The organism is Pseudomonas reactans, assembly GCF_013387025.1.
GTDB classification, from domain to species: domain Bacteria; phylum Pseudomonadota; class Gammaproteobacteria; order Pseudomonadales; family Pseudomonadaceae; genus Aquipseudomonas; species Aquipseudomonas reactans.
Window position 1 is genome coordinate 1 of sequence record NZ_JACAQP010000007.1, and the last position, 440980, is coordinate 440980.

Consider the following 440980-nt stretch of genomic DNA (forward strand, 5'->3'; position numbering starts at 1 on the left):
TTGATCATTTGGCGAGTTTAAAAGTTGCGCTAGGTGGTATGCCGGGGAAATACATGGCTACTTCAGACCATCCCTAAGGTCGGGAAGGCCTGACATGCAATACACCGTCACGATTAACCAGGTGAAGGCGCTGGAGTGGGGGCTGAATTCTCAGCAGGCCCTGCTGTTCGCCTTCGTCTACGGCTGTCCGAGCTGGACCAAGCCAATCAAGACTGATGACGGGATCTTCTTCGCGCTGAGCAAGGCCAAGATCATCGAGGAGCTGCCGCTGCTCACTGATAAGCCGGACACCGCTTACCGCATGCTGAAGGCCCTGGAAGAGGCCGGTTTGATTGAGCTTTCCAGCACCTCGAACATCACACTTTTCCGCCTCACAGAGAAGGCCGTCGAGTGGAACCAGAAGCTCGACGGGTCGGAAAAATATCCGACCCCACCAAACAATAAGGGTCGGAAAAAAATCCGATCTACCTCGGATAAATCTCCGAGCAAGGTCGGAAAAAAATCCGGGCAAGGGTCGGATAAATCTCCGACAAATCAGGATACCAATCATCAGGGTACCAATCAGGACACCAGTCAGGACTTGCAGGACGCCACCGGCAAGCCGGCTCAGTCCCGCGGCTTGGTGCTGGTGGTTGACCGCACCGATACTCCCCGGGTCGAGATTCCCGCCGATATGCCGGGCCCCAAGGACCAGACCTGCAAAACCTTCAAGGTCTGGGCGAACTACGCCATGGCTTACCGCAAACGCTACAGCGCCTGGCCGGTGTGGAATGCCAAGGTCGGCGGTCAGCTCGGCCAACTGGTCGACCGCCTCGGCGCCGATGTCGCCCACCACGTAGCTGCCCACTTCCTGAAAACCAGTGACGCCGCCGTCCTTCGCAAGTGCCACAGCCTCAACGAGCTGTTGGCCAACGCCGAGAGCTACCACACCCAGTGGGTGACCGGGCAGCGCATCAACGGCACAACTGCTCGCCAGATGGAGCGAACCGAGGCGAACCACTCCGCAGCAGAACAGGCCGCCCAGATGGTTCTGGCAAAACGCCAAGCAGGTGACCGCAATGAATACCTCTGAAATGAACGACCATCAGGTCGCCGGGCTGGCTGCTGCCATCTGCGCAACAGCCGAGGCCATGGGCCAGGAAATGAACCCGGGCACGGCCGCGATGATGGCCGAAGACCTCTGCGCCTACCCGGTGCCAGTCGTCAAAGCTGCCTTGAGAGCCTGCCGCTTCGAGGTGAAGGGCAAGCTGGCGATGGCTGACATCCTTCAGCGCGTCCAATCCTCCGATGGGCGTCCGGGAAAAGATGAGGCCTGGGCCATCGCCATGACCACCAACGACGAATTTGAAACCGTGGTGCTGACCGACGAGATCCAACTGGCCCTGGCTGCTGCGAAACCTATCTTGGATGGCGGCGACAAGATTGGTGCGCGCATGGCATTCATCGATGCCTACCAGCGTTTCGTAGGGCAGGCCCGCGAGGATGCGAAACCGGTCAACTGGCACGTCTCTGTAGGATTCGACGCCAACCGCCGCGTCCAGGCCGTCACCAAGGCCATGGAGCTGAAGCGGATTCCCCGCGAGCACGCCCAGAAGTACCTCGCTGACCTGAGCGTCGAGCCGATCTCAGAAGACGGTCGCGCTATCGCTGGCTTGCTCACCGGTACCGTTACTCGACCAGAGCCGGCACTGCGCCAGAAGCTCGAGCTGGTGAAGAACTCGATGCTGGAAATGCGCAAGGCCAGTGCCGAACGGAAAACCGAATTACGGATTGAGGCGGCCAACGAACTGGCGGATCGCCGGGCGCTGTTGATCCAGCAGGTCCAGGAGCTTGAAGCGAAGAGGGCGGTGCAATGACAAAGCCAGCCAAATCCCGCCCAATGCCCGTGTACTTGGTGCTGCGCCGGCTGGTCGACCCTGCCACCGGCAAGGAGGTGGCAGCATTCGTGCCGTCCTCCGACGCAGATCGCTCGATCCTTCGCGAGCGAGATTTCCGCATCAACACGAAGATCCGCGCCGAACTCAAGCAACCGCGCAACCCGCGATTCAATGGTTTGGTCCACGGCCTGGGCCGAGTGCTGAGCCAGAACATCGACCGGTTCTCTGGCAAGCAGTCCCATGACGCCATCAAGGCCCTGCAGCTTGAATCGGGCGTGTACTGCGACGAAGAATTGTTCGACATCCCTGGCCTGGGCCAGCTCACACGCAAGACACCTCGAAGCCTTTCCTACGACTCGATGGGGGAGGAGACATTCCAAGACTTCTGGCGCCAGTGCTGCGCGTACCTGGTGCTGAATGACTGGCCAACGCTCACGGAAGAGCGACTGACCGAAATGGCAGAATTTGAAGCATTCAAGGAGGCCGCATGAAGCGCACCCCACTACAGCGCAAAACCCCACTCAAGTCCGGTGGTCCGCGCAGGAAGCGCTGCCCAAATTGCCGAGTGATGTTCACACCTGTGCGCGGCTCGCAAGCCGTGTGCGGTGAGATCGAGTGCGCCATTGCTCACAGCAAGTCCGAGAAAGGGCAGGCTACTGCTCGCAAGGCCCTGGCTGATGTCGATCGTCGCGAGATCAAAGTCCGAAAGGAGAAGCTGAAGACCAGGGCGGATCACGCCAAGGACACCCAGCAGGCCTTCAACGAATGGGTGCGCTTGCGTGATGTCGATCTGCCTTGCGTGAGCTGTGGTCGCCACCATGACGGCCAATATCACGCCGGACACTATCGAACGGTTGCAGCCAATCCAGCCATCAGGTTCGAGCCGCTGAACGTCCACAAGCAATGTGCTCCATGCAACAACCACAAATCTGGCGACATCGTGAACTACCGCATTGAGCTGGTTAAGCGGATCGGCACAGAGGCTGTGGAGTGGCTTGAGGGGCCGCATGAGCCTAAGCGGTACACCGTAGAACAACTCAAGGCGATGACCGCCGAGTACCGGGCTAAGACAAGAGAACTGAAGAAGGGGATCGCAGCATGAAACTGATCAACGCACGGCAGGTATGGACCGAAGCTCAGCACGAATCGAATGCGTCGATCAGCGCTGTAGCCATCGACAAGGCCCAATCGGCACCGATCAAGAAGGGGCAGCGCATGCGCCGCGCCGAGGCCGTGTTCGCTGCGCTGGGGGATGACAAGGAGGAGCGCATTCAGGTTGTGCGCCAGAAGATCAGCATCAGCGAGACGCGCGGTACGCCCGCTGGCCGCTCCACCGCCCGCGCCGCGCACCTGGCCACCATCGGCAAAGTACTGCGCGCCATCGACACACTACCGTTCCAGGTGCAGCAGTTCGGACACTACCTGTACCACCCGGCGATGAATATGAAGCACCTGTTGAATGCGGTGCTGCTGATCACCGCCAAAGCGGCGCTGCCTGACCTGACTTCGGCCAAGCGCGTAAAGGCGCAGTATCTGGTCACCCTGGCCCTGCAATCGTACAAAGGTGAGGTGGCCGGTTCTGCCGAGTGGGGGCCGGCGCGGGTGGCCGCCGAGATGAACGCGTTCTTCGGCGTGAACATCGACCCAAAGAACTGGACGCGTGATTGGCTCGACCTGTGGGAATCCCTGAAAGAAGTGATCAAAGAAGTGGATATTCAGGCTCAACAGCCAATTTGGCAGGTGATACACGCGGAAAAAGATCAAGAGGCGGCATAATCATGTTGACGTGACGGGGTTTTGCGCGTACTTTTCCCATAGTGCAGAAGTAACGCGAAAAGCACACGAAACCCGGCTAGGTGCCGGGTTTTTATTATGCGAAGTTGTAGTGATAGTGCTTTGGCGCCATTGTTTCATTCTGATATGGCCACTATAGTGTGATGGCACTCACTCATTAGGGACTTTTATGACTGCAATCCGTTTCGCTACCGCTGCGGCTTTCGCCTTTTTCGCAGCTCAAGCCATGGCGCAAAATGGCACTGAAAATGTTAAAAGCGCTGGCGCCGAGGTTCAACCCACTGTCGTCATGAATCCTATGATCGCGTGCTATTACAAGGGCATTCCCTACTCGGAAGGGGCCCAAGTTGTAGAAGATGGATTGGCAAAACCTCTCGTTTGCGTAAGGAAAAATGGTTACGACACCAATCCTTTGGTTTGGAAATAACTGTCCGCCATTACCGAGAATTGAAGAAACCCGGCCAAGCACCGGGTTTTTTATTGCCTGAGTTTTACCTGTAGCCAGGACAGCCTTCGGGAAGGCCTGGACGTCGATAGCCGGTAGTGCGGCGTACGGAGTCAACACCGGCAGCCCGTGCACCCTGACCTCACTGTGCTTCCAGGGTGGTGCGAGACCAGATCAGCGAGATCGATGCATCGGGGCGTCGACGCTGGGATCGTCTTCGGCAGACAGCGCGGAAAGACGCGCGCACCTATTCAGGGCCTCGACATTGATCGGGGCCTTTTCGTTTTCGGCTCCACCACACCCATTGCTCCAAGCTGGGTGTGCTGCTGGGGCTGACCTATTCCAAACATGCCCCACGGAGTCGAGCGCATGGAGTATCTACAGCGCCTGCTCGACAAGATCGACAGGTTCGAACTACTGATTGCGGGCCTTGTTGGGGCGGTGATCGCTAGCTGGTGGCACAAGGACGACTTGAACGACTGGCGAGCCTGGTTGATCTTCCTTATCACCGGCATGGCCTGTTCTATCTACTTGACGAGCATGGTCAGCACCTACTTGGGCGTGACCGAGCCGAAGATTGTCGCCGGCATCGGTTTCCTTCTAGGTGCATTCGGCGGCTCGCTCCTGGCGGCCATCAATCGAGCCATCAAATCCGCTGACCTCTGGGCGCTCATTCGCCAGCGGTTCGGGGGAGGCAATCCACCATGAATCTTGAACTGATCAACTCCATCGCCTGCGGCCTTATCGCCCTGTGGGCAGCCTGGTGCGTACTGAGCGGGAAGGTGAGAGACGGCATCCTCGGGAAGCTGATCTACTCGACGATCGCCATCACTGGTTTCGTTGTGATGGTACGCAGCCAGAACATCTTCTTCGGACCGACCACTGCCGGGCTGACGTTGCATGTCGCCTTGGCCCTGGCCGGTGCTCGCCACATCTTCATGGTCACTTACTGGCAGCGGGTGAAGGTCTGGCTATGCCGGACGCTGAACTGCGAGCATTGCCTGCACTGTGACAAGGCACCAGGTGGTGTCGAGCGCCGGGGTAAGTAATCCGCGCCACGTTTTCGAATGCGCCAAATCGTGGCGCGAGGTTCTGCAGATGAACAAAGTCACCCGACTGCGCCACGCGCTGCCGATGAGCCAGGACATCAACAAGGCTTTGGTCGATCTGGATAGCGCCATCGCCAAGGCAATAGACGCTGCGAAGGCTGCCGGCCTCCCACAGGGGATTATCGTCGCGGTGCTGCACGGTCAAGCTCATTCGCAAACCGCGATCATGGTCGGGTAGGCGTGCCGCAGCTGAGTACGGCACGGTAACGGAATCGGGATTTATCTCCCGTTTGCTGGCAACCATGATACAACCGGCTCGTCATAGCCGGCCTCTTTAAGGGCTTGAGCTTTGTGCACGGCGGGGTCGTTTGACATCGAGATGGTTGCAGGAAGCTGATCCTGAACGTGGTAAAAAAGAACCTCTTCTGCTGGTGCAAATGTAGTCAAGATTGCAGCGGATTGTGGTGTGTATTTGTGCCTGTATCTCAGCTCGGCAATAAGTTGATCGCCATTGATTAGAGCGTCACGTACTGCGTTAGCGGTACTTTCGACGTCGTAGTGCGGGATTCCTCGAACACGATTTTCTCCCTCATAAATCGTGTAAATCAGACCGGTCACGCCCTTGTAACTGTCAGGGCTGGATGCCACTACATGATATTTCGTCACGCGCATTACTCCTTATGCAAATGATAGAGCCTCACCAATACCGGCAACGCGCCACGAATTCAATCCCGCTTTAAGTTTGACCTGAGACAATTTATGACAACCAAGCAACCCGACTGGGAGGCAATCGAACGTGCCTACCGGGCCGGGTTTTGAGCCTGATGGCTTGAGAGGCCTATTTCTACTTCACGTACTTGACGGTTGCGCTAACCAGTAACTGATTGTTGACCGTGACTTTGCAAAAGCGTTTCGCAACTGTTTTGTTATCACTCGCGAGTGTGGGGTCGCATTGCAAGAACACCTTTTTACCCTTCCAGTCCTGAGCTACACCAGCAGTGGCTGCGCTAGCGTACTCTTTCATGAATTTCCGATTCCATGGCCCGAAATAGACTTCAGGTTCGCCGCCTCCGAAGAAACCAGATTCCTGCGTGGCGCAGAGCGTACCCTCCATCCTTTCTCCGTCGATGATATTGGCATCGGTGTAGCAGTTCATCAGGCCGTTCCAAACTTCTAGATCTACTGGCCCCCTGTTAACCCAAGTAGGGGCGGTAACGCATCCTGATAGAGTTGCGACTGCGAGAGCGCTAAGGCAAATGCATTTAATGCGAGACATTGAATTGAGCTTCCTTACTTTTTGAAGCCGCCACCAATACCGGTAACACTCCACAATTTCAAGTTCAAGGTGACCCATGGAAAGGCCATACCCTCCATCGTCACTTCTTGAGTTGTCCGAGCTTTCCGACTTAGGTATGCGCTTAACACCTGCACCTGAGGTGTGGGAATGGCTCCAAACCGAGATCCTTGCCAGCACAGGCAGCATTCACAACGAAGACCATGCCCACATACTGGATGCAGACATTCGGATCATGTGGGCGTCATCGAGCTTCGAGAAACAGGGCCGCACAGTCCTGGGCCAGGCCGAACAGGTAGCGTTCCGCGCCGGGGGCTGGCAGAAAGCCCGAATGGAGCAACAGATGCGTGATTGGTTCGGCGATGTGCCGGCCTTCATCATCACACTGGCAGCCGACTACTGCGCCCAGTGCAGTGACCTTGAGTTCTGCGCCCTGATTGAGCACGAGCTGTATCACCTGGCTCAAGCGACCGACAAGTACGGTCAACCAGCATTTACCCAAGACGGCGCACCAAAGATCAAGCTTCAGGGCCACGACGTGGAAGAGTTCGTTGGTGTTGTCCGCCGCTACGGTGCGAGCCCTGACGTTCAAGCGTTGGTGGATGCTGCAAACAGTCCTGCTGAGGTGGGGAAATTGAACATTGCGAGGGCCTGCGGAACCTGTCTGCTCAGATCGGCCTGAAATTTGACAGGCATTAGACGGAATCCAATTTATGGCAAACCTGAATAGTGAGGTGAAAGGCTTCATCGTTCAGGCCTTGGCGTGCTTTGACACCCCCTCTCAGGTGGTAGAGGCCGTCAAACAAGAATTCGGCATTGAGATCTCCCGTCAGCTTTGTGAATCGCATGATGCGACCAAGCGGGCGAGCAAGACCCTCGCGGCCAAATGGGTGACCCTGTTTCACGACACCCGCAAGCGATTCAGGGAGGAGACGGCCGAGATACCAATCGCCAACCGTTCTCACCGACTTCGCACGCTTGGGCGCATGGCTGAAAAAGCCGAAAGCATGAAGAACATTGCACTCACTGCCCAGCTATTGGAGCAGGCAGCCAAAGAGTGTGGCGACATCTACGTCAACCGAGCCCGGAAGGAAGAGGCGGGCGACGAACCGGTGATCCCGACTCGTATTCAGGTCGACGTGGTGGATGCGAGGAAGCCGAATGCCGAGCCTTAACGTTCCCCAGGCTCAGTTCCTCACGCTGCCCCACAAATTCCGCGCCTTCGTTGCCGGGTTCGGCTCGGGCAAGACCTGGGTGGGATGCTCGGCACTGAGCAAGCACTTCATGGAGTGGCCCGGCGTCAACGCAGGTTACTTCGCACCGACTTACCCGCAGATCCGAGACATCTTCTATCCGACCATGGATGAGGTGGCCTATGACTGGGGGCTGAAGACCAAGATCAACCAGGCGAACCACGAAGTTCACATCTACAGCGGCCGGCAGTACCGCGGCACTGTGATTTGCCGGTCGATGGAGAAACCGCAGACCATCGTTGGCTTCAAGATCGGCCAGGCGTTGGTCGATGAACTGGACGTGATGAGCTTGCTGAAGGCTCAGCAGGCCTGGCGCAAGATCATTGCCCGGATGCGTTACAACCTGCCCGGACTCAAGAACGGGGTGGACGTAACCACCACGCCTGAGGGTTTTAAGTTCGTCTATCAGCAGTTCGTGAAACAGCTGCGTGACAAACCGGCGCTGAACGATATGTACGGCCTGGTGCAGGCCAGCACGTTCGACAACGAGTTGAACCTGCCAGACGACTACATTGCCTCGTTGATGGAGTCGTACCCGCCGCAGTTGATTCAAGCCTATCTTCGTGGGCAGTTCGTCAACCTGACGTCCGGCACGATCTACACGGCCTACGACCGCAAGCTAAATGGGTGCTTCGACACCGTGCAGCCCGGCGAGCCTCTGTTCATCGGGATGGACTTCAACGTCGGGAAGATGGCGGCTATCACCCACGTCAAGCGTGACCAGGGGCTGCCTAGGGCAGTGGATGAGCTGATCGATGGCTACGACACGCCTGACATGATCCGCCGCATCAAAGAGCGGTACTGGCAGCACGACAGCAACGATTTCAAAAAGACCTGTGAAATCAGGATTTACCCTGACGCCTCCGGTGACTCACGCAAGTCTGTGAACGCCAGCATCACCGACCTTGCCATGCTCAAGCAGGCCGGGTTCGCAGTCATCGCACCAGCGGCAAATCCGCCGGTGAAGGACCGAATCAACGCAATGAACGCCGCCTTCTGCAATGCGCAGGGCGAGCGCCGCTACCTGATCAACCCGTTTACGTGCCCAACCTACGCCGATGGTCTGGAGCAGCAGGTATGGGGTGCGAACGGGGAGCCAGATAAAACCGCAGGCATCGATCACGCGAACGACGCCGGCGGCTACTTCATCCACCGCGAGTACCCGATCATCAAACCGGTCACCGCAATGAAAATGGGGGTCGCTCGATGACGGACGTCACTTTCACCCGTCCCGAGTACAAGGCGGCGAAATACCGCTGGCGCTTGGTGCGCGACGTCTGCAAGGGCTCGGAAACGGTCAAGGCTGCCGGTGATTACTACCTGCCCAGGCCGAACGCCTCTGACAAGTCCCAGGACAACAAGGACCGATACGACGCGTACAAGAAGCGTGCTGTGTTCTACAACGCTACCGGCCGCACGAAACACAGCCTGGTTGGCGCGGTCTTCCGCATTTGGCCAACGCTGACTGTTCCCGGCGCGCTCGACTACGTGACGAAGGACATCGACGGGCAAGGCGTCAGCGTCTACCAGCAATCGCAATCGGTTATCGGACATTTGCTCGAAGTCGGCCGCCACGGCCTTCTGGTGGATTACGCCGCCGTTGAAGCCGGCACCGTGAGCAAGGCAGACGAGCAGGCCGGTCGCGCCCGTGCAAATGCCGCCAGCTACCCGGCTGAGTCAATCATCAACTGGAAGACGCGCCAGGTTGGTGGGCAGCACCTGTTGAGCCTGGTTGTGCTGCGCGAAAAGATCGACGTCGATACTGACGATGGGTTCGGCAGTGAGCAGGTTGTGCAATACCGCGTGCTGCGCCTGGATGTGTCCGGCGTGTACACCCAGGAAGTGTGGGAAGAAGGATCCAGCAAGACGGAGATGACGGTGGCGCCATTCGCACCGTTGAACGGATCCGGGCAGCCATGGCGAATCATCCCGTTCCAGTTCCTGGGCAGCGAGAACAATGACACCAGCATCGACGACTCACCGCTGTACGACATGGCTGAAGTGAACATCGGGCATTACCGCAACAGCGCGGATTATGAAGAAGCAGCTTACTTGGTGGGCCAGCCTCAACCGTGGATGTCTGGGCTTGATGAGCAATGGCGCGACCACCTCGAAAAGGCCGGGATATTCCTGGGCTCCAGGGCGCCTTGGCTGCTCCCTGTGAATGGGGCGTGCGGCGTATGGCAGGCCCAGCCCAATACTGTCGCCAAGGAGGCCATGGACGCCAAGAAGCAGGACATGGTGTCCCTCGGCGCCCGACTGATTGAGCGTGGTAGCGCGGTGAAGACCGCAACCCAGGCTGACAACGACAGCGCTGCCGAACACAGCGTGCTTTCCCTGGTGGTGAGCAACGTCAGCGAGGCGTATAGCCAGTGCCTGGCGTGGATGGCTGAGTTCGTGAATGCGCCCGGCGAGGTGGTCTACAAGCTCAACCAAGACTTCAGTCAGATCACTCTGGATGCAACGATCCTTGCGGCACTGTTCAATGCGGTGCAGGGTGGCAAGCTGCCGGAAGGCGACTTCTGGCAATACCTGCGCGATCGCGGAGTGATCAACCCAGAGAAGACGGACGACGAAATCCGGGGTGAGTTGGAGGCACAAAGCACCGGGCCTGGCCTGGATGATGACGAGGTAATTCCGAATGGCGGCAAACCAAGCAATCCTTGACGCCACCATCCGGCATGCTGTGTTCCTGGAGCAGTTGAAGTCGGGCGAGGTAGCGAAGTTCGCACCCTTCCTCAAGGAAATTGACCGCTCGATCCGTGAGCGGCTGACCCGGGCGGACCTGACGGATTACACAGTGGCCCGTCTGGAGCGGCTGCTCAGCGAAGTTGATAGCCTGCTGCTGGGCATCTTCGACCGTTACAGCGAGAAGCTGAACCTCGACCTGGTGGACATCGCCAATTACGAGGCCGAGTTTGAGGCGACCAGCCTGACCCGGGCGGCACCGGTGGGCGTTACCTTCGACGCGGCGGTGCCTGGTGCAGCAGCAATCAGGTCGGCAATCCTCACCAATCCGCTCAGCGTGCGCGGTGCCGACGGCGGGAAGCTGCTCAAGTCGTTCATTGATGGCTTCACCGCCACGGAGCGGCAACGCCTCACGGGCGCGATCAGGCAGGGCTTCTTCGAAGGCCAAACCAACTTCCAGATCATCAAGAATATTCGCGGCACCAAGGCGCTGCAGTACAACGACGGCATCCTGGCCACGACCAACCGCAACGCCGGCGCTATCGTGCGGACGGCAGTGCAGCACGTCGCCACCCAGGCGCGCATGGAGACGCTGAAGGAAAACAGCGATGTCGTGCAGTCAGTAGAGTGGGTCAGCACCCTGGATTCGAAGACGACCAGCCAGTGCCGGACGCTCGATAAGCGCCGGTTTAAGCTGACTGAGGGGCCGAGGCCTCCGATCCACATCAACTGCCGCTCGACGGTGGTGGCTGTGACGCGTTTCAGCGCTTTGTTCACCAAGGACGCCACGCGGGCATCCATTGGTGACGGCGGGGCCCAGCAGGTGAGGGCAGACCTCAGCTATTACGACTGGCTCAAGCAGCAGCCGGCGGCGTTTCAGGACAAGGCCATCGGTCCGGTCCGCGCCAGGCTGTTCCGCGAAGGAGGCCTGAGCATCGAGCGCTTTGCTGAACTGCAGCTTGATAGAAGCTTTGCGCCATTGACTCTTGTGCAGATGAAGCTACTCGAACCGCTGGCATTTGAGCGTGCTGGGTTGTTATAACGCTTCGCCTAAATGGTGAGGTGGCATATGGCAAAGGGATGGGCGGCACTGATTGCAGTAATCGGCATGAGCATAGGTGGTTTCGCAGGCTTTTTCACCGCCATCCAAATGAACCCCGGCACAGCGGACCGATATGTATTGAATCTTGGTTCTGTTGGGGAGTGGGTTTCTGGCGTGGGTGCTTTTGCGGCAGTAGTTGCTGCATTTGTTCTGGCTGACATGCAACGCCGGGAAAATATGGAACGCGTAGTTCTGAAATGCGATTTGCGGCGATTTAGGTATGTTGATGCGTGCTCTGTCGCTAAAAGTCTCGTAGTCGATATTGTTTCTATTGGCAATAGACCAGCGCGACTTACCGGGGCGAAAATTCTGGATCGTCAAGGCAGGACTTGCTGGACGGGTTACCATGCCGGTGAGACAGGCAAGGGGTTCCCGATCGAGCTAAATTATGGGGAGCAGATCGACATTTGGATCGAGGCAGTCGACGTCAAAGATGTCATCGACCACTTTGAAGGTGATTTTTCTAACGCCAAAATGATCGTGACTACTACCCTGGCTTCATGGGGCATCGATGTTTCCGGGAAACTAAAACAGCTGCAATTTGATAGAGCTAACCCACCCAAATCATTGTTTGACTAAAACTCATATTTTCAAAAGCCCTGGCATTCGCCGGGGTTTTTTATACCCGCAAATTACTCAGGCCTCGTCATTGACGGGGCTTTTTCATGTCTGCGGGCCGGGCCTGCAAATCGTCTCTGGGAGACAAACAAATGGGTTTGAAATATCAGCTGGACACTCTTGACGGTCTCGATGACTCCGTTAAATCGCTCTACACCGAGAAGGAAGGCAAGTTTGTCCTCGGTATCGAAGGCCTGCCGCAACCAGAAGACGTATCCGGCCTGAAATCCAAAGTCCAGGAACTGCTGGACGAGAAGAAAGCTGCCGACAAGGCGCGCAAGGATGCCGAAGACCAGGCCCGACTGGAGCGCGAAGAAAACGCCCGCAAGTCCGGCAACGTCGAAGAGCTCGAAAAGTCCTGGTCCGAAAAATACAACCGCCGCGAAGCTGAGCTGAACGGCATGCTGGAACAGGAGCGCGGAACGCTGAGCACTCAGATCCGGGATCTGACCGTCGGCCGTACCGCTACTGACATTGCGTCTGCCCTGGCAATCCCAGGCAGCGCCAAAGCCCTGTTGCCGCACATCGAACGCCGTCTGAGCGTCGAGCAGCGCGACGGGAAGCCTGTCGTGGTCGTCCTCGATCAACAGGGCAAGCTCTCGGCGGCAACTTTGGATGAGCTGAAAGCAGAATTCGCAAACGACACGGCCTTCGCGCCGTTGATCGCGGGTAGCAAGGCATTTGGCGGCGGGGCTGCTGGTGCTGGAGGTGGCGGCGGGGCCGCAAAAGGAAAAATCGGCGGCACCAAAGAGGAACGTACGGCCGCAATCGCGAGCCGGTTCCCGGATCTCCCACAATCGTAAGGAAATAACTCATGTCCCTGTCGCAAATGCAGGTCTTCAACGAATACATCATGCCGGCGACTCTCGAGACGCTGGATCAGTATCTCGCCGCTTTCAATGCAGCCAGCCGCGGCGCAATCGTGCTGTCTCCGGACGGCTTCAATGGTGACTTCCTTCAGGAGTCGTTCTTCCAGACCCTGGCCGCTGCCCAGCGCCGCGTGGACCGCTACAGCGCGAACGCTGCTGTCGCTGCAACCGACCTGACCGAGCTGAAGAACACTTCGGTGAAGGTAGCCGGCGGCTTCGGTCCGATCCGCTACGAACCATCGCAGATGAGCTGGCTGGAGCGTCCAACCGCGCAAGGTATCGAAGTCGCAAGCCGCGCGTTCGCTGAAATCCTCCTGAAGGATCAGCTGAACACCGCGATCGCCGCCCTGGTTGCCGCAATCACCGCCCAGGCTGCCGCGGTCAACGATGTGTCGGCTACCACCGGCATCACCTACGCCGGCCTGAACAACGCTCACGCCAAGTTCGGAGATGCGAGTCAGAACCTGGTAACCCAGGTGATGCAGGGCACCAGTTATCACAAGTTGGTCGGCCAGAACCTGGCAAACCAGAACCAGCTGTTCCAGGCCGGTAACGTCCGCGTGATCGACATTCTGGGCAAGATCTCCGTGGTGACGGATGCCCCGGCGCTGATGCAGGCCGGCACCCCGAACAAGGAAATCATCCTGTCCCTGGTGCAAGGCGCTGCGCTGGTCCATGACGGCCGCGACATCATCAGCAACGTCCAGACCACTAACGGCAAGGAGCGCATCGAAACCACGCTCCAGACCGACTACACCTTCGGCCTGGGTCTGAAGGGGTACACCTGGGACACAACCACCGGCGGCAAGTCGCCAACCGACGCCGAACTGGCGACCGGTACCAACTGGGACAAGACCGCCACCAGCATCAAGCACACCGCCGGCGTGGCTCTGATCGGTGACGCCTCCAAGTAACCCTAAAGGCTGAGTCGGGCCCAGTGCCCGGCTTGGTGAGGACACGATCATGAGCAACAAGAACATCTGGTATCTGCCTGGTCCATTCCACCAGTACCAGGAAGACGTGAAGGCGCTGGCCAAGGCGAATGGCCTGCGCATCGTTGACGCGAGCGTTACCGAAAGTCGTGAAGATGCCGCCGACGAAGTGCCGGAAGTGACGATCAAGGAACAGCCGACGGTACTGCTGATCGATGGTGGCAACTCCAGCGTCAATATCGATGCCTTCCATGCTGAACTCGAATCTGTCGGCCTGATCGTCGAGTCATTCGCTGATCAGGCGCTGGTACGCCCCGAAGGCGATCTTGGCCCGATCGCTGATCGCCTGTTTCAGGTGTTCGAGGCGGTAAGCGCCGGCGTTGAAAGCCTCATCCGCGAGCGTGACGGTGAAGTCGAGAAGGTGAAAGCTCTGCAACTGCAGGTAGACGATCTTCTCCAGCGGGCCGACAAAGCCGGTCAGGTGGATACCGAAGCTAAGGAAATCGCCGACCTGAAGGCCAAGCTCGACGAAGCGAAGGTGCCATACCGGGCGAACGCCTCGAAAGAATCCTTGGAAAAGCTCGTCGCTGATCTGCCCAAGGCCTGATAATGCTGGCTGCCGGTGACCCGGTGGCCAATCTTCAAACCATTCCAGCGAGTTAATGCATGACACTCATCATCGAGGACGGCACCGGCAAGCCTGACGCCGAAAGCTACGCGAGCGCCGATGACCTGGCCATGTATGCCGTGAAGTTCGGCACGGTCATCCCCGCAGGCGCTCCCGAACAGGAAGCGTTGTTGCGCCGGGCGGCCTTGGCGATGGATGGCATGGTCTGGAAGGGGCGCAAGACCAACAGTGAGCAGGCTTTATCCTGGCCGCGCCGGGAAGTGCTGCTGGATCATGAGATCAAGCCGAACAACTACCTGCCAGCGCGGATTCAGTACGGGCAGATGGCCCTGGCCGCTGAGATTCATCAGGACGATATCGACCCGGTAGAGAAGCGCAAAGGCGCCGTGCTGCTGGATCGTGTTGAGGGAGCGGTGACGCGGCAGTACGCGGCGATCCTCTCCACCAGCAATCGGCTGTTGCCGGCGGCGCCGGACCGACCCAGCGCAACGCAATTTGCTGATTACCTACAGAAGCGCGGGTTGTTTGCTGTAAGAGCCTGATGGTAGCGTTGTGCCTCTGTATGCAGAGGCGTAATAAAATGACGAAATTGGAAGCTTGGACTCGATTTGCTGAAAGTGCATTGATCGGAGTCATAACCGCGAAAGGAAACTCAATTCCACATGACAACCCAACAAAAACAGCGGCGAGTTACGCGGATAGCATGTTGAAAGAGTGGGAGAAAAAAAAGAAACAACTCGAAGATGAGCGACTCGCCGCTTACAGCGAATAATTTCAGCCCAGCCATCGCGCTGGGCTTTTCACATCTGGAGCCACCATGGTCTTCTATGACGAAATGGCCGTGATGGCTCTGGAGATGATCACAGAGTTCGGCCAACCCGTGACCATTAGCAAGACGCAGCCTGGCGAGTACGACCCCGAGATCGGTGGCGAAGCGCCAGGCGCCACTGTCGAGCAAACAGCCCAAGGCATTCTGCTCGACTTCACCGGCCAAGAATTCCAGAACAACAGCCTCATCAGGCAGGGCGACAAGAAGCTCAAAATCGCTGCGCAGGGTATGGCCTGGGTACCGGGTCTGCTCGACAAAGTCGTGGCCCAGGGCCGCACCTGGTCAATCGTGCCCCCGCTGAAAGAGATCAACCCAGCCGGAACGCCAATCCTGTATGAGTTGCAGGTGCGCTCGTGAGTCGGGCAGGCGCTGGCCAGTCCGGCAGTTTCGCGCTGAGCTTGGCCGAGTTCGCCGCCCAGACCGGCGAAGCCATCGACGCGAGTGTGCGCGAGATCATCATCGAGGTCGGCAGCAGCCTGATCCGCATGTCTCCCGTGGGTAACCCGGAGATTTGGGCTGAGAACGCTGTCGCGACCCAGTACAACAAGGCCGTCAACGATCACAACGGCGCGCTGCGCAGCGACCCGGCCAACCTCACGAAGGGCGGTAGGCTCAAGAAGGGCCGCAAGCTCAACGACGGCATGGATATCAAGGCACCCGAAGGCTACGTCGGCGGCAGGTTCCGGGCGAACTGGCACATCTCGCTTGGCGTGGTTGAGAACGTCACCTTTGACGAGGTAGACCCGGAAGGTAACTCGACTGTTGCCGCCTTGGTAGCCGCGATGAGCGACTTCACCGCCGGCCAGATGGCCTACATCATCAACAACTTACCCTACGCGATCCCATTGGAGTTTGGCCATTCCACCCAGGCCCCCGGCGGTATGGTCCGGGTCACCGTGGCTCGCTTCCAACAGATCGTGCTGGAGGCCATCAGGAACAACCAGGTATGAGTCACGAAATCATCGCCTCGATCTACGAGGCCAAGCTCATAGCTTGGAACGCTGCCCGGTCGGAGAAGCTGAAGATCGTTTTCGAGAACACGGCCTACGCGCCAGCGGAAGGCGAGACGTACCTTCGAGCTTTCACCATTCCGGGCGACACCGCGAGCAACACGCTCGGCGGTGATCACCGACTGTTCACCGGTGTATTCCAGGTGAGCATCATCGCGCCTGCCGGCACCGGCAAGGCCAAGACGAATCCGATCGCAGCAGAACTGACCGACCTGTTCTCTCTTTACGCGCGGGACACGAAGGGCGCGCTCACCGTGGTGACCATGTCGCCAGTTGACCAGGGGCCAGGCATCACCGGCGATTCCACCTACACCGTCCCGATCTCGTTCTTGTACCGGGCCGACACCAACTGATCCCGCCCATTGGGCAAACCCAAAGACCCGCCATTGAGCGGGCTTTTTCACATCTGCAAAGAGGAAATACCCATGGGCTACAAACTCCCGAACGGCGGCACCTTCCAGCACGCTGCAACCTACGGAGCGGCGCTGGCGTTCTCTGCTATCAGCAATGCGAGTGAGGCGGTGGCAACTGTTGTCGGCGGCACCATCGCTGCCGGCGATATCGTTCTGCTCACTTCCGGCTGGAGCAAGCTGGATAGCAAGGTTGTACGCGTGAAGGCGGCCACCGCGACGGCGATCACCCTTGAAGGTATCGACACCACCGATACGCAGGTTTTTCCGGCTGCAGGCGGCGCAGGCACTATGCGCAAGGTGATGACCTGGGTGCAGATCCCGCAGATCTCTGACGTTGCCTTCTCCGGCGGCGAACAGAGCTACTTGGATGTGGTGTTCCTCGAGGATGACCAGGGCAAGCAGATCCCCACTGACAAATCAGCGGCAAGTATGGTGCTCACCATCGCCGATGACCCGGCCCAGGCATTCAACGGGGTGCTGCTGAAGGCTGACGCCGGCAAGCAGATTGAAGCAGCGCGCCTCAACCTGCCCGGCAATGACACCCTGCTGTACGGCACCTACACGTCGTTCTCCAAGCAGCCGGCAGTCTCCCGCAACAACCTGTTGACGCGCACCGTCAACCTGGCGCTGCAGGCCGAGCCGACCCGTTACCTGACTGCGGCGGTGTAACACATGGCCAAGATCCGAATCGCGCAAAACGCCACGTTCAATGCGCCCGTGCTGATCCCGATCGTCGGCAGCGCACCGGAGAAGGTCGAGTTCACCTTCAGGTACCGGGATCGCGCCGAGCTTGCCGCTCTGTTCGATGAGTGGAACGAGAAGCGGAAGAAGGCACAGGCCGCACTGGGCGAAAAACCGTCCTGGTCGGAAGTGGTCGCCGTGGACACCGAGCAGCAAACCCAGCAGATCAAAGACCTGGTAGTCGGCTGGGACTTCGATGACGAATACAGCGACGACAACATCGTCGCATTCGTGAAGTCCTGCCAGGGTGCCGCCGAGGCGGTCGTTAAGGCCTACGAAGACGCATACAGCCAGGCCCGCCTGGGAAACTGACCGATGCCGCCCGCGCGATGTATTCGCCAGATGTGCCGGACACGGTAATTGGCATGTTCGGTCTTGCCCCTGGCGACCTGGTTGAAGAAGTGGAGGTCTGGCCTTGCAACTGGCTGGCCTTCCTCCTCTTCAATCGCATGTCCACCCAGTGGCGAGCAGGCGCCGGCGGCGCGATCGGTCTCGACTACAGCTGCATTCGCGACGTGGCCGGCTTCCTCGGCATCAAGAAAAAGAAACTCGCTGAAATCTTCCCTGACCTTCAGGTGCTGGAAGGCGAAGCCCTGCGCGTCATGGCGGAGGAAAGGGAAAACAGCCCGTAACCACGGGCACTTATTCAAGGTGAGTCGATGAACATTGCAGAGCTCGGCGTCAAGATCGACTCGGCCGATGCAATCCAGGCGAAAACAAGCCTGGATGAGATGGCGAAGGCCGGCGGCCGGGCCGAGCAGTCCGCCGTTTCGCTAATGAACGAAATGCAGGCCCTGGAAAAGTCGCTGTCCACTAGCGCAAAAACCACCCAGGACCTGGCAAAGCAGCGTGACGCGCTCGCCAAGCTGACCAAGACCGGCGCCTATGGCGAGGCCGAGGCGGCGAAGATCTCCGCTCAGCTGGACAAGCAGCAGATCGCGCTGGCCAAGTCTGCCCTTGACGAACAGAAGGCCCTGAACAGCCTGCTGGGTGCCATCGACCCAGCTCGCGCTGCCCTCGCCAAGCTGGATACGCAGGTCGAGCAGCTTGGCAAACACCTGGATGCCGGCCGTATCAGCCAGGACCAGTACAACAGCGCCCTGGGTAAGATCGACAAGGATTACGCCAAGCTCGAAAAGACCACCACCGGTTTCGACAAGCTGCGCCTCGGTACCCGCCAGGCGCAAGAAAACGTTGTGCAGTTGGGCAACGCGCTGTCGTCGGGTGACTGGGGGAGTGGTGTTCGCGCTGTAGCTCAGCTGGGCGCAGGCGCTGGTGCCGGCGCTGCTGGACTTCTCGCAATTCTGGCGCCGCTGGCCCTGGCCACCGCCGCCGTGGGCGGCCTGGCCTACGCCTACCACAAAGGCAGCGAAGAGCAGGACAGCTACAACAAGTCGCTGATCCTTACCGGCAACTACGCCGGTGTAAGCGCAGGTCAACTTGGCGACATGGCGCGTCAGGTCAGCGCAACCGTGGGCACCACAGGTCAGGCCGCTGCGGTACTGGCGATGCTGGCGGATAACGGCAAGATCGCCGGCGAGAGTTTCGCGGGCATCACCCAGGCCGCTGTGTCGATGCAGGAGGCGACCGGCAAAGCTGTCAGCGAGACGGTTTCCGAATTCGTCAAACTGGCCGACGATCCGGTCAAGGCCTCCGCCGCGCTGAACGAGCAGTATCACTACCTGACAGCGTCGGTTTACTCGCAGATCACCGCTCTTGAAGAGCAGGGCGACCATGCTGGAGCGGTAAAGCTGGCGACCGAGCAATACGCCGATGCGATCAATGAGCGCACGCCGAAGATCCTGGAGAACCTCAGCTTCTGGGAGCGCGGCTACAACGCCGTGGCGCGCGCCGCCGATAACCTAAAGAACATCGGGCGCCCGGACATCGGCGCCGATATCGAACAGGCTCGGCGCGATTTGGCGAATGCCCAAGCGGGCAATGTTGGTGCCTTTCAAAACAAACAGGTGATGGTTGATTACTACACCAATCAGCTGAACATGCTGGAAGATCAGCGCGACGCCGAAGCCGACATCGCCAAGCAGGAAGGCGAGCGGGCCAAGGCGCAGCAGTCTGCAATTACCTCTATGCAGAAGGTGGACGCGCTCACCAAGTCTTCATGGACGAATGAGCAGAAGCGCGCCGATGCGCTCAAGGACTACAAAAAGCAACTCGACGACATCCGCAAGGTTTCGCCGAATGACCCGCGCCTTGCCCAGGCAACAGTCGACAAAAACATCGCCAACATCAACGACAAGTTCAAGGACCCGAAAACCGCCGGTTCCCAGGTCGATTTGACCAGCTTCAACAACGCCAAGAACGAACTGGCGGCCATCACCGATACGTACAAAAACTACCAGAAGGAACTGGAAGCGGCGCAGAAGGCCGGCTTGCTATCCGAGGCTGACTACCTGCTGCGCCGCCAGGCGCTGATCGGCAACCAGCTCGACCAGACCACGGCAGCCTACGAGGCCGAGATTGCCGCGCTGGAAGCCGCCAAGGGCAAGAAGACAACGTCAGCCGCGCAAAGCATCCAGCTGGACCAGAAAATCGCTGATGCGCGCGCAGGGATGGTCAAGGCGCAGAAGGATGCAGAAAGCCAGCTTGAGGTGTTGGCGACCAACGAGGCCGGGCGACTCGCCAAGCAGGAACGGGCGATCAGCTCGTACGTGCAAGCGCTGGGGCAGCAACAGCGCGCCCTGGAATTGGCTGGGCAGCGCGCCGTGTTGGGCGTCGGTCAGGGAGACCGCCAGAACGCGCTCAACGGGGAGCTGAACAGCCAGCAAGATCGGTTTGCTCAGCAGTCGCTGGAACTGGAAAACCAGCGCTCCGACCCGTCGCGCAACATGTCGGAAGAAGAGTTCACCCGCAAATCGCAGGCACTCGCCGATGCGAACAAAAAGGCGACCGACCAGATCCGGCAAAACTACGCGGATGTGGAGGCCGCCCAGGGCGACTGGACGAAAGGCGCGACGGCAGCCTGGGAAAACTACCTGGACTCGGCGCAGAACATCGCGGGACAGACCAAAAGCCTGTTCGGCAATGCCTTCAGTTCCATGGAGGACTCGATCGTCAACTTCGCCATCACTGGGAAGTCGTCGTTTGCGGACTTCACCAAGTCGATTCTGGCGGACATGGCTCGCATCGCTACACGTCAGGCCAGTTCGGCATTGCTGGGTAGCTTGGTGGGGGCGGCGGCGAGCTACTTCGGTGGCAGTGCGGCCGGCGGCGGTAATGGGCTTGCTGCTGGTTCTGCGGGAGCGAACTCGTCGAATCTCGGTGCGTCGGCGGGCGGCTACTCCAATACCTACTTTCCTCAAGCACTGAGTGGCGCCTGGTCCGGTGGTGTGCAGATGTTCGCCGATGGCGGCGCGTTCACCAACTCTGTCGTCAGCAAACCCACGGCGTTCGGTATGGCCAACGGCAAGACCGGGATCATGGGTGAGGCGGGCGAAGAGGCGATCATGCCGCTCACGCGCACCTCCAGCGGCAAGCTTGGCGTTATGGCGGTCGGCGGCGGGGGCGGAGGTGTGAACCTCAGCTTGAGCATGCCGATCATAATGAGCGACCAGGAAGCGGGTAGGCCAGACGGTGCCGAGTTCGACGCCGAGACCTTCCAGCGCAATATGGAGACGCGCACCCGGCAGGTTGCAGTCGAAGAAATCGCCAAATCTTGGCGCCAGGGCGGCATCAGCAGCCGAAACGTAAAAGGGTGATCTATGGCAATTGAACGGTTCACCTGGGCAACGGAGAAGGGCGCAGAGGGTGAGATCGCTCAACGCGTCCGCACCAAGCAGTTCGGCGGTGGATACGCTCAGTCGGTCGAGGACGGCATCAACAATCGATCGCAGTCGTGGCCGGTGACCTTCACCGGCTTGAAGGGGCGCATCAAGGACATCATGGCGTTCCTCGACCGACACAAGGGGGCGAGGGGTTTCCTCTGGGAGCCTCCCCTCGGCGAGCTTGGCCTCTACAAATGCACCGGATACAAGCCCGTGCACCGCGGCGGTCAGGTCTACGCCATCACCGCGACCTTCGAACAAACCTTTCACCCCTGAGATAATCGCCCATGGCACTGATCACGGACATCCAGAAACTGGAGCCCGGCGGCGAGATTCGCCTGTTTGAAATTGACGGGACCGAGTACGGCGCGGATTACCTGCGCTTTCACGGGCACGCGATACCGCACACGTCAGAGGAATTGCTGGCCTACGAGGGATCGGAAGAGGATCTGCCCGCCAAGTCGATTATCTGGCAGGGCCAAGAGTACGCGGCCTGGCCGGTGCAGATCGAAGGCATCAGTTCGAACAGTGACGGCACGGCTACTCGGCCCACCTTTGCGGCTGGCAATGTCAACGGGCGCGTCACAGCGCTGTGCCTGGCCTTCGAAGACATGCTCAAGTTCAAGCTGACGGTTCGCGAAACGCTCGCCCAGTATCTGGACGCGGCGAATTTCCCCGAGGGCAACCCAACAGCAGATCCTACCCAGGAAGCGCTGGAGATCTGGTACATCGACCAGAAAACCAGTGAAGACGGCGAGGCCGTGGTCTGGGAGCTGTCTTCCCCGGGCGAGATCGACAAGCACGGGCTGCCCGGTAGGCAGATGACGACTTTCTGCCACTGGGCCATGACGAACGGATATCGGGGCCCGGACTGCGGCTATACCGGTGTCGCCATGTTCGATGACGAGGATAAGCCCACGGACGATCCCTCGAAGGATCAGTGCAAGGGCTGCCTGTCGTCCTGCAAGTTGCGCTTCGGCGAGAACAACGAACTGTCCTTCGGTGGGTTCCCCGCCGTTTCCCTGATTGCTCGGAGCTGATCATGCGTAAGCACATCATCGCGGCCATCCAGGCGCACGCGGCGGCCCAGTATCCGAAAGAATGTTGCGGCCTTCTGCTGGCCATAGGGCGCAAGCAGAAGTACTTCCCCTGCACGAACATCGCCACTGAGCCGAGCGAAGAGTTCCGGCTCGATCCCGAGGGCTACGCCGTGGCGGAGGACTTTGGCGAAGTGATCGGCATCGTTCACTCGCACCCGGACTCCACCAGCAGGCCGTCACCCCATGATTTGGCCATGTGCGAGGCCACGGCCTTGCCCTGGCATATCCTGTCCTGGCCGGAGGGCGACATGCGCACGATCACGCCCACGGGCAGCACGCCGTTGCTCAAGCGCCCGTTTGTGCATGGGGCCTGGGATTGCTGGCAGGTTTGCGCTGATTGGTATCAGCGGGAGTGGGGGATTGAGTTCGAGGCCTTCCAGCGCACTGATGGCTGGTGGGAGAGTGCGGAGAACGCAAGCCTTTACGAGCAGAACTACGAGGCCGCCGGCTTCGTGCGCGTTGATAGGCCGCAGCGCGGTGATCTGATCGTCATGCACGTAGGGCGGACGGTTCACCCTAACCACGCCGGGATTTACCTGGGCACTGATCCGGCGCTACCACGTGAAGAGGCTGGAACCTTCGGCCCGGGTCCATTCCTGCTGCACCACCTGTACGGCAGGCCGTCGGAAATCATCATCTACGGCGGCCCCTGGCATGACCGAACACGCCTGATCCTCAGGCACAAAGACGCAAGACAACCAACATGACGAGGCATTACCTCAGGAGGCAATCGTGAGAGAATTATCAAATTGGCTCACGGCGCAAAGCCACGCGAACCTGGCGCGCTTTGCAGAGCGATCGTCTCAGGAGTTGGAGCAAGTAATCGTGACCAGTGCGATGACTGAGGCTGCTATGGAGTACATCTACAGCCTCTACGATCCGTTAATGTCCACTCACCTCTTGGAGGAGGTTTTCCGGATCATGGCAGTTCTTCAGCCCAAGGTTCTGGTAACGAAAGTAGAGCTTCTTTAACTCGCGCAGACACTTCGTCCATTTTTGAAAAAACATGTTTCAAACCAAACGCTGGTATCTCGTACTGAATGAGGCCCGCGAATAGGCTCAGCGCCGAAAACGTAGTTATCAGTCCAACTGATAGTTCGGTGAGTCCGTGCAGGGTGAACTCTTTGATCACTTGTTTGTTGTCGCTGCTGCGACGCATAACGTTCGACGCGCTAGCTGACTCCGAGCCAGGCTCCGATGGTTGCCATTGCCAGTGAGCCACCTCGTTCCTCAGCAACGAGAGCTTTCGATACTCATCGATATGATTAGAAAGCCGCAACAGCAATTCGGCATTGATAGCTGGTTCCCGCTTTTTTGCGAGGTCGAGAATCGCTTTTGTCATGCCTCCGGCTTTTAGATTTAGTGACTGAACAAGGATGTATGCAGTTTGTTCTGATGTTCCAGACAGAGCCATGAATAAATTTAAAAGTGGTGCGTCGCAAAGCGCGTGGTTGATAACGATCTGGCCAATTTCTCGCTTCATTGCGTCGCTTGGGCCGGCGAGATAGCCGTACTGTTGGCTCACATCAACCTCCATGTCTGTATCGCGCCGATATTGGCGCAACCCCAGTCCTTGGGCTTGCAGGCGAAGGACTGGGGAATCCTTACTATTTATTCGGCCTGATATCTCTCTCAAGATCCCATTCGTCTGCGACGTCGGAAAGGTCCGCATCATCAGACTTTCTTATGCTATCGATCAGATCACGTAGGCCCTGATGGTCAATATCTGCCGGAGGTTCATCGTCACCAGGGTGTGCCGCCGGGATGAGGATGTCTCGGACATTCTCTGCGGGTAATTTGGTGCCAGATAACTCCTGATCAAGAACCTCTCTCGCTGAGTGAGCATTATCAGGATTGCGAGGAAGATCTTCCGTTGCTTTTTTGATTTTATCTGCGCGTCGCTTGTTTACTTCGATCATTTGCTCAACTCCTCCGTGACTCGAGTGAGGCATAACGCTACTACGCCAAGCCCTCGCCCAGTTACTGGCATTCCATCCACGCTGGATGCCTGGACAGGGCCTGTCGCGATGGAAAGCGTTGCCGGTATGATGGCGTAGTGCCCTCAACAACTAGGAAAGCAGTTGATGCGTCATTTTCTCGTGTTTACCTTCGCATGTGTTTTGTCCGCCTGTAGCTCCGTCGGGCGACCCATAAGCCATGCAGAGCGCGATCAAATAATTAAAGGGGTTACCACTCGCGAAGAGCTCGAGCAGCGCTTCGGACCTTCGACGATTATTGCTGAGGGGGCAGACGGAAACGAGTTAGCCTCGTGGACCTATGTTCGGTCTGGTTTTTTAGGGTTGGGCTATAAAGGCGAAGCGCTTGGCGTTCGATTTGATGCATCTGGGAAAGTGATCGATGTGTTGTTTACAGAGAGATCAAAGCCAATGCACTCCAAATGATTAGCAGCAACGATACCTGCCTCGCGCTGGGCTTTTTGCATCCGCTCCCCAGTGCTACAGTCCCGCCAAACCAAAGAGGGAAAGATTCGATATGCGATTTTTGATGGTGGCGTTAATGGCTTTCCTGTTGGCAGGGTGCGGCCATAAACAGCTCGACTACACGGCTGTTCCACCACCGAGTATGGACAGGCAAAAAGCAATAGCTGCGGTCGAGCAAGGCTTTTATGAGGACTGGAACACCAAAAATAGACCTCAGTCTGTGGTGATAACGGATCAATACATTCTATTGGCAGATGGCGTTGTTTCGGATGGAAGTAGCTTTGGCAGCGCAGCTGTAATTGGTGGCGGTGCAATTGCTGCTAGCAACTCTCGAGTGATTACCAGGGAAATGGGGCAGCGGATCTATATCAGCTCGATTGGCGCGGTCCAGATCTACCAGCACAAGATAAAGGCGAACCGGTTCGTGGTGATTGTTCAGGAACTGGGTGGTGCAGAACTTCGGAAGATAAATGTTCGCAGCCTCAGCTTGGCCCAACAGTTCGCCGATGCAATTGCCTATTTAAAGGCGCATCGAACGTAGGAGCCAGTTCCACCCTCGACTATTTTCTTAGATGAGGAGCGCTAGCCCGCGGTGATGCGCTTCCTCCTTCAACAAAGAGAAAAAGACATGCGGATTTTGATAGCGGCTGCAGCGGTGGCGATGCTGGCGGGGTGCATGCCACCGACGATGAATGAGGCGCGCCAAGATGGCCCCTACAAGGTCCTGCATTCGAAAAGATCGGATAAAGACGTCGCGGAATGCGTTCAGTACGAATGGCAAAATCAAGCAATTTTCGGCGGAACGCCGGGTGCAACACTTCAAGCCGGAAGACCGAGCGGCTACACCGTTTTCACAGAGGCTTCTGCTTATTTTGTGGACGTACAGCCTGAAGGCGCTGGCTCGGTTTCAAAATATTACGTAGTGCTGCCCAACTGGATTGCAAACAAACGATTGGCGGTTCTTCAGGGCTGCCTGTAATAACTCAACGGTTTCAAAGGCTCGCTTCGGCGGGCCTTTTTATTGTCTGGAGAATTGTATGGCAGCACTGGCAATTAACTATCAACCCATGACCACGATTTTGCTCTATGGACAGCTTCGGCAGTTCGGACGCTCTTTTCGAATGGCCGTGAGATCACCAGCCGAAGCAATCAAGGCGCTATGCGTTCAGATGCCAGGGTTTGAACGGTTTCTGTCCAATGCCAAGTCTAGGGGCGTTGAGTTCGCAGTCTTCCGTGGCGCTACAAACCTTGGTGAAAATGAACTTGGGTTTGCCGGTGCTGGCGACATTCGCATTGCCCCGATAATCACCGGTAGCAAGCGAGGTGGAGCGTTGCAGACCATCATCGGAGCTGTCCTTATCGTCGTTGGTTTAGTGATAACCGGGGGCAGTTTCGGCACCATGGCGCCTTTCGGCTCGGCCCTGATCATGATGGGTGGCTCTATGGCGCTTGGCGGCGTAATCCAAATGCTAAGCCCCCAGGCCGGCGGCCTCAAAACCAGCGCCGCGCCCGAGAACACCCCCGGCTACGCCTTCGGCAGCGCCAAGAACACCACGGCCTCCGGCAATCCTGTCTCGCTGTGTGCAGGTCGCCGGCGATGGGGTGGTGCGGTCATCAGTGCCGCTATTTACGCCGAAGACCAGATGTAGCCAACACCCGAAAACTGAAGCCGCCCAATAGGCGGTTTTTTTATGCCTGGAGAAAAGCATGGGCGCAGCACGAAAGATCGATGTTTATGGCGCCAAGGGCGGTTCCGAGAAGCCTAAAACCCCAACCGAGGTACCAGACAGCCTGCGCTCCGTCGCCATTGCGAAAATGCTTATTGCTGTGGGTGAGGGCGAGTTTGACGGGGTTCCTAACGCCAAGGACATCTTCCTCGACAACACGCCGCTGCAAGACCCGCAGGGGAACATGAACTTTCCGAATGTGAAGTGGGAATGGCGCAGTGGGGCTGTGGACCAGTCATATATCCAGGGCATCCCATCGGTTGAGAATGAAACCAACATCAGCACCGAGCTGCGCAGCGGCACCCCATGGGTTCGAGCGATCACCAATACCCAGCTTTCCGCAGTGCGTGTGCGATTTGCCTGGCCTGCGCTCCAATCGGTGGACGCCGGCGGCAACATCAACGGTTACGCTATCGGGTATAAGGTTGAGCTCGCCACGGATGGGGGCACGTATCAGGAAGTTTTGAACGAGGCAGTTTCCGGCAAGACCACCAGCCTGTACGAGCGGACCCGCCGTATCAATCTGCCGCGCGCGACAACCGGGTGGCTGCTGCGCATCACTCGACTGACTGCAAACCAGAACAACAACAAGATCTCCGACACTATGCAGATTGCCGGCTTCACCGAGGTGATCGACGCCAAGATCCGATACCCGAACACCGCGCTGCTTTACATCGAGTTTTCTGCTGAGCAGTTCCGCAGCATCCCGGCTGTGACGATCGAATGCGATGGTCGGAAATGGCAGGTGCCGAGCAACTACGACACCAGGTCGCGCACCTACACGGGCGTGTGGGACGGAACATTCAAAGAGGCCTGGACCGACAACCCTGTTTGGCACACTTACGGCATCACCACGAACGACCGTTTCGGCCTGGGCCGTCGCATTAAGCCGTGGATGGTGGACAAGTGGGAGCTGTACCGCATCTCGCAGTACTGCGACCAACTGGTGCCGAACGGGAAGGGGGGGCAGGAGCCGCGCTTCATCTGCAACCTGAACCTTCAGAGCAAGGCTGACGCCTGGTCTCTGCTTCGTGACATATCCACGATCTATCGGGGTATGACTTACTGGGCCCAGGGTCAGGTGTTCACCCTGGCGGACATGCCGCGCGCTACCGACTTCGACTTTGCCTACACCCGCGCGAATGTCATCGATGGCAAGTTCACCTACTCGAGCGCATCGGAGCGCACCCGCTACACGCGGGCGCTGATTAGCTACGACAACCCGGGGAACAACTACGACACCGACGTCACTGCTGTGACCGATCAGAAGCTTCAGCGCCGCTATGGCGACAACCCGCTCGAGATCAGCGCAATCGGTTGCACCCGCGAATCCGAGGCCCAGCGCCGCGGTAAGTGGGCGCTGCTTACCAACTCCAAGGACCGGGCCGTAACCTTCAAGGTCGGCCTCGATGGGCGCATCCCGCTCCCTGGCTACGTGATCCCGATCGCCGACGAACTTCTCGCCGGCCAGCCAGTTGGCGGGCGTATCTCGGCCGTGAGCGGCAAGGTCATCACCCTGGATCGCGACACCCAGGCCAAGCCCGGCGACCGGCTGATCCTCAACCTGCCCGACGGCAAGTGCGAGGGCCGCACCGTGCAACTGGTAAGTGGCCGCCAGGTCACCGTGACCCTGGCTTACTCCGTGGCACCAGAGCGGGAACTGGTGTGGGCGCTGGATGCTGATGATCTGGCAATCCCGCTGTACCGCGTGGTCAGCGTGGCCCGACCAGAGCCTGGCGTTTTCGAAATCTCGGCCGTTCAGTACGATCCGAGCAAGTTTGCTCACATCGACTCCGGTGCGCGCCTCGAAGAAAGGCCCATCAGCGTCGTGCCAATCACCGTGGTGCCGGCACCGGCGAGCGTTACCCTGACATCGAGCTACGCCGTTAACCAGGGCATCGCGATCAGCACCATGAACATCTCGTGGCCTGCCGTCGCCGGCGCGGTCGCTTATGACGTGGAGTGGCGCAAGGACAGCGGCAACTGGATCAAGCTGCAGCGCACCGGTTCTACCAGCGTCGACGTCACTGGCATTTACTCGGGTGCATACCTGGCCCGTGTTCGGTCGGTGAGCGCGTTCGAGATCTCGTCGATCTGGAAGACCTCCAACCTGACCAACCTGGAAGGCAAGGTTGGCCTTCCGCCGGCGGTGGCGTCCCTTACCACCACCAGCGAGCTGTTCGGCATCGGCATCAAGTGGGGTTTCCCACCAGGTGCAGAAGACACCCAGCGCACCGAGCTGTGGTATGGCCCGGCCAATGACCTGTCCGTGGCCACAAAGCTTGCCGACCTTGCGCACCCTCAGGCGAACTACAGCATGCAGGCCCTCAAGGCCGGCGCGCAGTTCTTCTTCTGGGCGCGCCTGCTGGACCGGACCGGCAACGTCGGCCCGTTCTATCCCGTCGGTAACGGCGTGATGGGGATGGCCAGCGCAGACGCGGCGCCGGTGCTAGAGCTGATCTCCGGGCAAATCGGCAAGACCGAACTGGGCAAGGATTTACTGGACGAGATCGACAAGATCCCAGGACTGCAAGATCAGATCAACGCCCTGGACGGGCTGAAGGGTTACGACGAGGATGAGACCTACCTGAAAGGCCAGATGGTCGTGGAGGGTGGGAGGATCTATCAGGCCGCCCAGGCTGTTCCCAACAACACCCCACCGCCCAACGCTACCTATTGGACCGATGTGGGACAGTCCGTCGAAACGGCCAACGGCCTGGCTCAGCAGGTCTCTACCAACACCGCCGATATCACCGAGCTGGACGGCGTGGTCACGGCCCAGGCGTCAAGCCTTCAGGTCCTACAGGCGGCGTACAGGGATGACAATGGCGAGGGTGAACTTGCGGATGCGCTCCAGGGCTTTAACGCCAAGGCGAGCTTTGCGCAGGAGGTGAAGACCCAGGCCACGAAGAACGCGGCCATGGTGCAGCGAACTACCGAGCTGAGCGCCGAAGTGGGCGAGGTCAGCGGGTCTGTGACCGAACTCGAAAGCGTTGTGGTTACAGACCGCCAGGCAACCGCCCAGGCCATCCAGCAGATCGGCGTGAAGATCGGCGAGAACTCGGCCAGCATCCAGACTGTAAGCCAGGCCCAGGCCGGCACCGATGGGAAGCTCTCCACCATGTGGTCGGTGAAGATGCAGCTCAACCAAAACGGACAGTACGTCGCGGCGGGTATCGGGCTTGGCATCGAGAACGTGGATGGTCAGTTGCAGAGCCAGTTCTTGGTGAGCGCTGACAGGTTCGCCGTGGTGAACAACATCAACGGGGTGCTTTCTTCGCCATTCACGGTTCAAAACGGCCAGGTGTTCATGCGGTCGGCGTTCATCCAGGATGCGTCTATTGGTGTGGCGAAGCTTACCCAAAGCATCCAGTCGGCTAACTATGTTCCAGGGAAGACAGGCCTGATGATCAACTTTGTAACGGGCGAGTTTGAGCTGAACAGCACCGTCGGCGTCGGAGGTCGTCAAACCATAAACAACCGAGGAGGAAAGGTTTACGACGAGAACGATAAGAAACGCTATCAGTGGGGAGATCTGACGGCATGACTTACGGCATCCGGATATGGGGGCCTACGGGCCTCCTTGAGCTAGATGAAAACTCTTTCACTGTGAGGGTTGTTTATTCAACCCTCATCGGCACGGCGGGCGCGAGTACTTTTGTTTCCATACCTGGCGTGAATCCCTCTACTCACATCGGTATATGTTTGCCTAATGGTCAGTACTCAGGGGATCCATCCGGTCAAGACGCAGGTTTGTCTCAGTTTGATGTGCAGATGCTTACTGACGGAGTTCAAGTTTGGTTCAGAAATAGAAATATGCCGACCGGCCGGACAGGGATATCAGTTCAGCGACTTTTAGTATTTAGGTATAGATAATGTCATATGGACTAACGTTCGCTAATAACTCGGATGTTGTAACGCTTGACTCAGAGTTTGCACGTCTGGTTGTGGTTTATAAAGGCAGTTATGGGCCGGCCGGCGCTGACTTCCCATGGGTAATCACGTCTCAAGAACCACCATTGGTTTTCGTCAGGCCTTCAACTGGTGGATTCCAATGGATAAGCCTTAAAGGCTCCCCCGGAAATTGGACGGGGTTCATCAATGGGGCAGCCGGCGGCTCGGGATCGTTTTTCATTGCTGCCTACGAATCCACACCCACTGCCACCTATGGAATGCGCATTTGGGATGAGAACTCTAAACTTCTATTTGATAGCGGAACTCCCTGTGCTCAGTTTACGGATGTAATCGCTGGTTGGGCTTATGGTGGCGCATCAAATCCGTCTGTTGGTCGTTGGATATTCACATTCTATGCATCCGTTCCGTTAAATACTGGCAACTATATGCTGATCAATAATATTGCAATGAATATCCCAGGGCGGGACACGTTCTCGCTGCTTTCTTGTTATTGGGATTACGCAAATAACCGAATAGTCGCACAGCTTCAAAATATAGGCGACTTCAATGGTTCAAGTTTCTTTCTCCCGCTGATGTTTGCAAAGCCAATTTCTTAGGAGGCTTAAATGGCCTGGTACAAAACAGGAACTGTTTCCGTTACTGCCATCAGTAACGCAGTAATCGGCAGCGGCACGGCTTTTATCGCAAACGCTCGCGTTGGGGATGCTTTCCGCGGACCGGACGGCCTGTGGTACGAGGTCACGAACATCGCGAGCAATACAGCGCTTTCCATCGCTCCGAACTACCAGGGGGCGACAGTTGCTGCAGGTGTGTACACCATTGCTCCGATGCAGGGCTACGTCAAAGAGTCAGCGGATCGACTGCGCGCCATCACGGACCAGTTTAAGGATCTGGATCAAGAGGTTGCCGATGCTCAGGCCTCTGCAGCCGCCGCGAAGGTTTCAGAAACCAACGCTAAGACCTCCGAGACAAACTCCAAAACATCGGAAACCAATTCTGGCACCTCGGCGACCACCGCGAGCAGTGCAGCGACCTCTGCGACATCGTCCAAGAACGCTGCGGCAGTATCTGCGACCAATGCCGCGACATCAGCCTCCAATGCACTGACACAAGCCGACAGGGCGAAGACTGAGGCTGACAAGCTGGGGAATGCGAACGCCTTTCTGGGCACGTTGTTAGACGTGAATAACGGGGTCCCTAAGTTCCGTAACGCGGTACAAGTGGGTGGCTCAGATGGTCTCATTATCCGCAAGGAAGACGAATCGAGCCCCACCACAGGTTATACCGTCCGTATAGTTCACTCGACCAACGGTGCTCTTAATATAATCGACGATGCCCGAGGCATCGTTCGGCTGCTGTTAGACACTACCGGCTCTGCTCAGATTGGCGGGAACCTTACTGTTAGTGCCGGTAGCATCTATGTTCGTGCTGCCAGCGCCACTACTAACGCGCACCTCTGGTTTAATGAGCCTGGAAGCACTACTACTCGAGGAGTTATTTATTGCGAGCCTAATGGGAATTTGATTTTTGCTGCGGGATATGGGCAAGCCGGTTCTGGCCCAGTAGTTTATGTAACCAAGGCTGGACAGTTACGAGCACATCAAGGTGTTTACACAGCAGCTAATGTATACTTAAATTCTGGTGGGGATATTGTAGCACCCGGGTGGATTGGCGGATCACTTGCTAACCATCTCGGGCAGATTACAAGTCAGGTATCTTCTAAACTAGATACATCGGCTGCCGACTTCACAATCATATATCCCAATGGTGGTACTGCCGCAGCGCCCGGAAACATTGTTACGGCATCGAGGTTCACGTCTGACAACCCTTTTCCAGGATTCCATGTAATCACGGCACTTGAAGTTCTCATCGGCGGTATTTGGTCGGAGCCACGGCTTGACGGTAACGCGGGCACTGGCGGTGCATCCTACGGCGCCTATGCACAGCAGATTTTGCCGACGGACAAGATCATCTGCCAGGCTGGTGCGAGTGGCGTTGCATTGCCCAGCGCTTCCACTGGTGGAGGCCATGGATATACAGGCGCAGTGCTGACCACCGCGCCAGTGCGCGTAAAGGTCTGGAAACTTAAGGGGACCATCTGATGATCCGATTTTATGCAATGGTGGGCTCGAACTTCTTCGAGGGCGACGAAACGGACAAAGGCCCCGATGAAGGCTGGATCGAGATGGAAGGGGAGCGGCCACAAGGCGATAACAGCATGGACTATACGGCGCAAGCCGATGGCACCTGGGCAATTACCCAGGAAACGCTGATCGCTAAGCTGAGCGTGGTGGAAAATGCCTGGCGTGAAGAACAAATGCCGATCGCCCAGCAGACGGTTACAGCAATCGACTTTGGCGAGGAAGGCATCCTTGGGTCCATAGAGGACTGGAAGCTGTACTGGCGCGCCCTGCGCAAGTGGACGGCGGACAATCCTAACTTCCCCGCCATGAGTAAGCGACCAGTTCAGCCAGCCTGAGCCGGTAAAGAACACACTAGCCGCCTTGAGCGGTTTTTTTTCGCCTGGAGAAAAGTATGCCGAATGCCGAAACCCGCGGGGTGCGCAACCGGAACCCCGGAAACATCGACTACAACCCGGCCAATCAATGGCAAGGCCAGCTCAAGCCAGATCCTGCCGTCGAGAAGCGCTTTGCGCGGTTCGATACGCCCGAGAACGGCATCCGCGCCCTGGGTAAGCTGCTGCTGACCTACCAGCGAAAGCATGGCCTGAAGACGGTGAAGGCGATCATAAGCCGGTGGGCCCCGTCGGTGGAGAACGACACCGAAGCCTACGTGCGCGCCGTCGAGGCGAACACCGGCACCCGGCCAGGTGCTGAGGTTGACCTGACCCGGCCAGCGGTGATGGCTGGTTTCGTCAAGGCGATCATTCATCATGAGAACGCCGGGTATGCCTACCCCGACGCGGTGCTGGCTGAAGGCGTGCGGCGGGCACTGGCATGACGCCGGTGCAGAAGCTGGCGCTGTTCCTGCTGGCCATGGCCGTGAGCTTCGGAGCGGCCTGGCAGGTGCAGGACTTGCGTTACAGCAGCCAACTGGCAGAACTCGGAGAAGCCCAAGCGCTCGCCATCACCAAGGCTGGCGAAGATGCCCGCAAAGAAGAACAGCGCCGCCAGGCGACCGTGAATAAGGAGGCAAGCAATGCGCGAGAACAGAACAAGGCTGCAACTGTGGATGCTGGCGTTGCTGATGCTGCTGGTGACCGGTTGCACTTCGAAGCCAACCAGTTTGCCGCCACTGCCTGCGGCGATCCCGGAGCTGCCCAACGAGGCGCGTCAGCCACCCGCGCCGCCATGGTGCTCTCCGACCTGCTCCAGCGGGCTGACAAAAGAGCGGGAGAGTTGGCGTTTGCGTATGATCGGGCCCTGATAGCTGGCTTAGCTTGTGAGAGAAGCTACAACGCCATTCGCGGAAAGTAGATGGGGCCTCTTCCGTTACCTAAATGCCGTGCCGATATCAACGAGTAGGTAAACCGCAGGAAAACGGGGCCGTATTTTTACGGCCCAGAACCACAACGCAATATCTCTATTAGGGGGTGGTTGAATTATTTTAGGCGCAAAATTGCATCTATAACGTCGTCGAATTTCGCTTCCCCTCCGGCAACATGCGATGTAAAGCTGATTCGCGCTCCATCTCGCTGGAAATACCAAACCCTTGCTTCGTCACCCCAAAAAGATGCCCACAGCTCCGCTTGATCAAGGATCGCGGTGGCACCTGATTTAAAGATCACCTGGTAGGACCCAATTTCAGAGACCTTTTTTTCTGTAATCTCAACTGTCATAAAAACTCCTTTTAATTTATCGAGACTCGCTATACCGCAATAGCGGCAAAGTGACATTAGCCCAGTAAACGGTGTACGGGGGCCACGCTGTAGAAATTAACGGTTCGGAGGCCTTTCGTTTTCCAGGGGCGTGACTGATTTACGTCGGCCGTCTTCGATAGGCGATATTTCTTGTGGCTCTAGATTAGTGGACGAATCAGTTCAGGCCCTTTGTTCCTCACATTGCCAACGGCGATATCGACCTTGAACCACTCGAAGGCCTCGGCTGGCTCGCCCTGGTGCAGCACCATCTGCTCTGCGCGCTCTTTGGGCGTGGCCAGGTCCAACCATTCCCGAGCCAGTTCCGGAGTCAGCACAACTGGCCGCCGGTCGTGGATATCCACCATGCCACCGGCGCTGTCTGCGGTGATGATCACGAACCCGTCATGCTCGCCCGGACCTTCATCGGCATCAGGCAATTGGCCAATCGCAGCACATAGCACTGGAGCACCGTCGCGCCGACGGATCAGATAGGGCTGCTTTTTTGGACCGCCTTCATCCATCCACTCAAACCAGTTATCGATAGGCGTGATTGCACGGTGCGGCCAGATCGCTCGGAAGAATGGTCCGTGAGCCACCTTTTCGACGCGTGCATTGATTGGTGCGGCACGGTCTTTGGCCCAGTGAGGGCGCCATCCCCACCGCACGGAGTCGGCATGCAACAGGTCGCCCTGGATGTGGAGTAGTGCGACCTGGGTGGATGGAGCGACGTTGTAGCGCTCAATAGGCTCTTCGCCCACGGAGTTGGCCAGGGCATTGGGCATGCTCAGTGCTGCAACAAAGTCATGGATTCCCCGATACTGTGTAAGCCTTCCGCACATAGTCCTTTCCTCCAGGCATCAACTCAGACTAGCTGGCACTGGGCAGTTGGGCTTGCCGAATCTCGCTCAGAAGCCGCTGGTTCTCTATGAACAGGTGGTCGCGCTGCTGGGTAATCAAGTCGATGGGACGAAAGCTTCCTCTGTCAGATGGCTCATTGCTTATGGCTGATATTCGATCAAGCGCCTCTCTCAATGCCTTCTCCGCCGATGCCTTGCCGGTCGCGAGCAGATCGTTCATCTGCACCAGTCCGGCCACATTGGCTCTAGCCTTTCGCAGCATCGCTTCAGTCTGGATGAGTTCATCCTCCAGCAGAGCGCACTGGTGCTGGTACATTTCGAGAGGCGTAGGGCAGCCAAGCCACTCTGAGGTGTCTTCGTCGATGTTCATTGCGGGAAACTCAAATACTGTATGTGCGCACAGTAATAGAGATTTGGCGAAGCGGAAGGCTTGAGGCGACGAACTGCAGATTTTCCCGATGATCAGTCAGGCCCCATTAGGACGGCTAGGGTCAGCTTGATGAACTCTTCGTTCTGGTCGATGGTGTGCAGAGCTCCCCGGATGTTCTCGGCGACTTCAGCGGAGCCGCGCTGCTCCACCCAATTTGTTAACTCCATGATGGATGCTTCAAGGGCTAGCTGATTCTCATAAAGCTTGGAGAGCAGTGAAGGTAGAAGGTCTGAATTTGGCATGCTTGTTCCTCTTATGAGTGAACAGCTTAGCAGCCGGCGGAAGCTTGGGATTTGATGTAGGTCGGCAGGACGCCGGAGGGAGATTATGCAGTTTCGGCATGGGATGAAATTTTCCCGTTGGGACCAGTTTTGGGACCAACGGGAGCATTTCGGTGCGTTATGGTTGATTACTCATGACGACTTTGCCCAGTAAACACTGATCAGCAGTAATCATCAGAATGCGTTTCATACCGCATGGTGATGTTAGCTGTGGAGATCAATTACTTTACCTATCAATGGGTTGCGAGCGTGGCGGCAGGAGCCTTCAGGCATGCGTCAACAGCGACATCAAGGCGCGAAACCCGGTCGCTGAGCAGAAAATTTTGGATGTGTGTTGGAATTTGGCGCGCATTGTCGCATATGTCAGGCGACAGTTGTATGTCCGGCGAAGGATGGTTTTGCCAAGGTCTCCGGCATCGCCAGCCACAGCAGCGCCAACGCCAGTGCCGCCACGCCGGCCAGGGTCAGGAACGCCGCGTTGTAGCCGGCCTGTTGCACCACAAATCCGGCCAGGCTGCTGCTCAACGCCGCGCCCAGGCCGAAGACGGTGGAGAGGGCGCCCAGGCTGACGTTGAAGCGTCCGGTGCCCTGGGTCAGGTCCTTGACGATCACCGGGAACAGCGCGCCGAAGATCCCCGCGCCGATGCCGTCGAGCATCTGCACGGCCACCAGCCAGTACGGATCGCTGGACAGGGTATAAAGCACCCCGCGCAGCGGCAAGATCATGAACCCGGCCATCAGCAGGGGTTTGCGTCCCCAGATGTCAGCCTTGAGCCCGACCAGCCAGGCCATCGGCACCATCACCAATTGTGCGGCGACAATACACGCCGACGTCAGCGGCGTGGCCATCTGCAGGTTGATCTGCGAGAGCTTCTGGCTGACCAGCGGTAGCATCGCGGCATTGGCCAGGTGGAACAGGGCGCAGCAGATGGCGAACAGCAATAACGGGCGGTTCGCCAGTAATACGCTGATGCCGGAAGGTTGTTCGTGATCCGTGTGATGCTCCGGGTCAAACCCTCGGGCGACTTCATGGTCGATCGCCTCAGCCGACACACAACTGATCGCGATGACGCTCGCCACCGCCATAAACGCCATCAGGTAGAACACCACCACCGGCCCGAACAGATACGCCAAGCCACCGGCCAACAGCGCCGCGACGGCATTGCCGGCGTGGTTGAAGGTTTCGTTGCGCCCGGTACGGCGGGTGAACGCGCGTGGCCCGGTGATGCCCAGGGAAATCGCGCTGATGGCCGGTGCGAACACTGACGCGGCGACGGCACTGGCGGCCTGGGTCAACGCCACCAGGCTGAAGGAACTGACAAAGGGCAGCAGCAGGCAGCTGCCGGTCACCACGATGGCGGCCAATGCGACTACCGCGCGCTTGCTGCGGGTGCGATCGATCAGTGCACCCGCCGGTCCTTGGGTGAGCAGGGCCGCGATGCCTGCCAGGGTCATGACCACGCCGATGCTGGCCGGGTCCCATTTGTGCACGGCCAGCAAGTAAATGGCCAGATACGGGCCGAGGCCGTCGCGCACATCCGCCAGGAAGAAATTCAGGCTGTCCAGGGACAAGGCATTACGCAGGTCGGAGTGTTTGGCCACGGCGCGGTCTTCGGAGATGGCGTTCAAGGGCTGAACACGCATTGCGTTAATGACCTGTGGGCCCTGTGTTAAGTTTCGTGCGCTTCTCGGGGTTTTCATCCGCGGGCACTTGGCTTACTTTCTGCACCTCGCTGTCGTGAATTTCTGGAGACGCAATGGACATGCCCTCAGCTCAACAGGCGATTGCCAGCAACAAGGACGCCTGGGACCAATCCGCCAGCTTGCACAAAACCACAGACACCTGGAGCGCGTTGCTCAACAGTGTCGGCACGGCGGACTTTTCTTGCCTGGACCCCACGCTGACCGGCTTGCTGCAAAACGTGGGGGTGGTCGGTAAGGATGTGGTGCAACTGTGCTGCAACAATGGCCGCGAAAGCCTGTCGTTGTATGGCCTGGGTGCGCGTTCGGTGGTGGGCGTGGATCAATCCCGGGCGTTTCTGCAGCAGGCCCGTGAACTGGCCGAGGTCTCACCGCACAACCCTGAGTTTATAGAGAGTGATATTCACCAGTTGCCGGAACAGTTGCAGGCGCGCTTCGATATCGCGCTGGTGACCATCGGCGTGCTGGGCTGGATGCCGGATGTGGGGCAGTTCATGCGCCATGTCGCCAGCACCTTGAAGCCCGGTGGCACCTTGGTGATGTATGAAACCCATCCGTTCCTGGAGGTGTTTGATCCACGCGCGCAGAACCCTTTCCTGCCGGCCAGTTCCTACTTTCAGCGCGAGCCGTTTGTGCTGCAGGAGTCAATTGTCTATGAAGGTCAGGGCGAGGTTGCGGGGCCGACTTCTTATTGGTACGTGCACACCCTGGGCGACGTGGTCACTGCGGCGATCTGCGCCGACTTGCAGATCAGGCACCTGCAGGAATTTGCGCATTCCAACCGCGAAGAGCTGTACGACCAGTACGAGCACCAGCCTGCGCAATTGCCGATGTGTTTTACGTTGACTGCCACCAAACGTCCCGACTGAGGGACTTTTCAGTCGCGTCGCAGGAACGTGCGCATGGTTTGTCCCGGGCCCGTACGGAACGTGGTTGGCCTGGGCATACCTTCATCGGCCGCAATGAATACAAATTCATCACCGTCAAGGCGATAACTGGCGGGCAAGTGTTTACCTGCGTCATCTCCCATGGAGTCGATCCAGGTAATGCTCTTGGGCACGGTGCTGCTTTCCAGGAAAAAACGTCCTGCCAGCAACACCTCGCCGCTGACAGTCTTCACTTCGAAGCCGTCGCCGCTGATCGTGGTGATCGCGCCAGGGGCGCTGTGGGCATCGATGGGGTTGAGCACGCCGCTGTCTTCGAGTGAGGTCTGTTCCCACCTGCCTTGGAGGGCTTGGAAATCCGGGTCTGTAAGGGATGACATATAAATTCCTTTTTGCTGAAAGGTTAATCGTCGATGGCGTTGCCTTTTAGCACTTGGGGCCTGATTACGCATCACATTCACAAGACAGCTTTTCACAATTCCTAGTTAACTTTTAGTTACAACCTGTGGCTAAATAACTAGCAAAGGGCCACGAGCCGGGTTGTCACTCAGCCGGTCGTGCCGATTGTGTGAATTGTGATTTCAGGTGCTGCTATCCAACCTCGGCCGTTGTGGGCGCGCAGGAGCAGCCTGTTCTCTTCTGACGTGTGACGAAATCTCTTGAAACTCATCATTGTTGTTCTCTACGTTGCCTCGATTGCGTATGTACACCTGCGTGGCCGGGTGCGACACAAGCTGGGCCGCCAGCTCAGTGATCATTCGACCTTCCTGGCACCGATCAACTGCTTTCTCTACCTCTTTTCCAAGCTCCCCAGCCGACCGTACCTGTCGCCCAGCGATTTCCCTGACCTGAGCCCGCTCCAGGAACATTGGGAAGAAATCCGCCTGGAAGGCCAGAACCTGATGCGTGCCGGGGAGATCAAGCGCTCGGACCAGTACAACGACGTGGGTTTCAACTCGTTCTTCAAGTCGGGCTGGAAGCGCTTTTATCTGAAATGGTATGGCGACAGTCATCCTTCAGCGATGAAGCTGTGCCCGCGCACCACGGAGCTGGTGCAAAGCATCGGTTCGATCAAGGCCGCGATGTTCGCCGAGCTGCCACCGGGCTCCAAGCTGGTACGCCACCGTGACCCCTATGCCGGTTCGTACCGCTATCACCTGGGCCTCGATACTCCAAACGATCCTGGCTGCTACATCAATGTGGATGGCGAAAACTACTACTGGCGTGACGGTGAGCCGGTGATGTTTGACGAGACCTACATCCACTACGCCGAAAACACCACGCAGCAGAACCGCATCATCCTGTTCTGCGACATCGAGCGTCCGATGAAATACCGCTGGGCCGCTGCGTTTAACCGTTGGTTCAGCCGTAACGTGATGGCGGCGGCAGGTTCGCCCAACGATGACGGTGACAAAACCGGTGGGCTCAACCGCGCGTTCACGCGCCTGTACAAGATTCGTCTGCGCGGTAAAGAGCTGAAAAAGCGCAATCGTACGCGCTACTACCTGGAAAAATGGGCGATCTTTGCTGGGTTGGCGGCGATTTTCCTGCTGATCTGAGGTTCGCTGTGCGGGCGCCATTCACTCCGGTGGATGGGCGCCCAATTTGTCCCACATCTTCTTGCTGATCTTCTGTCGATTGGCATACCCCGCCCAGGGATCCGCTTTCAAAGCGTCCAAGCGTTGCTGTAGATTGGCAACTGTCCATTGCTGCGCGCCGCGTAACCCCTTCAACTCCTCACGACTGACCGGTACCGACACCGGCAAGCCCGGCCGTGCACGCACGGAATACGCCGCTACGGTGCTGGCACCCCGTGCGTTGCGCAGGTAATCGATAAAGATCTTGCCGACCCGGTTCTTGGGTCCCGATGTCGCGGTAAACCGTTCCGGTAACTGCTCGGTCATGAACTGGGCGATAGCCTTGGCGAACGCTTTTACGGTGTCCCAATTGTCTCGACGCGCCAACGGCACGATCAGGTGCAGGCCCTTGCCACCGCTGGTTTTGACAAACGCTTGCAGCCCCAGCTCATCCAGTACTGACAGGGTCAGTTGTGCGGCTTCGAGCATGGTTTTCCAGGGCAACGCCGGGTCCGGGTCGAGGTCGAGCACAAACAGGTCCGGGGTTTCGATCTTGTCCGATGTGGCGCCCCAGGTGTGAAACTCTACGCTGCCCATTTGCACCGCGCCGATCAACGCGCCGACGTTGTCGATTTCCATCAGGCGCGCATGGCCGGGATCGAGTGCCTGATCCAGTTGCTTGATGTTGGGAATGGCCAGGCGCTCCGAGTGTTTCTGGAAAAATTGCTCGCCCTCGATACCCTCGGGTGCTCTGAGCAGGGACACCGGACGGTGACGCAGGAAGGGCAGAATCCACTGGCTGATGCTGTCGTAGAACTGCGCCAACTGCTGTTTTTGCGTGCCGCTTTGTTTATCGATCACGCGGTCTGGATGAGTGATATGTACATCATTGCCGGTCTTTTTCGCGGGTTTCATGGATTTGGTCGTTCGCGGTTGTTCATGAACGATCTGCGCTGCGGGTTTGTCGGTGCGCAGCCCGACGAACGCGGCTTGGCGAATCACGCCCTCGCGTGTCCACTCGGCAAACTGCACCTCACCGACCAACGTGGGCGCTACCCAATGCACGCCACGTGCTTGGGGGCTGGTCAGCGGTTTCTCAAGCGGCGAAGTCTTGCGCTCCAGCGATGTGAGTTGCGCATAAATAGTCTTGAGCGACGCTTGATCAAAACCCGTGCCTACGCGGCCTGCGTACACCAGGCCAGTCTCATCATTTACCGCCAGCAACAACGCGCCGAACCCCGTGCGCGAGCCTTGCGGCCGGGTATAACCGACAATCACAAACTCCTGGCGCAACCGGCATTTGAGTTTGATCCAGTCGGCATTGCGACTGGAGACGTACGGACTGCCCAGGCGCTTGCCGATCACGCCTTCGAGGGCCAAGTCGCAGGCGCTTTCAAAGATGTCGCGATGATGCGCGGTAAATGCCTCGGAAAAGCGTAGCAATGTGCTGCGGCTAGCGGCCAGCGCGACTTTGAGGGCGGCGCGGCGATCCTCGACCGGCGTTTGGCGCTGGTCCTGGCCATTGAGAAAGGGCGCGTCGAACAGGTAGTAAACGATGTCCAGACTGCGGCCGATATCAAACGCATTTTGCAGCGCCTGGAAGTCTGGTAGGCCGTCGCCATTGAGGCTGACCACCTCGCCATCCAGCCAGCTGTCCTTGAGCTTCAGAGCCTGCAACGCCTTGACCTGGCGCGGCAGGCGATCAGTCCAGTCATGGCCGTTGCGGGTGAGCAAACGCACTTCACCCCCTTGAATGCGTGCGAGCATGCGGTAGCCGTCAAATTTGATTTCGTATTGCCAGTCGCCTTCCGGGGCGCGATCCACCAGCGTGGCCAATTGCGGGGAGAACTGCTCGGGGAGGGCGGTTTTCCTGGTTTTGGCCCGAGCCTTGGGTTTTCCCACTGAGGCATTACTGAGCACGCTGTTGGGTTGAGCCTGGACGATATCGTAGTCGTCGGCCGCCCGCGCCTGCGGGTCCTTTTCCTTGATCAGCAGCCATTGTTCCTTGTCGCCGCTGCCTTTCAAGCGCGTGCGCACCAGCGCCCAATCGCCGGAGAGCTTCTCGCCTATCAGGGTGAACTTGAGCTTGCCGGCCGCGTAGGCCTTGCGTGGCTCGTCATGGGGCTGCCAGATGCCACGGTCCCACACGATGACGTCACCGGCGCCGTATTGGCCGGCGGGAATGCTGCCTTCAAAGCCGCCGTAGCTCAGGGGATGATCTTCGACGTGAACGGCCAGGCGCTTCTGACTGGGATCCAGGCTCGGGCCTTTGGGCACGGCCCAACTGAGCAGCACGCCGTCGAGTTCCAGGCGCAAGTCATAGTGCAGGTTGCGTGCGTCATGCTTCTGGATCACGAACGACAGCGCTGACGTTTTGCGTTTAGTGCCAGGCGCACTGCCTGCCGGTTCGGCGGTTATCCCGAAATCGCGTTTGCGGTTGTATTCGCTAAGGGGCTTGGACATGACTCAGGAGGCCTTGGTGGATTTCTTCGTCGCCGGCTTCTTTGCGGGTTTGCCGGCCAGGCTGCGCTTGAGCAGTTCCGTCAGGTCGATCACATCGGCGGACTTGCGCTCTTCGCTGTCCCTGGTCTCCACAGCCTCGATCTTGCCGGCCTTGGCCTTCTTGGCCACCAGCGCCATGATTTTTTCCTGAAAGCTGTCGCGGTAGTCATCGGGCTGCCAGTCGGCGCTCATGTCTTCTACCAGGCGCTTGGCCATGTCCAGCTCGCCCTTAGCCAGGCTCGGTTTGGTGACGTCGCTGCCCAGCTCCAGTTCGTCCAGGCTGCGTACTTCGGCGGGCCAACGCAGCATCACCAGCACCAGCGCCGAGTCCAGGGGCATCAAGGCCGCCAGGTGCTGCTTGGTGTGCAGCACCACATTGGCCAGGGCGACCTTGCGGGTTTTCCTAAGGGTTTCCCTTAGCAAGGCGTAAACCTTGCCGCCACGCTTGTCCGGTGCGAGGAAGTAAGGGGTGTCGATGTTCTGCAGCGGAATCTGGTCGCTGGCGACAAACGCGATGATCTCGATGGTCTGGGTCGATTTGGGGTGGGCCGAGCGGATTTCTTCTTCGCTCAGCACCACGTAGCGGCCTTTCTCGAACGCCACGCCTTTGACGATGTTGTCCTTTGTCACTTCCTTGCCAGTGGCCTTGTTGATGCGCTTGTAACCCACCGGATCCATGCTGCGCTTGTCCAGCCAGTCAAAGTCAACGCCTTGAGAGGAGGTGGCCGAAACCAGTGAGACCGGGATATGCACCAGTCCAAAGCTGATGGCGCCTTTCCAGATTGCCCGTGGCATAGGTGCGATTCCTGTTGATGAGGCTGTGTTCTGGTGACTCGAAGGCGGTGGGAAAAGTTTCCCCGAGCAGATGCGCGGACAGATCGTGTTACACCTGATGAGAAACAATTTAGTGTCGAAAGCCGAACCCAAGGCGTAGCGTGTTATCGAAAGCACGTACTCCTCGCCCCAGAGAGGCTTTGTCATGAACAGTTGTATGCGTCACGTAGCAGCGCTGTTGTTGGGTCTGGCCCTAATTCCTGCGGCCCAGGCGCAAAACCTGCCCGGCAACAACAACGGCAACAACGGTCCGATCCACCGGGCCAATCCCAATAGCATGCAGGGCACCCAGCCGAATGCGCCGGCCGTTCGCGGTATCCAGACCGGGCCGACCACACGCACGCCGACCCTGGAAAACGGCGGCATCGGCAACAGCTATCCCAAACGCGACGCTGCCCCCAGCCGCCCGGCCACCGAAACCAAAGCCCCCACTTATGATGCCAACGGCAATCGCCGGTAAGGATCTCGCCTTATGTTTCTACGCAAAAGCCTGCTAGCCGCCCTGTGCGCCACCACGCTGCTGCCGTTGACGGCCACTTACGCCGCCGACGCCCAGCAGTTCCCCAGCGAACAGGGCAGCATCACTGCGACGCCAATCGCCAAAGGCCTGGACCACCCATGGGCGGTGGCCTTTTTGCCGGACAAGCAAGGCTTCCTGGTGACCGAGCGCCCTGGCCACCTGCGCTTCGTCAGCCCCGACGGCAAGCTGTCCGCGCCACTCAAGGGCGTGCCGGAAGTCTGGGCCAAAGGGCAGGGCGGTCTGCTGGATGTGGTGTTGTCGCCGGACTTCAAAGAGGACCGCATGGTCTACCTGTCCTACGCGGAAGGCGGGGGCAAAGGTGGTACTGCTGGCACAGCCGTGGGCCGTGGGCGCCTCGCGGCAGACCTCAGTGGCTTGACCGACTTCCAGGTGATCCTGCGCCAGGAGCCCAAGCTGTCGACCGGTAACCACTTCGGCTCGCGCCTGGCCTTCGACCGTGATGGCTACCTGTTCGTGACCCTGGGTGAAAACAACGATCGCCCGACGGCCCAGGACCTGGACAAGTTGCAAGGCAAGGTCGTACGCATCTACCCGGACGGCCGCGTGCCGGATGACAACCCCTTCGTCGGCCAGCAAGGCGTGCGCCCGGAGATCTGGTCCTACGGCCAGCGTAACCCTCAGGGGCTGGCGCTGAATCCTTGGAGTGGCACGATCTGGGAAAACGAACACGGGCCGCGCGGAGGTGATGAGATCAACATCATCGAGCGTGGCAAGAACTACGGTTGGCCATTGGCCACCCACGGCATCAACTACTCCCTGACACCGATTCCCGAAGCCAAGGGCAAGACAGTGGAAGGCACAGTACCGCCCCATCATGTGTGGGAAAAGTCGCCGGGTATCAGCGGCATGGCGTTTTACGATGCGGATCGCTTCAAGCCCTGGCAGCACAACGTGTTTATCGGTGCACTGGTTAGCCAGGAGCTGATCCGGTTGCAGTTTGATGGCGACAAGGTGATCCACGAGGAGCGCCTGCTCGGCGGTCTGAAGGCGCGGATCCGAGATGTGCGGCAGGGCCCGGACGGGTTCTTGTATGTACTGACGGATGAGGACGATGGCGTGTTGTATCGGGTGGGGCTGAATCAGGATTAAGCAGTGGGGCCGGCAAACCGGCCCCAACTGTTTTACAGACCTAGCTCGGACAACCCCGGATGATCATCCGGGCGTCGGCCCAGCGGCCAATGGAACTTGCGCTCGCTTTCCTTGATCGGCAGATCGTTGATGCAGGCAAAACGGTTGGCCATCAAGCCGTTCTCATCGAACTCCCAGTTTTCGTTGCCGTAGGAGCGGAACCAGTTGCCCGAATCGTCGTGCCATTCATAGGCGTAACGCACCGCGATGCGGTTATCGGTGAATGCCCACAACTCCTTGATCAGGCGGTAGTCCAGCTCCTTGGCCCACTTGCGGGTGAGGAAACCTTTGGCTTCTTCGCGGCTATGCGCGAATTCGGTGCGATTACGCCACTGTGTGTCCAGCGTGTAGGCCAGGGACACCCGCTGCGGGTCACGGGAGTTCCAGCCGTCTTCGGCCAGACGGACTTTCTCGATGGCCGACGCGCGCGTGAACGGCGGCAGGGGCGGACGTGTTTCTACAGTCGATGACATTGGGCAGTTCCTCAATGAATAAGGATGTATCGGAAGTTGCGCCTACCGGCGGGTTCAAAGTCCCAATAACGTTCGCGCCATGCATTGCGCATTATCGGCAGCTGTTGAATCGCCCATCACCAGGGCAACGGTAATGGCGCCATCGATCAGGATCAGCAGTTGCGCGGCCTGCCGTTCGGGGTCGGGGGTGCCATGTGCTTGACACAGTTCGAGTGCGTACTCGAACAGTTTCTGTTTGTGCGCCTTGGCCAGCAGGCGCACCGGGTCTTGCGGATCACCGGTTTCGCCACTGGTGTTGATGAACGCGCAGCCCCGGAAGTCCGCCGTGCCGAACCAGTCCTTGAGCGCGCTGAACAGCGCCAGCAGGCGTTCTCCGGTGTCTTCGCGGCGTTCCACTTCAGTGCGCAGCCACTGCATCCAGCGCTCGTCGCGACGTTGCAGGGCGGCAATCACCAGCTCGTCTTTATTGGCGAAGTAGCGGTAAATACTTTTTCTCGACACACCGGCGGTTTTCACCAGGAAGTCCATGCCGGTGGCGGCGATGCCATGGCGATAGATCAACTTTTCAGTGACGTCGAGGATGATGTCGCGGGTTTCAGTATTTGTCATTTCGTTCATGTTGCGAACAGTAGAACGATCGTTCTTCTTGGTCAATTAAAATATTTCCACGCGCCACAGCGAGACCTGAGCACCCCCATGGTGTAAGCTCGGGGCCTCTTCGGATTCGACCCATTGCGAGCCTTATGCCGTCGTTCTTCAAACGCTCCCTGTTGCCCAAACTGCGCGGTTTTCCCCTCACTCCCGATGCCCTTGAGGTGCTGTCCGGCGCCGACGCTTATCGTCGCTGCCTGCTGGAGAAGATTGCCCAGGCCACCCGGCGCATCTATATCGTCGCGCTGTACTTGCAGCAGGACGAAGCGGGGCAGGAGATCTACGACGCTCTGCATGCCGCCAAGGCTGCGCGGCCTGAGCTGGACATCGTGGTGGTGGTCGACTGGTTGCGTGCCCAGCGCGGCTTGATCGGTTCCGGCAAGCAGCCAGGTAACAGCGCCTGGTATCAGGCCATGACCCAAAGCCATAGCAGCGAAGTGCCGGTGTATGGCGTGCCGGTGCAAACCCGCGAGTTGTTCGGTGTGTTGCACCTCAAGGGCTTCGTGATTGACGACACGGTGCTGTACAGCGGCGCCAGCCTGAACAACGTGTACCTGCACAAATTCGACAAGTACCGCTTCGACCGCTACCACTTGATCCACAGCAAAGCGCTGGCCGACTCCATGCAGCACCTGGTGGAGCACGGCCTGGTGGCGTCCAAGGCGGTCAATCGCCTGGACCTGCCCAACCCGCCCACCACCCGCAGCCTGCGCAACGACATCGGCGATCTGCGCAGCCGCCTGAAACACGCGGCTTACGACACCACGACCGGGCAACTGCCCAATGGTCATCTCTCCGTCAGCCCTTTGCTCGGGGTCGGCAAGAACAACCCCCTGAACCGGGTGATCCTTGAACTGATCGCCAGCGCCCAACATCAGCTGACTATCTGCACCCCGTACTTCAACCTGCCGCTGCCTGTGACCCGCGAAATCAACCGCGCCTTGGCGCGTGGGGTGAAGATCGACATCGTCGTCGGCGACAAAACCGCCAACGACTTCTACATCCCGCCCAGCGAGCCGTTCAAGGTCATTGCGGCGCTGCCTTACCTCTACGAAATCAGCCTGCGCCGCTTTGCCAAGCGCCATCAGCCGATGATCGACAGCGGCCAGTTGAACCTGCACCTGTGGCGTGACGGCGATAACACCTACCACCTCAAGGGCATGTGGGTCGACCAGCGCTACACCTTGCTTACCGGCAACAACCTCAACCCGCGCGCGTTCCGCCTCGACCTGGAAAACGCCTTGTTGATCGATGATCCCAAGAGCGAGTGGCTGGGGCCGCGACGCACCGAACTGGCGCAGATTTTCCAGCACACCACGCGGATCGAGCGGTACCAGGACTTGCAAACACTGCCGGATTACCCCGAGGCGGTTGGCAAATTCCTGCGCCGGGTCAGCCGGGTACGGATTGAGCGGTTGTTGTATCGAATTCTGTAAACGTCCGCAGCCGTAGACTTGCATCAAGGCCTTGCGGCCGCCTCCATAAGCTTGGCGATCCCCTGATCTGCTGACTCCGCATATTCAGAATGCCCTTACATTTGTGTGGGGTGGGGCGCACGTATGCTTCCGGGTGGTCGTTCTTAAGGATAAGAACTCTTGCGACGCTAACCGCGAAGAGTACTTAACATGCTGACAGTCACCGAAGGCCGTAGGGTTGCGCCTCAATACGGCTCAACACAAAGCAGTAGCAACTCGGCAACCCTTAATGCCCTCGCCGTACCTGTGCCTGAGGATAGGTTGGGCGAATACGAACGCTCAGATGCACCGCGTCAGCGCAGCGGCCATTTGATGCAAGTCAAGCTGTCGCATTCCTCGCCACGGCAGAAGCGTGAGACCCTCACGGCCGATGCCGAGCGCAGACGTGCGGACTTCCCAGCTCCCGCGGACGCAAAAAAAGCCGATGCCAGCCTTCAGAAAACTCTCACTCATTGGCTGATTACCGGCCAGCTCAAAGCCAACCCTGTTCCTGCCCATAGCTCAATCAAACCCTTCACTGATGCCTTCCGCGACGCTGTGCATGAGCCATCGGTGCAGGCCTGGTTCAAGTCAAAAGGTCTGGATGTGTCGACAGTGCGTGTGTTCAGCGACGGGGTTGTTGGCACGGTGATGGTTGATGGAGTGAAGATTGCACGAAGGTTCACCACCACTGACGGATCCGGCTGGTGGGAGGTAGGCGCTAAAGTGACCGAGGCTGTGAAAACCCTGAGCCCTGACGATTTCGGGGTTTTACTGCCAGACCCGCAAACGGGGGCGTTTTTCCATGCTGATGTGATCCTCGGCTTTTACGGGGTGAAAGTGCCCAACGATCCTAGGGACAGAAAACTGTTCGGCGAGCGGCTCAAAAACAATGGTTGGCCCACGATAACCGATGAAAAGCGCCTCCAGTGGGGTCAGCAGTTCAGGAGGTCCTTACAGAAAAACGACGACATTGAGTTTCGCTCACAGATGGCATCCCAGTTGCTGGCACTGGCCAAGGATAAGGACCCGGAAGGCGCGCTGGATTTAAGTGACGTGCGTGCAAATGTTCACCCTGAGTCGACGCTGGTGCAAAAAAGCCAAGTACCTCGTGAACGCTTTGCCGAATGGCTGGCCAGACCGGCATTCAAGACGTTCATGGAGAAGGTCGAGCTTGCAGCCAACGACAACGTTTACCGAATAATCAATGGGACGCTTGAGTTGCAGCAACCGGGTAATTGTTGGATCAACCTGCAAGTCTTTCTGGATGACGAACAAAGCGAAATTTGGACGGACGTAAATCCCGATGAACAATCAAAACTGCGGGGTGATTACCATCAACTTGTGGAGATGAGTAAAGGCACTGGGAGCGTTCTGTACTCAACCCCCGTGTATGACATGCGCCAGTTCCTGGTGTTTTCCGGGCTGGGGGCGCCCAACACAATTGCTCAGGTAAATTCAGCCATCGGCTGGCTGACGTGCAAGCTGCCGCCAATGCCCATAGGCGGCGATTATGCGCGATTATCGCCCTATGCCTGGTCACCTGGAGCGTTGTCGACAGAAGATCTGGCAGTGTTGAAGAGCGTATCCACTGGGGCAGGTTCTGTCGCCCAATTGTTACGCAGCTACACGTTCGTGGAAGGTTTTCCAGACGATCACTCATTCAGGCTTCAAACGTTTTTTGATTCGCCCAACGCCATCGCCAAGGCTGAGGCGTTGGCGCGATTACTGAACATGGCGGAAGTTGCTGATGGCAAGCCGCTTTCAAGGGACATTCGTCATCAACTATTGGCCGCAGCCATCAAGGCAAGTCTCAAGGATGAAATGCCTGGTAAGCCAGGGTGGATCGCGGGCTATCACATTTATAAACCCAGCAATTTCGGACGCACATTGGATGAGGTGCGCAGTGAAATTGAAGTCGATTTGAGAATCAAAGGTGCCGACGCGAAGACGGCACCGCTGATTGCTCATATGGTGTTGGCACAAGCGGCCCCCGAGTTTCTGGTCAAGCCCGATCCCAACGTGTCGGCAGAGGCCCCTGAAGCACTGAAGCTGTTGCCAGGAAAAGTGAGGATCGGCTCAACGCCCTGGATGAATCTGCGCCTTGCTTGCGCCATGGCTGAGAAACTGGGAGGAGCAGGCAGTTCGCGATCCTTGAATCTCTCCCAGGCTCTGGCCCTTACGCGGCTCAACCCTGTGATGGCTGAGCAAGAGCAATTGTTCAAGACCCTCGGTGCACAGCCTGTGTTGGATTGGGCGGTGTTGTCTGGCGTTATTCCCAAGCGTGACGATGGCGCTTACTCGGCGCAGAACTACAGCACGGCGACGCAGGCGTTTGCCGAGCGAGAAGCCAGCATCGGCAATGCGTTCAACAGCCTTATAGTCGAGCCTCCCAATCAGACAAGTCTGCTGATTGAGCAACTGGCGGTGCTTTTTCCGGAAATGACCAAGGAAGAGATTCGTACCTTCAGGCTCCAACAACATCAAGTTGGGAGCGTGTCAGATGGGCCTGGACCCCTGTTGACCGACGTGATCCTTCATCAACAAACACCAGAGCCCGTTTTGAACACCCTGTTGTTCCCCGTTGTCAGTTGGCTGAACAATCTGGTGAGCTACACCTTTAGTCACGGCAACGTTTCCCAGGAAACCTTCAACGAACGCATCAAGAGACTGCCAACCATTTCCTCGTTGGTAGCGCCGGCCGTGGATAACTACCTTGCCGAGGCGCGGAAAGCCCAGGAAGCAGTGATCAAGTTAATGATTGTCAATGCTCCGCTGGATGTGCGGCGAATATTGGAGGTTGCCGATATTCAGGTGCTGAGCCTGCGCGAGGCCACCGGACAGACGTTGTTGGATGATAGCTACGATCCAACGAGCGTGGCGGAGAAGGTCGGCAGGGGGGGCGTCTTGATTCGCTACGACACCCGGGTGACGAGCCCGACAGGCGGGTATTTCGAGTTTTTTCCCGCAACGATGAAAATAGTCAAACGCGATGACCTGAGGGAGAACCTGACCATTGGAGGGGCCGTTACAGAAAAAAGGGTCATTTCACGCCTGGATTCATATCGCACAGCACTCCCGGAGTCGTTTGACTTCCAGGCCTATAAAACGGGAGATGAGCCGCGCACCACTATCAAGTCGGATGTAATCATCGAAAAAGCCGGCCCGGCACTGCCTGGTCTGGGCCTCGTGAGCTGGCCTGCGCCTGCATCGGACTACGTGCCTGACAGTTGGGCCTCAGCCAAGACCGAAGCAATCGCCAACGCCATACTCAATGTCACTTTTGATGCAAAACGTGAGCAGTTGATTGAACACGCGAAGGAGCCCACGCCCTTTCAGGCAATACGCAGCTTTCCCTTTGGCTCGCACAAGGTGTTTTCCAGAATATCCCTGAGGACAGTATTGAGCATGCTTCCGTTTGTGGGGGCCATTGCCGATATCAGCGAGGGAAAAGTTGGAGCAGGGGTCCAAGGCTTGTTGATTGACTTTGCTTCATTTGTGGTGACGGGTGGCATAGCGAGTGCAAGAAGCTTTTTCAAGGGCCTCAAAGCTATTGTCCCCTTCAGTAATCGTGCATTTACGATGAGGGAACTCCAGGGCGCAGTGCCATTTATTCGAAGCCTGTTCAACCCACTCGACGGTGCGCTTGATGTGTTGAGAGCAGCCCAGAGGGGTTTGGCCGGTCAGTTTTGCTCCATCGGCCCAGGTTTGTATATGACGGCCACTGCACTTGAAAGAGTCCGGTGGGGGCTGGGGGCCTATGGTCAGATGGGTGCCAACCTCGATACCGAACCCTACCCTGGTAGCCGTTTGGGCGTCAGCCAAAATCGTATGCTGTACGCCGTGCAAGAAGGGGGAGAGTGGTTTGCGATTGACCCGGTGACTCGTACTCCAACCGGAACACCGCTGAGAGACTTCAAGGCTGAAGCCTCTGTGGACTAGATGCCTGGCCCTCCCTGAACCCTGCGCTGCGTAACAGCGCAGAGGCGCAGCTCAGGGAGGTCTTGATCAGTTCAGGCCCAACTTACCACGCAATGTCGACAGGTCTTCCGCCAGGGTATTGACCGGCCCGACCAAGGCTTTACGGTCGTTTTCCTTCACCTTGTCATAGGTCTCGAAACCACCGTCCTTGGTCTTGTACTTGGCCAGGATCTTATCCACGGTGGCGAAGTTCTTGTCGACCTTGGCCAGGAAGGCCTTGTCTTGCTTCTCGATCTGGCCACGGAACAGGTCGACGATTTTCTTCGCCCCGTCGATGTTGCCCTGGAAGTCATACAGGTCGGTGTGGCTGTAGCGGTCTTCTTCGCCGGAGATCTTGGTGGCGGCGACTTCTTCGAGCAGGGCTGCAGCGCCGCCCACGACTTTTTCCGGCGGGAAGGTCAGGCCGTCGACGCGGGTCTTGAGGTCGTTGACGTCGGTGTTGAGCTTGGCCGTCAGCGCTTCCAGGCCCTGGGTGGTGTTCTGCGAGAACAGCGCGTATTCGATACGGTGGAAGCCGGTGAAGTCTTCGGCGGTCACGCCTTTTTCGTGGTCGTCGACGCGCGAATCGATGGACGCATCGAGGTCGCTGAACAGCTCGGCGATCGGCTCGATGGACTCATAGTGTACGCGGGTCGGCGCGTAGAGCTTTTTGGCGGTGGCCAGGTCGCCTTTATTGATGGCGTCGGTGAAGGCTTGGGTCTGGGTGACCAGCTCGCCGATTTCTTCGGTGACGTAGATTTTGTAGTCCGACACCGGCCCTACCAGGTCCAGCGGCGCGGTAGCGGCGAAGGCTGCCAGCGGCGAAAGGGTCAGCAACAACGACAACGCGATAGACGACTTTTTCATGGGACGATTTCCGCTCTGGGTTTGTTTTAGGTCTGGGCAGTGGTGTGAGGGTGCGTTTCAGCCAGCAGCGTGCGCCCGATGAAATCCTTCGGCCCCGTGACGCCCGGCAAGGTGAAGAAGTACCCGCCACCGACTGGCTTCAGGTATTCCTCCAGGGGCTCGCCGTTGAGCCGGGTTTGCACGCTGATAAAGCCTTTCTCCAGGTCAGCCTGGTAGCAGATGAACAACAGCCCCATGTCGAGCTGACCGTTTTTGTTGACGCCGTTGGAGTAGTTGAACGGCCGGCGCAGGATCAGGTTGGCCTGAGTCTGCGGGGTGCGTGGGTTGGCCAGGCGGATGTGGGCATCGAGCTTGGTCACTTTGCCTTCCGGGTCCTTGCTGTAGTCGGGCACCTGGGTTTCTTTGTCACCGTCCATGGGTGCACCGGTCGGCTTGACGCGGCCGATGATGCTTTCCTGTTCTTGCAGCGGGGTACGGTCCCAGCGCTCGACGAAGTTGCGGATGATGCGCACGGCCTGGTAGCTGCCGTTGGCCGCCCACGCCGGTTCGTCGCTGCCGGGTTGTACCCACACAATCTGGTCCATGGCCTTGGCATCGTTGGAGTTCGGGTTGGCCGAACCGTCACGAAAACCCAGGAAGTTGCGCGCGCTCTGCGCAGGCTCGCCGGGTTTGCTCGGCGCCTGGGGCGGCACGCTGCCTTCCTGCTTCCAGCGCACCAGCAGCAAGTCCGGAAGATTCTTCACGATGTCGCGCAGGGCGTGGATATTGGTGTCTGGCGTGTTGGAGCTGAATTGCAGGCTCAGGTCGCCGTGGCACTGCGCCGGATCCAGCGCGTCGTTGGGGAAACCGACCATGCGGCTCAGGCGTTTGGGCTTGACGGCGCTGAGGCCGAAGCGCTCATCGAACAGGGATTCGCCGACCGATACGGTAATGGTCAGGTTATCCGGCGTGACCACCGGGCCGAGGATGCCCGAGTCAGTCGGCGGCAGTTTCGGGTCGACTTGCGGCACGGTGCCGCCGGTCATCAGGAAAGCGATGCGTTCGTTCAGGGTGCGGAACAGGCGCTCCAGGTCATCGCGGTCGCTCGCCAGCACATCGAACGCCACGAGCATGCCGCAGGCCGGGCGCGGCGTGACGATACCGCTCTGGTGCTTGCCAAAAAAACCGTGGTGGTCCTGGGTCTTGTCGCTGCGCGGTGCGGTGGTGACTTGCTCGGCGGCCATGGCCGGGCAAGTCAGGGTGCTGCCGGCAATCGCGGCGCCGGTGGCGGCCATGCCCAGCAGGACACGGCGACGCTGGAGGTCAAATTGTTTCGAATCACTCATGTGTGCGGTCGTCTTCACTGCAGGCCGGAGAGGCCAAGGGCGGGGTCGATTCCATCGAGTGCAGCGGCCAGAGCCTTGGCCTTGTCGGCGATCTGCTTGCGCTGATCGGCGGTTATGCTGTCATAGGTGGCGTAACCCTTGTCGACCTTGAAGACCTGGAGTTCGGCATCAAAGGCGGCGAGGGCGCTGTCGACCTTGGGTAACAGGTCGGCGGCAGACTTGGTCAGCAGTGGGCGCATCAGGTCGACAACCTTGTGGGCAGCTTGCAGGTTGGCGGCGAAACCATTCAGGTCGACGTGGCTGTAGCGCTCCTCTTCACCGCTGATGGCACGTACATCGGCCAGGCTGTTGAGGTTGCGCACCACAATGCTCACCAGTTGCTCCGGCGGCAGCGATTGCGCGAGCAATTGTTGCTTGAGGCTGGTGACGTCGGTCAGCAGGCGCTGGGCAACCGGCGCCAAGCCATCGAGACTGCGTTGTTGGAACAGGCTGTATTCCAGGCGGTGGAAGCCGCTGAAGGCTGGGTCTTGCTCGCGTTTTTCAAAGTAGTCGGCGCGGGCGTTGATCGCGTTGTCCAGCTCGGCCAGGCGTTGCGACGGGGGGGCCAGGCGTTGGTAAGCCTCGCGCGCCGGAACGTAGAGCGCTTGAGCCTGGGCCAGGTCGCCGGCGTCGACGGCCTGTTGCAAGGCGGTGACGGCCTTGACCAAGGCGCTGCCTTGGCTGCTCAGGTACACGCGGAATTCCGACAGCGGCCCGATAAAAGCCACCATCGACGGCTTGGCCTTGGCTTGCGCGTCGGACTCGGCGGTCGCCGTTACGTGCAAGGTGCCGCGCGGGTTGCTCAGCAGGCCGCAGGTGATCGCGTAGTCGCCGGGCAGCAGGTTGGCGTTGATCACCTGACTCAGGCCGGGGGCGATGTTTTCGCGTTCCTCGACCACTAGCACGCCGTCGAGGATTTCCCATTCCACCGCACGGTCGGAGCGGTTGATGATGCGGAAGCTGGCGCGGCCGGCGGGCACCGTCAGCTCGTTCGGTTCGCAGGCATGGCCATGGATGGTCACGGCGATTTCATTGTGATTGGCCTGGCGCTTGCTGGCCGCCAGTTGCGAGGCGTAATAGAACAGGCCTCCGGCGGCGATCATCACGACCACCGAGCCCGCCACGGCCCAGCGCAGGGCGCGAGGTGGCGAGGACGACTGAGGAGTAGGCTTGGACAAGAGGCGGTCCTTACTGGCTGGAAACGGAAGAGGGCGAGGCGGCAGGCTTGGACGGTGCGGCGGGCAGGAAGAACATCACCAGGGCTACCACCAGGTAAATCAGATAGGCGCCGAGGGTGCTGATGGTGGGCGCTTCCTGATAGCCGAACATCCCGGCCAGCACCGAGCCCAACGGGCTGTCCATGGGTAGCGCGGCGCTGAAGTCGAACAGCACGGTTTGCAGGTGATTCCATACCCCCGCTTCGTGCAGGGCTTGCACCGAATTGGCGAGGATGCCGGCGGCCACGACGAGGATAAACAAGCCGGTCCAGCGGAAAAACGCGCCCAGGTTCAGGCGCATGCTGCCGGTGTAGATCAGGAAACCGACGATGATCGCCAGGATCAAGCCGAGCAGGGCGCCAATCGGCGCGCCTGGGCCTTCACTCTGTTGGAACACGGCCAGCAGGAAGAACACGGTTTCCAGGCCTTCGCGGGCCACGGCGAAAAACACCATGAGGATCAGCGCGGTGACTTGGTGCTTGGAGCCGGCCAACGCGTGATCGAGGGATTCGTGCAGGGAATGCTTGATGGAACGCGCCACCTTGCGCATCCAGAACACCATGGAGCTGAGGATGCCCACGGCGACCAGGCCGACGATGCCTTCAAACAGTTCCTGCTGCTTCTGCGGGAATTCTACGCTGACCAGTTCCAGGCCACCACCGACCAGCAGCGCCAGCGCAGCAGCGAGAAAGACGCCGATCCATACGGCGGGCATCCACTGGCCACGACCGGTCTGTTGCAGGTAGCTGGCGATGATGCCAACGATCAGTGCGGCTTCAATGCCTTCGCGCAGCATGATGAGGAAAGGAACGAGCATTCGACACCGCATGACAACTAGATAGGGTGCTAAGTTGTAACATAATGATACTCATTGCTAAACAACAATTCTTGACGTTTGCTGAACAGTGGCTGAACGGTGGTGGCAATGCGCGTCCACCCTTATGATGCGTGCCATTCTTTGGGCAGTTGGATACCCGGTCACCCATGTCGGAAAAAGACACCATCTCCATTCATCTTGTGCGTGAAGCCTTGCTGCAAAGCTGCGCGCCGGGGGCGGCGAGCGCCGAAGTGCTGCACAAAGCCGGGATTGACCCGCAGTGGCTGGCCGAATCTGCCGCGCGGGTTTCGGCCACCACCTATGCACGGCTGTGGCGCCTCCTGGCACGGTGCACCGACGATGAGTTCTTCGGCATGGACCCGCGCAAACTCAGGTCCGGCAGCCTGGCGTTTCTCTGCCGCGCTGCAATGGCGCAGCCAACGCTTGCCACCGCCCTGGAGGCCGGGCTGGGGTTCCTGTCACTGATGCTGGAGCGACTGCCCGCTGAATTGGTGCGTCAACAAAGCCTGGCGGAGATCGTGCTGATTGAGCCCGACACCGAACCCAATCGGGCCTTCACCTACTTTACCTATTGGATGATTGTGCACGGCGTGGCCTGTTGGCTGGCTGGGCGACGGATTCCAATCCTGGCGATTGAACTGCGCTGTGCAAAGCCGGACTTCTGCGACGACTACCAGGTGATGTTCTCCGACAACCTGCGTTTCGACCGTCCCCGCACGCGCATGATCTTCTCCGCCGACTGCCTGGACCTGCCGATCAAGCGCACCCCGGAAGAACTCAAGCGTTTCCTGGCCCATGCACCGGCCAATATCCTGGTCAAATACCGCGACCCCGACAGCCTCGCCACCCGCATCAAGCACGACCTGCGCCTGCTCCCCCCCGATACTTGGCCGGAAACCGAAGGCCTGGCGGTCAGCCTGTGCATTTCGGCCTCAACCTTGCGGCGTCGTCTGGCGGAAGAAGGGCAGACCTATCAGGGGCTCAAGGACAGTGTGCGTAAGGAATTGGCGATTGTGTGGCTGGCGGAACCACAGATCAGCTTTGCCGAGATTGCGGCGCGGTTGGGGTTCGCTGATACGAGTTCGTTTTATAAGGCGTTTCGTAAGTGGAGTGGGTCGAATCCAGGGCATTACCGCAGTCTTATCCTGGGTGAGGCGGGTTAATCACGAGCCAAAAAAAGCCCCGTGACCGAATGGACCACGGGGCAAAAAATTGGCTGGATGCGACCAACCAAAGGAGCTCTTTACATCACTTGGCGCTGGCGACCACCGTATCCGGCTGCCAGCCACCACCCAACGCCTTGTAGATCGCGACGATGCCGCGATACAAGTCCACTTCGGCCTGGGCCTGGGAGTCTTCGGCGGCCAGACGCTCACGTTGCGCGTCGAGCAATACCAGGAAGTCCACGGTACCTTCGCGGTAGCGGATCGCGGCCAGGTCGGCGGCGGCACGGCTGGATTCGCTTTGGCGGATCAGCGAAACCAAACGTTGCTGGCGCTTGCCGTAGTCGCTGAAGGCGTTCTCGGACTCTTCCAGGGCCAACAACACTTGTTGCTCGTAGGTCGCCAGGGCGCCATCTGCCTCGGCATCGGCGCCGCGCAAACGGGCGCGCACGCTGCCCAGGTCGAAGGCTGCCCAGGTGATGCTTGGGCCCAGGGCCCAGGCATTCGCGGCCGACGAGCCGATCTGCGAACCACGCCCGGCGGTAAAGCCAAGGAAGCCGCTGAGGCTGACCCGTGGGAACAAGTCGGCCTTGGCCACGCCGATACGCGCGGTGGCAGCGGCCAGTTTGCGTTCAGCGCTGAGGATGTCCGGGCGACGTTGCAGCAGTTGCCCTGGATCACCGATCGGCAACGCCTTGGCAATCGCCGGCAGGTCTTTCGGGCCCAGGTCGACGGTCAGCTTGTCCGGACGCTGGCCGAGGAGGGTGGCGATGCGGTTACGCTCGCGCACTTGTTCGGCCTGCAGTTGCGGCACGCTGGCTTCGACTGCCGCGAGGCGTGCGTCGGCACGCTCCACGTCGAGTTGGTCGCCCACACCGGCATCCCGCAGGCTGACCGTGATGGTGCGCGATTCCTGCTGGTTCTTCAGGTTGTCCAGGGCAATGCGTTCACGCAGTTGCGCACCACGCAGTTGGCCGTAGGCGTCCACCAGTTCGGCGATCATGGTGACTTGCAGTTGGTACAAGTCAGCCTCGGCGGCCTGCTGGTCGGCGTCGGTGGCTTCCAGATTGCGCTGGATGCGACCGAACAGGTCCAGTTCCCAAGCCATGTCCAGGCCGAGGTCGTAACGCTCGGTCTTGACGCGGCGGGTGGTCTGGCCCGGGATCTGGCCTTTGCCCTGGTCACTGCTGACGCGGCTGGTGATGGTCGGCATGGCGTCATTGCTGGCGTCATCGCGGATCGCACGGGCCGCTCGCAGGCGGGCAAAGGCGACGCGTAGATCCCGGTTACCTTGCAGCGACTGGGTCACCAATTGGTTGAGGGTCGGGTCTTCGAACTGCTGCCACCAGATGCCTTCGAACTTGGCGTGGTCATACTGCTTGGCATCGGCAGCGGCCGTGATGTTGGCCGCCTCCGGGGTCTGGGCTTTGTAGTCCGGGCCCACGGCACAGGCGCTCAGCGCCAGTACCAGCAAGCTCGGCAGGAATACTTTCACACTCATTGCTGTGTCTCCAGCTTCAAGGCCTTGGCCGCTTTGCGTGCCTCTTGGCGCTCCACATAGCGACGGATCAGTACGTAGAACACTGGCGTCAGCAACAGACCGAAGAAGGTCACACCGATCATCCCGGAGAACACCGCCACACCCATGGCATGACGCATCTCGGCACCGGCACCGCTGGACAACACCAGTGGCACCACACCCATGATGAAGGCGAACGAGGTCATCAGGATCGGCCGCAGACGCAGGCGGCAGGCTTCCAGTACCGCGGCGAGCGGGTCGAGACCTTCTGCCTGTTTGTCCTTGGCGAACTCGACGATAAGGATCGCGTTCTTACACGCCAGGCCCACCAGTACGATCAAGCCGATCTGGGTGAAGATGTTGTTGTCGCCGCCCGAGATAATCACCCCGGTAATCGCCGACAGCAGGGTCATCGGTACGATCAGGATCACCGCCAATGGCAGGCTCCAGCTTTCGTATTGGGCCGCCAGTACCAGGAACGCCAGCAGTACGCAGAGCGGGAACACGAACAGTGCGGTGTTGCCCGAGAGGATTTGCTGATAGGTCAGGTCGGTCCACTCGTAGGTCATGCCGTTGGGCAGTTCTTCTTTCAGCAGTTTCTCGATCGCAGCTTCTGCCTGGCCCGAGCTGTAGCCCGGTGCAGCGTTGCCGTTGATTTCTGCGGTGATGAAGCCGTTGTAGTGCATCACGCGGTCTGGGCCGGAGGTGTCGCTGACCTTGATGAAGGTCGCCAGCGGGATCATCTCGCCTTTGTTGTTGCGCACTTTCAGCTGGCCGATCTGGTCTTCATCCAGGCGGAACTGCTGCTCAGCCTGCACGTTGACTTGGTAGGTCCGGCCAAAGCGGTTGAAGTCGTTGGCATACAACGAGCCCAGGTAGATCTGCAGGGTGTCGAAGATGTCGCTGATCGCCACGCCGTGGGTCTTGGCCTTTTCACGGTCGATGGCGGCATCGACCTGGGGCACGTTGACCGTGTAGCTGGTGAACAGGCCGAACAGTTCCGGCACGTTGTGGCTCTTGGTGATGACGTTCTGCACTTCTTTGTACAGCTCGTCGTAACCCAGGTTGCCACGGTCTTCGATCTGCAGGCGGAAACCACCAATCGTTCCCAGGCCCTGTACCGGCGGCGGCGGGAAGATCGCCATGTAGGCTTCCTGGATGCTGCTGTACTTGCCGTTCAGTGCACCGGCAATCGCACCGGCAGACATGCTCGGGTCTTTACGCTCGTCGAACGGTTTCAGGGTCACGAACACGATGCCGCTGTTCGGGCTGTTGGTGAAACCGTTGATCGACAGGCCTGGGAAGGCAACAGCGCTTTCCACGCCCGGCTGTTTCAGCGCGATGTCGGACATGCGCTTGATCACGTCTTCGGTGCGGTCCAGGCTTGCGGCGTCCGGCAATTGGGCGAAGGCCACCAGGTATTGCTTGTCCTGGGCCGGTACGAAACCGGTCGGCGTGTGGGCAAAGCCCAGCCAGGTCAGGACCATCAGGCCGGCGTACAGGAACAGCGCGATACCACTGCCACGGATCACGCGGCGTACGGTGCCGACATAGCCATGGCTGGCCTTGTCAAAGAAGCGGTTGAACGGTTTGAACAACCAGCCGCCCAGCAACTTGTCGAGGAACTTGGAGAAACCATCCTTCGGCGCGTTGTGGCTCTTGAGCAAGACGGCCGCCAGGGCCGGGGACAGGGTCAGCGAGTTGAAGGCCGAGATCACCGTCGAGATCGCAATGGTCAAGGCGAACTGCTTATAGAACTGCCCGGTCAAGCCGCTGATGAACGCCGCTGGAACGAATACCGCACACAGCACCAAGGCGGTGGCGATGATCGGGCCGGTCACTTCGCTCATGGCTTTTTCAGTGGCCGGGAACGGTTCCAATCCCAGCTCGATGTTCCGCTCGACGTTCTCCACCACCACGATGGCGTCGTCCACCACGATACCGATCGCCAGTACCAGGCCGAACAAGGACAGCGCATTGAGCGAGAAGCCAAACAGGTGCATTACCGCAAACGTACCGATCAAGGATACCGGCACCGCCACCAACGGAATGATCGAGGCGCGCCAGGTTTGCAGGAACAGGATCACCACCAACACAACCAGGATCAGCGCTTCGAACAGGGTATGCACCACCGCTTCGATGGAGCCGCGCACGAAGATGGTCGGGTCATAGACGATGCTGTAGTCCATCCCTTGCGGGAAGTCCTTTTTCAGCTCTTCCATCTTGTCGCGTACTTCGTTGGAGATCTGAATCGCGTTGGAACCTGGACGCTGGAAGATCGGGATCGCCACGGCTGGCTGATTGTTGAGCAGCGAACGCAGGGCGTACTGGTTGGAGCCCAGTTCTACGCGTGCAATGTCTCTCAGGCGGGTGATTTCACCGTTTTCGCCGGAGCGGATGATGATGTTCTCGAACTCTTCCTCGGTTACCAGGCGACCTTGGGTGTTCACCGACAACTGGAACGCGGTGGCGCTCGGTGCAGGTTGCGCACCCAGCGCACCGGCAGCGACTTGACGGTTCTGCTCACGGATTGCCGTCACCACGTCAGTGGCCGTCAGGTTGCGCGAAGCGGTCTTGTTCGGGTCCAGCCACACACGCAGGGAGTAGTCGCCCATGCCGAACAGTTGCACGTCGCCCACACCGCCCAGACGCGCCAGCTCATCCTTCACGTTGAGCAAGGCGTAGTTGGACAGGTAGAGCATGTCGTAGCGCTGATCCGGGGAGGTCAAGTGCACCACCATGGTCAGGTCGGGGGAGGCCTTGTCCACGGTGATACCGATGCGCGTCACTTCCTCAGGCAGTTTCGGCTGAGTCCGGGTCACGCGGTTTTGCACTTGCACCTGCGCGTTGTCCAGGTCGGTGCCCAGGGCGAAGGTGATGGTCAGGGTCAGCTTGCCGTCGGCGGTCGACTGCGAGGACATGTACAGCATGTTCTCGACGCCGGTGATGGCCTGCTCCAGAGGCGCGGCCACGGTTTCACCGATGACTTTGGGGTTGGCGCCCGGGAAGTTGGCACGGACCACGACGGTCGGCGGCACCACTTCCGGGTATTCGCTGATCGGCAGTTGGAACAGCGAGATCGCACCAGCGATCAGGATCAGCAGCGAAAGCACTGCTGCGAAGATCGGCCGCGAAATGAAGAACTTGGAAAAATTCATCTTGAGTCGTATCCCTTAACCGCGTGGAGTCGCAGCGCTGGCAAGTTTCGGCGCGGCTTTATCCGGCGTTACTTGTTCCAGGTTGCTGGCTTCAAGCGCTTGTCGTTGTTGGGCCAAGGCGGCGAGGGTTTCCTTGCTGGCCATCGGAATGGTTTCCGGAGCGACCGGCGATCCTGGGCGCACGCGTTGCAGGCCCTTGACGATGATGGTGTCTTCTTTATTGAGGCCGCTGCGCACGATGCGCAAACCTTCGATTTTCGGCCCCAGTTCCACCGAGCGATACGCCGGCTTGTCGCCTTCCATCACCAGTACGAACTTCTTGCCGAGGTCGGTGCCGACGGCTTCGTCGTTGATCAACACGGCGGAGTAGGTGCCGCTGCCGACCAGCTTCAGGCGGGCGTACAAGCCAGGGGTGTATTCGCCCTTGCTGTTGTCGAACACGGCACGACCCCGGATGGTGCCGGTGGCCGGGTTGACCTGGTTGTCGACGAAGTTCATCTGGCCCAGGTGCGGGTTGCCGGTTTCGTTGGACAGGCCCAGGTACACCGGAGTGGTCGCACCGCGACGGCCTTGGCGAGCCAGTTCGGTGTACTTGAGGAACACACGCTCATCGGCGTCGAAGTAGGCGTAGACCTTGTCGGTGGAGACCACGCTGGTCAGCGCGGTGATATCAGCGGTCACCAGGTTGCCGGCGGTGATTTCGGCACGGCTGACACGCCCACTGATCGGCGACGTGACGCGGGTGAAGCTCAGGTTCAGCTTGGCCAGGTCCAACTGCGCCTGGATCCCTGCGACAGCGGCGCGGGCTTCCTGGGCGGCGGTGGTGCGCGAGTCAGCCAGTTCGGCGGAAATCGCATTGCTCTGGCGCAGGCGTTCGCCGCGTTGAGCTTCGTTATCACTGCGGGTGGCCGCGGCGCGGGTTTGTTGCAACTGGGCCTCAAGGCGACGCACTTCAGCCTGGAACGGACGCGGGTCTATCTGGAACAGCAGGTCGCCTTTCTTGACCAAAGCGCCTTCGATGAACGCGACCTGGTCAATCTGGCCGGACACGCGCGGACGGATCTGCACGGTTTCCGGGGCTTCCAGACGACCGGTGAACTCATCCCACTCGTTGACCGGTTGCTCCAGCACCTTGGCCACGCTGACTTTGGCAGCGGGCATGGCGGCCGCTTGGTCCGGGGTCTTGCCGCACGCGCTCATCACCACCACGGCCAAAATCGCCAGGGGGAAGCGCAAATGTTTGAGTGACTGTTCCATGAGGTGCATCCGCCAATGTATTTGAGATGGGCGGATCATGCGCGGCGATGTGCTATGTCACGAATCGAATGAAGCAAAGGTAACTATCATTCGGAATGATATAAGCGCGAGATTAGCCCTCTAGCATGGGGGTTTCGTTAGGGGGCTATCAATAGGCTTGATGACAAAGGACTGTTGCAAGGGCCGCAAGGAACTCGCGCGCTCGCCGGTGTTCTCGCGAGCACGTCTTGATTATGCCGCCCTTGTGGCGACGTGTCGGCCAGGGATTGCAGCAATCAGTTCACGGGTGTATTCGCTGGCGGGGTGGTTGAAGATCCGCTCCACGCTGCCTTGTTCGACTACCTTGCCATTGCGCAACACCAGCACCTCATGGGCAAAGTTGGCCACCACCGACAGGTCATGGGACACCAGCACATAGGCAATGCCCATCTCCCGTTGCAACTCTTCCAGCAGGTCAAGAATGTGCGCTTGCACCGATACATCGAGCGCGCTGACCGGCTCGTCCAGCAACAACAGGTCCGGCTTCAACGCCAGGGCCCGGGCAATGGCGACGCGTTGGCATTGGCCGCCGGACAATTCGCGTGGCAGGCGGTCCAGGTAGCTGACTGGCAGGTGTACGCGGGAAATCAACTCGCGCGCAGCCTGTTCCAGCGCGGGCCCCTTGAGCAGCCCGAACGACACCAACGGCTCGACGATGCTATCGAACACCGTGAAACGCGGGTCCAGCGCGGCAAATGGGTTTTGTTGCACCAGTTGCAGGCGCTGGCGCAGCGGGCGGAAGTCGCGCCAGCTCAGGTTTGTGACGTCCTGTTGTGCGAACCAGACTTGGCCCGTGCTCGGTTTTTCCAGGCCCAGGGCGATGCGCAGCGCGGTGCTCTTGCCTGAGCCGGACTCACCGACAATCGCCAGTGTCTGGCCGGGGTACACCTCGACATTCAGGTTTTGCAACGCCACGAACGTGTTGTCTTCACCCTTGACCCTGGGCAGGGCAAAGGTCTTGCCGACGTTTTTCAGGCTCAGGATCGGTTCTTCCATCGGATCGATTCGAATCAACGGTTCGCGCCGCTTGGCGAACGCTGGAGCGGCGGCAATCAACGCACGGGTGTAGTCATGTTGCGGTGCATTGAGGATCTGCCCCGGCGGCCCTTGCTCGACCAACTCGCCTTGTTGCATCACCAGGATGCGGTCGGCACGGTCGGTGGCCACGCCCAGGTCGTGGGTGATGATCAACAGCGAAATCCCGCGCTCGCTGACCAGGCGTTGCAGATGGTCGAGGATCTTGCGCTGCACGGTGACGTCGAGGGCGCTGGTGGGCTCGTCGGCGATGATCAGGCGCGGGTTGCCGGCCAAGGCAATGGCGATCAGTACGCGCTGGCGCATGCCTCCGGACAGTTCATGGGGATACTGGCGGGCGCGTAGCACGGGCTTGTCGATGCCGACCTGTTGCAGCAGCTCGACAATGTCTGCATCGACAGCGGGGTAGCGTTTGCCCTTGGCCAGGATCAGTGCCTCGGCGATTTGCTGGCCCACGCGCAGCGTGGGGTTGAGGCTGACCATCGGGTCCTGGGGCACCAGGCCGAGGGTGCGGCCGCGCAAGGCACGCTTTTGGCGTTCACTGGCGTGGGTCAGGTCGTGGCCGTCTACCCACAGTTGGCCGGCGGTGATCTGCGCACTGTCCGGCAATAGCCCCAGGATGGCGTTGGCCAGGGTCGATTTGCCGGAGCCGGACTCGCCGACAATCGCTACGGTCTCGCCCTGGGCGATGCTCAGGGACAAGCGATTGACCGCCGTGTTGCCGTGCCGATAACGGACACTGAGTTGGCGAATATCCACTAAAGCATTCATCGCTGGGTTTCCTCGAAGGTGCGGGCAATATGGTTGAGGCTAAACACCACGGCCACCAGGAACAGGCCGGGCAATAGCGACACCCAAGGCGCGGTGATCAAAAAGTGCCGGCCGTTGGCGATCAACGTGCCCCATTCTGCTGCGGGCGGCGCGGCGCCAAAACCGAGAAAACTCAGGCCCGCGGTGGCGAGGATGGCGGCGCCAAAGTCCAGGGTCGCCAGCACCGCCACCGGCCCCCAGGCATTGGGCAGGATGTGCCGCAGCAGGGTTCGCCCCCAACTCGCGCCGCCCAGACGCGCGGCCTCCACATAGGGCAACGTCTTGACCCGCAGCACTTCGGCGCGGGTAGTACGGGCAAACCCCGGAATAATGCCGATGCCCACGGCAATCGCCACGGGTACCGTGCCGAAGCCGATGGCCGTGACAATCGCCAGGGCCAGCAACAGGCCGGGCAGGGCCAGCAGCACATCGACAAAGCGCATGATCACTGCGTCAACGCGGCCACCGGCAAAGCCCGACAGAATGCCCAGGCCCAGGCCGCCCAACAGGGCGATGCCCACGGCGAGAAACGCCGCCAGCACCGAGAGGCTTGAGCCATACACCACGCGGGTATAGAGGTCGCGTCCCAGCTCATCGGTGCCAAACCAGTGGATCAAGTTCGGTGCACGCAGCTTGTCGACGGGCGACGTGGCGTAGGGGTCGAAACTGCTCAACAGGTGCGGTGCCATGGCCGCCACCAATGAAAACACCACGACCAGCAGCGCCAGGCTGAACCCCGGTCGCCGCAACAGGGGCAACAGCGTCGCCGTCACGCGTTGCAGGCGGTTGCGGCGGCGCCACAGTCCAGGGCTGGCGGGGATGGCTTTGCGGCCCAGGTTCCGCTCGAGCATGGTCATGGTCTAGGACACCTTTGGCGTGTGGGAGATGCGCGGGTCGAACCAGGGGTAAAGCAGATCGACCAGCAGGTTCACCAGTACAAAGGCCGCCGCCGACACCGAAACGATCGCCAGCACCACTGGAATGTCCTGGCGCAGCACGGCTTCCTGGGCCAGACGACCAATGCCTGAGCGCGCAAAGATGGTCTCCACCAGCACTGCGCCGGACACCGTATTGCCGACCTGCAAGCCGATCAAGGTCAGGATCGGCAGCGCGGCGTTCTTGAACCCATGGCGCGCCTGCACCTGACCCCGGCTGAGGCCTTTGGCGTAGGCGGTGGTGATGTAGGACTCTTTCCAGACGCCCTGGAAACTGCGTTGCAATACCTGGGCGTAAACCGCCGCACTGGGAATCGCCAGGGTGACTGCCGGCAACACCAGGCTTTCAACACCCTTGCTGCCGGTTGCGGGGAACCAGCCCAGGCCGAACGCAAATACCTGGATCAGCAACAGCCCCATCCAGAACACTGGCACTGAAAAGCCCAGCGACGGCAGGCGTGCCAGTGCTTTTTTCAACGGTTGCCAACGAAGGTAGGCAGTCAGGTAGGCCAGTCCGATTCCGCCGAGCAGTGACAACACAATGGCCAGGCCTGCCAGGGATAGGGTTTGTGGCAAGCGTTCGGCCAGCAGCTCCGCGACCGGACGGTTCAATGAAAGTGACTGCCCGAAATCCCCCCGCAGTGCCCCCAGCAGCAAGTCGAAATACTGCTCGAACACACCCTTGTCCAGGCCGTAATAGGCCCGCGCCTTGGCCAGGTCTTCCACCGACAGCGAGTCGGCTTCCATACCCGACGCACTGAGCATGATCGACAAGGTGTCACCCGGCAGCAGATAAAGGATGAAATACGTGATGCTGTAGGCGCCCCATAGCACCAGTAAGGCTTGTCCGACCCGACCGATCAGGTAACGGCTCATGGTGTGCCGATCTCGATATCACCCAGCAGCGCGAAGCCCTCGGCGGTCCAGCGGAAGTTTTTCACCTTGGGCGAGGTCGCCGCCTGCCACACGCGCTCATACACCGGGAACGCCGAGCTTTCATCGATCAGCAGATCCTGCAGGGCACCATAGGCTGCGGCGCGCTGCTGGCCTTGGGTCGCCGTGATACCGGCATCGAACAAGCCCTTGGCCTTTTCCAGTGCGGCGGGTTCATAGGTATTGGTGGCCACGGTGGAGCTGTTGGCGCTGCGCGGATCGAGGATGGTTTGCAGGATGATCGGGTCAGCGCGGGTCATGTAGTTGATGGTCAGGTCGTAGTTGCCGGCGGAGTTGTTGGCGACCCATTCGGCACGGGTCACCACGCTGAGTTTCAACTCGACACCGACCTTGCGCAGTTGATCCTGGATCAGCACATCCCCGGCGGTTTCGGCCGGCGTGATGTTGTAGCTCAGCGTCAGGCGCTTGCCGTTTTTCTGCCGGTAGCCATCCACGCCCTTGGCCCAGCCGGCTTGATCCAGCAGGCGTTCGGCACCGGCTGGGTCATAGGCCAGTTTGTTGCCCTGGCTTTTGAAGTACGGCGTGGTTACATCGAAGATGCCGTCGACCACCGGGAATTCGGCGTTATAGACGGTGCTCGCGTAGCTCTTGCGGTCGAGGGACTTCTGCACTGCCAGGCGTACTTGCTGGTCAGCCAGGATGCGTTCACCACGGGTGTTGGGATACAGATTCAGCGCCGGCCCCGGCAACGAACGGCTCTGGATCGTCGCGCCCTTGGACTGAAACAGCTTCAGGTCAACTTCGGAGAACGGGTTGCGCGGCCACAGGATGTCGGCCTTGCCTTGCAGGAACAGGCCGTTGCGCACGCTTTCCTCGGGGATGTAGCTGATGTCTACCGCGTCCAGGTGCGCTTCGCCCTGGTTTTTCATATTGGCCGAAGCCCAGGCGTAGCCCTTGCGCTTGGTCAAATGTGCGCCGACTTCCGGCGTGTAGCTGGCCAATACGAACGGCCCGGTGCCGATGATCTTGCCCAGGGAACGCTCTTTCACCGTCAGTGCGTAGGAGGCGGGCGCGAGGATCGCCAGGTTGGTGGTGGAAGTGGCTTGCAGGAAGCCCGCGTTGGGCTTGGACAGCACCAGCTTGACGGTGAAGTCATCGACCACTTCGGCATGGTCGTAACCTGCCAGGTAGGTGGCGCCGAAGGTGGCGGGTAGCTCGGTGGCCAGCGCTTTGTCGCTGTCGAACGCGGTTTTTATCGCCTTGGCATCGAAGCGCTCGCCATTGCTGAAGGTGACGTCCTCACGCAGGTGGAAGGTATAGGTCAGCGCGTCGTCACTGACTTCCCAGCGTTTGGCCAGCCAGGGGATGATCTTGCCGGTCTCCGGGTCCTGGTCGGTCAAAGACTCGGCGACATTGCGCAACAGCACGCGGTGCTCCAGCCAATACACCTGGAACGGGTCGACGCTGACCAGGGTGGTGTTGTCGCCAAAAAACGCGATGTTCAGGGTCTTGCCCGCCTGGGTGTCATTCCCGGGCGAGCAGGCGGCGAGGCTCAGCGCCAAGGCGCAGGGTGCCAGCAGACGGCTCATCAAGTTGGAGGTGTTCAATGGGGTGCCCTCAGGTGGCGTTTGGATCAGAAGTCGTAGGCGAGCTTGGTGTACCAGTAGCCGCCGCCGGGGTAGAACGGCGGGTTGCCATAGGCGGCCAGGCCGAGGTTGCTGTACACCGCGTGCTTGTCGGGGCGTACGTCGAAGATGTTGGTGCCGCCGATGCTGACGGTGAGGCTGTCGACGAAGGTGTAGCTGATGTCCAGATCGGTGATCCATTTGGCGCCGAAGCTGCGGTCGCCGCTCGGGTTGACCGCCAGTGTCTTGACCGCGCCATAACGGGCGGTTTGCAGGTTGACTGCCAAATCCTCGACCTTCCAGTTGGCGCCCAGGATCCATTTGGTCTTGGGTGACGCGTCGGTCAGGTCGCCTTCACGGTCGCGGCCCACCAGGGTCACGCCTGAACCGGCCAGCGCATTGGGTGTGTCACGGGTGCCTTCGATGGTGGTCTTGTTCCAGTTGAATCCCAGGCTCCAGCGCACATCGCCCCAGGCGTCCAGTGGCGTGGTGTGGTCGGCGACCACGTCCAGGCCCTTGGTGCGGGTGTCGAACGCATTGGTGTAGTAGTTGACCCAGGTGCCGGTGGGCACGCCCTGGGCGGCGAGGATGGCGTTGATCGCGCCATTGCCACGGTCGTAGATATTGCTGGTCAGGGCGATGCGGTCGTCGATGTCGATCAGGTAGGCATCGGCGGTGATGCTGGTGCGTGGCGCCGGTTGCCAGGTCATGCCAAGCCCGAGGTTGCGTGACTTCTCCGGCTTGAGGTCATCGCCACCAAGGGCTTTGGCCAGGTTGCTGCCGGACGGGGTCAGGCGGGTTACCGCTGGCACCACGTTGCCGTTTGCATCGATGGCCACACGGTTATCGGCCACGGTGTAGCCGATCTGGGTCAGGGACGGTGCACGGAAACCGGTGCCCACGGTGCCGCGCACGGCCACGGTGTCGGTCAATTCATAGCGTGAGTTCAGTTTCAGGCCGAAGGTGTTGCCCGAGTCATCGTCGTAATGTTCCACGCGGCCGGCGACGTCGAGGAACCAACGGTCGGTCAGGTCGAAACCCAGGTCCAGGTAACCTGCGTAGTTATTGCGGATCAGGCTCACTTCGTCTTCCGGGCGAATCGTCACGGCGGCCTGCGCGCCGGAAGCGGCGGGGTAGGTGCCGGTGATATAGGCCTCGCGGTCGCCTGCAAAGGTACTGAAATGCTCCCAACGATGCTCCAGGCCCGCCGACACCTGCACCGGCGGCGTCAGGTTGAACAGGCTGTCGTAGCGGCGGGTGAAGTCCAGGTTGTTGACCCATTGCTCGAAGCGGAAGGTCGCCAGGTTATCGAACTTGGTCGGTGACGCTGTGCCCAGCGACGGGTTGATGTTGAGGTCGCTGGAGTGGTGCACGTTGTTGCGTCCGTAGGTGGTGCTGAGGTCCCAGTTCCAGTCGGCCACCAACCCCTTGCCGCCGAACAGGAGCTGGTAGTCGCGATCCTTGATGTTATTGAGCGGGAAGTAACCGTCCGGAAAAACCTCGGGCACTGCGGCGGTGCCGGTGGGCAGGCGGAAGTAGTTGGCGGCCTCGGCATCGCGTTCGCCGTAGGTGGAGAACGAATACAGCGTCAGGTCTTCCAGCGGCAGTTCGGCGTTGTAGGCCAGGTTGAAGGCCTTGAGGTCCGGGTCGCCGTTCTTGATCGCGACACGATCCCAAGCCGCTTCCTTGGCGGGATCGCTGAACGCCCGCACGCTGCGGTCGGCTTTGTCGTTCCAGGACGCGCTGCCGCGTTTGCGCGCGTCGGCCGAGAAGTGGAAGAAGCCGCCCTGGCCCAGTTCGAAACCCTGGTCGCCTGCGACCTTGATGGTCTCGCCCTGGCCGGAATACAGCTGGCCGTAGCTGGTTTCCAGGTGGCCGCCACTCTTGGTGTTCTTGAGGATGATGTTGATCACGCCCGCCACCGCGTCGGAGCCGTATTGTGCGGCAGCGCTGTCTTTGAGCACTTCGATATGGTCCACCGCGCTGACCGGGATCAGGTCGATGTCCACCGCATTCGCGCCACTGTTGTCGATCGAGCCGCGCTGTCCTGTCGCGCCGTTGTGGCGCCGCTTGCCGTTGACCAGCACCAGCGTGTAGGCCGGGCCGAGGCTGCGGTTGCTCAGGGGACGTGTCACTGAGTTGTAGCCGGCGATGTTGGTGCCGAAGTTGAACGATGGCAGCAGCTTGGCAATCGCCTCCGACAGCTCCGCGCGACCGGTCTTGAGCAACTGGTCGCTGTTGATCACATCGATGGGCGCTGGGCTATCGGCCACCGTGCGCTCCTGGCCGCGCAGGCCGGTGGAGATCACCGTCACGGTGTCGAGCTTGGCGTCTTCGGCGAAGGCGGGCGCCGCCGCCATCAGCATGGAGCTGGCCAAGAGTGACAGGTGTAATTTGTTAAAGGCGGTGGGGAGTGCGATGTCTGGCATTTAGGCAACCTGGGGGCTAGGGAATACGTCCTCCGCCAGGTATGGGGTCGGTCTGTGAAGCGAAGATAATCCTATAAAAAACCTGAGTGAAAGTCTTTTTTGGAATAAGCTAATTATTATAAATAGGCATTATTATGGTGCGTAACATCACATATTTTTATTTAGTGTAAGGCTCGCGCTGCCACTTCTGACAAATTAGACAGAGCGGGGTGTCTCAGTTTATTTTCAATTTAGTATTGAAAGTGTATCCGTTTTCACAGACTGCTATCGCGGTAAGCACTTCGCTACGCTGGTCACACCTCCAACCCCAGCAGCGGATATCTATCATGTCACTCACTACGCTTATCATGTTTGCCAAGCGCGCCGACGCCGTACTTTTCAAGCTGTGGAGCCTCCACTTGAGGCCCGTCGATTTGTCCTCCCAGTTCAGTGGTCAAGGCCCAGAACATCTCAAGCGATCCTGAACCAATTCTCTTCATTTCGATGAAACTGTTTTCGACAGTCGCTGGGTAATTCCGTCCATCCTGTCCAATCGAAGCCCGCTGGCCTGATCAACAGGGCTTGGAGCACCGCCATGCACGTAAAAAGTCCACTCGCCTGTTTTTTCCTCGCGACAACGGTTGCCCTTAGCAGCCAGATCGCCCATGCCGCCCTGCCCAGTGAACAGCATCAGGGCGTCATCGAGCCGGTATTCGCCTTCCATGACGCCATGCCCACCGGCGTGACGGTCACTGAGAAAGGCCGCCTCTTTGTCAACTTTCCGCGCTGGGGCGACAATGTCCCTTTTACCGTTGCAGAACTGCGTAATGGCAAAGTGGTGCCTTACCCTGACCTGTCGATAAACCAGGCCAACCCCAAGGATCCAGCCAAAGGTTTTATCAGCGTTCAAAGCGTCGTGGCGGACGGACGCGGACGGCTCTGGATTCTCGATACCGCAGCCCCTGGGTTCTCGGCGCCGCAGCCCGGTGGCGCGAAGCTGGTCGTGGTTGACCTGGCCACTAATAAGGTGGTGAAGACGCTGGTCTTCCCAGAAAACGTCATGCTGCCCAGTACCTACGTCAACGACATGCGCTTCGATTTTCGTGTGGGCGACGAAGGCGTGATCTACCTCACGGACTCGTCCCTCAGCGGCCCTGGGGCGATCATCGTCATGGACATTGCCAGCGGCACGGCACGGCGTCGGCTCAGCGGGGCGATATCGACCTCAGTCGATACGGCTTTCGTGCCCAAGGTCGAGGGCGAAATCCTCAAAGTCCGTAAAGCCGACGGCAGCTCACAACCCTTTGCCGTGGCGTCCGATGGCATCGCCCTGTCGGCGGATGGCCAGATCTTGTATTTCTGCCCACTGTCGAGCCGGCACCTGTATTCGGTGCCCACCGCACTGCTGCGTGATGCGTCGATCACTGAGGCGCAACTCGCCGAAGCGGTCAAGGACCTTGGCGAAGAAAAAGGCGCCTCCGATGGGCTGGAGGCCGATGCATCAGGGGCGCTTTATGCTGGCGATTACGAAAACAACAGCGTGCGCAAGCGCCTTGCGGATGGAGAGTGGCAAACCCTCGTGCATGACCCACGGGTGCTCTGGCCCGACACATTCTCGATCGGCCCGGACGGCTACCTGTACTTCATGGCCAACCAGTTGCATCGCCAGGCGATTTTTCATGCAGGCAAGGACTTGCGGCAGAAGCCCTACAGCCTGCTGCGTGTGAAGATTGATGCCGCACCCGCGCCGACGTATTGAGCGCGCGGGACGATTATCGAAGCGCTGACTCCTGTGGAGAGAGCAACAATGCCTGCTCCATGCTGGCAAGCTTGATCTGGGTTTCCTCATACTCCCCGGCAGGCTGAGAGCCCTCGACAATCCCGCACCCCGCGAACAAATGACAGTGTCGCGGGGTCATCAGCGCCGAGCGCAGAGCGACCAGGAAATCCCCATTGCCCTGTGAATCCAACCAACCCACCGGCGCCGCGTACCAACCCCGGTCGAAACCTTCGTGGTGGCGGATAAAATCCATGGCGGTCGCACTTGGCAATCCACCCACTGCTGGCGTTGGATGCAGCGCGTGAACGCCGTCCAGCAACCGCTTGTCCGGGTTGAGTTGCGCCATGATCGGCGTGCTCAGGTGCTGCACGTTGGCGAGCTTCAGCAGGTGGGGGGATGACGCAGCCTGGAGGTCGCGGACCTTGCCATCCAGGGCCTGGGTGATGGTCTGCACCACCAGTTGGTGTTCATGTTGCTCCTTGGGATCGGCCAGTAGCCGTTCACCGATAACGTGATCCTCGTCGGCCGTAATGCCTCGCCGCGCGCTGCCAGCCAGGGCGTGGGTGGTCAGGCGACCCGCCTGACAACTGAGCAGTCGTTCGGGGGTAGCGCCCATGAAGCAATGCTCGCCACGGTGCAGCGCGAACAGGTGGGATGCGTTACCCCGTGCGTGCAGACGCTGCATCACTGCACCACTGTCGAGGGGCGCGTCCAACTGGTACTCGATATGCCGCGCCAACACCACTTTGTACAAGTCACCGCGTGAAATGGCCTGCAACGCCATATCGACCTTACCCTGCCATTGTGGGGACGGCAGCGCGTTGCGTTCGATAACATCGGGCGCAGTGGCCGTCGCGGCGGGCGGGTTGAGCAGTTGCGCATAGGCCGCGATGCTGTCGCGGGCCAATGCCTGCGGGTCGCTGTCGGGTTCGACCACTTGCTGGCAGCGTATCCAGCGGCCGTCGGTGTCTTCGCTGAGCAGCCAATGGGCCAGATGAAAACTGGCGTCAGCGAAGGCGGCCCAATGCGGTGCGCACGGCCGTTGCTCATCGAAGCGCATGCCGCCCAGCAGCAAGGGTGCCTTGGGCCCGTCGATCACCGCGTCGGCGCACAGGGCGAACCATTGCCGGTTGACGTCGAGCATGCGCTGGGGGCCGTTGGCCTCGATCTGCCAGGCGCAGCCCAGGCCGAACAACGTCAGGTCCGGCGAGTGCGCGCGCCAGAAGAAACCCTGCCGGTGGGCTTCGTAAAGGGCCAGGGCCTCCAGCGTCGGCGCGGCGTGTGAAGAAACGGCGATGACGGGCCGTTGATACGCCACCGCACGCTGGTGTGCGGTCTGGAATACCTTGAGCAACACGTACAGGTTCATACCACCTTGCTCTTTTTCTGCAACCAGAAGGAGGTCTGCTCGGCGATGTACCAGTGGATGATCTGGTTGAACAGCCCCTCGATAAACTCTGCGTCCAGCCCGGCCGTCTGCGCCCATTGCCGGCGCTGCGGCAACATCGCCGCGACACGTTCCGGGGCGGCGATGCTGGCCTGGTCGGGCTTGAACGCGGAGGCGGCCTTGACGTATTGCATGCGCAGGCCGAGGGCCTCGATGATCTGCTGGTCGAGGCTGTCGATGGCTTCACGAATGTCCGAAAGGCCAGTGCAGTGTTCCGGGGTTTTCATACCGAGTCTCCCTGTAGGTAGGCAGTGCGTTGCAACAGGTGATGGATCACCGGTCGCGGCTGATGCTTGAGGTAAAAGTGGTCGCCGTCGAACAGGCGGATATCCGGGGTGTGGTCGCTGAGGTCAGCCCAGGCACGGGCCTGCTCAAGGCTGACTTCGGCGTCATCGCGGGCCAGCAGCACGTCGAGTGGCGCCGACAAGCGGGTAAGCTGCTGGGGGCGCCAGGTTTCGATGGCCTGGTAGTCGCTGCGCAGGGTTGGCAGGAACAACGCACGCAGTTGGGGATTGGCCCACAGGCCGGCGGCGTCGGCGTCCTGGCGCAGGATATCGGCGATCAGCGCGGCGTCGTCCTGGCGGTGCAGGTCACTGGCGGGTTGCCGGTGTGGAGGCGCGTGACCCGAGACGAACACATGGGCGGCGCCAGAGCCCGCCGCTTGCAGGCGCACTCCCACGGCGTAGGCGAGGGCGGCGCCCATGCTGTGGCCGAACAGCAGCAAAGGCCGGGCGGGCAACGCGTGCAGAGCTGCGGCAATGTGCCCGGCGAGGCTGTCCAGGCAGGGGATATGCGTTTCGTTGAAACGCTCTTCATGTCCCGGAGATTGCACGGCCAGCAGGTCGATATCCCCCGGCAGGTGCGCCAGCCACGGACGGAAAAAACTCGCGCTGCCCCCGGCATGGGCCAGGCACACCAGGCGTGCCCGTGCCTGTTGGCTTTCTCGTAGCACACGCAGCCACGGTGATGCCGCGCCGCTCATAGCGCCAACACCTGTTCCGCCAAGGCCTTGCGGTTGACCTTGCCCAGGCGCGTCAATGGGAATTCGCGCAGCACCTGCAAACGATCCGGCAACTTGTAGGCGGCCAGCCCACGTTCGCGCAGCCAGGCGTTGATCGAGGCGAGGTCAACCCGCTCGCCGTGGGCCAGCACACAGGCGCAACTGCGCTCCCCGAGCAACTCGTCGGCCAGCGCCACCAGCGCCACATCGCGAATCAACGGATGGCCGAGCAGCAGGTTCTCGATCTCTTCCACGGGAATTTTCTCGCCCCCGCGATTGATCACATCCTTGCTGCGACCCTCGACAATCAAATGCCCTTCGGGCAGGCGCCGCACCAGGTCGCCGCTGCGGTAAAAACCGTCGGCGGTAAACGCGCGCTGGTTCTGCTCGGCGGCGTTGTAATAGCCGCGAATGGTGTAGGGCCCACGCACCAGCAATTCACCGACGGTGCCGGGGGCGACCGGCTGGTCATCGGCGTCGACGATGCGGATCTCGTCGTCGGCGGTCAGCGGCAGCCCCTGGGTGTCGAACACCCGCGCCTGCGGATCATCCAGTGGCGTGAAGCACAGCAAACCCTCGGCCATGCCATACACCTGTTGCAGGCCGCAGCCCAAGACCGGACGGATGCGTGCGGCGATCTCGGCCTTGAGCCGGGCGCCGCCGACCTGCAGCCATTGCAGGCTGCCCAGGTCGTTATCGGACCATTGCGCGACTTCCAGCCACAGCAACACCAGCGGTGGGATCAGGGCGGTGTGGGTGATGCGTTCGCGTTGGATCAGCTCAAAGGCGGTGTCCGGGCTCGGTTCCGGCGCCAGTACCAGGGTAGCGCCGACACTGAACACGCCCAAAGCACCGGGAGAGGCGAGGGGGAAGTTGTGCGCCACCGGCAGTGCGGCGAGGTATCGGGTATCGGCATCGAACCCACACGCCTGGGCCGCCAGGCGCGCATTGCACGCGTAGTCGTCATGGGTGCGCGGGATCAGTTTGGGCAGGCCAGTGGTGCCGCCGGACAACAGCAGCACCGCCACCTCCCGCGAATCCGGCGCAGGCAGGTCGCGCGGGCTGGCCACGCACTGCGCCAGCGGCACGAATTCCTCGGCGGCACCGACCACCCACACCTGTTGCAGGCTCGGCACTTGCTCGCGCAGCGTGCGCGCCAACGGGCGATAGTCAAACCCCAGGTGCTGATCAACCATCACGTAGGCCACTGCCTGGCTGAGGTGCGCCAGGTGCGCCAGTTCATGTTCGCGGTGGGCCGGCAGCGCAAACACCGGGATCACGCCCAGGCGCAGCAGCGCGAAGGTCAGGCTGAAGAACTCGGCGATATTCGGCAACTGCACCAGCACCCGCTGGCCCGCCACCAGCCCGCGCTCGGCCAGGCCGGCGGCCAGGCGGTCGGCCTCATGGTCGAGCTCGGCGTAGCTCCAGCGCCGCGAGCCGTCTACCAGCGCCTCCTTGTCTGGCGTGCGCCGGGCCTGCTCGCGCAGCAGTTCGCCCAAGGGCGCGCCGCGCCAGTAGCCTTGCTCGCGGTAGCGGCGGATAAAGTCGTCGGGCCAGTCAGTGCATCCATCAAGCATGGCAATCTCCTTGGGCAGTCGGGCAACCCAGCAACTGGGCGCCGTGCAGATTCAGCGGGTGCGCAAGGCCGGTGATTTGCACCGCCTGTACGCCGGTGTGCGTGGCCGGTTGCAGGCGCAACAGCGGGTCATCGCCGGCCAGCAGGTCGAGGGCGGTTCTGTCGTCGGGGTGTACGCCCAAATGAATCGCGGCCAACCCGGTAGCGCCATTCGGGTGGACCCTGTGCGCCGGGTGCTGGGACGGTGAGTAGGGCGTGACCAGGAAGGGCAAGCGATCATGGCGCGGGTACACGAAACGAAAGCGCGTCTGGCTGCCATCGGCGCAGGTGCGCCGCCAGTTCACCGTACGTCCCATGCTCACGCCGCAAGCCGCCAGGCCCTTGAGGCGAGGCGCCAGGGCCGGGTCTTCGCACAGCAGGGCCAGGTCGCAGAAACCTTCGCCCTGCGCGGCCCAACGCAACATGCGTCGCCCGGCCCCCCGGCCGGCCAGGCAGTCGATGGGCCACTTGAACAGCCAGGCATGACGCGGCGTGGTCAACAGTTCGATGATCGGCCCCTGGCTGAACCAGATGTGCGCGTGTTGCGCGCTGGCTTCGGCGGTGGCGTAAGTGACCTCGAAGCCGGCGGCACGAAAATTCGCCACGGCCTGGTGCAAGTCACGCACCCACAGCAGCACATGGCTGCAGGCGGAAGAGGGTTGAGCAGTGTTCAAAACGGCAGGGCTCCCAGCAGTTGGGCGGTGTCGTCACCGCAAGGGGGTTGCACGGCGTCGGCACGCGCGTGGAGTTCGGCCAGTGGCAGCGAACGCGGCACCGGTGGCTCGATCAGTTCAGGCATGCCGATCAGGCCGTTCATTTCGCGCCAGGCCATGGACACCTCGGTCGCCCACACGCCGCTGCGCAGGCGGCGTGTGGGGTCGTCGATGTCGCGGCACAGTTCACCCAACGCAAGGCTGACCGCGTCGGGCCAGAGCTGGTTGAACACCTGGTGGTAGCTCGCGGGGAGCTGCGGGTCGAGCACCACCATCGTCGGCCCGGCAAGGCGTTCGCTGCCGGCGCCGGCCATGATCAGGCGGTCGGTGTTATCCCGTGGGGCATGCAGGCGCGGGTTCCACAGCACCGGGCCATGGGTGTCGCCCAGGCTCAGCACGCCGGCTTCGCAGCCCACTTCGAGGCGATGCAACAGGAAGGAATGGTTGTCCGGGTCCTGGGGGTGCACCTGGTTCTGGATGCGCAGGCTGATTGGCACCCCGTTGAAGCTCGCGTTGAGCCGCGTGAAAGGCTGCGTCCCGACCCCGGTGGCGGGCGCCGCGAACACCCAGGGTCGCAGGCCACCGGCCAGGCGCCCGAGAATGTCCAGCAGCGGGTACGCCACCTGGCTGTTGCAGGCCGCGTCGATGTACGCCAGCCCTTGCTGCTCGCGCAGGTACCCGGCCACGGCGAGAAAACGCCGGATCGCGAGAATGTTCGGGTACAGCGTGTTCACCGCGTAGGCTGCCTGGCCTTGACGCGCGGCCTGCATGCACGCCGCGATTTCGCGGTGGTGCACCGGGTGTTCCTGCAGCACGTGGATGCCGCGTCGCAGCAGGTGCTGGGCCAGCTCACTGCCGGCGCCGCCGGTGGCGCCGGAGCGCACCACCACGCAGGCGATGTCGACGTCATCCGGCACTTGCTCGACAGCCTCGTACAACGGCACGCCATAGTGCGCGGCGCAGGCGCGCGAGTAGGCATTGCCGCGTGACAGGATACCCACCAGTTCATAGTCGGCCTGGGCGCGTGCCACCGCTTGCAGGTAGATACGGCCAAATGCAGTGCCGGCGACGATCACGCGTTTACGTGCAGTCGGGCGGCTCATGACCAGGTCACCGGCAGGCAGTGGGCGCCGCGAAAGAATGTCGCGGTTTTCCATTGCACATCACCACAGCGCTGCAGGCTGGGCAGGCGCACCACCAGGGCGTGCAGCGCCTCCTGCAATTCGACCCGCGCCAGGGCTGAGCCGATGCAGTGATGCAAGCCGTGGCCGAAGCCGAAATGGCCGCTGGCATCCCGTTGCAGGTCCAGCGCCTGTGGGTTTTCAAAGCGAGCCGGGTCATGGTTGGCGGCGCCGATCGAGGCGAACACCGCGTCGCCCTGTCGCACCAGGGTTTCACCGACCTGAATGTCTTCCAGCGCGTAGTGCACAAACATCGCCGCCGAGGCCAGCGGGATGTAGCGCAGCAGCTCTTCGACCGCCTGCGGTATCTGCTCGGGATCGGCCTTGAGCTGTTGCCACTGCGCGGGGTTGTCCAGCAGCACCTGGATGAAGTTGGGGATCTGCGAGGCACTGCCTTCGTAACCGGCGACCAGGATCGCAATGCACAACAGCAGCAGTTGTTCCTCGTTGAGGGATTCGCCTTTGTCGTCGGCCTGGCTCAGGGCAGTCATGAAGTCATCACGTGGTTCGCGTCGACGTTCGGCCACCAGGTTTTTGATGTATGCGGCCAATTCGCCCAGATGACGCTGGGTCTGATCCGCGTCTTCAGGGCGGGTCGACAGCAGGGAGTCGTTCCACACCTTGAAACGGTCACGGTCCTGCACCGGCACACCCAGCAGTTCGCAGATCAGCGCCAGGGGCAACGGCAAGGCGTAGTCGTTGACCAGATCGGCCGGCGGGCCGGCGGCGAGCATGCGGTCGATCAACTGATGGGCGTAGTCACGGGCGTGGGGGCGCAGGGCTTCCACGCGGCGACGGGTGAAAGCCTGGGCGGCGCGCGAGCGAATCCGCGTGAGTTGCGGCGGGTCCATCATCACGATGCCGCCGGCGATGCGTGGGAAGGCACGCGGGCTATCGTCGCGGCGAAACGCCTCGCTGCGGCTGAAGCGCCGGTCACCGAGCACCAGGCGCACATCGTCATAGCGGGTGGCGAGCCAGGCGGGGGCGCCGATGGGCATCTGGATGCGCAACAGCCCCGGTGCCTGCTGGGCATGGCGATAGGGTTCCGCCAGCTTGAGGTCGGTGAAGCGGTTGAACGGGTAGGCCAGCGGGGTCATGGCAAGTCCTTGGCGGTGCTGAGGTCGGGCAAATGGTCGAGCAGCTCAAGCTGCAATTCGGGGTCTTCCAGGTGGGCCACCAGTGCGGCGCGGCTCAGGCGTTGGGCCGGGACCTGGGCAACGAATACGCGATGGCCCAGGCGCGCCAGCGGGTGTGTGGCGGCGGGCAGGCTGCGGTTGCCGTGGAATCCGGCTCGCGCCAATGCGCTTTGCCACTGCGACAGGTCGAGGAAGGTGGCGCTGCTGAGCTGGCGTTCGTCGCTGGCCTGATTGAGCATGAAAGCCTGGGAGGCCATCACCCAGAATTCCTCCTGGGTCGGTTCGCTGAACACCAGCCAGCCGCCCGGCTTGAGCAAAGCGAGCAGGGTGGCCAGGGAGCGCTCGGTGTCGCGGGCGGCATTCAGCACGCCCCCGGCAACGATCAAGTCCCAGCTCTGGCTGGGATAACCCTGTGCCAGCGCCGGGCGATCGATATCGAATACGCCGTGACGCACCCATGGCCAGTCCTTGAGCCGCTCGGCAGTCTGCTCGCTGAAGTAGCGCGACACGTCGGTGCACAGATAGTCCACGCTGGCATTCGCCAAGGTGGGCAACACCGCTTGGGTGGTGGACCCGGTGCCCGCGCCGACTTCCAGCACGCGCAGCGGCACACCGGCCGGTTGGCGTGCGGCCCAGGCGCCGATCCAGTGCGCGACGGCGCGGTGCTGGTATTGCGCCGCCAGGCTCTCGCGGTACAGCGCCGCCGCGCGTTCGGTGCGGCCTTCGGGAAACAACAGGTGCACCGCCGCAGACTCGCCACGCATCAACGACGGCAACTGCCGCGCATTCTCCCGCGCGTAGTCGAGGGTGCCGTTGCCGCCAGTATTGCGCGCCCAGTCCACGCTCAACTGCGCCCAAATACCTTCCAGGGCGATATCGCTCCAGGCATTCGCGTCGAGGGTGGGTAGCAATCGATCGGCGACGCGTCGCAACAGGCCTTGGGCTTGCAGCACATCCAGCCAGCGCGCGATCAACGGCCGGTGGCCAGGGGCAATACCCGCCCGTGCCAGGCTGTGGGCCACGTCATTGAGCGGTGCCGGCAGCAACCCACACTGCTCAAGCCCATTGAGCATGGAGAGGAGCGCGGCGTGACCCAGTCGATCATTGAGTCGCACCGCCTCCACCAGTTGCGCGGGTTCGAAGGCTTGGTCGAGGGCGGCCTCGGTTGCGGCCAGCTGATCGTCCACCGGCCTGCTCGGGCAAGGATACGGCACCACGAACAGCGTCTGGCCGTGCAGGGCAACGGCACTGACTTGAGGATGGCCCAAAGCGCGCTCACGCCAGCGTTGATGCGCCAGCTTGACGCTGGCCAAGTCGAGCCATTGCTCCGTGAAACCTTGCACGCGGCAATCGAGTTGCGCCGCCGCACGCTCCGCGAGCTGCCAGTCACCCGGGCGGTGGCTGACGAACAGCACCTGTTGCAGGTGGCTCAGATCACTCAAGGCCAGTGCGGGAAAATCCAGCAGGCGCTCCAACTGCTCGGCGCTCATCATCACCACCGCGGGGCGTTGGCGCTCAAGCAAGGCCAGCAGCCGCGCGGGCGCCAACTGATGAACGCCCAGGTCGGTAAACGCAGGCAGTTGCCAGGGTGCAGTGGGCAGGTCGATCAACAGGGTGTCGACGTTCATCGGGAAACTCCGGTGGCATGGAACAGGCGTTGCCCGGCGGCGGCCAGCGGGTCGGTCGCGGCGGGCCATACGTCGTGCAACTCAAAGCCTGCGACGTACAAGGCCTGGCGCCAGGCGTCGGGTGGCATGAACACCTCATCGATGACCCGCAGCGGCGCGCCGGCTGGGGGTGAGAGCAGCAGGTGCATGAAGGTCAGCATCGCCGGGTTGTCGGCGATGGATTCGCTGAACAGCAAGGTGCCGCCGTCGCGCAGGCAGGCGCGGATTCGCGCCAGGCTGCGCGGCAGGTCGCAGGCGTTGTGCAGCACGTTGCCGGCGATCACCAAGTCCTGGCTGCGGGGCGCGATGCCTTGCTCGCTGAAGTCGCGGTCCAGGTCGAGCACGTCGAATTGCATACCGGGCTCCAGGCGCAATTCGCGCCGAGCCACGCCGGTGAACAGTGAGCTGATATCAGTGAAGCGATAAGCTTTTTCACGGTCCTCCAGGGCTGCCAACACGGCACGCGTGGTACAGCCGGCACCGCCGCCGAGCTCCAGCACCTGCAACACGTCGTCGGCGGCGCGGGTTTCCCGCGCACGGGCCGCGAGCGTCTGGTTGATCGCGGCAGTGAAGTGGTTGTGCTGATACGCACCGAGTACCGCCACCGGGTCCCCGGCGAGCACCAGCAACGGCGCCAGGGCGATGCGGTCGCGCAGCAACTCGGGCAGGCACTCGATGACCTGGGCATGGAGTTGCGCCATGCTCGGCGGGAAACCCAGCTCGGCATACAACCCTGGCAAATCGCCGAGGGGGGCTTGAGGCGGCGTGCCATTCCAGGCCAACCGCTCGCCGTCTACCTGCACGGCTTCGGTACGCGACAACGCCGCGAGCCAGCGCCGCACGATCCAGGCGTGGCGCGGTGCGGTGCCCAGCGCCTGGTTAAGCTGTTCGGCGGTTCGCCAGACCTGCATCGGCAAGGCCTGGGTGCGCAGGAGCACGTCGGCCATGACGCCCAGGCTCAGTTGTTCCAGTGCGTTAAGGGCGGTGTTCATAGGCAACCTTCTTCGGCGTGTTGCAGGTGTTCGAGCGGGTGGTCCAGCAGGGTCAGTGCGCGGATCGCCTGAGTGCGTTGCAGGCGCTCAAGGCTGGCGGCGGGCGGCAACGCGTAAGCGGCGTCATGGCAGCCGGGGCGGATTTCGCCTTCGAGCACACTCACCACCGTGACTGCCGCCATGGCGCCGGTCAGAAGCGCGTTGCCTGTGCCGCTGACGATCAGGCTTCGGGTGCAGGCTTGGCCGTCGCAGAGGCCATCGAGTTGCAGCAACAACGTGACAAAGGGTGGCTGGCCACTGAGGTCCAACTGGCTGGCGGTGCATAAGCGCTGCACCGCTTCGGCACGCGGCAGGCTGTGCGCCTGGTCGAGGCCCTTGAGTACATGGCCGTCGGTCATCACGTTGAACCACTGGCCTGTTTCCAGGCGCAGGTCCCTGGCCAAGCGTTCGCCTTCCCGGTTCAAGTAGGGCAGCACATGCACCGGCCCGGGGAAACACGGCAGCAGCACGTCGCGCCTGCGTCGCAGTGCGCGGCTGCAACGGCCGTTGTGCCAGGCCGCCAAGGGCTCGCTGGAGCCGTCTACCGCCCCTTGCAGGAAGTCATCGGCGGCGACCGCCGTGAAGCGGTCACGCAGGCCAAAATAGCTACTCAGCCCCTGCACGTGTGTGAACCCCTGCATCGCGAGCCAGCGTGGCAGCAGGCCGGTAAGGCCCGGCTGCAGGCCCGCACCAAGCACCGCGCTGCGCCCGCGCCATAAAACCGGGTCGAGCTGGATATCGCCCGCGGCGTCGACGTAATGCGCATCGGCGTTCAAGGCGGCCTGCGCGGCACGGTCCGCCACACGCCAAGAGGGGCCGGCGCAGTTGAGCAGCACGTCGCAGCCACGGGCGAACCTGGCCAGGGCTGGTGTGTCGTTGAAATCCACGGCGACCCATTGCAGGCGTGCTTCGGGCCATTGCTGCTGGAGCAGCGCCAGGCAGCGCGCGCCGTTGTGCGCGTCACGCCCGCCCAGGCGCAGGTCCTGCAGGCCCAGGCTCAACAAGGCCTGTGCGCTGGCCAGGCCGACGTCGCCACTGGCGCCCAGCACCCCGATCAGCATGGCTGGGCCTGCGCCTTCAGGCGCCAGCCGCCGGCGCGCTGACGGTCATGCCAGAACCCGGCGTAACGACCGTTGAGGCTGAGCAGGTGCGCGTGAGTGCCTGATTCCACCAGGCGACCTTCGTCCAGGACCAGGATCTGGTCGGCGGCCATGATGGTCGGCAAACGATGGGCGATCACCAGCACGGTCGAGTGTTGCATCAGGCGTTGAATCGCGGCCTGCACGAAGGCTTCGTTGTGTGGGTCGAGCGCGGCGGTGGCTTCGTCCAGCAGCACGATGGGCGCACGCTTGAGCAAGGCGCGCGCCAGGGACACGCGTTGGCGCTCACCGCCGGACAACGATGCGCCGCCTTCGCCCACCGGTGTATTCCAGCCTTGCGGCAGGCGGGCGACGATTTCATCGACACCAGCCAGCCGTGCTGCTTCGGCGACGTCGCGGGCACTGGCGTCCGGGCTGCCGACGCGGATATTCGCTTCGAGGCTGTCGTCGAACAGGTACACGTCCTGCATCACCAGCGACAGTTGCGCCATCAGCGCCGCGTTGGACAGCTCGCGCACGTCCACGCCGCCGACCTTGACGCTGCCCGCCGTGGTGTCGAAAAAGCGCATCAACAGGCGGGTGACGGTGGTCTTGCCCGAGCCAGACGCGCCGACAATCGCGGTCATCGAATGCGCCGAGGCGCTGAAGGTCAGGTCGCGCAACACCGTCGGGCCACTGGGGTAGGCGAAGCTCACGTGTTCGAAAGCTAGGCTGCCCGGCGCTGATAATGGCAGGCTGACGGCGGGTTCGGGCAACGGCGGCTCCCGCAGGATGCCCACCAACTGATCCAGGTCGTTGCCGGCCATGCGCAACAGGCCGCTACGTGCCGCCGCTTCGGCCAATGGCCCGACGAACCGTGCTGCCAGGGCGAGCAGGGCCACCAGCTGGATCGCATCGATTTCACCGTGGGCCGCCAGGGCAATGCCCACGCCGACCAGCAGCGCGAAGGCCAGTTGCACGGTCAAACCGCCGGCGAGTAGCTTGGGAAAGGTCTGCGACAGCATCGAACCACCCGCCAGCTTTTGCGCCTGATTGGCCGCCTGTAACGGCGCGTAGCCGTCCTGGGTGCGGCCAAACGCGCGCAGCACCTGTTGGTAGCGAGCGAACTCCACCACCCGATTGCCGGCCAGTGTCGCGGCGGCTTCCACCCGCGCATCGTTGCTGCCGATGGCGGCGGCCGACCAATGATGGGTGAAGTAGATCAGCGGCGCACACAACACAGCCGTCAGGCCCAGGCGCCAGTCGAACACGAACAGCGTCAGCGCCACGGTGGCAGGCACCACTACCCCGGACACCACCGGCCCCAGGTAATGGGCAAACAAGCCGGTGACCATCAACGTGCCGCTGGTAGCGCTGCGTGACAGACGTCCGACCTTTTCCGAGTTGAACCAGCCCAATGGCAGGCTGACCAGGTGCTGGCCGAGGCGATCATGCAAGGTCGTCAGCACCAGCAAGGCCAGGGCAAAGCCCTTCATGGCCTGCTGGTAGTGGGCGATGCAGGTCAGCACCACCATCCCCGCCAGGCCCGCCAGCCAGGCGGTGGCCGTGGGCAGGTCGCCGGCGAACAACGCGTGCAGGATCGGCACCAGCAGCGCCACGGCCAGGCCTTGCAGCACGGCGCTGGTCACCAGCCACGCCAAGTAACGGTAGAGGCGCGGGGCATGGGCCGGGCCCAGTAAGGTCACAAGGCTGCGAATCACAGGGACATCTCCACGGCAGGGGTTTCGGCGCCGGCTCGCCACAGTCGGGCATAGGCGCCATTGGCGTTCAGCAGGTGTTCATGGCGGCCGCTTTCCAGCACACGGCCCTGGTCGAGGACGACGATCTGGTCGACCCCGCTGATGCTCGACAGACGATGGGCAATCACCAGCACCGTGCGGCCACGTGCCAAGGCAGACAGCGCATCCTGGATCAGTGCTTCGGACTCGGGATCGGCGTGGGAGGTGGCTTCATCGAGGATCAGCACCGGCGTGTCGGCCAGCAGCGTACGGGCGATGGACACGCGCTGCGCCTCGCCACCGGAGAAGATCGCATCTTCGCCGATCACCGATTGATAACCCCGGGGCAAGGCCTGGATACGCGCATGGATCTGCGCCGAGCGCGCTGCCGCCTCGACCTCTGCATCGCTGGCAGCCGGGCGGCCCAGGCGCAGGTTGTCGGCGACCGTGCCGTGCACCAGTTGCGCGTCCTGCAACACGAAGCCCACGTGTTGATACAACTGGCGCGGGTCGATCTCGCGCACATCGGCGCCGCCCACGCAGATACGGCCGGCGTTGACGTCATGAAAGCGCGGCACCAGCTTGGCCAGGGTCGACTTGCCGGCGCCGGACGCGCCGACCAATGCGGTCACGCTGCCGGCCGGGCAGTGCAGGTCGACGCCCTTGAGGATCAGGTGCTCGGCGTCGTAGCCGAACTGCACCTGTTCAAAGCGGATATCGCTGCCCTGGGGTTGGACGCAGGCCTTGGGTGTAGGCAATTCCTCAACGTCCAGCAGCGCTTCGATGCGATCCGCTGCCGCCAGGGCCGTACGCTGGGCCGTGAGGCTCTGGTTGATCACCAGCAGCGACTGCGGGATGACCACCGCCACCAGGGTTTCGGCGAACAGCTCCAGCGGCGTGATCCAACCGTGCGCCAGCAACAGGCTACCCACCCCCAGGCTCACCAGCAGGATCACCGGTACACTCAAGGCCATCGAGGAAAAGGCTTCCAGGCGCAGCAGCGGCTTGACCCAGCCGGCGTACTGCTCGCTGAACTGGTTGACCGCCTGCTGATAGCTGCGATGCGCCTGCCCGACCTGGCCGAACGCCTTGACCACGGCAATGCCGTGCACGAACTCGACAATCGCCGCGCTGACCCGGGTCATGCTCTTGTCCAGCAACTGCATCTTGGTGCCAAAACCGCGCATCATCAGGGTGTAGGCCACCGCGTAGATGGGCAGTGTCAGCACCGCGAGCAGCGCCAGCCGCCAGTTCAGCGTCGCCAGCCACAGCAGGCCCGCCAACGGTGTGACGATGGCCGCGGTGAGTTCCACCGCGTGGTGGGCGACCAGGTGGTGCAGGTCTTCGAGGTCGTCCTGCACCACCTTGCGCACGGCGCCGGAGGTGGTGTCGGTGTACCAGCCCAACGGCACGCGCCCAAGCTTGCGCACCATGGCTTCGCGCAAGCTCGATTGCAGCCGGTGGTCAGCCACATGGGTCAACCACAGCGCCACGCCACTGGCCATCCACCCCACACTCAGGGCGATCACCACCAGCGCGGCCCACAGCCACAGGGTCTTGCTGTCGGCGCTGCCGGCCAACAGCAAGCGGCCCAGTTCGGTGAGGCCGATAAAGGGCACCAGGTTGACCAATGCGCCGAGGGCGGCGAACGCCACACCAAGACGGATGAGGCGATTGACCGGGCGTTTCAGGGTATCCAAGGCGGTGGTCATGAGTTTTTCCGAAGGGCCTCAAGCAGGTGCGCAGTGACGGTGTGGACGTGAGGCGGTTCGATCACGCTGAAGTGGTTGCCAGGCACGTCGATCAGCTCGAAGTGGCCCAGGCACGCGTCTTCCCAGAACGGCGCGGCTAAATGCCCGACGCCGCCGGTGATGCCGAACGATTGCTGCTCCAGGCAGCGCAGGTAGGTCATGTTGCCGAGGAACGGCAGCGGGTCGAACCGCGCCGCTCGCATGCTGTGGCGGCACACACGGAACAGCGTCGGTACCAGTTCGGGACCGATCGGCACCCCGGCCTGGCCCGAGGCCAGGCGTGCGTATTCGGCCAGGCGTTCCTCCTGGCTGCGCGCCGATTGCTGTTGGACCGCCAGCGCCAGCGCGTCCAGCCCCGGATCGCCGCTCAGCGCCGCCATGGCCCCGGCGGGTACGCGGCGGTTGTCGCGGGCCATCAACAGGTCGATGGCGCGGTACACGTCGTAGTCTTCGATGTGCGCGCCGAACACGGTTTTCACTGGGTCCAGGTTCAGGTTGGGCACGAAGATCGCCTCGTACGCCAGCTCTTCGTCGGTGTCGATGAACATCGGGATGCTGTCGATCAGGCTCAGGTCGACCACCTCCATGCCGCGTTCGAGCAAGCGCCGCGCAACCTCGGTGGCCAGCAGCCCGCCGAGGCAGTAGCCGATCAGCTGAAAACGTTGATGACCGTCGGCAATCAAGCGCTCGGCGTAGTCCTCGGCCACGCGCTCGATCAGGCGTTTGGGCTCCAGCGCCAGGTACTGTTCGGTGTCAGCCACGGCAAAGCCAATCACCGGACCGGCCTGCTGGTCGGCAAGGGCGCGGCCCAGGTGCTGGAAATAATCGAGGGTGCCGAGGGCGGCATGGAACATCACCCGGACCGGGCCGACGTCACCCCCGCCAAACGGCACCACCAGCGCGTTGCTGCTGGACGAGCGTTGCGCTTCACCGCTGACGGCATCCGTGGCCGGCGTGGCTTCGCCCTGATTGAGCAGGCGCGCGAGGGCGGCGACATTCGGCTCGTTGAGCATCTGGCGCAGCAAGGTGTCGTAGCTCAGGCGTTGGGCCTGGGGCAGTTGCTCACGCAGTTGGCCAGCGACCCGCGCGAGGATCAGCGAGTCGGCGCCTTTTTCATAGAAGCTGTCCTCGACGCCGATCTGCGCCAGCCCCAGGGCGTCGGCCCATACGCGGCATAACTCGGCGCTGAGCGGATCGCTCGGCGCTTCCTGGCTGCTGGAGGCCTGGGCGTCGGCGGCAGGGCGCCAGCCGGCCAGGGTCTTGCGATCGACCTTGCCATTGGCGGTCAGCGGCAAGCGGTCGAGTACCTGCAGGTGCGCTGGCAGCATGTAGTCCGGCAGGCGCTCGGCCAGGGCGCGGCGCAGGCTGTCGACACTCAGGCGCTGCACGCCAGCCTTGAAGCGCGCGGCGAATACCTGCATACCGAGGGCGGCCAGCGGATGATCGGCCTGGGGCAGGGCAGGCAGGCATTCGCCACCGAAGGCCTTGACCCGCGCCTGCCAGATTTCGGCGTCGCGCAGGCCGCTGCGGCCCTGGTCGTGATCGCCGTTGGCCGGTGTCATCATGAAGCCCTGGGTCAGCAGGATCGGCGGCCATTCACCGGTCGGTTCGCTGAACACCAGCCAGCCACCAGGGCTAAGCAACTCGGTGATCTGGCCGAGGGCATTGTCGATGTCCTTGACGCTGTTGAGCATGCCCGCGCACAGCACGATATCCACGCTGTTGCTCGCCAAACCCTGAGGGCGGATGTCCTGGTCGATGTCCAATACGCCATAGCGTACCCAGGCGTGCTCGGCAAAGCGTTGCTTGGCCGCCGGCAGGAAAAACGCGGTCATGTCGGTAAACAGGTAGTCGACTTCCAGCCCATCGAGCAAGCCGATGACCGGCGCGCTGGTGGCGCCGGTACCGGCGCCGATTTCGAGGATGCGAAGTGGGCCGTCGCCTTGATGGTGGGTGGCCAGGCGGTTGATCAGCGCCGCGATGCTGTGGTTGTTGTAGCGCGACACGGCATCCCCGCCGTACAACTGCAAGGCCACGTCCAGTTGGCCTTGGGGGAACAGCAAGTCGAACGGGTTGACCTCCCCCTTGAGCAGTTGCGGCAATTGCCACACATGGTTGAGCTGGTAGTCGAGCAGCGCCTGGCTGCACAGCCCCGAGGCGACCGCTTGTTCCACCCGGCCCCACGCCAGCGCCGGGTTGGGCGCAGGTTGCGCGAGGCGGTAGTGCGAGTGGGTGGAGTGCAGCAGACCCGCCTCGCACAGCGCCCCCAACCAGCGGCGAACCAGCCAATGGTTACGCGGCTTGGCCTGCAAGGCGTGCAGGATTGCGGCGGCGTCCGGTTCGGCCCGTTCGCCGCTGAACAGTCCGGCCTTGAGCAACACCTCCAGCATCGAACTCAATGCGGCGGCACTCAGGTCAGCCTGGTACTCGCGCACCTGTTGCGCATCGAAACTGCCCACCTGGCTGTCGGCATAACGTTTGACCGCCGTAAGCAACGGCGCGCCTGGCAGCGGCTCGGGTTCGGCGCGTGCGGCCGTGACAAACGCCAACAGGTCGCCACTGACCAGGCTGACCGCACTGCCCACGCCAGGGGTGGCGAGCAGTGCGGCCTCGACCTCACCGAGTTCCACCCGATGCCCGCGAATTTTCACCTGGCCGTCTTCACGGCCCAGGAATTCCAGCTCACCCCCCGGCAAATAGCGGCCACGGTCACCGGTGCGGTACAGGCGCTGGCCGTCGACCGGGTGAGCAAAGAAGCGTGAGTCGCTCAATGCTGGATCGCCCAGGTAGCCCTGGGCCAGGCCGACACCGGTGATATACAGGTCGCCCGGCACCCAGGTCGGCGCATCACGCCAGTGGCTGTCGAGTACCCGAAAGCCTTGGTTGGCCAGCGGCAAGCCGTAGGGAATGCTGCGCCACGCTGGGTCGATGGCGCAGATGGGGTGCAGGTTCGACCAGATCGAGGCTTCGGTGGCGCCGCCCAGGCCCACCAGTTTCAGGTCGGGCAACAACGCCTGGAGTTGCGGTGGCAGGTTCAGCGGGATCCAGTCACCGGAGAGCAAGGCCAGGCGCAGGCTGTCCAGTGGCCGGGGTTCGGCGTGCAGGTAGTCGGCGAGCATGTGCAGTTGTGCCGGCACTGAGTTCCACAGCGTGACCTGATGACGCTGTACCAGTTCGGCCCAGTGCGACGGGTCGGCGCCACGTGCCGGGTCGGGCAGCACCAGGGTTGCGCCCACCGCGAGGGGCCCGAACAGGTCATACACCGACAGGTCGAAACTCAACTGCGCCAGGCCCAGTACGCGGTCATCGGCGTTGACGTCGAAGCGTCGGTTGATGTCTTGCACGGTATTGAGCGCGGCGCGATGGCTGATCATCACACCCTTGGGTTCACCGGTGGAACCGGAGGTGTAGATCACGTAGGCGAGGTCATCAGGGCTGCCTTCGACCAGCTCGAAATCCGCGCCCGCCGAGGGCAACCGGTCTACCGCGTGCCATTGCAAGGTCTCGGGCAATGGCGTGTGAGGCTGCGCCAGAGAGTGGCCCAGCACATGGCGCACCTTGGCGCTTAGCAGCACGCGGTCGCGGCGGGCGGCCGGGGCGTTGCTGTCCAGGGGCAGGTAGGCCGCGCCGGCGAGCAACACGCCGTAGGCCGCCACCACTTGGTCGAGGCCCTTGGGCATCAGGATCGCCACGGGTTCCTGCGCCTCGCAGCCGGCCTCACGCAGGGTGGCGGCCACGGCCAGTGCGCGTTCGGCAAGGGCGGCGTAGGTCAGGCTGCCACTGGCATCAATCACCGCCAGGGCGTGCGGATGTTCCCAAGCCATGGCCAGCAGGCCGTCGTGCAGGCGACCGGTAGGCAACGGGGCAGCGGTGGCATTCGCCGCCAGGCGTTCGCGCTGTTGCCAGGCCGGAAGAGGCACTTGCACCGGATGTTCCCAGGCGGCCGGATCGAGGGCGAGCAACTGCAATTCAGCGACGAAGGCCTGTTGCATATCGTCCACCAGGCCGTCGGGGAATACGCCCTGGCGCACGTCCCAATGGATATGCAGCCCGTTGGCGTCATCCATTACCTGGCAATCGAGGGTGACTTGCGGCGTCTGGGTGATGCCGTGGCCAACCCGGCGTTGACTGGCCGGCGGTGCCGCGATCCCCAGTCCGATGGCGCTGGTGAAGACCACCGGCATGGCTGCCGCTTCACGCCCACGACGGCGCCCGATTTCGCGCATGACTTGGATGCCGGAAAATAGCCGGTGCTCCAAGTCGGCAAACAATTGGCTGCCCAACTGGCGTGCCTGGGCGGTGAAGTCCAGCCCTTCGGGATCGTTGACCTGCAACAGGCTGACCGAGGTGAAGTCGCCCACCAGACGATCCACCTGCGGGTGCAGTGGCAGACGGTTGAGCAATGTCAGGTTGAGACTGAAGGCGGGCTGCTGGCTCCAGCGTTGCAACGTGGCGACGTAGGCCGCCAGTACCACGATGGAGGGGGTAAGGCCGCGTTCGCTGGCAGCGTTTTTCAGGGCGGCCCATGGCTGCGGCTCAAGCTGCGCCGAGTGCCGTTGGAAACGGGGCTCACGGGTGTCTTCGCCGCTCAGGGGCGCCGGCAGTTGTGGGGCGGCGGGCAATGCGTCGATGCGGGCCAGCCAGTAGTCACGGTCACGTTGGTGGCGGCTGCCTTCGAGCAAACTGCGCTCGGCCAGCAGGTAGTCGCGGAAGGTGATGTCCAGGGCAGGTAAGGCTGCCTGAGGATCCTGCAGCAACAGTTCCAGCTCATTGAACAGCAGCTGCGCGCTGGCCCAGTCCGCGATCAAGGAATCCATGGAAAAGTGCAGCGTGTCGCCGTTGTCGCTGCGGCTCATACGCAGTTCGAACAGCGGCCAGACCTCGGTGGGGTAGAGCTTCTGCTCCATGGCCTGGCGAATCTGTTGCACCGCGTGCTGGTGCTGCTCGCGGGTGGCGCCACGCAGATCGGCGATGGCCAGCGGGTAGTGGGCGACGTCGGGCAGCACACGCTGCGAACCTTCGCTGGCGATCACCGCGCGCAGCATGTCGTGGCGGGCGATCAGACGGTTCCAGGCCTGTTCCACCTGCTGCGGGTCGAGGGTCGGCCAGCTCAGTTCCAGGTAGCCATGGCAGGCGACATTGCCGTAGCCGAAGGACGATTGGCGGCCCAGCAGGTAGGCATTCTGCACATCGGTGAGGGGGAAGGGCGTGTGGTGCTGCGCCGGATCGGCCTGCACGAGCGGGCGTTCCTGTGTCTCCAGCAGGTGCAGGATCTGTTGCTTGTGTTCGCGCAGTTGCGCCAGGCGTTCCGTGTCGAGCAGGCCCTGGGGCGCGCGGAATTTCAGTTGGCCATCCTGGGGCCAGAGTTCGACGCCCAGGGACTTGAGTTCGCTTAGCAGTTTGGCGGCGGGCATGGGGACAGCTCCTGGAAAAAAGGGGGGGTGCGCAGGCATCAGATAACGCCTTCTTCAACGGTGTGCGGGGTGGGCAGGCGTTCGAGGGTTTGCGCCACTTCCAACAGGCTGGCGGCGCCGAACAACTGGCCCATGGGCAGTTCCACACCCAGACGGCTGCGCAGCATTTCGAGAAAACGCGTGGCCAGCAGGCTGTCGCCGCCCAGGCGGAAAAAGTTGTCGTGGCGCGAGACGCTCGGCACCTTGAGCAAGTGCTGCCAGAGCTCGGCGATCACTTGTTCGCCGGCGCTCAGCGGTTGCTCATCCACCGCCTCCCGTGGCTGGGCAGCGGCGGTCAAGGGGGCGAGCAACGCACGGCGGTCGACCTTGCCGTTGCTGCTCAATGGCAGGCGCTCCAGCACCAGGATCTGTTCCGGGCGCATGTACGCAGGCAGGCACTGTTCCAGATGCAGTGCGAGCACCTCGGCGCAGGTGCTGGCCGTAACGGCGGCCATCAGTCGGTGGTCGGCGACCAGCGCCACGGCGCTGTTCACACAGGGGTGGCGCGCCAGGGCGGCTTCGATTTCACCCAGTTCGATGCGATGGCCACGGATCTTCACCTGGCTGTCGGCGCGCCCGAGAAACTCCAACAGGCCATCGGGGTGGTAGCGGCCGAGGTCACCGGTGCGGTACCAGCCATTGACAAAGCGCTCGGCATTCAGCTGCGGCGCGTGGCGATAACCGCGCGCGACGCCGGCACCGCCGATCCACAGTTCCCCCGTGACCCAGTCCGGGCAGTCACGACCTAGCGCATCGACCACCCGGTAGGCCTGGTTGGCCAGCGGCACGCCGTAGGGGATCGAACGCCAGCCCGGGATTGCCTGGCGTACTTCAAAGTGATTCGACCAGATCGCCGCTTCGGTCGCGCCGCCGAGGGCGATAAAACGGCAACCAGGGGCCTGCTCTTGCAGGCGTTGCGGCAGATCAAGGCCGATCCAGTCGCCGGACAGCAGTGCGACCCTCAGGTCCAGAGGCTGGCGGTCTTGTAAGTTGGCTTCCAGCAGCATGTCGAGCAGCGCCGGCACGCTGTTCCACAGGGTCACGTGGTGCTGTTGCAATGCCTTGAGCCAGGCACGGGCGTCGCGGCGCTGGTCTTCGTCGATCAGCACCAGGGCGCCGCCCACCGACAGCAGGCCGAACAGGTCGTACACCGACAAGTCGAAGTCCAGCGCCGACAGGGCCAGGCCCCGGTCGCTGGCTTGGACGCCATAACAGCGGTTGATCTCGGCCACGGTATTCATCGCCGCGCGGTGGGTGATTTCCACGCCCTTGGGCTGGCCGGTGGAGCCGGAGGTGTAGATCACATAGGCCAGTTCACCCGCCGCGAGCGGGCGTGGCGCCGCCAGCGGTTCGGCCTTCAACGCGGTGGAGGGCTTGAGGTGTTTGACGCCGGGCAATCGCGGGTCGTGCTCCGCGAGCATCAGGGTCACACCGGCCTGTTGCAGGATGCGCTGGCAGCGCTGCAACGGCTGATCGACACCCACCGGCAGGTAGGCGGCACCGGCCGCCAGAATGCCCAGCACACAGGCGACCTGCTGCGGCCCCTTGGCCAGGGACACGGCCACCAGGTCGCCGGGTGCGACACCTGCGTCCATCAGGCTGTGGGCGATACGCAGCGCGCGGTCGGCCAGTTCTCCGTACTTCAGCGTGCCGTGTTCGCCCCATAACAGGGCCGGGTGCTGCGGCGTCTGGCGCGCCTGTTCAAAGAAGCCCTGGTGCAGCGTCGGGTCGCTCGGCACGCAGTCGACCGGGGCGTTGAGCTGGGCGCGTCGCTGCGCCTGGGCCTGGGGCAGCAGGTCGGGTGGCGCGCTGTCCCAGGCGTGCTCCGCCAACCAGTTGAGGCTCTGCAGGTAAGCGTCGAACATCGCTTCAACCAGGCCCTCGGGAAACAGGCCGACCACACGGTCCCAGTTAAGGGCAATGCCACCGTTGGCTTCGACGACCTGGTGGTCGAGCCACACTTGCGGGGTTTGTGTCAGGCCGAACACCTGGTGGGCAAACGGGCCGTCCACCGGCGCCGCCGTGCCATCCGGCACGCCCAGGGCGCTGGTGAACACCACCGGCATGCTCACCTGTTGCTCGCCATTGCCCCGGGCCAGCTGGCGCAGCAGGCTGACCGAACCCACGCAGCGATGCTCCAACGCCTCGCCCAGGGATTGTTGCGTACGCCGTGCACGGTCAACCCAACGCTCACCCGCCACGGGCACATATCCGAGCAGGGTCAGCGATGTGAAGTCGCCCATGACCTGGTCGATCTGAGGGTGCACGGGGCGGCGATCGAACAGCGTGAGGTTGAGGCTCAGGTCCGGGCGTGCGCTCCAGCGGCCGAGGGTTTCGGCAAAGGCGCAGAGCAGCACCGCCGAGGCGGTCAGCCCCTGTTGCTGGGCCTTGGCCAGGATCGCTTGCCAGGCGCTGGCATCAATCTGCCCTTGCAGGCGTTCAAAGCGTGGTCGGCCCAGGCTGGCGGGGTCGGCGGCCAGCGGCAGCTGCGGATGGGGCGGCAATTCGGGCAGGCGTTCCTGCCAGAAGCGCTGCGCGGCGTGCAGCTCTTCTGGTGCCGGGGCGCACTGCAATTGGTAATCGCGAAACGACAGGTCCAACGGGGCCAGCGCTATGTCGGGCTCGCGGTACAACGCATCGAGTTCGGCGTAGAAACGCAGGATGCTCAGCGCATCGAGGATCAAATTGTCCAGGCTGATCGCCAGGCGCGTGTGCCGGCCATGGGTCACCGTTTGCACATCGAACAACGGCCATTGGTGAGGGGCGAACACGCGATGGGCACAGTGTTCACGCAGGTCTTCCAGGCTGGCGTGGCCCTGGCCGATCAAGAAGGCCGGCACTTGTTGCAGAATGCGCGCCTGGCCATTCTGGTCGAACACAGCGCGCAGCATTTCGTGGCGTTCGATCAAGCGCTGCAAGGCGTGTTGCAGGCGCGGCAGGTCAAGGTCCTCGACGTCGTATTCACGGTAGAAGTGGCAACTCACGCCCCCCAGCACCAGGCTGGGGTCGCGGCCCAGCCAATAGGCCTGCTGCACCTCAGTCATCGGGAAGGGCGCGTGGCGTTGCGCCAGGTCTGCAACAACGGTGTGTGCGGGTTCGGCCTGGGCCTGTTGATGCAGGTCGACACAAAACTGCGCCAACACCGGCTTGGCAAACACCTGGGCGATGCGTGCACCGCCCAGCCCTTGTTCGGCGAGCAGGCGCACCAGGCGGGTGGCGCTCAGGGAGTCGCCGCCCAGGGCAAAGAAGCTGTGTTCGCGGCACACCTCGCCACAACTGAGCAACTGCTGCCAGGCGCGGGCCACCTGCTGTTCGATGACGCCGCAGGGCGCTGACAGGTTGGCCTGCTGCGCCGGGCTATGCTGGGCGAGCCACGCGTGCAAGGCCTTGCGGTCGACCTTGCCGTTGCCGGTCAAGGGCAACTGCGCGCAGCCAAGGATCAGCGAGGGAATCATATACGCCGGCAGGCGCTCGGCCAGGCCCGGCAGGTCGATCTGCACAGGTTGCACGGCGCCGTGCGCCAGACGGACCACCGCCGCCAATTGCTGGCCGGCCAGCAACACGACCGCGTGCTCCACGCCAGGGCAGGCCAGCAGTGCCTGTTCGACTTCGCCGGCCTCGATGCGGTAGCCATGCAGCTTGAGCTGAAAGTCGCTACGCCCGAGGAATTCCACAGTGCCGTCGGGGTGGTAGCGCGCCCGGTCGCCGGTGCGGTACCAGCGCAGGCCTTGATAGTCGACGAAACGCTCGGCGCTGCGCACACGGTCGCCTCGATAACCTTCGGCCACCCCGGCGCCGCCGATCCACAGCTCACCGGCCACCCAGTTCGGGCAGTCATGGCCCTGGTGGTCGACGATGCGCAGGCTGACGTTGTCCAGCGGTTTGCCGTAGGGCAGGCAGTGCCAAGCCAATGGCTGGCCGGGGAGGGCTTCGAACAGCGTCGAGTGGATCGCCGCTTCGGTGGCGCCGCCCAAGGCCATGAAGCGACAGCCCGGCGCCTGGGCCCACAACCGTGGCGCCAGGTCCGGGGCGACTTTGTCACCGCCGAGCAACACCGCACGCAGCGGTAGGCGGGCGTCGGCCGGGGCGCAACCGAGCAACATGTCCAGCAACGCCGGCACGCAGTTGAGCACACTGGTGCGGTGCTGCAGGGCCAATTCACGCCAGCGCTCGGCATCGCGCTGCGCTTCGGGCTCAATGCCAATCACCGCCGCACCAGTGGAGAGCGCAGCAAACAGGTCGAACACCGACAGGTCGAACTCCAGCGCAGAGAGCGCGAGGATGCGGTCATCGGCGGTCAGTTGGAGGCGTCGTTGCAGGTCGTCCACGGTGTTGGCGGCGGCCAGGTGGCTGATTTCCACGCCCTTGGGTTCGCCAGTGGAACCGGAGGTGTAGAGGATGTAGGCGAGGTCGCTGACCGCGCCGGGCCGGGGCGCGTCCAGCGCGGGGCCCGGAGGTGGCAGGGCCTTGAGCAGCAACCGCGCACCTGAGCTTTTGCAGATTTTCTGGCAGCGGGCGTCGGGCTGGTCGATGCCGATGGGCAGGTATGTGGCGCTGCAGGCGAGGATGCCCAGCACCGCGATGACTTGCTCGGGGCCCTTGGGCAGTTGCAGCGCCACGACATCGCCACGCTGGATACCTTGGTCTTCCAGGTACGCTGCAACTTGCAGGGCCCGCTCGGCCAGCTCGCCATAGCTGATGACGGGAGGGTGGCCCTGCAACAGCGCGGGCAAGGCGGGCGTCAGGCGTGCCTGGGCAAAAAATGCCTCATGCAGGCGCTTGACGGGCAGGGCAGCAGGCTGGCCTTGCACGGTTTGGCGCAGGGCCAGTTGCTCGACGGGGATCAGCGCAGGCGGCGTCTGATGCCACGCGACGGGATCAAAACACAGGCGTTGCAACAGGTCGGTATAGGCCTTGAACATGCCATCCAGCACACCGTCGGCGAACAGCCCTTCACGTGCATCGAGGTTGACCAGGATGCCGCCGTCCAGCTCGGTGACTTGCGCATCGAGCCACACCTGTGGGCCTTGGGAAATGATCCACGCCGGTTGGCCGAAGCTGGCCTGTACGCCCTTGGCGAACAGTTCACCCAGGCCCAGTGCGCTGGTGTATACAACGGGAGCCAACACGTGTTCACCGCGTTGGCGGGACAGTTCGCGCAACACCTCCAGGCCGGAAAACGCACTGTGCGCGACATCGTTGTGGAAGCGGCGTTGCAGGGCGGTGGCGCGTGCGGCAAAGGTGCCGGCGACCCGGCCGTCCCAGGCCAGCAGGATCGATGAGGTGAAATCCCCCACCAGGCGATCGACATCGGCGTGCAGCGGTGCGCGATTGAACAGCGGCAGGTTGAGCAGCAATTCAGGGGTATCGCACCACGCGCCGAGGGCTTCACTGAACACCGCCGCCAACGCCATGGCCGGCGTGAGGCCGTGCTCCCGCGCCTGGCGTTCGAATGCCTGGCGTTCCGACGGCGGCAGCCAATGGTGACGGCGGCAGACCTGGCGGTCATCGCCCTGGGGCTTGATCGGCAGGCTCGGAGCACCGGGCAATTGGTCGAGGCGCTGTAACCAGTAGTCACGCGCCTGTTGATGGCGATCCCGCTGCTCGATGCTGGCCTGTTCCTGGCGCAGGTCAGCCAGGTAGCGGGCAAAGGTGTAGTCCAGCGCGGGCAGGCGATGTTGGCGGTACAACAGCACCAGGTCGCCGAGCAGGGTGCGCAGGCTCAAGGCATCGGCGGCGAGCATGTCCAGGTTCAGGTGCAGGCGGGTGCCGTCGGGCAACAACGACAGCTGGATATCCAGCACCTGGCCTTGTTCCACTGCCAACTTTCGATGGGACAGCTCGGCGCGCAAGGCTGCCAGCCGTTGTTGCACCTGTTCGGTGCTGTCCTGGCGCAGGTCATGCACCGTGAGCCCCGGCCACGGGCTGTGCGCGAGGACTTGCTGGCGGCCGTCATCGAGAAACTGCGCCCGCAACATCGGGTGCCGCGCGAGCAGGGCACGCACGGCAGCTTCCAGTCGTAGCGGGTCAACGTCGTGGCCATCGAACTCGTTATAGAAGTGCGCGGCCACGCCACCCAGCGCTTGGCCAGGGGCGCGACCGATCCAGTAAGCGTGCTGCATCGGCGCCAGTTCGAACGGCAAGCCGTCATCGGTAAAGGTGCTGACCGGCGCGTCGGCCGTGGGTGCCGTATCAAGCAGGGCCAACCAGGCACACAGGCGCGGGTCCGCCACCAGGTCGGCGAAACGCGCGGCGAGACCTTGGCGCCGCCATTGGCCGGCGAGACGGATCAGGGTGACGGAATCCAGCCCCCATTCGATCAGGTTGGCCTCCAGGGGCACCTGGTCGGCGGGCAGTCCAAGGGCGTCGGACAGGGATTGGCGCAGCAGTGTTGCGGTTGAGGTGCTGGGAGTGGCCATGGCTCAACGTCTTCTCATCGCTAGGGCCCGGGCCGGGGTTGGCCCAGGCGCTGGGGGCAGGCAAATGCATGGGGCAAGATGCTAGTCATTCTCATTTTGCTAACTACCCGGATCGAATCGTTTTTGCCCCGTATCCGTTTGGTCGGTGCGGATTGCACGGGCGCAGCTGCGGGGGATGACGCCGATACGCCGCGCGATGCGGTTGGAAAATGACTTGAATCGGGTAGAGCCCGGCCCACGGCCTTGACTACCGTCGCTCGCCGCCCTTTTTGCAGGGCTTCTTCATGGAGTTGCGGATGTCAGTCGATTCGGGTTTACAAGTGCGCGGCCTGCGCAAGCGCTACAACAACGGCGTTGAAGCGCTGCGCGGCGTTGACCTGAGTGTTGGCCCCGGCATGTATGGCTTGCTCGGCCCCAACGGCGCCGGCAAGAGCAGCCTGATGCGCACCCTGGCGACCTTGCAGCAGCCGGACGCCGGCAGCATTCACCTGGACGGCGTGGACGTTCTGCGCGGCCCCGACCATCTGCGTCGCCGCCTGGGTTACCTGCCGCAGCAACTGGGCGCATACCCCGGCGTGAGTGCGCGGGATTTGCTCGATCGGTTTGCCTGGCTCAAGGGCCGTACCGACAACCGCCAGCGCCGCGAGGAAATCGAGGCCCTGCTGGAAAAGGTCAACTTGCAGCAGGCGGCCCACCGTGCGTTGGCGACCTATTCGGGCGGCATGTTGCGCCGGTTCGGTATCGCCATGGCGCTGGTGGGCTCGCCGCGCTTACTGATCGTCGATGAGCCCACGGCGGGCCTCGACCCGGCCGAACGCAACCGTTTTCATCGGGTGCTGGCGGATGTCGCCGCCGAATCCATCGTGCTGCTCTCGACCCATATTGTCGAAGACGTCGAGAACCTGTGCAGCCGTCTGGCGGTGTTGGCCGGCGGGCAGATTATTGTCGAAGGTCGCCCGGCCGACTTGCTCGCTGCCGAGCAGGGCCGCTTGTGGGAAGCGCCGTTCACCCGTGGTGAAACGCTGCCCGAAGCGTTGCATGTGGCCGCCAGCCCGCAAGGCAGTCGCGTGATCGTGCACGGTGAGCGGCCAGCAGACCCGCGCTTCATCGCCCATGTACCGCGCCTGGAAGACATCTATTACCTGGCGCTGGCCCAGGCCGGCGAGGCGGTGGACGCATGAATACCTTCGCCTTGCTGTTGCGTGAAGCCTGGGTGGAAGTCCGCGCCGGGCTGCGCAGTGGCATTCCCTTGTTGGTGTTTCTTGGCCTCACCGGCTACCTGCTGATGTCCCTGACGAATGCCGACTACGTGCAGAAAATGGGCGCCAGCGACATCGCACGCAATGCGCCGAGCCTGATTTACCTGATGTCGTGCGGTTGCATGTTCTTCCTGTTTTTTGCCTGGGCCTGGGTATTTGCGCAGCCGGCCCTGCGCGACCGCAAGGCGCAGTTGGAAGAGGTGCTGCTGGCCTTGCCGCTGTCGCTGCCGGCGCTGCTGTGGGGGCGTTTTATCGGCGCGGCGCTGGTGGGTGGGTTGCTCGCCAGTTCGTTGATTGTCGGCTTCCTGGTCAGCCCGGTATTGGGCTGGCTCGGCTGGGTACCCGCGGCCAGTATCGGTGCGCCGGTGTGGTCGGCGTTGGCCTTTGCCTGGGTCGCCTTGCTGTTGCCGGTGAGTACGGGGATCGGTGCGTTGTATTACCTGCTGGCGTTGCGCAGCCGTGGCCTGGCTGCGCCCTTTGCCCTGGCGACGGTATTGATGCTGCTGTGGATGTTTGCGGTGGTCGTACTCAAGGGCGGGCATATCAACCCGCTATTGGCGGCCAGCCTGGACCCGTCGCTATTTACCTTTGCCCAGGCCCAGGTCGAAACCTGGAGCGCCGCGCAGAAGTCGCAGTCGCTGCTGGCGCTGACGCCGGGGTTCTGGCTCAACCGCGCGTTGTGGTGTGTGTTGCCGCTGCTGGTCCTGGCCGTGGTGTTGGCGCGCACCACGCGCCAGGGCCTGATGGGCCGGCGCAGCGGTGCGGTGCTGGCGGAACCGCCGATGCTGCGCAGCCGTGCCGTGCAATTGCCGGGTCCGTTGACGGCCAGTCGTTGGACGCACGCCTTGTGGCATGAAGCGCGCTGGCAGGTACGCCAGTTGTTTGCACGGCGGATCTGGTGGGTGGCGCTCGGCTTGCTGCTGGTGATGGGCGTGCTCAGTGGTTTTGTCCACGGCGTGTGGCATGCGCGCGGGCCGATGGTGCCACGGGCGGATCTGACCCTGCCGCTGTTGTCGAGCGCGTTGTTCCTGGTGATCGCCTTTATTATCGCGGCGCTGGTGGGCTTGGTGTGTCGGCGTGATGACGTCGAAGGCCTCGGGGCGATGTTGCAGGCGACCCCCGCGCCGACCTGGTTGCGATTGTTCGGCCGCACGGCCTGTGTGTTGTTGGCGACCCTGACCTTGGCGCTGGTGCCAGGCATTGCCAGCCTGCTGATCAGTGCCATCGCTGCGCCCGATAGCCTGGCGCCGGGCTTTGTACTGGTCTACCAGGCGCTGGTGTTCGCGCCGCCGCTGCTGGAACTGGCCGCGCTGACGGTGCTGGTGCACGCGTTGATTCGCCGCTCGGGGCTCGCGTACGCCACGTCGATGCTGCTGACGTTTTTCCTGGTGCTCAACCACGAATTGGGGCTGGTCAGCTACCCCGCCTATGCGATGGGGATACCGGCGCATGTGGCGTTGTCGCAACTCGCCGGCTGGGCGCCGTGGTTACCCTATCTCGGCACCCTGGCAGGCTGGAAACTCGCGGGTTGTGCGGTGATGGTCGGCGTGGCGGCACTGGTGTTGCCTCGCGGTCCCGAACGCCGCCGTTTCGCTGACGTGCGCCAGCCTTTACCGCTTGTCGCATTGGCCCTGGGCGCCTTGGGTCTGCTGGGCAGTGGCGTGTCTTTGCACCATCACCTGGTGGAGCAGGGCGACTACCAATCGGTGGCCGAGGAACGTACTGAACGCGCCGCCTGGGAACAGCGCTGGCTGCCCGGAGCAACGGCCTGGCAGGTGGCGGGCGGGCGCGTGCAACTGCGCGTGGATTCTGCTGCGCGTCAGGTTGAGGGCCAGTGGACGCTTGACGCCGTGGTGGCCAGCCAATTGGACGCTGAGCTGCCGCCAGGCTTGCAGGTGACGGCGGTGAGCGTGATGGGGCAACCGGTCACGTTCGAACAGGCGACCGAGCACCTGCGGGTGCCTCTGGCACCGTGTGCGACGAACGCCTGCACTGTGGAGTTGAACTGGACGGTCAGCGCCAACGGCTGGCCGTCGGAAGGCGAAGCGTTCTGGTTGGGGCCGCACGGTGTGTGGCTGCAAGCGCGCCGCGTTATGCCGCGCCTGGGGCTGGACAGCGAGCGGCTGCTGCGTGCGCCGGTGCAACGCAGCGAGGCTGGTTTGGCAGCCGACGTGCCCACCTTGGCGGCAGGTTCCGCCGTCGCCGTGGAGGCCATCGCGCCGGCGGGCAACTGGCAATGGCACGTTGAGATTGATGGACAGGACTTCAACGGCCACAGCGCGGCGCCCTTGGATTTTGCCTACAGCTTGCAGGCAAAGGCGGATACCAGTCGCCAGCAAACGGCTGTTGAAGTGCGCGAAGACCTGGACCTGATGAGCGCCTGTGTGGCGCGACGCCTGGGCAGTCGCCCGGTGGTGGAGGGCGTGAACCAGTGGCCGACCGGCATGGGCGACAGCCGCTTGAGCCAAGGTCAGCTGTTGCTCGCCCAATCGCCGGATTGGGACGTGGCCGCGACCGGCGTCGGGCGTTCGGCGCGCCGTGCGCATATTGCCGAGCTGCTTGCCCGCCGGGTGTTGATTGACGCCAGCGACCTGCGCCAAGTGCCGGGTTACCTGTGGTTGAGCCAGGGCGTGGCGGGCGCGATCGGCTTGCTGTGTGTGGCGGACGTAGACGGTCCTGAAGCGCGCGCGGCACTGGTGAAACTCATGGCCGATGACCTGACCCGCGCGCTGGGCAATGACGGCGAACCCGTCGGCACCCTGGCTGATGCCCGCGAGCATGGCTGGGCCGCCAACTATGCAGCGCTGGCGAGCCTGGCATGGACCGCCGAACAAAGCCCCGAACAACTGACGGCAATGACCGCCGCCATCCGAAACGGCCAGGGATGGCCGGCTGCGATCCAGCCCTTGTTGGGCGCGCCTGATCCTCACGCGATTGCCGCTGCGCTTGAGCGCTGGGGCCCTGCGCAATGAATTCGAACCATCCCTGCCTTTTGGAGCTTTGTCATGTCATCTGCACTGTTTATCCAACCGCTGCGCCGTCCCCTCGGCTGGCGGGCCAACGTCCTGACCCAGGCCATGGCGCTGGGCTTGTCCAGCCAGATGTGTACGGCCTATGCCGCTGACTATCAGCCGCAGGCCCCCGCGGAGGCCATCGAACTGGCACCGCTGACGGTCAGCGCACGCTTGAGCCAGGAGAGTGCCAAGGACATCCCCTTTGGCCTCTCGGTGATCGATGGGAAAACCCTCGAGACCCGGCGCCTGCGCACCCTTGAGGACGCGCTGCGCACCACGCCGGGGGTGGATGTGAACTCCTGGGGCGGTGCCAATGACGCCAATGTGCGTATCCGAGGTGTCGGCTCACTGAACCAGATGAGCATGGATGACGGCTCGGTGGTGCTGAATGTGGACGGCGTGCCGATGTCAGTGCGCAATGCCGCGCTGGCGACGCTCGACGTGCAACAGGTGGAGGTGCTCAAGGGCCCGCAGGGCACATTGCTGGGGCGCAACAGCGAGGCGGGCGCGATCAACGTCACGACCCGCAAGCCGACGCGCGAGCTGGAGGGGTATGTGCGTGGCGAAGTCGGCAACCAAGGCCAGTTCATGACGGAAGGCGCCGTGGGCGGGCCGTTGACCGACTCGCTGGCGGGGCGTATCGCGGTGCGGCGCAGCGGCTTTGATAACTGGGTCGATGACCAACAGGACGGCGACCCGCTGACCAAACCCCGGGACCTGGCCCTGCGCGGCAGCCTGCTGTGGGACAACGACCAGGGCACCACCGGCCTTTTGACCGCCGAGCGCCAGCGCGCCGAGCACTATGCGGGCCTGGAGCTGTTGCGTCCGTTTGGCAATCGCCCGAGCCTGGACTACACGCCTGGCACCTTCGATGGCAACCAGAAGACCAACGAGCGTTACTCCTTCGAACTCAACCACGACCTGGCGCAGTCGCGCATCACCTCGATCAGCGCCTACACCAGCACCGACTTCAATGCCGTCAAAGGCTACGATCGCAACATCACGCGGGCGTTGTACGGTGCTCCGTTTGAATACCTGATCGAAGACTCGGCCCATGAGCGCGTGTGGAGTCAGGACCTGCGCCTGGGATCACTGGCGGATGCCGATGTGTTTTGGGTGACGGGGCTCAACTTGTCGCGCTCCGAGCGCAGTTTCGATTCCAACAACTTCACCAATGGCGCGCAGCAGATGCGCGACTTCAGCACCAACAGCTACGCGGCCTATGGCGAGGTGACGTACCCGATTGCCGAAGACTGGAAGCTCACCACCGGCCTGCGCCACACCTGGGACCGCAAGACCTATGGTGCCGATTATTCCAGTGGCGGCGCGCAGGTCAGCGACAGCCGGCGTTTGCAGGACAACTACAGCACCGGACGCGTGGCGCTGAGCTACGCGCTGACGCCGCAGACCAATGTGTATGCGGTGCTGTCACGGGGCTACAAATCGGCGGGGTTCAACGACTACGCCACGTCGATCAAGGACAGCGAGCCCTACAAGGCCGCCAAGGTGAATTCCGCCGAGTTGGGTTTCAAGCATGAAAGCGCCGGTGGCGACCTGAGCCTGGAAGGCGCGTTGTTCATCACACGTGTACAGGACGACCACCTGCTGGGCTACGACTTCAACACCCTGGCGGTCAGCGCGGTGAACGCCGACACCCGCAGCAAGGGCGCCGAGCTGTCGACCACCTGGCACGTCACCGATGAACTGACCTTGGGCAGTGCCGTGAGCTACACCAATGCGGTGGTGACGTCGGATGCGCCGGGAGTGTCCGGCGGTGACGTGGCAGCGGGCAGCCGCGTGCCGGATGTGCCGCTGTGGAGCGGCAACTTCAGCGTCGCCTGGCAAAAGAACCTGGGGGCCTTGCTCGGGTTGCCAGCGCCACGCCTGAACACCTTGCTCAATTACCGCGTACAGAAAAATCGCCCGGCCGACCCGCAGAACCACTACGACCTCAAGGGCTACGCCAAACTGGATCTGCACCTGGGCCTGGAGAGTGGCGGTTCGGAGATCTACCTGTGGGGCGACAACCTGCTGGATGCACGCTACGACCTGTACGGCTCGTACTCCACCGACCAGGTACTGACTGGCATGCCGGGGCGCGGGCGGTCGGCAGGCGTGGGGTATAGCTACCAGTTCTGACCGACCTGTAGGAGCGAACTTGCTCGCGAAGATTGCCCAGGCTCCGCTAGTAATCAGGCTGCCCGCGTTAACGTTGACGTTTTTCGCGAGCAAGCTCGCTCCTACAAGAGGAGAGCTGCCCGTTCACACTGTAGGAGCGAGCTTGCTCGCGAAGAGCGCCCAGGCACCGAGATATATCAGGTTGTCCGGCTAGCAAGCTCGCGCCTACAGCCAGATCGCATCCCACAATGGGTACTGACCGATGTGCTCGACCAGGCCAGCGCGCAAAGGGTTGGCGACGATATAGCGGGCCATGGCTTTCATGTCGTCTTCGCGACGCAATGCCCGATCAAAGTAGCCCTTCTGCCAAAGCGCTCCATGAAAGCCCCTCACTGCATTGATCGTTCGTGCACTTCGCGATTTGGTTATGCGCATCAACCTCGGCAAATCACCGTTGTGCAACTCGACCAGCCAGTGAAAATGATCCGGCATGATGACCCAGGCCAGTGAAGTTGCCTCGCCGTCTACTTGGGATCGCCTGAATTCGCTGACCAGTAGTCGACCGAGGCGCCAATCCTGAAAGATTCGTTGTCGTTGATGGGTAACAGCGGTAAGCAAGTAAATACGGCCAGTTTCGGAGTAGCGGCCTAAGCGCAGGCGATGTGCGTTTTGCTGGGTGGACATTCCTTCGTCCTCTTCTGTGGATGGAAGAGAAACGGTAGGAGCCATCAGCGTCTATTGCCTTTAAACACTAGTACCAGATATGTCCCAACCCTGTAGGAGCGAGCTTGCTCGCGAAGAGCGTCAACGATGACGCACGCATCCAGAACAAATGCGGTGCCTGAGCGTTCTTCGCGAGCAAGCTCGCTCCTACAGTGAGGGGTGGGGTCAGAACTGATAGGTGTAGCCCACGCCCAAGGTACGGCGGCGTGCCGGTGCACCGTAGGCCACCGGGTCACTGTAGAAACCGTAGGTGTCGTAGGTCTGGTTCAGCAGGTTGTCGGCGAAGGCATAGACTTCGCCGAACTTGCTTTCCAGGCCCGCGCGCAGGTCGAGTTTCTCGTAGTTGTCCAGGTTGAAATGGTTTTGCGGGTCGGCTGCGCGCTCGCCCACCCAGTGATAGTTCAGGCTGGTGTTGAGGGTGGTTTCGCCGAGGCTGGCGAAGGTGCCCAGTGGGTGTTTCCAGCTGGCGTTGAAGTTACCGCTCCAGCGCGGAACATCCGGGGTGCGGTTGCCGGCAGCGACGTCACCGGCCTGGATGCCTTGCACGCCGCTGGTGATCTTGGCATCGAGGTAGGTGGCGCTGGCGGCCAGGGTCAGGCCGTAATCGAAGCGCCAGCTGCCTTCCAATTCGGCACCTCTGGTGCGGGTGTCGGCGTTGAAGGCATTGGTGGCGAAGGTCGCCGCGTCATAGCCGAGCAGGTGATCGTCGTGCACACGGGTAAAGAACAGCGCGCCGTTGAGGCTGCCGCGACGGTCTTCGGTTTCACTCTTGAAGCCCAGTTCCGCGGCTTTGCTGACGGCGGCCTTGTAGGGCTCGCTGTCGGTGACCTGCGAGGCATAGTCATTGAAACCACCGGATTTATAGCCCCGCGCCAGTTGTACGTAGACGTTGGTTTGCGGCGTGAGGGCGTAGCTCAGGGCGACGCGGCCGGTGCCGTAGTCGTCGGTGAGCTTGCGTGAGTCCTGCACCGCACTGCTGCCGGAGAAGTATTGGCCGTCGTAGGTCTTGCGATCCCAGGAATGGCGATAGCCGGTGGTGAGTTTCAGGCGCTCGGTGAGGGGGAAGGTGACTTCACCGTAGCCGGCGTAGGTGGTGGTGGTGAAGTCACGGTATTTGGCGCCGGAGGTGCCGTAGGTGTTGCGCGGCGTGTCGTAGCTGCGCTCGTTGCGACTGGCAGCGAGGCCCGCCACCCAGAACACCTCGGAGTCAGGCAGCGAGCTCAGGTGCAGGTCCTGGCTCCAGCTGCGCTCGAAGGATTTGTCCACCACCCAGAATTCGCTGGGGGTGCCGTACAGGGCGCCCATGAGTTTGCTGTCGTAGGCGATCAGGCCTTCGAAGTCGGCGGTGCCGGTGGCGGTGGTGGAGGTCAGGCGGCTGTTGGCGAAGTCGTGATCGACCTTGAGCGTATAGCGTTCGGTGGTCTTGTAGTTGTCGTCAAACAGGCCTGGGGTCAGGTCCAGGCTGGGGTCGCTGCCGTAAGGGCGCAACACCAGCGAGTTGGTGGCGCGCTCGGTTTTCTGGCGTTCGGCGCTGACCAACACATGGGTGTCATCGTTGAGGTCCCACAGCAGGCTGCCTCGGTAGGCTTCGTTACGCGGCTTGGTGATGGGGTGGTTAGTCTGGTCGTTGTCGATCCAGCTGTCATAGCCGGCACGACGCACAGCCAGGCGACCGCTGAGGCTGTCGCTGATCGGACCGCCGATGGCGCCTTCGGTGAGGAATTGGCCTTCCTGGCCGACTTCGCCACGCACATAACCCTCAAGTTCGCGGGTAGGTTGGCGCGTGGTGATATTCACCGCGCCCGCCTGGCCAATCGCACCGGACAACGTGCCCTGAGACCCCTTGAGCACTTCGATACGATCGACGTCGAGGGTGCCGAAACCGAGGCTTCGCGACGACACGGGCACACCGTCGATATTGAACGCCACCGAGCTGTCATCCATCGACATCTGGTACAGCGAGCCGACGCCACGGATCAGTACATTGAAGTCATTCGGCCCCCCGGACGAATTGACGCTGACCCCGGACGTATTGCGCAGTGCGCTTTCCAGCGTGTCGAGCCGCTGGGTGCGCAGTTGCTCGCCGCTGATCACGCTGAGGCTGATGGGCACTTCCTTCGGGTCTTCCTGCTCCATGCGCGCAGTCACCGTCGAGGCCGGCAGTTGCACAGGCTCGCTGGTGGCGGCGGCGAGCGCCGAATTGGCCAGTGTCAAACTCATGGCTATTGTTATAGTATTACGTTTGTAGCAAGATTGGCGGGTAGCCGTCGTGTTGCATCGTGCAGACATGATGGGACCTTGACTGAGGATTCTGATCGGCGCGCGTTGCGGGGTGGCAGCGGCGATTTGGCGGAGCCTGTGCAGCGCGCCAGATGCTAATAATTATCAATTGCGCACTTCCACCCCGATGTGATCTGATTCGAGCCGTATCCGGTCAGCCAGGAGATTTACGATGTCAGCCGTTCAAGGAGGCGCAGGGGAGCCGATGCCGGTCTCGCGAATCATTACGGGAGGATATGGATGCGACCTCGGGCCAGGGGCGCACTGTCGCGTCACCCGCGTGTCGCTGCAGGACGGGCTGGACATCGTACGGTGGCAAAGCACCTTCGATCAGCCAATAGAATTACCCTTGCAGGACGACAGCGACTGCATCCATTTCAGCTTCACCAACCTGCTCAAGGGCAAGGCCTCGTGCAGCTTTCAAGAGGGGCGTCGGCAACGGCGCTATGCGATTGACGAGGGCGCGGGCAGCATCAGCTTTGGTCGTTGCCGCCACGGTCTTTACCACCAGCACGGCGAGATCGATAACATCACCGTGATGATTCGTCCTGAAGTGCTTGAGCAATGGGAGCTGAAACTCGACCCGCGGCTGAACAAAGCGCTGGCGTGTGACCATTGCTTTCTCGATGGTCACCGCAGTGGCGAAATGAGCGCGACTGCGCACCTGCTAGGCGCCGCCATGGACCAAGGTGCTGACCTGACAACGGCCCAGCCGCGCAGCAACCTATGGCTTTACGGGCAGAGCGTTACACTGGTGAGCTTGTTCCTGGAAGTACGCCAGGACGCCGAATGCACCTGCCGCGTCAGCAACACCGACCGCCAACGGCTGGTGCGTGCCCGTGAGCGTCTGCTTGAAGACCTGGGCAAGGCGCCGAGCCTGTCTGAGTTGGCGCGTGAGTCCGGGTTGAGCCAACCCAAGCTGACGCGCGGGTTTCGGCAACTGTTTTTTAACAGTGTCTACGGCGTATTCCAGCAAGCACGCATGATCCAGGCACGCAGCCGCTTGATGAGCGGCGATGAATCCGTGATGCGCATCGCCTCGGACCTGGGCTACGCCAATGCCAGTCATTTTGCGACGGCGTTTCGTAAGCAGTTCGGAATCAACCCGTCGACGCTCAAGCACGGCGGGAGGAGCAAATCACTGGGTATTAATGCGTCGTAAACGAAGATGTGCCTAAGCGCTCTGATTTCGTTGGACGCACAGGTGGGGGCGGCATGGAGCTGAGGCCAAGCATTTACTAGAGGCTGTCGGGGTCGCCGAAAAACATCTGGATTCTCGACCGCAACCACCGTTCTCCCGGATCATTATCCTGCGACCCGCGCCACGCCATATGCAGCTCAAAGCTGCGCACCGGCAACGGTGGATCCTCCGCACGCAAGCCACCCGCCGAGGTCAGCGCCTCGGCCGCATAGTCCGGCACGGTCGCCAGAATATCCGTGCCTGCCAGCAAAGTGCCCAAGCCGTTGAACTGCGGCACGGCCAGTACCACGTGGCGTTTGCGGTCGAGTTTTTCCAGTTCTTCGTCAATAAACCCGCTCAAGTCACCGGCAAACGACACCAGCGCATGGGGGCGGGCGCAGAAGTCGTCAAGGCTCAGGGAGCCCGGAACGCTGTCGGCGCGCAGCAGTTTCGGCAGGCTGCGGCGCAGTACTTTGCGCTTGGCGTTGGCCGGAAGGTCGGCGGTGTAGCTGACGCCGATGGAAATTTCGCCGGAAGCCAGCAGGCCCGGCATCAGGATGTAGTTGACGCGACGCACCACCAGCACAATCCCAGGGGCTTCGGCACGCAGGCGTTTGAGCAGTTGGGGCAGCAGCGCGAATTCAACATCATCGGACAGGCCAATGCGGAATACGGCGGTGCTGGTGGCCGGGTCGAACTCGGCGGCGCGGCTGACGGCGGTGGAAATGGAGTCCAGGGCCGGGGAGAGCAGGGCGAAGATTTCCACCGCCCGGGCCGATGGCTCCATGCTGCGGCCGGTGCGCACGAACAGCGGGTCATCAAACAGCCCGCGCAGGCGTGACAATGCCGCGCTGATGGCCGGCTGGCCGAGGAACAATTTCTCGGCGGCACGGGTCACGCTGCGCTCATGCATCAAGGTTTCGAATACGATCAAGAGGTTAAGGTCGACACGACGCAGGTCGTTACGGTTCATCTTGTGTCCTGGAAGAGTCAGCAAACTTGACGAGAGCGGCCATATGTAAACAATGACCGGCATGAATCTTACGGGGAAAGGCTGGTACTCTGCACAGGATAATTGAGTTTTCCTACGATAGCTGAGGTCTATTCCTCACATGCGGAATCAATGACAGGCATGTCGACTATTAATGGCGACCGGTGGTCTTACCCGGAAAGCCCAGATAGAGTTCATGGCATTAGAGGTTACTTTGACGAGGTTTGCGATGTCCCGCACGATCCGTTTTCACAAGTTTGGTCCGGCCGAGGTGCTCAAATGCGAAGAGCATGCAGCCGCGCAGCCCGCACCGGGCGAAGTGCAGGTGCGTGTCGAAGCGATTGGCATCAGCTGGTATGACATTCTGTGGCGCCAGAACCTGGCGTCTTCCCATGCACGCTTGCCGTCCGGCCTTGGCCATGAAATGGCCGGTGTGGTGGTCGCTGTAGGCGATGGCGTGGATGATTTGGCAGTGGGTGATAAGGTGGCCAGTTTTCCGGCCGAGAGTCCCAATGATTACCCGGTGTATGGCGAACAGATCGTCCTGCCCCGTTCGGCTCTGACCCGTTATCCGGATGTCTTGAGCCCTATCGAGGCCAGCGTGCACTACACGCCGTTGCTGATTGCCTACTTTGCGTACGTGGATCTGGCGCGGGTCAAACCTGGGCAATTTGCCTTGGTGACGGACGCGAGCCACTGCGCCGGCCCGTCCTTTGTGCAGCTGGGCAAAGCCCTGGGTGTACGGGTGATTGCGGCCACCAAGGACAGTGAAGAACGTGAATACCTGCTGTCCTTGGGGGCGGAAAAGGTCATCGTCACCGAGGAGCAGGACCTGCTGATGCAAATCAACAAGTTCACTGACAACCGTGGAGTTGACGTGGTGTTCGACGGTTTGGGCGGCCCGCAGATGTCGCTGCTCGGTGATGTGCTCGCGCCGCGTGGCAGCCTGGTGCTGTACGGCTTGCAGGGCGGCAACCAGACACCGTTCCCGGCCTGTGCAGCGTTTCAAAAGAACATTCAGTTCTTTGTGCACTGTATCGGCAATTTCACCGGCAAGCCTGAGCTGGGCATTATCCAGGACCAGGTCGCCTTGCAGCGGGCGCTCCGGGATATCAACCAACTGACCGCCGACCGTGTGCTGGTACCGCTCAAAACAACGGTGTTTCCGTTCAATCAGTTCGTGGAAGCGCATCGCTATATGGACGAATGCCCGTGCCGCGAGCGCGTCGCATTGCAGGTTGAAGCTGTTTAGAGTGTAGGAATATTCTCAAATAGAGCATTTTTTATACTTGTCGCATGGGACAAAAGCGCCATTTGACAGGGCAGCAAGGGTACTGCCCACCCGCTGCCAGATTGGCGTGTTACCCCCCTAAAACCTGATCTTTTCCCTGACGCCGCCCTGAATTTCAGTGCGGCGTCTTTGTGTGCGCGTGACTTATAGGCCTGCTGTTATTCATCTGCACTGGTTTTCGGCAGGGTTCTGTATCTATTAATCATTATTCCAGCGCTGATAATTGCGCCGTCACTTTCATCTCAAGGACTGAGCAATGATTGAATATCCGATACCGCTATTGCGAGTAGTTAAAACTGATTGCGCGGTCAGCGCAGGGCGCCAGGGAAATGCAGGTGCTCCCGGAAAGTCTCAATACAATAAGTTTGAAAGTTGGTCGAAGGCATTTGTAAGAACCTTCCTTAAGTGGTCGATCAGATGCGTGTAAGAGTTTGTCAGAAACATCCTATGGGCGTGATCCTGGTTGCCAGAAGCCAGTAAATACTGGGTTTTTTGCGTTTTCAGGACGTGAGCCTAATACGATGCAACTGATGTCGTTTTGTTTCGTGGTGCTAATGTTTAGTCATTGGCGTACGGGGCTGCACGCGAATTTCTTACAGGCGCAATAGGTCGAGCAAATACTGCCAACAGTTGCTTGAAACTGATATCCAAACTCAGGTAATAGAATGATGAGCACTATTCACGAACAGGCTATGACTTATGTTTATCAGCAAGTTTTACAGCGCTTGATCGGGCACTTTGCTCGTGAAGAGCGAACGGCACTCCAGTTATTGGTCCAGCGGATCGTGGTGGCGGCAGGCGGCATGGAGCAAGTGGGGGATTACAAAGTGCTGGTGGCCCATGGCGGCGGCAAAGTGAGTAGCTACACGTTGGCCTTGTTGCGGGCTGCTCAATTGACCATCGCTGGACGAGCCCCACGAACCTTTCATTTGCGGGTCGCGACATTGCGGCATGCCGGAATGACCGAAAGCATGCTCGACGATCTCAATCAGGGTTATGGGCGTCTGTTTCTACACGATGATCCAAGGGTTGAGTTGCTGATGGTGGAAAACCAGGAAGTGAAACCGTTCAACCACTTGCGACCCGCGTCTACTCTTGGACGAGAAATCAGCCAGCGCAACATGTTAATGGTCGGTCACCTGAGTTCCGGTGACTGCCGCGCCACGTTGTGCAGTGATACCTACCTGGCGCTTGGGGACTTCTACCAGCGCGTCACCTCCTGGAACGGCGGGGTGCATGCGCTGGTCAGCGGTGACTCACCACGCAAGCAGACTCAGCTACTCGCCTGGCTCAAGAACACAGCACGCGGTGCGGGTATCGCGATACCGGAGAATTGGCCGTCGTCGCTCACCGGACTGTTCGCACGCATGGACGAATTGAGTACCGGTTGTTACCGCGATGTATACGGAGACCAGTATGTAGCCAGTCAAAACCCCAGCAAGGCCAGCCATCGTCACTTGGCCTACATCGGTATCGCCGACTTGCTGGACGACGTAGACCTGCCATCCTCATCCATGCTCAACGCTTTCATGGCTGTCGCGCCCGACCCGCAGGGTTTTCACTTCAGTCATCCCGCCTATTCCAACCCGCTGCTGATGGCCCATCTGCGGGGGCTGCAGGCCCAATGCCTGCGGGATCTGGATTATGAGCAAGGCGTGCAAGATTTTATCCGACAGGCCACACGCTGCGTGCCCGAGGCCGTGTTCGAACAGATGGGAACCCGTGAAAGCCGCACCCTGTCGAGCACCTATGCCCAGCAGTTCTTTGGGCTGGACGAGACTCAATTGATTTGCCTGCTGTTTTCCCCGTTTATCCATCATGGTGAACGGCTGGAAGGCTATTTGCGACAATGCCATCCGGGCATGCTGGTGGCCTTGCCGGAACTGCACAAAGTCCTGCAGGGCAAGCTGTCCGCCGACATGTTGCAACAGTGGCTCACCGATACCAGCGGTTTACCCATGCCTTTGTTGCAACACCTTTATCGCAAACGCCCGCTGAGCTACACGAGTGGCGAACGGCGCAGTGCTGGCGCCGTGGCCTATGACAGTGCGCAAGCCTGTCAATTGTCCGGGCGATGACACTGCGCGGCGAACGGCAGGCGGATTTCGCGTATCAGGCGGTCTATCGCTACATGATCAACCTGATCAACGAGGTCAGTACCGACGCACGGGTAAAACTGCCTTCCCTGCGGCAATTGGCGGGGCGCTTGAAGGTGTCGATCTCGACGGTCCAGTATGCCTACTCGTTGCTTGAAAAAGAGGGCAGGGTCTATTCGGTGGCTAAATCGGGCTATTACGCCTGGCCACTCTCCGCAAATCCGCTGGCAGGTGCCAGCGGTGATCTGCTGGATCGGCTCTACGCAGCGGCACGCAGTCCAGGGATGGTGGTGCTCAGCGGGGATGAGCCCGCGCTGCTGGCTTCACTGGATGGCACCCTGTTGCGCCTGGAGCGTGAGCTGGTCCGCCAGTATCCGCGGTATCTGCAGCCCTGGACCCAGCCTTGCGGTGTCTGGGAGCTGCGCGCAGCGCTAGCGGCGCGTTACACGTCGTCGCCTACTCGCTGCTGGCAGGCCGATGATGTCTACATCGGTGCCGATTTGCGCAGTGTACTGGACATCCTCATCGAAGTTTTGGGCCTGAGGGGGAGGTCGGTGATTGTGGAATCGCCTTGCGATTGGTTGGTCCTGCGCCTGCTTCAGGATGCCGGCGTGCGTATTCTTGAGCTGCCCTGGACAGCGGAGGGGCGCCTGGATCTGGTGAACCTTGACCAGTTATTGGGCACCGAATCGGTGCATCTGGTGTTACTGTCTTCAAGGGTCAGCGTCCCGGCCGGGGTTTCCATGCCGCTTCAGGATCGCCTGGCCATAGCACAAATGCTGGACCAATACGGTTGCTGGCTGCTGGAAAACGACACCTTTGGCGAGTTGGGTTTCGACGAGCCGCAGGCCGCACTGCGGGAGCTGGTGAACCCTGAACGACTGATAGTGTTTTCCTCTTTCGAGAAAGTGCTGGGTTCGGAAGCGCCCTATGGCTATCTGCTGTCCCGGCGTATGAGCAGCGAACTGCAGCGCCATTTCCTGTTGCGCTCGTTTCGTCTGTCACCGATCCGCCAGCGCGCCATTGCGCGCCTTTATCACAGCGGACGAATCGATCAGCACCTGCATGGGCTGCGCCTGCAGTTACGCCAGCGGGCGGACGAAATGTGCGAGCGCCTGGACCGGCATCTGGGAGACCAAATGGCCTATCGTGCACCCGCTGCCGGTGCAGCGTTCTGGTTGGGCTCCACAAGAACAGTGGATATGCGCCAGGTGTTCCAGCGCCTGCTTGCCCGGCAAGTGGTGATTGCTCCTGGCGAACTGTTCAGTGTCAGCGGCCTGCATCAGCAGTATTTGCGGCTGAGCCACACTTTTCAGGGGCAACAGGACCTGGACAGTGTCCTGGCGGCGCTAGGTGAAGCGCTGCATCAGGCGCAGACGGGATGAGTGTATGAAGTTTCTCTTGCCGTTGTAGGATCGATAACGTCGCGCAGTAGTCCAACTCTCAGTAAACTGCCGTTTTATCCCGAATCTTTCTTTCCGAGGTTTATGCATGACAATCAGTCCTTTTGCGGGCAAGCCGGCGCCAGCCCAGTTGCTGGTGGATATCCCGCGACTGGTCACGGCCTATTACACGGGCCAGCCTGATGCAGCAATCTCCACCCAGCGCGTGGCGTTCGGTACCTCTGGGCACCGTGGCAGCTCGTTTGAACTGAGCTTCAACGAATGGCACGTACTCGCCATCAGCCAGGCCATTTGTTTGTATCGTGAAGCCCAAGGCATCAACGGCCCGCTGTTCGTCGGCCTGGACACCCACGCGCTGTCGACGCCTGCCGGTGCAAGCGCCCTGGAAGTACTGGCCGCCAATGGTGTGCATGTGATGTTGGCCGAAGGCGACGAATACACGCCGACACCTGCGATTTCCCACGCCATCATCTGCTACAACCGTGGCCGCACCAGTGGCCTGGCCGACGGCATCGTCATTACGCCGTCGCACAACCCGCCGCAGAGTGGCGGCTACAAGTACAACCCACCCAATGGCGGCCCGGCTGATACCCACGTAACCAAGTGGATCGAAGCCAAGGCCAACGAACTGCTGGCCAACCAACTGGCCGGGGTCAAGCGCATCAGCCACGCCCAGGCCCTCAAGGCCGATACCACTCATCGCCATGACTACCTCAACAGCTATGTGGCTGACCTGGTCAACGTGATCGACATGGACGCCATTCGCAGCGCCGACCTGCGGCTGGGCGTGGATCCGCTGGGCGGAGCAGGGGTACGCTACTGGTCGGCAATTGCCGAGCATTACCGCCTGAACCTGGAGGTGGTGAACACTGAGGTCGACTCCACGTTCCGCTTCATGAGTGTTGACTGGGACGGCCAGATCCGTATGGATCCGTCCTCCAGCTACGCCATGCAAGGCCTGATCGGTCTCAAAGAGCGTTTCGACGTGGCCTTCGCCTGCGACCCGGACCACGACCGCCACGGCATCGTCACCCCGTCCGGTGGCCTGCTGGCGCCGAACAACTATCTGGCGGTGTCCATCGACTACCTGTTCCAGAACCGTCCTGACTGGCGCGCGGACGCTGCCGTGGGCAAGACCGTGGTCAGCAGTGGCTTGATCGATCGCGTCGCCGCACGCATTGGCCGTCGTCTGTACGAAGTGCCGGTAGGCTTCAAATGGTTTGCCGATGGCCTGTTCGAAGGCTCGTTGGGCTTTGGCGGCGAAGAAAGCGCCGGTGCTTCGTTCCTGCGCAAGGACGGCACTGTTTGGAGTACTGACAAGGATGGCCTGATCCCGGCGCTGCTGGCTGCAGAAATGACTTCGCGCAAAGGCCAGGACCCAAGCCAGATCTACCGCGGCCTGACGGATGCCCTGGGCGAGCCGTTTGCGATTCGTGTGGATGCCAAGGCCACTCCGGCGCAGAAAGCCTTGCTGGGCAAGTTGTCGCCGGACCAGGTGACCTCCACTGAATTGGCCGGGGAAAGCATCCAGCAGATTCTCAGTCACGCGCCGGGCAACAACCAGGCGATCGGCGGGCTGAAAGTGATGACTGAAAGCGGTTGGTTCGCCGCACGGCCATCGGGCACCGAGGATATTTACAAGATTTACGCCGAGAGCTTTATCGGTGAGGATCACCTCAAGCAATTGGTGGAAGAGGCGCAGGTGCTGGTAGACGCTGCTATCAGCCAGTAACCCATTGTAGGAGCCCGGCTTGCCGGGCTCCTACACAGTCAAGCGAGGTCAACCAAGACGATCTCGCTGTCTTCAACCGCCGTCACCCGCAACACCTGCTCATCTTCAATCGCTACACCATCTCGAGCTTGTGCACGCAAGCCGTTGACTTCAATGACGCCAGTCGCCGGCACCAGATAAGCCCGACGCCCGCTGTCCAGCCGGTACTCGGCACTTTCCCCAGCTTTCAGGTTCGCCGCTACCAGCCGTGCATCTGCACGAATGCGCAGGCTCTCGGTGTCCCCAGCCTTGCCACTCGCCAGCGTCACAAAACCTTCGCGATCACCCTTGGGGAACGGCTTGGCGCCCCAGGAAGGCGGTAAACCTGCCTCGTTCGGAATGATCCAGATTTGGAAAATCTTGGTCGGCATGTCTTCCAGGTTGTACTCGCTGTGGGCGATCCCAGTGCCTGCGCTCATCACTTGCACATCACCCGCCTCAGTGCGGCCCTTGTTGCCAAGGTTGTCGGCATGGCTGATCGCGCCTTCACGCACATAGGTGATGATCTCCATATCGCGATGCGGGTGCTGCGGAAAACCCGTGCCCGGCGCGATGATGTCGTCGTTCCATACCCGCAGGTTGCCCCAGTGCATGCGCTTGGGGTCGTGGTACTCGGCAAACGAAAAGTGGTGATGAGCGTCAAGCCAGCCATGATGGGCGCCGCCCAGGGAGTTGAAAGGTCGAAGTTCAAGCATGATCGTCTCCTGTGAATGGCCCTATGATCCTGCAGCTCATGATCGATAAAAAGCGTAAAAACTGCCTGATTCCTATCAGTCTATTAGATTGATTGGTGGCGTTTTGACTTTCAGTTCATCGTCTAACTGCATGATGGCAAAGCAATTGGCTGGAACTGAGCGACGATTCCGGCGACCATGGCGCACTTGTCTGATCCAAGCTCATCGCAGGAGTCCGCGTGTCGCAACAAAAGCCTGATCTTCCTCCCGAACTGCGCCCTTTGGCTGAAATGCCGTTATTCAAACGCCTGGCTGCGCGCCTGTTTGGTCATGGCCTGACCCGTTTGCGCGCCCAGCATCGGTTTTCCTGGTTGCACGGGCAGGCTGACGGTTTTCGCAGTGGGCATGAGGCGGGTGTGGAGTATGGCTATCGCGAAGGCAAGGCGGATGGCATCGAAGAAGGTCGCCAGGTGCTGTTGATTCGTGACTTCCGTCCGGATGAACACCGTGCGCCGGGGGTTGATGACAGCCTGTTCGATGATTGGCGCCTGCCGCTTACCGCCGAGCTGAAGAAACGCATCAAGGTCGATGTCGCGCGATTGCTGCCAGCTCATGCCCAGCCGAGCGCGGCGCAATGGAAGATGATTTTCAGCGAGACACCCTCGACCTCAGTGATCGCGGGGGCCGGGGCCGGCAAATCCACGTCGCTGGTACTGCGCATTTTGCTGCTCACCCATTACCTGGGCTTTGAGCTGAGCTCGATGACGGTGGTGACCTTCACCCGAGAGTCGCGCAAGGACTTCATCAACAAGCTCATGGAAATTCTCAACCTCTGGGGCCAACCCCTTGGTATGAAAGAAGCGCAAGCCGTGGTGCGTACGTTTCACTCGCGCATCCTGCCCATGGTGCGCAGCCTGCCGGGCTTTGAGCGCCTGCAAGCGTTCGAGAACCTGAATGCTGGTTTTGAAGACGCCGACAGTAACCCCTTCGACCTGCGTATCAACGACGCCCAACGTCAGCAGATGAATGCCTGCTACCACCGGCTGCTGGGGCAGCATCCGCGTTTCCGTGAGCTGATTGCGCCGCTGGCGCGGCACGGGCTGCAGCTCAAGGAGATGGAGCGCGATCACCCGGATGTGCAAAAAAGGGTGGCCGTGACCGAGCTGGCTGCCAAGCGTGATGAAGAACTCTGCGATGTGATCGAGGACCTGTGGTTTCGCGCGGGCGCGTGGCCGATCAAAGGGATTGAACCCAGCCGCCAGACCGTGGAAATCAACGGCGCGCAATTTCACTGTCATGGCTACATTCCCGAACTGGACGCCTGGGTGGTACTGGGCTTCGACTCGCGGGAAAACGCGCAGACCAGCCGACCTCACTCAAAGCTGTCGGTACGCGCAGAATGGGCGGTAAAGCGCACCTTGTTTCAAGCTTTCTGTCGTAAGCCATTGATATGGCTAGATAGCTACGAGTCATCTAAGCGCTTGCTAAGCAGTTTGGCCGGTGATGCTACGGCCGGCCCCGGCTTTGATTACAAGGTCAAAGGCGAGTTGGCATCAGCGCCGCTGCTGGACAGTTTCGTGATGGCCGCCGGATTCATCGAAAACCTCGGCCTGGACGTGCCTACCGCTGTCGGGCAGATGAGCTTTGCCAAGGATGACCCGGACCGTTTCTTCTTCGAAGCCCTGAGCATCTTCTGGAAAGCCCTGGAAGATCACCTGCTGGACCAATCGCCACCGATCATGACCTATAACCGGATGTTCTCGCTGTTTGGCGAAAACACCCCGGAAAACCTCAAGCTGCTCAGCGATCCGCTGCTGCGCCCCTTGTCGCACCTGATGATCGACGAGTTCCAGGACGTTTCGCCGCAGATCGTCTCGTGGATCCGCGCCAGTCTGCGCGAGATCCGCAGCCGTGGTCCGGCCATGCATGTGGGGCGCGGCGCCCAGCGCTCATCGCTGTTGTGTGTGGGGGATGACTGGCAGTCGATCTATGGCTGGCGCGGCAGTTCGCCCAAGTACTTCATGGAATTCGACAAGGAGTTCCCATCGCCATCGACCACCCGCGTGATGTTGGGCGAGAACTACCGCAGCCACCAGCACATCATCGATGCGGCCGAGCACATCGTGCGCGCCGCGCCTGCGATTGCTGGCAAGAAAGCCAAGGCCAGTGGCGCGCCCAAGGCGTTGGTACCAGTCGCGGTGCTGGAGCGGGACGATGCGGCATTGGGGCGACGGTTGTCGGAGCATTATCAGAAGGGTGATTCGATCTTGATGCTTTATCGAAAAGGTAGCGATAAGTTACTGATTCAAGAGCATATTCAATCGGTAGTTAATGTGGATTCTAGCTTGCCGCCCCAGGCGCGCAGGCTGAAACAATTGACCTATCACAGTGCCAAAGGCCTGCAGGCTGACGCCGTGTTTCTGCTTGGAGATTGCCAGCATGTCACTAGCTCGCCGTATAAAAACCAGGTGTACCGGATGGCAGGCCTGGGTAAGGCTGGCGACAGCGAGCCCTACGACAATGCGCAAAAAGACGAAGTGTTGCGCCTGGCCTATGTGGGCATTACCCGGGCGGTGAGCCATTGCTATTGGTACGTGGAAAAGCCCGAAGGCCAGGCCCTGAATGTGCCGAAGGCGTCGGAGCGGGTGGATGGCAAGAAAGCCTTCTTTGATGATCAACGCAGTTGAAGGCGCGCCGGACCCAATGTGGGAGCGGGCTCCCACATTGAAAACTCATTGCTTGATGGGTTTGGGTCAGGCCCTTAGTGACACCGGTGGCACAAACGACTCCAGCTCATCCTCTACCGCCTCAATAATGCGCTCCACATCGGCGGCATTCATCACGGTGGCGCAGGGAATGCCGGCGATGGCGATCAGCGTTTCGCCACTGGCTCGGTCGAACAATCGGGCGATCATACTGCCAGGCGCATCCATGTTGCCCTCGAAACCCATCGGGTGAAAATGCCAGCGCATCAGCTGGCAGGCGTTGGGGAACGTCACTTTGTTCATGTTGCCCACCTTGTTCATTGAGCGCTTCCTTTAGCTCGCGGCAGGGGCCAGGACCTTCAATGGTCATGGCGTCGAAGAGCTTAAAAATAGCACCCGTTCGCAAACGCAAGGTGACTTTTTGAGCCCCGTTCGGCGGTTGTCTTTCATAAGTTTGATGTAGGTCATGTCCTACTAAAGGTTGGGCAATAGGCCATTAGTCAGAAGTGCCAATTCGCCATTGAAGACCCCGATAAAATTCGGCAATCTCCAAGGTTTACCCGCCGCAGAGCCCTCCATGCCCGACATCGCCCAAGACGATGAGCCTCAGCAATCCCACGCCACCCGCGAGTTGGTGCTGCGCCACCACCTGTGTTGGCGCCATCGGGACCTGGAGGGCGTTATGTCCTACTACCATCCGGACATCCAGTACCACGACTTTTTCCAGAACCGTGTCGTCGGTTACGCCGAGCTGCGTGATTACCTGCAAGCCAGCATGCCGCGCGAGGCCGATGAAGCCATTGAGCACAGCGATCGCATCCGCGCCGATGGCGATACGGCCTTCATCCAGTACCGCATCACCTTGCGTGGCGGCCACGGTTTGGTGTCATTTCGCACCAGTGAAGCCATCACGGTGCGCGACGGGCTGATTTGGCGGGTCAATGAATACGCCTCCCTGGTGCACGAGCAACCCGTCCAGGCCGCGCGGCCTTCGGTCAGCCGCTTGGGCTTGTCACCCCAGCAATTGGGGCATATGGCCAATGACTTGCAGCAATATTTTGAACGCAAGCAGCCTTACCTGGACCCGGAACTGGACCTGCAACGGGTGGCCAAGGAGTGTGGTTACAGTCGCAATCAGATTTCCTATTTGCTGAACCAGGTGCTGGGGCAAAGCTTCTATCGCTACGTCAACCAGGCCAGGCTTCACCACTTGCTGGCCGCACTGGATAAGGCCTTGCCGCCGATAAAGGTCGATGACCTGGCATTTGCCGCCGGCTTCAACTCGCTCTCGGCGTTCTACAGTGCGTTCCGACAGCACACAGGGCAGTCACCCAAGGCCTACGTCAAACAAATTTCCCTGCGTGCACGCGCGCAAGACAGCCCCTGACACTGCGCTCTAGGATCCACCCTATCAAAGCGAGGTAGGGGAACCCGGCATGCCGGCATGGCGCAACATCAGCTTATGGATGGACCAGTTGGATGACCCGCTGCATGCGCGGCCGTCGCTGGAACATGACCTGGACGTCAACGTGGCCATCATCGGCGCCGGTTATACCGGGCTGTGGACCGCGTATTACCTGAAACGCCAGGCGCCCGAACTGAACATCGCGATCATCGAAGCGCAAACCGCCGGCTTCGGCGCCTCCGGCCGCAACGGCGGCTGGCTGATGGGCAACCTGCTGGGCGAGGACCGCCTGTTGGCCGGCCTGAACCCCGAACAACGCCGCGCCTCGTTTGACCTGCTGCACGCCATTCCCGATGAAGTGGCCCAAGTGCTGGCGCGTGAAGGCATCGACTGCGACTACCGCAAGGGCGGCGCGCTTTACTGCGCCGCGCGTTACCCCGAGCAGGAGGGCAGCCTGCGCAGTTACCTGGACAAGCTCTACGCCCAAGGCCTGACCGAAGCTGACTATCGCTGGCTCAGCCCACAGCAACTGGCCGAACAGATTCGCATCGCCAAGCCTTATGGCGGTATCTATGCGCCGCACGTGGCGACCATCAACCCTGCCAAGTTGGTGCGCGGCCTGGCGCGCGTCGTGGAAAGCATGGGCGTGGCGATCTACGAAAACAGCCCAGTGACCCATTGGCAATCCGGTGGTCTACGCACGGCGAAAGCCGGTGTTCGTGCCGCTTGGGTAGTGCCGGCAGTGGAGGGCTACGCCAACACCTTGCCGCCCCTGGGCCGTTATCAACTGCCGGTGCAAAGCCTGATCGTCGCCACCGAGCCGTTGCCGGCCAGTACCTGGGATGAAATCGGCCTGAACCACGGCCAAGCCTTCGGCGAAAGCAGTCGCCAGGTGACCTACGGCCAGCGTTCAGCGGACAACCGCCTGGTGTTCGGTGCCCGTGGTGGCTACCAGTTCGCCGGGAAACTGCGCCACAACTTCGATCTGACTGACAGCGAAGTGGAGCTGCGTCGCTACCTGTTCGGTGAGCTTTTCCCACAGCTCAAGCACGTGAAGATTACCCATTCATGGGGCGGAAACCTGGGCATGTCGCGCAATTTCCGACCGCACATGCTGTGCGACCACAAGACCGGCATCGCACTCTCCGGTGGCTATGGCGGGGAGGGCGTCGGCGCCACCAACCTGGGGGGCCGTACCCTGGCCGACCTGATCCTGGGCCGCGACACGCCATTGACCCATCAACCCTGGGTGATCCGCGAGCGCGGCCTGGACGCGCTCAAGCCCTGGGAGCCCGAGCCCTGCCGCTGGCTGGGCTACAACGCGATCATTCGCAGTTTCGTCCATGAAGACCAGGTGTTGGCCAACCCCAACACCGCCCCTTGGCGCCGCAAGCTGGCGACCGGCGTGGCCGGGTTCATGGAAGGTTTCATGCACTAAGTCGTTTCACTCACACGGGAAAATCCCATGAGCATCACGCAATTCAAAGACACGCTGAACGCCCACCTGCCGGACTCGTCGCCCGTCGCCGTGCCGCTGGGTGAGCCCATCGCCGTGGCCTCGACCCTCAGCGTCGAACGCAACGATGGCGTCGAAACGGGCATCTGGGAGTGCACCCCAGGTGTCTGGCGTCGACAGATCAAATCCCAGGAGTTTTGCCACTTTATCCAGGGCCGCTGCACCTTCACCCCAGACAACGGTGAAATCGTCCACATACAAGCCGGTGATGCACTGATGTTGCCGGCCAACAGCACCGGCATCTGGGACATCCAGGAAACCGTGCGCAAGACCTACGTATTGATCCTGTAACGCTTTGATCCTTGATCGCCTGCCATAAAAACAGCCCTAAAACCGCCAGGAAATCGAACCATGAAAGCCTTTGCCCTGTTGCCCTTGATGTTGGTGGCCTCTATCGGCCAGGCCGCCGAGACGGTGAAAATCTACAATTGGTCGGACTACATTGCGCCGGACACCACCAAGAACTTCCAGAAAGAAACCGGCATTGGTTTCACCTACGACGTGTACGACAGCAACGAAACCCTCGACGGCAAGTTGATGACCGGTAAATCCGGTTATGACGTGGTGTTTCCGTCCAACCACTTCATGGCCCGGCAGATCCAGGGCGGCGCGCTGAAGAAGCTCGACAAGAGTCAGTTGCCCAACTGGAAGAACCTCAACCCGGTGCTGCTCAAGGCCCTGGAAAACAACGATCCGGGCAATGCCCATGGTTTCCCGTACCTGTGGGGCAGCACCGGTATCGGCTACAACATCGACAAGGTCAAGGCGGTACTGGGCGACAACGCACCGGTCGACTCCTGGGACCTGATCTTCAAGCCGGAGAACATGGCCAAGCTGCAGAAGTGCGGCGTGGCGATTCTGGACAACGGCCCGGAGCTGCTGCCGGCTGCGCTGAACTACCTGGGCTTGCCGCACCACAGCAAGAAGCCTGAGGACTACAAGAAGGCTGAAGACTTGCTGATGAAAGTGCGTCCTTACGTCGCGTACTTCCACTCCTCGAAATACACCGCAGACCTGGCCAACGGCGACATCTGCGTGGCGGTGGGCTTCTCCGGCGACATCCTGCAGGCGGAAAGCCGTGCCAAGGAAGCCAAAAACGGCGTGAACATCGGATACAACATCCCCAAGGAAGGCGCCGCGATCTGGTTCGACATGGTCGCCATGCCGGCCGACGCACCGGATGAAAAAGCCGGGTATGCCTTCATGAACTACCTGTTGCGCCCAGAAGTGATGGCCAGCATCACCAACTACGTGCACTACGCCAACGGCAACCAAGCCGCCGACAGTCTGGTAGACCCAGCCATCAAGTCTGACACCAAGGTCTATCCGAGCCCGGAAATGATGGGCAAGTTGTTTGCGTTGGAAGCGATGCCGTTGAATATCGACCGGGTGCGTACGCGCGTGTGGAACACCATTCGCACGGGACGCTGAAGGGGGGAGTGGGCTTACTGGGGGGAGTGGGTTTGTTGTGGCGAGCGGGCTTGCCCCGCGTTGGGCTGCGCAGCAGCCCCAAAACCAAACGCCACGGTTTATCTGAGTAACCGCTGTGGTCTTATTGGGGCCGCTTCGCAGCCCAACGCGGGGCAAGCCCGCTCGCCACAGTAAGCCCGCTCACCACGCCCGCTCGCCACAGCAGCCCATACACGGCTCAGGGGTGTTCCAGGTCATGCCCCAGCGACTGGATAAACAACGAAAACAGCTCCGGCTGTGACGAGATATCCAGCTTCGCGTACAAATGCCGACGATGCACCTTCACCGTATCCGGCGAGATGTTCAGCCGCTCAGCCATGGCCTTGGACGAAAAACCGCGCAACACCAATCGGGCGATTTCCAATTCGCGGTCCGAAAGTACGCCGCAACCGAACTGGCTCAATGCATCCCTGATCTGACTGTCCATCGCCGGCGCACGCTGGGTGCTTTGCTGCCAGTGCTGTTGCATCAGCGGTAACACCCAGGCAGCCACGGTGGTCATCAGCCCGGTCTCCTCGAAGCTGAAACGCCGCTGCATGCCCAGCGACAGCGACAACGTCCCCGCGCCCGGCAATTGCAGGATGAACTGCACCTCGTCTTCCAGCACGTTGTCGTGGAAGTAATTGAGGAAGTACTCACTCTGGCGAAAATGATCCGGCGCCACTTCCTCCAGGCGGTACACGCCGCTGGCATAACCCTCGCGACAGGCCTGGAAAAACGGGTCGAGCAAATACAGCCCGTTGAGGTACACCAGCATCGACGCCGGCTTGCTACTGGGCTGGGCGTCGTATTCTTCCAGGGCCTGTGGCGGCCCCTCCAATGGGTAGAAGATCGCCAGGGCGTTATCGAACGGCAGGCACTGATGCAACAACAACACCAGCTGTTTCCAGAAACGCTCGGTGCCGATGTGCGCGACGGTGCGGCCCAGGCCGGCGTGCATGCCGACTTCTCGAAACAGGCTCATATGACAGGCTCCCACCGCAAAAGATCGGCCAAGGGTTCGGCTTTTACCGGGTGGCGTCAAGGGGAGTACGCCAATAGGGGAATTGGCTGACATGAACGTCGTGTTTATTGTCCTCATCATTCAGCGGGAAACATATCCCGCGATGATCAGATTTTTCGTTTCTGCCTCACACCAAGAACAACGACAGAGGATAACGATATGAGCACTTCCCCCACGCCCGACGGCGTGCTGAAACCCACCTTGAGTGTCTTCGATGTGGTCGCCATTACCGTGTCGGCGGTGACGCCGGCCAGTTCCGTATTCGTGATCGCCCCATTTGCCATCCAGCAAGCTGGCAGCGGCGTATTCCTGGCGTTTGTAATGGCCGGCCTGCTCGCTCTGATGTTTGCCTTCTGTTACGCCGAACTGGGCCGCGCCCACAACAGCGCCGGGGGCGAGTATGTGTACGCCAAGCGCGTGTTTGGTGGCATGGCGGGCTATGCGACGTTCCTGACCGTGCTGGTGATGTTGCTGTTTATCCCGCCGGTGCTCGCCACAGGCGCGGCGACTTATCTGAATAACGCCTTGGGCACGAAGTTCGACTCTCAGACCGTCGCCCTGGTAATCGTGGTGTGCAGTTACGCCCTGGGCATCCTCAATATCAAGCTGAATGCCTGGATCACCGGCACCTGCCTGCTGCTTGAAGTGGCGGCGTTGCTGGTGATCGTAGTGATCGGCTTCGGCAATCCGGTACAGCCGGCCAGCGTGCTGTTCCAGCCGCAGATCGTCGAAAACGGCGTGCTGCACCTGGCACCCTGGGCCCTGGTGATCGGCGCGGTGGGCATCGGCCTGTTTTCCTACAACGGCTATGGCCCAGCCGTGTTGCTGGCCGAAGACATGAAATGCGGCGGCAAAGGCGTGCACAAGGCGGTGCTGTGGTCCCTGGGGCTGGTGGTAATCATCGAACTGGTGCCGATCACGGCATTGTTGATCGGTGCGCCATCGCTCAGTGAGATGATCAGCAGCCCGGACCCCATCGGTTATCTGTTGACCAGCCATGGCAATGAAACCCTGTCGCGCCTGGTTAGCGCCGGAATCTTCCTGTCGGTGTTCAATGCGATTGTTGCCATCGTGATCCAGATTGGTCGCGTGGTGTTCAGCAGCGGCCGTGATGCGCTGTGGACACCAAGCATCAACAAACTGTTTACGCGTATTCACCCACGCTGGGATTCGCCCTGGTTGGCTACGCTGTTCCTGGCGATTCCTTCAGCATTGTTGAGTTTCAGCTCGAACCTGGCCGACCTGACCTCGTTCAGCGTGTTGCTGATCATGTTGGTGTACCTGGTGGTGGCGTTGAGTGCGTTGATGAGCCGGGTGCTGCTGCGTGATCGCGAGCATCCCTATCGCATGCCGCTGTGGCCGCTGCCGGCGTTGGTTGCGGTACTGGGCGCGGGTTATCTGTTGGTGACGCTGGTGGCGGCGGCTTCGATCCGCGACATCATGATCATCATCGGCTTGCTGGCCCTGTCGGTGATTCTGTATTGCATCAGTGGCCGGTTGAGTCCGGTCTTCCAGAAATTGTAAGGAGTGGTTATGCGCGCACGTCAATTGGGCATCACGTTGGGGCTGGGTACGCCCGGTGAGTGGAACGCCATCACCGATGTGCCCGGTGTTCGGGTCGGGCACAGCACGATCAAGACGCTTATCGACGGCAAGCACGTGCGTACCGGCGTCAGCGTCATCCAGCCACGCGCCGGAGAAGCCCGCCAGCAACCGTGCTTCGCCGGCTACCACGTGCTCAATGGCAATGGCGACGCCACCGGCCTTGAGTGGATCAACGAAGCGGGGCTGTTGACCACGCCGCTGGCCATCACCAACACCCACAGCATCGGCATTGTGCGCGACAGCCTGATCGCCCTGGAGCGCGAGCGCCTGGCGGACCCAGCGGTGTACTGGTGCATGCCGGTGGTGATGGAAACCTATGACGGCCTGCTCAACGATATCTGGGGCCAGCACGTCGGCCCCGAGCATGTGCGCGAAGCCGTGGACAATGCCGAAACCGGCCCGGTGCAGGAAGGCGCGGTCGGCGGTGGCACCGGCATGATCTGCCATGAGTTCAAGGGTGGCATCGGCACGGCCTCGCGGCGCCTGCCGGCCGAGCAGGGCGGCTGGACCGTCGGCGTGTTGGTGCAGGCCAACCATGGCAAACGCCAGGAGCTGCGGGTGGATGGCTACCCGGTGGGGCGCCAGTTGATGGAGATTCCTTCACCGTTCGCTGAGCAAGGCACGCCGGGCATGGGTTCGATCGTGGTAATCCTGGCCACCGACGCACCGCTGTTGCCGCACCAGTGCCAGCGCCTGGCGCAACGTGCGTCCATCGGCATCGCACGTACCGGTGGCGGCACTGAGGACTCCAGTGGTGACCTGTTCCTGGCCTTTGCCACGGGTAACCAGGATCTGCCGCCAGCGGATTATGGACGCAAGGGCCTGCCGTTCAGCAGTGCGTTGCAGATGGTCAACAACGACCACATTTCGCCGCTGTTCAGCGCGGCGGCGGAAGCGGTGGAAGAGGCGATCATCAATGCCATCCTGGCGGGAGAGGACATGCTCACTGACCACGGCGTTCTGGTACCCGGCCTTAAGGGCGAAACAGTGCTGGAGGTATTGCGCAAGACTGGCTGGAGTGTGTCCCGGCAATAGGGGGCAAGCGAAGTTATTAATACAAGTAGTGGCTGTTTAATGTTGCCAATGACACCCTGCCAATATATTGGATCCATTAATTAACCGCGCCGCTCAACTTGAGCGGCGTTAGTCCTATTTAATATTTAAATAATCGCGCAGCCTTTTTGCTGGGCGAAAACCAATACTGGCCAACAAACACGGCGCTGAACTTGTTTCAGTTGTTTGCTTGCCCGTTTTTAGTGCAGGAAAAGATGTAGACGAAAGATTTCAAGTTGTGTCAGTTTTCTTACGCCTTCAAAAGAGGCGAGTGATAGGACGATCTCGCCCGCGAGGTTCCTATCGAACAAAGACTGATGCACTTGCAAACAAGGAAGTACGTTTATGTCAAAAGTAAAAGACAAGGCTATCGTGTCGGCGGCGCAAGCCAGTACCGCTTACTCGCAAATCGATAGCTTCAGCCATCTGTATGACCGTGGCGGCAACCTCACGGTCAACGGTAAACCCTCGTTTTCCGTGGACCAGGCGGCTGACCACCTGTTGCGTGAAAATGCGGCCTATCGTGACCTGGATGGCAACGGCAAGATCGATCTGACCTACACCTTCCTCACCTCGGCGTCCTCGGCAACCATGAACAAACATGGCATCACCGGGTTCAGCCAGTTCAACACCCAGCAGAAAGCACAGGCCGTACTGGCCATGCAATCCTGGGCGGATGTGGCCAATGTGACCTTCACCGAGAAAGCCTCGGGCGGTGACTTCCACATGACCTTCGGCAACTACAGCGGGGGCCAGGACGGCGCGGCCGCGTTTGCCTACCTGCCGGGCACCAACGACAAGTACCACCAGAGTGGCCTGGACGGCACCTCCTGGTACCTGACCAACAGCAGCTACACGCCAAACAAGACGCCGGACCTGAACAACTACGGCCGGCAGACCCTGACCCACGAAATCGGGCATACCCTGGGCCTGGACCACCCTGGCGACTACAACGCCGGGACCGGCAACCCTTCCTACAAAGACGCGGACTATGGACAGGACACGCGCGGCTACAGCGTCATGAGTTACTGGAGCGAGAGCAACACCAACCAGAACTTCAGCAAGGGCGGCGTCGAGGCTTACGCATCCGGCCCGCTGATCGACGACATCGCAGCGATCCAGAAGCTCTACGGCGCCAACTACAACACCCGCGCCGGCGACACCACCTACGGCTTCAACTCCAACACCGGGCGTGATTTCCTCAGCGCCACCTCGAACGCCGACAAGCTGGTGTTCTCGGTGTGGGACGGCGGTGGTAACGACACCCTGGACTTCTCCGGTTTCACCCAGAACCAGAAGATCAACCTCAATGAAACGTCGTTCTCCGACGTTGGCGGCCTGGTGGGCAACGTGTCCATCGCCAAGGGCGTGACCGTCGAGAACGCCTTCGGTGGTTCGGGCAATGACTTGATCATTGGCAACAACGCGGCCAACGTGATCAAGGGTGGGGCCGGCAATGACCTCATCTACGGTGGCGGCGGTGCTGACCAGCTGTGGGGCGGCGCAGGCAACGACACCTTTGTGTTTGGTGCCAGCTCCGATTCGAAGCCGGGCGCTGCGGACAAGATCTTTGACTTTACCTCGGGTTCGGACAAGATCGACCTGTCGGGCATTACCAAGGGCGCAGGCCTGACCTTCGTCAATGCCTTCACCGGGCATGCCGGCGATGCTGTGCTGACCTACGCCGCAGGCACCAACCTGGGCACCTTGGCAGTGGACTTCTCCGGGCACGGCGTGGCGGACTTCCTCGTCACCACCGTCGGCCAGGCAGCCGTCAGCGACATCGTGGCGTAATGCACGGGCGCGGCGTTTCGGCGCCGCGCTTTACCCATGGAGCAGGGCAGATGCAGCGTTTTTACAAAATGATCACCCGCGTGTTGCAGGTGATGTTCGTGTCGGCAGGAGCCCACGTCATGGCGAGCAGTCTTGTATTACCCACCACCGCCCAGTTGGCTGGGCATTGGCAGTTGCACCAGCAGGATCAGGTGTGCGCGCTGGAGCTGCTGGAGCAGGCGAATGCCGTGGGTGGCGACACCGCTTGTGTCGCACAGTGGCTCGGCGAAAAACCCCTGACCTGGACGCCGACACCCGATGGCATCTGGCTGATGAATGCCGAAGGCAGCGGGATAACCCACCTCAACCGAGAGCAGGCAGGCGAATATAAAGGCCGCACCCCGACGGGTCTGGAAGTTGTATTGCAACGCACACCTTAGTTGTCGTTATAAGTTAATAACTGAATGTATTAGTTGGCCGCTCCGTTGTTCGGGGCTGGGGCAACTATTGCGCGCAATTTGCTTCAAGGAAGATCAGAAACCATGGCAAAGTTCCATGCCGTCGCGCCGTTATTCAAGGCGCTGGGTGAATACAAAAGTATTTTGATCAGTGTTGGCTGTTTCACGGCATTGATTAACCTGCTGATGCTGGTGCCGTCGATTTACATGCTGCAAGTGTACGACCGCGTGCTGTCCTCCCAGAATGAAACCACCTTGGTGATGTTGACGCTGATGGTGGTGGGCTTCTTTGCGTTCATTGGCACGCTTGAGGTGATTCGCAGTTTTATCGTGATCCGCATCGGTAGCCAGTTGGAGCGGCGTTTCAACTTGCGCGTGTACAAGGCCGCGTTTGAACGCAACCTGCAACGCGGGCAGGGGCATGCCGGGCAGTCCTTGGGCGATCTGACCCATATTCGCCAATTCATCACGGGGCCTGCGTTGTTCGCGTTTTTCGACGCGCCGTGGTTTCCCATTTATCTGTTTGTGATCTTCCTGTTCAACGTGTGGCTCGGTGTGCTGGCCACCGCGGGCGCTGTGCTGTTGATCGGCCTCGCATGCCTGAATGAATACTTGACCAAAAAGCCGTTGGGCGAAGCCAGTGGTTATTCCCAGCAATCCACGCAACTGGCCACCAGCCACTTGCACAATGCCGAGACCATCCAGGCCATGGGCATGCTCGGTGCGCTGCGCCAGCGCTGGTTTGCGGTGCATTCGCAGTTTCTCGGCTTGCAGAATCAGGCCAGTGACACCGGCTCGGTGGTAACTTCCCTGAGCAAATCCCTGCGCCTGTGCCTGCAATCGCTGGTGCTGGGGCTGGGGGCGTTGCTGGTGATCAAAGGCGATATGACCGCCGGGATGATGATCGCCGGTTCCATCCTGATGGGCCGGGTGCTCAGCCCCATCGACCAGTTGATTGCGGTATGGAAGCAATGGAGCTCGGCCAAGCTGGCCTACCAGCGGCTGGATGATTTGTTGCGCGAGTTTCCCCCGGAGGTGGAGCAGATGAAGCTGCCGGCGCCCAAAGGCCAGGTCAGCTTCGAACAGGTCAGTGCAGGCCCGCCGGGGCGGCGGGTGGCGACCTTGCATCAGGTCAGTTTCAACCTGGGCGCGGGTGAAGTGCTCGGTGTGCTCGGCGCATCGGGCTCCGGAAAATCCACCCTGGCCCGTGTGCTGGTGGGCGTCTGGCCGACGCTGGCCGGAACGGTGCGCCTGGATGGCGCGGACATTCATCGCTGGGACCGCGATGACCTCGGCCCCCACATCGGCTATCTGCCCCAGGACATCGAGCTGTTCAGCGGCAGCATTGCCGACAATATTGCCCGCTTTCGCGAGGCCGACCCTGAGCAGGTGGTGCAGGCCGCGCAGCAGGCTGGCGTGCATGAACTGATCCTGCGCTTGCCCCAGGGCTACGACACGGTGCTGGGTGACAACGGCGGCGGCCTGTCCGGCGGCCAGAAACAGCGGGTGGCGTTGGCCCGCGCCCTGTATGGCGGGCCGCGCCTGATCGTGCTGGATGAGCCCAATTCCAATCTCGACACCGTCGGCGAAGCCGCGCTGGCCAGCGCCATCGTGCAGATGAAAGCCCAGGGCAGCAGTGTGGTGTTGGTCACCCATCGTTCGTCGGCGCTGGCCCAGGCCGACAAGCTGCTGGTGCTCAGCGAAGGGCATCTGCAGGCATTCGGCCCGAGCCAGGAAGTGCTGCGGGCGTTGTCCGGTCAGCAGGAAGCTCCCAAGGAAAAACCGGGCGTGAGTTTCAGTCGTCAGTACCAGGCCGGAAGGAATCCAGGCGCATGAGCAGCCTCACTGTAGAACCCCGCTTCAAAGAACACGACGCCAATTTTTTCGCTCGCATGGGCTGGTTGCTGACGGTGGTCGGTGCCGGTGGCTTCTTCCTGTGGGCGAGCCTGGCGCCGCTGGACCAGGGCATTCCCGTACAAGGCACGGTGGTGGTGTCGGGCAAGCGCAAGGCGGTGCAAACCCTCAGTTCCGGCGTGGTCAGCCGGATTCTGGTGAAGGAGGGCGAGCTTGTAAAACAAGGCCAGCCGTTGTTCCGCCTCGACCAGACCCAGCACCAGGCCGACGTGCAATCCCTGCAAGCCCAATACCGCATGGCCTGGGCCAGTGTGGCGCGCTGGCAGAGCGAGCGTGACAACCAGGCCAGCATCACCTTTCCCACCGAACTCAGCGCCAATCCTGACCCGGCCCTGGCACTGGTGCTGGAAGGCCAGCGCCAATTGTTCAGCAGCCGTCGCGAAGCCTTTGCCCGTGAGCAGGCCGGTATCCGCGCCAATATCGACGGCGCCTCCGCGCAGTTGGGCGGCATGCGCCGCGCCCGCAGCGACCTGACCGCCCAGGCGCAGTCCCTGCGTGATCAACTGAGCAATCTGCAACCCTTGGCCGACAACGGCTACATCCCGCGCAACCGGCTGATGGACTACCAACGGCAGTTGTCCCAAGTGCAACAGGACCTGGCGCAAAACACCGGCGAAAGTGGCCGTGTCGAACAGGGCATCCTCGAATCGCGCCTCAAGCTGCAACAGCACAGCGAGGAATACCAAAAGGAGGTCCGCAGCCAGTTGGCCGACGCACAACTGCGTAGCCTGACTCTGGAACAACAACTCACCTCGGCCGGGTTCGACCTGCAACACAGCGAAATCAACGCCCCGGCGGATGGCATCGCGGTCAATCTCAGCGTGCACACCGAAGGCGCCGTGGTGCGCGCGGGTGAAACCCTGTTGGAGATCGTGCCCCAGGACACGCGCCTGGAAGTGGAAGGGCGTTTGCCGGTGCATTTGGTCGACAAGGTCGGCACGCACCTGCCGGTCGACATTCTGTTCACCGCCTTCAACCAAAGCCGCACACCGCGTGTGCCGGGCGAGGTCAGCCTGATTTCCGCCGACCAGATGCTCGATGAAAAAACCGGCGCGGCCTATTACGTGCTGCGCACCACGGTCAGTGAAGCGGCGCTGGAAAAACTTCACGGCCTGGTGATCAAACCGGGTATGCCCGCCGAGATGTTTGTGCGCACCGGCGAGCGCTCGCTGCTCAATTACCTGTTCAAGCCGCTGCTGGACCGCGCCGGCTCCGCATTGACCGAGGAATAGACATGAAGCACGTGTTTATCGCCTTGCTGTTGACCAGCGCGAGTGCCCAGGCCGCCATGGGGCCGTTCGACGTGTACGAGCAGGCTTTGCGTAACGATCCGGTGTTCCTCGGTGCCATCAAGGAGCGCGACGCCGGCCTGGAAAACCGCGCCATCGGCCGCGCCGGGCTGCTGCCCAAGCTGTCGTACAACTACAACAAGGGGCGCAACAATTCCGAGGCCCACTTGCCTGATGGGCGCGGCGGTAGCTATCGCGACGACCGCAACTACAACAGCTATGGCTCCACCTTCAGCCTGCAACAGCCGCTGTTCGACTATGAGGCCTACGCCAACTACCGCAAGGGCGTGGCCCAGGCGCTATTTGCCGATGAAAGCTTTCGCGACAAGAGCCAGGCGCTGCTGGTGCGGGTGCTGACGTATTACACCCAGGCATTGTTCGCCCAGGACCAGATCGACATTGCTCGCGCAAAGAAGAAGGCGTTCGAGCAACAGTTCCAGCAGAACCAGCATTTGTTCCAGCAAGGCGAGGGCACTCGCACGGATATTCTGGAAGCCGAATCCCGTTACGAATTGGCCACCGCCGAAGAGATCCAGGCCTTGGATGAACAGGACGCGTCCCTGCGGGAGCTGGGCGCACTGATCGGCGTGCAAAGCGTCAACATCCACGACCTGGCCCCGCTGAACCAGGGCTTTGCCGCCTTCACCCTGACCCCGGCCAACTACGACACCTGGCACGAACTGGCGATCAGCAACAACCCCACGCTGGCCTCGCAGCGCCAGGCCCTGGAAGTGGCGCGCTTTGAAGTGGAGCGCAACCGCGCCGGGCATTTGCCCAAGGTCACGGCCTATGCCAGTTCCCGTCAGCAGGAATCCGACAGCGGCAACACCTACAACCAGCGCTATGACACCAACACCATCGGCGTTGAAGTGAGCGTGCCGCTGTATGCCGGTGGCGGCATCTCCGCATCCACCCGCCAGGCCAGCCGTGCCATGGAGCAGGCCGAGTACGAACTGGAGGGCAAGACCCGCGAAACCCTGATCGAACTGCGTCGGCAGTTCAGCGCCTGTTTGTCGGGGGTGAGCAAGTTGCGTGCGTACCAGAAGGCGTTGGTATCGGCCGAGGCGCTGGTGGTGTCGACGAAGCAGAGCATCCTCGGCGGCGAGCGGGTCAACCTCGATGCACTCAACGCCGAGCAGCAGCTCTACAGCACCCGCCGCGACCTCGCGCAAGCGCGCTACGACTACCTGATGGCATGGACCAAGTTGCATTACTACGCCGGCAACCTGCGGGACACCGACCTGGCAAAAGTCGATGAGGCCTTTGGCCCCATGAAATAAGCCGCCATAACAACAATAAGGATGGTTTCGATGATCACCGATTCGCCCCGTTTCAAACCCTTTACCGCCGGTTCCTTGCTGCTGTTGTCCGTTGCGGCGCAGGCGGCCTATACCGAGACCGGTCAACCGGGGAACGCCGCCAGTTGGCGTTCCGCCGAATTCCAGAGTGACTGGGGGCTAGGGCGCATGAAGGCGGATGAAGCCTATGCCGCCAACATCACCGGCAGCGGGGTAAAGATCGGTGCGCTGGATTCAGGCTTCGATCCCGACCACCCGGAAGCCTCCAAAGACCGCTATCACGCCGTCACCGCCAGCGGCAGTTACGTGGATGGCCGTCCCTTCAGCACCACCGGTGCGCTGAACCCCAACAATGACTCCCACGGCACCCATGTCACCGGCACCATGGGCGCCGCCCGCGACGGCGTGGGCATGCACGGCGTGGCGTACAACGCGCAACTCTACGTGGGCAATACCAACGCCAACGACAGCTTCCTGTTTGGCCCGACGCCTGATCCCAAATACTTCAAGGCGGTGTACAGCGCCTTGGTGGACTCCGGTGTGCGGGCGATCAACAACAGCTGGGGCAGCCAGCCCAAGGACGTCAGTTACCGGACCCTCGGCGACCTGCACGCGGCCTACGCCCAGCACTACAACCAGGGCACCTGGCTGGATGCGGCGGCGGACGTGGCCAAGGCCGGTGTGATCAATGTCTTCAGCGCCGGCAACAGTGGTTACGCGAATGCCAGCGTGCGCTCGGCGTTGCCGTATTTCCAGCCGGAATTGGAAGGGCACTGGCTGGCGGTGTCGGGGCTGGACAAGGCCAACAACCAGAAATACAACCAGTGCGGCATTGCCAAATACTGGTGCATCTCCACCCCCGGTGCGTTGATCAACAGCACCATTCCCGATGGCGCCTACGGCGTGAAATCCGGCACCTCGATGTCGGCGCCCCATGCTACCGGCGCGTTGGCACTGGTGATGGAGCGCTACCCCTATATGACCAACGAGCAGGCATTGCAGGTGTTGTTGACCACCGCCACGCAGCTTGATGGTTCCATCACCCAGGCGCCCACCACCAGCGTAGGCTGGGGCGTACCGGACCTGGGACGGGCGATGCACGGACCGGGGCAGTTACTCGGACCGATGAACGTCAGCCTCGCGGCCGGGCAGGGCGATGTCTGGAGTAACGGCATCTCCGACCAGGCCTTGCTGCAGCGCCAGGCCGAAGACACTGCCGAGCACAGCGCCTGGCAACAGACCCTGATCGACAAGGGCTGGCAAAACGGCGTGGGCGCCACTGCCAGCCAGCAGGATCAAACGGACTACGCCGTCGGCACCGCACGCGATCAAGCGGCCGCGTCGCGGATCTATGAAGGCAGCCTGATCAAGTCCGGCGCGGGCACGCTGGTACTCAGCGGCGACAGTACCTATCGCGGGGTGACCACCGTCAACGGCGGGCTGCTGGCGGTGAACGGGTCGCTGACGTCTGCGGTGACCGTCAACAGCAGCGGCACCCTGGGCGGTTCCGGGCGGATTGCCGCGCTGTCGGTCAACCAGGGCGGCCGTGTGGCGCCGGGCAATTCCGTAGGCACCTTGCAGGTGGCGGGCGACGTGAACCTGGGGGCAGGTTCGACGTATGCGGTGGAACTTACGCCTACCAGCAGCGACCGTATCGTCGCCGGCGGCAAGGCGATCCTGGGCGGTGGCAACGTCACCCTGGCGCTGGAAAACAGTCCGACCCTGCTCAGCGGCGCACAGGCACAAAGCCTGATCGGTCGCCAGTACAGCATCCTCCAGGCGGCTGGCGGCATCCAGGGTCAGTTTGGCCAGGTGTTGCCCGATTATCTGTTCCTCGGTGGAACCCTGGCTTATGCCACCGACGGCGTGCAGTTGGACGTGGTCCGCAATGACGCCACCTTCGCCAGCGTCGCGGCGACGCGCAACCAACGCAACGTAGCTGCGGCCGCCGAGCCATTGGGCGCGGGCAACCCGGTGTACGAAAGCCTGCTGCAATCGGACTCCATTGCGGTCGCGCAACAAGGCTTGCAGCAGTTGTCCGGTGAAATCTACCCGGCGATCGGCGCCATGCTCATCAACGACAGCCTGCAATTGCGCGACGCGGTGGGTGAGCGCTTGCGCCATGTGCCGGTTGCCGCTGAAAGCAACCTGTGGCTCAAGGCACTTGGCGCCTGGGGCAAGACCGACAGCCGCAGCGAGACGGCGGGTTCCACCACATCCCTCGGTGGTCTGTTGGGCGGCGTCGATGGCGCGCTGGACGAGCAAACGCGTTTGGGCCTGGTCGCCGGTTACAGCGACAGCTCATTGAACATGGGCAGCGGCACGCATTCCTCGGCGTCCATCGACAGTTATCACGTCGGTGCGTACGCCGGGCGCGAGCTGGGCGATTGGCGCGTCAGTGCCGGTGGCGCCTACAGCTGGCATCGCGGTGACGTGAAGCGCGACCTGCACTACGGCGCTGTCAGTGGCAAACAAAACACCAAGCTGGAGGCGCGCACCGCGCAACTGTTCACCGAGGCGGCCTACCGGATCAACCTGCAACCGTTGGCACTGGAGCCCTTCGCCAACCTGGCCTATGTGCACCTGGACAGTGATGGGTTCCATGAAAAAGGCGATGCCGCGGCCCTGGAACGTGGCAGCGATCAGCGGGACGCCGTGCTCAGCACGCTTGGCGTGCGTGCCCTGAAAACCGTTGCCCTCAATGACCACCAGCAGTTGCAGCTTTCCGGCTCGCTGGGGTGGCAACACAGCCTCACCGCTGTTGAATCCGAAGAACACTTGGCATTTGTCGCAGGCGGGCCGTCATTTGCCGTGCGCAGTTCGCCGTTACTGCGCGATGCCGCGCTGGTCGGCGTGCAGGCCAGCCTGGCGCTGAGCCCGGCCACGCGGGTCAACCTTGATTACAGCGGCCAATTGGGCGGACGCGAGAAAACCCAGGGGGTGGGGTTGAGCCTCAACTGGCAGTTCTGAAGCGATTTACACCTGTGCAATAAGAAAACTAAGGAAGGTCACCGTGAAAACACGCAAGTCAGGGTTAACTACCGCCATCCACACCGCCTTGGGCTACCCGCTCAAGGCCAGCCGCAGCGCGCCATACGGTGCGTTGCTGTGTTGCCTGGCAAGCCTGGCAAGCCTGGGAACCGCCCAGGCCGCACCCTATGTGGAAACCGGCAAACTGGGCGATGCCGCCAGTTGGCGCAGCAATGAGTTCAAGGCCGACTGGGGCCTGGGCGCCGTGCATGCCGATACCGCGTACGCCGCCGGCTACACCGGCAAGGGCGTCAAGCTGGGGATCTTTGACCAGCCGGTGTATGCCCAGCATCCGGAGTTCGCAAGCCCTGGCAAGGTGGTGACGATTGTCACCGAGGGCATCCGTCAGTACACCGACCCGTACATCCCAGTGAAGGCCGGCGATGCGTTTCGTTACGACGGCACGCCGTCGCTCGGTTCCAACGGCAAGCTGGGCAACCATGGCACCCATGTCGGCGGGATTGCAGCGGGTAACCGCGATGGCGGACCCATGCACGGCGTGGCCTTCGATGCGCAAATCATCAGCGCCGAGAACGGTGACCCAGGCCCGGAAGACGGCATCATCCTCGGCAACGATGGCGCGGTGTACAAGGCCGGCTGGGACGCATTGGTCGCCAGCGGCGCGCGGATCATCAACAACAGCTGGGGCATCGGCATCGGTGAGCAGTACGCCAAGGGCGGGCGCGACCCGGCATTTCCAAATTTCACGGTCAACGAAGCACAGGCACAATTCAACAACATCCGGCCGATCCTCGGAACCATCGCCGGTGGCGCCTACCAGGGCGCGATCGACGCGGCCCGCAGCGGCGTGCTGACGATCTTCGCCGCCGGCAACGACTACAACCGCAACAACCCGGACGCGATTTCCGGGCTGGCGTACTTTGTGCCGGAGATCGCACCCAACTGGCTCTCCGTCGCGGCGTTGCAGCAGAACCCGGATACCACGAGTGCTGATCCGTATGTGATCAGTACGTTCTCTTCACGTTGCGGTTATGCGGCGAGCTTCTGCGTGTCGGCGCCCGGCACCAAGATCTACAGTTCTGTCATCAATGGCACCAACCTGGACAACCTCACCAGCGACTATGCCAACTTCAACGGCACGTCCATGGCCGCGCCCCACGTGGCCGGCAGCGCGGCCGTACTGATGGAGCGTTTTCCGTACATGAGCGGCGACCAGATCTCGACACTGCTCAAGACCACCGCTACGGACCTCGGCGCGCCGGGCATCGACTCGTTGTACGGCTGGGGCATGATCAACCTGGGCAAGGCGATCAATGGCCCGGGGATGTTTGTCACGGCCGAGGATATTCCGGCCGAGTTCCGCATCGACGGCGCCTATGGCAGCGGGCAGTTTGTCGCGGATTTACCGGGCGTGGGCGCGGTGGTCGATGCCGGCAAGCCGACGCAGCGCATCTGCAACGATGTGCATTGCGGGCTGGACTTGTGGAGCAATGACATCTCCGGGCACGGCGGCCTGACCAAACAGGGCATCGGCACGCTGGTACTCACCGGCGCCAACACCTACAGCGGCCCGACCTTGGTCAATCAGGGCCTGCTGGCCATCAATGGCTCGCTCACTTCGCAGGTGACCGTCAGCCAGAGCGGGGTAGTCGGGGGGTCCGGCCGCATCGGTTCGTTGCTGGCGAAAAACGGCGGCACCGTGGCACCGGGCAACTCCATCGGCACTTTGAACGTCGCAGGGAATGTGACGTTTGAGGCCGGGTCGACCTATGCCGTGGAGCTGTCGCCCACCAGCAGCGACCGCATTGTGGCGGGAGGCACTGCCACCTTGAACGGCGGCACGGTGACCCTCGCGCTGGAAAACAGCCCGACGCTGCTCAGTGGTGCGCAGGCGCAAAGCCTGATCGGGCGCCAGTACAACATCCTGCAAGCCGCCGGCGGCATTACCGGCAGCTTTGGCGCGGTGCTGCCCAACTACCTGTTCCTCGGCGGCAACCTGAACTACGCGGCCAACGGCGTGCAACTGGACGTGGCGCGTAACGCCAACAGTTTTGCCAGCGCGGGCGCCACCGACAACCAGCGCGCCGTGGCCGCCGCCGCCGAGCAATTGGGCGCCGGCAACGCGGTGTATGAAAGCCTGCTGTTAGCGCCAAATGCGGCGTCGGCACAAGGTGCTTTCCAACAACTGTCGGGGGAAATCTACCCGGCCCTGGAAACCGCTCTGGTGAATGACAGCCGCTATGTGCGCGAAGCCGTGGGCGAACGCCTGCGTAATGGCGAGATGGGCGCCTCCAGCGAGACGCTCGACAGCCGTGGCAACGTGTGGGTCAAGGCCCTGGGCGCTTGGGGCAAGACCGACAGCCGCAGCGATACCGCCGGCTACACCACGTCCATCGGCGGCATGCTCGCCGGGGTGGACGGTGCACTCGACGAAGCCACGCGCATCGGCCTGGTCGCGGGGTACAGCGACACGTCACTGAACATGGGCAGCGGCACGCATTCCCGTGCTTCGGTCGACAGCTACCACTTCGGCGCCTATGCCGGGCATGAGATCGGCGCCTGGCGCCTGAGCGGTGGTGCCACTTACAGCTGGCACCGCGCAGACGTGAAACGCGACCTGCAATACGGCGACGTCTCCGGCAAGCAAAAAGCCAAGGTTGATGCGCGCAGCACCCAGGTGTTCACCGAAGCGGCCTACCGCATCAACCTGCAACCGTTGGCCCTGGAGCCGTTCGCTAACCTGGCCTACGTGCACCTGGACAGCGATGGGTTTACCGAAAAAGGCGATGCTGCGGCGCTGAAAAGTCGTGATGACACCCGCGACCTGGTGCTGAGCACCCTGGGCATGCGTGCCTTGAAAACCTTCAACGTGAACGACCACCAGCAACTGGAGGTGTCCGGCACCCTCGGCTGGCAGCACAACCTCAGCAGCACCGACGCGGAGCAACACCTGGCATTTGCCTCGGGCGGTCCGTCGTTTACGGTGGAAAGTGCGCCGATGGTGCGTGACGCGGCGCTGGTTGGCGCGCGGGTCAGCCTCGCGTTGAGCAAGGAAGCGCGGGTCAATTTCGACTACAACGGCCTGCTGGCCAGCAAAGAAAAAGTCCATGGCGTGGGCTTGAGCCTGGACTGGGCGTTCTGATGGATTAGCGACCTTTGCGGGTGTCGGCGCCACCGGTGCCCGCAGGTTTGGCTTTCTCGACAAGTCCAACAACAGAGAGGCACTACCGATGGGTATCTTTGACTATAAAAACCTCGGCACCGAGGGCTCCAAAGCGTTGTTTGCCGATGCCATGGCGATCACGCTGTATTCCTACCACAACCTGGATAACGGCTTTGCCGTGGGTTACCAACACAACGGCCTGGGGCTGGGCTTGCCGGCGACGTTGGTCGGTGCGCTGCTGGGCAGCACGAACTCCCAGGGCGTGATCCCTGGCATTCCGTGGAACCCGGATTCGGAAAAAGCCGCGCTGGAGGCCGTGCAAAAGGCCGGTTGGACGCCCATCAGTGCCAGCGCGCTGGGCTATGGTGGCAAGGTCGATGCGCGGGGCACGTTTTTCGGCGAAAAGGCGGGTTACACCACGGCCCAGGTCGAGGTACTGGGCAAGTACGATGACGCCGGAAAATTGCTGGAAATCGGCATCGGTTTTCGGGGTACCTCAGGGCCTCGTGAAAGCCTGATCAGCGACTCCATCGGCGATCTGGTCAGCGACCTGCTGGCGGCGCTCGGCCCCAAGGATTACGCGAAGAATTACGCGGGAGAGGCCTTTGGCGGCTTGCTCAAGAACGTCGCCGACTACGCCAGTGCGCACGGCTTGACCGGCAAGGAAGTGGTGGTCAGCGGCCACAGCCTGGGCGGGCTGGCCGTCAACAGCATGGCCGACTTGAGCAACAACAAGTGGGCGGGGTTCTACAAGGACGCCAACTACGTGGCCTACGCCTCGCCCACCCAGAGTGCAGGCGACAAAGTGCTCAACATCGGCTACGAAAACGACCCGGTGTTCCGTGCGCTGGATGGCTCATCCTTCAACCTGTCGTCCCTGGGCGTGCACGACAAACCCCATGAGTCGACCACCGACAATATCGTCAGCTTCAACGACCACTACGCCTCAACGCTGTGGAATGTGCTGCCGTTCTCCATCGTCAACCTGCCGACCTGGGTTTCCCATCTGCCCACGGGCTATGGCGACGGTCTGACGCGGGTGCTCGAATCGGGTTTTTACGAGCAGATGACCCGTGATTCCACCGTGATCGTGGCCAACCTGTCCGACCCGGCGCGGGCCAACACCTGGGTGCAGGACCTCAACCGCAATGCCGAGCCGCACAAGGGCAATACCTTCATCATCGGCAGCGACGGCAATGACCTGATCCAGGGTGGCAAGGGCGCGGACTTCATCGAGGGTGGCAAGGGCAATGACACGATCCGTGACAACAGCGGGCACAACACCTTCTTGTTCAGCGGGCATTTCGGGCAGGACCGGGTGATTGGCTATCAGTCGACGGACACGCTGCTGTTCAAGGATGTGCAGGGGAATGTGGATTACCGTGAGCACGGCGGGGATACGGTGATCAGCGTCGGTGGGGATTCGGTAACGCTTGTGGGGGTGAGTGGCTGGTCGGGGGAGGGGATGGTTATCGCGTGAGGGAGGCGTGTGGGGGCCTGGCCCCCACACTATTATTCATTAGTCTGCCTTGCGCACGGTGGCCACGTCAGCCGCCTTGACCCGTACACGCTTGCCGGCAATATCGGTGAATTCGTAGAAGCCATCGGCAGTCTTGGTTTTTGGGGTGTCCTTGGTCAAATACTGCGTGCCATTTTGCAATGTCACTACGGTTTGCGTCGCGCAACCGGCCAATACCAGAAAAGTGAGTGCAACCAGCGGCAGACCCAAATTCTTCATGTTCATAACCCTTACCTTAACCTTGAAAAGTCCCACGCCAGAGGCGCGGGCAACAAATGTTACGCCATCGACACACCCATCTGATCACTTTTATACAAAAAGTTGCAGGCGCCATTTATCTATTATCGATTGCAACCCGGCATTTGCGACGGCACTCTGTATGCATAACCAGTATTAGACCGCTGCGCGCTATGGCCAACCCCCTCGAAAACCCGCTTTATTACCTGCATAACTTCCGCCAGGTCCTGCATTGGCTGGAGCAACGCTATGCGGATCTACTCGACGCAGACGAACAGCATTTAATTCAGCAATTTGACAGGTTGCCGCAGCCCTCCCAGGCGCTTTTAGTACGCATGGTGATGCGCAAGGGCGTGCATTTTCGTGCAGGCAAGCTCAATTACCTGGAGATCGGTTGCACACACGCCGCGGCTGCGCCATTGCTTGAATTGGGCTGGGTCGACACTCAATCCCCGCTGGCCTTTGAAGCGCTGTTCGGCCTGCTGCAAAAAGGCGAGATCCTCGTCGCGTTCAAGCCCTGGATCGACCAGCCCAAGGGCAAGAAATCCGATTGGCTGGAAGGGCTGGCGGCACAATTCACCGACAGCCGCAGTTTTGCCGCTTGGTGCCCCGACCTTGCCGACACGCTGTACAGCCTTACCGTGATGGAGTTGTGCGACCGCCTGCGACTGATGTTTTTTGGCAACTTGCATCAGGATTGGTCGGAATTCGTGCTGGCAGACCTGGGCATCTACACCTACGAAAAAGTCGAGTTCTGCGCAGAGTCCCGTGGCCTGCGCAGCCGGGATGATGTGCATGGCTTTCTGTTCCTGCACCAGTGCCAGCAGGCCTTCGAAACCGGTGAAGCGCTGGAGGCGGTGCTGGCCCGGGTCGCAACCCTGAGTACCGACAACCCCTGGCTGGAAAAACGCCGGGCCAAGCTGTTGTTCCAGGTCGGTCAGTATTGCGAGCGCATTGCCGAATTGGCGTTGGCGGAACAGATTTACCGCAGCTGTGCCTATCCCGGTGCCCGCTCACGATTGATCCGGGTATTGGAGCGCCAAGAGGACTACGGCCAGGCCATGGCCCTGGCGAGCGCCGCCCAACGGGCGCCGGAAAGCGCCGCCGAGCAGCAGCACTTATTGCGTGTGCTGCCACGCCTGCGCCGCAAACTGGGTGAACCGGCCTTGCCGAAAGTGAAGCCACGCCCGGTCACCCGCCTGGACCTTGCCCTTGCGCTTCCCGAACCGCTGATGTCGGTGGAGTATTGCGTGCAGGCTCACCTCAGCGAGCCCGATGGGCCGGTGCACTACGTTGAAAACGGGCTGATCAATTCACTGTTCGGCCTGCTGTGCTGGGACGTGATCTTTACACCGCTGCCGGGTTCATTTTTCCACCCGTTCCAACGCGGCCCGGCGGACCTGCACAGCGAAGACTTCCATCAGCGCCGTGCACCGCTGTTCGCTGCGTGTTTCGAGCAACTGCAGGACGAACGCTACAAAACCACCATTCGCCAGCGTTACAGCGACAAGTGGGGGATCCAGTCACCGTTCGTGTTCTGGAACCTGCTCAGTGAAGACCTCTTGGAGCAGGCCCTGGCCTGCCTGCCCGCCGAACACCTGCGTTATTGGTTTGAACGGCTGCTGCTGGACATCCGTGCCAACCGCGCCGGTATGCCCGACCTGATCCAGTTCTGGCCGGCGCAAAAAACCTACCGCATGATCGAGGTCAAAGGGCCTGGAGATCGCTTGCAGGACAACCAGTTGCGCTGGCTGGAATTCTGCGGCGAATACCAGATGCCGGTGACCGTCTGCTATGTGCGCTGGGCAGAATCCGCTTGAGCTACAACGTTGCCGTGCGGGCGCTGTGCGAGTTCACGGCCAAGGTCGGTGACCTCGACCTGCGCTTCACACCGTCGCCCAGCGCCCAGGAAGGCATCGTCGGCCACCGCACCGTCGCCTCCCGGCGCAGCGCGCACTACCAGAATGAAGTCGCGCTTGAAGGCGAGTACCAGCAGCTCAAGGTGCGGGGCAGGGCGGACGGCTACGACCCGGATGCCAACCGTCTGGAGGAAGTGAAGACCTATCGCGGCGACCTCGACGCCCAGCCCGCCAACCACCGGCAACTGCACTGGGCCCAGGTCAAGGTGTATGGCTGGCTGATGTGCCAGAAGCTCAACCTGTCAGAGATCGACCTGGCGCTGGTGTACTTCGATATCGTCGGCGAAGGCGAGACGGTGCTCAACCAACGCTTTCAAGCGACCGAGCTGGAACCGTTTTTCAACCAGCAATGCGCGCTGTTCCTGGGTTGGGCTGAGCAGGAGATGGCGCACCGCGAAGCGCGCAACCGCTCCGCGCAAACCCTGGCGTTTCCCCATGCCGGTTTCCGTCCTGGCCAGCGTTCACTTGCAGAGTCGGTGTACAAGGCGGTCAGCACCGGCCGTTGCCTGATGGCCCAGGCGCCGACCGGCATCGGCAAGACCATTGGTACGATCTTCCCATTGCTCAAGGCCCTGGCGCCCCAGCAACTGGACAAGCTGTTCTTCCTCACCGCCAAGACCCCCGGTCGTAAGCTCGCCCTGGATGCCGCTCAAGTGCTGCATGCCAGCAGTCCCGACATGCCTTTGCGTGTGCTGGAGTTGGTGGCGCGGGACAAAGCCTGCGAGCACCTGGACAAAGCCTGTCACGGCGAATCCTGCCCGTTGGCCAGGGGCTTCTACGACCGCTTGCCCGCCGCCCGCATCGCCGCTGCCAAGGTGCGCCTGCTGGACCAGCGCAACCTGCGCGACGTGGCTCTGGCCCATGACGTTTGCCCCTATTACCTGAGCCAGGAAATGGCGCGCTGGGCCGACCTGGTGGTCGCCGACTACAACTACTACTTCGATTTTGGCGCCATGCTGTTCGGCCTGGCCCAGCTCAACCAATGGCGCGCGGCGGTGTTGGTGGACGAGGCGCACAACCTGGTCGAACGAGCCCGTTCGATGTACAGCGCCAGCCTTGACCAGTACCACCTCAAGACCCTGCGCGACACAGCCCCCGAGCCTTTGAAGAAGCCCTTGCAGCGCCTCAACCGTGAGTGGAACGCGCTGCACAAGGACCAGCTCGCGCCGTACCAGGCCTATGCTGCCCGGCCCGAAAAACTGCTGCAGGCCCTGAGCCTTTGCGCCAGCGCCATGGGCGAATACTTCAACGATCACCCTGAGTCTCTCAGCGGCGACCTGCAAAATTTTTATTTTGAGGTACTGCAATTCGGCAAGGTCGCCGAGTTGTTCAACGAACACTTCATTTTCGATATCAGCAAGCGGCAGTTCAGCGGTAAACGCAGCAGCTCGACCCTGTGTCTGCGCAACGTGGTGCCTGCCGAGTTCATTCGCCCACGGCTGACGGCCGCCCGCAGCAGCGTGCTGTTTTCCGCGACCCTGAGCCCTCGTCATTACTATGCGGATTTGCTGGGCCTGCCGACGGATACGGCGTGGGTCGATGTGGATTCGCCGTTCAAGGCTGAGCAATTGCAGGTACGCATCGTCGATGCAATCTCCACGCGCTTCGTGCATCGCGAGGCCTCGCTGGAGCCTATCGTCGAGCTGATCGCCCGCCAGTACACCCAGCAGCCTGGCAATTACCTGGCGTTCTTCAGCAGTTTCGATTATCTGCAACAAGTGGCGCAGTTGCTGGCTGAGAAACATCCAAACATTACGCTGTGGCAACAGTCACGCGGCATGGCTGAGGCCGAGCGTCAGGCCTTTCTCGACCAGTTCACGGAGCACAGCCAGGGCATCGGGTTTGCCGTGCTCGGCGGTGCATTCGGTGAGGGCATCGACTTGCCCGGCACCCGCTTGATCGGTGCATTCATTGCTACTCTTGGCCTGCCCCAGTTGAACCCGATCAATGAGCAGATGAAAGTGCGCATGGGCGCGATCTTCGGTGCGGGCTACGACTACACCTACCTGTACCCTGGCATCCAGAAAGTCGTGCAGGCGGCGGGTCGGGTGATCCGCAGCCAGCAGGACCAGGGTGTGGTGATGCTGATCGATGACCGATTTGGCGAGGCTCGGGTGCGCCAGTTGCTGCCACGCTGGTGGGCGGTGGCTTGAGTCATTCCTGTCGTCAATGATGCTGGCGGCTAAAACAGTCATGGTCCACGCTGGGAGAAACCTTCAAAAGGCCATGTCCATGCGCCAGCACCTCATCAGCGTCAACGGTATTGAGTTAAGTGTTCATAGTGCGGGCCCCGACCAGGGTGCGCCGATCTGGCTGCTTCACGGTTTCCCGGAATGCTGGCACTCGTGGCGCGAGCAAATTCCCGCGCTTGTGGCGGCGGGTTATCAGGTGTTTGCCCCGCAAATGCGCGGTTACGGGGGCAGCAGTTCACCGTCTGAAATTGCCGACTATGACCTGCTGACATTGTGCGGCGACATCCAGCAAGCCATGGACCATTTCGGCCATACGCAGGTGGTGATGGTCGGCCATGACTGGGGCGCCGTGGTGGCTTGGCACCTGGCGTTGCTTGAGCCTGAGCGTGTCACGCACTTGATCACGATGTCGGTCCCGTTCGCTGGGCGCGCACGGCGGCCGGTGATCGAAATCATGCGCGAGCTGTACGCCGAGCGCTTCAACTACATCCTGTACTTCCAGGCACCCGGCGTTGCCGAACAGGAGCTGGAGGCTGATATCGAGCGCACCTTGCGTTTATTCATGCAGGACCAGGATGTGTTTCTACAGCAAAAGCCGGGAAGCGCGACCTTGCTTGAAGGTGTTCCAGCGCCCGGTGCATTGCCGCAATGGTGTTCCCAGGCGGATCTGGACGTTTATGTGAACACCTTCGCCGAGCACGGTTTTCGTGGCCCACTGAACTGGTATCGCAACTTCGAACGCAACTGGCAACGCACCGAGTCCCTCGCTGGGCAGAAAGTGCTGCAACCCACACTGTTCCTGATCGGCGACCGCGACCCGGTCGGTGTCTTCGAAGCCCACACGCTCAAGCGTATGCCGGATTCAGTGCCGCAGCTTGAGCCGCACGTGCTGGTCAACTGTGGTCACTGGATCCAGAACGAACAAGCCCAACAGGTCAACGCACTGATGCTCGGCTTTCTAGGGAAAACGTAAAGGTCGCCCCTCGACCGGGCTGATCCACCAGGCGAATGCTGCGCCCATGCAATTGCAGGATGCGGTGCACGATACGCAGGCCCAGGCCGCCGTCACGACGGGCCCCGCCGATGGTAAAGGCGCGCAAAAACAAGCCTTCGCGCAGCTCGGCGTCGATGCCTGGGCCGCTGTCGCTGACCGTGACGGCGACAGCGCTGGGTTCCGGCGACAACGTCACCTCAATTTCGCCGTTCACCGGTGTATGGCGCAGGGCGTTATCCAGCAGGTTGGTCAGCACTCGCTCGATCAGGCCCAGGTCCGCCAGCACCGTGGGCACTTGCGGCGGCAAGGTCGCGGTGAGCGTAATACCGCGTGCTTCGGCGGTCAGTTCGAATTTCTGGAAGATGTCCTGCACCAAGTCAGGTAATGAAAACCCTTCGATCACCGGCTGGACAAAGCCATGTTCCAAGCGCACCAGCTCCAGCAATGACTGGGCCAGACCGCCAACCTTGCGGCTCTGGTCCAGGGCAATGCCCAGGTAACGGCGGCGTTCTTCGGGGCTGAGGCTGGCATCCTTGAGCGACAGGGTTTCCAGATAGCCATGCAGCGAGGCCAATGGCGTGCGCAGGTCGTGGGAGATATTGGCGACCATTTCGCGGCGTTCCTGGTCCTGATGGGTGATGGCACGCCACTGTTCGCCCAGGCGGTTTTCCATTTGCACGAAGGCGTGATCGAGCACGGCAATTTCATCGCCGCTGGTGAGTTCCGGCGCAGCGGGTTCAGCCGCTTTGGGTGCACCATTGATGTCGAATTGGCCGACTTTATCGGTCAACTGGCGCAGCGGGCGGGTGATCCAGGCGAACGCAATCAGGCCGGCCATCAAGCAGAGCAGGGCGACCAGGCCGATGGACCACAGTGCGATCTTCAACGCCATGCCGGTGGCATCCTTGGCGTCATACACGTCATGAGCCTCACCGAGCAGCACCACGTACAGGAAACCGGTCTGCTGGCCGCCGGCCATGAGGGGCGCCGCGCTGAACACCTTGCGGCCATCGAGGCTGCGCGGGTCATCACCGAGGATCGGCAGCATGAACCCGGCAAGAAAACGCCGCACGGGTGCGAGGTCAACCTGCTCGCGCAGCAAATGCCCGCTGGGCGCGGCGTTGCCGACCACACGGCCGTCGATGTCGAGCAAGTACACCTCGACACTCGGGTTGACCAGCATCAACTGGCTGAACAGATTACGCACCGCGTCGGGCTTGAGGCCATCGGCATCCATCAACTGCGTGTCGCGGGCAATGTGCGCCGCCAGGTCGCGGGACAGGCCTTGCACCACCTCCAGTTCATGCATGTGGTTGGAACGCACTTGCAGCCAGGCCGAGGTGCCGCTGCAGATCAGCAACAACACGGCGAACACCACCGACAGGCGTTGGGTGAGGGTCAGCTTCATGGTGGGCTCTCGGCAAACTTGTAGCCGCGACCCCACACCGTGAGGATGCGCGCCGGGTTGGCCGGGTCGGTTTCGACCTTGGCGCGCAGGCGATTGATATGGGTGTTCACCGTATGTTCATAACCTTCGTGGCTGTAGCCCCACACCGCATTGAGTAGGTCCATGCGTGAGAACACCTTGCCCGGCTGGCGGGCGAAGAAGTACAGCAGGTCGAATTCCCGTGGCGTGAGGTCCAGGCGCTGGCCTTGCAGGGTAGCGTCACGGGTCAGCGGGTTGATGAACAATTGGCCGAGATCAAGGCTGCCAGCATCCATCTTCAGGTTGCGTGCCATGGCGTCGACCCGGCGCAACAGTGCCTTCACCCGCGCAACCAGTTCCGGCATGGAAAAGGGTTTGGCGAGGTAGTCATCCGCGCCAAGCTCCAGGCCGAGGATGCGGTGCAGCTCGCTGGAGCGCGCGCTGGTGATGATGATGGGTGTGTAGCGCGTCATGGCGCGGGCGCGGCGGCAGATCTCCAGGCCGTCGACGCCGGGCAGCATCAGGTCGAGGATCAGCGCGTCCCAGCCGCCTTGCTCCAGCAGGCGCAGGCCTTCGGTGCCGTCGGCGCTGTGCACCACCTGGAATTGTTCATCACGCAGGTGCAGGCAGATCAGGTCGGCGATATGGGCATCGTCCTCGACCACCAGGACGCGTTTTGGCTGATCCATGTAAGAGAAACCTTCGCTTGTAGTCCGCGCATTGTGCGGGTTTTGCAACAGTGTAGTTATCACGAATTGTTTAACTCTGCGTGAGGATTCCGCGACCGGCCAGGGCTCAGGATGGGTTCAAAGCTTATGGAGGAATGCCCCATGTACTCACGCCGACAATTACTCCTGGCCGGTGGCGGCCTGGGGGTCGCGGTCCTGGCCGGTGGCCTGCTCAAACAGCTCGACCTGGTCACCGAAGCCGAAGCGGCCGAAACCTTCGAAGTGAGCCACACCGACGCGCAATGGCGCAGCCTGCTCACTGCCGAGCAATACGAAATCCTGCGCGAGGAGGGCACCGAACGCCCTTACACCAGTGCGCTGAATGACGAACACCGTACCGGCACCTTCGCCTGTGCCGGTTGCGCACTGCCGCTGTTTTCCTCGACCACCAAATTCAACAGCCACACCGGCTGGCCAAGTTTCTGGCAGCCGCTGGATAACGCCGTTGCCAGTCGCAGGGACACGTCCTACGGCGTGGTGCGCAAGGAAATCCACTGCCGTCGCTGTGGCGGTCACCAAGGGCACGTGTTCGATGACGGCCCGCAACCCACCGGCCTGCGTTACTGCATGAACGGCGCCGCCATGACGTTCACGGCGGCTTAAGCCGATGTCTTTCTCTTACAAGGTTCCCTGCCATGTGGCTTCTGGTTCTCGCGTACCTGGGCGGCGTGCTGACAATCGTCAGCCCGTGCATCCTGCCTGTTCTGCCTTTTGTCTTCGCTCGCACCGGGCAGCCGTTTTTGCGCAGTGGCTTGCCGCTGTTAGCGGGGATGGCGGTGACATTCGCCCTGGTGGCAACGCTCGCGGCGGTGGGCGGCGGCTGGGTGGTGCAAGTCAATCAATACGGTCGCTGGCTCGCGTTGCTGTGCGTTGCGCTGTTCGGCTTAACGCTGTTGTTGCCGCAACTGTCGGAACGTCTGACACGTCCGCTGGTGGCCGCCGGCAGTCGCTTGTCGCAAGCCGCCGGGGCCGACGCCAGGCCGCGTCCGGGCGCCTCGTTCCTGATCGGCGTCGCCACGGGGTTGCTGTGGGCACCGTGCGCCGGGCCGATCCTGGGACTGGTCCTCACCGGCGCTGCACTGCAGGGCGCCAGCATCGGCACTACCTTGCTCTTGCTGGCTTACGCCGCCGGGGCTGCCACCTCCCTCGCGCTGGCCTTGTTGGTCGGCGGTAAAGTCTTTGGTTTCATGAAAAAGTCCCTGGGTGCCGGTGAATGGCTGCGCCGAGGCCTGGGTGCGTTGATGCTGGCCGGGGTGGCCGCCATTGCGCTGGGCCTGGACACCGGCGTGCTGTCGCGGCTATCGACTGCGTCCACCGGTGGCCTGGAGCAGCGCCTGGTGGACAGGTTCAGCGCCAAACCGGAACAAAAGGGTGGGGCGATGATGGCGGGGGGCGCAATGATGGCCGCCGCCAATCACAGCGACGCACTGCCCATCGAAGGTGCGCTGCCGTCCCTGGACGGCGCCGTGCAATGGCTCAACAGCCCGCCACTGAGCGCCGAAGCACTCAAGGGCAAGGTGGTGCTGGTGGATTTCTGGACCTACTCCTGCATCAACTGCCTGCGCACCTTGCCCTACGTGAAAGCCTGGGCCGACAAGTACCGCGACCAGGGCCTGGTGGTGATTGGCGTGCATGCGCCGGAATTCGCCTTTGAACGCGACGTAAACAATGTGACCAAGGCCATGAAAGACCTGGGTATTACCTACCCGGTGGCCATCGACAACAACTACAAGGTCTGGCGCGCGTTCAACAACCAGTACTGGCCAGCCCATTACTTTGCCGATGCCAAGGGGCAGATCCGCTATCACCACTTTGGCGAGGGTGACTATGCCGAATCGGAGCGGGTGATCCAGCAGTTGCTGCGTGAAGCCGGTGCCCAGCATGTTGCAGGTGGTTTGATCGAAGCCGACGCCAAGGGCGTGCAGCAAGCACCGGACATGAACGAAGTGCAGTCGCCGGAAACCTACCTGGGCGCCCAGCGTGCCGAGAACTTCGTCAAATCCGGCCCCCTGGCCCTGAACAACTGGACCCTGGAAGGCCAATGGAACGTCGGTGGTCAGCAAGCCACCCTCGACCAGGCCGGCGGGCGCATCGTCTACCGCTTCCACGCCCGCGACCTGCATCTGGTGCTGGGTCCTGGCGCCGATGGAAAACCGGTGCGCTTCAAAGTCACGATCGATGGCCAGGCCCCAGCCGACGCCCATGGCACCGACGTGGCCCCGGATGGCAGCGGCACCGTCACCGAACAGCGTTTGTATCAGCTTGTGCGCCAGCCGGGCGCCGTGCAAGACCGCACCTTCACCATCGAATTCCTCGACCCCGACGTGTCGGCGTATGCCTTCACCTTTGGCTGAATTGAAAACCCAATCCCTGTGGGAGCTGGCTTGCCTGCGATAGCGGTGGATCAGTGCCAGATGTAAAAACTGACACAGCCTCATCGCAGGCAAGCCAGCTCCCACACTAGACCGAGTACTGGAGTAAGATTGATGAAAATTTTCAAACTGCTGCCCGCACTGGCTTTCGCTGCCTTCGTCGGCCAAAGCTCAGCCTTCTCCTTCGGCGCCTCCGACGATGCCGTCGTCATCGCGCCACCGGCCCTGGACCTGCCTGCAACCTCAGGCAACCTGCAAACCGCCGTGTTCGCCGGCGGCTGCTTCTGGGGTGTACAGGGGGTATTCCAGCACGTGCAAGGGGTGAAAAACGCCGTGTCCGGCTACGACGGTGGGGCGGCGGGTACCGCGCAATATGAGGCCGTCAGTGAAGGCGACACCGGCCACGCCGAGTCCGTGTCCGTCACCTACGACCCGAGTAAAGTCAGCTACGGCAAACTGCTGCAGATCTACTTCTCGGTCGCCCACAACCCCACCGAACTCAACCGCCAGGGGCCGGACACCGGGACCCAATACCGATCTGCAATCTTCGCGCAGAACGCCGAGCAGCAAAAAGTCGCCCAGGCCTACATCGCCCAGTTGGATGCCGCTAAATCCTTCGACAAACCCATCGTCACCCAGATCGAAATGGGTAAGGCGTTCTTCCCGGCGGAGTCCTACCATCAGGACTTCCTCACCGAGAACCCGTCTTACCCCTACATCGTGATCAACGACCTGCCGAAAGTGGCGCAACTGAAAAAGCTGTTTCCGGCGCAATACAGCGCCGAGCCGGTGCTGGTGAAAAACCAGTAATCAGCCTTTGGCCTTGGCCAGGTAAGGCGCCAGGCGGCGGCCCATTTCCTCGCCCAGGGCTTGCAGCCCGCTCAACGGGCGGATCATCACTTCAAACTCGATGATCTGCCCTTGCTCGTTGAAGCGGATCAGGTCGATGCCCTTGAGCTGCTTGTCGCCCACACGCGCGCTGAATTCCAGTACCACACTCAGGCCATCGCCGGTGGCGAGTTCACGGTGATAGGTGAAGTCTTCGAAGACGTTGATCACCGTATTGAGGATCATCGACACCACCGGCGCGCCGGGGTAGGGCGTATGAGCCATAGGCGAGCGGAAGACGGCGTCGGGCGCCAACAGTTCGGGCAGGGCCTTGAGGTCACGAGTGGCCAACATGGCGTGCCAGCGTTGCAGGGTGTGTGCAGCCGCAGGGTTGAGCGTGAGTTCGGACATGTTCTGTACCTGTTCTTATGGTGGGAAGGCATTTCACCTGCCCAACATAAGAGCGGTATCCAAACAGGGTCAATCACCCTAACTTACAGATAAGTGACCTGAACGCACTTAGACCATCTCCAGGTACGAGCTGTGAATCGCCCGTGCCAACTCGCGCACGGTGTCGATAAAGTCCGTTAGACGGGCGTGCAGTCCCTCCTCAAGAATCTCATCGATCCCGGTATACCTCAGTCGCGCTTCAAACTCAGCGGCCAAACGCTGTGCCGTGCGCCCATAACTGCCCGGCAGGTCGGCCAGGATATGGCTCAATTCCTCGATACAGGCATGCAACGAACGCGGCACATCACTGCGCAACAACAGCAACTCGGACACGGAACGCGCATTCAAGGCGTTCGGGTAAAGCTCGGTATACGCCTCGAACGACGATAACGCGCGGAGCAGGGCGCTCCACTGGTAATAGCCGCGTGCCGACAAGTCGCTGACTTCTTCCGACTCCTCGCCAAACATCTCGTAGCGTGCATCCAGCAGGCGCAGAGTGTTGTCGGCGCGCTCGACAAAGGTGCCGAGGCGGATAAACCGGTAGGCGTCATTGCGCATGATCGTCCCCGACGTCGCTCCCCGGAACAGGTGCGAACGCTGCTTGACCCAGTCACAGAAATGGCTGATGCCATGCCGCGCCAAGCCGCCGGCGGCGATGCTGCGCATTTCGAGCCAGGTGGCGTTGAGGTTTTCCCACATGTCGGCGGTGATGCGCCCGCGTACCGCATGGGCATTGCCGCGAGCGGCGCGCAGGCAGTTGTAGATGCTCGCGGGGTTTTCTTCGTCGAGGGCAAAAAAGTGCAGCATGCGCTCGGCGTCTAGCTGTTTATGACGTTCCAGGTAGCTGTCGAGGGTGCCGCTGCTGAGCAACGACATGGCCAGCTCATCCAGCCCGTCACTGCGCCCGGCCTGGGGCATCAACGACAGGGAATAACTGACTTCGAGCATGCGCGCCAGGTTCTCGGCGCGTTCCAGGTAACGGGACATCCAGTACAAATCTGCGGCGGTTCTACTCAACATACTCAGCCCTCCACCACCCAGGTGTCCTTGGTTCCGCCGCCTTGCGACGAATTGACGATCAACGAGCCTTCCTTCAGCGCCACGCGGGTGAGGCCACCGGGCACCAGGCGGGTTTCCTTGCCTGAGAGTACAAAGGGCCGCAGGTCGATATGCCGTGGGGCGATGCCGTTTTCGACAAAGGTCGGGCAGGTGGACAGGCTCAGGGTCGGCTGGGCGATGTAGGCGTGGGGCCTGGCCTTGATGCGTTGGCGGAAATCCTCGATCTCGGCGGCGCTGGAGGCCGGACCGACCAGCATGCCGTAGCCGCCGGAGCCCTGGGTTTCCTTGACCACCAGTTCCGGCAGGTTGGCCAGCACGTGGGACAGTTCATCCGGCTTGCGGCACTGGAAAGTCGGTACGTTCTGTAACACCGGTTCTTCATCCAGGTAGAAACGGATCATTTCCGGCACATAGGGGTAGATCGATTTGTCGTCGGCTACGCCGGTGCCAATCGCGTTGGCCAGCACCACATTGCCGGCGCAATAGGCGGCGACCAGGCCGGGAACCCCGAGCATCGACTCCGGGTTGAAGGCCTTGGGGTCGAGGAAAGCGTCGTCGATACGCCGGTAGATCACATCTACCGGCTTGGGGCCGTCGGTGGTGCGCATGAACACCTTGAGGTCCTGCACGAACAGGTCCGCGCCCTCTACCAACTCAACGCCCATTTCACGGGCCAGGAACGCATGTTCAAAGAACGCGCTGTTGAAGCGGCCTGGCGTCAGCACCACCACGTTAGGGTTGTCCAGGCGGCTTGAGCTTTTCAGGGTCTTGAGCAGCAGGTTGGGGTAGTGGTCCACCGGCGCGATACGTTGCTTGGCGAACACCTCGGGGAAGAGGCGCATCATCATCTTGCGGTCTTCGAGCATGTAGCTCACGCCGCTGGGGGTGCGCAGGTTGTCTTCAAGCACGTAGTAGGTGCCGTCACCGTCGCGCACCAGGTCCACGCCGGAAATGTGCGAATAGATGTCGCGGTGCAGGTCCAGGCCGACCATGGCTTTCTGGTAACCCTCGTTGCCCAGCACCTGCTCCGCTGGAATGATCCCGGCCTTGATGATGCGCTGGTCGTGGTAGATGTCGGCGAGGAACATGTTCAGCGCGTTGACGCGCTGGATACAGCCGCGTTCGATCACGCTCCACTCACTGGCGGGGATGCTGCGCGGGATGATGTCGAAGGGGATCAGGCGCTCGGTGTCTTGCTCGTCGCCATACAGTGTGAAGGTGATCCCGGCGCGGTGGAACAGCAAATCGGCTTCACGGCGACGCTGGGCCAGCAGTTCCGGCGGCGTATTCGCCAGCCAGCGGGAAAAATCCTGGTAATGCGCACGGCATACGCCGTTTGCGTCATTCATTTCATCAAAGAAAGATCGAGCCATTCCAGTACCTTGTCAGTGCCGAGAGGAACAGAGGTGGCACTGCCGTTTCAAAAAACGCATTTTTTATGAGCCCGTGGCGGTGGGTGCCAATGGGCCTGGTCCTTACTTTCTTATGGGGTCGGCTCTGGGTCGGGGGGTAACCAATGCTCCTGTATCCGGGCAGATGAATGGATAAAGCAATGCTTGTGCCGGAATACCGCAAACCCTCCATTTGTTGGGCAGGGGCCTATTCAAACGGGCCGGCGCTCCCATTCATGGGGCTACCCATGCTCCGATTTGGTGCATGAACAAACTTGAACTTCACCCACCCCCGATTCTTCTAACGGCACACGAACCTGCATGGAGCACCGCCGTGCCCAGAATCATCTCACCGCAAACCCCGGAATCGAGCCTGCCCGATCACAGCGAGCACAACGCCAAGATCTTCGGTTCGCCCAAGGACCGCCTCGACTTTTACCGGCGCGAAATCCAGTACGAAACCACCATCCTCGCCAACCGCACTGACGCCTACCTCACCGCGCAGTCGTTCCTGGTGATCGCCTTTGTGTCGGGCATGGGCAACCTCAACCCCGAGTGGGGCAAGTTGTTCACCGTGGTGGTGCCGATCTTCCTCGCGGCGCTGGGCATCCTCAGCTCCCTCAACGCCTGGCCAGGGATCCGCGCGGCGTATGACATCATCGATCACTGGCACTTTAAGCAAAGCGAGCTGTTGCGCAGCGAGCCGGTGATGGGCATGGCGTACGACGAATCGCCGCTGTTTTCCGAGATGGAGTCGTCGCACAAGGGCTACCGCAAGTCGCTGCTGTTCTCCATGCGCGCGCCGTGGCTGTTCATGGTGTTCTGGGTACTGCTCGCCACTTATGCGTTCTACATCCAGGTCGACAATCCAGGGTCGTAAGCCGATGGAACTTCATCACCCCGGGCATGACCTTAACTCTACCCAGGCGACATTTTCCGAGAGGTAAGCCATGAGCACAGACAAACAACCCGCCACCGGTGCCGATGCGCCCAAAGATCCGGTGCCAGCAAAAGATCCCAAGGCCAAGGAAAACGACTACAGTCCAGACTTCAAGCCCAAGCCTGAGCCCAAGCCTGAAACCGATGCCGATATCGACACCCAAGGCGGTTAGAGGAGACGGTCATGTCCAAAGAACTCGACGATGAACTCAACGATCCCGGTAATGAAGACCCCGGTTCATTGATGGACGATGCAGAAGTGCCGCTCAACGATCTGGATGAAGCGGCGGATGTGGGCAATACCGAAAACCAGGACTGAACCTCACCCGATCATGTGTGAGCCAATGGTTTTCATCCGGATCATATCCATCAATTGCCGCAACCCCGGCTGTGACTGGCGACGGCTGGGGTAATACATGCACAACGGCTCGCCCATGCAGGCCCAGTCGGGCATGACTTCCAGCAGGCGCCCCTCCTTGAGTTCCAGTTCCACGCGGTTGGACAGGCAGTAGGCAATCCCCACCCCTTGCAGCGCGGCATTGACGATGGTCTCGGTGTCGGCCGCGCTGAAGTGGCCGGGCACGTCGATGCGTTGTTGCCGTGCGCCGTTGCCCAATTCCCATTTATAGGTGGTCTTGTCCCCCAGGTACATGCGGATGCAACTGTGTTGCAGCAGGTCTTTGGGCACCTGCGGCGTTCCGCTTAGAGCAAGATAGGCGGGGGAGGCGACCATGATCCAGCGCAGTTCGCCGGTCAGCGGCACGGCGACCATGTCCTGGGGCACCGTGGCGCCGTAACGGATGCCCGCGTCGTAACCTTCGGCGATGATATCGATCATCTGGTCCTGCACGATCAGGTCCAGGCGCAGTTGCGGGTAGGCGGCGCAAAAATCCCCCAGAATCGGCGCCAACAGCAAGACCGCCGCGTCCCGTGGCACATTCAGGCGCAGCCGGCCGATCGGTGCCTCGCGGTACAGTTCCAGGGTGTCGAGGCCGTCCTTGATGGTGGCAAACCCCTGGATGAGTTTTTCCGCAAGCAGCGTGCCAGCATCGGTGGGTTCCACCGCGCGACTGGTGCGGTAGAGCAACTTCACGCCCAGGCGGGTTTCCAGATTGCGCATCGTATGGCTCAACGCTGACGTGGTGACGCCCAGCTCATGGGCAGCGTGGCGGAAGCTGCGGCGGCGGATGATCGCCATGAACACGTTGAGATCAGCCAATTCGGAACGGTTGAAAGCAGCCATTTCAAGTCTCTTGAGCAGGAATTCGGCTGCATGCGGCGTTGAGCCCGATTCAACCGTGGATGACTTAGAGTAATTGTTTTTCTAAGCATTATTGCGCGCCACGGGATTTTTTTATGCACGTTGAGACCATCAGAATTGCCGGCATCGACCAAGCGGTCTCGCGGATTGCCCTCGGCACCTGGTCCATGGGCGGGCACCTGTGGGGTGGGGCGGACAATGAACAGGCCATCCGCACCCTGCGCCATGCCCTGGCAATCGGTATCAACCTGATCGACACCGCGCCGGTGTACGGCTTTGGCCTGTCCGAAGAACTGATCGGCAAAGCCCTGCGTGGCGTGCGCCACAGCGCGGTGATCGCGACCAAGGCCGGGCTGCAATGGGACACCGGCACCCCCCGGCGCAACGCCACGGCCCAGCGCATCCGCAAGGAAGTCGAAGACTCCCTGGTGCGCCTGCAAACTGACTACATCGACCTGTACCAGATCCACTGGCCCGACCCGCTGGTGGCCCAGGAAGAAACCGCCGATGAGCTGGAACGCCTGCGCCGGGAAGGCAAGATCCTCGCGGTCGGCGTGAGTAACTATTCTTCCGCGCAGATGGACGATTTCAGCCAGCACACTGCGCTGGCCACGGTGCAGCCGCCCTATAACCTGTTCGAACGGGCCATCGACAGCGACATCCTGCCCTATGCCAAACAGCATTCGCTGGTGGTGTTGGCCTACGGTCCACTGTGTCGAGGGTTGCTCAGCGGCAGCATGCATTCAGCCACGCGCTTTGCCGGCGATGATGTGCGCACGCTTGACCCCAAGTTCAAGGCGCCGCGTTTTGAACACTACCTGGCCGCCGTAGCGGCACTGGATATGTATGCCCGCGAGTGCCACGGTAAATCGGTGCTGGCCTTGGCCCTGCGCTGGGTGCTTGATCAAGGCCCGACCATCGCCCTGTGGGGTGCCCGGCGGGCGGAGCAGTTGAAGGGCTACGAAGAAGCCTTCGGCTGGCACCTGACGCCCGAAGACCTGACGCATATAGACCGTATCCTGGCCAACACGATAAAAGATCCGATCGGCCCGGAATTTATGGCCCCGCCCAAGCGTTAACCCTGCGACAGGGATGTCGCCAGCAACACACACAACATCCCTGTACGTCGAGGTTTTGCATGAAACGCGGTTCCGTATTCACGATCGCTGGTGGTTTGCTCTGTGGGTTAGTGCTCGTGGGGGCCTGGAAGTGGCGGGGCAACCCGGATGCCTTGTGGCAGACCGTCAGCCAGCAATGTGTGCCCCACCAGCAACAGCAGCTCAAGCCCGACCCCTGCCTGGCGGTGGACCTGGACCGCGGCTACGTCCTGTACAAAGACCGCAACGGCCCGCTGCACAACCTGCTGATGCCGGCGGACAAGGTCACCGGTATTGAAGACCCGGCCCTTGGCCGCGAGCTGCTGCCGCATTACTTCACCCAGGCCTGGCAACATCGCCGGGTGTTGTCTGACGGCTTGAAAAAACCGATTGACGATCAGTTCGTGTCGGTGGCGATCAACTCTCGCTATGGTCGCTCCCAGAACCAGTTGCACGTGCATATCGCCTGCCTGCGCCCGGACGTCTACATCGCCCTCAGTCAGCAAGCGCTGGATGAGCAATGGCGGATGCTGCCGGTGCAACTGATGGGACACACCTACAGCGCCCGACTGCTGTCGGCAGCCGAGGCCGAGCTGCGTGACCCGCTGGCGGTGTTGCGTGATTACGTAGACGCCCAGGGCGACTCGATGAGCCAGTACAGCCTGCTGATGGCAGCGCGCGCCGATGGCAATTTCGTGTTGCTGAGTACCCATGTCACGCTGAGCGAGCTGAACCTCGGCTCAGCCGGCGAACTGCAAGACTATCGCTGCGGCCTGATGAGCCAACTGTAAACCGACGAAAATCACCACAACGACCTCTTTGGAGCATAAACGACACGGCCGTGGATTTACCCATTGAACGACTGTTCAGTTTGAACTATGTTGACCGCATCCACCCGTTTGTCACGTAACGGGTTCGCGCTGTTTCTTCTTGAACGAGAGGCTCTGGCATGCGGTTTTCCCCCTTCGTCGAACGAATTGCAGGGCAGGGCGTAGCCGCCTGGGACATCCACCACGCCGCGTTCCAGGCGGCCAGCCAGGGCGAAGACATCATCATCCTCAGCGTTGGCGATCCAGACTTTGCCACGCCTTCCTTCATTACCGACACGGCCATAAGTGCCTTGCGCGAAGGTGACACCCACTACACTGAAATTCCCGGCCGCCCGGCATTGCGCGAGGCCATCGCGGCACGCTACAGCCAGACCCTGGGCCGTCCATTGAACGCCGACAACGTCATCACTGTGGCCGGTGCACAGAACGCATTGTTCGTGACCTCCCTGTGCCTGCTGCAGGCCGGCGATGAAGTGCTGGTGCTCGACCCGATGTACGTCACCTACGAGGCCACGCTCAAGGCCAGCGGCGCGACACTGGTCCGTGTGCCCTGTTCGCCGGAGTCCGGCTTTCGCCTGGATGCCCAGTTGCTCGGCGCAGCCATCACACCGCGTACGCGGGCAATTTTCTTCTCCAACCCGAACAACCCCACCGGCGTGGTGCTCAACCCGCACGAGCTGCAAGCCATTGCCGACCTGGCGATTGCCCACGACCTGTGGGTGGTGGTCGATGAGGTCTATGAAAGCCTGGTGTTCGACGGTGAGTACCACAGCCTCGCGGCGTTGCCGGGCATGGCCGAGCGTTGCGTGGTGATTGGCAGCCTGTCCAAGTCCCATGCCATGACCGGCTGGCGCATCGGCTGGATCATCGCCACGCCGCAGATGGTCGCCCACGCCGAGACCCTGGTGCTCAGCATGCTCTACGGGCTGCCGGGCTTCGTGATGGAAGCCGCGACTGCCGCCGTGCTGGCCCATGACGAGGTCACCCAGGGCATGCGCGAGATTTATCGGCGCCGACGCGACCTGGTGGTGAGGGGGCTGAGTGCGTGCCCTGGCATCCAGGTGCAGGCGCCGCAAGCTGGGATGTTTGTGCTGGTGGATGTGCGCGGCACCGGCCTGGGCTCCCTCGACTTTGCCTGGCGCCTGTTTCGGGAAGCCGGGGTTTCGGTACTCGACGCCGCCGCCTTTGGCGAGCCGGCCCAAGGGTTCGTGCGCTTGTCGTTCACCCTGGGTGAAGAGCGCCTGAGTGAAGCCTGCCGACGCATCGTGCAATTTGTCGCCAAGCTGGCCGGTGAACCGCGAAGTGCGGCGACGCTCAGGATCGAAGTGGTGCAGCCAGCCCCAGCCAAAAAGATGATCGAGGTCATCGACCTGCACAAGCGCTTCGGCAATATCGAAGTGCTCAAGGGCATTTCCCTCACGGCCCACGAAGGCGACGTGATCTCGCTGATCGGCGCCAGCGGCTCGGGCAAAAGTACCTTGCTGCGCTGCATCAACATGCTCGAAGTGCCGGACCAGGGCAGCATCCATGTGGACGGCGAAAGCATCAAGCTCAACTACGGTCGGCCCGGCGCGCCTCTGGTCGCAGATGCCAAACAGCTGGTACGTATCCGCTCGACCCTGGGCATGGTCTTCCAGAACTTCAACCTGTGGCCACACCGCACGGTCCTGGAAAACCTTATCGAAGCCCCCACCCAGGTCCTGCGCGAAAGCCGTGCCGAGGCCATCGAGCGCGCCGAAGCCTTGCTCGACCGCGTCGGCCTGGCCGCCAAGCGCAACGAATACCCGGCGTTCCTCTCCGGCGGCCAACAGCAACGGGTGGCGATTGCCCGCGCGTTGGCCATGCGTCCCAAAGTCATGCTGTTCGACGAACCCACCTCGGCCCTCGACCCGGAACTGGTGGGCGAAGTGCTGCGGGTGATCCGCTCCCTGGCCGAGGAAGGTCGCACCATGATCCTGGTCACCCATGAAATGGCCTTCGCCCGGGATGTGTCGTCGAAAGTGGCGTTCCTGCACCAAGGCATGATCGAAGAAACCGGCTCGCCGGATGCGGTGTTTATCGACCCACGCAGTGAACGTTGCCGACAGTTCGTCAACGCGCATCAAACTCGCTAACTCCATAAAAAGACGGGGCAAAATCATGAAATCCAAGCGTATGGCAACGTGGTTGAGCAGTGCTGTTTTGATGTTGGCTGCAGGTTTCACCCAGGCGGCGGAAAAACCCATCGTGTTTGCGGTCGCTGCGGAGCCCTATCCGCCGTTCACCGTTAAAGGCGGCAACGGCCAGTGGTCCGGCTTTGAAGTGGACCTGATCCACAAGCTCTGCGAAGGCATGAAAGCCGAGTGCCAGATCAAGGAGGTGGCGTGGGACGGCATTATTCCCTCGTTGCTGGCGAAGAAAATCGACGTGATTTTTTCATCGATGTCGGTGACCGATGAGCGTGAAAAACAGATCGCTTTCAGCCGCGCCTACTACGATTCCCTGCTGGGCGTCGCCGGGCCCAAAGGCAGCGAAGTCGAAATCTCCCCGGCGGGCCTAAAGGGCAAGTTGATCGGCGTGCAGATCTCCACCGTCAGCGCCAACTACCTGAAGAAGTACTACGAAAACATCGCGGACCTGAAGTACTACGACACCCAGGAATCGGCCAACGCCGACCTGATCGCCGGGCGTATCGACTACATGATGGCCGACGACACCGCCATCGCCATGATGGTCAAGACCCCGGAAGCCAGCGGCCTGGCGCACATCGCCAGCGTGCCTTACGACCCGATCATCGGCCGAGGTGTCGGCGCCGGCCTGCGCAAGGAAGACACGGCGCTCAAGGCGCGGCTGGATAAGGCCATCGGTGAATTGCTGGTGAGCAAGGACTACGACGACCTGTCGCAGCACTATTTCGGCCTGTCGGTCAGCCCGTGCAAGCGCGGTGACACCCCGGCGTTTGTCAGCAAGACCTGCGACAGCCCCTATCAACACGTCGCCCAGAAGACCGAATAATGCTCGACCTCCTAAGCTTCGGCGAACAAGGGTGGGGCAATGCGTTGCTCAAAGGGTTATGGATGACCCTGCAAATCTCCGCCGGTTCGTTTGCGGTGGGTTTGTTGATCGGCCTGGTGGTGGCCTGCGCCAAGCTCAGTGCGCCACGGCCGATTGCGCTGCTGATGCGCGGCTACACCACGGTGTTTCGTGCGGTGCCGGAACTGCTGTTGATCCTGCTGCTGTATTACGCCGGCTCCATGGGCCTCAACGCGCTGATGCTGGGGATGGGCTTCGAGCAGATGAACATCAGCGGCCCGCTGGTCGCGATCCTGGTGTTGGGCCTGGTGCAGGGCGCGTACGCTTCGGAGATTTTCCGCGCGGCAATCCTGGCGATTCCCCACGGCCAGATCGAAGCGGCTCGGGCGTTTGGCTTGAGCGGGTTTGGCCTGTTCCGCCGGGTGACCTTGCCGATCATGGCGCCGTTCGCCCTGGCCGGTATGTCCAACCTGTGGATCAACCTGATCAAGGACAGCGCCTTGATCAGCGTGGTCGGCACCAACGAGTTGCTGTACACCGCCAAGCAGGCGGCGGGCTCGACTCGTCAGTACCTGCTGTTCTACCTCACGGCCGCCGCCTTGTATTACCTGGTGACGCTGGCCTCCAACTACCTGTCCGGGCGCCTGGAGCGACGTATCCGTCGCTGGATGCCGGTTGTCGAGTGAGCGGGCCATGCCTGAATGGATAAGTTATTACGCCAGCCTGATCGCCAAAGGCTTGCAGACCACCTTGTCGCTGCTGGTGATCTCGGCAGTGTTGGGTTTCGCGCTGGCGGTGCTGGTGGCGCTGGCGCGTTTGTCGCGGCGCAAATGGCTGGCCCGTGGCGCGCTGGCCTACACCAGTGTGCTGCGCGGCACGCCGCTGCTGATCCAGATCTACATTTTCTACTACGGGCTGGGCAGCCTGTTTGCGCAGTTTCCGATGATTCGCGGCAGCTTTCTGTGGCCGTACCTGCGTGACGGTTACTGGTACATCGTGTTTGCCCTGGTGTTGTCGGTGGGTGCCTACGTCGGCGAAGTGATTCGCGGCGGCCTGCTGGCGGTGCCCAAGGGCGAAATGGAAGCCGCCTCGGCATTCGGCATGACGCCACGCCAGGCCCTGTTGCGCGTGCGTTTGCCACGGGCGATGCGCTTGCTGTTGCCAACGCTGGCGGGGGAGACGGTGATGTTGCTCAAGTCCACCGCGCTGGCCTCGACCATTGCCGTGGTCGACCTGTTGGGCGCGGCCAACGTGGTCCGCGCGCAGACCTTGCAGATCTACCAGCCGCTGCTGCTGGTGGCGGCGGTCTACCTGTGCCTGACCTTCCTCATCGAAGGGGTCTACGCCATCGCCGAACGGCGCGGTACGCCGCTGCGCAGGTCGGCCGGATGAAACAGGACCGTTCGTTGCAAGGGATTGCCCTGTGTTCGCTGGCCTATTTGTTCCTGGCGTTGCAGGACGCGGTGGTCAAGTGGCTGGTGGCCGATTACTCGGTGTTCACCATCCTGTTCTGGCGCAGCCTGGTGGTGGTGGTCGCGTGCTTGATCGCCGGGCGCATGGGCCTGGTACGCAGCGCCTGGACGTCGGTCAGCCGGCGCTTGCTGATCATTCGCGGGCTGTTGTCGTTGCTCGCGTGGTTGCTGTATTACACCGCGGCCAAGGACCTGAGCCTGGCGGAAATGACCACGCTGTATTTCTCTGCGCCGATCATGGTCACGCTGTTGGCCGCGCTGATCCTCAAGGAGCGCGCCAGCCGTGGACAGTGGATCGCATTGATCATCGGGTTTGTCGGGGTGGTTATTGCGTGCCGTCCCACGCATATGCTCGACCCGTGGCCCATCGCCCTGACCTTGGGCGCGGCGCTGTGCTGGGCGTTTACCTATATCCAGTTGCGCCAGGTCGACCCGAGCAGTTCGGTGTTGGAACAAATGCTCATCACCAACGTCGTGTTTGTGCTGTGCATGGGCGTGACCTTGCCCTGGACTCACACACCGGCGCCCACGCCGGCCTGGCTGGGCATGTTGGCGGCCGGCTTGGTCGGCGGCATCGGGCAATTCCTGCTGTTTGCCAGCTTTCGCCGCGCCACCGCGACCTTACTCGCGCCGTTTGAATACACCGGGCTGATCTGGGCGTTCCTCCTGTCGAGCCTGGTGTGGGGCACGTTGATGGATGGCTCGCTGATCATCGGCGCCGTGTTGATTGCCATCAGCGGCACCCTGGCCATGCTCAGCGCGCGGCATCCGGTGTCACAGGACGTGGTCGGCGCCGAATGCGCCGTGACGCAACCCTTGTACCCAGCAGCGGCAGATGTGCAGCCCGTTGGCGGGGCTGAAGGTGCCGGGGTTGAGGCAGCCCTCAAGCCAGAGTCCGTCGAGCATCGCCGATAAGCCGATGGCGGCCAGGTGGCTGTCGTGGATCACCAGGTTTTCACTGCGGGCCAGATCGTCCAGCAGTTGTTGGATCAATGCCAGGTAGGCGTGGTAGCTGTTTTCGTGGGACTGGTTCACGTGGGGCGAATGGCGGATCAGGCTCCAGAACACTACCCACACGCCGAGCAGATCGGGGTCCATGACCCGGGGCGAGAATGAGGCGCTGAGGAATGCATCCAGGCGCGCAGCAGGGCCTTCGGCCTGTTCCACGTGCGCCCAGAGGGCACTGGTCAGCTCGTTGGCCAGCTTGTGGTAAGTCTCGGCGATCAGTGCATCGATGCTGCCGAAATGGTGGTTGAGCAACCCCACCGACACCCCGGCCTCGGAAGCGATACGGCGCACGGAAATCCCCGCATGCCCATCGCGGGCCAGGCAGGTGAGGGTGGCAGCAATCAGCAGGTCCCGGCGTTCGTCGGGGTCGGCACGGCGCAGTTTGGGCAGCTCGGGGGTCATGGGCAGGCCTTGAATGGAACAGCACAGCGCTCAGGTTAGTTGAACATGTGTTCAATCTCTACCGATTAATTGATCAGAGGAGGGCAAGGCATGGCAAAAGACCTTTCGTGGCAGGTCACCGGCGATTCCGGCAATGTGCTGCACATCGGCGCCTGGCGTTTCGACGGCGACGGCAGTGGGCCGAAGGTGCACCTGCAGGCCGGTGTGCACGCCGACGAAATCGCCGGGATGCTGGTGCTGCATCAACTGCTACCGCGCTTGCAGGCGTGCGCCGAGCAGGGCCGACTCAAGGGCACGGTCACGGTGGTGCCCCAAGCCAATCCCTTTGGTATCGGCCAGTTCCGCCAGGGCCGCGTGCTCGGTCGCTTTCACGAAGCCACCGGGCAGAACTTCAACCGTGCCTTCGATTGTTCGCTGGCCATGGAGCACCCGGCGAGCAACCTGGCGCAATGGCAGAAACGCCTGGTGCAACTGGCCGCCGATGCCGACCTGATACTGGACCTGCACACCGACGACGAGGCGCTGCCTTATCTCTACATCCACCGCAGCTTCTGGCCCGAGCAAGGCCTGGCACTGGCGGCGGCCTTGAGGGTGGACCTGGTGATTGTCTGGGATGAAGGTGGCGATGGTTCCTTTGAAGAAACGCTCATCAACCACGCTTCGCCGCAACTGGCGGCAACCATTGAACTGCGCGGGCAGGCGGACGTCAGCGATGCCCTGGCGCAACAGGACGCCGATGGGCTGTGGGCGTGGTTGTGCATCAATGGCGTGATCGACGAGGTGGCCAACATTGCCGAATGGCAAGGCGACGTGGTCGACATGGGCTGCATGGAAACCGTCCTAGCACCCTGCGCTGGTGTGCTGGTGTTCGAAAAGAGCTTGGGCGACGACCTGGAAGAAGGCCAGCGTTTCGCGCGCATTATCGGCCGCCCCGGTGACCCGGCTTCCGAAGTGACCCTGTACGCCGCCCAGGCCGGACGCATGGTCACCCGCCACCGTGAACGCCTGGTGGCGCAAGGCTCGGTGGTCGCCAAGTTCACCGGCACACGGTTATCCGACAGCTACAGCGGCGGCGTGCTGGACCCGTAGCGGCGCCTGCAACTGCAGCCATTCCCGCGGGCTGGTGCCGATCTTGCGCCGGAACGCACGGGCCAGCGCCGAAGGGCTTTCATAACCGACTTCATCGGCGATCAGGGCGATGGGCCGACCTTCACGCAGACGTTTCTGCGCCAGGCTCACACGCCAGCTCAGCACATAGTCGGCCGGCGTTTGGCCCACCACTTTATGGAAGTGCGCAGCGAAACTGGCCCGGGACATGTTCGACTCTACCGCCATTTCCTGCACAGTCCACGGGCGTTCGGGGTAGTTGTGCAGCAGGGTCATGGCCCGCGCCAGGCGCAGGTCCGCCAGGCCCGACATCATGCCGGTGGTCATGCTGTGATAGGCCATCATGTGGCGCAGGAACTGAATCACCATCAACTCGAACAGCCGGTTCATTACCGCCTCGCGTCCACAGTGTTCGGCGAAGGCTTCATCGAACAGCCACTCCAGCGTGCCGGCGATCATCGGAATCTGCTGGAGCGGCATCACGATGGTGTCGGTCAACGCCACGGACAACGGGTTATCGATCCCTCCATCAAAACGCAGCGAAGCCGCTACCACCTGGGCGCGATCGGCTTTGGCCGCCACCAGCCGATGGGGCAGGGGGCGCGGCACCAGCACCAAACTGGGCTCGGGAATGCGCAGGGTGCCGTCGGGCATTTCCAGGCTGGCCTGGCCGTCCTTGAGCAGGTAGACCCGGCCGCGCTGCTGCAGATCGCGGGTGTCGAGGGCGCCGTGCAGCGGCCCACTATGAAAGGTCTCGGCATCGATGCCGAAGTGCACCAGCAGTGTGGACAAACGATCCATGAATCACCTGAGTTCAATAAACGATCTGTTTAGACGATCTGCGCCATATCGTCGACTATTAGCCTCCATTTGTAAAACACGTTTCGGCATCATGGCCTCACGTTCAACGCCTTGAGCGCCCAACCCCACGGAGCAAACGTTCATGAAAACCTTCAAGTTCTCCCGCGTCGCCGCCGCCCTGATCACCGGCGCACTTGCCTTCGGTGTCGCCACCACCAGCTTCGCTGCCCCACAGAAAGCCACCGTGGTACTGGTGCATGGCGCGTTTGCCGACGCCTCCAGCTGGAACGGCGTGATCGCCGGGCTCAAGGCCGAAGGCTACCCGGTGGTCGCCGTGGCCAACCCGCTGCGCAGCGTCAAGACTGACTCGGACTATGTGGCCGATATCGTCGAGCACACCCAAGGCCCGGTGATCCTGGTCGGCCATTCCTACGGCGGCTCGGTGATCTCCAACGCCGTGCACGGCAGCAACAAGGTCAAGGCGCTGGTCTACGTCGCCGCATTCGCCCCGGAAAAAGGCGAGACCGCGTTTGAGCTGTCCGGCCGCTACCCTGGCGGCACACTCGGCCCGACCCTGGATAAACCCGTGATCTCCAAGGACGGCGTGACCGACCTGTACATCCAGCAAGACAAGTTCAACAGCCAGTTCGCCGCCGACGTGGCGCCCAAGGAAGCCCAGTTGATGGCGGCGGGCCAACGCCCGATCACCGAAGCCGCGCTGAAGGAACCGTCGGGTGACCCGGCCTGGAAAACCGTGCCGTCCTACTTCATATACGGTTCAGCGGACAAAAATATTCCCGAGGCCGCGCTTAAATTCATGGCTGACCGGGCGGGTTCCAAGGAAACCGTGGACGTGAAGGGGGCTTCCCACGTGGTGATGGTGTCGAACCCGGCGCGGGTGGTGGCGATCATCAATGATGCGGCCAAGGCCAACGCGCAGTAACCAAAAGCGTGGGGGCCCAGGCCCCCATTTTTTATTGATCGAACGATGAACCGCGCTGCTTCAACCGCCGCATCGCACTGTCCAGATGCGCCCGCGCACTCGCCGGGTCGCCTTCACGCATCTGCTCATACGCCAATTGCGCCACCGCCGGGTCAATCGGCTTGAGCGGCTGCCCGCTGGCCATGGCTTTCAACTGCACCTCGGCCGCCCGCTCCAGGTAGTACAGGTCATCCCAGGCTTCGGCGATGTTCGGCGCAGCCACCATCACTCCATGATTCTTCAGAAACAGAATGTCGGCGTCGCCCAACGCCGCAGCGATACGCTGACCTTCACGCTTATCCAGCGCCAGGCCGTTGTAATCCTCATCCACCGCCGTGCGCCCATAAAACTTCAGCGCCGTCTGCCCCAGCCACAACAAGGGCGAGCCTTGCAACAGGCACAACGCCGTGGCATTGGGCATATGGGTATGGAACGCCGCCTTGATGCGCGGCTGCTGTTGATGCAACTGGGCGTGGATGTAGAACGCCGTGGCTTCCGGCGTGCCGTCGCCGTCTATCACGTTGCCGTGGAAATCACACACCAACAGATGAGAGGCGGTGATTTCCTCGAAGGCGTAGCCGAACGGGTTGACGAAGAACACATCGTCATGCCCCGGCACCGTCGCCGAGAAGTGATTGCAGATGCCTTCTTCCATGCCATGCAGCGCCGCCAATTGCAGGCAAGCCGCGAGTTCTACGCGGGCGTCGATGGCGGCCAGGCTATCGAGATTCAAGCGCCCGGCGCGTGGGCCAAGGGAGGAGGGCGTGAAGGTATGGGCCATGGCTCACCATCCTAAGGACTTGAACAGTTCGGGAACGCCGTCGAGGGTTGGCAGGATCGCGTCGGGTGTGTAGTCGGCCAGCAATTGGCGACCGGTGCCACGGTCGATCCATACGCAGCGAAAACCGATATCTCGCGCGGCGGCGTGATCCAGGTGCGGGCTGGCGCAGATGTGCACCACCTCGTCGAGGTTCACGCCCAGTTGTTCATGGGCGTAGTCGAACAGGCGTCGATTGGGCTTGTAGGCACCGGCTTGCTGGGCGGTGATCACCCGGTCGATGTGGCCACCCAGTTGCGCCACATTGCCGGCGATCACGTCATCGTCGGTGTTGGAAACGATGCACAGTTTGTAGCCCAGGGCCTTCAACTGCTTGAGCGTATCCACCACCTCGGGAAACGGTGGCATGGCGCTGATGCTGTCGGTGAGGATTGCGCCATCCTGGTCATTGGCAGGCAAGCCCAGCTCCTTGAGCGCGAGTTGCAGGCTCAGCCCCGCCAGGGTGCGGAAGCTGCGGTGCGGTGGGGTTTGCTCCAGGGCATGTTCGTGATGGTCGTACACGCTGATCAACGTTTCTCTATCGACCTGATGCTCGCCTTTTTGATCTAGGATGCGGTCGACAGCGGCACGCAGGCCTTCATCCCATTGGATCAAAGTGCCGTAGCAATCAAAGGTCAGCCACAGCGGGCGAGGGGAGTGTTTGAGCGGCATGGGGCACCTGCAGGAAAGTGGGTGGTCGATGCAGCATAGGAAACCTGGCTCTTAGTAGGAAATTAAATTAACCTCTGCATCACAGTTGAATTATCGATAAGAAGGCCGCCGCCATGTTTGATCTGGAACTCTTGCATACCCTGGTCTGCGTGGTCGATGAAGGCAGCTTCACCCGGGCCGCCGAGCGCGTGCACCGCACCCAGTCCACGGTCAGCCAGCAGATTCGCAAGCTGGAAGAAAGCGTCGGCCAGGTGTTGCTGGTGCGCGACCGTTCGGGCCAGCAAGTCAGTGCCACCGAACACGGCGAACTGCTGACCCATTACGCGCGCCGCCTGTTGAACCTGTCCCGCGAAGCCCGCGATGCCTTGGACACTGAGGCCAGCGTAGTGCCGGTGCGCCTGGGCGTGCCCGAGGATTTCGACGCGACGCGTATGGCGTCGATGCTTTCGGGGTTCGTACGCGCCCGCCCCGAGGCGCGACTGGAGACGGTCAGCGGCATGAGCACCGACCTGCGTCGGCAACTGGACAGCGGAGAAATCGACATCGCCCTGGTCAAGCGCGAAGCCGGCAGCGGTGAGTGCCACGCCAGCTGGCCGGAGCCCTTGGTGTGGGTGTGCGGCCAGGGCCAGGATATGCAACTCGACACCTTGCCCCTGGCGCTGTTTCCCCAAGGCTGCATCTACCGCCAGCGCGCCATTCGTACCTTGGACAAGGCCCGGCGCAGTTGGCGCGTGGCGTTTGGCAGCCACAGCCTCACCGGGATCCAGGCGGCGGTCACATCGGGCTTGGGTGTCAGTATCCTGCCGAAAAGCGCGGTGTTGCCCAGCCACCGCATCTGCACCGAGCTTGCGCCAGTCCCGTCTTCGGAACTCGCGTTGATCAGCGGTGCCGAGCACCTGAGCGCCACTCACCGTGGATTGATCGAGTGCCTGCGCGAGGAGATTTCACGGAGTCTCTGAACGCTCCAACAGTAGCCGCTCCAGGGTTGCCACCGGCAATGGCCGGCTGAACAGGTAGCCTTGGATCTGATCGCAGCCGGCAGCTTTCAGGAACGCCAATTGCGCCTGGGTTTCTACGCCTTCGGCGACCACCCGCAGGTTAAGGCTGTGGGCCAGTTCAATGATGGTGCGGGTGATTGCGGCATCCTGGGGGTTGCTGGTGACTTCGCGGATAAACGCGATGTCGATCTTCAGCGTGTCGATGGGAAAACGCCGCAGGTACGCCAGGCTTGAATAGCCGGTGCCGAAGTCGTCGATAGAGATTTTCACGCCCATGTCATGCAAGCGTTGCAGGCTGAAGATGGTGTGCTGGGTGTTTTCCATCAATGAGCCTTCGGTCAGCTCCACTTCCAGCCAGTGCGGCTCGACGCCGGTTTGCACGAGGATACGTGCGATATCGGCAATCAGATCGCCTTCTATGAGTTGATGGCCGGAAACGTTGACCGACACCTCCACGGCGCCAATGGCACTGCGTTGCCAGGCGGCAATCTGCTGGCAAACGGCTTCGATCACCCAGCGTCCTACCGGCACGATCAGGCCGAGGCTCTCCAATACCGGTACGAACACCGCGGGGGAAACGGCGCCATGACCCGGTCGGTCCCAGCGCAGCAGGGCCTCGAGCGCACAAAGCTGACCCGTCGCAAGCTCGACTTTTGGCTGGTAATGCACGATGAATTCATTGCGTTCCACGGCCTGGCGCAGGGCGGTTTCCAGGTCCCGACGGTCGACGTCAGGTTGCAGGGCTTGGCGTAGGTTATCCGCCCGCTCGCCGTGAGCGGTGAGCCGCAGCAGGTTGCGCACACGCAAAGACAGTTCGATACGCTCGATCGGTTTGCTGAGGAACTCTTCGGCACCGCTCTCCAGGCCACTGACGCGCGCACCAGGATCACTGAGGGCCGACAGCATGATGATGGGAATACCCGCCGTGGCGTCGTCACTTTTCAGTTGGCTGGCCACCTCATACCCATCCATCCCCGGCATCATGATGTCCAGCAGGATCAGGTCGGGCGCCTGTTGTGCCACCACCTGCAGCGCCTCTTCGCCGCTGCTCGCGCTGACGGTCTGGTAGCCTTCGTGGTGCAACAGCGTTTCCAGGAGCTTGCGCACCTGAGGTTCATCATCAACGATCAGCAGCGTGGCCATGGGTGCATTCTCATCTGAGAGGGTCGTTGTGGGTTTGCAGCAGCGTATCGATCACCTGATAGAGCTCCTTGTAGCGCAGCGGCTTGATCACATAGGCGTCGCAGCCGGCCAGCCGGGTCTTTTCGCGGTCTTCCTTCATTGCCATGGCGGTCAGGGCGATCACCGGAATGTGCGCCGTCAGCGGGTCCTGCTTGAGCAGAGCTGTGGCGGCCAGGCCGTCCATGCCGGGCAGTTGGATATCCATCAGGATCAAGGCCGGTTGCTGTTCGCGGGCCTGGGTCAGGCCGGTCTCGGCATCGGGCGCCCACACGGTCGTATGACCGGCGTTCAGCAGCAGCAGGCGTGCCAGGCGCATATTGGCTTCATTGTCTTCAACGATCAGGACGTGGGCCATGGAGCCTCCGCCGCGCGGTGCAGTGGCAACCACGCCACAAACCGCGCGCCACAGCCTTCGCGACTGGCCACCGCGACACTGCCGCCGTGCAAGTCGGCCAGTTGCTTGACCATCGCCAACCCCAGGCCCGTGCCTTCGAATTTGCGCGCCAGGCTGCTGTCGATCTGGCTGAACGCCTTGAACAGCTTGCCCATATCGTCCTCGGCAATGCCGATACCGGTGTCGCTGACGCTCAACTCCAGGAATTGCTGCTGAGGGCTCGCGGGCAAGGCAAAGCAATACACCGGCCAATCGCCGGGAATTTGCCCGACCTGTTCGCGGGTGACCTGGCGCACCGTCAGCGTTACCGAACTGCCGTGTTCGCTGAACTTCACCGCATTGGCCAGCAGGTTGTAGACGATCTGCTTGGTCTTGCGCAGGTCCAGTTCCAGGTGGCCGAGGTCGTCGGGGCATTCCAGCTTCAATTGGATACGTTGCAGTGCGGCCTTTTCCCGCACGATCAGCAAGCTATTGGCCAAAAGGCCCGCCAGCTCAACGCTTTCCAGCTCCAGTTCCATCATCCCGGCCTCGACCTTGGACAGGTCGAGAATATCGTTGATCAACGACAGCAAGTGCTGGCCGCTGGTGAAGATGTCCCCGATGTATTCGCGCTGCGTCTCGCTCATGTCACCGACGAGTCCGTCCTTGAGCGCCTCGGAAAATCCAATCACCGCATTCAACGGCGTGCGCAGTTCGTGGGACATGGTGGCGAGGAACTCGGACTTCATGTGGCTTGCGTGCTCCAGCTCCAGGTTCTTTTCTTCCAGGGCGCGCTCGAAGCCTTTGCGCTCGGCTTCTTCCTGCTTGCGCGCGGTGTTGTCGGTGCCAATCAGCAGGTAGCCGATGATGGTGTCATGCCGGTTGCGCAGGGCGGTCACCGAAACCATGGCCGACAGGCGACTGCCGTTCTGGCGGATGTAGGTCAGCTCGTAGATGTCTTCGATGCCACGGGAAGCCTTGAACACCAGGGCTTCGAAACCCGGCGTAATGGGCGTGTCCAACTCAAGGCTCAAGGCAGCGGCGCGGGTGATCAGCTCGACAGGGTCGGAAATATCGGCGGGGGTGATGCGGTTGACCACATCGGCGGCGGCATAACCGAGCATGCGTTCGGCGCCGACGTTGAAGATCTGGATCACGCCTTTTTCATCCGTGGCGATACTGGAGAAGTAGGCGCTGTTGAAGATGGCGTCTTGCAGCGCGCCGGTCTTGAGCAGGGTTTTCTGCCGTTTGAACTCGACGATCTTTTCGGCGCGCGATTGCGGCTGTTCGGGTAACGGTGTGTCCATCGCTTGGGCGTTCCGTGACGTTCAGGCCCGCCGTCGTCGACTGACAATGGCGCAGAGCATGCTCACAGAAGATCGCTTGGGGGGCGATGAGGAGGAGATGAGGTGCTTGGACAATAGCAGACAAACGGTAAAACCGATGCTTTGTGTGCCTATTCAATAAATTGGCTTGATGAAACGTTTCTTCAGGTACAAAAACCGGTAGGCAAGCGCTTGCGTAAAGAAATGTTTCTACATTAGAGTCGGCCCACTGACGACAAAAATAATAAAACCAGGAGCTCATTCATGAGCCTTGAACCCTTGCTTGAAATGCAGGGCATCAGCAAAACCTTCAACGGTTTGCGCGTGCTCAAGAATGTCGGCCTGAAGGTCTACTCCGGCGAAATCCACGCCTTGATGGGGGAGAATGGCGCCGGCAAGTCCACGCTGATGAAAATCCTCTCCGGCGCCTATCAAGCCGACCCCGGCGGTGAAATGCGCATTGCCGGTCAAACGGTAGCCTGCTTCGACCCCGCCACCGCGAAAACCCTCGGCATTGCCGTTATCTATCAAGAATTGAGCCTGTGCCCCAACCTGAGCGTGGCCGAGAACATCTACCTGGGCCGCGAACTGCGGCGTGGCTGGACCATCGACCGCAAGGGCATGGAAGCGGGGTGCATCGAGGTGCTGCAACGCCTCGGCGCCGAATTCACCCCTGCGACACGGGTCAGCAGCCTGTCGATTGCCGAGCGCCAGTTGGTGGAGATCGCCCGCGCCCTGCACGCCCACGCCAAGATCCTGGTGATGGACGAGCCGACCACACCGTTGTCATCCCGCGAGACCGACCGCTTGTTCGCGCTGATCAAGCAACTGCGCAGCCAAGGCCTGGCGATCATCTATATCAGCCACCGCATGGCCGAGATCTACGAGCTGTCGGACCGCGTTTCGGTGTTGCGGGACGGCCAATACATCGGCGAACTGACCCGCGACGCGCTGTCGGCCGAAGTGCTGGTGAAAATGATGGTGGGCCGCGACCTGTCAGGCTTCTACAAAAAGGAACACGCCGCCTACAACCCTGGCAACGTGGTGATGCGCGTGCGCGACATGGCCGACGGCAAGCGCGTGCGCAATTGCAGCTTCGACCTGCATGCCGGCGAAGTGCTGGGCATTGCCGGGCTGGTCGGGGCAGGGCGCACCGAGCTGGCGCGGCTGATCTTTGCTGCCGACCCACGCACCTCGGGTACCTTGGAAGTGGTCGGCAAGACCGTCACCCAACTGCGCACCCCGGCGGACGCGATCCGTGCAGGCGTGGTCTACCTCACCGAAGACCGCAAGGCCCAGGGCCTGTTCCTCGACATGAGCGTGGCGGACAACATCAACGTCTGCGCCTGTGTGCCGGATGCGCATGCCGGTGGCGTGCTGGATCGCGGGCATGCCTTGCAGCGCTCGAATGACGCGATCAAGTCGCTGTCGATTCGCGTGGCGTCGGGCAAGGTGAATGTCGGCGCGCTGTCCGGTGGCAATCAGCAGAAGGTGTTGCTGGCGCGACTGCTGGAGGTCAAGCCGCACGTGCTGATCCTCGACGAGCCCACGCGGGGTGTCGACATCGGCTCCAAGTCCGAGATCTACCGCATCATCAATCAATTGGCCCAGGCCGGTGTCGGCATCGTGGTGATCTCCAGCGAGCTGCCGGAAATCATCGGCACCTGCGACCGCGTGCTGATCATGCGCGAAGGCCAGCTCGTCGCTGAAGTCGGCGGCGCCTCCGGCCAGGCTATTTCCCAGGAACGCATTATTGACCTCGCCACCGGTGGCGATCAGGTGGTTGCCCATGGCTGAGTTGAATATCGCGACAATCGGTAAAGCGCAACGCGCACGCGAGTTGATGCGCACGGTGGGCATGTTGCCGGTGCTGATCCTGCTGCTGGTAGGTTTTGCCCTGGCCAGCGAGAATTTCCTGACGGTGCAGAACCTGTCGATCATCACCCAGCAGGCGTCGGTGAATGTGGTGCTGGCAGCGGGCATGACCTTCGTGATCCTCACCGCCGGTATCGACTTGTCGGTGGGCGCGATCCTGGCGGCATCGGCCGTGGTGGCGTTGCAGGCGTCGATGTCGCCGCAGTTCGGCATGTTCGGGATTGCTGCCGGTATCGGTTTCGGGCTGTTGCTCGGCCTGGTCAATGGCGGCTTGATCGCCTTCATGCGCCTGCCGCCGTTTATCGTCACCCTCGGCGCACTGACGGCCATGCGCGGTTTGGCGCGGCTATTGGCGGATGACAAGACGGTGTTCAACCCGGACCTGCCGTTTGCCTTTATCGGCAATGACTCGGTACTCGGCGTGCCCTGGCTGGTGATCATTGCCGTGGCCGTGGTGGCGCTGTCGTGGTTCATCCTGCGCCGCACGGTGATGGGCGTGCAGATCTACTCGGTGGGCGGCAACCCGGAGGCGGCGCGGTTGTCGGGGATCAAGGTGTGGAAAGTGCTGCTGTTCGTCTACGCCATGTCCGGTGCGCTGGCCGGATTGGGCGCGGTGATGAGCGCTTCGCGATTGTTCGCCGCCAACGGCCTGCAACTCGGGCAATCCTACGAGCTGGATGCGATTGCGGCAGTCATTCTCGGTGGCACCAGTTTTACCGGCGGCGTCGGCACCATCGGCGGTACGTTGATCGGCGCGCTGATCATCGCCGTGCTCACCAACGGCCTGGTGCTGCTGGGCGTGTCGGATATCTGGCAATACATCATCAAGGGCATCGTGATCATTGGCGCGGTAGCGCTGGATCGTTATCGCCAGTCCGGTGCGCGGACCTGATTCCTACAACAATCACAAGAGAGACCCGCATGAACCTCAAACGTATCTTTCCCGTCATTGCCTTGGCTGCCCTGATGTCCCAGGCTGTCGAAGCCCGTGAGTTGAAGGCCCTGGGCATCAGCATGGGCTCACTGGGCAACCCGTATTTCGTGACCCTGGCCGATGGCGCAACCGCCCGGGCCAAAGAGCTGAACCCCAACGTCAAGGTCACCTCGGTGTCAGCTGACTACGACCTGAGCAAGCAGTTTTCGCAGATCGACAATTTCATTTCGTCCAAGGTCGACCTGATCCTGATCAACGCCGTCGACCCCTCTGCCATGGCCTCGGCCATCAAGAAGGCCCGCGACGCCGGCATTGTTGTCGTCGCCGTGGATGTGGACGCCAAGGGCGTCAACGCCACCGTGCAGACCGACAACGTCGAAGCCGGCAAGCTGGCCTGCCAGTACCTGGTGGACAAACTCTCCGGCAAAGGCAACGTGATCATCCAGAACGGCCCGCAAGTCACCGCCGTGACTGACCGCGTCAAAGGCTGCAAGGCCGCGCTGGCCGCTGCGCCGGATATCAAGGTGCTGTCCGACGACCAGGACGGCAAAGGCTCCCGCGAAGGCGGCTTGAACGTGATGCAGGGTTACCTCACGCGCTTTCCGAAAATCGACGGCCTGTTCGCGATCAACGACCCACAAGCCATCGGCAGCGACCTGGCCGCCAAGCAGCTCAAGCGCAGCGGCATCATCATCACCTCGGTGGACGGCGCGCCGGATATCGAGAATGCCTTGAAGACCGAGTCGCAGATCCAGGCGTCGTCCAGCCAGGACCCCTGGGCCATGGCGCAGACCGCGGTGAACGTGGGCAATGACATTCTCAATGACAAAGCCCCGGCCGAAGCGGTTACCCTGCTCACGCCAAAACTGATCACCCGTGACAACGTCGCTACGTACAGCGGTTGGTCGAGCAAACATTGATCCACTGAGAAGGAACAGCGTCGTGGTCACCATGGATGACGTGGCAAGCAGGGCGGGGGTGTCGACGTCGACGGTGTCCCACGTGTTGAACGGCACCCGCAAGGTCAGCCCGGCCACCGTGCTGGCGGTGCAGCAGGCGATCCAGGCGTTGGGCTACATCCCCAACACCCTGGCGCGCTCGCTGGCCCGGTCGAGCACCAACACCATTGGCGTGGCGATCTCGGCGTTGTCCAACCACTACTTCAGCGAGACGGTACACGCGATCGAAACCGCGTGTGCTCAGCACGGCTACATGATGCTGTTTGTCGACACCCATGATGATCCGGAGCAGGAGCTGAAAGTGGTCACGGCGCTGCATCATCGGCGGGTCGATGGGATTGTGCTGGCGCCTTCGAACGGCTCAAAGGCCCTGGATTATCTGCGCGCCAACGAGATTCCAGCGGTGCTGGTGGACCGCATGATGAGTGAGCACTTCGATCAGGTTGGGGTGGAGAATGCCCAGCCTACCCAGGTGCTGGTTGAACACCTTATCGCCCATGGCCATCGCCGGATCGGCTTTATCGCCGGGCGTGAAGGTTTCAGCACCACCGATGAGCGCGTCGCCGGTTACCGTGCCGCATTGCAGGGAGCGGGGCTGACGTTTGATCCGGAGCTGCTGGTCAATGGCGGCTCCAATACTGAGCCGGCACGCCAGGCGACGGTGCAGTTGCTGGGCTTGGCGCTACCGCCGACGGCGATCATGGCCGGCAACAACCTGATGACCCTGGGCGCCATGCAGGCCCTGCGTGACGCGCAGATCGACGTGCCGGCGCAGATGGCGCTGGTGGGTTTTGATGATTTCGACTGGGCGGATTTTTTCGTGCCGCGCCTGACACTGATCGCGCAGCCGGTGCAGGCACTCGGCGCCCAGGCGGTGAACCTGTTGTTGCAACGCATGGCTTCACCCGGCGCACCGACCCAGAGTGTGCGCCTGGCGCCGACGCTGCAATGGCGTCATTCATGTGGCTGTAATGGAGTTGAATGACCCCGTATGAGCAATCCCGTTTCCCTCGGCATCGACCTCGGCACCTCGGAACTCAAGGCCATCCTCATGGACCTCGACGGCACAGTGCTGGCCCATGCCGGCGTGCGCCTGAGCGTGTCGCGGCGTCATAGCGGCTGGTCCGAGCAGGACCCGCTGGATTGGTGGCAGGCCTGCTTGCAGGCGCTGGCCCAGTTGCGTACCCATGAGGCTTATGCCCGTGTGGCCTGTATCGGCCTGTCCGGGCAGATGCACGGCGCGGTGTTACTGGGGGCGGATAACCGCGTGTTGTACCCGGCGATCCTGTGGGACGACTCCCGCGCCGTCGCCGAGGCCGAGGAGCTGGGCCCGGAGTTCGCCGACATCACCGGCAGCTTGCCCATGGCCGGACTGACGGCGCCGAAACTGCTGTGGCTACAGCAGCATGAGCCTGAGGTATTCAGGGCCATTGATTGTGTACTGTCGCCCAAGGATTACCTGCGGTTGCGCCTGAGTGGTGAGCGCATCAGTGAGATGTCGGATGCTGCTGGCACGTTGTGGCTGGATGTAGCACGCCGCGAGTGGTTCGCGCCCATGCTGCGCGCGACGGGCCTTGCGCCGGAGCAGATGCCCAGGTTGGTGGAAGGCGGCGCCGCGAGCGCGTGTTTGACGGCGATGGACCTTGGGTTGTCGGCTGACGTCGTGATCGCTGGCGGCGGTGGCGACAACCCGGTAGCGGCTGTCGGTATCGGTGCGATCAACGCTGGCGACGGCTTCATCACCCTCGGCACCAGCGCTGCCATCGTCGCAATCACCGACCACGTCGCCGGCAACCCGGCCAGCGCCGTGCACAGTTTCTGCCATGCGCTGCCGAACCGTTGGTACACCATGGGCGCCATGCTGGCCGGGGCCAGTTGCCTGCGTTGGGTCACACGGCTGACGGGCACTGCGGATGAGCAAGCGTTGCTGGACCAGGTGCAGGCGCAATTGCCGATCAAACAACCCTTGCCACTCAGCACGCCCTTGTTTCTGCCGTACCTTGCCGGAGAACGCACACCTCACAACGACCCGCTGCTGCGTGGCGGTTTCATGGGCCTGGGCCATGACTGCACACCCGCGATGCTCGGCTATGCAGTCATGGAAGGTGTAGGGTTCGGCTTGCTGGATGCGCTGCGCGCCGTGCAATCGGCCGGCGCCGACATAGGCGCCTGTGCCTTGGTGGGCGGCGGTGCGCGTAGCGAGTATTGGGCGCAGTTGCTGGCCAACATCCTGCAGCGGGAGATTTTTACGTTGCACGGCAGTGAGCTGAGTGCCTGTATCGGGGCGGCGAAGCTGGGCTTTCTGTCGATTGGGCAGGGGGAGGGATTGTTGCAGTCGGGGATGGCGGTGAAGGCGCGATACTTGCCGGATGCCAAGCAGCAGGCGGTACTGGAAGTGCGATATCGCAAGTTCCAAGGCTTGCTTAATGCCGCAAAAGCGCTGCACGGCTGACGGCTGCCGCTTCCTGTGGCGAGCGGGCTTGTCCCGCGTTGGGGCGCGAAGCGGCCCCTGTCAAGACCACCGCAGTGCGTCAGGCTAAACTGCATTGCTTGGATTTGGGGCTGCTTCGCAGCCCAACGCAGGGCAAGCCTGCTCGCCACAGGAAGCCTGCTCACCATAGGAAACGTGTTTCTTTATTCATCAATCCCCCAGCGGCGGCAAACGCCGTTTCACCGGGGTTTTCTTGACGATCGCGGTGTTGGTTTCTGCATAGGCATTCAGCTTATCGAGCAGGCTGTCCAGATGATCCATGGTGCGCACATGCAACCGTGCGATGAAGCAGTCATCGCCGGTCACCTTGTCGCACTCGGTGAACTCGGGAATCGCCTGGATCTGCCGCTCCACCTCCTGCAATTTGCCGGGCAACGGACGGATGCGCACGATGGCTTGCAGCAGGTAGCCGAAATGCTTGGGGTCGATGTCGACGGTGTAATGGATCAGCACGCCGCGCTCTTCGAGACGACGCAAACGTTCGCCGACACTGGGCGAAGACAGCCCTGTGATGCCGGCGAGGGCCTTGAGGGACAGGCGCGAGTCATCCATCAAGGCGGCGATGAGTTGCTGGTCGACGGTGTCAATCATGGTATTCACCTAATAAGTAAAGGCAATCCAGCGATTTGGCCTTTTTTAGGCGCTGGAGCCGCTCCCGAGCAGATTGCCATAATTGAGCCTCACTTGAGGAGCTTTCATCGTGGACACATCAATCCGTCGCGGGTCGTGGGAAATGATCGCCGCCATGCTGATCTCCGGCACCATTGGTTGGTTTGTGCTGGTATCGGGCGTGTCGGTGATCGAAGTGGTGTTCTGGCGCTGCGTGATCGGCGGGCTGACGCTGTTGCTGGTATGTGCCTTGCTTGGCTACCTGCGCCTGGACCTGCTCAGTTGGGCCAAGGTTGGGCTGGCGGTGCTCAGTGGCGTGGCCATCGTCGGCAATTGGTTACTGTTGTTCGAGTCCTATTCCCATGCGTCCATCGCGATCAGCACGGCGGTGTACAACGTGCAGCCGTTCATGTTGGTGCTGCTGGCGGCGGTGTTTCTCGGTGAAAAGATCACCGTGATGAAGCTGGCATGGCTGAGCATGGCGTTCCTCGGCATGCTGGCGATTGTCACCTCCCATGGTGACCAGCAGAGTGGCGGGGATTATCTGGTAGGGATCGGGCTGGCGTTGGGTGCGGCGTTCCTGTATGCGATTGCCGCATTGATCATCAAGCGCTTGAAGGAGGTGCCGCCGCATTTGATGGCGTTGATCCAGGTGGCAACAGGCGCCGTGCTGCTGGCTCCGCTGGTGCCTTGGAACATCCTGACGGCTGCGCCGAATGCCTGGGCGGCGCTGGTGACCCTTGGGATGGTGCACACGGGGTTGATGTATGTATTGCTGTACGGAGCGATCCAGAAACTGCCCACCGCCATTACCGGAGCGTTGTCGTTTATCTACCCCATTGCGGCGATCTTTGTAGATTGGTTTGCCTTCGGGCATCGCCTTGGCTGGCTGCAATGGTTGGGAGTGGCGGCGATTTTGTTGGCGGCCGCAGGGCTGCAGCGGGACTGGGGTAGCCTCGCCACCCTTCGTAGGCGCACATCAGCGTAACTTTATGCCCACTAGTGTGTAGGGTTTAATAATAATTTTGAGTTCAATGGAACAAACTCCCACGTAAGCACCACACAGGAGATGACAAGCATCACAGTAGAAGTACTGCATTGCTTGGAAAAAATCCGCCCACAAATAGTGGAGCTTTCGCCGGATATGCTTGCCCGATCAACAAAAGTGTCAACCGAAGCAATCAATACGGGCGCCACACAGAGTAGTAAAAAAGTTATCGGTACGTCGGGAATGAGCAATGCTGAGTTGTACTGAATAGAACAACAGGGCTATCAATGATGTGAATGCCTGGCAAGTAAAGGATGAGTTGGCCTCTGACGTTTTAACAACGGCGCATTGAAAAGGTTGCGCCGACAAAGCCAGGTAATCGCTAATCATGATCAATGACTTAATTGGCAACTTCGGATATTCAACTCCTTCGTCTGACTCGACCGCTTTCTGGCGTTCGGCGCCAAACCAGGTCAGGCCAGCGGGGGCTGGCGGACCTGGCTACGCCTCAAACAGCATCAAGGACACGGTTCATGAGCACATGGTGAAGGACTTGAATACCGGCACACTGCAGCCCGAGGTCCAACAACTGGTCGATGCGGTGCTGTTTCCCGGTAAACAAGGTATACCAAAGGTTGAAGTGAGCCATTTAAGGGCAAAGGGAGTTACGGCCAAGGACGCTATCGTTATACAACGCGTGCTTTCTGAGTCCAAAAAACCAAATGTGGTGCTGTTTATCCCTCAACAACGAGCGCCGTCCTTTCAAGCGTTCAATAGCGCTGCTGAGGTGAATACTTGGCTGAAAAAGCTGACTGGCGACCCGGCGCCACTCAATTGGCTGACGCTGGACGCGCACGACGGCACCTCACGGAGTAGGCGTAAACGTGAAGCCAACCAGCAGGAATACCCCGCCACGGTAGTGGAAATAGTCAGTACGCCAGCGCAGGTCGTTGATGTTACTCCGCCTCGAATAGAGGCAGGCAAGTCGAATGCCGCGGTGCCCGGTGACAAAATTGACCAGTCGGCTCAAACCATTGTCGATCTCGTCGACCAGATGGAAGAGCAATATCCCACCCCTCAAAAGGTAGTGTCCGAGCAGGTGCGCAAAGACATCAAGGCATTCACAAAACAATTTGGCCCATCAGAGATTGATATTGACCCCGACAAGGTTTTTATTCAGCACTTCAGTGAAGATGATACTGACTATAAAAAACACGGATTCAATCCCAAAGGTTATGTGATCGGTGACTGCAAGCCGACGAGCCCGCCCAAGTCGTTAACACAGGCAATCGCGGACAACGACCCTTGGCTGGATGATCGCGTCATCGGAGGGCAAACCGTTATCTTTTCGGGGGACCCAGACAATCCGATATACGACCCTGCTAAAAAAATCGATATAGATCCAGGTTTACTGCCCTCGATTGCGCGTAATCGGGATATGGCACAACTGTACGGAACGGCGCAACAGAAGTTCTGGCAGGAGAACATGGGGACTATGCAGGCGCTGCACGAAAAAAATTACATGTTCCGTGCTGGGCTCGACGCAGCGAATGGTCTGCTGTCGAAGGACGGCTTGGCGATGGTGGTTGAAGCGGCAGAGTTTGAGACCCCCGGAAAGTCCGACACGGAGCATGTGGAACGCTCGATGTTGGAAATCAATAATTATCGTGCCACTGACATTACCGTGCTCAAGCATAAGGAAACCGGTCGAATCGTGGTGTATATGCCCGGCGACGGGCAATCGTTCTTTGAGTTCAAGGACGAAGCTGCGATGCGTCAGTGGGTCTATGACGTGGCAAAGAGTGAGGAGGGGCGTGCGGAGTTGGAGCGGCACTTTACCGATTACTACCTTCGCGATGGGCCCATCAGAAAAGGCGTCAGCAGCACATTAAAAAATATCGGTGCAAACACTAAGACCTATCTTCCCGGCGTAGTGGGTTATGGTCGACCTGACAGCCGTATCGAAGGAAATATGTTCGAAAACCTAACCAAACTTCAGTCATGGGATGCGATATCGGATGGTGACGAATGGATCAAGTCGAACCGTAAGATCCTTTTATCTCGTATTTCCCAGATAGCTGGGGCGGTGGGGGTGGTCATCCCTCCTGCGGTGTTTTTGACGGCGCCCATTCAGATCTTTATCGGTGCATGGCAGGCCAACAATGGACACACTGAGGCAGAGCGCAATGCTGGGCTTGTGGAAGCCGGTTTTGCCGTAGGTGACGTTGCGCTGTCGGCCTTACCAACAAAATGGGTGGGGAAACTGCTAAAACCTTTGGCTAAAAGAGGCTCAAGATTAATCAAAGGACTTGGCAACAGTAAGGGCCGTTATTCAATTGGGCGCCGCGCACCCAATACGAACGGGCCGCATGGCGTTGAAGGCACCTACACACCTAAACCAAATGGCAAGGAACCCATCGCTGTAAGCGCTCCGGTACCTAAAGAGAAACCCGTTGCCTACCCCGGTATAAAGGGGACGGTGCCGGTAGAAGAAATCTCTACCCAGAAGGGAAAATTGGTCAAGTTGGGCGGTACCATGGACAGCCTCACGGAGGTCGATGATGGCCTCCTTACCTTTGTGGACCTTAATAAGAAAGATTCGAAAGTACGACTGAATATCATGGCACATGGAGAAGAACCCGGCGGTTTGTCATTGCGCACCAACACCAAAACACCAGCCAAGGTTTGGTACGACGGCAAGGCGCATACGCCACAAGAGTTACTGGATACATTGAAAGCCAAAGGGATCAACCCGAGCGATTATGACAACGTGCGGTTACTCATGTGTTACTCCGCCAATGGCGAACAAGCGTCCTTTGCTGCTGAATTCAGTAGGCTTATTGGCAAGCCGGTCAAAGGCTATGAAGGCACCCTGTCTGCCTATATCGCACCCGAGACGATCAGCGAACTAAAAACCAAGGCGATCAAGTACACTTTCAACAAGGTGGGCGGTGAGGATGAGCTGCTCCCCTTAGAGCGTCGACTGGTGGACCGTACCAGTATGCAATATGTGAGCGGTAAGTTCGCCAGCAAAACTTTTAACGTTGCAAAGAAAAATCCGCATTACAACCCGATCAAGGCGTGGACGTTCACTTATCGGCCCGTGACCTTCTCTCCGACGCCTTGAGCGTGGAAACCATGTCCTCGGTTAGATAGGTAAACGGTGTCCCCGGTTTGTACCGGGGCAAGCCCGCTCACTACAGGTTAATGGGTGCCCTGGAAAATGATGCTTTCCGGGTTGAAATGCTCCACTGCGCTGCCCGGCTGCGGCAAGCCAAGGATGTGGCCCTTGATCTTGCCCACCACGTGCATTTCGCACGGCTTGCAGTCGAACTTCAGGGTCAGCACTTCATCGCCGTGGATCAACTGCATCGGCGCGACCTTGGTCTTCACGCCCGTCACACCCTTGGCCTGTTTAGGGCACAGGTTGAACGAGAAGCGCAGGCAGTGCTTGGTGATCATCACCGGCACTTCGCCGGTTTCTTCGTGGGCTTCGAAGGCGGCGTCAATCAGCTTCACGCCGTGACGGTAATAGAAGTCACGGGCCTTCTGGTTGTAGACGTTGGCCAGGAACGACAGATGCGCTTCCGGGTACACCGGCGGCGGCGAGGTTTCGGCTTTGCGACCACCACGCGGGTGCGCGGCCACACGGGCAGCGGTCAGCGCTTCGATCACTTCGCGGCGCAAGGCCTTGAGCTGCGAGTTGGGGATGAAGAACGCCTGCGGTGCATCCAGCTGGATGTCGGTGGCGTGGTATTCGGTGGTGCCCAGTTGACCGAGCAGGTCGCGCAGGGTGTCCAGCGCCTGTTCTGGCTTGTTGGCTACGCCGAACGGGCCGGGCAGGGTGACGCTGGCACTGATACCTTCTTCGCTGGTGGCGGTGACTTCCAGCTGCGCTTCACGCAGGCGAGCAGCCCAGGTCAGGCCGATACGGCGCTCGGATGATGTCTTGAGCAGCGCCTGTTGCCAGTTGTGGTCGAGGTTACGGTTCAGTGGATGGTTCGGGCGCAACTGGTGCAGACCCGCCGGCATTTCGTTCGGCTCGACACGGTAGCGGTAGCGCTTCTCGCCATCTTCCTCGAACTCGCCTTTAGGCTCGGCGATGTTGGCACGGAAACCCACGACTTCGCGCTTGATCAACACGTTCAGGCCGTCGCCATTGGACAGCGGCTCATGGGTGACCACTTGCAGGTCACGCTTGCCGGCTTTTTCCACCACACCCACCGGCAGGCCGGTAAACGTCGGGGTGTCGAAAGCGCCGATGTCGACCTTGCGGTCGGTGACGAAATAGTCGGTGCTGCCACGGTGGAAGGTTTTTTCCGGGTCCGGCAGGAAGAAGTGCGCGGTGCGGCCGCTGGAAGCGCGCGCCAGGTCCGGGCGGTCTTCAAGCACATCATCCAGGCGCTGGCGGTAATAGGCAGTGATGTTCTTCACATAGCCCATGTCCTTGTAGCGACCTTCGATCTTGAACGAACGCACGCCTGCTTCGACCAGTGCGCGAATGTTGGCGCTCTGGTTGTTGTCTTTCATCGACAGCAGGTGCTTTTCAAAGGCCACGACGCGGCCCTGATCATCTTTCAAGGTATACGGCAAACGGCAAGCCTGGGAGCAATCGCCCCGGTTGGCGCTGCGGCCGTTCTGTGCGTGGGAGATATTGCACTGCCCGGAAAACGCCACGCACAGGGCGCCGTGGATGAAGAACTCGATGGCGGCATCGGTTTCGTCAGCAATGGCACGGATTTCCTGCAGGTTCAGCTCACGGGCCAATACCAGCTGCGAGAAACCGGCCTGATCGAGAAACTTGGCGCGGCCCAGGGTGCGAATGTCGGTCTGGGTGCTGGCGTGTAGCTCGATGGGCGGAATATCCAGCTCCATCACGCCCAGGTCTTGCACGATCAACGCGTCGACGCCGGCGTCGTAGAGCTGATGGATCAGCTTGCGCGCGGGTTCCAGTTCGTTGTCATGCAGGATGGTGTTGATCGTGGTGAAGACGCGCGCGTGATAACGGCGGGCGAATTCCACCAGGGACGCGATATCGCTCACGTCGTTGCAGGCGTTATGGCGCGCGCCGAAGCTCGGGCCGCCAATGTACACGGCGTCGGCGCCATGCAGGATCGCCTCGCGCGCGATGGCGACATCGCGGGCAGGGCTGAGCAATTCCAGGTGATGCTTGGGCAAGGACATAGTTTTTTTAGTCAGGCTTGTCACGGTTGAGGCGCGCATTGTAGCTGTGAAATGCCTGACCGGCACCCACTCAGGCTTGAGCGGCCATCGCAGTGACTTCAACGCGCATGCCATCTACCGCCAACGCGGCAACGCCAACCGCCGCACGCACGGGCCAGGGCTTGGCAAAAAAGCGTTTGTAGACCTCGTTGAAGGCAGCACGATCAGCCATATCCGTCAGATAAATGGTCAGGTGCATCACCCGGTCCATCGAGCTGCCGGCCTTTTCCAGGGCGACTTTCAAGGCTTGCAGGGTGCATTCGCTTTGCAGGGTGATATCGCCCAGCTCCAGGCTGCCATCGGCGCGGGTCGGGATCTGGGTGGACACCAGGATGCCGTTGAAACCGATCACATCCGAAGAAATAGAGTCGGTATCGGGATCCGGGGTGTAGTGCAGGTCGTGGTTGGCCATGGGCGCCTCTCATTGGCAGGTTCAGAAAGGCGCCCATGGTCCCCGAAAAATACCGCAGGGGCAAACTACGCCCAGCGGCGGAACAGCACGCTGGCATTCACGCCGCCAAAGCCGAAGCCGTTGGACAGAGCGTATTCAATGGCCATCGGCCGGGCTGCACCGCGCAGCAGGTCCAGGCCATCCGCAAGCGCGTCGGGGGTTTCCAGGTTGAGGGTGACCGGGGCGACCTGATCGCGCAGGGCGAGTACGGTGAAGATGGCTTCGATACCGCCCGCAGCGCCCAACAGGTGACCGGTGGCGGATTTGGTCGAGCTGATCGCCGGGCTGCCGTTAGCGCCAAATACCGCCCTGATCGCCGCCAGTTCGCCTTTATCGCCCACCGGTGTGGAAGTTGCGTGAGCGTTCAAGTACTGCACCTGGGCCGCCTCGATTCCTGCCTGGCGCAAGGCTTGCTGCATGGCGCGTCGCGCACCATCGCCATCTTCCGGTCCGGCCGTCATGTGAAAGGCGTCGGCACTGGTGCCGTAGCCCACCAACTCCGCAATCGGCTGCGCGCCACGGGCCAGGGCGTGTTCGAGTGCTTCGATGACCAGGATGCCAGCGCCTTCGCCCATGACAAAACCGTCGCGCGCCTGGTCGAATGGCCGCGAAGCCCGCTCAGGGCTGTCATTGAAGTCGCTGGACAGCGCCCGCGCCGCCGCAAAACCGGCCAGACTGACCCGATGAATCGCCGCTTCGGCGCCGCCGCACACCGCTACATCGACTTCACCGGCACGAATCATCCGCGCCGCGTCGCCGATAGCCTGCACACCCGCGGCACAGGCCGTCACCGGCGCGCCCAGCGGGCCTTTCAAGCCGTAATTGATCGACACATGCCCGGCGGCCATGTTGCTCAAGAAGGACGGGATGGTAAACGGGGACAATCGGCGCGGGCCTTTGCTGTCAGTGGTGCGCACTGCATCGGCAATCGCCGGGAAACCGCCGACGCCAGACGCGATGATGGTCGCCGTGCGTTCCTGTTGTTCCACTGTATCCGGCGCCCAGCCGGCCTGCTTCAAGGCTTCATCCGCCGCCGCCAGCGCGAACAGGATGAAGCGGTCCATCTTGCGTTGTTCCTTGGCGGCCAGCAGGCGATCCGGGTCAAATCCGGCTTCAGGATCCTGCAAGACGCTCTGCACCTGGCCACCGATGCTGACGGCCAAGTCACCGATCAACTCTTCCGGCAGGCGACGAATGCCCGATTGCCCGGCCAACAGGCGTTGCCAGGTGGATTCCACGTCAGCGCCCAACGGCGTCAGCGCGCCCATGCCTGTCACAACAATGCGTTTACTCATGATCAATCGACTCCGGTTGCGGTGAGAGAACAGACCCTATGGACGTCACTATCATCATGAAAGTAACATGGCGTCACACACATTGGCACTGACCCACAGGAATCCCCATGCAACGCAAGTCCCTCATCAGCGACGAATGCCCCATCGCCCGCAGCCTTGAGCGGGTAGGGGAGTGGTGGAGCATTCTGATCATGCGCGACGCCTTGCACGGCCTGCGCCGCTTCGACGAGTTCTCGCGCAGCCTGGGCATCGCGCCGAATATGTTGACGCGTCGTCTGAATGGCCTGGTGGAGGCGGGGATGTTGGAGCGTCGGCCCTACAGCGAGCGACCGCCACGCTACGAATATGTGCCGACGGCCAAGGGCGAGGACTTCAGCGTGGTGCTGATGTCGCTGGTGGCCTGGGGCAACCGGCATTTCGCAGAAGAAGGTCACAGTGTGGAAGTGGTGGAGCGTGCGACCGGTTTGCCGGTGCATCCGGCGATGGCGAATGCCGCAGGCCAATGTGTGCCGTTGAACCAGTGCACGATCCAAGCCGGCCCAGCCGCCAGCGCAGGGATGCGCCAGCGGTTGGGGGCGATGCCTGATTGATTAGAGCAAGGTAAACGGATAGTCGACGATCAGCCGCAACTCATTCAGGTCACCATCACGTTGGTCGGCGTTCGACGCCACGATCGCATCGCGGACACGCAACGACAGGTTTTTCGCCGGGCCGCTCTGGATCACGTACTTGGCCTCCAGGTCGGTTTCGTGGTGCGCGCCGTCGGCGCCGTAGTCGCCCACATAGGCGCTGTGATCCGGTGTGTGGGTGCCATTGATGTCCGAGCCGTTGATGTAGCGGCCCATGAAACTCAGCCCTGGCACGCCGTAACTGGCCATGTTCAGGTCATACCGAATGCCCCACGACTGTTCGCCCGGCCCGTTGAAGTCCCCCCACTGCACCGAGTTGGCCAGGTACACCGAATCGCCGCCTTCACCCGCGCCATTGTTGCCGGTGCCGATGTAGTCAAACGGCGTGTCGCCATGCACTTTTTGAAACGACAGCGTCAACGTGTGCGCCTGCAGGAACGAGTACGCCGCCGCCAGCGAGTAAGTAGTGTTGTTGATCGCGCCGGCCTTGGCGCTGCCAGTGTCGAGGGTGCGGTAGAGGTTGCCGTCCAGCGCGAGTGACTGGTCATGGGCCAGCGGGATCACGTAGTTGAGGTTGGTGTAGTACTGGCGCCAGATGTCTTCCAGTTCGCCGGCATACACGGTTGCACTCAGGGACGGGCTGAAGGTGTATTTGCCACCAACAAAACTGGCACTGTTGGCCGCGATATTGGCGTAGGTCGCATAGATATCGTGGTCATGGTTGCTGGTCATGCCGCTGTTGGTGCTGGTGAAGTGCCCGGCTTCCAGGTCCAGGCCGGCGATTTCACTGCTGGTCAGGTCGAAACCGGCGGCGGTCTGCGGCAACAGGCGGGTGCCGCCGGTGGCGAAGACCGGGGCGGTGGGTTGCATGTCACCGAATTTCAGTTGGGTCTTGGAGATTTTGATCTTCACCGCCGCACCCACGGAGCCGTAGGCGTCTTCGGGGTCTCCATGGCGGTCGGTCGGCAGGTTGCCGGTGCCGGCGTCCGCGTGAGTGGCATCCAGTTTCAGCCCGCCGTAGGCGTAGGCATCCACGCCGAAGCCAATAGTGCCCTGGGTGAAGCCCGAGGCGTAGTTGAGCATCGCGCCCTGGGTCCAGTCGATGTTATCGGCCCGGCCACCCTCGCGATTACGGTTCATGTAGTAGTTGCGCAACAACCCGGTGACGCTGCTGCCTTCGATAAACCCCTTGGAGTCCGCCTGGTCGGTGACCGTTTCGGCAAACGCCAGTTGACTGATACTGGCACACACCGCCAGTGCTAACAGGCTCGACTGTTTAATCATGTTGTAACTTCCCCGGAAGAATGAACGCGCGCACAGAAACACCGCACTGATTGGAGGGTGCATAAAGTTGAATGGGCAGATGTTTGCAGGTGAGCTGTTACGGTTTTTTATTGTGTTCGGCGTGGTTGCCGGGGTTGATTCTAAGCCCAGTCTGCGGGGCCTGCAGCGGGCTACCGGATGAAACTCGATTAATTAAACTTCACTATTTTTAATCGACTGCGGGTGTAGCGTGGACGCTGTCTTAGCCGCTCTGCTTCGACAAAATCCTTTGGTTGCCGCCGCAGACTCTGCGGCGGATTTTTTTGCGTGGGCGGCATTTTCAGTGGGCGGGTTAGTTGAACTCACTTATGCTGCGCCACACCCTTGGCATCCACCCTTCGAGACGCTGCATGAGCCTGAAATCCACTCACCTGCCGGCCTTGATCGCGTTCGAATGCGTGGCCCGTCATATGAATTTTGCGCGGGCGGCGGCGGAGATGGAGGTCACGCCCACGGCGGTGTCCAAGACTATCAAGCAGCTCGAAGCGCAATTGGGTGTGCGCCTGTTCAACCGCACCACGCGCAGCGTGGCATTGACCGAGTCCGGCAGCCAACTGCTCGACACCTTGGCCCCGGCCCTGGAGCAGATCCGCTTCTCGGTGCAGCACGTACACGACACCGCCAGCCGCCCGTATGGCGCGTTGAAGATCAACAGCTCCTACGTGGCCTACGCCTCGCTGATCGAACCGCATGTGGCGGCGTTTCTCGCGCAGTACCCGGACATCACCCTGGATATCGCCCTGGACAATGGCTTGAGCGACATCATCGGCGAAGGCTTCGATGCTGGCATCCGCCTCGGCCAGGCGTTGCAGCGCGACATGATCGCGGTGCCGCTGGGGGCGTCGCAGCCGATGGTGGCCGTGGCCACGCCCGACTACCTGGCACGCTCGGCGCCGCTGGACACACCCGAAGACCTGCTGGCCCACGACTGCATCCACCAGCGCCTGAGCAGTCGCGGGCCGCTGATGGATTGGACGTTTCGCATCGGCAAGGCCAATGTCGAGATCCAGGTGAAGGGACGCCTGGTACTGGATGAAATGCGCACCACCTTGTCGGCGGCGCGCCTGGGGTGTGGCGTCGCTCTGGTGTTTCGCCCGTTTGCCCAGGCGGACATCGCCAGCGGCGCGTTGGTAGCCCTGCTGGAAAAATACGTGGCGCCCGCCGAAACCTTCCACCTGTATTACGCCAACCGTGCGCAAATGCCCGGAAAGCTCCGGGCATTTATCGACTTCTTCCAGGCGCGTAACCGTCAGGCCACCGAGTAGCCGCCGTCGGCCAGCAGGGCATGACCGGACACGTAGCTGGCATCTTCCGAGCCCAGGAACGCGACAACCGTCGCCATCTCTTCAGCCGTGCCGAAACGGCTGGCCGGGGTACTGGCGGCAAAGGCCTGTTGGGCCTCCACCGACGGCCAGATCCCGCGATGGTGGAAAGGCGTTTCGATCAACCCTGGGCACAAGGCATTGACCCGTACACCGTGCTTGAACCACTCGATGGACGCGGTCTTGGTCATGCCCACCACGGCGTGCTTGGTGCCGATATACAGCGCGGCATTCTCGAAACCGATCACGCCGCCCATGGATGCATTATTGATGATGCTGCCAAAACCCTGTTCCAGCATCACCTTGGCTTCGTATTTCATGCAGTTGAAGACGCCGCGCACATTGGGTTCGAACACCAGGTCGAAGCGTGCGTTGTCCTGCTCGATCAGCGGCGCGAACACGCCTTCGGTGCCGGCATTGTTGAAGGCGATGTCCAGCTGGCCGTAGGTGTCCACGGCAAACTGGACCATGGCGATGATGTCGGCTTCGCGGGTCACGTCGACCACGATGGAGGAAGCGATACCGCCCTGGGCGGTGATCTCGGCTACCACGTCGTCCAGCTCACTCTGGCGCCGGGCAGCAGCGACGATCCTGGCGCCGCGTTGCGCCAAGACAATCGCGGCCGCACGGCCGATGCCAGAACTGGCGCCGGTGATCAGTGCGACTTTGCCTTCGAGTTGGCGGGGAGTGGATAAGGTCATGGAAAGCTCCGTTCATGTGCTGCGCAAGGCGATGTGCTTGCGCTATGGGCACAGGTTACGGCGGATGATTAGCTTCGATAATCCATGCAAATGTTATCGAGTTATGAGCTTTTGGTTCATAGTCTGATGCTGACCTTCTAGATCTAACCGGGCCGCCCTGGCATCGTCAGGCTGGGGCGGCGCGGCGAGCGAAAGACGTTAGAACATCGTCTGGAACACATCCAGTACGCTGTAGTCGTCAGACACCAGGTAAATGGCCTGCCATTTGTCAAAGGTAGTGCAGGGGTGGGAGACGCCGAAACCGATGCAGTCACCTACATGAAAACGGTGCCCCTGAGGCACCCGCACATGTGCATGCTGATCGCTGGTGGCGACAATCACGCAACCGCTCGGCAGTTCCAGCAAACCGCTGCCTGGCCGGATCCAGTGATGGGGCACGGGCAGGCCGGCGTCGGTGCCGAAGTCGCGCTTGCCAACCGATACGATCATCAGCGTCGGCTCCGGCAAGGACAGCACTTGCCCCCAAACTTCCAGGGCCGGCTGCAACCGCTCGCTGTGCAGGTTCCTTTCCAGCCATTCGGCATGTAGCGCCTGATACAGGCCATTGTCGTGGGTCAGGTAGCAGCCACTGCGCGTGACAATCCTGACCGGTTTCGACAATGCAACGGCACCGAAGGCTTCGATGACCAGGTCGTAGTAGGCGGACCCACCGGCGGTCAATAGCACCTCGGCGTCGGCAAACAAGCGCAACTGGTCCAGTTGAAGGGCGGCTTCGGCGATTCGCTGGAGAAAGGCCCGAACCAGGGCAAGGCGGTCCTCGTCGACACGACTCTGGTACAACCCTTCGAACCCCGCGACGCCGCGAAGCTGGATCAGGCCATGGCTCTGGCGAATTGCCTCGGCAATTGCGACGACGTCCTCAAGACTCCGACAGCCCGCACGACCATTGGGGTAGCCCAGTTCTATCAGCACCTCTAGCGGGCGGCCGACCTGCATGGCGTGTGCGGTTTCAAGAAAACGCTGTACGCCGTCGAGGGAATCCACGTAGCAAAAGATCTCGACTGTCGGGTCGTCGCGCAGTTGCTCCAGGTAATAGCGGATTTCCTGTCGGCCCACCGCCTGGTTGGCCAGGATGATGCGCTTCACCCCGTGACGACGGGCTGCTCGTACCTGTTGGAAGGTCGCCAGCGTCAGCCCCCAGCAGCCATCCTGGTGCTGCAGGGCGAAGAGTTCCGGGCTCATCGTGGTTTTGCCGTGGGGCGCGAGGCTGACATTGGCCGTTCGCAGATACTGGCTCATCCACTGGCTGTTATGGGCAAGCGCCGAGGCCTTCAGGGTGGCCACCGGGAACGGCACATCTTCGTTGAGCAGCGAGAGGTGCAAGTCGGCGATAGCGTGGCGCGGGCAACCGACCAACTGTTCGGTGATGCCTTTCATATGGCGGTTGAGGGTCAAGGGCACGCGGCGCGCGATGTCTTTGAGGTCAGCAATCTGTTGCGCAGGCAGGTTCATTCATACACCTCGGTAGTGAGCCCATTACGTTTTTGCACAAGGCTGTAGGACAGCCACAACCCCAGCAGCCAGATCGGACCAACGATCATGGCGATCCGGGTGTTTTCAGAGAGCGTCAGCATGGCGGTAATCAGTGCCAGAAAGGCGAGGGTGGCGTAAGAGCTCCAGGGCGACCACGGCATCATGCGTCGGTCGGCGCTCAAGGTGACGCGCTGGCGGAACTTGATGTGCGACAGCAGGATGATGGTCCAGGTAAACAGGCCGGCGAAGGTGGCAATCGATGTGAGCCAGATAAACAAATCGGGTGGGGCAATGTAGTTCAGCAGCACACCGATCAACGTCACCAGTACGCCGAGCCCCACGGCGTACACCGGGATCCCCCGCGCTGAAATCCTGCGGAAGCGGCCAGGTGCCTGGCCTTGCTCTGCCAGGTTGAACACCATGCGTCCGGTACTGAAGATCCCACTGTTGCAGGACGACAAGGCCGCCGTCAGCACCACGAAATTCATGATGCCCGCCGCTTCGCGGATCCCCAGTTTTTCGAAGGTCAGTACAAAGGGGCTGCCCTGGGCGCCGATCAGGTCCCACGGGTACAACGACATCACCACGAACAAGGCGCCGACGTAGAAGATCGCAATACGCCAGAACACTGTATTGACCACGCGTCGGATGGACCTTTCAGGGTCCTTCGCTTCACCGGCGGTCAAGCCGATCATCTCGATACCGCTGTAGGAAAAAGTCACCATCGGCAACGCCGCCAGCACACCCCAGGCACCGTGGGGCATAAAACCACCATGGCTCCACAGGTTACTCAAGCCCAGTGCGACGCCATCGTTACCCAGGCCGAACACAATAATCCCCGTACCGGTGACGATCAGGAACACGATGGTGACGACCTTGATCGCGGCAAACCAGAACTCCATTTCACCAAAAGCCGATACCGCCACCAGGTTCAGTGCGCCCATGGCGAGTAACGCACTCAAGGCCCATATCCAGGCCGGTACATCCGGAAACCAGTAAGTCATGTAGATCGCTGCGGCCGTCACTTCGGCCATGATGCAGACGATCCAGTAAAACCAGTAGGTCCATCCTGTCATGAAGCCTGCGCGGTGCCCCAGGTAATCGAATGCATACCGGGAAAAGGACCCGGCCACCGGGTTATGGATCGCCATTTCGCCCAAGGCACGCATCACAAAAAAGACAAAAACGCCGCACACGGCATAGGTCAGGAGAATGGCCGGGCCGGCGGTCTTGATCGCACTGGCGGAGCCATAAAACAAGCCCACGCCAATGGCGGCTCCGAGCGCCATCATATTCATCTGCCGAGGGCCAAGGCCGCGGTTGAGAGCGCTGTTTTCTGTCGCGGTATTCATAGCGTTGTTCACCATGCCGATTTATTTTTTTTACAATGGATGACGCAATCGCAATCAATAAAAGTCGGTAGCAGCCGCGCTTCGACGGGCACACACAAGGGTGGTAAACACTCGAAGCGTTACCAGGGTGCACGTTGTCGAACAGCTGCTACCGCGTTTTAGATCACCAATTCACGGAGATGTACTTGGCTTCGAGGAACTCGAGCATGCCGTGATGAGCCCCCTCGCGCCCCAGGCCGCTTTGCTTGACACCACCAAAAGGCGCGGCGGGATCAGACACGATTCCGCGGTTCAAGCCGATCATGCCGCTTTCCAGGCGAGCCGAAATACGCATGCCCTTGCCGATGTCCGCCGTAAACACGTACGCCATCAGCCCGTACTCGGTGGCATTGGCCAACTTGATCGCTTCGTCGACGGTATCGAATACGACGATGGGGGCGACAGGGCCGAAGATTTCCTCGCGCAGCAGATCGGCCGTGGGCGGTACGTCGACGAGTACCGTCGGGTTATAGAAGTAACCTTGGCGCGCGGGTTTATCACCACCGGCGATGACTTTGGCGCCCTTGGCGCAGGCGTCGTTGACCAACGCGCTGATCTTGTCCACGGCAGCGGCATTGACCATGGGGCCGCATTGGGTCTGCGGGTCGACGCCGTCACCGACGCGCAGGTCGGCCATGCGTTGTGCCAGACGCGCCGAAAACGCTTCGGCGATGCCGCGTTGCACGTAAAAGCGGTTGGCGGCCGTGCAAGCTTCGCCGCCATTGCGCATCTTGGCGAGCATGGCGCCGTCGATGGCAACCTCAAGGTCGGCATCGTCAAACACCAGGAACGGCGCGTTACCGCCCAGCTCCATGGAGCAGTTGATCACTGAGTCGGCGGCCTTGCGCAGCAGCACACGACCGACCTCTGTCGAGCCTGTGAACGAGAGTTTGCGCACCCGTGGATCATCCAGGATCTCGCTGCACAGTTTGCCCGCCGAGCGGGTGGTGAGGATATTGACCACACCGTCCGGCACACCGGCTTCAGCGAGTATCTGACCGATCAGGTAGGCCGTGAGGGGCGTTTCAGTGGCGGGTTTGAGAATGCACGTGCAACCTGCTGCCAGTGCCGGCGCGATCTTGCGCGTGGCCATGGCCGCCGGGAAGTTCCACGGTGTAATCAGCAAGGCAATGCCGATGGGTTCGTACTGCACCAGGGTATTGGCCTGGCCGCTGGGAGCCTTGCTCAGGTCGCCGTTGATGCGCACGGCCTCTTCGGCGAACCAGCGGAAGAACTCGGCGGCGTAGGCCACTTCGCCTCTCGCATCACTGAGGGCCTTGCCGTTTTCCTGGGCGATCAACCGCGCGATCTTGTCGCTGTCACGGCTGATCAACTCAAAACAGCGGCGCAGGATTTCACTGCGCTGACGCGGTGGCGTCGCCGCCCAGGCAGGCGCTGCCGCTGCCGCAGCGGCGACCGCAGCGCGCGCATCTTCCAGCGTGGCATCTGCGACGTTGGCGATCACCGCTTCGGTCGAGGGGTCGATCACATCAATGCGCTGACGAGACGTGGAGGGCAGCCACTGGCCGCCGATGAACAGATCGGTGGGCAGTGAGTCGTGGGGTTGGGTCATATGCACCATGTTGTTGTTCTACCTGCGTGGTTGAGTTGTCAAAGATGGCCGTGGAACGCGCGGCGGGTGAGCAGCTGCAGGTCGCCCAATTCGAGGCGACGGGGGTTGTTGTTGATCAGTCGCGCCGACAGCAGTGACTGCTCGGCAATCCAATCCAGCTGGCTTTCCTGGACCCCGAGGTCGGCAAGGGTGCGAGGAATGCCGATGCGGTTGAGCAGTTGCCGGGTTTGATGAATGAGTTCATCGACGGCTTGCTCGGGGGATGCCGTCGTGATGCCGATCGCACGGGCGATCGCGACGTAGGCGTGCAGATGGGTTTCGGCGTTGAAGCGCATCACATACGGCAATAACGCCGCCACGCCCAGGCCGTGGGCCGTATGGGTCAGTGCGCCAACCGGATATTGGATCGCATGGGCAGCGGCGGTGCCGGCAACGCCAAACGCGAGGCCGGCCTGAAGAGAACCGAACATCATTTGGCTGCGCGCTTCCCGGTCAGCGCCATTCTCGACTGCCCGTGGCAGGTATTCGAAGATTGCTTTGATGGCGGTGAGGGCGTGTTGGTCGCTGAGCAGGTTTTTCCCGACAAACACACGGCTTTGCGAGAGCAGGGGATCTGCCGGGTTGGCCACCGCCGTGAAGGCTTCAATGGCGTGGGTCAGTGCATCGGCGCCGGACAGGGCTGTCAGCCCCGGAGGGCAGGTGACGGTCAGTTCCGGATCACAGAGGGCGATGTGCGGGATGAGGTAAGGCGAAGAGATCCCGACTTTCAGGTCACGCTTCTTGTCGGCCATCACCGCCACCGGCGTCACTTCGGAGCCGGTGCCGGCGGTGGTTGGAATCGCGATGACCGGCAGCACCGGCCCTGGCACCTTCAGTTCTCCGTAGTAGTGTTCAAGGGATCCGCCGTGGCTCAGCGAAAGGGCTACCAGCTTGGCCATGTCCAGGCAACTGCCACCGCCCAGGCCGATGACGACATCCGGGTTGAACGCACGGTGTTCCTGCACGCAGGTTTCGATGCCATCGGACGGCAACTCGGGTTGCGTGCCATCGAACACGCGGTAGGCGACACCGTTTCTGGTCAGGTCTTGCAGCATTTCCTCCAGCAACGGCGAAATCGACAAGCGCTCATCGGTGCAGATCAGCGCACGTTGACCCACGTGTGCCGTGACGCGCCCCAGTGCATGACGTTGGCCGTCACCAAACAGAATCGCGCTTGGGCTGCGCGTCAGGCCGAAATTATTGTTGTTCATTGGGTTCCCCTGTTTCACAAGGCAGGCGGCTTACTCGCCCGCGTAGACTCGAATTTGTTGCCAGACACCGGCGGGTAGGCGAATGCCGTCAACCAGGCTGTGACGGCGAACCTCGTGGGCACGATCGCCCGGCACCAGCACCGGACGGTCAGCCTTGGCCGGTTCGCATTCGCGGATGGCATTGAGGTAGGTGGAGATGGTGTGCGCGGCGTTGTGTGCCGGTTGCAGGACGATGAAAATGTCGCCTTTGTTGCACGGTTGGTCATTGTCCAGCGTGCCTTTGACGTCGGTGCCCAACCCGCAGCCGGTCAGACTGGCAACCAGCACTTCGATAGCCAGGCCCAAGGCATAACCCTTGGCATCGCCGAACGGGGCAATAGCGCCGTCCCGTGCGGCTTTGGCGTCCAGTGTCGGGTCGCCATGGATGTCCAACGCCCAACCTGGCTGCAGGGCTTGGCCGCGATTGGCGTAGTCGTGCACCTGGCCCATGGAAACCAGGCTGGTGGCCATGTCCAGCACAAAGGGCAGGGGAGTGGCCGGTACGCCGATGGCGATCGGGTTGGTGCCGATCATGGCTTTGCGCCCGCCCCAGGGATGCACGAGTGCCTCGCTGGTAGTCATGGCGATCAGGATCTGGCCCTGTTCGGCAATGCGTTGCGCGTAGAGGGCGAGCATGCCGATGTGATTGCAGTGGCTGACCGTTGCCGCAGCGACGCCGGTTTCCCGAGCCCGTGCCGAAATCTGCGCGAGGGCGTTGAACGCCACGACGGGGCCCAGGCCGTTGCAACCATCCACTTCAAGCAGGCTCGTGCCGTTCCAGGTCGAGACACCGACGGTATCGGGATCGGCTACTGCGTTTTCAATGCGCTGGATGATGCGAGGCAAGCGTTGCAGGCCGTGAGAGGCACGCCCGCGAAGCTCGGCTTCGAGTAGCAGGTCGGCTTGGATCTTCGCGTTTTCGGGCGCGACGCCGGCCTTTTCGAGGGCCCTGATGCTGGTTGAAAGAGCCAGATCGATGCTGATGGTTTCCAAGCGTTTGCCCTCTTAAATAAAATCCGATCGGAAATACGATTTGATTTAAGCTAATCGGGCGATACCATGGTGTCAACGATTTTTTCGAGAGGCTTGCTGTGGTCACTTCTTCCTTTGCCAACGCCGGTTCATCGTCCGCCCCGGAAATCATTCGCTCGACGTCCCTGGGCGATCAGGTCTACGAAACACTGCTTTCCCAGCTCATTTCCCTGAAGATCGCGCCAGGCAGCCGCATGTCGGTGGATGCTTTGGTGAGGGAGCTGAACGTCTCGCAGACGCCGATCCGCGCGGCATTGATCCGCCTGGAAACCGAAGGGCTGGTGATCAAGACGCATAACGTGGGGTACAGCGCGGCGCCGATGCCTTCGCGTAAGCGCTTCGAAGAAATCTACGACATGCGGCTGATGCTTGAGCCCTACATGGTGGCCAGGGCCTCGAGAAACATGAACGATGCACAGCGCGATACGCTGTTGGAGCTGACACGTCGGATGGAGTCATCCGCCACCGACGACGCTAAAGTGGCGTATGGGAAGTTTGCCGTGCATGACGCGGACTTCCATGCGTGGATCATCCAGCTCGGCGACAACGAACTGGTCGCCGAAACCTTGTCCCGCCTGCATGCCCACATGCACTTGTTCCGCCTGCGTTTTCATACCCATGTCACGGATGAGGCACGTCTGGAGCATGGGCTGATCGTCGAGGCGCTGTTGGCCGCAGATGCAGAGGCGGCCAGTGATGCGATGAAGGAGCATATTCTCCGTTCTCGCAGTCGCATGGCGCCTATTTTCGAAGCCCTGCCTTAGGCGGGGCAAGCGTTCTTCAGGCCGTGGTCAATGCCTCGCGGTAGGCAAACAACCCAGGCGTGCCACCCGTCATGATGAACAACACGTTGTCGCCACGGCGATAGCGCCCTTGCCGCAGGTCGGCGACTAGCCCTGCGAACGCTTTGCCCGAGTACACCGGATCGATCAGCAAGCCTTCGCAACGCGCCATCAGGCGAACGGCTTCCACCATGGCCTGGGTCGGCACGCCATAACCTTCACCCAATTGGCTGCCATCGACATGGATGGCCCCTGCGCTTAACTCCGCTTTGTTGCCGAGCAATGCCAGCGTGTCCTGGGCCAGTTGCAATGTGCGGGTCGCACTGGCTGGCTGGTCGCTGAGCACGGAATAGGACTTCACGGTCTCTGCGCCCCTGCCAAGGCACTCGAACCCGGCGGCGAGCCCCGCATGGGTGCCGGCGCTGCCATTGGGCACTATCACTTGAGTAAAAGCGAAACCGAGCAAGGCTTCCTGCCGGACAATTTCCCCGGCGCAGCGCGCATAGCCCAGGCTACCTGCAGCCGTCGACCCACCCGTTGGAATCACCAGCACTTTGCGACCTTTTTTGCGCAGTTGCTCAGCCCTGACCTCGGCCATGGCCAACGCGTCAGCGCCCTTGTCCAGCACATGCATTTCGGCACCAAACAGCTGGTCCAGCAGGACATTGCCGTTGAGCTCATACTCAATCTCCGTCTTGGGCACGGACCGCGTGAGCACCAATTCGCAGGCGATTCCCAGACTTGCGCAGACGGCGGCGGTCAAGCGTGCATGGTTCGATTGAATACCGCCCACGGTGATAATCGTGTCGATGCCTTGTGCGAGCGCAGCCCCCAGATGAAATTCCAGCTTACGCAGCTTGTTGCCACCACCGCCGATGAGCATGTAATCGTCACGCTTGAGATACAGGCCAATGCCTCGTTCGACCAATCCCAAGTGCTGTTCCAACCGAGACGCCCGCTGAATAGGGGTAGGGCCTTGCAGCAGGTCGGCCTTGGGAAAGGCACTGAGTGCGGTATCCAGTGGGGTTTGCATGGGAAAAGCCTCGTCGCTCAGGGTGATGACGGATGACTCTATGCATAAACGCGCCAGCAATAAATGGACCGGCCGTTTGCTATCTACTAACCTGAGGTTAGCAATCCAGTGTTTGCGTTTCACGGTAGAAAAGTAGCGTTAGTTAGCAATAGTCGAACTTGAAGTAATGAATACGCCGTTATTTAACTTACAAAGTCATAGTCCCAATAGTGAGTGTTGACGAAGTTAACAAGCGTGCGTATTTTTCTGCGGCCTTGTTGTTAGCGTCGTTTTTTGAGGTGTGAAGATTCGCTCATGAGCAAACTCAGGCAGATGGAAGTATTTGTTGCGGTTGTAGAAGCCGGAAGTTTTGCCGATGCCGCCTTGTTGGTGGGCATGTCAGCCGTGATGGTAGGCCGGCATATTCAAAGCCTGGAAAACACGCTGAACACCAAATTGATTCAAAGGACAACACGACGCCAATCGGTGACTGGCGAGGGCCGGCTGTTTTATGAAGAAGCCAAGCTCGCGCTGGAACAGGTCAAATACGCCTACAACTTGGTTGAGGCCTCTACCGGCAAACCCAGCGGATTATTGCGCATCACCGCGCCCATGACATTGGGGGTTTCCCTGGTGGCGCCGTTGGTCTCGGAGTTTATGCGCGCTTACCCGGACATCCAGATCGAGCTGATCCTGAGCAACGAGGTCATGGACCTGTATGAAAGCTCATTCGATATAGGCTTCAGGATTTCCGAACTGATCGAGGCCAATCTGATTGCCAAACCCCTTCCTCCTTATCGCATGGTGATCTGTGCGGCGCCTCAGTACCTTCAGGCGCAGCAAGCACCCACCACGCCCGAGGCGTTACGCACCCACGCTATTCTGACGCACACCTCCTGGAGCAACACATTTGCCTGGTCGCTGAAGAGTGGCGACGCGCAATTTCCCTGGCCAGAGCGCGCAGTGCTGAAGAGCAATGACGGCCAGGTGCTGCTCCAGGCCGCCATTGCAGGTAACGGCATACTGATGCAGCCCGACTTTCTAGTCGCCAATGCCCTGAAAGAGGGCAAGCTGGTCAGCATCATGGAGGCATTCCTGCCAGAGCCCAAGCCCGTCCAAATCGTGTATCCGCGCCAGAAAAAGTCCCTGCCCAAGTTGGCGGTATTTGTCGACTTCGTCATGGCCCGCTTGGGCTAACGCGTGTTTGCGTCCAGGTTGTCAGGAGGAACGTTGTACACCCGCAAAGCTTCTGCCATGACCCGACTGAACACCGGGGCCGATACCAACCCGCCAAAATAGCCATTTTTGCGTGGGTTATCGATGACCACCACGATGGCAAACCGAGGGTCATTCACCGGCGCAAACCCGGCGAAGATCGAGCGGTAGGCGTTCGCTGTGTAGCCCTTCACACCCGTGCTCGTCTTGCGTGCCGTGCCGCTTTTACCGGCCACGTGGTAGCCAGGCACCTTGGCCCGGAATATGCCCTTCGGTGCTTCGATGACTTGTTGCAGCATGTGCTTGAGGGTATCGGCGACCGTTTGTGGGATCACCTGCACCGGGACGGGCGCCGACGACCGGCGAAGCAGGGTGATCGGCACACTTTTGCCACCGTCCGCCAGGATCGCGTAGGCCTTGGCCAATTGGACAGCCGTAACAGACAACCCATACCCATATGAAAGCGTCGCGGTCTCGGCTGGGCGCCATTCCCGGTAGTTGGGCAGGTTGCCGGCGCGCTCACCAGGGAAACCCAGCCCGGTGTCCTGCCCCAGGCCGACACGGCGCATCAGGTCGAAGACCTTTTCACCGCCGATATCGAATGCCACCTTGCTCATTCCCACGTTGCTTGACCGGATCAGGATGCCGGTCATGTCCAATACCGGTCCTTGGGTCCTGGACAGGTCCCGGATCGTGTATCTGCCGATCTTCAGGATCCCCGGGCCGACCTCGACGGTATCGGTAGGCTTCCAACGGCCGGACTCCAACGCCGCGCTCATGGAAAAGGGCTTCATCGTCGAGGCCGGTTCAAACACATCAATCAAGGCCCGGTTGCGCATCATCACTGGCTGGAGATGGCTTCGGTTGTTGGGGTTATAGGTGGGGTAATTGACCATGGCGAGGACCTCGCCGGTCCTGACGTCCATGATGACCACGCTGCCGGCGAAGGCATCATTGGCGTTGATGGCGTCCTGAAGCTCGCGGTTTGCCATGTATTGCAAGCGCAGGTCCAACGACAGCGCCAGATCCTGCCCCGGCCTTGCCGGTTTGGCAGTTCCCAGGTCGCGGATGAGGCTGCCCCGGCGGTCCTTCAGGACTTGCTGGCGTCCCGCAACCCCTTTCAACACGTTGTCGAACGCCAATTCGACGCCTTCGCTGCCTTTATCGTCGAGGTCGGTAAACCCCACCACATGGGCAGTGAGGGCGCCTGCCGGGTAGAAGCGACGGGATTCTTCCAGGCTATACACGCCAGGAATGTGGTTGTCATGGACCCCGTGGGTGATCGCCTCGGCTCTATCCGGTGGCAGGCGACGGCTCAGATAAACAAACTCTTTATGCGCATTCTTCTCCAGGAAGGCTGCCAGCCGGGTCTCAGGTATCTCCAGCAACACCGCGAGCAACGGCCATTTGTCTTGCGCCATCGCAAGTTCCTTGGCGTTGGCCCAGAACGAGATGACGGGTGTACTGACGGCCAGCGGTTCGCCATTTCTATCGGTGATCAGGCCGCGCTGCGCGGGGAGTGGGAGATAGCGCAGGCTACGTGCATCCCCTTGTTTTATCAGGAACTGCCGGTTGATGACTTGCAAATCGAGGATGCGCCAGGAGATTAACGCGACCAACGCTGCGAAGAGTGAAATGACCACTCGAAAGCGCCAGGGGTATCCAGTAATAGAAGGGTTCATAGAACTTGAACTTATAGAGGTTGCTTGAAACTCAGACAGGCAAGATCCTCGCCTGTAGAAGTGCATGGCGTAGAGAGGAAGGAGGAAGGCAGTGGGCGAATGACTTACTGACTAAACCATTCAGGTGTGTGGATATTGAGTTTTTCCAAGGTCGCGGAGTTAATGCTGCCGGTGATATTCAACTCCAGGTCCATCTGAAACAGAAACAACGCGGTTTCTGTTTCCTGCCCGACGATGCCATCTATAGCCCCGGTGTAATATTCTCTCTGCGCCAAGGCCCTTTGTACGCAAACAACCAAGGCAATGCCCTGGCGGGAGGCCAGTGCATCAGACAGCAAGTAAGGGGCCGTGTAATACGGCTGTTGCATGTTGTTTTTCAGCGAATCTGCAACGTTATATAGCCCATAGACGGGGAGAGGGGCCTGGGTGGCCTGAGTGCATGTTGCAACTAACAAGCAGCCTGACAGTACAACGCCGTGGACCCTGACCCTGTTGCGTATCCTCTTCACGGTACTGCCTCGTTGCAATGATTTGAAAGCGTGTATCGGTTTTACGATACAGCAGGGATACACGCTAAAAAACGCAGCACGGGTACTTTTTGAACTAACCGGTGGTTTGGAATGATTGCGCGATAAAGCGCCGGCGCCTGCCAATCTCTTTGACGGCGTCCACCAGCGCTCTGAGAGGGCTTTCGGTTTTGTCGTAAAACGCATAGAAGCGTGCACTCGCCAGGGGCGGCAGCCCTTCAGCCGGCCCCAGCGCTATAAGCCCTTCACGCAGTTGGCTGCGGGCCAAGGGCGCAATGGCAAAGCCCGCCAGGGCAGCGGAAATGCAACCGGCCATGCTGCTGCTCTCGAACGCCAGCCGCCAGGGTCGCCCTGCACCCGACAATGCACGGATGGCGGCTTCACGGTACACACAGGGCTCCGGGAATACGGCCAGTGGAAGAGGGCCGTCGTCAGCGAGCACGGCCTTTGAATTGAACGCCCACACCAGCGGTTCTTCCCACAGCAGATCGCCCTCATCCGTGACTCTGCTGCACTGTTTGCCGAACACCACATCCAGTTTGCCTTGCTGCTGTTGTTGCAGCAGATCAGAGGTGATGCCGACCTTCATTTCAATGGCCGTGCGCGGGAAGCTGCGCCCAAAAGTTTGCAGCACTTCTGCCAGCCACGTGCCAGCGAAATCCTCGGAAGAGCCGACACGAATTCGGCCCTCGACATGCGAGCCGCGCAACTTTGCGCGAAACTCCCGCTCGAGCGAGGTAATGTTTCGTGCGTAGGTGTAGAGCAATTCTCCCTCAGGGGTCAGCGCCAAGCGGCGAGTTGTCCGGGTGAGCAGCCGGATACCGACGTCGTCCTCCAGACGCTTGATATGGCCACTGACGGCCGAAGGCGTGATGGCCAACACCTCTGCCGCGGAGGCAAAACTGCTTGAATCGACCACCGTCAGAAAGGTCCGCAGCAGGGAGATATCCAGGGAGACGGCGGGATTGTCCAGACTCACGGCATTCACCTCAAAATATTGTCAATCAGTCGATATTCATCATGAATCAGTTTGTTTCGTGGCGATAGCATCTGTCTGAGCTAATTGCCTGGAGCCTGAAACGTCATGAGTTACGCCTTTGTGTCCACACCGCTGTTGAACATCGGTTATCTGGAATGGAACCCCGGTTCGAACAAGGTCGCCGTCCTGGTGCATGGCTGGCCGGACAGTCCTGAAACCTGGATGCGTACCGCAACGGCCTTGGCTGATGCCGGTTTTCGTGTGTTGGCACCGGCACTGCGAGGGTTTGCGCCCACCACGTTCCGCGATGTCGACACACCGCGCAGTGGCGCACTGGCAACCTTAGGGCTGGATCTGCTGGATTTTATCGACGCCCTGGATTTGCAAGCGCCCGTGCTGGTCGGCCACGACTGGGGAGCAAGGGCAGTCGCCAGCGCCTGCGGGCTCCGGCCGGGTGTTGCTTCGGCCTTGGTGATGGTGTCGGTGGGCTACGGGACCAATGATCCTCATCAACCCATTTCCCTCCAGCAAGCCCGGAACTACTGGTATCACTGGTTCATGGCGACACCCAGGGGGCGCGAAGCGGTTGAGCAGAACCGGCATGAATTCGCCCGCACTATGTGGGAAACCTGGTCACCTGCCGGATGGTTTACGGAGGACGACTTCCAGACGGCCAGCCGTGCATTTGAGGGACTGGATTGGGCGGAGGTTGTCTTGCATTCCTATCGTCATCGATGGGGATTCGTTGACGGTGACGCAGCGTCGGATGCCGCGGACTTGAAGCTGATTCCTGCTCCGGTCCTGGCGCTACCGACTCTGGTCCTGCATGGCGGTGCCGATACGTGCAATCACCCGGACAGCTCCAAGGGCCGTGAGCCGTTCTTTTCCGGGCACTACGAACGGGTCGTGATCGAGGGGGTGGGGCATTTTCCGCAGCGCGAGGCGCCCGAACTGATTGCCTATGAAATCCTGAGGTTCCTGCAGGCAGGCGCCCGGATCGCTTAAAACCAGTAGCTTTATTCAGTTTTCCCGTTTTGTTCCAGCGCCCCCGACAGCCATTGATCAACCGGGGCGTTGGAACTTTTTTTGCCTGCAAGGAAAGCGGAGCGGGGCGCTTTACTCTTTGACGTCCATGAACTCTTCAGCCCACGCCACGTAGTTTTCCGGCAAGGTATAGGTGTGCGTCAACTCGGTGGCGCTGAGGTTATCGGTGCTGTGGGTCAACTGGCGCTGAGCACGCAGGCTGTCATAGGTCGCCTTGATCGCGGCAAAGTAGGCACCGTGACCGGCAACCACCACGCGCACGCCAAGACTGGCCAGGCGTTTGGCGTCATTGAGCTTGGGATTGCCATAAGTCACCAACATCAGCGGCACCGTCAGGTTCTCCGCGATCTTCTCCAGATGCTCGAAATCCGCCACCCCCACCATGCAAATCCCATCGGCGCCGGCTTTCTGATAGGCCAGGGTGCGTTCAATCACCGCCTCGGTTGGCAGCACACCGGCATTCGTCCGGGCAATGATCGACAGCTCCGGATCAACACGAGCCTCCAGCGCAGCACGGACCTTGCCGATGCCTTCTTCGATGGAGATCAGATCGGTGGACTTGCGGCCAAACTGCGCGGGCAGCAACGTGTCTTCAATGGTCAGCGCGGCCACACCGGCACGCTCAAGTTCTTCGACGGTGCGCATCACGTTCAGCGCGTTACCGTAGCCGTGGTCGGCGTCGGCAATGAACGGCAACTGGGCAACACGCCCGATACGGGTGGCTTGCTCAACGAACTCACTCAGGGTGATCAGTGCGAAATCGGGCGCGGCCAGTACCTGTAACGATGCAACGGAGCCGCCGAGGATGCCGACTTCAAAACCCAGGTCTGCGGCGATACGCGCGGACATCGGGTCAAAAACGGAGGCGGTTTCAACACACGCAGGCGTTGCAAGCAATTCACGGAAACTACGACGCAGGGCGCTGTGGGACTTTTTTGGCATGATCTTTCCTGGTTGGGGCCATTGTCGACATACGATCAATGCCTATTGATAGGCTTGTGAGATTACCATGTAGGAAAACGCAGGATTATGACGTTTGAGAATGGCGTATGCACAACGCACATATCGGCGCCGTCTTTAAGGGACGCAAAGAGCCTCAGTCGACCGCCAAACCATTGGTGAGCAGTTGAGCCTTGAGGTCGGCACGGTAATTACGCGCGTAAGTGCGGCCAATGGTACTGGACCAGGACTGACCCTCTGCACGCCCGATGATCTGCCAGTGACGCATGAGATGTTGGTCGTAAGCAACAATGGCCGGCGCCAGCGCAGCGCCATTGTAACGCTCATAATGACAAAACGTGTCGATGGACATCCGCGGCTTCTGTGCTGCGGGTACACGCACGTGCCCCAGGACCATGCCGCACAGGGCGAAGGTATCCTGGGGGAGGTCCAATATCTTGATCATTTCCAGGGCGTTGGCGCGAATACCACCGACGGGTACTACGCCCAACCCCAGCGAGCGTGCAGCGATCATCATGGTGCTGAGCACGATGCCGCCGTCGGTGCTGGCGGCGATCATGCCTTCGAGGTGACGCTGGATCTGCTGTTCATTTCCATTGAGTGCGGCGCCGACGGCGGTCTTGTGAAAATCCACCACCACGGTGATGAATACCGGCGCTGCGGCGATCCAGGGCTGGCCGCCAGCCACGTCTGCGATGCGCTGGCGAGTCTGCGCATCGCGCACGACGACCACCGAAATATGCTGGGCATTGAATGACGTTGGGGCTTGGTGGCCTGCGCGCAAAATAGCGTTCAGATGCTCGTCACTGATGGGCGTTGCGTGGTAGCTGCGTTCACTTCGATGGCTGGCGAGCAAGTCGAGGGTTGGCGTCATGCCTTATTCCTTTAAGGGCTGCTGAAGCGTTAAGAACAAGCGAGTTCAGGTGAGTGGCTGAATGTTATAGACGCAGCGTCGGTCGCCAGAGATCAGGTGCTCGCAACGCTCGACACTCGCGTCATCGCCCATCGCTGCACGGAATATCTGCAACTCCGAGCGACAGAAACCCTGGCATTTACGCGCCGCAGCACAAATCGGGCAATGGTTTTCAATGAGCAACCATCCTTTGCCTTCGGGTTCCATATGCGCCATGTAGCCAGCCAGCTCGCGAATACGCACCAGAATGCCGACCTTTTCTTCCAAAGTCGAAGCGTGCGAACACGCCTGGACATACTCCTGGCGATTGGTGGCTTCCATGCTGGTGATGATTTTTTCGACGCCGTCACTGCCGAAAACGCCCTCGATGGACTCGATCAAGTGCAGGGTCAAGACGCTGTGGGAGTCGGGGAACTTGTTTTGCGCGGTGTCGGTGAGCGCCCATTTCAAGGAGGGGCGACCTGCCCCTTGGGTGGGCGCCGAAACACCGACGATCAGCTCCGATGTCTGCAACTTCTGGATTTGCTGCCGGGCGGCCTCAAAGGTGAGCTCCAGCAAGGAAGCCAGTTCGGTGGTTTTGAGTGGGCCACGGGTTTTGAGCAAAAACAGAATGCGATCAGCAGTGGATGACTGGGTGTCGTCAGTGGGTCTGGAGGTCATAAATTGCGTGTAACCATGGGGAGTGAGCACGTCACTGAAGTTTGTCGACCTTTGGCGCCATCCATTGCGTAAGGGTAGAGGGCATGAGCATAGTCAGTTTTGCGGACGAGGAAAATAATTAATAAATAGAATAAGTATTATCGCACTGATTCCGAATAATTATAAAAGGCCGTCCTTGCTTTTGTGTTTCTTAGGGCTAGGCTGGTAGCGAGCTTTTGGAAGCCTCTGGCCACACGTTCAGTTGCATACGACTCCGGACCGTTAAATACACACTGCGCCCAAGCCCCCAACACTTGCCGACGTCAGTGAAAATAACAATACCCAAGGAAGAGAATCAGTATGACTGTGCAAAAACCGACAACTATTTATGAGCACGCGGAAGAGATTACGGCCCTCAACAGCGTGGTCGATCTGGTGAAGCTTTCCGACCAGTATCGGCAGTCCGCCATCCTCCACTTCGCCGTAGCGCAGCGGATCTTCGATCAAACAACCCAGCCCGCCACCGCCCTCGCCATCAGTCAACAAATGGGTTGGGTCACCAACAAGACAAAAATTTTCCTCAATGGCCTGGTTGCCCTGGGCCTGTTGAAAAAAAACCAGGACACCTACGTCAATCAGCCTCTGTCCCAGCGTTTTCTGGTCAGCCACAGCGTTGAGTTCATCGGCCCGATTATTGACCACCAGCGCTTGCAGTGGCAGAACTGGCCACGCCTGGGGGATATCCTCAGCAGCGCCGAGTCCATGGATTTCCAACAAGAGAATCGCTTCAAGCACGACATCGCCGCACGCGATGCCTTTAACGATGCGATGGTGCGCTTCAGCCAACCCATGGTCGATGTACTCAAAGCATTGCCGGTCTTCGCCGGCGCTAAAAAGGTCATCGACCTGGCCGGTGGGCACGGCACCTATGTCGCTGAAATCGCACGCCGTCACCCCCAGGTCCAGGGTGAGATCTGGGACTTGGCAGCCACACGCCAGTCGGCTGAAAGCACCCTCGAAAAATACCAGTTGGCGGGGCGCCTTACGTTCAAGGAGCGCAACTTGCTGGAGCTGGCACGTTACGAAGGCGAGCGTGCAGACGTGGTGATGGTCAATGACTGCCTGCACTATTTCACTCGCGAAGAAACCCAAGCGTTGCTGCGTTCGGCCGCGCAACTGGTGAATGACGGTGGTTCACTGCTGGTGCTGAGCATGACCCTGGACAGTGATGAGATTCATCCGGCACTGTCGGCAGACTTCTCCTTGCACATGATGGTCAACACGGTGCATGGCGAGTTGCACCCCACCCGTTGGATCGCCGAGCAGATAGCTGCCCAGGGTTTCGAGGTGACGCAAGAGCCTATCGGGCGTTACAGCCTGCTGATGGGTCGTCGTGCTGAGAGGAGGGTAGGCTGATGTTGCGGTTTATCACCCTGTACTCCGCTGACACAGCGGCGCGCATGAGCGCGTTTCTTGGGGCATTGAACAACTGCGCCAAGAATGCCGGCTTTGAACTGTGCGCTGCCGTAGAGAATGCCCGGCTACCTGAGGCTGACGGGCTCATCCTGCTGGTGTCAGCCGCTGATAGCCCTGATGCACTGGACGCTCGGCTCAAGGCGTTGGTTGACGTCTACCGTAACAAAGCGGTCAGCGTCATTCGCCTGCACGAAGGCACGGCGGTCAAACCGATTGCTGAACCGCTGAGCGCGATATGGCTGCAGCACGCCGCGTGTTTCGTCTATCCCCATGCGCTTGCGCTCAATAATGACGCGGACGTGTCCCAGGAAACAGTCAAGCATTGGCTGGCCGGCTTCTCCAAATTCACCGCAGCGATCAAGATGTGGCGTGCCCTGGAAGGGGTGTCCATCGCGGCGGCCGCCCAGGAATCCCAACGGCCGCAAATGGCCCATATCAATATCCTGACCCGTGACCTGGAGGCCTCCCAGGCGTTCTACCGCGAAATCTTCGGCGCGCGGTATTGCTACAACCTGGGGCCGCGCAAAGTGGTCATGGAACTGAACGGATTCGACTTCTTTATCGAGCACAATAGCGAATTTTCTTACCCGCAAGGCTATCACATCGGTATCCGGGCGCTGCCGGAGGATGTCCGGCGCATCGCCGACAAGGTCGCTGCCGACGACACTATTACCCTGGTCAAGGGCAATGGCCCATCCCCGGGTTATCACCAGGGTCCGGACAATGTCCGCACTGCCGTGTATTTCGAAGATCCCGATGGGTTGGTGGTTGAAGTGTATTCCACCGAAATCGAAATGCTCGAGACCAATCGAAGGTTGCTGCTCGACCGACTCTGATACCTGACTGATCAACGCACGCCGAGCGGATTTGCGCTCGGTCGCGGATTTGTTCGCTCGGAATAAAGGTGTACCTATGACAAATCAATACGGTTGGCATTGGCCAACGCTACCGAGCCCCTTGCCGAAAAACACGTCTGACCGGGTATTGATGGGCTACCCGCCGGCTTACGTGGAATATGAACTGACCCGGCAGATCGCCGACGCCACCGGACAGTTGATGAGTGCTCCCATCGAGCAACTGCTGCGGATGGTCGAGTCCGCTGCCGAACCCTTGGTCCGACGAATTGCCGCCGGTGAGGTGCTGGGCTGCAAGGGCGACCCGCGTATCGATGTATTCAATCCCAGCCTGCGCGACATTCCCGCCGCCCAAGTGGAAATCGGCCTGGAGCCGCAACGCGTTGACACGGTCATGAAGACCTACGCGGGTCTGGGCCTGGACCGCAGCTGGATCGAAAAGGAAACCCCCAATCATCGGGTCAGCCTCGCGAGTTTTCGCATGGCTCGGTACCCGGTGACCAACAGTGAATACCGCGCCTTCCTGCTGGATACCGGTTATCCGTTCTTGCCGACCAGTTGGGCCTTTGGCCGTTTCCCCCAGCACCAGGCCAACCACCCCGTGTACAGCGTCAGTGACGCCGATGCCGACGCCTACGCCCAATGGTTGAGCCTTCGCACCGGGCGCGCGTTCGCCTTGCCCAGCGAAGCGCAGTGGGAGTACGCCGCGGCAGGGCTGCAGCGCGCGCAGTTCCCGTGGGGCGAAACTTTCAATGTCGAGTACGCCAACACCCTTGAATTGGGGCTGCTGACCACGACACCCGTCGGGGTATTTATTGAAGGAGCCTCGATCTTTGGCGTGCTCGACATGGCCGGCAACGTGGAAGAGTACGTTGCCGACGATTATCAGGCGTACCCGGGCGGGCCTGTGATCAGTGATGACCTGGTGCTGGATGTCGGTCGGCACCGTGTGGCCCGTGGAGGCAGCTTCACCCGTTTCAGGGATCTTGCGCGCAATCAGCGCCGACATGGACGTTATCCAAGACCCATCTATGTCATGGGATTCCGTTTAGTGGAAAACAACGTTGACCAGAACGTCTCACGCACATAGAGGCTTAGTCATGGACACTCCAGTAACGCTGCATACGCAAGTCCCCATCTCGATTCTTGGTGGGTCCGTCAATGCACAGTTCTTCGGCTTCAAAGGCTTTGACAAACACAACGAGCATTTTGCCGTCAGGGCGGGCCGGCCGGATACCGAAGTACCGCTGGTTCGGGTGCATTCGGAATGCATCACCGGTGATGTGTTCGGCTCTCAACGTTGCGATTGCGGCCCGCAGTTGCAGGAAGCGCTCAGGGCGTTGAATGCCCAAGGCGGCTACTTGATTTACCTGCGCCAGGAAGGACGCGGTATCGGCCTGTATTCGAAGTTTGAAACCTACCTGCTGCAAGACGCGGGCATGGATACCTACGAAGCCAATCTGGAGCTCAACCATCCGGAAGATTCGCGCAGTTTTGCCCCTGCGGTCGCCATGCTGCGTGCCCTGGACGTCAATCGTTGCCGGCTGCTGACCAATAATCCGGACAAGGTCAAGCAACTGCGCGACGGCGGGATCGACGTGGTCAGTTCCGTGCCCACCGGAGTGTTCCTGACCAAGCAGAACCACAACTACTTGCGCTCGAAAGTCAGCAAGTCGCGGCACACCATCAAGCTTTGATTTCATTCTCCAGGAAAAGGATTTTTCGATGAAACATATAGGCCCTATCAGTGGTGTCGCCGCCCATGCGGGTGAGTTCATCGCCACCGCCGGCTACGACAACCAAGTGATCTTGTGGAACGCCCGCACCGGGCATTCGATCCACCGTGTCAGCCATGACCACCTCGCCAACCAGTGCGCGTTCAGTGCCGATGGCCAATTCCTTGTCAGCGCCAGCAGCGACTACACCGCACGAGTTTGGGAAGTGCCGAGCATGCGCCTGAAGGCCGTGCTATCGGGGCATGACGACGATGTGGAAATGGCTGTGTTTTCACCGGACGGAACGTCGATCGCGACCTGCTCACGCGATCATCAACTGCGCCTCTTCGACTTGGACGGCAACCTCAAGGGCACGTGCCGTGGGCATCAGGCTGATGTGATTTCCGTGGTCTGGTCGCCGGACGGCAAGCGGCTGATTTCCAGCAGCGACGACGGCACCGTGCGACAGTGGGATACCGCCAATTTCAAGCAATGTGATGAGGTCGATATCGGTGGGGTCGAGACCGATACCGTTGCCATCACTCGCGCCGGCGTGGTGTTTGCCGGGGATGATGAAGGGCGCATCTCGATTATCCACCAAGGCGATATCCGCTCCATTGCCGCACATGATGCGGGGATCAAACGGATCGTCTGGAACGATGAAAAGCAACTGCTGGTGACCTTGAGTTATGACCGCCTGGCGATCCTCTGGCGCTTTGATGGCATCCAACTGGAGCAACTGCGCAGCACCAATCTGCCCAGCATTGTCTGGCCGCGCAGTTGCGCGTTCGTTGGCAGTGATGCGCTGGTGTTCGCAACCTTTGGTTCACGCTATGCCACTTGGGATTATGAAACCGACCAGTGGACCGTGGAAGGGATCCAGCCGGCGGTAAGCATCAATGCCGTGGTCACCCGCGATGGCCGACAGTACAGCATCGGTGACGCCGGCTTGCTGTTTCGCGATAACCAACCATTGAGCGGCGTTGGCAGCCTTTGCAACTTCCTGTTGCCGTTCGGGCCGTTGCTGCTGACCGGCGGGCAGATGGGGCAGGTCTTCGATGCCCTCAGCGGGCGCCTGCTGTATCAGCACCGTTCGCCACTCAATTGTGGCACCACCTTCCAACGCAACGGCCACCTCCATGCGCTGATCGGAACCTACACGGGTGAAGGCCTGGTCTTTGTCATCGATGGCGATAACAGCCTGAAGTGGGTGGCCTCGATCCCGATGCACGATAACGCCATCAAAGGCGTGGCCGCCAATGAGCATCACTTGTTCAGCGTGTGCGCGTCGGCGGCCGCAGCCCTGCATTCGATCGACGACTTCAGCTGTTCGCGGCATATCGAAAATGCCCACACGCGTATCTCCAACGGTTGCTGCCGGGTCGAAGGCGGTTTTGCCAGTATTGGCCGCGACCTGAAGTTGCGCCTGTGGCTGGACAGCGGGGACGAGGTCTACGACACGCCACACCGCAACTCCATCAAGTGCATTTGTGCCTCCGCCGACGGCGAGGTCATTGCCACCGCCAACTACAGCGGCACCATCGCGCTCTTCGACTTGCCCAGCCGTTCCTGGCAGCAGGTGCAGCGCCCCACGGCCAGCGGCATCTCTTGCATCACCCACAGCCTTGCCAGCGATGACTTCCTGGCCAGCTCCTATGACGGCCATATCTACGGTATCGCCACCCGTCGCGCCTCTTGAACCAAGGATCTCCAGACATGAGCAAACCAGCGCAATTCATGGACGTACCGTCATACCGCGGGGCACTCAATACCTCGTTTGTGCACCGCTACAGCCATGGCGAAGACGAATGGTCGTGGGACATCGGCATGGCCAAGGCGGCCCGGGTGTTTCTCGAGTCACTGGGGGTGACGCCGGATCAGCATATTCTGGACGTGGGCGTCGGCCGGGCACGGGACGCCTCGGAGTTTATCCAGGCAGGGCACCGTGTGACGGGGCTGGATATTGTCCAAAACTCGAGTTGGCCGCTGCTGCGCAAGCGTTGGGGCGAGCGCCTGCAACTGGTATGCAGTGCGCTGCAGGACTGGCAGCCGTCTGCGGGCAAGCTGTTCGACGCCGTGCTGGACAACGGTTGTTTTCATCATCAACACCCTGACGAGTGGGAGGCCTACCTGGCCAACATCCGACAGTTCGCCCGGCCGGGCGCCTTGATCGGGCTGAATGTGTTTGGTGTCGACGCGAGCAACCCGACGCCAGGGTGGCGAGCAATGGACAACCAGCGTCAAGGTTACTTTTTCACCGAACAAGGTGTGCGCGAAACCTTCGAAGGGTTTGGCTTCAATTGGCAGGAACTGGTGGTGATCGAGCGTCAACATGGAGACGCGGTTTATCTCTTGGCGCTGCTTCGCACATGAGCCGGGTGCCGTTGTGCGACCGCCATTTCATGGCGCTCGCCCTGGCATTGGCCGATCGAGGCGCCTACACCACGGCGCCTAATCCCAGGGTTGGTTGCGTGATTGTCAAACACGACGAAGTGCTTGGCCAGGGTTGGCATGCAAGGGCAGGGCAGGCACACGCCGAGGTCAATGCGTTGCGCGAAGCGGGCGATCAGGCGCGGGGTGCCACTGCCTATGTCACGCTGGAACCCTGCGGTGGTCATGGGCGTACCCCGCCCTGTGTCGATGCATTGATTCATGCAGGTATAGCGCGGGTGGTGGTCGCCAGTGTCGACCGTTCCCAGCACGAGAATCATGGCGTCGAACGGCTCAGGGCGGCGGGGGTAGTGGTTGAACACCTGCCGTGCCCCGAGGCGCGGGAGTTGAACCAAGGCTTCTTTTCACGCATCGAGCGTCAGCGGCCCTGGGTGCGGATCAAGTTGGCCATGAGCCTGGACGGGCGCACAGCCCTGGCCACCGGGGAGTCCAAGTGGATCACCTCGGCGCAGTCCCGGGAGGACGTGCAAACCTGGCGCGCCCGATCCTGCGCCGTACTCACCGGCAGCGGCACGCTGCACGCGGACAACCCGCGTTTGACGGTGCGTCTGGCGGATCCGCAGACGGCGTTTGTCGCGCCGCTGCGGGTGGTGCTGGACCAGGATCTCAAAGGCCCCACCGACGCCCATGTATGGGATGGCGAGGCGCCCACCCTGATCTTTCATGGCCCGGCCGTCACACCACAGGGCGTGCCGCCAGACAGCGTGCGCTTTCGCCAGGTTGGGTTGTCGGACGGGCGCCTGGACCTGCATCAGGTCATGGCATGCCTGGCGGAGGAGGGGTGCAACGAAGTCCAGGTCGAAGCCGGAGCGGTGTTGTGCGGCGCTTTAGCGGCTGCGGGCCTGGTGGATGAGTGGCTGATCTATATCGCCCCCCTGTTGTTGGGCAGTGATGCCCGCCCATTGCTGGGGATCAATGGGCTCACGTCGTTGGCCGAGGCCCGGCAATTGTCGATTGTGGAGCAATGCCTGGTGGGTGGCGACCTGCGCCTGCGGTTAAAACCCCTAGGCGGTGAGTCAGCGTTATCGGCTGTCGTTGCAGAGGCAATATAGGGGACAAATAATTACACAAGTAAATGCTTTTATAATAGAGTGGTTTTACGTTAATCAGACTTGGTGTATCGAGATGAGATCTACGACAGGGTGGTCGGCATTACTACTTGGAAGGAACGGATTGCGATCTGCGGCCTTGGCGGGCGGTGTTGCGCTGCACGCAATCAACGTCTATCTGGTGACGACGATTTTGCCCTCCGTGGTCGCGGACATCGGCGGCCTCGACTATTACGCCTGGAACACCACGTTGTTCGTGGTGGCCTCCATCATCGGCTCCGTACTGTCGACCAAATGCCTAACCGGCTTGGGCGCGCGGGGCGCCTACGTCTGGGCGGGGGTGATCTTCGCTACCGGCAGCGCGGTGTGCAGTCTGTCGCCGAACATGGCGGTCATGATCCTCGGCCGAACGATTCAAGGGCTGGGTGGGGGGCTGTTGTTTGCGTTGCCCTACGCCATGATTCGGTTGGTGTTCGCCGAGCCTTTGTGGCCGCGAGCCATGGCGCTGATCTCTGGCATGTGGGGGGCGGCAACGCTGATCGGGCCGGCAGTGGGTGGCGTTTTCGCTGAGTACGACGCTTGGCGCGCAGCTTTTTGGGCACTCATCCCGGTCACCGTATTATTCATGTTGCTGGCCTGGGCACTGCTGCCGAAGAAAAGCACCGAGGCTCCACGCCGTATGGGTGTCCCGCTGGCGCAACTGGTGCTTTTGAGTGGCGTCGTATTGGCGATATCCGTCGGCAGTATCAAGCCGGATGCGGTCTATAGCGTCCTGGGCCTGGCGGTCGGCCTTTTACTGTTGTACTTCGTTTACCGGGTGGAAGTCCGTTCAACGTTGCGGTTATTACCCAAGGGCGCGCTGACTGCCCGCAGTGCGCTGCTGCCGTTGTATTTCTCCATGGGTTTGATGGTGGTCGGAATGACCAGCGAAGTCTTCGTGCCGTACTTTCTGCAAGTGCTGCACCTGCAAACACCGCTGCTGGCGGGTTACATCAGCGCGTTGATGGCGGCAGGCTGGACCTTGGGAGCACTGTACAGCTCTGGGCTCAAACCTAACCCAGCGATCCGCGCAATTGGCATTGCGCCGTTCTTCATTGTCGGAGGGTTGATCCTGGCGTTTATCTTCGTGCCGCGGTTCGGACCGTCAATCATCAATGTCGTGGGGGTGTGTGCCGGGATGTTGGTGATCGGTACCGGGATCGGGCTGGCATGGCCGCACTTGCTGACGCGCGTACTTGAGAGTGTGTCCGAAGATGAGAAGGAGCTGGCGGGGGCGTCGATCACCACCGTGCAACTGATCGCGACAGCCATTGGCGCGGCATTAGCCGGCATGATCGTCAATCTGGGTGGGTTCTCTTCACCCGGTGGTGTCGTCGGTGCATCGAGCGCAGCAGCGTGGCTCTTCGGTGTGTACGCGGCGCTGTCGGTATTGATCTTCTTCTCCGTCAGGCCGGTCACTCGAAAAAAAGCCGAGCAACCGACGTTTGACCCTGCTTGATCTCGAAGGGAAGCCGACGATGAATCTACTGTCCGTTTTGCCGCAGCGCGCCACTGAGTTTCTGACTGACCCCGATGTTGAGAAACAGGTGGGGGATCTCGAGATAAAAGTGCTGGGCGGGCGTCCCATCGGAATTATCAACAACCAGTTCATCGATTTGATGAGTGCGATTGCAGGACCGGGCGCAGTCCTGATCAACGGAGAACCCACCGACATCCGTCGCGAAAACCTTTGCCGTTTGAGCTATGGGTTGGGCACCGGTGGGGAACTGGCCTATGTACCGATTCAGGCGGGTGATTGCCACTTGGCGCTGAGCGATCACTCACCGCGCAAGCCTGCATCACCTGCTTCATACGAAAATGAGGCCGTCCGTATCAACCGCGAGAGCCCCTACGGGTACTTGCCGCTAGGCCATACCGCGCACGTGCCGAATGTGTCCCTGGACTCCATTGATAATGCTTCAACATTACTGACGCTGTCGCACTGGCCTTCCAACAAGACACCTGCGCCCTACAAAGCCAATCTGTCAACGCAAAGTGTTTTCAGTTTTCTCAAGCAACGCGATAACGTCGAAGGCGCAAAGATCGTCACCAGCGACCACTTTGACTTGGATGGGCTGGCCTCGATTTATGCTTTTCTATCGCCGTCCCATGCGATGCGGCATCAGCAACTGTTGATCGACATCGCCAGGCTGGGTGACTTTTCGCGGGGGGTATCAGCCCAAGCATTAAAAGCCGCCTTTGCATTCAATAGCTTGGCGGCACAGGTGAAACTGCCAGGAACGATCGATACTGACACCGCGTTGTTGCATCGTTACAGAGCGGTTTTACCCATGGTCGAGCAGGTCCTGGACCACACCGAGCGTTACGAGCCTTGTTATCTCGAAGGGATGGATCATCTTGCGCGCAGCGAGCGATTGTTGAGCCATCCGGACATGATGCTGGTGGAGTACCCGGAGATCGACCTGGCGGTTTTCCATCTTCCAACCGAGATCAGTCACGCGCCATTGAACCATCGGCGACCTTACTTGGGATTGTCGAATATTGCGTTTCACAACAGAACACGATGTGGCGTCGTCGCGATTGTTCACGGCGCTGTTCTCGAAGTTCGCCAGCGTTACGAGAGTTGGGTCGAACGCATCTCGGGTATTGCGCGGGCACGCAGAGATCTGTCGATCTTTGCTCGGGCACTGCAGCAGGATGAGAAAGAAGAGGGTGTGTGGCGCTACGGCGGCGTTGAAAACATCATGCCGGCCTTGAAATACGAGGGATCAGGTTCGAGTGGCTATTCGATGGAAACACTGCTGGTGGAACTCCGGCAATTTTTGAAGGTAGCTCCCGTAGCCTGGAGAGGATCACACTCAGCGAAGTGATCAGGGTCAATTTTGTCAAATCTGCGCGGGGCGATTCAAAGGCCATATCCCCTAAATCTCGATGCTGCATGCCCCATTGCGAACATGCAGCATATGGTTGGAGGCTCAATGCCCGCGGCCGTCATTTGAAGATGTGGAGGGGGGCATGGGGGCTGCGCTTTGGGTTGGGATGGTGGGCGCAGTTTTGGAGGGATTGGTGGTTGGGGCTTTTAATGCGTATTAGGGTTGGTTTTGAGGTTGCTGTGTTTCGGTTGGTTTTTTAGAACGACCAGCAGGTCTGATTCAGGTGCCTGCTGGTTCGCCCGCTAAATTGATGTGCGCCGATCAAACGTTTTGTTGTACTGGCGCAAATTCTGCCCTGACGAAATAGGTTTTTTCTTCATTGGTGGCTTCTGACATGCCGAGGTGAGCGCCGCCCTCCGCCAATTTGACCTTGACGGACAGCTCGAGATCTTTGTCTGTGGAAAATGACGTGCTTTCTTTGATTTCCAAGGATGCGGTGAGGCAACCGCCTTCTTCGCGAGCGAATACGACGGCTTTCCAGGAAGGCTCGTAAGAAAGCCAGAAGAATTGTCTGGCGTCGATTTTGCTGTTTGTTTGCCAAGGACGCCCGCTCAACGAAAACTCACGTGTATTGAGCTGGTCGTTGTCGCGTTGGGTGTCGCTTTTGTAGTTGAGCTCGCCACCACCGATAGGTCCGGCTTGAATAGATGCTCCAGCGTTAAGGGTGCTACGGGTTTTGTCTGTCGCCTTTTTGGTGATGCTGATTTTGGTTGCACCGAGATGAACCAATAGTTTGATCAGCTCTGACTCACGTTCCTCCAGTAGGATTGCGTCGTAGCTGTCGCTCGGAATGTAGAGCTGACCGTTGTCATCGTTGTGATAGTCGTTCAGGGGGTGCTTTCGGTAAGCCTTGCCGACGACTGGGTGACCTGGCTGGAAACGGTAGCCTTGTTTTTTCGCTTCGCTACTGGACATTGAGTGCTCGTTTACGTAGGCAGCCAGCATTTGTGCTTCAGCGAGGTCTGTTTGCGGTGTTTCAGCGTTCTCATTCTTTGAATCCCCCATCAGTGAAGAAAACAAGCTGGGAATGCGCAGCGCTGCTGACACAATCAACGGATTAGGCAGCAGTAAAGACATGGCACCAAAATTCGCCATAGCGCCGATCGAAGGTGTCAGCGCGCTTTCGCGCCCATGCATTGTGAAGTTTGGCGAGTATTCAGGATCACCTGGGAGTGCGAGCTTGGCTGTTGCTTGTTCTTCGATGATGTAGATGAGGTCTAGCACAGGGTAACGCTCCTTGTTGGCCGGCAAATTGGGGTTGTCGTGGATCCACATTGGTCAGATCGATAACCAATGGGCTGGGTCTATTCAGACATCTCCTTTTCGGCGAGATTGGTCTGACCTTGAGAGAAAATGGCTTTGAGCGGTTTGCATCGGGGGAAGGATGAGTCTGGGATGCGGTTGCCCTCTCTTTACAAAGGCTTTGCCCGCTGCGATGTAGCGACGCCATTCGGCGATTTGCAGGCCGGTGTTGAGGTCTTGGTGGGTCATGAGGTGCACCGGTGGGTGTCGGGGGGGGGGGGCGCCTCCGGTCAGGGCGCCCCAGGTTTTGCGGGGGCCAGAATTACTCACGCCGCTATGGTGGGCGGCGTGGGTGTGGAGGGCGTTAATTGAGTTTAGGGAAGATGCTGGGGCGAAGGCATTTAGAACAAAGGTCGAATGCTACACGTTAGTGGCCAGTGGCTATAATTCGAATTCAGCTAAAAACACAGGGAGTGCTATGTGAGCGATCAAGTCGAAGTCAATACCATTGATAAAAAGAGATTCAGCGCTCTAGTCGGGCCGTCTCGCACGCCTAACGCAGCGTTGGTCAGCAATGAAATCGGTTGGTTCGCCAACCCAGATGAGACAGTTCTTGGCGTATTGCTCCACGATATTGATGATGAATATGCGTGGGTGACCTTAGGGCGCGATGAAATTGGTCGATATAGAGCTTTCGATGTCGGTTCATGCCTTGAGAGTAAAGGTGAAGCCGAAAAAGCCTTGATTAATAAAATTATCGAGATCACCAACTCTGGAAAAACCGAGTTCCCTCAACGTGACAAAGGGAAAGCTCTCGATTTATTCGAGATAGTAGTTTCCGATGAAAAAATCCATCCATTCTTTAGAAAGCTAAGCGAAGCACCAAGCTTTACCGCTGCCAAGGGTATCATTGACGAAATGATGCCTCACTTCATAGATATAGATGGGAATTTCATCGAACAGTTTCAGTCCGCAGGATTCGATGCGCGAATTTGGGAGCTGTATCTGAATGCATACTTTATCGAAGAGGGATTTGAGTTTAATCGATCTTTCTATGCGCCAGACTTTAACTTGGAAAAATATGGTCAAAAAGTCTGTGTGGAAGCTACTATCGTAGGTCGTGCCAAACCTCTAAGCGAGGAAGAGGCAAGCCGTTCCGCGGAGCCAATGACCCAGGAGCAGATTTTAGAAAAGACAATGAATGAGATGCCGATAAAATTTGGCAGTCCTCTTTACTCGAAGCTCAAGAAGGAATATTGGAAGCATGAGCATGTCGCAGGCAATCCTTTAATTTTTGCGATTGCAGATTTCCACGAGCAGCAATCGATGATTTGGAGTTCAACTGCCCTGCCAAATTATCTTTACGGTGTACATCATAATTTCCACTACGAGGAAAACGGATCATTGGTCATAGATCCTGTAGTCATTGAAGCCCATAAGCACGGAGCAAAAAAAATCCCGTCGGGTTATTTCCTACAAGAAGGCGCTGAATATATAAGTGCAGTGTTGTTTTCTAATAGTGGAACGATCTCAAAATTCAATAGAATGGGGGTGCAGGCTGGCTTTGGCGCTGACAATGTCATACTTATCCGCAAGGGCTTTTGTTATGATCAAAATGATAATGCTTCGGTTCCTAAAGCATTTTCTTATCGCGTTACAAATGAATGCAATGAAGATTGGGCCGAAGGGCTTTCAATGTTTCATAACCCCAACGCTCTGCATCCGGTAAATCCCGAGCTATTTCCTTCTGTAGCCCATCATTTCTTTGAAGACGGCCAAATAGTCAGTTACTTGCCTGAGTTTCATCCTTACTCGTCCACTACTAGTATTTTGAATGTGGTTGATGACGATGAGTGGGAGAAAATGAAAAGTAAGGGAGGCGTTTAACTTTTAGAAAAGTGCCAAACAAATAATTGCTTGGCGCTCCCTCAGCTCAAACTTTTCTGTTTTTTAGCGGCAATATTAGTGCAGAGATGACAACGGACAGCATGAGGGCCGTGGGATGCTGTGCAAATAGAAAAATCGGACATGGTTCCACCTTCTAAATAGCTAGATTGTTTAGTTCAATCAGAATCTTTCGAAGGTGTTCAGCGATGGCGGTGTCGGTACTCACAAAGCTCACGACCGCTTAGGAAAGTGGTACTCGATTAAGGGCGATTCGAACGTGCGCCGATGCCCGTTGGATAAAAGCGAGTACCAGGCTAACCAATAGTGCCAGGGCGATACGGAGGAGAGTAAGTACAGCTACCCACTCTGGTGGGGTTGGTCTTTCCTCTAAACGAGGGGGAGTACAGTAGCTACCGCGACGCATGACGGGTGTAAATCCATCAGTGAGACAAATATCCGAACGTCGGTCTGCAGGCAGTTTTCTGTTGGCAGCAAGTCTCCGTCTGACCAGTTTTGGCTGGGGAAAATTCACGCCCATTTCGCATCGTCATGAACAGCGCATTATTTAACATAATATACATTATGCGTAATGTCGTATTGCGTAATCAGGGGCAGTGCCCATCAGATTTCAACAGGCAAAACCCCTATCTCACTCAAACCTGAGCAAAGCCTCCATCGACAAACATCTCACTGCCGGTCATGAAGCTGCTCTCATCCGATGCCAGGAACAACGCTGCCGCTGCAACTTCCTCGGGCTTGCCAATTCGGCTCAACGGAACCTGCGCGGTCATGTCGTCGATGATTGCGTCTTTCTGGCCTGTACCTGAAAGCGCCAGGTCCAAGCCCGGTGTCGAGATCGGCCCTGGTGAGAGTACGTTGACACGAATGCCCGTACCTTTCAGATCCAGCGCCCAGCTCCTGGCAAAGTTACGCAGCGCCGCTTTGGTGGCGCTGTACACGCTGAATGCCGGTGTGCCCATGGTGCCTGTGGTCGAACCTGTGAGGATCACCGAGCTGCCGGCGCTCATCAGTGGCAAGGCTTTTTGTACGGTGAACAGCGTGCCTTTGACGTTGATGCCGAAGGTACGGTCAAACGATTCCTCGGTGATCGAGCCGATCGGTTGGAAATCCCCCAGGCCTGCATTGGCAAACAGCACGTCGACCCGGCCTTTGGCGGCTTTGACTTGGGTGAACACACGATCGAGGTCGTCCAGTTTTGAAATGTCGCCTTGTATGGCGATGGCTTCAGGGCCAATCAGTTGCAGCGCCTTGTCCAGTTCCTCTTGTCGACGGCCTACAATGACGACTTGAGCGCCTTCCGCCGCGAAGCGAATGGCGGTTGCCAGGCCGATGCCGCTGTTGCCACCGGTAATGACTGCGATTTTTCCGTTGAGCCTGCTCATGGTGAACTCCAGTGAATAAGGTTGAGGCCCAACTGTAGATCTACGCTATTCTCTTGAATAGTATGCACCTTTTAGTAAGTACCCTACGTGGAGTCAGCTCGATCATGGCCAACAACTCATTCAATTGCGGGCTCGAGGCCGCCCTGGCGGTGATCGGTGGCAAATGGAAGCCGCTGGTGCTGTTCAACCTGGCGCAAAATGTTCATCGATATGGCGAATTAAGACGCGCGATTGGCGGCGTGACCGATAAGGTGCTGATCCAACAACTCAAGGAATTGGAGCGCGACGAAATCATCTCCCGCGTGGATTTCCAGGAGATACCGCCCAAGGTCGAGTACTCGCTGACACCATTCGGGCGGTCCTTGGCGACGGCGCTGGGCGGGCTGTGCCAATGGGGTACGGAGCATATGCAAACCGTTGAGCGTATCGCAAAGCGGCGTATGACCACCCTCTCCCAGCCTTGATCCCCTGCCCTGATAGCCAACTCAACTAAATGACTATTTAGTTGAGTTATATCAATAGGTTACATCTGAAACCGATCAACCGACTGCGACAACTTCCCGGCCAGGCTGGACAGTTCATCGGTAGTCGACGCCGTCTGCCCGATCACTCGGCTATTACTCTGCGACATCCCCGCAATCATCTCCACCTGGTGCGCAATTTCATTACTGGCCAGGCTCTGCTCGCCGATGGTCCGGGAGATATCGTTGACCATTTCCGTGGTGTTCAACGTCGCTTGGAGAATCTCGCGAATAGCCCGCTCCACTTCGGCGGTTACCGCCATGCCCTTGTCCACCTGAGCAACGCCCTCCTCCATGCTGGTTACCGCTTCCCGGGTGTTCAGCTGGATACGCCCGACCATGGCGGCAATTTCCTGGGTCGATGCGCTGGTGCGTCCGGCAAGGTTGCGCACTTCATCAGCAACCACGGCAAATCCACGCCCCTGCTCGCCGGCACGGGCAGCCTCAATCGCGGCATTCAGGGCCAGCAAGTTAGTCTGGTCAGCGATCCCCTTGATCACTTGGATAATGCTGAAAATGGCCTCGGACTCCTTGTCCAGCGTGCGAATCACTTGGGCGGATTGCTGCGCGGAACGGGCAATGCCATCCATGTCACTGACCACCTGATGAATCACCCGGCCGCCGTCCTTTGCCAAGGTTTCCGCCTGGTTGGCCATGTCGAGTGCGCGTCCGGCGTGCCGGGTGATTTCCTCGATGCTCGCGGTCATCTCACTTGCAGCAGCGGCCATGGTGCTGGCGGCGGCGCTCTGTTGCTGGCTGCTGCCGGCCACTTCATGGCAGCCGCGGCTCAGTTGCTCGCTCATGCCATTGACGCCATGGGCGTTGCTGCGCACCACTTCGATCATGCCGCGCAGGTCCTTTTGCATGGTGGCGAGGCTGCGGATCAAGACGCTGGCTTCGTCCTTGCGTTGGGGCTCGACGATGGGTTCACTCAAGTTGCCACGTGCGATGCTGGCGGCAATGCGGCTGGCCGCCTGTAGGGGGCCCATGATGCTGAGGATCACCCAGCGGCCCTGGGCCAACAGCAATAATAGGCTGGCGATCAACACCGCGCCCAAGGTCAAGTTGGCGTTGCTGATGGCCTGCCGAGTACCGACGCTGGTCTGCTGGGTATTGGTTTCGATCAACTCGCTCAGGCCCGCCATTTGATCTTCCAACTGGCTGAACGCGGCATTGAATGTGCCCAGTTCCCCGCGCGCGGCCTCAGGATTATCCAATGCCAGGGCGACGATGCGTTCGCCGGTAGCGATGTAGTTGTCCAGGCTTGGTTTGATTTTTTCCAGGCTTGCCTTGAGCGAATCGTCCAGCGGCAGCTTGAGGTTGTCTGCCAACACTTGCCGAAAGTGTTCGGCGTGCTCTTTTAGAGAGCTATCGACTTCGGCCTTGCTGCTGGTGCTTTTACCCAGGCCCACCAGCATCGCCGACAACACGTCGGCGCGCAGGGCGTCGTGCATCATGTCGGCTTCCATGTGGTTGCGCAGCACCGTCATGCTCACTTCGTTATCCTGTACGGCAGTGCCCATCCGGGTGTTTCCCAGGTAGCCGGCCAAGCTCATGATCAAGGCAGTGAGCAATCCGGTCGCTATCAACAGCATCAAGCGCAGTTTGATCGTCATGCTGGTATCCCCGTGCCTGGTCAGCCGGTTGAGAACCCAACCGTAGAAGCCCCGCTGCTCATGTTATCGGCCATCCATACTGCTTATTGAAGCCTAAGTTTGCGGATCTGCGCAGATCCCTTAAGCTGGCCGACCTTTGTTTGCTCCGCCCGGAATTGCCCATGTCTCGAAGCATTGCCCACCTCGCCCTGCTGCTGGGCTTGATCACCGCCGTTGGCCCCTTCGCCATCGACATTTATCTGCCGGCCTTGCCGACCCTGGGCGCGAGTCTGCACGCCTCGCCGGCGTTGGTGCAGATGAGCCTCACGGTGTTTTTTGTCATCGTCGGCGTGTGCCAGTTGTTCTACGGCCCGATCAGCGATGTGTTCGGGCGCAAGCCGCCGATTTATGCCGGCCTGGTGATTTTTGCCGTGGCCAGTGTCGGTTGCGCATTGGCGCCTACCATCGAATCACTGATCGCCTTTCGGGCCCTGCAGGCGTTCGGTGCGTGCGCGGGCATGGTGATTCCACGGGCCATCGTGCGTGACCTGTACACCGGGCATGAAGCCGCGAAACTCATGGCGTTGCTGATGCTGGTGATGAGTGTCTCGCCGATTCTCGCGCCGCTCGCCGGTAGCCTGGTGATCTCGCTGTGGAGCTGGCGTGAAGTGTTTGCCGTGTTGGCGGTGCTCGCGGTGGCATGCCTGGTGATGACCATCGTGCAACTACCGGAAACCCACCCGGCTGAACGCCGTCTGGGCAAGACCCTGGGCAGCGCCTTCAGCAGCTACGGCGCGTTGCTGCGTGACCCGGTGTTTATCGGTTTGTCGGTGGTGTGCGGGTTCGGCTTGGCGACGTTCTTCGTGTTTATCGGTAGCGCGCCCTTCGTGTACATCGAGCATTACGGCCTGACGCCCACGCAGTTCAGCCTGGGTTTTGCCGTGAACGCTGCGTCGTTCTTCGCCATGAGCCAACTCACTGCACGCCTCAGCGCATGCTTTGGCCTGGCGCCGCTGATTCGTTGGTCGGTGGTGGCCGTGGCGGCGGTTATGGCAGTGCTGGCGGTCACGACGTTGTGGGTCGACAGCCTGGCCTTGATGATGACGTTGCTGTTTATCGGCTTCGGTTTTCTCGGTCTGCTGTTACCGGCGGCGGGCGTCTTGTCGCTGGAGGACCACGGCGCGGTGGCCGGCTCTGCGTCAGCCTTGCTCGGGGCGATCCAGATGATCACGGCGGCCGTGTCCATGACGGTGATCGGTGTGTTCGCCGATCACACGCCAGCGCCGATGCTGATTGGCATTGCGTTGTGCGCCATCGCCGCAATGCTCACCACGCTGTGGACCTTGCGCCGCCTGCCGGCTCACTTGGCCAGCGCCCCGCCCTCCTCCTGATCATTGCCCATTGCGGCCAGATACGTCCTGGGGTAAATCCTGCGCTCGCGGCCCGTGTGGGGCGGCCGTCCAATTTCCGATCTGTCTACCGCTTCGAATCCAGGCGCAAATCAATACAGCCAGCGCCACCCATAGCAGCAGCGCCACGAGTGTAAACAGCGATACCCTTTCAAGCGTTGTACCCATTCCATCCTCCTTAATTAAATGACGCCATTACCCGAAAAATTAGAGATCAAACCGATCCACCGCCCGCCGCCGCTCATTGTCGTCACGCACGTCATAGCTGGCGGTGGTCTGGATATTGGTGTGGTGTGCCAGTTTCTGTGCAATCGACAGGTCATGCTCCTCGATCACCCGCGTAATGAATGAGCGGCGGAAGTCATGGGGCATGATCTTCACGCCTACCTGCTCGCCGCGCTGGCGGGCGATGTAGTAGATCGCATGCTTGGTGATGCGTTCGCGGGTGATATGGCTGCCGCGGCGGATACGATTGAACAGGAAACTGTCGTCCTGCTCGCCCTCCTTGAGCTGTTCGCGGCGAAACGCCAGCCACGCCTGCAACTTGGCGAATGCCCAATCCGGCGCGTACTTGATCAACTCCTTGTTGCCCTTGCCGATCACCCGCAGGCTGCGCTCTTCGAAGTTGATCTGCGCCAGGTCGAGGTTGACCGACTCCGACTTGCGCATGCCGGAACCATAGAGAATCCCAATCACCGCCGCATCGCGCAGGCCTTGCGGGCGTGGGTCGGCGGCGCAGACTTCCATCATTTCTCGGATCAAACTGCGCCGCAGGTTGCGACCCTGGCTCAGGCGCGTTCCCGGTGCGGCCTTGACAGTACGCATGCGCAACAGGTGTTCCTGGCTGATCAAGTTCATCCGCCAGGCTTCGTTCATCACACCACGCACCGCATTGACGTACAGCGATGAGGTGTTCGGCGCATACCCATCCTCGCGCAAGGCGGCAACCAGGGCGATCACGTGTTCGGGTTGCAGCAGGTGCCAGTCGATGTCTTCGAGGTTGATGTCCTCGAAGCCCAGGCGGTCGGCCGCGTCTTGCAGCACGTAGCGCATGGTCAGTTGGCTGGAGGGCGCCAAGCGGGTGAGGTAAAGGGTCAGCGGGTTGCGGATAGACTCAGTCAAGATATGTCAGCCTTTGGCTTAAATACCTCGAACAAGCCTTTGATTAATCGAGGTATTTAGTGAATTGGCGAAGGCCGAGTCTAACCCAGGACCGGCCCTGGCACAAAATCACGGGGCGGTGTCGTCATCTTCGGTAGCGTCCTGCGGCTGGACCTGGGCCTGGCTCCAGTCGCTGTCCTGCTTCTGCATCAGCGCGAACCAATGCTGGCGCATGAACGTCAGGTAGGCCTCGGGGGCCTTGGCAAAGTCCTTCTCGTCGCCGTAGCAACCGGGCAACGGCAGCTCGGTGCCCTGCTCCTTGTACTGGCTGACCAACGCCTGCTGCCCGGCCACGCTGCAATCCTTGGGCAACGGCATGCCGCGCAAGGCGCCGGCCTCCTCGTCCCACCAGGCCGCACCGACCCGGTCGACGCCGCGCAGACGGTACTTCTGCGACTTGCCGACATGCATGATCAGCTTGAATTCATTGGGGCTGACATCACTGGTGCAGGTGCGCGAATAGCCCACGGTGGCCTGGGTGATGCCGTCGCCGGTCAGGTCGGTGACCTTGGTCGCAGCCCGGTCGAAGCGCAGCGAGGCGTCGAATTCGCAATGCTGCACATCGTCGTAGAGCATCCACACGCGCTTGGGGCGGTTGCCGTCGATCAGGTATTGGGCCGCGTACACAAACGCCGATTGAGTGCCGTCGTCGTCACGTTCGCTGACTTGCTCGGCGAGCACCAGCAGGTTCTTGCCTTGCTTGTCGTCCCAGGTGTAAGCGGCGATCTGCTTGCCACGCACTTCGACACCGTCTGGTACCTGGTCGATGCTTGTGAGCGCGACCCCGTCGTCGGCTTGCACGGTGGTGACACACGCCACGCTCATCAACAAACCCATCAACACTGGCCGCAACTGGCCACGTAAAAGCTGCACGCTATTCATCCGATCACCCTGGCAAGAGACGGCTTACTTTACCGGCACTTGGGGCGCATTGCAGAGAAGATTCTTCACTAAATTCGAAGGCCGAGGGCGCACGTTCATGTTGAACCAAGCGCACGACGAACAGCTCCTATTTGGCCGCCAACTAAGCGTTAGTTGCTTAGCTGAACCCTAGCTGTCTACCTGTCAAATAAACGAGTTTTTCATCTGCCTTTCATATCTGTTCCACATTTTTACGCTTAATCTTGAACACAGCACTTCATAGCAAACCGCGCTATATCGTCTAACCTCTTGATTACGCTTCACCTTTGGTACCGTTTTTTAGCCTGCGGCCTGGACTTTCGCCTAATGATTGCTGCTGTTTTCACGCGCCAAGTTGCTCTAACCCCGAGGTCATGAATCTTTGAAACCCTACCCTATTCATTGCGTGTCGATCGTTATCCCGGTCTACAACGAACAAGAGAGCCTGCCTGAATTGCTGCGTCGCACCACTGCAGCCTGCAAGCAACTGGCCTACGAATACGAAATCATCCTGGTGGATGACGGTAGTCGCGACAATTCGGCCCAACTGCTGGAAGACGCCGCCGCTGAAGACGGCAGCAACGTGGTCGCGGTGATCCTCAACCGCAACTATGGCCAGCACGCGGCGATCATGGCCGGTTTTGAGCAGTGCCGGGGCGAAGTGGTGATCACCCTCGACGCCGACCTGCAGAACCCGCCCGAAGAAATCCCGCGCCTGGTGGAACAAGCCGCCCTCGGCTACGACGTGGTCGCCACCGTGCGCAACAATCGCCAGGACTCGGCCTTCCGTCGCTGGCCTTCGCGCCTGATCAACCTGGCCGTGCAGCGCTCCACCGGCGTGGCCATGACCGATTACGGCTGCATGCTGCGTGCCTATCGCCGCACCATCGTCGACGCAATGCTGGCCTGCCGCGAGCGCAGCACCTTTATTCCGATCCTGGCCAACGGCTTTGCCCGCCATACCACCGAGATCCTGGTGCACCATGCCGAGCGTGAACACGGCGAATCCAAATACAGCGCCATGCGCCTGATCAGCCTGATGTTCGACCTGCTGACGTGCATGACCACCACCCCGCTGCGCCTGCTCTCCATCGTCGGCTTCAGCCTGGCGGCGCTGGGCATTCTGTTTGCCCTGGCGTTGATCGTCATGCGCCTGGCCTTTGGTGCCGACTGGGCCGGCGACGGCTTGTTCGTGCTGTTCGCGGTGCTGTTTGTGTTCACTGGCGGCCAGTTCATCGGCATGGGCCTCTTGGGTGAATACCTGGGCCGCATGTACAGCGATGTGCGCGCCCGCCCACGCTTCTTTATCGAAAAAGTGCTGCGCAACCAACCGGCAGCACCGGCTCCCGTGGTCGTCGTTGACGGCCTGGTGTCTTCCCATACCTCTACTTCTTCTGCTGATCAGGTCCAATCATGAGTTCAAAAGCTGTTGTATTCGCGTACCACGACATTGGTTGTGCAGGCATTGAAGCGCTGCTCAACACCGGTTACGAAATTGCCGCTGTGTTCACCCATGCCGACGACCCGAAGGAAAACAACTTCTACGGTTCCGTTGCCCAACTGTGTGCACGTAACGGTATCCTGGTGCATGCGCCGGAAGACGCCAACCACCCGCTGTGGATCGAGCGCATCGCCAAGCTGAACCCGGACTACATTTTCTCGTTCTACTACCGCAACCTGCTGAGCGAGCCCCTGTTGGCCACCGCCCGCAAAGGCGCGTTCAACCTGCACGGCTCGCTGCTGCCCAAATACCGTGGCCGCGCCCCGGCCAACTGGGTGCTGGTCAACGGCGAAACCGAAACCGGCGTGACCCTGCACCGCATGGTCAAGCGTGCCGATGCCGGCGCGATCCTGGCCCAGCAGAAAGTCATCATCGAGCGCAACGACACCGGCCTGACCCTGCACGCCAAACTGCGCGACGCCGCCAGCAACCTGCTGCGCGATGCCCTGCCGCAACTGGCCCAAGGCAAACTGGCTGAAACCGCCCAGGACGAAAGCCAGGCCACTTACTTCGGTCGCCGCACGGCCGCCGATGGCAAGCTGGAGTGGAAAAAACCGGCTGAAGAACTGTTCAACCTGGTCCGCGCCGTCACACAACCGTACCCGGGTGCCTTCTGCGCCGTGGGCGAGCACAAGCTGATCGTGTGGCAAGCCGAAGTGGTCAAGGGCAACGAAGGCCTGGCGCCGGGCCGTGTGATCAGCGTCAACCCGCTGCGCATTGCCTGCGGTGAAGACTCCCTGGTGGTCAAGTTCGGTCAGCGCAACGACAACGGCCTGTACCTGGCGGGCCCGTCCCTGGCCAACGAATTGGGCCTGGTCGACGGTTCCGTGCTGCGCGGCGCCGAGTCCGGCCGCAAGCCGCGTCGTACCCGCGTACTGATCCTGGGTGTGAACGGTTTTATCGGTAACCACCTGTCCGAGCGCCTGCTGCGTGACGACCGCTACGAAGTCTATGGCCTGGACATCGGCTCCGATGCCATCGAGCGCCTGCGCAGCCACCCGAACTTCCATTACGTGGAAGGCGACATCAGCATCCACACCGAGTGGATCGAGTACCACATCAAGAAGTGCGACGTGGTCCTGCCGCTGGTGGCCATTGCCACCCCGATCGAATACACCCGTAACCCGCTACGCGTGTTCGAGCTGGACTTCGAAGAAAACCTCAAGCTGGTGCGCTACTGCGTCAAGTACAACAAGCGCGTGATCTTCCCGTCGACCTCCGAAGTCTATGGCATGTGCCAGGACCAGTACTTCGACGAAGACACCTCCAACCTGGTGGTCGGCCCGGTCAACAAGCAGCGCTGGATCTACTCGGTTTCCAAGCAACTGCTGGACCGCGTGATCTGGGCCTACGGCGCCAAAGGCCTGAACTTCACGCTGTTCCGTCCGTTCAACTGGATGGGCCCGCGCCTCGACCGCCTGGACTCGGCGCGTATCGGCAGTTCCCGTGCGATCACCCAGTTGATCCTCAACCTGGTGGAAGGCACGCCGATCCGTCTGTTCGACGGTGGCGAGCAGAAGCGTTGCTTCACCGACATCGCCGACGGCATCGAAGCCCTGGCGCGCATCATTGATAACGACAATGACGCGTGCAACGGCCAGATCATCAACATCGGCAACCCGGAAAACGAAGCCAGCATCCGTCAACTGGGTGAAGAGCTGCTGCGTCAATTCGAAGCGCACCCGCTGCGTGGCAACTTCCCGCCGTTCGCTGGTTTCCGTGATGTAGAAAGCAAGGCGTTCTACGGCACCGGTTACCAGGACGTGGCCCACCGCAAGCCAAGCATCGAAAACGCCAAGCGCCTGCTGAACTGGGAGCCGACCGTGGAGATGAGCGAAACCATTGGCAACACGCTGGATTTCTTCCTGCGTGAAGCCATGCTCGAAATAGCGGACAAAAAGTAATGCAGGCAGGCTTGCGAATCGACGTCGACACCTACCGTGGCACTCGTGAAGGTGTGCCACGGTTGCTCGAATCCCTGGATGAAGCGGGGGTGAAAGCGACGTTCTTCTTCAGTGTCGGGCCGGACAACATGGGGCGTCACTTGTGGCGTCTCATCCGCCCGCAGTTCCTGTGGAAGATGCTGCGTTCCAACGCCGTCGGGCTGTATGGCCTGGATATCTTGCTGGCCGGCACCGCCTGGCCGGGCAAGCCGATCGGCCGTGACCTGGGGCATTTGATGCGCCAGGCCAAGGCCGCCGGGCATGAGGTGGGCCTGCACGCGTGGGACCACCACGGCTGGCAGGCCAACACCGGCCGCTGGAGCGAGGCACAGCTGGTCGAACAGATCCGCCGTGGCGTCGACACCCTGAATGACATTCTCGGCGAGCGCATCGACTGTTCGGCTGCTGCCGGTTGGCGTGCCGACGAGCGCGTGGTGCAAGCCAAGCAAGGCTTCAATTTCCGCTACAACAGTGATTGCCGGGGCACCAGCCTGTTTCGTCCGACCTTGGCCGATGGCAGCGCGGGCACCCCACAAATTCCGGTGGACCTGCCGACCTTCGACGAAGTCGTCGGGCCGGTGGTGGCTGCCAAAGACTTCAATACGTTCATCCTCGACCGCTTTGCCGCGTCGAAGCTCAACGTCTATACGATCCACGCAGAAGTAGAAGGGATTCTGATGGCCAATGATTTCCGCCAGTTGCTCGCCCAGGCAGGGCAGCGCGGCATCGATTTCAAACCGCTGGGCGATTTGCTGCCCGCGGACCTGACCACCCTGCCCCAGCAACAGTTGGTGCGCGGCGCCTTGCCCGGCCGCGAGGGTTGGCTCGGAGTGCAACAGGCATGATCCGCCGTTGGGCCCTGCCCCTGCTCCTGTTGGCGTTTGGCGTGTTTTACCTGCTGCCACTGGCAACCCACGGCCTGTGGATTCCGGACGAAACCCGTTATGCACAGATCAGTCAGGAAATGCTGCTGACCGGCAAGTGGGCGTCGCCGCATTTCATGGGCATTCGCTACTTCGAGAAACCGGCAGCGGGCTACTGGATGATCGCGCTGGGCCAGGCGATCTTCGGGCAGAACCTGTTCGGCGTGCGTTTTGCGTCGGCCTTGAGCACCGGGTTGAGCATCCTGCTGGTGTTCCTGGTGTCACGTCGGCTGTGGAATGACCCTCAGAAGAGCCTGATCAGCACCGTGCTGTACATGAGTTTTGTCAGCGTGGCGGCCCTGGGCGGTTATGCCAACCTCGATCCGCAGTTCACCTTCTGGGTGAATCTGACCGGCGTGGCCTTGTGGTTTTGCTTCGACAGCACCACCCGCAATGGGCGACTCGGCGCCTGGGCCCTGTTAGGATTTGCCTGCGGCATGGGCTTTATGACCAAGGGTTTCCTCGCCTGGTTACTCCCCGTGTTGATCGCCCTGCCCTATGCGATCTGGCAAAAGCGTTTCCGTGAATTACTGGGTTATGGCCTGGTGGCGGTGGTGGTGGCGATTGTCATCAGCCTGCCGTGGGCGCTGGCCGTGCACCTGCAAGAGCCCGACTACTGGAACTTCTTCTTCTGGCATGAGCATATCCAGCGCTTTGCCGGCGACGATGCCCAGCACGCGGAGCCGTTCTGGTATTACCTGCCGCTGCTGGTTGCGTTCTGCCTGCCGTGGGTGGCGTTGTTGCCGTCCACGCTCAAACAGGCATGGCAGGACAAGCACAGTGCAAAAATCGGCTTTGTGTTGCTGTGGCTGCTGATGCCCCTGGCGTTCTTCAGCCTGGCCAAGGGCAAGTTGCCCTCCTACATTGTGCCGTGCCTGCTGCCATTGGCCCTGTTGATGGGCAACACCCTCGCCGACAAACTGGCCCGTGGCCATAGCCGTGCACTGCGGATCAACGGTTGGCTGAACCTGATAATCGGCGTGGTGGCCTTGCTGGCGCTGACCTGGGTGCAACTGAAGAAGCCGGTATACGAGCACGGCCAGGAAACCCTCAGCCTGGTGCTGGTGTTCACCTTCCTGTTCGCTTGGATCCTGGTCAACCTGCTGCAGGCCGCGCGACCTTTACGTCTGTGGGCCGCGCCGGTATTCGGCAGTTGGCTGATGGTTGCCTTGTTGCCAGCCGCACTGCCGCACTCGGTGATCTACAACAAGACGCCCGACCAATTCATCATCGATCACCTGCAGGAACTGCAACCGGCCACGGCCCTGTTAAGTAATGACCTTGGCGCGGCGTCGGCGCTGTCGTGGCGCCTGGCACGCCCGGACGTGACGCTCTACAACACCGTTGGCGAAGTCAAATACGGCCTGGCCTACCCGGATGCCACGCATCACAAGATTGACACCACCCAAGTCCAACAGTGGATGAGCGAGGCGCGTAAAAAAGGCCCGGTCGGCGTGGTCATGCGTGTCAAAGGTGACGATGAAATCGCAGAAGTGGCGCTGCTGCCCAATGACGGCCAGCGCTATGAGCAAGGCAATATCGTGATCCTGATCTTCCCGCAGGTGACGCCTTGATCACCCTGCTGCTGTTATTGGCTGCCTGCCTGCTGACCTGCATGGGCCAGGTGTCGCAGAAATTTGCCGTGGAAAGCTGGCGCGACCTGCCCGACGGCTGGGCGCTGAAACTGCGTTCGCCGTGGTTGTGGTCGGCGCTGATGTGCCTGGGTCTGGGCCTGCTGGTGTGGCTGCTGGTGTTGCAGCGCCTGGAAGTGGGCATTGCCTACCCCATGCTCAGCCTGAACTTTGTGCTGGTCACGCTGGTGGCACGGTTTGTCTTTCATGAGCCCATCGACAGCCGTCATTGGCTGGGCGTGGCGCTGGTGATTGGTGGTGTCGTGCTGCTGGGGCGCCACGTATGAGCCGGGTTCAAGGGTTTGCCCTGGCCTTGGGCAGTGTCGGCCTGGTCAGTGCTGCCCAGTTGGGCATGCGCTGGAGCATGACGCGCTTGCCGCTGCCCAGTGATTGGTTCACTGCCCAAATCGACCTCGGCGCCCTCGCCGTAGTCAGCCTGGCGATCCTGGCCTACGCGCTGTCGATGCTCTGCTGGTTGGGTGCGCTCAAGCACCTGCCGCTGGGCCGTGCCTACTCACTGTTGAGCATCAGCTACGCGCTGGTGTACCTGCTGGCGGCCAGCCTGCCGGTGTTCAACGAAGATTTTTCCGTTTCAAAAACCCTGGGGGTGGCCTTGGTCATCCTCGGTGTACTGGTTATCAACTCTCGTCGTGCTTGCGCTACAAGTCCCAGGAATACCCCATGAAAATCAGTGTATTTGGTAGTGGTTACGTCGGTCTGGTGCAGGCCACCGTGTTGGCCGAAGTCGGTCACGATGTCATCTGCATGGACGTTGACAAAAACAAGGTCGAGTCGTTGCAGAAAGGCCATGTGACGATCTTTGAGCCGGGGCTGGCGGCGATGGTCAAGGAAAACCTGGAAAGCGGGCGACTGCACTTTACCTATGACGAGAAGCTCGCGGTCGAGCACGGCGAAGTGCTGTTTATCGCCGTGGGCACGCCTTCGGATGAGGACGGCTCGGCGGATCTGAAGTACGTGCTGTCGGTAGGTGATGCCGTGGCCCGTCATCGCAAGGAGCCGGTGATCCTGGTGGAAAAATCCACTGTGCCCGTGGGCACTGGCGATACCCTGCGCGCGCATATCGAAAAAGCCCTTCACCTGGCTGGCCGGCATCTGGAGTTCGATATCGTCTCCAACCCGGAATTCCTCAAGGAAGGCTCGGCCGTGGCCGACTGCCGCCGCCCCGACCGCATCATCATCGGCTGTGAGCGCGAAGAAGTACGCGACGTCATGCGCGACCTGTACGCCCCGTTCAACCGCAACCATGACCGCATCATCTTCATGGACCTGCGCAGCGCCGAGCTGACCAAGTACGCCGCCAACTGCATGCTGGCGACCAAGATCAGCTTCATCAACCAGATCGCCGAGCTGGCCGAACACCTGGGCGCGGACATCGAAGCCGTGCGTCTTGGCATCGGCGCCGACTCGCGCATCGGCTACCACTTTATCTACCCCGGCTGCGGTTATGGCGGTTCGTGCTTCCCCAAGGACATGCGCGCCCTGATCCACAGCGCCAAGCAAGCCAACTGCTCCAGCGACCTGCTGGAAGCGGTGGAAGCCATCAACCAGCGCCAGAAGAGCAAGCTGTTCGAGCGCATCAACGCGTTCTTCAAGGGCGACCTGCGCGGCAAGACCTTTGCCCTGTGGGGCCTGGCGTTCAAGCCGAACACCGACGACATGCGCGATGCGCCGAGCCGCGTACTGATGGAAGCCTTGTGGGCGGCCGGCGCCAACGTGCGCGCGTTCGACCCCGAAGCCATGCAGGAAACCCAGCGTATCTACGGCGATGATCCACGCCTGATGCTGATGGGCACCCCGGAATCCACCCTGGGCGGCGCCGATGCGCTGATCGTTTGCACCGAATGGCAGCAGTTCAAGGCGCCGGACTTCGACTTGATCCACCAACGCCTGAAAACCCCGGTGATCTTCGACGGCCGCAACCTCTACGACGGCGAGCGCCTGGCGCGCAAAGGCTTCCAGTACTACCCGATTGGCCGTGGCGACTCCTGCCAATTGCCGATTCCGCAGCAACAATGGTTGCCGCAGGTTGTGGAAGCCTGAGACGTGAACAAAGCTCAACCGCCCCTGTTAAGCCCAACGATCCGCCACCAATCCCTCGGTTTGGGATTGCTGGCGTTGTTGCTGTTCATCGCCGGCAACTGGAATCAGGCGATTATCGGTTTCGATTCCCGCTTCGTGCTGTTCGCCCAGGAGATGCTGCGCCATGGGCCCGGGTTCTTCCCGACCACCTACGGTCAGCCTTATGCGGATTACCTGGCGACTTCAACACTGCTGACGTGGCTGTTGTCCTTGCCGTTCGGCCAGGTCACTAGCCTCACGGCCTGGTTGCCCACGGCGATGGCCTCGGCGGTAATCGTCATGCTGGTGTATCGCCTGACGGCGCCCTACTCGCAACGTTGGGGCCTACTGAGCATTGCAATTCTGTTGCTGAGCAGCACCTTCATCAGCGAAACCCGCGCGGTGTCTCTCGACCAGATGTTGGCCGCGATCGCCCTGGCGGTGTTCTATCTGGGGTATGCCCATGACCACTTCGGCGCCGGAAAACGCCTGCATTGGCTGTACCTGCTACTGATCGTCGGCTTTGCCGTGCGTGGGCCGATCGGCCTGGTCATTCCCACTGGCGTGTTGTGCAGCTATTACCTGATCAACCGTCAATGGCGGCAACTGTTCAGCTTCGGCTTGCTCGCGCTGGCGTTACTGGTGGCCTGTGTCGGCTTGCTGTTGTTGATGGCCAAGCTGAGCGGTGGCGAGACCTTCATGCAGGACGTGATCCGCATGCAGTTCCTCGGGCGCATGGACGGCAGCGAAGGTTCCAGCGGCGTGCTGTATTACTTCACCAGTTCCCTGGGCAACTATGCCCTGGCGTATCCGATGGCCGTGCTGGTGCTGCTGGCGATGCTGATCAGCGGGCGCCGGGCGCCGGGGCCGGCGTTGCAGCTGGTGTGGTACTGCGCCGCCGCAGGTTTGCTGGTGATGCTGGGCCTGTCGATCCCTCAAGCCAAAAAGGCGCGCTATATACTGCCGATGCTGCCCATGGCGGCGATCATTGCGGCGTATCCGTTCCAAGTGGCGCACGGTCGGCTGTTTGCCGGGCTGCGTGGGTTGATGCTGGGCATCTGGACTTTGTTGCCGACACTGTTGATCGCCGGTTTGCTGTTCGCACGGCCGCGCTATCCGGAGCAATTGAGCCATCTGGGCTGGGTGTTCGCTGTGCTCGGGGGGCTGCAACTCCTGGCACTGCTGGCGCTGGTCAAGACGCAACTGCGTACGGTTGGGCCGGCTTTTGCCGCGGTACTGGCGGTATGGGCCACCTACATCATGGTGGTCGAGCCGCTGGAGCGCAGCGTCTACGACACCCGTACTTTTACCCTGCAAGTGCATGAGCAAGTGATGCAGCAAAAGGCGCCGGTGGTGTTGCACGGCTTGGGCAAAGACGCCAAGGCCATCAAGTATATGGTCAACCTCAATTGCGACCAGGTGCCGTTGTTCACCCAGCATGCGGGCGACCTCAAGCCCCTCCAGGGGCCTGCGTGGCTGGTGATGAGCCAGTCGGACTATGAAAGCTTGACCGACCCACGCTTGCGTTCCATCACCCCGACCCTGGCCGGCGAGTTTGATCGCAACCCTTATGTGCTGCTGCACTTGGAAAAAAGCCCACAACCCTGATCGCTCAACTTCATTTTTTTTGCACTCAAACCTCATTAATATGCATTGGCGCGCTGTTCTCGGGCGCGGCACACTGCAGGCGTTCCTTCCCCCAAATGTTGGAACTTTCAAAGGGCTTTTCCGGGCAACCAGACAAGCCTTTTTTTTGCCCGCTGTTTATGGATCCCCTTTCAATGCTCGCTCGCTGGTTCCCCGCTGCTATCAACACCCGCCCGACCGAATGGAGCCGTGCCGCCATCGGCATGGCCCTGGGCACGCTGTTCAGTGTCTGGCTGTGCTCACAGGTGTTTGGCATGGACGTCGCACTGCACCTGCTCGGTCCACTGGGCGCTTCGGCCGTGTTGTTGTTCGCCGTGTCATCGGGCGCTCTGGCGCAACCCTGGTCTATCATCGGCAGCTATCTGTGCGCGGGGGTGGTGGCTTTGCTCGTCGCCCGTGTGCTTGGCCCTTCCCTGGGCGGCGCCTGTCTGGCCGCGGGTATGACCGTCGTGCTGATGTGCTGGCTGCGCTGCCTGCATCCACCGGCTGGTGGCCTGGCCATGACGCTGGTGTTGGCCGACCCTGCTTCTGCCGCCCTCGGTTGGTATGAGTTGGGCGCGGTATTGCTTGGGGCTGGCGCGCTGCTGACCTGTGCGCTGGCTTACAACAACGCCACTCGCACGCGGTATCCCAAAGGCGCCGCTGAAGCACCAACGCTTACCTTGAATAACCCTGATGCCGCTCAAGACCCCGCCATCACCGCCGCCGATTTGAAGCTGGCGCTGGCCGAAATGGAGCAGTTCTACGATGTGGAGCCCACGGCGCTGGAACAATTGATCCACGCCGCAGAAACCCACGCGCGACGCCGCAGCATCGGTGAAGTCCTGGCCAGCCGGGTGCCTTGAGGCCATCCTCCACTCCCTGCATAAATGCAAAAACAACCTGCATGATTCACGGTTGTACTGGGCAAATTTGCACTGGTACGATCGCGAGATGGTTCGTCCGCGAACATCTTGATAAAGAACAATAAAAGCAGGGAGTTATCGATGACTGCTCAGGTTTCATCCGAGGCAAGCCACGCAGAAACACTTCAGGACGAAGTCCTCGCCGAGGTCCGTAACCACATCGGCCACCTCACGCTTAATCGCCCCGCCGGCTTGAACGCTATTACCTTGAACATGGTGCGCAGCCTGACGTCCCAACTGCAGGCCTGGGCCGATGACCCGCAGGTGTACGCCGTGGTCCTGCGCGGGGCCGGCGAAAAAGCCTTCTGCGCCGGCGGCGATATCCGTTCGCTGTACGACAGTTTCAAGAACGGCGACACGCTACATCAGGACTTTTTCGTCGAGGAATACGCACTGGACCTGGCCATCCACCATTACCGCAAACCGGTACTGGCACTCATGGACGGGTTTGTCCTGGGTGGGGGCATGGGCCTGGTGCAAGGCGCCGACTTGCGCGTGGTCACAGAGCGCAGCCGCCTGGCGATGCCGGAAGTGGCCATCGGCTACTTCCCCGACGTGGGCGGCAGCTACTTCCTGCCGCGTATTCCGGGTGAACTGGGGATTTACCTGGGCGTCACCGGGGTGCAGATCCGCGCAGCCGACGCCCTCTACTGCGGTTTGGCGGATTGGTACCTCGAAAGCAACAAGCTCACCGACCTGGACCAGAAGCTTGACCGCCTGCAATGGCACGACTCGCCGCTCAAGGACCTGCAGGGTGTGCTCGCCAAACTGGCCGTGCAACAACTGCCCGATGCGCCCCTCGCGGCCTTGCGCCCCGCCATCGACCACTTCTTCGCGCTGCCGGATGTACCGAGCATTGTCGAGCAACTGCAGCAGGTCACCGTGGCTGACAGCCACGAATGGGCGCTGAGCACCGCCAACCTGATGCAGACCCGCTCTCCCCTGGCCATGGCTGTTACCCTTCAAATGCTACGCCGTGGCCGCCGCCTGCCTTTGGAGCAGTGTTTTGCCCTGGAGTTACACCTGGACCGCCAATGGTTCGAACGTGGCGACCTGATCGAGGGCGTGCGCGCGCTGATCATCGACAAGGACAAAGCCCCGCGCTGGAACCCACCCACCCTGCATGGGCTGGCCCTCAGCCATGTGGAAAGCTTCTTTCATCACTTCGAGAAGGTTGCGAACTAAGCCATGCAAGACATTGAATACACTGAAGAACAAGTGATGATTCGCGACATGGCGCGCGACTTTGCCCGTGGCGAAATTGCGCCTTACGCCCAAGCCTGGGAGAAAGCCGGCTGGATCGATGATGCCCTGGTCGCCAAGATGGGCGAGCTGGGCCTGCTGGGCATGGTCGTGCCCGAGGAATGGGGTGGCACCTATGTCGATTACGTCGCCTACGCCCTCGCCGTGGAGGAGATTTCTGCCGGCGACGGCGCCACGGGCGCGCTGATGAGTATCCATAATTCAGTGGGTTGCGGGCCGATCCTCAACTACGGCACAGAAGCGCAGAAACAGACTTGGCTGGCGGACCTCGCCAGCGGCCAGGCGATTGGCTGCTTCTGCCTCACCGAACCCCAGGCGGGTTCCGAAGCCCACAACCTGCGCACCCGCGCCGAACTGCGTGATGGCCAGTGGGTGATCACCGGCGCCAAGCAATTCGTCAGCAACGGCAAGCGCGCCAAACTGGCGATCGTGTTTGCTGTCACCGACCCCGAACTGGGCAAGAAAGGCCTCTCGGCGTTCCTGGTGCCCACCGCAACACCGGGCTTTGTGGTGGACCGCACCGAACACAAGATGGGCATTCGCGCCTCCGACACCTGCGCTGTCACCCTCAACCAATGCACAGTGCCCGAGGCCAACCTGCTGGGTGAGCGTGGCAAAGGCCTGGCGATTGCCCTCTCCAACCTGGAAGGTGGACGCATCGGCATTGCCGCCCAGGCGCTGGGCATCGCCCGTGCGGCGTTTGAAGCGGCATTGGCCTATGCCCGTGACCGCGTGCAATTCAACAAGGCGATCATCGAGCACCAGAGCGTGGCCAACCTGCTGGCTGACATGCAAACCCAGCTGAATGCCGCGCGCTTGTTGATCCTGCACGCCGCGCGACTGCGCAGCGCCGGCAAGCCGTGCCTGTCGGAAGCCTCCCAGGCCAAACTGTTTGCCTCGGAAATGGCCGAGAAAGTCTGCTCGTCAGCGATGCAGATTCATGGCGGGTATGGGTACTTGGAGGATTACCCGGTGGAGCGTTACTACCGGGATGCGCGGATCACGCAGATTTACGAGGGGACCAGCGAGATTCAGCGGATGGTGATTGCTCGCGAACTGAAAAATTACCAGCTGTAACTGACACGCTACACAACGGTGGGAGCTGGCTTGCCTGCGATAGCATCACCGCGGTCGGACTGATGGACCGAGGTGCCTGCATCGCAGGCAAGCCAGCTCCCACATGCGCTTACTTGTCTTTGAACTCCGGTGCACGCTTGGCCACAAACGCCGCCATGCCTTCCTTCTGATCCTGCGTCGCGAACGCTGCATGGAACACCCGGCGCTCAAAGCGCACGCCTTCCGACAGGCTCACTTCAAACGCACGGTTCACGCTTTCCTTGACCATCATGCTGATCGGCACCGACTTGCCGGCGATCAGGGTGGCGACTTTCAGGGCTTCTTCCAGCAGTTCATCGGCGGGCACGATGCGCGCGACGATCCCGCAACGCTCCGCTTCCACCGCGTCGATAAAACGCCCGGTCAGGCACATTTCCATGGCCTTGGCCTTGCCCACGGCGCGGGTCAGGCGCTGGGTGCCGCCCATGCCCGGCAGTACGCCGAGGTTGATTTCCGGCTGGCCGAACTTCGCCCCGTCGCCTGCCAGGATGAAGTCGCACATCAAGGCCAGTTCACAACCGCCGCCCAGGGCAAAACCGTTGACGGCAGCAATGATCGGCTTGCGGCGGTTGGCCACGCGGTCGCTGTCGCTGAACAGGTCGTCAAGGTAGATCTGCGGGTAAGTCAGCTCGGCCATTTCCTTGATGTCGGCACCGGCGGCGAAGGCTTTCTTCGAACCCGTCAGCACAATGCAGCCGATTTCCGGGTTGGCTTCCAGGCCATCCAGCGCCTGGTTCAATTCACTGACCAACTGCGCGTTGAGGGCGTTCAAGGCTTGAGGGCGATTGAGGGTAATCAGCCCGACGCGGCCCTGGACGTCGAGCAAAATGGTTTCGTAACTCATGTAGCGGCTCCTTAGAGATTGCGTGAGATGACCATGCGCTGGATATCGCTGGTGCCTTCGTAAATCTGGCAGACCCGCACGTCGCGGTAGATCCGCTCCAGGGGGAAGTCGCTCAGGTAACCGTAACCGCCCAGCGTTTGCAAGGCAGCCGAACAGACTTTCTCGGCCATTTCCGAGGCGAACAGCTTCGCCATCGAGGCTTCCACCAGGGCCGGCTTGCCGCTGTCACGCAGGGCGGCGGCGTAATGCACCATTTGCCGGGCGACCGCGATCTGGGTCGCCATGTCTGCCAGGCGGAAGGCCACGGCCTGGTGTTCAATGATCGGCTTGCCGAAGCTTTCACGCTCGCGGGCATAGTCGCGGGCGGCTTCAAAGGCGGCGCGGGCCATGCCCACCGCTTGCGAGGCGATACCCACGCGGCCGCCTTCGAGGTTGGCCAAGGCTATTTTGTAGCCTTCGCCCTCCTCCCCAAGGCGGTTGGCGACCGGCACCTTCACATCCTCAAACAGAATCTGGCACGTATCGGACGCATGCTGGCCGAGCTTCTCTTCGACCCGCGCCACGCTGTAGCCCGGAGAGTCGGTCGGTACGATGAATGCGCTGATCCCGCGCTTGCCCGCCGCAGGATCGGTCACGGCAAACACAATCACCACCCCGGCGTTCTGCCCGGAGGTGATGAATTGTTTGCAGCCATTGAGCACGTAATGATCACCTTCCAGGCGCGCGCGGGTTTTCAGGCTGCTGGCGTCGGAACCGGCCTGGGGTTCAGTCAGCGCAAAGGCGCCTAGCATGGCGCCGCTGGCCAGGGGCTTGAGGAACTGTTCTTTCTGCTGGTCGTTGCCGAACTTGAGGATCGGCACACAACCCACTGAGTTGTGCACGCTCATGATGGTCGAGCAGGCGCCGTCACCGGCAGCGATTTCTTCCAGCGCCATGGCGTAGGCCAGGTAGCCTGTGTCGCAACCGCCCCACTGTTCCGGCACCAACATGCCGAAGAAGCCCAGCTCGGCCATTTCACCGATAGCTTCCTTGGGAAAGCGATGCTCGCGGTCCCATTCGGCGGCAAAGGGTTTCAGGCGCTCCTGGGCAAACTGGCGGGCCGCGTCGCTGATTTGCAGGTGTTCGTCATTGGGCAGCATGGTCAGTCCTTAGTAGAGGCATTCAACGGCCATGGCCGTGGCTTCACCACCGCCGATGCAAATGGCGGCGACGCCACGCTTGAGGCCGTTCTGGCGCAATGCCGAAAGCAGCGTCACCAGGATCCGCGCACCGGAGGCGCCGATCGGATGGCCCAGGGCACAGGCTCCGCCGTGGATATTGACCTTGGCATGGGGAATTTCCAGCTTGCTCATGGTCACCAGGCTGACCACGGCGAAGGCTTCGTTGATCTCGAACAGATCCACTTCACTCAGGTTCCAGCCGGTCTTGGTCATCAGCTTGCGGATAGCGCCCACCGGCGCCACCGGGAACAACCCAGGTTCATCGGCAAACGCCGCATGCCCATGAATCACGGCCAGGGGCTTCAAGCCACGTTTCTCGGCCTCGGACTGACGCATCAGCAGCAAGGCCGCCGCGCCATCGGAAATCGAGCTGGAGTTGGCCGCCGTCACCGTACCGCCCTCGCGGAACGCCGGTTTCAGGCTGCTGATCTTGTCCAGCTTGGCCTTGGGGGGCTGTTCGTCATGCAGGATGGTTTTCTGTTCTTTGCCCACGGTGACGTGCACTGGGACAATTTCGGCGGCAAAGCTGCCATGGGAGATCGCTTCCTGCGCACGAGTGAGCGACGCGATGGCAAACGCGTCCTGGGCCTCGCGGGTAAAACCGTTGTGCAGGGCGCAGTCCTCGGCAAAGGTGCCCATCAAGCGGCCTTTATCATAGGCATCCTCAAGGCCGTCGAGGAACATGTGGTCCAGCACCTTGCCGTGGCCCATGCGGTAGCCGCTGCGGGCGCGGTCTAGCAGGTACGGCGCGTTGGACATGCTTTCCATGCCACCGGCGATGACTACGTCGACGCTGCCGGCCAGCAGCGAATCATGGGCCAGGATCGCGGCTTCCATGCCCGAGCCGCACATTTTGTTGAGGGTGGTGCAGCGCGTGGCCTTGTCCAGCCCGGCGCCCAACGCCGCCTGGCGTGCGGGTGCCTGGCCGAGGCCTGCGGGCAGTACGCAGCCGAACAGCACTTCATCCACGGCATCGGTGGCGATACCGGCCCTGTCGACGGCCGCACGAATCGCGGCGGAACCCAACTGCGGCGCGGTCAGGCCCTTGAGGTCGCCCTGGAACCCGCCCATGGGCGTGCGCACGGCGCTGACGATAACGATGGGATCGGTCATGGAAAATTCTCCTTACTTGGCGGCCATGCGCAAGGCACCGTCGAGACGGATCACCTCGCCATTGAGCATGCTGTTTTCAATGATGTGTCGCACCAGCGCGGCGTATTCGGCAGGTTTGCCCAGGCGTGGCGGGAATGGCACGCCAGCCGCCAGGGAATCACGGACCTCAGGGGTCATGCCGGCCATCATCGGTGTTTCAAAGATGCCGGGAGCGATGGTCATGACGCGGATGCCAAACCGCGCCAGTTCGCGTGCGGCCGGCAGGGTGAGGCTGGCGATAGCGCCCTTGGATGCGGAATACGCGGCCTGACCGATCTGCCCGTCAAACGCGGCAACGGAGGCAGTATTGATGATCACACCGCGTTCACCGTCGGCATTCGCCTCGGTTTCGGCAATGGCGGCAGCCGCCAGGCGCAACAGGTTGAAGCTGCCGATCAGGTTGACGTTGATCACTTGGGCAAAGCTGGCCAGGCCGTGGGGGCCGTTCTTGCCGAGGATTTTCTCGCCACGCACTATGCCGGCGCAGTTCACCAGCCCATGCAACCCGCCAAAGGCTGCAACGGTGGCCTGTACGGCGGCTTCGGCGGCCGCTTCCTGGCTGATGTCCGCCACGGCGCTGCGGGCATTCTCGCCCAGCTGCTGGGCCTTGGCGGCCACGGCCTCGGCGTTAAGGTCTACCAGCATCACCTTGGCGCCTGCCGCTACGAGCATTTCAGCGGTGGCCGCACCCAGGCCGGAAGCGCCGCCGCTGACCAGGAAGATCTTGTTTTCAATCTGCATTGTTATTCTCTTTAACAGTCCGAATCGTCGAAATAGTCGCCCCAGAGCGCCACTGCGGCAATGGTCAAAGCCCTCAACCTGCCTGACTGGTTTGGCCAGTCATCGACCCCGCCGATCAACCGGTCAGCCCAAGCGATTGGACGGGCACACTGCAGGCTTCTAATCTGATGGGCTGCGCCACCCAAGAAGCCCGCCCCTGAATGATAGTCCGACCCAAACCCAACCTCCTGGGTATCCTGTTTTCCCTCAAGGGTTCGATTGCCAAGCGCATCGCCCTGCGCAGTTTGCTGGTTACGTTACTGGCCTCGGTGATTGTGCTGGTGGAAACCCTGCACCCGGCGTATTTCTCCAAGGTCAATGCCACGCCGTTCACTTTGCTCGGGCTGTCGCTGTCGATCTTCATGAGCTTTCGCAACAACGCCTGCTATGACCGCTGGTGGGAGGGCCGCAAGCAACTGGGGCAGATGATCATTGACGTGCGTTCGTTGATCCGCGAAACCCAAGTGCTGCGGGATCCGGCCGAGCGTGCGGGTTTGCTGCGCAGCGTGTGCGGTTTCGCCCACGGCCTGGTCGCCCGGCTGCGCCATGAAGATGAAGCCCTGGCCATCAAGCCGTGGAGTCAGGTCCAGGCCAGCCACCCCAACTTGCCCGATAACGTGCTGCAACAGGTCGGTGCTCGATTTTCCGTATTAGCTGAGCAAGGCGTGATCAGTGAATGGCGCTACACACAGTGGGAGGCGCGCCTGGTCAGCCTCAGCCAGGTGCAGGCGTCCTGCGAGCGGATCAAGAGCACGCCGCTGCCCTTCCCCTATACGCTGCTGCTGCATCGCACTATTTACCTGTTCTGCATCTTGCTGCCATTTGCCATGGCCGAACCACTGGGCTGGCTGACGCCGGTGTTTACCGCCATCGTGAGCTACACGTTTTTCGGCCTCGATGAAATCGGTGATGACCTGGAAGACCCGTTCGGCTTTGACGAAAACGACCTGCCCTGCAATGCCCTCCTGCGCACCCTGGAGCGTGAAGTATTGGCCGCCCTCGGCGAAACCGATCTGCCACCGCCCCTGGAACCCGTGGAATACGTGCTGACCTGATGCGGGTTTGACACCTGCCGTGGTCTGACCGAAGCTGACGGCTTTGCTGCCCAAGCTTTCGGACGCCTGCATGTCAAAGTCACGCCGTTACTCCATCGTCGGCCTGTGCGCCCTGTTGTTGATTTCATTGATCGCCTGGTACTTCTCCCGCTCCACCCCGGTGGCTGTGCCAGCCGCGATTGCCCATGGTTACTCCAAGGCCCTGAAACAGGCGCGCAACGGCGAGCCTGGTGCTGCGCGTGTGCTGTACCAGCAACTGGGCCGGCCGGACCTGTCGCCAGAACGTCGCGCTGCGTTGCATGCTGAGTTGCCCAACTATCCCAGCCCGCAAGCGCTGAAGCTGGCAGACAAAGACCTGGCCAGCGAGTCGCCCCTGGTACGTGAGGCCGCCATCCATAGCATTGTCGGCCTGGTGCCCACCGGCCAACGCACGCTGTTGCTCGGGCCGGTACTGGACGATCCCGAGCAGGACGTGCGGTTTGCCGCGGCCAATGCCCTGCTTGGCCTGTCGCCCGATACCTTGGGCCTGTACTTCGGGCCCTTGCAGCAGGTCCTCGACGAATTCGTGAAGAAACTCAAGGCCCAGCCCGAATCGGCCGAAGGCTGGATTCAACTTGCGCGCCTGTACATCCACAGCGCCCTGTTGCCAGAAGCGCAGAATGCCCTGGAACAAGCCATGCATCTGCAACCAGACAACCTGCAAGCCGTCGTCGCGCAGATTGAGTTGCTGGATAAACAAGGCAAGACCGATGAGTCCCGCCAGTTGCTGGCACGCCAATTGGCTGCGCACCCCGAGTCAGCCTACCTGCAACACGCCCTGGGCATGTGGCTGCTGCACCACGGCGAGCGCCCCTACGCTCTGCTCGGCCTGTCCAAGGCGGTAGAGCTTGAACCGGACAATCAGGATTATCGCTATGACCTCGCGACCACCCTGCACGCCCAGGAAGAACTGGAGGCGGCCCAGCGTCAACTGGAAGAAATCATCCAGCGCCACCCCGCCAATCGCAAGGCGCGGGTGCTGCTGATCAATTACTGGAAGGAAAGCGGTCAGTTGCAGAACGTCCAGGTCCTACTGGCGCAGCTTGAGCAACAGAATCCGGATGATCCGGCGTTGCAACAAGGTCTGTAGGTCCAGGCTAAAAACTTGTAAGCCCAAGCCGCCGTTGTACAAATTTTACGAAACGTTGAACCGCCAATGGCCACTACGGTCAAGTGAATATGGCGCGCCCGAGGCGGCGCGCTCTTCTATTTGTACGTGACCTGAGGGCACTCCTTGTCTACATCCAACGAGCTGTTCAGTGAAAAAGCGGCCATCGGCATCGAAGGTCTGGATGACATTCTTTCCGGCGGTCTATCGCGCAGCCACTTGTTTCTGCTGGAAGGTGAACCCGGCACCGGTAAAACCACTGTCGCCCTGCATTTCCTGCAGGCGGGCGCGGAAAACGGCGAAACCTCGTTGTACATCACCCTGTCGGAGACCGAACGAGAATTGCGCCAGGGTGCCAAGTCCCACGGTTGGGACCTGGACGACAATATCCATATCTTCGAACTGACGCCGCCTGAAAGCCTGCTCAACGCTGAGCACCAACAGAGCCTGCTGTATTCCTCCGACCTGGAGTTGGGTGAAGCCACGCGGCAGATTTTTGAAGTGGTCGAACGAGTCAAACCGACCCGCGTGGTGATCGATAGCCTCTCCGAAATTCGCTTGTTGGCACAAAGCTCCTTGCGTTATCGCCGGCAAATCCTGGCGATCAAGCACTACTTCGTGCGCTATGACGCCACTGTGCTGCTGCTGGATGACCTGACCACCGAGTCCCTGGACAAAACCGTGCACAGCGTCGCGCACGGGGTGATTCGCCTGGAAGAACTGACCCCTAACTATGGCGCCGAACGTCGCCGGGTACGCGTGGTGAAATATCGCGGGCAGAAATACCGTGGCGGCTTCCATGACTTCACCATCATGCAAGACGGCGTGCACGTGTTCCCGCGCCTGGTCGCGGCAGAACACCGTGGTGGCTACAACCGCGAGACGCTCACCAGTGGCATCCGCGAGCTGGATTCGTTGTTGGGCGGGGGCATCGAAACCGGCTCCAGCAGCCTGATCCTCGGCCCGGCCGGTACAGGCAAGTCGCTGATCTCGATGATTTTCGCCGCCGCCGCCGTGGCCCGTGGCGAAAAGGCCGCGCTGTTTATTTTCGATGAAGAGCTGGGCCTGTTGTTCGAGCGTATGAAGAACATGGGCATCGACCTGGCGGCCTTGCAAGCCACCGGCAACCTGCTGATCGAGCAAGTGGACGCCGCTGAACTGTCGCCCGGCGAGTTCTCCCACCGCGTCCGGCGCTGTGTGGACGAGGGCGGGATCAAGACCGTGGTCATCGACAGCATCAACGGCTATCAGGCTGCAATGCCGGAAGAGAACGCACTGATCCTGCATATGCACGAGCTGTTGCTGTACCTGAACCGTAGAGGCGCAGCCACCTTCATGACCGTCGCCCAGCACGGCCTGGTCGGTGACATGCAGGCGCCAGTCGATATTACTTACTTGGCCGACACGGTGATTCTGCTGCGTTACTTCGAGGCAATCGGCGAGGTGCGCCGCGCCATCTCGATTATCAAGAAACGTACCGGCTCCCATGAGTCGACGATTCGTGAGTACCGTATCGGCAGCCGTGGCATGACCGTCGGCGAGCCGTTGAACAACTTCCAGGGTGTCCTGCGCGGCATTCCCACCTACATGGGCGCCGGCTCGCCCCTGCTCAAGGACATGGGCTAGTGACGGTCGTTACACCTGTGTCCGAGCGCGCGATCATCCTCGCGCCGCTGGGACGTGACAGCTCGCTGGCGCTGATGATGCTCAATGAGGCCGGTTACAGTGGCATCATTGCCAGCGATCTGGGCACGCTGTGCGAGGCATTGGAGCACGGCAGCGGCTTGCTGATCATCGCCGCCGAAGCACTGCGCGGCGTTGACCTTGACCCCCTGCTGGAGCATTTGCACCAACAACCCGCCTGGTCAGACTTGCCTATCGTGCTGATGACCCACCACGGCGGCAGCGAACAGAACGGTTCATCCCGGTTCAGCGGCTTGCTGGGCAACGTGACGTTCCTGGAGCGCCCGTTCCATCCGGTCACACTGATCAGCCTGGTCAGCACCGCCCTGCGCGGGCGTCGTCGGCAATACGAAGCACGCGACCGCCTGATCGACCTGAGCGAAAGTGAACTGCGCCTGCAACGCACGCTGGAGACCCTCGAGCAACAGGTTGAGGAACGCACGGCCCAACTGCGTCACAACGAGGATGCCTTGCGCCAATCCCAGAAGATGGAAGCGGTCGGCCAGTTGACCGGCGGCATCGCCCATGACTTCAACAACATGCTAACCGGCATCATCGGCAGCCTGGAGTTGCTGCGAAGGCGCGTGTCACGGGGCAAACTGGACGACCTCGACAGCCTGATCGACCTGGGCGTCACCTCGGCCAACCGTGCCGCCGGCCTCACCCACCGGCTTCTGGCGTTCTCCCGCCGCCAATCGCTTGATTCAAAACCAGTAGAAATCAACCAGTTAGTGACCTCAATGGGTGAGCTGCTGCAACGCAGCATCAACGAAAGTATCGCCCTGGACATGCGCCTCACTGGCCAACTCTGGACCGCGGAGGCCGACCCCAATCAATTAGAAAGCGCCCTGCTCAACCTGGTGATCAATGCGCGAGACGCCATGCCCAACGGCGGCAGCCTCACCGTGGAAACCACCAACCGCCACCTCGACAGCGTGTTCACGGCGGCTTATGGCACCCTGAAACCCGGTGACTACGTCGAATTGAGTGTCAGCGACACGGGCTGCGGTATTCCGGAAAGTGTGATGGGGCGTGTATTCGATCCGTTTTTCACCACCAAACCGATCGGCCAGGGCACAGGCCTGGGGTTATCGATGATCTATGGGTTCGCCCGGCAGTCCCACGGCCACGTGACCATTCACAGTGAAGTCGGCAAAGGCACCACGGTCAGCCTGTTTCTACCTCGGTTCATTGGGGAAATCGTGGCCGATGTGACGGCTGACGCGGCGTTGCTGCCTTTCGCCAATGCAGGAGAAACGGTGTTGATCGTCGAAGACGACCCGGCCGTGCGGGTATTGGTCAGCGCGGTGCTCAAAGAGTTGGGCTATGGCTTTGTCGAGGCGGGTGACGCCGATACGGCGATGCCAATCATCGAGTCGGATCAACGCATCGATTTGCTGATCAGCGATGTCGGCTTGCCCGGCATGAACGGCCGCCAGTTGGCGGAAATCGGCCGGCAGATTCGCCCCGACCTCAAGGTGCTATTCATCACGGGTTATGCCGAACACGCGGCAGTGCGCGGTGGGTTCCTGGACCCGGGCATGCAGTTGATCACCAAGCCGTTTACCTTTGATTTGTTGACGGCGAAGGTACGGGAAATGATTCGAGCATGATGCCAAAGCGTTAGCGGGATTTACGTATTCAGATGTACTTCTTTGAATAAAGAGGCTGGCTGGTGCCTTAAACGGTGAAATGCGCGGCGTCCGCCCAGTTACGGACGCCGCCACATTTACGCCAGCAAGCGCTGGATATGCTCCTGCAGCGTATCCAGATCAAACGGCTTGGCCAAGATAGGCGCGTTGCGCGTGATCGGGCTGTTGCAGTCGAGAATTTCCTGCGGGTAACCGCTGATGAAAATAACCTTCAACTCCGGTCGTAACATGATCGCCGGCTCAGCGATCTGCACGCCGGAAATCCCGCCCGGCAAACGGTAGTCCGTCACCATCAAGTCCAGGTGCGGCTTGGTCGCCAGAATTTCGAAGGCCTGCTCCCCATCGATCGCCTTCAACACCCGATAGCCCAGGCCAGCCAGGTATTCACCCAGCACAAACATAATGGATTCGTCGTCCTCGACGATCAGTACGACATCTTGTGCATCTTCACTCATGGGAAGCCTTAGTCCGGTCAGTTGCTGCAATTACGACCATGGGGTCACGCAGAGGTTGCGTCGAGGTGACGATTGAATTCATGCCGACGCCTGCAATGGCAGGCATACCCGGAACAAGGCGCCCTCGCCTATCTGGCTCTCGACCTCGATGGTGCCGCCATGGGCTGCAACGATCTGCTCGGAAATGAACAGCCCGAGGCCCAGGCCCGCAGCCACTTGGCTGGCGGACACGCGCTCGAACTGTTGGAAAATACGCTTCTGGTTTTCTTCGCTGATGCCAATCCCGTGGTCGCGCACCTCCACCCGCGCCTCGCCATGCTCGGTGTATACGCGCACCGCCACCGGACTCTTGGCCCCGTAGCGCAGGGCGTTGGTCAGCAGGTTGGTCACCACCTGTTCGATACGGAACTCATCCCAGTTACCTTCCACCGGGCCGTCGGCAACCAGTGTCATGGACGAATCCGCTGCGGCGACCTGGGGGGCGAAGTTCTCCACCAGATTGCTCACCAATTGGGTCAGGTCGAAGTGGGCCGGGCGTATTGACAGCTTGCCGGTGCGGATGCGCGAGACGTCGAGCATATCTTCGATCAGGCGGATCAGGCTCTGGATCTGGCGCTCATCGCGGTCGACCATGGCGTGCATCTTGTCCAGGGTGAACGCGGCGGCATTGTCACGGGCCAGGTGCATCTTGCGCAGCTGGGTCTCGAGGATCAGGCCGTTGAGGGGCGTACGCACTTCGTGGGCGACGATCGACATGAAGTCGTCACGCATGCGCACCGCCTGCTCCAACTCGGCCTGGGTCGCCTGCAGGCGCGTCAGCAGCAGTTCCTGCTCGCGACGGCTGCGCTCCAGCGCCTCGACCTGTTGCTTCATGGCCTTGCTTTGGCGGAACAGGTCGACAAATACGTTGACCTTGCTCTTAACCGCATGGATATCCAGCGGCTTGTGCAAGAAGTCTACGGCGCCGCTTTCATAGCCCTTGAAGGCGTAATTGAGCTCGCGGCCCGCCGCGCTGACGAACACGATGGGGATGTTCTTGGTTTTTTCAGTGCCGCGCATCAATTCGGCCAACTCGAAACCGTTCATGCCGGGCATCTGCACATCGAGAATCGCCATGGCGAACTCGTGCTCCAGCAACAGGGACAAGGCCTCGTCGGCACTCAATGCCTTGAACACCTGGCGGTCCTCGCGCTTGATCAGCGCTTCAAGGGCCAGCAGGTTTTCCGGCAGATCGTCGACGATCAGCAGTTTGGCCTGGACAGTACTTAACATGGGGAATATTCCAGGGAAGCCAGCAATGAGCCAATGTGGCTCAGCGTCAGAATGTGGTCGGGTGTGTGCAGCGCCAGCGCTGCACGGGGCATGACGGCAACGCGTGCTTCTGTGGGCTCTTGCACTACAGTGGTTCCACCGTGCTGCTTGACGTGGGCCAGGCCGCGCGCGCCGTCATGGTTGGCGCCGGTCAACAGAATGGCCAGCAGGCCCGCGCCATAGGCATCGGCGGCGGATTCGAAGAGGAAATCAATCGCCGGCCGCGAATGGTGCACACGGTCTTCCTGGCTCAAGGACAGGCTGCGGTCATGCTCCACCGACAGGTGATAGCCAGGGCCGGCAAAGTACAATGTGCCCGGCTTGATCACTTCCTTGTCACGGGCTTCCACCACGGGCATGGCGACGCGGCGGTCGAACACTTCAGCCAGTTGGCTGCGACGCTCGTCCGGCAAATGCAGCACGGTGATGATCGGCAAGCCGAAATCGGCAGGCAGCTCGGCGAAAATCGTCAGCAACGCCTCCACGCCACCGGCGGAGGCGCCGATGACGATCGCTTCTATGCCCCGGACCGATGCCGGGCTGGCAGCCGCTTGATTCATAGTTTGCGGTAGATCCGTTCCTGTTTGACCAAGGGTTCGAACTGTTTGCCGTAGGCGGAGAAATCCAGGGTCTCCTTGCTGCCCAGCACCAGGAAGCCGCGATAGCACAACGACTCATGGAACAATCCAAACGCGCGATCCTGCAACTTTTTATTGAAATAAATCAGTACGTTACGGCACGAAATTAATTGAGTCTCTGAGAATACACTGTCGGTCGCCAAGCTGTGATCAGCAAAGGTGACATTTTCGCGCAGCGTTTTATCGAATATCGCGTAATCGTAAGCCGCGGTGTAGTAGTCGGCAAATGAACGTTGGCCTCCGGCCTGCTGATAGTTGGCGGTGTAGGCGCGTACGTTCTCCAGGGAGAAGATGCCCTGCTTGGCCTTGTCCAGCGACGCCGGGTTGATGTCGGTGGCGTAGATGATCGTACGCTCCAGCAACCCCTCCTCGCGCAGCAGGATGGCCATGGAGTACACCTCCTCGCCCGTGCTGCAGCCGGCAATCCAGATCTTGATCGACGGGTAAGTCTTGAGCAGCGGCACCACTTCCTGGCGGATCGCCAGGAAGTGCGACGGGTCACGGAACATCTCGCTCACCGGAATCGTCAGGAACTGCAGCAACTGCATGAACGCCGCCGGGTCGTGCAGCACACGCTCCTGCAAGGCGGAAATGGTCGCGCAATCGAACTGGCGCAAGGCATGGGCCACGCGCCGCTTCACCGACGCCCCGGAGTAATCCCGGAAGTCGTAGCTGTACTTGAGGTAAATCGCCTCGATCAACAGGCGCAGCTCGATATCGCTGCTTTTTTCCAAAAAACTTCGCTCCACTTAAATGCGTTCCATCTTTGGCAACCAGACGCGAATCAGTGAGAACAGACGGTCCAGATCAATCGGCTTGGCCAGGTAATCGTTGGAACCGGCCGCGAGGCAGCGCTCCTGATCGTCCTTCATGGCCTTGGCCGTCACCGCAATGATCGGCAGCTTTTTCCAGCGCGGGTCCTGGCGGATCAAGGCGGTGGCCTCGTAACCGTCCATTTCCGGCATCATCACGTCCATCAGCACCAGGTCGATATCCTCGACTTCATTGAGTTTGTCGATAGCTTCACGGCCGTTACGCCCGATCACCACCACAGCACCTTTGTGCTCCAGGGCGCTGGTCAGGGCGAAGATGTTACGTACGTCGTCGTCCACCAGCAGGATTTTACGCCCCTCGAAGACCTTGTCGCGGCTGCGCGCGGTCTTGAGCATCTTCTGGCGGTCATGGGACAGCTGGGATTCAACTTTGTGCAGAAAGAGTGTCACTTCATCCAGCAAGCGCTCCGGCGAACGTGCACCTTTGATGATGATCGAGCGCGAATACTTGCGCAGCTCAGCCTCTTCATCGCGGGTCAGGTTGCGCCCGGTGTAGACGATCACTGGCGGGAACGAGCAGATATCTTCGGTCGCCATGCGCTTGAGCAGCTCGTTGCCAAGCATGTCCGGCAGCTTGAGGTCGATGATCATGCAGTCGTAGATATTCGTGCGCAGCAGGTCCAGGGCCGCCTGGGCGTAGCCGACGTCGGTGATCTCGATGTCATCGTCGCCGATCAGGCGGGCAATGCTGTCGCGTTGCAGGTCATCGTCCTCAACCAGAAGCACGCGCTTGACCTTCTGGGTCAGCTTGGCTTCCAGGCGTGCGAACACGTCCTTGAGCTCTTCGCGGGTGGTGGGCTTGACCGCATAACCAATGGCGCCCATGTGCATGGCGGCTTCGACGCGGTCTTCCACGGAAATCACGTGCACCGGGATATGCCGGGTGCTGGCATGTTCTTTCAGGCGTTGCAGCACGGTCAGCCCGGAATGGTCCGGCAGGCGCATGTCCAGCAGGATCGCGTCGGGTACGTATTCCTCGGCCAGGCTGTAGCCTTCGTCCGCGCCGTGGGCCACCAGGCAGTTGTAGCCCAGCTCGTGGGCCAGGTCGAACAGGATGCGGGCGAAGTTTGGCTCGTCTTCCACCACCAGGATGCAACGCGTGGTGAAGGGTGCTTTGTCGCGGTCATCGGCAAAGCGCGGGATCAGAGTGGCGTCGGCTATCGGCAATGGCGACACCTTTGCGGGCGTCGGCGCAGGCGCAACCACTACTTGGCGCGGTTGTTCGATGGGGGCAGCGTCTTCTTCGCGCTCGACATACTGTTCCGGCAGGACCAGCGTAAAAATGCTGCCCTTGCCCGGCTCGCTGGTCACGCTGATGTAACCACCCAGCAGGGTCGCCAGGTCGCGGGAAATCGACAGGCCGAGGCCAGTGCCACCGTAGCGCCGGTTGGTGGTGCCATCCGCTTGGCGGAATGCCTCGAAGATGCTTTCCTGCTGATCCGGCGCAATGCCAATGCCGGAATCGCGCACGGTAAAGGCAATGCCCTCCCCCGGTGCGCGGGACACTGACAGGCTGACCTGGCCCTGCTCGGTGAACTTGACCGCGTTGGACAGCAGGTTCTTGAGGATCTGCTCCAGGCGCTGGCGATCGGTGAACAGCATACCCGGTGCACCGTCCTGCACCTCCACCTGGAAGCCCAGTTTGCGATCGGCCGCCAGCGGCTCGAACATGCCACGCAGGCCATCGACCAGGCGCGCCACGCTGGAATTCTCCGGGCGCATTTCCAGCTTGCCGGCCTCGACCTTGGAGATATCGAGGATGTCGTTGATCAGGTTGAGCAGGTCATTACCGGCGGAATAAATAGACTCGGCGAACTTGACCTGTTCGGCGCTGAGGTTTTCCTGGGGGTTCTCAGCCAGCAGCTTGGCCAGGATCAGCGAGCTGTTCAGCGGTGTGCGCAGCTCGTGGGACATGTTGGCAAGGAATTCGGACTTGTACTTGCTGGAGCGTTGCAACTCGTCGGCACGGTCTTCCAGTTCGAGCTGGGCCTGGCTGAGTTCAGCGTTCTTGCGGTCCATGGCATCGCGTTGCTGGGCCAGGGTTTCGGTCTGTTCGGCCAACTGCTCGTTGGTCTGCTCCAGCTCGGCCTGCTGGGTTTCCAGGTGGGCCTGGGACTCCTTGAGGATGCGCGACTGTTCTTCGAGCTCTTCGTTGGCGGTCTTGAGCTCTTCCTGCTGCACTTGCAGCTCTTCGTTGAGCTGCTGGGTCTCGGCCAACACTTCCTGCAGGCGTTGGCGATAACGGGCGGCTTCGATGGAGGTGCCGATATTCCCGGCAATCAGCTCCAGCAGCTCGACGTCACGTTCTTCCAGTGGGCGCAGGAAACCCAGCTCGATCACGCCGTTGACGCGGTCATCGTCGCTGGTTGGCATCACCAGCACGCTACGGGTTGAACCTTCGCCGAGACCGGAGCTGACCTTGAAGTAGTCCACCGGCACGTCGTCCAGGCGAATCAGGCGATCCAGCTGGGCGGCTTGCCCGACGATGCCCTCGTCGCTGTAGATCGATTGTTCCTTCTGCTCCTGCTCGCGGGAGAAGCCATAGGTGGCGACGCGCTTGAGGCCGCCATGCTCTTCGCGTACATACAACGCCGCGACGGCCGAGCCCATGTATTGGGCAAAGAATTGCAGGATATTGCGGCCGAGCATGTTCAGGGTGAGCTGGCCGAGCACTTGTTCGGCCAGTTCAGTTTGGCCGTTACGCAGCCAAGCCTGTTGCTCCAGGCGCCGCGCAATCTTCTGTTGCGACGCGAGGTTAGCGCTGTAACTCTCTGATAATGAAATTAAATTCTTACGGCCGATGTACGCCAGGAAACCACTCAGACCCAGCACAAATGCCAGGTACAGGGTGACGCTGATCACGGTAGTGCGGGTGACTTCTTCATTGCGGGTGATGCGGAACTGCTGTTCCATCGCCACCGCGTCGTCGTATTCTTTGCGGATCTCGTCCGTCAGGCGCTTGCCACGACCCGCCTTGACTGCGCTGCGGTAGTCACCGCTCTCACGCTGCATATCAATCATTGACTGAGCGTATTTGTTCCACTCGATTTGCAGGGCTTCCAGACGTTTGAGGCGGTCCACCTGTTGTGGGTTGTCCGCCACCAGCTCCTGCAAGTTGCGCAAATCGGCAATGATCCGCGGCTTGGCCACTTCGTAAGGGTCGAGGAAATGCTCGTCGCCGGTGATCAGGAAGCCGCGCATGCCGGTCTCAAGGTCAACCGTCAGCTTCGACGACTCATTGAGGTTATTGATCACCCGGTCGGTGTGTTCAACCCACTGGATCACCGTCAGCAGGTAGGTGATCAGGCAGACGAAAAACACCGCGCTGAGCACGCCCACACCCAAGGGCAATGCGACGTTTCGGCTCAGGAGGTTACGAAAGCTCTTTTCATCGACGGACGACGCAGGAGTCATGGGCATGCCTTGGCCAAGTGTGGAAAAACCGGGAGTTTGCCCCAAAGGTGCTGTTGAACGCTATTTTTATGCCACATAAGTCCCCGTGAGATGAATCGTTCCTGAGTGAACCGATCACACTTAGTCACTGTTTTATCTGCTTATGTTTAGCCCGCACCGCATTCGGAACCTGAGAGTGACGTGTTCCCACAGACTTTTGCGTCTGGGAAAAAGGAAGATCCGCGCGATAGACGCACACCTTTACTCTTACATGGTGCACGCGCATGACTATCTCTTTGCCATCCCGTCACGTTTCATCACCCACAGCCCTCTCCTTGCAGACGTCGGAACCTGCCCAACTTCCGCCAGCCGCGCCTCCAGTGTCTAGCGACAAGGCGCCTGAGCAAACGGAGCAACCACTCGCCGCCAGCACACTCGGCCGCCCCTTCAATCTCAACCAGGCGTTGGGTCATAACCATAACTTGAAGGTTCTTGGAGACAAGCTTGCCCAGGTGGCTGATCGTTTAGGCCCTGACACGTCCTCAACGGCAGTCTTCCACGCGCTGAAAACAACGCCCATGACGCTTCATTCAGATTCGGCAGGTTTCACGGCGCTGGGAGAGAACACTACGCTTGAATCATTTATCAACCACCTTGGCTTGCGCTTGCCTCACGACCATTTCTCTCTGGGTGGGCTTTCGGACTCGGTGATCAACCGGTCGCAGGAACACCCACTGGGAAGTTTGGACGGAGCACTTGGTTGGCCGGTGCCGATGAGCGAAAGCGAACAGAAAACGTTACGAACTCTAGGCCGCCGGCTTGCGCTGACTGAAAGGTATAGCGGACGACTGTTGGAGTACTTGAGGGATAACACTCAGCTTACCGCTGATACACTGAGGGATCCGGTCAACACGCTAAACGCGCTTGTAAGTTCTCCAGCGGCGCAACAGTTGGGAATATCATTTCGGGACCATATGGGAGGGGTCCCCACTGATAGGAGCACCCTGGACTACCTGCTGGCTGCACTGGTACTGCAACTGGACCATGACCCCGAGCCGGGCTCCAGCAGAGTTCCTAAACGCAACACTATCGGGGGGTTCGATCTGGCCAGCGAAAACCACTGGGGCAAGCCCGCGTCCGAGATAGTGAATGGCCTGAAAACGCATTTATCGGACCCGCTCAAGGCTGGCCCCGAGATGGCGGATGCTGCCACACACTTGTTATTGGCCGCTCGCGCTCCGGTTTTTCTGATCAAGGACATCCCGGACCGGGTGACCTACGGCAGCCCGGCCTGGGTCAACCTCGCGGTGGCTGCTGCAACAATAGAAGCCGCAACGCCTGGACGCGTGCCCAACATGAGCTTTGCCCAAGTCATGCTTGAGGCCGAAGGCGCGAGCCTGGCAAACCCCGCCGTCACTGCAAATGCGCAACGCAGCGCATTGATTGACTGGGGCGTGGCCAATGGTGTGCTGGAAAAAAAAGACGACCATCAGTACTCAGCCGATGAACTAAATACGCTGCTGACCACCTTCAATACCCGCCAATCGTCAATGGCGCAGGCCGCACAGGCCTTTGAGAAGGACATCCCCTCCCGTAAAGAAATGGCGCTGGCGGAGCTTAAAAAACGCTTCCCGGGCCAGGAATCAATGTTTGAAAAAAAAGTGATCACAGCGCTCCCTCATGGGGCGGTCACTGAATTCGGCCCGCACTCGCTGCTGGATGTCACCATGATGTACGCTGACGCTAACTCAACGTACACCTCTACCGACCCCCGTACCCCAGTGGCGCAACTGAACGAGCACCCAGGGTTTGGCATGTACGCTGCGTTTGAATCGCAATTCAAAAACACCATCGAAGAAAAAAAGGTCGCGGTCGGTACCTCCATCAAGCACCTGATTTCTCAATTGCCTCTGCAAGATCGCGAAAACTTTGAATATGGCAAGGTCAGTTTTTATCAAACCCACTCCCAAAAAGTGGGAACGGGTTTCTTGGATAAGACGCAGCTACCAAAAGACCCGAAGTTGCTGGTAAGGATCGAGCGTGACGGGGTGCCTACTGCGTATGAAATTGACTTCAATGGGGGCGCTATCCGAAAGGTGCCGGAAAGTATCGCAACAACGGATACTTGGCGAACGGCAAATATTGAGCATGAAAAGAAAGCGTTCACGCCCTCTATAAACGCGGCGGAGCTGAGCACTGAGCAATCAGTGCCCAACGACCCGCGGCTGGACAGCTTCGCTTCGACGCGCACTCAACTTATCGCTGACGCCTTTGTCGAGCATATCAATCTCGATGACCCCGCTATCCATAAGCAGGCACTTGGGCAGACCAAAGCCGATAAAATTCGCCAGAAAGGCGATGCTGTTGGTCACTTCCTGCTGGATCTGATCCCTTTTGTTTCGACGGTCAAGAACTTTAGCCAGGGAAAAATTGCCGAGGGTATTGTCGACCTCGGACTGGACATATTTGGTTTCCTGACAGCCGGTGTGGGCACGGCCGGAAAGCTGACGAAGATCGCCGGTAGCGCGGTGTCCACCGCGACCAAAGTGGCACGGGCAACCAAAGTCATTGGCGCGGCTGTTTTCGGGCAACTCAACCCCGTGGATGGTGTGATTAGCCTTCTCGAGGGCGGCGGAAAACTTATCGGTAAAGGGGCCAGCAAGATCGCTGAGGGGGTCAACAAACTCAGGGGGGCGAGCGGCAGTTACGACCTGCTGAAAGCCGCCAGCGTCGACAACATCGTCGTTGCAACGGGCAGCCTGAAACTCGGCGAGCAGAGTATCGACAGCGCCGCCGTCCTGAAAAATGGCAAATGGTATGCGTTCGATGCCGACAAGATGCGTCCTTATGGGGCGGCGCTTGAGAGCTTTACGCCAACGAAGGTAGCGGCAAAGGGAGAGCTCAATCAAAGTTTTACCGACTGGCTCTATAAAAAGTTGGCGGGCGATTCGTTACCACCCCAAGGGCCACCCACCGTATTGGGCCTGTATGTGCCCGCAGAGTTCGAGACCACATTAGCCAGGGCGCGACGTCCTGAGAACGCTATCGACTTCGACCGTGGCTATGAGCTTGGAAAACTGGACGACGTGCCAGGCTACTCGTCGGGCATGAGTGTTACTGAGCTTCAGGCCCTGGTTTCCCTGCCCGGAATGGGTGCCCAGGATATCGGCACCCTGATCAAACAAATCGAACGCCAGAAAGTACAGCTTATCCAGGACGGGTTTCTACTGTTCCAGCGGGACATTCAAGCAGCCGGTGGCACCGTGATTCCCATGCCGCAGGAATTTTACCTCAGTCAAACCCACTTGGCGTCACCCGGCGAGTGTGCGGGCATGGCCAACACGTTGGCGCTGGCCATGCAGTCTGGAGACGAAACGGTCTTCCTGGGTAATATTTTCAAGGCCGCCGCCAATACAAGCGACCCCAACGCTGCGCGCTTCATCAGCGACCTAAGATCGTTTCACCATGCAGTCAACGGTCACCAAACTTTCCACATGGGTAAACGGCCACGGCAAAGCCCCTATCACCAGATCGCTTCTGAGCTGACCAGCGCTTCGCCGCCACGGACTCTCAGGATTGCCACGCAGGATCATGCATTGGTTGCCGGCGTAACGGAAAGGAATGGCCAGCCCATCTGGTTTTACTTTGACCCAAATTTCGGGCTCGCAAAATTTGATTCAGCCGAAGCCATGGAAAAGGGACTGGAGCGCACCTTGAACCGAGGTACCAGCCCCTTCCGGCACAGGGCATATGGAGAGAGCCGAAGCACGCCTGAGTATCAAGTGAGTGACTTTGATACGGCGGATATGGCAGCCTACCGCAATCACGCAGACGTTGCCCGGATGGCCTCGGCCCCATTGTAGGTAAACGAGCGGACCGGCGGGACATTCGTCCTAACAGCCGTCACAATGCCAGCAACTCTTTCGGAACTTGCTGGCATTGTTGCCACTCATTAGTGAGTTGCCTTTTACCTCATCAAGCCCAGCGCTTTCATTTTCAGGAATGTTCACTATGCCCACCCCCACCATCCTCGTAGTCGAAGACGACGCCATCGTGCGCATGCTCATCGTCGATGTACTCGAAGAGTTGGAGTTCAGCGTCCTGGAGGCCGCCGACGCTGAAGAGGCGCTGGAACGGGTGCAAAACACCGCGCAGGTGATCGACCTGATGATGACCGACGTCGGCCTGCCGGACATGGACGGCAAGCAACTGGCGGCCAAGGTGCGAGAACTGCGCCCTGCACTGCCCATTCTGTTCGCCAGCGGGTATGCCGAGAACATCGACGTGCCTACGGGCATGCAGGTGATCGCCAAACCCTTCTCGATCGATCAATTACGCGACAAAGTCAAATCGATGCTGCCCACTGCCTGACCCCTTCTTTAGCGCATGGCCGCCCAGCCAGGGCGGCCATTTGCGGCCTTTTACACACGTCTGAAACGTCCCGCCCCCGCAACTAATTCGTTTGGATGGCTAGCGCGTCTGGATTTAGCTGCTAGCTTCAACCGACATGCCCTACAGGTATTAATCACAAGGGATAGTCACCCAGGTATGGGGGAGCGCACATGTTCGGGTCACCGTATGCGTCGGCATTGATGCTGGCTGTTTTCGCAATGCCAGCCTTGGCGGATAACGCCGAGACGGCCAACAAAAGTAACAATCCTTTGAACCTCGCGCCAGGCGCCAATCTGCAGGACTACTACACGCCGCGCCTGTACGACAGCAACGCTCACACCAACGACCTGTTGCTGCGCGGCACTCTGCCCATTGCGCCGTCGGATTTCATCGGCGTGCCGCAGTTACTACGCGCCACACTCCCCCTCAGTACCCGCCCCGATCCCCATACCGGCTACAGCACGGGCATTGGCGACCTGAATCTGTTCGATATCTTCCTGCTCAAGACCGAAGGCGTGCAGTTGGGCATCGGACCGCAAATCACCGCGCCCACTGCCGAACATGACGAACTGGGCACCGGCAAATGGCAGGCCGGCCTGGCGGCAATTGCCATCGACGCGTCGCCCAGGGGATTGCTCGGCGCGTTGGTGCAATACCAAAGCTCATTTGCTGGCGATCGCGACCGCCCGCACGTCGAGAGTGCAACTTTCCAGCCGTTTATCATTCATAACCTGCCCAAAGGCTGGTACCTGCGCTCCACGGGCACCTGGACCTTCGATTTGAAGAACGACACCCACTACATTCCCATCGGGTTTGGCGCGGGCAAGGCCTGGAAAGCCGGGAGCAACATCGTCAATGCCTTTGTCGAGCCACAATGGACGGTAGCGCGCAAAGGTGACGGCTTGCCCCAGTTCACCTTGTTCGCAGGGATTAACGTGACGTTCGGCAAATAAACCGGTTAACTCGGCGGTTTCACCCCACGCCCTCAAAAAAGATCTCTGGAAGGACGCAACAACATGATTGGAAAACCGACGCGCCTGCTGTTGGCGAGCCTCTCGATACTCATGAGCACCGGCGCCTGGGCCGACTTTACGGCCACCCCGAGCGAGGCCCGGGCGATTGCCAAGGAAGCCTATCTGTACGGCTTTCCGGTAGTGGCCATGTACAAGACGCTCTACACCCAGGCCGTTGACAAAGGCGGTGCCAATTTCAAGGCGCCGTTCAACCAGATCGGCAACACCGCGCAGGTGTTCACCCCCAAGGACACGGCGTTTGTCACCCCTAACTCCGACACGCCCTACTCCTTCGTCTGGATGGACCTGCGCCGCGAACCGCTGGTGTTGACCCTGCCCAAGATCGAGGATAACCGCTACTACTCAGTGCAGTTGATCGACCTGTACACGCAGAACTTCGCTTACCTGGGCACCCGCAGCACCGGTAACAACGGCGGTCACTACATGATCGCCGGCCCGGACTGGAAGGGTCAGCAGCCGGTGGACGTGGATCGCGTGGTCTACAGCGAAAGCAACATCGCTTACGCCCTGTACCGAACGCAGTTGTTCGACGACAAAGACCTGGGCAAGGTCAAGCAGATCCAGAGCGGCTACAAAGTGCAGCCCCTGAGCAGCTATGTGAAGCAGCCTGCGCCGGCCAAGGCGCCGAAGATCGAATGGCCCAAGCCGATGGCAACCATGACCGAAGGCCCACAGCTGTTTCGTTACCTGAACTTCATGCTGGCCTTCGCCGCACCCCAGGACAGCGAAAAAGACCTGCTGGCGCGTTTTGCCAAGATCGGTATTGCCCCCGGCGCGCCCTTCAAGGTCAAGGACTTGACCGCCGAGCAACGCAAAGCCCTGGAAGACGGTATCTCCGATGCCCGCGCTGAGTTTGCCGCGTTCAAGAAGGACAAGGTTGACACCCACCAGGTCAGCAGCGGTGACCTGTTCGGCAGTCGCGATCGCCTGAAAAACAACTACCTGTACCGCTACGCCGGTGCCGACATGGGTATTTTCGGCAACTCCACCGATGAAGCCGCTTACCTGAGCTACTTCGTCGACAGCGAAGGCAAGCCGGCCAATGGCGCGCGTCACAGCTACACCGTGCATTTTGCCAAGGACCAACTGCCGCCCGCCGATGCGTTCTGGTCGCTGACCATGTACGACGCCAAGACCAAGCTGCTGGTGCCGAACCACAAGAAGCGCTACCTGATCAACTCACGGATGCTGCCCCACCTGAAGCGTGACGCCGATGGCGGCCTGACCCTGGCGCTGCAGCACCACGAGCCACCGAAAGCCGAGCAGAGCAACTGGTTACCGGCCCCACCGGGCCCGTTCTACGCGGTATTGCGCATTTACCTGCCCAAGCCTGAGGTCGGTAATGGTCAATGGAAACTGCCACCCTTGACCCCGCTCAAGTAATACCACGTGCCCGGCCGCAACAGGGTTAGGTCGGGCACGTAACCCCCTGATATCAGGCCGATACAAGGATGGATGACGCCATGATTTCACGTGCACGTTTGCATGGGTTTTGCGCCGCGGGCATGCTCGCCAGCTGCGGCGTGTCGGCCGCCGGTTTGCCGGAGCTAGGCAGCACGTCTAACGCCACCCAAGCCGATCCCGAGACCTGCCATCGCCTGCAACAGGACTTCGACATTGACCTCAAGCAAGTGGTCAAGGCCGGTTGCGATCCCTCGACTGAACAGATCGCCAAGCTGATGGACAACCCGGTGGGCAACCTGGTGCTGTTGTTCAACCAGTTCGACTACAGCGCCCTCAAAGGCCCGCACAGTAACGGCACGCGTTACCTGGGCAAATACAGCTTCATGCCGACCTTCCCGATTGCCCTGGGCGAGGACTGGAACCTGATCAACCGCCTGCCGGTGAGTTATGTGAGTGCGCCGGTCAACGCCAAGGCGGGCAACCTGATCGGCATGAGTCCCTACGGCGTGCTGACAGACCGCGACTTCCCGTCGGTGGTCAACGATCCATTCGACCGCACCTCAGGCTTTGGCGACCTGGCCTATGTGGGCGTGTTCTCGCCCAAGCAACCGGTGCGGTTTGCCAACGGCGGCAAGATGGTCTGGGGGTTTGGCCCCACGGCGATGTTCCCCACCGCAGAGAAAGACGTGCTGGGCACCGGCAAATACGCTCTGGGGCCGGCGTTTGTCGCGGCATACCTCGGTGAAGACTGGACGCTCGGCGTCTTCCCCCAGCATTGGTGGTCGGTCGGCGGCGACGCCCAGCGCAAGGACGTCAGCCTGACCAACATCCAGTACTTCATCCAGCGCGCGATTCCCGGCCCCGGCCAGTGGCGGGTGGGCATGACGCCCAATATCACCGTGAACTGGAAGGCCGATAGCGGCAACAAGGTCAACTTCCCCATCGGTATCGGCGCCGGGCGCATCGTCAATTTCGGCAAGTTGCCGGTGCGGATTTCCGGTGAGGTGCAGTACTCGGTGATTCACGCCGACGACCTGATCAGCAGCCGTTGGAACTTCCGCCTGTCGTTTATCCCGGTGATCCCTACTTTCATGCTGTGAACGAGGTGTGCCATGACCGCACTCAACGATTTGAACGCCCTGCAAGCGAGCATGGCCGAAAGCGTGCTCGGCCAGGACCAGGTGATCCGCCAGATCCTGCTGGGCCTGCTCGCCAACGGTCATCTGCTGCTGGAAAGCCTCCCGGGGCTGGCCAAGACCCGCACGGTCAAGGCCCTGGCCAGGCACTTGGACGCCAAGATGAGCCGCATCCAGTTCACCCCGGACCTGCTGCCCTCGGACATCACCGGCGCCGAAGTACTGCACCAGGTCGATGGCCAGAACCAGATCCGATTCCAACCCGGCCCGCTGTTCGGCAACCTGATCCTCGCCGATGAAATCAACCGCGCACCGGCCAAGGTCCAGGCGGCCTTGCTGGAAGCCATGGAAGAACGGCAAATCACCGTGGCTGGCGCCAGTCACCCGCTGCCGGAACTGTTTATCGTGGTGGCCACGCAAAACCCCATCGAACAGGAGGGCACTTACCCGCTACCGGAAGCCCAGATGGACCGTTTCGTGATGAAGCTGCTGTTGGATTACCCCAGCGCCGACAACGAAAGTCAGGTGTTGCGCCTGTTGCGTGAAGAAGAACAGGCGGCAGTTACCCAAGCGGTTCAGGGATTTACCCTGGCGCAGGAGGTGATTTTCGCCGCGCGCAAGGAAGTCAGCGCGATCCAGGTTTCACCGCCTATCGATCGTTACCTGATCGACCTCATCAACGCCACCCGCCACCCCGCCGACTACGACGCCGACCTGGCGCGCTGGATCAGCCTTGGCGCCAGCCCCCGTGGCGGTATTGGCCTGGACCGCTGCGCCCGGGCCGATGCCTGGTTGCAAGGCCAGGCCTTTGTCACGCCGGACAACGTGCAGGCCGTCGCCCATCCGGTGCTGCGCCATCGCCTGCAATTGAGTTATGACGCGGTGGCGGATGGTGTGACAGCTGATCAGGTGCTCGACCGGCTGCTCAGCAAAGTAGCGATTCCGGCATGAACGCCGACGGTTTTGTCTACGTCAGCCTGGCGCAATTGATGGCCTTGCAGTTCCAGGCCCGCGACTTGAGCTTTCTCGCGCGCCAGCCCCAGGGCAGCATCCTGGCCGGCAACCATGCGTCACGCCTGCGCGGCCGTGGGCTGAATTTCGATGAGCTGCGCCGCTACCAGCCGGGCGATGACCTGCGCCACCTGGATTGGCGTGCGTCGCTGCGCACCGGCAAACCGGTGGTGCGCACCTTTACCGAAGAGCGCGACCGCCCGGCGCTGATCGTGGTGGACCAGCGCATGTCGATGTTTTTCGGCTCAGTGCGCAGCTTCAAATCCGCCGTGGCCGCGGAACTGGGCGCGCTGGCGGCATGGATGGTGTTCAACGCCGGGGATCGTGTCGGCGGCCTGGTGTTCAACGATCAACGCATCGACAGCGTCGCGCCTTTGCGCAGCCGCAAACGCGTGGAAGCCTTGTGCAGTCGCATTGTTCAGCAAAATGCCGCGTTGACGGCGAGCAACCCCGACCATGAAGACGACGGCCAGTTGGATAAGGTCCTGCAGCAATGCCTGGCCGTGGCAGGCCACGATCACCTGATCTGCCTGGTCAGTGACTTTGCCGGTGCCGGGCCACGGACGTTGCAATTGATGCAGCAACTGTCAGTGCACAACGACGTGATCGCGTTGCAGGTGTATGACCCTTTGGCGCTCAACGTGCCCAGCCGTGGGCAATTGCGGGTCACCCAAGGCCAGTTGCAGGTGGAGCTGGCGGTGAACCAGCGCAAGGTGCGCCAACCCCTGGGGGATTTTCTCGGCGGGCGCTTGAAGGATATCGCCAACCTGCTGCGCCGCAGCCAGGTGCCACTGCTGATGATCAGCACCGCCCTGCCCGCCGCCGACCAGTTGCGCAGTGAACTGGGGAAACGTCGGTGAGCAGTCATGTGCCAAGCATCGAGCAACTCAAGGAGTTGAGCTTACCCGCGCCGGTCAGCTACTGGCCGCAGACCTGGGGCTGGGGCGTGTTGCTGGGTGTTTTGGTGGTGGCGCTGCTGGTGCTGGCAGGCCGCAAGTGGCTGCGTTGGCGACGTGATGCCTACCGGCGTGAGGCGTTGGCCCGTCTGGACAACTTGAAAGACCTGCGCGAGTTGCCCGAACTGCTCAAGCGCGTCGCACTGTCGATGCCACTTCCCATGGAAGAACAGCAACGTATCCCGACCTTGCGTGGCGCCGAGTGGCAAGCCTTCCTGCAACGCCACGCCGCAGGTCCGATTCCCGACGACCTCGCTCAACGGCTGGCCGAACTGGCCTACGGCACTGCGCCGCAGGACCCGCAACTGTTGGCCCAGTGCAAGGCCTGGGTGGAGCAACACCATGTGGCAGCTTGACTACCCCTGGCTGCTGTTGATGCTGCCGCTGCCGTGGTTGGCCTACCGCTACCTGCCGGTGTATCACGAAGCGCGCAGTGCGGTGCGGGTGCCGTTTTTCGGCGGCATGCGCCAGGCAGTCGGTGGTTCATCGTCTACCGACGGTGCCCGTGGCAATCGCGGCCAGTTGCTGCTCAATCTGGTGGTATGGGCGTTGCTGGTGCTGGCGGTCGCCCGGCCGGTCTGGGTGGAAAAACCCCTCGAACGCCAACAACCGGTGCGCGATCTCATGCTCGCCATCGATATCTCCCAATCCATGGAAACCGAGGACTTTACCGACGCCAACGGCCACAAGATCGACCGCCTGGCCGCTGTCAAACAGGTGGTGCACGGCTTTATCCAGCAGCGCAAAGATGATCGTATCGGCTTGATCCTCTTCGGCAGCGGCGCCTACCCCCAGGCCCCCTTGACCCTCGACCATGCCAGCTTGTCGCTGTTGCTGGACGATAGCGGCATCGGCATGGCCGGGCCGAACACAGCCATCGGCGACGCCATTGGCCTTGGCCTCAAGCTGCTGGACCAGGCCCATGAGCCGGAAAAAGTGCTGATCCTGCTCACCGATGGCAATGACACCAGCAGCGCCATCACCCCGGACCACGCCGCCGACATGGCCGCTGCCAAAGGTGTGATCATCCACACCATCGGCATCGGCGACCCGCAGGCCAGCGGCGAAGCCAAGGTCAATCTCAGCGCCTTGCAAGATATTGCCAGCGCCACCGGCGGGCATTACTTCCGTGCCGAGGACCGCGACAGCCTGGATCAGGTCTACGCCACGCTCGACAAGATCACACCGCATCAGGTGAAAACCCTCAGCCATCAGCCCAAGCGCGACCTGTTCTGGTGGCCGCTGTGTGCCGCGCTGATCGTGTTGGTGGTGTACCACCTGATCGCCGCAATGTGGCCGCATCGATGGAAACGGGAGCGTGCTGATGGACTTCAGTGACTTCCACTTTCTGCGTCCTGCCTGGCTGTTGTTGACGATTTTGGGCGTACTGCTGCCGTGGGTGTGGCAGCGCAGCCGTGATCTGCAGCGCCGCCTGCGCGGCACGATCGCCCCGCATCTGTTGCCGTACTTGCTGCTGACGCCGACCGATCCTCATCGCCTGCGCCCGGTGCACCTGGTGAGTGCGTTATGGGTGGTCGGTGCCATCGCCGCGGCGGGCCCGACCTGGGAGCAGGACCGTCCGGACTTCCTGGAGAACCGTGCACCGCTGATCATCGCCGTGGACCTGTCGGCGTCCATGGACACCGCCGATGTGCCTCCCACGCGCCTCACCGCCGCAAAAAACAAGCTGCATGACTTGGTCGAACGCCGCAAAGGCGCACGCACCGCGTTGCTGGTCTACGCCGGCAGCGCCCATCTGGTGTTGCCGCCCACCGATGATCCGGCCTTGCTTGATACCTTTATCCAGGCGCTCGGCACGGACTTGATCAGCAAGACGGGCAAGGATGTGGCCGGCGTGATCGATCAGGCCAAGCGCCTGCTGCAGCAATCGCCCGGCACCTTGCTGCTGGTGACGGACGGCGCCGATGTCGCCCAACTGCCCGCCCTCAAGGACAATGCGCTGCAAATCCTGATCCTGGCCCTTGGCAGCAGTCCCACACTCAAGCCATTGGCCTCAGCCCTGGAGGCGCCGCTGGGTAGCCTGACCCTCAATGACGATGACCTGGACTGGATCGAACTGCACGCCCAGCAGCACTTCCAGAACGTCGACGAGCAGCAACGCCTGTTGCAATGGAAAGACGTCGGTTACTGGTTGTGCTGGCCATTGCTGCTGTTGGCGCTGTTCGGTGTGCGCAAGGGCTGGAGCTTGAACTGGACGGCGGTGGTGCTGCTCGGCCTGCTGCTTCCGCCGACGCAGGCTGAGGCCAACCCGTTCATGACGCCCGACCAGCAAGGCCGCTGGGCGTTCGAACACCATCATTACCCGCAAGCCGCCGCGTTGTTCGTCGAGCCTTACTGGAAAGGCATCGCCGCCTACAACGCCGCCGATTACGACCTGGCCCAAACCACCTTCGCCGCCCTGCATACCGCGCAAGCTGCGTTCTACCTGGGCAATATCCACGTGCGTCGCTTCAAGTTCGATGACGCCATCGCGGCCTATCAACAGGCCTTGCAGTTGCAACCCGACTTCCCTGAAGCCACCGCCAACCTGGCCCTGGCGGTTGCCCTGAAAAAAGACACCGAAAGCGCCGCGAACAACACACCCGAGGTCAAGCCCGACGAAATCAAGTTCGACAAAGCACCAGGCAAGGGCCAGAGCAAAGCGATTCAGACTCAACAGGCAAATAATGACGCCCTGTGGTTGCAGAACCTGACCACGTCGCCGGCCAACTTCCTGCGCCGCAAATTCAGCCTGCAAGACCAGGAGGCGCGACCATGAAGCGCTACTGGGGCGTGTTGCTGTTGTTGTCGGGTCCGTTATGGGCGGCCGAACCGCAATTACGAGTGAACGCGCAGTTGATCCCCGGCGCTTCAGTGGTGGTGGGTGAACAATTGCAGGTGCAAGTGGACGTGCTGACCGACACCTGGTTCACCGCCGCCGCGACATTGCCGGACCTGAAACTGGCTGGCGCTCGCATACAGCAACCGGGGGGCGAGGCTGAACACACCACGCAGGTGATCGACGGGCAAACCTTCTACGGGATGCGCTACACCTACTTGGTCACACCGACGATGGCGCAACACTTCAGCGTGCCCGCGCTGACGGTCAGTGCCCAACCGGGCCAGGCCAGCGCGCCGTTGAGTGCACAGAGTGCGCCGCTGACCTTTGAGGCCACTCAGCCACCGGGGTTTGCGCCCGGTGAACCCGCGCTGGTCGCCAGCGGCTTACGCCTGAGCCAGGCCCTTGCGGCCGGCGATCTCAAGGTTGGCGACAACCTGACGCGGACAGTGACCCTGCAAGCCGATAACACGCCAGGGCTGTCACTGCCGCCGCCGGCAACCGCCGAGGTAAACGGGCTGCGCCTCTATGCGCAGGCGCCTGCCATCAGCAACCTGGATGACGGACGCGGCACTGTCACCGGTGGCCAACGCATCGATCATCTCGTATATCGCGTGGAAAAAGGCGGCCATTACACCCTGCCTGCCCTCCAGCTGAAATGGTGGGACAGCCACAACCATCGCCTGCAAATCGCGCAGTTGCCCGCGCTGACATTTGAGGCCCAGGCCACCAGCGCCTACACGCCGACCTTTTCCGTCGCCGACGATCTCAAGGCGCTCGGGCAGCACGCGCGCTGGCAGCTTTCACGGCATTTGTTGGGTTCGATAGTGGCCATCGTCGTTCTGATCCTGGCCGCCTATCTGATCCGTGCCCTATGGCCACGCCTGCGATCATGGTGGCGAAAGGCATGGCCAGCATTGCGCTGGGCCTGTCGTCAACTACGCTTGGTTCCACTGAACCCTCGTCACGAAAAGGACTTCCCATGACGTCGCTGCGTTCTGCCCTGCCCCTTCTCCTCCTCCTGAGCCTGCCTGCCCTGGCGGCCGATCCGCTGCCGTCATGGAACGAAGGCCCGAACAAAAAGCAGATCATCGAGTTCGTCCAGGCGGTGACCGCCGAAGGCTCCAAGGACTACGTGAAGCCCGCCGAACGCATCGCCGTGTTCGACAACGACGGCACGCTGTGGACCGAGCAACCGGCGTACTTCGAAGTGCTGTTCGCCTTTGACGAGGTCAAGCGCCTGGCGCCACAGCACCCGGAATGGAAAACCACCCAGCCATTCCAGGCCGTGCTCGAAGGCGACCACAAGGCGCTTGCCGCCAGCGGCATGGACGGCCTGTTGAAAATCATCGGCGCCACCCACACTGGGGTCAGCACCGAAGCCTTTATCGACAACGCCAAGAACTGGCTCAAGCAGGCCCGCCATCCCAAGACCGGCAAGCCGTTCGACCAGATGATCTACCAGCCCATGCTGGAAATGCTCGACTACCTGCGCAGCCAGCAATTCAAGACCTACATCGTCTCCGGGGGCGACACCGCCTTCATGCGCGCTTTTGCCGAAGAGGTGTACGGCGTGCCGCCCGAGCAGGTGATCGGCTCCAACTTCGTCACCCAATTCCAGCTCAAGGACGGTAAGCCGCAAGTGCTGCGCACCGCCAAGCTGGCACACAACGATGACGGCCCAGGCAAGCCGGAAAGCATCGACGCCATCATCGGGCGTCGGCCGATCCTGGCCTTCGGCAACTCCGACGGCGACCTGCAAATGCTGCAATGGACCGCCGCCGGCCCTGGCAAACGCTTGATGGGCCTGGTGCATCACACCGACGCCCAGCGCGAATGGGCCTACGACCGCAATTCTCAGGTGGGGCGCCTGGACAAGGCACTGGACCTGGCCAAGCAACAGCAGTGGACCGTGGTGGATATGGCAAGCGACTGGGGCCGTATCTATCCGTTCGATCCAGCTGTGCAAGTGAAGGTGCAATAAGAAAAGACGTCGCGATGGACTGTTAAAAACGTTGGTCGCAGGCAATGCGACTCAAGCCCTAAAAGGAGCAAGTCTTATGACTCGCATACGTAAGTGGCTGCCGAAACTCGCCCTGGTGGCGGTTTCGGTGATCGGCGCCTCGGCATCCGCCTGGGCGGCCGAAAAGCCGAATATCCTGGTGATCTTCGGCGATGACATCGGGCAAACCAATATCAGTGCCTATTCCATGGGCGTGGTTGGCTACAAGACCCCGAATATCGACCGTATCGCCAAAGAAGGCATGATGTTCACCGACTATTACGCGGAGAACAGCTGCACGGCTGGACGCTCGTCCTTCATCACTGGCCAGACGCCGTTGCGCACGGGCCTGTCGAAGGTGGGTGCGCCCGGTGCATCGGTGGGTTTGCAAAAGCGCGATATCACCATTGCGCAGGCGCTCAAGTCCCTCGGTTATGCCACCGGGCAATTCGGCAAGAACCACCTGGGCGACAAGGATGAATACCTGCCGACCAACCACGGTTTCGACGAGTTCTTCGGCAACCTCTATCACCTCAACGCCGAGGAAGAGCCGGAGCGCCCCTATTGGCCCAAGGACGATGCGGAGTTCGTCAAGGCCAACTCCCCGCGCGGGGTGATCCACAGTTTCGCCGATGGCAAGATCGAAGACACCGGCGCCTTGACCACCAAGCGCATGGAGACCATCGACGATGAAACCACGGCGGCGGCCCAGGCTTTCATCAAGAAACAGGCCGAAGCCAACAAACCGTTCTTCGTGTGGATGAACACCACGCGCATGCACTTGTTCACCCATGTGCGCGAATCGATGAAGGGCCAGAGCGGCATGCCCGGCAACGAATACGCGGATGGCATGGTGGAGCACGACGGTGACGTGGGCAAACTGCTGCAAACCCTCGACGACCTGAAGATCGCCGACAACACCATCGTGGTCTACACCACCGATAACGGGCCGAACCAGTTCTCCTGGCCGGACGCGGCGACGACGCCGTTTCGCAACGAGAAGAACTCCAATTGGGAAGGTGCCTATCGTGTGCCGGCGATGATTCGTTGGCCGGGCAAGATCAAGCCCGCCGAGGTCTCCAACGAGATGTTCTCGGGCATGGACTGGTTCCCCACGCTGCTGGCCGCAGCCGGTGACAGTGACGTGAAAAGCAAACTGCTCAAAGGCTGGGCGCCCGTGACCGGTGGCAGCAACTTCAAAGTGCATCTGGATGGGTTCAACCAACTGCCCTACCTGACCGGGCAGCAACCGAAGGGCGCGCGCGACGAGTTCTACTACTTCAACGATGACGGGGTCTTGGTGTCCGCGCGTTTTGGCAACTGGAAGGCGGTGTATTGCGAACAGCGGGCACCGGGTGGCTTCAAGGTGTGGAGTGAGCCGTTCGTGTGCCTGCGGGTGCCGAAGATCCTCAACCTGCGCATGGACCCCTATGAGCGGGCTGACGTGGTCTCCGATCAGTATTACGACTGGAACACCAAAAACGTCTATCTGGTCGCGGTAGCGGTGACCAAATCGGCTAAGTTCCTCGAAACCTTTATCGAGTACCCGCCCAGTCAGAAACCGGCCAGCTTCAGCATCGACCAGATTCGAGCGGGCGTGGATGCGAAGATTGCCGAGAAGATGAAGGCAGCTCCCGTGCCATAACGGCTACAACACAGGACCCATGTGGGAGCGGGCTTGCTCGCGAATGCGGTGGATCAGCGACAGACGTATTCACTGACACACCCCATTCGCGGGCAAGCCCGCTCCCACATTTGGACCGAGTACATCCTCTGGATTCAGTGTTCAAGGTCATCCTCATGTCTTCACGTTTCGCCAACACAGTCGTCGAGCGCACTACTGCCCTACCCATCCTGACCCCCGCCCTCCTCCTGTTCCTCTCCGGCGGCGCGGCGTTGGTGTATCAGGTGCTATGGATCAAGCAGCTGTCCCTGGTGGTGGGCGTCGAGGTGTATGCGATAACCGCTGGTATCAGCGCGTTTTTTGCCGGGCTGGCATTAGGCGGTTGGCTGTTCGGACGGTTGGCGGACCGCTTTGCGCGGCCGCTGTTGTTGTATGCAGGTCTGGAATTACTGGTTGCCCTGCTCGGGGTTGGCGCGACGCTGGCCCTGGGCGTGGCGGCCGAACCGTTTGCCTGGTTGGAACACCGCATTGGCCTGCTGGCCTGGGCGTTGCCGTTTGCCCTGGTCGGCCTGCCGGCGGTGTTGATGGGCGGCACGTTGCCGGTACTGGTGCGCTCGCTGGGCGTCGACGCCAAGGGCTTGAGCCAGGCGGGTGGACGCCTCTACGCGGCCAACACCGCCGGGGCGATTGTCGGCACGTTGCTCACGGCATTTGCATTGATTGCCCAGTTTGGCGTGCGCGGCAGTGCGCTGGTGGCGGCGATGTTGAATCTGCTCGCTGCGGTGGGGGCAGTGTTGGCGGTGCGTCATCAAGCGCCTGTTGAGATCGCGCCGGCGCGCCTTGTGCAACCGGCGCGACTGGCATTGGTGCTGTACGCCATCGCCGGTGGCGTCGCCCTCGGCTATGAAGTGGTGTGGTCGCAGTCCATCGTGCAATTCATGAGTACCCGCACGTATGCGTTCGCCGTGGTACTTGCTACCTACCTCACCGGGTTGTTCATCGGCAGCCAGTTGATGTCAGGTCGTGTAGAGCGTCTTCGCGATCCCTGGGGCGTGTTCGGCCTGCTGATTGCGGGCGCAGGCTTGGTGGCGCTGCTGGAAATCGCGCTGTTGGGGCGCTGGCTGATACTGCTGCAAACCCAGGCTGAAGCGCTGGTGCTGGGCCTGGGCGCAAGCGAGCTGCCGGGGATGAGCGCACGTTTTGCAGTGGCGGCATTGTGCATCGTATTTGTGCCGACCTTGCTGCTGGGCGCGGCGTTCCCCGTGGCGTTGCGCTTGAGTGTGGGCAATCGGCATGTTGGCCGTGACGTGGGCGCGGTGGTGGCATTCAATACCTTGGGCGGGATTATCGGGGTGATGCTGTGCGGGTTCGTGTTGATCCCGTGGTTGGGGTTGGTACGGACCTTGAGCGTGTTGGCCGTGGTGGCTGGCGTCGTCGGGTATCTGGCGGTACGCCGTGGCCAGGGTGTTAAAAAAGGCCGGCGTCAGGCAGTCATTGCACTGGGGCTGGTGTCGCTGGCGGTCGCCCTGTTGACCCCAGTGGATCGCCTGGCCAAGTTACTGCCCGGTGCGCGCAACGCCAGCCTGGCGTTTTATCAGGAAGGCCGTGGTGCGACGGTGGCGGTCGTTACCCAAGGTCAGGGTGAGCGGGCCTTTCAGCGCCTGTATATCCAAGGCGTCTCCAACACGGGCGACGCCATGCCGTCGCTGCGTTATATGCGAATCCAGGCGCTGTTGCCGCTGCTGATTCACAACGCCGAGCCCAAGTCCGCACTGGTGATCGGCTTTGGCACTGGCATCACGGCGGGCGCGTTATTGCGCTATCCAGGCCTGGAACATCGGGTGGTCGCTGAACTGTTACCAGCGGTGGTGCAGGCCGCGCCCTTGTTCAAAGGCAACTTCAATGCCGCCAGCGATCCAGGCATCGACTTGCGCTTGCGCGACGGTCGCCAGGAACTGCTGCGCAACCCGCAAGCCTACGACCTGATCACCCTGGAACCCCCGCCACCCTCCGCTGCCGGCGTGGTGAACCTGTATTCCCAGGACTTCTACCAATTAGCGGCCACGCGCCTTGAGAAAAACGGCTTGCTCGCCCAATGGCTGCCGCTGCCGACGCAAAACATCGACGACTCCCGCGCCTTGGTGCGCAGCTTCCTCAACGTGTTCCCGTACGCGTCGCTGTGGACCAGCGAGTTCCATGAGATGCTGCTGGTGGGTTCCCTTGAGCCGATCACCCTAAATGCCGAGCGCATCCGCCAGCGCTTCGACCAACCGGGCGTGCGCAGTGCCCTGGCAGACGTTGGCATTGATTCGGCGGCGACCTTGCTGGCGACCTGGGTCACCGATCGCCAGGGCCTTGAGCGGTTTGCCGCAGATGCATTACCGGTCACCGACGATCAACCGCGTATCGAATACGCGCCCTGGGTGCGCAGCAAGGAAATCACCCGTGTACTGCCGGCCTTGCTCGAACTGCGGGGGCCCGTGCCGCTGATCAATGCGGATGAGACTTTCGCCCGAACGTTGACGGCCGAACAACAGCGCCTGATGCAGTTCTACCGCGCCAGCCTGCACGCCTATAACGGTGATCGGGATGCCTGGAGCCGGGAGATGCGAGAGGTCATACGCGGGGACGGCGCCAATCCCTATTTCCGTTGGTTTGGCGGTCAGTGAAGCGGTGGTGAGGGCGCGTGGGCCCTCACCCCTTGAGGACTTTCTAGTGTTTGAGCTTGACGTATGACTGATGCAGGTCCGACGCCCAACCGTCGATCACGCCTTTCACATCGTCGGCCTTCATCACCTGGGACTCATTGGCCAGCGGCTTGCCAGTGCCTTTGCGCACCACCTGAGCGATCACCTTGCCGTTGGCGCCGTCGAGGAACTGCGCCTCGGTGCCCAGGGTGGTTTCCTGGTCACGATGGCCTGACGCGGTGCTGACCGTCGCGACGACCAGCGCTACGGGGATGTATTCATACGGGGCGAGGCCTTCAGTCTTGCTGCTCACGGCGGTGATCGCCGCCCGCACGACGATGACACCCGGCCCGGGCGCATTGGCCAGCGGCAGGGATTTTTCCAACTCACGCTTGAGCGCCTGGTTGTAATAGGTGTTGATGCCGTTCAGGGTGCTTTCCGGGATTTTCGCCGTGGCCTGGGGCTTGGGGTAGAACTGGGTCGGCTCGACGAACACCGCGTGGTAGCGGCTGAGGTCCAGCTTGGGATCGACCCAACGCATCACCTCGGCTCCCGAAGGCGACTTGGCTTCCTTGAGTTGGCTGTAGTTCGAGAGAAAGCCGGAATACTCATCCGGTGAAGTGACCTTGCTGGCACAACCTGCCATGGCGACCGACGCCACGCACAGCGTGCTGATCATTAGCCTTAGTTTCATCATTGAACTCCCTGGCGATCATCATCGAAACAGTGAGCTGTAGGTATAGCCAATCCTGGGGAATTAACCTCATTTGTGCGACCTGTTTGACAGACCTCCCCTCAGCGTCAAAGCTGCACAGAGCTTAAGCGCGCCAATAGAGCGTCCACGCATCAAGACAACGGAAGTCGGAATGCCCAAGCCCAAAAAAGAACACGCCGCGCCTCACCGTGATTCACCCCGCCGCTACCTGTACCCCGTTTTGATTGTGTTGCTGTTGTTGGCCATGGCCGGGATCGGGTTCTTCCTGCAGGCCAGTACGCCTCGGTTGCCGGCGCCGGTGGTGGTCGCCAAGCCGGTGGTCATGCCCCCGGCCACCCTGGTCGATGAGCAGCAGTGCCAGGGCTGCCACCAAGCCCAGGTCAAGGATTGGCAAGGCTCGCACCATCAACTGGCGATGCAATTGGCCACGCCGCAGACCGTGCCGGCGGACTTCAACGGTGCGAGCTTTACCGGTGAAGGCGAAACCACGCGGTTCTTTCGCCGGGGCGATGAATTTTGGGTCAACACGCCCGGCAGCGACGGCCAAGTGGCCGATTTCAAGGTGGCCTACACCTTTGGCATCGCGCCGTTACAGCAGTACCTGATCGACGTCGGTGGCGGTCGCCTGCAAGCCCTCGGCGTGGCCTGGGATACCCAACAGAGCCGCTGGTTTCACCTCTACCCTGGCCAAGGCGTGAGCTTCAAGAACCCGCTGCACTGGAGCAAACCCAACCAGAACGCCAACTTCATGTGCGTGGAATGCCATACCACCGGCTACAAGCGTAATTTCGATGCGCTGAATAACACTTTCGACAGCCAATGGAACAGCCTCGGTGTCGGTTGCCAGGCGTGCCATGGCCCGGCGTCCAACCACCTGCAATGGGCGGCGAACAAAGGCGACCTGCTGCACGCAGGCTTTGCCGTGGACCTCAAAGACAAGGACGCCACCGTCGAACTGGAAACCTGCGCGCGCTGCCACGCACGGCGCGCGCCCCTGGGCGATGGCTTTACCGTGGGCAAACGCCTGATGGACGACTACCTGCCCAGCGTGCTCACTCGCGAGCTGTATGCCCTGGACGGCAAGATCAAGGATGAGGTGTTTGAACACGGCTCCTTCGCCCAAAGCAAAATGGCCGAAAAAGGCGTGCGTTGCAGCAACTGCCACAACCCCCACAGCAATGAACTCAAGGCGCCGGGCAATGCGGTGTGCCTGCAATGCCATAACACCGCAGGCAAAACCCCGATAACCACGGTGGATGGCCGTGGGCTACAGGCCAAAAATTATGATGCTCCTGAACACACCGGCAAACCTGTCGGCCAGCCGGGTTCGTTCTGCGTCGACTGCCACATGCCGGGCAAGGTCTACATGGGTAATGACTTGCGCCATGACCACAGCTTCAGCATCCCCGCCGGGGCACGCGATGTGCTGAAAGCGCCCACTTACGCCGAGAGCATGGTGTTGATTCGCGGCGGCCAAGCCGGTGCGGCCCAGGCGCTGTATGAGCAGTTGGCTCGCAGCAATCTGCCGGCGATCCAACGCGCGACGTTGCTGGTCGAACTGCCCAATTATCCGAGTGAGCCGGCGTTGAAACTCGCGACCAAGGACCTTGCCCACCCTGCCCCGCAAGTGCGCGAAAGTGCAGTGCGTGCCGTCAGCGCCCTGCTGCCGCCAGCGGAACGCGTCACCCTCTACACGCCCTTGCTCCATGATCCCGTGCGCGCCGTGCGGATCATTGCCGCGCGGGACCTGTTGAGCGTGCCCGGCCAAGGGCCCGCCTGGGACAGCGCCATCGCTGAATACGAACAGGTGCAATCAAGCCTGCTGGAACGCGCCGAAGCCAACCTCAACCTGGCGATGCTCTACCAGGCCAGCGGCCGTGGCGACAAAGTGGAAGCGCAATTGCGCACGGCCCTGCTGCGCGATCCGGACTTCTTCCCGGCGCTGGTCACCCTGGCGCAGTGGTTGGAAGCTAACGGCCGCACGCCAGAAGCACGCGGCCTGATTGCTGATGAGTTGGCCAGGCACCCAGACGCCGCGCTATTGCAGCACACCCAAGGCTTGATGCTGATCCGCGCGGGCGGCACGGCTAAAGCCATGCCGCACCTGCGCAATGCCGCTCGCCTGGAGCCTGCCAACGGCCAGTTCACCTTTGTGCTGGCCGTGGCCTTGCACGACAGTGGCCATGTCGACGACGCCTGCCAGCAATTGGAAGACCTGCTCAGGCGCCAACCGTACAACCGCAATGCGCGGCTGTCGTTGATCCAGTATTACCTGGAAAACGGCCAGGAGCCCAAGGCGCAGAAAGTGATGCAGAGCTGGAAAGCGCTCAACCCAGGCGATCCTGCGTTGAAATAAACCTCTTGAGGTGAGCTTTATGGACATTACCATTCACAGGAAGGACGGCTTTTTCGCCAATGCGCTTGGAAGAAACGGCCTGCTCGCGATCCTCGCTGACGGTGTGGTCGTTGGTCGTTTAGCGACCGGCGAAACGCTAAATTTGAGCCTTCCTGATGTGGCAGGGAACCTCCAGGTTGCCCTCCTGGGCGACCCACGGCCGCCTTATACGGGCAATGCCCCGCATGAACTCTTTTCGATCAGTAAAGGATTCGCTTTTTCCCAGCCAAGCTGTTCAAGCGTTCTCAGTGAAGACTCGGGGTTGGGTGTTTTTTGACGTGCTGGACTTAGGGCATGTACCGCCCCTCAGCCGCTGGGTGTTTGTACTTGAAGCGCAGAGGGGCCTGAAGTGACAGGCCCCTGTGGCGAGCGGGCTTGCCACAACCGACAGTTCAGACGCGTTCGCGTGGAATCAGGCTCTGCAACTGCGAGGCCAGGAAATTCGCGTCGAAGCCAAAGGTATCCGGGTCTTTCAGGCCATTGGTCTTCTTCCACAGCCAATCGTTTTTGTCCGCCGGCAGCACCAGCGAAACGCTGCCGTGCCGCGCAGCGGTCAAGCCCATGACCGACACGGAGATCAAACCGCCCACGCCCATCACGTCCGGCACGAATTCCACCGGTTTGCCGGTGATATTCACGGTCAGTTTCTCGGTCTTGAACGTCGAGGTCTCCACCGGCACGCTGGGGCCACTGGCGACATAGGCTTCACGATGCACCTCCAGCAACCCGACCGTCTTTACCGGCGCAAGCCACTGCTCGATCTGGCCGAACAACTCATCGAGCTTTTGCGCCCAACGGGCCGACTGCAGGTCAAGTTGCTGTTTTTTATGCGCTTCGCTGTCGGCGTAATGACGAAGCATCTCGCCCAGTTGCTGTACATCGTCCATTGCGGATCTCCTTGGGTGAGCCAGGTTGCGAAGCCCGATCATGGCAGATGCGGCCGCTGCACGTACGGCTTAAAACTGATCCGCAACAATGAGGTTTTTCTGAGCCTGTTTTGTTTTGCCCACGCTTCCTACAGTGCCGCCACTTGGAACCGTGGGAGGACTGAGCATGAGCACAGCAACAATCGGGCAGGCCTATAACTATAAAGTCGTCCGCCAATTCGTGATCGCCACGATCGTCTGGGGCGTGGTGGGCATGGCCATGGGCGTGTGGATCGCCTCGCAACTGGTGTGGCCGGAAATGAACCTGGACTTGCCATGGACCACCTTTGGCCGTTTGCGGCCCTTGCACACCAGCCTGGTGATCTTCGGTTTTGCCGGCAGCGCGCAGTTTGCCGCCAGCTATTACGCAGTACAGCGCACCTGCCAGGTGCGCTTGTTTTCCGACAAGCTGGCAGCCTTTACCTTCTGGGGCTGGCAGTCAGTGATCGTGATCATGCTGATCAGCTTGCCGCTGGGCTACACCACCACCAAGGAATACGCCGAGATCGAGTTCTCCGGCGCGGTGTGGATGGCCGTGGTGTGGGTGGCCTATGCCATTGTGTTTTTCACCACCGTGGTACGGCGCAAAACCCAACACATTTACGTGGGTAACTGGTTTTTCGGCGCCTTTATCCTGGTGATTGCCATGTTGCATGTGGTCAATCACCTGGCTATTCCGGTGGATTGGTTCAAGTCGTACCCGGTGTATTCCGGAGCCACCGATGCGATGGTGCAGTGGTGGTACGGACACAACGCGGTAGGGTTTTTCCTCACTACTGGCTTTTTGGGGATGATGTATTACTTCGTGCCGAAACAAGTCGGACGCCCGGTGTACTCCTATCGCCTATCCATCGTGCACTTCTGGGCGTTGATCACCCTGTACATCTGGGCCGGCCCACATCACCTGCACTACACCGCCCTGCCGGATTGGGCGCAGTCATTGGGCATGGCCATGTCGTTGATTCTGCTGGCGCCGAGCTGGGGCGGAATGATCAACGGCATGATGACCTTGTCCGGCGCCTGGCATAAGTTGCGCACCGACCCGATCCTGCGCTTCCTGGTGCTGTCGCTGGCGTTCTACGGCATGTCGACGTTCGAGGGGCCGATGATGGCGATCAAGACCGTCAACGCCCTCTCCCATTACACCGACTGGACCATCGGCCACGTACACGCCGGGGCCCTGGGATGGGTGGCGATGATTACCTTTGGCTCGCTGTACCACATGATCCCCAAAGTGTTCGGGCGCGAGCAGATGCACAGCGTGCCGCTGATCAACCTGCATTTTTGGCTCGCGACTATCGGCACCGTGCTGTACATCGCTTCGATGTGGGTCAACGGCATTACCCAAGGCCTGATGTGGCGGGCGGTCAACGATGACGGCACCCTCACCTATTCCTTTGTCGAAGCCTTGCAGGCCAGCCATCCGGGGTTTGTGGTGCGGTTTGCCGGGGGGGTGTTCTTTCTCACTGGGATGGTGTTGATGGCCTACAACACCTGGCGCACGGTGCGAGTCGCGGACTTGAAAATGGCGCAGCTCGATGCGCGGATCGCCTGACGTGTGGGGCCTGCTGATGGTGGTGTGCCTGTACGGCGCGGTGGAGTATTGCCTGCACGGGCAGACGGACAGAAGCCTGGACGACGCCAGCCTGATGCCCTTTGCCGATGACCCGGAAGTAGCTCGGCGCGTGGAGCTGGCGACCGGCAAGCAAATCAACGCGGTAGCGCCGGAGGAAGCCAAGCCCGGTTGGGTCAACCTGGACATGTGAAACTGCACCGGTCATTTCGCGGGCAACTGCGTATGACTAATCCCTGGCCGATGGGTAAGGTGAAGCGACTTTCCTTGTCAGGAGCATCGCATGCGCACCATCGGCCTTATCGGCGGCATGAGCTGGGAGTCCAGCGCCGAGTATTACCGCATCATCAACCAGCGCGTGCGCGACCAACTCGGCCCGCTGCGCTCGGCGCAACTGTTGATGTACAGCGTGGACTTCGGCCCGGTGGAACAGGCCCAGCACGCCGGCCGTTGGGATGACACCGCGCTGATCCTCGAAGATGCCGCGCGCAGTCTGCAAGCCGGTGGCGCCGAGTGTGTGGTGCTGTGTACCAACACCATGCACTTGGTGGCGCCGCGCATTGAAGCGGCAGTGTCAATTCCGTTCCTGCACATCGCCGATGCTGCGGGTGCGGCGGCCGTGGAGGCCGGCACGCTGACCGTCGGCCTGCTCGGCACCGCGTTTACCATGGAGCAGGATTTCCTCAAGTCGCGCCTGGCGGCCCAGGGCCTGACCGTGCTGGTGCCCGAGGCGGACGAGCGCCAGGCCGTGCACCGGATCATCTACGAGGAATTGTGTGTCGGCGTGATCAGCGATGCGTCACGCAAGGTCTATCAAGGCGTGATCGAGTCCCTGGCCGCACGCGGCGCCCAGGCGATCATCCTCGGTTGCACGGAAATCAGCCTGTTGATCAAGCCCGAGCACAGCGACCTGCCGTTGCTGGACACCACCGAGCTGCATGCGCAGGCTGCGGTGGCGTTTGCCCTGGGCTAAGCCGACCGGCGCAGGCGCGCCATGCTGACGGTGTCGACAAACTGGCCGTCACGCAGGGCGTAATCGCGCAACACGCCTTCGACCTCAAAGCCGAACTTGCGGTACAGCCTCTGTGCCGCTTCGTTGTCGGCGTACACCGAGAGTTCCACCCGGCGCAGGTTCATCCAGTTATCGGCCACGTCCAGCGCCGCCGTCAACAAACGCGAGCCCACCCCTTTGCCTTGCCACGCCCATCCCAAATGAACCGACATGTGCCTGGCGTACCCGCAGGTACTGTTCCAGGCCGAGCTGGCCGATCACTTCACCACCGTGCACAGCCACTAGCTGCAACCGCCGCTCGTTGTCCTGCACCAGCTTGTTACGCCACGCCTCGACCGACTGGAAAGGCATTTGCAGCACCTGACGGCACACGGCCGGTTCGTTATAGAGCGCGGCGACGCCTTCAAGGTGGGCCTCGGTGAAGCGCTGGATCACGATATGGGGTTCAGGTGTGTGCATTGTGTTTCATCCTTTGAAAGACAAGTGGCCGGCCAGTGTAGGAGGAAAAGCATTGCGCTGACGACCCCGGAAACGTCCCACCTATCAATCGGCTGCATCCTGCATCTGAACGATAGCGGTCAGCCTCTCCTGCACGGATACTTGGGCCGGGCCCTGCGACCGGCCTTTAACCCTGTGACCAGAACAATAAGAAAGCCCCACAGAGGAACGCTCATGCGCCGTCTTGAACCCAGAGGTCTGTTGCAGGCCTTCAGCACGCTGATCCTGGATCTGCAGCGACTGGCTCAGCACCAGGAGATCGAACATTTCCAACCGCAAGCCCTGGCGCGTATCAGCCAGTTATTGCCTTTCGACTGCGCCTGGTGGGGGCGCTCTGCGGTGATCGATAATCTGCCGGAAGAACACAGCAGTTGCCTGTATCAGCTGCCCCCTGATTATCTGAGCGACTGGCAGTCGATCCGCCACCTGGATGTGACGTTCGGGCGCACCCATGCTACGCCCGGTCAGGCGGTGATCATCGACATGCGCGACCCGGCCAGCGGTGCCGGGTTGAATTGGCTGGGGGAGCGCTATGGGATCGGTCAATTGTTGTGCGTGATTCATACCGACCTGCACACGTGCCTCAGCGATCACCTGGCGCTGTACCGCAAGCCCGGCGCGCCGGGGTTTACCGCACAGGATTGCCTGCTGCTCAACAACCTGATGCTGCACTTGGTGGCTGCCGTGTCTGCGAACCATATCCGCACGTTGGTAGCCATGCGCGAAACCCTCACCGGCCCGCGCAATCTGGCCCTGGCCGTGTGCGATGCTCGCGGGGTGTTGCAGTGCGCCGAGCGCGGCTTTGTCGATCTGTTGCTCGGTGAGTGGCCGCGCTGGAGTGGCCCGACTCTGCCAGCGCCTATGGATGAGCGCGGGTATGAAGGCAAGCACATCCATATCGAGGTCTCGGCGGTGGGCGACCAGTTGCTGCTGGCCGCACGGGTTCACCCTGTGCTGTCCCAGCTCAGCCCGCGGGAAAACGACGTCGCCCAAGGCTTTGGCGAGGGCAAGACCTACAAGGAAGTCGCCCGCGACCTGGGCTTGTCGCCCAATACGGTGCGCCATCACCTGCGCGCCATCTACAGCAAGCTCGGGGTCAAGGACAAAGCGCATATCGCGCACTTGATGCACGCCCCGCCCGACTGACCCGCCGCGTTTTTCCAATGGGTTCTAACACCGTCGTCTTGACGGTAACGGGCAGCTTTTGCCCGTTTTCAGCTGCGCCATAACAAGAGACGCCTTGCCATGACCTACACCCATTTGCGTCATCTACCGCTACTACTGGGGGGCACGCTGCTGTGCCTCGACAGCCAGGCCGCCGACCTTAACGCCCGCGATTTTTTCGGCGCACCGTCCGGCACGAGCCTCGGCGTGTTGTACCTGCCGGCCACGCGCGCCCAAGACTTCCGTGGCCCGGCCGACAGCACGGGCAAGGCCGACCTCAAGGTCAATGCCATGGCCTACCGCCAGGTGTATTTCACCGACGCGTGCGGCACCCTGTGCACCCCACAATTGATCCTGCCTTTTGCCGACATCGATGCGCGCCTGCCAGGGGCGAGCCGGCGCACCGGCGAAAGCGGGTTTGGCGACCCTCAAGTGGGTGGCACGCTGTTTTTTATCAACGATCCGACGTCGCGCACTTACAGCGGCCTGTTAAGCCTGATCACCCTGCCGGTGGGCGAATACCACAGCACAAACCCGGATGTCTCCCCCGGCGCCAATCGCTGGGGCGCGACCTTTGTCTACAACTACACCCAGGGCATCGGTGAGAACTGGGTGCTGGAAGCCAACCTCGAAGCCCAGCTGTACGGCAAGAATGACGATTATTTTGGCAGCGAGCTCAAGCAAGACCCGCTGTACCGCCTGCAAGCCTTTGCCTCCTACGACTTCACGCCCGCCACCTATGGCGCACTGCGCCTGATCCAGGCCGAGGGTGGTGCGCTGCGCATAAATAATCGGTCGATCGATGACACCCGCAAGCGCTATACCCAGGTCGGGTTCGAGGTCGGGCATTGGCTCGATAAGCAAAACCAAGTGATGTTCAGCCTCTCGCAAAACGTCGCCACCACCAACGGTTATGCAGGAACCGACGCGTTGTTGCGCCTGGTCCATGTGTTCTGACCTCTGTCTTGGAGCTTGAATATGCACGACTCCTCCCCTACACCCTGGCAGCGGCTGGCGGCTATCGTGCTGTTTGCCGCGATCACGCCGACCATCCTGATGACCGCCCCAGCCGTGGCCGCGCAACTGGCCGTCCAATGGCAACTGAGCCCGGCGCAGATCGGCGACTTGTTTTCCGTTGAACTGGGCGCAATGAGCCTGGCGACCCTGCCGGCCTTCTGGTGGCTGCGCTGCGTGAACTGGCGAGTGGCAGCCTTGGCCGCGGCCGTGCTGTTCATTGCCGCCAACCTGCTGTCGACGCTGGCCAACACCTACGCCCAGTTGCTGATCCTGCGCTTGTTCAGTGCGTTGGCGGGCGGTTCGTTGATGATCATCTGCCTGGCCAGCGCGGCTACCACCGCCAACCCCAGCCGTGTCTACGGGTTGTGGGTGATGGGGCAACTGGTCGTAGGTGCCGTGGGCCTCGCGCTATTGCCAGGTTTATTCGAACGTTATGGACTGCAGAGCGGCTACCTGATCCTGGCGGGAATGATGGCGCTGCTGCTACCACTGGTACGCGGTTTTCCTTGCGCGCACGCTGCGCCACAGGCCATCAGGGCGGCAGTGACTGGCACACGAGTGAAAGCCGTGCTCGGTGTCGCTGCGGTGCTGGCTTTTTACATCAGCCTTGGTGGGGTCTGGACGTTTATCGGTGCCCTCGGCGCCAGCGCCGGGATTTCCGCGCAACACAGTGGCGAGATACTGGCGATTGCGACCGTGATGGGCATCGCTGGCGCAGCCTGCACGTCACTAATCGGCGCCCGCCTGCCGCGCCTGTCATTGCTGCTGGCGGGCTACGCGTTAATGGCGGTGGCGGTGCTGCTCCTGCTGGGCCAGCCCACACTGGTGCGCTTTGCCCTGGCGGCGCTGCTGTTCAAATTCGCCTGGACTTTTATCTTGCCGCTGATCCTCGCTTGCCTGGCCGACCTTGATCACAGCGGCAAGTTGATGAACGCGTCGAACCTGGTGATCGGCGGTGGCCTGGCCATCGGTCCGGCGATAGCCGGCCGGCTGATCGAGGCCAGCGGCGGCTTCGCCGTGCTGGTGATCGGTGGCACCGTGATCACCCTGCTGTCGCTGGTATTGATTCTTGCCAGCCGTCCCGGACCTGTCATTGAAATGGAGCCTGTATGAACCGAACCACCGCGTTTTTCTTTGATGAAATGAGCCTTTGGCACAGCGCCAGCGCCCATGCATTGACCTTGCCCGTGGGCGGTTGGGTACAGCCACCGGCCGGCAGCGGGCATGCCGAATCCCCCGAAACCAAGCGGCGCATGAAAAGCCTGCTGGAAGTGTCCGGGTTGGGTCATCACCTGCACATGCACAGCGCTGCGCCAGCGAGCGAAGCCGACTTGCTGCGCGTCCACGGCCATGCGTACCTGCAGCGTTTCAAGGCGTTGAGCGATGCCGGTGGTGGTGACCTCGGGCCGCAGGCGCCGATAGGCCCGGGCAGCTACGAAATCGCCCGGCTTTCGGCCGGCCTGACGATGGCCGCCGTCGACGCCGTGCTCAAGGGCCTGGCGGATAACGCCTACTCATTGTCACGCCCACCAGGGCATCACTGCCTGGCGGACAGCGCCATGGGTTTCTGCTTCCTGGCCAACATTGCCATCGCCATCGAAGCGGCCAAGGCGCGCAACGGCCTGGGCAAGGTCGCGGTGATCGACTGGGATGTGCACCATGGCAACGGCACCCAATCGATCTTCGAGGCGCGCGCGGATGTGCTGACGATCTCGCTGCATCAGGACGGTTGCTATCCGCCCGGTTACAGCGGCGAGCAGGACCGTGGCCGTGGCGCCGGGCTGGGGGCGAATATCAATATCCCCTTGCCACCCGGCAGCGGACACGACACTTACCTGCACGCGATGACCCGGATCGTGGTCCCGGCATTGGAGCGTTTCCAGCCGGAACTGATCATTGTCGCCTGTGGCTTTGACGCCAACGCCGTCGACCCGCTGGCGCGCATGTTGCTGCACAGCGAATCCTTCCGCCTGATGACTCGCTGCGTGCGCCTGGCGGCCGAACGCCTGTGCCAGGGGCGGCTGGTGCTGGTGCACGAAGGCGGCTACAGCGAAGCCTATGTACCGTTTTGCGGGTTGGCGACGCTGGAAGAGTTGTCGGGTGTGCGCACGGCGGTGGACGATCCGATGCTCGCACTGGTCGAGCTGCAGCAGCCCAAGGCCGCGCTGCTGGCGTTTCAGAAGCAGTGGATCGACCAGTTGGCAATCGAGATGCTTGACTAACCTTTGGACGATGCCAGTCGCCACACCCGCGCAATGTCCGAGGCCCGCTCACGAAGCAGGCGCGGCGCCTCGCTGCACGCCTGTTCCAAGCTCATCGGCCCGGAAGGCAAGGCAAACGCTGCATCCACGCCGTGGGCGTACATCTGCTCATAGCCCTCGCCCAGCGTGCCGGCAATCACAATGACCGGCACGTTGTGTTGCTGGGCGATGCGCGCCACGCCGAACGGGGTTTTACCGCGCAGGGTCTGGGCATCGAAGCGGCCTTCACCGGTGATGACCAGGGCGGCGCCGCGCACGGCTGCGTCCAGGCCCACCAGTTCGGCCACTACCTCGACACCCGCACGAAATTGCGCACCCAGAAAGGCCTTGGCGGCAAAGCCCAGTCCACCCGCAGCGCCGCTGCCCGGTTCGTCGCGTACATCTTTAGGCAGCACCTTCGCGCAGTGGTCAGCGAAGTGGCCGAGGGCGGCGTCCAGCAGTTGGACTTGCTCGGGATTTGCGCCTTTTTGCGGGCCGAATATCGCCGATGCACCGTGGGGGCCACACAGCGGGTTGTTGACGTCGGCGGCGATTTCAAAGCGGACCTGCGCCAGGCGTGGGTCCAGATGTTCAAGGCTGATCTGCGCCAGGCGGGCCAAGGCCAGGCCGCCGGCGGGTAGCGCTTGATCTTCGGCGTCAAACAGTTGCGCGCCGAGCGCCTGCATCGCGCCTGCGCCGCCATCGTTGGTGGCGCTGCCGCCAATCGCCAGGATGATGCGCTGGGCGCCAGCATCCAGGGCGGCGCGGATCAGTTCGCCGGTGCCATAGGTGGTGGTTTTGCAGGCGTCGCGCTGCCCCGGCGGGACTAACTGCAAACCGCTGGCTTCAGCCATTTCGATAATTGCAGTGCGGCTGTCGGCCAACCAGCCCCAATGTGCGTCGACGGCTGCGCCGAGCGGGCCGCGTACGCTGTGATGTCGCAACTCGCCATTACACGCTGCCAGCACCGAATCCACCGTGCCTTCACCGCCATCCGCCATCGGGCACTGGATCAACCGTGCATCCGGCCAAACCTGGGCCAACCCTTCGGCAATGGCCTGGGCGACGCCTTCGGCACTCAGGCTGTCCTTGAACGAGTCGGGGGCGATGATGATTTTCATGGGCTTTCTCCGGTTTTTATGATGCCCATGCTGCCAGTTGGCGGGGCTGCTGACCCCGGTCAGATGCACAAGTGCGGCGGCGCTTTGTTGTTCATTCCGACAAAGCCTGGGGCAGTAGCTGTACGCCCAGGTAGAGGGCGAGCATGCCGTCCAGGGTCAGGGGGTCGACGCCACTGAGTTCGGCAATGCGCTCCATGCGGTAACGCAGGCTGTTGCGGTGAATACCCAAGGCGTCCGCACAGGCCTGGCTTTGCCCGTCATGTTCACACCAACTGCGCAGCGTCGCCTGTAACTGACCATTGCTGTCCTTGGCCAGCACTTTACGCAGCGGGTTGAGCAGTTCGTCGAGCGCGTCGTCATTGCGATGGCGCCAGAGCATAACGGGCAAGCGATAGCGATTGAGGGTCAGCAGGCGCGACTGCGGCAACACATCACGACCATAGGCGAGCAGATCACCGACACGCCGATAGCAGCGACGCAGCCCCGCCAGACCGTCCGCTTGCCCCCCCACGGCAACGCGCAGGATGTTCCAACCGAGGCCGTCGAGTTTTTCCAGCAAGCGCGGGTTGTCGACCTGCACTGCCGCCGGCCGACACCACAGCAATGAGTATTGCGCTGAGCTGACACACCAACTGTCCGGATAACGCGAGGTCAGCCATGTACTCAGGGCTTCCGCCGATTGCCCCGCGCCCAGTTCGAACAGGTACGGCGTGCGCGGCATCTGCGGCTTGAGCCCCAGTTGCTGGGCTTCGTCCACCAGACGCGGCGAATCGCCGCTTTCAGCGAGCAGCAAGGCCAGCAAATCATCACAGCGCTGGCGCCGCCACTGTTGCTCGGCCTGCTGGTGACGATGGCTGACCAGCATTTCGGCGGTCATGCGCACCAGTTCAGCGTAGGTGCGCAGGCCTTCCGGTTCGCCGGTGATGCCGAGCACACCGATCAGGCGCCCGTCATGCAGCAACGGCAAGTTGATGCCCGGCAGCACACCCTTGAGGTGCTTGGCGGTCTGGCCGTCGATTTCCACCACGCGGCCGTTGGCGAGCACCAGTTGCGCGCCTTCATGGCGGGTGTTGATACGCTCGGGCTCACCACTGCCGAGGATCAGACCCTGGCTGTCCATGACATTGACGTTGTAAGGCAGGATCGCCATGGTTCGATCGACGATATCCTGCGCCAGGTCATGATCCAGCTCGAACATGGGGTTAAATTCCTTAAAAAGCGGGGTTGTTCATCGGCACAGCGCAAAGCCGGGTTCGCTGTGCGCAAGCACAAAGACAGCGGCCTGCCAGGTGGCCGAGACTCAGTGGGCGATCAACGTTACCCTCGCATCGCGAAAAATCATAATAAAGAGAGACTGCCATGTCACAGAGCGCCACGACCCCACTGGCCACCGATGACGATAAAAACGCCATCTACAAGCGCATTACCCTGCGCCTGATCCCCTTCATTTTCATCTGCTATCTGTTCAATTACCTCGACCGGGTAAACGTTGGCTTTGCCAAGTTGCAGATGCTCGATGCGTTGAAATTCAGCGAAACCGTGTACGGCCTTGGTGCCGGGATCTTCTTCATCGGCTACGTGCTGTGTGGCGTACCGAGCAACCTGGCGTTGACCAAGTTCGGTCCACGGCGCTGGATTGCGTTGATGATGATCGTCTGGGGCACGCTGTCCACCTGCCTGCTGTTCGTTACCACGCCGACGCATTTCTACACCTTGCGCCTGTTTACCGGTGCCGCCGAAGCGGGCTTCTTCCCCGGCGTGGTGCTGTACCTCTCGCAATGGTTCCCGACCTTCCGCCGTGGGCGGATCATGGCGCTGTTCATGTCGGCGATCCCGGTTTCCGGCTTGCTCGGCAGCCCTTTCTCCGGTTGGATCCTCAACCACTTCGCCGCTGGCCAAGGTGGCCTCGCGGGCTGGCAGTGGATGTTCCTGCTGCAAGGCATCCCCACCGTTGTACTGGGCGCCCTCGCCTACTTTCTGCTCAGCGACAGCTTTGCCAACGCCAAGTGGCTCAAGCCCCACGAACGTGCGGTGTTGGAAGCCGACCAGGCCACCGACCTGGCTAACAAGCCGAAAACCACCACCGACTCCCTGGCGGAAGTGTTCAAGAACCCGGCGATATGGGCGTTCGGCCTGATCTACTTCTGCATCCAGAGCGGCGTGTATGCGATCAACTTCTGGTTGCCGTCGATCATCAAGAACCTGGGTTTCAGCGATAACCTGGTGATCGGCTGGTTGAGTGCGATCCCTTACTTGCTGGCGGCAGTGTTTATGTTGCTGGTAGGCCGCTCCGCCGACTTGCGCAAGGAGCGTCGCTGGCACTTGGTGGTGCCGATGTTGATGGGCGCTGTCGGGCTGGTGATCGCGGTGAACTTCGCCACCACCCCGGCCATTGCCATTCTCGGCCTGACCATCGCCACCATGGGCGCCCTCACCGGCCTGCCAATGTTCTGGCCAGTGCCCACCGCCATGCTCAGCGCCGGCGCGGCGGCAGGTGGGCTGGCGTTGATCAACTCCATGGGCCAGATGGCCGGCTTCCTCAGCCCGTATATCGTCGGCTTTGTGAAGGATGCCACCGGGTCCACGGATGTGGCGCTGTACCTGCTGGCAGCAGTGATCGTTGCCGGCAGTGTGTTGGCGTTGCGGATGACGCGCACTTTAAAGGCATAACGCAATCCATGTGGGAGCTGGCTTGCCTGCGATAGCGGTAGTGAATTCACCACCGTCATCGCAGGCAAGCCAGCTCCCACATTATTGTCCGGTGTTTACAGCAGTCCACCACCGTCGATATCAATGACGGCGCCGGTCATAAAGCCGTTCTCCATCGCTAGCACATACCCCGCCGCAACCTCGTCCGCCTGCCCCACTCGCCCCACCGGCAGCGCGCTACCGGCCTTGGCAAACATCGCCAAGCGCTGATCTTCTGCAAGCCCCGCATAGGCCGGTGTATCAATCACTCCTGGGCTGATCGCATTGATCCGACGCGGCGCCAGTTCCTTGGCCAATTGCTTGACCAGCGCTTCGGTCGCGGCATTGATGCCCGTCTTGATGAACTGCCCCGCCACGGATTTACGCCCCAATTGCCCAGAAGTCAGGCTGATACTGCCGTGCTCGTTCAAAAATGGCAGCGCCAACTGGATCGCCCGCAGTGAGCCCCACAGTTTCACGTTGAAGTTCTGCTGGGCTTCGACCAGGTCGGTTTCGATCAGGGTTTTGGCGCGCACGCTTGGCCCCGAGGTGTACACCAAGTGGTCAAAGCGCCCGACTGCTTCGAACAGGCGTAGCAGGGAGGCCGCATCCGTGACGTCGACGGGCTCGCTGCGCAGGCCGTTCTCGACGCCAGTCACCAGGCGTCGCCCAGCCAGCACCACCTGCGCACCCCGCGCAGCGGCGGCCTTGGCCACGGCGGCACCGATGCCGCTGCTGCCGCCAATCACGATGACGGTTTTGCCGTTGAGGGAAGAAGTCATGGGGAAGAGTCCTATTTGAAAAAGTGAGCGTTTATCTTCCCAGCTTGGCAATCGACGAAAAATCCCGGTAAAACGACAATATCTTTAAAGGATTTTTACAAATGAGTTCAATCCTCGACCTTGAAGTCTTCGTGCGCACCGCCGATACCGGGAGCCTGTCCGCCGCCGCCCGTGGCCTGGGCCTGACCCCGGCAGCAGCGAGCATCGCCCTCAAGCGCCTGGAAACCCGCCTGGGCATGCGCTTGCTGGCACGCTCCACGCGCAGCATGCGCCTGACCGAGGAAGGCCGGCGTTACCTCGACAGCGTGCGCGTGGCACTGGCGGCGCTGAGTGAAGGCGAACAAGCGCTCAAGCAGCAAAGCCAGGGCTTGAGTGGGTTGCTGCAACTGGCCGCACCATCGGATTTCGGGCGCAATGTGGTGCTGGGCTGGCTGGATGAATTCAAGGCAGAACACCCGAATATCCGCCTGCAATTGATGTTGAACGACAGTAACGCTGACCTGTTCCGCGAAACCGTGGACATCGCCCTGCGTTTTGGTGTGCCCCAGGACTCCAGCCTGGTGGCACTGCCCATCGCGCCTGATCACCATCGCGTCGCTTGCGCCAGCCCCGCCTACCTGGCGCGCCACGGTACACCGCGCGAGCCGATGGAACTGTCCACTCACAGTGCGCTGCGGTACATGCGCCAGGGCCAGGTGAGCAAGACGTGGCGGTTTCGCCAGGGTGATCAGCTACAGGAGGTTGAAGTGACCGGTGATTTCCTCAGCAATGACGGTGAAATCGTCCGCCGCTGGGCGCTTGGCGGGCACGGCATCGCCTATAAAGCCAGGCTCGACGTGATCGGCGATATCGCCGCCGGCCGGCTGGTGCCGCTGTTCGAAGACTGGCAAGGGGAGCCGGCGCCGTTCAACCTGATGTGCCCTCACCGCTTGCAGGTGTCGGAGCGGGTGAAGGTGCTGCACCGTTTTTTACAGCAGCGCTGCCAGACGTTACTGAGTAGGTGAAGAAACGCGCGCAGGGCTTGTCCCAGAGCGGCTGAGTCTGGTATTGCATGGGGACGTTTCCCGCCTTGAGGAGTTATCCATGATTTACCGCACATTGGGCCAGTCCGGGTTGAAGGTCAGCGCCTTGACCCTGGGCACCATGATGTTTGGCGAACAGACCAACACCGAGGACTCGCTGCGCATCATCGACAAGGCCTGGGACCAGGGCATCAACTTTATCGACACGGCGGACGTCTACACCGGCGGTCGCTCCGAGGAAATCGTCGGCGAAGCCATTGTGCGCAATCGCCAGGATTGGGTGGTGGCGTCCAAGGTCGGCATCGGCCCGGCGGACGGCTTGCCCAACCGCAGCGGCTTGAGCCGCAAGCGCATTTTCAACGCGCTGGAGGCCAGCCTGACACGCCTCGATACCGACTACCTGGACATCTACTACCTGCACCGCGAAGACCACAACACGCCGCTGGAAGTGACGGTATCGGCGATTGGCGACCTGATCCGCCAGGGCAAGATCCGCTACTGGGGCCTGTCCAACTACCGCGGTTGGCGCATCGCCGAGGTGATCCGCGTGGCCGAGCGACTGGGCGTCGACAAACCGGTGATCAGTCAGCCGCTTTACAACATCGTCAACCGCCAGGCCGAAGTGGAACAGATCACCGCGGCAGCCGCCTACGGCCTGGGTGTGGTGCCTTACAGCCCACTGGCCCGTGGCGTGCTTAGTGGTAAATACGCCCCGGACGTTACCCCCGAAGCCGGCAGCCGCGCGGCGCGCCAGGACAAACGCATCCTGGAAACCGAATGGCGCGTGGAGTCGTTGCGCATCGCCCAGCAGATCCAGCAGTACACCCAAGGGCGTGGTGTGGGGATTGTCGAGTTTGCGATTGCCTGGGTACTGAACAACTCGGCGGTCAGTTCGGCGATTGTCGGGCCACGTACCGAGGCGCAGTGGGATGCCTATATTGGCGCGCTGGAGGTGAAGATCACGGCGGACGATGAGGCGTTTATTGATTCACTGGTGACGCCGGGACATTCGTCTACGCCGGGGTTCAATGACGTGGGTCACTTTGTTTCCGGTCGCATACCACGCGCATAACCCCTCCACTCTGTAGGAGCGAGCTTGCTCGCGAAGAACGCAAGGACGCCACGGGCTACCTGATAGCGCTGCGTAATCGTTGACGTTCTTCGCGAGCAAGCTCGCTCCTACAGGATTTTCCTGAACAACGCCCCAAAACAGCGCAACCCTCTCCCGCCAAAAGCTCCATAATCCCCTCATCTTTTGTATCAACGATTTTCGCGAGGACAGTGTGTCTAAAGGTGTTGTTTTATCGGTCTTGGCCTCGGTGCTGTTTGCCGTGATGTATTACTTCACATCATTGCTCACGCCCTTGAGCGGCCTGGAAATTTTCGGCTGGCGCATGTTGCTCACCGTGCCGTGCATGACGGTGTTCATGATTGTGAGTGGCGAATGGCGTCGGGTCGCAGAGCTGCTGAGCATACTGGCGGCCAAACCTCGGCTGATCGGCGGTGTGTTGCTGTCGTCAGCCTTGCTCGGCGTGCAGCTCTGGTTGTTTATGTGGGCACCGCTGAATGGGCGCAGCCTGGATGTGTCGGTGGGCTACTTCCTGCTGCCGCTGACCATGGTGCTGACCGGACGCCTGGTTTACGGCGAACGTTTGTCACGGCTGCAGCAGATCGCGGTATTTTTTGCCGCGCTCGGTGTGCTCAACGAGTTGTTCCAGGCGGGTGGTATTTCCTGGGCGACACTGGTGGTGATCATCGGTTACCCGATCTATTTTGTCGTGCGCAAGCACCTGGCCACTGATCACTTGGGTGGCCTTTGGCTGGATATGGCGCTGATGTTGCCGGTAGCCTGGTGGTTTGTGCAGCACGGCGAACAAGGCTTTGCCGTCATGGACACTCATCCGAAACTGTATACGTTGATTCCAATACTGGGGGTCATCAGTGCCTCGGCGCTGGTGAGCTATATCGTTGCCAGCCGCTTGCTGCCCTTCAGCCTGTTTGGCCTGCTCAGTTATGTAGAGCCTGTGCTGCTGTTGGGCGTGGCATTGATCCTGGGTGAAGGCATCAAGGGTGGCGAGTGGTTCACCTACATCCCGATCTGGCTGGCGGTGATGGTGCTGGTATTCGAAGGCTTCAAACACTTGGTGCGCCAACGCAAGGCCTGATGCGCAGGCGATAAAAAGCCCGGCCGGGGTTACCCTCGGCCGGGCTTTTCTACGTTTAGTCGGCGGTCAATACACCACGACGCACCTGGTCGCGTTCGATGGACTCGAACAGCGCCTTGAAGTTGCCCTCACCAAACCCATCATCGCCCTTGCGCTGGATGAATTCGAAGAACACCGGGCCCATCAGGGTTTCCGAGAAGATCTGCAGCAGCAGACGCTTGTCGCCTGCCACCGAAGAGCCGTCCAGCAGGATGCCGCGTGCCTGCAATTGATCCACCGGCTCGCCGTGGTTCGGCAGGCGGCCTTCGAGCATTTCGTAGTAGGTGTCCGGAGGCGCGGTCATGAAGCGCATGCCGATCTTCTTCAACGCGTCCCAGGTCTTGACCAGGTCGTCGGTGAGGAACGCCACGTGCTGGATGCCTTCGCCGTTGAACTGCATCAGGAACTCTTCGATCTGCCCCGCGCCCTTGGACGACTCTTCGTTCAGCGGGATGCGGATCATGCCGTCCGGCGCGCTCATGGCCTTGGAGGTCAGGCCGGTGTATTCGCCCTTGATGTCGAAATACCGCGCCTCACGGAAGTTGAACAGTTTTTCGTAGAAATTGGCCCAGTAGACCATACGGCCGCGATAAACGTTGTGGGTCAGGTGGTCGATGACCTTGAGGTTTGCACCGACCGGATTGCGCTCCACGCCTTCGAGGTACACGAAGTCGATGTCATAGATCGAGCTGCCTTCGCCAAAACGGTCGATCAGGTACAGCGGCGCACCGCCGATGCCCTTGATCGCCGGCAGGTTCAGCTCCATCGGGCCGGTCTCGATATGGATCGGCTGTGCGCCGAGTTCCAGGGCGCGGTTGTAGGCTTTTTGCGAGTCCTTGACGCGGAACGCCATGCCGCACACCGACGGGCCGTGTTCGGCCGCAAAGTAGGAGGCAATGCTGTTGGGTTCGTTGTTGAGGATCAGGTTGATCTCGCCCTGACGGTACAGGTGCACGTTCTTGGAGCGGTGGGTCGCGACTTTGGTGAAGCCCATGATCTCGAAGATCGGCTCCAGGGTGCCCGGCGTCGGCGACGCGAATTCGATGAATTCAAAGCCCATCAGGCCCATTGGGTTTTCGTATAGATCTGCCATGGTGGCACCTCATCATTCTTGTAATAGACACAGTATTAGTGGCGAGCAAGGATGAGGTTGCAGGGTGGCGCACAGGAAAGACCTCGCACGCTGCGGGCGAGGAAGTCACCAAAGATGAGGGGGGAGCCGAGTAGCTTCATGGGGTCATCAGTCTCTGACGGCTTAGGCTTGCGTGAGCGCAAGTCCATATTCTTGTATGCGTAAATCGATTCTACACAGCGTAACCGTGTTTGTCCGTACTCTTATCAAATCCCCATTGCCCTGGCGCGTGCAAGGGGTTTGTTGCAGAGGTAGATGCCGAGCAGGATCACTGCCCCGCCGGTGAGCATGGGCAGGCTCAACGGTTCGTCCAGCAATAGAGCGCCACAGATCACGGCGGTGAGTGGGTTAAGCGCGATAAATACGCCGGAACGTGTCGCGCCGATTCGTCGGATACCGTCGTAATAACCAATATAGGCCAGCGCAGAACCCAGCACGCCGAGGTACATCAGGCTCAGTCCTTGCGCGAGAGACACGCGGCCCATCGCCTCCAGCGTAAAGCGCCCCATGATCAGTGTGGTGACGGTCAGCATCAGCGTTCCCAGCAGTATCGACCAGGTGACCGTCTGCAGCGGCCCCAGGCTCTGATTCAAGTTTCGGGAAAACAGTGAGTAGATGCCCCACCCCACTACACAGCCGAAGATCAGCAAATCCCCACGCCACGTGTTGGTTGCTTCGCTCAATACCTGGGGGTTGCGACTGACGATGACCATGGCGGCCCCCGCCAGACACAGCACGATCCCCGCGACCTTGCTGGCACCCAGACGCTCCTTGAACAACCACCAGGACGCCAGGCCGATCACGGCCGGGTTCAGCGCCACGATTAATGAGGCGCGCGATGCGTTGATAGACTGCAATCCATAGAAGAAACACAGGTTGTAGAAAAAGATGCCGAAGAAACCCAGCGTCGCCAGTTGCAGTAGCTGGCGCGGGTTTGGTCGGACTAACGGAATGCGTGCCAATCCTAGAAATACCAGCAATGCCAGACTGGCCAGCGCAAACCGCAGGCTGGCCGCCAGCAACGGGTCGAGCGTCCCGCTCAGGTAGCGACCGGCCACGAAGGTGCCGCCCCAGATCATGGTGACGGCGGCCAACTTCATGTAAGTGATGCGATCTGAGCTGGAATGCACGGGATAAAACTCGAATGGCTTGAGGAGGCGTGCATTCTTCTGGTAATACGGTGTCATCGTAAAATGAGTGATTGCTCATGACCCTGACTCAACTCGAAATCTTTTCCTTGGTAGCCGAGCTGCAAGGCTTTACCAGCGCCGCCCACCGCCTCGGCATCAGTCAATCAGCGGTGTCCCACGCCATCAAAGGGCTGGAGCAGGAACTGGGGGTGGCGCTGTTCAGGCGCCACCAGGCCCAGGTCGAGCTGAGCGATATCGGCATGCAGTTGCTGGGGCGCGCTCGGGCCATGCTGGGCCTGGCGAACACCTTGCAACAGGAAGCCGCAGACGCCCGGGGCATGAAACGCGGGACGCTGCGCATCGGCTCCTTCGGGCCTACCTCATCGAACTACCTGCTGCCGAAGATCCTCAACCGATTCCGCAAGGAGTATCCAGGTATTGAGGTACACGTTGATGAAGGGCCGGACAGGCAAGTCATCCAATGGCTCGACGAACGCCGGATTGATATTGGCTTTGTAGTGCTGGAACAGGAGCGCCTCGACACCTTCCCGCTGTTCGAGGACCAGATGGTGGCGCTGCTGCCGGCCAATCACACGCTGGCCGCCCGTGAGCAAGTCAGCCTCAAGGATTTGTGCAGCGACCCTTTCGCGCTGACCGAGGCCGGTTCAACTGAATTGGTCATGCGACTGTTCAATGAGGCACGCCTGACCCCGACTGTGCGTTATCGCTGCTCGCAACTGCTGAGCACCCTGGAAACTGTCAGTCGGGGCGATGCCGTGAGCGTGGTGGCGCAGGCGTCGTTGCCCGCCGGGAACGACCCTCGGTACGTGCAACGGGCGTTATCGCCACGAGTGCCACGCCAGGTTGGCCTCGCCGTACTGGACCAGCGCCTGTCTTCCCCGGCGGCGCTCGCCTTTATCCGTATTGCCCAGGGCGTGGATTTATAGTGCCGCGTACTGGCCAAATGGGTAGGTGCCGCGAGCTTATTTCGGGCGGGCCATCTATCATCGACTGATATCCGATCCCTGCAACAGGCCGTTTACTCCATGCCCCTGACCGTCAACGGCCCGCGAAAACGCGCCACACGTTACCTGATCACATCCTTGAGTACGCTGCTGCCGATTGCGCTCGGAGTCGTGATCCTGCACTGGCAGGCCGAACGCACGCTGCAGCAAAGCACAGCCCAGACCGCCCAGGAGGCGGTGCGCCAATTCGACCTGATGCTCGACAATACCGCCCTCGCCGCCCAGGCCTTGCTGCCACTGGCGGGGCTGCCCTGTGATAACGGCGCACAGCTGGCCCTGCGCGAACAAGTCACGCGGCGCCCGTTTGTGCGTGCGACCACCCTGTCCTGGCAAAAAAACATCTATTGCAGCTCGTTGTTCGGCAGCAACTACGAATCGCCGGTCAACCCGGATGATTATGTTGATGGCCGGTTATGGCTGATGAACGGCAACCCCGTGACACCGGATACCGCGCTGCTGGTCTACCGATTGGTCGACGGCGACAAGGCAGCTTTTGCGTCGATTGATGGCTACCACCTGACCAACGCCCTGCGCCTGATCAGCCGATACGCCCATCTGGTGCTGCAAGTGGGTCCGAACTGGCTTGGGGCTGATGGCAAGGTACACGACACTGTGGTGCCGACGTTCGCAGTCGCGCACCATCACTTGGAGTCCGAACGCTATCACTACAGCGTCGACGCGGGTATGCCGGCCGGTGAAGTGTGGCGCTACATGCAGGCCCGATACCCGGCACTGTTCAGCCTGATCGTGTTTTTTGGTGTGCTGGCGGGTCTTTTGGCGCACTGGCTGCAAAAGCGCTCCTCGGCACCGACTCACGAATTGCAGCGGGCGTTGGGCGCCAATGAATTCATCCCGTACTTCCAACCGGTGGTACGGGGTGACACCCGCGAGTGGGCGGGATGTGAAGTGCTGATGCGCTGGCAACACCCTAAAGAAGGCTTGGTGCGGCCCGACCTGTTTATCCCCCTGGCCGAGCATTCGGGCCTGATCGTACCGATGACCCGCGCTCTGCTGCGCCAGACCGCCGCACAACTGGCGCCCCATGCGGCGCGCTTCAGCCCGGGGTTTCATATCGGCGTCAATATCACCGCACGCCACTGCCAGGATTTGGCCTTGGTGGAAGACTGCCGCGAGTTTCTCGCCGCGTTTCCCGTGGACCAGGTGACCTTGGTGCTGGAGTTGACCGAGCGCGAGTTGATCGTGCCCACCGACATCACCCGCCAGTTGTTCGACGCCCTGCATCAACTGGGGGTAATGATCGCGATTGATGACTTTGGTACCGGGCACTCCAGCCTGGGCTATTTACGTAACTTCAATGTCGACTACTTGAAGATCGACCAGAGTTTTGTCGCCATGATCGGTGCCGATGCACTATCACGGCATATTCTCGACAGCATCATAGAACTGTCCGGCAAACTCGATTTGGGCATCGTTGCAGAAGGTGTGGAAACGCCTGAACAGTCTGATTACCTGGCCGCTCAAGGCGTGGATTTCCTGCAGGGCTACCTGTTTGGAAGACCGTTGCCGTGCGATGAATTTATTAAATCACTGGCCCGCCATTGAATAGCCATGCACTACCTATGCTGAAATAATGTTATTTAGCCAAAAGACATGATTTACTCGTGGCAAATTAACTACTACAATTTTTCCAGCCTGTGCAGAACTCGCGGGACGGCTTCTTTCTTGAGTCGCCTTAAAGCGCTTGGCTTATAGCTTTGTCTGCAGTTGATATCAGCCAAACACACTATTGGAGTACCTATTTTGTCCAGACTCGCCGAATTTCGCGCAGCCGAAAAAGCCCTTCAAGAGCAGCTTGCCCAGCTGGAATCCCTGAAGAACGATGCCGGCCTGAAGAAAGAAATCGAATTCGAAGAAAAGCTCCAGGGCCTGATGAAGACCTATGGCAAAGGCCTGCGCGACATCATTTCGATCCTTGATCCAAACCCGGGCAAGTCCGGCGTTGCTGCGGCTACCGCACCAAAACAGCGCCGCGCACGCGTGGTCAAGGTTTACCATAACCCGCACACCGGTGAGTTGATCGAAACCAAAGGCGGCAACCACCGCGGCCTCAAGGCCTGGAAAGAACAGTACGGCGCTGCCACTGTAGATTCCTGGCTTCGCGGCTGATTACACCGCACTAACAAAGAGCCCCGCTTATGCGGGGCTTTTTTAATTCGGCGGTTCGGAACCGAACTTAAACAACGTTTCATAATGTTCAGAATCGTCGAAGATTACACACTTAAAGTTTGAGGCTATCGCGCACCGAGCTGACTTCGTCCTTGCTTGCTTTGTACGCATCCGCCTGCCCCGCGTATGAAAAAACATACGCCTTATCGGCATCAACCGCGCCCACCAATGTTTGCGAAAGCACGTGGCGCCCGTTTTCGGTTATCACACAAGTAGTTTCCAGCGCCTCAAGACGGCTCAATGTTGTAGGGCGCATCTTGCTGCACACACTTTGATAACCACCCTGGGCAAAATCTTTCTGGATGGACTTGCGCATCTCCAGCAGTACGCCTTGTAGATTAACCTTATGCCCCGCTTCAATCGGCGTACCGGTCAACTCCATCACCATCAAGGTCGTGCCATTTTCATCATTCTTGATTGCACGCTGGCGCGACACCGCCTGGGGTTTGGCAGGCGCTTCGCCATCGGGTACGACCTCTTCGACCTGCCAGCCACTGGGCCAGTGAATTTCGGGGTCGGCCGCCAGTACGCAGGAACTGCCCACCAGCAAACACACAGCGCTCAACAGCGGTTTACGAAATGCGATCATTGCGAAAAATACCCAAGGTTCAAGCGCCAAAGTTTGAGCCTCGGCGCCCCTGTGTCGCAAGGCCTGCATGGGCTTTTTCATTTGGCGCCTGGGGCAAGCCTTGCGTATCATGGGTCGGCTGCACGGATGCCAGCCGCAAGCCAAGGAACCGCTCACATTTCAGAGCCGCGTTTGCCCCATTTTTTCTGGAGGGCCCATGAGCCTGCACGAACTGAACACTTTCCCGGGCGTCACCGCCCAACCTGACACCGCCACCACGAACTTCGTGTTCAACCACACCATGCTGCGGGTCAAGGACATCACCAAGTCGCTGGACTTCTACACCCGCGTCCTGGGTTTTTCCCTGGTTGAAAAGCGCGACTTCCCAGAAGCCGAATTCAGCCTGTACTTCCTGGCCCTGGTGGACAAATCCCAGATCCCGGCCGACCCAGCCGAGCGCACCCAGTGGATGAAGTCGATCCCAGGCATCCTGGAACTGACCCACAACCACGGTACCGAAAACGACGCCGACTTTGCCTACCACAATGGCAATACCGACCCGCGTGGCTTTGGCCATATCTGCATCTCGGTGCCGGATATCGTCGCTGCCTGCGAACGTTTCGAAGCCCTGGGCTGCGACTTCCAGAAGCGCCTGAGCGATGGCCGCATGAAGAGCCTGGCCTTCATCAAGGACCCGGACGCGTACTGGGTCGAGATCATCCAGCCCGCACCGCTGTAACGAAAAAACCCCATGATTACTCATGGGGTTTTTCATTTCCGTCTGCGGATTTAAGCCGGGGCGGAAGTCCGGATCAAGTGATCGAAAGCACTCAGCGAAGCCTTGGCGCCCTCGCCCACTGCAATCACGATCTGCTTGTACGGCACTGTTGTCACATCACCGGCGGCGAATACACCCGGCAGTGAAGTCTCACCCCGCGCATCGACGATGATCTCGCCGCGTGGCGTCAGTTCTACTGTGCCTTTGAGCCAATCGGTATTGGGCAGCAAACCGATCTGCACAAAGATCCCTTCCAGGTCGATGGTCTTGAACTCGCCGCTGTCGCGGTCCTTGTACGCCAGGCCGGTGACTTTCTGGCCATCACCTTTCACTTCGCTGGTCAACGCACTGGTGATCACATCAACGTTCGGCAGGCTGTAGAGCTTGCGCTGCAAAACGGCGTCGGCGCGCAACTTGCTGTCGAACTCAAGCAAGGTCACGTGGCTGACGATACCGGCCAGGTCGATGGCCGCTTCAACGCCGGAGTTACCGCCACCGATCACCGCTACACGCTTGCCCTTGAACAACGGACCGTCGCAATGCGGGCAGAAGCACACGCCTTTGGCCTTGTATTCCTGCTCGCCAGGCACACCCATTTCGCGCCAGCGGGCGCCGGTGGCCAGGATCACGGTCTTGGACTTCAGGGTCGCACCGCTTTCAAAACGGATTTCGTGCAAGTCGCCGGCGTTTTTCGCAGGCACCAGGCTACTGGCGCGTTGGAGGTTCATGATGTCCACGTCGTACTGGCGTACGTGGGCTTCCAAAGCGCTGGCCAGTTTCGGCCCTTCGGTTTCTTGTACCGAGATGAAGTTCTCGATGGACATGGTGTCCAGCACCTGGCCGCCAAAACGCTCGGCAGCGACGCCAGTGCGGATGCCTTTACGTGCGGCGTAGATCGCAGCTGAAGAACCGGCCGGGCCACCGCCGACGACGAGTACATCAAAGGCGTCTTTGGCGCTGATTTTCTCGGCGGCTTTTTCGATGCCGCTGGTGTCGAGCTTGGCAAGGATCTCTTCCAGGCCCATGCGACCCTGGCCGAAGTTCACACCGTTCAGGTAAACACTGGGCACCGCCATGATCTGGCGTTCGTCGACTTCAGCCTGGAACAGCGCGCCGTCGATGGCGACGTGGCGGATGTTCGGGTTGAGCACGGCCATCAGGTTCAGCGCCTGGACCACGTCCGGGCAGTTCTGGCAGGACAGCGAGAAGTAAGTCTCGAAGCTGAACTCGCCTTTAAGGGCGCGAATCTGTTCAATCACTTCGACACTGGCCTTCGACGGGTGGCCACCGACTTGCAGCAGGGCCAGCACCAACGAAGTGAATTCATGACCCATGGGGATGCCGGCAAAACGCAGGCTGATCTCGGCACCCGGGCGGTTGATGGAGAACGACGGCTTACGCGCATCATCACCATCGGTTTTCAGGCTAATCAGCGTCGTGAGGCTGACAACATCCTGCAAAAGGGCAAGCATTTCCTGGGATTTCGCGCCGTCATCGAGGGAGGCGACGATCTCGATCGGCTGGGTGACCCGTTCCAGGTATGACTTCAACTGAGCTTTAAGATTGGCGTCCAACATACGGGCGATTTCCTGTTCATTCGGTTTATTGCAGACAAAAAAACGCCCGAGCGAATCTCGCCCGGGCGTTTTGGGGGCGGATGCAGCTTACTTAAGTGCGGAATACCGCCCTTGAGACTTCACAGACTTAGATCTTGCCGACCAGGTCCAGGGACGGAGCCAGGGTGGCTTCGCCTTCTTTCCACTTGGCTGGGCACACTTCGCCTGGGTGGGCAGCGACGTATTGAGCGGCCTTGATTTTGCGCAGCAGCTCGGAAGCGTCACGGCCAACACCGCCGTCGTTCAGTTCAACGATCTTGATCTGACCTTCTGGGTTGATCACGAAAGTACCGCGGTCTGCCAGGCCAGCTTCTTCGATCAGCACGTCGAAGTTGCGGGAGATGGTCAGGGTTGGGTCGCCGATCATGGTGTACTGGATCTTGCCGATGGCTGGCGAGGTGTTGTGCCAGGCAGCGTGGGCAAAGTGAGTGTCGGTGGACACGCTGTAGATCTCGACGCCCAGTTTCTGGAATTCGGCGTAGTTGTCAGCCAGGTCTTCCAGCTCGGTTGGGCAAACGAAGGTGAAGTCGGCTGGGTAGAAGAACACCACGGACCATTTGCCTTTCAGGTCAGCGTCGGTCACGTCTACGAAGTTGCCGTTTTTGTAGGCGGTAGCTTTGAACGGTTTTACTTGGCTGTTGATGATAGGCATCGTTGACTCTCCGTCAGGTTTGTAGAAGGGCTTAGTAAGTTGATGAAGTGAATCCTACCCACTCTCTCGACCGATGGCTCATTGGCAAACCTGATGCTGACGATTGGTTTTCCCTATCAGGTGACTGTATTAATAGAAGAAATCTCAAAGCAGCGGTTGCGTCGCCAGGGTCATGCCAAGAAAGGGCGTCGCTTCAACATAGCGCATGGCGGATTTCATGTCGCTCCAGCCGACGTAACTCATCAATGACTTCAAATCCCAGCCGCTGCGGTGAGCCCACGTTGCAAAGCCCCGGCGCAGTGAGTGGCTGGTGTATTGCTCGGCGGGGATGCCGGCCCGCTCCAGCGCCTGGCGCAGCAGCGGAATCACGCTGTTGGGGTGCAGCCCCTCCTCCCCCAGGTTGCCCCAGCGATCGATGCCGCGAAACACCGGGCCACGCACCAATGCCGAGGCGCTGAGCCACTCGCCGTAGGCCTGCACCGGGCACAGGCGCAGCAGCGCTGGGGTGTGATAGGTCTTGCCGAGGTTGTCGCGGTCGCTTTTGCTACGCGGCAGATACAGGCTGATGCCCGCGCCGGGCGTCGCTTGCACATGTTCAATCTCGAGACGGCACAGCTCATCGCTGCGAAAGCCGCGCCAGAAGCCCAGCAGGATCAATGCAGTGTCGCGCTTGGCGCGCAGTAGCCGAGACAGGTCGTGGGCTGCGTCTTTCGCCTCCTTCTCAAGAGAAGCCACCACCTGCTCAAGGTGTTTGAGTTGCAAAGGCTCGGCTTGCTTCTCCTGCGCCGGGTGCACGGCACGAATGCCCTTGAGCACTTTGCGCACCACCGGCGCCTTGGTCGGGTCAGGGAAACCTTGGCTCGTATGCCACTGCGCCAGTGCCGACAACCGTAGCTTGAGCGTGTTGACCGCCAAGACGCCGGCATGCGCCACCAGATAACGCGCCACGCTGTCGCTGGTCGCGGGCAGGAACCCTCCCCAGCTCACTTCGAAATGCTCGATGGCCGCACGATAACTACGTCGCGTGTTATCGCGGGTGGCGGCGTTGAGGTAACGGTCCAGATCGCTCATGAAGGGCCTATTCGTACTGCGGGCAATTACTTTCGCGGATTAAATGCTTATGACACGGGATAATACGCCAATATCCCATCTGTTAATTCATGAATTTGAACGAATTTTTATTCGTGATATAGTATGTATATACGTGTTACGTAACACATCATGAAATCGACGGAGACCCTATGGCTCGTGGCGGCATCAACAAAGCAGTCGTTCAAACAGCACGCCTGGCAATCCTCGCTCGCGGCGAAAACCCCAGCATCGATGCCGTACGCATCGAAATGGGCAATACCGGCTCGAAAACCACGATTCATCGCTATCTGAAGGAGCTGGATGAGAGCGAAAGCCGAGCCACCATCACCGAGGCGCCGATCGACGACGAGCTTGGCGAACTGGTGGCGCGACTGGCGCAACGCTTGAAGGAGAAAGCCCAGGAGCCTATCGACCTGGCCCTGGCGCAGTTCGAGCAACAGAAAGCCGCCCTGCTCGCCCAAGTGGAAGCCCTTGAGGAAACACACGGTCAACTCAAGCAACAATTTGATATCCAGGCCGCCGCCCTGGCAGAAGAAAGCGCGGCCCTGCAAACCGCCAGCGCCAGCCTGCAGACCGAGCAAACCCGTAACGCCGGGCTGAGCCAGGCGTGCAGTGATTACGAGTTACGGATCAACGACAAGGACGAACAAATTCGCTCGCTGGAAGAAAAGCACCTGCACGCAAGGGACGCCCTGGAGCATTACCGCACTGCAATCAAGGAGCAGCGAGAGCAGGAACAGCGCCGCCACGAAGGCCAACTGCAACAGGTCCAGGCCGAATTGCGCCAGGCCCAGCAGAGCACCATGGTGCGTCAGGATGAAATCACCCAACTGCATCGCGACAATGAGCGACTGCTGATCGAGCATCGGGTAACGATGAAAGAACTGACGGCACTGCAGGAACAATCTCGCAAGGATCAGGCCCGGCAACTCAAGTTGAGCGAACAGGTTGGCGTGATCGACAGCGAACGCACCCTGCTTCAGGAACGCCTGCGAGTGGCGGTGCTGGAGAGCCAGTCACGACAGGAAGCGCTGGCCGAATATCAGCAATCGAACAAAACCCTGGAATTGGACCTGATCAAAGCCCAGGCCAGTATCGAGGCATTGCGACTGGCGGCCGCCGTTGCAACGGCGCCAGAGGCAACGCCCGAGAGCTGATCAGCCCGCCACTGGCGTGCGCATGGTGACGAACTCTTCCGCCGCCGTGGGGTGCACGCCGATGGTGTCGTCGAAATGCTGCTTGGTCGCGCCCGCCTTGAGCGCGATCGCCAGGCCCTGGACGATCTCGCCGGCATCCGGTCCGACCATGTGGCAACCCAGCACTTGGTCGGTGTCAGCGTCGACCACCAACTTCATCAGGGTCTTTTCTTGGCACTCGGTCAGGGTCAGCTTCATCGGCCGGAAACGGCTTTCGAAGATCTGCACCTTATGGCCCTTCTCTTTCGCTTCTTCTTCAGTCAGGCCAACCGTGCCGATGTTGGGCAAGCTAAATACCGCCGTCGGGATCATGGCGTAATCCACCGGACGATACTGCTCAGGCTTGAACAGGCGGCGCGCCACGGCCATGCCTTCGGCCAGGGCCACCGGCGTCAGTTGCACACGCCCGATGACGTCGCCGATGGCCAGGATCGATGATTCTGCAGTCTGGTAAAGATCATCCACCTCGACGAAACCACGCTTGTCGAGTTTCACGCCCGTGTTCTCCAACCCAAGGTTGTCCAGCATCGGACGACGGCCAGTGGCGTAGAACACACAGTCTGCTTCCAGCACGCGACCATCTTTCAGCGTGGCCTTGAGACTGCCATCCGCCTGTTTGTCGATGCGCTCGATATCCGCATTGAATTGCAGGTCCAGGCCGCGCTTGGTCAGCTCTTCCTTCAAGTGCGTACGCACCGAACTGTCGAAGCCGCGCAGGAACAGGTCACCGCGATACAACAGCGTGGTTTGTGCGCCTAGTCCATGGAAGATCCCTGCGAATTCGACCGCGATATAGCCTCCACCGACAACCAGGACACGCTTCGGCAATTCCTTGAGGAAGAACGCCTCATTGGAGCCAATGGCATGTTCACGCCCTGGAATCTCCGGAATCTGCGGCCAGCCACCCGTTGCGATCAAGATGTGCTTGGCGCTAAAGCGCTCGCCATTGATCTCGACCTGATGCGCATCCACCAGGCGCGCATGCCCTTCATGCAGGGTGACACCGCTGTTGACCAGCAGGTTGCGGTAAATGCCATTGAGGCGATTGATCTCGCGGTCCTTGTTGGCAATCAGGGTGGCCCAATCAAAATTAGCCTCGCCCAGAGACCAGCCAAACCCGCTGGCTTGCTCAAAATCTTCGGCAAAGTGTGCGCCGTACACCAACAGTTTTTTCGGCACGCAGCCGACGTTGACGCAGGTGCCACCCAAGTAGCGGCTTTCCGCCACGGCCACTTTGGCACCAAAGCCTGCGGCAAAACGGGCCGCACGAACACCGCCGGAACCGGCGCCAATCACATATAGGTCAAAATCGTAGGCCATTTCACTCTCCTCGGCAGGACATCAGCATACCGACTTACGTGGGGCTGAAAAACGAAAAAGCCACCCGAAGGTGGCTTTTTTGGAACAGGCCGCTTACCGCATGAATCAGTAAGCCTTGCCAGTCTTGTAGAAGTGCTCGTAGCAGAAGTTGGTCGCTTCGATGTAGCCTTCAGCGCCGCCGCAGTCGAAACGCTGGCCCTTGAACTTGTAGGCAATCACGCAACCGTCTTTGGCTTGCTTCAACAGGGCGTCGGTGATCTGGATTTCGCCGCCCTTGCCTGGCTCGGTTTCTTCGATCAGCTTGAAGATGTCCGGCGTCAGGATGTAACGACCGATGATCGCCAGGTTCGACGGTGCATCTTCCGGAGCCGGTTTCTCAACCATGTCGCGCACGCGGATCAGGCCATCGCCGATGTCGTCGCCGGCGATAACGCCGTACTTGTTGGTTTCAGTCGGGTTCACTTCCATCACGGCAACGATGGTACAACGGTATTTCTGGTACAGCTTGACCATCTGGGTCAGCACGCCGTCGCCTTCCAGGTTCACACACAGGTCATCCGCCAGTACCACGGCAAACGGTTCGTCACCGATCAGTGGACGACCAGTCAGGATCGCGTGGCCGAGGCCTTTCATTTGGGTCTGACGGGTGTAGGAGAACGAGCACTCGTCCAGCAGTTTGCGGATGCCGACCAGGTATTTTTCCTTGTCGGTGCCCTTGATCTGGTTTTCCAGCTCGTAGCTGATGTCGAAGTGGTCTTCCAGCGCGCGCTTACCACGACCAGTGACGATTGAGATCTCGTTCAGACCGGCATCCAAAGCCTCTTCGACGCCGTACTGAATCAGTGGCTTGTTCACCACCGGCAGCATCTCTTTGGGCATGGCTTTGGTCGCTGGCAAGAAGCGAGTGCCGTAACCGGCTGCTGGGAACAAGCATTTCTTGATCATATAAGTCCTTACAAAGGGCTGTGCGTACGGAATTCGGCGCAGTCTAATCAGGCCGCAGTCACCTTACAATGGGTCCTGCTGGCGTTGCGATGTCATCATAGAGAAAAAATCTCGGCGTAAGTTCCGCTGGTCTTACGGAGCGAGCTCCGGCCGCCACGGCAAAAAACGTCTGCGCCTCAACGTTTCAAAGGGCTGAACCCTTTTTAGCACGCTTTGGCAACGAGAACACTGACCTGGAATAACTTGCGCTGGATCGAGGTGTTTGGCGCTATCATAAGGGCCTTGAACCACACCACGAGATACTTGATAGATGTCAGAACCAAAAGGCGTGAACGGCTACCTGATCACCAAACGAGCGGACGGTTGGCACTTGATCAACTTCCACGGTGACAGCGTCGCCGGGGTATTCGAGAGCGAAAGCCAGGCTATCGCGGTGGCTGAAGTGTTTGTGGATGAAGCGGGCCACGCATCGAGCAAACGGCCGAAAGGCAAGTAAGCGTCCAAGCACTGCGCAAAGGCCCCGGTTGATCGGGGCTTTTTTGTGTTTGTCTGTACGTACATGGCAGATCGCTATAATCTCGCCGAAACGCCCCACGACAGTGTCAGCGCCCTTCCAACACCCTCGATGATGAACACACATGAACAAGATTCTGGCACTGACTGCGGTACTGGCGCTCGCCGGCTGCACTACCACTTCTGACGTCTACCTGAAAAACGGTGAACAAGGTCTGACCATCGATTGCTCAGGCGAAGCCAATTCCTGGGCCAGCTGTTACGAAAAGGCTGACGCCTCGTGTGCCGGCACCGGCTACCGCATCGTCGGTACCGAAGGAACACCGTCGCTCAAGGAAAGCGACAAGACCCTAGGGCAGGACGTGGGCAACTACAAGAGTCGCAGCGTCGTGGTGGTTTGCAAGTAAGCTTCAGGCTTACAACTGAATGTCGGCAAACTTGATACCCAGACTGCGAATGGTCTCCACCAGATCATCCAGGCGCGCGAACGACTCGACTTCGTCCTGATCGTCCACCAGGAAAAAACTGCGGCCGCCGCTTTTCTTGAAAAATACGATCCACTCACCCAAGTCAGCCGGGTTCTGGATGATGTGCGTCGCCGTTATCTGGCCTTCGGCCTGGCGAGCCCTGACGTGTTCACGCTTCATGAAAGACTTCCCAAAAAGACAAATGCCGCACGAACCGAGGGTTTGCGCGGCATTTTTGCATTGATCGGGTAACAGTTTAACGGATGCCCTGCCCATTCGGCACGCATTCCAAATGGGTAGGCTGTATGCCCCGCAGCCTCGCTTCCCCACAAAAAAGCCCGGCTACGCAATGACGGGACCAGGCTTTTTATCGGATTGGAGGTCGCAAAATGAAGCGGGCCTTATCAGCCGGAAATGCAGTCCTCGCCAGCTTTCTTCACGTCACCCGGACGGATCGGCACATTGGACATGCTCTCGTAGAGCTTGATGCTACTGCCACTGGAACGCTCGTCGATCTCGAAGATCGCCGAAGGGTCAGCCGAAAATTTTTGCGGCACAATCACCTGCACGCCGCCGTCCTTATGCGGCTCGATCTGCGGTGGCCGGCGGGTAGTCGACAACTTTTTCACCACACATGCGGCGTATTCCTGGGGTTTCTTCCCAGAAATGACCGCCAGAGTCGGAGGGGTCTGCTTGATATCTGCAACCGAAGCACACCCACCAATCGCCAGGGCCAGAACCAACACACTCCATTTCATACTAAAACCTCCGATAAAGACCCTACGACAGCGGGGATGGTAATTTTCTCCCGCCCACGTAGGATTTATCCCTGATAACTCGGTAAATAACTGTTTTAAATTGTCGACGTCGTTGAAGACGGGCCGATAATAAACGCGCTGGGGCTGATAAACTCCATCTTAACCTACGTATCATTCTGATTTTTCAGAAAAAGCCCTTCTGGAGTCCCCACCCATGAAATTCATCCACCAGCGTGAGCACCTCAACGAGGGCGATATTGTCGTCATCGAATGCTCGCAGACTTGTAATATCCGTCTGATGAGCGATGCGAATTTTCGCAGCTTCAAGAATGGCGGCCGTCACACCTATCACGGCGGCGCCTTCGACAAGTTCCCCGCCAAAATCACTGCACCGAGCACTGGGTTCTGGAACATCACACTGGACGTGGTCACGCGTCGCGCAATCAGCGTGACCCGCAAACCCGCGCTGTCCCATAAGATCCGCATTGTGCGTCGTACCAGCTCCAAGCTGAGCTGATCCGCACACTTCACAGGAAATAGCCGTGAACACCACTACCAAATACGTGATCAAGTACAAACTCAACGGTGAACGCCGCTTTGAGTTCGCTCAACTGCAGACCAACAGTGTGGAAGAAGCTAAACAAGCCCTGGCGAAAATTCATGATGCCAGTGATGAAATCACCGACATCAATGTGAGCAAGGCGCTGTAAGCCAGTGCCCGGCCCCACCGCTGACCTGTTCGCCGACGACGCGTTGCAACAACCCGCAGGGCGTGAGCAGATTGGCGAACAGTCCTACGTATTACGGGGCTACGCCCTGCCCTGGATCGAGCGCCTTCTGCCGGAGCTGCGGCGGGTGCTGGCTCAATCACCGTTTCGGCAAATGGTCACACCTGGCGGCTTTACCATGTCGGCGGCATTGAGCAGTTGCGGCGACCTGGGCTGGACCACCGACACCTCCGGTTACCGCTACTCCCCGCTTGACCCACGCAGCCAGCAGCCGTGGCCGCAAATGCCAGACATCTTGCGTCAATTGGCTGTACTGGCGGCGGCAGAGGCAGGTTTTGCCGACTTTGCCCCCGACGCCTGCCTGATCAACCGCTATGTACCCGGCGCCAAAATGTCCCTGCACCAGGACAAAAACGAACGCCGATATAGCGAACCGGTTGTGTCAGTGTCGCTTGGCCTGCCGGCGATCTTCCTGTTTGGCGGACATGAGCGCAGTGACAAAACCCGCAAAGTCTCGCTGTTCCATGGCGACGTAGTGGTCTGGGGCGGCGTGGATCGCCTGCGCTTCCACGGGGTGATGCCGATCAAGGAAGGCGTACATCCGGTCATGGGCCCGCAACGAATTAATCTCACGTTTCGCGCCGCCGGCTGATTTGATCGCAAGCTTCAGAGTGCCAGGCGCGCGTGGCGCGATTAATCTGGCCTGGATTCGTCAAGAGTGCCGACCATGACTACCGAACAAGATCCTCGCTGGGCAGCCGTCCTCGCCCGAGACCCCAAGGCCGATACGTTGTTCGTCTACGGTGTGAAAACCACTGGTGTGTACTGCCGCGCCAGTAGCGTTTCGCGTTTGCCACGCCCGGAAAATATCGAGTTCTTCGACACCCCGGCGCAGGCCGAAGCCGCAGGGTATCGCGCCAGCAAACGCGCGACCGCAGACCAAACCCAGTTGGTTGCGCACCACGCGCAACTGGTGGCGGACGCGTGTCGATATATCGAACAGGCTGACACTGCGCCCAGCCTGCATGCGCTGGCAACGCAAGCCAACCTCAGCCCGTTCCACTTTCACCGCGTGTTCAAAGCCGTCACCGGCCTGACGCCCAAGGGCTACGCCACCGCGCACCGTTCCCGCAAGGTCCGCGATGGGCTCAAAGGTAAGCACTCGGTGACGGACGCGTTGTATGACGCTGGCTTCAACTCCAACAGCCGCTTTTATGAGTCGGCTGACCAGCTTCTCGGCATGAAACCCAGCGACTACAAAGCCGGAGGGACTAACTCGGCGATCTTGTTCGCTGTCGGGCAGTGCTCGCTGGGGGCGATTCTGGTGGCACAAAGTGCCCGTGGCGTGTGCGCGATTCTGCTGGGGGACGACCCTGACAAGCTGGTACGCGATCTTCAGGATCAATTTCCCAAGGCGGAGCTGGTCGGCGCCGACCAGCGCTTCGAGCAATTGGTCGCGCAGGTCGTGGGCTTTATCGAAGCGCCTGCGCTCGGCCTGGACCTGCCCCTGGATCTGCGCGGCACCGCATTTCAGGAGCGGGTGTGGCAAGCCTTGCGCGATATTCCAGCGGGAAGCACGGCCAGCTACGCGCAGATTGCTGAGCGAATCGGCGCGCCGAAGTCATTCCGTGCGGTGGCTCAGGCCTGTGGCGCGAACAGCATCGCGGTGGCGATCCCCTGTCACCGGGTGGTGCGCAGTAATGGCGAGCTCTCAGGCTACCGCTGGGGTGTGGAACGCAAACAGCAGTTGCTGGAGCGGGAAAACAAGGCTTAACCCAGCTTGCGCTTGCGAAACTCGGCGACCTTATGACGGTTGCCACACAGCGCCATGCTGCACCAACGACGTTTATGAGCCTTGGTGCGGTCGTAGAACCACAACACGCATTCGGGATGTTCGCAGGTGCGGATCAGGTTGAAATCACCATCCACCAGCAAACGTGCTGCGGCTTCAGCAATCATCGAGAGAAATTGCTCCGGGGTTTGCAGTTTGCGCTGACGCTCAACGCGTAACTCACCCGATGTCGGCCAAGCCAACTGCGGATGGCTGACGGCCTTGCGCAAAAAGCCATTCAGCGCGGCAGGATCGCCCTGCGCTCCCTCCTTGCGCGCTTCCAGCAACACACGGATCACCTCGCGCAGCTCCCGGCCCACCCGGAGCAATGCGCCCGGTTCAAACACAGGCACCTGCCCCTCCTTTACCCACTCCAGGCGCACCAGCCAGCGCTCGACGTCGGCATCGGACTGCCAGAAATCATGAGGTTGCGCATCGATATTGGCGCGCGTGTTGAGCATGTCCAACACCGGGTCATCGGCGAGTACATAAGGCTCAAGCGTAGCTGGGATAGTCATGGTCATTCCTCTTCAGGGCGTCGACATAGTAACCGCTATCTAGGCAGATGGATAGTTACAAGAAACGAATATGAAACCGTTATAAATAGTTTAACAGGTTACGTTTTTCGGCGCAGCTTTTGAAAACGGTAACCCGTATATGAACCCAATCAAGTTACAAAGGCGACTTCATCATGACCCTTCCAACCTCCATCGTTCACTACCGCCATGTCGATGCCGACGGCGTGCGCATGTTCTACCGCGAAGCCGGCGACCCCTCGGCGCCGATCATCTTGCTGCTGCACGGCTTCCCCAGTTCGTCGCATATGTACCGCGACCTGATCCCCTTGCTCGCCACTCGCTTTCGGGTGATCGCGCCGGATTTGCCGGGTTTCGGTTTTACCGAGGTACCGGCTGAACGCGACTACCCCTACAGCTTCGATAACCTGGCGATCACCGTCGGACATTTTGTCGATGCGCTGGAATTGACGCGTTACGCGCTGTACGTCTTCGACTATGGCGCACCGGTAGGTCTACGCCTGGCAGTGGCGCACCCGGAACGGGTCAGCGCGCTGATCTCGCAAAACGGTAACGCCTACCTGGAAGGTCTGGGGGACGCCTGGGCACCGATTCGCGCCTATTGGGCCGAACCAAGCCAGGCCAATCGCGAGGTGATCCGCAACGCGGTGATCAGCCTGGAAGGCACGCGCTACCAGTACCTGCACGGCGTGAATCAACCCGAGTTGGTGGCACCGGAGTCCTACATGCTCGACGTACTGCTCATGCAACGGCCCGGCAACGACGAGATCCAGTTGGACCTGTTCCTCGACTACCGCAACAACCTGAAGCTGTACCCGGCGTTCCAGGCCTTCTTCAAGGCCAAGCAAGTGCCAACACTGGTGATCTGGGGCCAGAACGATCCGTTCTTCATCCCGCCGGGTGCACACGCCTATCAAACCGACAACCCGAACGCCGTGGTGGAACTGCTCGACACCGGCCACTTCGCCCTGGAAACCCATGCGGCCCATATCGCCGAGCGGATTCACGCGGTGCTGGGAGACGCCATCAACTAATGGCACATCACGAAACGTGCCGTTCGTCCAGTGAATAAAACAGAGTGGCCGGGTGTCATGGGCCCTGTTAAAACAGGGCAACGCCTCACTAACGCTGGAGAGACATCCCATGAGCACCTGGCCAGACACCCGCATTATCGACCTGCTGGGGATCGAACTGCCCATCATCCAGGCGCCCATGGCCGTGGGCACCACCACGGCCATGGTCATCGAGGCCAATAAAGCTGGCGCGCTGGGTTCGTTACCGGCGGCCGCACTGAGTCTTGCGCAACTGCGCGAAGCACTGACCGCGATCCGTGAGGCCAGCCCACGCCCGATCAACGTCAACTTCTTCTGCCATCAACCGCCAGCCCCCGACGCCGCGCGCGATCGGCGCTGGAAGGAGCTGCTGGAACCCTACTACCGTGAACTGGGTGCCGATTTTGAGGCGCCGACGCCTGTGTCCAACCGTGAACCGTTTAATGAAGCGGCGTGTCAAGTCATCGAAGAATTCCGTCCCGAAGTCGTCAGTTTTCACTTCGGCCTGCCAGAAAAGGCCCTGTTGGATCGGGTAAAAGCCACGGGTGCGAAAGTGCTGTCCTCGGCCACCACTGTGGAAGAAGCAATCTGGCTGGAACAGCACGGCTGCGACGCGATCATCGCCATGGGCAGTGAAGCGGGCGGGCATCGTGGCTTGTTTCTCACCGATGACCTCAATACCCAGATCGGCCTGTTCGCCCTGCTGCCGCAAGTGGTCGACGCCGTCAGCGTGCCGGTGATTGCCGCCGGGGGGATCGGCGATGCACGCGGGATTGTCGCGGCCTTTGCCCTGGGCGCTTCGGCGGTACAGATCGGCACGGCTTACCTGTTTACGCCTGAAGCCAATGTCACGCCTTCGCACCACCACGCACTGCGCCATGCCCAGGCCAGCGAAACCGCGCTGACCAACCTGTTCACCGGCCGCCCTGCCCGAGGCATCGTCAACCGCGTGATGCGTGAGTTGGGCGCAATCAACCCAGCCGCCCCGGCCTTCCCCACCTCCGGCGGCGCGTTGATACCGCTCAAGGCCAAGGATGAAGCGGGTTTCAGTAACCTATGGTCCGGCCAGGCACTTCGCCTGGGCAAAGACACCACCACCTATGAGTTGACGCGTGAACTGGCGCAGCAGGCGCTGGCCAAACTCAACCCATAGAACCTGTGGCAACTTTGCACTGTACCGGCAATGGCCAACCGCTATATATTCCCATACATAGCGGTTAAGCCTTCTACCTATAACAAGCCGTACACCCTCAAAGGAGCTGCTTCATGACGATTCACGCCTCACGCCTGGCCATCCTGGTCGCTGCCCTCGCCTTCGGCTCGGCCCACGCCGATGAAGTCCAGGTGGCCGTCGCCGCCAACTTCACCGCACCGATCCAGGCGATTGCCGCCGATTTCGAAAAAGACACCCGCCACAAACTGGTCGCAGCCTACGGTGCCACCGGCCAGTTCTACACCCAGATCAAGAATGGCGCGCCGTTCGAAGTGTTCCTGAGCGCCGACGACACTACCCCGCAAAAACTTGAAACCGAAGGTGACACCGTCAAAGGCTCGCGCTTCACCTACGCCGTCGGCACCCTGGCGTTGTGGTCGGCCAAGGAAGGTTACGTCGACGCCAAAGGTGAAGTGTTGAAGAAGAACGAATTCAAGCACCTGTCGATCGCCAACCCGAAAGCCGCGCCTTACGGCCTCGCCGCCACCCAAGTGCTGGCCAAGGAAGGGCTGACCGAGAAGGTCAAAGACAAGATCGTCGAAGGCCAGAACATCACTCAGGCCTACCAGTTCGTGTCCACCGGCAACGCTGAACTGGGCTTCGTGGCCTTGTCGCAGATCTACAAAGACGGCAAAGTCACCAGCGGTTCGGCGTGGATCGTTCCCGCCGCCATGCATGACCCCATCAAACAGGACGCGGTGATCCTCAACAAGGGCAAGGACAGTGCTGCTGCCAAGGCATTGGTTGACTACCTCAAGGGGCCTAAAGCCGCGGCCGTCATCAAGTCCTATGGTTACGAGCTGGCCAAGTAAATGCCGTTATCGAGTGCCGATTTTTCCGCGATCTGGTTGACCATCAAACTGGCGTCACTGACTACCGTGATCCTGCTGATCATCGGCACTCCGATAGCCCTGTGGTTGTCGCGCACCCGATCCTGGTGGCGCGGCCCCATTGGTGCCATCGTCGCTCTGCCGTTGGTGTTGCCACCGACGGTGATCGGTTTTTACCTGCTGTTGACCATGGGCCCCAATGGCTACTTCGGCCAGTTCACCCAATGGCTGGGCCTGGGCACCCTCACCTTCAGCTTCGCCGGGCTGGTCATTGGCTCGGTGATCTATTCCATGCCGTTTGTGGTGCAGCCGTTGCAAAACGCCTTCTCCGCCATCGGCACACGCCCGCTGGAAGTGGCCGCGACCTTGCGTGCCAATCCTTGGGACACGTTTTTCACGGTGATTTTGCCCTTGGCACGGCCAGGGTTTATCACCGCCTCCATTCTGGGTTTTGCGCACACCGTCGGTGAATTCGGCGTGGTGCTCATGATCGGCGGCAATATCCCGGACAAGACACGAGTGGTGTCCGTACAGATCTACGACCATGTGGAAGCCATGGAGTATGCCCAGGCCCACTGGCTGGCCGGCTCGATGGTGGTATTTGCGTTCCTGGTGTTGCTGGCGCTGTATTCCAGCCGCAAAACCAAGATGGGCTGGAGCTGATGTCGATGATTGATGTGCGCCTGAAACTTGAGTACTCGGGCTTTGCCCTGGATGTGGACTTGCACTTGCCCGGTCGCGGTGTGACGGCGCTGTATGGGCATTCCGGCTCCGGCAAGACCACTTGCCTGCGTTGCATCGCCGGGCTGGAGCGCGCCGAAGACGGTTTTATCCAGATCAATGATGAAGTCTGGCAAGACAGCCGAAACGGATTGTTCGTGCCGCCGCATAAACGCGCGCTGGGCTACGTGTTTCAGGAGGCCAGCCTGTTCCCGCACCTGTCAGTGCGGGCCAACCTGGAGTTCGGCCTCAAGCGCATTCCCCGTCAGCAACGCCGTGTCGACATGGCCCATGCTACCGAGTTACTCGGTATCGGCCACTTGCTGGATCGCCATCCCCAGCACCTTTCCGGCGGTGAGCGCCAGCGCATCGGCATCGCCCGCGCCTTGCTCACCAGCCCCAGCCTGTTGTTGATGGACGAGCCCCTGGCCGCCCTCGACAGCCAGCGCAAAAGCGAGATCCTGCCGTACCTCGAACGCCTGCACGATGAACTGGATATTCCGGTGCTGTATGTCAGCCATGCCCAGGATGAAGTGGCGCGCCTGGCCGATCACATCGTCTTGCTCAGCGACGGCAAGGCTCTGGCCAGCGGCCCCATCGGCGAAACGCTGGCGCGGCTCGACCTGCCCCTGGCGCTGGGCGACGATGCCGGCGTGGTGATCAACGGCAGCGTCAGTGCCTATGACGATCACTATCAGTTGCTCACCCTGCAACTGCCCGCCAGCGCCTTGCACATGCGTGTAGCCCATGCGCCGTTGGCCGTGGGCAAAGCGTTGCGTATCAAGGTGCAGGCGCGGGATGTGAGCCTCAGCCTGCAAGCGGAGGAACACAGCAGCATCCTCAACCGCCTGCCGGTGACGGTCACGCAAGAGATTTCGGCAGACAACAGCGCGCATGTGCTGGTGCGCCTGGACGCGGGTGGTACGCCATTGCTGGCGCGCATCACGCGGTTCTCCCGCGACCAGTTGCAACTGCACCCCGGTCAGAGTCTGTGGGCACAGATCAAGGCGGTCGCGGTGTTGGCGTGAGCAACCTTTTGGCACGACCGCACACCGCTGCGGTCCATCAGACATACCGGCCTGATTTGTTGCCAAGGAACCCGCCCCATGTCCGACTCTGCGCTGCCCCGCGACCTGCATTACGTTGACGACACCCAGCCCGGCATCCGCCGCAAGACGCTGCGCGGCAAGTTCCAGTATGTCGACCCCAAGGGCGAACGCATCACGGATGCCGACGAGATCAAGCGCCTTAATGCCCTCGCCGTCCCGCCGGCCTACACCGATGTGTGGATCTGCGCCGACCCGCGCGGCCATCTGCAAGCTACCGGCCGCGATGCCCGTGGCCGCAAGCAATACCGTTATCACCCGCGCTGGCGCGAAGTGCGCGACACCGACAAGTACTCGCGGCTGCAGGAATTTGGCACTGCACTGCCGAAATTGCGCAAACAGCTCGAAGCGCAAATAGCCGAGCCCGGATTTACCCGCGAAAAGGTGCTGGCCACCGTGGTAACGCTGCTCGACGCTACGCTGATCCGCGTCGGTAATACCCAGTACGCCCGCGACAACAAGTCCTATGGATTGACCACCCTGCGCACCCGCCACGTGGATGTCAAAGGCAGCGAAATCAAGTTCCAGTTTCGCGGCAAGAGCGGCGTCGAGCACCAAATCAGCGTTAAAGACCGGCGACTGGCGACAGTGGTCAAACGCTGCCTGGAATTGCCGGGCCAGAACCTGTTCCAGTACCTGGATGAAGATGGCGAGCGGCACACCGTCAGCTCCCAAGACGTTAATGACTACCTGCACAAACTCACCGGCGCCGACTTCACCGCCAAGGATTATCGCACTTGGGCCGGCACCGCGATGGCGCTGGCCGTGTTGCGGGAACTGGAGTGGCAGCCCGAGTCCGATGCCAAAAGGCATGTGGTAGCGATGGTCAAGGATGTCGCCAAGCAGTTGGGCAACACCCCAGCGGTGTGCCGCAAGTGCTACATCCACCCTGCCGTGCTGGAGCATTTCAGCCTCGGCGAACTCTCCAAGTTGCCCAAGCCGCGCCTACGCAAAGGGCTCAAGGCCGAAGAAGTAGCCCTGGCGATGTTCCTGGAGCAACTGGCGGCAGACTTGCCGAAAAAAGCCAAGACGGGTTAGGCTTTGCCTCCCTTCTGATCCGCAGGACGACCGCCGACGTGAACCACTAAGCCTTCCAAAATGTATCTGCAACGAGCCGCCTGGCGCGCTTGTTGGCCTGTCCGACATTTTTTTGGAGGTGCTGATGACTGACGTCAACCGGCTGCCCGTCCTTGTTTCCCTGCAACACCTGAGCTTCCAGTTCGCCAATGGCGAAACCCTGCTGGATGACTTGACCTTGTCCATCGATCACACACCTACCGGCATTGTGGGGCGCAATGGTCGAGGTAAAAGCATTCTGGCCCGCTTGATCGCTGGGCTGCTGGCGCCCTCCTCTGGCTCACTGAATGGCCCAGGCCGAGTGATCTACGTTGCCCAGAGCATCGCGGTTACGCCAGGGGAAACGGTCGCCGATCTCACCGGCAGCGCAGAGATATTGGCTGCCCTTGAGCGCATGACCCGAGGCGCCGCACAGGTCGAAGACCTGGAATTGATCGACGACCGCTGGGACCTGGCTGAGCGTTTGCGCACGGCCCTGGATGGCGCAGGGCTGTCGCACCTGTCTTTTGATACCCGAGCCGACCAACTCAGCGGCGGCCAGTTGGCCAGGGTCGCGATCATCGGCGCACTGCTGGCCGCGCCGCCGCTGCTGGTGCTCGATGAACCCACCAACCACCTCGACAGCGATGGCCGCGCTTGGCTGCTGCGTGTGCTCAGCACTTGGCGGGGTGGCCTGGTGGTGGTCAGCCATGATCGGCAATTGCTCAATGCCATGGCGCGCATCATTGAACTGTCACCCCTCGGCGTAAACGTCTATGGCGGCAACTACGATGCCTACCGCCTGCAGCGCGATGCCGAACAACAGGCCGCCATCGCCGCGCTCGACCATGCACGCCTGGAGCGCAGCCGCGAACGGCGGCGCCTGCAAAAAGACCACGACAGCCTGCAACGCAACGCCGCGCGCTCACGCAAGCATGCGGAAACCGCCAACGTCGACCGTTTTACCAAGGCGCGCTGGAAAGGCGCCGCCACCGAAATCGTCAGCACCGTACGCAGCGCGCATTGGCAACATAAACACGAACTGGATGCCCAGGTGCGCCAGGCTTATGAACGGGTCGAAGATGAATCGCCGACCTTGTTGGCATTGCCCGCATCAGCGGTGCCCAACGGGCGACAGGTGCTGTCGTTGGTAGACGCACAGTTACCGTGGCTGCCGTCGACCTGCCTGAATGTGCATCTTACAGGTCCGGTGCGCGTCGCCGTGCGTGGGCCGAACGGCTGCGGCAAGTCCACGTTGCTGAAGGTACTGGCCGGTCAATGGCAGGTCGTCGCGGGTGAATGCAGGGTGCATCTGCCCTGCGCCTACATTGATCAGCACCTTGCGCTGCTGGACGATCAGCGCTCCATCGTCGAGCAACTCAACCTGTTCGACACTCCCTTGGCCGAAGCCGAATTGCGTACACGCCTGGCCTTGCTGCAACTGGATGCCTTGCGCGTCACCCAACCCACCGGGCAACTCAGCGGTGGCGAACGCTTGAAGGCCGCGATGGCAATTGCCTTGTGGCGCGAAGTGCCGGCGCAACTGCTGTTACTGGACGAGCCCACCAACCATTTGGACCTGGAGTCGGTGATGGCTTTCGAGCAGGCGCTGCAAGGTTTCAACGGGGCGATGCTGGTGGTCTCCCATGACGCGGCGTTCATTCAATCGATCAAGCCCACCCATTTCCTGGATTGGCACGACACAGGTTGGTCCCTGGAGCCTGTCTGAGGTCATTGCACCGGCGCGTAAAGCGTCCTACGGTAGTGGCCGGATAATCTCACCGAGGAACCCGGCCCTATGCTGCCTTCGCCCCGCAAGCCTTACGCCAATGCTGCACTCGCCCACCGGCAACGCTGGCGTGGCCGGGTCGGGCTGATGCTGGTGGCCAGTCTGTCAGTGCTGGCGGGGATGACCGATGCCATCGGCTTCATGGCGAGCGGTGACTTCGTTTCGTTCATGAGTGGCAACACCACGCGTCTGGCGGTGGCGATCAGCGCGGGTGATCTTGGGCTGACCGGGCGACTGTTGTTGCTGGTCGCGACATTCGTGGTCGGCAACGCGTTGGGGGTGGTGGTCAGTCGAATGAGCCGTCGCCACGCCTTGCCGTTGCTGCTGTGTATTGCAGCGTTGTTGTGCGGCGCGGCATGGCTGCCTTTCGCGGATACGCTGCCCGCGCTGCTGGCGGCGATCATTGCGATGGGCATGCTGAATGCGGCTGTGGAAGAGGTCAACGGACTCCCCGTAGGGCTGACTTACGTCACTGGCGCGCTGTCACGCTTTGGTCGTGGGCTCGGACGCTGGGTGCTCGGAGAGCGACGCAGTGGCTGGCGCGTGCAGTTGATCCCATGGGCCGGCATGTTCGTGGGCGCGGTGATTGGCGCATTGCTGGAGCAGCAGATGGGCTTGAAGGCGCTGATGGTCAGCGGCGTGCTGGCGGGGTTGTTGGGGTTGGTATCACTGAAGATCCCCCGTCGCTGGCACCTGGGTTACATGCCGCGTTGAAGAAAAGGAAGGATGCTCGCCCGACGTTTAAGCCTCGACGTCCGTGTACTGGTAAAGAGCCATCATGTCGGGCGAGCGGGTGAATCATAAGCTAATGCCCGGCGGCTGTCGTGCCAGGCATTTCCTAAATCGACTAAGGCAATGGATTACAGGCAGGTCGCGAGTGCGGCCAAACGACGCTTGGCGGGCATGTTGTCTTCTGCGGCGTAGTACTTGATAGAAGAACCGGCCCCCGCGCTTTGCACGTCAACGAAGTAGTCGCCAGCAGTGGTGTAGACCGTGTAACCACCCGCCGCGATCGGCTCTTTGAAGCCGCCGGCATCAACGCCGAACACGCTTTCGTCCTGCCAGCCGAACTGCACGCATTCGGCAACGACCAGGGTTGCCTTGTCCGAAGCCAGGGTCTTGTAGGGCGTGCCTGCGCGCGCTTCTTTCATCTTCGAACCCGCGCAACCGGCCAGGGCCGCCAGTACCAGTGCGCCAATTACCACCTTGTGCATGCCATTGCTCCGTTGGAAAAAAACGCGACTGTACCATTGCCGCGGGCTCGACTGACGGCTGCATAAACTTTGTTTCACTGTAAAGGGAGAAGGCGCGGCCTATAGTGGCCACGCTCATTTTTAGAAGTCTCCCTTCGGCCCGCCCTCCCGCGGGCTTTTTTTCGCCTGGGCTTTAGAGCAACCAGCGGAACAGATAGAACAACGCCATGCTCAGCAACACGGTGACCAGCACATTGCGCGTCCAGAACATCAGCGCCACTGCGCTGATACCCGCCAGCAGATAGGGGTTGGCCGGGCTCAGGTTCAGATGATGATCCGCTAGGAAAATGATCGGCCCGCAAATCGCCGTGAGCATGCCCGGCACGGCAAACCCAAGAAACTCCCGTGCGCCCCGGTTCAGGCGCACCGGCAGGCGCGGCTCGATAAACAGGTAGCGGTTGAGAAAGACCGCCAGGCCCATTATCACAATCATCAGGAAGATCATGGCTGCCCTACTCCCAGTCGCTTGCAGGCATAACCCGCGCTCATGCCCAGCAAGCCTGACACCACCACCGCCGATTCCCAATGCAGGAAGCTCAGCCACACCGAAAACAACAACGATACGGCCACGCAAACCACCGTGGGTATGTCACGCACCACCGGCGTGATCAACGCGATAAAGGTGGCGGCAATGGAAAACTCCAGGCCGAGTTGGTCGAGGCCGGGGATGCTTTTGCCGAGCACGATGCCCGCGAGGGTGAACAGGTTCCAGGCGATATAAAACGTCAGCCCGACGCCCAGGGCATACCAGCGGTTGAACGTCTCGCGGTCATAGTGGCTGACCAGGGCGAAGAATTCGTCGGTCAACAAAAAGCCCAGGCTGATGCGCCAGCGGGTCTTGAGGGGCGAAAGGATCGGCCGCAGATGCATGCCATACAGCAGATGCTGGGAGGTCAGCAGCAAGGTGGTCAGCACGATGGAAATCAGGCTGGCGCCACTCTTGACCATGCCAATGGCGACCAGTTGCGCCGCACCGGCAAACACGATGGCGGATAAGCCTTGGGCTTCCAGCGGGCTGAATTGCGCATCGATGGCCATGGAGCCGGCCAGCAGACCCCAAGGCGCGCAGGCCAGGGACAAGGGAATAACGGCAATGGCGCCGCGAGCGAAGGCGTAATGAGGTAAGGCGGTAGGCATGGAAACGGCTCATCGACAGACAGTCGACAAGCATGCCAGCGCAATAAGGGGCTTGTCTTGAACGATCTTGCTCAGGCGAGCCTGACCGACACCTGCTCCACCGAATCACGCGCTTCGCGCAACTCATAGGCATCCTGATTGAGCCGGTGAATCGTATTGAGCAGGCGCTGGCGCAGCACTTCATCGCCGAGTTTTTCGACGGCGCGCATCAGGTCGAACGCGGCGGTTTCGTTATTTTCCGCGACGGAATCGAGGGTCTTGCGCAGGTTGCGAGTGGCACGGGTCACGCGGGGTCTTCCTTCATCAGCAATGGGCAGGCACTTTAGGACATTCGTGTTTCATTTTAATTTCAAACACTTGTGGCGGATTTCAAGGCATTTGATCCATATCAATTGAAACAGGGTTTGACTGATACATATGGAAATACGTATATTCGGATAACCATATATTCAAAGGCCTTGGCCATGTCGGACTCCCTCTCCCCGCCCACCCTCTTCAAATGCCTGGCCGATGCCACCCGCGCACGCCTGACGTTACTGATCCTGCGTGAAGGCGAACTTTGCGTGTGCGAACTGATCCATGCCTTGGATGACAGCCAGCCGAAAATCTCCCGCCACCTGGCGCAACTGCGCAGTTGCGGATTGCTGCAGGACCGTCGTCAGGGCCAATGGATCTACTACCGCATCAACCCAGCGTTGCCCGAGTGGGTGACGCAGGTGCTGCACACCACCCTGCAAGCCAACCAGCCATGGTTGCACAGCGACGCACAGCGTCTGGATGCAATGGGCGACAGACCACAACGGGCCAGCACCTGCTGCTGAGCCATCGGAGCCTTTATTCATGCTTGTCGCAATTGCCATTTTTATTTTCACCATCGTCCTGGTCATCTGGCAGCCCAAAGGTTTGGGAGTTGGCTGGAGCGCCACGATGGGCGCGATCCTGGCCCTGGCCTGCGGCGTGATCAGCCTGGCTGATATTCCCGTGGTGTGGCACATCATCTGGAATGCCACCGGGACCTTTGTCGCGCTGATCATCATCAGCCTGTTGCTTGACGAAGCCGGCTTCTTCGCCTGGACTGCACTCCACGTCGCACGCTGGGGCCGTGGACGTGGCCGACGCTTGTTTGCCTATATGGTGCTGCTCGGCGCCCTGGTCTCGGCGCTGTTCGCCAACGACGGCGCGGCACTGATCCTCACACCCATCGTAATGTCGATGCTGCTGGCGCTGCGCTTTTCCCCGGCGGCGACCCTGGCGTTCGTCATGGGCGCGGGCTTTATCGCCGACACGGCGAGCCTGCCGCTGGTGGTGTCGAACCTGGTTAATATCGTCTCGGCGGATTACTTCAAGATCGGCTTCAACGAATACGCCGCCGTGATGGTGCCGGTGAACTTCGTCAGCGTCGCGGCCACGCTGGCGGTGCTGCTGTGGTTCTTCCGCCGTGATATCCCGCAGACGTACGACCCCGCCGACCTCGCAGATCCTGCCAGTGCCATCCACGACCGCGCGACTTTCCGTGCCGGCTGGTGGGTGCTGGGCATCCTGTTGGTAGGTTGCTTTGCCCTGGAACCACTGGGCATTCCGATCAGCGCGATTTCCGCCGTGTGCGCCGTGCTCCTGTTGGTGATCGCCGCCAAGGGCCACAAGATCTCCACGCGTAAAGTGCTCAAAGAAGCACCGTGGCAGATCGTGATCTTTTCCCTCGGCATGTACCTGGTGGTCTACGGCCTGCGCAATGCCGGCCTCACCACCTACCTGGCCACCTGGCTCGACACCTTCGCCACTTACGGCGTCTGGGGCGCGGCCATGGGCACCGGCGTGCTGACGGCGCTGCTGTCTTCGGCAATGAACAACCTGCCGACGGTGTTGATCGGCGCGCTGTCCATCGAGTCCAGCCATGCCGTGGGCGTGGTCAAGGACGCGATGATCTACGCCAACGTGATCGGCAGCGACCTGGGCCCGAAAATCACCCCCATCGGCAGCCTCGCCACCTTGCTGTGGCTGCACATCCTGGCGCGCAAGGGCATCACCATCACCTGGGGCTACTACTTCAAGGTCGGCATTGTGCTGACCCTGCCGGTGCTGTTGATCACCCTCGCCGCCCTTGCCTTACGCCTGAGTATCTAAAGGAGATCGTTCCATGAAAGTCCTGTTCATGTGTACCGCCAACAGCTGCCGCAGCATCTTGTCCGAAGCGATGTTCAACCACCTGGCGCCGGAAGGTTTCGAGGCGATCAGCTCCGGCAGCTTTCCCAAGGGCCAGGTCCTGCCGCGCAGCCTGAGCACCTTGCAGGCCGCCGGTATCAGCACCGAAGGCTTGTACAGCAAAGGCAACGACGCGTTCGAAGGCAGCCCGCCGGACGTGGTGATTACCGTGTGCGACAAGGCGGCCGGCGAAGCGTGCCCGGTGTATTTCGGGCCAGCGGTGAAGGCGCACTGGGGGTTGGAAGACCCATCGGACGTACAGGGCGACGACGCGAGCGTGCAGGCGGCATTCGATGCCACGCTGAAGACCATTGCCACTCGCTGCAGGGCGTTTTTCATTCTGCCGTTTGCCGAGCTCAGCCCAACTGAACTCAAGGCAGAACTCGCTCGAATTGCCGAGCTGTAATCGGAGGCCCCATGACCACCCTGCCCAACCTGGACCTGTCCCTGTTCCCGTCAAAACCGGATGGCTCGGCCCAACCACCGCGCATCCTGCTGCTTTACGGCTCGACCCGGGAGCGCTCGTTCAGCCGCCTGCTGGTGGAAGAAGCCGCACGCCTGTTGCAGCACTTCGGCGCGCAAACGCGCATCTTCAACCCCAGCGGTTTGCCACTGCCCGACGATGCGCCGCGTGACCACCCCAAAGTCCAGGAACTGCTGGAACTGATGCAGTGGTCCGAAGGCCAGGTGTGGTGCTCGCCCGAGCGCCACGGCTCGATGTCAGCGGTGTTCAAGGCACAGCTCGACTGGGTGCCGCTGGCCCTTGGCGCGGTGCGTCCGACCCAAGGCAAAACCCTGGCGGTGATGCAAGTGTCCGGCGGCTCGCAATCGTTCAACACGGTAAACCAGTTGCGCGTGCTGGGGCGCTGGATGCGCATGTTCACCATCCCCAATCAATCCTCGGTGCCCAAGGCCTTCATGGAGTTCGATGATCAGGACCGCATGAAACCTTCCGCCCTGTACGACCGTGTGGTCGACGTGATGGAGGAACTGGTGAAGTTCACCCTGCTGCTGCGCGAGCGCCCCGACCTGGTGGACCGCTATTCCGAGCGCAAGGAAAGCGCCGACGAACTCTCGCACCGCGTCAATCAACGGTCGATCTGAGCCTGCCTGCCAGCGTATGCTCGTGCCTGTCTCCTGACTGAGTTGAATCGATGAGCGCCGTGCGACACTCCTGGCTGGGCCACTATGAAATCAGCAGCACCGCCTGCACCGGCCTGACCTTTGCCCGCCATAGCCATGATGAATGCGTGATCGGCGTGAACCTGCTGGGCGAAGAGAAAGTCTGGCTAGACCGTCGGGAATTCGACGCCGGGCCCGGCTCCATCACCTTGTACAACCCCGGCCAGATTCAGGGCGGCGGCGCAGCGGACGGCGCGCCCTGGCACTTTGTGAGCCTGTACGCCACGGCGGATCAATTGGCCACGGACCTTGGGCTGGGGCATTTGGAGTTTGATCGTTCGCTGTGCTTCCAACCCGACCTTGCGCTGCGACTGGCCGTAGCGATCAAGGGTGCATTGAGTACCGATTCACTGGTTCGCGAACTGAATGAAGAGGCGTTGGTGCTGCTGTTGGGGGAAGTGGTGAATATCAGCGGTGTGCGCCTGCCAGGCAGCACCGGCACCGGCAAGCCTCTGATCAGTCGCGCCCAGGAACTGCTTGCCGAGCAACTGGATCAACCCTTGACGCTGAACCACCTTGGCGCTGAGGTGGGCCTCTCCAAATTCCACCTGCTGCGCGCCTTCCAGAAAGAAACCGGGCTGACGCCCCGCGAGTGGGCCATGCAGTTGCGCACGCGCCGCGCCAAGGGGCTATTGCGCAACGGCATGGCCGCTTCCGACGTCGCTCATCACCTGGGCTTTGCCGATCAAAGCCACCTCAACCGGCACTTCCGCTCCGCCTACGGCATCACGCCGGGTCTTTATCAAAACGCTGTTAAACGCTGAACAGCGCAATCTGGTCCAAGACACCTCCTCGGCTCATCCTCACACTGCCTGCCATCTCTTGAAGGAATGTGGGCATGCTGACGATCTTCTTTTACGCAGTGGTATTCGGTTTTGTGTTCTGCCTCTCCCCCGGGGCTGTGCTGGCGGAAACCCTGCGCCGTGGCCTGCTGCATGGCTTCACACCGGCCCTGTTGGTGCAATTTGGCTCACTGGTGGGCGATGCGGTGTGGGCGGTGATCGGCCTGACCGGCATCGCCCTGCTGGTCCAGCATGATGCCGTGCGCGTGCCATTGACGGTGGTGTGTGCGTTGTACCTGGCCTGGCTCGGCATTCGCAGCCTGATCGACGCCTGGCACCTGCCGCAGGCAGATAGCGCGCCCGCCAGCACCCGACAAAACGCACTGGCCACCGGGGCGGCGATCTCCCTGGCCAACCCGAAGAATATTGTCTATTGGGGCGCGCTGGGCAGCGCACTGTCAGGCATTGTCGGCACCACGCCCAGCCACGGGCAGACGCTGATGTTCTTTGCCGGGTTCATGCTGGCGTCAGTGCTGTCCTGCTTTCTGCTCGCGGGGCTGGTCAACCTGTTGCGCCAGAACGCCTCGCCCACCTGGCAGCGCATCAGCTATGCCGCCTGTGGGCTGGTGCTGATCTATCTGGCGATATTGGCCGCGCAAGGCATTTGATCAGGCTGGCCAGCGGCGATGCAGGTCATCGATGACGTAGGCGTGCCCGTGCATTCCCGCTTTATGGCGTGCCAAGTGCGGATGACCCACGGGCAGATCAGGGTGTTCATGCACCACCGCAGGTTGCTCATGTTCTGGCCGCCAGAGGCTGGCGCAGGCGATCAGTGCCAAGGTCGCCACAAACCCCAGGCTGGCAAATGTCTGCGACATTCCGACGTTGGCACTGAGCCAGCCGGCCAGCGGGTAAGTCAGCAGCCAGCAGATGTGCGACAACGCGAATTGCGCAGCAAACAACGCAGGCCGGTCTTCGGCATGAGCGGAGCGACGCAACAGGCGTCCGCCCGGGGTCTGCACCAGGGAATAACCCAGGCCCAGCACCCACCACAACAGCAGCATTTGTCGGTAATCCGACAGGTAGACACCCACGCTGAGCCCCATGATCAGCAAGCCGCCGCCTGAAATCATCGCGGCGCGATCACTGAGCCGCGCCAGCACCCTCGGCAACACCAGCGCTGCCATCATCGAACCCGCCCCGAACGCGGCCAGCGCAAACGCCGTGAAGCGTTGCGGCAGGGCAAACCCCGACTGTACCAGCACCACACTGTTGACGATGACCATCGCACTCGCGGCCGCCACCGCCAGGTTGAGCGCGAGCAAACCGCGCAAACGCGGGGTCGCCAGGAAAATCCGCAGACCACGGGTGGTGCGGTCATAGATACCCCGCCGCACCGCCGCCCTGGCCTGCGGCAGCAGCACCGAAGACACCAGCAGCGCCGAGATCAAAAAGCCCGCTGACGTCCCGGCAAACAAGCTATGAAAGCTGATGATGCTCAGCAACATCGCCGCGAGTATTGGGCTGATCACGCTTTCCATGTCGTACGCCAGGCGCGCGAGGGACAGCGCCTTGGTGTACTGCGCCTCATCGGGGAGGATCTCGGGAATGGTCGCTTGAAAGGTCGGCGTAAATGCCGCCGAGGCTGACTGCAGCACAAAAATCAGCAGATAGACCTGCCAGATCTCCGTGACAAACGGCAACGCCAAGGCGACCAAGGCGCGGATCAGGTCCAGGCTCACCAGCATCGCCCGGCGTGGCAAACGCTCGGCAAAGGCTGCCGCCACCGGCGCAACGCCGATATAGGCCGCCATCTTGATCGCCAACGCCGTGCCCAGCACGGTACCGGCTTGATCACCCGCCAGGTCGAATGCCAGCAGCCCCAGGGCCACCGTGGTCAAGCCGGTGCCGATCAGCGCAATAATCTGGGCGAAGAACAGGCGCCGGTACGTCTTGTTTCTGAGCACATCGAACATGGGAATCTCCCCTCGCGGCCTACAGGTATTTGGTCAGTTGCTTGAGTTCGGCCAACGAGGCCTGGCCATCCAGCGTCACGCTGCCTTCCAGGCAATGGTCGATATGGTCCTGGATCAGCGTGCGCTTGGCCTGGCAGATGGCTTTCTCCACCGCGTGCAATTGCTGGGCGATATCCACACAGGGACGCTGCGCCTCGATCATGCTGGTGATGCTGCGCAAATGACCTTCGGCACGCTTGAGGCGTTTGACGATGGCTTCGTGGGTTTGGTGAACATGTTCGCTCATTGAAAGGCTCCTTCGACGGTGCGCCGATCGTATCCCCCCAGGGAGGATGCAGGCAAGCCCGTTCATCTCCTTCGCGGAGAATAGATACCCACACACTCGAAACCCTGACTAAGTGTAAGTACCTGAAGAAATGAAACAGCCCTTCTGTCTGAACAAACTCTGAACTTGTAATGAATTAATACATTAAACGTTGACATCCTGCAGCGTCGTGAGTAGATTGCCCGTGCCTGCAACTGGGGCCTTTTTTAAACCTCACAAAAGAAGCCAATGGACACAGTATCTAGTCGCTGTCCGAGCACCGCTTACGCGGGCATCGGGCGCCAAACCCAGAATATGACAGGACTCGCCTCCCCGGTCCGGTAAGCTGCGCTAGAGCTCGATGCTCCACCGTAACTGCCTCGCCGGTCGCCTGTCCGGTCCCGAGGTGTGTTATGACCTTCCAAGCCCTTGTTTTGCCTGATGTACGCACACTAGCGGCCGCCCTGCGCGCCAAACTGTGCCGTGAGCCTGTAGGCTTTTCCCCTACCCGCTCAGCGTTTGCTGCACCCTCCCCTCAAGTGCGCCCAGCCTACCCGCTGGCGCATTGGCGTATCTGCCCGGAAAGCGGCCAACTGGTGCAGCACTGGGATCACGCCGACCCTCAAGACCCGCAGAGACCCAAGGTTTCCAGCCTGGCACAGGCCAGCTTGATGCTCGGTCTTTATGTGAGCGCTCGCGCCGCCTGACCCGGCTGGAAACAGCAACTTCCTGATCCATGTTCTGGAGTTCTTTATGAACACGTCCAGTAGTAGCCCGCTGCGCGCTAGTTAACTAACGCGCTGTTAGCGGGCACTGTAGAAGTTATGTGAACACCTTATTTAAACCGATCGCGAAGTTAGCGACTCGGCATGCTTTCGCTCGCCTGTCTTCAGGTAAGTACCGGGTATGTTTTGTCGAAAATTGGCGACAGGAGTACAGACAATGAGCGCCGTAAAAAACACGCCTCTGCACAAAAAGAATGGCACCGACGCCGACACCAAACTGTCGATGCGTGCCGCCCGCGAAGCCCAGAACGGACTGTCGGCCACCTTGGCGAACGTACGTGCCACCCAGGACGGCTTGACCGAACTGGACGCCTCCGCTCGCCTGCAGCGCGAAGGCTACAATGAAGTCGCCCACGACAAGCCACCTCACGCCATCGTCCAGTTCCTGCACGCACTGAACAACCCGTTCATTTATGTGCTGTTGACCCTAGGCGGCATCAGCTTCTTCACCGACTGCTGGCTGCCGATGCAGGAAGGCGAAGACGCTGACCCGACCAAAGTGATCATCATCATGACCATGGTGATGCTCAGCAGCCTGTTGCGCTTCTGGCAGGAACACCGTTCGGCCAAATCTGCCGAAGCCCTGAAAGCCATGGTACGCACCACGGCCACCGTGTTGCGCCGTGAGCAGGTAGGTTCGCAACCCACCCTGCGCGAAGTGCCGATGCGCGAGCTGGTGGCTGGCGATATCGTGCAGCTGTCGGCCGGCGACATGATCCCGGCGGACATCCGCTTGATCGAATCCCGCGACCTGTTCATCAGCCAGGCCGTGCTGACCGGCGAAGCCTTGCCGGTGGAAAAGTACGACACCTTGGGTAACGTCACGCAGAAATCCGCCGGACCGGTGGTGGCCGACCAGGGCAACCTGCTGGACCTGCCGAACATCTGCTTCATGGGCACCAACGTGGTCAGTGGTCGCGCCAAAGCCGTGGTGGTCGCCACCGGGCCGCGCACTTACTTTGGCTCCCTGGCCAAGGCGATTGTCGGCTCTCGTGTACAAACCGCGTTCGATCGCGGGGTGAACAGCGTCAGCTGGTTGCTGATCCGCTTCATGCTGGTGATGGTGCCGATCGTCTTCCTGCTCAACGGCTTCTCCAAGGGCGACTGGGGCGATGCGTTCCTGTTTGCCCTGGCGGTGGCCGTCGGCCTCACTCCGGAAATGCTGCCGATGATCGTCAGCGCCAACCTGGCCAAGGGCGCCACCGCCATGGCCAAGCGCAAAGTGGTGGTCAAGCGCCTCAACGCGATCCAGAACTTCGGTTCGATGGACGTGCTGTGCACCGACAAGACCGGCACCCTGACCCAGGACAAGATCATCCTCGAACATCACGTCAACGCCTTTGGCCAACGTGACGATGCCGTGCTGTCCCTGGCCTGGCTCAACAGCCATCACCAGAGCGGCATGAAGAACCTGATGGACCAGGCGGTGGTGGAATTCTCGGAGCAGAACCCGAAGTTCAAGAAACCGTTCGCCTACAGCAAGGTCGATGAGTTGCCGTTCGACTTTGTCCGCCGTCGCCTGTCGATCGTGGTCAAGGATGCCGCCGACGACCAACTGCTGGTGTGCAAAGGCGCTGTGGAAGAGATGCTGAGCATTTCCACCCACGTCATGGAGGCCGGTGCCGCCGTGCCGCTGGATGATCGTCGCCGTGAAGAGCTGCTGGCGATTGCCAACGACTACAACGAAGACGGGTTCCGTGTGCTGGTGGTCGCCACCCGCCACATCCCTAAATCCATGGCGCGCCAGCAGTACACCACCGCCGATGAGCGCAACCTGGTGATCCAGGGTTTCCTGACCTTCCTTGATCCACCGAAGGAAACCGCAGGCCCTGCAATTGCTGCACTGCAACAGATCGGCGTGGCGATCAAGGTGCTGACCGGCGACAACGCCGTGGTCACCAGCAAGATTTGCCGTCAGGTCGGTCTCGATCCAGGCCAGCCGCTGCTGGGGGCTGAAATCGAAGCCATGGACGACGCCACCCTGCTGCGCCGTGTGGAAGAGCGTACCGTGTTCGCCAAGCTCACACCGCTGCAGAAGTCCCGCGTGCTCAAGGCGCTGCAAGCCAACGGACACACTGTGGGTTTCCTCGGTGATGGGATCAACGATGCACCGGCACTGCGCGACGCCGACGTGGGTATCTCGGTCGACACGGCCACCGATATCGCCAAGGAATCGGCCGACATCATCCTGCTGGAAAAGAGCCTGATGGTGCTGGAAGAAGGCGTGCTCAAGGGCCGCGAAACCTTCGGCAACATCATGAAGTACCTGAACATGACCGCCAGCTCCAACTTCGGCAACGTGTTCTCGGTGCTGGTGGCCAGTGCGTTCATTCCGTTCCTGCCGATGCTGTCGATCCACCTGCTGCTGCAGAACCTGATGTACGACATCTCCCAGCTGGCCTTGCCGTGGGACAAGATGGACAAGGAGTACCTGGCCAAGCCGCGTAAGTGGGATGCGAAGAACATCGGCCGGTTCATGATCTGGATCGGGCCGACCTCGTCGATCTTCGACATCACCACCTTTGCGCTGATGTGGTTCGTGTTCGCCGCCAACAGTGTGGAAGTGCAGACCCTGTTCCAGTCCGGCTGGTTCATCGAGGGGCTGCTCTCGCAAACCCTGGTCGTGCACATGCTACGGACCCGCAAGATCCCATTCTTCCAGAGCACTGCCGCCTGGCCGGTGTTGATGATGACCTGCGTGGTGATCGTGCTGGGGATCTACGTGCCGTTCTCGCCACTGGGCACCCTGGTGGGCCTGCAACCGCTGCCGCTGGCGTACTTCCCATGGCTGGTGGGCACCCTGCTCAGCTACTGCTGCGTGGCCCAACTGATGAAGACGATCTACATCCGCCGCTTCAAGCAGTGGTACTGATCTCCCCCGCCGTTTAAACGGTGGCGGTCGCCCGGCCGCCACCGTGCAACACAAGGAATCACCTTATGCGCGTCTTGATCTGTGCAGGTCGTCATTACGCCGACACCAAAATGTCCCGCCAAGTGCTGGACGCTTACCACCGCCTGCGCCCGGTGCAGGTATTGATCCACGGCGGCAACCAATTCCTCGGCAGCGACGTCGAGGAATGGGCACGGGAATTGGGCATCGACGTGGTGCGCTACCCGCCCAACTGGCAACGCCACGGCAAGCAGGCGGAACGCCAGCGCAACCATTTCATGCTGACTGACAGCCGCCCAGACGTGGTCATCGCCCTGCCCGGCGGGGACGACACCTCTGAGCTGGTCTGCCAGGCCAAAGCCAGCGGCATTTCGGTGCTGACCGTAGAAAGCTGAATTCATGCGAGGTGCATCATGCACAAAAAACATACCCCACAACGCCAGGACGGGTTCGCCAAATACCGTGCGCGTCACTACCGAGGTGCGCGTCATACTCTGTTGCTGCTGCCACCGGCCAAGCGTCGCGCGTTGCAGCGCAACCTGATCTTTATCGGGCTGACCCTGGGCATCCTGTTGACGATTGCCTTGCTGTCCAAGGCCAATGCGGCCGGTGGTTCTTACGTGGTCGATGACGGCGCGATCAATGCGCCGGGCGAATGCAATGTCGACGCCTGGCACACCGCCAACCGCCACGATGGCAGCACTCACACTGAAACGCTGTCGCCCGCCTGCACCTTTGCTGCGTTGCCTTCGGTGCAATGGGGCGCAGCCTTGTCCCGCGCTACCAGCGCAGACAAGGGCGAAACCCAAGTGAACCCACAGCTCAAGGCGCAAGTATGGTCGCGGGAAGATCTGGGGCTGGAAATGGCCATGTCAGCCGGTGCGCACTTTGCACACGGTCGTCGGCACGGCTTTGATGGCACCGACTTCAACATTCCGGTGACGTGGCAGCCGCTGGAGCCCCTGCGCCTGAGCGTGAATGCCGGTTGGTCCCACATCTACAATGACGGCGACCAAAAACACCGCCTGACCTGGGGCACCGGCCTTGAGTACCAAGTGGCACATTCATTGACGCTGGTCGCCGAGCGTTACGGCCAGGACGGCGGTGACCAGGCCTGGCAGGCCGGGCCCAGGTTTCACGTCGGCGAATTTGTCGACGTGGACCTGGTGGTCGGGCGTAGCCTGATCGGCGAGCGCGCGCAATGGCTCACCACCGGAGCCACATTACGGTTCTAGGCCTTGGCTTGTTGTTCCAGGTGCAATTGCAATTGCGGGTCGATTTGCAACTGCGCCGCCAGGGCATCCAGGTAGTTGCGCTCGGCGTCCTGCTGATCGTCCACCAACATCACACTGGCCAGGTACACCTCGGCCGCCATGGCCGGGTCACTAGCGAACTCGGCGAAGTCCGCAGCATCCAGAGGCTTGGCGACTTCGGCGTCGAGCCACTGTTGCAGTTGCGGGTCGTCGGTATGGCGGCCCAGCTCACTGGAAATCAGCGCCTGTTCTTGCTCATCAATGCGCCCATCGGCTTTCGCGGCGGCAATCAAGGCACGTAATACCGCGTGGCTGTGGGCTTCGGCTGCGGGGCCGTCGAGCTGGTCCACTGTCTGGAAGGCTTGCTGCGGCGCAGTGGCCTGCTGGCGTTGCCAGGCTTGGTAGGCCTGGAATGCCGCCATACCGAGGGAGGCCAACGCAGCGTAGTTCATCCCGCCGGAACGCCCTTGCACGGGACGAGTGCCCGTGGTGCCACCCAACATGCCACCCAGACCGCCCAATAAATCACCCAGGCCGCCACCGGTTGATGCATTGCCCGTGCGGGTGCCTTTCAATAACCCACCGAGGAGCCCACCCAGTCCGCCGGATGACGGACTGCCGCCTTGCCCGGCGCGCAAGAGTTGTTCAAGTAAATCACTGGTGTTCATGGTGTCACCCTCCGAGGGCGCAGCGTTGGCGTCTATCAACCATAGCCCGGCCTTTCCGGAACACCATGACCGCCGGGCGGTCACGGCCTATCATGGCCTTACCGCGACTTCGAGAGAAAACCCAAGTGAACCGGACTGAGCACATCGCACTGATGGCAAATTACAACCAGTGGATGAACCGCAAGCTCTATGACGCGGCCCTGACATTGACGGACGCGGAGCTGGCGATGGACCGACAGGCATTTTTCGGCTCGATCCTCGGCACCCTGAACCACCTCGCGCTGGGCGACACCGTCTGGCTCAAGCGTTTTGCGCAGCATCCAGCAGGCTTTTCAGCACTGGCTCCGATGCAGGCTGTTGCTACGCCTGCTGATCTCAAACAACCGGCCTTCGCGGATATACGCGAGCTGGCAACCTATCGCTCCTGGCTGGACCAGTTGATCGTCGATTGGAGCCACACCGTGCAGGAGACCGATCTGGACCATCGCCTGCATTACAGCAACATGCGCGGCGTGACGGCCGATAAGGACTTCTTCAGCCTCCTGGTGCACTTTTTCAATCACCAGACCCACCACCGGGGCCAGGCCACGACCTTGCTGACCCAGGCGGGGTTGGATGTGGGCACTACGGACTTGCTGGCGCTGATCGACTGAACTCGGCGTAGGCCTGCATCAAGCGCGGGAACTCATGTGGCTCGGGCAACTGCGCAAAGCTTTCCACCGCTGGGGTGGACGCCCACGGCAGCTTCTCGCGGGTCCAGGTCTCCATGAAAGGCACGTAACCGCTGGCATTATCCAACAAGGCGGCGCGCACGTTGACGAACTCATCGATGCCGTGGGGCCGGGTGAACAACCAGCTCATGCAATGGGGGCAGAAATAGTGGCGATCCACGCCCTGCAAACCGCCGATCACCGGGCAACCCTGGGTCACCGTGAAGCCGCTGGCGGGAATCAGCGCGCTCAGTGAGAACGCGCTGGAAGACATCTTCTGGCAGCCGGTGCAATGGCAGGCCATGGTAATCACCGGGGCGGCACTCACGCTGAAGCGCACACGCTCACAACGGCAACTGCCCTCGTATGGCAGGGTATCGACGCTCATCATTGCTTCCTTATTCTTGATGGGTGGCCTGGCAGGTTAGCCTCAGGTGCCAGGCTTGAACAGGCCTATAGCCAAAACCGAACGCTGCCTGGTTGTTGGGGTCGTAACCCTAGGTGTCGAGGTTTTTACACCCCGCCCTCCCCGCGCGCATCGTGGGTCTACCGATGTGCGTACCCCCAAGAAGGAGACGCTTACATGGTCATTCACTTCAAGGTTGCAGGTCACTTGGCCTGTGGCCACCACGGCACAAACCTCCCTTCCAGCACCGAGCTGAATCGAGTCAAATGCCGTACCTGCCGCAATACCGACGTGTACAAAGAAGCACGACGCACCCAGCGCAACGCGGCCCGCCGCGCCAATCGCAAAGCCAAGACCCACTCCGCCGTCGACTGGCGCAGCGCGTGGACGCAGCGCCTCACCGACTTGCCTGGTTTGCAGCGTTTGCCCCGAGGGTTTAGTGGGCAGCCGTTCGTGTAATCACGGCGCAACCGCTATTTGCCTGATGGCTTGTTCGTATTCCTCGACGGACTGTGAGCCAGCCACCAGGTGACGCCCATTCAGTACCATGGCAGGCACAGCGTTGATCCCGCGCATGCGGTAAAAATCTTCAAGCTCACGGACTTCAGCAGTTAACTCCCCACTGTCCAGCACTTCCTGGGCGCGTACAGTCGAGAGCCCCACCTCTCCGGCAAGACGCACTAAGGTGTCGTGGCTGCTGATATTTTCCCCATCACTGAAATGCGCCTTGAACAGAATGTGCTTCAGTGCAACTTGGCGATCCTGCGCCACCGACCAATACAACAGACGGTGGGCGTCAAAGGAGTTGTAGAAGTGCGTACGCTTCGCCAAGTCGAACGTGAAGCCTAAAGCGTTGCCACGGTCGATCACCATGACATTACGCGCGGTGACTTCGGCCAAGGTGCGGCCATATTTACGCATCATGTGTTCGACAGCGTTTTCGCCCTCAGGCGGCATGTCCGGGTTCAGCTCGAAGGGTTTGAAGGTCAGCTCCACAGCAACCTCGCCCGCCAGGTTCGCGATGGCCTGTTGCAGCGCTACAGCGCCGAGTGCACACCAAGGGCACATCACATCCGAGACGAAGTCGATGCTCACAGTGCGCGTCACGATGCAGACTCCAGCGGGTTATTCCGGTATTCGGTTGCATTGATGAAAGGCATAACAAATTCTCCAGTTCGCGCCTTGACGAGATGGCAGGGCGGCGAATGGGAGGCACTCTAGGAGGTTGCGTTGGGTGAATAAATACGCGCCCAGGCACATCATTTGTACTTCAGCGTAATCAATCGACCTATCACTCAAAGGTCACTCGGCGATTGGTTAATATGCTTTCCAGACTGGCGGGTTCTACACTCACATCCGTTTTCCGTCTGATCTCTTCCAACCCCAGCTCTATCCGGTAGTTGCAAAGATGATCAAACAGCCTGTCTTGAGTTTCCGAGATCGCCTCCCCCTTACTTTTCGCAAACAGGATGTGAAGTACCGCCATCATGGGGAGTGAAAGGCACTCATCCGAATCATTCTCGAAAAAATCCTCCAACTGCGCGGATAAAACCTCAAGCCACTGGTCGCTCAAGTTACAAGGCAACGTCGACTCAGGCCCGTTTTGCATGACTTCCTTGGAGAATGATTTAAGCAAGTCTTCAGTCATGGACAGCGCCTCATTTACCTAATCGGGAGCCCAAGATTTAACAATTCGGCAGAGGTCATTTGGAAGCAAAGTCAGCGTCTGAAGTGTCCTGATTTCTTGAATGCCACTTCGTACACGCCTCGACTATTTCTTGAAGTCACCGCTAAGCATCTGTTCAAAAAGACGTTATCGCCATATCCGTTTGGTCACCGAGGAGCAGACGTAATTCCGAGTAAAAAAGCCGGCCACAAAAAAACCTGCACAAGGCAGGTTCTTTGGGGGCTTCAGCGACCTCCTGGGATGTCGTGAAACCAAATGATGGTGCCCGAACCCGGAATCGAACCGGGACGCCCTTACGAGCGGGGGATTTTAAGTCCCATGCGTCTACCAGTTTCGCCATTCGGGCGGCAGCGCGTGTTGCAGGGTTGGGAATATATAGATCCAGTCGCTTTGACGCAAGGTCGCGGGGCAGCTTTCTTGCTTCAGTAAGCCAGTAAAAAAGCTTGGTAGATCAGTGAGCTAGGTCAGCATCTAGAGGAAAAACCGCAACGTCATCCAAGTATTTGCGCCACCTGACCCGCTATCGTGGCGACCTCCCAACGGAATGGACACCACGCGCCAGGAAGCAGGTGATGCCTGCTTCCCAGTAACTACTCGACGACAGACTCCGCCGCTGTCGATGATTTTTTGAATGCCAGCGCCGGGTCAGGCACTTCAACCCAGCCCTTCTTCACATACTCAGCGGCGACGATTTTACGGATCAGGAAGCAGTAGATGATGGGCAACCCGGCAATGGGTATCGCCACCCAGGGCGGGCCTGCGAGAAAACCCAGCCCTAATGCCACAGCCCAGATCAGCAGGTGGCGCCAAAGGCCTGCGAAGAGCAGGTAGAGCGGGCCGAGAAACAAGACTGCCAACACCTGGAACGCATCGACTTCTTCGACCTGGTCACTCTCTGGATGTTTGAAATAGCGGGTCATTGCACTGTCCTTGTGGGGGTTAATTCAGTGAATATACTCTGAAGGGTCAATCCAGTGACACCTCTCGGAGCCTCATCATGAATCCAAACGCCACCGCTCTTGTCCTGATTGAGTTTCAAAACGACTTCACCACCCCAGGTGGCGTGTTCCATGACGCCGTCAAAGACGTCATGCACCAGTCCGACATGCTGGCCACCACTGCAACGACCGTGCAACAGGCACGCGCACTGGGCGTGAAGATCATTCACCTGCCGATCCAGTTCACCGAGGGCTACCCGGAACTGACGACGCGTGACTATGGAATCTTGAAGGGTGTTGCCGATGGTGCGGCTTTCCTTTCCGGCAGTTGGGGCGCCGAGATTACCGAGGCGATCAGCCGTGAAACCGGGGATATTCTTGTGGAAGGCAAACGCGGCCTGGATGGTTTTGCCACCACCGGCTTGGATCTGGTACTGCGCAACAACGGCATTCAGAACCTGGTGGTGGCGGGATTCCTGACCAACTGCTGCGTCGAAGGCACCGTTCGATCAGGTTATGAGAAGGGTTATAACGTGGTGACGCTGGCCGACTGCACGGCAACGTTCACCGATGAACAGCAAAAAGCGGCTGAAAACTTCACGCTGTCGATGTTTTCGAAGGTGTTACGGCACACCGAGTTTCTTGGGGCGTTGAACGCCAAGTAAACAAAAGGGGCGACTGATCAATCAGTCGCCCCTTTTGTATCATCCGTTCAACGTCAGCCCTGGATAAGCCCGCACCGGCACCTTGTGCCTCTGCGGCTGTTGGCGAGCCAACTGCACCTGGACCTGTGCAACAGCCTCCAACACACGCTGCGCCCACTGCTCATCTTCCGGGTCCACGACCACCACGCGAAACCCGTGATCGAAGCCTTCAAGCTGAACGCCTTCGGAATCATCGACATGCAAATCGATGTCGAAGGCCGGTGGGAATTTTGACGGGGTGCTCGTCAGCCCACGTTCGGTCAGGGCCTGGCTATGTCGCGCACTGTTGACCACGCCGTCGACATGGATGCCATACAGCAATAACCAACGCCGGATGTAGGACGGCGTACGGCCGGACGAGGTGTAGACCCAAACGCTGCAACCCTGGCGACGCAGCTCACGGGTCAGAGAACGGGTGCCGCAGCGCAAGGGCTCGCCCAGCCAACGGTGCACACACGCCGGCAAGCGGCTGTGCTCGGTTGCACTGTGGTGCAGCTGACAGGCCAGTGTGTCGTCGATGTCGAACGAAATACGGATTCGCTGACGCTTGATGAACACACGCTTGATCGTGTCGAGCACTGGGTACCTTCCCATCATTGGCCCCCCTGGTGGGCGGGCGCTGGTGTGTCGCTCAGGAAAAACTCGGTTAGATCTGGAGCGTTATCTTCCAGGAACGCTGCGTATTTTTTCTTGATCTTGGGCAATTCGTACAACGCCATTACGCCATGCTTGGCGGAGTTGCGTATCACCGAGGACGGGTTGAAATAGCCCTCGGCGTTGTCCAGCGTCAGCACAAACGGTGGCAACCCCTCGCGCATCAGCAGGTAGCTGACGATCAGCGACCCACTGCGGTGGTTGCCTTCAATGAACAACTGCGGCTTGCTCAGGACCCTCACGTAGACACCGGCTGCTCGCTTCCATACGGATTCGTTATGGTGCTTGCAATACCAGTTATACAAATCCTTGATGCCACCTTCGACATTGTTGAAAAAGTGCACTTCGGTCGCCGCCAGGTGCTGCGCGTATTCCTGCCGGCGTACCGGGTCTTTGCCACAGAGCACCGTGGCATTGATCTCCAGCATCAGGTTCAGTTGCTGGAGGTCGAACAGGTCGACACCGCGCGCAACATAGTCGTCAATCAGGGCATAACCTTCAAGCACATTCTGCAGCACTTCGTCTGTCAGCGGGTCGCGTGGTTCGGTGAAGTCCTGGCTCAGTTGGGCAAAACGGCCCTGGACCTCACGCAGGGCGCGTTCAATCGCGACCAGATCAAGACGATGTGTTGCAGGCATTGGCATTCCTGAAAGACGGTGCATGGGTCAGCTGAACTTGCCGCTGATGTAGTCCCCGGTCATTTGCTCACGCGGGTTTTCGAAGATCTGCGCCGTTGGGCCCATTTCGACCAGATAACCGGTACGGGTGCCCTGGGAGATGTCCACCGAGAAAAACGCGGTGGTATCCGCCACGCGGATCGCCTGCTGCATGTTGTGGGTGACCAGCGCGATGGTGTAGTCCTTTTTCAACTCGACCATCAGCTCTTCGACACGACGCGTGGCAATGGGGTCGAGCGCCGAGCAAGGTTCGTCCAACAGCAGCACTTCCGGCTCGGTTGCAATGGCGCGAGCGATGCACAGGCGTTGCTGCTGGCCGCCGGACAGCGACAGGCCGCTGACCTTGAGCTTGTCCTTGACCTCATCCCACAACGCCGCGCCCTGCAGCGCGTGCTTTACGCGGTCGCCCAGGTCGCCCTTGTAACGATTCAGGCGCAGGCCAAAGGCCACGTTGTCGAAAATGCTCATCGAGAACGGGTTCGGCTGCTGGAACACCATGCCGATGTAACGACGTACGACCACCGGATCCACGCCCTTGCCGTAGACGTCCTGGCCGAGGAAATGCACGTGGCCTTCGAAGCGGAAGCCTTTCACCAGGTCGTTCATGCGGTTGAGGCTACGCAGCACAGTCGATTTGCCGCAGCCGGACGGGCCGATGAAGCCGGTGATCTTGTTTTTCTCGATTGGCACATGGCTATCACGCACCGCCATGAAGTTGCCGTAGAAAATCTTGTCCAGCTTGCAGTCCATGACCACAGGTGCCTGGGTGACAAACGGAGCGGCTTTTTGCGCAGTTGAGACGTTCAAAATTCAGGTGCTCCCGTTCTTAGTACTTGGGCTTGCCGAAGATACGGCTCACGATATTCACGACCAGCACGATCATTACCAGCACCAACGAGGCCGCCCATGCGAGCTCGAGCTGATTGTCGAACGGCATGCCGGAGAAGTTGTAAATCAACACGGCCAGGGACGCCGTCGGATTCATCACCGCCAGGCTGCCGTCGTGGTAGATCCAGTAGTTGCTGAACAGCGCGGTAAACAACAGAGGGGCGGTTTCGCCGGCGGCACGTGCTACCGCGAGCATCACGCCGGTCAGGATCGCGGGCATGCCGGTGGGCAAGACGATTTTCCAGATCACCTGCGAGCGGGTGCAGCCCATGCCGTACGCCGCGTCCTTCATGATCTTGGGCACCATCTTCATCGACTCTTCAGCCGTCAGCACCACGATTGGCAGCATCAGCACCGCCAGCGCTACACCACCGGCCGGGGCCGAGTAGGTTCCAGTGGTCATCACCACCAAGGCGTAGGCAAATACACCCGCCAGGATCGATGGCAAGCCGGTGAGCATCTTGGCGGCGAAGCGCGAGGCGTTCGCCAGTTTGCTGTCCGGGCCCAACTCCGCAAGGAAGATGGCAGCCAGGATGCCGACCGGCACGGCAATGGCGGCAGCGATACCCACCATCACGAATGTACCGGCCATGGCATTACCGAAGCCACCGCCCGTCTCGAAACCGGTGGGCGGCAGTTCGGTGAACACTTCCAGGCTCAGGCGTGCGCCTCCACGGGTGATCAGCATGTAGAGCACGGAAATCAGCGGCACGCTGGCCAGCAGCGCACCGAGCCACACCAGGGTGGTCAGCACCAGGCTGCGCAAGGCACGGCCTTCGAACCGGCGCTGCAGGCTCGGCATGGCGGTGATGGGTGTAGAGAGATCAGTCATTACTTGGTACCCCGCTGGGCGTAGACCATGATCATCGAACCGATGATGTTCACCAGCAGCGTGATAAACATCAGGACCAGTGCGGCGTACATCAATACTTCGATCTCGTTCGGGCCGGCTTCGGGGAAGTTCAGCGCCAACAAGGCTGCCAAAGTGTTGGCCGGCGCAAACAGCGAAAGGGAAATGTTGTTCGCGTTACCCACCAGCATGGCCAGGGCCATGGTTTCACCCAGGGCGCGACCGAGGCCTAGCACGAGGGAACCGAAGATGCCGGTCGCGGCGGATGGCACCATCACCTTGAGAATCGCTTCCCAGTGTGTGGTACCCATGCCGTAGGCGGCCTGCTTGGTTTTCATCGGCACACCGGTGAGGGCGTCCTGGGACACGGCGGCGATGGTCGGCAGGATCATGATGGCCAGCACCAGCGCGGCTGGCAGCAGGCCCGGCCCGCTCAGGGACGTGCCGAAAAACGGGATCCAGCCCAGTTCAGTGTTCAGCCACGCAGTCAGCGGGCGGATGGCCGGGATAACTACATAAATGCCCCAGAGGCCGTAGACCACGCTGGGGATGGCGGCGAGCAACTCAACGATGGTACGAAACACCGCCGCGAGTTTTGCCGGCAGGAAATCCTGGGTGAGAAAAATCGCCATGCTGACGCCGAAAAAGCCTGCGATCAGCAACGCGATAAGGGCGCTGTAAAGCGTGCCCCAAATAGCTGGCAGAATGCCGTACTTGCCTTGGTTAACGTCCCAGACACTGCCGAACAGCACGTCAAAACCGTGCTTTTCCATGCCGGGAAGTGCCTTGCGCCCTACTTCGAAGACCAGCGCGAAAACCAGCGCCAGCACCAGCACTACGCCTATGCGTGCAAGTGCACGGAAGGTGCGGTCAACCAGGAAATCCTTCGTAGAAGGTGGCTGGCACGCAGAATCCGGGTTAACCGGTACGACAAAAGGTGTGTTCATTGGCTATTTCCGGAACAAGGGGGAAACGCTCCCGGCATGGCTGACAACCCATACCGAGAGCGGCCTGGCGGCCTTACTGGATGTTGGCGGAAGCTTTGCGAACTTGATCGACAACCGATGGAGGCAGTGGGATGTAGCCCATCGAGTCGGCGATTTTCTGACCTTCGGTCAGGCTGTACTCGACCATTTCACGCATGGCCTTGGCTTTGGCTGGGTTGCCGTTGTCCTTGCGGAAGATCATCCAGGTGTAGGACGTGATCGGGTAGGACTTGGCACCATCCGGATCTGGCAGCCAGGCCACCAGGCTTTCCGGCATTTTCACCGCAGCCAGGGCTTCGGCGCCGCTTTCGGCGTTAGGTACAACGTATTTGCCGGCCTTGTTCTGCAGCTGGGCAAAGTCAACCTTGGCCAGTTTGGCGAAGCCGTATTCGATGTAGCCAATCGCGCCTGGGGTCTGACGCACAGTGGCGGTTACACCGTCGTTTTTCGGCGACTTGATGAACTTGTCGCTGGCTGGCCAGTTGACGGTGTTGCCTTCGCCTAGGTCTTTCTGGAACTCAGGGTTGATCGCGGCCAAGTGCTTGGTGAACACCGCGGTGGTGCCGCTGGAGTCTGCACGCACGACAACAGTGATCGGCATGTCAGGCAGTTTCAGGCCTGGGTTGGCGGCGGCGATCTTGGGATCGTTCCACTTGGTGATCTTGCCTAGGAAGATGTTGGAGTACACATCGCGTGGCAATTTGAGTTCTTTAGGATTGCCCGGCAGGTTGAACGCCAACACGATTTCACCAGCGGTCATCGGCAGCAGTTGCGCGCCTTCGGCCACCTTGGCGATGTCTTCGTCTTTCATGGCCGAGTCGCTGGCGGCGAAGTCGACGGTTTTGTTCAGGAAGTCCTGTACACCCGCACCGCTACCTTTGGATTGGTAATCAACGGTGACACCCTCGGTTTTCTTGCTGAAATCCTTGAACCAGGTGAGGTAGATCGGAGCTGGGAAACTCGCACCGGAACCGGTGAGGCGGATGCTCTCGGCAGCAAACACCGAGGTGGCACTGAGAGAAACCGCAACGGCGAGTGCAGCAGACTTCATCAGACGTTTCATTAAGGAAAATCCTTGTGATTTCGGGCCCGGGAACTCTGCAACATTCTTGTTACGGTTTTATGAACGTGGAGTGGCAAAACGCCTGGTTGTCCCCCTCTCCCACCGCAATCACGGCATTTGATGTCATTGGTTAGTAACAAAATGCGACTAAGACTTTGCCATCCCCCACCACGCGAGTTCCGCCCATGTCCTCAATAGAAGATGCCTTGATGCAGCGCATCCACCGTGAGTTGCTGGACCACAGTGACGAAGAACTGGAACTGGAATTATCCGAAGATGGGCACGACCTCAACGCGCTGTTTGACGAGCACGTCGGTGAAAGCGCCGAAAAAGCCGCGCGCAGGATTTATTTCAGCGAACTGTTCCGCCTGCAGGGCGAGTTGGTGAAATTGCAGAGCTGGGTGGTCAAGACCGGCCACAAGGTAGTGATCCTGTTCGAAGGGCGCGATGCCGCCGGCAAAGGCGGTGTGATCAAACGCATCACCCAGCGCCTGAACCCCAGGGTCTGCCGAGTAGCCGCCCTGCCTGCGCCGAATGACCGCGAACAAACTCAATGGTACTTCCAGCGCTACGTCTCGCACCTGCCCGCCGCCGGCGAAATCGTGCTGTTCGACCGTAGCTGGTACAACCGCGCGGGCGTCGAGCAGGTCATGGGGTTCTGCAACGCGGACCAGTACGAAGAGTTCTTCCGCACCGTGCCGGAGTTCGAGCGCATGCTCGCCCGCTCCGGTATTCAACTGATCAAGTACTGGTTTTCCATTTCCGACCAGGAACAGCACCTGCGCTTTCTCAGTCGCATCCACGACCCGCTCAAGCAATGGAAGCTCAGCCCCATGGACCTGGAGTCGCGTCGGCGCTGGGAGGCCTACACCAAGGCCAAGGAAATCATGCTCGAACGCACTCACATCGCCGAAGCGCCGTGGTGGGTGGTGCAGGCCGATGACAAGAAGAAAGCCCGGCTCAACTGCATCCACCATTTGCTTGGGCAGATGCCGTATGAAGAAGTGGAATTGCCGGTGATCGAACTGCCGCAGCGCGTGCGGCAAGAGGATTACTCACGCAGCCCGACACCACCAGAACTCATCGTGCCGCAGCTCTATTGATGTAGCACCACACTTTCAGTCAACGCCACCCGCCCTACGTCGACAAAATTCGACGCTGAATGCGGGTCGGCGTAACCGAAGGAGATCCCGAACATCAGCTTCAATTCTCCGCTCACCCCCAATACCTCACGTACCGTCTCGGCATACATCCCCAGCAATGTCTGGGGAATCCCGCCCAATCCCCGCGCCTGCAACGACAGCAAGAAGGTTTGTGCATACATGCCGACATCCCCGGCTGCGCGCACGTAATCGCTGATCTGCGGCATGAACAGGAAGGCCACGTGAGGCGCGTCGAAGAACTTCAGGTTGTGGCGCAGGCACGCTAAACGTGCGGCGTGGTCATCACGTCCGATATCAATCGCCTCGTAGCGTGCGCGGCCACTGTCTTGGGCGCGTTGGGCATGCACGCCGGTGTAGGCCTGCATATCGAACGCGAAGTCCGGGGTGTAGTGCTGACGGTCGTCGGCGGCCAGCAATGCCTCAGACAGCCGGTCGCGCGCCGCGCCGCTGACCAAATGCACCTGCCAGGGCTGGGTGTTGCAGTTGGAGGGGCTGTGCTGGGCGTCCAGCAACACGCGGTTGATCAGGTGCTCACTGAGCGGCGCAGGCAAGAACTGACGCGTGACACGGCGGCTTCGTACAACGTGCTGAAAGAATTCGGGAGAGGTCATCGGAAAGCTCCTGGAAAAGATGCTAGCTTATTCACCACCTAAACCGGGATAAACGATCCAATGATTAGTACATTAACAACTGAGCGTAGTGAATAGTGGACAGATTCCGTGCCATGCAGGTCTTTGTCACCGCCACCGAGGCCGGCTCCTTTGCCAGGGCCGCGAACGTGTTGGAGATGTCGGCACAGATGGTCGCGCGGTACATCGGCCATCTGGAGGAACACCTGAACGTGCGCCTGCTGAATCGCACGACCCGGCGCCAGCAACTCACTGAGTTCGGTCGTGCCTACTACGATCGCTGCGTGAGTCTGCTGGCCGACCTTGAGGCAGCGGATGCCTTGGCGCTGGAGACACACGCCCACCCTGTGGGGGCGCTGAAGATCAGTGCGCCGCAGAACTTCGGCGCGCAAAGCCTGATGCCGGTGATCAACCAGTTCCTGGCGGCGCACCCACGGGTGGAGATCGACCTGGACCTGACTGATCGCTACGTCGACTTGATCGCCGAAGGGGTTGAAGTGGCTTTTCGAATTGGCGCGCCCGCCGTCGATGACAGCACCAGCCTGGTGGTGCGTCCTTTGCGCCCTTACCAAATGCTCGTGTGCGCCGCGCCGGCGTATCTTGACGCGCACGGTGCGCCGACTCACCCCAGCGACCTGGCCAGCCACTCCTGCCTGGGCTATGTGTTTTCCGACCGGGTCACGGACAAACAATGGGTATTCACCCGTAATGGCAAAAGCTACCCCGTGTCTGTAGGCAGCCGACTACGGGTCAATAGCGCCGATGCACACGTGAAGGCGGCTATCGCCGGCTTTGGCCTGGTGATGGCCACACTGGATCAATTGGCCCCTGCCTTGGCCAGCGGCCAGTTGGTGCGTGTGTTGCCGAACTATGAGGGGCCGTCCAAACCCATGAGCCTTATCTACCCCGCAGACCGTCAGCGCACGGCAAAATTGCGGCATTTCATTGATCGTGTGATGGACGTGTTTGGCGCCTGAGCCCTTACATCGGCGTACTGCTCACCACCCGCAACGCCAGCCCCTCATAGGCGTCCAGGGCAATGGTGAATTCGCCTTCCGCCGTCAGGTCGCCTTCCACCCGTTCGTTGATGATATCCACCACCATCCCGGCAGCGATATCGGGCAGGTGCAGGGTTTCGGTGATGGGCGTAGCACCAAAGTTCAGCGCAGTGATTTGCGTGCCTTTGCCGGCGGGCAATTCATGCACCATCACCAGCAAGCCCGGGTTCTCGACCTCCGGCACCTGGATCTGGCGGCTGGCGGCGATGTCGTAAGCGCGTCGTACCGCGAGGATTTTTTGCAGTTGCGAAGCGAAAGACTCAGGGTCTTTCAATTGACTGTTCAAGCTGCCGTAAAGGCTTTTTGAGCGAGGCATGTTACCGGCAGACACCTCTGCTTCAGGATTCAGGTCCACCAGGTCATAAGCCCCGCGATGAATCCAGCGCGTGTCGCCATCCTGCATCAAGTGCTCGACCTCTTCAGCCGCCAGCGGCAGCGCGCCCACCAAGTCCCAGCCCGACAAGGCAAACACGCCCGGCTGCATGGCGTTGTACATCACCAGCAGCAAATGGATCTGGCGGATCTGCCGGATGTCAGCTTCGGTGATCGCCTCCAGATCACGGATGCCCAGCGCCGCCGTGATGATGCTGGCCGTGGTGCACGACACGCCATTGGTCACGAACTTGAGGTTATACGGCGCGTGCTCACCGGCCAGACGCTCGTACATCTGTTCGCGAATGTGCTCACGCAGGATATTGCCGGGGAAGGTCTGCCCCTGGTACAGGAACGTGTCATGGGCGTGCAGGGTCCAGAAATGCACCAACTCCAGCGTCAGCTCATCGTGGTTCTGCAACGCATGGATCAGCGAGCCTGGGTCGATGCCCTGGCGATGCATTTCGCGCAGCATCAGGCGCAGGAACTCGGCATCGCCCATCAGCAGCGCGTGTTGGTACGCGGGGCGGGTGATGAAGTCATAGGACAGGTCGGCGCCGCCATGGGACATGGAAGCGATGTCATCCACGGTGAGGTTCAACTCCTGAAAGCTGAAACCGCCGGCCTTGCGAATCGCGCCGCCGAGTAACTGGTTGCCGGTGATCGACAGTGGATGGCTCTCGGACCAGGCCGTGCCGTCCAGCTTGCGCTCCACACCGAGAAAACCGTTGGCGTCCAGGCGCAGGATCTTCGCGCCCATCACGTCGATGGCGTGCAGCGCATCGCCAATGATCATCTGCTGCGCGGCAAAGGTCGGGTCCAGCCAGTTCAGCGATGGCTGGCCTTCCTTGAAGTAATGCAGGTACACCCAGCGACGCGGCTTGCCATCCACGCCCAACACCACGTCTGTCGCGCTCCAGTCGGTTTCCTTGACGCCGGGCTCGAAGAAGATCACCCGTTGCAACTGGCCGACGATGTAGTGTTTGTCACGCAACGCGTCGACCTGGGCGGGACTGAGGTTCTGCGCGTCACGGCCTTCGGCGACATCCGGCAGCAGCGCCCAGTCTTCCTCGCGGACTTCCACCATGTGGTAGAGCCCTGGGTAATCCTCGTACGCCATCTCGGCCAACCGGAAGTCCGCGCCCTTGCCGGTGTGGGACGGGATCACATCGTCGATGATCACCGCATTGTGCGCCGCCGCCATGCGCGTCAATGCCTGCAACTGCGCCTCAGTGCCCAACTGAGGGTCAATCTCGAAACTGATGCGGTCGAAATTGCCGTCGATGGTTGGCGTGTGTTGCGTGCCCTTCAGGCCGCCGGACTTCTTCAACGGGCCATTGTGGATACCCTGGATGCCGATCTTCGACAACGCATGCCACAGCGCCTCATCCCCCAAAGCCTCCAGCACCGTGCCGCCCTCGCGGGTGACGATGGAAGCCGGGTACGCGGTAAACCACACCGACGACAGGGCCGAAGCATCACGCGGCCGCGTCTGCGCATACGGTTGTTGCCACAACCGTCCCTGGCCGGAATAGAGCTTGGCCCGCTGGCGTGCCGCGTGCAGCATCGATTGTTCCACCAGCCAGTTCACATGGTTGTTTTCAGCCGCCGTCATATGCCTGATCCCTGTCGTCGTCCAAAGGTTGCTCGTAAGCATAGGAGCCACAACCGGGGCCATTCGTTGCATTGCACTGTGGGCGACTAGGCCAACTGCCGATACTGCCTCGGCGTAAACCCCGTCGACGCCTTGAACTGGCGGGTAAACGCACTGTGGTCGGTATAGCCGCATTGCAGCGCCACTTCGGTGATCGGCAAATCGGTGTGCAGCAGCCGGTGCGCATGCTCCAACCGCACTTTCTGGATCATCTGCCGTGGCGTCAGGTGGAACACGCGCTTGCAGTAGCGCTCTAGTTGCGCCACCGAAATGCCGGCGATCCGTGTCAATTCACCCAGGGGTACACGACGGTTGAAGTGCGCGCGAATGTGCGCGTCCACGGCGGCCAGGCGCTGGTACGCCGGGTGGCTTTCGCTGGCGGTTTGCAGGTCGACCGAGATACCGGCCAGGCCGATGATCGCGCCCATTGGGTTGTACAACGGCCATTTGTGGGTCAAACACCAACCGGGTTCGCGGGTGCCGTACAGATGCAGTTCCAGCTGATCTTCCAGCACAAAACCCTGCTCCAGCACACGCCGGTCCTGCTCGGTGTAGCCCGGTCCCAATTGCGCGGGAAAGACTTCGGCACTGGTCTTGCCCAGCAGTGGTTGCAGGTGTTTGAGCCCGCAGCGTTGCACCAGGGTGCGGTTGGCGAGCACATAGCGGGCCTGGGTGTCCTTGATGAAAATCGCCGCATTGGGGATCACGTCCAGCATCGGCAATAGCTGCGCGACACTGCCCACTAACTGCTCGAGGTCTTGGGGGTTGCTCCCTTGGCAAAGGGTCGCAAACACGCTCTGCATCATGACGGTCGATCCCCGCTGGTGGCCTGACGGATAGCAGATTGCCCGATGCCCGGCGCCCTGTCGAGCAAGCAAAACTGTGCTGATTTCGTCATCGATGCCGGCAAAAAACATCAATCGCGCCGCCCTTCATGAGTTCACTGTATGGCCACTGCATGCCTATCCAATAACTCACAAGAAGGCGACGCTATGTCAGCTCAAGGCAAGTTCAAGAAACAGCTTTCCCTGATGGACCTGACCTTTATCGGGTTGGGTGCCATCTTTGGTTCGGGCTGGTTATTCGCAGCCAGCCACGTATCCGCAATCGCAGGCCCGGCGGGCATTATTTCCTGGCTCATCGGGGGGTTCGCGGTGCTGCTGCTGGGCATCGTGTACTGCGAACTGGGCGCCGCATTGCCGCGTGCCGGCGGCGTGGTGCGCTACCCGGTCTACTCCCACGGCCCGCTGTTGGGCTACCTGATGGGTTTCATTACCCTGATCGCGTTTTCCAGCCTGGTGGCTATCGAAGTGGTCGCCTCGCGGCAGTACGCGGCGGCGTGGTTTCCGGAGCTGACCAAGGCCGGTTCCAGCGACCCGACTACCCTCGGCTGGCTGGTGCAATTCGCCCTGCTGTGCCTGTTCTTCGTGCTCAATTACCGCAGCGTGAAAACCTTCGCCATCGCCAATAACCTGGTCAGCGTCTTCAAGTTCATCGTGCCACTGTTGGTGATTGGCGTGCTGTTTACCTTCTTCAAACCGGCGAACTTCGAGGTGCAGGGTTTTGCGCCGTTTGGGCTGTCGGGCATCGAAATGGCGGTGTCGGCCGGCGGGGTGATTTTTGCCTACCTGGGGCTGACGCCGATCATCTCGGTGGCCAGTGAAGTGAAGAACCCGCAACGCACGATTCCAATTGCCTTGATCCTTTCGGTGTTGTTGTCGACCGCGATCTACGTGCTGCTGCAAACCGCCTTCCTCGGTGGCGTGCCCACGGAAATGCTTGCCAATGGCTGGGCCGGGATCAGCAAGGAACTGGCGCTGCCCTATCGGGATATCGCCCTGGCGCTGGGCGTGGGCTGGTTGGCCTACCTGGTGGTGGCCGACGCGGTGATCTCGCCCAGTGGCTGCGGCAATATCTACATGAACGCCACACCTCGCGTGGTGTATGGCTGGGCGCAGACGGGCACGTTCTTCAAAATTTTTACGCGTATCGATGAGAAGTCCGGCATTCCACGCCCGGCGCTGTGGTTGACCTTTGCTTTGTCGGTGTTCTGGACCTTGCCGTTCCCATCCTGGGAAGCGCTGATCAATGTGGTGTCTGCGGCGCTGATCCTCAGCTACGCCGTGGCCCCAGTGACTGTCGCCGCGCTTCGTCGCAATGCCCCGCAGATGCCGCGGCCGTTCCGGGTCAAGGGCATGGCGGTGCTGGGTCCGTTGTCGTTCATCATCGCCGCGCTGATCGTGTACTGGTCCGGCTGGAGCACAGTGTCCTGGCTGCTCGGCCTGCAAATCCTGATGTTCGTGGTGTACCTGCTGTGCGCCCGCTGGGTGCCGACCGCACACATCAACCTCAAGCAGCAAGTGCGCTCGTCTGCGTGGCTGATCGGCTTCTACGCGGTGACCATCCTGCTGTCCAAACTCGGCAGTTTTGGCGGCATCGGCGTGATCAGCCACCCGCTCGACACCATTGTCGTCGCCGTTTGCGCACTCGGCATCTACTACTGGGGCGCCGCCACTGGCGTACCAGCTCACCTGGTACGGCTGGAACACGAAGCCGATGAAAGCGAAGCGGTCGACGAACCTCACGCACCGCTGACACCCGCGACCTACTGATTCAGGAGCCTTTTATGAAGCGACTGCATGTGATCGACTCCCACACCGGCGGCGAACCGACACGCCTGGTCATGAGCGGTTTCCCGGCGCTGAGCGGCGCCACGATTGCGGAGCAACTGCACAGCCTGCGCACCGAGCATGATCAATGGCGCCGTGCCTGCCTGCTGGAGCCGCGTGGCAACGATGTACTGGTCGGCGCGCTGTATTGCGAGCCCGTCACTCCGGGCGCGATCTGTGGCGTGATCTTCTTTAATAACGCCGGTTACCTCGGCATGTGCGGCCACGGCACCATCGGCCTGGTCGCGTCGCTGCACCACTTGGGGCGTATCCAGCCCGGCGTGCATTCCATCGACACGCCTGTCGGCCCAGTGGAGGCCACGCTGCACGAAGACGCCAGCGTAACCCTGCGCAACGTGCCCGCCTATCGCCTGCGCCAGCAGGTGCCGGTGGAGGTGCCGGGGTATGGCGTGGTCTACGGCGATGTCGCCTGGGGCGGCAACTGGTTTTTCCTGGTGTCGGACCATGGCCAACGCTTGCAGATGGACAACGTGGAGGCCCTCACCGACTACACCTGGGCGATGCTCAAGGCCCTGGAGGATCAGGGCATTCACGGCGCGGACGGCGCACTGATCGACCACATCGAACTGTTCGCCGATGACGACCTTGCCGACAGCCGCAACTTTGTCATGTGCCCCGGCAAGGCCTACGACCGCTCGCCCTGCGGCACCGGCACCAGCGCCAAGCTGGCCTGCCTGGCCGCCGATGGAAAACTCCAACCCGCGGAGACCTGGACCCAAGCCAGCATCACCGGCAGCCAATTCGAAGGCCGCTATGAATGGGACGGCGAGCGCATCCGCCCCTTTATCACTGGCAGTGCCTACATGACCGCCGACAGCACCTTGCTGATTGACGAGCGCGACCCGTTTGCCTGGGGCATCTGAGCCCTTCCCTGTTTGTACTGAACGTTCCAAGGAGTTAGAACAATGAGCGACAACATCTTCACCGGCTGCATCCCCGCCCTGATGACCCCGTGCACCGCCGAGCGCAAGCCGGACTTCGACGCCCTGGTCGCCAAAGGCCGGGAGTTGATCGATATCGGCATGAGCGCCGTGGTGTACTGCGGCTCCATGGGCGACTGGCCGTTGCTCACCGAGGCCGAACGCCAGGAAGGCGTGGCACGCCTGGTGGCCGCCGGTGTACCGACCATCGTCGGCACCGGTGCGGTCAACAGCCGTGAAGCCGTGTCCCATGCCGCCCACGCCGCCAAAGTCGGCGCCCATGGACTGATGGTGATTCCGCGCGTGCTGTCCCGTGGAGCGTCGGCCACCGCGCAAAAGGCGCACTTCTCGGCCATCCTCAAGGCCGCGCCAAACCTGCCGGCGGTAATCTACAACAGCCCCTACTACGGCTTCGCCACCCGCGCCGATCTGTTCTTCGAACTGCGCCGCGAACACCCGAACCTGATCGGCTTCAAGGAGTTCGGCGGCGGTGCCGACCTGCGCTACGCCGCCGAACACATCACCTCCCAGGACGATAACGTGACCTTGATGGTCGGCGTGGACACTCAGGTAGTGCACGGTTTCGTCAACTGCAACGCCACCGGCGCCATCACCGGTATCGGCAACGCCCTGCCCCGGGAAGTGCTGCAACTGGTGGCTTTGAGCAAAAAAGCCGCCAAGGGCGATGCCAAGGCCCGTCGCCAGGCCCGTGAGCTGGAAGCCGCGCTGGCGGTGCTGTCGTCCTTCGATGAAGGCTGCGACCTGGTCCTGTATTACAAGCACCTGATGGTGCTCAATGGTGATAAAGGCTACGCCCTGCACTTCAATGAAACCGACGTGCTCAGCGACGCGCAGCGCCATTACGCCGAGAACCAATACGCGCTGTTCCGCCAGTGGTACGCCAACTGGTCGGCGGAACAGAACGTCACCTGATCCCTCGCGCCGCTGCGGTTCTCGCAGCGGCCAACCTCTTTTCTACCAGGACAATCCCATGACTCTGACGAGCAAAATGCTGATCGGTCAGCAACTCATTTCCGGAAATCGCGCGGCGATCCGGGCGATCAATCCCGCCACCGATACACCCATGGAACCGGCCTATAACGGTGGCGACGGTGAACAGGTGGCCCAGGCGTGCGCCTTGGCGTGGGCGGCGTTTGATGGGTACCGCGAAACCTCGCTGGAGGTGCGCGCCACCATTCTTGAAGCCATCGCCACGCGCATCGAAGCCCTGGGTGATGAGCTGATCGAACGTGCCGTTACCGAAACCGGTCTGCCCCACGCGCGCATTCAAGGCGAACGCGGGCGCACCTGCGGCCAACTGCGCACCTTCGCCCGCACCGTACGCGCCGGGGAATGGCTGGATGTGCGGGTGGACCCTGCACAGCCGCTACGCCAGCCGCTGCCTCGTCCAGACCTGCGCCAGCGCCATATTGCGTTGGGCCCGGTCGCCGTGTTCGGTGCGAGCAATTTCCCCCTGGCGTTTTCCGTGGCCGGTGGCGATACCGCCTCTGCGCTGGCCGCCGGTTGCCCGGTGGTGGTCAAGGCTCATGGCGCACACCCAGGCACCAGTGAACTGGTAGGCCGGGCAGTGGCGCAAGCCGTTCAGGCCTGTGGTTTGCCCGAGGGCGTGTTTTCGTTGCTGTACGGTTCGGGCCGCGAGGTGGGGATTGCGTTGGTCACCGATCCGCGCATCAAGGCCGTTGGCTTTACCGGCTCGCGCAGCGGTGGCGTGGCGTTGACACAGGCGGCGCAGGCACGGGCCGAGCCAATTCCGGTGTATGCGGAGATGAGTTCGATCAATCCGGTGTATCTGTTCCCAGCCGCACTGGCCGCGCGCGGCGAAGCGTTGGCAAAAGGCTTCGTGGCGTCGCTGACCCAAGGCGCCGGGCAGTTTTGCACCAACCCTGGGTTGGTGATCGCGGTCCAAGGGCCTGCGCTGGATCGCTTCATCAGCACGGCGAGTGAATCGCTGCCCAACTGTGCAGCGCAGACCATGCTGACCCCCGGCATTTTCAGCGCCTTCGATGCAGGCGTGGCCGCACTGACAGAGCACGCCAAGGTGGCGGCAAAAGGATTGCCAGCAGAAGGCCCCAACAGAGGCCAAGCCCACCTGTTCGTGACTCAGGCCAACGATTTTTTAGCCAATGAACACCTGCAAGCCGAAGTCTTCGGCGCCGCTTCATTGATCGTCGTATGCGCCGATAACCAAGAGATGCACCAGGTGTCCGAACACTTGGAAGGGCAACTGACCGCCACCCTGCAGATGGATGACGACGATCTGCCAAGCGCCAAGGCCCTGCTGCCGGTGCTTGAGCGCAAGGCCGGTCGCCTGCTGGTCAACGGCTGGCCGACAGGTGTCGAGGTCTGTGATGCCATGGTGCATGGCGGCCCCTTCCCCGCCACGTCAGACTCGCGCAGCACCTCGGTGGGCACGGCGGCGATCCAACGGTTTTTGCGCCCCGTGTGTTATCAGGACTTCCCCGATGCACTGTTGCCCGCCGCGCTCCAGCACGGCAACCCTTTGCTGCTGCGGCGCTTGCTCGACGGCCAGAGGGAGGCCTAGGCCATGTCCGATCCGGATATCGTCGTGGTCGGCGCTGGCATCATCGGCGTTGCCTGCGCTCTGCAGCTGGCGCGTCAGGGCCGGCAAGTGCTGGTAGTCGACCCGCAGGAACCCGGCATGGGCGCGTCGTACGGCAACGCCGGGCACCTGGCGACCGAGCAAGTGTTTCCCATCGCCGACCTATCGATCCTCAAGCGCTTGCCCGGCATGCTGCTCGACCCCATGGGCCCGCTGCGCCTGGATTGGAAATACCTGCCGCGCGCCCTGCCCTGGTTCGTGCGTTTGCTGCTGAACCTGCGTCCGGCGAGCTATCAGCGCACGGTCGCGGGTATCCGCGCGCTCAATGAAGGCAGCCTGGCCGCGTGGCAGCGCCTGCTGCACAGCATCGCGCGTCCGGACTTGTTGCGAGAGGACGGCTCGCTGCTGGTGTTTGAGCGCGCGGACTCACGGGAAGCCCTCAATGCCTTGCAGCAGCGCATGCAACAACAGCAGGTGCCGGTGGCGTTCTGGTCCGGCGATGCCATACGCCAAGCCGCGCCGCAGTTGAGCGACAACATTCAGGGCGGGCTGTTTTTTCCGGGTACTGGGCACTTCCTGGATCCCTACCACGTGGTCTGCGAACTGGTGTGTGCGGCCGAGGCCAGCGGCGTGCAGTTCCTTAAACGCCAAGTGCTGGATGGCCGCGTCGACGCACAGGGCGTTTCACTCACCACTGACCAGGGGCTGCTGAGCGCGCGTCAGGTCCTGATTGCCTGCGGCGCCCATTCGGCCAAACTGACCGCCGCCCTGACCGGCAAAAAGGTCCCGCTGGACACGGAGCGCGGCTACCACCTGATGCTGCCCCATGAACACCATCGCCTGCCGTTTGCCGTTACGTCCCTGGAACGCAAATTCATCATGACCCCTATGACCGACGGCCTGCGCCTGGCCGGCACAGTGGAATTCGCCGGCCTCAATCGCCCGGCGAATATGGAGCGCGCCTGGCAGTTGCATCGCTTGAGCCAGGGGTTGTTTCGCGAGGATCTGAGTGCAGAAGGTGCAACGCCGTGGATGGGGTTTCGGCCGTCGTTGCCGGATTCACTGCCCGTGATTGACCGGGTGTGTGATGGGAAGGTGATGCTCGCGTTTGGGCATCAGCATTTGGGGTTGACGCAAGCGGCGGTAACGGCGGAATGGGTTGGGGCGTTGGCGAAGGATCAAGCACAGTTACTGACGCCTTATCGCCTGGACCGATTCTGAAATCCCTTGTGGTGAGCAGGCTTGCCCTGCTCACCACAACAAGCGGCGGGATTTACTTGACCAAGCGCTTTTCCTTCGAGGGGCGATATCCGAAATACGAGCTATAGCACTTGCTGAAATGGCTCGGCGACACAAACCCACACGCCACCAGCACCTCCACCTGTGACAGCTCGGTGTGCTGCAACAGCCGTCGCGCTTCAGTCACGCGCAGTTCCATGTAGTAACGCTGCGGCGTGGTGCCCAGTTGCTCCTTGAACAAGCGCTCCAACTGGCGCCGGGAGCGGCCGGCGTAGACGGCGAGTTGGTCCAGTTCCAAGGGCTCTTCCAGGTTGGCGTCCATCAGCTTCACCACTTCACGCAGGGGCGCGCTGACGCTGACATTTTCGGTGGGTTTGATGCGCCGATAGCGGGATTCTTCAAAGGCCAGGATGTCTTCGATCCCTTCGACCAGTGCCTTGTCATGCAGGCCCTTGATCCAGTCCAGCGCCATGTGGAAGGCACCGGATGGGCTCGAGGCCGTGAGCCGGTCGCGGTCGATCACGTAGGGTTCGCTGGTGACGTGGGCGGCCTTGGACACTTCCGCCAGTGCCGGGCGATGCTCCGGGTGAATGGCGCAGCGATAGCCTTGCAACAAACCGGCACGGCCCAGGAACCAGGCGCCGTTCCACAGGCCGGCGAGGCTGATGCCCTGTTCGGCGGCGGTGCGCAGCAGCTGGATGAAGTCTTCGCTGGCCTTGAGTTCCGTGCGAAAACCACCACAGATCACCAGCAGTTCCAGGTCTTGCAGCGCCGCCACGTCCAGGCGCGCATCCGGGCGGATCACCAGGCCAAGGTCGCTGATGACCTCGCCATCATCACAACCGAACGTACGCGAGGCGAACAGGTCGGGACGCAGCAGGTTGGCGGTGACGAACGTGTCGAGGGTCTGGGTGAAGGCCGGCAGGGAGAAGTGCTCGAGCAACAGGAAGCCGACGCGGGTGACCGACGCCGGTTGCGAGGTTTCGTTGAGGTAGCGCAGGTTCTTGCCTTTCATGCCACCGCTGAATTGACGTCTTTCCATCGAGGGTTGGCCCACTCTTATTGTTGATGCAATGGGCGCCATCTTAGGGGCAAATGCGTTGGCTGTCTCAGGCACTGATCTTGAAAAAACCACAAGCGAGCAAAGCCCCCGGCTTAACAGGGCCAGGCGCATCTGATACGGTTTTTTCTTTGCTATCTGCGCCTGTATCGAAATGCCACCTGGGCGGACAATAGCGCCATCCCCACTCCCTTCCTTCTGGAGGCCTTATGACCAAGATGGCACTTTTCCTGTTCGGCTTTTTGGTGTTGACCATCGGCATCGGCCTGCTGGCGACCATCTCGCCGGTCTGACAGTCAGCCGGCAAACAGCATCGGGTACAACGACACCACCAGCAACGCCGCCATCGACCCGTTGAACACCCGCAACCAGCGCGGCTCACGCAACACATTGCGCAAGCCGCTGCCACACACGACCCACACACAGACGCTGGGCAGGTTGACCACCGCGAATACCAGCGCAATCACCAGCACATTGGTGACGTAACCTTCGGCTGGCGTGTAGGTGGTGATTGCCCCCAGCGCCATGATCCAGGCCTTGGGGTTCACCCACTGGAAGGCCGCCGCGCCGAGGAAGGTCATGGGCTTGCCCTGCTCATCAGGGCTGTCGGACATGCCGCCCGCCGTCGCAATCTTCCACGCCAGGTACAACAGATAGGCCGCGCCCACGTAGCGCAGCAGGGTATAGGCCCAAGGAAACACCTTGAACACTTCGCCCAGCCCCAGGCCGACCGCAATCACCAACAGCATGAACCCGATACTGATCCCCAGCGCATGGGGCATCGACCGCCGGAACCCGAAGTTCACGCCCGAGGCGAGCAACATCGTGTTATTGGGCCCCGGCGTGATCGAGGACACGAAGGCGAACAGCACAAAAGCTGATAAGAGGCTGGTAGACATGAACATGACGCGGCATCCAAACGGAGGGGGTATGCCAGCGACAGTAGAGGGTAATGCGCCGCCTTGCCCCGTACAGCCATGGCACGATTGAGGCATACACTTTTTTGCCACGGTTTTCACAAAGCTTTCACAGGCAGGCGCCTAGGGTAACTCCAGCTCCTAATGAACATCCTTTTTAGCCCGCGCTCCCCACGCGGGCTTTTCTTTGCCTGACAGTTCTCCAGGCCAAAAAAAGAGGCAAGCCATTGCGCATGGCTTGCCTCCCGTAGCGATTGCTTAACGCGGGCCACCTCCGCCGCCAGGGCCCGGGCCGCCGCCCTGACCATGCCCGCCACCGTGCCCCCCGCCGCCGCCACCCGGTGGCATGAACATCCAGCAGCCCGACAGCGTCGACAACAGCGCAACCACCACCGCTGCCTTGGTTAGATAACTCAACTTCATGACCACACTCTCTTACTTGACGAGATTGACTTCTCGCTGGGTAAGACAGCGCCAACTCCAGTGCGTCACGGCTATCGTGTAACCTGATGGTAGGGTTTGTAAGCCCGGCGGTACAAGGCGCCGTCAGTTCTGTGGACGTTGCTTGGTCGAGTCCAGTTCGGCTTTTTTGGCGGTGCTGATTTCGGTAATTTGCGCCGACTTGGCGATCGCAAAATCAAAGGTATCCTGCATCTTGGCGATGGCATCGGTGGCAGTGCCTTTGAGCCCACCGTTGGCGGCCCAGTCGAAGTTCCACACGCCCGAGAGGTTATCGGCGCCCGGAACGTCATGGGTTTCGATGGCGGTGAATACATCGGGGTGACGCTCCATGTACTTGGCAGCATCGGACACCTCGGCCGGCACTTTGCCTGAGGCATTGTTGGCCAACTGGGTCAGTTCCTGCTTGGTGATGGCCGACTTGCCGGTCTGGCGCATGTAGTCGGCAATGACCTTGCTGGACTTGGCGATGTTCAACTTGTCGTCGAACACCGAAGGTGATGCTTTAGGCGTGTTTGCCCCGCTGCCGGCGGGCGTTACGGTAGTAGACATCGGCGCTGCTCCCCTGATGGAACGAATGCAATCGTCGTGCTGACGATAGCCCGAAGCGGACGTTAGCATGGGCAATAGGCCATTCCATGGGGCTTCACAACAATTCACAACAACGCACCGGGTTTACACGCTCCTCTCAACCGTGGTCGTCGTCACGTTGCCGAACCAGGCCTTCCAGGGTGAACCGTGCCTGCATCAGCACCACGTCCCTCACCAAGGCCATTTCCTTCTGGTTCACCTCGGTCCATTTCAAGGCTTCAAGCAGCTTGGGTTTCTGCACGCGAAAGGCCAGGCCCTGGGTGAACAACGCCATGGAATGGATCACCGTGCGTTCGTCCTCCACCGCGAAGCCGGCCAGGCGTGCGATCAGCAACCGAATCACGCGGCCGATGCGGGCCTTGAAATGCTCATCGAAAGCCCGTGTCGCACCGGGCGGGCACAACCCGGCCTGGTGGCGATCCATGAATGCACGCCATACCGTGGTTTGCGGGCTGTCCTGGATGGTCGACACCACCGTACCCAGAATGCCCAGGGAGGCGTCGATCAGCGCGTTGTCACCTGAATCGGCGTCCGCCAACGCGCTTTCCGCAGCCTCCACGGACGGCGACATCTTGCCCCACAACAGCGTGATCAAGTGTTCGACACACGCCAGGTACACACCTTCCTTGCCATCAAAGTAATACTGGATCGCAGGGGCGTTGACGCCAGCAGCCGTGGCGATATCACGGGTCGACGCACCATCGTAGCCACGCTCGCCAAACACCCCCACGGCCGCCTCGATGATGCGTGCCCGGGTTTCTTCACCGCGCTGATAGCCACCCTCGGCCGCAGGTTTATGTCGTGCCATGTGCAACTCCATTCGAATACCGGACCAAAATATACCAGTTGACAAAAATTCGCGAAAAAAGGAATTTATTCCACCTGTTATAAATCTGGAGTGACCTCGATGTCCGCTGCACCTCCCTCCCCTCAGGTCATGCCTGAAGAAACCGTCAACGGTCAACGCGGCAAGGCCCGTCGCATCCTGCTGACACTGGCCGGCGTCGCCGTGCTGGTGGGTGTTTCATGGGCCGCCTGGTGGTGGATCACCGGGCGTTTTATAGAGACCACTGACGACGCCTACCTGCAAGCCGACAGCATCAGCGTGGCGCCCAAGATCAACGGCTACGTAGCCGAGGTGCTGGTGAGCGACAACCAGAACGTCAAGCGCGGCGATGTGCTGGTGCGCCTGGATGCGCGCAAATACCAGGCGGTGAGTGATGAAGCGTCGGCCACCATCGCTGCACGCAATGCCGACTTCGCCAAGGCCCAGGCCGACCTGGTGCAACAGGACTCAACCATCGCCGAAGCCCGCGCTCAATTGCAGGGCGCCGAAGCCGATGCGCGACACGCCCAGACCGAAGTAGCCCGTTACGCCCCGCTGGCCCGCTCCGGTGCAGAACCCGAGGAGCGCCTGGCCCAATTGAACAACCAACTGGCACAAGCCCGCAGCACCGTGGCAGCCAAACAGGCCGCGCTGCGCTCCAGCCAGACCCGCTACGGCACACTGCAGGCCCAGCTCAAGCAAGCCCAGGCGCAACTGGGCGTGGCCAAGGCCAGCGAAGCGCAAAGCCAGCTGGACGTGGACGACGCGGTGATCCGCAGCCCGCTCGATGGTCGCGTGGCCGACCGTGGGGTGCGCGTAGGCCAGTACGTGCAGCCGGGCACGCGCCTGCTCACAGTGGTGCCGATCAGCGCGATCTACCTGACGGCCAACTACAAGGAAACCCAGATCGGCGCCATGCGCCCCGGCCAGACCGTTACCGTGCACGTAGACGCCCTGCCCGGCCGCGACCTGCAAGGCCACATCGACAGCCTGGCCCCCGGTACCGGCGCGCAGTTCGCCTTGCTGCCACCGTCGAACGCCACCGGTAACTTCACCAAGATCGTACAGCGCGTGCCAGTGCGGATTGCCCTGGACGTGCCGGACGACCTGCGCGCCGCGTTGATGCCCGGCTTGTCGGCCACCGTGGAAGTCGACACCCGCACCCACGCCGCAGACGCCAACCATGGCTGAGGCGATCATGCCCGCGGTGGCTGCCGAGAAACCGCGCAACGCCTCGCTGACCGACTGGATCGCCGTCGCCGCCGGGGCATTGGGCGCGTTGCTCGCCACCCTCGACGTGTCGATCACCAACTCGGCCTTGCCGCAGATCCAGGGCCAGATCGGCGCCACCGGCACCGAAGGCACCTGGATCGCCACCGGCTACCTGATGTCGGAAATCGTCATGATCCCCCTCGCCGCCTGGCTGACACGGGTGTTCGGCCTGCGCCGGTTTCTGATCGGCACGGCGCTGATGTTCACCCTGTTTTCGATGTTCTGCGGCCTGTCCACCAGCCTCGGCGCGATGATCGCCGGGCGCATCGGCCAGGGCTTTGCCGGCGGTGCGATGATCCCCACCGCGCAGACCATCGTGCGTACCCGCCTGCCGCCACACCAACTGGCCATTGGCACCACAATGTTCGGCATGACGGTGATCCTCGGCCCGTTGCTCGGCCCGGTGATTGGCGGCTGGCTGACGGAAAACATCAACTGGCGCTGGTGCTTCTTTCTCAACCTGCCCATCAGCATCGCGCTGATCACTTTGCTGATCACTGGCCTGCCCAGTGAACGCATGCACCTGCAACGTTTTATCAGCGCTGACTGGCTGGGCATCCTGGGCCTGGCGATGGGCTTGAGCTCACTCACCGTGGTGCTTGAAGAAGGCCAGCGCGAGCACTGGTTCGACTCGCTGCTGATCGTGTGGCTGAGCATCGCCACAGTGACCGGATTTTTCCTGATTGCCGTGGGCCAATTCCGATCAAGTACGCCTATTTTGCGTCTGCCACTGGTGCTCAACAAGAGCTTTGGCAGTGTGCTGCTGATTGGTACGGCCGTGGGTGCGGGGCTGTATGGCACGGCGTACCTGGTGCCGCAGTTCCTCGGCATTCTGTCCGGTTACAACGCGCAACAGTCCGGCGCGATCATGTTGCTCTCGGGCATTCCCGCGTTCCTGCTGATGCCGATCCTGCCGAGGATGCTCGGTCGCTATGACTTGCGTTGGATGGTCGGCGCAGGGCTGTTGCTGTACTGGGCCAGTTGTTTTGTCGACACCCAGCTGACCGCGGACAGCGTCGGGCATGATTTCATCTGGTCGCAACTGCTACGCGGCTTCGGGCAGATCCTGGTGATGATGCCCCTCAGTCAATTGTCCATGCGCTCGGTCGAGACCAAGGACGCGGGGGATGCGGCCGGGCTTTACAACATGTCCCGCAACCTCGGCGGCACCATCGGCCTGGCACTGCTCGGGGTATTGATGGACCGACGCAGCCACTTCCATGACGACAGGCTGCGTGAAGGCATCCTGGCCAACAGCCAACTCGCCCAGGACCATATGGCCAGCAACACCGCCAGTTACCTGGCGCAAACCGGCGATGCCTCCAGCGCCCCGTTGCAGGCGATGGCTCAACTGGCCAACGACATCGCGCGCCAAGCCTCGGTCATGGCCTACAACGACTCTTTCTATGTACTGGGACTCGCCATGCTGGCGTGCCTGCCCCTGATCTTCCTTCTCAAAAAGCGCACGGTACAGCCATGATTGCTCGCTCCCTTCCCCTGCTCCTGACCGTTGGCCTGCTGTCCGCCTGCACCGTGGGTCCGGATTACCCAGGCGCGCCGGATGCCGCGCCGAAAACCCTGGCCGCTGGGCGGTTGCCTCACGCCGACAACCAAGCACCCAGCGCGCCGACTGTGGCGCAGTGGTGGCGAACGCTGAATGACGCGCAGCTCAATGAACTGGTCGACATGGCGCTGAAAAACAGCCCCGACATCGCCACCGCCAAAGCGCGCTTGAAACAATCGCGCGCCAGCCTCAGTGGTGCCCGCGCCGACGCCATGCCCAAGGTCACCGGCGACGCTGCGATGCTGAAACTGCGCTCGCCCGACACCTCCGCACTGGGTAGCAGCGGCGGTAGCGGCCGTGGCCCGCTGACGCTTTACCTCGCCGGTTTCGATGCCAGCTGGGAAGCCGACCTGTTCGGCGGCACCCGGCGTGCAGTCGAAGCGGCGCAAGCGGAAGCCGACGCGGCCCAAGCTCAACTGGCCGACGCCCAAGTACAACTGGCAGCCGAAGTGGTCCAGGCCTACACCGATCTGCGCGACCAGCAAGCACGGCTGGCCCTGGTCGAAGCCAGTGTCGACATCGAAAACCAGGCCCTCGACCTGACCCGGCAGCGCCGCAGTCGCGGCGTCGCCTCACAACTGCAACTCGAACAAGTCCTCACTCAGGCAGAAAACACCCAGGCCCAGCGCCTGCCGTTGCAAGCCGCCATCGTTGAATCCCTGGATCAACTCGACTTGCTCTGCGGCCTGGAACCCGGCGAACTCGAAGAACGCCTCGCCACCGCCCAGGCCCTGCCCGCCATTCCCGGCGTGGTGCCCGTGGCAGCCCCCGCCGCCCTCCTCAAGGCCCGCCCCGACATCCGCGTGGCCGAACGCAAACTGGCCTCCAGCAACGCCCAGATCGGCGAAAAGACCGCCGACTGGTTTCCCAAGCTCAGCCTGATGGGTGACTTGTCGTTCTCCGCCAGCGATCCCGGCCACCTCGCCCGCAAGGACAACGGCAGTTGGTTGGTCCTGCCGCGCCTGACTTGGAACGCGCTAGACTTCGGTCGCGTGGCCGCCAGTGTCAAAGGCGCCGAAGCGGGCCGCGACGAAGCGCTCGCGCAGTACAAAAGTGTCGTGCTGAATGCGCTACGCGACGCTGATGTCGCCCTTGCGCGGTACGGCCACCAGCGCCAGAACGTGGTGCTGTTGCGCAGCGTGGAATCCTCGGCCGTACGTGCGGCGGACCTGACCCGCCAGCGTTATCGAGCGGGCACGGCCAGCACCCTGGATTGGCTGGATGCAGAGCGCACGCGGTATCAGGCCCAGGAAAGTCGGATCTCGGGGGATGCGCAATTGCTCAAGGATTTTGCTTCGTTGCACAAGGCATTGGGGCTGGGCTGGACCTTGTGACACACTTCCTCGCACAGCGCCGCCAGACACGAGGGAACCATGCTCCGTATTCATCAAGCGACCCCAGCCGACCTTGACGCCTTGCGCGAAGTCGGCTGCACCACTTATCAAGAACACTTTGCGCAGATTTGGTCGCCTGCTGGCTTGCAGGCGTTCCTGGATCGGGACTTTTCCCACGACGCCTTGCGCCAATCACTAGAAACATCCGACAACCCTCTATGGCTGCTCGCGTCAGATGACAACGAGCAAGTCGTCGGCCTGGCAAAGGTCAACTGGTCGGCGCCGGCGCCCATAACGGGTGAAGTTGGCGCAGAACTGCGCAAGATCTACTTTCTCAAATCCGCCGCCGGGCGCGGGTATGGCAAGCAATTTATGCAGTTCATTTGCGACCAGGCCGTAGAGCGTGGCGAGCGCTCGCTGTGGCTGACGGTGCTCAAGTCCAATCCCGATGCACGACGGTTTTATGAAGCGTTTGGGTTCAAGTGGATCGGAGAAATTCCGTTCAAGACGGACCTGGCTGAAATCGGGATGGATGTGATGGGGCTTGAGCTGCAGCGGAAGGCAGAATAAATGAATGAGTTGATAAAAGGCCTCGACGGGCCCAGGACGGCGCAGCAGGAACTGTTCTACGACCTGGAAGATGCGGCGGCGGTGATTGGGTGGTCGGTGGTGGAGCTAACGGCTATGGCAAGCAGCGGCAGGACGCCATCTGAAGCGGTAGCCCTTATGAAAATATGCGCGTTACTGACGGCGCAGCAGGAGAAAATGGCAGCCTATGCAGGCGAGGTCAAAGACCTACTGATCGTCCGATCTGGGGTCCCTTAAACGCGCTAGTTTACAGATAAGGAATATGAATCAGCATTCACATAATGTGGAGCAGCGATAATGGAATACGACGAAAAACTGATTGAAGACACTGTACTCGCCTTGTTGGCGGCCTTCAGTTCGGACGACGGGAATACCTGGAAAGGGTTTGATTTCGAGATCATGAATCGATTACATGAGCATGGTTTCATCAGTAATCCAGTCAACAAGAACAAATCGATTTGGTTAACGGCAGAAGGCCTTGAGCGAGGTCGACAGGTAGCGGGTCGATTGTTTGGACGGCCTCAACCTGAGTAACTATCCGACTCAAGAACCGATTTGGTGAATCCGTCTTACCACAGACAATAAAAAAACCCGTAGACGTTAATCTATGGGGTTTTCAAGAGTGGAGGCTGAGGTCGGAATCGAAACGGCGTAGGCGGATTGGCAGGAAGCGGGTGGCACTTGCCGAAGAGGAACTGAGGCTCAAGGTTCGCCCCGGCACCCACCAGGAACTTGCCGACCTTATGGAATGGTCAGGCATTACTAAGCAGGGCGAGGCGATGACGCTGATGATTCATCATCTGCATGCGCTGGGTTCCGCGAAGTGTCAGTCGCTATTGAATCCGCCGCGCCACGAAATCGAGATATCGCAAAGCGTGGCGCGGGAACTTCGCAACAAAAGCCTTCTCGCCATCCATCAAGACCCGTGCGACGAAATTATCGCTCCTGGAAATAGTAGATAGGCAGGCGTCATTCCTCAAAAACAAAACTATCTCGCAACCTATTACTTGAAATGTCCAAACAGGTCTTCAAAATTCCAAGAGTAAATTCCAGATGATAATCGGTAGGGCCCGTAATGAGCACAGGCTCTCCGTCCCTGACCAAGAGAGACGAGTCCATTGATCTAAAAGTGGCATGACTCGCCACTGATGAAAGACCGCGATACATAGTTTCGTAGAGAGGTATCAGGCCCGCGACTTGGGCGGCCTCAAATGTCGAAAAACCTGCACCTTCACCTTCGGCACGACTGATCACTTCGTTCAAGTCCTGAATGTTTTTTTCAGATAGTCCTAGCTCAGCTAGCGATTTGATCATCGCCTTAGCTTGTTTTCGGTCTTCAATATCTCCAGCTCTACACATACGAACAAACACGGACGGATCATTGATCAGAGCTACAGCATGGAACAAAGCCTCAACCGCTGAACGGCAAAGAGTTTGGGCATCAACAATGAGCCCTCTTTCACATAGCAGTATTGCCGCCTGACAGCTCCTGACCAGCTTATGAAAAAAAACAAGTGAAGCCATCTGATGGGGGATGTATCGGTCGGCCCCAGCGCCCATGACTAATAGCTGAGCGACACCAGAGGCAGTTTCTGCTTCTTCAAATGACTTTCGGTAGGTCGACTTATAGCTTTCTCTCACTTTTTCAATCGCTGGTGAAAGAAAGCCCTTTTCATAAAGATCATCAACCGAAGCCTGATCCATACCCTGTTACTCCCTGATTCATAGATCAGCAGTTCTATCAAACATCACTACTCCTGAAGTGGCCACCACCGGTCATGGAGGACGGCGCCTAACCCAGCCGTAATCTCAACTCCATCAGGTAATCAGCGGCTGCTCCTCGCCGCTCAAGCCCACCTGGCGCATCAGCTCTCATCAGAGACGCAAGCGCTTCTTCAATTGCGACGTCGGAAAACGTAACTCCGGACTGCTTCAGCACTGCCAGTAGCAGGTGCTCAATGGCATCAATTTGTGCTTGGTTTGACATTTTTACTTTCCCCTAACCGGCCAGATGCCAGGAAGACTTGATACCCCAACGCAACGCATATTGCCAACTCCAAGACTCCGTATCGTGGGGAGGAACGCCGAGGCTACAGCGGTTCAACGCGATATTCGTGCTTACCACTCAGCGATCGGAATACCCCATTGCCAACCCGACCAACTAAATCGCCTTTTTTGTCATAGAAACAGGAATCGTCATCGAAGGTGAACACAACCTCGCCATTCAGGCGGACTACGCTTTCACGCTCAATGGTGCCAACCAGCGTGCCACTTTCCCAAACAATCTTGTACCGACCTTTGCTGTAGTCAACTGACATCTAAAGCTCCTTAGGCAACTTTAATCGGGTGCAAAAAAATCAACGATATCACCTCAGCCGCACGAAGATGCCCCCCTTGGAGATCCCCCGTGAGAAAACGTGCCGAAGTCGTCGTTAAATGGGAGTGCGGCAATTGCAACGAGCTGCACGCCTGGAAGAACGATGCCAAACAGTGCTGCCGGCCACCGGTATCTGAGTGCTGGATATGCCCGGCTTGTGCGCAGGCCCACAGCGACAAGAACGACGCCGAGAATTACTGCCCAGATTCCGAGCTGGCAGTCACCTGCCCGTCATGCCTCCGGGACTATGACCTGAATGGGCTGAGTTTTCACGCGGTTCGGGTCGCCGCCCACTGCACAGAATGCAACCCGATGTTCACGGTAGATCAGCAGATGGCGATCCAAGACTTTCACTACCTGAACACTGGGGAAAGCCGAAACATGTTTGGCTGATCAACCCAAAGGCTAAGGCACTAGAATTCTGGCTCTAAGTGAATTCTACGCAATATTTTCCTCATTTTAACGTGCGTGCATGGCCTTCCCGGAGCCACAGAATCAATTAACTGGTTGATCTCACGGTCTGTAAGTTTTGGATTCAAGGCGGCAGGAAAAAGGCGGCGAATTCGTTCTTTATCGAGCCATTTTTTGCTGGTCTCGTTGAAGCAGATACTGGGACCTGGCGTTCGAGCCTCTATAGCCAGGCCCATGAACCCTGCTATTTCAAAAACTCGCCTTACAAACCCATCTTCCGTCATCGTCTCGTTCCTTAATCTGGCCCCATACCGCTCACTCGTGCTATCCCAAAACCGGACGGTTTGCCAGCCGTCAGTAACGGGGATGCAGCGAGCTAGGCTTTAGCTCTTACGGAAACGATAGCCGCTTCAACTGCGTGCCATGCATTCGTGATGTGCGGATGCTCTGCTTGACGATACTTTGAGTTATCGATGATCAGGGATTTAGCCTTCTGGCTGATCTTTACTAGGTCCAAGTTAAGCTCCTGGGCCGCGCCCAACACCGCTATAAGGCCCTGCTCCAAAGCGATTTCACGATCGGTGGCCATTTCCCCAACTCCTTTTTGATCCGGCTGCATGCCGGGCAATCAAGCAATAGCCCACAAATCCACTTCACGCCAGCCGATGCCAGGCGGCCTACCTTCAGCCGCCAGTGCGGTGAGGACTACCTCAAGGAAATACAACGCGAAACCCTCGCCTAGGAAGAGTTGACAGCTATCACCGGCTATCTACTGCCCTCCAAACAGATCCCATGGCTAACTGAAAACCGATGGGAGCTTGTTCTAACCGGCGCCCAATCGTGGGCCGGGTATACGCGCGACTAAAACTTGCAGGCGTAAAGCTTTCGGCGTCTAACGCAGTAGCCGAAACCTGGACGCTCGACCTTTCGAATGTGAGCTGACATAAGCGCCAGAAAAGCACAACCAATCGATATCTACCGCCCAGGATGATACGGCGCATCCGCTAGGATAAGAATGGAACGACCTGGACTTCGTATTACTACGACGGCAGGACTGCGGACGGTAAGCGGAAGGAAATTCCGTTGGGCTGCGACCTGGACCAAGCCAAGGTCGAATGGGCCAGGCACCACCGAAACCAACCCATATGATGGGCTGTGTGTTCGACCGCTATGACAAAGAAATCATCCCAGGCAAGTCAATTCGCACCCAGTCTGATAACCGCAAAGAGCTCAAGCAACTGAGAAGAGCGTTTGAGAGCGCCTAAATTGAGTCGATCACGCCCCAAATGGTAGCTAATACCTGATCCTGAAGGTACCGCTTTGGCCGTTAGTGGACGCTCAGGCTCCTTAGCCTTTAGCACAATCCCACGTCCAATCGAGGAAAGGCATACCCACAACGGTGTCTTAAATTTCCCGAAAAAAGGCAGGATTGCGGAAGCGATCATCAAATCGCAGGCAATAAAAAACCCCGTAGACGCTAATCTACGGGGTTTCTAAGAGTGGAGGCCGAGGTCGGAATCGAACCGGCGTAGGCGGATTTGCAATCCGCTGCATAACCATTTTGCTACTCGGCCTCAAACGATCAATGTCCTGACTGCTGACACTCACCGCATAAAAACTTGAGTGGGCTATAAAACCCTGTCTCTACTCTAACTCATTGAATACATTGAAGTTTTTAATGCTTCGTTGCGTTCGATGGGCGCCATTATGTACGTATTTGCCAAAGCGTGCAACCCCTTGATTTCAAAAATATTTCGTATTGGCATCAAGGGGTTGCGCACCTGCCCTACTCCTTGATGTGCAGTTGCTGGTAGTGCGGGTCGGCCTTGATTTGCGCTTCGGTGAAGGGCAACGGGCTGAGCTTTTTCTGGGAGAAGGCTTGGGTCTGGTCCTTGGCGTGTTTGGACGCTGGGTTGCTGGACTCGGAGAACGCGAGTACGCCTTGGGCATGGGGCCCCTGGTCGTCGAAGGTGACGATTTGCAGGTAGCTGGTGCCGCTGACCACTTCGCGCTTGCCGTCGGCGCGGGGCACGGTTTGCATGGCGTTGTAGATTCCCAGTTCTTGCGGGCCACCGTGGATCGGGGTTTGGCCGGAGACTTGGAGGTCGCCCCAGGTGCTGTTGCCGGTGAGGCCGAGTTTGGCGACGTCGGCGGTGGACGCCAGCATGGCTTCGCGCAGGGCTTTGGCGACATCGGTGCGGTCGATGGCCAGGCCGCGTGGTGTGGTGAGTGGCTGGGCCGGGTCGAAGGCGACGCGCCAGGCGTCGGGGATTTGCTGCAGGTGTTGCACCAGGTTGATGAAATGCACCAAGCCGATGCCACTGTCGAGGTTGGCGCGCTGGTCCCAGTTTTTCAGGTCGGTGCACAGGGGTTGCAGCGCAGTGGCGTCGGCGCCGAGGTGTTTGGCGCAGAATGCGAGCAGGTCGGGCATGACTTGGCCGGCCAGGTACACCTCGTTGTCCATCACCATGTTTTGCAGGTCGGTGACGCTGATCGGTTTGTCCAGGAATTGCAGGCGTTGCAGGGCAAAGCGCGCACGTGGGCCAAGGCCGATGTGGTCCTGGCTGATGACCGGGGAGAAACCGGTGAGCGGTGCCTTGGGGTTGGCCAGCCAGGCCGAGTCGTTGGAGTGCAGCACGTAGTCAGTGCGTTGCAGTTGCGGCAGTTGGTAGGCCGGGAAGATGCCGGCCTGGGCGGCGCGCGGGTCGACGTCCCAGGCGCAGGCGCTGTGGGCACCGTCGAGCATGATCATCTGCAGCCCGGCGCGCGGGTCGCTGCATTGTGCGAGTTTGGCCGCGCTGACATTGGGCACCACCGACTGGTTCATATACAGGCTCTGCCCCTGGTCATCGGCGGCCAGGGTGTTGACCCACGGGATACCTTGCAGGGTGTGCACCGAGGTTTTCAGTTGGTCGAGGCTGCCCGCGCGGTTCATCGCGTACCACTGTTGCAGCACGCGGTCGTTGCCCAGATTGGCGTCACGCAGGCTGAAGGCGTAATGGCTGTCCCAGTCGAGCTTGCCCGGCCATTGCACCACCGGGCCGAATTGCGAGCTATACACGGTGTGCGACTGGCCCTTGAGACTGCCATCGGCTTGTTTGACCTGCACCGTCACCGTGGTTTTATCCAGGGCGACGGATTTGCCATCGAGCAGATAGCGCGTGGAATCCTTCGGGTCCAGGGTCAGGCGATACAGGGTGAAGTGCTTGGACGTGTCCACGGTGTGGGTCCACGCAACATGCTGGTTGAAGCCGATATTGATCACCGGCAAGCCCGGCAACGCAGCGCCCATGACATCCAGTTGACCGGGGATGGTCAGGTGCATTTCATAAAAACGCATACCACCGCCCCACGGGAAATGCGGGTTGGCCAGCAACATGCCGCGTCCGTTGAACGAGCGATCACGGCCCACCGCCACGGCGTTACTGCCACGATCGAAGGCGAAGCGCTGCTGATTGGCGGCGGCCAATTCAAAGGCTTTCGAGTCGGTCGTTACACTGGCTGTGGCTTGGGGCGGCGTCGCACCGACCAAAGCTTCAGCGAATTGGCCGACACCGCCTTCCACCAATAACCTACGGGTCAGCTTGACCAAGTCTTCAGCCACCAGTGGCCGCACCCACGCCGCCTGGCACTGCGCCGGAGCGCCCTGCTCTTTCAGGTAACGGTTGTAGCCGGCCACGTAACCTTCGATACGCTGCTGGATCTGCGGGCTCTGCGCTTTCCAGAAGGCTGCGACCGATTCCGGCGTATTCAGCCACGTGAAAAACACATCACTGGCCAGGTTGTTGCGCTCTTCCAGGGTCGCCTGCTCGGGGCCGAAGAACTTGGCGCGCTCGCCATTCACGGTGACCACTTCATTGGCCAGCAGGCACAGGTTGTCCTGGGCGTAGGCGTAACCGATGCCGAAGCCAAGGCCACGCTCATCGTTGGCACGGATGTGCGGCACGCCGTAATTGGTACGACGGATATCCGCCGACGCTTGCGTCACCTGCTCCCGCGCCGAGGCCGCCAGGCTCAACCCCAGCAACACGCCCGCCACACATACCCTGGACAACCCATTGGAAATAATCACGCAGACTCCACCGTCAGATTTAACCGCCTCACAAGGGGTAATAACCCCACCGTAAGAACGCAAACAACCGGGAATAATTTAGCGCGAGGGCCCGTTTATTTAAGGCGGCGCGGATGTGACAAAACCGATACCGACGAAATTTCTACATCCGGGACTTCATGATTTCGCTCGCTCGTTCGTCTTATTAACCAAGAGCGCTCATTTTTTCCTGATCAGGCTCTGATAAGGAGTTTTTGCATGTACAACCCGCAAGTGCCCACGGATGGACATTCACCGGCTGCCGAGGCCAGTTTCGGCAACGGCACACCAGCGTTCGGTAAAGCACCCGAACAGCAAGGCAACCAGCGTATCCGCCACCTGCTCAAGTGTTTTGGCTTGCGCACCAGCCTGATCCGGCTAAAGGTCATCGACGCCCTGCTCACCGCCGCCGACAACCAGCGCACCCTCGGGGTACGCGGTGTGCACAGCCATCTGCTGGAGCTGGGCATTCCGTTGTCGTTTCTCAGCGTGCGCGAGGTGCTCAAGCGCCTGTGTAGCGAGGGCGTGATCACCCTCAATGCGGATAAAAGCTACAGCCTCCATGAAGAGGCTGCCAAGGTGCTCGAAGGTCGCGCTTGATCGCCCTTAAAGCTTGACCTTGCGGCGCATGATGCCGTTGATCACCACCACAACCACGGCGACGGCAATGGCGATGGTCTGGAATGTCTTCTCACTGATAACCCCGGTGTTCTGCAAATAGGACAGGCCAAACATCGTCGCCAGTACGGCCAGGGCAATCAGAATCGAATATTTCAAACGCTGCTTTTGTGTCATGACGGGTTCCTGAAACTGATAAATGCAACTGCGGTGTATCGCCGAACCTGCCCCGCACTGATTCAGTGAACGGAATGGACGGACGTCGGAAGCACAACATGTTACAGGGGATTAAATTCTTTGGCTTGCCCCGCGCCAGATTGATCCTCCCGCCCCCAAGGAACGTTTACCGTTTTCGCTATCCTGACGAAATTGCCTTCCGACACTGAATTCTTCGCTCACACTTCGTGGGCTTCCCGATAGGAACAGCTGCCTCTGAATCGCACACCCAACAGTGCGCTTAGCCTGCGCTCTCATGTGCATTTCAGAGAGGTGAAAATCTTGATTTCGTTCAATAGCCAGCAGCCTTCCACGTACGCTCCACTCTCCGTACGCCTGAGCAACTCCGAGCAACCTCTTGAACCTCAACCAGCACCCGCATCCCCATCGGAGCCTGAGGCCGCGCTGCCAAACGGGCGGCAAGCGCTGAGAGTCTCCCTGGCGGACCGGAGCGACCTGCAGAAACTGGCCCAGGCACTTCTTGCAGCCTTCGATAAACTCCCTGCGAACGCTGGGCCGACAGATGTGATTGCCGCCCTGAAGGAAAACCGCGTGGCGATCGATCCCAACTCATCGTTTCGCCGCGATCAGAACCTGATGCAACCCAGCGTCAGCCTTGAAGTGTTCATCCAGTCCAAGGGCACTTACATGCCAACTACGGCGATTGAGTTGCAGGACTTGGCGGGAGCACTCATCGACCACACGCTGACGCACCCCTTAGGCAACTTTGCAGGGGCGTTGTCCTGGGCCAACCCCCTCAGCGAAGTAAACCAGCGCAAAGTGCTCGACGTCGTTAGCAGCAACAGCGCCAACTTGCAGGGCTTGCCGCTGATAAATCCTCGCTGGGGCGCGTTGGACTACCTGGGCGGTGCGGTGCGACTTTCGACAACAGACATGCAAGACCCGGCAAAGGCCTTGGAAAAACTGCTCGACTCGAACAGGTCGCAGGCGCTGGGCGAAGCGATCCAGAGCACTCTCGCAAGTATTCCCACGGACCGCAGCGCCAACGATGGTATTTTGGCGGCCATCCATCTGGGCCTTGACCCCGAGTCCATTGACCGTCCGGTGCGCAACCATGTCGCGGGCTTCAATCTCGCTGCCGACATCTACTGGAACAGGGCGCCCGCAGACGTGGTGAGCGCGCTTGCGGAGCACCTGCGTAGTCGCACCTCGGTACCCGAGTTGGGAGCACGCTTGCTGCTGGCGCGGGTCGCACCGCAGTTTTTGGTCAAGGACATTCCCGAAGGGGTCAATATCGGCACCCAGGCGTGGGCGAATCTGTGCCTGGCAGTGGCCAGGGTAGAAGCCGACAGCCCAGGCAAGACCGCCTCGATGAGTTTTGGTGAAGTCATGCGGGATGCCGAAACCAAATTGCCGGCCAGTGAATCGACCCAAAAAGCGGTATTGATCGACTGGGCCGTTGCCAATCAAGTATTCGATAAATACGAAGATGAGGAATACACCGCTGATGTGATCGAACACGCCCGCTCCGTGTTCAACCAGCAACACAGTGACGTGAAAGCAGCCTCCGAACTACTCGACATCCCGATGCCCGATCGAAAAGCAATGGCGCTGGACTTGTTGAAAAAAAAATGGGGTGACGGCATCGACTTTGAACAAAAAATACTACGCATCAACTATGGCCCCGAAACCAGAGGCATGCGTTTCAGCGATCCTTACTCAATGCTGGACGTCACCATGCAGGGGCTAAAACTCCACGACAGTTGGCAGGTGTTTGGAACAAGCACCCTTGATCTTGAAGCATTCACTGCATTTACCCACAGCAACGAATTCAATATTCCAACTGCGTTCGACAACGCCTTTGACAACGTGACAAAACACTACAAGGACATCAAGAAGAACCTGATAATGAATGCGATCACGCATGCACCTTTCGAGGATCGAGACCCATTAAATTTTGGCGAGCTCAGGTTTTTCACGGAAAAGAGTTACATGAAATCAAGCATTCCATTCGTTTCCGATCGTTTGTTCCATACGAGTAAAACGATAAGAGTGGAAGCCAAGCGAGAGGGCAAAATTCAGTCTTATGCCTTCGATACCGAGAAAGGCACCCTCCAGAGGATTCCAGAGGATCAAGCCAGCACTGAACCCAAAAATGATGTCAGAGGCCCAGAAGTCGTAAGGTTCGAGGAGTACTACCCCGACACTGCCAACCGTTACGTGACAGTAGCTCGAAAGCAAAGCCACAGGCCACCCAACCACTTCCGCAACTCACGGATTCAGGACATCGCCGCAACGGTCGTCAAAGGGCTGGAGATCGACAGCGACGCCGTCAAACGCCAGGCCGCAGGCAGAACAGCATCGGAAAAGCGCACTGACACCCTTAATTCAATTGGCGATTTTTTACTTGACCTCATCCCTTTCAGGTCCGCCATCGTCAACTTCCAGAAAGGCAACTATAAAGACGGCATCACGGACTTGGCGTTCGATGTATTCGGGCTGGTTACCGCAGGCGTGGGCACGGTGGCAAAAGTGGTGAGCGGTGCAAGCAAGGGCGGCTCCGCCTTGGCCTCAGTACTTCGCGCAACCCGAATAATCGGGGCCAATACGTTGAGTGCGCTTAATCCTTTGAGCGGTGTAGGCGATCTGGCGATAGGTGCCGGCAAACTGACGTTGGCCGGTGCCAGCGCTGTCGGTGAAGGCGTTCAACGCCTGCGCGGCATGGCCCATGGCAGTGACCTGGTTGACGCGAGTTACCGATTTGACGCGGCCGCAACCGGCATCATCAACCAGGGAGGACGGCGCCTGGAAGGCAGTGCGGTGCAGCATGAGGGCAAATGGTTCGCCTTCGATTCAGGCAAGCAGCAACCTTACGGCCCCCCCCTAGAAGATTTTACCCCCCGGGATGTGCTGATGCCGCCGTCCCCCCGAACGCGTCACGGCTCACGCTACAATCCGATAAACAGGCCTTCTCGTCCCAACCAACCGGATACCCGCCCTCGAGAACCGTTGCCCTCAGATGAGTACGCGACCAGCACCAGCACCAATGGAGCCCTGATACGCGATCACTTCGCGGCCGACAGACTGCCCTTCACCCGAGAGAAATTCACTCTGGAAATGAACGGTTTCTATAAAGATATGGCTGCGGGAGGCATGCCCCCACGCCCCGTGATGCCTGATATCACCGCATCAACACGCCCTAACGAAATGATTGCCGACGCACTGACTAAAACCGATGTGCTGGTGTTTGGCGAAGACCATAGAGAAGTCGCAAGCCTGATGCTGATGCGTAACAACATGAAAACCTTCAAGGACTCGGGCGTCAACGCGATTTACTTGGAAACTGCCACGCTCGATGCGTATGGCGATATCGCAGATGCGACGCTCGCATACAATATTAAAAAGAGGTCCGGCGGAGATACACTTTATGAAGAATTAAAAAAAGCGGCCGAGGAGTTTGGTATAGAACTCATGCCACTCGAACATCGTTATTTGACTCGCCACTCAGACAACCCAAGTTATTTTGCCAAATTGGATACGTTGCCAAAATCCTCGGATGCCTTCAAAGCATTGTCCAAACAGCGTCTGGAGGAGATGAATTATTACGGTGCCAGGCAAGTCATGAAAAAGGAACTGGGAGGCAAATCGGTCGTTTGGGTAGGCCGAGCTCATATGAATACCGCCGATGGCGTCCCGGGTATCGCGGAATTAACGGGAGGCATCGGTATTGCGGTGTATCAAAAATCGGGTATTGCCGAAAGTGTAGCGCGTAAGGGAAGCTTGCCCAAAACGGCATCGGCTGACACTGCGGGAGATCTGCAGATCGATGTAAAAGTTTAAACGAGGCAGACCGGAGCCGAGGCGGTGTTTTCTCGGCTCCGGTCGCTGGAAACTTTACGCGCTGTGCACCCAACGCTGGTGCAGCCAGCGTGCCAAAGCATCCAGCGCAAAACCCAGCAAGCCGATCAGCAGCACCATCGCCATCAGCTCCGAGTAAGCCAGCCGATCACGGGTGTCGAGGATGTAATAGCCCAGCCCGGCACTGACCCCGAGCATTTCGCACGGCACCAGCACGATCCACAAGATGCCGATGGCCAAACGCACGCCGGTCAGCACATGCCCGACCACGCCGGGAATGATCACCCGGCGCAAGGTCTCCCAGCGCGTCGCACTCAGGCTGCTGCTCAGCTGCAGCCAGCGCGGGTCCAACTGCCGCACGCCGGCAGCGGTGTTGAGCATGATCGGCCACACGGCGGCAAACGCCAGCAGGAAATAGATCGGCTGATCCCCTACCCCCATCAGCATCACCACGATGGGCATCCACGACAGCGGCGAGATCATGCGCAGGAACTGAAAGGCCGGCGTGGTCGCCGCTTCCAGCTTGCGCGAACGGCCCACCAGCAGCCCCAACGGAACGCCTACCAACAACGCCAGGAACAACCCGACAAAAATGCGCTTCAGGCTCACCGCAATATGCAGATACAGCTCACCGCGCCCCAGCAATTCCCATAGGCTACTGAAGGTGGCGGCCAGGGAAAAACGCGCGGACAATCCATCCGTCGCGCCAAACACCTTCACCCCCAGCCACCAGAGCAACAGCAACCCCGCCAAGCCACTCAACCCGAGCAACCAGCCCGGGATTTCACGGTTGTTCAAACGCCGATCTCCTCATGCCGCTCATAGCCGTCCGGCAAGCCAAAGGTCCTCATGCCGCCCACGGCCTCGATGGCATTGCGCACGAAGCGGTCGTCCACCAGGTCCTTGGCGACGAACGCCGGGTCGAGGCCAGCGAGGAATTTCTTGTCGCCCTCGATCAAGGTGTCTTTCAGGCGCCGCACCAGCTCCTCGGTGTAGCTGGGGAATGGATACGGCTGGAAGTCGATACGGTGTTCATCCCAATTCCCGTGTTGGATCGCACCGTCTGCCAGGTAGGCGGCACGGTCGGCGGCAGCCGGCGCCAGCACCTTGCTCAATACCGGCTCGGCATGCGGGGTGTAGCGGTTCGGGCCGTCCTTGGACAGCAGCTTCACCGCTTCTTCGCGGTTGTCGCGGGTCCAGACCTGCGCCTTGACGATGGCGTTCACCACCTTCTGCGACCACTCGGGGCGATTGGTCAGGTCGTGCTCATGCATGAACACCACGCAGCACGCATGGTTGCGCCACACGTCGCCGGTAAAACGCTGCACGCGGCCGACCTTGAGGTTTTCCGCCAGGGCGTTGAACGGCTCAGCGACGATATAACCGTGGATGCGCTGGCTGGCCAGGGCCGGTGGCATGTCCGAAGGCGGCAACACGATCAGGTTGACCTCATTGGCCGCAATCGCACCGCCCGCCGCGCGTGCCACTGGCGTGAGGCCGTTGTCACGGAACAGTTGCTGCACCACCACGTTATGGATCGAGTACCAGAACGGAATCGCCACTGACTTGCCGCCGAGTTGCTTCACGTCAGTGATGCCCGGCGCCACGGTCAGGCCGGAGCCGCCCACATGGTTCCACGCCACCACCTTGGCCGGCACCTTGCTGCCGTAACGTGCCCATACAGTCATGGGCGACAGCAGGTGAATCACATTGACCTGGCCCGAGATGAACGCCTCGATCACCTGCGCCCAACTGCGCAGCAGCACCGGGCGTTCGGCCTTGATGCCTTCGGCTTCGAACAGTCCATTGTTGTGCGCCACCAGCAGCGGCGTGGCGTCGGTGATCGGCAGGTAGCCGATGCGTGCCGGCGCATCAGGCTCGCTGGCGGCGCGGGCTTGCAAGCTGCTGAGCAGGGGCAAGGCACCGGCGGCGCTGAGTACGGCGGAAAGTTTGAGAAAGTCGCGGCGCGAATGGGTCAGGTCATCCAGGCACATGGGCAGGCTCCAGCAGATCAAGGGGGTTGGTTTGAGGGCGGCTCGCCTGCCGTAGGGTTTTAAGGATCTCGATACGCAGCGCGCCGATGGCTTCCACCTGTTCTTCGCGGGGTTGCGGCAGGTCGATCAGCCATTCGCCCAACGTCCGCGCCGGGCGGTTGCCCAGTAGCAGGATGCGGTCGGACAGCAACAGCGCTTCGTCAATGTCATGGGTGATCAGCACCGCTGCCGAGCCTTGCTCGCGGTTGACCTTGAGCAGCAGGTGTTGCATGTCGGCGCGGGTCACTTCGTCCAGGGCGCCGAAGGGTTCATCCAGCAACAGCACCTGAGGCTGGCGTGCCAGGCAGCGGGCCAACGCCGTGCGCTGGGCCATGCCGCCGGACAACTGCGCCGGAAAATGCTGCCGCGCATGCTCCAGGCCGACGGCGGCAATGGCATGGTCGACGCGCTGGCGGCGCTCGTCAGCGCTCAGATGGGGTTGCCGGGCGAAATCCAGGCCGAAGGCAACGTTCTTTTCCAGGTTCAGCCAGGGCAGCAGGCTCGGGTCCTGGAAGGCTACCGCCACGCGTGGATGAGGACCGTTCAACGGCTCGCCCAGCACGCACACACTGCCGCCCTGCGGTGCCTGCAAACCGGCGAGGACGCGCAACAGGCTGGACTTGCCCACGCCACTGGGACCCAGGATCGACACCACTTCACCGGGCTGCAAGTGCAGGTCGAAGTGCTGCAACACCGGCCCGCTGGCATAGCCCAGGCAGATCCCCTGAGCGCTCAGTACGGCACTTGTCATAGGTTGGCCTGACGCTGCAGTTCAGTACGCAATTGCACCAGGCTCGGGGTCACGATCGGCACAAACGCCGACTCACGCCAACGTCGCGCAAAACCACTGCCGTGGGCGGTGAGATAAGCCTTGCCGCCGCTGGCCTGCAACTCCAGTTGCACGGCGCTGGCGGCGGTCTCTGCCAGGGCAATGCGCAGTTTGAACAACGGCACCGGTTCGGCGGCAAAACGCCCGGCGAGCAGACCGCTTTTCAAGTCGCTGACCCAGTGATCCAGGGTCACGCGCAGGGTTTCCAGTTCTTCACGCAGTACCGTGCGGGTCGCGCCCAGGTGGTTGGCGACTTCCGCCAGGGAGCGACGTGCCAACCCGATGGACATCCCGCACTGCAGGCCCAGGAACGCCGGGCGCACCGCCGGCAGGAATGTGCGTGCGTCTTCATGCAGCAGCCAATCGCGACTCAGCTCCACGCGTTCCAGATCCAGGGCCGCCGTGTTGCTTGACTGCAAGCCGAGCAGCTCCAGGTCGCGAGAACGCTGCAAACCTGCCACCGAGTCCGGAATCGCCAGGATAAACGGCGCACCACCGCCAGCGTGCTCAATGGCCGCCGCCGCCACGAAACCGTTCCTGCGCAGGTTGGTCACCCAGTGCAGGCAGCCGTTGAGGGTCCAGCCATCGTTGGACGGTTCGGCGCTGATCTGCAGGGTCTCGATGCCCGACAAGAACTTCATCGCGTTGGACAGCCCCGTCGCCCCCGCCAGCTTGCCGCTGAGCAAATCGGGCAGCAACTGTTCGCGCAGCCGCGCATTGGGACTCTGCAGCAGATACTCGATAAACGAGCGCTGGCCCCAGCACACGAATGCCGCCGCCAGGGAATGGCTGGCAACGTTGGCGATGGCCTCCACGGCGCCCGCCACATCACCGCCCAGGCCGCCCAGATGAGTCGGCACGCCGATGCGTAATACGTTGGCCTCTGCCAGCCGTGGCAGCACTTCCTGTGGATCGCAACTGCCCACGTCCAAGGCTTGCGCCTGGATGTCGAGCCAACGGCTCAAGATGGGGTCAAGCATTCCTGTTTCTCCTTTACAGCAGGTGGGCCAACTTCAACTTGCGGGTTTTTCCCAACGGTATTGCGTCAGCTCCGGGTTCAGTGGAGTACGAGCAAACACGTTAGCGAAGTTGCACAAGGTTGCCAGGCTGACGCCCAGAATCACTTCCAGGGCCTGGCCTTCGGTGTAACCGGCGGCGCGGAATGCGTCATAGCCCGCATCGCTCACATCACCCCGGGTGGCGATCACTTCGCGGGTGAAGGCAGCCAGGGCTTCATAGCGGGCATTGGGCAACTCGCCGCGTTGACGCAGGGCTTCGATGACCGTTTCCGGCAACTTGGCTTTGTTACGCGCCACGGCGGTATGGCCGGCCACGCAGAAATCGCAGCCGTGGGTGGTGGCGGCAATCAGTTGCACCACCTCGCGGTCGGCCAGGCCGAGTTCGGATTTGGCGTTCAACGCGGAGACGGTGATGTAAGTTTCCAGCGCGGCCGGCGCATTGGCCAGCACCGCGAGCAGATTGGGAATGAAACCCGAGCCTTTCAACGCATTTTCCAGCAAAGGCTTGGCCGCTTCCGGCGCGGTTTCAGGGGTGAGCAAGGGTACACGGGACATGGAGCAGTCTCCTGATGGGTTCGTGTATCCAGTCTGTTGGTTATAAAAAATCGCCTCAATAGTCTAAAGTAGCGATTACTTGCTCTTGAGTCTTTCCATTAGATGAATTCGTCCAGTGCACTTGTCGATTGGTTATTAGACAGCCTCGAACTCGACACCAGCCTGTTCCATGTAGGTCGTTATTGCGGCGACTGGCATGCGAGCACCCACGGCCTGGCGAGCGCGAGTTTCCACCTGATCGTGCAGGGCCAGTGCTGGCTGCATATCGACGGCGACGCCACACCTCATCGCCTCGACAACGGCGATGCGGTGTTCCTCTTGCGCGACCTGGAATATCGCCTCTCCGGCGAGCCCACGGCGGTGGGTGCACAGGAATGCCCGCGCGTGCCCATGGTGCCCCTGGACAGCGCCGCCCACGATGGCGTCGGCCTGGTGTGTGGATTCTTTCACTTCCAGTCCGGTCTGTCGGCGATGATCGTCGACACCCTGCCCGCGTGGATCATCCTGCGGGCAGGCGATCCCTCACTGACCGCCGCGCGCAACCTGTTCGAACTGATCCTGCAAGAATGTCAACGCCTGCCTGCGCCCTCTTCCGCCCTGCTTGAACGGCTTTGCCACCTGCTGTTTCTGTACGTACTGCGTCAACAGGTGCTGGATAACAGCAAACTGGGCGGTCTCGCGGCGCTGGGTCGGCAGCCGGCGTTTGCCGGTTTGCTGGAACAGTTGATCGCACACCCGGCCGACGCCTGGACCCTGGAAAGCATGGCCGCCTGCACCGGGCTGTCGCGCTCGGCGTTTTTCAAACGGTTCAATGAACTGTGTGGACAGTCACCGGGCCAGGTGCTGCTGATGATGCGCATGCGCCATGCCTGCCAATTGTTCAAGCAGGACCAGACGGTGGCAGATGTCGCGCTGGCAGTGGGTTATCAGTCGGTGGCGGCGTTTACCCGGGCGTTTCACAAGGTGACGGGGCAACAGCCTGGGGCCTATCGCAAGGCACAGGCTTAGCGGCGCAAGCCGGTGCCGGGCGTGGCGCAGAGTTCGACCAGCCAATCCACAAACACCCGTACGCGTTGGGACAGTTGTCGGTGCGGCGGGTACAGCGCCGTCAAGGCCATTGTCGGCACGGCAAACCGGGGCAGTACTTCCACCAGGGTGCCTTGGGCCAGTCGTTGTCTGGCGTGATAGTACGGCGCCTGGATCAACCCATAGCCCGCTTCGCAAGCGCAGAAGTAGCCGTCGGCGCTGTTGACTGCGACCACCTTTGGCAAATTGAGCGTACGCAACTGGGAGGCGAGTAGAAACTCCAGGCCAAACCGTTTGCCGCTGGCGGCCGAGACGTATTCGACCATCTGATGGTGGGCCAAGTCGTCGAGCGTGTCGGGCACCCCCATGCGGTCGAGGTAAGCGGGGCTGGCCAGGGTGATTTGATCCATCATCGCCAGCGGCCGCGCCACCAGAGAATCATCCAGGGCCAGGCCACCGCGCAGCACACAATCGACGCCTTCACGGATCAGGTCAACGGGTCGGTCATTCAAGCCGATTTCCAACTCAATCTGCGGATACAGGGCAGTGAACGTGGGCAGTGCGGGTATCACCAGATACCGGCCAATACCCGCCGGCATATCAATGCTCAACGTGCCACGTGGGCTCTGCCGACTGGCAGAAAACACCGCTTCAGTTTCCTCAAGATCCGACAGCAATTGCACACAGCGTTGGTAATACGCGGCGCCATCCAGTGTCGGGCTGACCTGCCGCGTGGTGCGCTGTAACAGCTGCACACCGAGGTGCGCCTCCAATTGCTTGATCAGCACCGTCACCGAAGCGCGGGGCAGTTGCAGGCTGTCGGCGGCCTTGGCAAAGCCCCGCAGTTCGACGATCCGGGTGAACACGCGCATCGCGTTGAAACGGTCCAAGCGCCGGCTCCTTGAGCTGATTATTTAGAAATACCGAATAGTGTTAGTGCTTTTAGCCGGTTTATCCCGATTTTGTCGAGCGTGACAATGCAGGCCTTCCCAACCAGGAGCTGACCCCATGCACACCCGTCCACTCGGTACCAACGGTCCCCTCGTCTCCGCCATCGGCCTCGGCTGCATGGGCATGAGCGATTTCTACACGCCCGGCAGCGACACCCGGGAAGCCACCGCGACCCTGCACCGCGCGCTGGAACTCGGTGTCAACTTTCTGGATACCGCCGACATCTACGGCCCGCACACCAATGAAGCACTGATCGGCAAAGCCATCACGGGTAAACGTGACCAGGTGTTCCTGGCCAGCAAATTCGGCATCGTGCGCGACCCGGCCAACCCGGCGTTGCGTGGCGTCAACGGTCGCCCCGAGTACATTCGCAAGGCGATTGACGGCACGCTGCAACGCCTCGGCGTCGACACACTTGACCTGTACTACCAGCACCGCATCGACCCGGAGGTTGCCATCGAAGAAACCGTCGGCGCCATGGCCGAGTTGGTGCAACAGGGCAAGGTGCGTTATCTGGGCCTGAGCGAAGCGTCCGCCGCCACCCTGGAGCGTGCCCACAAGGTGCATCCGATCAGCGCCCTGCAAAGCGAATATTCGCTATGGAGCCGTGATCAGGAACACAACGGCTGCCTCGCCGCCTGCCAACGCCTGGGCATTGCCTTTGTGCCATATAGCCCGCTGGGGCGTGGTTTCCTCACCGGCGCCCTGCAAAGCCCGGATGACTTCAGTGCCGATGACTACCGTCGCTTCAGCCCGCGCTTCCAGGGCGAAAACTTCGGCAAGAACCTGGAACTGGTCAAGCAAGTGCAGGCACTGGCCGCCGACAAAGGCGTGAGCGCTGGGCAACTCGCGCTGGCCTGGGTACTGGCGCAGGGTGACTTCATCATTCCGATTCCCGGCACCAAGCAGCGCAAGTACCTGGAAGAGAACGTGGCCGCCCTTGCGATCCGCCTCAGCCCGGCAGAACTGGCGGCGCTGGAAGCGATCTTCCCTGCCGAGGCAACCGCCGGCCTGCGTTACCCGGAAGCAGTGATGGCCATGCTGGATATCTGAACCCAGAAGCGCCCTCAACGGGCGTTGCTTTTTCTTGCACGATCGTACCTAAAGCTCCTCCTCACCAAGCCGATAGCCCTTCGAAGCTCTAACAAAGCCGCGTCGGTCATAAACGCTTCGTAAGGACGACCCCATGCCCCCACTGCGCTCCATCCAAGCCCGCTATACCCTGTTCCTCGTGCTGTTCGTCCTGGTGTTATTTGTGTTGACCGTCGTGGGTATCGGCCAGTTGGTCGCACCCACGCTGCGTCACACCGAAGAACAGGTGGTACTCAACCGCATCGCCGAGGTGGCGGAACAGATCCAGGGCGAGCTGAACAAGGTTCAGTCCCAGCAACGCAGCATCACCCAGACCATCCCGTTGCTCGACAGCGATGCCATCGACAAGGTCCTGCCTGGCCTGGTCGACCAGTACGGCGAGCTGAAAGTCTTCGGCGGCGGGATCTGGCCGCTGCCCAGCCAGCGCACACCGGGGCGCAACAAGCACAGCACGTTCTGGCACCGCGATGCCTCGGGAAAACTGGCTGTGAATACCTTCTGGAACAGTGACCCTGCGCCCAATTACTACGACCAAAGCTGGTACAAGGGCGGCCTGGCCTCCCCGCGTGGGCAATGCGCCTGGGCCGCTGCCTATAAGGACGACGCCAGCCAGGAGCCACGCACCAATTGCGCCATGGCGATCCAGCGTGACGGCGTGCCCTATGGCGTCGCCACGATTGACGTGACCTTGGGTTTTTTCAATGACCTGGTGGCCAGCAAAGAAAAAGACATCGGCGGGCAAATGCTGATCGTCGAGGGCGACGGCAAGATCATCAGCAACAGCTCACGCATCAGCGGCCCGGTGGTGTTGAAAAATATCAGCGAACTGGCTGGCACCTCGGCGTTTGCCGCCCAGGTCAGCAAGGCCCTGGCAAACCGGGACCAGGCGCTGCAGCGTAGCGAGTTCGACAATCAGGGCGTGGCCAGTACCTTTTATATGCGCCCGATCGGTGGTACCCCGTGGTTCCTCGCCACCGCCCTGCCCACCTCGCTGATCACCGCCCAACGCGACGACGTACTCGGCACCCTGGCCCTGCTGCAAATCCCCATGGTGTTGTTGCTGGTGCTGCTCGCGGTGTATGCGATCCGCCAACTGGTGCAGCGCATGAAATCGCTCAAAGCCAATATCGACGCGCTGTCTGCCGGCGATGCCGACCTGACGCGACGCATCACCATCCGTGCCGAAGACGAGCTAGGCGCCATTGGCCACTCAGTGAACCGTTTTATCGTCTACCTGCAGAACATGATCGGTGAAGTGACCCAGGCCACCGGCGCCATGTCGTCGAGCCTTGAGCAACTGCAACGCACCTCGGCGCACACCAACCAGATCCTGGTGCGACATGCCTCGGAGACCGATCAGACGGTCACCGCCATCACCGAAATGAGTTCCACCGCCGACACCGTCGCGCAAAACGCCGCTGAAACTGCCGCGTTCACCCAGCGCGCCAATGAGCATGCCGACCGCTCCCGCGTGGTGGTGGGTGAGGCATCCACCAGCGTCAGCGCCTTGATCGGCGAAGTGTCCAGCGCCACCCACAGCGTGGAGAACATGCGCCAGGACGCCGCACGCATCACTGAAACCCTCGGGGTGATCGGCGCCATTGCCGGGCAAACCAACCTGCTCGCCCTCAACGCGGCGATTGAAGCCGCGCGCGCCGGCGAGCAAGGCCGGGGCTTTGCGGTGGTGGCCGATGAAGTGCGTGCGCTGGCGGCACGCACCCAGGCCAGCACCTCGCAGATCAACGACATGCTCACGCGCCTGACTGCAGGCGTCAGTTCCTCCGTGGCCGCCATGGAAAACACCCAGGCCAGTTGCCAGTCGGCGGCGGATGCCACGGCGCGGGTAAACACCGGTCTTGATGAAATGGCCGGTTCGGTCAGCCATATCAACAACCTCAGCACCCAGATCGCCACGGCGGCCGAGCAGCAGAGCGCGGTGACCGAGGAGATCAACCGCAGCATGGTGCAGATCCGACAAATGGTCGAGGAGCTGGTGCAGAGCGGCCATGCCACCGAAACCAATACCCAAAGCCTGCTGGAGGCGAATGGTCGGGTGATCGCGTTGATGGGTCGATTCAAGGTGCGCTGATAAACGGCTGAAACACTCCCGTGCAATGTGCGGGAGTGGGACTATTCTGACAGCTCCTAGTCGCAACACAGGAGGTGTGCCATGCGAGCTGCCGAGCAGTCGGTCCGTTTGGAGCGGATCAGTCAGGAACGCTTTATCCGAGCCCCCATTGAGGCCGTTTACGATTATGTGACCCAACCGGATCGCTGGCACGAATGGCATCCCACGTCCCTCAGTGCCGACACCGGCACCACCGGTTCACTGCCTTCCGGTGCACGTTTTACCGAGTTCATCGACTTGCTGGGGGTGCGCGTGCCCATGAGTTACCGCGTGCAGATCGCCCGGCGCCCCCGCGAATTCAAGACTGTATTCACCTCCCTGGCGGTTGATGGCTCCATTCACTACTTCCTGCTGCCCCATCAGGGCGGCACGCTGTTCAAGCGGGTGCTGACCTACGAGACCGAGCTGCAACTGGCGACCCTGCATGAACGCATGATCGAGTTGTCGACCATTGCCCTGGACCAGCTCAAACACCGCTTGGAAAACCCACCCTTCGTATAATTTGGAAACATTCCCAACCGGTAGGAGCTGGCTTGCCTGCGATGACGGCGTCATGATCGCCGCCATCCCAACGGCCTTCTCCTACACGCGAGTTCCTATGAAAAACACATTGCGCCTGGCCCTGCTGTCAGCCCTGTTCACCACCACCCTGGCCCAGGCCGCCGACCTGATCCCCATCGACGTGCACCGCGACGCCAACTGTGGTTGCTGCAAAAAATGGATCAGCCATCTGGAAAGCAATGGCTTCAAGGTCAATGACCATGTCGAGGCCGACATGAGCGCCGTCAAACAACGCCTGGGCGTGGCGCCGCGCCTGGGCTCGTGTCACACCGCCGTGATCGACGGCAAGTTTGTCGAAGGCCACGTGCCCGCCGAACAAGTGCTGGCCCTGCGTAAACGCGATGACCTGCTGGGCGTCGCCGCACCGGGCATGCCCATGGGCTCACCGGGCATGGAAGTCGAAGGCCGCAGCGAGGCCTATCAAGTCATCGGCCTGACCCGAGACGGCAAAGACGTGGTGGTGGCGCAATACCCGGCGCAATGATCGCCGGCTACCTAGGATTATTCTTCGCAGCCTTTGGCGCCGCGACGCTGCTGCCACTGCAATCGGAAGCCGTGCTGGTGGGCCTGTTGCTCAGCGGGCATTACAGCCTGTGGCTGCTGCTGGGCGTTGCCACGCTGGGCAATGTGCTGGGCTCGGTGGTGAACTGGTGGCTGGGGCGTTGGGTCGAGCACTTCAAGGAGCGACGCTGGTTTCCCGTCAGCGACAAGCAATTGGACAAGGCTCGCAATCATTACCAGCGCTGGGGCCATTGGACGTTGTTGCTCAGTTGGGTGCCGATCATTGGCGACCCGCTGACCTTGGTGGCCGGGGTGATGCGCGAGCCGTTATGGCGATTTTTGCTGTTGGTGACCCTGGCCAAAAGCCTGCGTTATGCCGTGCTCGCTGCCGTGACCTTGCACTGGGTGTTAATCCCCAGTTAATCGCCCCGCAACAGCATCCGAGCACCCTTCTCGGAGCCTTGCCAATGCCTCTGATCCGCGCTTTTTGCATCACCGGCCTGCTCGCCGCCAGCACCGCACCTGCCTTCGCCGCCACCTATGGCCCCGAGCTGCAGGGCTTTGAATACCCCTACCCACTCAAGCATTTCGACTTTCAATCCCAGGGCAAGTCCCTGCAGATGGGATACATGGACGTGCCCGCCAAAGGGCAGGCCAATGGCCGCAGCGTGGTGTTGATGCACGGCAAGAACTTCTGCGGCGCCACCTGGGAAGGCTCGATCAAGGCTTTGAGCGACGCCGGTTACCGGGTCATCGCGCCGGACCAGATTGGTTTCTGCAGTTCCAGCAAACCCGATCATTATCAATACAGTTTCCAGCAGTTGGCGACCAACACCCATCAACTGCTGGAAACACTCGGCATTCACAAGGCCACCGTTGTTGGCCATTCCACCGGTGGCATGCTCGCCACCCGGTATGCGCTGATGTACCCCGAGCAGACCGAACAGTTGGCAATGGTCAACCCGATTGGCCTGGAAGACTGGAAGGCGCTGGGCGTGCCCTCGCTGACCGTCGACCAATGGTATGCACGTGAGCTGAAAGTCACCGCCGACGGGATTCGCAACTACCAACTCAACACCTACTACGTCGGACGCTGGAAGCCCGAGTACGAGCGTTGGGTAGAGATGTACGCCGGCCTGAGCAACGGCCCGGGGCATACCCTGGTCGCATGGAACTCGGCGTTGATTTACGACATGATCTTCACCCAGCCGGTGTACTACGAGTTCAAGAACTTGCAAATGCCCACGCTGCTGCTGATCGGCACATCCGATAACACCGCCATCGGCAAGGACGTTGCGCCGGCGGCGGTCAAGGCCAAGCTCGGCGACTACGCCGTGCTGGGCAAGCAAGTGGCCAAGTTGATTCCCCATGCAACCCTGGTGGAGTTCCCGGGCTTGGGGCATGCACCGCAGATGGAGGAACCGGCCCAGTTTCATAAAGCGCTGTTGCAGGGTTTGAACGCCCTTTAATTCAACCTTTTTCGAGGCACTCGTGAATGTCGGTACAGATTGCAGTCATTGATGATTGGCAGAGTGTAGCCAGTGGCGTGGTGGATTGGTCAGTGCTTGAGGCCGTGGGCCAGGTGCATTTCCTGCACGATTACCCGGCCGATACCGCCACGATGATCGAGCGCTTGAAGGGCTTTGAGGTGATTTGCGTGATGCGCGAACGCTCCACCTTCGACAAGGCCCTGCTGCAAGGCCTGCCCAAGCTTAAATTGCTGGTCACTGGCGGCATGCGCAACGCGGCCATCGACATTCCCGCCGCCAAGGCGCTGGGCATCACAGTCTGTGGCACCGACAGCTATAAACACGCCGCGCCGGAATTGACCTGGGCGCTGATCATGGCCTCCACCCGCAATCTGCTGGCCGAGGCCAACTCCTTGCGCGCCGGCCACTGGCAGGTTGGCCTGGGCGGCGACCTGCATGGCAAGACCCTGGGGATTCTCGGCCTGGGCAGCATTGGCCAGAAAGTCGCGCAGTTTGCCCAGGTGTTCGGCATGCGCGTGATTGCCTGGAGTGAAAACCTCACGCCGCAGCGCGCGGCGGAATCGGGCGTGACCTGGGTCAGCAAGCAAGCGTTGTTTGAACAGGCCGATATTCTCACCGTTCATCTGGTGCTCAGCGACCGCAGCCGTGGGCTGGTGGACGCCGAGGCGCTCGGGTGGATGAAACCCAGCGCGCGCTTGGTCAACACCGCACGCGGGCCGATTGTGGATGAGTCGGCGCTGGTGCAGGCATTGGAAAACGGCCGCCTGGCGGGAGCGGCGCTCGATGTGTATGCCGAGGAACCGTTGCCGGTGGATCACCCGTTCCGCCGCCTGCCGAATGTGCTGGCGACGCCGCATGTAGGGTACGTGAGCGAACAGAATTACCGGCAGTTCTACGCGCAGATGATCGAAGACATTCAAGCGTGGGCGAACGGTGCGCCCATTCGCGTGCTGGGCTGACGCACCTTTTCGGGGCATTCGCACTCTTGTGGCGAGGGAGCTTGCTCCCGCTGGGGCGCGCAGCGGCCCTAATCTGGGGCTGCTGCGCATCCCAGCGGGAGCACGCTCCCTCGCCACAGAAAAGCACCCTTCCAAGGCTTTCTTCAAAGCAGCATATCGTTACAAGTATTTTGTCCTACAAAATTTTCCTAGAAACCCTACAGGCTCTAGGATCTGTCCTAGACTCATGACCGATGGGTCCGTTCGAAAACAAAAACCCCGCAAAAAATCGAAACTTTCCAACTCTGCCGTAGGTCCAGTTTTAAGGTAAGGCGAGCACGCGTGGTTCACGCGAAATGCCCGTCCATCCAATCTTTTTTGGTAACCCGTGCAACTGGCATACGCCTTGCCAGTTTGTACAGTGCTTGTGCGCCTGGCCGCAGGATGCGGTCATCGGAGCTAATGGCAGCGGGCCATTAGCCGACCAACATGTGGGAGAGAACTATGATCAGTGCCGCTGTAGATATTCAGGGAGAGCGTGTCAGTCAGCCGGTAGGGGGACCTTCGTTGGTCGACCTGCCCACCACTGTGCGGCCGATCGTGAGTCAGAATCCTAATCGCAAGAAAGTCCTGTTCGTGACCTCTGAATTTGCCGACCTGGTGAAAACCGGCGGCCTGGGCGACGTGTCCGCAGCCCTGCCCCGCGCCATGGCCCACCTGCACGATGTGCGGGTGTTGATTCCCGGTTACCCGCAGGTGATGGAAAGCGACAACCCGATCCATATCATCGGTGAGCTGGGTGGCCACGCCGCGCTGCCGCCGTGCAAGATCGGGCGCATGGACCTCAAGGACGGCCTGGTCATCTATGTCCTGATCTGCCCCGAACTCTATGAGCGCGAAGGCACGCCCTACGGCGCCAATAACGGCCGCGACTGGCCGGACAACCACATTCGTTTCGCCCGCCTTGGCCTGGCTGCCGCCGACATGGCCGCCAACCTTGCGCAGATTCACTGGTGCCCAGACCTGGTGCATGCCCACGACTGGCCCGCTGGCCTGGCGCCGGCATACATGCACTGGCGTGGGTCACGCACGCCGACGCTGTTCACCATCCATAACCTGGCCTATCAAGGTGTGATCAGCCTGGCTTCCACGCCGGAGCTGGGAATTCCGCCCCACGCCCTGCAGCAGGAAGGCATGGAGTTCTACGGCAAGATGTCGTACCTCAAGGCCGGCATGGCGTATTCCAGCCACATCACCACCGTGAGCGCCACCTACGCCCGGGAAATCACCACCCCTGAATTCGGCTGCGGCCTGGATGGTTTTCTTGCGAGCAAGACCCAGCAAGGCTTGCTCAGCGGCATTCCCAACGGCATCGAAGACAGCTGGGAAACCTCCACCGACCCGCACCTGACCCACAACTTCAACATCGGCGACTGGGAAGGCAAAGCGGTCAACGCGGCCCAAGTGCGCGAGCTGTTTGGCCTGAGTGAATCCACCGGCCCGCTGTTCGCCGTGGTCTCGCGCCTAGTGTTCCAAAAAGGCCTGGACCTGACCGAAGCCGTGGCCAGCTTTATTGTCGAGCAAGGTGGGCAGATCGCGATCATCGGTCGCGGCGAGCCGGAAGAAGAAAACGCCATGCGTGACCTGGCGCTGCGCTTCCCCGGCCAGATCGGCGTGCGTATCGGCTTCAACGAGACCGATGCGCGGCGCATGTTCGCCGGCAGTGACTTCCTGCTGATGCCGTCGCGCTACGAGCCGTGCGGCCTGAGCCAGATGTACGCCCAACGCTTTGGTTCACTGCCCGTCGCACGCAATACCGGCGGCTTGGCCGACACCATCGAAAATGGCGTGACCGGCTTTCTGTTCAATGAATCCACGGTCGACAGCTACAAAGAAGCCTTGAGCCGTGCGTTCAAGGTGTTCGCCTATCCGGGCCTGCTCAATGCCATGCGCTGCCGGGCGATGACGCAACCGTTCAACTGGAGCCAGGCGGTGGAACCCTACGCCGAACTGTATGAGCAACTTGTGGCCAAGGCCTTGGGGAAATCCGCTAAATAACCAACGGGAGGTCTCTATAGATGCCGTTACGGACTCTGGAAACCTGGCCCCACGGCGCAATCATGCTGGACGCGCAACACACGCGTTTTGCCTTGTGGGCGCCAGACGCGTTTTACGTCAGCGTTGAATTGGAAAACGGGAAGTCCGTCGCCATGCTGCCCCAGGCAGAAGGCTGGTTTGAAACCGAAATAGCGTGCTCGGCGGGCACGCGCTACCGCTTCAATATCGACGGGGAAATGGATGTACCCGACCCCGCCTCCAGGGCTCAAGCCTCGGATGTACATGGCTGGAGCCTGGTGGTCGATCCCCTCGCCTATCCATGGCGCCACAGCCAGTGGCAAGGCCGTCCCTGGCACGAAGCCGTCATTTACGAACTGCATGTCGGCGCAATGGGCGGCTACGCCGGCGTCGAGAAACACCTGCCACGCCTGGCCGAGCTAGGCGTGACCGCCATTGAGTTGATGCCACTGGCGCAATTCCCCGGTGAACGCAATTGGGGTTATGACGGCGTCCTACCCTATGCGCCCCAAGCCTCCTACGGCACGCCTGATCAACTCAAGCACCTGATCGACAGCGCCCACGAACAGGGCCTGGCGGTGATCCTCGACGTGGTCTACAACCACTTCGGCCCCGACGGCAACTACCTCGGCCAGTACGCCAAAGGCTTCTTCCAGGAAGACGTGCACACGCCCTGGGGCGCCGGTATCGACTTCGACCGGCGTGAAGTGCGGGACTTCTTCCTGGATAACGCCTTGATGTGGCTGCTCGAATACCGTTTCGACGGCCTGCGCCTGGACGCGGTACACGCCATCGACAACCCGGGTTTTCTGAAACAACTGGCTCACCGTGTTCGCGAGCAAGTCGACACCGGCCGACACGTCTGGCTGATGCTGGAAAACGAGCTCAATCAGGCCAGCCTCCTGCAAAACGATTTTGACGCGCAATGGAATGATGACTTTCATAACGTCCTGCACGTACTGCTGACCGGCGAAACCGACGCCTACTACAGCGACTTTGCCGAGGAGCCTACCGCCAAACTGGCGCGCTGCCTGGGCGAAGGCTTCATCTACCAGGGGCACACCACCCGACATGGTCATGAACGCGGCGAACCCAGTGGGCATCTGCCGCCAAGCGCGTTTGTGGCGTTTTTGCAGAACCATGACCAGATCGGCAACCGCGCCCTGGGCGAGCGTCTGCATCAACTGTGCTCGCCGCAAGCGTTGAACGCGGCGACCACCCTCCTGTTGCTTTCACCGATGATCCCGCTGCTGTTCATGGGCGACGAAGTCAACGCCAGCGAGCCGTTCCTGTTTTTTACCGACCACCATGGCGAACTGGCTGAAGCCGTGCGCGAAGGTCGGCGTAACGAGTTCGCCGACTTTGCTGCGTTTCATGACCCGCAGCGACGTGAACGCATTCCTGATCCCAATGCCCTGGCAACCTTCCAGCAATCGTCCCCGGCCTTTGCAGACCATCCGCATGCCCAGCTTTACCGGCAACTGCTGAACCTGCGCCACCAGCATATCGTGCCGCACTTGCCCGGCAGCCTCGCGTTGGGCACGCAGGTGCTGGCTGAAGGTGCCGTAAGCGCCCGCTGGCGCCTGGGCAACGGCAGCCTGTTGCAGATCGACCTCAACCTGAGTGCCGTGCCGCTGGATCACCCGGCGGTGGGCGCTGTCCTTTTCGAAACACCTGCCAACCTCGGCGCCCAGCTGCCGGCGTACAGCGCACGCGTAACCCTATCCCCTGTTGGAGAGCACCCTTGAGCGAAGCGAACCTGGAAATCCTCGCCAGCCGAGCGGGCCTGGCCGTCGATTGGATCGACGCAAACGGCCGCCCGCAACGTGTGAAACCCGACGCCCTGCGCGCCGTCCTCAAAGGCCTGGGCCATCCGGCCGACAGCGATGCCGAGATTGATGCCAGCCTGCTTGAACTGGAACAGGCGCAACAAGACAAACACCTGCCACCGTTGATGACCATCGACAGCGGTGAAGGCCTGGACCTGGCCCGTTACTTTGAACCGGACACCCTGTGCCGGGTCAGCCTCGAAGATGGCGAAACCCTCGACTTGCGCCTGGATGGCGACGCCGTATTACCCGGCGTCATCGCCCTCGGTTACCACCTGGTGCATATCGCCGAGCAGACCTTCACACTGGCCGTCGCCCCCACCCACTGCTACAGCGTCGCCGAGGCCGTCGACAGTCGCCCCGCCCGTGCCTGGGGCCTCAGCGCGCAACTCTATAGCTTGCGCCGCCTGGGCGATGGCGGTTTTGGCGACACCCTGGCTCTGGAGCACCTGGCCCGCTCGGCCGCCGAACGCGGTGCCGACGCCTTGGCAATCAGCCCGATGCACGCCATGTTCAGCGCCGACACCGAGCGCTACAGCCCGTATTCGCCCTCCAGCCGATTATTCCTCAACAGCTTGTACGCTTCGCCCGGTTGCATCCTGGGTGAGCGCGAAGTGCGCAACGCCATTGAAGCCCTCGGCCTGACGGACGAGCTGCACGATCTGGAACAACTCAGCCTGATCGACTGGCCCACAGCCGCCGAAGCCAAGCAGCGACTGTTGCGCGCCTTGTACGAGGACTTCCGCCACGGCCAGCATCCACAACACGCCGACTTCCTGAGCTTCCGCCAAGCCGGTGGCGAAGCGCTGGAGAACCACTGCCGCTTCGAAGCCGTGCAAGCCGCGCGCGCCGCAAAGGGTGAAGACCTCGACTGGCGCCACTGGCCCGAAGACTGGCGCAACCCGCAGAGCCCGGCACTCGCCGCCTTTGCCGTAGAAAACCAGGATGAGATCGGCTACTTCGCCTTCAGCCAATGGCTGATCGCCCGCTGTTTGGAACGCGCGCAACAAGCCGCGCGTGGCAGTGGCATGGGCGTCGGCTTGATCGCCGACCTGGCCGTGGGCGCCGACGGCGGTGGCAGCCAGGCCTGGAGTCGTCAGGATGAATTGCTCGCGGACCTGACCGTGGGCGCGCCCCCCGACATTCTCAATCGCGCCGGGCAAGGCTGGGGCATCTCCGCGTTCTCGCCTGAGGGCCTCAAGCGCAACGGCTTCCGCGCGTTTATCGAAATGCTGCGCGCCAACTTCGCCCATGCCGGTGGCCTGCGTATCGACCATGTGATGGGCCTGCAACGCCTGTGGGTGATCCCGATGGATGCCTCGCCGCGTGAAGGCGCCTACCTGTATTACCCGGTGGACGACCTGTTGCGCCTGCTGGCCTTGGAATCCCATCGCCATCAAGCCATCGTGCTCGGTGAAGACTTGGGCACGGTGCCGGATGGCCTGCGCGAAAAACTTATCGCCCGCTCGATCCTCGGCATGCGCGTGTTGCTGTTCGAGCAAAACCACGAGGGCCAGTTCAAGCCGATCCTCGACTGGCCGGACAACGCCCTGGCCACCACCAGCACCCACGACTTGCCGACACTCAACGGCTGGTGGCACAGCCGCGATATCGACTGGAACATCCAGCTCGGCCTGATTGATGCGCCCACTGTGGAGCAATGGAGCGAACACCGCCTGCGCGAACGCCAGGCACTGCGTCAGGCCTTGAGCCAGGACCCGCAGAACTTCGTCGATGAGATCCGCAACGAGACCGATCACATGATCGACGCCAGCGTGCGCTACCTCGGCCACACTCGCGCGCCGTTGGTGCTGTTGCCGTTGGAGGATGCGCTCGGCGTGGAGGAGCAGGCCAATCTGCCCGGCACCACCGACACCCACCCCAATTGGCGCCGCCGCTTTGTGGGTGAGGCCTCCAGCCTGCTCGACAACGCCGGTGCCGCCCGCCGCCTCGAACTGTTGGCCGTCGCGCGCAACCAAGCCCATGAGCGTGACCGATGAATGCACTGCCCCTGCGCGCTACCCAGCGCCTGCAATTTCATAAAGGTTTTACCCTGGACGACGCGGTGCCGCTGGTGCCCTACTTCGCCCGTCTCGGCATCAGCCACCTGTACGCTTCACCGCTGCTCAGCGCCCGCGCCGGTTCCATGCACGGCTACGACGTGGTCGACCCCACCCGCGTCAACCCTGAACTGGGTGGCGAAGCCGCCTTGCGCCGCCTGGTCGCCGCGTTGCGTGAACACGGCATGGGCCTGATCCTCGATATTGTCTCCAACCATATGGCCGTCGGCGGTGCCGATAACCCCTGGTGGCTGGACCTGCTGGAATGGGGGCGCATGAGCCCCTACAGCGAATTCTTCGATATCCAGTGGCACTCGCCGGACCCGCTGCTCAAAGGCCAGTTGCTGATGCCGTTCCTCGGCAGCGACTACGGCGAAGCCTTGCAGACCGGCACCGTGACCTTGCAGTTCGATGCCAACCATGGCGCGTTCTACGTTGAGCATTACGAGCATCGCTTTCCGATCTGCCCACGGGACTACGCGGCGATCCTGGGCAGCGATGAGTTACTCAAGCCGTTGTCCGACCGCTTCAGCGCCCTGGCCTATCAGGACGACGCTTACCACGAAGCCGCCTGGCTCAAACAAGCCCTTGCCGAACGGGCCACTGAGGACGAAGTGCGCCAGGCCATCGACGCACAACTGGCGAGCTTCGACTTCGACCGCCTGCATCAACTGCTTGAACAGCAGGCCTATCGCCTCGCCAGCTGGCGCACCGCCGCGGACGATATAAACTGGCGGCGCTTCTTCGATGTCAATGAACTGGGCGGCTTGCGCGTGGAACGCACCGCCGTATTTGAAGCCACCCACGGCAAGATTTTCGAACTGATCAGCGAAGGTTTGGTGGATGGCCTGCGTATCGACCATATCGACGGCCTGGCCGACCCGCGCGGTTATTGCCGCAAGCTGCGGCGCCGGGTGGATTCGCTGTCACCGCAGCGGCATTTACCGATCTTCGTGGAAAAAATCCTCGGTGAAGGCGAAACCCTGCGCGAAGACTGGCAAGTGGATGGCACCACCGGCTACGAGTTCATGAACCAGCTGTCCCTGCTGCAACATCACCCGGACGGTTTTGAACCTTTGGCCGAACTGTGGACCCGTCACAGCGAACGGCCCTCTGCGTTCATCGACGAAGCACGGCTAGCCCGCCAGCAAATCCTCAACGGCTCACTCGGCGGCGACTTCGAAAGCGTGGCCCAGGCCCTGCTGCAAGTAGCCCGCGACGATGTGATGACCCGCGACCTGACCCTAGGCGCCATCCGCCGCGCGTTGCAGGAACTGATCGTGCATTTCCCGGTTTACCGCACCTACATCAGCGCCCGAGGCCGCAGCGACGCCGACAACCAGGTGTTCCAACACGCGATGGACGGCGCACGCACCACCTTAGGCGAAGGCGACTGGCTCGTACTCGACCACCTGGAAAAATGGCTGGGCGGCCAGCCGTGGCGTAATCGCCCCGTGGGCCGTGAGCGCAAGATCCTCAAGCATGCCTGCGTGCGTTTCCAGCAATTGACCTCTCCCGCTGCCGCCAAGGCCGTGGAAGACACCGCGTTCTATCGCTCGGCGGTATTGTTGTCGCGCAATGACGTGGGCTTCAGCACCGAACAGTTCAGCGCGCCACTGGCCGACTTCCATGCCGTCAACCAGCGGCGCCTACAGACCTTCCCCGATAACCTGTTGGCCACCGCGACCCACGACCACAAGCGCGGCGAAGACACCCGCGCGCGCCTGGCGGTGTTGAGTGAATGCGCGCCGTGGTTTGTTGAACAGGTGGAACACTGGCGAACCCTGGCCGCGCCATTGCGAACCGACACCGCCCCCTCGGCCGGCGACGAATTGATCCTCTATCAAGTCTTGCTCGGCAGTTGGCCGTTGGATCAGGGCACTGAGTTTGATGGCTACCAGCAGCGCCTGTGGCAGTGGCAACAAAAGGCCCTGCGCGAAGCCAAGTTGCAGAGCAGCTGGAGCGCGCCCAACGAGGCCTATGAACAAGGCGTCGAAACGTTCCTTTCACGGCTGTTGCTCAGCGATGAAGGCCACGCGATGCGCACCGCCATCGGCAATGCCGCTCAGGCGATTGCCCCGGCGGGCGCGTTGAATAGCCTGGCGCAATCCTTGCTTCGTATGACCGTGCCAGGTGTGCCGGACCTGTACCAGGGCGATGAGTTCTGGGACTTCAGTCTGGTAGACCCGGACAACCGGCGCCCGGTGGATTTCAGCGCACGGCAACAGGCGCTGGCGACCCCACCGGACGTCGGCGAACTGTTGTTCAACTGGCGCGACGGGCGTATCAAACAGGCGCTGATTGCTCAGGTGCTGGCCTTGCGCAAGGCCCAGCCTGAATTGTTCCGCAGCGGCACCTACACGCCGCTGGAAGTGGTCGGCAAACACGCCGAACGGGTGGTCGCATTCTCTCGCGAACACCAGGGCAAATACCTGCTGGTGTTGGTGCCACGCTGGCCCCATCACCTGCTTGAAAACGGTGTGCATCCCCAGATCAATGCGCAGGTTTGGGGCGATACACGGGTGAAATTACCGTTCGCCGCCACAACGCAAAACTGGAAGGGACTTTTTCATACAGGCGCAGTCACACCAGACAAGGAGCTGTTGGTTAGCGCTGCCCTGGGGGATTTCCCGGTCAATGTCTTTATCAATCCTGATGATCAAGAAAGCTGAAATTTTCTGTGAGGAGCATTGCGATGAGTACTGAAGACAAACGCATACGCGAACTGGCACATCAGATCTGGGAGTCCGAGGGCAAACCCCATGGTGAAGATGCACGCCACTGGGAGATGGCGCGCAAACTGGCGGAAGCCGAGGCGCTGACGCCGAGCAAGCCCAAGGCAGCGGCAAAACCCAAGGCCAGCGCCCCTAAGCCGCCGGCAAAAGCCAAACCCGCGGCACCTGCGGCCAGCAAGCCGGCGCCACCGGCCGCAAAAAAACCACCGGCGCCAAAAAAGCCCAAGCCTTGACCCTTCACCTCTTGCCGGCGCTGTCGGCAAGAGGTGATTTCACCTTCCAGACTCTCAGCTGAAATTTCGTCAGCAAGGCCGCGTTCGGCCCGAAAAAAGACCCTTGCAGGAGCAACGCAATGAGCAAACCCGACAAAACCCCTTCGACGCCAGGCAATGAGCCGTCGCGGATTCGTGAAGGTTTGCCCTTCCCCCTTGGCGCCACCTGGGACGGCCTGGGCGTCAACTTTGCGCTGTTTTCGGCCAACGCGACCAAGGTCGAGCTGTGCCTGTTCGATGATTCCGGCGAAGTCGAGCTGGAACGCATCGAACTGCCGGAATACACCGACGAAACCTTCCACGGCTATCTGCCCGACGCCCACCCAGGGCTGATTTACGGCTACCGCGTGTACGGTGCGTATGACCCCGCCAACGGCCACCGTTTCAACCACAATAAATTGCTGATCGACCCCTATGCCAAGCAATTGGTGGGCGAACTCAAATGGTCCGAGGCGCTGTTCGGCTACACCATCGGTCACCCGGACGACGACCTCAGTTTCGATGAACGCGACAGCGCACCCTTCGTGCCCAAATGCAAAGTCATCGACCCGGCACACACCTGGGGCAACGACCAGCCGGTGCGGGTGCCGTGGGACCGCACGATCATCTACGAAACCCACCTGCGCGGCATCAGCATGCGCCACCCTTCCGTGGGCGAGTCCGTACGTGGCACCTGCGCTGGTTTAATGGAAGACGACGTGCTCAAGCACATTCGCCAACTGGGCGTATCGTCGGTCGAGCTGCTGCCCGTGCATGCCTTCGTCAATGACCAGCACTTGCTACAAAAAGGCATGACCAACTATTGGGGCTACAACAGCATCGCGTTTTTCGCCCCCGACCCGCGCTACCTGGCCAGCGGCAAGATCGCCGAGTTCAAGGAGATGGTCGCGCACCTGCATGAGCAGAAGCTCGAAGTGATCCTCGATGTGGTCTACAACCACACCGCCGAGGGCAACGAGCGTGGCCCGACCCTGTCGATGCGCGGTATCGACAACGCTTCGTACTACCGCCTGATGCCGGATGACAAGCGTTTCTACATCAACGATTCCGGCACCGGCAACACCCTGGACCTGAGCCATCCGTGTGTGTTGCAGATGGTCACCGACTCCCTGCGCTACTGGGCCAACGAGATGCACGTCGACGGTTTCCGCTTCGACCTGGCGACCATTCTTGGCCGTTACCGAGATGGTTTCGATGAACGTCACAGCTTCCTGGTTGCCTGCCGCCAGGACCCGGTATTGCGCCAGCTCAAACTGATCGCCGAACCCTGGGACTGCGGCCCCGGCGGTTATCAGGTGGGCAACTTCCCACCGGGCTGGGTGGAATGGAACGACCGCTTCCGCGACACCGTGCGTGCGTTCTGGAAAGGCGACGACGGCCAACTGGCGGACTTTGCCGGGCGCATGACCGCCTCGGGTGAGATGTTCAACCATCGCGGCCGCCGTCCCTACAGTTCGGTGAACTTCATCACCGCCCACGACGGTTTCACCCTGCACGACCTGGTGTCGTACAACGACAAGCACAACGAGGCCAATGACGAAAACAACCAGGACGGCAGCAACAACAACCTGTCCTGGAACCACGGCGTCGAAGGGCCGACCGACGATCCGGAAATCAACGCACTGCGCCTGCGTCAGATGCGTAACTTCTTCGCCACTTTGCTGTTGGCCCAAGGTACGCCGATGATCGTGGCCGGTGATGAGTTCGCCCGCACCCAGCACGGCAACAACAACGCTTATTGCCAGGACAGCGAAATCGGCTGGGTCAATTGGGACCTGGATGACGATGGCAAGGCCCTGCTCAAATTTGTAAAACGCCTGATCAAACTGCGCCTGGCTTACCCGATTCTTCGTCGTGGGCGCTTCCTGGTCGGCGACTACAACGAAGACATCGGCGTGAAGGACGTCACCTGGCTCGCGCCGGATGGCAACGAGATGTCCACTGAACAATGGCAAGACAGCCATGGCCGCTGCCTGGGCATGTTGATGGATGGCCGCGCCCAGGAAACCGGGATACGTCGTGCCGGCGCCGATGCCACCTTGCTGCTGGTGGTCAATGCCCACCACGACATGGTCAATTTCCGCCTGCCGCCGGTGCCCGAAGGCGAGTTCTGGACCTGCATGCTCGACACCAATGCCCCGGCGGTACGTGGTCAGGAACGCTTTGATTTCGATCATGAATACGCGGTGACTGGCCGTTCGTTGCTACTGTTTGAGTTGCAGCGCGAAGACGAGGTGTGAAATGGCACTGCATGGATTCCTTCAAGGCTACCGGGGCTATGCGGACACGCAAGCCCTTGGCGCGGCCCTGAAGGCGCTTCAGGAGGAAGGTCTGGACCAGTTGCCCTTCCCGGGCAGCGGTCAGACATTGGCACGGTTCAGCCGCTTGGCACAGGTGGCAGGCCATGACCTGCGTTTGTGCAAGCTGTTCGAGAGCCACACCGACGCGTTGGCAATCATTGCCGAACTCAACAGCCCGTTACCCCCCGTGGGCAGCATTTGGGGCATGTGGGCAGCCGAGCCCCCCACCGCCAAGGTGCGCGTTTTCAAAGATGGCCATCGCTTGAAGGTGCAAGGGCGTAAAGCCTGGTGCTCCGGCGCGGCAGTGGTCAGCCATGGTTTGTTGACGGCCTGGGACGAAGAAGACCGCCAGCAGTTGGTGGCGGTGCCTATGGATCAACCCGGCGTCATCGTGACGGACGAAGGCTGGAACGCCGTGGGCATGGCCGCCACCGGCAGCGTGGAAGTCGTGTTTGACCAGGCTTGGGGGCTCGCGGTGGGCAGACCAGGTGATTACCTCGCCCGCCCCGGTTTCTGGCAAGGCGGCATTGGCATTGCCGCCTGCTGGTACGGCGCGGCCCAACGCCTGGCCGAAGTCTTGCGTGAGCAGTGCAGCAAACGCCCCGAGCCCCACGCCCTCGCCCACCTCGGTGCGGTCGACAGCGCACTGAACAGCGCCGCTTGTGTACTGCGCGCCAGCGCGGATCAGGTCGACCTCGAACCCAAGGCCAATGCAAGGGAGCTGGCGCAACAGACTCGGGCCTGTATCGAGGACACCGTCGAACAAGTGATTCACCACGTCGGACGCGCTGTGGGTGCGGGGCCGTACTGCAAGGATCCGCATTTCGCCCAGTTGATGGCGGACTTACCAGTGTATGTGCGCCAGAGTCACGCCGAGCGCGACTTGGCCGGCCTTGGCGAGTTGGTCGCCGGCGAACCCACAGGGAGGTGGCAGTTATGAGACCCAATCCGATTGTCGGCCAAGGCACACCGCTGCATCGCTGGCAGACGTCGCCGAAGATGGCCGAACTACCGCCGATCAGCGTTGCGCAATTGGTTCCCGAAGGCCACCGGGCGGTGATCGTCGCGCCCCATCCGGATGATGAAGTGTTGGGTTGTGGGGGCTTGATGCAGGGGCTCGCGGCACTTGGCCGACCGATCCAACTGATTTCGGTGACCGATGGCAGCGCCAGTCATCCCGGCTCGCGGCGTTGGCCGGTGGAGCGTTTGAGTGTCGTGCGTCCCCAGGAATCGGCCCAGGCGCTGCATCGCCTCGGCTTGCCGCTGCACAGTTTGAAGTGGCTGCGTGCAGGGTTTACTGACAGTAAGGTAGCGGCGCGGGAAGATGAACTCGCGGGGTTTATTCAGCGTTACCTCAAACCCAACGACGTGGTGTTCACCACCTGGCGCGAAGATGGGCATTGCGACCACGAAGCCGTCGGCCGTGCCAGCGCCAAGGCGTCCCTTGCGGTCGGCGCAACCCTGTATGAACTGCCGGTGTGGACCTGGCACTGGGCAACACCCGAGGACACTCAGGTGCCCTGGCACCGCGCACGCAAGATTCCATTGACCTGTGAAGCGGTGGCCCGCAAGCGCCATGCGATCCATGCCTTCGCCAGCCAATTGGAGGGTGACCCGCAGATCGGCCTGGCCCCCGTGCTGGCGCCCTACGTGGTGGAACGTCTGCTGCAACCCTTTGAAGTGGTATTCGTATGAGTGTCGCCACACCGTATTTCGACCAATTGTTCGCCAATAACGACGACCCCTGGGCCTTTCGCCAACGCTGGTATGAACGGCGCAAACGCGCGTTGACCCTGGCGGTACTCACCCGGCCACGTTATGCCTCGGTGTTCGAGCCCGGTTGCGCCAATGGCGAACTGAGCTTCGAGCTTGCGCCCCGTTGTGATCGCTTGCTGTGTTGCGACACGGCTTCGGCGGCCGTCGCCCTGGCACGCAGTCGGTTGCTGGGCTTTGCGCATGCCCAGGTGCAGCAAAGCCGTTTGCCTGAACAGTGGCCCAGAGGCCAGTTCGAGCTGATCGTGCTCAGCGAGTTGTGTTACTACCTCGACGCCGACGACCTGAGCGAGCTGGTTGATCGCGCGCGTGCTTCGCTGACCGCCGACGGCCAACTGCTTGCCTGCCATTGGCGCCCCGCCATCGAAGGCTGCCCGCAAACCGCCGAGCAGGTGCATGCCCTGCTCCACGAGCGTTTAGACATGCCCCGTGTAGTCAGTCATCACGAACACGACTTTCTTCTCGACCTGTGGAGCCGCGACGGCACTTCGGTCGCCACCCTTGAGGGCCTGCGATGATCGGCATTCTGATCCCGGTACACAACGAAGAGGCCTTGCTCGAAGATTGCCTGAAAGCGGCACTGATCGCGGCCAGTCATCCGGGTTTACTGGGCGAAGCCGTGACGGTCCTGGTGGTACTCGACAGTTGCAGCGATGACAGTGCCACCATTGCCCAGGCGTACCCGGTGCAATGCTTGGAAGCCCAGGCACGCAATGTGGGCCACGTACGTGGCGTGGGTGCGCGGCATCTGCTCAACCAGGGCGCCCGCTGGATCTCTTGCACCGATGCCGACAGCCGCGTGGCGCCTGATTGGCTGGTGGCCCAGTTGGCATTGGGGACCGATGCCGTGTGTGGCACTGTCACCGTGGATGCCTGGGGCGAAGGTTTCGACCCCGCTGCGCAGATTCGATATCACCAGGGTTACGAGGCGCGAGACGGCCATCGGCACATTCACGGTGCCAACCTGGGGGTGAGCGCCGGCGCTTATGTGCGCGCCGGTGGATTTGAACCCCTGGCGTGCCATGAGGATGTGCAATTGGTGCGTAACCTGGAGCTGTGCGGCGCCTCCATCGCGTGGAGCCATTCCCCGCAAGTGATCACCAGTGCGCGCCTGGACGCCCGTGCCCAGGGCGGTTTCGGCGATTACTTGAAGAGCCTGATGCACGCCACTTGAAAAAAACGACGTTACCGAATGTAAAACCGACCAATCCTTGTCTATGCTGATGACGCCTTGCTGGCGTTCCAGGGTTGGAGTGCCATGCAGCCACTGCGGCGGAGCCTGCGGTGGAAAAAAAGAGTTGTGCCGTCAACGGACCACGACCCCGCATCAATCGACAAGGATGTGACACCCCATGAAGCTTGCTTCCTTAAGCGACGGCCGCAGCGGCCCTGCGCAAATCTGGAACAGCGCCCCGCAGTTGGCGCAAATCCCCCCGATCACCCCGTCCTCATTGGTACCGCCTGGCGCACGCGTGGTCATCATCGCGCCCCACCCCGGCGACGAAGTACTGACCTGTGGCGGCCTGCTGCAACTGCTCAGCACCTTGGAACACCCACTGCAACTCATCTCCATCACCGATGGCAGCGCCAGTCATCCAGGGTCCAACGTCTGGCCGGCCAGCCGCCTGAGCGTGGTGCGGCCCCAGGAAAGCGTCGAGGCCATGCGCCGCCTGGGCATGCCGCTGCACAGTTTGAAATGGATTCGCGGCGGCTTCTGTGACGACGCCCTCGCCAGCCGCGAGCCGCAGCTGAGCCAATTCATCGCGCGCTACCTGCAACCGGGTGATGTGGTCTTCAGCACCTGGCGCAACGATGGCAATGACGACCACGACAGCGTCGGGCGCGCCAGTGCCAATGCCTGCAGCCTGGTGGGCGCGCATCTGTATGAGCTACCTATCTGGGCCTGGCACTGGCCTGCCCGCGAGGGCGCAATCATCCCCTGGCAACGCGCACGCAAGGTGCGCCTGGACACCTGGACCGTCGCCCGCAAGCTGCATGCGGCCCATGCCTATGCCAGCCAATTGGCCGGCGACCCGGCAATCGGCCTGCCGCCCATGCTGGCCCAAGTGCTGCTGGAGAGAATGCGCGAACCCTATGAAATCGTGCTGTCGTAGCATCCGACTCGGTGGCTGAATGTGTGGCTTGGGGCGTCTCAATTCAACGTCTGCGGGGTTTGTATCGCAGTGTGTACAGAACCCACTGCGATACACAGCCTTTAACTCAACGGGTTTCCTGAAACAGGCCAGATACAGCACAGCGTTCAACTGAGCACCAGGCACACATCCAGCCGCAGGAGGCTCGCCATGCACACTCAGTTGACTCGCCGTTTCAACCGCCAATCCCTTTTCCTGGCCGTGGCCTTGTCGCAATTCGGCATCCTGGGCGTCGCCCACGCCGAAATGCCAGAGGCACCCACCCGCGTCGTCGCCAGCGCGCAAACCGCTTTCGGTACGCTCAAACACGTCAAGGCCGGCCTGCTGGACGTGGCCTACGCCGAAGTCGGCCCGGCCACGGGGCCGGCGGTGATCCTGCTGCACGGTTGGCCCTACGACATCGACAGCTACGCCCAGGTCGCCCCGCTGTTGGCGGCCAAGGGTTATCGCGTGTTGATCCCCTACGCCCGGGGTTATGGCGACACCCGTTTCCTCGCGGACACGACCTTGCGCAACGGACAACCGGCGGCACTGGCCAGTGATGTAATCGACTTCATGGACGCGCTGAAGATCAAGCAAGCCGTGCTCGGCGGCTACGACTGGGGCGCACGCTCGGCAGATATCGTTTCAGCGCTGTGGCCGGAACGGGTCAAGGCACTGGTGTCGGTCAGCGGTTACCTGATCGGCAACCAGGCAGCGGGCAAGAATCCGTTGCCGCCTAAAGCCGAACTGCAATGGTGGTATCAGTTCTACTTCGCCACCGAGCGTGGTGCGGCCGGCTACCAGAAAAATACCCATGATTTTGCCAAGCTGATCTGGCAACTGGCTTCGCCGCAATGGAAGTTCGATGACGCCACCTTTGACCGCAGCGCCAAGGGCCTGGAGAACCCGGATCACGTCGCGATCACCGTGTTCAACTACCGTTGGCGCCTGGGGTTGGTCCAAGGTGAGACGAAGTACGATCCCCTGGAGCAGAAACTCGCCCAGGCGCCGTCGATCGGCGTGCCGACCATCACCCTCGAAGGCGACGCCAACGGCGCCCCGCACCCGCAGCCCGAGGACTACGCCAAACGTTTTACCGGCAAGTATGAGTTCCGCCTGATCAACGGCGGCGTGGGCCACAACCTGCCTCAGGAAGCGCCCGAAGCCTTTGCCAAGGCGGTTATTGATGCGGATCACTTGTGACCGAATGCTGCGCCTTGATCCAATGGCCGCTTTTAAAGCGTGAAAACTGATAAGCAACCCCCAGCCAGATAAACCAGGCCGGCATCACGCACAGCGCCAAGCGTGTATCCGGCCGCAACGCCAGCAGGCCCAGCACAAACGCGAGAAACCCCAGGGAAAACCAGGCCATCGGTACACCGCCGGGCATTTTGTAGACGGACTTGGCATGCAGGTCCGGACGCTTCTTGCGGTAGGCAATGTAGGACGCCAGGATCGTCGACCAGGTAAAGATCACCAGGATCGCCGACACTGTCGACACGATGGTGAAGGCGGTCATCACCTCTGGCACCACAAATAGCAACACCAGCCCCAAGAGCATCAGCAGTGTCGTAAACGCCAGGCTGATAAACGGCACGCTGCTCTTCGACAAACGCCGGAAGATCCCCGGCGCATCTCCCAGGTCAGCCAGGCCGAACAACATACGGCTGGCGGAAAACACGCCGCTGTTGGCCGATGACGCCGCGGAGGTCAGCACCACGAAATTGACGATGCCCGCCGCTGCCGGAAAACCCGCCACCAGGAACAACTCAACAAACGGGCTTTTGCTCGGCGAGACTTGCTGCCATGAGGTCACCGCAATGATGCATGCCAGAGCCAGCACGTAGAACAGGATGATGCGCAACGGAATCGAGTTAATCGCCTTGGGCAAGGTCTTTTCCGGCGCACGGGTTTCGGCGGCAGCGGTGCCGATCAGTTCGGTGCCGGCAAAGGAGAAAATCGCCATCTGGAACCCGGCAAAAAAGCCGAACAAACCATTGGGAAACGCGGCCTGTTTATCCAGCAAGTGCGTCAGCGAAGCGGTGACGCCCGTCGGCGAGACAAACGAGCTGGCGATCAACACCACGCTCACCCCAATCAGGGTCACTACGGCGATGATCTTGATGATCGCGAACCAGAATTCCACTTCGCCAAACAACTTCACCGTCAGCACATTCAACGCAAACAGCGTAAGCAACATGCCCACCGCCGGCATCCAGGCCGGCACATGGGGAAACCAGTACTGGAAGAAGCCACCGACCACCACCGCATCCCCCACTACCGCCACGCTCCAGCTCAACCAATACGACCAGCCGAGGAAAAACGCCGCGCGCGGCCCCAGGTAAGCACCGGCAAAGTCAGCGAAGCTCTTGAAGTTGAGGTTGGACAGCAGCAGTTCGCCCATGGCGCGCATCACGAAATACACGAAGAACCCGATAATCATGTAGATCAGGATGATCGAGGTGCCGGACAGCGCGATGATCTTGCCGGAGCCCATGAACAGGCCGGTGCCGATTGCACCGCCCATGGCCATCAACTGGATATGGCGGTTGCTCAGGGTGCGTTGCAACGCAGGCTTTTCACAAAGCCCGGACGTGGTTGTTTTCATCACAAAACCTCTTGTTATGTTTTTGAGTTTTGGCAGAAGAAAAGTCGACGGGTTGTTGTTATCGGGTGCGGCTTTCGAAACCGTGCAGCACGTTGACGGCGTTGATGCCGATTTCATCGACCATGTAGCCGCCTTCCATCACGAACAGGGTGGGCACGCCGACGCTGGCGATGATTTCGCCCATGCCGAGGAAGTCTTGGCTGTCGAGGAGGAAGTGGCTGATGGGGTCGTCCTTGAAGGTGTCGACGCCGAGGGAGATCACCAGCACCTCGGGCGCGAAGTCGCGCAGTTGCTGGCACGCCGTGATCAAGGCGTTTTGGTAGTGCGCCCACGTGGTGTTTTTCGGCAACGGGTAATTCAGGTTGAAGCCCTCCCCTGCGCCCGCGCCGCGTTCAGTGGCGGCACCGGAAAAGTATGGGTAAGAGACTGCCGGATCGCCATGCAAGGAAACGAACAACACGTCCGGGCGGTCATAGAAAATATTCTGCGTGCCGTTGCCGTGGTGGAAATCCACATCCAGTACCGCCACGCGCTTGGCGCCTTGGGTAATGGCTTGCTGCGCGGCAATCGCTGCGTTGTTGAGGTAGCAATAACCGCCCATGTATTCGCGGGCTGCGTGGTGACCGGGTGGGCGGCACAGGGCGAATGCACTGTGATGGCCTTCGTCGATCAGCGCCAGGCCGGTCAAGGCGATATCGGCGCTGGTTCTGACCGCATCCCAGGTGGTGCGGGTAATCGGCGAGCCGGCGTCCATGGCGAAGAAACCGAGCTTGCCGTCGATGAAGTCCGGGACTTGATGGTTGGCCAGGTCACGCACCGGCCAAACCAGGGGCAATGCGTCATGGCTGCGGCCAATGGCGGTCCATTCGGCCCAGGCCGACTCCAGGAATGCTACGTAGCGTTCGCTGTGGGCGTTGACGTAACAGGCCCGGTCAAAGCGGCGCGGCGTGATGATATCGCCCAGGCCCACCTGCCTGACGCGATCACGCACGGTGTCGGCGCGGCTGGGTTGTTCGAACGAGGGTTTGAGCACGCCGTCCTTGAGTTCAGTGCCATGGTGCAAACGGTGGGCTTCGCTAAAAACAGTCAACATGGGTGGGCATCCGCCAGTAAAAGACAGGGTCTATTTTGTTCTGGCAGCCTTGGGCTTTCTTTGCTTTTATTTGCGGCACTGTTAGTTTTATCGGGAATATTTACCCCTACAGCGCCGAGTTATGAAAAATAAAACCAAGCAGGTCGTTCTTGACGACACCGATCTCGCCATCCTCGCGCTACTGCAGGAAGACGCGAGTATTTCCAACGCGCAGTTGAGCGAACGTTTATCCCTGAGCCTCACGCCCTGCTGGCGTCGGCGTAAACGCCTGGAAGAGGAAGGTGTCATCAAAGACTACCAGGCCAATCTCGATCGCAAGCTGCTCGGGTTGAACATTATGGCGTTCGTGCATGTGCGTTTCGCCATCCACACCGATCACGCGCCGGATGCGTTTGAAGCCGTGGTGAAGGAGCTGCCGCACGTATTGTCGTGCCATAAGATCACCGGCGATGCGGATTACCTGTTGCAGGTCCTCGCGGAAGATCTGGACAGCTACAGCGAGTTTGTCGAGAGCGTGTTGCGGCGGCAGTTGGGGATTGCGTCGATTCAGTCGAGTCTGGCGCTGAGGGAAGTCAAGGCGACGAGTCGCGTGGCAATTCCAACGCGCGAATAGTGACCAACAAGGTCACGTTTTTGAGGGGCGAGGTGGCAAATCGCTGCTAATCAAATGTGAAAAATTCATTAACCAATTCTCATTAAAGGCTTTTTCCCGAAAGCTCAATCTGCCACACTGATGCGAATAATTATCAACACCTTTATTATTCGCCATGGACGGCATTCGGGGAGAGTCAGTTCCATGTCTGTGCAACAACACGGCGGCAAAGGTTTTTCACCCAGTCTGATGGCGTTGGCCGTCTGCCTTGCGAGTTCAACGGCGGCCTTTGCCGCTGAGGCGGAAAAAGCCGCCCCACTGGAGCTGGGTGCCACCCAGATCAGCACTGAACAACTGGGCCAGACCACCGAAGGCACCCAGTCCTACACCACCGGCGAGATGGCGACCGCCACCAAACTCCCGCTGACCATGCGTGAAACACCCCAGGCCGTCACGGTCATCACCCGCCAGCGCATGGACGACCAGGCCATGACCAGCGTCAACGACGTGGTCAAGAACACCCCCGGCCTGTTCCTCAGCCAATCCAGCGGTCCTGGCCGACAGACGTACAGCTCACGTGGCTTCGACATCGACAACATGATGTTCGACGGCATTCCGAGTTCCTATTCCGGCTACGCCAACAGCGTGCAGCCCAACCTGGCGATGTTCGACCGTGTGGAGGTGATTCGCGGCGCCACCGGCCTGGTCACTGGTGCCGGCAACCCTTCGGCGGCGATCAACTTTGTGCGCAAGCGCCCGACCGCCACGCCGCAGGTATCGATCACCGGTGCCGCCGGCAGCTGGGACGATTATCGCGGCGAATTCGACGCCTCCAGCGCCTTGAATGACAGCGGCACCCTGCGTGGCCGCGTTGTCGGCTCCTACCGCGACGCCAACAGTTTCCGCAAAGGCGAAGAAAGCGACCACGGCCTGTTCTACGCGATCGGCGAAGCCGACCTCAGCGAAAACACCACCGCCACCCTGGGTTTCTCGCGCCAGGAAGACCAGACCAACTTCTTCTGGGGCGGCCTGCCCATCGGCACCGACGGCCATCACCTGAACCTGCCCCGCTCCACCAACCCCGGCTCCGACTGGGAAAACAAGAAGCTGACCATCGACACCGTCTTCGGTGATATCGAACATCGCTTCGCCAACGACTGGAAGCTGCACATCGCGGGCTCGTCCTCACAGTTGGATGGCGTGTTCACCGGCACCTACCAATCGCGCTACCAGACCACACTGGCGCGCACCGCCTATCAATCCCACCAGGACGACAAGCAGTACGGCCTGGACACGTTCCTCAGCGGCCCGGTCGAAGCGTTCGGGCGCACCCATGAAGTGGTGGTCGGCACCAGCAAGCGCATCTACGACGCCACGTCCAAGGAATACAGCCCCTACGACACCAATTACCCGCTCAATGGGGCAAAACCGGACTTCGTACGTGACGGCAAAGGCCACAGCATCACCACCCAGGATGGCGTTTACCTGACCACCCGCCTCAACCTCGCAGACCCGCTCAAGGTGATCCTCGGCGCGCGCGTGGACTGGTATGACTACGATGACCGCCAAGGCGACGGCGACTACAAAGTCACCCGTAACCTCACGCGCTACGCCGGTGTGATCTACGACCTGAACGACCAGTATTCCGTCTACGCGAGCTACACCGACATCTTCACACCGCAGACCAGCCGCGACTTCTCCGACAAGCCGCTGGAGCCTATCGTCGGCGAAAACTATGAAGTCGGTATCAAGGGCGAATACTTCAACGGCGCGCTCAACGCCAGCCTGGCGGTGTTCCAGATCGACCAGAAAAACCGTGCGACCCTGCCCGAGAGCCAAGCCGGTTGCCCGATCATGGCCTGCTACGAAGCCTCCGGCCTGGTACGTAGCCAAGGCATCGACCTTGAGCTGCAAGGTGCACTCACCGAAAACTGGCAGGTCGGTGGCGGGTTCACCTACACCCGCGCGCATTACATCAAGGACACCAATGCGGCCAACAACAACCAACGTTTCGACACCGACACCCCGGAACGTTTGTTCAAGCTCACCACCTCCTACCGCTTCCAGGGCCCACTGGAAAAACTGCGCATCGGTGGCAACGTCTACTGGCAGAGCCGCATGTACAACGACGTGGTGCTTGCCAACAGCAATACCTATCGCCTGGAACAAGGCAGTTATGCCGTTGCCGACGTGATGGCCGGTTACCAAGTGAACAAGCACCTCGACCTGCAGTTGAACGTGAACAACATTTTCGACCGCACCTACTACTCCGCCATCGGCACCAGCCCGACCTGGGGTTCGACCGACACTTACGGCAACCCGCGCAGTTTTGGCGTCACAGCCAAATACAGCTTCTGATCGCAACCCGATCAACGGCTACCCGCCCGGGTAGCCGTTCCTCAAGTCCCTTCCCCGCATGCCGATAACCGTTTGGCATCACGCAATCCAATAAAAACCAAAAAAAACTGATTCGCTCCACCCTGCCCCTCACTTTGATTCGGCCAGACCCCATGGAGTAAGTGTGAATGCCCACCCGCGCGCGTTTTTTCGAGCACTACCGTAAAGCCGACCGCATCATGCTGGCGTTGATCTGGTTGATGTTCCTGTTCTCCCTGGGCTTGGCGTTCTGGCACGACACCTTGATGCAAGCCGCCCTGATCGGCGGCGGCACCAGCGTAGTGCTCACGGCGCTGTACCGTGCCATAGGCGGCACTCGCGTGATGCGTTGCGCCCTCGGCGCGGGCCTGATGGTCATGGCGGCACTGCACATCAACCAGGCCCAGGGCGTGATCGAATTGCACTTCGGGATCTTCGCGCTGTTGGCGGTGCTGACGTTCTATCGTGACTGGTTGCCGATCCTGGTCGCCGCCGCCACTATCGCCGCGCATCACGTGGTGTTCCATGCCCTGCAACACCAAGGCTTCCCGGTGTTTGTAATGGAACATCATGGCGGCTGGACCATGGTGTTCGTCCATGCGTTCTACGTGGTGATGGAAACCGTCGCGCTGCTCTACCTTGCCGTGCACAGCCAGGCCGAAGCGGTCGAGAGCCAGGAAATGCTGGAGAAGATGCTCGCAGTCACGTCCCAATTCAGTGCGCAAACCACCCAAGGCGAAGGCAAGGTACATGTGTCGTTGGCCAAGCGCTTCGACCACTTCCTGCAACAGATCACGCACCTGATCGACGGCGTCGCCCGCGACTCCCACGGCCTCGGCCAACTCGGCCAGGAACTGGCCAGCGCCAGCGGTACCCTGGAAAAAGGCGCGCGGCACCAATTGGCCGAGATCACCCAGATGACCGGCTCGATGCAGCGCATGGAAGACGCCATGGGCCACATCACCGTGCACGTCGAGCAAGCGGTGGACCACGCCGGCAAGGCCAGCCAACAGATCCAGCGCGGCCAGGAAAGCGTCAGCCGTGCCCAGCAGGAAATCACGCAGTTGGCCGCCCGCCTCAACGGCACCCACGAAACCGTGCAGGGCCTGGCCGTGCAAGCCGAGCAGATCGGCACCGTGCTCGAAGTGATCAACAGCATCGCCAACCAGACCAACCTGCTCGCCCTCAACGCGGCCATCGAGGCCGCCCGCGCCGGCGAGCAGGGCCGAGGTTTTGCCGTGGTCGCCGACGAAGTGCGCAGCCTCGCGCAGCGCACGGCGGTGTCCACCCAGGAAATCAAAACCATCATCGAAGGCCTGCAACACGGCAGCCGCCAAGCGGTGGAAGCCATGCACGACAGCCGTCAAGGCGTGGAGCGTTGCGTGGAAGACAGCCAGGTGGCCGTCGACATGCTACGCGCAGTAGGCAATGACATCGCGCACATTGACGACTTGAACGGCCGGATCGTGACCACCACCCGCGAACAGACCACGGCGAACCTGGAGATTGTCGGGCGGTTGCAGTCGGTGCAGAGCATCGCGCAAAGCACCGCTGACGATGTGGAAACCCTGGCGCGCAGCAGCGAGCGGTTACCGCCGATTGCAGTGCGGCTGGATGCGTTGGGACGCAGGTTCCACCCCTAGGCCCAGTACCCTCCAATCCCGTCCCACAACAGCTTCAGCGCCGTGATAATCAGCAAGCCATAGCAGGCGCGATAGAGCTGGCGCTGATCCAACCGCGCATGCAGCCGCCAACCCAGCCACACGCCACTGGGCACGGCGAACAAACAGATAAGCGCCAGGCCCAACACGTTGCCGGTAGGCCTGGCGAGGATCAACCAGGGAATCGCCTTGAGCACATTGCCCACGGTGAAAAACAGGCTGGTGGTCCCGGCGTAAACCTGTTTGCTCAGGCCCAGTGGCAGCAAGTACATCGCCAACGGTGGCCCACCGGAATGCGCAACCATGGTGGTGATTCCCGAGGTGACCCCAGCGGCCACGGCCTTCGGTGTTGAACGCAGCTTCACATTGACATTTCCCCCGGCCCTGAACCACAGGCCGACAAACACCAGCGTAACCACCGCCATCACGATGGCAATCGCACGGTGATCCAGTACGCGAAAAAGCAGGTAGCCAACGCCAATCCCGACCACCAACCCAGGTACCAGTAACCTGAGGTCGGGCTTTGACCAGGTCGACGGTTTCCAATAGCGCAGGCCGAACAGGTCCATCGCGATGAACAGCGGCGCCAGCAAGCCGCCAGCAGTGATCGGGTCCATCACCAGCGACAGCAGCGGAATACCGACGATGGCAAAGCCGCCGCCAAAGGCGCCTTTCATAAAACAGATTAAAAAGACCCCGGCAAAGGTCACCAGGATCGTCGTGGTTGTCAGCTCAAGTTCCATGGAGTGCATTCATTTCGCAGAGAAGAGACGTCATAATCTCGCGCAACACCGGCACCGCAAAAAGTACCAGTTTTGAGGTTTTTCCATGGGCCAGTTATCGAACCCCAGGCGCGGCGCGGAACGCCGCCTCTACACACAGCTGCGAGCGCAGATAGAGGACGGCACCCTGGCGCCCGACGCCAAGCTGCCCTCCACCCGCGCCCTGGCGGAGACGCTTGGGGTCTCGCGCACCACGGTCACCGCCGCCTACGAGCAATTGGCTGCCGAAGGGTTTGTGGTGACCGCCGTGGGCAAGGCCGCCAGGGTCGCAGCCCCTGCCGTTGCGCTGCCTGTCGTTGCCACCGTGCCCCGCGACAACCCGCCACCCGCATTGTCGCGCTATGGACAGCGGGTTGCCGCTCTTACGCCCTATCACATGGTTTGTCCCACCGCGCGTATCGACTTCCGATACGGAGCAGTCGCATCGCGGGACTTTCCGGCACTGGGCTGGAACCGCGCCTATCGAGCCGAACTGATCAAGCGCCAACCTACGCGGCCTAACGGCCAGCCCGAAGGCGAAGCCGCTTTGCGCCAGGCGCTGCAAGGCTACCTGCGCCGCGCCCGTGGCTTGACCTGCGATACCGAGCAGCTACTGGTGGTGCACGGCTCCCAGCAAGGGCTCGACCTGTGTGCCCGCTTGCTGCTCAACCCTGACGACGCCTTCATCTTCGAAGACCCAGGCTACCGCATGGCCCGCTATTGCTTCGAGGCCACCGGCGCAACGGCCTTGCCCATCCCGGTGGATGCATCCGGTTTACAGACACAACGGTTGCCGGATGACCCGCGCGCACGGTTGGCCTACGTCACTCCGTCGCACCAATTCCCCATGGGCGCCGTGCTGTCCATCGCGCGACGCGTCGAACTGCTGAACTGGGCAAGCCGCCATCGTGCCTGGATCATCGAAGACGATTACGGTGGCGAGTTCCGTTACGGCCAGCGTCCCATCGACGCCTTGCAATCGATGGATGCCGAGGCCCGCGTGATCTACGTCGGCACCTTCTCCAAGGCGCTTTCGCCGCAACTGAGGTTGGGTTACCTGGTACTGCCGCGCGAACTGGTGGGCGTGTTTCGCGAGGCCAAGCGCTTGACCGATCGCAACGAGACCCGTTGGGAGCAAAACGTGCTTGCCTCGTTGATCGACAGTGGCGCCTACGAGCGCCACCTACGCCGTTTGCGCCGTGACAACGAAGGCCGTCGAAAGGCCCTGCTGGACGCCGTCGACCACCATTTGCCGGGCCTGGGAAAACTAGAGGGCATGGCCGCCGGGTTGCATGGCGTCTTGTTGTTGCCCCACCTGCACGCGCGGGATGAAGACGCCTTGCAGGCGATGGCGCTGGAGCGCGGGATCGGTGTTTATCCGCTATCACCCCTGTTCACTACGCAGGGTGAACGGCCGGCAAGCCTGATACTCGGCTATGCCGGGCTTACCGTGCAGCAGATTGATGAAGGCATCCGGATACTTGCGCAAGTGATTCGGGAGGTCATGGCGGCAGCCCACCCGCCTCTCATACCCCAAAGTTGAACGCGATGGAGATCCGCGGCCGCGTCCCCTCAAAGCGTCGTACCGAGTGCATCAACCAGGACGGAAACATGATCAATGTCCCGCTGCTGGCAACGCAGGTGCTGCTGAACCCGGCAGTCAGGCAATCCTCGACCCGCATGCGCAAGGCGGGATTGTAGGTCGAGGCCACCATGCCGCGTGGATCAACGAATTCCAGGTCGCCACCGACGGTGGCGTCCTCTTCACGGCCACCTGCATCGACCCAATAAACGCCTGACCAAAATGCGCCAGGGTGCCCATGCAGCGCATTGCTGTGGCCCGCCTCGTTCACATTGGCCCACGCGTTGAGCTTCCACTCGAAACCGGGCACGGTTAATCCGACGCCTTCGTGATGAACCGCGGTCAGTTCAGTGGCGAACTGCGTGGCGAATGTCACCAATGCGCCGCAGGCGTCCCCACCCCACGCCTGAAAATCGTTCGCGGATTGCCAGCCGCCATCGTTGCTGCGCTGGGCGCCGTTCTGATCCTGCGCCATGCGGTGGGTGACGAGCGCCTTGAGCTCGGCGTTGAGCGTGTCGGCATTCGGGTATTGGATGCTGGCCAAGGGCGTTGTGAACAGCCGCCGGATGTTGATCAGCTCCGGATTCAACAGATTGTCGCTCGACTGCATGGGGTACTCATCATGTTTACCAGTAGCCACAAACCATAACGGCATCAACGGTTCAGCGATGTAAACCATTGTTAAAGTCTTAACCACAGTTGCGCACAAGCGCCTTGCCTCACCTGGCCCAATTCCTGCGTTCCCCAGCTCGACCAAGTCGCTACTGACTACGCGGACGACTCTTTTGGGCCCCGCCGCCCAACCGCCTGGCCCGATAATCAGTCATCCCCGCACCTATCCCGAGGCCTCCCCCCCATGACGAGCCCATCCACCGCACAGGTCAGCCCCCAGACCTTGCGAAAGGTCATTATCGCCGCCGGCATCGGTAACTTTGTCGAGTGGTTCGACTTCGCCGTCTACGGCTTCCTCGCCACCACCATCGCCCAGCAATTCTTCCCCAGCGGCGACGCCAGCGCGGCATTGCTCAAGACCTTCGCCGTGTTTGCCGTGGCGTTTGCGTTCCGGCCACTGGGCGGGATTTTCTTCGGCATGCTCGGCGACCGCATCGGCCGCAAACGCACCCTGGCCATGACGATCCTGTTGATGGCCGGCGCCACCACGCTGATCGGGCTGCTGCCGACCTACGCCGCCATCGGCGTAGCGGCGCCGATCCTGTTGTCGCTGATTCGCTGCGCCCAAGGGTTCTCCGCCGGGGGCGAATACGCCGGGGCCTGTGCCTATCTGATGGAGCACGCGCCCAGTGACAAGCGCGCGTGGTACGGCAGCTTCGTGCCGGTGTCGACGTTTTCCGCCTTCGCTGCCGCCGCGGTGGTGGCGTATGCGCTGGAAGCGTCGTTGTCTGCAGAAGCCATGGGCAGCTGGGGCTGGCGCCTGCCGTTCCTGATCGCCGCGCCGCTGGGCCTGGTGGGGCTTTACCTGCGCTGGAAGCTGGACGAGACGCCCGCCTTCCAGGCCGTGAAGGAAGAACACACGGTGGCCCACTCCCCGCTCAAGGAAACCCTGCGCAACCATGGTGCGGCAATCTGCTGCCTGGGCGCTTTTGTGTCACTGACGGCGTTGTCGTTTTATATGTTCACCACGTATTTCGCGACCTATCTGCAAGTGGCGGGCGGCTTGAGTCGGGCGATGGCGTTGCTGGTGTCGCTGATTGCGCTGATCTTCGCGGCGGCGATCTGCCCACTGGCGGGGTTGTATTCGGATCGAGTCGGCCGTCGTGTCACCGTGATGACCGCCTGTGTGTTGCTGATGGTGGTCGTGTATCCGTCGTTCCTGATGGCCAGCTCCGGCTCGTTCGCGGCCTCCATCGTCGGCGTGATGCTGCTGGCGGTAGGGGCCGTGCTGTGTGGCGTGGTCACGGCCGCCTTGTTGTCGGAAACCTTTCCGACCCGCACGCGCTACACCGCCTCGGCGATCACCTACAACCTGGCCTACACGATCTTCGGCGGCACCGCGCCGTTGATGGCGACCTGGTTGATCAGCACCACGGGCAGCAATCTGTCACCGGCGTTTTACCTGATCGTGGTGGCGTTGCTGGCGTTGGCGGGCGGGTTGGCATTGCCGGAGACGTCGAGGATTTCCTTGCATGACGTGGGGCCGGAGGACAAAAGCACCGCGCCGTTGCTGTCAAGGTAAACGGCGCGAGGGTGGAAGCCGCTGAACACAGGTATGATCCAGGCTAAACCGGCCCGATTGGACCCACCCTGATGTCCGTATCCCAAACTCGCCCTTCCCCCGCGCCGTTGCTCAAACCTGGCGAAACCGTGGTGCTGTTCGACGGCGTATGCAAGCTGTGCAATGGTTGGGCGAGGTTCCTGATCCGTCATGACCGCCAACAGCGCATACGCTTGGCGGCGGTGCAATCCCCCGAGGGCCAGGCGTTGCTGGCTTGGGCGGGGTTGCCCTTGGATCAGTTCGACACGCTGGCGGTCATTCGTAACAGCCACTACTGGGTGCGTTCGGACGCCGTGTTCGAAATCATTGCGCAACTACCTGCCGCGTGGCGTCCATTGCTGCTGTTGCGCATCATCCCACGCGGGCTGCGGGATTGGGCTTACGACCGCATCGCACGCAATCGCTATCGGATTTTCGGGCGGTACGACACATGTCTGTTGCCGCATCCAGACCATGAGCAGCGTTTCTTGAAGGCACCGCGATGACTCCCTTGGTGCGTATCAACTGGATCGCCCGAGGCGGCCTGGCGTTCATGTTTGCCTATCATGGGTTGGTGCCAAAGCTGCTGTGGCTAAGCCAGGGCGAGCGGGTAATGATTGAGGCGCATGGCATCGAACAGGTGCAGCTGTTCGCCACGCTGGCCGGAATTGGGGAGATCGTCCTGGCGCTATGGATCGTGCTTTCACCGCGCAGTGTCTGGCCCGTTGCAGTGGCTGCGGCGGCGCTGTCGGGCCTGCTGGTGGATGTGGCGATTGTCAGCCCGGCGATGCTCAGGGAGGCATTCAAACCTGTGTCGCTCAACGTGGCCGGGGTGGCGTTGTGTGCGGTGGCGTGGTGCGCTGGTCCGAGAATCGTACAGAGAGACTCAGGTTCGCCGGATCGTTGATGGCGGCCATATACTCGTCGACGGTGATCTCACCGACGCACGGTCGCGCGCCGGGCTCGGGTCGGTAGCCCTGGGCGATCTTGACAGCCAGCGCAACAGCAGCGCAGCTGGGGATTTCCGGGCCTTTGTCATTCAACGCCGTGAGTTGCACGGCCAGTGACAAGGGTTGGCCGTCAGCCCCCACGCCTTGCACATCGATGTACATCGCGCTTTTACCGTCGCCAAATCGCTCGAACCAGGTGCCCAACCGATGCAGGCGCGCGGCCCAGGCGACATGATCGCGCACGACCCCAAGCCGCCGAGCCTGGGCCAGCAAACCGTTGGCGACGCCACCCAGCTTGAGCCCCGCGCCCGCCTTGAAGCGCAAGGTGTGGGCGCCATAGCGGCTGGCGAAAATATCCATGTCCGGCACATCTACGTTGGCCAGCACCCGCGTGCCCAGCCCAGGCATTTTGCGCAGCGTCAGGTCCTGCCAACCCAGCACTTCGTGTACCTGGCCATTTCTGAGTTGCTTGATCGGTTTACCCGCGTAGGCCAGCACCCCTTCGATCGTCGACAAGCCTGGCATCTTGGCCGAAGAGGAAATGCCATGCTCGATCGAGTCGATGCGCGTAAAACGAGACCGGTACTGATCGATGAGCGCAGACGACAGCGTCGGCACCGAACTGCAACCACTGAGAATGGTCACGCCCGCCTGCTTGGCCTGCGCATCCAGCACGCCCACGCCATTGACGAAGGTGCGGCAGTCGGACAGGTCGCAGTAGTTCACGCCGGCCTCGATGCAGCTCAGGGCCACCGCATAGGGCTGCCCCTGGAACGGCCCGCCGGTATGAATCACTAACTGGATGCGCCTGGACTGTAAAACACCCGCGAATCCGGCCCCCATGGCATCGCCACACCAGCCTTCGCACACCGTGCCGGGCTGCGCGTTCAACGCGTCGAGTTTGCGCTGCAACTTGTGTGGATCACGGCCCGAGATCACCAGCTCAATGCCCGGTGCTACGGCCAAATGTCGGCACACGATGCTGCCGAAATTGCCGTAGCCGCCGATCACCATCACCCTGAGTGCCATGCCCGTCTTCCTTGAACCATCGATCGTGTGCTGCGCCTGCAACAGGCTGACAGCTGAGGCGGCCAACGATACTCGATTTCCTACACTGCCGCAGCCATGCGAGTTCTGGAGCTCCAGGCGAAGCTCACAACCATCAACAGCCCCAAGCCCGCCATCGCCGCGCCGGCCAGGGAAATCGCCGGATAGCCCAGCCCTGCGTTGATCACTGCACCACCCACTGCGGCGCCAATCGCGTTACCGAAGTTGAAGGCGCCGATGTTTACGGCCGAGGCCAGGTTCGGCGCATCCTTGGCCGCTTCCATCACACGCATCTGCAACGGCGGCACGACGGCGAAGCTGGCGATGCCCCAGATGAGGATGCTCACCGCAGCCGGTATCGGCCAACGCATCAGGAATGCAAAGGCCAGCAGGACCAGGATCAGTGCGCTCAACGAGACGATCAGGGTCCGGTCAATCGAACGGTCTGCCGCCTTGCCGCCCCACATATTGCCCAGGGTCAGCCCGACGCCAAACAGCACCAACATGGCCGTGATAAACGGGGTAGACGCATGGGTCTCATTGCTCAGGATCGGCGCGATATAGGTAAACACGGTGAACATCGCCCCCGAACCCACCACGGTCAGGGCCAGCGCCGCCAGTACCGACCCGCGTCCCAGCACCTTGATTTCGGCCAGCACACCGTCGCTTTTCGGCAGCGGCAGGTTAGGCAGCGCGAACCACAGCGCGACCATGGTCACCAGGACCAGTCCACCAATGCCCCAGAACGCCGTACGCCAGCCCAGCAGTTCACCAAACCAGGTCGCCAGTGGCACACCGCCAATGGTCGCCAGGGTCAGGCCCATAAACATCGCGGCGACGGCGCCGGCACGCTTGTCCGGCGCGACCACGCTGGCGGCGACGATGGAGCCGACGCCAAAAAACGCGCCGTGGTTAAGCGAAGTGATGACGCGGGCGATCAACAGGTCGTAATAGCCGGTGGCAAGCGCCGACATCACGTTACCCAGGGTGAAAATGGCCATAAGTCCCACCAGCAGGTAACGCCGGGGGATCTTGCCGGTAGTCAAGATCATCAGGGGCGCACCGAGCAGCACCCCCAGGGCGTAGGCGCTGACCAACAGCCCTGCGGTGGGAATGGACACGCCAAGGTCATTGGCGATGGTGGGCAACATGCCCATGGGCGCGAACTCAGTGACGCCAATGCCAAAGGCACCGACGGCAAGGGCTACAAGGGGTGGATTGATACGCATGGAAGACTCCTCATTTATGCTGCAAATGCTACGATCAACGCTTTAACGGCACTAGACCGTTTAGTTGGCAATCACCTTTGCGCGCGAGGCAAAAATGGATTTCAACGGCAGGTCGGGCGAGATGGCGGTATTCGCAATGGTGGCGCAGGAAGGCAGCCTGTCGGCGGCGGCGCGGGCATTACGATTGACGCCCTCGGCCGTCAGCCGGGTCATCGCACGCACGGAACAACGCCTGGGCACGCGCCTGCTGATTCGCACGACCCGCGCCATTGCCTTCACCGCCGAAGGCGAGGCGTACCTTCGCGGCGCCCGGCGCATCCTGGCCGACATGGACGAAGTCGAGGAAGCCATCGCCGACCAGGGCGCGCCCAAAGGCCGGCTGCGGGTCACTGCGGCCCTGGGCCACGGTCGCATGGCCATCGTGCCGTTGGTGGCGGCGTTCAGCGCCCGCTACCCAAACATTGTGGTGGACCTGACCTTGGGCGACGAAGTGGTCGACATCCTCGGCGGCCAGGCTGACGTGGCAATCCGCTTTGGCGACCTGCCAGACAGCCCGCTGACAGCGCGCCGCATCGGTGACACCGGCCAGGTGCTGGTGGCGTCGCCGGAGTACCTCGCGCAACACGGCACGCCTCTGGAACCCAACGACTTGCTGCGACACAACTGCCTGCGCTTCAACTTCCGCCGAGCGCAATCCGACTGGCCCTTCGCCCGTGACGGTCGGGAGTTCTCGTTGAAGATCAACGGCACGATCGAATGCAGCAGTGGCGAAGCCCTCGCTCAACTGGCGCGGCTAGGCGCCGGTATTGCACGCATCGGCGAGTTCACGGTGGCAGAAGACTTGCAACGCGGTGACCTGGTGCGCCTGCTGGAATCCTGGAACCCCGGCGACAGGGAGCCGATCCACGTGGTGTTTGTCGGGGGCGCGAGCATGCCGGCGCGGATCCGCGTGTTTGTGGACTTCTTGCTGGAGCATCACCGGCTATAAACGCGCAGGCTTGTGCAGCCGCTCAAGCACCTCGTCAGCCGCCTCGCGCCATGCCTGCGTCGCACCATTGTTTCTCAACACCTCCAACCCGGCCGCCGTAAAGGTGCCCGGTGTGGCAATGGCGCTACCCAACGCCTCCAGAGTGGCCGAGGGCTGGTGGCGGGCGCTAGCCAGGCAGTCTTGCAGGTTGCCCATCACCAGTTGGGCGGCCTGGTCTTTGGACAGACCTTTGTCGGTAAACCACTGCTGAAGATCACTCAGGAAGAAATAGAACCAACCGTTCATACAGGCCGCCACGGTGGCCAGTTCGAACGCCTCTTCCTCGTCCAATACAACCAATGAACCGAGCGCGCCCAGCAGCGTTGCGTGGGGTTCGCCACCGGGCGTGATCACCACGGTTGTCTGGTTGATCTGCGCGGCATAGGACAGCATGGCACGCACCACACGCGCCTGCGGGAACCGGCGCTGCAACTCGGCCAGCTTCAATCCCGCCACCAACGACACCAGCGTTTGCTCAGGTCTGAGCTGCACTTCATTCGAAAGCTGACCGACAACCTCCGGGCGCACGCCCAGCACCAACAAGTCCGCCCCATCGACAACCTGTTGGTTGTCAGCCATCACCTTACAGCCCCACTGTTCAGCGAGTTGCTGCGCACGTTCGTGGTTACGCGGAGACAGCAAGACCCGCCCGTCAAACCCACTGCGCCGCAGGCCGATCACCACCTTTTCCGTCAGCTCACCGACGCCCAGGATTCCAATCTTCAGCACGCTGTCCACTCCGGTCAGTTCTGTAGTCGGGTGCATCATAGGCATGATTCCCGTCTTCATGCAGGCGGACGTTCACGCTACACTCGCCGCTCGAAAAGATCAGCCAGGAAGGCAAGCATGAGCACTCAAGGTAAAGACCGGCAAATCGACAACATCGAATTCAACGTCAGCGATATTGCCCGCAGCAAAACATTCTACGGCGGCGCGTTCGGTTGGACGTTTGTCGATTACGGCCCCACCTATACCGAGTTCAGCGATAGGCGTCTGACAGGCGGGTTCACCACGGGGGAGCCGGTTCGGCCGGGTGGCCCGTTAGTGATTTTGTACGCCGATGATCTCGATGCCACGCAGCAGCGACTCAAAGCCCTGGGGGCTCTCATCACCCGTGAGACATTTTCATTCCCGGGTGGACGCAGGTTCCACTTCACCGATCCGGATGGCTATGAACTGGCGGTTTGGAACGCTGATCAATAGGTCTCCCCCTCAAGCCCCACCCTCACAGGATATGAAGGTTACCCATGCGTTCTCTCTTTCCGCTGGCGCTCAGCTTGACGCTTATCGGCTGCGCCACCACAAAAACCGACGTGCGCAACGAAACCCAGATCAGCCAATATGACCCGGCCAACTCGGCCCGAGTCCGGTTTATCACGGGCGACACCACCAACGCGGGCTTCCTCAGTGGCCAGACCTGCGAAGCGTTTTACAACGGGTCCCTGCTGACCAAAACGCCGGAAGAAGCCGGATGGCAAAAAACGCATGTCGACTCGGCGGGCCTCTACCCTTTCAGAGCCACCGACAGCCAGAACAGTGTGATTGGCATGCCTGCCAGCAAAGCGAGCAAAGCCATCAACCAGTCGCCCAAAGTGTTTGACGAGCACGTCATTGCGGCGGGTAAACCCTTTATTGCAGGGTTCGCCATGGGCGGTTCACAAATGTCCTGCTTTCCCGCGCCTGTCACACTCGTCCCCGAGCCCGGCAAAGACTATGAAATGGAACTGCAGATGGTCAAAATCAGCACGTTCAAGGCCGGTTGCGTGATTGCGGTTCGCCAACTCTCCGTTCAGAGCAACAACACGGTTGAAACACCGCTCAGGCCGCAGGTGTGTGCCAAAACCCCGTCGGGTTGGTACACCGTCACCCCGAAACCTATGCCCTGAAATGCCTGGGCAGGACATCTCCCTGACCTGGGACCCGGCTTGTGTTCACGGAGGAAAAATGCGGATCTACATCACAGGTGCATCGTGCGCCGGCGTCACCACGCTGGGTCACAACCTCGCCACGCGGCTGGGTATACGACAAGTCGACGTCGATGACTTTTACTGGATGCCCACGAACCCTCCTTTCACAACCAAGCAACCTCCCGCTGATCGCGTGTCCCTGATGCAACAAGCATGCGGTGACGAAGGCTGGGTATTGAGCGGTTCTTGCATGGTGTGGGGCGATGCGTTGATTGCTGATGCCGACCTGATTGTCTTTGTGGTCACACCCACGCCTGTTCGCCTCGAACGCCTGGCTGCCCGCGAGAAGGCGCGTTTTGGCGAGCGGATTGCACCCGGTGGTGATATGTACGCGATACACGTGGGCTTCCGGGAATGGGCTGCGCAGTATGACGACCCGAATTTCTCAGGGCGCAACCGGGCGTGGCATGAGGCATGGTTATCACAGCAGACGGCTCCGGTCTTAAGGATTGACGGGATGCGCAGTGCTGAACAGCTGGCCGCTGACGTCGCAAATGCCGCGATAGCTCAAACCACGAACGGCTGAGGCTGTCCAACGAAGTCCACTCCCCTTATCCTCACACCTCCCCGCCCCCGCGAACCCGGAGCCGCCATGGACCTCGCCACCCTCGCCCTTTTCCTCCCCGCCTGCTTCGCCCTGAACATGGCGCCGGGCCCGAACAACCTGTTGTCCGTCAGCAACTCCACCCGCTACGGCTACCGCACATCATGCCTGGCCGGTATTGGCCGTTTGCTGGCCTTTGCCGGCATGATCGCCCTCGCCTCTGCGGGTTTGGCGGTGGTGCTGCAAACGTCGGAATTGTTGTTCTACGGGATCAAGATCCTGGGGGCGGCGTATCTGTTTTATCTGGCGTTTCAGTTATGGCGGGGCAATCCGGAGGCAGAGGCAGATTCGGCCACAGCGAAGGTGGGATTGTGGGTGTTGGCGCGGCAGGAGTTTTTGGTGGCGGCGGGCAATCCGAAGGCAATCTTGATCTTCACCGCCTTCCTCCCGCAATTTGTGGTGCCCGGCGAGCCCATCACTCCGCAATTCGCGCTGCTCGGCGCGATGTTCCTGGCGTTGGAGTGGATCGCCATCAGCGCCTACGCCTATATGGGCCTGCACATGCGGCGCTGGTTTGCCGAGCCGCGGGGCAAGCGGATTTTCAATCGGTGCTGCGCAGGCTTGCTGTCGGCGGCGGCGACGGTGTTGTTGATGGCGCGCAGGGCTTGAATAACGGTTTGACTGTCAAGGAGACACGCAATGAGAACCCTCGTGGTAGGTGCAAGCAAAGGATTGGGCAAAGCCCTGATCGAAGGGCTCGGTGAGCCTGGGGATACGCTGATCGGCGTGTCTCGCAGCCGCCCAGAACAGCTGGTTCACAAGGACGGCGTCGAAGCGCAGTGGATTGAGGCCAATCTCGCCAAACCCACCCAGGCCGCGCACGTCATCGCCGAGGCGATTGCCGATAACGGCTTGGACACGCTGATCTACAACCTGGGCATCTGGGAAGCGTTCGCCTTCGACCCGGCCTACAACTTCCTGGCCGACGACGATGAGCAGATCGAGGCCATCGTGACCTGCAACATCACCTCTACCCTGCTGCTGATCAAGCGTCTGTTGCCGGTGCTGCTTAAAAGCCCAAACCCGAGGATCATCCTGACCGGCTCCACTTCCGGCCTGCCGCAGAGTGGCCGTCCGGAGGTCGCCTTCGGGGCTTCCAAGTTCGCCTTGCGCGGGATTGCCGATGCGTTGCGTGAAGGCTATCGCCAGCAGCGCCTGGCCGTCACTTGCCTGAACCTGGGCTACCTGAACACTGAAGATCCCCTCAGCACCCCACGTGAGCAGGCCGCGCAGAGGGATGAAGGCCACTCGATCCCCGTGCACGATGTGGTGCAGGTGGTGCGCATGACGTTAAGCCTGTCCTCGGCCAGCTTCGTCAAGGACATCACCTTGCCGGCGATACTGGACGAGCGTTTTTAACCCAGGAGAACGCGAAATGAGCCGAGACGAACTCGCCGCCTTTTACCAAGGTTATATCGACTGCCTGAACCGTCAGGATTGGCAGCGCCTGGGCGACTTCGTGCACCCGGACGTAACCTACAACGCCGAACGAGTCGGCCTCGCCGGCTACCGCGCCATGCTGGAGCGGGATTTTCGTGAGATACCGGACCTGGTGTTCCGCATCCAGTTGCTAGTGGCCGATCCGCCGACGGTTGCCAGTCGCCTGAATTTCACTGTGACGCCCAGGGGCGAGTTCTTCGGGCTGCCGATCAATGGGCGCAAGGTGACGTTCGACGAAAATGTGTTCTACGAAGTGGTGGACGGTAAATTTGCCCACGTGTGGTCGGTTATCGACAAGGGGGCCATCGAGCAGCAACTGGCCGTCTAGACTCTACGCACGGATTTTCCGTGGAGACCGACCATGAAAAGCAAAAACACTCTCTGCCTCTGGTACAACGGCACCGCCCTGGAGGCTGCAACCTTCTACGCCATGACCTTCCCGGACAGCAAAGTCAACGCCGTGCACCTGGCGCCCGGCGATTATCCGTCAGGCAAACAGGGCGATGTGCTGACCGTGGACTTCACCGTGTTGGGCATCCATTGCATCGGCCTCAACGGCGGGCCGATCTTCCCCCATACCGAGGCGTTTTCATTTCAGGTGGCTACTGACGACCAGGCCGAGACGGACCGTTACTGGAACGCCATCGTCGGCAACGGCGGCCAGGAAAGCGCCTGCGGCTGGTGCAAGGACAAGTGGGGTTTGTCGTGGCAGATCTCACCACGCGTGCTGACCGACGCCGTCACCCACCCCGACCCAGCCGTCGCCAAGCGCGCCTTTGACGCGATGATGACGATGAAGAAGATCGACATCGCCGCCATTGAAGCGGCGGTGGCCGCTGGCTAAGGCAATGCCTTGAGCATGGCCTTTGCCGCCAGGGCGTGGACCTTGCGGGTGGGGTGCCATTCGTCCCAGTAGTAATGCGCATCGGCATTGGCGCACACCAGATTCACGTCCGGGTAGGTGGCCTGGCACGGTGTGTCGAGGTCCGTGAATCCATTGGCTTGCGGATTGGCGCGTAGCGCGTCGCTGAACGCCAGGTGATCGAAGTAGGTGACCTTCGCTACGCCAATCTGCGCCAATATGGCCGGGAGCTTCTGTGCGAGCAATTGCTGGTAGTGCTTCGCGTTGTCGACCTGGTTGCCCTGCACCACGGCGGGCACGTGGCTGAGGTCCGTAGTGCCCACCACCATTACATGCCTGGCCCCCGCGGCCACCAGTTGCTCGGTGGCGTTGCGGATGTTGGCCAGGCTCGACTCGCTCAAGGCCTCGATGGTTTCAGGATGGGAGAAGTCGGCCCATTCGAAAAAATCGTTGGCCGAGATGAAGATGAAATACAGCGCCTTGGAGTCGGCCTTGTGGGACTTGGCGGCCTGCAAGTGCCCGGCAACCTGGCCGAGCACGCCGGTGTCTTGGGTCGGCATCAGCCACGTGTAGTAGTTGCCGTGGCCGCTTTTGGCGCCGCCCACGGCGTAGTCGGTCAGCGGTGTCTTCAACGCCTGGGCCAGGCCTTCGACGGCGGTTGGGCCGTTGCTCCAGCGTCCTTTCCAGTACAGCGGGCCAGGCAGTGCCTGGGCGTCCTTGACCTTCTGCGCGGCAAGCCGAGAGGTAAGCGCTTCGCCCGCGCCATTGTCGGAATAGCTGTCGCCAAAGGCATACAAATGATCGTAGGTCGAAGCGCCAAAGGCGGTCGACACAGACAAGGCCAGCAAAGCGGCCAAACACGCGCGTCGGATCATCGAGGTTCTCCCGGAATGTCCGAATAGACTACCGGTTGGCTGAAAGCACGGCAGGACGTTTGCGACCCGCACATATCCGGCGACGGCCATATAAACTCGAATACACCCCGTTGACACACTCCGTAATATTCCATGAAGATGGAGGCCTTATTCAGGGTGTGTCATCTCATGTCTGCAACGTCTTCCGCTCATCTTTCCGCCATTGGCTCCATTGCCAAGCCGCAAGGTTGCGTTGCGCACGCCCTCAAATCGAAGAAACAGTCGCTCATGTGACCGGGGCGCGCTGTCCCGTCAGATGAGCTGACAGGACATTGAGCGCGACGGTCTCCCTCCCTTGCACAATTCCCTCTGCCCTTCTGACGGTGACTCCAGCGGTCAATCATCAGGAGAAAGTGCATGTCATCGTTTCAAGGTATCTGGGTTCCCGTGGTCACGCCGTTCCAGGGCGGCGCCATTGATTTCATTGGCCTGCACCGCCTGGTCAGCCACCTGCTGGAACAGCACGTGGCCGGGATCATGGTGTGCACCACCACCGGGGAAGCAGCGTCGCTGAGTCGTCAGGAACAATTGGCGGTGCTCGATGCAGTGTTGCAATGGGTGCCGGCGCACCGCGTGGTGATGGGCCTGGCGGGCTATAACCAGATTGAGCTGCTGCACTTCCAGCGTGAAATCCTGCAACGCCCGGTGGCTGGGCTTTTGGTGCCGGCGCCGAGTTACATCCGCCCGTCCCAAGCGGGCTTGGAGGCTTTTTTCCGCACCGTGGCCGATGCCTCCAGCGTGCCGATCATTCTCTACGACATTCCCTACCGCACTGGCGCTACTTTCGAGCAGGCGACCTTGCTCAACATCATCGCCCATGAGCGCATCAAAGCGATCAAGGATTGTGGTGGCAACCTGGGCAACACCCTTGCACTGCTGGCCAGCGGTGACGTGGACGTGTTGTGTGGCGAAGACGTGCAGATTTTCAACGCACTGTGCCTCGGCGCGACCGGTGCGATTGCGGCCTCGGCTCACCTGCACACCGAGCAATTTGTGGCGCTTTTCCAGCAAGTGCGCGACAACCAACTGGTTGAGGCGCGAGCGACATTCTTCCAGTTGCTGCCACTGATCAACACGCTGTTCATGGAGCCCAATCCAGCACCGGTAAAGGCCGCGCTGGCCCTGCAAGGCTTGACCGGCAGCGAATTGCGCGCACCCATGCAGGCCGCCAGTAGCGCCGTCGTCACGCGCTTGCAGCAGGTACTGAACCCGACCGGCTAATGCGCCAAAAACAGACAGCCAACGGACCGTCCGGTTGCGACCGGACCGATCCCGGCCTATCGTCGAATCCATGCTTTGCCTTTTGCTGTCCAACCCATTCGTATTCAGGTGACGACATGCCCACGCTTTCCCGCCCTGCCGTCCTCGAACTGATCGGCAACACGCCGCTGGTTCGGGTCAGCCGGTTCGATACCGGCCCCTGCACGTTGTTTCTCAAGCTTGAATCCCAGAACCCCGGTGGTTCCATCAAGGACCGCATCGGCCTGGCCATGATCGACGCCGCCGAGCGCGACGGCCGCTTGCGCCCCGGCGGCACGATTATCGAAGCCACCGCCGGCAACACCGGCCTGGGCCTGGCGCTGGTCGGTCGGGCCAAGGGCTACCGGGTGGTGCTGGTGGTGCCCGACAAGATGTCCACGGAAAAAGTACTGCACCTGAAGGCCATGGGCGCCGAGGTGCACATCACCCGTTCCGACGTGGGCAAGGGCCACCCCGAGTATTACCAGGACGTGGCCGCACGGCTGGCCAAGGACATTCCGGGCTCGTTCTTCGCTGATCAATTCAACAACCCGGCCAATCCCCTGGCGCATGAAACCAGCACCGCGCCGGAAATCTGGGCGCAGACCCAACATGATGTCGACGCGATCGTCGTCGGCGTCGGCTCTGCCGGTACCCTCACCGGCCTGACGCGCTTCTTCAAGCGCGTACAGCCCGAACTGGCCATGGTGCTGGCCGACCCGGTAGGTTCGGTGATGGCCGAATACAGCCGCAGTGGCAAGATGGAAACACCGGGCTCTTGGGCGGTGGAAGGCATTGGCGAGGACTTCATTCCGTCGATTGCCGACCTGTCCAGCGTGCGTCATGCCTACTCCATCAGCGACGAAGAAAGCTTCGACCACGCCCGGCAGTTGCTCAAGGCCGAAGGCATTCTCGGCGGTTCCTCCACCGGCACCCTGCTCGCGGCCGCCCTGCGTTACTGTCGCGAACAGACCGAGCCCAAACGCGTGGTGACTTTCGTCTGCGACACCGGCACCCGTTACCTGTCGAAGGTCTACAACGACCAGTGGATGAATGACGCCGGCCTGCTGCACTACAAGCACTACGGCGACCTGCGCGACCTGATCGCGCGGCGCTTCGAGGACGGCCGCGTGATCAGCGTAAGCCCCGACGACACGCTGCTCACCGCCTTCCAGCGCATGCGCCTGGCGGATGTATCGCAACTGCCAGTGCTGGTAGACGGTCAACAGCTGGTGGGTGTGATCGATGAATCCGACATCCTGCTGGGCCTGCACCAGGACGCTACGCACTTTTCCATGATCGTCTCCAGCGCCATGACCGATACCCTGCAAACCCTGGCCCCCAGCGCTAGCCTGGCAGAACTGCAGGCGGAGCTGGATCGCGGCCTGGTCGCCATTATTGCCGACGCATCAGGCTTCCACGGCCTGATCACCCGCGTCGACCTGCTCAACCACCTACGGAGATCCCTTGCATGAGTCAGTCCGATAAAAGCGCGTTTGCCACCCGTGTGATCCATGCAGGACAGTCCCCCGACCCGACCACGGGCGCGCTGATGCCGCCGATCTATGCCAACTCCACTTACCTGCAAGACAGCCCCGGCGTGCACAAAGGCTTCGACTACGGCCGCTCCCACAACCCCACGCGGTTTGCCCTGGAGCGCTGCGTGGCGGACCTGGAAGGCGGCAGCCAGGCGTTTGCCTTCGCGTCCGGGCTGGCGGCGATTTCGACGGTGTTGGAGTTGCTGGATGCCGGCGCGCATATCGTCTCCGGCAATGACCTGTACGGCGGCACCTTCCGGCTGTTCGACAAGGTGCGCCAACGCAGCGCCGGGCACCGTTTCAGCTTCGTCGACCTGAGTGATTTGTCGGCGTTTGAAGCGAGCCTGCAGGACGACACGCGCATGGTCTGGGTCGAGACCCCCAGCAACCCGCTGCTGAGCCTGACCGACTTGAGCGCCATCGCACGAATCTGCCGTGATCGCGGCATTATCTGTGTGGCCGACAACACCTTCGCCAGCCCGTGGATCCAGCGCCCGCTGGAGCTGGGCTTTGATGTAGTGGTGCATTCCACCACCAAATACCTCAACGGCCACTCCGATGTGATCGGCGGCATCGCCATTGTCGGCGACAACCCCGAACTGGCGGAGCGCCTGGGCTTCCTGCAAAACTCGGTGGGCGCCATCGCCGGGCCCTTCGACGCGTTCCTCACCCTGCGCGGCGTGAAAACCCTGGCGCTGCGCATGGAACGCCATTGCAGCAACGCCCTGGACCTGGCCACCTGGCTGGAGCAGCAACCGCAAGTGGCACGGGTTTATTACCCAGGCCTCACGTCCCACCCACAGCATGAACTGGCGCGCAAACAGATGCGTGGGTTTGGCGGGATGATTTCGATTGACCTGAACAGCGACCTGGCAGGCGCCACGCGTTTCCTGGAAAACGTCAAGATCTTCGCCCTGGCTGAAAGCCTCGGCGGTGTGGAAAGCCTGATCGAACACCCGGCGATCATGACCCATGCAAGCATCCCAGCCGCTACCCGCGCGCAATTGGGGATTGGCGACGGGTTGGTGCGGTTGTCGGTGGGGGTTGAGGATGTGGAGGATCTGCGGGCGGATCTGGCCCAGGCGTTGTCACGCATCTAACAGAAAAACCGGGCCCCTGTAGGAGCTGGCTTGCCAGCGATAGCATCACCTCGGTACACCAGAAACACCGAGGTGCCTGCATCGCCGGCAAGCCAGCTCCTACAAGGATTTGCGTCAGGCTGAGGTGACGTTGGCCCGCGCCGAGTGCAGCTTCTTGTAGCTGTCGATCAAGCGCAAATGCCGATCCAGCCCTTCCAGCTTCATGCTGGTCGGCGTCAACCCATAGAAGCGCACATCGCCCTGTACCGAACCAATCACCGCGTCCATCCGCTCATTGCCAAACATGCGACGGAAGTTGGCTTCGTAGTCCGCCAGTTCCAGGTCATCGTCCAGTTCCATCTCCAGCACCGCATTCATCGCCTGGTAGAACAGGCCACGCTCAGCGGTGTTGTCGTTGTACTGCAGGAACATCTCCACGCACTCCTTGGCCTCTTCATATTGCTGCAACGCCAGGAAGATCAGCAGTTTCAACTCCAGGATGGTCAGCTGACCCCAGGCAGTGTTGTCATCGAATTCGATGCCGATCAGGGTGGTGATATCGGTGTAGTCGTCCAGCTCGCTTTCGATCAGGCGCTCGACCAACGCTTGCAACTCTTCCTCGTTGAGGCGGTGCAGGTTGAGAATGTCCTCGCGGAAAAACAGCGCCTTGTTGGTGTTGTCCCAGATCAGGTCGTCCACAGGGTAGATTTCCGAGTAGTCCGGCACCAGGATGCGGCACGCGGTGGCGCCGAGGTGTTCGTACACGGCCATGTACGATTCTTTACCCATGCTTTCTAGAATGCCGAACAGGGTCGCAGCTTCCTGGGCGTTGGAATCCTCACCTTCGCCTGAGAAGTCCCACTCGACGAATTCGTAATCCGATAGGGCACTGAAGAAACGCCACGACACCACACCGCTGGAGTCGATGAAGTGCTCGACGAAGTTATTCGGCTCGGTCACCGCCTGACCTTCGAAGGTCGGCTGCGGCAAGTCGTTGAGGCCTTCGAAACTGCGGCCTTGCAGCAGTTCGGTGAGGCTGCGTTCCAGCGCCACTTCCAGGCTTGGGTGCGCGCCGAAGGAGGCGAACACACCACCGGTGCGCGGGTTCATCAGGGTCACGCACATGACCGGGAACTCACCGCCCAGGGACGCGTCTTTCACCAGCACCGGGAAGCCTTGGGCCTCGAGGCCCTGGATACCGGCGAGAATACCTGGGTACTTGGCCAGCACCTCGGCCGGCACGTCCGGCAAGGCGAACTCGCCTTCGATGATTTCACGCTTCACGGCGCGCTCGAAGATCTCCGACAGGCACTGCACCTGGGCTTCAGCCAAGGTGTTGCCGGCGCTCATGCCGTTGCTGAGGTAGAGGTTTTCGATCAGGTTGGACGGGAAGTACACCACTTCACCGTCCGATTGGCGCACGAACGGCAGCGACACAATCCCACGCGTTTCGTTGCCGGAGTTGGTGTCGAACAGGTGCGAACCACGCAGTTCGCCCTCGCGGTTGTAGACCTTCAGGCAGTAGGCATCGAGGATTTCACTGGGCAGCTCGTCGTTGGGGCCCGGCTGGAACCAGCGCTCATCCGGATAATGCACAAACGGCGCATTCGCCAGTTCCTCACCCCAGAACTGATCGTTGTAGAAGAAGTTGCAGTTGAGCCGCTCGATGAACTCGCCCAGTGCCGACGCCAGGGCGCCCTCTTTGGTCGCGCCCTTACCGTTGGTGAAGCACATCGGCGAATGCGCATCGCGGATGTGCAGCGACCACACGTTGGGCACAATATTGCGCCACGACGCGATTTCGATCTTCATGCCCAGCCCAGCGAGAATGCCGGACATGTTGGCGATGGTCTGCTCCAGCGGCAGGTCTTTGCCGGCGATGTAGGTGCCGCCCTCGGAGGTGGAGTTGGGCATCAGCAAGGCCTGGGCGTCGGCGTCCAGGTTTTCGACTTCTTCGATGACGAACTCAGGCCCGGCCTGCACCACTTTCTTGACCGTGCAGCGGTCGATGGAACGCAGGATGCCTTGGCGGTCCTTGTCGGAAATGTCCGCCGGCAGCTCGACCTGGATCTTGAAGATCTGGTTGTAGCGGTTTTCCGGGTCGACGATGTTGTTCTGCGACAGGCGAATGTTCTCAGTGGGGATATTGCGCGTCTGGCAGTACAGCTTCACGAAGTACGCCGCGCACAACGCCGACGACGCCAGGAAGTAATCGAACGGCCCCGGTGCCGAGCCATCGCCTTTGTAGCGGATGGGCTGGTCGGCAATCACCGTGAAGTCGTCGAACTTGGCTTCAAGCCGGAGGTTGTCGAGAAAGTTGACCTTGATTTCCATGGGGGCACACCAGAATAACGACTAAACAAAAATGGCCGCCATTATGAGGGGTTTCACCGGGAAGTTTCAGGCTTTTGACCAGTGGCTGGCGAATTGGCCAATGTGGATTAACCTTTTCGCAGATGGCGCCGATGGACTGAGGGCAACCAGGGAGTAGTCGGAATGCGCAATAACCAGCCCGTAACACAGCGTGAGATTTCCCTCGCGCCTTCGCAAAAACTCATCTCCGCCACGGATGTCCGAGGTGTCATCACTTACTGCAACGACGCCTTTGTCGAGATCAGCGGCTTTGAACGCGCCGATTTGATTGGCGCCCCGCAGAACATCGTGCGTCACCCCGATGTGCCCCCCGCCGTGTTTGCGCACATGTGGAGTGCGCTCAAGCAAGGCCTGCCCTGGATGGGCATCGTCAAGAACCGCTCGAAAAACGGCGATCATTATTGGGTCAACGCCTACGTCACCCCCATATTCGATGGCAGCAAAGTCGTGGGTTTCGAGTCCGTGCGGGTCAAGCCTACGGCCGATGAGATCCGTCGGGCCCAGGCCCTGTACCGCCGCATCAGCCAAGGCAAACCGGCCGTTCCTCGGCAGGATGCCTGGCTGCCGGCGGCCATCAGTTGCGTGCCGTACGTGGCAACCGGGCTTGTCGGCAGCCTCGCCGGTATGTTCCTCAGTGCGCCCGTCGCCGTTGCTGTGGCCGTTGCAGTCGCAATCCCGGTGGGCGTGCTCTGCTCACGCTCGCGTCAAGGCAGCACATTGCGTCTGTTGCACGGTGTGGAGCCCTCGACCTCGGATGCCTTGATCGCGCAGATGTACAGCGACGCCAGCGGGCCACAGGCACGTCTGGAAACGGCGTTTCTCAGCCAGAACGCACGCTTGAAAACCTGCCTCACCCGCCTGCAGGACAGCGCCGAGCAACTGAGCGCCCTGGCCGGGCAATCCGATCAGTTGGCCACCGCCAGCTCCAAGGGCCTGGACCGCCAGCGCGTCGAAACCGAACAGGTCTCGGCCGCTGTCAACCAGATGGCCGCCACCACCCAGGAAGTCGCCAGCCATGTGCAACGCACCGCCGACGCCACCCAGCAGGCCAACGTCCTGACCGGGCGCGGGCGCGAAGTGGCACGCGACACCCGTGAGGCGATCGAGCGCCTGTCTGCGGTGGTCAGCGAAACCGGGGCTACCGTGGCGCAACTGGCCAAGGACAGCGACGAAATCGGCAGCGTGGTGGACGTGATCAAAGGCATTGCCGACCAGACCAACCTGCTGGCCCTCAACGCAGCCATCGAAGCGGCGCGTGCCGGCGAGCAAGGCCGTGGTTTTGCCGTGGTGGCCGACGAAGTGCGGCAACTGGCACAACGCACGTCCCAGTCCACCACCCAGATCCACGGGTTGATCACCCAACTGCAAGCGTCCTCCAACAATGCCGTGCAAAGCATGGAGCACGGCCAGCGCCAGGCCCAGGAAGGTGTGGCCTGGGTGCTGGAGGCGGACCAGGCGCTGGTCGGCATCAGCGAAGCGGTGTCCCATATCACCGACATGACCACCCAGATCGCCGCCGCCACCGAGGAACAGAGCGCAGTCGCCGAGGAAATCAGCCGCAACATCACCACCATCGCCGAACTGGCCGATCAGACGTCGATACAAGCCCATCAATCCACGGACCTGAGCAAGGAGCTGACGAACAACGCGTCCACCCAGTATGCGTTGGTAGAGCGGTTCAATCGCTGAGCCGTGCCTGGAACTCAACGGCCCGCACTCATTGGGGCCTCTTCGCACCTGAACACTGATAAGCCCGTGCGCCACCATTTCTAGCGCCATTCACCGTGGTTTCCTGCACTGCGAAAAGGATCACACCACAGGGTGGCATTTAGACATCAGTGTTCGATACACTGTAAGGCGCGCTACCCACGCCAACCTGCGATAAAAATCAATCTATCCATACATTCAATGTCTGTCTTTAGCGAACTGAATAGAGTCCACTCTATTAATTAAGCGTTCAACTACAGGCATAAACTGTCGTGAAAGTAAAAATGGAAGTTACAATGAAACAGCAAGATGCATGCATCAACAAGGAAATCACCCAAGTGAAACACTACGCCAGCGTTGCAAAAAAGCGAATCTGTGACGATCTGACTTCACTGCCTTTTCTTTTCATATGGTCAACACTTATTTGCTTGATGCTGGACCATGCAACTGATGAAAAAGTCAACGCTTACCTCGAAGAAACTTTCAACGAAGGCATTGGGCTTAGAACCATACTTGGAATGCTCATGCTCTCCATGTTGCTCACCGGCGTGGCATGGCTGATCCGGCCGGCACGCGATAACTTGCTCTATAAACTGCTTTTGGCACCGGTGGGAGCTGCACGCTCCGCTTGCATGACGACGCTCGCTTTTGTAATGGGCTTGACATTTGCCATTGCTATTACCCCTGACTTGGACCGCGCCGGGGGAATGCTAGCGTCACTGGGCATCCTTGTAGCGCTATGGCTAATGCTTAACGCTCTAGAAGTACTCGCCACCGAAGCAAGTAACAATCGCGAAAAAGAATACAAGTGGGCCTGTATTGCACTCGGAGCTTTGATCACACTGGGCGGCTTGGCAATAGTGTATCTGTTGTACTGCCAAATACAGTCAGGTCATGTTGCGTAACAATCAAGTTAACCGGTGAAATACAAACAGCTTATTAATCGCGATGATTACTAGGGATGGTCTGAAGTAGCC

The 440980-nt window shown here is 60.7% G+C and carries 397 protein-coding genes, 2 tRNA genes and 6 pseudogenes; 247 read left to right on the plus strand and 158 right to left on the minus strand.

Annotated features, from left to right (window positions below):
- Nucleotides 1-94 precede the first annotated feature (94 nt).
- The 9 genes from HX793_RS09090 to HX793_RS09130 all read left to right on the plus strand — a co-directional run bounded on the left by HX793_RS09090 (nt 95) and on the right by HX793_RS09130 (nt 5403).
- Complete coding sequence (locus HX793_RS09090; RefSeq protein ID WP_177049270.1) at nt 95-1072, plus strand: SIR2 family protein; 978 nt, start codon at nt 95-97, stop codon at nt 1070-1072.
- Nucleotides 1059-1856: a hypothetical protein gene (locus tag HX793_RS09095; protein WP_178905470.1), complete on the plus strand. Its 798-nt coding sequence runs from the start codon at nt 1059-1061 to the stop codon at nt 1854-1856. Before HX793_RS09090 ends, HX793_RS09095 begins: the two co-directional genes overlap by 14 nt.
- Complete coding sequence (locus HX793_RS09100; RefSeq protein ID WP_058419788.1) at nt 1853-2368, plus strand: hypothetical protein; 516 nt, start codon at nt 1853-1855, stop codon at nt 2366-2368. Before HX793_RS09095 ends, HX793_RS09100 begins: the two co-directional genes overlap by 4 nt.
- Nucleotides 2365-2979 carry a recombination protein NinG gene (locus HX793_RS09105; protein WP_178905471.1) on the plus strand — a complete coding sequence of 205 codons (615 nt, stop codon included), beginning with the start codon at nt 2365-2367 and terminating at the stop codon, nt 2977-2979. Before HX793_RS09100 ends, HX793_RS09105 begins: the two co-directional genes overlap by 4 nt.
- Nucleotides 2976-3653 carry a bacteriophage antitermination protein Q gene (locus HX793_RS09110; protein ID WP_178905472.1) on the plus strand — a complete coding sequence of 226 codons (678 nt, stop codon included), beginning with the start codon at nt 2976-2978 and terminating at the stop codon, nt 3651-3653. The genes HX793_RS09105 and HX793_RS09110 overlap by 4 nt, the downstream gene beginning before the upstream one ends.
- Nucleotides 3654-3840: 187 nt before the next feature.
- Nucleotides 3841-4098: a DUF1496 domain-containing protein gene (locus HX793_RS09115; RefSeq protein ID WP_058419791.1), complete on the plus strand. Its 258-nt coding sequence runs from the start codon at nt 3841-3843 to the stop codon at nt 4096-4098.
- Between the two features lie 387 nt (nt 4099-4485).
- Nucleotides 4486-4824 carry an MFS transporter gene (locus tag HX793_RS09120; protein ID WP_178905473.1) on the plus strand — a complete coding sequence of 113 codons (339 nt, stop codon included), beginning with the start codon at nt 4486-4488 and terminating at the stop codon, nt 4822-4824.
- The gene (locus HX793_RS09125) at nt 4821-5165 is read left to right on the plus strand and encodes a hypothetical protein (RefSeq protein WP_178905474.1); all 345 of its coding nucleotides are present in this window, start codon (nt 4821-4823) and stop codon (nt 5163-5165) included. Before HX793_RS09120 ends, HX793_RS09125 begins: the two co-directional genes overlap by 4 nt.
- 49 nt (nt 5166-5214) lie before the next feature.
- On the plus strand, nt 5215-5403 hold the full coding sequence (locus tag HX793_RS09130; RefSeq protein ID WP_178905475.1) for a hypothetical protein: 189 nt from the start codon (nt 5215-5217) through the stop codon (nt 5401-5403).
- A gap of 41 nt (nt 5404-5444) precedes the next feature.
- Here HX793_RS09130 and HX793_RS09135 read toward each other — a convergent pair whose 3' ends face one another.
- Together HX793_RS09135 and HX793_RS09140 are read right to left on the minus strand one after the other, a co-directional pair.
- A complete protein-coding gene (locus tag HX793_RS09135; RefSeq protein ID WP_178905476.1) occupies nt 5445-5831 on the minus strand; it encodes a hypothetical protein in 387 nt (128 codons plus the stop codon).
- 178 nt (nt 5832-6009) lie between these two features.
- Nucleotides 6010-6321, minus strand: coding sequence for a hypothetical protein (locus tag HX793_RS09140; RefSeq protein ID WP_178905477.1), 312 nt, complete (start codon nt 6319-6321; stop codon nt 6010-6012).
- Between the two features lie 196 nt (nt 6322-6517).
- Between HX793_RS09140 and HX793_RS09145 the strand changes: the two genes are divergently transcribed.
- From HX793_RS09145 to HX793_RS09245, 21 genes are all read left to right on the plus strand, one after another.
- The gene (locus HX793_RS09145; protein ID WP_178905478.1) at nt 6518-7141 is read left to right on the plus strand and encodes a putative metallopeptidase; all 624 of its coding nucleotides are present in this window, start codon (nt 6518-6520) and stop codon (nt 7139-7141) included.
- Nucleotides 7142-7172: 31 nt separating this feature from the next.
- On the plus strand, nt 7173-7634 hold the full coding sequence (locus tag HX793_RS09150; protein ID WP_154845443.1) for a DUF2280 domain-containing protein: 462 nt from the start codon (nt 7173-7175) through the stop codon (nt 7632-7634).
- Entirely contained in the window at nt 7621-8922 is a 1302-nt protein-coding gene (locus tag HX793_RS09155) for a terminase large subunit domain-containing protein (protein WP_178905479.1), read from the plus strand. Before HX793_RS09150 ends, HX793_RS09155 begins: the two co-directional genes overlap by 14 nt.
- The gene (locus HX793_RS09160; RefSeq protein WP_178905480.1) at nt 8919-10379 is read left to right on the plus strand and encodes a DUF4055 domain-containing protein; all 1461 of its coding nucleotides are present in this window, start codon (nt 8919-8921) and stop codon (nt 10377-10379) included. Before HX793_RS09155 ends, HX793_RS09160 begins: the two co-directional genes overlap by 4 nt.
- Entirely contained in the window at nt 10354-11442 is a 1089-nt protein-coding gene (locus HX793_RS09165; protein ID WP_178905481.1) for a minor capsid protein, read from the plus strand. The genes HX793_RS09160 and HX793_RS09165 overlap by 26 nt, the downstream gene beginning before the upstream one ends.
- A gap of 27 nt (nt 11443-11469) precedes the next feature.
- A complete protein-coding gene (locus HX793_RS09170) occupies nt 11470-12081 on the plus strand; it encodes a hypothetical protein (protein WP_178905482.1) in 612 nt (203 codons plus the stop codon).
- Nucleotides 12082-12212: 131 nt separating this feature from the next.
- Nucleotides 12213-12923 (plus strand): hypothetical protein, encoded by a 711-nt coding sequence (locus HX793_RS09175; RefSeq protein ID WP_178905483.1) that lies wholly within the window; start codon nt 12213-12215, stop codon nt 12921-12923.
- Between the two features lie 11 nt (nt 12924-12934).
- Nucleotides 12935-13903 (plus strand): major capsid protein, encoded by a 969-nt coding sequence (locus HX793_RS09180; RefSeq protein WP_178905484.1) that lies wholly within the window; start codon nt 12935-12937, stop codon nt 13901-13903.
- 49 nt (nt 13904-13952) lie between these two features.
- Nucleotides 13953-14528, plus strand: a complete 576-nt coding sequence (locus tag HX793_RS09185; protein ID WP_178905485.1) for a hypothetical protein — start codon at nt 13953-13955, stop codon at nt 14526-14528.
- A 59-nt stretch (nt 14529-14587) separates the two neighbouring features.
- A complete protein-coding gene (locus tag HX793_RS09190) occupies nt 14588-15091 on the plus strand; it encodes a DnaT-like ssDNA-binding protein (RefSeq protein ID WP_178905486.1) in 504 nt (167 codons plus the stop codon).
- A 38-nt stretch (nt 15092-15129) separates the two neighbouring features.
- On the plus strand, nt 15130-15321 hold the full coding sequence (locus HX793_RS09195) for a hypothetical protein (RefSeq protein WP_177023172.1): 192 nt from the start codon (nt 15130-15132) through the stop codon (nt 15319-15321).
- A gap of 45 nt (nt 15322-15366) precedes the next feature.
- A complete protein-coding gene (locus tag HX793_RS09200) occupies nt 15367-15735 on the plus strand; it encodes a hypothetical protein (protein WP_178905487.1) in 369 nt (122 codons plus the stop codon).
- Entirely contained in the window at nt 15732-16328 is a 597-nt protein-coding gene (locus tag HX793_RS09205) for a hypothetical protein (RefSeq protein ID WP_178905488.1), read from the plus strand. Before HX793_RS09200 ends, HX793_RS09205 begins: the two co-directional genes overlap by 4 nt.
- The gene (locus HX793_RS09210) at nt 16325-16741 is read left to right on the plus strand and encodes a phage tail terminator-like protein (protein WP_178905489.1); all 417 of its coding nucleotides are present in this window, start codon (nt 16325-16327) and stop codon (nt 16739-16741) included. Before HX793_RS09205 ends, HX793_RS09210 begins: the two co-directional genes overlap by 4 nt.
- A 72-nt stretch (nt 16742-16813) precedes the next feature.
- Nucleotides 16814-17470, plus strand: coding sequence for a phage tail protein (locus tag HX793_RS09215; protein WP_178905490.1), 657 nt, complete (start codon nt 16814-16816; stop codon nt 17468-17470).
- Between the two features lie 3 nt (nt 17471-17473).
- A complete protein-coding gene (locus HX793_RS09220; protein WP_178905491.1) occupies nt 17474-17854 on the plus strand; it encodes a phage tail assembly chaperone in 381 nt (126 codons plus the stop codon).
- A 17-nt stretch (nt 17855-17871) separates the two neighbouring features.
- A complete protein-coding gene (locus tag HX793_RS09225; protein WP_178905492.1) occupies nt 17872-18174 on the plus strand; it encodes a DUF1799 domain-containing protein in 303 nt (100 codons plus the stop codon).
- A gap of 27 nt (nt 18175-18201) precedes the next feature.
- Nucleotides 18202-21258 (plus strand): phage tail tape measure protein, encoded by a 3057-nt coding sequence (locus tag HX793_RS09230; RefSeq protein ID WP_178905493.1) that lies wholly within the window; start codon nt 18202-18204, stop codon nt 21256-21258.
- 3 nt (nt 21259-21261) lie between these two features.
- Nucleotides 21262-21600 carry a phage tail protein gene (locus HX793_RS09235; RefSeq protein WP_178905494.1) on the plus strand — a complete coding sequence of 113 codons (339 nt, stop codon included), beginning with the start codon at nt 21262-21264 and terminating at the stop codon, nt 21598-21600.
- An 11-nt stretch (nt 21601-21611) separates the two neighbouring features.
- Nucleotides 21612-22364 (plus strand): phage minor tail protein L, encoded by a 753-nt coding sequence (locus HX793_RS09240; protein ID WP_178905495.1) that lies wholly within the window; start codon nt 21612-21614, stop codon nt 22362-22364.
- A gap of 2 nt (nt 22365-22366) precedes the next feature.
- Nucleotides 22367-23131: a C40 family peptidase gene (locus HX793_RS09245; protein ID WP_178905496.1), complete on the plus strand. Its 765-nt coding sequence runs from the start codon at nt 22367-22369 to the stop codon at nt 23129-23131.
- A 212-nt stretch (nt 23132-23343) separates the two neighbouring features.
- Here the strand turns inward: HX793_RS09245 and HX793_RS09250 are convergent, their stop codons facing one another.
- Together HX793_RS09250 and HX793_RS09255 are read right to left on the minus strand one after the other, a co-directional pair.
- Nucleotides 23344-23949 carry a hypothetical protein gene (locus tag HX793_RS09250; protein ID WP_178905497.1) on the minus strand — a complete coding sequence of 202 codons (606 nt, stop codon included), beginning with the start codon at nt 23947-23949 and terminating at the stop codon, nt 23344-23346.
- Between the two features lie 82 nt (nt 23950-24031).
- Nucleotides 24032-24343: a hypothetical protein gene (locus HX793_RS09255; RefSeq protein WP_178905498.1), complete on the minus strand. Its 312-nt coding sequence runs from the start codon at nt 24341-24343 to the stop codon at nt 24032-24034.
- 165 nt (nt 24344-24508) lie between these two features.
- Between HX793_RS09255 and HX793_RS09260 the strand changes: the two genes are divergently transcribed.
- The 10 genes from HX793_RS09260 (at nt 24509) to HX793_RS09305 (ending at nt 33944) form a co-directional block, all read left to right on the plus strand.
- Nucleotides 24509-24826, plus strand: coding sequence for a hypothetical protein (locus HX793_RS09260; protein WP_178905499.1), 318 nt, complete (start codon nt 24509-24511; stop codon nt 24824-24826).
- 91 nt (nt 24827-24917) lie between these two features.
- On the plus strand, nt 24918-25406 hold the full coding sequence (locus tag HX793_RS09265) for a hypothetical protein (protein WP_178905500.1): 489 nt from the start codon (nt 24918-24920) through the stop codon (nt 25404-25406).
- Between the two features lie 54 nt (nt 25407-25460).
- Nucleotides 25461-25844, plus strand: coding sequence for a hypothetical protein (locus tag HX793_RS09270; RefSeq protein ID WP_256733875.1), 384 nt, complete (start codon nt 25461-25463; stop codon nt 25842-25844).
- A 58-nt stretch (nt 25845-25902) separates the two neighbouring features.
- Nucleotides 25903-26514, plus strand: coding sequence for a tail assembly protein (locus HX793_RS09275; RefSeq protein ID WP_178905501.1), 612 nt, complete (start codon nt 25903-25905; stop codon nt 26512-26514).
- A 58-nt stretch (nt 26515-26572) separates the two neighbouring features.
- Nucleotides 26573-30139, plus strand: coding sequence for a TipJ family phage tail tip protein (locus HX793_RS09280; protein WP_178905502.1), 3567 nt, complete (start codon nt 26573-26575; stop codon nt 30137-30139).
- A 328-nt stretch (nt 30140-30467) separates the two neighbouring features.
- Nucleotides 30468-31103 (plus strand): hypothetical protein, encoded by a 636-nt coding sequence (locus HX793_RS09285; RefSeq protein WP_178905503.1) that lies wholly within the window; start codon nt 30468-30470, stop codon nt 31101-31103.
- 9 nt (nt 31104-31112) lie between these two features.
- Nucleotides 31113-32609, plus strand: coding sequence for a hypothetical protein (locus HX793_RS31215; protein ID WP_256733873.1), 1497 nt, complete (start codon nt 31113-31115; stop codon nt 32607-32609).
- A complete protein-coding gene (locus HX793_RS09295; RefSeq protein ID WP_178905504.1) occupies nt 32609-32986 on the plus strand; it encodes a hypothetical protein in 378 nt (125 codons plus the stop codon). The genes HX793_RS31215 and HX793_RS09295 overlap by 1 nt, the downstream gene beginning before the upstream one ends.
- A 56-nt stretch (nt 32987-33042) precedes the next feature.
- Nucleotides 33043-33468, plus strand: a complete 426-nt coding sequence (locus HX793_RS09300) for a structural protein (RefSeq protein WP_177049352.1) — start codon at nt 33043-33045, stop codon at nt 33466-33468.
- Nucleotides 33465-33944: a DUF2514 family protein gene (locus HX793_RS09305; RefSeq protein ID WP_177049354.1), complete on the plus strand. Its 480-nt coding sequence runs from the start codon at nt 33465-33467 to the stop codon at nt 33942-33944. The genes HX793_RS09300 and HX793_RS09305 overlap by 4 nt, the downstream gene beginning before the upstream one ends.
- Nucleotides 33945-34069: 125 nt before the next feature.
- On the opposite strand, the gene HX793_RS09310 is transcribed toward HX793_RS09305, so the two are convergent.
- The 5 genes from HX793_RS09310 to HX793_RS09330 form a co-directional block, all read right to left on the minus strand.
- Nucleotides 34070-34306 (minus strand): hypothetical protein, encoded by a 237-nt coding sequence (locus tag HX793_RS09310; RefSeq protein ID WP_177049356.1) that lies wholly within the window; start codon nt 34304-34306, stop codon nt 34070-34072.
- A 179-nt stretch (nt 34307-34485) separates the two neighbouring features.
- Nucleotides 34486-35166: an SOS response-associated peptidase family protein gene (locus HX793_RS09315; RefSeq protein ID WP_177049358.1), complete on the minus strand. Its 681-nt coding sequence runs from the start codon at nt 35164-35166 to the stop codon at nt 34486-34488.
- A gap of 28 nt (nt 35167-35194) precedes the next feature.
- Nucleotides 35195-35554, minus strand: coding sequence for a hypothetical protein (locus tag HX793_RS09320; protein WP_177049360.1), 360 nt, complete (start codon nt 35552-35554; stop codon nt 35195-35197).
- Between the two features lie 92 nt (nt 35555-35646).
- On the minus strand, nt 35647-35856 hold the full coding sequence (locus HX793_RS09325) for a hypothetical protein (protein ID WP_178905505.1): 210 nt from the start codon (nt 35854-35856) through the stop codon (nt 35647-35649).
- A 402-nt stretch (nt 35857-36258) separates the two neighbouring features.
- Complete coding sequence (locus HX793_RS09330) at nt 36259-37497, minus strand: MFS transporter (protein WP_177096370.1); 1239 nt, start codon at nt 37495-37497, stop codon at nt 36259-36261.
- Between the two features lie 155 nt (nt 37498-37652).
- Between HX793_RS09330 and HX793_RS09335 the strand changes: the two genes are divergently transcribed.
- Nucleotides 37653-38465 (plus strand): class I SAM-dependent methyltransferase, encoded by an 813-nt coding sequence (locus HX793_RS09335; protein WP_177096345.1) that lies wholly within the window; start codon nt 37653-37655, stop codon nt 38463-38465.
- A gap of 8 nt (nt 38466-38473) precedes the next feature.
- Here HX793_RS09335 and HX793_RS09340 read toward each other — a convergent pair whose 3' ends face one another.
- The gene (locus HX793_RS09340; RefSeq protein WP_177059075.1) at nt 38474-38860 is read right to left on the minus strand and encodes a TIGR03067 domain-containing protein; all 387 of its coding nucleotides are present in this window, start codon (nt 38858-38860) and stop codon (nt 38474-38476) included.
- A 279-nt stretch (nt 38861-39139) separates the two neighbouring features.
- Here HX793_RS09340 and lpxO point away from each other — a divergent pair, with 279 nt between their 5' ends.
- Nucleotides 39140-40039, plus strand: coding sequence for a lipid A hydroxylase LpxO (lpxO, locus tag HX793_RS09345; RefSeq protein ID WP_016979888.1), 900 nt, complete (start codon nt 39140-39142; stop codon nt 40037-40039).
- A 21-nt stretch (nt 40040-40060) separates the two neighbouring features.
- Here the strand turns inward: lpxO and ligD are convergent, their stop codons facing one another.
- Nucleotides 40061-42520: a DNA ligase D gene (ligD, locus tag HX793_RS09350; RefSeq protein WP_177096343.1), complete on the minus strand. Its 2460-nt coding sequence runs from the start codon at nt 42518-42520 to the stop codon at nt 40061-40063.
- 3 nt (nt 42521-42523) lie between these two features.
- The gene (ku, locus tag HX793_RS09355) at nt 42524-43354 is read right to left on the minus strand and encodes a non-homologous end joining protein Ku (protein WP_016979891.1); all 831 of its coding nucleotides are present in this window, start codon (nt 43352-43354) and stop codon (nt 42524-42526) included.
- A 184-nt stretch (nt 43355-43538) separates the two neighbouring features.
- Between ku and HX793_RS09360 the strand changes: the two genes are divergently transcribed.
- Complete coding sequence (locus tag HX793_RS09360; protein ID WP_026000034.1) at nt 43539-43853, plus strand: hypothetical protein; 315 nt, start codon at nt 43539-43541, stop codon at nt 43851-43853.
- A gap of 12 nt (nt 43854-43865) precedes the next feature.
- Complete coding sequence (locus HX793_RS09365) at nt 43866-45023, plus strand: PQQ-dependent sugar dehydrogenase (protein WP_016979894.1); 1158 nt, start codon at nt 43866-43868, stop codon at nt 45021-45023.
- Between the two features lie 32 nt (nt 45024-45055).
- Here the strand turns inward: HX793_RS09365 and HX793_RS09370 are convergent, their stop codons facing one another.
- Nucleotides 45056-45535, minus strand: a complete 480-nt coding sequence (locus tag HX793_RS09370) for a nuclear transport factor 2 family protein (protein ID WP_177096341.1) — start codon at nt 45533-45535, stop codon at nt 45056-45058.
- A 54-nt stretch (nt 45536-45589) separates the two neighbouring features.
- Nucleotides 45590-46153 (minus strand): TetR/AcrR family transcriptional regulator, encoded by a 564-nt coding sequence (locus HX793_RS09375; RefSeq protein WP_177096339.1) that lies wholly within the window; start codon nt 46151-46153, stop codon nt 45590-45592.
- Nucleotides 46154-46278: 125 nt separating this feature from the next.
- Here HX793_RS09375 and pssA point away from each other — a divergent pair, with 125 nt between their 5' ends.
- Nucleotides 46279-47622, plus strand: coding sequence for a CDP-diacylglycerol--serine O-phosphatidyltransferase (gene pssA / locus HX793_RS09380; RefSeq protein ID WP_177096336.1), 1344 nt, complete (start codon nt 46279-46281; stop codon nt 47620-47622).
- A 189-nt stretch (nt 47623-47811) separates the two neighbouring features.
- Nucleotides 47812-51582 carry a hypothetical protein gene (locus HX793_RS09385; protein WP_177049373.1) on the plus strand — a complete coding sequence of 1257 codons (3771 nt, stop codon included), beginning with the start codon at nt 47812-47814 and terminating at the stop codon, nt 51580-51582.
- Nucleotides 51583-51648: 66 nt separating this feature from the next.
- Here the strand turns inward: HX793_RS09385 and efeO (HX793_RS09390) are convergent, their stop codons facing one another.
- From efeO (HX793_RS09390) to efeU, 4 genes are read right to left on the minus strand one after another with little or no spacing between them, the layout of a single operon-like run.
- Nucleotides 51649-52467, minus strand: coding sequence for an iron uptake system protein EfeO (gene efeO, locus HX793_RS09390; RefSeq protein WP_095016141.1), 819 nt, complete (start codon nt 52465-52467; stop codon nt 51649-51651).
- Between the two features lie 26 nt (nt 52468-52493).
- Entirely contained in the window at nt 52494-53792 is a 1299-nt protein-coding gene (gene efeB, locus HX793_RS09395; RefSeq protein WP_177096334.1) for an iron uptake transporter deferrochelatase/peroxidase subunit, read from the minus strand.
- 14 nt (nt 53793-53806) lie between these two features.
- Nucleotides 53807-55009, minus strand: a complete 1203-nt coding sequence (efeO, locus tag HX793_RS09400; RefSeq protein ID WP_177096332.1) for an iron uptake system protein EfeO — start codon at nt 55007-55009, stop codon at nt 53807-53809.
- 10 nt (nt 55010-55019) lie between these two features.
- On the minus strand, nt 55020-55865 hold the full coding sequence (gene efeU, locus HX793_RS09405) for an iron uptake transporter permease EfeU (protein WP_177096330.1): 846 nt from the start codon (nt 55863-55865) through the stop codon (nt 55020-55022).
- Between the two features lie 167 nt (nt 55866-56032).
- Here efeU and HX793_RS09410 point away from each other — a divergent pair, with 167 nt between their 5' ends.
- Nucleotides 56033-57049 (plus strand): AraC family transcriptional regulator, encoded by a 1017-nt coding sequence (locus tag HX793_RS09410; protein WP_177059064.1) that lies wholly within the window; start codon nt 56033-56035, stop codon nt 57047-57049.
- An 85-nt stretch (nt 57050-57134) separates the two neighbouring features.
- Here HX793_RS09410 and HX793_RS09415 read toward each other — a convergent pair whose 3' ends face one another.
- From HX793_RS09415 to HX793_RS09450, 8 genes are all read right to left on the minus strand, one after another.
- Nucleotides 57135-58550: an efflux transporter outer membrane subunit gene (locus HX793_RS09415; RefSeq protein WP_177096328.1), complete on the minus strand. Its 1416-nt coding sequence runs from the start codon at nt 58548-58550 to the stop codon at nt 57135-57137.
- Nucleotides 58547-61726, minus strand: a complete 3180-nt coding sequence (locus HX793_RS09420) for an efflux RND transporter permease subunit (RefSeq protein WP_016979912.1) — start codon at nt 61724-61726, stop codon at nt 58547-58549. Before HX793_RS09420 ends, HX793_RS09415 begins: the two co-directional genes overlap by 4 nt.
- Before the next feature lie 15 nt (nt 61727-61741).
- On the minus strand, nt 61742-62983 hold the full coding sequence (gene mexE, locus HX793_RS09425) for a multidrug efflux RND transporter periplasmic adaptor subunit MexE (protein WP_177096326.1): 1242 nt from the start codon (nt 62981-62983) through the stop codon (nt 61742-61744).
- A 231-nt stretch (nt 62984-63214) separates the two neighbouring features.
- A complete protein-coding gene (locus tag HX793_RS09430) occupies nt 63215-64828 on the minus strand; it encodes a dipeptide ABC transporter ATP-binding protein (RefSeq protein ID WP_177096324.1) in 1614 nt (537 codons plus the stop codon).
- Nucleotides 64825-65724: an ABC transporter permease gene (locus tag HX793_RS09435; protein ID WP_177049383.1), complete on the minus strand. Its 900-nt coding sequence runs from the start codon at nt 65722-65724 to the stop codon at nt 64825-64827. The genes HX793_RS09430 and HX793_RS09435 overlap by 4 nt, the downstream gene beginning before the upstream one ends.
- Nucleotides 65725-65727: 3 nt before the next feature.
- Entirely contained in the window at nt 65728-66678 is a 951-nt protein-coding gene (locus HX793_RS09440; protein WP_016979917.1) for an ABC transporter permease, read from the minus strand.
- Entirely contained in the window at nt 66675-68285 is a 1611-nt protein-coding gene (locus HX793_RS09445) for an ABC transporter substrate-binding protein (RefSeq protein WP_177096368.1), read from the minus strand. The genes HX793_RS09440 and HX793_RS09445 overlap by 4 nt, the downstream gene beginning before the upstream one ends.
- Nucleotides 68286-68329: 44 nt before the next feature.
- Nucleotides 68330-70750 carry a TonB-dependent receptor plug domain-containing protein gene (locus HX793_RS09450; protein ID WP_177049385.1) on the minus strand — a complete coding sequence of 807 codons (2421 nt, stop codon included), beginning with the start codon at nt 70748-70750 and terminating at the stop codon, nt 68330-68332.
- Between the two features lie 574 nt (nt 70751-71324).
- On the opposite strand from HX793_RS09450, the gene HX793_RS09455 reads away from it, so the two are divergent.
- Nucleotides 71325-72488, plus strand: coding sequence for an L-dopachrome tautomerase-related protein (locus tag HX793_RS09455; RefSeq protein WP_218178726.1), 1164 nt, complete (start codon nt 71325-71327; stop codon nt 72486-72488).
- Between the two features lie 13 nt (nt 72489-72501).
- Here HX793_RS09455 and HX793_RS09460 read toward each other — a convergent pair whose 3' ends face one another.
- Genes HX793_RS09460 through HX793_RS09525 form a run of 14 tightly spaced genes read right to left on the minus strand, consistent with a single transcriptional unit; the run spans nt 72502 to nt 98740 of the window.
- A complete protein-coding gene (locus tag HX793_RS09460; RefSeq protein ID WP_177049387.1) occupies nt 72502-73878 on the minus strand; it encodes an isochorismate synthase in 1377 nt (458 codons plus the stop codon).
- Nucleotides 73875-74183: an isochorismate lyase gene (locus HX793_RS09465; RefSeq protein ID WP_177049388.1), complete on the minus strand. Its 309-nt coding sequence runs from the start codon at nt 74181-74183 to the stop codon at nt 73875-73877. The genes HX793_RS09460 and HX793_RS09465 overlap by 4 nt, the downstream gene beginning before the upstream one ends.
- Entirely contained in the window at nt 74180-74938 is a 759-nt protein-coding gene (locus tag HX793_RS09470) for a thioesterase II family protein (protein WP_177096322.1), read from the minus strand. The genes HX793_RS09465 and HX793_RS09470 overlap by 4 nt, the downstream gene beginning before the upstream one ends.
- Nucleotides 74935-76533, minus strand: coding sequence for a (2,3-dihydroxybenzoyl)adenylate synthase (locus HX793_RS09475; protein WP_177049392.1), 1599 nt, complete (start codon nt 76531-76533; stop codon nt 74935-74937). The genes HX793_RS09470 and HX793_RS09475 overlap by 4 nt, the downstream gene beginning before the upstream one ends.
- Nucleotides 76526-77245, minus strand: a complete 720-nt coding sequence (locus tag HX793_RS09480) for a VOC family protein (RefSeq protein WP_095016156.1) — start codon at nt 77243-77245, stop codon at nt 76526-76528. The genes HX793_RS09475 and HX793_RS09480 overlap by 8 nt, the downstream gene beginning before the upstream one ends.
- The gene (locus HX793_RS09485) at nt 77242-78441 is read right to left on the minus strand and encodes a Gfo/Idh/MocA family oxidoreductase (protein ID WP_256348209.1); all 1200 of its coding nucleotides are present in this window, start codon (nt 78439-78441) and stop codon (nt 77242-77244) included. The genes HX793_RS09480 and HX793_RS09485 overlap by 4 nt, the downstream gene beginning before the upstream one ends.
- Nucleotides 78384-79562 carry a cytochrome P450 gene (locus HX793_RS09490; RefSeq protein WP_177049394.1) on the minus strand — a complete coding sequence of 393 codons (1179 nt, stop codon included), beginning with the start codon at nt 79560-79562 and terminating at the stop codon, nt 78384-78386. Before HX793_RS09490 ends, HX793_RS09485 begins: the two co-directional genes overlap by 58 nt.
- Nucleotides 79559-81229 (minus strand): class I SAM-dependent methyltransferase, encoded by a 1671-nt coding sequence (locus tag HX793_RS09495; RefSeq protein ID WP_177049396.1) that lies wholly within the window; start codon nt 81227-81229, stop codon nt 79559-79561. The genes HX793_RS09490 and HX793_RS09495 overlap by 4 nt, the downstream gene beginning before the upstream one ends.
- Complete coding sequence (locus tag HX793_RS09500; RefSeq protein ID WP_177096320.1) at nt 81226-82260, minus strand: class I SAM-dependent methyltransferase; 1035 nt, start codon at nt 82258-82260, stop codon at nt 81226-81228. The genes HX793_RS09495 and HX793_RS09500 overlap by 4 nt, the downstream gene beginning before the upstream one ends.
- Nucleotides 82257-83360, minus strand: coding sequence for a saccharopine dehydrogenase NADP-binding domain-containing protein (locus HX793_RS09505; RefSeq protein ID WP_177096317.1), 1104 nt, complete (start codon nt 83358-83360; stop codon nt 82257-82259). The genes HX793_RS09500 and HX793_RS09505 overlap by 4 nt, the downstream gene beginning before the upstream one ends.
- On the minus strand, nt 83354-85099 hold the full coding sequence (locus HX793_RS09510) for an ABC transporter ATP-binding protein (protein WP_177096315.1): 1746 nt from the start codon (nt 85097-85099) through the stop codon (nt 83354-83356). The genes HX793_RS09505 and HX793_RS09510 overlap by 7 nt, the downstream gene beginning before the upstream one ends.
- A complete protein-coding gene (locus HX793_RS09515) occupies nt 85096-86829 on the minus strand; it encodes an ABC transporter ATP-binding protein (protein WP_177096312.1) in 1734 nt (577 codons plus the stop codon). The genes HX793_RS09510 and HX793_RS09515 overlap by 4 nt, the downstream gene beginning before the upstream one ends.
- The gene (locus HX793_RS09520) at nt 86826-92282 is read right to left on the minus strand and encodes a non-ribosomal peptide synthetase (protein WP_178905506.1); all 5457 of its coding nucleotides are present in this window, start codon (nt 92280-92282) and stop codon (nt 86826-86828) included. The genes HX793_RS09515 and HX793_RS09520 overlap by 4 nt, the downstream gene beginning before the upstream one ends.
- A gap of 38 nt (nt 92283-92320) precedes the next feature.
- A complete protein-coding gene (locus HX793_RS09525; RefSeq protein ID WP_177096308.1) occupies nt 92321-98740 on the minus strand; it encodes a non-ribosomal peptide synthetase in 6420 nt (2139 codons plus the stop codon).
- A 296-nt stretch (nt 98741-99036) separates the two neighbouring features.
- On the opposite strand from HX793_RS09525, the gene HX793_RS09530 reads away from it, so the two are divergent.
- Genes HX793_RS09530 through HX793_RS09540 form a run of 3 tightly spaced genes read left to right on the plus strand, consistent with a single transcriptional unit; the run spans nt 99037 to nt 105152 of the window.
- A complete protein-coding gene (locus HX793_RS09530) occupies nt 99037-99921 on the plus strand; it encodes an ABC transporter ATP-binding protein (protein WP_177096306.1) in 885 nt (294 codons plus the stop codon).
- Nucleotides 99918-102971, plus strand: a complete 3054-nt coding sequence (locus HX793_RS09535) for a hypothetical protein (protein WP_177096304.1) — start codon at nt 99918-99920, stop codon at nt 102969-102971. Before HX793_RS09530 ends, HX793_RS09535 begins: the two co-directional genes overlap by 4 nt.
- Nucleotides 102972-103004: 33 nt before the next feature.
- The gene (locus HX793_RS09540; protein ID WP_177096302.1) at nt 103005-105152 is read left to right on the plus strand and encodes a TonB-dependent receptor; all 2148 of its coding nucleotides are present in this window, start codon (nt 103005-103007) and stop codon (nt 105150-105152) included.
- Nucleotides 105153-105356: 204 nt separating this feature from the next.
- Here HX793_RS09540 and HX793_RS09545 read toward each other — a convergent pair whose 3' ends face one another.
- Complete coding sequence (locus HX793_RS09545; protein ID WP_177096300.1) at nt 105357-105815, minus strand: REP-associated tyrosine transposase; 459 nt, start codon at nt 105813-105815, stop codon at nt 105357-105359.
- Nucleotides 105816-106019: 204 nt separating this feature from the next.
- Complete coding sequence (locus HX793_RS09550) at nt 106020-108074, minus strand: TonB-dependent receptor (protein ID WP_177096298.1); 2055 nt, start codon at nt 108072-108074, stop codon at nt 106020-106022.
- A 232-nt stretch (nt 108075-108306) separates the two neighbouring features.
- Between HX793_RS09550 and HX793_RS09555 the strand changes: the two genes are divergently transcribed.
- Nucleotides 108307-109296 (plus strand): helix-turn-helix domain-containing protein, encoded by a 990-nt coding sequence (locus tag HX793_RS09555; protein WP_256354477.1) that lies wholly within the window; start codon nt 108307-108309, stop codon nt 109294-109296.
- A gap of 76 nt (nt 109297-109372) precedes the next feature.
- Here the strand turns inward: HX793_RS09555 and HX793_RS09560 are convergent, their stop codons facing one another.
- Nucleotides 109373-110287: a LysR family transcriptional regulator gene (locus HX793_RS09560; protein ID WP_028616088.1), complete on the minus strand. Its 915-nt coding sequence runs from the start codon at nt 110285-110287 to the stop codon at nt 109373-109375.
- 247 nt (nt 110288-110534) lie between these two features.
- On the opposite strand from HX793_RS09560, the gene HX793_RS09565 reads away from it, so the two are divergent.
- The 4 genes from HX793_RS09565 (at nt 110535) to pgm (ending at nt 116827) form a co-directional block, all read left to right on the plus strand.
- On the plus strand, nt 110535-111557 hold the full coding sequence (locus HX793_RS09565) for a zinc-dependent alcohol dehydrogenase family protein (protein ID WP_016975808.1): 1023 nt from the start codon (nt 110535-110537) through the stop codon (nt 111555-111557).
- A 707-nt stretch (nt 111558-112264) separates the two neighbouring features.
- Entirely contained in the window at nt 112265-113674 is a 1410-nt protein-coding gene (locus tag HX793_RS09570) for a hypothetical protein (protein ID WP_177096296.1), read from the plus strand.
- The gene (locus HX793_RS09575) at nt 113671-115077 is read left to right on the plus strand and encodes an aminotransferase-like domain-containing protein (protein WP_177096294.1); all 1407 of its coding nucleotides are present in this window, start codon (nt 113671-113673) and stop codon (nt 115075-115077) included. The genes HX793_RS09570 and HX793_RS09575 overlap by 4 nt, the downstream gene beginning before the upstream one ends.
- 106 nt (nt 115078-115183) lie before the next feature.
- Entirely contained in the window at nt 115184-116827 is a 1644-nt protein-coding gene (pgm, locus tag HX793_RS09580) for a phosphoglucomutase (alpha-D-glucose-1,6-bisphosphate-dependent) (RefSeq protein ID WP_177096291.1), read from the plus strand.
- A gap of 38 nt (nt 116828-116865) precedes the next feature.
- Here the strand turns inward: pgm and HX793_RS09585 are convergent, their stop codons facing one another.
- On the minus strand, nt 116866-117561 hold the full coding sequence (locus HX793_RS09585) for a pirin family protein (protein WP_095016183.1): 696 nt from the start codon (nt 117559-117561) through the stop codon (nt 116866-116868).
- A gap of 218 nt (nt 117562-117779) precedes the next feature.
- On the opposite strand from HX793_RS09585, the gene HX793_RS09590 reads away from it, so the two are divergent.
- Nucleotides 117780-120227 carry a UvrD-helicase domain-containing protein gene (locus tag HX793_RS09590; RefSeq protein ID WP_177096289.1) on the plus strand — a complete coding sequence of 816 codons (2448 nt, stop codon included), beginning with the start codon at nt 117780-117782 and terminating at the stop codon, nt 120225-120227.
- Nucleotides 120228-120293: 66 nt separating this feature from the next.
- On the opposite strand, the gene HX793_RS09595 is transcribed toward HX793_RS09590, so the two are convergent.
- On the minus strand, nt 120294-120566 hold the full coding sequence (locus HX793_RS09595) for a DUF1652 domain-containing protein (protein WP_177049427.1): 273 nt from the start codon (nt 120564-120566) through the stop codon (nt 120294-120296).
- A gap of 256 nt (nt 120567-120822) precedes the next feature.
- On the opposite strand from HX793_RS09595, the gene HX793_RS09600 reads away from it, so the two are divergent.
- Genes HX793_RS09600 through HX793_RS09615 form a run of 4 tightly spaced genes read left to right on the plus strand, consistent with a single transcriptional unit; the run spans nt 120823 to nt 124597 of the window.
- Complete coding sequence (locus tag HX793_RS09600) at nt 120823-121632, plus strand: helix-turn-helix transcriptional regulator (RefSeq protein ID WP_016975814.1); 810 nt, start codon at nt 120823-120825, stop codon at nt 121630-121632.
- Between the two features lie 49 nt (nt 121633-121681).
- On the plus strand, nt 121682-123088 hold the full coding sequence (locus HX793_RS09605) for an NAD(P)/FAD-dependent oxidoreductase (protein ID WP_177096287.1): 1407 nt from the start codon (nt 121682-121684) through the stop codon (nt 123086-123088).
- 27 nt (nt 123089-123115) lie between these two features.
- The gene (locus tag HX793_RS09610; protein WP_016975816.1) at nt 123116-123457 is read left to right on the plus strand and encodes a cupin domain-containing protein; all 342 of its coding nucleotides are present in this window, start codon (nt 123116-123118) and stop codon (nt 123455-123457) included.
- Between the two features lie 60 nt (nt 123458-123517).
- Nucleotides 123518-124597 (plus strand): polyamine ABC transporter substrate-binding protein, encoded by a 1080-nt coding sequence (locus HX793_RS09615; RefSeq protein WP_177096285.1) that lies wholly within the window; start codon nt 123518-123520, stop codon nt 124595-124597.
- 217 nt (nt 124598-124814) lie between these two features.
- Here the strand turns inward: HX793_RS09615 and HX793_RS09620 are convergent, their stop codons facing one another.
- On the minus strand, nt 124815-125600 hold the full coding sequence (locus HX793_RS09620; protein WP_016977576.1) for a helix-turn-helix transcriptional regulator: 786 nt from the start codon (nt 125598-125600) through the stop codon (nt 124815-124817).
- Between the two features lie 198 nt (nt 125601-125798).
- Between HX793_RS09620 and HX793_RS09625 the strand changes: the two genes are divergently transcribed.
- The 10 genes from HX793_RS09625 to HX793_RS09670 all read left to right on the plus strand — a co-directional run bounded on the left by HX793_RS09625 (nt 125799) and on the right by HX793_RS09670 (nt 142663).
- Complete coding sequence (locus HX793_RS09625) at nt 125799-127163, plus strand: APC family permease (RefSeq protein WP_038850497.1); 1365 nt, start codon at nt 125799-125801, stop codon at nt 127161-127163.
- 9 nt (nt 127164-127172) lie between these two features.
- On the plus strand, nt 127173-128279 hold the full coding sequence (locus tag HX793_RS09630) for a DmpA family aminopeptidase (RefSeq protein WP_177096283.1): 1107 nt from the start codon (nt 127173-127175) through the stop codon (nt 128277-128279).
- 363 nt (nt 128280-128642) lie between these two features.
- Complete coding sequence (locus tag HX793_RS09635; RefSeq protein ID WP_095016189.1) at nt 128643-130091, plus strand: serralysin family metalloprotease; 1449 nt, start codon at nt 128643-128645, stop codon at nt 130089-130091.
- 50 nt (nt 130092-130141) lie between these two features.
- Nucleotides 130142-130510, plus strand: a complete 369-nt coding sequence (locus HX793_RS09640; protein ID WP_177049440.1) for an AprI/Inh family metalloprotease inhibitor — start codon at nt 130142-130144, stop codon at nt 130508-130510.
- 102 nt (nt 130511-130612) lie between these two features.
- Nucleotides 130613-132364 (plus strand): type I secretion system permease/ATPase, encoded by a 1752-nt coding sequence (locus HX793_RS09645; protein ID WP_177049442.1) that lies wholly within the window; start codon nt 130613-130615, stop codon nt 132362-132364.
- Nucleotides 132361-133674, plus strand: coding sequence for an HlyD family type I secretion periplasmic adaptor subunit (locus HX793_RS09650; protein ID WP_177049444.1), 1314 nt, complete (start codon nt 132361-132363; stop codon nt 133672-133674). Before HX793_RS09645 ends, HX793_RS09650 begins: the two co-directional genes overlap by 4 nt.
- A gap of 2 nt (nt 133675-133676) precedes the next feature.
- Complete coding sequence (locus HX793_RS09655) at nt 133677-135011, plus strand: TolC family outer membrane protein (RefSeq protein WP_177059019.1); 1335 nt, start codon at nt 133677-133679, stop codon at nt 135009-135011.
- Nucleotides 135012-135041: 30 nt separating this feature from the next.
- Nucleotides 135042-137999 carry an autotransporter serine peptidase EprS gene (gene eprS, locus HX793_RS09660; protein WP_177096281.1) on the plus strand — a complete coding sequence of 986 codons (2958 nt, stop codon included), beginning with the start codon at nt 135042-135044 and terminating at the stop codon, nt 137997-137999.
- 43 nt (nt 138000-138042) lie between these two features.
- Nucleotides 138043-141162, plus strand: coding sequence for an autotransporter serine protease (locus HX793_RS09665; RefSeq protein ID WP_177096279.1), 3120 nt, complete (start codon nt 138043-138045; stop codon nt 141160-141162).
- An 88-nt stretch (nt 141163-141250) separates the two neighbouring features.
- A complete protein-coding gene (locus HX793_RS09670; protein ID WP_177049468.1) occupies nt 141251-142663 on the plus strand; it encodes a polyurethane esterase in 1413 nt (470 codons plus the stop codon).
- 39 nt (nt 142664-142702) lie between these two features.
- Here the strand turns inward: HX793_RS09670 and HX793_RS09675 are convergent, their stop codons facing one another.
- Nucleotides 142703-142927 (minus strand): YgdI/YgdR family lipoprotein, encoded by a 225-nt coding sequence (locus HX793_RS09675; RefSeq protein WP_016977605.1) that lies wholly within the window; start codon nt 142925-142927, stop codon nt 142703-142705.
- 185 nt (nt 142928-143112) lie between these two features.
- Between HX793_RS09675 and HX793_RS09680 the strand changes: the two genes are divergently transcribed.
- The 3 genes from HX793_RS09680 (at nt 143113) to HX793_RS09690 (ending at nt 148023) form a co-directional block, all read left to right on the plus strand.
- The gene (locus HX793_RS09680) at nt 143113-144759 is read left to right on the plus strand and encodes a VRR-NUC domain-containing protein (protein WP_177096277.1); all 1647 of its coding nucleotides are present in this window, start codon (nt 143113-143115) and stop codon (nt 144757-144759) included.
- Nucleotides 144756-147011, plus strand: a complete 2256-nt coding sequence (locus HX793_RS09685; protein WP_177096275.1) for an ATP-dependent DNA helicase — start codon at nt 144756-144758, stop codon at nt 147009-147011. The genes HX793_RS09680 and HX793_RS09685 overlap by 4 nt, the downstream gene beginning before the upstream one ends.
- A gap of 79 nt (nt 147012-147090) precedes the next feature.
- A complete protein-coding gene (locus HX793_RS09690) occupies nt 147091-148023 on the plus strand; it encodes an alpha/beta fold hydrolase (protein ID WP_256349164.1) in 933 nt (310 codons plus the stop codon).
- Here the strand turns inward: HX793_RS09690 and HX793_RS09695 are convergent.
- On the minus strand, nt 147986-149452 hold the full coding sequence (locus HX793_RS09695) for a sensor histidine kinase (protein ID WP_177049473.1): 1467 nt from the start codon (nt 149450-149452) through the stop codon (nt 147986-147988). The two genes, HX793_RS09690 and HX793_RS09695, sit on opposite strands and share 38 nt — an antisense overlap.
- Complete coding sequence (locus tag HX793_RS09700) at nt 149449-150159, minus strand: response regulator transcription factor (RefSeq protein WP_016975675.1); 711 nt, start codon at nt 150157-150159, stop codon at nt 149449-149451. The genes HX793_RS09695 and HX793_RS09700 overlap by 4 nt, the downstream gene beginning before the upstream one ends.
- Before the next feature lie 141 nt (nt 150160-150300).
- Here HX793_RS09700 and msrB point away from each other — a divergent pair, with 141 nt between their 5' ends.
- From msrB to msrA, 3 genes are all read left to right on the plus strand, one after another.
- Nucleotides 150301-150801, plus strand: a complete 501-nt coding sequence (msrB, locus tag HX793_RS09705) for a peptide-methionine (R)-S-oxide reductase MsrB (RefSeq protein WP_016975676.1) — start codon at nt 150301-150303, stop codon at nt 150799-150801.
- Nucleotides 150802-150833: 32 nt separating this feature from the next.
- A complete protein-coding gene (locus HX793_RS09710; RefSeq protein ID WP_177062401.1) occupies nt 150834-152552 on the plus strand; it encodes a cytochrome c biogenesis protein DipZ in 1719 nt (572 codons plus the stop codon).
- A gap of 132 nt (nt 152553-152684) precedes the next feature.
- Nucleotides 152685-153380 carry a peptide-methionine (S)-S-oxide reductase MsrA gene (gene msrA, locus HX793_RS09715; RefSeq protein ID WP_177096273.1) on the plus strand — a complete coding sequence of 232 codons (696 nt, stop codon included), beginning with the start codon at nt 152685-152687 and terminating at the stop codon, nt 153378-153380.
- On the opposite strand, the gene HX793_RS09720 is transcribed toward msrA, so the two are convergent.
- From HX793_RS09720 to HX793_RS09730, 3 genes are all read right to left on the minus strand, one after another.
- Entirely contained in the window at nt 153381-153809 is a 429-nt protein-coding gene (locus HX793_RS09720) for a nuclear transport factor 2 family protein (protein ID WP_016975679.1), read from the minus strand.
- A gap of 108 nt (nt 153810-153917) precedes the next feature.
- Nucleotides 153918-154868, minus strand: a complete 951-nt coding sequence (locus HX793_RS09725; protein ID WP_016975680.1) for an alpha-E domain-containing protein — start codon at nt 154866-154868, stop codon at nt 153918-153920.
- Between the two features lie 2 nt (nt 154869-154870).
- A complete protein-coding gene (locus HX793_RS09730) occupies nt 154871-156280 on the minus strand; it encodes a circularly permuted type 2 ATP-grasp protein (protein WP_177096271.1) in 1410 nt (469 codons plus the stop codon).
- A gap of 352 nt (nt 156281-156632) precedes the next feature.
- Between HX793_RS09730 and HX793_RS09735 the strand changes: the two genes are divergently transcribed.
- The 3 genes from HX793_RS09735 to HX793_RS31220 all read left to right on the plus strand — a co-directional run bounded on the left by HX793_RS09735 (nt 156633) and on the right by HX793_RS31220 (nt 157556).
- Complete coding sequence (locus HX793_RS09735; protein ID WP_016975682.1) at nt 156633-157178, plus strand: hypothetical protein; 546 nt, start codon at nt 156633-156635, stop codon at nt 157176-157178.
- 70 nt (nt 157179-157248) lie between these two features.
- Entirely contained in the window at nt 157249-157410 is a 162-nt protein-coding gene (locus tag HX793_RS09740; protein WP_010210501.1) for a hypothetical protein, read from the plus strand.
- Between the two features lie 11 nt (nt 157411-157421).
- A complete protein-coding gene (locus HX793_RS31220; protein WP_014718417.1) occupies nt 157422-157556 on the plus strand; it encodes a hypothetical protein in 135 nt (44 codons plus the stop codon).
- Between the two features lie 3 nt (nt 157557-157559).
- Here HX793_RS31220 and HX793_RS09745 read toward each other — a convergent pair whose 3' ends face one another.
- A complete protein-coding gene (locus tag HX793_RS09745; protein ID WP_177096269.1) occupies nt 157560-158480 on the minus strand; it encodes a LysR family transcriptional regulator in 921 nt (306 codons plus the stop codon).
- 113 nt (nt 158481-158593) lie between these two features.
- Between HX793_RS09745 and HX793_RS09750 the strand changes: the two genes are divergently transcribed.
- The 7 genes from HX793_RS09750 to HX793_RS09780 all read left to right on the plus strand — a co-directional run bounded on the left by HX793_RS09750 (nt 158594) and on the right by HX793_RS09780 (nt 165824).
- The gene (locus tag HX793_RS09750; RefSeq protein WP_177049487.1) at nt 158594-159577 is read left to right on the plus strand and encodes an aldo/keto reductase; all 984 of its coding nucleotides are present in this window, start codon (nt 158594-158596) and stop codon (nt 159575-159577) included.
- A gap of 59 nt (nt 159578-159636) precedes the next feature.
- Nucleotides 159637-160386, plus strand: a complete 750-nt coding sequence (locus HX793_RS09755; RefSeq protein ID WP_177049489.1) for a CDP-diacylglycerol diphosphatase — start codon at nt 159637-159639, stop codon at nt 160384-160386.
- Between the two features lie 158 nt (nt 160387-160544).
- On the plus strand, nt 160545-162539 hold the full coding sequence (locus HX793_RS31540) for an aminotransferase class I/II-fold pyridoxal phosphate-dependent enzyme (RefSeq protein ID WP_177049491.1): 1995 nt from the start codon (nt 160545-160547) through the stop codon (nt 162537-162539).
- 25 nt (nt 162540-162564) lie between these two features.
- Nucleotides 162565-163419, plus strand: a complete 855-nt coding sequence (locus HX793_RS09765) for a transporter substrate-binding domain-containing protein (RefSeq protein WP_038850534.1) — start codon at nt 162565-162567, stop codon at nt 163417-163419.
- A complete protein-coding gene (locus HX793_RS09770; RefSeq protein WP_177049493.1) occupies nt 163419-164123 on the plus strand; it encodes an ABC transporter permease in 705 nt (234 codons plus the stop codon). Before HX793_RS09765 ends, HX793_RS09770 begins: the two co-directional genes overlap by 1 nt.
- A gap of 7 nt (nt 164124-164130) precedes the next feature.
- Complete coding sequence (locus HX793_RS09775) at nt 164131-164829, plus strand: ABC transporter permease (RefSeq protein ID WP_016975689.1); 699 nt, start codon at nt 164131-164133, stop codon at nt 164827-164829.
- Nucleotides 164826-165824, plus strand: a complete 999-nt coding sequence (locus HX793_RS09780; RefSeq protein ID WP_016975690.1) for a DMT family transporter — start codon at nt 164826-164828, stop codon at nt 165822-165824. Before HX793_RS09775 ends, HX793_RS09780 begins: the two co-directional genes overlap by 4 nt.
- Here HX793_RS09780 and HX793_RS31235 read toward each other — a convergent pair.
- A pseudogene (locus tag HX793_RS31235) lies at nt 165780-166319 on the minus strand (TetR/AcrR family transcriptional regulator); the annotation flags it as partial. The gene HX793_RS09780 and the pseudogene HX793_RS31235 overlap by 45 nt on opposite strands.
- A 90-nt stretch (nt 166320-166409) precedes the next feature.
- On the opposite strand from HX793_RS31235, the gene HX793_RS09785 reads away from it, so the two are divergent.
- On the plus strand, nt 166410-167408 hold the full coding sequence (locus tag HX793_RS09785; protein WP_177096267.1) for a M14 family metallopeptidase: 999 nt from the start codon (nt 166410-166412) through the stop codon (nt 167406-167408).
- On the opposite strand, the gene HX793_RS09790 is transcribed toward HX793_RS09785, so the two are convergent.
- Nucleotides 167370-168227 (minus strand): AraC family transcriptional regulator, encoded by an 858-nt coding sequence (locus HX793_RS09790; protein ID WP_177096265.1) that lies wholly within the window; start codon nt 168225-168227, stop codon nt 167370-167372. The two genes, HX793_RS09785 and HX793_RS09790, sit on opposite strands and share 39 nt — an antisense overlap.
- 142 nt (nt 168228-168369) lie before the next feature.
- On the opposite strand from HX793_RS09790, the gene HX793_RS09795 reads away from it, so the two are divergent.
- On the plus strand, nt 168370-169170 hold the full coding sequence (locus HX793_RS09795; protein WP_177096263.1) for an alpha/beta fold hydrolase: 801 nt from the start codon (nt 168370-168372) through the stop codon (nt 169168-169170).
- Between the two features lie 31 nt (nt 169171-169201).
- Here the strand turns inward: HX793_RS09795 and HX793_RS09800 are convergent, their stop codons facing one another.
- Both HX793_RS09800 and HX793_RS09805 read right to left on the minus strand, forming a co-directional pair.
- A complete protein-coding gene (locus tag HX793_RS09800) occupies nt 169202-169990 on the minus strand; it encodes an aldolase (RefSeq protein WP_177096261.1) in 789 nt (262 codons plus the stop codon).
- A 3-nt stretch (nt 169991-169993) separates the two neighbouring features.
- On the minus strand, nt 169994-170698 hold the full coding sequence (locus HX793_RS09805; RefSeq protein WP_016975696.1) for a haloacid dehalogenase type II: 705 nt from the start codon (nt 170696-170698) through the stop codon (nt 169994-169996).
- Nucleotides 170699-170811: 113 nt separating this feature from the next.
- On the opposite strand from HX793_RS09805, the gene HX793_RS09810 reads away from it, so the two are divergent.
- Nucleotides 170812-171657 (plus strand): LysR family transcriptional regulator, encoded by an 846-nt coding sequence (locus tag HX793_RS09810; protein WP_016975697.1) that lies wholly within the window; start codon nt 170812-170814, stop codon nt 171655-171657.
- On the opposite strand, the gene HX793_RS09815 is transcribed toward HX793_RS09810, so the two are convergent.
- From HX793_RS09815 to HX793_RS09825, 3 genes are read right to left on the minus strand one after another with little or no spacing between them, the layout of a single operon-like run.
- A complete protein-coding gene (locus HX793_RS09815; protein ID WP_177096259.1) occupies nt 171643-172839 on the minus strand; it encodes an EAL domain-containing response regulator in 1197 nt (398 codons plus the stop codon). The genes HX793_RS09810 and HX793_RS09815 overlap by 15 nt on opposite strands.
- A 10-nt stretch (nt 172840-172849) precedes the next feature.
- Nucleotides 172850-173233 (minus strand): response regulator, encoded by a 384-nt coding sequence (locus HX793_RS09820; protein ID WP_177096257.1) that lies wholly within the window; start codon nt 173231-173233, stop codon nt 172850-172852.
- Nucleotides 173218-174558 (minus strand): sensor histidine kinase, encoded by a 1341-nt coding sequence (locus tag HX793_RS09825; protein WP_177061858.1) that lies wholly within the window; start codon nt 174556-174558, stop codon nt 173218-173220. The genes HX793_RS09820 and HX793_RS09825 overlap by 16 nt, the downstream gene beginning before the upstream one ends.
- Before the next feature lie 282 nt (nt 174559-174840).
- Here HX793_RS09825 and HX793_RS09830 point away from each other — a divergent pair, with 282 nt between their 5' ends.
- Genes HX793_RS09830 through xylB form a run of 5 tightly spaced genes read left to right on the plus strand, consistent with a single transcriptional unit; the run spans nt 174841 to nt 180796 of the window.
- Nucleotides 174841-176373 carry a sugar ABC transporter ATP-binding protein gene (locus HX793_RS09830; protein WP_177096255.1) on the plus strand — a complete coding sequence of 511 codons (1533 nt, stop codon included), beginning with the start codon at nt 174841-174843 and terminating at the stop codon, nt 176371-176373.
- The gene (locus HX793_RS09835) at nt 176366-177343 is read left to right on the plus strand and encodes an ABC transporter permease subunit (protein ID WP_177049521.1); all 978 of its coding nucleotides are present in this window, start codon (nt 176366-176368) and stop codon (nt 177341-177343) included. Before HX793_RS09830 ends, HX793_RS09835 begins: the two co-directional genes overlap by 8 nt.
- Nucleotides 177344-177372: 29 nt before the next feature.
- The gene (locus tag HX793_RS09840; RefSeq protein ID WP_177096253.1) at nt 177373-178305 is read left to right on the plus strand and encodes an ABC transporter substrate-binding protein; all 933 of its coding nucleotides are present in this window, start codon (nt 177373-177375) and stop codon (nt 178303-178305) included.
- Between the two features lie 22 nt (nt 178306-178327).
- Nucleotides 178328-179329 carry a LacI family DNA-binding transcriptional regulator gene (locus tag HX793_RS09845; protein ID WP_177096251.1) on the plus strand — a complete coding sequence of 334 codons (1002 nt, stop codon included), beginning with the start codon at nt 178328-178330 and terminating at the stop codon, nt 179327-179329.
- A 6-nt stretch (nt 179330-179335) separates the two neighbouring features.
- Nucleotides 179336-180796, plus strand: a complete 1461-nt coding sequence (xylB, locus tag HX793_RS09850; RefSeq protein ID WP_177096249.1) for a xylulokinase — start codon at nt 179336-179338, stop codon at nt 180794-180796.
- A 189-nt stretch (nt 180797-180985) separates the two neighbouring features.
- Here xylB and HX793_RS09855 read toward each other — a convergent pair whose 3' ends face one another.
- Nucleotides 180986-181426 (minus strand): Lrp/AsnC family transcriptional regulator, encoded by a 441-nt coding sequence (locus HX793_RS09855; protein ID WP_177096247.1) that lies wholly within the window; start codon nt 181424-181426, stop codon nt 180986-180988.
- Nucleotides 181427-181535: 109 nt separating this feature from the next.
- Here HX793_RS09855 and HX793_RS09860 point away from each other — a divergent pair, with 109 nt between their 5' ends.
- Both HX793_RS09860 and HX793_RS09865 read left to right on the plus strand, forming a co-directional pair.
- The gene (locus HX793_RS09860; protein WP_177096245.1) at nt 181536-182432 is read left to right on the plus strand and encodes a DMT family transporter; all 897 of its coding nucleotides are present in this window, start codon (nt 181536-181538) and stop codon (nt 182430-182432) included.
- A gap of 388 nt (nt 182433-182820) precedes the next feature.
- Nucleotides 182821-185559 carry a dermonecrotic toxin domain-containing protein gene (locus HX793_RS09865; protein ID WP_178905507.1) on the plus strand — a complete coding sequence of 913 codons (2739 nt, stop codon included), beginning with the start codon at nt 182821-182823 and terminating at the stop codon, nt 185557-185559.
- Between the two features lie 77 nt (nt 185560-185636).
- Here HX793_RS09865 and HX793_RS09870 read toward each other — a convergent pair whose 3' ends face one another.
- The 3 genes from HX793_RS09870 to fabF all read right to left on the minus strand — a co-directional run bounded on the left by HX793_RS09870 (nt 185637) and on the right by fabF (nt 189401).
- The gene (locus HX793_RS09870; RefSeq protein WP_177049541.1) at nt 185637-187616 is read right to left on the minus strand and encodes a peptidase U32 family protein; all 1980 of its coding nucleotides are present in this window, start codon (nt 187614-187616) and stop codon (nt 185637-185639) included.
- 70 nt (nt 187617-187686) lie between these two features.
- Nucleotides 187687-188067, minus strand: coding sequence for a RidA family protein (locus HX793_RS09875; protein WP_177061843.1), 381 nt, complete (start codon nt 188065-188067; stop codon nt 187687-187689).
- A 65-nt stretch (nt 188068-188132) separates the two neighbouring features.
- Nucleotides 188133-189401 (minus strand): beta-ketoacyl-ACP synthase II, encoded by a 1269-nt coding sequence (fabF, locus tag HX793_RS09880; protein WP_177061841.1) that lies wholly within the window; start codon nt 189399-189401, stop codon nt 188133-188135.
- Between the two features lie 107 nt (nt 189402-189508).
- Between fabF and HX793_RS09885 the strand changes: the two genes are divergently transcribed.
- On the plus strand, nt 189509-189991 hold the full coding sequence (locus HX793_RS09885) for a winged helix-turn-helix transcriptional regulator (RefSeq protein WP_177061839.1): 483 nt from the start codon (nt 189509-189511) through the stop codon (nt 189989-189991).
- Here the strand turns inward: HX793_RS09885 and HX793_RS09890 are convergent, their stop codons facing one another.
- Entirely contained in the window at nt 189992-191314 is a 1323-nt protein-coding gene (locus HX793_RS09890) for an OprD family porin (RefSeq protein WP_177049548.1), read from the minus strand. It abuts the gene before it with no gap.
- A 389-nt stretch (nt 191315-191703) separates the two neighbouring features.
- On the opposite strand from HX793_RS09890, the gene HX793_RS09895 reads away from it, so the two are divergent.
- A complete protein-coding gene (locus HX793_RS09895) occupies nt 191704-192618 on the plus strand; it encodes a LysR family transcriptional regulator (protein ID WP_177049550.1) in 915 nt (304 codons plus the stop codon).
- On the opposite strand, the gene HX793_RS09900 is transcribed toward HX793_RS09895, so the two are convergent.
- The 6 genes from HX793_RS09900 to HX793_RS09925 all read right to left on the minus strand — a co-directional run bounded on the left by HX793_RS09900 (nt 192603) and on the right by HX793_RS09925 (nt 200155).
- A complete protein-coding gene (locus tag HX793_RS09900) occupies nt 192603-193376 on the minus strand; it encodes an SDR family NAD(P)-dependent oxidoreductase (protein ID WP_177061836.1) in 774 nt (257 codons plus the stop codon). The two genes, HX793_RS09895 and HX793_RS09900, sit on opposite strands and share 16 nt — an antisense overlap.
- A gap of 198 nt (nt 193377-193574) precedes the next feature.
- Nucleotides 193575-194888, minus strand: a complete 1314-nt coding sequence (locus HX793_RS09905) for an amino acid deaminase (RefSeq protein WP_016975716.1) — start codon at nt 194886-194888, stop codon at nt 193575-193577.
- A complete protein-coding gene (locus tag HX793_RS09910) occupies nt 194885-196261 on the minus strand; it encodes an amino acid permease (protein WP_177049554.1) in 1377 nt (458 codons plus the stop codon). Before HX793_RS09910 ends, HX793_RS09905 begins: the two co-directional genes overlap by 4 nt.
- A 163-nt stretch (nt 196262-196424) precedes the next feature.
- Nucleotides 196425-197882, minus strand: coding sequence for an NAD-dependent succinate-semialdehyde dehydrogenase (locus HX793_RS09915; RefSeq protein ID WP_177049556.1), 1458 nt, complete (start codon nt 197880-197882; stop codon nt 196425-196427).
- A gap of 29 nt (nt 197883-197911) precedes the next feature.
- Nucleotides 197912-199123: an iron-containing alcohol dehydrogenase gene (locus HX793_RS09920; protein WP_095016239.1), complete on the minus strand. Its 1212-nt coding sequence runs from the start codon at nt 199121-199123 to the stop codon at nt 197912-197914.
- A 30-nt stretch (nt 199124-199153) separates the two neighbouring features.
- A complete protein-coding gene (locus HX793_RS09925) occupies nt 199154-200155 on the minus strand; it encodes an Ldh family oxidoreductase (RefSeq protein WP_177049558.1) in 1002 nt (333 codons plus the stop codon).
- Between the two features lie 98 nt (nt 200156-200253).
- Here HX793_RS09925 and HX793_RS09930 point away from each other — a divergent pair, with 98 nt between their 5' ends.
- Nucleotides 200254-200958, plus strand: a complete 705-nt coding sequence (locus HX793_RS09930) for a GntR family transcriptional regulator (RefSeq protein ID WP_016975721.1) — start codon at nt 200254-200256, stop codon at nt 200956-200958.
- Nucleotides 200959-200974: 16 nt separating this feature from the next.
- Here HX793_RS09930 and HX793_RS09935 read toward each other — a convergent pair whose 3' ends face one another.
- Complete coding sequence (locus HX793_RS09935) at nt 200975-202009, minus strand: D-cysteine desulfhydrase family protein (protein WP_177049560.1); 1035 nt, start codon at nt 202007-202009, stop codon at nt 200975-200977.
- A gap of 294 nt (nt 202010-202303) precedes the next feature.
- On the opposite strand from HX793_RS09935, the gene HX793_RS09940 reads away from it, so the two are divergent.
- The gene (locus tag HX793_RS09940) at nt 202304-203185 is read left to right on the plus strand and encodes a LysR family transcriptional regulator (RefSeq protein WP_016975723.1); all 882 of its coding nucleotides are present in this window, start codon (nt 202304-202306) and stop codon (nt 203183-203185) included.
- Here HX793_RS09940 and HX793_RS09945 read toward each other — a convergent pair.
- The 3 genes from HX793_RS09945 to HX793_RS09955 form a co-directional block, all read right to left on the minus strand.
- Nucleotides 203182-204885 carry a peptidoglycan D,D-transpeptidase FtsI family protein gene (locus HX793_RS09945; RefSeq protein ID WP_177049562.1) on the minus strand — a complete coding sequence of 568 codons (1704 nt, stop codon included), beginning with the start codon at nt 204883-204885 and terminating at the stop codon, nt 203182-203184. The two genes, HX793_RS09940 and HX793_RS09945, sit on opposite strands and share 4 nt — an antisense overlap.
- Before the next feature lie 104 nt (nt 204886-204989).
- The gene (locus HX793_RS09950; RefSeq protein ID WP_157742069.1) at nt 204990-205253 is read right to left on the minus strand and encodes a peptidoglycan-binding domain-containing protein; all 264 of its coding nucleotides are present in this window, start codon (nt 205251-205253) and stop codon (nt 204990-204992) included.
- Between the two features lie 235 nt (nt 205254-205488).
- Nucleotides 205489-206391 (minus strand): LysR substrate-binding domain-containing protein, encoded by a 903-nt coding sequence (locus HX793_RS09955; protein WP_177061834.1) that lies wholly within the window; start codon nt 206389-206391, stop codon nt 205489-205491.
- A gap of 105 nt (nt 206392-206496) precedes the next feature.
- Between HX793_RS09955 and HX793_RS09960 the strand changes: the two genes are divergently transcribed.
- Nucleotides 206497-207396 carry an alpha/beta fold hydrolase gene (locus HX793_RS09960; protein ID WP_177049566.1) on the plus strand — a complete coding sequence of 300 codons (900 nt, stop codon included), beginning with the start codon at nt 206497-206499 and terminating at the stop codon, nt 207394-207396.
- Between the two features lie 111 nt (nt 207397-207507).
- On the opposite strand, the gene HX793_RS09965 is transcribed toward HX793_RS09960, so the two are convergent.
- The 3 genes from HX793_RS09965 to HX793_RS09975 form a co-directional block, all read right to left on the minus strand.
- Nucleotides 207508-208377 carry an isocitrate lyase/PEP mutase family protein gene (locus tag HX793_RS09965; protein WP_016975727.1) on the minus strand — a complete coding sequence of 290 codons (870 nt, stop codon included), beginning with the start codon at nt 208375-208377 and terminating at the stop codon, nt 207508-207510.
- Between the two features lie 154 nt (nt 208378-208531).
- Nucleotides 208532-209269: a nitroreductase family protein gene (locus tag HX793_RS09970; RefSeq protein ID WP_016975728.1), complete on the minus strand. Its 738-nt coding sequence runs from the start codon at nt 209267-209269 to the stop codon at nt 208532-208534.
- Between the two features lie 45 nt (nt 209270-209314).
- Nucleotides 209315-209968, minus strand: a complete 654-nt coding sequence (locus HX793_RS09975) for a helix-turn-helix transcriptional regulator (protein ID WP_095016248.1) — start codon at nt 209966-209968, stop codon at nt 209315-209317.
- Nucleotides 209969-210307: 339 nt separating this feature from the next.
- Between HX793_RS09975 and HX793_RS09980 the strand changes: the two genes are divergently transcribed.
- The 9 genes from HX793_RS09980 to HX793_RS10020 all read left to right on the plus strand — a co-directional run bounded on the left by HX793_RS09980 (nt 210308) and on the right by HX793_RS10020 (nt 220362).
- The gene (locus tag HX793_RS09980; protein ID WP_177061833.1) at nt 210308-211363 is read left to right on the plus strand and encodes a methyltransferase; all 1056 of its coding nucleotides are present in this window, start codon (nt 210308-210310) and stop codon (nt 211361-211363) included.
- Entirely contained in the window at nt 211363-212259 is an 897-nt protein-coding gene (locus HX793_RS09985; RefSeq protein ID WP_177049572.1) for a VOC family protein, read from the plus strand. The genes HX793_RS09980 and HX793_RS09985 overlap by 1 nt, the downstream gene beginning before the upstream one ends.
- A 76-nt stretch (nt 212260-212335) precedes the next feature.
- On the plus strand, nt 212336-213367 hold the full coding sequence (locus tag HX793_RS09990; protein WP_306790379.1) for a formylglycine-generating enzyme family protein: 1032 nt from the start codon (nt 212336-212338) through the stop codon (nt 213365-213367).
- 10 nt (nt 213368-213377) lie between these two features.
- Nucleotides 213378-213974, plus strand: a complete 597-nt coding sequence (ribA, locus tag HX793_RS09995) for a GTP cyclohydrolase II RibA (protein ID WP_177003854.1) — start codon at nt 213378-213380, stop codon at nt 213972-213974.
- Between the two features lie 28 nt (nt 213975-214002).
- Nucleotides 214003-215691, plus strand: coding sequence for a WD40 repeat domain-containing protein (locus HX793_RS10000; RefSeq protein WP_177049574.1), 1689 nt, complete (start codon nt 214003-214005; stop codon nt 215689-215691).
- 17 nt (nt 215692-215708) lie between these two features.
- Nucleotides 215709-216365 (plus strand): class I SAM-dependent methyltransferase, encoded by a 657-nt coding sequence (locus tag HX793_RS10005; RefSeq protein ID WP_177049576.1) that lies wholly within the window; start codon nt 215709-215711, stop codon nt 216363-216365.
- Nucleotides 216362-217495 (plus strand): bifunctional diaminohydroxyphosphoribosylaminopyrimidine deaminase/5-amino-6-(5-phosphoribosylamino)uracil reductase RibD, encoded by a 1134-nt coding sequence (ribD, locus tag HX793_RS10010; RefSeq protein ID WP_256348216.1) that lies wholly within the window; start codon nt 216362-216364, stop codon nt 217493-217495. Before HX793_RS10005 ends, ribD begins: the two co-directional genes overlap by 4 nt.
- A 73-nt stretch (nt 217496-217568) precedes the next feature.
- Complete coding sequence (locus HX793_RS10015; protein ID WP_177049578.1) at nt 217569-218990, plus strand: MFS transporter; 1422 nt, start codon at nt 217569-217571, stop codon at nt 218988-218990.
- 19 nt (nt 218991-219009) lie between these two features.
- Nucleotides 219010-220362, plus strand: coding sequence for a DUF6687 family protein (locus HX793_RS10020; protein ID WP_177061832.1), 1353 nt, complete (start codon nt 219010-219012; stop codon nt 220360-220362).
- A gap of 324 nt (nt 220363-220686) precedes the next feature.
- Here HX793_RS10020 and HX793_RS10025 read toward each other — a convergent pair whose 3' ends face one another.
- Nucleotides 220687-221649 carry a hypothetical protein gene (locus HX793_RS10025; protein ID WP_177062625.1) on the minus strand — a complete coding sequence of 321 codons (963 nt, stop codon included), beginning with the start codon at nt 221647-221649 and terminating at the stop codon, nt 220687-220689.
- A 498-nt stretch (nt 221650-222147) separates the two neighbouring features.
- Here HX793_RS10025 and HX793_RS10030 point away from each other — a divergent pair, with 498 nt between their 5' ends.
- Nucleotides 222148-223554 (plus strand): hypothetical protein, encoded by a 1407-nt coding sequence (locus HX793_RS10030; RefSeq protein ID WP_218178704.1) that lies wholly within the window; start codon nt 222148-222150, stop codon nt 223552-223554.
- A 653-nt stretch (nt 223555-224207) separates the two neighbouring features.
- Here HX793_RS10030 and HX793_RS10035 read toward each other — a convergent pair.
- Nucleotides 224208-224957 (minus strand): SDR family NAD(P)-dependent oxidoreductase, encoded by a 750-nt coding sequence (locus tag HX793_RS10035; RefSeq protein WP_122727041.1) that lies wholly within the window; start codon nt 224955-224957, stop codon nt 224208-224210.
- Nucleotides 224958-225061: 104 nt separating this feature from the next.
- Between HX793_RS10035 and HX793_RS10040 the strand changes: the two genes are divergently transcribed.
- Entirely contained in the window at nt 225062-225421 is a 360-nt protein-coding gene (locus HX793_RS10040) for a winged helix-turn-helix transcriptional regulator (protein WP_177095995.1), read from the plus strand.
- 59 nt (nt 225422-225480) lie between these two features.
- On the opposite strand, the gene HX793_RS32005 is transcribed toward HX793_RS10040, so the two are convergent.
- Both HX793_RS32005 and HX793_RS32010 read right to left on the minus strand, forming a co-directional pair.
- Nucleotides 225481-226344 (minus strand): methyl-accepting chemotaxis protein, encoded by an 864-nt coding sequence (locus HX793_RS32005; RefSeq protein WP_438810840.1) that lies wholly within the window; start codon nt 226342-226344, stop codon nt 225481-225483.
- A pseudogene (locus tag HX793_RS32010) lies at nt 226339-227094 on the minus strand (MCP four helix bundle domain-containing protein); the annotation flags it as partial. The pseudogene HX793_RS32010 and the gene HX793_RS32005, both read right to left, overlap by 6 nt.
- Before the next feature lie 161 nt (nt 227095-227255).
- Here HX793_RS32010 and HX793_RS10050 point away from each other — a divergent pair.
- The gene (locus HX793_RS10050; RefSeq protein WP_177095997.1) at nt 227256-228464 is read left to right on the plus strand and encodes a multidrug effflux MFS transporter; all 1209 of its coding nucleotides are present in this window, start codon (nt 227256-227258) and stop codon (nt 228462-228464) included.
- A 225-nt stretch (nt 228465-228689) separates the two neighbouring features.
- Here HX793_RS10050 and HX793_RS10055 read toward each other — a convergent pair whose 3' ends face one another.
- Nucleotides 228690-229604 carry a site-specific integrase gene (locus tag HX793_RS10055; RefSeq protein ID WP_016975660.1) on the minus strand — a complete coding sequence of 305 codons (915 nt, stop codon included), beginning with the start codon at nt 229602-229604 and terminating at the stop codon, nt 228690-228692.
- A gap of 108 nt (nt 229605-229712) precedes the next feature.
- Nucleotides 229713-230525, minus strand: coding sequence for a M949_RS01915 family surface polysaccharide biosynthesis protein (locus HX793_RS10060; RefSeq protein WP_016975661.1), 813 nt, complete (start codon nt 230523-230525; stop codon nt 229713-229715).
- Nucleotides 230526-230925: 400 nt separating this feature from the next.
- On the opposite strand from HX793_RS10060, the gene arnC reads away from it, so the two are divergent.
- The 11 genes from arnC (at nt 230926) to HX793_RS10115 (ending at nt 243512) form a co-directional block, all read left to right on the plus strand.
- Nucleotides 230926-231960, plus strand: a complete 1035-nt coding sequence (arnC, locus tag HX793_RS10065; RefSeq protein WP_028616167.1) for an undecaprenyl-phosphate 4-deoxy-4-formamido-L-arabinose transferase — start codon at nt 230926-230928, stop codon at nt 231958-231960.
- The gene (arnA, locus tag HX793_RS10070; protein WP_177096000.1) at nt 231957-233948 is read left to right on the plus strand and encodes a bifunctional UDP-4-amino-4-deoxy-L-arabinose formyltransferase/UDP-glucuronic acid oxidase ArnA; all 1992 of its coding nucleotides are present in this window, start codon (nt 231957-231959) and stop codon (nt 233946-233948) included. Before arnC ends, arnA begins: the two co-directional genes overlap by 4 nt.
- The gene (gene arnD / locus HX793_RS10075) at nt 233948-234832 is read left to right on the plus strand and encodes a 4-deoxy-4-formamido-L-arabinose-phosphoundecaprenol deformylase (RefSeq protein ID WP_095016285.1); all 885 of its coding nucleotides are present in this window, start codon (nt 233948-233950) and stop codon (nt 234830-234832) included. Before arnA ends, arnD begins: the two co-directional genes overlap by 1 nt.
- Nucleotides 234829-236484: a lipid IV(A) 4-amino-4-deoxy-L-arabinosyltransferase gene (arnT, locus tag HX793_RS10080; RefSeq protein ID WP_177096002.1), complete on the plus strand. Its 1656-nt coding sequence runs from the start codon at nt 234829-234831 to the stop codon at nt 236482-236484. Before arnD ends, arnT begins: the two co-directional genes overlap by 4 nt.
- A complete protein-coding gene (gene arnE, locus HX793_RS10085) occupies nt 236481-236828 on the plus strand; it encodes a 4-amino-4-deoxy-L-arabinose-phosphoundecaprenol flippase subunit ArnE (protein WP_016974730.1) in 348 nt (115 codons plus the stop codon). The genes arnT and arnE overlap by 4 nt, the downstream gene beginning before the upstream one ends.
- Complete coding sequence (arnF, locus tag HX793_RS10090; protein ID WP_177061580.1) at nt 236825-237226, plus strand: 4-amino-4-deoxy-L-arabinose-phosphoundecaprenol flippase subunit ArnF; 402 nt, start codon at nt 236825-236827, stop codon at nt 237224-237226. Before arnE ends, arnF begins: the two co-directional genes overlap by 4 nt.
- A complete protein-coding gene (locus HX793_RS10095; RefSeq protein WP_177049596.1) occupies nt 237223-238602 on the plus strand; it encodes a UDP-glucose dehydrogenase family protein in 1380 nt (459 codons plus the stop codon). Before arnF ends, HX793_RS10095 begins: the two co-directional genes overlap by 4 nt.
- Nucleotides 238603-238605: 3 nt before the next feature.
- A complete protein-coding gene (locus tag HX793_RS10100) occupies nt 238606-240228 on the plus strand; it encodes an ArnT family glycosyltransferase (RefSeq protein ID WP_177049598.1) in 1623 nt (540 codons plus the stop codon).
- Nucleotides 240229-240401: 173 nt separating this feature from the next.
- Nucleotides 240402-241112, plus strand: coding sequence for an HPP family protein (locus HX793_RS10105; RefSeq protein ID WP_025999613.1), 711 nt, complete (start codon nt 240402-240404; stop codon nt 241110-241112).
- A gap of 141 nt (nt 241113-241253) precedes the next feature.
- Nucleotides 241254-242357, plus strand: a complete 1104-nt coding sequence (locus HX793_RS10110) for an enoyl-CoA hydratase/isomerase family protein (protein WP_177096004.1) — start codon at nt 241254-241256, stop codon at nt 242355-242357.
- Nucleotides 242358-242360: 3 nt separating this feature from the next.
- On the plus strand, nt 242361-243512 hold the full coding sequence (locus HX793_RS10115) for an acyl-CoA dehydrogenase family protein (RefSeq protein WP_177049602.1): 1152 nt from the start codon (nt 242361-242363) through the stop codon (nt 243510-243512).
- A 109-nt stretch (nt 243513-243621) separates the two neighbouring features.
- Here the strand turns inward: HX793_RS10115 and HX793_RS10120 are convergent, their stop codons facing one another.
- From HX793_RS10120 to HX793_RS10135, 4 genes are read right to left on the minus strand one after another with little or no spacing between them, the layout of a single operon-like run.
- On the minus strand, nt 243622-244395 hold the full coding sequence (locus HX793_RS10120) for an enoyl-CoA hydratase (RefSeq protein WP_033902889.1): 774 nt from the start codon (nt 244393-244395) through the stop codon (nt 243622-243624).
- A gap of 11 nt (nt 244396-244406) precedes the next feature.
- On the minus strand, nt 244407-245534 hold the full coding sequence (locus HX793_RS10125; protein ID WP_177049604.1) for an acyl-CoA dehydrogenase: 1128 nt from the start codon (nt 245532-245534) through the stop codon (nt 244407-244409).
- Between the two features lie 9 nt (nt 245535-245543).
- On the minus strand, nt 245544-246728 hold the full coding sequence (locus HX793_RS10130) for an acetyl-CoA C-acyltransferase (protein ID WP_177003828.1): 1185 nt from the start codon (nt 246726-246728) through the stop codon (nt 245544-245546).
- 12 nt (nt 246729-246740) lie between these two features.
- Entirely contained in the window at nt 246741-247508 is a 768-nt protein-coding gene (locus HX793_RS10135) for an SDR family NAD(P)-dependent oxidoreductase (protein WP_016974740.1), read from the minus strand.
- Nucleotides 247509-247708: 200 nt separating this feature from the next.
- Between HX793_RS10135 and HX793_RS10140 the strand changes: the two genes are divergently transcribed.
- The 4 genes from HX793_RS10140 (at nt 247709) to HX793_RS10155 (ending at nt 253045) form a co-directional block, all read left to right on the plus strand.
- A complete protein-coding gene (locus tag HX793_RS10140; protein ID WP_016974741.1) occupies nt 247709-248602 on the plus strand; it encodes a bestrophin family protein in 894 nt (297 codons plus the stop codon).
- A 70-nt stretch (nt 248603-248672) separates the two neighbouring features.
- Complete coding sequence (locus HX793_RS10145) at nt 248673-249731, plus strand: tetratricopeptide repeat protein (RefSeq protein ID WP_016974742.1); 1059 nt, start codon at nt 248673-248675, stop codon at nt 249729-249731.
- A 144-nt stretch (nt 249732-249875) separates the two neighbouring features.
- Nucleotides 249876-251375, plus strand: coding sequence for an ATPase domain-containing protein (locus HX793_RS10150; RefSeq protein ID WP_016974743.1), 1500 nt, complete (start codon nt 249876-249878; stop codon nt 251373-251375).
- Nucleotides 251375-253045, plus strand: coding sequence for an ATP-binding protein (locus HX793_RS10155; protein ID WP_177049612.1), 1671 nt, complete (start codon nt 251375-251377; stop codon nt 253043-253045). The genes HX793_RS10150 and HX793_RS10155 overlap by 1 nt, the downstream gene beginning before the upstream one ends.
- A 116-nt stretch (nt 253046-253161) precedes the next feature.
- Here HX793_RS10155 and HX793_RS10160 read toward each other — a convergent pair whose 3' ends face one another.
- The 5 genes from HX793_RS10160 to HX793_RS10180 all read right to left on the minus strand — a co-directional run bounded on the left by HX793_RS10160 (nt 253162) and on the right by HX793_RS10180 (nt 259735).
- Nucleotides 253162-253539 (minus strand): response regulator, encoded by a 378-nt coding sequence (locus HX793_RS10160; protein WP_016974745.1) that lies wholly within the window; start codon nt 253537-253539, stop codon nt 253162-253164.
- Nucleotides 253540-253617: 78 nt separating this feature from the next.
- Nucleotides 253618-254811, minus strand: coding sequence for a hybrid sensor histidine kinase/response regulator (locus tag HX793_RS10165; RefSeq protein WP_177096006.1), 1194 nt, complete (start codon nt 254809-254811; stop codon nt 253618-253620).
- Entirely contained in the window at nt 254805-255410 is a 606-nt protein-coding gene (locus HX793_RS10170; protein WP_016974747.1) for a chemotaxis protein CheB, read from the minus strand. Before HX793_RS10170 ends, HX793_RS10165 begins: the two co-directional genes overlap by 7 nt.
- On the minus strand, nt 255407-256237 hold the full coding sequence (locus HX793_RS10175) for a CheR family methyltransferase (protein ID WP_438810838.1): 831 nt from the start codon (nt 256235-256237) through the stop codon (nt 255407-255409). The genes HX793_RS10170 and HX793_RS10175 overlap by 4 nt, the downstream gene beginning before the upstream one ends.
- On the minus strand, nt 256238-259735 hold the full coding sequence (locus HX793_RS10180; protein WP_177096008.1) for a response regulator: 3498 nt from the start codon (nt 259733-259735) through the stop codon (nt 256238-256240).
- A gap of 263 nt (nt 259736-259998) precedes the next feature.
- Between HX793_RS10180 and HX793_RS10185 the strand changes: the two genes are divergently transcribed.
- The 14 genes from HX793_RS10185 (at nt 259999) to HX793_RS10250 (ending at nt 278781) form a co-directional block, all read left to right on the plus strand.
- Nucleotides 259999-263577 (plus strand): Mcf1 protease effector domain-containing protein, encoded by a 3579-nt coding sequence (locus tag HX793_RS10185; protein WP_256354468.1) that lies wholly within the window; start codon nt 259999-260001, stop codon nt 263575-263577.
- Between the two features lie 148 nt (nt 263578-263725).
- Nucleotides 263726-264085 carry a response regulator gene (locus HX793_RS10190; protein ID WP_438810839.1) on the plus strand — a complete coding sequence of 120 codons (360 nt, stop codon included), beginning with the start codon at nt 263726-263728 and terminating at the stop codon, nt 264083-264085.
- A gap of 191 nt (nt 264086-264276) precedes the next feature.
- Nucleotides 264277-265059, plus strand: a complete 783-nt coding sequence (locus HX793_RS10195) for a hypothetical protein (protein ID WP_177096010.1) — start codon at nt 264277-264279, stop codon at nt 265057-265059.
- Between the two features lie 63 nt (nt 265060-265122).
- On the plus strand, nt 265123-266523 hold the full coding sequence (locus tag HX793_RS10200) for a DUF1254 domain-containing protein (protein ID WP_177062040.1): 1401 nt from the start codon (nt 265123-265125) through the stop codon (nt 266521-266523).
- A 122-nt stretch (nt 266524-266645) separates the two neighbouring features.
- Nucleotides 266646-267644, plus strand: coding sequence for a transporter family protein (locus HX793_RS10205; protein ID WP_438810841.1), 999 nt, complete (start codon nt 266646-266648; stop codon nt 267642-267644).
- A 12-nt stretch (nt 267645-267656) separates the two neighbouring features.
- Nucleotides 267657-268631, plus strand: coding sequence for an AAA family ATPase (locus HX793_RS10210; RefSeq protein WP_177049627.1), 975 nt, complete (start codon nt 267657-267659; stop codon nt 268629-268631).
- Nucleotides 268628-269551: a DUF58 domain-containing protein gene (locus HX793_RS10215; RefSeq protein WP_177049628.1), complete on the plus strand. Its 924-nt coding sequence runs from the start codon at nt 268628-268630 to the stop codon at nt 269549-269551. Before HX793_RS10210 ends, HX793_RS10215 begins: the two co-directional genes overlap by 4 nt.
- Nucleotides 269548-270003 (plus strand): DUF4381 domain-containing protein, encoded by a 456-nt coding sequence (locus HX793_RS10220; RefSeq protein WP_016974756.1) that lies wholly within the window; start codon nt 269548-269550, stop codon nt 270001-270003. Before HX793_RS10215 ends, HX793_RS10220 begins: the two co-directional genes overlap by 4 nt.
- Nucleotides 269990-270985 (plus strand): vWA domain-containing protein, encoded by a 996-nt coding sequence (locus tag HX793_RS10225; protein WP_177049630.1) that lies wholly within the window; start codon nt 269990-269992, stop codon nt 270983-270985. Before HX793_RS10220 ends, HX793_RS10225 begins: the two co-directional genes overlap by 14 nt.
- On the plus strand, nt 270972-272426 hold the full coding sequence (locus tag HX793_RS10230) for a VWA domain-containing protein (protein ID WP_177096011.1): 1455 nt from the start codon (nt 270972-270974) through the stop codon (nt 272424-272426). Before HX793_RS10225 ends, HX793_RS10230 begins: the two co-directional genes overlap by 14 nt.
- Nucleotides 272423-273472 carry a BatD family protein gene (locus HX793_RS10235; RefSeq protein WP_177049634.1) on the plus strand — a complete coding sequence of 350 codons (1050 nt, stop codon included), beginning with the start codon at nt 272423-272425 and terminating at the stop codon, nt 273470-273472. The genes HX793_RS10230 and HX793_RS10235 overlap by 4 nt, the downstream gene beginning before the upstream one ends.
- A complete protein-coding gene (locus tag HX793_RS10240; RefSeq protein WP_177049636.1) occupies nt 273469-274470 on the plus strand; it encodes an HAD family hydrolase in 1002 nt (333 codons plus the stop codon). Before HX793_RS10235 ends, HX793_RS10240 begins: the two co-directional genes overlap by 4 nt.
- Nucleotides 274471-274546: 76 nt before the next feature.
- Nucleotides 274547-276133: an arylsulfatase gene (locus HX793_RS10245; RefSeq protein ID WP_177096013.1), complete on the plus strand. Its 1587-nt coding sequence runs from the start codon at nt 274547-274549 to the stop codon at nt 276131-276133.
- A gap of 155 nt (nt 276134-276288) precedes the next feature.
- A complete protein-coding gene (locus tag HX793_RS10250) occupies nt 276289-278781 on the plus strand; it encodes a fused MFS/spermidine synthase (RefSeq protein WP_177096015.1) in 2493 nt (830 codons plus the stop codon).
- 43 nt (nt 278782-278824) lie between these two features.
- On the opposite strand, the gene HX793_RS10255 is transcribed toward HX793_RS10250, so the two are convergent.
- On the minus strand, nt 278825-279493 hold the full coding sequence (locus HX793_RS10255; protein ID WP_177049642.1) for a DUF3313 domain-containing protein: 669 nt from the start codon (nt 279491-279493) through the stop codon (nt 278825-278827).
- 172 nt (nt 279494-279665) lie between these two features.
- Between HX793_RS10255 and HX793_RS10260 the strand changes: the two genes are divergently transcribed.
- Both HX793_RS10260 and HX793_RS10265 read left to right on the plus strand, forming a co-directional pair.
- A complete protein-coding gene (locus HX793_RS10260; RefSeq protein WP_177096017.1) occupies nt 279666-281870 on the plus strand; it encodes a tetratricopeptide repeat protein in 2205 nt (734 codons plus the stop codon).
- A 19-nt stretch (nt 281871-281889) separates the two neighbouring features.
- Complete coding sequence (locus tag HX793_RS10265; protein WP_177096020.1) at nt 281890-282186, plus strand: hypothetical protein; 297 nt, start codon at nt 281890-281892, stop codon at nt 282184-282186.
- A 115-nt stretch (nt 282187-282301) separates the two neighbouring features.
- Here HX793_RS10265 and HX793_RS10270 read toward each other — a convergent pair whose 3' ends face one another.
- Nucleotides 282302-282796 carry a hypothetical protein gene (locus HX793_RS10270; protein ID WP_177096022.1) on the minus strand — a complete coding sequence of 165 codons (495 nt, stop codon included), beginning with the start codon at nt 282794-282796 and terminating at the stop codon, nt 282302-282304.
- Between the two features lie 166 nt (nt 282797-282962).
- Here HX793_RS10270 and ccoN point away from each other — a divergent pair, with 166 nt between their 5' ends.
- The 3 genes from ccoN to HX793_RS10285 all read left to right on the plus strand — a co-directional run bounded on the left by ccoN (nt 282963) and on the right by HX793_RS10285 (nt 285381).
- A complete protein-coding gene (ccoN, locus tag HX793_RS10275) occupies nt 282963-284390 on the plus strand; it encodes a cytochrome-c oxidase, cbb3-type subunit I (RefSeq protein ID WP_177096024.1) in 1428 nt (475 codons plus the stop codon).
- Nucleotides 284374-284601 carry a cbb3-type cytochrome c oxidase subunit 3 gene (locus HX793_RS10280; RefSeq protein ID WP_218178705.1) on the plus strand — a complete coding sequence of 76 codons (228 nt, stop codon included), beginning with the start codon at nt 284374-284376 and terminating at the stop codon, nt 284599-284601. Before ccoN ends, HX793_RS10280 begins: the two co-directional genes overlap by 17 nt.
- Nucleotides 284602-284691: 90 nt before the next feature.
- On the plus strand, nt 284692-285381 hold the full coding sequence (locus HX793_RS10285; RefSeq protein ID WP_177049650.1) for an aspartate/glutamate racemase family protein: 690 nt from the start codon (nt 284692-284694) through the stop codon (nt 285379-285381).
- On the opposite strand, the pseudogene HX793_RS10290 reads toward HX793_RS10285, so the two are convergent.
- A pseudogene (locus HX793_RS10290) lies at nt 285378-285879 on the minus strand (GNAT family N-acetyltransferase). The gene HX793_RS10285 and the pseudogene HX793_RS10290 overlap by 4 nt on opposite strands.
- A gap of 213 nt (nt 285880-286092) precedes the next feature.
- On the opposite strand from HX793_RS10290, the gene HX793_RS10295 reads away from it, so the two are divergent.
- From HX793_RS10295 to HX793_RS10310, 4 genes are all read left to right on the plus strand, one after another.
- Nucleotides 286093-287064, plus strand: a complete 972-nt coding sequence (locus HX793_RS10295) for a helix-turn-helix transcriptional regulator (RefSeq protein WP_177062023.1) — start codon at nt 286093-286095, stop codon at nt 287062-287064.
- 99 nt (nt 287065-287163) lie between these two features.
- Complete coding sequence (locus HX793_RS10300; RefSeq protein ID WP_177062022.1) at nt 287164-288039, plus strand: transporter; 876 nt, start codon at nt 287164-287166, stop codon at nt 288037-288039.
- Nucleotides 288040-288060: 21 nt separating this feature from the next.
- Nucleotides 288061-289212: an MFS transporter gene (locus HX793_RS10305; protein ID WP_177062020.1), complete on the plus strand. Its 1152-nt coding sequence runs from the start codon at nt 288061-288063 to the stop codon at nt 289210-289212.
- Nucleotides 289209-290321 (plus strand): class II histone deacetylase, encoded by a 1113-nt coding sequence (locus HX793_RS10310; RefSeq protein WP_177062018.1) that lies wholly within the window; start codon nt 289209-289211, stop codon nt 290319-290321. Before HX793_RS10305 ends, HX793_RS10310 begins: the two co-directional genes overlap by 4 nt.
- On the opposite strand, the gene HX793_RS10315 is transcribed toward HX793_RS10310, so the two are convergent.
- Together HX793_RS10315 and HX793_RS10320 are read right to left on the minus strand one after the other, a co-directional pair.
- Nucleotides 290318-291460, minus strand: coding sequence for a glycerate kinase (locus tag HX793_RS10315; RefSeq protein WP_177096026.1), 1143 nt, complete (start codon nt 291458-291460; stop codon nt 290318-290320). The two genes, HX793_RS10310 and HX793_RS10315, sit on opposite strands and share 4 nt — an antisense overlap.
- Before the next feature lie 91 nt (nt 291461-291551).
- Complete coding sequence (locus HX793_RS10320) at nt 291552-292658, minus strand: sugar diacid recognition domain-containing protein (protein WP_177096028.1); 1107 nt, start codon at nt 292656-292658, stop codon at nt 291552-291554.
- A 161-nt stretch (nt 292659-292819) separates the two neighbouring features.
- On the opposite strand from HX793_RS10320, the gene HX793_RS10325 reads away from it, so the two are divergent.
- Entirely contained in the window at nt 292820-294130 is a 1311-nt protein-coding gene (locus tag HX793_RS10325) for an MFS transporter (protein ID WP_016974773.1), read from the plus strand.
- 95 nt (nt 294131-294225) lie between these two features.
- Here the strand turns inward: HX793_RS10325 and HX793_RS10330 are convergent, their stop codons facing one another.
- Nucleotides 294226-294930 (minus strand): SDR family oxidoreductase, encoded by a 705-nt coding sequence (locus tag HX793_RS10330; RefSeq protein ID WP_177062013.1) that lies wholly within the window; start codon nt 294928-294930, stop codon nt 294226-294228.
- 101 nt (nt 294931-295031) lie between these two features.
- On the opposite strand from HX793_RS10330, the gene HX793_RS10335 reads away from it, so the two are divergent.
- The 3 genes from HX793_RS10335 to rarD all read left to right on the plus strand — a co-directional run bounded on the left by HX793_RS10335 (nt 295032) and on the right by rarD (nt 298117).
- The gene (locus HX793_RS10335) at nt 295032-295934 is read left to right on the plus strand and encodes a LysR family transcriptional regulator (protein ID WP_016974775.1); all 903 of its coding nucleotides are present in this window, start codon (nt 295032-295034) and stop codon (nt 295932-295934) included.
- Nucleotides 295935-296013: 79 nt separating this feature from the next.
- Complete coding sequence (locus HX793_RS10340; protein ID WP_177049669.1) at nt 296014-297024, plus strand: aldo/keto reductase; 1011 nt, start codon at nt 296014-296016, stop codon at nt 297022-297024.
- Nucleotides 297025-297235: 211 nt separating this feature from the next.
- Nucleotides 297236-298117 carry an EamA family transporter RarD gene (gene rarD, locus HX793_RS10345; protein WP_016974777.1) on the plus strand — a complete coding sequence of 294 codons (882 nt, stop codon included), beginning with the start codon at nt 297236-297238 and terminating at the stop codon, nt 298115-298117.
- A gap of 55 nt (nt 298118-298172) precedes the next feature.
- Here rarD and hppD read toward each other — a convergent pair whose 3' ends face one another.
- Both hppD and HX793_RS10355 read right to left on the minus strand, forming a co-directional pair.
- Nucleotides 298173-299249, minus strand: coding sequence for a 4-hydroxyphenylpyruvate dioxygenase (gene hppD / locus HX793_RS10350; protein WP_177049673.1), 1077 nt, complete (start codon nt 299247-299249; stop codon nt 298173-298175).
- Between the two features lie 245 nt (nt 299250-299494).
- Nucleotides 299495-300418, minus strand: coding sequence for a DMT family transporter (locus tag HX793_RS10355; protein ID WP_177096030.1), 924 nt, complete (start codon nt 300416-300418; stop codon nt 299495-299497).
- Between the two features lie 77 nt (nt 300419-300495).
- On the opposite strand from HX793_RS10355, the gene HX793_RS10360 reads away from it, so the two are divergent.
- The 3 genes from HX793_RS10360 (at nt 300496) to HX793_RS10370 (ending at nt 303570) form a co-directional block, all read left to right on the plus strand.
- Nucleotides 300496-301365, plus strand: a complete 870-nt coding sequence (locus HX793_RS10360; protein ID WP_177049677.1) for a LysR family transcriptional regulator — start codon at nt 300496-300498, stop codon at nt 301363-301365.
- Nucleotides 301366-301464: 99 nt separating this feature from the next.
- Nucleotides 301465-303006 (plus strand): EAL domain-containing protein, encoded by a 1542-nt coding sequence (locus HX793_RS10365; RefSeq protein WP_177049679.1) that lies wholly within the window; start codon nt 301465-301467, stop codon nt 303004-303006.
- A 198-nt stretch (nt 303007-303204) separates the two neighbouring features.
- Nucleotides 303205-303570 (plus strand): histone-like nucleoid-structuring protein, MvaT/MvaU family, encoded by a 366-nt coding sequence (locus HX793_RS10370; RefSeq protein ID WP_177049681.1) that lies wholly within the window; start codon nt 303205-303207, stop codon nt 303568-303570.
- A 112-nt stretch (nt 303571-303682) separates the two neighbouring features.
- Here the strand turns inward: HX793_RS10370 and HX793_RS10375 are convergent, their stop codons facing one another.
- Nucleotides 303683-304219 (minus strand): DUF4946 domain-containing protein, encoded by a 537-nt coding sequence (locus HX793_RS10375; protein WP_177050031.1) that lies wholly within the window; start codon nt 304217-304219, stop codon nt 303683-303685.
- A 196-nt stretch (nt 304220-304415) separates the two neighbouring features.
- On the opposite strand from HX793_RS10375, the gene gloA reads away from it, so the two are divergent.
- Nucleotides 304416-304937 (plus strand): lactoylglutathione lyase, encoded by a 522-nt coding sequence (gene gloA, locus HX793_RS10380; protein WP_177049683.1) that lies wholly within the window; start codon nt 304416-304418, stop codon nt 304935-304937.
- 50 nt (nt 304938-304987) lie between these two features.
- Here the strand turns inward: gloA and ahpF are convergent, their stop codons facing one another.
- The 3 genes from ahpF to HX793_RS10395 form a co-directional block, all read right to left on the minus strand.
- Nucleotides 304988-306553: an alkyl hydroperoxide reductase subunit F gene (gene ahpF / locus HX793_RS10385; RefSeq protein WP_016974785.1), complete on the minus strand. Its 1566-nt coding sequence runs from the start codon at nt 306551-306553 to the stop codon at nt 304988-304990.
- Nucleotides 306554-306680: 127 nt separating this feature from the next.
- Nucleotides 306681-307244, minus strand: coding sequence for an alkyl hydroperoxide reductase subunit C (gene ahpC / locus HX793_RS10390; RefSeq protein WP_003173835.1), 564 nt, complete (start codon nt 307242-307244; stop codon nt 306681-306683).
- Between the two features lie 144 nt (nt 307245-307388).
- Complete coding sequence (locus HX793_RS10395; protein ID WP_177096032.1) at nt 307389-308315, minus strand: site-specific integrase; 927 nt, start codon at nt 308313-308315, stop codon at nt 307389-307391.
- A gap of 170 nt (nt 308316-308485) precedes the next feature.
- On the opposite strand from HX793_RS10395, the gene HX793_RS10400 reads away from it, so the two are divergent.
- Nucleotides 308486-309493 carry a DNA-binding protein gene (locus tag HX793_RS10400; protein ID WP_177062003.1) on the plus strand — a complete coding sequence of 336 codons (1008 nt, stop codon included), beginning with the start codon at nt 308486-308488 and terminating at the stop codon, nt 309491-309493.
- Here HX793_RS10400 and gorA read toward each other — a convergent pair whose 3' ends face one another.
- Both gorA and galU read right to left on the minus strand, forming a co-directional pair.
- Nucleotides 309494-310852, minus strand: coding sequence for a glutathione-disulfide reductase (gene gorA / locus HX793_RS10405; RefSeq protein ID WP_177096034.1), 1359 nt, complete (start codon nt 310850-310852; stop codon nt 309494-309496).
- A gap of 105 nt (nt 310853-310957) precedes the next feature.
- Entirely contained in the window at nt 310958-311797 is an 840-nt protein-coding gene (galU, locus tag HX793_RS10410) for a UTP--glucose-1-phosphate uridylyltransferase GalU (RefSeq protein WP_003173830.1), read from the minus strand.
- A gap of 310 nt (nt 311798-312107) precedes the next feature.
- Here galU and HX793_RS10415 point away from each other — a divergent pair, with 310 nt between their 5' ends.
- The gene (locus tag HX793_RS10415; RefSeq protein WP_016974789.1) at nt 312108-312293 is read left to right on the plus strand and encodes a hypothetical protein; all 186 of its coding nucleotides are present in this window, start codon (nt 312108-312110) and stop codon (nt 312291-312293) included.
- A gap of 142 nt (nt 312294-312435) precedes the next feature.
- Nucleotides 312436-312717, plus strand: coding sequence for a hypothetical protein (locus HX793_RS10420; RefSeq protein WP_016974790.1), 282 nt, complete (start codon nt 312436-312438; stop codon nt 312715-312717).
- Nucleotides 312718-312726: 9 nt separating this feature from the next.
- Here HX793_RS10420 and HX793_RS10425 read toward each other — a convergent pair whose 3' ends face one another.
- Nucleotides 312727-312957 carry a hypothetical protein gene (locus HX793_RS10425; protein WP_016974791.1) on the minus strand — a complete coding sequence of 77 codons (231 nt, stop codon included), beginning with the start codon at nt 312955-312957 and terminating at the stop codon, nt 312727-312729.
- A 224-nt stretch (nt 312958-313181) separates the two neighbouring features.
- A complete protein-coding gene (locus HX793_RS10430; protein WP_016974792.1) occupies nt 313182-313535 on the minus strand; it encodes a hypothetical protein in 354 nt (117 codons plus the stop codon).
- Nucleotides 313536-313749: 214 nt separating this feature from the next.
- On the opposite strand from HX793_RS10430, the gene HX793_RS10435 reads away from it, so the two are divergent.
- The 4 genes from HX793_RS10435 (at nt 313750) to ada (ending at nt 316037) form a co-directional block, all read left to right on the plus strand.
- A complete protein-coding gene (locus tag HX793_RS10435; RefSeq protein ID WP_003191319.1) occupies nt 313750-314052 on the plus strand; it encodes a DUF1883 domain-containing protein in 303 nt (100 codons plus the stop codon).
- A gap of 25 nt (nt 314053-314077) precedes the next feature.
- Nucleotides 314078-314245, plus strand: a complete 168-nt coding sequence (locus HX793_RS10440) for a hypothetical protein (RefSeq protein WP_016974793.1) — start codon at nt 314078-314080, stop codon at nt 314243-314245.
- 4 nt (nt 314246-314249) lie between these two features.
- Entirely contained in the window at nt 314250-314915 is a 666-nt protein-coding gene (gene alkB / locus HX793_RS10445; protein ID WP_177061999.1) for a DNA oxidative demethylase AlkB, read from the plus strand.
- A gap of 75 nt (nt 314916-314990) precedes the next feature.
- The gene (ada, locus tag HX793_RS10450; RefSeq protein WP_177049693.1) at nt 314991-316037 is read left to right on the plus strand and encodes a bifunctional DNA-binding transcriptional regulator/O6-methylguanine-DNA methyltransferase Ada; all 1047 of its coding nucleotides are present in this window, start codon (nt 314991-314993) and stop codon (nt 316035-316037) included.
- Here the strand turns inward: ada and HX793_RS10455 are convergent.
- A complete protein-coding gene (locus tag HX793_RS10455) occupies nt 316034-316612 on the minus strand; it encodes a CGNR zinc finger domain-containing protein (protein WP_177049702.1) in 579 nt (192 codons plus the stop codon). The two genes, ada and HX793_RS10455, sit on opposite strands and share 4 nt — an antisense overlap.
- 173 nt (nt 316613-316785) lie before the next feature.
- Between HX793_RS10455 and HX793_RS10460 the strand changes: the two genes are divergently transcribed.
- The 8 genes from HX793_RS10460 to HX793_RS10495 all read left to right on the plus strand — a co-directional run bounded on the left by HX793_RS10460 (nt 316786) and on the right by HX793_RS10495 (nt 325110).
- A complete protein-coding gene (locus tag HX793_RS10460) occupies nt 316786-317664 on the plus strand; it encodes an alpha/beta fold hydrolase (RefSeq protein WP_177049704.1) in 879 nt (292 codons plus the stop codon).
- Between the two features lie 109 nt (nt 317665-317773).
- The gene (locus HX793_RS10465) at nt 317774-318835 is read left to right on the plus strand and encodes an NAD(P)H-dependent flavin oxidoreductase (protein ID WP_016974798.1); all 1062 of its coding nucleotides are present in this window, start codon (nt 317774-317776) and stop codon (nt 318833-318835) included.
- Between the two features lie 113 nt (nt 318836-318948).
- Nucleotides 318949-319707: a molybdate ABC transporter substrate-binding protein gene (modA, locus tag HX793_RS10470; RefSeq protein ID WP_177096036.1), complete on the plus strand. Its 759-nt coding sequence runs from the start codon at nt 318949-318951 to the stop codon at nt 319705-319707.
- A complete protein-coding gene (gene modB / locus HX793_RS10475) occupies nt 319708-320388 on the plus strand; it encodes a molybdate ABC transporter permease subunit (RefSeq protein ID WP_016974800.1) in 681 nt (226 codons plus the stop codon).
- Nucleotides 320389-320393: 5 nt separating this feature from the next.
- Nucleotides 320394-321473: a molybdenum ABC transporter ATP-binding protein gene (modC, locus tag HX793_RS10480; RefSeq protein ID WP_177096181.1), complete on the plus strand. Its 1080-nt coding sequence runs from the start codon at nt 320394-320396 to the stop codon at nt 321471-321473.
- Between the two features lie 78 nt (nt 321474-321551).
- Nucleotides 321552-322589, plus strand: coding sequence for a DNA topoisomerase IB (locus tag HX793_RS10485; protein ID WP_177049708.1), 1038 nt, complete (start codon nt 321552-321554; stop codon nt 322587-322589).
- Between the two features lie 124 nt (nt 322590-322713).
- On the plus strand, nt 322714-324336 hold the full coding sequence (locus HX793_RS10490; protein ID WP_178905508.1) for an ATP-binding cassette domain-containing protein: 1623 nt from the start codon (nt 322714-322716) through the stop codon (nt 324334-324336).
- 69 nt (nt 324337-324405) lie between these two features.
- Nucleotides 324406-325110 carry a YoaK family protein gene (locus tag HX793_RS10495; RefSeq protein WP_177061990.1) on the plus strand — a complete coding sequence of 235 codons (705 nt, stop codon included), beginning with the start codon at nt 324406-324408 and terminating at the stop codon, nt 325108-325110.
- A gap of 146 nt (nt 325111-325256) precedes the next feature.
- Here the strand turns inward: HX793_RS10495 and HX793_RS10500 are convergent, their stop codons facing one another.
- The 4 genes from HX793_RS10500 to HX793_RS10515 all read right to left on the minus strand — a co-directional run bounded on the left by HX793_RS10500 (nt 325257) and on the right by HX793_RS10515 (nt 327073).
- Entirely contained in the window at nt 325257-325610 is a 354-nt protein-coding gene (locus HX793_RS10500; RefSeq protein ID WP_061437008.1) for a hypothetical protein, read from the minus strand.
- Between the two features lie 172 nt (nt 325611-325782).
- Nucleotides 325783-326094 (minus strand): AzlD domain-containing protein, encoded by a 312-nt coding sequence (locus HX793_RS10505; protein ID WP_016974806.1) that lies wholly within the window; start codon nt 326092-326094, stop codon nt 325783-325785.
- Nucleotides 326091-326786 carry an AzlC family ABC transporter permease gene (locus tag HX793_RS10510; protein WP_038850981.1) on the minus strand — a complete coding sequence of 232 codons (696 nt, stop codon included), beginning with the start codon at nt 326784-326786 and terminating at the stop codon, nt 326091-326093. Before HX793_RS10510 ends, HX793_RS10505 begins: the two co-directional genes overlap by 4 nt.
- A gap of 71 nt (nt 326787-326857) precedes the next feature.
- Entirely contained in the window at nt 326858-327073 is a 216-nt protein-coding gene (locus HX793_RS10515; RefSeq protein WP_005788169.1) for a hypothetical protein, read from the minus strand.
- 177 nt (nt 327074-327250) lie between these two features.
- Between HX793_RS10515 and HX793_RS10520 the strand changes: the two genes are divergently transcribed.
- From HX793_RS10520 to HX793_RS10545, 6 genes are all read left to right on the plus strand, one after another.
- Nucleotides 327251-327607 (plus strand): metalloregulator ArsR/SmtB family transcription factor, encoded by a 357-nt coding sequence (locus tag HX793_RS10520; RefSeq protein WP_033902961.1) that lies wholly within the window; start codon nt 327251-327253, stop codon nt 327605-327607.
- Nucleotides 327608-327626: 19 nt separating this feature from the next.
- Entirely contained in the window at nt 327627-328910 is a 1284-nt protein-coding gene (locus tag HX793_RS10525) for an arsenic transporter (RefSeq protein ID WP_033902962.1), read from the plus strand.
- 13 nt (nt 328911-328923) lie between these two features.
- Nucleotides 328924-329394: an arsenate reductase ArsC gene (locus HX793_RS10530; protein ID WP_016975790.1), complete on the plus strand. Its 471-nt coding sequence runs from the start codon at nt 328924-328926 to the stop codon at nt 329392-329394.
- An 11-nt stretch (nt 329395-329405) separates the two neighbouring features.
- Nucleotides 329406-330092 (plus strand): arsenical resistance protein ArsH, encoded by a 687-nt coding sequence (arsH, locus tag HX793_RS10535; protein ID WP_016975789.1) that lies wholly within the window; start codon nt 329406-329408, stop codon nt 330090-330092.
- Nucleotides 330093-330142: 50 nt separating this feature from the next.
- The gene (locus HX793_RS10540; protein WP_177096041.1) at nt 330143-330934 is read left to right on the plus strand and encodes an AraC family transcriptional regulator; all 792 of its coding nucleotides are present in this window, start codon (nt 330143-330145) and stop codon (nt 330932-330934) included.
- 74 nt (nt 330935-331008) lie between these two features.
- Nucleotides 331009-331620, plus strand: a complete 612-nt coding sequence (locus HX793_RS10545; RefSeq protein WP_177096043.1) for a LysE family transporter — start codon at nt 331009-331011, stop codon at nt 331618-331620.
- On the opposite strand, the gene HX793_RS10550 is transcribed toward HX793_RS10545, so the two are convergent.
- Together HX793_RS10550 and HX793_RS10555 are read right to left on the minus strand one after the other, a co-directional pair.
- Nucleotides 331621-332928: an MFS transporter gene (locus HX793_RS10550; protein WP_177096045.1), complete on the minus strand. Its 1308-nt coding sequence runs from the start codon at nt 332926-332928 to the stop codon at nt 331621-331623.
- 19 nt (nt 332929-332947) lie between these two features.
- On the minus strand, nt 332948-333214 hold the full coding sequence (locus tag HX793_RS10555) for a metal-sensing transcriptional repressor (protein ID WP_016975785.1): 267 nt from the start codon (nt 333212-333214) through the stop codon (nt 332948-332950).
- A 431-nt stretch (nt 333215-333645) separates the two neighbouring features.
- Between HX793_RS10555 and HX793_RS10560 the strand changes: the two genes are divergently transcribed.
- The 4 genes from HX793_RS10560 to HX793_RS10575 all read left to right on the plus strand — a co-directional run bounded on the left by HX793_RS10560 (nt 333646) and on the right by HX793_RS10575 (nt 338142).
- Nucleotides 333646-333939, plus strand: coding sequence for a hypothetical protein (locus HX793_RS10560; protein WP_016975784.1), 294 nt, complete (start codon nt 333646-333648; stop codon nt 333937-333939).
- A 235-nt stretch (nt 333940-334174) separates the two neighbouring features.
- Complete coding sequence (mgtA, locus tag HX793_RS10565) at nt 334175-336889, plus strand: magnesium-translocating P-type ATPase (protein ID WP_177061985.1); 2715 nt, start codon at nt 334175-334177, stop codon at nt 336887-336889.
- Nucleotides 336890-336954: 65 nt separating this feature from the next.
- The gene (locus tag HX793_RS10570; RefSeq protein WP_025999705.1) at nt 336955-337302 is read left to right on the plus strand and encodes a DUF2493 domain-containing protein; all 348 of its coding nucleotides are present in this window, start codon (nt 336955-336957) and stop codon (nt 337300-337302) included.
- A gap of 18 nt (nt 337303-337320) precedes the next feature.
- The gene (locus tag HX793_RS10575) at nt 337321-338142 is read left to right on the plus strand and encodes a PA4824 family protein (RefSeq protein WP_177049729.1); all 822 of its coding nucleotides are present in this window, start codon (nt 337321-337323) and stop codon (nt 338140-338142) included.
- On the opposite strand, the gene HX793_RS10580 is transcribed toward HX793_RS10575, so the two are convergent.
- Nucleotides 338139-338828, minus strand: a complete 690-nt coding sequence (locus tag HX793_RS10580; RefSeq protein ID WP_177096047.1) for a tellurite resistance TerB family protein — start codon at nt 338826-338828, stop codon at nt 338139-338141. The two genes, HX793_RS10575 and HX793_RS10580, sit on opposite strands and share 4 nt — an antisense overlap.
- Before the next feature lie 125 nt (nt 338829-338953).
- On the opposite strand from HX793_RS10580, the gene HX793_RS10585 reads away from it, so the two are divergent.
- Complete coding sequence (locus HX793_RS10585; protein ID WP_177096049.1) at nt 338954-339481, plus strand: DinB family protein; 528 nt, start codon at nt 338954-338956, stop codon at nt 339479-339481.
- On the opposite strand, the gene HX793_RS10590 is transcribed toward HX793_RS10585, so the two are convergent.
- Nucleotides 339453-339926 (minus strand): GFA family protein, encoded by a 474-nt coding sequence (locus tag HX793_RS10590; protein ID WP_177096052.1) that lies wholly within the window; start codon nt 339924-339926, stop codon nt 339453-339455. The two genes, HX793_RS10585 and HX793_RS10590, sit on opposite strands and share 29 nt — an antisense overlap.
- Before the next feature lie 195 nt (nt 339927-340121).
- Between HX793_RS10590 and HX793_RS10595 the strand changes: the two genes are divergently transcribed.
- A complete protein-coding gene (locus HX793_RS10595; RefSeq protein ID WP_016975778.1) occupies nt 340122-340403 on the plus strand; it encodes a hypothetical protein in 282 nt (93 codons plus the stop codon).
- On the opposite strand, the gene HX793_RS10600 is transcribed toward HX793_RS10595, so the two are convergent.
- The 4 genes from HX793_RS10600 to HX793_RS10615 all read right to left on the minus strand — a co-directional run bounded on the left by HX793_RS10600 (nt 340404) and on the right by HX793_RS10615 (nt 342551).
- Nucleotides 340404-341051 carry a DsbA family oxidoreductase gene (locus tag HX793_RS10600; protein WP_177096055.1) on the minus strand — a complete coding sequence of 216 codons (648 nt, stop codon included), beginning with the start codon at nt 341049-341051 and terminating at the stop codon, nt 340404-340406. It lies immediately after the preceding gene.
- 184 nt (nt 341052-341235) lie between these two features.
- Nucleotides 341236-341592 carry a hypothetical protein gene (locus HX793_RS10605; protein ID WP_177096057.1) on the minus strand — a complete coding sequence of 119 codons (357 nt, stop codon included), beginning with the start codon at nt 341590-341592 and terminating at the stop codon, nt 341236-341238.
- Nucleotides 341593-341890: 298 nt separating this feature from the next.
- Nucleotides 341891-341977, minus strand: a tRNA-Leu gene (locus tag HX793_RS10610).
- A 244-nt stretch (nt 341978-342221) separates the two neighbouring features.
- Nucleotides 342222-342551 (minus strand): hypothetical protein, encoded by a 330-nt coding sequence (locus tag HX793_RS10615; protein WP_177096059.1) that lies wholly within the window; start codon nt 342549-342551, stop codon nt 342222-342224.
- A 77-nt stretch (nt 342552-342628) separates the two neighbouring features.
- Here HX793_RS10615 and HX793_RS10620 point away from each other — a divergent pair, with 77 nt between their 5' ends.
- Complete coding sequence (locus tag HX793_RS10620; RefSeq protein ID WP_177096061.1) at nt 342629-343234, plus strand: cysteine hydrolase family protein; 606 nt, start codon at nt 342629-342631, stop codon at nt 343232-343234.
- 39 nt (nt 343235-343273) lie between these two features.
- Here the strand turns inward: HX793_RS10620 and HX793_RS10625 are convergent, their stop codons facing one another.
- The 6 genes from HX793_RS10625 to pstS form a co-directional block, all read right to left on the minus strand.
- Nucleotides 343274-343867, minus strand: a complete 594-nt coding sequence (locus tag HX793_RS10625) for a hypothetical protein (protein ID WP_177096183.1) — start codon at nt 343865-343867, stop codon at nt 343274-343276.
- Nucleotides 343867-344565, minus strand: a complete 699-nt coding sequence (locus HX793_RS10630) for a hypothetical protein (RefSeq protein ID WP_177096063.1) — start codon at nt 344563-344565, stop codon at nt 343867-343869. Before HX793_RS10630 ends, HX793_RS10625 begins: the two co-directional genes overlap by 1 nt.
- 27 nt (nt 344566-344592) lie before the next feature.
- Nucleotides 344593-345354, minus strand: coding sequence for a phosphate ABC transporter ATP-binding protein PstB (gene pstB / locus HX793_RS10635; RefSeq protein ID WP_010210300.1), 762 nt, complete (start codon nt 345352-345354; stop codon nt 344593-344595).
- Nucleotides 345355-345430: 76 nt separating this feature from the next.
- Entirely contained in the window at nt 345431-346324 is an 894-nt protein-coding gene (gene pstA / locus HX793_RS10640) for a phosphate ABC transporter permease PstA (RefSeq protein WP_028616256.1), read from the minus strand.
- Nucleotides 346324-347289 carry a phosphate ABC transporter permease subunit PstC gene (pstC, locus tag HX793_RS10645; protein ID WP_016978032.1) on the minus strand — a complete coding sequence of 322 codons (966 nt, stop codon included), beginning with the start codon at nt 347287-347289 and terminating at the stop codon, nt 346324-346326. Before pstC ends, pstA begins: the two co-directional genes overlap by 1 nt.
- Nucleotides 347290-347362: 73 nt before the next feature.
- On the minus strand, nt 347363-348391 hold the full coding sequence (gene pstS, locus HX793_RS10650; RefSeq protein ID WP_016978033.1) for a phosphate ABC transporter substrate-binding protein PstS: 1029 nt from the start codon (nt 348389-348391) through the stop codon (nt 347363-347365).
- Between the two features lie 185 nt (nt 348392-348576).
- On the opposite strand from pstS, the gene ppk2 reads away from it, so the two are divergent.
- The gene (gene ppk2, locus HX793_RS10655; RefSeq protein ID WP_025999860.1) at nt 348577-349494 is read left to right on the plus strand and encodes a polyphosphate kinase 2; all 918 of its coding nucleotides are present in this window, start codon (nt 348577-348579) and stop codon (nt 349492-349494) included.
- Here the strand turns inward: ppk2 and HX793_RS10660 are convergent.
- Nucleotides 349488-350165 (minus strand): nitroreductase, encoded by a 678-nt coding sequence (locus tag HX793_RS10660; protein WP_016978035.1) that lies wholly within the window; start codon nt 350163-350165, stop codon nt 349488-349490. The two genes, ppk2 and HX793_RS10660, sit on opposite strands and share 7 nt — an antisense overlap.
- A gap of 95 nt (nt 350166-350260) precedes the next feature.
- On the opposite strand from HX793_RS10660, the gene HX793_RS10665 reads away from it, so the two are divergent.
- Entirely contained in the window at nt 350261-351160 is a 900-nt protein-coding gene (locus tag HX793_RS10665) for a LysR family transcriptional regulator (RefSeq protein WP_177096065.1), read from the plus strand.
- Between the two features lie 4 nt (nt 351161-351164).
- Here HX793_RS10665 and treS read toward each other — a convergent pair whose 3' ends face one another.
- Together treS and HX793_RS10675 are read right to left on the minus strand one after the other, a co-directional pair.
- Complete coding sequence (gene treS / locus HX793_RS10670; protein ID WP_177049747.1) at nt 351165-353228, minus strand: maltose alpha-D-glucosyltransferase; 2064 nt, start codon at nt 353226-353228, stop codon at nt 351165-351167.
- An 86-nt stretch (nt 353229-353314) separates the two neighbouring features.
- A complete protein-coding gene (locus HX793_RS10675) occupies nt 353315-354073 on the minus strand; it encodes an AraC family transcriptional regulator (RefSeq protein ID WP_177049749.1) in 759 nt (252 codons plus the stop codon).
- A gap of 186 nt (nt 354074-354259) precedes the next feature.
- On the opposite strand from HX793_RS10675, the gene HX793_RS10680 reads away from it, so the two are divergent.
- From HX793_RS10680 to HX793_RS10700, 5 genes are read left to right on the plus strand one after another with little or no spacing between them, the layout of a single operon-like run.
- Nucleotides 354260-355879 (plus strand): APC family permease, encoded by a 1620-nt coding sequence (locus HX793_RS10680; RefSeq protein ID WP_177096067.1) that lies wholly within the window; start codon nt 354260-354262, stop codon nt 355877-355879.
- 14 nt (nt 355880-355893) lie between these two features.
- Nucleotides 355894-356820: a 4-hydroxyproline epimerase gene (locus tag HX793_RS10685; RefSeq protein WP_177096068.1), complete on the plus strand. Its 927-nt coding sequence runs from the start codon at nt 355894-355896 to the stop codon at nt 356818-356820.
- Nucleotides 356821-356862: 42 nt separating this feature from the next.
- A complete protein-coding gene (locus HX793_RS10690) occupies nt 356863-357810 on the plus strand; it encodes a dihydrodipicolinate synthase family protein (RefSeq protein WP_177049755.1) in 948 nt (315 codons plus the stop codon).
- Between the two features lie 58 nt (nt 357811-357868).
- Nucleotides 357869-359440, plus strand: coding sequence for an aldehyde dehydrogenase (NADP(+)) (locus HX793_RS10695; RefSeq protein WP_177096070.1), 1572 nt, complete (start codon nt 357869-357871; stop codon nt 359438-359440).
- Between the two features lie 3 nt (nt 359441-359443).
- Nucleotides 359444-360679, plus strand: coding sequence for an NAD(P)/FAD-dependent oxidoreductase (locus HX793_RS10700; protein ID WP_177096072.1), 1236 nt, complete (start codon nt 359444-359446; stop codon nt 360677-360679).
- Nucleotides 360680-360731: 52 nt separating this feature from the next.
- Here HX793_RS10700 and HX793_RS10705 read toward each other — a convergent pair whose 3' ends face one another.
- The 5 genes from HX793_RS10705 to HX793_RS10725 all read right to left on the minus strand — a co-directional run bounded on the left by HX793_RS10705 (nt 360732) and on the right by HX793_RS10725 (nt 364532).
- Entirely contained in the window at nt 360732-361739 is a 1008-nt protein-coding gene (locus HX793_RS10705) for a GlxA family transcriptional regulator (protein ID WP_256348224.1), read from the minus strand.
- Between the two features lie 314 nt (nt 361740-362053).
- A complete protein-coding gene (locus HX793_RS10710; RefSeq protein ID WP_025999861.1) occupies nt 362054-362662 on the minus strand; it encodes a LysE family translocator in 609 nt (202 codons plus the stop codon).
- Nucleotides 362663-362932: 270 nt separating this feature from the next.
- Nucleotides 362933-363097, minus strand: a complete 165-nt coding sequence (locus HX793_RS10715; RefSeq protein WP_020372651.1) for a hypothetical protein — start codon at nt 363095-363097, stop codon at nt 362933-362935.
- A 123-nt stretch (nt 363098-363220) separates the two neighbouring features.
- Entirely contained in the window at nt 363221-363685 is a 465-nt protein-coding gene (locus HX793_RS10720) for a hypothetical protein (RefSeq protein ID WP_025999862.1), read from the minus strand.
- Between the two features lie 136 nt (nt 363686-363821).
- The gene (locus HX793_RS10725; protein ID WP_177049763.1) at nt 363822-364532 is read right to left on the minus strand and encodes a CerR family C-terminal domain-containing protein; all 711 of its coding nucleotides are present in this window, start codon (nt 364530-364532) and stop codon (nt 363822-363824) included.
- Nucleotides 364533-364631: 99 nt separating this feature from the next.
- Here HX793_RS10725 and HX793_RS10730 point away from each other — a divergent pair, with 99 nt between their 5' ends.
- The 7 genes from HX793_RS10730 to HX793_RS10760 all read left to right on the plus strand — a co-directional run bounded on the left by HX793_RS10730 (nt 364632) and on the right by HX793_RS10760 (nt 370270).
- Nucleotides 364632-365741 (plus strand): HlyD family secretion protein, encoded by a 1110-nt coding sequence (locus HX793_RS10730; RefSeq protein ID WP_177049765.1) that lies wholly within the window; start codon nt 364632-364634, stop codon nt 365739-365741.
- The gene (locus tag HX793_RS10735; RefSeq protein ID WP_177049767.1) at nt 365734-367302 is read left to right on the plus strand and encodes a DHA2 family efflux MFS transporter permease subunit; all 1569 of its coding nucleotides are present in this window, start codon (nt 365734-365736) and stop codon (nt 367300-367302) included. Before HX793_RS10730 ends, HX793_RS10735 begins: the two co-directional genes overlap by 8 nt.
- Entirely contained in the window at nt 367299-368720 is a 1422-nt protein-coding gene (locus HX793_RS10740; protein WP_177096075.1) for an efflux transporter outer membrane subunit, read from the plus strand. The genes HX793_RS10735 and HX793_RS10740 overlap by 4 nt, the downstream gene beginning before the upstream one ends.
- A gap of 39 nt (nt 368721-368759) precedes the next feature.
- On the plus strand, nt 368760-369290 hold the full coding sequence (locus tag HX793_RS10745; protein WP_177096077.1) for a GNAT family N-acetyltransferase: 531 nt from the start codon (nt 368760-368762) through the stop codon (nt 369288-369290).
- Nucleotides 369291-369545, plus strand: coding sequence for a hypothetical protein (locus tag HX793_RS10750; RefSeq protein WP_177096079.1), 255 nt, complete (start codon nt 369291-369293; stop codon nt 369543-369545).
- A 60-nt stretch (nt 369546-369605) separates the two neighbouring features.
- Nucleotides 369606-369842 carry a DUF6429 family protein gene (locus tag HX793_RS10755; protein WP_177061886.1) on the plus strand — a complete coding sequence of 79 codons (237 nt, stop codon included), beginning with the start codon at nt 369606-369608 and terminating at the stop codon, nt 369840-369842.
- A gap of 140 nt (nt 369843-369982) precedes the next feature.
- Nucleotides 369983-370270 carry a hypothetical protein gene (locus HX793_RS10760; protein ID WP_308936653.1) on the plus strand — a complete coding sequence of 96 codons (288 nt, stop codon included), beginning with the start codon at nt 369983-369985 and terminating at the stop codon, nt 370268-370270.
- Nucleotides 370271-370277: 7 nt separating this feature from the next.
- On the opposite strand, the gene HX793_RS10765 is transcribed toward HX793_RS10760, so the two are convergent.
- The 3 genes from HX793_RS10765 to HX793_RS10775 form a co-directional block, all read right to left on the minus strand.
- On the minus strand, nt 370278-371012 hold the full coding sequence (locus tag HX793_RS10765) for a DUF5677 domain-containing protein (protein WP_177061888.1): 735 nt from the start codon (nt 371010-371012) through the stop codon (nt 370278-370280).
- Nucleotides 371013-371100: 88 nt separating this feature from the next.
- Nucleotides 371101-371295, minus strand: a complete 195-nt coding sequence (locus HX793_RS10770) for a hypothetical protein (protein WP_177096081.1) — start codon at nt 371293-371295, stop codon at nt 371101-371103.
- A gap of 103 nt (nt 371296-371398) precedes the next feature.
- A complete protein-coding gene (locus HX793_RS10775) occupies nt 371399-371626 on the minus strand; it encodes a hypothetical protein (protein WP_177061892.1) in 228 nt (75 codons plus the stop codon).
- An 89-nt stretch (nt 371627-371715) separates the two neighbouring features.
- Here HX793_RS10775 and HX793_RS10780 point away from each other — a divergent pair, with 89 nt between their 5' ends.
- Complete coding sequence (locus HX793_RS10780) at nt 371716-372078, plus strand: hypothetical protein (protein WP_177096083.1); 363 nt, start codon at nt 371716-371718, stop codon at nt 372076-372078.
- 394 nt (nt 372079-372472) lie between these two features.
- Here HX793_RS10780 and HX793_RS10785 read toward each other — a convergent pair whose 3' ends face one another.
- The gene (locus tag HX793_RS10785) at nt 372473-372685 is read right to left on the minus strand and encodes a hypothetical protein (protein ID WP_177096084.1); all 213 of its coding nucleotides are present in this window, start codon (nt 372683-372685) and stop codon (nt 372473-372475) included.
- Between the two features lie 159 nt (nt 372686-372844).
- Between HX793_RS10785 and HX793_RS10790 the strand changes: the two are divergent.
- Nucleotides 372845-373038: pseudogene (locus HX793_RS10790) on the plus strand (DUF4224 domain-containing protein).
- Between the two features lie 558 nt (nt 373039-373596).
- Here the strand turns inward: HX793_RS10790 and HX793_RS10795 are convergent.
- Nucleotides 373597-373670: transfer RNA gene (locus HX793_RS10795), tRNA-Cys, on the minus strand.
- A gap of 212 nt (nt 373671-373882) precedes the next feature.
- Nucleotides 373883-376168 (minus strand): bifunctional acylase PvdQ, encoded by a 2286-nt coding sequence (gene pvdQ, locus HX793_RS10800; protein ID WP_177096086.1) that lies wholly within the window; start codon nt 376166-376168, stop codon nt 373883-373885.
- 237 nt (nt 376169-376405) lie between these two features.
- On the opposite strand from pvdQ, the gene HX793_RS10805 reads away from it, so the two are divergent.
- Nucleotides 376406-376786 (plus strand): fe2+ zn2+ uptake regulation protein, encoded by a 381-nt coding sequence (locus tag HX793_RS10805; RefSeq protein WP_177049825.1) that lies wholly within the window; start codon nt 376406-376408, stop codon nt 376784-376786.
- A gap of 6 nt (nt 376787-376792) precedes the next feature.
- Here HX793_RS10805 and HX793_RS10810 read toward each other — a convergent pair whose 3' ends face one another.
- Nucleotides 376793-376981 (minus strand): hypothetical protein, encoded by a 189-nt coding sequence (locus HX793_RS10810; protein WP_010210250.1) that lies wholly within the window; start codon nt 376979-376981, stop codon nt 376793-376795.
- A 321-nt stretch (nt 376982-377302) separates the two neighbouring features.
- Here HX793_RS10810 and HX793_RS10815 point away from each other — a divergent pair, with 321 nt between their 5' ends.
- Nucleotides 377303-380821, plus strand: coding sequence for a membrane-targeted effector domain-containing toxin (locus HX793_RS10815; RefSeq protein ID WP_177096088.1), 3519 nt, complete (start codon nt 377303-377305; stop codon nt 380819-380821).
- 54 nt (nt 380822-380875) lie between these two features.
- On the opposite strand, the gene HX793_RS10820 is transcribed toward HX793_RS10815, so the two are convergent.
- Genes HX793_RS10820 through HX793_RS10840 form a run of 5 tightly spaced genes read right to left on the minus strand, consistent with a single transcriptional unit; the run spans nt 380876 to nt 385275 of the window.
- Nucleotides 380876-381637, minus strand: coding sequence for an ABC transporter permease (locus HX793_RS10820; RefSeq protein ID WP_177049828.1), 762 nt, complete (start codon nt 381635-381637; stop codon nt 380876-380878).
- Complete coding sequence (locus HX793_RS10825; RefSeq protein WP_177096090.1) at nt 381634-382833, minus strand: ABC transporter substrate-binding protein; 1200 nt, start codon at nt 382831-382833, stop codon at nt 381634-381636. Before HX793_RS10825 ends, HX793_RS10820 begins: the two co-directional genes overlap by 4 nt.
- Nucleotides 382820-383623, minus strand: a complete 804-nt coding sequence (locus HX793_RS10830) for an ABC transporter ATP-binding protein (protein WP_177049832.1) — start codon at nt 383621-383623, stop codon at nt 382820-382822. The genes HX793_RS10825 and HX793_RS10830 overlap by 14 nt, the downstream gene beginning before the upstream one ends.
- Nucleotides 383620-384681 (minus strand): acyl-CoA dehydrogenase family protein, encoded by a 1062-nt coding sequence (locus HX793_RS10835; protein ID WP_177096092.1) that lies wholly within the window; start codon nt 384679-384681, stop codon nt 383620-383622. Before HX793_RS10835 ends, HX793_RS10830 begins: the two co-directional genes overlap by 4 nt.
- 33 nt (nt 384682-384714) lie before the next feature.
- Nucleotides 384715-385275, minus strand: coding sequence for a carboxymuconolactone decarboxylase family protein (locus HX793_RS10840; RefSeq protein WP_177060352.1), 561 nt, complete (start codon nt 385273-385275; stop codon nt 384715-384717).
- 102 nt (nt 385276-385377) lie between these two features.
- On the opposite strand from HX793_RS10840, the gene HX793_RS10845 reads away from it, so the two are divergent.
- On the plus strand, nt 385378-386283 hold the full coding sequence (locus tag HX793_RS10845) for an AraC family transcriptional regulator (RefSeq protein ID WP_177060354.1): 906 nt from the start codon (nt 385378-385380) through the stop codon (nt 386281-386283).
- On the opposite strand, the gene HX793_RS10850 is transcribed toward HX793_RS10845, so the two are convergent.
- Nucleotides 386280-387191 carry a LysR family transcriptional regulator gene (locus HX793_RS10850; protein WP_122814602.1) on the minus strand — a complete coding sequence of 304 codons (912 nt, stop codon included), beginning with the start codon at nt 387189-387191 and terminating at the stop codon, nt 386280-386282. The two genes, HX793_RS10845 and HX793_RS10850, sit on opposite strands and share 4 nt — an antisense overlap.
- A gap of 118 nt (nt 387192-387309) precedes the next feature.
- Here HX793_RS10850 and HX793_RS10855 point away from each other — a divergent pair, with 118 nt between their 5' ends.
- The 19 genes from HX793_RS10855 to HX793_RS10945 all read left to right on the plus strand — a co-directional run bounded on the left by HX793_RS10855 (nt 387310) and on the right by HX793_RS10945 (nt 410345).
- Nucleotides 387310-388305 carry an aldo/keto reductase gene (locus tag HX793_RS10855; RefSeq protein WP_177096094.1) on the plus strand — a complete coding sequence of 332 codons (996 nt, stop codon included), beginning with the start codon at nt 387310-387312 and terminating at the stop codon, nt 388303-388305.
- A 133-nt stretch (nt 388306-388438) separates the two neighbouring features.
- The gene (locus HX793_RS10860; RefSeq protein ID WP_177096097.1) at nt 388439-390433 is read left to right on the plus strand and encodes a methyl-accepting chemotaxis protein; all 1995 of its coding nucleotides are present in this window, start codon (nt 388439-388441) and stop codon (nt 390431-390433) included.
- Between the two features lie 81 nt (nt 390434-390514).
- Nucleotides 390515-390973, plus strand: a complete 459-nt coding sequence (locus HX793_RS10865; protein ID WP_177049842.1) for an SRPBCC family protein — start codon at nt 390515-390517, stop codon at nt 390971-390973.
- Nucleotides 390974-391070: 97 nt separating this feature from the next.
- On the plus strand, nt 391071-391517 hold the full coding sequence (locus HX793_RS10870; RefSeq protein ID WP_177049843.1) for a DUF411 domain-containing protein: 447 nt from the start codon (nt 391071-391073) through the stop codon (nt 391515-391517).
- Nucleotides 391514-391957 (plus strand): YqaA family protein, encoded by a 444-nt coding sequence (locus HX793_RS10875; protein ID WP_177049844.1) that lies wholly within the window; start codon nt 391514-391516, stop codon nt 391955-391957. Before HX793_RS10870 ends, HX793_RS10875 begins: the two co-directional genes overlap by 4 nt.
- 44 nt (nt 391958-392001) lie before the next feature.
- The gene (locus HX793_RS10880; protein WP_177096098.1) at nt 392002-393003 is read left to right on the plus strand and encodes an alpha/beta fold hydrolase; all 1002 of its coding nucleotides are present in this window, start codon (nt 392002-392004) and stop codon (nt 393001-393003) included.
- Between the two features lie 26 nt (nt 393004-393029).
- A complete protein-coding gene (locus tag HX793_RS10885; RefSeq protein WP_177060358.1) occupies nt 393030-393983 on the plus strand; it encodes a D-2-hydroxyacid dehydrogenase family protein in 954 nt (317 codons plus the stop codon).
- Nucleotides 393984-394466: 483 nt separating this feature from the next.
- Nucleotides 394467-396020, plus strand: a complete 1554-nt coding sequence (gene glgA, locus HX793_RS10890) for a glycogen synthase GlgA (protein ID WP_177096100.1) — start codon at nt 394467-394469, stop codon at nt 396018-396020.
- Between the two features lie 20 nt (nt 396021-396040).
- Nucleotides 396041-397786, plus strand: a complete 1746-nt coding sequence (gene treZ / locus HX793_RS10895; RefSeq protein WP_177096102.1) for a malto-oligosyltrehalose trehalohydrolase — start codon at nt 396041-396043, stop codon at nt 397784-397786.
- A complete protein-coding gene (malQ, locus tag HX793_RS10900; RefSeq protein ID WP_177096104.1) occupies nt 397783-399867 on the plus strand; it encodes a 4-alpha-glucanotransferase in 2085 nt (694 codons plus the stop codon). The genes treZ and malQ overlap by 4 nt, the downstream gene beginning before the upstream one ends.
- Nucleotides 399864-402599, plus strand: coding sequence for a malto-oligosyltrehalose synthase (locus tag HX793_RS10905; protein ID WP_177096106.1), 2736 nt, complete (start codon nt 399864-399866; stop codon nt 402597-402599). The genes malQ and HX793_RS10905 overlap by 4 nt, the downstream gene beginning before the upstream one ends.
- 23 nt (nt 402600-402622) lie before the next feature.
- Nucleotides 402623-402895 carry a DUF2934 domain-containing protein gene (locus tag HX793_RS10910; protein ID WP_033896523.1) on the plus strand — a complete coding sequence of 91 codons (273 nt, stop codon included), beginning with the start codon at nt 402623-402625 and terminating at the stop codon, nt 402893-402895.
- Between the two features lie 119 nt (nt 402896-403014).
- Entirely contained in the window at nt 403015-405174 is a 2160-nt protein-coding gene (gene glgX, locus HX793_RS10915; RefSeq protein ID WP_177049850.1) for a glycogen debranching protein GlgX, read from the plus strand.
- Between the two features lies 1 nt (nt 405175).
- Nucleotides 405176-406174 (plus strand): acyl-CoA dehydrogenase family protein, encoded by a 999-nt coding sequence (locus HX793_RS10920; protein WP_177049852.1) that lies wholly within the window; start codon nt 405176-405178, stop codon nt 406172-406174.
- Nucleotides 406171-406929, plus strand: coding sequence for a PIG-L deacetylase family protein (locus HX793_RS10925; protein ID WP_177049854.1), 759 nt, complete (start codon nt 406171-406173; stop codon nt 406927-406929). The genes HX793_RS10920 and HX793_RS10925 overlap by 4 nt, the downstream gene beginning before the upstream one ends.
- On the plus strand, nt 406926-407525 hold the full coding sequence (locus HX793_RS10930; RefSeq protein WP_177049857.1) for an SAM-dependent methyltransferase: 600 nt from the start codon (nt 406926-406928) through the stop codon (nt 407523-407525). Before HX793_RS10925 ends, HX793_RS10930 begins: the two co-directional genes overlap by 4 nt.
- Nucleotides 407522-408181: a glycosyltransferase family 2 protein gene (locus HX793_RS10935; protein ID WP_016978082.1), complete on the plus strand. Its 660-nt coding sequence runs from the start codon at nt 407522-407524 to the stop codon at nt 408179-408181. Before HX793_RS10930 ends, HX793_RS10935 begins: the two co-directional genes overlap by 4 nt.
- A gap of 178 nt (nt 408182-408359) precedes the next feature.
- A complete protein-coding gene (locus HX793_RS10940) occupies nt 408360-409121 on the plus strand; it encodes a PIG-L deacetylase family protein (RefSeq protein ID WP_016978084.1) in 762 nt (253 codons plus the stop codon).
- Between the two features lie 189 nt (nt 409122-409310).
- Entirely contained in the window at nt 409311-410345 is a 1035-nt protein-coding gene (locus tag HX793_RS10945; protein WP_016978085.1) for an alpha/beta fold hydrolase, read from the plus strand.
- Here the strand turns inward: HX793_RS10945 and HX793_RS10950 are convergent.
- Together HX793_RS10950 and HX793_RS10955 are read right to left on the minus strand one after the other, a co-directional pair.
- Entirely contained in the window at nt 410323-411750 is a 1428-nt protein-coding gene (locus tag HX793_RS10950; protein ID WP_177049859.1) for an amino acid permease, read from the minus strand. The two genes, HX793_RS10945 and HX793_RS10950, sit on opposite strands and share 23 nt — an antisense overlap.
- Nucleotides 411751-411808: 58 nt before the next feature.
- Complete coding sequence (locus HX793_RS10955) at nt 411809-412843, minus strand: histone deacetylase family protein (RefSeq protein WP_177049861.1); 1035 nt, start codon at nt 412841-412843, stop codon at nt 411809-411811.
- A gap of 121 nt (nt 412844-412964) precedes the next feature.
- Between HX793_RS10955 and HX793_RS10960 the strand changes: the two genes are divergently transcribed.
- The 3 genes from HX793_RS10960 to HX793_RS31545 all read left to right on the plus strand — a co-directional run bounded on the left by HX793_RS10960 (nt 412965) and on the right by HX793_RS31545 (nt 417454).
- Entirely contained in the window at nt 412965-413456 is a 492-nt protein-coding gene (locus HX793_RS10960; RefSeq protein ID WP_177049863.1) for an Lrp/AsnC family transcriptional regulator, read from the plus strand.
- Between the two features lie 183 nt (nt 413457-413639).
- On the plus strand, nt 413640-415793 hold the full coding sequence (locus HX793_RS10965) for a TonB-dependent siderophore receptor (protein WP_016978089.1): 2154 nt from the start codon (nt 413640-413642) through the stop codon (nt 415791-415793).
- A 167-nt stretch (nt 415794-415960) separates the two neighbouring features.
- Nucleotides 415961-417454, plus strand: a complete 1494-nt coding sequence (locus tag HX793_RS31545; RefSeq protein ID WP_177096110.1) for a methyl-accepting chemotaxis protein — start codon at nt 415961-415963, stop codon at nt 417452-417454.
- Here the strand turns inward: HX793_RS31545 and HX793_RS10975 are convergent.
- Nucleotides 417451-418215 (minus strand): sulfite exporter TauE/SafE family protein, encoded by a 765-nt coding sequence (locus tag HX793_RS10975; protein ID WP_177049869.1) that lies wholly within the window; start codon nt 418213-418215, stop codon nt 417451-417453. The two genes, HX793_RS31545 and HX793_RS10975, sit on opposite strands and share 4 nt — an antisense overlap.
- Nucleotides 418216-418300: 85 nt before the next feature.
- Between HX793_RS10975 and pdxR the strand changes: the two genes are divergently transcribed.
- The gene (pdxR, locus tag HX793_RS10980) at nt 418301-419776 is read left to right on the plus strand and encodes a MocR-like pyridoxine biosynthesis transcription factor PdxR (protein WP_177049871.1); all 1476 of its coding nucleotides are present in this window, start codon (nt 418301-418303) and stop codon (nt 419774-419776) included.
- On the opposite strand, the gene HX793_RS10985 is transcribed toward pdxR, so the two are convergent.
- Nucleotides 419760-420425, minus strand: coding sequence for a TIGR02466 family protein (locus HX793_RS10985; RefSeq protein WP_177096112.1), 666 nt, complete (start codon nt 420423-420425; stop codon nt 419760-419762). The genes pdxR and HX793_RS10985 overlap by 17 nt on opposite strands.
- Before the next feature lie 246 nt (nt 420426-420671).
- Here HX793_RS10985 and HX793_RS10990 point away from each other — a divergent pair, with 246 nt between their 5' ends.
- The 3 genes from HX793_RS10990 to HX793_RS11000 all read left to right on the plus strand — a co-directional run bounded on the left by HX793_RS10990 (nt 420672) and on the right by HX793_RS11000 (nt 422934).
- Nucleotides 420672-422009 (plus strand): MFS transporter, encoded by a 1338-nt coding sequence (locus HX793_RS10990; RefSeq protein ID WP_177049875.1) that lies wholly within the window; start codon nt 420672-420674, stop codon nt 422007-422009.
- Between the two features lie 71 nt (nt 422010-422080).
- Complete coding sequence (locus HX793_RS10995) at nt 422081-422533, plus strand: thiol-disulfide oxidoreductase DCC family protein (protein ID WP_016978095.1); 453 nt, start codon at nt 422081-422083, stop codon at nt 422531-422533.
- Nucleotides 422530-422934: a DoxX-like family protein gene (locus tag HX793_RS11000; RefSeq protein ID WP_177096113.1), complete on the plus strand. Its 405-nt coding sequence runs from the start codon at nt 422530-422532 to the stop codon at nt 422932-422934. Before HX793_RS10995 ends, HX793_RS11000 begins: the two co-directional genes overlap by 4 nt.
- Here HX793_RS11000 and HX793_RS11005 read toward each other — a convergent pair.
- Both HX793_RS11005 and HX793_RS11010 read right to left on the minus strand, forming a co-directional pair.
- Nucleotides 422846-424006: a saccharopine dehydrogenase family protein gene (locus tag HX793_RS11005; protein WP_177096115.1), complete on the minus strand. Its 1161-nt coding sequence runs from the start codon at nt 424004-424006 to the stop codon at nt 422846-422848. The genes HX793_RS11000 and HX793_RS11005 overlap by 89 nt on opposite strands.
- An 80-nt stretch (nt 424007-424086) precedes the next feature.
- Complete coding sequence (locus HX793_RS11010) at nt 424087-425253, minus strand: MFS transporter (RefSeq protein WP_177096117.1); 1167 nt, start codon at nt 425251-425253, stop codon at nt 424087-424089.
- A gap of 94 nt (nt 425254-425347) precedes the next feature.
- On the opposite strand from HX793_RS11010, the gene HX793_RS11015 reads away from it, so the two are divergent.
- A complete protein-coding gene (locus HX793_RS11015) occupies nt 425348-426241 on the plus strand; it encodes a LysR family transcriptional regulator (protein WP_177049884.1) in 894 nt (297 codons plus the stop codon).
- On the opposite strand, the gene HX793_RS11020 is transcribed toward HX793_RS11015, so the two are convergent.
- The gene (locus HX793_RS11020) at nt 426236-427009 is read right to left on the minus strand and encodes an NAD(P)-binding domain-containing protein (protein ID WP_308936654.1); all 774 of its coding nucleotides are present in this window, start codon (nt 427007-427009) and stop codon (nt 426236-426238) included. The two genes, HX793_RS11015 and HX793_RS11020, sit on opposite strands and share 6 nt — an antisense overlap.
- Nucleotides 427010-427126: 117 nt before the next feature.
- Between HX793_RS11020 and HX793_RS11025 the strand changes: the two genes are divergently transcribed.
- The 7 genes from HX793_RS11025 to HX793_RS11055 all read left to right on the plus strand — a co-directional run bounded on the left by HX793_RS11025 (nt 427127) and on the right by HX793_RS11055 (nt 431135).
- Nucleotides 427127-427483, plus strand: coding sequence for a VOC family protein (locus HX793_RS11025; RefSeq protein ID WP_177096119.1), 357 nt, complete (start codon nt 427127-427129; stop codon nt 427481-427483).
- Nucleotides 427484-427527: 44 nt separating this feature from the next.
- Nucleotides 427528-428166 carry a hypothetical protein gene (locus HX793_RS11030; RefSeq protein ID WP_177096121.1) on the plus strand — a complete coding sequence of 213 codons (639 nt, stop codon included), beginning with the start codon at nt 427528-427530 and terminating at the stop codon, nt 428164-428166.
- A gap of 58 nt (nt 428167-428224) precedes the next feature.
- Nucleotides 428225-428773 carry an ATP-binding protein gene (locus tag HX793_RS11035; protein ID WP_177096123.1) on the plus strand — a complete coding sequence of 183 codons (549 nt, stop codon included), beginning with the start codon at nt 428225-428227 and terminating at the stop codon, nt 428771-428773.
- 66 nt (nt 428774-428839) lie between these two features.
- Nucleotides 428840-429460 (plus strand): LysE family translocator, encoded by a 621-nt coding sequence (locus HX793_RS11040; RefSeq protein ID WP_177096125.1) that lies wholly within the window; start codon nt 428840-428842, stop codon nt 429458-429460.
- A 30-nt stretch (nt 429461-429490) separates the two neighbouring features.
- Nucleotides 429491-430210, plus strand: coding sequence for an SDR family NAD(P)-dependent oxidoreductase (locus HX793_RS11045; RefSeq protein ID WP_177096127.1), 720 nt, complete (start codon nt 429491-429493; stop codon nt 430208-430210).
- A gap of 16 nt (nt 430211-430226) precedes the next feature.
- Nucleotides 430227-430619 (plus strand): ester cyclase, encoded by a 393-nt coding sequence (locus HX793_RS11050; protein WP_177049894.1) that lies wholly within the window; start codon nt 430227-430229, stop codon nt 430617-430619.
- A 33-nt stretch (nt 430620-430652) separates the two neighbouring features.
- Nucleotides 430653-431135, plus strand: a complete 483-nt coding sequence (locus HX793_RS11055; RefSeq protein WP_016979938.1) for a VOC family protein — start codon at nt 430653-430655, stop codon at nt 431133-431135.
- Here HX793_RS11055 and HX793_RS11060 read toward each other — a convergent pair.
- Complete coding sequence (locus HX793_RS11060; RefSeq protein WP_177096129.1) at nt 431132-432028, minus strand: SGNH/GDSL hydrolase family protein; 897 nt, start codon at nt 432026-432028, stop codon at nt 431132-431134. The genes HX793_RS11055 and HX793_RS11060 overlap by 4 nt on opposite strands.
- A 396-nt stretch (nt 432029-432424) precedes the next feature.
- Between HX793_RS11060 and dapA the strand changes: the two genes are divergently transcribed.
- The 3 genes from dapA to HX793_RS11075 all read left to right on the plus strand — a co-directional run bounded on the left by dapA (nt 432425) and on the right by HX793_RS11075 (nt 435944).
- Nucleotides 432425-433288 carry a 4-hydroxy-tetrahydrodipicolinate synthase gene (gene dapA / locus HX793_RS11065; RefSeq protein WP_177049898.1) on the plus strand — a complete coding sequence of 288 codons (864 nt, stop codon included), beginning with the start codon at nt 432425-432427 and terminating at the stop codon, nt 433286-433288.
- A 116-nt stretch (nt 433289-433404) separates the two neighbouring features.
- Complete coding sequence (locus HX793_RS11070) at nt 433405-434781, plus strand: pyridoxal-phosphate dependent enzyme (RefSeq protein WP_016979941.1); 1377 nt, start codon at nt 433405-433407, stop codon at nt 434779-434781.
- Nucleotides 434778-435944, plus strand: coding sequence for a cystathionine gamma-synthase (locus HX793_RS11075; RefSeq protein WP_016979942.1), 1167 nt, complete (start codon nt 434778-434780; stop codon nt 435942-435944). Before HX793_RS11070 ends, HX793_RS11075 begins: the two co-directional genes overlap by 4 nt.
- Nucleotides 435945-436058: 114 nt before the next feature.
- Here HX793_RS11075 and HX793_RS11080 read toward each other — a convergent pair whose 3' ends face one another.
- On the minus strand, nt 436059-438257 hold the full coding sequence (locus tag HX793_RS11080) for an OsmC domain/YcaO domain-containing protein (protein WP_177096131.1): 2199 nt from the start codon (nt 438255-438257) through the stop codon (nt 436059-436061).
- A 162-nt stretch (nt 438258-438419) separates the two neighbouring features.
- Between HX793_RS11080 and HX793_RS32015 the strand changes: the two are divergent.
- The 3 genes and pseudogenes from HX793_RS32015 to HX793_RS11090 all read left to right on the plus strand — a co-directional run.
- A pseudogene (locus HX793_RS32015) lies at nt 438420-438692 on the plus strand (PAS domain-containing protein); the annotation flags it as partial.
- A 348-nt stretch (nt 438693-439040) separates the two neighbouring features.
- Nucleotides 439041-439985: pseudogene (locus tag HX793_RS32020) on the plus strand (methyl-accepting chemotaxis protein); the annotation flags it as partial.
- A 314-nt stretch (nt 439986-440299) separates the two neighbouring features.
- Entirely contained in the window at nt 440300-440908 is a 609-nt protein-coding gene (locus HX793_RS11090) for a hypothetical protein (RefSeq protein ID WP_177096133.1), read from the plus strand.
- Nucleotides 440909-440980 lie beyond the last annotated feature (72 nt).

Coding starts and splice junctions, on each gene's coding strand:
- HX793_RS10620 (WP_177096061.1), top strand. CDS start 342,629: ATGAATCCAAACGCCACCGCTCTTGTCCTGATTGAGTTTCAAAACGAC.
- HX793_RS09670 (WP_177049468.1), top strand. CDS start 141,251: ATGGGTATCTTTGACTATAAAAACCTCGGCACCGAGGGCTCCAAAGCG.
- HX793_RS09500 (WP_177096320.1), bottom strand. CDS start 82,260: ATGAACACCGCCCTTAACGCACTGGAACAACTGAGCCTGGGCGTCATG.
- msrB (WP_016975676.1), top strand. CDS start 150,301: ATGTACTCACGCCGACAATTACTCCTGGCCGGTGGCGGCCTGGGGGTC.
- HX793_RS09160 (WP_178905480.1), top strand. CDS start 8,919: ATGACGGACGTCACTTTCACCCGTCCCGAGTACAAGGCGGCGAAATAC.
- HX793_RS10235 (WP_177049634.1), top strand. CDS start 272,423: ATGAAGCGCTACTGGGGCGTGTTGCTGTTGTTGTCGGGTCCGTTATGG.
- HX793_RS09980 (WP_177061833.1), top strand. CDS start 210,308: ATGACTGTGCAAAAACCGACAACTATTTATGAGCACGCGGAAGAGATT.
- HX793_RS10190 (WP_438810839.1), top strand. CDS start 263,726: ATGCCCACCCCCACCATCCTCGTAGTCGAAGACGACGCCATCGTGCGC.
- HX793_RS09525 (WP_177096308.1), bottom strand. CDS start 98,740: ATGGCCACTCCCAGCACCTCAACCGCAACACTGCTGCGCCAATCCCTG.
- HX793_RS10545 (WP_177096043.1), top strand. CDS start 331,009: ATGCTGACGATCTTCTTTTACGCAGTGGTATTCGGTTTTGTGTTCTGC.
- HX793_RS11045 (WP_177096127.1), top strand. CDS start 429,491: ATGAGAACCCTCGTGGTAGGTGCAAGCAAAGGATTGGGCAAAGCCCTG.
- HX793_RS10985 (WP_177096112.1), bottom strand. CDS start 420,425: ATGCAGTCGAGCGACAATCTGTTGAATCCGGAGCTGATCAACATCCGG.
- HX793_RS10930 (WP_177049857.1), top strand. CDS start 406,926: ATGAGTGTCGCCACACCGTATTTCGACCAATTGTTCGCCAATAACGAC.
- HX793_RS09920 (WP_095016239.1), bottom strand. CDS start 199,123: ATGAACAACAATAATTTCGGCCTGACGCGCAGCCCAAGCGCGATTCTG.
- HX793_RS10910 (WP_033896523.1), top strand. CDS start 402,623: ATGAGTACTGAAGACAAACGCATACGCGAACTGGCACATCAGATCTGG.
- HX793_RS10905 (WP_177096106.1), top strand. CDS start 399,864: ATGAATGCACTGCCCCTGCGCGCTACCCAGCGCCTGCAATTTCATAAA.
- HX793_RS10500 (WP_061437008.1), bottom strand. CDS start 325,610: ATGCACAAGGTGGTAATTGGCGCACTGGTACTGGCGGCCCTGGCCGGT.
- HX793_RS10110 (WP_177096004.1), top strand. CDS start 241,254: ATGACTGCTCAGGTTTCATCCGAGGCAAGCCACGCAGAAACACTTCAG.
- HX793_RS10365 (WP_177049679.1), top strand. CDS start 301,465: ATGCCCCTGACCGTCAACGGCCCGCGAAAACGCGCCACACGTTACCTG.
- ccoN (WP_177096024.1), top strand. CDS start 282,963: ATGAGCACAGCAACAATCGGGCAGGCCTATAACTATAAAGTCGTCCGC.
- arnT (WP_177096002.1), top strand. CDS start 234,829: ATGATCCGCCGTTGGGCCCTGCCCCTGCTCCTGTTGGCGTTTGGCGTG.
- HX793_RS09625 (WP_038850497.1), top strand. CDS start 125,799: ATGAGCACTTCCCCCACGCCCGACGGCGTGCTGAAACCCACCTTGAGT.
- HX793_RS10775 (WP_177061892.1), bottom strand. CDS start 371,626: ATGTCAGTTGACTACAGCAAAGGTCGGTACAAGATTGTTTGGGAAAGT.
- HX793_RS10285 (WP_177049650.1), top strand. CDS start 284,692: ATGCGCACCATCGGCCTTATCGGCGGCATGAGCTGGGAGTCCAGCGCC.
- HX793_RS10855 (WP_177096094.1), top strand. CDS start 387,310: ATGCACACCCGTCCACTCGGTACCAACGGTCCCCTCGTCTCCGCCATC.
- HX793_RS11005 (WP_177096115.1), bottom strand. CDS start 424,006: ATGGCACTCAGGGTGATGGTGATCGGCGGCTACGGCAATTTCGGCAGC.
- HX793_RS09145 (WP_178905478.1), top strand. CDS start 6,518: ATGGAAAGGCCATACCCTCCATCGTCACTTCTTGAGTTGTCCGAGCTT.
- ahpC (WP_003173835.1), bottom strand. CDS start 307,244: ATGCCTATCATCAACAGCCAAGTAAAACCGTTCAAAGCTACCGCCTAC.
- HX793_RS11055 (WP_016979938.1), top strand. CDS start 430,653: ATGAAAAGCAAAAACACTCTCTGCCTCTGGTACAACGGCACCGCCCTG.
- HX793_RS11015 (WP_177049884.1), top strand. CDS start 425,348: ATGGATTTCAACGGCAGGTCGGGCGAGATGGCGGTATTCGCAATGGTG.
- HX793_RS10125 (WP_177049604.1), bottom strand. CDS start 245,534: ATGCTGCCCAATGACGAACACCTGCAAATCAGCGACGCGGCCCGCCAG.
- HX793_RS09275 (WP_178905501.1), top strand. CDS start 25,903: ATGGCAGCACTGGCAATTAACTATCAACCCATGACCACGATTTTGCTC.
- HX793_RS10525 (WP_033902962.1), top strand. CDS start 327,627: ATGCTTGTCGCAATTGCCATTTTTATTTTCACCATCGTCCTGGTCATC.
- HX793_RS10425 (WP_016974791.1), bottom strand. CDS start 312,957: ATGAAGCGTGAACACGTCAGGGCTCGCCAGGCCGAAGGCCAGATAACG.
- HX793_RS10965 (WP_016978089.1), top strand. CDS start 413,640: ATGTCTGTGCAACAACACGGCGGCAAAGGTTTTTCACCCAGTCTGATG.
- HX793_RS10455 (WP_177049702.1), bottom strand. CDS start 316,612: ATGACTATCCCAGCTACGCTTGAGCCTTATGTACTCGCCGATGACCCG.
- pstA (WP_028616256.1), bottom strand. CDS start 346,324: ATGACTGATCTCTCTACACCCATCACCGCCATGCCGAGCCTGCAGCGC.
- HX793_RS09240 (WP_178905495.1), top strand. CDS start 21,612: ATGGCACTGATCACGGACATCCAGAAACTGGAGCCCGGCGGCGAGATT.
- HX793_RS09870 (WP_177049541.1), bottom strand. CDS start 187,616: ATGTCCTTGCCCAAGCATCACCTGGAATTGCTCAGCCCTGCCCGCGAT.
- HX793_RS09550 (WP_177096298.1), bottom strand. CDS start 108,074: ATGAGTTTGACACTGGCCAATTCGGCGCTCGCCGCCGCCACCAGCGAG.
- HX793_RS31540 (WP_177049491.1), top strand. CDS start 160,545: ATGCGGTTTTCCCCCTTCGTCGAACGAATTGCAGGGCAGGGCGTAGCC.
- HX793_RS09885 (WP_177061839.1), top strand. CDS start 189,509: ATGCAACGCAAGTCCCTCATCAGCGACGAATGCCCCATCGCCCGCAGC.
- HX793_RS09375 (WP_177096339.1), bottom strand. CDS start 46,153: ATGAACGAAATGACAAATACTGAAACCCGCGACATCATCCTCGACGTC.
- HX793_RS10870 (WP_177049843.1), top strand. CDS start 391,071: ATGAAAAACACATTGCGCCTGGCCCTGCTGTCAGCCCTGTTCACCACC.
- HX793_RS10505 (WP_016974806.1), bottom strand. CDS start 326,094: ATGATCTTCCTGATGATTGTGATAATGGGCCTGGCGGTCTTTCTCAAC.
- HX793_RS09950 (WP_157742069.1), bottom strand. CDS start 205,253: ATGCAACAGCCGTATTACACGGCCCCTTACTTGCTGTCTGATGCACTG.
- HX793_RS09965 (WP_016975727.1), bottom strand. CDS start 208,377: ATGCCAAAAAAGTCCCACAGCGCCCTGCGTCGTAGTTTCCGTGAATTG.
- pstS (WP_016978033.1), bottom strand. CDS start 348,391: ATGAAACGTCTGATGAAGTCTGCTGCACTCGCCGTTGCGGTTTCTCTC.
- efeU (WP_177096330.1), bottom strand. CDS start 55,865: ATGCTCGTTCCTTTCCTCATCATGCTGCGCGAAGGCATTGAAGCCGCA.
- HX793_RS09490 (WP_177049394.1), bottom strand. CDS start 79,562: ATGACCCCGCTGGCCTACCCGTTCAACCGCTTCACCGACCTCAAGCTG.
- HX793_RS11050 (WP_177049894.1), top strand. CDS start 430,227: ATGAGCCGAGACGAACTCGCCGCCTTTTACCAAGGTTATATCGACTGC.
- mgtA (WP_177061985.1), top strand. CDS start 334,175: ATGAGCGCCGTAAAAAACACGCCTCTGCACAAAAAGAATGGCACCGAC.
- HX793_RS10205 (WP_438810841.1), top strand. CDS start 266,646: ATGCTCGCCAGCTGCGGCGTGTCGGCCGCCGGTTTGCCGGAGCTAGGC.
- HX793_RS09720 (WP_016975679.1), bottom strand. CDS start 153,809: ATGTCCGAACTCACGCTCAACCCTGCGGCTGCACACACCCTGCAACGC.
- HX793_RS10305 (WP_177062020.1), top strand. CDS start 288,061: ATGCACGACTCCTCCCCTACACCCTGGCAGCGGCTGGCGGCTATCGTG.
- HX793_RS10530 (WP_016975790.1), top strand. CDS start 328,924: ATGAAAGTCCTGTTCATGTGTACCGCCAACAGCTGCCGCAGCATCTTG.
- HX793_RS10770 (WP_177096081.1), bottom strand. CDS start 371,295: ATGTCAAACCAAGCACAAATTGATGCCATTGAGCACCTGCTACTGGCA.
- HX793_RS10735 (WP_177049767.1), top strand. CDS start 365,734: ATGGCTGAGGCGATCATGCCCGCGGTGGCTGCCGAGAAACCGCGCAAC.
- HX793_RS10130 (WP_177003828.1), bottom strand. CDS start 246,728: ATGACCGATCCCATCGTTATCGTCAGCGCCGTGCGCACGCCCATGGGC.
- ligD (WP_177096343.1), bottom strand. CDS start 42,520: ATGTCCAAGCCCCTTAGCGAATACAACCGCAAACGCGATTTCGGGATA.
- HX793_RS09270 (WP_256733875.1), top strand. CDS start 25,461: ATGCGCTTCCTCCTTCAACAAAGAGAAAAAGACATGCGGATTTTGATA.
- HX793_RS10050 (WP_177095997.1), top strand. CDS start 227,256: ATGTCTCGAAGCATTGCCCACCTCGCCCTGCTGCTGGGCTTGATCACC.
- pdxR (WP_177049871.1), top strand. CDS start 418,301: ATGGGCCAGTTATCGAACCCCAGGCGCGGCGCGGAACGCCGCCTCTAC.
- arsH (WP_016975789.1), top strand. CDS start 329,406: ATGACCACCCTGCCCAACCTGGACCTGTCCCTGTTCCCGTCAAAACCG.
- HX793_RS10825 (WP_177096090.1), bottom strand. CDS start 382,833: ATGTGCCTGGATGACCTGACCCATTCGCGCCGCGACTTTCTCAAACTT.
- HX793_RS09245 (WP_178905496.1), top strand. CDS start 22,367: ATGCGTAAGCACATCATCGCGGCCATCCAGGCGCACGCGGCGGCCCAG.
- HX793_RS09090 (WP_177049270.1), top strand. CDS start 95: ATGCAATACACCGTCACGATTAACCAGGTGAAGGCGCTGGAGTGGGGG.
- arnA (WP_177096000.1), top strand. CDS start 231,957: ATGAGTTCAAAAGCTGTTGTATTCGCGTACCACGACATTGGTTGTGCA.
- HX793_RS09095 (WP_178905470.1), top strand. CDS start 1,059: ATGAATACCTCTGAAATGAACGACCATCAGGTCGCCGGGCTGGCTGCT.
- fabF (WP_177061841.1), bottom strand. CDS start 189,401: ATGAGTAAACGCATTGTTGTGACAGGCATGGGCGCGCTGACGCCGTTG.
- HX793_RS09280 (WP_178905502.1), top strand. CDS start 26,573: ATGGGCGCAGCACGAAAGATCGATGTTTATGGCGCCAAGGGCGGTTCC.
- HX793_RS09820 (WP_177096257.1), bottom strand. CDS start 173,233: ATGGCCCACGTCCTGATCGTTGAAGACAATGAAGCCAATATGCGCCTG.
- HX793_RS10335 (WP_016974775.1), top strand. CDS start 295,032: ATGAGTTCAATCCTCGACCTTGAAGTCTTCGTGCGCACCGCCGATACC.
- HX793_RS10400 (WP_177062003.1), top strand. CDS start 308,486: ATGGCTCGTGGCGGCATCAACAAAGCAGTCGTTCAAACAGCACGCCTG.
- pstC (WP_016978032.1), bottom strand. CDS start 347,289: ATGAACACACCTTTTGTCGTACCGGTTAACCCGGATTCTGCGTGCCAG.
- HX793_RS10145 (WP_016974742.1), top strand. CDS start 248,673: ATGTCAAAGTCACGCCGTTACTCCATCGTCGGCCTGTGCGCCCTGTTG.
- HX793_RS09150 (WP_154845443.1), top strand. CDS start 7,173: ATGGCAAACCTGAATAGTGAGGTGAAAGGCTTCATCGTTCAGGCCTTG.
- glgA (WP_177096100.1), top strand. CDS start 394,467: ATGATCAGTGCCGCTGTAGATATTCAGGGAGAGCGTGTCAGTCAGCCG.
- HX793_RS10925 (WP_177049854.1), top strand. CDS start 406,171: ATGAGACCCAATCCGATTGTCGGCCAAGGCACACCGCTGCATCGCTGG.
- HX793_RS09610 (WP_016975816.1), top strand. CDS start 123,116: ATGAGCATCACGCAATTCAAAGACACGCTGAACGCCCACCTGCCGGAC.
- HX793_RS10960 (WP_177049863.1), top strand. CDS start 412,965: ATGAAAAATAAAACCAAGCAGGTCGTTCTTGACGACACCGATCTCGCC.
- ku (WP_016979891.1), bottom strand. CDS start 43,354: ATGCCACGGGCAATCTGGAAAGGCGCCATCAGCTTTGGACTGGTGCAT.
- efeB (WP_177096334.1), bottom strand. CDS start 53,792: ATGAGTGATTCGAAACAATTTGACCTCCAGCGTCGCCGTGTCCTGCTG.
- HX793_RS10170 (WP_016974747.1), bottom strand. CDS start 255,410: ATGAATCAAGCGGCTGCCAGCCCGGCATCGGTCCGGGGCATAGAAGCG.
- HX793_RS10805 (WP_177049825.1), top strand. CDS start 376,406: ATGTACAACCCGCAAGTGCCCACGGATGGACATTCACCGGCTGCCGAG.
- HX793_RS09320 (WP_177049360.1), bottom strand. CDS start 35,554: ATGAACATCGACGAAGACACCTCAGAGTGGCTTGGCTGCCCTACGCCT.
- HX793_RS09450 (WP_177049385.1), bottom strand. CDS start 70,750: ATGCCAGACATCGCACTCCCCACCGCCTTTAACAAATTACACCTGTCA.
- HX793_RS09305 (WP_177049354.1), top strand. CDS start 33,465: ATGACGCCGGTGCAGAAGCTGGCGCTGTTCCTGCTGGCCATGGCCGTG.
- HX793_RS10625 (WP_177096183.1), bottom strand. CDS start 343,867: ATGGGAAGGTACCCAGTGCTCGACACGATCAAGCGTGTGTTCATCAAG.
- HX793_RS09650 (WP_177049444.1), top strand. CDS start 132,361: ATGAGCAGCCTCACTGTAGAACCCCGCTTCAAAGAACACGACGCCAAT.
- HX793_RS10310 (WP_177062018.1), top strand. CDS start 289,209: ATGAACCGAACCACCGCGTTTTTCTTTGATGAAATGAGCCTTTGGCAC.
- HX793_RS11000 (WP_177096113.1), top strand. CDS start 422,530: ATGACTCCCTTGGTGCGTATCAACTGGATCGCCCGAGGCGGCCTGGCG.
- HX793_RS09325 (WP_178905505.1), bottom strand. CDS start 35,856: ATGCCAAATTCAGACCTTCTACCTTCACTGCTCTCCAAGCTTTATGAG.
- HX793_RS10240 (WP_177049636.1), top strand. CDS start 273,469: ATGACGTCGCTGCGTTCTGCCCTGCCCCTTCTCCTCCTCCTGAGCCTG.
- HX793_RS10935 (WP_016978082.1), top strand. CDS start 407,522: ATGATCGGCATTCTGATCCCGGTACACAACGAAGAGGCCTTGCTCGAA.
- HX793_RS09790 (WP_177096265.1), bottom strand. CDS start 168,227: ATGGATCGTTTGTCCACACTGCTGGTGCACTTCGGCATCGATGCCGAG.
- HX793_RS10245 (WP_177096013.1), top strand. CDS start 274,547: ATGACTCGCATACGTAAGTGGCTGCCGAAACTCGCCCTGGTGGCGGTT.
- HX793_RS10705 (WP_256348224.1), bottom strand. CDS start 361,739: ATGGAAAGACGTCAATTCAGCGGTGGCATGAAAGGCAAGAACCTGCGC.
- HX793_RS10710 (WP_025999861.1), bottom strand. CDS start 362,662: ATGTTCATGTCTACCAGCCTCTTATCAGCTTTTGTGCTGTTCGCCTTC.
- HX793_RS09900 (WP_177061836.1), bottom strand. CDS start 193,376: ATGACCTTATCCACTCCCCGCCAACTCGAAGGCAAAGTCGCACTGATC.
- HX793_RS09300 (WP_177049352.1), top strand. CDS start 33,043: ATGCCGAATGCCGAAACCCGCGGGGTGCGCAACCGGAACCCCGGAAAC.
- HX793_RS09675 (WP_016977605.1), bottom strand. CDS start 142,927: ATGAACATGAAGAATTTGGGTCTGCCGCTGGTTGCACTCACTTTTCTG.
- HX793_RS10955 (WP_177049861.1), bottom strand. CDS start 412,843: ATGTTGACTGTTTTTAGCGAAGCCCACCGTTTGCACCATGGCACTGAA.
- efeO (WP_095016141.1), bottom strand. CDS start 52,467: ATGAAAAAGTCGTCTATCGCGTTGTCGTTGTTGCTGACCCTTTCGCCG.
- HX793_RS09620 (WP_016977576.1), bottom strand. CDS start 125,600: ATGAGCCTGTTTCGAGAAGTCGGCATGCACGCCGGCCTGGGCCGCACC.
- HX793_RS10485 (WP_177049708.1), top strand. CDS start 321,552: ATGTCCGACTCTGCGCTGCCCCGCGACCTGCATTACGTTGACGACACC.
- HX793_RS09125 (WP_178905474.1), top strand. CDS start 4,821: ATGAATCTTGAACTGATCAACTCCATCGCCTGCGGCCTTATCGCCCTG.
- HX793_RS10755 (WP_177061886.1), top strand. CDS start 369,606: ATGGAATACGACGAAAAACTGATTGAAGACACTGTACTCGCCTTGTTG.
- msrA (WP_177096273.1), top strand. CDS start 152,685: ATGAAAATTTTCAAACTGCTGCCCGCACTGGCTTTCGCTGCCTTCGTC.
- HX793_RS09155 (WP_178905479.1), top strand. CDS start 7,621: ATGCCGAGCCTTAACGTTCCCCAGGCTCAGTTCCTCACGCTGCCCCAC.
- HX793_RS10360 (WP_177049677.1), top strand. CDS start 300,496: ATGACCCTGACTCAACTCGAAATCTTTTCCTTGGTAGCCGAGCTGCAA.
- HX793_RS10605 (WP_177096057.1), bottom strand. CDS start 341,592: ATGACTGAAGACTTGCTTAAATCATTCTCCAAGGAAGTCATGCAAAAC.
- HX793_RS10865 (WP_177049842.1), top strand. CDS start 390,515: ATGCGAGCTGCCGAGCAGTCGGTCCGTTTGGAGCGGATCAGTCAGGAA.
- HX793_RS09905 (WP_016975716.1), bottom strand. CDS start 194,888: ATGAACCTGCCTGCGCAACAGATTGCTGACCTCAAAGACATCGCGCGC.
- HX793_RS10595 (WP_016975778.1), top strand. CDS start 340,122: ATGGTCATTCACTTCAAGGTTGCAGGTCACTTGGCCTGTGGCCACCAC.
- HX793_RS10630 (WP_177096063.1), bottom strand. CDS start 344,565: ATGCCTGCAACACATCGTCTTGATCTGGTCGCGATTGAACGCGCCCTG.
- HX793_RS10265 (WP_177096020.1), top strand. CDS start 281,890: ATGGACATTACCATTCACAGGAAGGACGGCTTTTTCGCCAATGCGCTT.
- eprS (WP_177096281.1), top strand. CDS start 135,042: ATGATCACCGATTCGCCCCGTTTCAAACCCTTTACCGCCGGTTCCTTG.
- HX793_RS09140 (WP_178905477.1), bottom strand. CDS start 6,321: ATGAACTGCTACACCGATGCCAATATCATCGACGGAGAAAGGATGGAG.
- HX793_RS09595 (WP_177049427.1), bottom strand. CDS start 120,566: ATGAACAAGGTGGGCAACATGAACAAAGTGACGTTCCCCAACGCCTGC.
- HX793_RS09100 (WP_058419788.1), top strand. CDS start 1,853: ATGACAAAGCCAGCCAAATCCCGCCCAATGCCCGTGTACTTGGTGCTG.
- HX793_RS31215 (WP_256733873.1), top strand. CDS start 31,113: ATGGCCTGGTACAAAACAGGAACTGTTTCCGTTACTGCCATCAGTAAC.
- HX793_RS09180 (WP_178905484.1), top strand. CDS start 12,935: ATGTCCCTGTCGCAAATGCAGGTCTTCAACGAATACATCATGCCGGCG.
- HX793_RS09695 (WP_177049473.1), bottom strand. CDS start 149,452: ATGAAGCTGACCCTCACCCAACGCCTGTCGGTGGTGTTCGCCGTGTTG.
- HX793_RS10520 (WP_033902961.1), top strand. CDS start 327,251: ATGTCGGACTCCCTCTCCCCGCCCACCCTCTTCAAATGCCTGGCCGAT.
- HX793_RS10720 (WP_025999862.1), bottom strand. CDS start 363,685: ATGTCTACTACCGTAACGCCCGCCGGCAGCGGGGCAAACACGCCTAAA.
- HX793_RS09470 (WP_177096322.1), bottom strand. CDS start 74,938: ATGAGCGGCGCGGCATCACCGTGGCTGCGTGTGCTACGAGAAAGCCAA.
- HX793_RS09210 (WP_178905489.1), top strand. CDS start 16,325: ATGAGTCACGAAATCATCGCCTCGATCTACGAGGCCAAGCTCATAGCT.
- HX793_RS11070 (WP_016979941.1), top strand. CDS start 433,405: ATGCCCACGCTTTCCCGCCCTGCCGTCCTCGAACTGATCGGCAACACG.
- HX793_RS09565 (WP_016975808.1), top strand. CDS start 110,535: ATGTCCCGCACGATCCGTTTTCACAAGTTTGGTCCGGCCGAGGTGCTC.
- HX793_RS09455 (WP_218178726.1), top strand. CDS start 71,325: ATGCACGTAAAAAGTCCACTCGCCTGTTTTTTCCTCGCGACAACGGTT.
- HX793_RS10830 (WP_177049832.1), bottom strand. CDS start 383,623: ATGACAAGTGCCGTACTGAGCGCTCAGGGGATCTGCCTGGGCTATGCC.
- HX793_RS09335 (WP_177096345.1), top strand. CDS start 37,653: ATGGACATGCCCTCAGCTCAACAGGCGATTGCCAGCAACAAGGACGCC.
- HX793_RS09725 (WP_016975680.1), bottom strand. CDS start 154,868: ATGTTGAGTAGAACCGCCGCAGATTTGTACTGGATGTCCCGTTACCTG.
- HX793_RS10260 (WP_177096017.1), top strand. CDS start 279,666: ATGCCCAAGCCCAAAAAAGAACACGCCGCGCCTCACCGTGATTCACCC.
- HX793_RS11010 (WP_177096117.1), bottom strand. CDS start 425,253: ATGCGTATCAATCCACCCCTTGTAGCCCTTGCCGTCGGTGCCTTTGGC.
- HX793_RS09765 (WP_038850534.1), top strand. CDS start 162,565: ATGAAATCCAAGCGTATGGCAACGTGGTTGAGCAGTGCTGTTTTGATG.
- HX793_RS10035 (WP_122727041.1), bottom strand. CDS start 224,957: ATGAGCAGGCTCAACGGAAAAATCGCAGTCATTACCGGTGGCAACAGC.
- HX793_RS10835 (WP_177096092.1), bottom strand. CDS start 384,681: ATGCTTGACCCCATCTTGAGCCGTTGGCTCGACATCCAGGCGCAAGCC.
- HX793_RS10975 (WP_177049869.1), bottom strand. CDS start 418,215: ATGGAACTTGAGCTGACAACCACGACGATCCTGGTGACCTTTGCCGGG.
- HX793_RS09730 (WP_177096271.1), bottom strand. CDS start 156,280: ATGGCTCGATCTTTCTTTGATGAAATGAATGACGCAAACGGCGTATGC.
- HX793_RS10325 (WP_016974773.1), top strand. CDS start 292,820: ATGTCACAGAGCGCCACGACCCCACTGGCCACCGATGACGATAAAAAC.
- HX793_RS09785 (WP_177096267.1), top strand. CDS start 166,410: ATGGCAAAAGACCTTTCGTGGCAGGTCACCGGCGATTCCGGCAATGTG.
- HX793_RS10690 (WP_177049755.1), top strand. CDS start 356,863: ATGAGCGACAACATCTTCACCGGCTGCATCCCCGCCCTGATGACCCCG.
- HX793_RS09365 (WP_016979894.1), top strand. CDS start 43,866: ATGTTTCTACGCAAAAGCCTGCTAGCCGCCCTGTGCGCCACCACGCTG.
- HX793_RS10340 (WP_177049669.1), top strand. CDS start 296,014: ATGATTTACCGCACATTGGGCCAGTCCGGGTTGAAGGTCAGCGCCTTG.
- galU (WP_003173830.1), bottom strand. CDS start 311,797: ATGATCAAGAAATGCTTGTTCCCAGCAGCCGGTTACGGCACTCGCTTC.
- HX793_RS09295 (WP_178905504.1), top strand. CDS start 32,609: ATGATCCGATTTTATGCAATGGTGGGCTCGAACTTCTTCGAGGGCGAC.
- HX793_RS10570 (WP_025999705.1), top strand. CDS start 336,955: ATGCGCGTCTTGATCTGTGCAGGTCGTCATTACGCCGACACCAAAATG.
- HX793_RS09640 (WP_177049440.1), top strand. CDS start 130,142: ATGCAGCGTTTTTACAAAATGATCACCCGCGTGTTGCAGGTGATGTTC.
- gorA (WP_177096034.1), bottom strand. CDS start 310,852: ATGGCCTACGATTTTGACCTATATGTGATTGGCGCCGGTTCCGGCGGT.
- HX793_RS10920 (WP_177049852.1), top strand. CDS start 405,176: ATGGCACTGCATGGATTCCTTCAAGGCTACCGGGGCTATGCGGACACG.
- HX793_RS09460 (WP_177049387.1), bottom strand. CDS start 73,878: ATGAACCTGTACGTGTTGCTCAAGGTATTCCAGACCGCACACCAGCGT.
- HX793_RS11075 (WP_016979942.1), top strand. CDS start 434,778: ATGAGTCAGTCCGATAAAAGCGCGTTTGCCACCCGTGTGATCCATGCA.
- HX793_RS10135 (WP_016974740.1), bottom strand. CDS start 247,508: ATGCAGATTGAAAACAAGATCTTCCTGGTCAGCGGCGGCGCTTCCGGC.
- HX793_RS10210 (WP_177049627.1), top strand. CDS start 267,657: ATGACCGCACTCAACGATTTGAACGCCCTGCAAGCGAGCATGGCCGAA.
- HX793_RS10580 (WP_177096047.1), bottom strand. CDS start 338,828: ATGAACACCAGTGATTTACTTGAACAACTCTTGCGCGCCGGGCAAGGC.
- HX793_RS11030 (WP_177096121.1), top strand. CDS start 427,528: ATGCGTTCTCTCTTTCCGCTGGCGCTCAGCTTGACGCTTATCGGCTGC.
- mexE (WP_177096326.1), bottom strand. CDS start 62,983: ATGGAACAGTCACTCAAACATTTGCGCTTCCCCCTGGCGATTTTGGCC.
- HX793_RS10590 (WP_177096052.1), bottom strand. CDS start 339,926: ATGAGCGTCGATACCCTGCCATACGAGGGCAGTTGCCGTTGTGAGCGT.
- HX793_RS09385 (WP_177049373.1), top strand. CDS start 47,812: ATGCTGACAGTCACCGAAGGCCGTAGGGTTGCGCCTCAATACGGCTCA.
- HX793_RS11025 (WP_177096119.1), top strand. CDS start 427,127: ATGAGCACTCAAGGTAAAGACCGGCAAATCGACAACATCGAATTCAAC.
- modC (WP_177096181.1), top strand. CDS start 320,394: ATGATTGATGTGCGCCTGAAACTTGAGTACTCGGGCTTTGCCCTGGAT.
- HX793_RS10435 (WP_003191319.1), top strand. CDS start 313,750: ATGAAATTCATCCACCAGCGTGAGCACCTCAACGAGGGCGATATTGTC.
- HX793_RS09750 (WP_177049487.1), top strand. CDS start 158,594: ATGCACGTTGAGACCATCAGAATTGCCGGCATCGACCAAGCGGTCTCG.
- HX793_RS10950 (WP_177049859.1), bottom strand. CDS start 411,750: ATGAAAACAACCACGTCCGGGCTTTGTGAAAAGCCTGCGTTGCAACGC.
- HX793_RS10875 (WP_177049844.1), top strand. CDS start 391,514: ATGATCGCCGGCTACCTAGGATTATTCTTCGCAGCCTTTGGCGCCGCG.
- HX793_RS10000 (WP_177049574.1), top strand. CDS start 214,003: ATGAAACATATAGGCCCTATCAGTGGTGTCGCCGCCCATGCGGGTGAG.
- HX793_RS09855 (WP_177096247.1), bottom strand. CDS start 181,426: ATGATTGACACCGTCGACCAGCAACTCATCGCCGCCTTGATGGATGAC.
- HX793_RS10395 (WP_177096032.1), bottom strand. CDS start 308,315: ATGAGCGATCTGGACCGTTACCTCAACGCCGCCACCCGCGATAACACG.
- HX793_RS09545 (WP_177096300.1), bottom strand. CDS start 105,815: ATGTCCACCCAGCAAAACGCACATCGCCTGCGCTTAGGCCGCTACTCC.
- HX793_RS09225 (WP_178905492.1), top strand. CDS start 17,872: ATGTATTCGCCAGATGTGCCGGACACGGTAATTGGCATGTTCGGTCTT.
- HX793_RS10015 (WP_177049578.1), top strand. CDS start 217,569: ATGAGATCTACGACAGGGTGGTCGGCATTACTACTTGGAAGGAACGGA.
- HX793_RS10280 (WP_218178705.1), top strand. CDS start 284,374: ATGCGCGGATCGCCTGACGTGTGGGGCCTGCTGATGGTGGTGTGCCTG.
- HX793_RS09795 (WP_177096263.1), top strand. CDS start 168,370: ATGAAAACCTTCAAGTTCTCCCGCGTCGCCGCCGCCCTGATCACCGGC.
- HX793_RS10200 (WP_177062040.1), top strand. CDS start 265,123: ATGATTGGAAAACCGACGCGCCTGCTGTTGGCGAGCCTCTCGATACTC.
- ppk2 (WP_025999860.1), top strand. CDS start 348,577: ATGTCCTCAATAGAAGATGCCTTGATGCAGCGCATCCACCGTGAGTTG.
- HX793_RS09340 (WP_177059075.1), bottom strand. CDS start 38,860: ATGTCATCCCTTACAGACCCGGATTTCCAAGCCCTCCAAGGCAGGTGG.
- HX793_RS09120 (WP_178905473.1), top strand. CDS start 4,486: ATGGAGTATCTACAGCGCCTGCTCGACAAGATCGACAGGTTCGAACTA.
- HX793_RS10555 (WP_016975785.1), bottom strand. CDS start 333,214: ATGAGCGAACATGTTCACCAAACCCACGAAGCCATCGTCAAACGCCTC.
- HX793_RS10860 (WP_177096097.1), top strand. CDS start 388,439: ATGCCCCCACTGCGCTCCATCCAAGCCCGCTATACCCTGTTCCTCGTG.
- HX793_RS09430 (WP_177096324.1), bottom strand. CDS start 64,828: ATGAATGCTTTAGTGGATATTCGCCAACTCAGTGTCCGTTATCGGCAC.
- HX793_RS10685 (WP_177096068.1), top strand. CDS start 355,894: ATGAAGCGACTGCATGTGATCGACTCCCACACCGGCGGCGAACCGACA.
- HX793_RS09410 (WP_177059064.1), top strand. CDS start 56,033: ATGTCGGAAAAAGACACCATCTCCATTCATCTTGTGCGTGAAGCCTTG.
- HX793_RS09990 (WP_306790379.1), top strand. CDS start 212,336: ATGACAAATCAATACGGTTGGCATTGGCCAACGCTACCGAGCCCCTTG.
- ada (WP_177049693.1), top strand. CDS start 314,991: ATGACTACCGAACAAGATCCTCGCTGGGCAGCCGTCCTCGCCCGAGAC.
- HX793_RS09630 (WP_177096283.1), top strand. CDS start 127,173: ATGCGCGCACGTCAATTGGGCATCACGTTGGGGCTGGGTACGCCCGGT.
- HX793_RS09975 (WP_095016248.1), bottom strand. CDS start 209,968: ATGACCTCCAGACCCACTGACGACACCCAGTCATCCACTGCTGATCGC.
- HX793_RS10490 (WP_178905508.1), top strand. CDS start 322,714: ATGACTGACGTCAACCGGCTGCCCGTCCTTGTTTCCCTGCAACACCTG.
- HX793_RS09740 (WP_010210501.1), top strand. CDS start 157,249: ATGAGCACAGACAAACAACCCGCCACCGGTGCCGATGCGCCCAAAGAT.
- HX793_RS10295 (WP_177062023.1), top strand. CDS start 286,093: ATGCGCCGTCTTGAACCCAGAGGTCTGTTGCAGGCCTTCAGCACGCTG.
- ribD (WP_256348216.1), top strand. CDS start 216,362: ATGAGCCGGGTGCCGTTGTGCGACCGCCATTTCATGGCGCTCGCCCTG.
- HX793_RS09805 (WP_016975696.1), bottom strand. CDS start 170,698: ATGCCGCTCAAACACTCCCCTCGCCCGCTGTGGCTGACCTTTGATTGC.
- HX793_RS09195 (WP_177023172.1), top strand. CDS start 15,130: ATGACGAAATTGGAAGCTTGGACTCGATTTGCTGAAAGTGCATTGATC.
- HX793_RS09810 (WP_016975697.1), top strand. CDS start 170,812: ATGTTTGATCTGGAACTCTTGCATACCCTGGTCTGCGTGGTCGATGAA.
- HX793_RS09935 (WP_177049560.1), bottom strand. CDS start 202,009: ATGCAAACCCCACTGGATACCGCACTCAGTGCCTTTCCCAAGGCCGAC.
- HX793_RS09875 (WP_177061843.1), bottom strand. CDS start 188,067: ATGGCCAACCACGACCTGCACTACACCCCGGATCCCGATACCGACTCT.
- HX793_RS10810 (WP_010210250.1), bottom strand. CDS start 376,981: ATGACACAAAAGCAGCGTTTGAAATATTCGATTCTGATTGCCCTGGCC.
- HX793_RS09200 (WP_178905487.1), top strand. CDS start 15,367: ATGGTCTTCTATGACGAAATGGCCGTGATGGCTCTGGAGATGATCACA.
- HX793_RS10250 (WP_177096015.1), top strand. CDS start 276,289: ATGTCTTCACGTTTCGCCAACACAGTCGTCGAGCGCACTACTGCCCTA.
- HX793_RS09570 (WP_177096296.1), top strand. CDS start 112,265: ATGAGCACTATTCACGAACAGGCTATGACTTATGTTTATCAGCAAGTT.
- HX793_RS09465 (WP_177049388.1), bottom strand. CDS start 74,183: ATGAAAACCCCGGAACACTGCACTGGCCTTTCGGACATTCGTGAAGCC.
- HX793_RS09315 (WP_177049358.1), bottom strand. CDS start 35,166: ATGTGCGGAAGGCTTACACAGTATCGGGGAATCCATGACTTTGTTGCA.
- xylB (WP_177096249.1), top strand. CDS start 179,336: ATGAGCAATCCCGTTTCCCTCGGCATCGACCTCGGCACCTCGGAACTC.
- HX793_RS10060 (WP_016975661.1), bottom strand. CDS start 230,525: ATGAATAGCGTGCAGCTTTTACGTGGCCAGTTGCGGCCAGTGTTGATG.
- HX793_RS10115 (WP_177049602.1), top strand. CDS start 242,361: ATGCAAGACATTGAATACACTGAAGAACAAGTGATGATTCGCGACATG.
- HX793_RS10540 (WP_177096041.1), top strand. CDS start 330,143: ATGAGCGCCGTGCGACACTCCTGGCTGGGCCACTATGAAATCAGCAGC.
- HX793_RS10180 (WP_177096008.1), bottom strand. CDS start 259,735: ATGACTCCTGCGTCGTCCGTCGATGAAAAGAGCTTTCGTAACCTCCTG.
- HX793_RS31220 (WP_014718417.1), top strand. CDS start 157,422: ATGTCCAAAGAACTCGACGATGAACTCAACGATCCCGGTAATGAAGAC.
- HX793_RS09585 (WP_095016183.1), bottom strand. CDS start 117,561: ATGCTTGAACTTCGACCTTTCAACTCCCTGGGCGGCGCCCATCATGGC.
- HX793_RS10560 (WP_016975784.1), top strand. CDS start 333,646: ATGACCTTCCAAGCCCTTGTTTTGCCTGATGTACGCACACTAGCGGCC.
- HX793_RS09970 (WP_016975728.1), bottom strand. CDS start 209,269: ATGACGCCAACCCTCGACTTGCTCGCCAGCCATCGAAGTGAACGCAGC.
- HX793_RS10990 (WP_177049875.1), top strand. CDS start 420,672: ATGACGAGCCCATCCACCGCACAGGTCAGCCCCCAGACCTTGCGAAAG.
- HX793_RS09105 (WP_178905471.1), top strand. CDS start 2,365: ATGAAGCGCACCCCACTACAGCGCAAAACCCCACTCAAGTCCGGTGGT.
- HX793_RS10320 (WP_177096028.1), bottom strand. CDS start 292,658: ATGTTCGAGCTGGATCATGACCTGGCGCAGGATATCGTCGATCGAACC.
- HX793_RS10375 (WP_177050031.1), bottom strand. CDS start 304,219: ATGATCGCATTTCGTAAACCGCTGTTGAGCGCTGTGTGTTTGCTGGTG.
- HX793_RS10020 (WP_177061832.1), top strand. CDS start 219,010: ATGAATCTACTGTCCGTTTTGCCGCAGCGCGCCACTGAGTTTCTGACT.
- HX793_RS09440 (WP_016979917.1), bottom strand. CDS start 66,678: ATGAGCCGTTACCTGATCGGTCGGGTCGGACAAGCCTTACTGGTGCTA.
- HX793_RS09235 (WP_178905494.1), top strand. CDS start 21,262: ATGGCAATTGAACGGTTCACCTGGGCAACGGAGAAGGGCGCAGAGGGT.
- HX793_RS09370 (WP_177096341.1), bottom strand. CDS start 45,535: ATGTCATCGACTGTAGAAACACGTCCGCCCCTGCCGCCGTTCACGCGC.
- HX793_RS10225 (WP_177049630.1), top strand. CDS start 269,990: ATGTGGCAGCTTGACTACCCCTGGCTGCTGTTGATGCTGCCGCTGCCG.
- HX793_RS09230 (WP_178905493.1), top strand. CDS start 18,202: ATGAACATTGCAGAGCTCGGCGTCAAGATCGACTCGGCCGATGCAATC.
- arnD (WP_095016285.1), top strand. CDS start 233,948: ATGCAGGCAGGCTTGCGAATCGACGTCGACACCTACCGTGGCACTCGT.
- HX793_RS10940 (WP_016978084.1), top strand. CDS start 408,360: ATGAAGCTTGCTTCCTTAAGCGACGGCCGCAGCGGCCCTGCGCAAATC.
- ahpF (WP_016974785.1), bottom strand. CDS start 306,553: ATGTTGGACGCCAATCTTAAAGCTCAGTTGAAGTCATACCTGGAACGG.
- gloA (WP_177049683.1), top strand. CDS start 304,416: ATGAGCCTGCACGAACTGAACACTTTCCCGGGCGTCACCGCCCAACCT.
- HX793_RS09835 (WP_177049521.1), top strand. CDS start 176,366: ATGGCTGAGTTGAATATCGCGACAATCGGTAAAGCGCAACGCGCACGC.
- HX793_RS10315 (WP_177096026.1), bottom strand. CDS start 291,460: ATGAAAATCATCATCGCCCCCGACTCGTTCAAGGACAGCCTGAGTGCC.
- HX793_RS10270 (WP_177096022.1), bottom strand. CDS start 282,796: ATGGACGATGTACAGCAACTGGGCGAGATGCTTCGTCATTACGCCGAC.
- HX793_RS09505 (WP_177096317.1), bottom strand. CDS start 83,360: ATGCTGATCGGGGTGCTGGGCGCCAGTGGCGACGTCGGCCTGGCCAGC.
- HX793_RS09940 (WP_016975723.1), top strand. CDS start 202,304: ATGAGCAAACTCAGGCAGATGGAAGTATTTGTTGCGGTTGTAGAAGCC.
- HX793_RS09115 (WP_058419791.1), top strand. CDS start 3,841: ATGACTGCAATCCGTTTCGCTACCGCTGCGGCTTTCGCCTTTTTCGCA.
- HX793_RS10465 (WP_016974798.1), top strand. CDS start 317,774: ATGAGCACCTGGCCAGACACCCGCATTATCGACCTGCTGGGGATCGAA.
- HX793_RS09445 (WP_177096368.1), bottom strand. CDS start 68,285: ATGAGCCGTCTGCTGGCACCCTGCGCCTTGGCGCTGAGCCTCGCCGCC.
- modB (WP_016974800.1), top strand. CDS start 319,708: ATGCCGTTATCGAGTGCCGATTTTTCCGCGATCTGGTTGACCATCAAA.
- HX793_RS09780 (WP_016975690.1), top strand. CDS start 164,826: ATGAAACAGGACCGTTCGTTGCAAGGGATTGCCCTGTGTTCGCTGGCC.
- pgm (WP_177096291.1), top strand. CDS start 115,184: ATGACAATCAGTCCTTTTGCGGGCAAGCCGGCGCCAGCCCAGTTGCTG.
- HX793_RS09945 (WP_177049562.1), bottom strand. CDS start 204,885: ATGAACCCTTCTATTACTGGATACCCCTGGCGCTTTCGAGTGGTCATT.
- HX793_RS11080 (WP_177096131.1), bottom strand. CDS start 438,257: ATGGAAATCAAGGTCAACTTTCTCGACAACCTCCGGCTTGAAGCCAAG.
- HX793_RS10785 (WP_177096084.1), bottom strand. CDS start 372,685: ATGGCCACCGATCGTGAAATCGCTTTGGAGCAGGGCCTTATAGCGGTG.
- HX793_RS11035 (WP_177096123.1), top strand. CDS start 428,225: ATGCGGATCTACATCACAGGTGCATCGTGCGCCGGCGTCACCACGCTG.
- HX793_RS09310 (WP_177049356.1), bottom strand. CDS start 34,306: ATGACAGTTGAGATTACAGAAAAAAAGGTCTCTGAAATTGGGTCCTAC.
- HX793_RS10095 (WP_177049596.1), top strand. CDS start 237,223: ATGAAAATCAGTGTATTTGGTAGTGGTTACGTCGGTCTGGTGCAGGCC.
- treS (WP_177049747.1), bottom strand. CDS start 353,228: ATGACGGCGGCTGAAAACAACCATGTGAACTGGCTGGTGGAACAATCG.
- HX793_RS09615 (WP_177096285.1), top strand. CDS start 123,518: ATGAAAGCCTTTGCCCTGTTGCCCTTGATGTTGGTGGCCTCTATCGGC.
- HX793_RS10330 (WP_177062013.1), bottom strand. CDS start 294,930: ATGACTTCTTCCCTCAACGGCAAAACCGTCATCGTGATTGGCGGCAGC.
- HX793_RS10680 (WP_177096067.1), top strand. CDS start 354,260: ATGTCAGCTCAAGGCAAGTTCAAGAAACAGCTTTCCCTGATGGACCTG.
- HX793_RS10040 (WP_177095995.1), top strand. CDS start 225,062: ATGGCCAACAACTCATTCAATTGCGGGCTCGAGGCCGCCCTGGCGGTG.
- HX793_RS10745 (WP_177096077.1), top strand. CDS start 368,760: ATGCTCCGTATTCATCAAGCGACCCCAGCCGACCTTGACGCCTTGCGC.
- HX793_RS09755 (WP_177049489.1), top strand. CDS start 159,637: ATGAAACGCGGTTCCGTATTCACGATCGCTGGTGGTTTGCTCTGTGGG.
- HX793_RS10415 (WP_016974789.1), top strand. CDS start 312,108: ATGTCAGAACCAAAAGGCGTGAACGGCTACCTGATCACCAAACGAGCG.
- HX793_RS09285 (WP_178905503.1), top strand. CDS start 30,468: ATGTCATATGGACTAACGTTCGCTAATAACTCGGATGTTGTAACGCTT.
- HX793_RS10945 (WP_016978085.1), top strand. CDS start 409,311: ATGCACACTCAGTTGACTCGCCGTTTCAACCGCCAATCCCTTTTCCTG.
- HX793_RS09190 (WP_178905486.1), top strand. CDS start 14,588: ATGACACTCATCATCGAGGACGGCACCGGCAAGCCTGACGCCGAAAGC.
- HX793_RS09265 (WP_178905500.1), top strand. CDS start 24,918: ATGCGATTTTTGATGGTGGCGTTAATGGCTTTCCTGTTGGCAGGGTGC.
- HX793_RS10550 (WP_177096045.1), bottom strand. CDS start 332,928: ATGTTCGATGTGCTCAGAAACAAGACGTACCGGCGCCTGTTCTTCGCC.
- HX793_RS09605 (WP_177096287.1), top strand. CDS start 121,682: ATGCCGGCATGGCGCAACATCAGCTTATGGATGGACCAGTTGGATGAC.
- HX793_RS09360 (WP_026000034.1), top strand. CDS start 43,539: ATGAACAGTTGTATGCGTCACGTAGCAGCGCTGTTGTTGGGTCTGGCC.
- HX793_RS10460 (WP_177049704.1), top strand. CDS start 316,786: ATGACCCTTCCAACCTCCATCGTTCACTACCGCCATGTCGATGCCGAC.
- HX793_RS09815 (WP_177096259.1), bottom strand. CDS start 172,839: ATGGCCACGCTGCTGATCGTTGATGATGAACCTCAGGTGCGCAAGCTC.
- HX793_RS09110 (WP_178905472.1), top strand. CDS start 2,976: ATGAAACTGATCAACGCACGGCAGGTATGGACCGAAGCTCAGCACGAA.
- HX793_RS09520 (WP_178905506.1), bottom strand. CDS start 92,282: ATGCCCGCCGCCAAACTGCTAAGCGAACTCAAGTCCCTGGGCGTCGAA.
- HX793_RS09515 (WP_177096312.1), bottom strand. CDS start 86,829: ATGACCACCGCCTTGGATACCCTGAAACGCCCGGTCAATCGCCTCATC.
- HX793_RS10725 (WP_177049763.1), bottom strand. CDS start 364,532: ATGGCACGACATAAACCTGCGGCCGAGGGTGGCTATCAGCGCGGTGAA.
- HX793_RS09710 (WP_177062401.1), top strand. CDS start 150,834: ATGTGGCTTCTGGTTCTCGCGTACCTGGGCGGCGTGCTGACAATCGTC.
- pstB (WP_010210300.1), bottom strand. CDS start 345,354: ATGGACTGCAAGCTGGACAAGATTTTCTACGGCAACTTCATGGCGGTG.
- pssA (WP_177096336.1), top strand. CDS start 46,279: ATGCCGTCGTTCTTCAAACGCTCCCTGTTGCCCAAACTGCGCGGTTTT.
- HX793_RS10195 (WP_177096010.1), top strand. CDS start 264,277: ATGTTCGGGTCACCGTATGCGTCGGCATTGATGCTGGCTGTTTTCGCA.
- HX793_RS09985 (WP_177049572.1), top strand. CDS start 211,363: ATGTTGCGGTTTATCACCCTGTACTCCGCTGACACAGCGGCGCGCATG.
- ribA (WP_177003854.1), top strand. CDS start 213,378: ATGGACACTCCAGTAACGCTGCATACGCAAGTCCCCATCTCGATTCTT.
- HX793_RS09560 (WP_028616088.1), bottom strand. CDS start 110,287: ATGAACCGTAACGACCTGCGTCGTGTCGACCTTAACCTCTTGATCGTA.
- HX793_RS10185 (WP_256354468.1), top strand. CDS start 259,999: ATGACTATCTCTTTGCCATCCCGTCACGTTTCATCACCCACAGCCCTC.
- HX793_RS09215 (WP_178905490.1), top strand. CDS start 16,814: ATGGGCTACAAACTCCCGAACGGCGGCACCTTCCAGCACGCTGCAACC.
- HX793_RS09680 (WP_177096277.1), top strand. CDS start 143,113: ATGGCCAACCCCCTCGAAAACCCGCTTTATTACCTGCATAACTTCCGC.
- HX793_RS09475 (WP_177049392.1), bottom strand. CDS start 76,533: ATGCTTGATGGATGCACTGACTGGCCCGACGACTTTATCCGCCGCTAC.
- HX793_RS09420 (WP_016979912.1), bottom strand. CDS start 61,726: ATGAATTTTTCCAAGTTCTTCATTTCGCGGCCGATCTTCGCAGCAGTG.
- HX793_RS09575 (WP_177096294.1), top strand. CDS start 113,671: ATGACACTGCGCGGCGAACGGCAGGCGGATTTCGCGTATCAGGCGGTC.
- HX793_RS09840 (WP_177096253.1), top strand. CDS start 177,373: ATGAACCTCAAACGTATCTTTCCCGTCATTGCCTTGGCTGCCCTGATG.
- HX793_RS10230 (WP_177096011.1), top strand. CDS start 270,972: ATGGACTTCAGTGACTTCCACTTTCTGCGTCCTGCCTGGCTGTTGTTG.
- HX793_RS09600 (WP_016975814.1), top strand. CDS start 120,823: ATGCCCGACATCGCCCAAGACGATGAGCCTCAGCAATCCCACGCCACC.
- HX793_RS10420 (WP_016974790.1), top strand. CDS start 312,436: ATGAACAAGATTCTGGCACTGACTGCGGTACTGGCGCTCGCCGGCTGC.
- HX793_RS10695 (WP_177096070.1), top strand. CDS start 357,869: ATGACTCTGACGAGCAAAATGCTGATCGGTCAGCAACTCATTTCCGGA.
- HX793_RS09895 (WP_177049550.1), top strand. CDS start 191,704: ATGAGCCTGAAATCCACTCACCTGCCGGCCTTGATCGCGTTCGAATGC.
- HX793_RS10730 (WP_177049765.1), top strand. CDS start 364,632: ATGTCCGCTGCACCTCCCTCCCCTCAGGTCATGCCTGAAGAAACCGTC.
- HX793_RS32005 (WP_438810840.1), bottom strand. CDS start 226,344: ATGCAAAAGGACCTGCGCGGCATGATCGAAGTGGTGCGCAGCAACGCC.
- HX793_RS10700 (WP_177096072.1), top strand. CDS start 359,444: ATGTCCGATCCGGATATCGTCGTGGTCGGCGCTGGCATCATCGGCGTT.
- HX793_RS10715 (WP_020372651.1), bottom strand. CDS start 363,097: ATGAAGTTGAGTTATCTAACCAAGGCAGCGGTGGTGGTTGCGCTGTTG.
- arnF (WP_177061580.1), top strand. CDS start 236,825: ATGAGCCGGGTTCAAGGGTTTGCCCTGGCCTTGGGCAGTGTCGGCCTG.
- HX793_RS11090 (WP_177096133.1), top strand. CDS start 440,300: ATGAAACAGCAAGATGCATGCATCAACAAGGAAATCACCCAAGTGAAA.
- HX793_RS10740 (WP_177096075.1), top strand. CDS start 367,299: ATGATTGCTCGCTCCCTTCCCCTGCTCCTGACCGTTGGCCTGCTGTCC.
- HX793_RS11060 (WP_177096129.1), bottom strand. CDS start 432,028: ATGATCCGACGCGCGTGTTTGGCCGCTTTGCTGGCCTTGTCTGTGTCG.
- HX793_RS09890 (WP_177049548.1), bottom strand. CDS start 191,314: ATGATTAAACAGTCGAGCCTGTTAGCACTGGCGGTGTGTGCCAGTATC.
- modA (WP_177096036.1), top strand. CDS start 318,949: ATGACGATTCACGCCTCACGCCTGGCCATCCTGGTCGCTGCCCTCGCC.
- HX793_RS10160 (WP_016974745.1), bottom strand. CDS start 253,539: ATGAGTGAAGATGCACAAGATGTCGTACTGATCGTCGAGGACGACGAA.
- HX793_RS10215 (WP_177049628.1), top strand. CDS start 268,628: ATGAACGCCGACGGTTTTGTCTACGTCAGCCTGGCGCAATTGATGGCC.
- HX793_RS09770 (WP_177049493.1), top strand. CDS start 163,419: ATGCTCGACCTCCTAAGCTTCGGCGAACAAGGGTGGGGCAATGCGTTG.
- HX793_RS09170 (WP_178905482.1), top strand. CDS start 11,470: ATGGCAAAGGGATGGGCGGCACTGATTGCAGTAATCGGCATGAGCATA.
- HX793_RS31545 (WP_177096110.1), top strand. CDS start 415,961: ATGCCCACCCGCGCGCGTTTTTTCGAGCACTACCGTAAAGCCGACCGC.
- HX793_RS09635 (WP_095016189.1), top strand. CDS start 128,643: ATGTCAAAAGTAAAAGACAAGGCTATCGTGTCGGCGGCGCAAGCCAGT.
- HX793_RS10885 (WP_177060358.1), top strand. CDS start 393,030: ATGTCGGTACAGATTGCAGTCATTGATGATTGGCAGAGTGTAGCCAGT.
- HX793_RS09915 (WP_177049556.1), bottom strand. CDS start 197,882: ATGGTGCATATGACCCAACCCCACGACTCACTGCCCACCGATCTGTTC.
- HX793_RS10120 (WP_033902889.1), bottom strand. CDS start 244,395: ATGAGTTACGAAACCATTTTGCTCGACGTCCAGGGCCGCGTCGGGCTG.
- HX793_RS10005 (WP_177049576.1), top strand. CDS start 215,709: ATGAGCAAACCAGCGCAATTCATGGACGTACCGTCATACCGCGGGGCA.
- HX793_RS10750 (WP_177096079.1), top strand. CDS start 369,291: ATGAATGAGTTGATAAAAGGCCTCGACGGGCCCAGGACGGCGCAGCAG.
- HX793_RS09530 (WP_177096306.1), top strand. CDS start 99,037: ATGTCAGTCGATTCGGGTTTACAAGTGCGCGGCCTGCGCAAGCGCTAC.
- HX793_RS10995 (WP_016978095.1), top strand. CDS start 422,081: ATGTCCGTATCCCAAACTCGCCCTTCCCCCGCGCCGTTGCTCAAACCT.
- HX793_RS10845 (WP_177060354.1), top strand. CDS start 385,378: ATGAATTCGTCCAGTGCACTTGTCGATTGGTTATTAGACAGCCTCGAA.
- dapA (WP_177049898.1), top strand. CDS start 432,425: ATGTCATCGTTTCAAGGTATCTGGGTTCCCGTGGTCACGCCGTTCCAG.
- HX793_RS10575 (WP_177049729.1), top strand. CDS start 337,321: ATGCACAAAAAACATACCCCACAACGCCAGGACGGGTTCGCCAAATAC.
- HX793_RS09130 (WP_178905475.1), top strand. CDS start 5,215: ATGAACAAAGTCACCCGACTGCGCCACGCGCTGCCGATGAGCCAGGAC.
- HX793_RS09495 (WP_177049396.1), bottom strand. CDS start 81,229: ATGAACGTCGACACCCTGTTGATCGACCTGCCCACTGCACCCTGGCAA.
- HX793_RS10615 (WP_177096059.1), bottom strand. CDS start 342,551: ATGACCCGCTATTTCAAACATCCAGAGAGTGACCAGGTCGAAGAAGTC.
- HX793_RS09255 (WP_178905498.1), bottom strand. CDS start 24,343: ATGATCGAAGTAAACAAGCGACGCGCAGATAAAATCAAAAAAGCAACG.
- HX793_RS09865 (WP_178905507.1), top strand. CDS start 182,821: ATGATCAATGACTTAATTGGCAACTTCGGATATTCAACTCCTTCGTCT.
- HX793_RS09655 (WP_177059019.1), top strand. CDS start 133,677: ATGAAGCACGTGTTTATCGCCTTGCTGTTGACCAGCGCGAGTGCCCAG.
- HX793_RS09540 (WP_177096302.1), top strand. CDS start 103,005: ATGTCATCTGCACTGTTTATCCAACCGCTGCGCCGTCCCCTCGGCTGG.
- hppD (WP_177049673.1), bottom strand. CDS start 299,249: ATGGCAGATCTATACGAAAACCCAATGGGCCTGATGGGCTTTGAATTC.
- HX793_RS10495 (WP_177061990.1), top strand. CDS start 324,406: ATGCTGCCTTCGCCCCGCAAGCCTTACGCCAATGCTGCACTCGCCCAC.
- HX793_RS09175 (WP_178905483.1), top strand. CDS start 12,213: ATGGGTTTGAAATATCAGCTGGACACTCTTGACGGTCTCGATGACTCC.
- HX793_RS10510 (WP_038850981.1), bottom strand. CDS start 326,786: ATGCCTACCGCCTTACCTCATTACGCCTTCGCTCGCGGCGCCATTGCC.
- HX793_RS09910 (WP_177049554.1), bottom strand. CDS start 196,261: ATGAATACCGCGACAGAAAACAGCGCTCTCAACCGCGGCCTTGGCCCT.
- HX793_RS10675 (WP_177049749.1), bottom strand. CDS start 354,073: ATGATGCAGAGCGTGTTTGCGACCCTTTGCCAAGGGAGCAACCCCCAA.
- HX793_RS10430 (WP_016974792.1), bottom strand. CDS start 313,535: ATGAAATGGAGTGTGTTGGTTCTGGCCCTGGCGATTGGTGGGTGTGCT.
- HX793_RS09185 (WP_178905485.1), top strand. CDS start 13,953: ATGAGCAACAAGAACATCTGGTATCTGCCTGGTCCATTCCACCAGTAC.
- HX793_RS09690 (WP_256349164.1), top strand. CDS start 147,091: ATGCGCCAGCACCTCATCAGCGTCAACGGTATTGAGTTAAGTGTTCAT.
- HX793_RS10300 (WP_177062022.1), top strand. CDS start 287,164: ATGACCTACACCCATTTGCGTCATCTACCGCTACTACTGGGGGGCACG.
- HX793_RS10140 (WP_016974741.1), top strand. CDS start 247,709: ATGATAGTCCGACCCAAACCCAACCTCCTGGGTATCCTGTTTTCCCTC.
- HX793_RS09830 (WP_177096255.1), top strand. CDS start 174,841: ATGAGCCTTGAACCCTTGCTTGAAATGCAGGGCATCAGCAAAACCTTC.
- glgX (WP_177049850.1), top strand. CDS start 403,015: ATGAGCAAACCCGACAAAACCCCTTCGACGCCAGGCAATGAGCCGTCG.
- HX793_RS09745 (WP_177096269.1), bottom strand. CDS start 158,480: ATGGCTGCTTTCAACCGTTCCGAATTGGCTGATCTCAACGTGTTCATG.
- HX793_RS09775 (WP_016975689.1), top strand. CDS start 164,131: ATGCCTGAATGGATAAGTTATTACGCCAGCCTGATCGCCAAAGGCTTG.
- HX793_RS09645 (WP_177049442.1), top strand. CDS start 130,613: ATGGCAAAGTTCCATGCCGTCGCGCCGTTATTCAAGGCGCTGGGTGAA.
- HX793_RS09825 (WP_177061858.1), bottom strand. CDS start 174,558: ATGGACACACCGTTACCCGAACAGCCGCAATCGCGCGCCGAAAAGATC.
- HX793_RS09700 (WP_016975675.1), bottom strand. CDS start 150,159: ATGGATCAGCCAAAACGCGTCCTGGTGGTCGAGGACGATGCCCATATC.
- HX793_RS09555 (WP_256354477.1), top strand. CDS start 108,307: ATGTCAGCCGTTCAAGGAGGCGCAGGGGAGCCGATGCCGGTCTCGCGA.
- HX793_RS10660 (WP_016978035.1), bottom strand. CDS start 350,165: ATGACCTCTCCCGAATTCTTTCAGCACGTTGTACGAAGCCGCCGTGTC.
- HX793_RS10105 (WP_025999613.1), top strand. CDS start 240,402: ATGCTCGCTCGCTGGTTCCCCGCTGCTATCAACACCCGCCCGACCGAA.
- HX793_RS10165 (WP_177096006.1), bottom strand. CDS start 254,811: ATGTTAAGTACTGTCCAGGCCAAACTGCTGATCGTCGACGATCTGCCG.
- HX793_RS10840 (WP_177060352.1), bottom strand. CDS start 385,275: ATGTCCCGTGTACCCTTGCTCACCCCTGAAACCGCGCCGGAAGCGGCC.
- HX793_RS10765 (WP_177061888.1), bottom strand. CDS start 371,012: ATGGATCAGGCTTCGGTTGATGATCTTTATGAAAAGGGCTTTCTTTCA.
- HX793_RS10255 (WP_177049642.1), bottom strand. CDS start 279,493: ATGAAACTAAGGCTAATGATCAGCACGCTGTGCGTGGCGTCGGTCGCC.
- HX793_RS11040 (WP_177096125.1), top strand. CDS start 428,840: ATGGACCTCGCCACCCTCGCCCTTTTCCTCCCCGCCTGCTTCGCCCTG.
- HX793_RS09435 (WP_177049383.1), bottom strand. CDS start 65,724: ATGACCATGCTCGAGCGGAACCTGGGCCGCAAAGCCATCCCCGCCAGC.
- HX793_RS09800 (WP_177096261.1), bottom strand. CDS start 169,990: ATGGCCCATACCTTCACGCCCTCCTCCCTTGGCCCACGCGCCGGGCGC.
- HX793_RS09960 (WP_177049566.1), top strand. CDS start 206,497: ATGAGTTACGCCTTTGTGTCCACACCGCTGTTGAACATCGGTTATCTG.
- treZ (WP_177096102.1), top strand. CDS start 396,041: ATGCCGTTACGGACTCTGGAAACCTGGCCCCACGGCGCAATCATGCTG.
- HX793_RS09165 (WP_178905481.1), top strand. CDS start 10,354: ATGGCGGCAAACCAAGCAATCCTTGACGCCACCATCCGGCATGCTGTG.
- HX793_RS09535 (WP_177096304.1), top strand. CDS start 99,918: ATGAATACCTTCGCCTTGCTGTTGCGTGAAGCCTGGGTGGAAGTCCGC.
- HX793_RS09415 (WP_177096328.1), bottom strand. CDS start 58,550: ATGAGTGTGAAAGTATTCCTGCCGAGCTTGCTGGTACTGGCGCTGAGC.
- HX793_RS09260 (WP_178905499.1), top strand. CDS start 24,509: ATGCGTCATTTTCTCGTGTTTACCTTCGCATGTGTTTTGTCCGCCTGT.
- HX793_RS09485 (WP_256348209.1), bottom strand. CDS start 78,441: ATGGAAAACCGCGACATTCTTTCGCGGCGCCCACTGCCTGCCGGTGAC.
- HX793_RS09220 (WP_178905491.1), top strand. CDS start 17,474: ATGGCCAAGATCCGAATCGCGCAAAACGCCACGTTCAATGCGCCCGTG.
- HX793_RS10880 (WP_177096098.1), top strand. CDS start 392,002: ATGCCTCTGATCCGCGCTTTTTGCATCACCGGCCTGCTCGCCGCCAGC.